Raw genomic sequence first — 451,044 nt, 5'->3', positions numbered from 1 at the left:
CGCGGCCGTGGTGAGCAGGGCGCCGCGGCGGCCGAGCCGGTCGACCAGCCAGCCGGCCAGCGACGAGCTCACGGTGCCGGCGAGGTAGGCCAGGAAGAGCAGGCTGATGATGGAGGCGGGCACGTCGAACGGCGGCTCGCCGAGCCGGAACGCCAGGTAGTTGTACAGCGCCACGAACGCGCCCATGAGCAGGAAGCCCTGGGCGTAGAGCGCGAGCAGGCGCGGCGACCGCACACTGGCCCGCAGGCGTTCGAGCACCGAGCGCACGGCGAGCGGATGCTTGCGGAACCCCTGCGCCTTCGGCACGACCACGATGAATGCTGCAGTGGCCAGTGCGCACACCGCGGCGACCGCCGCCATGCTCGCACGCCAGCCGATGAGCTCCCCCGCGGGGCCCGCGACGATGCGCCCGAGCAACCCGCCGAGCGAGGTTCCCGCCACGTAGGTGCCAGCCGCGCGGGTGGCGTCGGCGGGGTGGATCTCCTCGCTCAGGTACGCGATCACCACGGCGGGCACCCCCGCCACGAGCAGCCCCTCGACGAACCTTCCGGTGAGCAGCAGCGGCAGGGTCGGCGCGAACGGGACGAGCAGCCCTACCGTCGTCGCTCCCACCACCGCCGCCGTCATGGCGGGCACCCGGCCCACCCGGTCGGCGGCCACCGACCACGGGATCACCCCGAGAGCCAGCCCGATCGTGGCGAACGAGAGCAGGAGAGCTGCGGCGGCGGGCTCGACCTCGAGGTCGGCGGAGATCTCGGGCAGCACCGCCTGCGGCGAGTAGAGCTGGGCGAAGGTGGCCACACCGGCGAAGAACAAGCCCACCAGGATGCGGCGGTACGCGATGTCGCCCCGGCGATGGCCGAAGCCGTCGTCGTCATCGCGGGAGGCCACCCTCCGAGCTTAGAAGCCGTGACGAGGCCCGATGGCCACGTGACGCAGGCGTGACCTGCGTCACGATTCAGAGGTACAGTGCGCAGGTGAACGACGACACCACGGCGGCGACGAACACCCGGGAAATCGAAGAGGGCATCGTCACCGATCTCCGCGAGAAGATGACCTATGGCTCCTATCTCGGCCTCGACAGGCTGCTCGGTGCGCAGAACCCGGTGTCGCATCCGGAGCATCACGACGAACTGCTGTTCATCATCCAGCACCAGACCACCGAGCTGTGGCTGAAGCTCGTCCTGCACGAGCTGCGGGCGGCGATGACACTGCTCGCCGCCGACGACCTCCCCGCTGCGCTCAAGAAGATCGCGCGGGTGAAGCACATCCAGAAGACGATGACCGAGCAGCGGTCGGTGCTCGCCACCCTCACGCCGAGCGAATACGCCCAGTTCCGCGACTCGCTGGCGAACTCCTCGGGTTTTCAGTCGTACCAGTACCGCGCGGTGGAGTTCGCGCTCGGCAACAAGAACGCGAAGATGCTGGCCGTCTTCGACGCCGAGCCCGGCGCGCGCGCCGTGCTCGAGGAGCTGCTGCACCGGCCGAGCGTCTACGACGAGTTCCTGCGCTATCTCGCTCGGCACGGATTCGACGTTCCGGCGGCGGTGCTCGCGCGCGACGTCACGGTGGCGAACACGCTCACGCCGGAGCTGCTGCCCGTCTTCCTCGAGATCTACGAGAACTCCGAGAAGCACTGGGCCGCCTACGAGGCGTGCGAAGAGCTCGTCGATCTGGAGGAGAACTTCCAGTTCTGGCGGTTCAGGCACCTGCGCACGGTGCAGCGCACCATCGGCATGAAGACCGGTACCGGCGGCTCGAGCGGAGTCGACTTCTTGCGCCGGGCGCTCGACCTCACCTTCTTCCCTGAACTCTTCGCGGTGCGAACCGAGATCGGACGCTGAGACATGACGCACACACCTGAAGCACTCGACGCTTCCGCGCTCGACGCCGCCGACCCGCTGGGCGCCTACCGCTCCCGCTTCCTCGGCGCCGACGACCCCGCAATTCCCGCCTACCTCGACGGCAACTCGCTCGGCCGGCCCGTCGCCACCCTCCCCGAGGCCTTCAGCTCCTTCATCACCGAGCAGTGGGGCGGCCGCCTCATCCGCGGCTGGGACGAGTCGTGGCTCGAGCTCCCCACCCGTCTCGGCGACAGACTCGGCCGGGCGGTGCTCGGCGCTGCCCCGGGGCAGACCGTTGTCGCCGACTCCACCACCGTCTCGCTCTACAAGCTGCTGCGCACCGCGCTCCATGCCCGGCCCGATCGCCACGAGATCGTCATCGACCGCGGCAACTTCCCGACCGACCGCTTCGTGGTGGAGGGGGTCGCCGCCGAGACCGGGGCGCGCATCCGCTGGATCGAGACCGAGCAGGGCTCCGGCGCGACCCTCGCCGACGCCGCAGCCGTGATCGGCGATGCCACCGCCGTCGTGGTGCTGAGTCAGGTCGCCTACCGCTCCGGCTACCTCGCCGACGTTCCCGGCATCACCGCCCTGGCCCACGAACATGGGGCGCTCGTGCTCTGGGATCTCTGCCACTCGGTCGCCTCGGTGCCGATCGAGCTCGACACCTGGGGCGTCGACCTGGCAACGGGATGCACGTACAAGTACCTCAACGGCGGCCCCGGTTCCCCCGCGTTCCTGTACGTCTCCTCGGCGCTGCTCGCCGACGCCGGCGCCCGCCAGCCGATCTGGGGCTGGATGGGCGACCGCGACCCCTTCGCGATGGCCGACGGGTACGTGCCGGCCGAGGGCATCCGCCGGTTCGTCAGCGGCACGCCGCCGGTGGTCGGCATGATCGCCATGCAGGAGATGCTGGGGCTCATCGAGGAGGTGGGCATCAAGGCGATCCGCACGAAGTCGCTCGCGCTCACCGACTTCGCCATCGCGCTGGTCGACGAGCGGCTCGCACCGCTCGGGGTCGTGCTGTCGACGCCGCGCGAGCACGAGATGCGGGGGAGTCACGTGACCATCGATCACCCGGCGTTCGCCGGCATGATGGGGGAGCTGTGGGCGCGCGGGGTGATCCCCGACTTCAGGGCCCCGACCGGGATCCGGTTGGGGCTGTCGCCGCTGTCGACGAGCTTCGCGGAGGTCGAGGTGACGGTGGAGGAGATCCGCGGGCTGCTGGCGGCGTCGGTGGCGTGAACAGGCCCGACCACGTCGACGCGTACGGGTCGCTGCCCGAGCAGATCGTCGAGCTGTACCGCGCTGCGCAGCGCGACGAGGACGACGGCTCGCGCGGGCTCGTCGTGCTGCTGCATGGCGGGTTCTGGCGCAGCCGCTGGGACCGCACGCACCTTCGCCCCCTGGCCGCAGCGCTCGCAGCGGCCGGCTGGACGGTGGCGCTGCCCGAATTCCGCAGGGTGGGCGACGGGGGCGGCTGGCCGGCGACCTTCGACGACGTGCGGGCGATCGTGTCGCGGGTTCCCGGCCTGGTGCGGGAGCGCTTCGGGCAGACCCCGGCCTCCTCGCCGGCGCCCGTCGTGCTCGCCGGTCACTCCGCGGGTGGCCACCTCGCCGTCTGGGCCGCCGCGCAGGAGCCGCTGCGTGCATCCGTCGACCGGGTGGTGGCGCTCGCCGGCGTGCTCGACCTCACCGAGGGGCACCGGCTCGCGCTGAGTTCCGACGCGGTCGGCGAGTTGCTCGGCGGAGCCGCGTCTCCGGGGTTCGCCGAGCGGCTCGCCGCGGCCGACCCGATGCTGCTCGAGGTGCCCGTCACGGTGGGAATCGCGACGGTGCTCGTGCACGGCGAACTCGACGACGAGGTGCCCGTGTCGTTCAGCCGGGGTTACGCTGAACGCGACCCCCGCATCCGGTTCGAGCCGCTGCCGGGGGTCGGTCACTACGAACTCATCGATCCGTCGAGCGATGTCTTTGCTCAAGTGCTCGCAGCACTGGCGGATGCGCACTGAAAGAAGGACGACATGGGCATCACCCTCGGATACAAGGCCTCGGCAGAGCAGTTCGGCCCGCGTGAGCTGGTGGAGATCGCCGTCGCCGCCGAGGGGCACGGCTTCGAGTCGGTGGCGGTGAGCGACCACTTCCAGCCCTGGCGCCACACCGGCGGCCACGCCCCCTCCGCCCTCGCCTGGATGGCGGCGGTGGGGGAGCGCACGTCGAGCATCCGCATCGGCACCAGCGTGCTCACCCCCACCTTCCGCTACAACCCGGCGGTGCTCGCGCAATACTTCGCCTCGCTCAGCGTGCTCTACCCGAACCGGGTGTGGCTCGGCGTCGGCACCGGCGAGGCGCTCAACGAGATCGCCACCGGTGCGAAGGACTGGCCCGAGTTCAAGGAGCGCTTCGCCCGCCTGCGCGAGTCGGTCGCCCTCATGCGGGAGCTCTGGAAGGGCGATCGGGTGTCGTACGACGGCGAGTACTACTCCACCGTCGACGCCTCCATCTACGACGTCGACCCCGCCGGGGTGCCGATCTACGTCGCCGCGGGCGGCCCCGTGGTCGCGCGCTACGCCGGGCGCGCCGGCGACGGTTTCATCTGCACCTCGGGCAAGGGCGCCGAGCTCTACACCGAGCAGCTCGTGCCCGCCGTGAAGGAGGGCGCCGAGAAGGTCGGGCGGTCGTTCGACGACATCGACCGCATGATCGAGATCAAGCTCTCGTACGAGGAGACTGAGGAGGCCGCGCTCGAGAACACGCGTTTCTGGTCGCCGCTGTCGCTGTCGAAGGAGCAGAAGCACGACATCACCGACCCCATCGAGATGGAGAAGGCGGCGGATGCGCTGCCCATCGAGACCATCGCCAAGCGCTGGATCGTCGGCACCGACCCCGACGCCGTGGTCGCCTCGATCGCCGAGTACGTGTCGTGGGGCTTCAACCACCTCGTCTTCCACGCCCCCGGCCACGACCAGGAGCGCTTCATGACCTTGTTCGAGCGCGACCTCGCGCCGCGGCTGCGGGCGCTGGGGTAGGGGCCGGCGGCGGCGGCGCGGCGCCGCGCTCGCGACTTTTCCCGTACAAAGTCCGTGATGACCGCAGTCATCCCGGACTTTGTGGGGGAGAACGTCGGCGGGTGGGTCAGAGGAGGGGGTGGATGCGGGTGATCCGCTCCGCCCACCACTCACGTCGGGCGGGGGTGGCGGTGAGCCGCGCCAGGGCATCGGGGTCGACGTCGGGGCGGGTGACCGGGATGCAGCCGGCGCGCGGCACGAGGCTCTGGCCGGGGGCTGCGACGTCGGCCGTGAAGAGCTCGACAGTGGCGAGTCCGCAGTCGTGGTCGAGGGTGGGGAGTGCTGCGGCGAGGTGCGCCCCCATCGCGATCCCCACCGAGCTCTCGAGCGCCGACGACACCACCGCGGGAAGGCCGGCCTCGGCGACGATCGCGAGCGCTGCGGAGATGCCGCCGAGCGGTTGCGCCTTCACGACGAGGAGGTCGGCGGCCCCGGCCCGCGCGACCGCGAGCGGGTCGCTCGCCTTGCGCACGCTCTCGTCGGCCGCCACGGGGATGTCGAGGTAGGCGATGCGCTCGCGGAGCTGGGCGAGCTCGTCGACGCTCGCGCACGGCTGCTCGAGGTACTCGAGGTCGAACTCCGCCAGACGGTGCACGGCGTGCTCGGCCTCGTCGACGTTCCAGCCGCCGTTCGCGTCGAGCCGCAGGCGGCCCTCCGCCCCCATCACCTCGCGCACGCGGCGCACGCGGGCGAGGTCGTCGTCGAGCGTCTGGCCGCGCTCGGCGACCTTCACCTTGGCGGTGCGGCAGCCGTCGTAGTGGGAGAGCACCCGCGCGACGTCGGCCGCCTCGACCGCGGGCACCGTGGCGTTCACCGGGATCTCGGTGCGCTGCGGCCGAGCGGCAGCCGTCGTCGCGGTGGTCGTGGTCGATGTCCATCCGAACTCGACGGCGGCGCGCAGCCAGGCCACCGACTCCTCGTCGCCGTACTCAGGGAAGGGCGAGAACTCGGTCCACCCCTCCGGCCCCTCGAAGAGGGCGATCTCGCGCACGGTCTGTCCGCGGAAGCGGGTGTGCAAGGGCAGCGCCACCACGTGCATCCGCTCGAGCAGCTCGGCGAGAGCCGGGGGAGTCATGGTCACCACTCCACAATCCTCCCGCGCCTGCACGTTATCCCCAAGCTGCTCGCGACGGCCGGCGGATGCGCGCATCGGCGTAGCCTTGCAGCATGAGCGATAGATCCACGGTCTCCGACATCTTCGACCCCGAGGAGTGGGTGGTGGCGCCGGGTTCCGAGCACTTCACCGACATCACCTACCACCTCGACCGGGAGGGTCGCGTCGCCCGTATCGCCTTCGACCGACCCGAGGTGCGCAACGCCTTCCGGCCGAAGACCGTCGACGAGCTCTACTCGGCTCTCGACGATGCGCGGCAGAACCCGCGAGTGGGCGTCGTGCTGCTCACAGGGAACGGCCCGAGCCCGCGCGACGGCGGGTGGGCGTTCTGCAGCGGCGGTGACCAGCGCATCCGGGGTCGCGACGGCTACAAATACTCCGACGAGGAGACGGCGGCGGGCATCGACACAGCCCGGGCCGGGCGCCTGCACATCCTCGAGGTGCAGCGGCTCATCCGCTTCATGCCCAAGGTCGTGATCGCCGTGGTGCCCGGGTGGGCTGCGGGGGGCGGCCACTCGCTGCACGTGGTGTGCGACCTGTCGATCGCGAGCGAGGAGCACGGGCGGTTCAAGCAGACCGACGCCGACGTGGGCAGCTTCGACGCCGGGTACGGCAGCGCCTACTTCGCCAGGCAGATCGGGCAGAAGTTCGCCCGTGAGGTGTTCTTCCTCGCCGAGGAGTACAGCGCGCAGCGCGCCTACGAGATGGGGGCGGTGAACCGGGTGGTGCCGCACGCCGAGCTCGAGACCGAGGCGTTGCGCTGGGCGCGGGTCATCCTCGGCAAGTCGCCGACGGCGATCCGCATGCTGAAGTACGCGTTCAACGCCGTCGACGACGGTCTGGTGGGGCAGCAGGTGTTCGCCGGCGAGGCCACCCGGCTCGCCTATGCCGGCGACGAGGCGGTGGAGGGTCGCGACTCCTTCCTCGAGAAGCGGGAGCCCGACTGGTCGGCCTTCCCGTACCACTACTGATGCGCCCCCTCGCCCTCCTCGACGCGGGTCGCATCGAGCTCGTCGAACGGGCGCTGCGCGACGCCCTCTCGCACTCGGGGCCGGCCGTGCTCGTGCGCGAGCAGGGGCACTCGCCGTCGAGCGAGGGCCGAGCGCTGCCGAGCGACGTGCCCACGAAGGTCGCGCTCGTCGTGGAGACCTCCGGGTCGTCGGGTGCGCCCAAGCGGGTCATGCTCTCCGGCGAGGCGCTGCTCGCCTCGGCCGCGGCCACCGAGGCTGCCCTGGGCGGCCCCGGGCAGTGGCTGCTCGCGCTCCCGGTGCACTACATCGCCGGTCTCCAAGTGCTCGTGCGGTCGATCGCCGCCGGCACCGAGCCGCTGCACGAACCTCCCGGCCCGTACTGGGCCGAGCGGTTCGCGGCCCTCGTGGCCGGCATGGAGGCCCCGCGCCGCTACACCTCGCTCGTTCCCACCCAGCTGTCGCGCTTGGTCGACGCCGCGCACGCCGACGCCGAGGTGCGCCGCGCCGTGGCGCGCCTCGACGCGGTGCTGGTGGGAGGTCAGGCCCTCCCCGAGGCGTTGCGTCAGCGCGCGCTCGATCTCGACATGCCCGTCGTGCGTACCTACGGCTCGAGCGAGACAGCCGGGGGCTGCGTCTACGACGGCCTGCCGATCGGCAACACCGTCGTGCGCGAGCGTCACGGCGAGATCGAGATCACCGGCCCTTCGCTCGCCGAGGGGTACCTCGGCGATGCCGAGCTCACCGCAGAGCGCTTCGTCGACGACGGCGGTGTGCGCTGGTACCGCACCTCCGACGGCGGCAGCATCGATTCCGAAGGCCGGCTCGCCATCACCGGGCGGCTCGACAACGTCATCATCTCCGGCGGCGTCAAGGTCTCGCTCGACCTCGTCGAGCGACTCGTGCAGTCGCAGCCCGGCTTCCAGCAGGCGGTCGTCGTGGCCGCCGACGACGAGACCTGGGGTCAGGTCGCCGTCGTCGTCACCGACCGCGAGCCGTCACCCAGCGCCCTCGCCGCCCTGCGCGCAGCCGTGGTGCCCGTCGCCGGCCGTGCCTCGGCGCCCGCGGCGGTGCACCGCGTCGACACCCTCCCGCTCCTGCCCTCCGGCAAGCCCGACAGGCTCGCCCTCACCAGGTCGCTCACCGCGGCTGCTCACTAGAATCGCCCCGATGTCGAAAAGCACCAAGCGCCGTTCCGGCCACCCCGCCCGCGTCAACGCCCCCCGTCAGACGGCGGTGCGACCGCAGCCCGGCACCCGCTCGGCGGCCGGCGCGTGGCTGGCGGGTGCGCGGCTGCGCACCCTCACTCTCTCCATCGCCCCGGTGGCGCTCGGCGCGGGGGCTGCATCCGTGCTCACCGACGGCGACATCTCGTGGTTGCTGTTCGCGCTGTGCCTCCTCGTCGCTGTCTTCCTGCAGATCGGCGTGAACTACGCCAACGACTACTCCGACGGGGTGCGCGGCACCGACGACGTGCGGGTCGGCCCGCCGCGTCTCACCGGCTCGGGGCTCGTGCCGGCCAAGCGGGTGCTCGCGGTCGCGTTGGTGTTCTTCGGGCTCGCCGGAGCATCCGGAATCGCCATCACCGTCATCACGGGCCACTGGTGGCTGCTCGCCGTGGGAGCCGCGGCCATCGCCGCCGGGTGGTTCTACACCGGCGGCAAGCACCCCTACGGCTACTACGCCCTCGGCGAGGTGTTCGTCTTCGTGTTCTTCGGGGTGGTCGCCACCGTCGGCACCACCTTCATCCTCGCCGGCGAGGTGAACGCCGAGAGCTGGGCCGGCGGAGTCGCGGCGGGAGCCATCGCGTGCGCCGTGCTCATGGCCAACAACATCCGCGACATCGAGCAAGACAAGCTCGTGAAGAAGCGCACCCTGGCGGTGCTCATCGGGCGCACCGCATCGCGCATCGTCTACGTGTTCTGGCTGCTCGTCGCCTACGCGGTGCTCGCGTTCTTCGCCCTGCTCTACCCGTTGGCGCCCTTGGTGTTCTTCACGCTGCTCATCACGGTTCCCGCGACCATCATCATGCTCACCGCGAAGAAGCCGCGGGAGTACATCACGGTGCTGCAGCTGACCAGCCTGTTCGGGCTGCTCTACGGGGTGGGCCTCGGGTTGTCGTTCGCGCTCTGAGTCGCAGCGTCGGCGTCGGCGTCACGGGCGTCGACGGCCCTGTCTTCGACGTCTTCGTCTTCGGAGGTCGTCGCGGTGGCGGGGTCGCGGGTGGCGGTGCCCCGGTTGCGCCTGGCCTCGTAGAGGGTCTTCGACGCCTCGTCGCGGGGCTTCCGCAGCACGAGGATGGAGATGCAGAGCGAGATCACGGCAGCCAGCACCGCGGCGATCCACGCGGTGATGTTCAGCAGGAGCAGCACCGTCAGCACCACAGCGAAGATGCCGAGGCGGATGAGGGTGTACACGAGCCAGGTGCGTCCGGGTTTCACGACCCCGAGTCTAAGGCGCGCATCCTGACCGGCGGCTGACGCGCATCCTGAGCGGCGGCCGGCGCGCGCCGTGAACCGGGGGCTGACGCGCGCCTCCTCTGCCCTGTCGTGCGCGCATCCCGGCCCGTGCGGGCGAGCCACAGACCGCCCCGAGATCACGGTCTGGTCGCGGTCGGCGAACACGCAGGGCCCTCTCGATCTGCGGGGGTATGGTTACTCCATGGCCCGTCTCCTGCTCGCTGTCGTGATCGTCGTGGTGGCGTTCACGGTGTACGCGCTGGTCGACTGCCTCATGCTCCCGAAGTCGCGGGTGAAGGCGCTGCCCCGCCCGGTCTGGGTGCTCATCATCCTGCTGTTCACGCCGATCGGCGGCATCCTGTGGCTGCTCATCGGTCGCGGTCGCCGCGTCACGAAGCCGCCGGTGCGTGCGCTCGGGCCCGACGACGACCCCGACTTCCTCGGCACCATCCGTCCCATCCCCGACCCCACGCAAGACGAGCGCATCCGTGAGCTCGAGAAGCGGCTCGCCGAGACCGACGACGAGCAGGACAACGGCAGAACCGACCGGTGACCGCCGCCAGCCCGGCCGCGACCTTCTCCGCCCGATTGGTGCGCGCCTTCGCCGCGCTCGGCGTCAAGCACGCGGTCGTCTCGCCGGGGTCGCGCTCGCAGTCGCTCGCCCTCGCGCTCGCCGAGCTGGAGCAGCAGGGCGTCATCACGGTGCACGTGCGCATCGACGAGCGCGTCGCCGCGTTCACGGCGCTCGGCATCGGCCGTGAGAGCGGCAGGCCGGCTCTCGTCGTCACCACCTCGGGCACGGCTGTCGCGAACCTGCTGCCTGCGGTGGTCGAGGCGAGTCACTCCGGGGTGCCGATGATCGTGCTGAGCGCCGACCGCCCGGCGTCGTTGCGCGGAACGGGTTCGAACCAGACCACCATCCAGCCGGGCATGTTCGGGGAGTTCGCGCGGGCCGAGGTCGACCTCGCGCCGCCGCGACCCGATTCGCTCCCTGCCGCGTCAGACCTCGCCGCTTGGGCCTTCGAGATGGCGACGGATGCTCGTGCCGCGGGCCCCGTGCACCTGAACCTGCAGTTCGTCGAACCGCTCTCGGGGGAGGTCGACGACGAGGCAGCCGAGGTGCCGTGGGAATCGCACGTCGACGGCACCTCTGTGCGCTGGGCACGGGCGGCTGCGGCGCCCGATGGCGGCACAACCCCCCACGGCGCTGACGCTGCCGATGCAGGTGAGGGAGACGGGGTCGTGCGTGCTGCAGGGTCGGCAGGCGCTGCTGATGCCGCCGGGGTCGTCCGCATCGTCGACGGCGTTCGGGCGGCGGGGTTCGCCGAAGCCGGCGGCACGAGCATCCGTCGTCTGCATCTGGCGCCGGGGCCCCGCACTCTGGTGATCGCCGGGGCCGACGCGGGGGAGGCGGCCGCCGACTTCGCCCGGGGCGCCGGGTGGCCGATGATCGCCGAGGCATCGAGCGGGTCGCGGTTCGGGCCGAACCTCGTGGGCGCCTACCGCACGCTGCTCGACCACCCCGACTTCGGTGGACGGGTGGAGCGCGCCGTGGTGTTCGGGCATCCGACCCTCAGCCGGCAGGTGCCCGCGCTGCTCGCCCGTGCCGATGTCGAGACCGTGGTGGTGGCGGGCCGTGGTGCCGCCTACCTGCCGCGACCCGACACGGTCGTCGTCGACGAGGTGACCGCCGACCCCGAAGACCGCGGCGACCGCGCGGCCCGCTCCTGGACGGGGCAGTGGGTGTTCGCGGGGCGCGAGCTCATGGAAGAAGAGTCGGCGGGCGACGACCTCGCCGCGCCCGTGCTGAGCGCGAGCGGGCCGGGCGACGTCGAGGCCGCGCGCGCCTTCGCGAAGGGCGAGCTCGCGGCGCTGAAGGCACCGATCACCCGGCGCTCGCTGGCGCTCGCGGTGTGGCGCGCGAGCTGGCCGCACGATCGCCTCGTGCTGGGGGCGTCACGGCTCGTGCGCGAGGTCGACGCGGCGGTGCCGGGCAAGAAGATCCCGGTGCACGCCAACCGGGGGCTGGCCGGCATCGACGGCACGATCTCGACGGCGATCGGCGTGGCCATCGCGAGCCAGGGGCCCGATGCGCGGCCCGGCACCACGCGGGTGCTGCTCGGCGATCTCGCCTTCCTGCACGATGTGGGGGCGCTGCTGCGCACACCGGGCGAGCGGATGCCGCGGGTGCAGCTCGTGGTCGGCAACGACGGCGGGGGCACCATCTTCGACGGGCTCGAGGTAGCGGGGAGCGCCGAGCGCTCGGCCTTCGACCGGGTGATGTACACGCCGCAGGACGCCGACCTAGGGGCGATCGCCACCGCTTACGGGTGGACGCACAGGCGGGTCGAACGGCGTAGCGAGCTCGATCAGGTGCTGTTGTCGCCCGCGCCGGGGTGCAGTGTCGTCGAGGTCGCGCTGGGGCGCTGAGGTGGGCCGGTCGTGACTCCTGCACAGGCCCGTCATGGGCGTGCCCGGTGGGGAGGGCTTGTGGACAAGCCGTGATGTCCGCGGCGCGAACTAGGCTCGAGACGTGACCACAGCATCCGCCACCATCGCCCTCGACACCCTCGGCCGGGTGTTCGGCTACGACTCGTTCCGGGGCGACCAGGCCGAGATCATCGATCACGTCATCGGCGGCGGAGACGCCGTCGTGCTGATGCCCACGGGTGGGGGCAAGTCGCTCTGCTACCAGGTGCCGTCGATCGTTCGTGAAGGCACGGGCGTCGTCATCTCGCCGCTCATCGCGCTCATGCACGATCAGGTGGAGGCGATGAAGGCGGTCGGCGTGCGGGCTGCCTTCCTCAACTCCACCCAAGACCCGGCCCAGCGGGCCGAGGTCGAGCAGGCCTACCTCTCGGGTGCGCTCGACCTGCTCTACGTCGCGCCCGAGCGGCTGTCGGCCGAGAGCACGAAGAGATTCCTGGCGCAGGGCGAGATCGCGCTGTTCGCGATCGACGAGGCCCACTGCGTGTCGCAGTGGGGGCACGACTTCCGGCCCGACTACCTCGCTCTCGCCGAGCTGGCCGAGCGCTGGCCCGAGGTGCCGCGCATCGCGCTCACGGCCACGGCCACCGAGGCCACCCACAAGGAGATCACCGAGCGGTTGTCGATGGGCGAGGCCAGGCACTTCGTCGCGAGCTTCGACCGGCCCAACATCCAGTACCGCATCGACGCGAAGAACGAGCCGCGCAAGCAGCTGCTCTCCTTCATCCGCAACGAGCACGCCGGCGAAGCGGGCATCGTCTACGCGCTCTCCCGCAACACGGTCGAGAAGACCGCCCAGTTCCTGGTCGAGAACGGCGTCGACGCCATGCCCTACCACGCGGGCCTCGACGCGGGGGTGCGGGCGCGCACACAGTCGCGGTTCCTGCGCGACGACGGGGTGGTGATCGTGGCCACCATCGCCTTCGGCATGGGCATCGACAAGCCCGATGTGCGATTCGTCGCCCACGTCGACCTGCCGAAGTCGGTCGAGGGCTACTACCAGGAGACCGGTCGCGCCGGCCGCGACGGCGCTGCATCGACGGCGTGGATGGCCTACGGCCTGCAAGACGTGGTGCAGCAGCGCCGCATGATCGACGAGTCACCCGGTGACCTCGCGCATCGGAGGAGGCTCTCGGCACATCTCGATGCGATGCTCGCGCTCTGCGAGACGGTGTCGTGCCGCCGGGTGAACCTGCTCGGCTACTTCGGCCAGCAGAGCGGGCCGTGCGGCAACTGCGACACCTGCCTCCAGCCGCCCGAGTCGTGGGACGGCACGGTCGCCGCCCAGAAACTCCTCTCCACGGTCGTGCGCCTCGAGCGCGAGCGCAATCAGCGCTTCGGAGCCGGGCACCTCATCGACATCCTGCGCGGCAAGCAGACCGACCGGGTCACGCAGTGGAAGCATGACACCCTCAGCACCTGGGGCATCGGCACCGAGCTGAGCGAGCAGCAGTGGCGCGGGGTGGTGCGGCAGCTCTTGGCACTCGGACTGCTCGCGGTGAACGACGACGGGTACGGCACTCTCGTCATCACGCCCGAGAGCGGGGCGGTGCTGTCGGGCGGGCGCACGGTGCAGCTGCGGCGCGAGCCGGAGCGGACGGCGCGCACGCGGGGGTCTGGCTCGGGGCCGGGTGGCTCGGGCTCCGGTTCGGGAAGGTCGGGTTCGGCAGCGAAGGAGTCGTTGTCGGCATCCGACGCCGAGTTGTTCGAGGCGCTCCGCGCATGGCGGGCGGCGACCGCGAAGGAGCAGGGGGTTCCCGCCTACGTCGTGTTCCACGACGCAACCCTCGCCACCATCGCGCAGCTGAAGCCCACGAGCCCTGAGGGTCTCATCGGCATCCCCGGCATCGGCGACCGCAAGCGCGAGAGCTACGGTCCTGGCCTCGTCGAGGCGCTCACCGCCGCGCTCGGTGGCTCGCTCGGCGGTGACGGCGCCGGAGGAGAGGCTCCTGCGACCGGGTCATCCGTTGCCCCGAGCTTCTCGGATCGAGGCGGTGACCGCACGGCGCGCGCGGCGTCGTCCGGCTCGGGTTTCGCGGCTCGCGGCGCGCAGAGCAGCCGTGCGGGCGGGGCGCGCCCGTCGCGCTCCCGCGCCCAGACCCGCTTCACCCAGCGCATCGACCCCGCCGATCTGCCGCACGACGACGACCCCGCCTGGGCCGACGCCCCGCCACCCCCACCCGACTACGACGAGTACCCGCCCTACGACGACTCCGACGCACCCCCACCCGAGCACTACTGACCCCGCCCGGGCCCTGCCCGGGGCTTTCGGCCGGGGGTCCCGCCCGGGGTCCCGCCCCGCCCATCCGCCCCGTTTTCCCGCACGAAGTCCGTGAAGGACTCAGTCATCACGGACTTTGTGCGGGAGAACGCTCGGAGAGGGCGTTCCGGGGTGGGTTAGGTGAGGTGGGAGCGACGGCTCCCCGAGGCGGGACGGGTGCCGAGGCGCGCCTGTCACCACTGGCGCGACGACGTGCGGGAGACGCGGCGACCGGATTCGAACCGGCGTAGACGGCTTTGCAGGCCGCTCCCTGACCTCTCGGGCACACCGCGCGATGACCTCGATCATCCCCGACCCCCGCGCCGCCCGCCCGAACAAGTCCTTCTGTGACGGGCCGCACGAACTCCCTCCACGTTCTCGCGGACAAAGTCCGTGACAACGGAGTTCTTCACGGACTTTGTCCGCGAGAAAGTGGGAGAGGGTGACTAGACGACGCCGCCCATCATGCCGATGAGGGCGCGCCGGTGGTCGTAGTCGACGCCGTCGGCATGGAACGTCCCCTCGGGGGTGAAGTACGCCACGAGGCCGTCGGGGTTCGGATGCCCCCAGATCTTCAAGTGCTTCTCGAGGTCTTTCACGTAGTACCTGGTCTCGCCGGCCACTGTACGCTTCTCGGTGTGCTCCGACGCCTCCAGTTGCTCTGCCGAGGGAGGGGTGCTGGGCGGCGTGGATGAAGGGGTGTGCTCCGGCGACTCACTCATGCGCTGAGCCTAGCCCGCAGCGCCCCGCGCACCGTTGGTCGCACGAAGTGCTCTCAAAAAACCCCGAGAGAGCACTTTGCGCGACCAGGACGAGCGCCGCCTGGGCTCGTGTGCGACGCGCGGGGTCACCACGAGCCCCACCCCTCACCCCCGATGGCCCCACGGCGTCCTGCACAGCGCTGGTCGCACGAAGTGCTCTCGCAAAGCCCCGAGAGAGCGCTTTGCGCGACCAAGACGAGCGCCGCCCGCACTCGAGAGCGACAGGCGGGGTGACCACGCGCCCCATTCCCTCACTCGTGCTCGGGCAGCAGGGGCGCCGAGAGCCCGGGGTCGTGGTGCAGGTGCGCGGCACGCGAGACCGAGTCGGCGCCGAAGCGGTCGCGCACGGCGTCGAGCACGGTGTCGAGCCGGGGCGGGTCGAAGCTCACGCCCGCGCCGAGGCCGAGGCCGAGGCTGCGGCCGGCGCCGGCGCTGAGGCCGCGGGCGGCACCCGGCCGGTGCGCGTCGTCCCAGTCGATCGGCAGTTCGAGCGGGATGCTGTCGGCACGCGCCAACTGCCCGAATGAGAGCCCGATCAGCGTGATGCCACGCGCGGCGATCTCGGGCTGCGCCGCGGCCAGCAGCTCGCGCGCGACGCCGAGCAGCACCGAGGTGCGATCGGATGCGGTGCCCACCGTGCGCGACCGCGTCGCCTTCTCGAAGTCGCCGAAGCGCAGCCGCAGCACGACCGTGCGGCACACCCGGTCTCCGTCGCGCAGCCGCCTGGCGAGCCGGTCGACGATCTGCGTGAGGATGAGTTCGAGCTCCTCGGGTGACCGCGCCCGCGACCGCGGACCACCGCCGAGCGCCCGCTGCGACCCGATCGACGAGCGGCGTCGCGTCGTGTCGACCGGCCGCGGGTCGCGCAGCCGCGCGAGAGCGTGCAGGTGCGCCCCGGCGGCGCGCCCGAGCAGCCGCTCGGCCGTCGCCTCCTCGAGCTCGGCGAGCTGCCCGACCGTTCTGATGCCGAGCCCGTGCAGCTTCGCGGCGGTCTTCGCCCCCACGCCCCAGAGCCGCTCGACCGGCAGGGGCAGCAGGAACTCCTGCTCGCGCTCGGGTTCGACGACCAGCAGCCCGTCGGGCTTGCTCACCGCGCTCGCCACCTTGGCGAGGAACTTCGTGCGCGCCACCCCCACCGAGATGGCCAGCCCGGCCTCCGCCCGCACCCGGGCGCGCAGCCGCACGGCCACCTGCTCGGGGGTGCCCACGAGCCGCCTCAGACCGCCGACCTCGAGGAAAGCCTCGTCGATCGACAGACCTTCCACGAGGGGCGTCGTGTCACGGAAGATCGCGAACACCGCGCGGCTGGCCTCGGAGTACGCCTCCATCCGCGGCGGCACCACCACCGCATCGGGGCACAGCTCGCGCGCCTGCCGCCCACCCATCGCCGTGCGCACCCCGCGTGCTTTCGCCTCGTAGCTCGCCGCCAGCACCACCCCGCCGCCGACGATCACCGGCCGCCCGCGCAGCGCCGGTGCGTCACGCTGCTCGACCGAGGCGTAGAACGCGTCGAGGTCGGCGTGCAGCACGGTCGCCTCGCCCCTCATGCCGCCTCCCGTCACCGTCCTGACAGGATGCTCGCACCGCCCACCGACATCGGTCACCACACGGCTGCGCCCGGTCAGCGCACCAGCGGATGCATCCCCCACGATGTGACCATGACCTCACCCGACCCCGCACCCAGCCCCGCCTCCGCGCCCACCCCGGGCCTCCGCATCGGCCTCCTCGTCTTCTCGAACGTCACGCAGCTCGACCTCACCGGGCCGCTGCAGGTGTTCGCCGACGTTCCCGGCGCATCCGTCGACGTCATCGGCAAGACGCCCGACCCGGTGCCGACCGACGCGGTCATCACGCTCACCCCCACGGTCACCTACGCCGCCTGCCCGCAGCTCGACGTGCTCTGCGTTCCGGGCGGGCACGGCGTCGACCTGCTGCTCGACGACGACGAGACGCTCGACTTCCTCCGCTCGCAGGCGGAGCGCGCCCGCTACGTCACTTCGGTCTGCACGGGGGCGCTCCTGCTCGGCGCGGCGGGTCTGCTGCAGGGCTACCGGGCGACGACGCACTGGTCGGCATTCGAGCTGCTCGCCGAGTTCGGCGCGACGCCCGAGCGCAGCCGCGTGTGCCACGACCGTGACCGCATCACGGGCGGCGGGGTGACCGCCGGCATCGACTTCGCCCTCTCGGTGGTCGCCGAGCTGTGCGGCCGCGACGTCGCCGAGCGCATCCAGCTGCACCTCGAGTACGACCCGGCGCCGCCCTTCACGGCGGGCTCCCCGAGCACGGCTCCGACTGCCGTGCTCGAGGCGTTCCGCGCGGCGGGGGCCGCCCACCAGGCCGACCGGGAGGAGCGCGTGCGGCGGGCGGCGGCCCGCATGCGGGCTTAACTCGGGCGGAACTTCCCTCGAATCGGTCGGGACACGGGCAATTCCAGCCCGCATGATGATCTCAGTGACCGCATCGTGCGGCACATCCCGCGTCGACGAGGAGGTCGGGAGATGGCCCGTTCGGGTGAAGAGCGCCGCAAGCGCATCCTCGACCTGGTGAGGTCGGGCGGTCGCCAGGAGGTGCAGGAGATCGCCACCGCTCTTGGGGTCGCCGTCGAGACCGTGCGCCGCGACCTGCGGGTGCTCGAAGACCGCCACCTGCTGCAGCGCGTGCACGGCGCGGCGATGCCGGTCGAGAGCGGGAGCTTCGAGACCGCGATGGACCACCGGGCCCAGACCAGGCTCGCCGAGAAGCGGCGCATCGCCGCGGCGGCCGTGGAGGCGATCGGCGACGCGCAGACCATCTTCCTCGACGAGGGCTACACCCCGATGCTCATCGCCGAGGCGATCGCCGAGCTCACCCAGCCGCTCACCGTCGTGACGGCGTCGCTCGCGAACGCGGTGGCGATCGGCAAGGCGCCGCACCACTCGGTGCTGCTCCTCGGCGGGAGGGTGCGCAGCCGCACCCTGGCGACCGTCGACCACTGGGCCACCGCGATGCTGGCCCAGCTGAACCTCGACCTCGCCATCCTCGGCGCCAACGGCATCACGGTCGAGAGCGGGCTCACCACGCCCGACCCCGCCGTGGCCGAGGTGAAGCGTACGGCCGTCGCCGTGTCGCGGCGCCGCATCTTCATCGGCATCCACACGAAGTTCGGTGTGACGAGCTTCTGCACCTTCGCGAAGGTGCAGGACTTCGAGCTGCTCATCACCGAAGAGGCACTGCCGCTCCGGCAGGCACAACGATTCGCCGCGCTCGGCCCCCACGTCGAGCGCGTCTAGGACGCACGACCCGAACACCCCACAACCCGAACACCGAGAACCCATCACCACGAAAGGCACACCATGCGATCGAGACTCCTCCCGCTAGCGCTCGGCGGCGCGACCGTCATCGCCCTCGCCCTCACCGGCTGCAGCGACGGACCGGGGATGACGACGTCCTCCGACTCCGCGAACGGAGCGGGCAACGGCAGTGGCGCCGGCGCCGGCACCACGAGCATCCAGTTCGTCAACCCGCTGCCCAACTACCCGGCCTGGCGCCTCATCGGCGACTGCATGGCCGACGCCGCCGAGGCGCGCGGCGTCGACTTCAACGAGTCGGGCCCGACCGGCCAGGCGATGGACCCGACCACCATGATCGAGCAGATCCAGAGCGCCATCGCCAACAAGAAGTCGGGAATCATCACCCTCCCCGCCAGCGACGCGTTCGGCCCACTGCTCGACCAGGCCCGTGACGCCGGGATCGTCACCGCCACGATGTACGGCGACGGAGCCGACGGCAGCGGCGCCGACATCAACGTGGGCATCGACTGGACCGAGCTCGGCAAGATCTACGTCGCCGAGGTCGAGAAGCTCCCGGGCGACAAGAAGCTCGGCCTCATCGCCCCGGGCGACACCGGCATCGGAAAGTCGTTCATGGACGGCGTGAAGGCCGCGGTCGCCGACACCGACGACGTGGAGATCGTCGGAGAGGTCTACACCGGCGACGACTCGGCGAAGGCGCTCGCGCAGACGAACGCGCTCCTCACCGCGCATCCGGAGGTCAACGTCATCGCCACGAACATGGGCACCGTCACCCAGGGCGCCGTCTCGGCGATCGAGGCCAAGGGCCTCACCGGCAAGGTCGCGTTCATCGGCAACGGTCCCGACAACGGCGGCAAGGAGGCCCTCGAGAGCGGCGCGGAGTACCGCTTCCTGCTGCAGGCGCTCTGCGACGCCGGTGCGGATGCGCTCGACGCCGTCGTCGACCGCATCGAGAGCGGCGAGGCGGCGGGAGGATCGGCGACCCTCATCGACGTCGGCACCCGCATGGCCACGAAAGACGACTACGCCGAGCTGCTGGAGCAGGGGTGGGCCTGATGAGCACCCCTTCTTCCACTCCGGCGCTCGAGCTGCGGGGCATCCGCAAGTCGTTCGGTTCGGTCGCCGCCCTGGAAGACGTGGACTTCGCCGCCTACCGCGGCGAGGTCCACGCCATCGTGGGTGACAACGGCGCCGGCAAGTCGACCACCATCAAGATCGTCACGGGCATCCACAAGAGCGACGGCGGCGAGATCCTCGTCGACGGCGAGGCGATGGATGCGGTGCACGGCGCCAGCGATGCGCTCGAGAAGGGCATCGCGGTCGTCTACCAAGACCTCGCCCTGGTCGAGTGCCTCGACATCGCCACGAACATGGCGCTCGGCAACCTGCCGAAGCGCTTCGGGGTCGTGCTCGACCGCCGGCGCATGGACCGCGAGGCCGCCAAGGTGCTCGCCGACCTCAACGTGCGCGTCGGCGATGTGAAGACCCCGGTCGGCCTGCTCTCGGGCGGGCAGCGTCAGGTCGTCGCCATCGCCCGTGCCGTGCGCATGGACAAGCCGATCATGCTGCTCGACGAGCCCACCGCCGCCCTCGGCGTGCAGGAGACCGCCCACGTCGGGCGCATGATCGACGAGCTGCGCGGGGCGGGCAAGGCCGTCATCTGCATCAGCCACGACCTCGACTTCGTGTTCACCCACGCCGACCGCATCACCGTGCTGAGGCTCGGCACCAGCGTCGGCACCCGCCGCGCGAGCGAGACCACCCGCGACGAGATCATCGGCATGATCACGGGCGCCATCCCGCGCGACACCCCCTCGCGCCGCACCCTCGAGGAGGCATCATGACGCGCACCGCGCCGAACACCCCGACGACCGCACCGGCGGGTGCGACGACGGATGCGCATCCGGCACCGCGGTCGACCCGCCGCATCGCGACGGTGCTGCTCCGGCAGGAGGCGTCGCTGCTCGCCGTGGTCGCGGTGATCGTCATCGCGGCGACCGTGGCGAACCCCGCGTTCATCTCGGTCGACAACCTCACCGAGATCCTCCGCAGCTCGGTGATCTACTTCGTGATGGGCTGCGGCGCAGCCCTCCTCATCATCGGCGGCGGGCTCGACTTCTCGGTCGGAGCCGTCTTCACCCTCGCCGCGCTCACAGGCACCTCGCTCATGAAGCTCGGGGTGTGGGTGCCCGTCGCCATCCTCGCCGCGCTCGTCGTGGCGGCGCTGGTGGGCGTGCTCAACCACCTCATCATCACCTACTGGCACGTGCCGCCCATCATCGCGACGCTCGGCACCTTCTTCATGGCGCTCGGCATCAACGCGCTCATCACCGGTGGGCTCGACGTGCTGCCGCTGCCGACCGACTTCGTGCGGCTGGGTCAGGGGTACTTCATCGGCATCCCGAACGTCATCTGGATCGCGGTGCTGGTCGGCGTAGCCGCCTGGTTCGTGCTCGAGCACACCCGGTTCGGCGTGAACGTGCGGGCGCTCGGTGGCAACCGGCAGGCCGCCATCGGGAACGGCCTGCGGGTGAAGCGGCTCGACCTGGCGCTCTACGTGATCGCCGCGGTCACCGGCGGTATCGCGGGGCTGCTGTACTCGGCACGCGTGGGCGCCGGGCAGGTGGAGGCGGGCGGATCGGCGACGACCCTCGTCGTCGTCACCGCCGTGCTCATCGGCGGAGTGAGCCTCCTCGGCGGGCTCGGCAACATCACCGGCGTCGCCGTCGGCGCGGTGCTGCTCTCGCTCATCGACAACGCGCTCATCGTCGCGTCGATCCCGCCGCAGTACAACAACATCGTGGTCGGCGCCATCCTCGTCTGCGCGGTCGCCGTCGACTACCTCCGGCGTCAGCAGCTGTACAAGCGGCGCTGACGCGCGGCACCGCTCTCACCGGCATCACGAACACCCGAAAGGAACCGCCACTCATGGCAGACCACGAGGCCGCACCGCGGTCGCCCGACGCCGACCCGAAGGCTGCAGGGCTCGACCCCGTGCTCGCGCAACTGCTGCCCCAGCTGAACGCCGCGGCGCCGCCCGTGGGCGACGGCACCGACGCAGCCGAGTTGCGCCGCGGCTTCGGCGAGCTGATCGCCCTGCTGCAGGGGCCGGATGCGCCGGCTCCGTTCGACGGCGAGGTCACCGACGGAGAGGTGGCGGGGTCGGAGGGGCACGTGCGTGTTCCTGTCCGCACCTGGGTGCCGCGCGGGGCCGGTGCCGACGTGGGCACCGTCGTCTTCGTGCACGGGGGCGGCTGGGTGCTCGGCGACCTCGACTCTGCGGCGCCCACGGCCCGCTTCCTGGCCGAACGGATGCGCGTGAGAGTCGTGGCGGTCGACTACCGTCTGGCGCCCGAGCATCCGTTCCCCGCCGCGTACGACGACGCGCTCGCCGTGCTGCGGGCGGAGCGGGAGCGCAGCGACGGCTGGCTCGCGGTGGCGGGCGACAGCGCCGGGGGCAACCTCGCCGCGGCGCTCGCGCTCGCGGCGCGCGAACTCGGCCTGCGCCTCGACGCGCAGCTGCTGTTCTACCCTGGGCTCGACCCCGCCATGTCGTCGGAATCGCACCAGCGCTATGGCGACGGCTATCTGCTCACGCGCCAGGCGATGCGGTACTACTGGGAGAGCTACGCGGGCACCGCCGACCCGGGTGACCCGCGCTTCGCGCCGCAGGCCGCCCGGTCGCTCGCCGGGGTCGCGCCGGCCGTGGTCACCACCGCGGGCATCGACCCGCTCCGCGACGAGGGCGACGCTTACGCCGCACGCCTGGTCGCGGAGGGTGTCGAGACGGTGGTGCTGCCGCAGCCGACGCTCATCCACGGCTGGATCGACCAGACCGTGCGCGTGCCCGCGGCGCGGCGCGCCCTCGAGCGCGCCGTCGACGCGCTGCAGCTCCTGCGCGAGGGGAGCGCTGCATGACCGCCCTCCCCGGCACCATCGCGGCACCCGATCGCGGCAGGCTCCCCGTCGCCCAACCGCTGTACTCGCGCGACGACGTCACGGCCGGCATCGTGCACTTCGGCTTCGGCGCGTTCCACCGCGCCCACCAGGCCGCCTACCTCGACACGCTCATGAACGACGGGCTGGCGCTCGACTGGGGGATCGTCGGCGTGAACGTTCTCGCCCACGACGAGCGGATGCACGAGGTGATGACCACGCAACGGTGCCGCTACACGCAGGTGCTGAAGCACGCCGACGGCCGACTCGAGGCGCGCACGATCGGCTCGGTGGTGGAGCACCTTCACGCGCCCGCCGACCCGGTTGCCGTGCTGGAGCGGCTGGCCGACCCGGGCATCCGGATCGTGTCGCTCACGATCACGGAGGGCGGGTACGAGACCGACCCGGCGACGGGGGAGTTCGCGCCCGTGTCGGAAGGCGTGCTCGCCGACCTCGCGGCGGTCGGCGGCGGTGCACCCGGTACCGAGGTGGGCGCCGACCCCATCGTCCCGCGCTCGGTGTTCGGTTTCATCGTGGCCGGCCTCCGGATGCGGCGGTCGCGCGGCATCCCGCCGTTCACCGTGCTCTCCTGCGACAACGTGCAGGGCAACGGCAGCATCGCGCGCGCCGCGCTGCTGGCCTTCGCGAAGACCGTCGACCCCGAGCTGGCGGAGTGGATGGCCGCGGAGGTCGCGTTCCCGAGCACCATGGTCGATCGCATCACCCCCATCACCACCGACGGCGACCGTGAGCTCGTGCGCGAGGTCTTCGGCGTCGACGACGCCTGGCCGGTGATGGCCGAGCCGTTCGCGCAGTGGGTGATCGAAGACGACTTCCCGCTCGGCCGCCCCCCGCTCGAACGCGCCGGTGCCCAGTTCGTCGACGACGTGGCGCCCTACGAGACGATGAAGCTGCGATTGCTGAACGCCTCGCACCAGGCGCTCGCGCATCCGTCGTCGTTGCTCGGGCACGAGCTGGTCGACGAGGCGATGGCCGACCCTGACGTGGTCGCACTGCTACGGGCCTGGTTCGGGGAGGCGCTCGCCGTGCTGCCCGAGGTGCCCGGCATCGACCTCGCGGTCTACTGCGACACGCTCATCGAGCGCTACTCGAACCCGTGGGTGCGCGACACCGTCGAACGGCTGGCGATGGATGCGGAGAACCGCCTCTCGGCGTTCGTTCTGCCGGTCGTGCGCGACCGGTTGGCGCTCGGACTCCCGGTCGACGTGGCAGCGCTCGTGCTCGCCGCTCACTTCGAGCGGGCTGCCGGGTCGGACGATGAGCGCCGCGAGGGCGGTGGGGGCCGGTCAGGCGGGGCGCGCCGGGCAGACGGCGGGCCGGCGGCGGGCGCAGAGGCGGTGCGCGCGACGCACTTCCTCGGCGACCTCGCAGCCGACCCGCGTGTCGGCGGCCTCGTCGCCGCCTACGGCGCGGCGATCAGGGCCTACGGCGTGAGAGCTGTCGTGCGAGACGTCAGCTCCGGGCGACGGCTATCTCGTTCGGAGTGACCTCGAGTTCGCCGGTGGCGAGGATCTCACCGGTCGTGAGGTCGACGGCGTGGATGCTGTTCGTCGCCGGCTCGGTGACGTAGGCGATGTCGCCGGCCACGACGAGGGCGGGATGCGCATCCTGCCATTCCTTCGGCCCGGTCCATGCGTCGATCACCGGGAGCTCCCGCTCGATCTCGCCGGTCTCGGGGTCGAGCACGTGGATTGCGCCGTCGGTGGCGAGCACGTAGGCGAGATCGCCCGGGCCGCGTGCCACGTCACGGAAGGTGTACTCCACTCCCTCGGGCAGGTCGACGACGTCGAGGGTGCCCGCGGCGGTGTCGATGAGGGTGACGGCATGCAGCAAGTAGCCCTCGGCGTCGGGGTCGCTCTTGTAGTCACCCACCACGACGGGGCTGCTCTCGCTCACGTAGGCATTGCCCATGCGGCCGTAGGGCTGGTCGGGGGCGTCGAGCTTCAGGATGGCGCCGTCGCGGTAGACGAGGGCGCCGTTCTCGCAACCGAACACCACGGCCTCGTCGGAAGCGGTGCCTTCCCCGTGCACACCGGGGCACTGGTCGCTCGTGGCGATCTCGGTTCCCGAGGCGTCGCGCACCACGATGCCGGTGCGGCCCTCGGCGCTGCCTACCGTGGTGATGAAGGTGCCGTCTTCGAGCACGACGGAGACGCCGTGGTGCGCCTCGACGCCCTCGACGGTCTCGACCTCGGGGAGGGCATCCGCGTCGGCCAGCTCGGCGGTGTCGAACACCGTGGTGTCGCTGGTGCCGTCGGCGTAGAGGATCGTCTTGCCGGCGTGCCGCACCACGTGACCCGGGGTGTCGGCCTCGAAGACGAGACCGGTGAGCTCCGGGTCGCCGTCGGTGCCCGCGGCGGTGTCGAGCACCTGGAAGCCCTCGCTCATCGTCACCATGACGTGCCGCCCGTCCCCCGCCGGGTTCAGGCGGGTGAACTCCTCGGAGTCGAGGTCGGCGATGGTGTCGAGCGTCGTGCCGTCGAGCACGAGGATGCCGCCCTCGTAGGAGACGGCGACCCGCGCTCCGGAGGCGGATGCGGTGGGCCGCTCTCCGGAGCCGGTCGCCGTGCCTCCGCCGGTGGCGGGGGCGGAGCAGGCCGCGAGCGCGAGCGCCGTTCCGGTGGTCAGGGCGGCGAGGCCGGCCCGACGTGCCAGGGATGTTCTCATGGTGTGCTTTCTCTCTCGTGTGGGGTAGGCGCTCAGGCCGAGAGCCCGGTGGCGATGCGCTCGGTGTTGACGCGCATCATGGTCAGGTAGTCGGGTGCTCCGCCCTCGGCGGAGGTGAGCGACTCGGTGTAGAGCTCGACGACGTCGACCTCGAGATCGGCCTCGGCGGCGAGGGCCTGCATCAGCCGGTCGGGCGACGACGACTCCGCGAAGATCGTGCGCACCCCTGTGGACTCGATCGCCTCGACCAGCTCGGCGAGATCGGAGGCGGAGGGAGCGGCGAGCGTGGTGCCCCCGGGGATGACCGCTCCGACGAGCTCGAAGTCGTAGCGGTCGGCGAGGTAGCCGAAGACGTGGTGGTTGGTGACGAGTGCGCGGCGCTCGGCAGGCAGGGTGCCGAAGGCGGCGGTCATCTCGGCGTCGAGTGCGCGCAGGGCGCCGCGGTAGTCGTCGCTCTGCGCGAGGATCGCCTCGGCGTCGACACCGTCGACGGCGGCCAGCATCGGCTCGAGGGCGTCGACGACGTCGAGCATGCGCGCGGGGTCTGTCCAGAAGTGCGGGTCGGGCAGGCCCGCCGTGTCGCGCGCGCGATAGTCGAGCACGTCGATGGCGTCGCCGGCGCGGAACACGGGAACACCACCGGCCTCCGCCCGGTCAAGGTGCTGCTGCAACCCCTCCTCGAGCCCGAGTCCGTTCGACACCACGAGCGCGGCCGAGCCGAGCATCGCGGCCTCCTGCGCCGAGATCTCGAAGGAGTGCGGGTCGGCGTCGGACTTCATGAGTGTTGTCACGGCGAGCTGCTCGCCGGCGAGCTCGGTCACCACGTCGCCGAGGATGTTGGTCGTCACCACGACGGAGGGGCGGCCGCCCGACGAAGCGCCAGGGGAGCCGGTGAGGCCCGAGGCGTGGCCGGACGCCGCCGTGCATCCGGCGAGCAGGACTGCGGTCAGGCCGGCGGCGGCCACGACGGCTCCGCGGGTCGAGCGGTGTCGGGATCGGCGCATGCTCAGCGTCCTGTCTCGGCCGCGAAGGCCGGCTCGGTGGAGGTCGGGAAACTGCGGGCGATGCGGGCGTCGTCGGCGAAGTCGATCTCCCAGAGCATCAGCTCCCTCGGTCCGCTGAGGTACGCCCGCTGCTGGTCGGCCACGAGACGCGGGGTCTCGCCGGCGGCGAGCGAGTCGGCGACGAGCGGGTCGGTCTGCGCGAGGAGCGATCCGTCGGCGCCGTCGATCACGAGCATCCGGCCATCGGTGGCGAGCGCCAGTACGTGCTGTTCGTCGTCGTCCACCGCGGTGACCGCCGCGAGAGGGGTGGGCACGGGCAGGAGCGACCACGAACGTCGGCGGGTGTCCAGCATCCAGATGCCGTCGGAGCCCGCGAGCCCCGCCACGGTCGGGCGGCCCTCGCGGTTGTCGAACGAGGTGGCCGCCGGGGCCGTGCTCCCGGCCGGGTAGGGGATGCGCTCCAGGACGAGCTCGTCGTCGGTGACGGTGGCGAGGAGGGCGCCGTCGGTGCAGCCGATCACGGCGCCGACCCGGGTCGTGATGGTGCCGGCGGCATCGGTGCAGGCCTCGGTGACACCGGTCGGCTCGCCGTCGGCGGTGTAGGCCGTGACGGAAGACGCGGGAACAGCCCGAGCGGCGGATGCGGATGAGGTGGCCGCGGCGGGCAGGGAGGCCGGGCTCGGTTCGGTCACGAGGGCGTAGGAGCCGACGGGAACGACCAGCCCTGCGTGGGGCGGGGTACGCATCCGGAACCGCTCCTCGACCTCGCCGCGCGAGAGTGCGGCGGTGTCGAGCAGGACAGCGTCGCCCGACTCGGGGAAGAACAGGCCGGTGCCGCCGCTGGTGGAGAGATTCGTGGTGGCGACCGTCGCGCTGCCGCTGCCGCTGCCGCTGACCGTGCCGAGGAGGCGGGGCTCGGCGCGGTAGTAGTGGAAGTGGTCGATGTGGTCCCAGGTCCAGACGCCGCTGTCGACGATCTCGACGCCGTCGCGGGTGGCGGCGAAGAGGTAGCGGCCGTCGGTGGTGAGGGCGTGCGGCTCGTCGATGCGGCCGATCGTGGTGAGGCTCTCGTCGAGCAGGTCGAGGTGGGTGACGGTGCCCGAGCGGTCGATGGTGGTGAGCCCGAGCTGCGGTTCGGCGACCTCGGCGGCTCCGGAGACGGCGCCGTGCCCGTCGCCGGTGCCGGGTGCTGCGCCGGCGGGGGACGACCCGCCGCCGGCCGAGGCGGCTCCGTGCGGGCCTGCTGCCGGCACGGAGGTGCAGGCGGTGAGACAGAGGGAGGCGACCGTGGTCAGGAGAAGTACTGCGGGACGGTGGTGCACAGGGGCCTTTCGCGGGGGGGGGGGGCGGACGGGGCGGGCGATTGCGATGGCCGAGGTCAGGTGCGAGGCACGCGTGAGCGCACCGCCCACGACAGTGCGGCGATGACGATGGCCGACAGAGCCACCGACGCTCCCGCCGCCGTAGCGGCGTGCCAGGAGACCAGCAGGCCCGTGAAGACGGCGACCGTGCCGAGGGCTGCGGCCAGCAGCATCCGTGCGGCGATGCGGTTCGTCCAGTGCCCGGCGGCGACAGCAGGAGCGAGCAGCAGGCCGACGACCAGAAGGGAGCCGACCGCCTGATAGGAGGCGACGACGGCGAGGCTGACGAGCCCGACGAGCACCGCCTGCGCGAGCCGGGGAGCGAGGCCGAGCACGGCGGCGATGCGCGGATCGAGGGCGAGAGCCACCAGGGGGCGGTGGAAGAGCCCGGCGGCGGCGACCCCGACGGCTGCAGCGATGGCCAGCATGAGCAGGTCGGCGTGGTCGATGGCGAGGATATCGCCGAACAGGATGGAGGTGGCATCGGTGGCGAAGCTGCCGGAGTGCGAGATGACGATCACGCCGAGCGCCAGCATCGACACGAAGAGCAGACCGATGCTGGTGTCGTAGCTCAGCCGGCCGCGTCGCTGGAGAGCGCCGATGCCGAGGCTCATCGCCACGGCGCTCACCGCGCCGCCCACGAGGACCGGCAGCCCGAGGAGCGTGGCCGCGGCGACGCCGGGGAGCATGCCGTGGGCGAGGGCCTCGCCGAGGAACGCCATGCCGCGGATGACCACCCAGGTTCCCACCACCCCGCACAGCACGGCGACGAGGCTGCCGCCCACCAGGGCGCGCTGGAGGAAGTCCAGGGCGAACGGCTCGAGGGCGGCGGAGAGAGGGGGCATGGCTGTCGACCTTATTGATAATGAGAACGATTATCAAATGGGATAGTCTGGCCGGATGACTCATCCCGCGTGCCCCGTGGCGGATTCTCGGCCGATTCCTCCGCTCGATCCCGTCGTCGTGCTCGACTCGCTGCTGACGCTGCGGGCTGCGCGGGTCGACCTGGGTGGGCGGACGATGCTCCATCCTTCCGACGTCGACGTGCGGCGCGGCGAGATCGTCGTGATCGCCGGCGCGAACGGGGCCGGCAAGTCGACGCTCCTCGAGGTCGTGGCGGGCGTGCGGCCGATGACTGCCGGCAGTCGAGTCGTCACCGGGTCGGCCGCGTTCGTTCCGCAGCGCGCCGTCGTCCCTGACGACCTGCCCGTCACGGTGCGCGACGTGGTGGCGGTCGGCGCATGGGGGAGGGCGGGGCTCTGGAGGCCGCTCGGCCGCGCTGCGCGAGACAGCATCGACGACGGCCTGCGGCGCCTGGGCATCGCCCCCCTGGTGCGGCGCCCGTACGCGCGCCTCTCCGGAGGGCAGCGTCAGCGGGCGCTCCTCGCGCAGGCCGTGGTGCGCGGTGCCGACCTGCTCCTCCTCGACGAACCGACCACGGGCCTCGACGACGAGAGCGCCGCCCGCATCCTCACCGTCCTGCGCGAGGAGGCCGCCCGCGGCGCGGGAGTGCTCTGTGTATCGCACGACCCCGTCGTCCTCGCCGCCGGCGACCGCGTGCTCCGCCTCGAGGGAGGCCATCTCGAGACGACTGCGCCGGCGACGCTTGACCGGCCTATCTCTATATAGCTAGATTTGCGACATGCAGCGTCTGGCGAGAATCACCCCCGCGACCGTCGACGTGCTGTCCGTGCTGCTCCATGAACCGGGGCCGGTCTGGGGGCTGCTGCTGGTCAAGGCGACGGGCCGGCCTGCCGGGAGCGTCTACCCCATCCTCGAGCGGCTCGAAGGCGCCGGCTGGGCGACGTCGGTGTGGGACAACGAGAGCGAGCGGGCCGGCCCCCGGCGACGCCTCTACGAGTTGACGGGGGAGGGGGCAGACGCGGCGCGGGCCGCGATCGCCCACCACGAGGTCGTTGCGCGGCGGCGAGCGGAGAAGGGTGCGGCCAGCGGGCACGGCGTGCGGGTGGCCCGCGCGTGAGCGCCGATCTCGCGCTGCGGGCGCTCGCGAGGCTGCTGCCCCCTCGAGCCAGGGCGCGCTACCGCGAGGAGTGGCGCACGGATGCGTCGCGGGCCCGCCAGCTGGGGCTGCGGTCGGCGGGCGTGGTGATGGGCGCCGCGCTCCTCGTCGTCACCCTCGACCGCGACAGCCCCGCCCACACCGGCGAGCCGCGAGGCGCGCTGGCCCGCAGGCTGGCGCGCCGGGGCTCCACGCTGGTCGCGGCCTGCGCCGTGGTGCTGATCGGAACCTTCTTCACGGCGGGGATCGCGCCGGAGCCCGGCGCCGCACCCATGGCCGTGCTCTCCGCGCTCGAGGCCGCGGGGTGGATCGTCCCCCGACTCGCCCTCGCCCTCGGCGCGCTCGGGCTCCTTCTCCTGGTGGCGGGTTCGTCGAAGGCGCTCACCAGCCTCGGTCGGGCGGCGCTGGCGGTCGCGGCTGTCGGCCCCGCGCTCATCGCCGTCGCCGTGGTCGCGTGGCCGGCCGGTCCCGATCCGGAGGCCGTGCCGGGCGCGGCGGCGTCGGGCGCCAACCCGGCTTTCGTCGCGGTGGTGCTCGGGGTGGGGGTCGCGGCCAGCGTGCTCGGCGCGTTCGGGGTGCTCGCCGTCGTGGCGGGGTCGGGGCCTCTCGGCCTCCAGCCGCGTCGGTCCGCGTGGCGGCGGCGCGCATCCGTCGCTCCCGTCGGAGCGGTCGTGGCGCTCGCCGTCGTGGTGCTGGGGGCCATCGACACCCTGGTGTGGAACCCGCTGGCGAAGGTGCCCGGGCTTCCGCTGCCCGTCGTCTACGAGCGCATGGTGAGTGTCGACGGCTTCCCGCTCGGCTACAACGTTGCGGTCGTGCTGGTGTGGGCGGTGTTCTGGGCGGGACTCGCGCTCGGGGTGCTGGCGCTCGCGCTCAGCCGCCGGGCGTCGTGGTTCACGGTGCGGCGGATCGCGATCGTCATGCTCGTGCTGGTCGGGGGAGCGCTCTTCTTCCGGTTCTTCGCGGGCTTCGGCTTCGGCATGTCGATCGCCGACACCTTCGGTACCTCCGGAGGAGACGGGTCGGCCGTCTCCGCGGTGCTGACCCTCCTCGGGCAGCTCTCGCTCGGTGCAGCGCTCGTCGCCTTCGGCTGGGCCCCGCGCGTGCGGGCGCGCTCGGTCGAGCGCGCGGGGGCCTGACAGCCGTCGGGCGCCTCCTGCCGTGCCGGGCGGGCTAGGGTCGTCGCATGGGCTGGTTCGGATTCGGTGGTGGGCGGCGTGAGATCCCGGCGGCGACGGCAGAGGAGGTCGAGGGCGCCACGTTCTCGGAGTCGCGCTTCAGTGGGGGCTACGACCAAGCCGAGGTCGACGCGTTCCTCGAGCGGTGCGTGGCGAGCATCCGCTGGCTCGAGGGCGGGCCTCGGCCTGCCGAACCGCTCACGTCGGATGCCGTGGTGAACCAGCGCTTCAGCCAGACCAAGTTCCGCGCCGGCTATGCCCAGGATGAGGTCGACGACCTCCTCGACCGCGTCGCCTCCGCCCTGAAGACCCCGCCCCCGGACTCCGGCTCTGCCCCCGCCCCCGCCGCCGGGTGACGCTCAACGGTTCGGCCGCTCACTCGGGCGAGACTGCCTGCCACGCCGTCACTCCCGCCTGAGCGAAGCCCTGGCGTCCAGCGATCGTTACGAGAACCTCCGAAGCGTGCGTCGAGGTGAATTCCCACCCGTCGAGGTCGACCCGGAGGGCCCTTGTCACGACGCCGTCGACCGGAACCGTCGAGACGGTGAACGGGCTCGTTTCAAAGCGCTGGCGGAGTGCATCCATGTCGGCTGTGGTGGGGATGAGTTGGCCCGCACGGAACTCAGGCAGGTGATTGACGAGGTGTGTGCAGGCATGGATCTGCAGCGCCTCCGAGAGGTCGAGCCCTTGCACTCGCCACGACCACACGGATGGCTGCTCACAGTCGGGAGCGTCGCGCGGCGGCACGACATACCCGACTTCGACGACGTCGACCCGTGAGCCGTGCGACTGCGTCGACACCCCCACCCTCTCCACGGAGGAGTCCGCTGCGACATACACGGGCAACCCGAACCCCTCCGACGCCGGGTCGTCAGAGGGGTGCTGCGCGCGCGGATCGATGTTCATCTGCCCGGCCGGTCCTCACCGTTCGGGATACTTCGCTGTCGGGTCTCCCGAGCTGCAGATCCAACCGGCTGTCGTCACGGCAGTGCCTCCCGCCAGCGCGGACGCCTTGCTCGTATAGGGCTGGACGATGGTGCGGATGGCCTGCCACGAGGCGCTGTGGAGTGGCGCGAGTCCCGACATCGGATAGCTGCCGGTGGCGCCTCCCATTCCGAGGGTGGCCACAGTCGCGCTCCAGGTGTGGCTGAACGCCTGGCCTCGGCTCGACTTGATGACGTACCCGGTGCGGATCTGCGTGTTGCCATTCTGAAAGTAGATCCATGAGTTGCCGCAGTCACCAGGCACCGTGATGCCCTGGGTCGCGAGCATGCTGCCGCGAGACCCTGAGAAGTCGCCCGGGGCGTTGCTCATGGGCACCGACACTCGATCGCCCGATGGCGCGGTTCGCAGTTCGTACCCGTTCTCGGCTGCCACTGCGTCGTCGAACCCGATCACAGACATCGGCATCTCGGCCATCGAGCCCGACGCGGGAACGTGCTCGATCTCGGACGCGACTGCACCCGGACCTGCTACGAAAATGGTCGCGCAGAGTGACGCGAGCAGCACGGCGAATCCGAGTCCCTCTATCCGGCTTGTCCTCATGACGTTCTCCCTTCCCTAGGGGGACATCATGTCATCAAACTGAGCTTTAATCAGTACATCGGAGCGGCCGGTCGCGCCCGTCGGCGCCGTGGCCCGCTACTCCGGGTCGTTGCGGTGGAGGGCGCGGCGCACGCGCTCGACGACATTGGCGGCGGGCGGCTCGTTGTAGGCGCCGGCGAGTTCCTGGCCCGACATGGTGCCGATGGCGGCCATGACGTCGTCGGTGAGGCGGCGTCGCGCTCGTGCCGACCCGGCTTCGCCGTAGGGCGCGGGGTCGATGGGTTCGCCGAACTGCACGGTGACGGGGCGGATGCGCGGCAGCGTCGCATCGACGGGCAGCAGCTCCTGGGTTCCGGTCAGGGCGACCGGCACGATCGGGCTCCCGGTGGTGAGGGCGAGCCAGGCCACCCCGGTGCGGCCCTTGTAGAGGCGGCCGTCACGGGAGCGGGTGCCCTCGGGATAGATGGCGAACGCCCCGCCCGCCTCGAGCACCTCGCGGCCGCGCTCGAGCGAGTCCTGCGCCGCGGTGTTGCTCTCGCGGTCGACAGGGATGGCGCCGATCGACTCGAAGAAGAGCTTCGACATGCGGCCCTTGGCGCCCGAGCCGGTGAAGTAGTCCGACTTCGCGAGAAAACGCACGTCGCGTGGGGCGATCAGGGTGATCGCCACGCTGTCGATGAAGCTGAAATGGTTGCTCGCGAACAGCACGGGGCCCGACCGTGGAACGGATGCTCGCCCTATCACGGTGGGTCGAAACACCACTTTCGAGATGGGGCGCACGATGCCGCGCGCCACCGACTTGAACATCCACCGATCTTCACACGGCTCATATTCCGCCGGGGCTATGGGACATCTCCCTGCAAACACAGAGATTTGCCTGGCATCCTCGGAATAGTTGTCGCGTCAACTCCTCATTCGATCCACTCCGCACCTTTCCCGCACACCACGAAATGAGAACCGTGCCGTCCCGTCCCGACTCCTCCGCGCCCGTTCCCCCGAAGGCGAAAGGCCAGGCCAAGCAGCTGAGCGTCAAGCAGGAGCGCGACGCGCGCCGCGCCGAGAAGGTGCAGGCCATGCTCGCGCAGCAGAAGCGCCAGCAGCGGAACCGCCGCATCGGCTGGATCAGCGGCCTCGCCGCGGGCGTCGTGGCCGTGGGCCTCATCATCGGCTTCGTCGTCTCGAGCGCCACCCCGAAGGTCGACCCCGCGTCGATCTCGATCGGCGAACTCAAGACCTTCCCCGGCCTCACGGCGAACCACGTCACGGGCACGGTCGACTACGAGATGACGCCGCCGGCGGGCGGCGACCACAACGCCGTCTGGCTGAACTGCGGCGTCTACGACCAGCCGGTGCCCAACGAGAACGCCGTCCACGCCCTCGAGCACGGCGCGGTCTGGGTGACCTACGACCCGGCGCAGGTCGACGAGGCCGGCGTGCAGACACTCCGCGACGAGCTCCCCAGCACCTACGTCGTGCTCTCCCCGTTCGAGAACCTCGGTGCCCCCGTCGTCGCCTCCGCCTGGGGCAACCAGGTGTTCCTCGAGGGTGTCGACGACGCCCGCCTCACCGACTTCGTGCAGAAGTTCTGGCGCTCGAACGACGCCCCCGAGCCCGGCGCGGCCTGCACCGGCGGCTTGAACGCCGCGGGCAAGGTGGCCTGACCCGGTGACGCCCGAGGAGCCCCGGCCGCCCGAGGAACCGCAGCCGCGCGAGGCGACGCGCGCGCAGACGCGCGACGAGCCGCGCGACGCGGAGCCCACCTCCGCCACGACGATCCGCCCCTCACGCGGCCGCCTCACCCTCGCGGCGGTCGTGGCGGCGGCGGTCGTCGCGCTCGTCGCGTTCTCGGCCGGCTGGCTCGCCGCCCCGCGCATCGCGACTCCCTCCGACACCAGTGTCGAGGCGGGCTTCTCGCGCGACATGCAGGAGCACCACAACCAGGCCGTCGACATGGCGATGAACGTGCGCGAGCAGAGCGACGACCCCGAGATCCGCCAGCTCGCCTACGACATCGCCACCTCGCAGGCGAACCAGTCGGGGCAGATGTACGCCTGGCTCAACCTCTGGGGCCTGCCGCAGGCGGCGTCGCAGCCGTCGATGACGTGGATGCTGCAGCCGGTGATCGACGGATCCGACGGCGGCCACGCCCACACCTCCGCCGCCGGCACCGGCGACATGGTGCCGGGCGAGCCCATGCCCGGAATGGCCACGGCCGCCGACCTCGACCGGCTGTCACAGCTGCAGGGCGTCGAGGCGGAGAAGCTCTTCCTCGAGCTCATGATCGCGCACCACAAGGGCGGAGTCGAGATGGCCGAGGCCGTCGAGGCCCGCAGCAGCAACCCGCTGGTGCTCGCCCTGGCGAAGTCGATCGTGTTCGCGCAGTCGGGCGAGATCGAGTACATGAACGAGCTGCTGGCCGCCCGTCAGTAGCTCAGCGACCGTAGGTCGTTGTGGGCCTCCTCCCGCCCGGATGCTCGGTGACTGTCGGGTCTCTACAGTCGCCGTTCGCGCGCATCCGCTGCGCTTTGTAGGCGGGTCACCGCGTGTTTCCGCCCCGGCAAGCCCCTTCGTAGCGTTGAATCAGACGCTTTTGACGAAGAGGACCATCATGACGACCACCGTCGACACCACCAGCTCCGACTCGACCCGCGACGCCCGCGGAGAAGACGCCGTCGAGCCGGACGCCATCGAGAACGAGCTCGATCGTCCGATCCGCCCCGAGCGTCGTGCCTCGACCAACGACGTCGTGGTGGCGCGCACCGACGTGGAGTGGCTCGGCCGGTACCTCCTCGGCACCTGGGCCGAGGTGCGGATGGGGGCCCGCGAACTCACCGCCCGCCCCGAGCTGCAGCGCATCGAAGGGCTGGGACTCGACGAGCATCGCGAGCGCGTGTTCGGGCAGTTGAAGCTGCTGGTCGAGAACGGTCAGGTGCACCGCGCGTTCCCGAAGTCGGTGGGCGGCGAAGACGACCACGGCGGCAACATCGCGGGCTTCGAGGAGCTCGTCACCGCCGACCCGAGCCTGCAGATCAAGTCGGGGGTGCAGTGGGGCCTGTTCGGCGCCGCGGTGTTGCACCTCGGCACGAGCTACCACCACGAGACCTTCCTCCCCGGAATCATGAGCCTCGAGGTGCCCGGCGCCTTCGCCATGACCGAGACCGGTCACGGGTCGGATGTCGCGGCCATCGGCACCACTGCCACCTACGACGAGGCGACCCAGGAGTTCGTGATCGACACCCCGTTCCGGGGCGCCTGGAAGGACTACCTCGGCAACGCGGCGAAGGACGGCGTGGCCGCCGTGCTGTTCGCGCAGCTCGTCACGAAGAACGTCAACCACGGGGTGCACGCCTTCTTCGTGCCGATCCGCGACGCGGCGACGGGCGAGTTCCTCCCCGGTGTCGGAGGAGAGGACGACGGGCTGAAGGGCGGGCTGAACGGCATCGACAACGGCCGTCTGCACTTCGACGGGGTGCGCATCCCGCGCGTGAACCTGCTGAACCGCTACGGCGACATCGCCGAAGACGGCACCTACTCGAGCCCCATCGCGAGCCCTGGCCGCCGTTTCTTCACCATGCTCGGCACGCTCGTGCAGGGGCGGGTGTCGCTCGACGGCGCCTCGACGGCGGCGGCGAAGATCGCGCTGAAGATCGCGATCACCTACGGCAACGAGCGCCGCCAGTTCACGGCGGGCAGCGACACCGACGAAGAGGTGCTGCTCGACTACCAGCTGCACCAGAAGCGGCTCATGCCGAAGCTCGCCACCACCTACGCCGCGAGCTTCGCGCACGAGCAATTGCTCACGAAGTTCGACCAGGTGTTCTCGGGCGCCGCCGACACCGACGACGACCGGCAAGACCTCGAGACCCTCGCCGCCGCCCTCAAGCCGCTGTCGACCTGGCACGCGCTCGAGACGTTGCAGGAGGCGCGCGAGGCGTGCGGCGGTGCCGGCTTCCTCGCCGAGAACCGCCTGGTGGGCCTGCGCGCCGACCTCGACGTGTACGCCACCTTCGAGGGCGACAACCACGTGCTGCTGCAGCTCGTGGCCAAGCGTCTGCTGAGCGATTACGGCAAGCGGTTCGCCAAGGCCGACTTCGGTGTGCTGGCCAGGTACGTGGTGGAGCAGGCGGCCGGCCGCACCGTGAACTCGTCTGGGCTGCGCTCGCTCGGGCAGACCATCGTCGACTTCGGCTCGACGGCGCGCTCCGTCGGACAGCTGCGTGACGCATCCGCTCAGCGCCAGCTGCTCACCGATCGCGTGCACACCATGGTGGCCGAGGTCGCGGGCAAGCTCCGCCCGGCCCCGAAGATGTCGAAGAAGGATGCTGCGGCGCTGTTCAACCAGCACCAGAGCGAGATCATCGAGGCGGCGAGGGCCCACGCCGAGCTGCTGCAGTGGGAGGCCTTCACCGAGGCGCTCGAGGGCGAGCAGGGCCTCGCCTCGGGCATGGACGACAGCACCCGCGTCGTGCTCACGTGGCTGCGCGATCTGTTCGGGCTCGGGCTGATCGAGAAGCACCTGGACTGGTACCTCATGCACGGGCGCCTGTCGCCCAAGCGCGCGCAGGCGGTCGGGCTCTACACCGAGCGGCTCTCGGCCCGACTGCGCCCGCACGCCCAAGACCTCGTCGACGCCTTCGGCTACGGCCCCGAGCACCTGCGTGCGGCGATCGCCACGGGTGCCGAGAAAGAGCGGCAGACCGAGGCGCGCGAGTACTACCGGGCCGCGCGCGCCGCGGGCACCCTCCCCGCGGAGGAGAAGTCGCTCGGCAAGAAGCCGTAGCCGGGCGCGGCACCCGCGGGCGCGGCGCTCCCGGGCTCCAAACCCGGGCGCCGCGCCGCACCCGCGCCCTCAGCCGAAGCGCCTGCGGTACATCAGCATCGCGGCGACGTAGGCGACGACGAGGATGCCGAGGCACCAGGCCAGCGCCACCACGATCTCGCCGCCGACGGGCTGCGACGCGAACAGCGCCCGCAGCGTGTCGACGATCGAGGTCACCGGCTGGTTCTCGGCGAACCAGGCCACAGGCGCCGGCATCGACTCCGTGGGCACGAAGGCCGAGCTCACGAACGGCAGCAGGATGAGCGGGTACGAGAACGCGCTCGCTCCGTCGACCGTCTTGGCGGCGAGCCCCGCGAGCACCGCGATCCAGGTGAGCGCGAGGGTGAACACCACGAGGATGCCGAGCACCGCGAGCCAGCCCAGCACGCCGGCGCCGGAGCGGAACCCCATGACGAGCGCCACGCCCGTGACGACGACGACCGACACGAGGTTCGCCGCGAGCGAGGTGAGCACGTGCGCCCAGAGCACGGAGGAGCGGGCGATCGGCATCGACTGGAAGCGCTCGAACACGCCGCTCTTCAGGTCGCCGAACAGCCGGAACGCCGTGTACGAGACGCCCGAGGCGATGGTGATGAGCAGGATGCCCGGCAGCAGGTAGTCGACGTAGGCCACCTTGCCGGTGTCGATCGCGCCACCCAGAACGTAGACGAACAGCAGCATGATGGCGACCGGCATGATCGCCGTGGTGATGACGGTGTCGACGCTGCGGGTGACGTGCCGGAGCGACCTGCCGAGCAGCACGACGGTGTCGCCGAGAGCGGAGCCGATCATGCCGCAGCACCTCCCACCAGCGAGAGGAAGACCTCTTCGAGCGTGGGCTGCTTCTCGACGTACTGCACGCGCGCGGGAGGCAGCAGCGCCTTGAGCTCGGCGAGCGTTCCCTCCACCAGGATGCGCCCCTCGTGCAGGATCGCGATGCGGTCGGCGAGCTGCTCGGCCTCCTCGAGGTACTGCGTGGTGAGCAGCACCGTCGTGCCTCCGGCCGCGAGCTCGCGCACCGTCTGCCACACCTCGAGCCGCGCCTCGGGGTCGAGGCCCGTGGTGGGCTCGTCGAGCACGATCACGGCGGGGTCGCCGATGAGGCTCATGGCGATGTCGAGCCGCCGCCGCATGCCGCCCGAGTAGGTGCCCGCCCGACGCGTCGCGGCTTCGCGGAGCGAGAACCGGTCGAGCAGCCCGTCTGCGATCGACCCGGGGTCGGGCAGGTGTCGCAACCGCGCCACCAGCACGAGGTTCTCCCGCCCGGTGAGCACCTCGTCGACCGCCGCGAACTGCCCCGTGAGGCTGAGCGCCTGCCGCACCTTCGCGGGCCGGGCGGCGACGTCGAAGCCGGCCACCTCGGCGCTCCCGCCATCCGCTCGCAGCAGGGTGGAGAGGATGCGCACCACCGTGGTCTTGCCGGCCCCGTTCGAGCCGAGCAGCGCGAACACCGTGCCGGGCGCCACCTCGAAGTCGACCCCGCGCAGCACCTCGAGGGCCTTGAACGACTTGCGCAGGCCCGTCACGCGCACAGCGGATGCTCCGCTCACGACGGTTCCCCCGGGTCGCCGCGGTCGGCGGTCGCGGCGGTCGCCTCGGCGGCCCGGTCGACGGCGCTGACGAGCCGCGCCCGCTCCTTGCTGACCCACTGCCCCTCGGAGTAGTTCGCGAGGAAGGTCTCGACGAACTCGACCGGGTCGTCGCCGACGATGTCGCGGACGGGGGTTCCGTTCGCCGCGCTCTGCGCGAAGAGGTCGTCGAGGTCTTCCACCATGCGCACGAAGGTGTCTCCGTCGGAGATGTTGCCGGTGTACATGAGGTAGCGCTCCACCGCCTCGGCGGTTTCGCGGTAGGGCTCGGGCAACTGCTGCACCCGGGCCTTGTGCTGCTTCTAGCGGCGCTTGTCGTCGAGCGAGCCGGTGAGCTTCTCGATCCATCCTGCGGCCATCGTTACTGTCCTTCCTGCGTCGTGCGGAGCTGATTCGTGCGGAGCTGTTCGAGCCGGTCGACGAGGAAGCCCCAGGTGCTCCAGAACTCGTCGAGCTGGCGCCGGCCTTCGGCGTTCAGCGTGTAGACCTTGCGCGGTGGGCCCTTCTCCGAGGGCACCTTCTCCACGTCGACGAGCCCGCGCTGCTCGATGCGCACGAGGAGGGCGTAGACGGTGCCCTCGGCGATGTCGGTGAAGCCCTGCTCGCGCAGCCAGGTCGTGATCTCGTACCCGTGCCCCGGGCGCGCGGCGAGGATCGCCAGCACGATGCCCTCGAGCACGCCCTTCAGTATCTCGGTCGCCTGCTTGCCCATCCCGCCTCCGCTACTCATTGTCGCTGACTACTGGTACATAGTAACACTGAATACCGGCGTGTCAACGGCCTCGTGGTACCCGGGTACCACAGCTGTCGAGCAGGCCGCGGCGAAGACGGCACCGGCGTCGGATGGGCCGGTAGCCGCGCATCCGTAGCGTGATCGGTGGCGCAGCCCGCGCCCGTCGCACACCACGCAAGGAGCACGGAGACGCACAGATGATCGAAGCGACAACCCTCACCAAACGCTATGGAGCCAAGACCGCGGTCGACGGCGTGAGCTTCACGGTGCGACCCGGACTCGTGACCGGGTTCCTCGGCCCGAACGGCGCCGGCAAGTCGACGACCATGCGCATGATCGTGGGCCTCGACCGGCCCACCAGCGGCTCGGTGACCGTGAACGGCCGCCGCTACGCCGAGCACAGCTCGCCCCTCCACGAGGTGGGCGCCCTGCTCGAGGCGAAGGCCGTGCACACCGGCCGCAGCGCCCGCAACCACCTCCGTGCCATCGCGGCGACCCACGGCATCCCGAACCGTCGGGTCGACGAGGTTATCGACCTCACGGGCCTGCACTCGGTGGCGGGCAAGCGCGTCGGCGGCTTCTCGCTCGGCATGGGCCAGCGGCTCGGCCTTGCCGCGGCCCTGCTCGGCGACCCGGCCACCCTCATCCTCGACGAGCCCGTCAACGGGCTCGACCCCGAGGGCGTGCTCTGGGTGCGCGGCTTCGTGCGGGCGCTCGCGGCGGAGGGCCGCACGGTGCTGCTGTCGAGCCACCTGATGAGCGAGATGGCGCTCACCGCCGACCACATCATCGTGATCGGCAAGGGCAAGGTCATCGCCGATTCCCCGGTCGCCGACATCGTCGGTTCGACCCAGACCTTCGTGCGGGCGACCAGCCCGCGCATCGACGAGCTCGCCAGGTGGCTCGCCCACCCCGACGTGACGGTCACCAGCGTGGCCGCCGACACCGTCGAGGTGCGCGGGCTCGCGGCCGAGGTCATCGGCGACGCCGCGCTCGCCGCGGGCGTCGCCCTGCACGAGCTCACCACCGTTCGAGGCTCTCTGGAGGACGCCTACATGAATCTCACCCGCGACGAAGTCGAGTACCGCACCACGGTCGCTCCGAATGCGGCGGTGGCACGATGAGCGCCGCCACGACTGCCGCGCCCACGCCGGCGCGCGCCTCGCACCAGCCGATGCCCGAGCCTCGCCTGCGGTTCGGCGGCGTGCTGAAGAGCGAGTGGATCAAGCTGACCACGCTCCGCTCGACGATCTGGGCCTACGTCATCCTCGTCGTGCTGCAGATCGCCATGGGGGTGCTGATCAGTTTCACCATCCCCGACGCGACGGGCGCCGACGCGACAGGGGTGGCCGTGCAGAGCGGAGCCAGCGCCGCGGTGTTCGCGGCGTCGCTCGGCGTGATGTTCAACCAGCTGGTGATCTCGGTGCTCGGCGTGCTGGTGATCAGCGGCGAGTACGGAACGGGGCAGATCCGGTCGAGCCTCACCGCCGTGCCGCGGCGCCTCCCGGTGCTCTGGGCCAAGGCGCTCGTGTTCGCCGTCACCAGCTTCGTGGTGGGCCTCGTCGCCATCGTCGCCACCTATGCCGTCACCGTGCCGCTGCTCTCCGCCCGCGGTTACACCTCGTCCCTGCTCGACACCGAGGTGTGGGCGCACCTGGTGGGTGCTGCGGGGTACCTGGCGCTCATCGGGCTGGTCGCGTTCTTCCTCGGCGCCGTGCTGCGGCACACCGCCGGCGGGATCGCCGCCGCCGTGGGCCTCCTGCTCGTGGTGCCGACCGTGCTCTCGTTCGTCAACGCCGAGTGGTCGACCGTGCTCGGCCAGTGGCTGCCCGGAGTGGTGGGCCAGTCGTTGTTCTTCGGCGGCGACGTGTTCGAGCCGTGGCAGGCCGTGCTGGTTATGCTCGGGTGGATCGCGGTCGTGGCCACGCCCGCAGCCATCCTGCTCTCCCGGAGGGACGCCTGACCATCCCCGCCTTCCCGTCCTCGGCATCGACGGCCCGTCCCGTCGATGCCGAGGACCTCCAGCTGCCCAAGCCGCCGGGCTTCATCCGCAGCTGGCTCGCCCGGCACCCGTGGCTGCTCGACGGCTTCATCGCCGGTGGCTACGCGGTGCCGATGGCCTCGGCGACCTTCATCGCGTTCATCGCGTCGCTGTTCGGTTCGCAGCCGTTCGGCACCGACCTGTTGCGCTCGAGCCCCGTCTACTGGTTGCTCGCGTTCTACGTCACCTGCGCGGTGACGGTGGCGCTGCTGTTCCGCCGCCACGTCCCGGTCATCAGCGCGGCCATCATCGCCGGGTCGCTGCTCATCAGCACCATGAGCTCGCTGCAGCTCGACGGCGTGCCCATGATGTTCGCGCTCTACGCCCTCGCGGTGTACCGCTCCTCCCGCTCTGCGTGGCTGTTCACGGCAATCGGCGCGGGTGCCGGCTGCCTCTCCCTCGTCATCGCCGACCCGGGAGACATCGCCGGCATCATCGGCTACACCGTGCTGTTCTCGCTGCTGCTCGTCATCTCGACCCTGGTCGGCATCACCTTCGGCAACCGCCGCCGCTACATCGTCGCCCTGCTCGACCGCGCCGAGCAGCTGGCCCGCGAGCGCGACCAGCGCGCGCAGCTCGCCGCCGCCGCCGAGCGCACCCGCATCGCGCGCGAGATGCACGACATCGTGGCGCACAGCCTCACCGTCATCGTCGCGCTCAGCGACGGGGCGGAGGCGAGCATCGACCGCTCGCCCGAGTCGGCCCGCGAGGCCGTGCGGCAGACCGGCATCACTGCACGCCGCGCCCTCACCGACATGCGGCGTTCGCTCGGCGTGCTGACCGAGTCGACGGATGACCCGGCCGACGCCGCGGAGCGTGCGGCGTCGGCCCCGCTCACGCCGCAGCCCGGTACCGCCGACCTCGCCGAGATGATCGAGTCGTACCGCGTGGCGGGCCTCCCGGTGCGCTACACCACCTCGGGTGAACCACCCGTCGACCCCGTGCTGCAGCTCACGGTGTTCCGGGTGGTGCAGGAGGCGCTCACGAACGCACTGCGTTACGCCCTGCAGCCGGGCAAGGTCGACGTCGTGATCGCCTACGCCCGCGACGGCATCGACGTCGAGGTGGCCGACGACGGCGTCGACCCGGCCCGCGGTGCCCGCTCGACCGGTTCGGGGCGCGGGCTCATCGGCATGCGGGAGCGAGTCGCCTTGCACGGCGGCACGGTCACCGTGGGGCCGGCGGGCGCCCGCGGCTGGCGGGTGCGCGCCCACCTGCGGTCCACCGACGGTCCTGCCTCGCCCGGCGGTGCCGCAGCGGCGGAGGGACGCGAACCCGACGCCGCCCCCACCGGCGGCTCCGCCCCCGACGCCCCCGCCGGCTCCGCCAACGTCACCGACAGCGCCGCCCCCGCCGGCGGCTCCGCCACCGCCGGCGGCCCTCGCGCAGACTTCCCCGCCCCCCGCCCAGAGGAGACCGCCCCGTGACCGACACCCCGCCTCGCGACGTGACGGCGAGCATCCGTGTGCTGCTCGTCGACGACCAGAACCTGATCAGGCTCGGTATGAGGATGGTGCTCGAGGCCCAGCCCGGCATCGAGGTGGTGGGCGAGGCTGGCGATGGGCGCGAGGCCATCGACGCCGTCGCGCGCCTCACACCCGACGTCGTGCTGATGGACGTGCGCATGCCCGGCCTCGACGGCATCGAGGCGACTCGCGCGATCGTGGCGACGAACCCGGCGAGCCGCATCATCATCCTCACCACCTTCGACCTCGACGAGTACGCCTTCGCGGGACTGAACGCCGGGGCGAGCGGGTTCCTGCTGAAAGACGCGCAGCCCACCGAGCTCGTGGCGGCGATCAGGGCCGTCGCCTCGGGCGACGCGGCGGTGTCGCCGCGCATCACGCGCAAGCTGCTCGAGCTGTTCGGCCCAGCGCTGCCGGGCCAGGGTGCCGGGGCAGGGTCGGGATCAGGCACGGTGTCGGGCGGCGGTGCCGCGTCGGGCGCCGCCGGCGACTCCCCGCTCGACCCCGCCGACGCCGCACGCCTCGCCTCCCTCACCGAGCGGGAGCACGAGGTGCTGGTGGCGATGGCGGAGGGGCTCACGAACACCGAGATCGCCGGGCGCCTGTTCCTCTCCGAGTCGACGGTGAAGACCCACGTCGGCCGGGTGCTCATGAAGCTCGAGCTCCGCGACCGGGTGCAGGCTGTGATCTTCGCCTACTCGGCCGGGCTGGTCTAGCCCGTGGCCGAGAGCCGTAGGCTCGCATCATGAGCAGTCTCGACGTTCAGCTGGGCGACGGCGTGCGCCGGCGCCGATCGCGCTGGCTCGCCGTGGCCGGCGCGGGCCTCGTCGCAGCCGTGGTGCTGAGCGGATGCACGGCGGCAGCAGACGAGGGAGAACCCGACGTCGCTGCCACGGCGAGCGCACCGGCGACTCCGACGCCCACCCCCACCGCCACCGCGGTCGGCGGGGTGAAGCAGCTTCCGGCCGACCCCGTGTTCGACTACCAGCTGGGCGGGGGGTACGAGCCGCCGAAGGGCGTCACCGTCGTGGTGCGCGACAGCACCGACACCCCCGCGAAGGGCCTGTACAACGTCTGCTACGTCAACGCCTTCCAGAGTCAGCCCGATGCCACCTGGCCCGATGTGCTCGTCGTGCACGACGACGAGGGCGAGCCGCTCGCCGACGCGGGCTGGCCCGACGAGTACATTCTCGACATCTCCACCGACGACAACCGTCAGGCCATCGTCGAGCGCCAGTCGGAGACGATCGCCGGATGCGCGGCCGCAGGCTTCGACGCGGTCGAGTTCGACAACCTCGACTCGTACACCCGCGCGAAGGGGGCGTTCGACCTCGAAGCGGCGGTCACCTTCGCCACCTCCCTCGTCGCCTTCGCGCACGAGGTCGGCCTCGCCGTGGGCCAGAAGAACACGCCGGAGCTCGGCGACCGCGGTGCGACCGAGATCGGCTTCGACTTCGCGGTCTCGGAGCAGTGCGCCCTGTTCGACGAGTGCGAGGCCTACACCGGCCCCTACGGTGCGAGGGTGCTCGACATCGAGTACGCCGACGACCTGCGCGGCACCTTCGAGGAGGTCTGTGCGAACCCGGCGACGCCGCGGAGCGTCATCCTGCGCGACCACGACCTCGTGCCCAAGGGCGAGAAGGGGTACGTGTACGAGCGGTGCTGAGCGGCCCTCGGCGCGCCTCCCGGTGCAGGTCACGTCGGCCCTCGTTCTTCACGCTCCGTTCACCCGACCTTCTCCGGTCGTGCCGCCTCGCGGTCACCTGCGGCTTGCGAGGATTGATCACACCGGGAGCACGATGGCCGGGTGCGACAGGACGGTGGGGTCAGCCATGGGCGAGGGGCGACGTGTGACGGGTCCGCTCACGCGGACGATGGTGCTGTTCGACTGGGGCGACACGGTCGTGATCGACGCCGACCGGGCCAGGGCTGCGCTCAACGTCGTGCTCGCCCGGCGCGGGCTGCCGGGCCTCGGCGAGACCGAGTTCTCGATGCGCTTCCGCCTTCCGCTCAGCGAGTTGTTCGAGCGTCTCGGCGTCGACCTGGACGACCGCGCCGCCGCCGAGGCGGAATGGACGTGCGAACTCGACGCCGCAAGGGCGCACCTGCGTGACGGAGCCGTCGAGTGCCTCGACGAGCTCGCGCGCCAGGGGGCCTGGCTCGGGGTGGTGTCGGCCTCCTCCGCGTCTGCCGTGCGCTTCGACCAGCGCTCGCTCGCGGTTCCCGCGGTGTGGAGCTCGGTCGACGCCTCGGTTCCCGACAAGTACGCGCTGCTGCTGCGTCATCGTGCGACGCGCCAGGAGGCCTACTTCGTCAGCGACTCCGCCGACGACATGCGCTGCGCCTCGGCGGCGGGGTTCACGCCGATCGGGGTGACCGAGGGGGAGGCCAGTGCGGGCTCCTTGCGTGCCGCGGGCGCCGTCGAGGTGATCAGCTCGCTCAGGGAGCTGATCCCGATCGTCAGCTAGGCGGGCGGTGCTAGGTGTAGCTGCCCGTCAGGGTCGCTGCCGCGAACACGGCGTTGAACACCGCGACCGCGACGACGATGCTCACGATGATCGACAGCGCGAGGATGGCGATCGACGCCCACATCGGTGCGATGCCCCGGCCCGCCCGCCGGCGCACGATGACGGAGCGCCCGATCGGGTACACGACGCCGAGGAACGCCCAGGCCCAGTGGAACGGCCGATCGTAGCCGTGGCGGAGCAGCCACTTGCGGTCGAGCACCGCGAACACGATGACCGCGGCGTAGATCAGCCAGCCCGCGATGGTGGTGATCGCCTGGGCGGCGAGCCCCGCCGGGCTGTAGCCGCCGTAGGGGGAGAGGCCGTACGGGTCGCCGTAGGGGTCGCCGGTGTAGGCGATCATGCGGTCGACCTCGGTGAGGCTGAGCGGCAGGAGCAGCAGTGACACCAGCGGAAGGAACGTGATCACCCAGATGAAGACGTTGTACACCGGCGTTCCCGGGGGAACGGGTGCGGGCGCCACGGGAGCATAGGCGCCGTACGGGGCCGGTGGGGGAGCCTGAGGCGTGGCGGGCTGGGCGTGCTGGAGGTGCTCCGTCCACCGCGCGCCGTCCCACCAGCGCTGGGCGGGTGAGCCCGCCGGGTCGGGATACCAGCCGGCGGGAGGCGTCGGGGTGCCGTCGGGGAAGCTCATGGGTCTCCTGATCGTCGCGGACACAGCAAGCTTAGGGGTGCGCCGAACGAGAGCGTCGGTCCGAGCCGGTATCCTCGTGGGGGGAGATCGACGGGAACCACATGACCACTGGCACGACGAAACCCACCCCTCGCGACCGGCCCGTTCTCGACGACTCGGTGCGGGTCGACGGCGGCGTGGTGCGCATCCTCGACCGTCGCGTGTTCCCCGAACGCCTCGAGTGGGTCGAGGCCGCCGACGCCGAGCAGGTGGCCGCGGCCATCACCGCGATGGTGACGCAGAGCTCCGGCCCCCTCTTCGCCGCCTACGCGGGCCTCGAGCTCACCGCGTTGCAGGTGCGCGACCTGCCGCTCGAGGCGGCGACCGATCGGATGCGCGCGGCCGGCAGCGCGCTCGAGAACGCCCGCCCCACGAACAACCACCCGCGCGAGGCGGTCGAGCACGTGCTCGCCGCCATCGCCCCGGCCACCACCACCGCAGCACTCGTCGAGGCCGCCGTCGAGGCGGCACGGACGGGGGCGGAGTCGTACCGGGCCCGCAGCCACCGGCTCGGTGTCGAGACGGCCGCCCTGCTCGCCGACGGTGCGCGCGTGCTCACCCACTGCTGGATGGACACCTACCTCATCGAGCTGGTGCGTGCTGCCCGCGAGGCGGGGAAGAGCTTCGAGTGGGTCGCCACCGAGACCCGGCCCTACCTGCAGGGCGCCAGGCTCACCTCGCACACGCTCGCCGAGTTCGGCGAGCGCGTCACCCTCATCACCGACGGGATGGGCGCCGCGGCTCTCGCGCCGGGGTCGACCCTCGGCCGGGTCGATGCCCTCGTCACCGCCGCCGACCGCGTGTCGCTCGACGGGAGCGTGGTGAACAAGGTGGGTACCCTCGGGCTCGCCGTCGCTGCATCGGCCTTCGAGGTGCCGTTCTACGCGCTCGTGCAGGCGCCCGACCCCGCAGCGCCCACCGCCGCCGACATCGTGGTGGAGGAGCGCGACCCCGCCGAGGTGCTGCACACGCTCTCGCGGCGCACCGCTTCGCCGCTCGTCACCGAGGCATGGTACCCGGCCTTCGACGTCACCCCGGCGCGATTCGTCACCCGCGTCGTCACCGACCGCGGTGCGTTCGAGCCGGCGACCGTGGGCGAGTCGTACTACGGCGGCGGGGCACGATGAGCGCGGGGGCTGTGGAGAGTCCGTACGAGCTGTTGGTGACCGCCGACGACGTCGTGCGGTACCTCGACGAGCGGGGACTGCTCGGTCGCGTCGCCACCTCTCGCTCTTCGGCATCGGTGCGCGAGGTGACGGCGGGCAACATGAACCGCGTCTTCATCGCCTCGGGGCCTGAGGGCTCGCTCGCGGTGAAGCAGGCGCCGCCGTGGGTGCAGGTGGTGGGGCCGGAATGGCCCATCGACCCCTCCCGCATCGTGCGCGAGGCGAACACCTACGAGCAGCTGGCCGGCAGCGTTCCCGACTCCATCCCGACCATCGTCAGCTTCGACCCTGAGCGCTACGTGCTGGTGATGGAAGACCTCTCCGATCTCGTGGTGCTGCGCGACGCGCTGGTGGCCGAGCTCGAGGGTCGGGATGCGGGGGTCGACTACACGGCGCTCGGGCACGTGGTGGGGCGGTTCGTCGGCGAGCTCGCCGCGGGCACCTCGGCGGCGGCGCTCGGCGGGCAGGCGCACGCCGAGCTGATCGAGCGCTCCGCGAACCCCGAGCTCTGCGCGCTCACCCTCGACGTCGTGCTCGACGAGCCCTACCGCCCGCATGAGCACAACCGCTGGCACCCGGTGCTCGACGAGCGGGTGCGATCGCTCTACCGCGACGAGGCCGTGCGCGGGGCGGTGGCGCGCATCCGTTCGGCGTTCGAGCAGCAGGCCGAGGCGCTGCTGCACGGCGACCTGCACAGCGGGTCGGTGATGGTGGGCCGCCGCGACGGCGAGCAGCTCGTGAAGGTGTTCGACCCCGAGTTCAGCTTCGTGGGGCCGATCGGCATGGATCTCGGGCTGTTCTGGGCGAATCTCGAGATCGCCGCGATCGCCGCCCGGGCCGTCGGCAGGCACGAGCTCGCTGCGGCACGCTACTCGGCGATCGCCGCCTCGCTCGACGCGTTCGCCGCGGCCTGGGGCGACGACGAGACGCTTCCGGCGATCGTGAGCGACGGCTGGTCGTTCGCCGGGGTCGAGGGCATGCGCCGCGCCGCGGGGTTCTCGCACGCCGCCGACATCGAGTCGCTGCCCGAGCCCGCGCGTGCCGAGGCGTCGGCGCGGCTGTTCGAGGTGGCTCGGGAGCACATCCTCACGGGGGCGGAGGCGGTGCATCCGTTCGCCGTCGCGCCCGGCTCGGCCGCCGCCGCCTCCGCCCTGGCCCCACCCGCACCCGACGCACCGCCCGCATCCGACGCACCGCCCGCATTCGACGCACCGCCCGCATCCGACGCACCGAAGGAACGACAGTGACCGACACCACCCCCACCCCCCTCACCGTCACCGCGCGCTACCTCGTGGTCGACCTGGAGGGCACGACGAGTGCCGCCGGGTTCATCCTCGGCGACCTCTACGACTACGCCCGCCCCAGGCTCGCCGCCTGGCTCGACGAGCACGCGGGCGACCCGGTGATCGCCGAGGCGCGGCAGCAGGTCATCCACGACGCGTCGCTGCCCACCGACGCGTCGACCGACGAGGTCGTCGCCGTGATGCACGAGTGGATGGAACGCGACGTCAAGGCCACCCCGCTCAAGACCGTGCAGGGGCAGATCTGGGCCGAGGGCTTCGCGCGCGACGAGATCTCGTCGCACTTCTTCGACGACGTCATCCCGAAGCTGCGTGCCTGGCACGCCCAGGGCGTGGGGCTCGCCGTGTTCTCCTCGGGGTCGGTGGCCTCGCAGGTGCCGTGGTTCCGGCACTCGCCCGACGGCGACCTCACCTCGCTCGTCACCGACTACTTCGACACCGTGAAGGCGGGCCCGAAGAAGGTCGCGAGCTCGTACGAGAAGATCGCTGCGGCACTCGACGTGCCCGCAGCCGAGCTGGTGTTCTTCACCGACAACCCGGGCGAGGTCTCGGCAGCGCTCGAGGCGGGCTGGCAGGTCGTGGCGTTCTCGCGCGCCGGCGAGCCGTTCTTCGAGGCCGACTTCGGCGATGCCGCCGTGGTGTCGTCGTTCGACGACGTCGAGGTGGTGGCGCCGTGAGCTCGCCCGAGCTGCTGCACGGGCAGGGCGTGGTGCAGAACGTCTTCGGCGACGGCACGGTGACGGATGCTGCCCTCACCGAGGCAGGAACGGCACTCGCCGCCGAGTCGGCCCGGTTCGCCGGCCTCGGCTGGATGCCCGGCACGGCGGGCAACCTCTCCGTCACGCTCGCGCGGTCGCCGCTGCGGCTCGCGGTCACGGCATCCGGCCGCGACAAGGGCGAGCTGCGCACGCAGGACATCGTGCTCGTCGACGAGCAGGGCGAGTGGGTGCCCGACTCGGAGTCGGGCGGCGCCATCGCGCGCCTCGCGCTCGCCTCGAAGCCCTCCGCCGAGGCGGGGCTGCACGCCCGCATCGCCGCGGTGACGGGGGCGGGCGCGGTCATCCACGTGCACGCGCTCGCCGCGGTGCGGGCGGGAGCCGCCTGGCCGGGCGGCATCGAGCTGCGCGACCTCGAGATGCTGAAGGGCATCGGGCACGAGGCGCACGACGAGCTCGTGACCATCCCGGTGGTGCAGAACCACCAAGACATGCGCGTGCTCGGCGACGACTTCGAGCGCGTGTACGTGCGGGCCACAGCCGAGGTGCGCGAGGTCCCCGCCCTCGTCGTGGCGAACCACGGCATCTACGCGTGGGGCTCCGACCTGCGACACGCCCGCTGGCACCTCGAACTCACCGAGGCCCTCCTCCAGATCGCCCTCGCCACCCGCTGACCCACCCCCGCCCACCCCACCCTCTGGTGTTGGTCGCACAGACTGCTCTCATTCCCGAGTTTGGGAGCATTTTGCGCTACCAGCGCGGGCTGTGGGTGCGCGTGCCCTCGAGCATCCACCTCACCCCCGGGGGGTTGGTCGCAGAAAGTGCTCCTATTCCTGAGTTTGGGAGCATATTGCGCTACCAGCGCGGGCTGTGGGTGTGGGTGGGCGCGACCCCGCGCATCCACCCCACGCCCCCCATCAGCGCGGGGCTGGGGTCACCTGCAGAGGTACTTGAGGCGGGCGACGTCGTCGTTGAGGGTATTGGGGCCGCCGAGGAGGTAGATGTCGATCGGGTCGAGCGCCGAGGCGCTCCGCCACATCGACTCGGGCAGGCAGCCCTTCTGCACGAGGTACAGCGGTGCGTCGACGCTCGCCGCCACGGGCCCTCCCGAGAGGGCGTCGGCGAACACCTCGCCCGAGGCGACGAAGATGCTCTCGTACGTGCCCTGGAACACGGCCGTGTTCATCTGCGCGGCGACGTCGTAGCGGTTCGCACCTCCGAAGCGCTCCACGGTGCCGGGCAGCAGCTGCCGGAGCCACCATTCGATCGACCCGCTCACCGAGGCCCCACCCCCCGCGATCGCCGCGTTCAGGGTGCCCAAGCGGCTGAGCAGCTCGCGGGTCGGCACATCGAGATCGGATGCGGTGCCCGGCACCAGCAGGACAGCACCATCGCGGTGGGCGGCGGCCGGCCCCGCCGCGAGGGCATCGGGGAAGTTCGCGCCCGTGGCGACGAAGACATTCGTCGCACCGCCGTCGCAGGGTGTGGCGTCGCGGGGCGCATCCGGGAGCAGACCGCAGAACGCGTAGTCGATCACCGCGCGCGACGACTCGTAGCGACCGGCCCCGGCGATGCGCACGGTGTCGGGCTGCACGGCCGCGAGCTCGGCCAGCACCGCGTCGCTCACGGTGTTGACGCCGCCCACCACCACGATCTTCTGCGGCTGCAGCTCGGCGAGCGCGGCGCGGGTGGAGTCGGGGAGGCTGTCGCGCATGGTGAGCAGCAGTCCGCCGTTCTGGTGGGCGGCGGCCGGCCCGGCGCTGAGGGCGTCGGGGTAGCTCTCGCCGCTCGCGACGTAGATCACGGGCACCGGTGCGGCGTCGCCGAAGGCGTCGAGGGAGAGGTTCGCGGCGACGGCATAGCGGTCGGCGCCGCCGAAACGGGTGATCCAGTAGAGCTTGGGCTCGAGGTAGGTCGGCTCGAGCTCGGTGGTCGCGCCCGCCGTCACCGCGACGAGGGTCGCCTCGTCGCGGTGGATGGCGTCGTTGTAGTACTCGTTGCGCACGGTGGCGCCCGACGGAGCCACGTAGTGCACCAGGTAGTCGCCCGGTGCGAGCCGGGGAGTCGTGAACTCCGCGCGGAGGGCGCCTTCAGGGGAAGTGGAGGTCGCGGTGGCGACGAGGCTGAACTCGCCGCTCTCGGGGTCGCGGAGGGAGAACTCGACGCGCACTCCCGGGGCCGCGATGATGTCGCCGGCGTCGGGATCGATGTACGAGACCGTGCCGTGCACCAGGCCGCCCAGGTCGAATTCCACGTCGGACGGTGGGGGTGTGGGCGCCCCGGACTGCGCGTCGACGTCGAGCGGCGGCACGTCTCCCGGGCCGGGGACGGGAGTCGCCGACGGCGACGGAGCGAGGTCGGCGGCGACAGAGGACCCGGTCGAGCCCGGCGCGCTCGCCGCCTGCGCGGGCGCGGCGAGCGCGCCGACGAGTGCCAGTGCGGTCAGCGCCGCCCCCACGGTGATCCTGATCGAACGCATGTCTTCCCCCAGACTCGTCGAGCGTCCCGTCTCGACGGGTGTCGCTCAGACTGCGATCCTAAGTCACGGAGGGGCGCATCCTGAAGCCGGTCGAGTCGCGGGGTCGCATCGGTTCAGAGGGTCAGGCCGAACGCCTTCTCGAACAGAACGGCCGTGAACTCGCGGTCGACGGCGAGCTCGTGCCCGTCGAGCTCGCACACGGGGGCGATGAGCCTGCCGCTCGAGAGCAGCCAGAGTCCATCCGACGCGGCGAGGCGTTCGGGCTCGATGAGCGCCTCGGCCGTGGCGTACCCGAGTCGGCCGAGGGCGTCGAAGACGGCGGCCTGGGTGGTTCCGGCGAGGATGCCGAGGTCGGTGCGCGGGGTGAGGAACGCGTCGCCCTCCCGCACCACGACGGTCGAGGTCGGGCCCTCGAGCACGATGCCGTCGCTCGAGACGAAGATGACGTCGTCGGCCCCTCGGCGGGCGGCCTCACGCAAGGCCGCCTTGTTCACGGCGTACGACAGGGTCTTGGCCCCCTGCAGCAGCCACGGGGCGGTCTGCGCGATGTCGTGCCGGTAGCCGCGGTCGAGCGTGACCACGCGGATGCCGTCGCGACGACTCGCCCCGTGGTCTGGGCCGGTGAGCACCTGCACCCAGCCGCTCGCCGCATCCGCCCCCTCGATGCCGCGGCTGTAGAGCAGCTTCACGAGCAGCTCGGGTGCCGGTTGGTGCGCGGCGACGCCCGCCCGGGCGGCGGCTTCGAACGCGGCGAGGTCGGGCCGCGGCAGGTCGAGCATCGCCGCGGAGTGCGCGAGCCGCGCCAGGTGCCGCTCGAGCTCGACGAACCTGCCTTCGAGAACTCCGATCGACTCGAACACCCCGTCGCCCCGCGTCACGGCGAGGTCGTCGACCCGGATGCGCGCCTCGGCCTGCGACAGCACCTCCGGTTCGCGCGAGCCCGCCGGCGCGGCGGCGACCGGGGAGTCGGGCGACGCGGCGGCGTGCTCGAGCACGATGACCAGATCGTCGCCGTCGCTGCCAGGGGTGGAACGGGTGGGCATGCGAGTCCTCTCGGGGCCGGGCGAGCGGTGCGGATGCAGTGGCCGCGCCACGACAAGTCTCCCGCATTCGCCTGACGAACCCCCGCGCACCGCCGGTACCGGGTCGCCACGGCCCGCGACGCGACCGAGGCGCAGAACGGTGCGGCGCCCTGCTCGGGCGCCGATCGAGGACCCTCTAGCCGGCGCGCGCCACCGAGCGCAGCGCGGCGAGCGACTCGGCAGCGAGGGCTTCGACGGAGTCGATGCCGTGGCGGGTGAGCGCCAGGTTGCGGGCGGCGTGCAGCACGCCGCGGGCGGCGAGTTCGCGCCGGGCGGGCTCGAGGGTCTCGATGTCGCTGGCCTTGGCGAAGCCGACGATGCGGCGGATGGCCTTCGCCGCCGCGAAGACGGCGGCATCGTCGCGGATGCCGGCGAGCAGGTGCTCCAGCACCTCGTCGCCCCACACCCGCGGATCGAGGCGGGTCGGCCAGAGCCCGCGGTACTCGGCCTCGAAGGCGGCCCAGAGCCGGCCGGGCAGGCTCAGCACGAGCTCGGCCCGTTCGTGCTCACCGAGCACCGTCGCGCGTGCCGCCGCGAGGATGAGGTTCGCCCACAGCGCTCCGAGGTCGAAGCCGGTCGGACCCACGAAGCCGAACTCGCTGTCGAACGCGCGAACCGACCGCCCGCCGGCGGGTGCATCCGTACCGGCACCGTCCCGGGCATCCGTCGCTGTGTCCGCCCCCGCATTCCTCACGAAGACCGACCCGGTGTGCAGGTCGCCGTGGATGAGCGACTGCGCCGTGGTCATGAACCTCAGCTTCGCCAGCCCCATCTCGCGCACCAGGGCGCGATCGGCCCGGAGCGCCGCCACGTCGGCCTCGTTTCCCGGGAGCACGGCGTTGTGCTCGTGCTCGACGTAGGGCTCGGTGAACACGAGGTCTTCGGTGATCTGCGCGAGCTCGGGGTTGACCGCGCGCGCCGCGAGCCGCTTGTGCTCGAGCGGATCGAGCCCAAGGGGCGAGGTCGCGAACGCGGTGCGGGCGACGTACCGCCCGAGTTCGTCGGCGGCGTAGGCGTGAACCCGACCCTCGTTGAGTTCGTTGCGCCACACCCGGTGGTCGGAGAGGTTCTCGATCGCCAGCACGTAGTGCCGGGCGTCGAAGTCGAAGAACGCCGGCACGTGCTCAGGGTCTGCCTCGACGTGCGCACCGAGCACGGTGGCCTCGCGCGCCGAGCGCTCCCTCGTCATGGGCCACGACGGGTCGGTGCGCACGTGCGGCAGCGACTGCTTCAGTACGACCGAGGCGCCGTCGGCGTCGGTGATGACGAACACCAGGTTGAGGTTGCCGTCGCCCACCTCGCGCACGGCGGCGATGCGCGAGGCGTCGATGCGCTCGGCCAGCGCGGGGCGTGACAGGAGGTAGGCGGCGACGGTGTCGGTGCTGAGCTGGGAGAAGTCGGTCATCGGGGCTCCAGGCTACGACGTCGAGGTGGTCGACCCCGCCGTTACGACGGTGCGGCGGCGCGAGAAGGTGAAGCTGAACAGCAGGGCGATGAGCAGCACGATGCCCTTGCCGAAGTCTTGCATGTAGTAGGGCAGCCCGAGCATGGTGAAGCCGTTCACCATCACCGCGATGAGCACGGCGCCGAGCGCGGTGCCCCAGGCGTTGGGCCGCCCGATGCCGAGCACCGACACACCCACCAGGGCCACGGCGACGGCGTCGAGCAGCAGCGAGTTGCCGGCGCTCACGTCGCCCTGGCCGATGCGGGCGGCGAGCAGGAGGCCGGCGATCGAGGCGAGCAGACCGCATCCCATGTAGGCGGCGGTGCGGTACCACTGCACGCGGATGCCCGCGAGCCTCGCCGCTTCGGCGTTCGCTCCGACCGCGAACAGCGCCCGCCCCCAACGCGTGCGCTCGAGCAGGAACCAGAGCAGCACGGTGAGCAGGAGGAACAGCAGCACCGGCACGGGCACCGGACCGATCGACCCGCGGTCGAGCCAGAGGAAGTCGGCGGTGAACTTGCCGGGCGCGGTGGTGCCGTTCGACAGGGTCATCTGCGACGAGATCGACTTGCCGTCGACGATGATGAGCTTGAGGCCGACGATGACGAACATCGTGGTGAGGGTGGCGAGCAGATCGGGGATGCGCGCGACCACGATGAGGAAGGCGTTCAGCGCTCCGATCAGCAGCCCGCACACGAGCACCACCGAGACGGCGACGCCGCCGACCTGGTTGCCGATGACCATGGTCCAGGCGGCGATCGACACGGCGAAGCCCGCGGAGGCGCCCACCGAGAGGTCGATACCGCCCACGGTCATGGCGAGCATCACCCCGAGCCCCGCGATCGCCGTCGGCGCGATGAACTTCAGCATGCCGAAGACGTTGTCGACGGTGCGGAAGTTGGGCTCGGTGGCGAGGAAGTAGACCAGGAGCGCCACCGTCACGCCGACGAAACCCCACTTCACGATGAAGGCGGAGGTGCGTTCGGCGGCGGAGCGGGTGGTGAGGGCGCCGGGGCTAGACATGCGGCTGCCTTTCGGGAGGGCTGTCGGGATGGTCAGGATGCGCGGTGCCGAGGAACGCACCGATGACGTCGGAGCGGTCGACCTCGTCGGCGTAGCGGTCGAGTGCGATCTCTCCCGCCACCAGGACGACGATGCGGTCGGCGACCTCGAAGATCTCGTCGACGTCGCTGGAGAGCACGACGGCGGCGGCGCCGGCTGCGGCGAGGGAACCCAGCCGAGCGCCGATCTCGCGGCGCGCGGCGATGTCGACACCGCGGAAGGGTTCGTCGAGCAGTGCGAGTCGCGGGCGGGCGGAGAGCCAGCGGCCCACCACCACCTTCTGCTGGTTGCCGCCCGAGAGGTCGTCGATCGAGGCGTCGGGCCCGCTCGTCACCACTCCGAGCTCGTCGATGACGCCGGCGGCGCGCTCGCGTTCTCGGCGGCGGCTCACGAGCCCCAGCACGCTCGAGGCGCGTAGGAAGGGCAGTGTCACGTTCTGCTCGAGCGACCACCCGGAGAGGATTCCCTGGCGCTGGCGATCTTCGGGCACGAGCACGACTCCCGCGGCGATGGCGTCTCCGGGGCGCTTCGGCGCGTAAGGGGCGCCGCCGAGCTGCAGGGACCCCGACAGCGGGGTGGCGAGCCCGCCGAGCAGCTCGGCGATCTCGGTCTTGCCCGCGCCGATGAGGCCGAGCACGCCGAGCACCTCGCCCGACCTGACGTCGAGGTCGACGGGCGCCGACTCGGGGAAGAGCGTCACCCGCTCGAGCCGGGCGACGACCTCGGTGCCGCGGCTGGTCGCACCCCGGTCGTGGTCGAGCTCGGTCGCGCGGCCGAGCATGTCGTGGAGGATGTCGTGCCAGGCGAACGGCCGAGCCGAGTCGCTCTGCACCCTGCCGTCGCGCAGCACCACAACGCGGTCGGCGAGCGCCTCGATCTCACCGAAGCGGTGGGAGACGTAGACGATGGAGAGGCCGGTCGCGCGCAGCGCCCTGAGCACCTCGAACAGCCGCTCGGCCTCCGCCGCGGTGAGCGCGGAGGTGGGCTCGTCGAGGATGAGGAGTCGGGGCCTCCCCCGCAGCGCGCGGGCGAGCACGAGCAGCTGCGCGTCGGAGATGGCAAGGCGTGCCGCATCGTGGTGGAGCACGCTGTCTGACCAGTCGTGGCCGAGGGTGGCGAGGGCCGCCCTGGCATCGGCGAGCGCGGAGCGCGAGTTGCGGAACGGCTGCCGCGAGGCGCGGGCCAGGTCGTCGAGTGTGAGGTTCTCGGCCACCGAGAGGCCCGGAACGATGCCGTCGGCGACCTTCTGGTGCACCGCAGAGATGCCGAGCTGCCTCGCCTGTACGGGCGAGGAGAGGTGCACGGCAACGCCTGCGACGCTGATCTGACCGGTGTAACGCGAGTTGGCGCCCGAGACGGCCTTGATGAGCGTCGACTTGCCTGCGCCGTTGGCGCCGAGGAGCGCGGTGATCTCACCCGCCCGGAACTCGAGGTCGACGTCGCTCAGCACCAGGTTCGAGCCGTAGGCCACGGACACGCCGACGAGGGACACGACGCCGTCGGCGCCATGCCCCTCGACCGGTGCGGGAGAAGCGTTCGTCATTCGGAGACTGCGGGCAGCCAATCGGTGACGAGGGTGTCGGAGAGCTCGAGCGAGGGCTCCGCGGCGCGCAGCTGGGCGACGTTCGTCACCTGGTTGTCGGCGAGGAACTGCTGGGTGATGGTCTTCGCCGGGAACTGCACGTCGGTCTCGTCGAGCTCGCCGGCGAGGCTAAGGGCCAGGGCCCGCACGACACCGGCGCCCACGGCGGCGGGGTCGGTGGCCGAGGTGGCGACCCAGGGGCTGCCGTCGGCGGTCATGACCTCGATGTCGGCGTTCGAGATGTCGATGCCGTAGACCTTCACCTTGTCTTGCAGGTTGTTCTGGATGACCGCCTGCGCCGTGCCCTTGGTGATCTCGTCGTAGGGAGCGAAGATCGCCTGCACGTCGGGGTTCTGCTTGAGCGCGGCGTCGACGAGCGGGATGTTGTCGGTCGCCGTCGACTCGCTCACCTTGCCGGTGGAGAACACGACGTCGAGGTCATTCTCGGCGACGTAGTCGTTCCACACCGCGGCGCGGCGGTCGAGTGCGGCGAAGCCCTCGGCCGAGACGTAGCCGACCTTCGCACCCTTGCCGACGTCGGCGACGAGCTGGTCGAGCACCCCGGAGGCCATCGACTCGTCGGACTGGCTCGAGGTGATGACACCCTCGGAGTCGGTGAGGGCGAGGTCGTAGACGATGATCGGGATGCCGGCCTGCACGGCCTCGGTGATGAGCGGCTGCAGGGTGTCGGTCTGGCCGTGGTCGACGATGATGGCGTCGGGCTTGGACGCGATGGCCTGCTCGAGGTCGCTGGCGTGCTTCGCGTTGTCGTTGCGCGCATCCGTCACCTGGAGGTCGATGTTGGCGAACGCCGCCTGGGCCTCGGCGCCGGCGCCCCAGGCCTCGAAGTAGTCGCCGGCACCGCTCTGGCGCACCAGCGAGACCTTGAGCGGCTCGCCGTCGAAGGGGGCGGGGAGGGCCGCGGAGGCGGTGGGGGCTGCGGCGGTCGAGGTGCCCGACTCGGTGCTGCTGCTCGACTGCGAGCAGGCGGTGAGCCCCAGCACGCTCGCGGCGACGAGCGCGGTGAGGACGACGCTTTTTCGGGTGATGGCCATGATGGCTCCTTGTGCTTCGGGATCGCGGTGCTCGGTGATCGATGTGATTCGGGATCGTGCGGGGGTCGGCGAACCGACAGAGCTGTGACTGCACTGGAGATTCAAGCGGCTCTGCGTGGCGTGGAACGAATCGTGTTTCCCTCTGTTACTTTCCGAGGCCCTCGGGGGAGCTGTGCAGGAGCCGAGGTCTAGCATGGATGCATGACCCTGCTGACCGTGTGGAACGACAACGACCCCTCGACTCCCGTGCTCCAGACCCGTGACTTCGACACGATCCGCGACGTGCTCGCCGGGCTGAACGCCCGCTTCAGCCGGTGGGAGCTCAAGGAGCTGACGCCCGAGGCCACGCAGGAGGAAGTGCTCGCGAAGTACCGCGACGAGATCGACGCGGTGAACGCCGAGCACGGCTACACGCTCGTCGACGTGGTCACCCTCACTCGCGCCGACACCGACGAGTACCGCGAGCAGGCCGAGGTGGCGCGCAGCAAGTTCCTCAACGAGCACCGCCACGACGACGACGAAGACCGCTTCTTCGCCCGCGGCTCGGGGGTGTTCTACCTGCACGCCGACGGCAAGGTGCACGCCGTGTTCTGCGAGGCCGGCGACCTGCTCTCCGTGCCGAAGGACACCACGCACTGGTTCGACATGGGCACCACCCCCGACTACGTCTCGGTGCGCTTCTTCCACGACGACGACGGCTGGGTCGGTCACTTCACCGGCAGCGACGTCGCGGCGAAGTTCGCCACCTACGACGAACTGGCCTCCGTCTCGGCCTGACGGGCCCCGGCGTCAGCCGAGCGTCGCGCCGAAGGCGAGCCCGAGCACGTACGTGACGGCGGCGGCGCCGAAGCCGATGGCGAGCTGACGGAGGGCGCGGCGCAGCGGCGGGCCGCCGGAGAGCAGCCCGACCACGGCCCCGGTCGCGAGCAGTGCTATGCCCACGAGGGCAGCGGCGATCGCGACGGCGACCAGTCCGCTGAGGCCGAAGATATAGGGCAGCACCGGGATGATCGCGCCTGACGCGAAGAAGCAGAACGACGAGATAGCGGCCTGCCAGGCCGTGCCGATCTCCTCGTGCTCGTCGGTGTCGGTGCCGCGCGCATCCGTCGACTCGATCTCGGGTGCCGTGATGCCCGCATCGCCCACCCGTTGGATGCGGATGGCCGAGGTCGTGGTGGTGAGACCGCCGAACACGTCGGCGGCCTTGGCCTCGGCGTCGGCCTCGCTCATGCCGCGCGCCCGGTAGACGAGGGCGAGCTCGTTGGCATCGACGTCGAGGCGGGGCACCGCGGTGTGGGCGTCGGGGTCGGGGGTCGAGGCGGCGAGCAGCTCGCGCTGCGAGCGCACCGACACGAACTCGCCCGCACCCATCGAGAGGGCGCCGGCGAGCAGGCCCGCGATGCCGCTGGCGAGCACCACCGACTGCGAGACCCCGGTGGCGCTCATGCCGAGCACGAGAGCCAGGTTCGACACGAGCCCGTCGTTGGCGCCGAAGACGGCGGCGCGGAAGGTGCCCGAGAGCCTGCTGCGACCGCGGGCGGCGAGGCTGCGCACGACCTCGCCGTGGATGCGCTCGTCGGCGGCCATGGCAGGCGTCGCGTCGGCGTCGCCCTCGTAGGGGGAGCGGGCCTCGGCGCGTTGCATGAGGGCGAGCACGAACACCGATCCGAAGCGCTTGGCGAGCACGCCCAGGGCGCGGGAGCGCAGGTCGGCCTTGCGGGGCTTGCCGACGTCGTCGCCGAGCAGCTCGATCCAGTGGTTCTGGTGGCGCACCTCGGCCTCGGCGAGCCCCTCGAGGATCTCACGCTCCGCCCCCGTGCGCCGCTGCGCGAGCTCGCGGTACACCTTGGCCTCCGCCCGCTCGTCGGCGAGGTACTGCCGCCACCGTCTCAGCTCCGCCGGAGTAGCCATGCTCCCATCCTCCCACCCCGCGCCTGCGTGACCTCACCTATGGCCCCCACCACGTTCTTACGGACAAAGTCCGTGAAGAACTCGGTTATCACGGACTTTGTCCGCAAGAACGTCGGGCGGGTGGCGGGTGGCCGGTCGGGGAGTGGCGAGGCCGCCGGGTGCCGATCAGCTGTAGCCGCTGGGGGTGGGGTAGGCGCCGGTGAGGGCGTGGTCGCCGACCTCCTGCGCCTTGTAGGCGACGGGGTCGTGGAGGGTGATGGTGCGGGCGTTGCGCCAGAAGCGGTCGAAGCCGTACGACTCCCCGGTGGCGCGGGCCCCGGTGAGCTCGAACAGGCGCGAGGTGACGTCGAGCACGGTCTTCGTGGTGACGACCTTGCCCGCCGCGATCTCGACGGCGACCTCGCCGCGCTCAGCGTCGCCGAGTTCCCACCGCTGCTCGGCGGCCGCGGCGAGCAGCTCGGTGCCGCGCCAGGTGAGGGCGTCGGCGGCCCGGGTGGCTGCGGTGAGCTCGCCGAGGAGCTCACGGATGTAGGGGTCGTCGACAGCACGCTCGACACCGCTGGTCGACCAGGGCCTCGTGGTGGTGCGCACGTACTCCGCTGCGGTGGCGAGCGCCCCTTCGGCGATGCCGACGTGGAGGTGGTTCATGGCCAGCTGGAACAGCAGGATCGACAGTGACGCGAACGGCTTGTACCGCGGCCCCGCCTGCTCGCCGAAGCCGAGCACGTGGGCGTCGGGCACGAAGGCGCCCTCGAACGACACCGATCCCGATGCCGACAGACGCTGCCCGATGTTGCTCCAGTCGTCGTGGTGCACGACCCCGGGCTGCGTGGAGTCGATGATGATGGCGAGCTTCTCGCCGGTGTCGACCCGGGTGCCGCTGGCTGTCACCCGATCGGAGACCTGAGCCCCTGTGGCGAAGAACTTGCGCCCGGCGACGGTGAAGCCGCCGGGCGCCGGCGTGAGCTGCAGGCCGGCGTCGCGCGGGTTGCCGGCGCCGCCCCAGAACAGGTGCTCGGCGGCGAGCTGTCGCTGCAGCGCCTCGATGACACCCTGGTTCTCGTTGAGCTGCAGCCGCCATGAGTTCACGAAGTGGTAGGCGAACACGTGCCCGAGCCCGCCGTCGACCCGGATGACGGGGCGGAGCGCCCGGAACACGGTGACCCAGTCGAGCCCGCCGCCCCCGAGCTCCCGTGGCACGAGGGCGGGGAGGATGCCGGTGGCGCGCAGGCGCGCCACCTCGTCGAACGGCGCCGTGCCCTCGCGCTCACGCAGGGCGATGCTCGGCGCGAGCTCCTCCGCCAGCAGGGCGAGCGCGTCGATCGCCGCCGCGGGCTCGTCGATGACGTGGATGCCCTCACCGACCTCGTCGCCCTCGCCGACGCCGGGCGCGCTCGCGCCCCGGGATACCGAGCCTGTCATCGACTCACTCCGCCCAGGGCGTGCGGTTCCACACCCGCACCACCTGGTTGCCGTGCTCGAAGCCGAGCACGCTCACGCTCGCCGTGTCGAGGGCGAAGTGCTCCCCGCCGCTCACTGGCAGCCCCGCCCAGGTGGCGGCAAGGGTGCGCAGGAAGTGACCGTGCGAGAACACCAGCACGTCGTCGCCTTGGTTGAGCACCCGCCGCACCCGGCGGATGACCGCCTCGTCGCGCCGCAGCAGGTCGGCGACCTCCTCGCCCCGCCCCTCGGCGTCGATCTCGACCCCGTTGCGCCACAGGTTCCACTCCTCGCCGAAGCGCTCCGAGACCTGGGCGCTGGTGAGCCCCTCGTAGGCCCCGTAGTCCCACTCGGTGAGGTCGGGGTCGACCTGCGCCTGCTCGCCGAAGCCCGCGAGCTCGGCGGTGTGCACCGAGCGGCGCAGCGGACTCGTCAGCACCAGCCCGAACCGGCGCCCCGCGAGCACGCGCCCGACCGCGCGGGCCTGCTCGATGCCGCGCTCGGTGAGCGGGATGTCGGTGCGGCCGGTGTGCTGGCCGCTGAGGCTCCACTCCGTCTCGCCGTGCCTGACCAGCACGACGCTCGGGGCGGCGCTGGCGGTGCTGCTCTGGGTCATGCCTCCAGGGTATCGGCCGTCACCGACGACCGAGGCGCTGACGAAACACCTGTGCAACGGGAAGAAACGTGGGCGCAATGTGGAGAAGTCAGGATGGCTCCATGAAGCTCCTCGTCGTGAACGCCGTGATCCTCCCGATGGCCGACGGACAGGACTGGTTCAAGGGCTGGCTCTCGGTTTCCGACGACGGCCGAATCGCGGGGATGGGCGAGGGCGAGGCACCCGCAGAGCTGCTCGCCGAGGCCCGCGCGAGCGAGGCCGACGTGCTGCTCGACGCCGACGGCGCCTTCGTCGCCCCCGGCTTCGTCTCCGCGCACAGCCACATCTTCACCAGCGGGATGCGCGGCATGACCCCCGGCGACAACCTCTACGGCTGGGTGGGGGAGCAGAGCGTCTTCATCTCGGGCGCCGACGCCGACGACATCTACTGGTTCACCCTTCAGGGCTGCCTCGACTTCCTCGGCAACGGCGTCACCTCGGTCTACAACTTCACCGATTCACGGGTGGTGGGGAAGTACGACCCCGACACCGACGCCCGCGACCTCTACGACATCCGCCCGGAGGAGTACCTCTTCAAGCAGTTCGAGGCGGCGCGCGACGCCGGCATCCGCACCATGAACGCCATCCGCGTCGACAGCGAATTCCAGCCCGCCGATGAGGCCCTCGAGGTCTTCGACCGTGCCGTCGCGCACCTGAAGGCCGAGGTGCCGGCCGAGCTCGACCTCGGCGCGTCGGTGTTCGGCGCGGTGCAGTGGTCGGCGTCGGCGCAGACCGCGCGCGACGAGGTGACGGCGATGGATGCGCACGGCATCGGCAACCAGGCCCACTTCCTCGAGACCAGCGAGGCGCTCGACCAGCAGCGCGAGAAGTTCCGTTGGTACGAGGAGGCGGGTGCCCTCCGGCCCGGCTTCCTGTTCGGGCACTTCGTGCATCCCGACAGCTACATGTCGCGGGTCGCCGCCGAGAAGGGCGCCGGCATGGTCTGGCAGCCCACTTCGAACGGCAGGCTCGGCTCGGGGGTCGCCGACATCCCGCGCTACCGCCAGCTCGGGATGCCGATCGGAGTCGGCCTCGACGACCAGAGCTGCACCGACGTCTCCGATCCCTTCCAGAACATGCGCATCGGGGCCTACACGCAACGCGCCGTGAATCAGGACGCCTCGATCGTCATGCCGCGCGAGATGCTCCGGATGCACACCCTGGGCTCCGCAGAGGCCCTCGGCCCGCAGGTGGCCGAGCGGGTCGGCTCGCTCGAGGTCGGCAAGCACGCCGACCTGCTCGTCGTCGACCCCCGCTCTCCCGAGACCGGTCCGGTGTGGGACGTCGTCGCCCACTACGTCTTCGCGATGAGCCTCCGCAACCTCAAGAAGGTCTACGTGGGCGGCGAGCTGGTCTCCGAGAACGGCGAGTCGACGCATCCGCTCGCCGTTCGGGCCTCGGCCGAGCTGCACTCCCGCACCCGTGCCGTCGCCGCCCGCACCGCGCCCCGCTCCACCGAGCGCCTCGCCTGGTAACCCCCCCCACAAACTTCTCGCGACTCGCCGGAATCCGGGTCGACATCCCGAAGGATGCCCGGATTGTGGCGAGTCGCGAGGAGGAAGAGGGGCCGATTGCCTAGAGGGTGATGAGGCCCGAGGTCTTCTGGCGGGCGGCGTCGAGGCGGGCTGCGACGTTCTCCCAGTTGGCGATGTTCCAGACGGCCTTGATGTAGTCGGCGCGCACGTTGAGGTAGTCGAGGTAGTAGGCGTGCTCCCAGACGTCGAGCATGAACAGGGGCACGACGCCGGCGGGGATGTTGCCCTGCTGGTCGAAGAGCTGGAACAGGGACAGGTTGCCGCCGATGACGTCGTAGCCGAGCACGGCCCAGCCGGAGCCCTGCACGCCGAGGGCGACGGCGGTGAACGCTGCCTGGAACTTCTCGAACGAGCCGAAGCGGTCGTCGATGGCGGCTTTGAGTTCGCCTTCGGGGGTCTGAGTGGTAGGGGTGAGGTTGGTCCAGAAGATCGAGTGGTTGACGTGGCCGCCGAGGTTGAAGGCGAGGTCCTTCTCGAGCTTGTTCACGTTCGCGAGGTTGCCGGTCTCGCTGGCTTCGGTCAGTGCGGCGAGGGCGGTGTTCGCGCCGGCGACGTAGGTGGCGTGGTGCTTGTCGTGGTGCAGCTGCATGATCTTGCCCGAGATGTGGGGCTCGAGCGCGGCGTAGTCGTAGGGAAGGTCGGGCAGCGTGTACTCAGTCATGGAATCCACGTTAGAACCTCGAGTACCGTTGAGGTCAAGGAGGTCGCAGCTCATGCCCAGCGTCGATCCGGCCCGCAGTCTGCTGGCCATCGGCGAGCTCGCAGCTCGCAGCGGCATCTCGGTGTCGGCGCTGCGCTTCTACGAGCAGCACGGGCTGATCTCCTCCGAGCGCACGGCGGGCAACCAGCGCCGGTACCGCCGGGAGGTGCTGCGCCGGGTGGCGTTCATCCGCACCTCGCAGCGAGTGGGCATGACCCTCGCCGACATCAGGGCGGCGCTCGAGTCGCTGCCCGACGGGCGCACCCCCACGCGCGCCGACTGGGCCCGTATCTCGGCGGACTGGGGCAGCCGCCTCGACGCGCGCATCGCCGACCTGCAGCACCTGCGCGGCGAACTCGACGGATGCATCGGCTGCGGCTGCCTCAGCCTCACCACCTGCGCGCTCCGCAACCCCGACGACGTGCTCGGCGCCTCCGGCCCTGGCGCGGTGCGCTGGTCGATCGACTGAGCCCTCGCTAGGGTTCGAGCATGGCCACCACCGTCGTGTCGATCGCCGAGCCAGAGCTCGCCGCCTACCTCGCCCACGCCAACGCCGAGTACCTCGTCGAACGAATGAGGGCCGGTGACTCCCGCGAGTACGCCGAGCAGCGGGTCGCCGAGTCGAACGAGCAGTACTTCCCCGGCGGCCGGCCCGCTGCGGGCCATCAGGTGCTGCGGGTGGTTCACGACGGCGACCCCGTCGGGTGGCTGTGGCTCGGACCGATGTCGGCCGAGCATCCGTTCGACTGGTGGGTGTTCGACGTCGAGATCGACGAGCAGCACCGCGGCAAGGGTCTCGGGCGCGCGGCGATGCTGCTGGCCGAGGAGGTGGCTCGCGAGGCCGGTGCGGTGAAGCTCGGGCTCAACGTGTTCGGGCACAACACGGTGGCGCAGCGTCTGTACTCCACACTGGGCTACGAGGTGACGGCCATCAACATGTCCAAACAACTCTGAGCGGTCGGATGATGGGCAGGCGGATGCTGCGCTCGCTAGTGTGAGGCGATGAGCAAGCACTCCACATCGACCTCGCCCTGGAGCGACCGTCTGCGGGCGAAGACGCCCGTCGAGCTGGCGAGCCTGGCCACCGGAGCGACCCCAGGCATCACCGACAAGGACGCCGCCGAGGAAGTGTTCGCCGGCACCGCCCGCTCGCTCGCGAAGCAGCAGGAGCAGCTGTTCGCCGCCAGCCTGTTCGGCGGTGAGCATGCGGTGCTCCTGGTGCTCCAGGGCATGGACACGGCGGGCAAGGGCGGCGTGGTGAAGCGGGTGGCCGGCCCGATGGACCCGCAGGGCCTCGCCCACCACGCCTTCAAGAAGCCGACCGAGGAGGAGCTCGCGCATCCGTTCCTCTGGCGGGTCGAGAAGCGGCTCCCGGCGCCGGGGTTCATCGGGGTGTTCGATCGCTCGCACTACGAAGACGTGCTCGTGCCGCGCGTGCACGGGCTGGTCGCTCCCGAAGAGCTCGAGTCGCGCTACGAGCAGATCAACGAGTTCGAGAAGAAGCTCGTCGAGTCGGGAACCACCATCGTGAAGGCCTTCCTGCACCTCGGGGTCGACGAGCAGAAGAACCGGCTGCTCCGGCGCCTCGAACGCAGCGACAAGCACTGGAAGTTCAGCACCGCCGACGTCGACGACCGTGCGCTCTGGCCGTCGTTCCAAGACGCCTACGAGGTGGCCATCGACCGCACGAGCACCGAGCACGCGCCGTGGCACATCGTGCCGGCCGACCACAAGTGGTACTCGGCGCTGGCCGTGCAGCAGCTGCTCGCCGAGGCGATCGGCGCACTCGAGCTCGGCTGGCCTGCTCCCGACTACGACATCGACGAGCAGCGGGCGCGCCTGCTCTCGACGTGAGCGCGCCTGCACCGGCCCGACTGCACCGGCTCCCGACCGGTGCCGGGCCCGTAGCGTCAGCCCTGCCGCGTCGTCGCGCTGAGCGACTCGAGCACCGCGTCGAGGCCGGCCAGCCCCGGCGACGCGGCGATGTCGCGCCCGATGCGGGCGCTGGCCTCCCGGTAGCCCGGGCGGGCGAGCACCTCGCGCACCGCGGAGGCCACCGCTTCGGCGCTCGGCGTGCTGGTGCGCAGGTTCACGCCGACGCCCGACCAGGCGACGCGGGCCGTGACCTCGATCTTGTCCTCCGTGGTTCCCGCGACGACGAGCGGCACGCCGTGCTCCATGGCGTAGTGCACCCCGCCGTAGCCGCCGTTCGTGACGAGCACCGAGGTGAGGGGCAGCAGCTTGTCGTAGGGCAGGTACGACGCCGCGCGCACGTTGGCGGGCAGCGGATGCGGCAGCGTCTCGACCGCCCGGCCCCCGGTGCTCACCACCACGAGCACGTCGTCGTGGGCGAGCCCGGCGATGGCCGGAGCGACGAGCTCGTTCCAGTCGCGATTGGCCACCGTGCCCTGGGTGACGTGCACCACCGGCCGCGACCCGTCGAGTTCGCCCCACCACTCGGGCAGGGAGGTCGTCGACGGCGCGGTGCGGGCCAGCGGCCCGACGAAGTGCACCTTCTCGGGCAGGTCGCTGCGGGGGTACTCGAACGAGGGCACCGTGAACTGCACGATGGCGTCGGCCTGCGCGGGCGTGCTCATGAAGAAGGTCTCGAGCTCGTGCCCGGTGGTGGCCCGCATCATCCGCTTCGCTGCCTTCTGCACCGGGGCGAACACGATCTTCTGTGACACGAACGCGAGCAGGCGGTTGCGCACGCGGCCCGCGAGACCGGCCCGGGGCGGGATGCCGAGGCCGAACGGCGCGGTGTCGACGCTGTCGAGCGCGAGCGGCACGATGCCGAGGTTCACCACGGGCGGCCTTGCCCCGAGTGGGCGGTCGAGCAGGGGGAGCGATCCGAGGAACAGGCTCTCGAGCAGGATCGCGTCGACGGGCTCGGCAGCCAGCGCCTCATCGATCGCGGCGAGCTGCGCCGGCGCCGGCCTGAGGAAGATCGTGGCCAGGTCGAACCGGATGCCGGCCGGCCCCGACAGCCCCGCACGCTCGGGGAACGAGGCGTTCATGTCGCTGTCGTCGTAGTCGGCCTCGGCGGGCAACTGAAGGAAGACAGTGCCGGTCGACTCGACGGATGCGCGGTAGCGGGCCCCGGTGAGCAAGCGCACCCGGTGCCCGCGGCCGACCAGATGCCGCGCCACGGCGAGCAGCGGAGTGACGTGCCCGTGCACCGGTGTGCTGCAAAGAAGATAAGACGACATGGCCCCCACCTCGTGTTCGTGCCCTAAACTCGGCTATACCGAAGTAGTATTCACTACACCGGAAGGATAGTCAATATGCCCGATTCGCGAAGTTCCGCCGTGCGTCGCCCGGGAGCCCGCGCGGCGTCCGCCGCGCCGCGCTCCTACACCTCGGCTCTGCGGGCGGAGCAGGCGGCGAACACCCGCCAGCGCATCCTCGACGCCGCCGCGTCGTGCTTCGCCGCGAGCGGCTACGCGGGAACCTCACTCGCCGACATCGCCGCTGCGGCCGGCGTCTCGGTCGAGACCGTGAAGCTCAACGGGCCGAAGCGCGAACTGCTGATGGGGGCCTTCGAGCAGGCGTTCAGCGGCAGCGAGGGGCGGGAGACGATCGCCGAGCGCGAGGTCGGCCGCGACATCCGTTCCCGGGTCGACGACGAGGAGTTCCTGCGCGGCTACCTCCACTTCGTGGCCGAGGCGAACCGCCGCACCAGCGGGCTGTGGGCGAGCTTCCTGAGCGCGGCGTCGTCAGACCCGTTGGTGAAGGAGTCGCTCGACGACCTGCTGGCCCGCCGGCGCAAAGACTTCGCCGCCGCCGTCGACGAGCTCGTGCGGCGCGGTCTCGTCGCCGCCGACACCCCGCCGAAACGGCGCGCCGAGCTCGCCGCCGCGCTCTCGTTCCTGGTCTCGCCCGAGAGCCACCAACAGCTGGTGGAGCAGTCGGGCTGGAGCATGAAGCGCTACGAGGAGTGGCTGCGCGAGGTGCTCGGCCGCGTGATCTTCACGGCCTGACGGTCACGGCGCCGCGGCCGCCGGTTCCGGAGACCGCTTCCTCAGGCACAGCACCAGCAGCACCGCGCCCGCGGCGAGGCAGCCCAGGTAGATGAACCCCATCGGTGTCTGGCTGGTGTCGGGCAAGCCCGCCGCAGAGGCCATGGTGAGGGCGACGAAGAGGTAGCAGACGGCGCTCGTGAGCCCGCCGATGAGTCCGAGATTGCGGTCGAAGAGCCCGAGCGCGAGGCCGTACGCCAGCGGGCAGAGCGCACCGCAGCCGAGCATCACGAACACGCCGCCGAGGGTGATGAGCACGAGATCGGGCCCCACCAGCACGCCGCTGGCGGCGAGGATGATCGCCCCGACGCCGAACGACGCCAGCGCCGAAAAACCCAGGGTGCGCGACGACACGCGCGTCGCCAGGGCACCGGTGGCGAGCTCCCCGGCGAGGTTCGCGGCGCCCACGAGGAGGGCGATCAGCCCGTAGGCGGCGGGCGGCACCCCCAGCGCGTTCTGGTAGACGACGGGGGCGATGGTGCCGAACAGCAGTTGGGCGCTCGCGAACACGGCGAACACCAAGGTCAGGCCCACGAACAGGGTGCGCCGGAAGGCGCTGCCCAGCACACGGGCGATCACGCCGGGCCGGATCGGGGTCTCCTTGCCCGCGGCGAGCGTCTCGGGCAGTAGCCGCCAGACGACGAGGAGGGCGACGACGCCGAGCGCGGCGATGAGGCCGAAGATCACCCGCCAGGAGACGAACTGCACGAGGAGTCCCCCGATCGCCGGGGCGATCACGGGCGCGAGCCCCCACGAGGCGCCGAGCCAGCCCGACAGCGAGGTGAGCTGGGGGCCGCGCGAGGTGTCGGCGGCGATGGCGTACACGACGACCATGCACGCGCATCCGCCGACTCCCTGCACGAAGCGCAGCACGAGCAGCAGCCACACCTCGTCGGTGACGGCGATGCCGATGCTCGCCAGCACGAGGAGCGCCAGGCACACCAGCAGGGTGGGCTTGCGGCCCCGGGCGTCGGCGATGATGCCGACCGGCAGGAGTCCAAGCGCCATGCCGAGCACGTAGGCCGAGACGGAGTTCTGGATGACCGTGTTGCTCGTGCCGAACTCCGCGACCATCGCCGGGATGGCGGGGGTGTAGACGTCGATCGGGAACTGGCTGAGCGGGATGACGCCGAGCAGCATGGCGACGAGCAGTCGTCTGCTCGGCAGCCCCGGCGCCCCTCCGGTGACGGTGCGTGACGTGTCGGCACCCATGGTCTCCCGCCCCCCTCGGCTTTGGGCCAGTGTAGTGGTGACGCGTGGTGCGGCATCACGCCGATCGAAGGGATTCCCATGGCTCAGAAGGTGTGGTTCATCACCGGTACCTCGCGCGGCTTCGGCCGGGAGTGGGCGACCGCGGCTCTCGAACGCGGCGACAGCGTCGCGGCTACGGCGCGCGACGTCTCGTCGCTCGACGATCTGGTCGAGCGGTTCGGCGACCGCATCCTCCCCCTTCAGCTCGACGTCACCGACCGCGAGGCCGACTTCGCGGCCGTCGAGCAGGCGGTCGAGCGCTTCGAGCGCCTCGACGTCGTCGTGAACAACGCCGGGTACGGCCAGTTCGGCTTCATCGAGGAGCTCAGCGAGAAGGAGGTGCGCGACCAGTTCGAGACCAACGTGTTCGGCGCGTTCTGGGTGACCCAGGCCGCCCTTCCCGTGCTTCGCAGGCAGGGTGGCGGTCACCTCGTGCAGGTGTCGTCGATCGGCGGCATCTCGGCTTTCGCGAACATCGGCGTCTACAACGCCTCCAAGTGGGCGCTCGAGGGGTTCTCGCAGGCGCTCGCCCAGGAGGTCGCGCCGTTCGGGGTGAAGGTGACGCTCGTCGAGCCCGGCGGCTTCAGCACCGACTGGGGCGGAGCCTCGGCGAAGCACGCGGCCGAGCTCCCCGACTACGCCGAGGTTCACGCCGCGTCGGCCGAGGCGCGCAGGTCGCGGGTGGCGTCACCCGGCGACCCGAACGCCTCGGCCGCGGCCATCCTCCGCGTGGTCGACGCCGAGGAGCCGCCGCTGCGCGTGTTCTTCGGGTCGAGCCCGCTCCAGGTCGCGAAGGCCGACTACGAGAGCCGTCTCGCGGAGTGGGAGGCGTGGCAGGAGGTCTCGGAGCTGGCGCAGGGCTGACGATCAGGCCTGATCGAGCGCCTCGACTCTCTCGAGCGCCTCGACCGCCTGCCGGGTGTCGTCGCCGACGAGGTCGGCGTTGATCATGGTGGCGGCCATGACGCCCGCCGCCACGGCGACCGGCACGAGTGCGCCGGGGAAGGCGGCGTTGCCCGCCACCCACACTCCCGGCACCGAGGTCAGCCCGGTGAAGTCGGAGGCGACCCACTCGCCGTAGGCGTCGCCCTTCGCTGCTCCGAGCTGGTCGAGCAGGGCGTCGTTGTTCACCATGCGCGGTCCGGCGAACACCACGTCGAACTCACGCACCGATCCGTCGCCGAGGCGGAGCCCCACGAGCTCGCCCGCCTCGTCGGCGACGAGCTCCTGCAGCGCGGTGTCGACGATCTCGATGCCCCGCGCTTCGAATCCCCGGCGGGTCTCGGCGTCGAGCGAAGCGGCCTGCGGCCCGACGAACGCCACCTGCGACGACCACTGCCGCAGCAGCGACGCCTGGTGCGCGCTCTGCGGTCCGGTGGCGAGTACGGCGATGCGGGAGTCGCGGTTCTCCCAGCCGTCGCAGTAGGGGCAGGCGAACGCGCCGCGCCCCCATTGCTCGGCGAGTCCGGGAATCGCGGGGAGCTCGTCGGTCAGACCCGTGGCGATCACGAGCCGGCGACCGGTGAGGATGCGCGGGCCGGTTTCGTCTGCCCCGCTCGCGCCGACGACGCTCACCGCGAACGCCCCCGCGCTCCCGCTCACGGCCTCTGCCCGCCCCTGCACGATGGTCGCGCCGTAGCCGACCACCTCGGCGCGCCCGAGTTCGAGCAGTTCGAGCGGCGGGATGCCGTCGCGGGTGAGGAAGCCGTGCATGTGCGCGGCGAAGCGGTTGCGGGGGAGTCCGGCATCGATCACCGCGACCTTCCTCCTGGCGCGTGAGAGCACGAGGGCCGCGCTGAGCCCGGCGGAGCCGCCGCCGACGATGATCACATCGAAGCTGTCTTCTGTCATGCCCCAACGCTCGCCGAGATGGTGGCGAATCGCAAAGCTCTGTGCTGAAATAGCAACATGGATCCGACCCGAGCCGAACGCATCGGCAGCCGACTTCGTGCCGCCCGGGTGAACCGCGACTCCACCCTCGCCGAGGTCTCAGCCGAGACGGGAATCTCGGTGAGCACCCTCTCGCGGCTCGAGTCGGGCAAGCGGCAGCCGAACCTCGACCTGCTCATCCCGCTCGCGTCGGCACTCGAGGTGACCCTCGACGACCTCGTCTCCGACGCGGTGCCCGACCCGCGGGTCGAGCCCCGGCACTCCCGTAGGCCCGGGGCGAGCACCTACTGGCTCTCCCGCGAGAACTCGCCCACGCAGACCGTGCGCATGGTGCTCACCCCGGTGGCGGGTGAGGTTCCGATGCAGCGCACCCACGACGGGTTCGAATGGCTCTACGTGCTCTCGGGCAACCTGCGCCTGCTGCTCGGCGACCACGACCTCGTGCTGAGGCCGGGCGAGGCGGCGGAATTCGCCACGCGCATCCCGCACTGGCTCGGCTGCGCCGACGACCAGCCGGTCGAGATGATGTGCATCTTCAGCCGCGACGGCGAGCGCATCCACGTGCGGGCGCAGACCGAACCCGACCGGCGGGTGGGTCGCTGATGGGCCCCGGCGAGCTGCGCCCCGGTGACGCCGTGCGGTTCGGCGGAACCATCGTCGGCTTCGGCACCGCCTCGGGAACCCGCATCGTGGTGGGCCTCTGGCGCAGCTCGCCGTTCGGGCGTTTCGCCGACGTGATGGTGCAGGATGCTGCGGGCCATCGCATCCTTCTGGCGCCGTCGCCCGAGGTCGCCGATTTCGTCTCCGCCACCTACCGGTTCGACGAGGTGCGGGTGGTGCCGGTGCGGTTCGGGGGCAGCAGCCGGCTCGTCGGCATCCATGCCGGCCGCCTCGCCGTGAACGTCGCCGTCGGCCGTCCTACGGCGCTCGGCCTCCTGCTGCGGTCGGTTCCCGCACGGCTCGCCACCCACCCGCGATGGCTCGCGGCCATCGACCCCGTCGCCGCGGCCGTGATGCCCGGGGTGCACACCGCGGGAACGGCGGGCGGCTCTCGTCGCGAGTACTACGGGGTCACCGCGGTGCGTGAGCTGGCCTGGGCCGAGGCGGCGCTCGAGGGGAGGGACCTCGGGGCCTTCGGTCCGCTCGACCCGCCCGTGGGCTTCGGATTCGGCTCGGCGCCCCCACGACCGTCGGCCGTCGACCTGGTGACGACGATCAGGCAGGGTACGCCGGTTCAACCCACGCTCGTCGATCAGGCTCAGTAGAACAGCTGGAAGCTCGCCGCGTAGAGGAGGTTGCCGAGCACTCCGACGAGCGTGGCGGCGCCCAGCGCGGTGCCCGCCGCCGCGAGGGCCTTGCCCAGCCCACGCCGGGTGAGTGCGATGAGACCGACGATCAGCGCGGCGAGACCGAGCAGCCCGTTCAGCACCATCGCCACCCCCGACAGTGTGCCGACGGAGTAAGGATCGCCGCCTGCGATCATCGCCGCCTGCGCGAGCAGGAAGATCAGCCCGAGCACCGACGGAATCGCCCCGAGGATGAGTGCGACCAGGCCGAGACGGTTGCGTGCGAGACCGTTCGCCGAGGTGCTGCCGGAGGTGGGGGCTCCGAATGCGTGCTGCTGCTCCGACGGGTTCGCCCCGTACCCGGGGTGGCGCGGTTGAGCCTGAGTTGCCTGCGGCGCACCGTATCCCGGATGCTGTGGCTGGTTGCCGTACCCGGGGTGCCGTTGCTCCTGCCCGCCGTACCCGGGATGCGGCTGTGCGGGCGCGCCGTAGCCCTGCTGCGCCTGCCCCGAGAACTGCGGCGGTGCCGGCGGCGTGCTCGGGGGAGCTGCCGGGGGAGCGGAGGGTGCGCTCGGTGGCGCCGTCGGCGGCTCTGTGGGCGGTGTGCCCGGCGTCGAGGGCGGCTCGGTCGACTGCGTGGGCGATCCCCATCCGACGTTGGCGTCGGGGTGCTCGGGCCCGGTCGGCTGGCTCTCGGTCGGCTGGCTCTCGGTCGGCTGGCTCATGGAGGCGTCCTTCCTCTGGGTGGGTTCCCGCTCGGCCCCTGCCCGGATGCGGGTCTACTCCCTGCCTACTCCCGTCGCGGCCGGATCGGGAAGCGGATCGGGCGTCGCGGGCTCCACCAGGACCGTCTCCCGCTGCATCCGCACGCACACCACCCCCGCCACGATGAGCGCGCCGCCGAGCGCCTGCACGAGCGTCGGAACCTCGCCGAGCAGCAGCCAGGCGAAGAGCACCGCGAACAGCACCTCGAGCAACCCGACGAACGACGCCAGACGTGAGCCGAGGCGGCCGGCCCCGATGAGGCTCGCGAAGTAGGCGAAGGCTGTGGCCACCAGCACGACGACGGCCATCGGTGCGAACCACGGCACTTCGCCGAACCCGGCGATGTCGACCTCGTCGAAGGCGATGGCGAGCGGCACCAGCCCGGTCGCCCCCACCGCGGCCAGCGCGACCGACCCGCCGATGAGCCCGACGCTCACCAGGGTGACCGGGGGCAGCTCGCCGGTGGGGAGCGCTGCGATGAGGTAGTAGCCGGCCAGGCACAGCGCGGCGAGCACCGCGAACAGGATGCCGAGCGGGTGCAGACCGCCGCCGCCCGACGGATTGATCACCAGCACGAGGCCCGCCACGCTCAGCACGGCTCCCGCGACGGTGAGGAGTGCGGGTGCGATCCGGCTGCGCCCCCACGCGAGCAGCACGAGGAGGATGGGTGCCGTGTACTCGATGAGGAGCGCCACCCCGACGGGGAGGTACTGGATGGACGCGAAGTAGAACACCTGCGAGCCCACCACGGCGATGACGGCGTAGCCCACGATGAGCTTCCACGACGAGAGGAGCAGGTGGTAGCGCCCGCGCAGGGCGATGAGCGCGGGCACGAGCAGCACCAGGCCGCCGGCTCCGGCGCGCACGGCGACCGCGGCGGCTGGCGACCAGCCCGAGTCCAGCAGCGGTTTCACGAACGGGCCGCTGGTGGCGAAGGCGGCGGCCGCGGCGAGCGCGAAGATCAGCCCCGAGGTGCGGTGGGAAGTGGGGGAGGAGGTCATGGCGCCGGCCTGTCAGGAGTCATTGCGGTTACACTGCTGACAGTAGTGTCCCGACCTGTCAGGAGTCAACATGGTCTTCGCCTATGACACCGAGGCGACCCTGGTGTTCGCCGCCGAACTCGTCAACACCGCGGCCGGTGTGGCCGGCTCTGACGACGACGCCCTCGCCGACGTGCCCTCGCTCGTGACCCTGCTCGACGAGCACGACTACTCCGGGCGCCGCGACCTCGACGACGACGAGCTGCAGGGTGTGCGGTCGCTGCGGGGCGAGTTCCGCCGGCTGTGGGAGGTCGATCGCGACGAGGCCGTCGATCTCGTCAACGGCATGCTGCGCGAGGCCGGTGCGCTGCCCCAGCTCGTGCGGCACGGCGACTGGGACTGGCACCTCCACGCGACCGAGCCCGACGCACCGCTCGTCACGCGCATCCGGGTGGAGGTGGCGATGGCGTTCATCGACGTCATCCGCAGCGACGAGTACGAGCGCCTGGGTCTCTGTGCCGCCGACGACTGCGCCGGAGTCGTCGTCGACCTCTCGCGCAATCGCTCGAAGCGCTACTGCGACGCCGGCAACTGCGGCAACCGGATGAACGTGCTGGCCTATCGCGCCCGTCGCGCAGGAGGATAGTCGCGCCGGAGGGTGGCCGCGCGCGCCGGTGTCGGTGGCTCGTGATTGAGTGAACCTCATGAACGGCGCGCGATGCACCACACCGGCCCGGGCGCTCTCGCCCGGCGACGAGTTCGACGTCGTGCTCGCCGAGCTGGTCGAGATCGAGCGGTCCATCGCGGCCGCCGAGGGGCGCCGCGCGCGGTTGCTCGCTCGGGCCGTCGTGCTCTCGGAGTCGATGAACGGAGTCGCGGTGGGGGCCACGGAGGTCGCCTCGGCGTCGGTCGCACCCACACGGGAGGCGGCCCGCCGGTCCCTCGTCGCCGAGGTCGCCTGCGCGACGCTCCGTTCGGAGGGCACCGTGGCGCGGTGGGTCAACGAGGCGGAGTGCCTGGTCCACGATCTGCCCTGGTTCCTCGAGAAGGTGGAGGCGGGGGTCGTCTCCTACGCCCACGCCCGCCGAGCCGTGCCGCACGTGCTCAGCGTGCCCGCCGAGGCGCGGGCGTCGTTCGAAGCCCGGCTGGTGCCCCTCGCGCAGGAACTCACGCCGGCGCGCTTCGACGATCGTGCCCGCCGGCTGCGGGAGGAGGTGCATCCCGAGTCCATCGTCGAGCGCACGCGGCGTGCCCGCGACGGCCGAGGGGTCTGGTTCGAGGCCGAGCTCGACGGCATGGCGACGCTCCACCACCGCCTTCCCGCCCTCGACGCGGTGGCGATCGACGACCTCATCGACCGGGTGGCCCGCTCGCTGCGCGCCGACGACGATCCGAGAACCCACGCCGAGCGGCGCTCCGACGCCCTCGGAGACATCGTGCTCGGAGGCCGCGACGGCGCTCGCCGCATCACACCGACGGTCATCGTCACGGTGCCCGCCGCCACGATCGCGAACGTCGCACGGGAGCCGGGTGCGCTGCACGGCTACGGGCCGATCGATCCCGACACGGCTCGCGCCATCGCCGCCACGGCTCCGACGTTCCTGCGGGCTCTGGTGCACCCCGACACCGGAGACACCATCTCGGTGCTCCGTCGTCGCTACCGCCCCACGGGCGACCTCCGCACGGCGCTCATCGTCGCCGACGAGACCTGCCGCTTCCCCGGCTGCGGCCGGCGGGCGTCACGCTGCGAACTCGATCACACGCGCGACTGGGCTCTGGGCGGTGACACGAGCCCCGCCGATCTCGCGCACCTCTGCTCCCGGCACCATCACCTCAAGCATGATCACTCCTGGCGCGTGGAGGTGGCCCCCGGGTGGGGCGCAACCCGTTCGGCGGGAGCTCGTCGGTTCGGCCCGGCCGCCCGACCATGTGCTCACCACCACCGAGACCATGCCGAGCTCGCGGAGTCTGCTGTTCACGAGTCCGCGTGGCAATCGCTACCTCACGCACGCTCCGCGTTTCGGTGCGCCGTCGCGGTCCGTGCCGCCGCCGCCCGATCCGCCGGTACCGTTCTGATGGGGCCGGATCTGATGGGGCTAGAGCAGCTTGCGCAGGGTGCGAAGGTTCCGCGTGGTGGTGGTCGACTTGAAGCGCGCCTTCGCGAGGTACTTGGCGAAGGGGGTGTCGGTGCTGCTCCCCTTCGTGACCTCCCAGTACAGCACTCCCGTGCCGGGAGCCGTGCGTTCGCCGCCGTCGGTGCCGGCGCCGCTCCCCTCGGGATCGAGCGAGCCCGCCTCCTTCGTGATCTCGCGAAGCACCGCCTCGTCGGAGGCGAACACGACGTAGGGCTGCATGCCGTCGGTCTCGTCGAACGGGTAGGCCTCGACGATGCCGGCGAGCCTGTCGTGCTCGAGCAGCACGATCCACGCGTCGTACCCGAAGCGCTCGCCGAGGCCCTTCTCGATGCGCTTCTTGAGAGCGGCATCCTTCGCGGTCGTGCCTCCCTCATCGGTCTCGAACAGCACGTTCCCCGAGGCGAGCACCGTCTTCACGCCCTCGAACCCCAGCTCGCGGAACAGGGCTCCGAGCTCGGCGCTCTTCACCGTGATGCCACCCACGTTCACGCCCCGCAGCAGGGCAACCCACTTGGTCATGCCCAACAGTAACTCCGGCGGGGCCGTCGGCGTTCTAGGCGGCGCGGCGCTCGCGGCCGGCGTGGTGCGAGCGCCCCTGGGGTGTCCGGCGCTCGATCCGCCGGGGGCGATCCTCCCGCTCGCGTCGAGCCCGGTCCCAGCGGTCGCGGTCGAGGGCGAACTCCACGGTGCCGTCAGTCTGCCGGGCGCAGTCGCGTCGCGTGCGCTCGACGAAACCGAGCCGGGTGGCGAGGGCCACCGACCGACGATTGCGCGCATCCGTCACCGCCGTCACCTCCCGAGCCTCGAGTCGCTCGAAGGCGAGGTCGCGCACGGCGCGCGCCGCCTCGGTGGCGTACCCCTTGCCGCCGTGGGCGGGGTGCAGCACCCAGCCCATCTCCACCGAGCGCTCATCGCGAGCGACCTTCCGGAGATGCAGGGAGACGTCGCCGATGAGCCGCCCGTCGAGCTCGACGGCGAGGGCGAGGAAGTCGTCGGCCTGCCAGAGCCGCACGTGGCGGGTGCGATCGCGCAGGTGCCGCGCCGAGAGGCGACGGTCGCGTTCGGGCCACGGCAGGAACTCGGTGACCGAGGGCTGCGCCTGCAGCTCGAACCAGTCGGCCGCGTCGCGAGCCGCAGCACGATGCGGGCGCAGCAGCAGCCGCTCCGTGCGCAGCTCGGGGGCCTCGAACGGATGCTCGGTGCGCTCCCCACGGAGCACCCGGGGTCGGCGCAGACCCGCCGAGGCGAGGGCGTCTTTCGCGGCGCGGAACATCCGTCGGGTCTCGGAGACGCTGATCTGAGTCATCTGCGAGACGGTACGCCGCGATCTCAGGCGGGTCGTATGCGATCGTGTGAGGTCTCTATGAATAGGCATCGACCAGTACCAGGCCCTTGCGCGCGCTCGGAACAATGGGAGGATGGCAAGCTCTCCCGTCTCCGACGAACTCGCGTCTTCGGGCCGTCGACGCGCGGTCCTGGCGAGGCTGCCGCGCATGTACCGGCCCGACGGCTCCGCCATCCGGGTGCTGCTCGTCGACGACGAGATGGTGCTGACGAGTCTCGTCAGCCTCGCCCTCGCCTACGAGGGGTGGACGGTCGACGTCGCCCACGACGGCGGCACCGCCCTGCAGAAGTACCGCGAGGAGCGACCCGACGTCGTGGTGCTCGACATCATGCTCCCCGACACCGACGGCATCTCGCTGCTGCGCCAGCTGCGCGAGCTCGAGGGTGGGGCGCCGACCCTCTTCCTCACCGCTCGCGACTCGGTCGACGACCGCATCATCGGCCTCACCGCCGGCGGTGACGACTACATGACCAAGCCGTTCAGCCTCGAAGAGCTCGTCGCCCGCCTGCGCGGCCTCCTCCGCCGCTCGATGATGACCACCTCCGACGAAGACTCCCGCATCGTCGTGGGTGACCTCCTCCTCGACGAGTCGAGTTACGAGGTCAACCGCGGCGGTGACCCCATCTCGCTCACCACCACGGAGTTCGAACTGCTGCGCTACTTCATGCGCAACCCGCGCCGGGTGCTCTCGCGCGCTCAGATCCTCGACCGGGTGTGGAACTACGACTTCGCCGGCAAGGCCTCCATCGTCGATCTCTACGTGTCGTATCTCCGCAAGAAGATCGACGCCAACCGGCCCTCGATGATCCACACCGTGCGCGGGGTCGGCTACGTGCTGCGGGCCGCGGAATGACCGTGCGCCGACGCGCCCGCCGGCCGTGGACCCTGCGGAGCCGCCTCGTCGTCGGCACCGCAGCGGTGGTGACGGCCGTGCTCGTGACGGTGGGCGTCGTGAGCAGCGTCACCCTGGCGAGCTCCATCACCCACGTCGTCGACACCCAGTTGAGCGCGTCGATGTCGTCGTTCACCTACGCCGTCGAGAAGTACCGCTACGGCGTCATGATCGACAGCGGCCGGCACATCGACCCGCACCCCGAGAAGCCGCTCACCGACTACACCGGGCAGGCGCCCGGAACCGTCATCGCACTGCTCGACGAGGGCAGCGGCGACGGCAGCGGCGGCGTCGCCACCGTCATCGACTCTGCCCGCTTCTCCGATTCCGACGCCGAGGCGCTCCCTCCCGCCGTCGTCGCGCAGCTCGAGGCGGCGTCGCTCGAGCCCGGCACCCAGCAGACCCTCCAGCTCGACGGGCTCGGCAGCTACCGGGTCGCCGTCGAGCCCGACAGCCGGGGCGACCTGCTCGTCACGGGCATCTCCATGGCCACGGCCGACGCCGCGGTGCTGCAGGAGACCGTCATCATGGTGGTGCTCGCCCTGATCGCCCTGCTCGTCATCGTGGTGGGCGTCATCGTCGTGGTGCGGCTGGCGCTCCGCCCGCTCGGCCGGGTGGTGGGCACCGCCGTCGCCGTCACCGACATCCCGCTCGACCGCGGCGACGTGGCGATCACCACCCGCGTGGGTGAGGCCGACACCGACCCCCGCACCGAGGTCGGCAAGGTCGGGGAGGCTCTCAACCAGCTGCTCGCCCACGTCGACGACGCCCTCGCGGTGCGCGCCGAGACCGACAAGCGGATGCGTCGCTTCGTCACCGACGCGAGTCACGAACTGCGCACGCCGCTCGCCGCCATCCAGGGCTACGCCGAGCTCACCCGGCAAGACGCGGCCTCGCTCCCCGAGATCACGGAGTACTCCCTGGCGCGCATCGAGTCGGAGGCGAAGCGCATGAACTCCCTCGTCAGCGACCTGCTGCTGCTCGCGCGCATCGACGAGGGCCAAGACCTCCACCTCGACGAGATCGACCTCGGCGAGGTCGTGGTCAACGCGGTGAGCGATGCGAAGGCCTCCGCCCCCGGCCACCACTGGTCGGTCGAGGTTCCGGATGCTCCGGCCCTCGTCACCGGAGACCGCGAGCGCCTGCACCAGGTCGTGCTCAACCTGCTCTCGAACGCGGCGGTCCACACCCCCGACGGCACCAGGGTCTCCACCACCCTTCGCATCGACCCGGGGGCGCCGGCGGCGGGCGCGGCCGGCAGTGCCGCGGTCGGCGAGACGGTGGTGCTGGACGTCGCCGACGACGGCCCCGGCATCCCCGAGTCGCTGCAGCCCGAGCTGTTCCAACGCTTCGCCAGGGGTGATTCGTCACGGTCGCGCCGGGCGGGGAGCACGGGCCTCGGGCTCGCCATCGTCGCCTCGATCGTCGAGGCCCACGACGGTACGATCGGTGTCCATTCCACTCCGGCCGGAACACGCTTCACCGTGCGGTTCACGCGGGTGGCCGGGGCGGTCGCAGCCCCGCCGGCCGGCCGTGTGCGCCCTCAGGTCACCGAGTCGGCGGGTTAGCGGCCGAGGAGGCGAGTCCGAGAGCCGAGCGCTCGCGCGCGACGGCGACGACGCGGATGATCACCGTGGCCACCACGAGGGCCGTCGCGGTCACGACAGCCGCGGTCGCCACCGCACCCGAGACGAGTTCACCGGTGGTTCGTGAGACCGCGACCCAGACCAGACCCCAGGCGAGCGAGGCGGTGGGGGCGAGACGCCCCGCGCCGAACACGGCGAGACCGAGACCGGCGACACCGGCGACGACGACGATCGTGACACCCCACGCATCCGGGGCGAGACCCCAGCCGTCGAAGCCGCAGGCGGTGAGCAGAGCGGTGATGTTCGCGGCAGTCGCCACGCACACCCAGCCCAGATAGAGACCGACGGTACCGTCGACGAGCACCGACTCGATGACGCCCTGGCCGCGGCGCCGGGTGCGCACCACCAGCACGAACGCGACGAGCAGGGCGACGAGCAGCACCACGATCACCACGGCGCTCACCGCGAGCAGCCCCGCCTGGACGCTGAGGATCCACGCGGCGTTCAGCACCAGGGTCGCTGCGACGGGATAGCCGAGGGTGCGCTGCCTGCGCGCCGAGTCGCCCTCGCGCGACTGCGCCGGGAGCAGCTGCCACACCGCGTAGCCGATGAGGCCGAGGTAGATCGCCGACCAGATCGAGAAGGCGGGCCCCGCCGGGGCGAGGAGGGTCGCATCCGCCGACAGTGCACCGCCCGCCGCCTCCTGGATCGGGGTGCCACCGGCGGCCCCCGACCCCACGAAAGCACCCACGACGGCGAGCACCGCGCACACTGCGACGACGACGCGGCGCACCAGATCGGACCTCATGGCGACGACCCTACCCATCTCGAGCCCGTGCCGCCCGTGCCCCGCGTGCGCCGCCGAGCCGCGCCCGGGAGCCGCTAGCGTGTGCTCATGGTCTCGCGCAGCATCTCCGCCGCCCGCCGGGTGGTGAGCGGCCCCAACAAGCCCGCCCTCATCGTCTCGCTCCTGGTGTCGCTGTTCGCGGCGCTGTTCGTCACCTCCTACAGCCTCGCGATGAGCGATCCGCAGCCGCACGACGTGCCCATCGGCGTCGTGTCACCCGGGGTCACGCCCGAGCAGCTCGACAAGGCGCTCGAGTCGGTCACCACCACCTCGTTCGACGTGGAGTCGTTCGCCACCGAGGCCGCGGCGAAGAACGCCCTCGAGCAGCAGCAGATCTACGCCGTGCTGGTGACGGATGCGCCGGGCACGTCCTCGACGTCGGGTTCCTCGACGTCGGCCCAGCTGTTCATCTCCAGCGCATCCGGCGCCTCCATCGCCCGCCTCATCGAGTCCGACGCCGAGCAGATCGGTCAGGCGCTCGACCTCACCGTCACCGTCACCGACGTGAACCCGCTGAGCCCCAACGACCCGAGCGGCCTCGTGCTGTTCTACCTGGCGCTCGCCTCCACCATCATCGGCTTCGTCGGCGCCATCCAGACCCGCGTGAACGCCGGCGGCCTCACCCTCGCCGGCGAGCTCGCCTGGGACGCAGCACGAGCCGCACTCGTCGGCCTGGTCATCACCCTCACCACCGGCCCGATCTTCGGCTTCGAGACCTTCCCGTTCCTCCCGGTCTGGGGAGTGCTCTCGATGGCGGTGTTCATCGCAGGCGCCGTCTACAGCTTCTTCAGGGTGGTGATCGGGGGAAGGTGGGCGCTCGTGCCCACCTGGATCCTCTTCATCCTCATCAGCAACCCCTCTTCGGGCGGGGCGGTCGCACCCGAACTGCTGCCGCCGTTCTACGAGTTCATGGGGCGCTGGCTGCCCACCGGCGCCACCGTGCGCGCGCTCCGCGATCTCACCTACTTCCCCGAGGCGCCGCACGCGGAGCCCTACCTCGTGCTGGGCGCGTGGCTCGTGCTGTCGACGGCGGGGTTCGTCATCGCCCGACACGCGAAGTTCGGGGCCGGTCGGCTCGACCGGGTCGAGGTGGTGAAACCGGATGCGCGAGGCGGCGACACGCAGAACGGCGACGCTCGCGAAGACGAGGCTGCGGCGGCCGGCTGACGCGCTTCAGCGTGGCACGACGCCCAGCACGCGGGCTCCGCCGAGGGGCGAGGACTGCAACTCGAGCCGGCCGTCGATGTGATCGAGCTGGCGCTGCAGCCGCCCGAGCCCGCTGAGACCGAGTTCCGAGGGTTCGGCGGGAAGCCCGATGCCGTCGTCGTCGAAGGCGAGCACGAACGCTCCCGCGGGGTCGACGGTGAGCTCGAGCTCCACTGCGGTCGCCCGGCCGTGCTTGAGAGCGTTCGACAGCGCCTCTTCGACTATGCGCACGATGAGCAGCCTCCGCTCGGCGGGGAGTACGCGATTGCCCTCGCCCTCGAGCGCAACCACCTCGTCGCTCACCCTCAGCGAGGTCGCGATGGAGGTGGGGATGCGCTGGAACAGCGCGCGCACCGCGGGCACCGTCCCCTGGTCGAGGCGGGCGGGGTAGAGCAGTTCGCTCATCGTGCGAAGATCCTGCCGCCGCAGCGAGGCGAGGTCGTCGCGGATGCCGCGCAGCTCTGCGGCGACCTCCGATCCGCCCTCGAGCGGATCGACGGCGGCGATGGCTCCCTCGAGCCGGGCGCCGAGCACGATGAAGCGCTGCTGCACCGTTCCGTGCAGACCGTCGGCCACCTCCCGTCGCACCCGCAGCTCCTCGCCCTGGAGCGCCTCGAGCGCGGCGGCGGCGCGCACGGTCTGTTCCGCGTAGGCACGCTCCTCGGTGCGGAGGCGTCGCCGCGCATCCGTCAGCGCCAGGGCGATGGCGAGAGAGATCGCCACGGCGATGGAGGCAGTGATGATCTCGGCGGTCACCTCGGAGATCTGCGAGGGGGCGTAGATGCCGAGGCCGAGCTGCAGGGCTCCGCGCAGCGCGGCGGCCCCCACGGCGATCACCGCGCCGGTGCAGAGACGGCCGGGGAGGCGGCGTTCCTGAGGGTCGAGCAGGGCGATGCCGAGAATGCCGAGACCGACGGCGGCGAAGTTCGCGCTGAGCCGCACGGCCAGGTTGAGCGTCTCGGCGACCGGCGTGCGGCCCTCCTGCCACGAGGGTTGGATACCCAGCACGTAGACCGTCTGCACCGAGATGCCGACCGCGAAGATGACCATCACCACCCCGAACGCGAGGATCGTGACGGTGCGGTCGTCGATCCGGTCGCGAGCCGAGGTGGTGTCGGTCACGATTCGGAGCTCTCGTCGATGAAGCGCAGGGCTGCGCCCACGCGTGGGTTGGTCACCCCGCCCGAGGCGAGACCCAGCTCGGCGTAGATCGCGTTGATGTGGTTGTCGACCGAGCGGGGGGCGATGCCCAGCCGGGCGGCGATGCCGGCGTTCGACAGGCCCTGAGCGAGCAGGCGCAGCACCTCGTACTGGCGAGGGCTGAGTCGTGCCAGGCCGCTGCCGCGGCGCGGACGGCGGCGCTCGACCAGCTCGGGGTCGAGGGCGGTGCGGCCCTCGGCGGTCACCTCGATGGCGCGCACCACCGATGCCAGGCTGAGCGCCGAGTCTTTCGACAGGTAGCTCCAGCCGCGCACGCTCGAGCGGGGGAGGTCGAGGAGGGCGTCGAGCGAGTCGGTCGCCGAGAGCAGCAGGACGCCGAGGCGCGGCATCGAGTGACGCAGCTCCAGCCCGAGGTCGATGCCCGAGCCGTCGCCGAGCTGGATGTCGAGCACCACGACGTCGGCGTCGGAGTCGGGCACGACGGCTCGCGCGTTCGTGCACGACGACGCCACGGCGACGACCTCGAGCCCTTCGGCGCCGGCGAGGGCGGACGTCAGCATCTGACGGTAGAGGGGCTGGTCTTCGACCACCGCCACCCGGATCCTGCGTCTCTCGGCCATCTGTTCCATAGTGCCGCATGAACCGGTGCCGTTCGGACGGCTTGCCGTCAGAGCGTGATGGGCTCGATGAGAGTGGGGTCGTCTTTCGCCACCGAGCTGTCGCGCACGTTGTTCACCCGTTTCGACACCGGATACGTGGTGATGGTGCGGGCCACGGCGAGGGAGCTGCCATCGAGCAGGGCGACCAGCGCCTCCTTCTCGCCAGGCGCCTCCACCTTCACCGGCGACGTCCAGTCGTCCCAGATGTCTGGGGTCAGGAAGACGGGCATGCGGTCGTGCACCTCGCCCGAGGCATCCGCCGCCTCGCGGGTGATGATGGTGAACGACAGCGCCCAGTCGCCGTCGGTCTTCTTCAGCTCGTACAGGCCTGCGGCCGCAAGCAGGTGCTCGGGGCCGTGGATGTAGTGCGGCTGCTTGCCGTGCGGCGTCGCCTCCCACTCGTAGTAGCCGTTCATCGGCACGATGCAGCGGCGTTGGGCGAAGGCGTTGCGGAAGAGACCGTTCGTCGCCACGCTCTCGAGCCGGGCGTTGATGGGGGCGGGCCCGCCCGGCTTCGCCCAGGCGGGTTTCAGTCCCCAGGAGGCGCCGTCGATCTCGCGCACGAGCTCGCCGTCGACGAGGCGGTCGCGCACGATCGGTGCGGTCTCGGTGGGCGCGACGTTGTAGGAGGGGCTCCAGTCTTCTGGCCGGCCGCCGCGGGCGACGAACTCGCTGATGAGTTCGTCGGTCTCGGCGCTCATGGTGAATCTGCCGCACATGTCAGAGGGTCCTTCCGGGGAGGGTGGAGTCGAGGCCGGGGGCGAGGTCGTGAGCGTCGACGACGGCACCCGGATGCGGGCCCGCCGCACGCAGGGCGTCGAGCAGCGAGGTGGGAAGCCGGTCTCGGGAGGCGATGACGACGGCGTTGCCGGCGCGGGCATGCGTCACCGTCGCGAGCGGGCCCGTCACCCAGAGCCCTGAGAAGAGCGTGCTGAGCACGGCGAGTTGCGTGCCGAGCGCAGGGAGACCGTCGTCGTCGGCGACGTTGACCGCGAGCAGGCCGCCTGGAGCCAGCAGACCGGCGAGTGTCTCGTAGAACGCGGCCGAGCGCACGGCCGCCGGAGTCGTGGTGCCGCGGTAGAGGTCGGCGACGGCGAGGTCGACACGGCCCGCGAGCTCGGTGCCGAGGCGTCGCACGACCTCGGCGGCGTCACCCGGGTGCACCTGCAGCTCGGTGCCGGGCGGGAGGGGAAGCGCGTCGAGCACGAAGGGGACGAGCGCACTCTCGAGCTCGACGACGTGCTGGGGTGAGCCCGGCCGGGTCGCCTGCACGTAACGCGCGAGGGTGAGGGCGCCGGCGCCGAGGTGGAGCACCGTGAGCGGAGTTCTCGGTGAGGCCGTCGCGTCGACGAGGTTGCCGATGCGGCGCACGTAGTCGTGCCGCAGAGCCGTGGGGTCTGCGGGGTCGACATGCGACTGCGGATGGCCGTCGATCGCGAGCTCGACCGTGGTGGCGTCGAGCTCGTCGGGGCGGAGCTCCGCGAGCGGGCCGCCGGGGCGGAGGCGGAGGGTGCGGGCGGTCGTCATGGGGCGGGCTCGGGGACGGGTCGCTGCTCGGGTGTGGGCCCGGGGGTGGGTTCGGCCTGTGGCTCCGGCTCGGCGATCGTGATGCTCGCCGGGAGGCCGAGGAAGGCGGCGTAGCGTCGGAGGTCGCGCCCGAGACCGCGGGCGACGGCCGCGCTGAGCGAGGTGAAGGGGGTCATCGTGAGCGAGACCGAGCGTGCCCCCACGCGACGGCTCCAGGTGCCGACGATCGACCCGCGCGACACGAGCAGAGGGAGGAAGATGCCGTTGCCGCCCGGCACGATGCGCTCGGCGAACCGCTCGGGCAGGGCGGGGGAGCGGTTGCGGTAGCCGAGGAGGTACTCGTCGAAGCCGGGCAGCGCGTGCTGGCCGGCGGGCGGGGGCGGCGGAGCCGCAGAGTCGAGCGGCGCGAACACCCTCTGGCCGTCGATCTCGAGTTCGACGAGCCGGTCGCGCGCGGCGGCGAGGCCCGCCGAGGCCTCGCCCTTGGTGAGCTTCGACCACCAGCAGAAGTCGTCGACCGTCACGGCGCCGCGCCCGACCGCGTAGCGGAGCAGCAACTCGCCGAGCGCCCGGGCGCGCGCGCCGTCGTGCTCGAGGTCGAGCTCTCGCGCGGGCGGTGCCCACTCGTCGAGCAGCACCAGCGCCTGCTGCGTGCCGCGCCGCGGGCCCCAGCAGACCAGACCGTCGTGGGCGAGCCACCAGATGAGGTGCATGCCGCGCTGGCCTGCCACATCGACCCCGCCCGCCGCGAGCTGGGCGAGGAACTCCTCACGCGAGGCGGCCGCGCCACCCGCCAGCTCGACCCGGGCGATGTCGCGCGCGCGGGCGAAGGTGTCGGCGTCGAGTTCGAGCTGCCGGTGCCGGGCGCCCATGCCGCGCACGGTCTTCGTGGCGGTGAGCGCGAGCATCAGCCGAAGATCGTCGGGGGTCGTGACGTGCAGCGTTCCGCGCAGGGGCCACGACCGCACGATGGCACCCGAGTCGTAGGCGGCGTCGACATCGGCGACGGTGCTGCCCGGCGTGCGAGCCCCGAGGGCCCAGCACGACTGGGCGAAGTCCTGCGCCTGCAGGGCGAGGAGGTGCTGGACGACGTCGACGATGCCGGAACAGGTGCTGGCGGGGCGGGCCGGCTCGACCCACTGCGCGGCGAGCCGGCGGGCGAGCAGTTCGCGCGCGCCGCGAGCCGTCTGCGCTGGGAGACCGCCGACCGCTGCCATGCGCCCAGTATGCCCCGCACCTCCGACACCGCGCGGGCATTCATCCTCAGATCCCTCAGAGCCTGATCTGACCCGGATGGGTGAGCGTCGTCCACCGCCTGCCGGCGTCGCGCAGCGGCGCCAGGAAGACATCGGCAGCCGCCAGCTGAGCGAGGTCGAGGCCCGTGTCGCGGGCGAGGTCGGCGATCGGCACCTGGAAGGTGCGGAACCCGGGGAGCGGAGGTGGAGCATCCGTCGGCTGTGCCGACCTCAGGTCGATGCGGTCGAGCTCGTTAGACTGGTCGAGCAGGAACCCGGCGGCGGCGAGCCGGTCGCGCCCGGTGTCGTACCAGGCTGCGATCTTCCAGAACCGCTTCGGCAGCTGCACCCCGCGGTAGAGCCGATCGTCGCTCGCGAACACCGCACCGGTGAACACGTCGAGTCGGAGACTGGAGGCCTCGGCGTAGGCGAGCACCTGGTCTTCGAGCCCGTTCCACAGCTCCTTCGACTGGTTGAACACGGCGGCCTGCGGGGCGGCGTTGGTGTAGGCGAAGGTGTCGTACTCGGCTCGGGCGGCGACCGCATCCGTTCCCCACACAGGATCGCGACGGCGCACCAGGTGCCCGCGGTCGAGGTCGTTGCGGGCGTAGAGCTCAGACCCCACCTGCTCGTCGGCCGGCACGCGCGGGTCGAGGTGCCAGTCGTCGCCGCGCGGCACGTCGCGCAGCAGCCGCCCGTCGATGTTCACGGCCGTGAGTGCAGCGAGCCGTCGCTCCGTGTCGAGCAGCACGCTGAAGTGCGTGTAGTCGAGCCGCCGGATGCTCCTGCCGTCGTCGTTCGCAGCAGGCAGCGGGCAGCGGAGCCCGAGGAAGCGCTCGTCGAAGCCGTCGGCTTCGCCCTCTCCTTCGCCCTCACCGGATGCGAAGGCGGGGTCGGAGGCGCGCACGGAGTCGTCGTTCACCATGCCCCCAGTCGAGCACGCTTCGCCCGGCGCCACCACGTCGCATGGTGACACCCAGCGGGCCCGCACAGACGGATGCGGGGCCCGCGTTGTCGCCGAGCCCCGCATCGTGTCCCGCCCCCTGAGGGCGGCAGCCGCACGCAGTCCCGATCTGCTTGCGACTTGAGACTTCAATATCGCACACCCAAATCCCTTTTCCAAGCCCCCGAACCAATTTCCTCTACAGGTGACGAGCGATCATGCATAAGCATCAAGTCGGACGCGTCATCCTTCGCTGCGATCATTATTTCTTCAGCCACTGAGGTAGCCATTATTTCGAGAGAAGAGCGTTATTTCTCGTTAGAATGAAAACCATGGTTATTGGAAACAACCCGGGTGTCGCCGTTCTGATGAACGTCGTGCCACGTGCGCTGATTCCAGAACCCGTCATCGACGGCGTCCTTCTCCGTGGCGCGCCGCAGCCCGTGGTTCTGCGAGCGATGTGGGTGGGCGATGGATTCCCGGCGGATGTGCGGCGTGCGCTTGACGGCCTGGCGGACCGTGGGGACGAAGCGGCCGCTGTGGCCGTGACAGCGCGACGAATGAGCCCCGGTTCGATCCGTCTGCTGGACGAACGGGGACTGTCGTGGGCAGACGCCGATGGATACGCGAACATCACCATTCCACCTGGAGTGTTCATTTCATCGCACCAGCCACAGCAGCTACCCCATAGGGCAACGACGGGAATCGGATGGTCCCTCAGTACGGAGGCGGTGGCCGAGTTCATCCTGAGTCGCCAGGTTCAACGACGCCTCAAAGACCCCCGTGGCCGAATTGATCGGATCGCCCGGATTGCCGATGCCACGAACATATCGCAGGGCCAGGTCGCCAAGATTCTCGTCGCTTTCGATGAGGAGCACTACACGACGAAGTCCGGGGCGGAGCGAGGGTCGAGTTCTGTACGTGAGTTCCGAGAGCAAGGTCGCCTGCTGAGTGACTGGGCGGGACACTATGCGCGATCTGCCCGGAAGGAGTGGCGAGCAGATCTCCATATGGCTTCGCGAGACCCCCTGGACTGGATGAAACTCGTTCGTCAGAGCTTCCGTGGGCTGCCGTGGGCGAGCTCCGGCTGGGTCGGAGCTGAGTTGATCGCGCCATTCGCGACAAGCGTGCCGGACATGATCCTTTATGTTCCGGAAGGTGAGTTTGACAAGGCCCTTGAACGCATGACCGACGCTGGAGCGACCCCCGTGGACAGAGGTGGTCGGGTTCATCTTCGTTCTGCTCGCGACTACGTGTTCGGGTTCACAAGGGGATCCGAACAGGATCCGATAGCGTCGCCTGTGCGCGTCTACGCAGATTTGCTCCACCTGGGCAACCGCGGGGCCGAGGCAGCCGAGCATGTGCGGCAGGTGGCAATTGGATTCTGAGGGCCGTACACACGTCACTGGTGAGCGCGCGCGGGAGGCGCTCGTTCGATTCGCCTTGCTCGCGGGTGAACACGCGACCGATTTCGTCGTCATCGGCGGCCTGAATCCAGACTTCCTGGCGCCCGGTGCGCCGCTTCCGCATCTCGGCACGACCGACGTCGACTTACTGTTCGAACTCGGATTCGTCTACGACAGAGAGGATCTTGATTTTCACTGGCTGGATCGAGCTCTGCGGGATGGCAGGTTCGAGCCGATCGGTGGCGTTGCGGGATGGCAATGGATGGGCGTGTTGGGCGACGCGCACGTGCGCCTCGACCTTCTCTGCGATGTGTACGACAGCCCCGGCCAGCCCATCAGCCTCCCGGGTGCGGAGATGGCAACGGTCCAGAATCTCGCAGGGCCGGCTCCCGCCCTGCACCAACCGATCACGCGCGAAATCGACGTACCCGCCACCGTACGAGGTGAACTTCCCGGGGCGGCCCCTACCGTCAGCTTGAAGTTCGCGAGTCTCGGTGGGTACATCGCGGCGAAGGCTGCAGCGTTCCTGAGCCGTGGGCAAGGGAAGGATGCCTATGACTTGGCATTCGTTATCATGTATTGCCCTGGCGAGGCGCAAGCCGCAGCAGAGGCAGTTGCTGACACGGAGGTGCCTCCTCACCGCGGCTCCATCGAGGTGGTGATCACCTCTGCGGTGGAGCGGCTCAGGGATGTAGAGCTGCCGTGGATCGACGAGGTGGTCAGGCAATTGCAGCTGGCCGGCGATGATTCCTCAGACGATCAGCTTCGAACAGATGTCGTCGTTTCCGCGCGGCGATTCCTGGACTCGTACAGCGCGCTGATGTCGACCGGGCGAAGGCGACAGTGACGCCGCCTCGCGCGTATCGAGCCGAAGAAAAAGCCCCCGGGTGCACCGGGGGCTTCGTGGTGGCTCCGACCGGCATCGATCCGGTGACCTTTCGATTTTCAGTCGAACGCTCTACCAACTGAGCTACAGAGCCGAGGGGCGATGTGGATGAGCACATCGCGCCGCTCTAGCGAAAAGCCCTTCCGTTCGGAAGGGCTTCGCGCCTTGCGACCCTGACGGGACTTGAACCCGCGACCTCCGCCGTGACAGGGCGGCACGCTAACCAACTGCGCTACAGGGCCTTGCTGTGTTCCTATTGTATCTGTTGCCGTTCCGCTCCCGACCCGGATCACGCCGGAGTCTTCGTGACCCCAACGGGATTCGAACCCGTGCTACCGCCGTGAAAGGGCGGCGTCCTAGGCCGCTAAACGATGGGGCCGCGGCGACAACTCCACGAGTATGCCACAACCTGCCCACAGGTTCCAATTCGTGGGGCAGTTCTCCACATTCGCCACAATGTCCGGGGTTCCCGGGGAGGCGCTTGTTAGGTTGGCACGGCACGCACGAGCAGTTCGAGGAGCCATGCAGACCACTCATCCCGCGACGACGCGCCGCCGCCCCAGACGCCCGAGAAGACGCCTGGGAGCGACGCTCGCCGCCACGGCCTCGCTGGTCGCAGCTGCAGTGTTCTCGGGCGGTCCGGCGTTCGCCGACGACTACCCCAGCTGGGACGACGTGAAGAACGCGCAGGCGAACGAGAGCGCGAAGCAAGACGAGATCACCCGCATCGAGGGGCTCATCCAGAGCATCAGCTCGCAGGTCAGTGCGGCCCAGGCGCTCTCCACCCAGCGGGGTGAGGAGTACCAGGTCGCACAGACGGCGTTCGACACCGCCAGCTACGTCGCCGACGAGCTCGAGGCCCAGGCAGAGGAGGCGTCGGCCGAGGCCGAGCGCTCCAACACGCAGGCCGGCCTCCTCGCCGCTCAGCTCGCCCGCACCGGCGGCAACGACATCACGCTCAACCTCATGGTGGGCGGCGAGCAGTTCTCGAACGACCTGCTCTACCAACTCGGTGCGATGAGCAAACTCACCGAGAAGACCGCGCAGATCTACGCGAAGGCCCAGCAAGACACGAATACGGCGACCGCCCTCACCGCCCAGGCCACCGTTGCGCGCAACGAGCTCAAGGGACTCGCCGAGGAGGCCCAGCGCCTGTTCGCCGAGGCCGTCGTCGCCCAGCAGGCGGCCGAGGCGGCGCTGCAGGAGCAGCAAGACCACGAGGTCGAGCTCACCGCCCAGCTCTCCGTGCTGAAGGAGAACCGCGCCGCCACCGAAGCCGACTACCAGAAGGGTGTCGAGGCGCGCGCCGAGGCCGCCCGAGCGGCCGCGGCTGCGGGTCTCCCGACCCTCCCCTTCATCGCGGCCAGCGGCTGGGCGAGCCCGTTCCCGGGCTCCTATTCCTCCGACGAGTTCGGAATGCGCGTCAACCCCGTCTCCGGCGCCTACCTCATGCACTCCGGCCTCGACCTGGTCTACTCCGGCGGCACCTGCGGTGCCTACGTCTACGCCTCGGCCGAAGGGCTCGTCACCTATGCGGGCTGGAACGGCGGATACGGCAACTTCGTGCAGGTCGACCACGGTGGCGGAATCGCCACCGCCTACGGCCACAACACCACCCTCCTGGTCGGCAACGGCGACTACGTGCAGGTCGGGCAGCCGATCGCACTGGCCGGCACCACCGGCAACTCCACCGGGTGTCACGTGCACTACGAGGTGCGCGTGAGTGGCGGAGCAGTGAACCCCAGGGCCTTCATGGCCAACGTCGGCATCGAGTTCGGCTGACCGGCGACGAGCGCGCAGCGGCGTGACAACGTGAGAGCGAGACGAGCATGACGACCACCGACACCCGAACCAGGCCCGCGACAACGACGTCGGTCTCACGGAGGTCGTCACGGATGCGGGGTGAAGCAGGCAGGCGCCGCCGGCTCTCCCCGTCGAGGTTCGTCGCCGGGGCCGCCCTCGCCGTCGCCCTGCTCGCCGTCGACGTGTTCCGCGGCTCGGAGGGCGCGTTCGCTGTCGACTACCCGAGCTGGGAAGACGTGCTCGCCGCCCGCGGCAACGAGGCGACGAAGCAGGCCGAGGTGGAGCGCATCCAGGGCCTCATCTCGCAGCTGCGCACCGAGGTGCAGGAGGCGCAGGAGTTCGCCGACCTCAAGGCCGACGAGTACTCCGAGGCGCAAGACGTCTACGACACCGCCGTCTTCCGGGCCGAGGAGCTCGGGGTGCAGGCCGCCGAGGCCATGGCTCGCGCCGAGGAGTCGAATCGGCAGGCCGGCCAGCTCATCACGCAGTTCACCCGCTCTGGGGGGACAGACCTCACCCTCAACCTCATCGTCGCAGGCTCCGGCACCGAAGACCTGCTGTACCAGCTCGGCGCCATGAGCCAGCTCTCCCAAGCCACCGGTCGACTCTCCGACCAGGCGGCCCAAGACCGCAACACCGCCGCGGCGCTCACCGCCCAGGCCGACATCGCCGAGCGCGAGCTCGAGGCCCTGAAGGTCGCCGCCGAGCTCGCCCTCGAAGAGGCACTCGCCGCGCAGGTCGCGGTGGAGGCCGCGCTCGCGGAGGAGGAGGCGCAGGGCATCGTGCTCGAGGAGCAGCTGAAGGCGCTCACCGAGCAGACCGCGAAGACCGAGGCGCAGTACCAGGAGGGTGTCGAGGAGCGTCGCCGTCAGGAGGAGCGGGCCCGCGAGGAGGCCCGCCGGGCCGCGGAGGAGGCGGCCCGTGAAGGCGGCGGCCCGCCGCCCGTGTCCGTCTCGGGCTGGGGCTCGCCGCTCTCGGCTTGGCGCGTCACCTCGGAGTTCGGCATGCGCTTCCACCCCATCGCCCACGTCAACCGCCTGCACGCCGGCATCGACCTGGTGCAGGCGGGCGGGGGCACCTGCGGAGCGCCCGTGTACGCCTCGGCGGCGGGCACCGTCGTGCAGTCGGGCTACAACGGCGGCCTCGGCTACTCCGTCACCATCGCCCATGGGGGCGGCCTCACGACGGTCTACGGCCACAACAGCTCGCTCGTCGCAGGCCGCGGAGCCGAGGTGGGCGGAGGGCAGCTCATCGCCTACGCCGGCACCACCGGCTCGTCGACGGGCTGCCACGTGCACTTCGAGACCCGCGTCAACGGCACCGCCCAGAACCCGCGCAACTACGTGGCCTTCTAGAACACGATCGGCCTAGAACACGATCGACCCATCACGAAACGCCCCCTCGATGGTGCTGAGGGGGCGTTTCGTGACGGGTCGATGGGTGGGGAGGCGCTAGTGCGCGCCCTCCTCCGCGAGCTTGGCGATGCCGGCCTGCACGATCGCGTCGGCCTCGGCCGCGTCGCCCCAGCCCTCGATGTTCACGAACTTGTTCGGCTCGAGGTCTTTGTACCGGGCGAAGAAGTGCTCGATCTCCGTGCGGGTCTGCTCGGGGATGTCGTTCACGTCCTGGATGTGCGCCCAGCGCGGGTCTTTGTGAGGCACCACGACGACCTTGGCGTCGGAACCGGCCTCGTCGGACATGTTGAGCACACCCACCGGCCGCACCTTCACGCCCACGCCCGGGAACACCGGGTACTCGAGCAGCACCAGCGCGTCGACGGGGTCGCCGTCGAGGCCGAGCGTGTTCTCGAAGTAGCCGTAGTCGGTGGGGTAGACGAAGCTCGTGAACAGCACGCGGTCGAGGTAGACGCGACCGGTCTCGTGGTCGACCTCGTACTTGTTGCGGCTGCCCTTGGGGATCTCGACGACGACGTCGTACTCGGCCATGCTGATGCTCCTCGATCGGTAGGGGGAAACTGCACTAACGTTACTTGATGCCCACGAACGCCCGCCGCCCGCGCCTCACGCCGGCCATCGCGGATGCTCGTCGGGCCGTGCGCGAGAGCCTCGCGGCGATCGGTTCCGAAGCGGGCGACACCGGGGCCCTCGTGCTCGTGGCGCTGAGCGGCGGCGCCGACTCCCTGGCCCTCGCCGCGGCCACCGCGTTCGAGGCCTCGCGAGCAGGGCTCTCCGCTGGAGCTGTCGTCGTCGACCACGGCCTGCAGGAGGGGTCGGATGCCGTCGCCGCCCGCGCCGCCGACCAGGCACGCACCCTCGGCCTCGACCCCGTCGTCGTGACGCGCGTGGAGGTGGGGGCCGCGCATCCGGCCGGCCCCGAAGGCGCGGCGCGAGAGGCCCGCTACCGCGCGCTCGACGCCGAGGCGGCGCGGCTCGGCGCCCGCGCCGTGCTGCTCGCCCACACTCTCGACGACCAGGCCGAGACCGTGCTGCTCGGGCTCGCCCGCGGCGCCGGCGCCGCGAGCCTGTCGGGCATGGCACCGAGCACCCCCGCCACCGACGCCGCGCCCGCGCGGCTGCGCCCCTTCCTCACCCTCCGCCGCTCCGAGACCGAGGCGTTCTGCGCCGACTCGGGCCTCGACCCCTGGCACGACCCGCACAACGCCGACCCCTCCTATGCGCGGGTGCGGGTGCGTCGCTCGGTGCTGCCCGTGCTCGAGGCCGAGCTCGGCCCCGGCATCGCCGAAGCGCTCGCCCGCACCGCCGAGCAACTGCGCGAAGACGACACCACCCTTCACGACATGGCGATCGAGACCATCGAAGACCTCGTCGAACCCGCCGAGGCAGGCATCGCGATCTCGGCGGGAGCGCTGGAGGCTAACCCTCCGTCGCTTCGCAACCGCATCATCCGCTACGTCGTCGCGAGCGAGTTCGGGGTGGCGCTCTCGCGGGCGCAGACCCTCGCGGTGGCGGCGCTCGTCACCGACTGGCACGGCCAGAGGGGCGTCGACCTGCCAGGGATTAGAGTGGTGCGGCAGGGTGCGCGGGTGGAGTTCTCGCGCCGGCCCACGGGCACCCCCGACGCCCCGCCGACCCGCCCTGACGCCCACTGACAGGAGCATCCATGGACGCCGGCCACATCGACGGAGACCTCACCGAGATCCTGCTCACCGAGGAGCAGATCGCGGAGAAGATCGCGGGTCTCGCCCGCCAGATCGAGGCCGACTACGCCGGTCAGGACGTGCTGCTCGTAGGTGTGCTCCGCGGCGCGGTCATGGTGATGGCCGACCTCGCCCGTGAGCTGAACATGCACATCGAGATGGACTGGATGGCGGTCTCCTCCTACGGCTCCAGCACGCAGTCGAGCGGTGTGGTGCGCATCCTCAAAGACCTCGACACCGACATCGCCGGCCGCAAGGTGCTCATCGTCGAAGACATCATCGACTCCGGCCTCACCCTCTCCTGGCTGCTGTCGAACCTGCGCTCGCGGGGGCCGGAATCGGTCGAGATCTGCGCACTGCTCCGGAAGCCGGAGGCCGCGAAGATCGAGATCGACGTGAAGTACGTCGGTGCCGACATCCCCAACGCCTTCGTCGTCGGCTACGGCCTCGACTACGCCGAGCGCTACCGCAACCTCACCTCGATCGGCGTGCTCGCACCCCACGTCTACTCCTGACCGGGCGCCCGGCGGGAGGTGGGCGCGCGCTCGTTACGCCCACGGGGAACATGAAGGCGGCGTCCAGCGCGCGGCGGGTACTGTTGCACCACCGACATAGGCACCGTGCCGAGCCTCGCGGCACTTGAGCGATGAAGAGACATGAACGCGAAACGCATCCTTCGATCTCCCATTCCGTACATCATCCTGGGTGCGATCGCTCTGTGGATCGGTTTCAGCCTGATCACGAGCGGGGGCTACCGCCAGATCACGACGCAGGAGGGCCTCGGCCTGCTCTCGAGCGGCAAGGTCTCCGAAGCCACCATCATCGACGGTGAGCAGCGGGTCGACATGACCCTCACGAACCCCGACGACGAGTTCGGCCAGAAGGTGCAGTTCTACTACGTGGCGCCCCGTGGCGACGAGGTCGTCACCGCGGTGACGGATGCGAAGCCCGCCGACGGCTACGACGACCAGGTTCCGCAGACCAACTGGTTCCTCTCGGCGCTCGGCCTCTTCCTCCCCATCCTCCTCATCGCCGCCTTCTTCTGGTTCATGCTCTCCGGCATGCAGGGCGGCGGCAACCGGGTGATGCAGTTCGGCAAGTCGAAGGCGAAGCTCGTCACGAAGGAGACCCCGAAGGTCACCTTCGACGACGTCGCCGGCGCCGAGGAGGCGCTCGAGGAGCTCGAGGAGATCAAGGACTTCCTGAAGGAGCCCGCCAAGTTCCTCGCCGTGGGCGCCCGCATCCCGAAGGGCGTGCTGCTGTACGGCCCTCCCGGCACCGGGAAGACGCTGCTCGCCCGCGCCGTCGCGGGTGAGGCGGGCGTGCCCTTCTACTCCATCTCGGGCTCCGACTTCGTCGAGATGTTCGTGGGTGTCGGCGCGAGCCGGGTGCGCGACCTGTTCACGCAGGCGAAGGAGAACTCGCCCGCCATCATCTTCATCGACGAGATCGACGCGGTCGGCCGTCACCGCGGTGCCGGCATGGGCGGCGGTCACGACGAGCGCGAGCAGACCCTCAACCAGCTGCTGGTCGAGATGGACGGCTTCGACGTGAAGACGAACGTCATCCTCATCGCCGCCACCAACCGCCCCGACATCCTCGACCCCGCCCTCTTGCGCCCGGGCCGCTTCGACCGCCAGATCGGCGTCGACGCCCCCGACCTCGGCGGTCGCCGCAAGATCCTCGAGGTGCACGGCAAGGGCAAGCCTCTCGCGGCCGGCGTCGACCTCGACGTGGTCGCCCGCAAGACCCCGGGCTTCACGGGTGCCGACCTCGCCAACGTGCTCAATGAGGCGGCGCTCCTCACCGCCCGCAGCAACGCCCAGCTCATCGACAACCGCGCACTCGACGAGGCGATCGACCGCGTCATCGCCGGCCCCCAGCGCCGCACCCGCGTCATGCGCGACCAGGAGAAGCTGGTGACGGCCTACCACGAGGGCGGCCACGCGCTGGTGGCGGCGGCGATGAACCACACCGACCCCGTCACGAAGGTCACCATCCTCCCGCGCGGCCGTGCCCTCGGCTACACCATGGTGCTGCCCCTCGAAGACCGCTACTCGGTGAGCCGCAACGAGCTGCTCGACCAGCTCGCCTACGCCATGGGCGGCCGCGTCGCCGAGGAGGTCGTGTTCCACGACCCCACCACCGGCGCCTCGAACGACATCGAGAAGGCCACCGGCACCGCCCGCAAGATGGTGACCGAGTACGGCATGACCGCTTCGCTCGGCGCCGTGAAGCTCGGCAGCGCCTCGGGCGAGATGTTCCTCGGCCGCAACATGGGGCATGAGCGCGACTACTCCGAGAGCCTCGCGCAGCAGGTCGACGCCGAGGTGCGCGGCCTCATCGAAGCCGCCCACGACGAGGCCTGGCAGGTGCTCAACGAGAACCGCGACATCCTCGACAAGCTCGCCGCGGCGCTGCTCGAGAAGGAGACCCTCGACCACGACCAACTCGCCGAGATCTTCGCCGGGGTGAAGAAGCTCGCGCCGCGCCCGCAGTGGCTCTCGAGCGACAAGCGCCCCGTGTCGAGCCTGCCCCCGGTGGAGTTCCCGTCGAAGGCCCCGATCGACGGCGCCGCCGTCGACGGCAGCGTGGGTTCCGAGCCGGAGCCGCAGCCCGAGACGAAGCCCAAGCGCAGCCCGGGCTTCAACCCGCGCCCCGCCACCGCCTAGGCCGCGTCGTGTCGGTCGACCGTGACAGGATCGAGGCCGCGGTCAGCGAGCTCCTCGCCGCGCTCGGCGACGACCCTGCCCGCGAGGGTCTCGAGCAGACCCCGCGGCGGGTGGCCGAGCTCTACGCCGAGCTGTTCGCGGGCGTCGGCGTCGACCCCGCCGACGCGCTGCGCTCGACCTTCGACCCGTCGCCGGTGAGCTCGGCGACGGCGACGGCGTCGGACCCGGCGACGGCGACGGATGCGCGTGTCGGCGGCGGCCTTCCCGCCCAGCCCGTGCTGCTGCGCGACATCGCTTTCCGCTCCGTCTGCGAGCACCACCTGCTGCCCTTCGAGGGCGTCGCCCACGTGGCCTACGTGCCCTCCGGCCGCGTCGCCGGGCTGGGCTCGATCGTCGCCGTCGTCGAGTCGGCCTCCTCGCGGCTCCAGCTGCAGGAGCGGCTCACCGACGACATCGCCGACGCCCTCGAACGCGCGCTCGACGCCCGGGGCGTGCTCGTCGTGCTCGACGCACGGCACGGCTGTGTCACCGCACGAGGGCCGCGACAGACCGGCAGCACCACGGTCACCCTCTCGGCGCGCGGCAGCCTCGCCGAGCCGGCGGCCCGGGCCGAGGTGACCGCGCTGCTGGGTGCCACCCGGGGGCTCGGCCGATGACCGTCGTCGCTCAGGGGCAGACCCGCATCATGGGCATCCTCAACGTCACGACCGACTCGTTCAGCGACGGCGGCCGGTACCTCGACCGCGATGCCGCCGTCGCGCACGCCGTAGACCTGGTCGAGCGCGGGGCGCACATCATCGACGTCGGCGGCGAGTCGACCCGCCCCGGGGCCTCGCGGGTCGCCGTCTCCGAGGAGCAGCGCCGGGTGCTCCCGGTCATCCGCGAGCTCGTCGCCCGCGACATCACGGTGAGCGTCGACACCATGAACGCGTCGACCGCCGAGGCCGCCATCGCGGCGGGCGCCACGATCGTGAACGACGTCTCCGGCGGCCTCGCCGACCCCGAGATGGACGAGCTCGTCATCGCCTCCGGCATCCGGTTCGTGGTGATGCACTGGCGCGGGGCGAGCGACACCATGGTGCAGAACGCGCACTATCGAGACGTGGTGGGCGAGGTGATCGGCGAGCTCGAGCTGCGGGCCGCCCAGCTCATCGTGAAGGGCGCCGACCCCGAGCAGCTCATCCTCGACCCCGGCCTCGGCTTCGCGAAGAACGCCGAGCACAACTGGGCGCTGCTCGGTCACCTGCCGAGGCTCACCGCGCTCGGCCTCCCGGTGCTCGTCGGGGCGTCGCGCAAACGCTTCCTCGGCGAGCTGGAACCGGGCGGCGACGACCCCGCCGACCGCGACCTCTCCTCGGCCGTCGTGGCCGGCCTCGCCGCCCGCGACGGCGTCTGGGGCGTGCGCGTGCACGACGTCACTCTCACCCGCACGGCTCTCGCCGTGGCCGGGGCCTGGCAGAACGGAGCCGCCCGATGACAGCCGAGCAGCCGCACCACCGGCCCGAGCTCGACCGCCTGAGCCTCACCGGGCTCGAGGTCTTCGCCCACCACGGCGTGTTCGACTTCGAGCGCGAGAACGGCCAGCTCTTCGTCGTCGACGTCGAGCTCTGGCTCGACACCGCCCCGGCCGCCGCCGGCGACGATCTCTCGGCCACCGTGCACTACGGCGAGCTCGCCGTCGAGATCGCGGCCGCCGTCGCCGCCGACCCGGTCGACCTCATCGAGACCCTCGCCGAGCGGGTCGCGGGTGTCGTGCTCGCCCACCGCCCCGTGCAGCGCGTGAGTGTCGTCGTGCACAAACCGGATGCTCCCATCACGGTGCCGTTCGGCGACGTCTCCATCACCATCGTGCGCGAACGAGTCGGAGCTCCGGATGCCGCGACCCCGACACCCCCGGAGGCGGTGCGCGCCGTGCTCGCCTTCGGCAGCAACCTCGGCGACCGCGAGGCCACCGTGAACGCGGCGGTCGCAGAACTCGCCGCCACCCCGGGAATCGAGGTGCTCGGCGTCTCCCGCCTGTACGAGACGGTCGCCGTGAAGCCCGATGGCATCGACTTCGACGCGCCCGGCTACCTCAACGGTGTGGGCATCATCAGCACCACCCTCGGGCCCACCGCGCTGCTCGACGTCGTGAACGCCGTCGAGCACGCCCACGGCAGGGTGCGCGCCGAGCGCTGGGGCGATCGCACCCTCGACGTCGACATCGTCTCCTACGGGCGGCTCGAGATCGACACCCCACGGCTCACCCTGCCCCACCCGCGCGCCGGCATCCGCGACTTCGTGCTCGTGCCCTGGCTCGAGATCGACCCCGACGCGGTGCTCCCGGGTCTCGGCCGTGCCGACGCGCTGCTCGAACTCATCCCCGAGACGACCCTCCGGCCGTACGTGGGTGAGACCAGGTGAGGCACACGCATCCGCTGACCGTCGTCATCTTCGTGGCCGTCGGGGTCGCCGTCGGGTTCGTGCTCGAGGTGTTGCTGGCGTCGGCCGGGTGGCCGGTGCTCATCCCGCCGTTCACCATCGCGCTCACCCTCCTCGTCGTCGCCGCGATCGTGCTGGCGCTCGCCATCCCCATCCGCCGTTCCATCAAGGGCACCTCGACGGCACGCATCAACCCGTTCCGCGCCATGCGCGTGGTGGTGCTCGCGAAGGCGTCGAGCCTCGTCGGCGGGCTCATCGCCGGGTTCGGCGCGGGGGTCGTCGCGTTCCTCGTCACCCGCCCGGTCGTCGCCGACACCGGCTCGCTCTGGCCCGGGGTCGCCGTCGCCGTCTCCGGCGCGGTGCTGCTGGTCGCCGGGCTCGTCGCCGAGCGCCTGTGCACCCTTCCCCCCGACGAACCGGATGCGGAGCACCACCATGGCTGACCGGCTGACCATCGAGGGCGACTGGCGGCGGGTGAGCCCGAAGTACCTCGGCGTCGAACTCGTCTCCAGCATCGTCGGAGCCCTGGTGCTGTGCGGGGTGACGGTGCCGTTCATCGTGCTGGGAACCTGGTTCGGCTGGCCGGCGCTCGGCCTCGCCGCGGTCATCGGCGTGGTGCTCGTGGTGCTCGCCCCCCGCCGCGTGCGATCGATCGGGTACCAGCTGCGGGCCGACGACCTGGTCTTTCGCCGCGGCATCATGTTCCACCGGGTCGTCGCGGTGCCGTACGGCCGCATGCAGCTCATCGACATCAACCGCGGGCCGGTGGCCAGGGCGCTCGGCCTCGCCGAGCTCAAGTTCGTCACGGCGGCCGCGGCGACGGGGGTGTCGATCCCGGGGCTCGTCGACGCCGAGGCGACAGCCCTTCGCGACGAGCTGGTGGGGCTCGCCGAGTCGCGCCGGGCGGGGCTGTGAGCGAGCCCACCCCACAGCCCGAACCGGCGGCCCAGCGGGCCGCCGGGGCGCACCCGGTGCACCCGCCGCACCCGGCGCCAGCGGCCCACACCGAGCTCGCCGACGGGGAGTGGCACCGCCTCCACCCCGCGACGCCGCTGCTGCGCGGCGGCATCGTCCTGGTCGCCGTCCTCGGCTTCGCGCTGGCGAACTTCCGGGAGCGACTCGTCGACTGGGTGTTCGGGGCACCCGAACTCCCGGGCGACCCGTTCGAGGTCGCCTACGAGCGCGGCCAGCTCGGCTGGGTCGGGCTCGCCGTCATCGTCGGGCTCGTGGTGGGCATCGCGGGCTTCTACCTCTCCTGGCGCATGCACACCTTCCGCGTCGGCGACGAGGTCGTCGAGATGCGCAGCGGCGTCCTGTTCCGCACCCATCGCCGGGCGCGACTCGACCGCATCCAGGGCGTCGCCATCAGCCGACCACTGTTCGCGCGGCTGTTCGGTGCGGCCAAGCTCGACATCAGTGTCGCGGGGCAGGACGCGAAGGTGCAGCTGGCCTACCTCGGCAGCGCCGGGGCCGACGAGCTGCGCCGCGCCGTGCTGCTGCTGGCGTCGGGGGCCAGGGCCGAGGCGACGGCGGAGACACGGGCGACCGCCGCGTCGGGCGCCGCGGCGTCGCCGCCTGAGACCGAGCCCGCCGGGGCGCCGCTCGCACCGGGCGCGCCGTTCCCGCCGACGCCGGAGACCGGCATCGTCAACCAGCGGGTGCGCGAGTTCCTCGCCCCTGAGCTCGATCCCGAGGCCGCGCCGCCGGAGTCGGTGGTGCGCATCCGGCCCGGCCGCCTCATCGGGTCATGGGTGCTCAGCGGATTCACCGTCGCCCTGCTCGCCGTCGGTGTCTTCTTCGTCGTGATGTCGGTGCAGGGACGGCTGGAGTTCTTCGCCTTCTTCATCATCCCTGGCCTCCTGGCGGCGATCGGGTACTACGTCAACCGCTTCACCAGATCGCTGCGCTACAGCATCGCCGCCACGCCCGACGGCGTGCGCGTGGGGTTCGGCCTGCTCTCCACCAGCAACGACACCGTGCCGCCCGGCCGCATCCACGCCATCGAGGTCAGCCAGCCGTTGCTGTGGCGGCCGGCCGGGTGGTGGGTCATCCGCATCAACCGCGCCGGGGCCGCAGGAGAGGGAAGTGCCCAGACCTCGACCACCATGCTGCCCGTCGGCACCCTCGACGACGTGCGCAAGGTGCTCGGCCTCCTCCTGCCCGGTCTCACGGGGCAGACCACCCGCGACCTGGTGCTCGCCGGGCTGACGGCCCGGGCGGGGGAGGGGTTCACCGACTCGCCCCGGCGGGCCTGGCCGCTGCGGCCGCTGTCGTGGCGGCGCACGGGATTCGCCGCCACGCCCGACGCCGTGCTGCTGCGCTCCGGCTTCGTGTGGCGGAGGCTCGTCGTGGTGCCGTGGGCGCGGGTGCAGAGCATCCGTGTCGCCCAGGGGCCGATCGACCGGATGCTCGACCTGGTCTCGGTGCTCGTGCACACCGTGTCGGGGCCGGTGCGGGCCGAGGCGCGCGCCGTCGACAGGCGCACCGGAACCGAGGCGTTCGAGAACTGGACCGCCGCTGCCGTCGCGGCAGCGGCATCCGACCGGAGCCACCGGTGGGCGGAGGGAGAGGGATGAGACCGTCGGAACGCACGGGCCGGCTCGGTGTCGGGATCGTCGGCGCGGGGCGCGTGGGGCCCGTGCTCGGGGCGGCGCTGGCCGGGGCGGGGCACATGCTCGTGGGCATCGCGGCCATCTCGCGGGAGAGCGTGGAGCGCGCCGAGACGATCCTTCCCGGGGTGCCCGTGCTCACGGTGCCGGAGCTGGTCGAGCGCAGCGAGCTCGTGGTGCTCGCCGTTCCCTCCGACCAGCTCGAGCAGCTCGTGGCCGGGCTGGCCGAGACCGGCACCTGGCAGATGGGCCAGCTCGTGCTGCACACCGCACCCCAGTTCGGTACCGAGGTGTTCGCGCCGGCGCGGGCGGCCGGGGTCATCCCGCTCGCTGTGCACCCCGCGATGGCGTTCACCGGAACCAGCATCGACGTCGCGCGGCTCGCGGGCACGCACTTCGCCGTCACCGCCCCCGGGCCTGTGCTCCCCATCGCGCAGGCGCTCGTGGTCGAGATGGGCGGGGAGCCCGTCGTGGTCGCCGAGGGTGATCGGGCCGCCTACGCCGAGGCGGTCGAGACGGCCACCACCTTCTCGACGGCGATCGTCGACCAGGCGGCGGGTCTGCTCGAGGGCATCGGTGTGGAAGCTCCGGGGCGGATGCTCGCACCGCTCATGCGCTCGGCCGTCGAGAACGCGCTGCTGCGCGCCGGGGGCGGCGCGGGGGTCTGAGGCACGAGGGCCTGCGGCACCGGGGTCCCGGGCGCGGGTTTCGCCGCCGCCGCGGCCGGGCGCCGTCGGCGACGGGGTAGCATCGGGAAGCGGCCGGGCACCTCGCCGGCCGACGCATCAGCACTGAAGGAGCCCCCGGTGGCAGAAGCATCCGGCGCCGTCGTCACGTCGAACGACACGCCCGTCACCCCGCGGGGGGCGCCCGTCGTGGCCACCTCGGTCGCGCAGGTTCGGGAGGAGATCGCCCGGGCCGTCGCCGGCCGCGGCGGTGTGACCAGGTCGGCGAAGGCGGAGGGGTCGCGCCCGCGGGTCGCGCTCGTGCCGACCATGGGCGCCCTGCACCGCGGACACCTCGCGCTCGTCGAACGCGCGGCCGAGCTCGCCGACGTCGTGGTGGTGTCGATCTTCGTGAACCCGCTGCAGTTCACCGACCCCGCCGATCTCGAGCGCTACCCGCGCGACCTCGATGCCGACCTCGCGGCCCTCGCCGGTGTCACCCCCGGCGCCGACATCGTGTTCGCCCCCGGTGTCGACGACCTCTACCCCCGCGGCGACGTCGCCACCCGGGTCACCGCGGGCCGCGTCGGCACCCTGTTCGAGGGGCGCAGCCGCCCCGGCCACTTCGACGGCGTGCTCACCGTCGTGGCGAAGCTGCTCAACGCGGTCGGGCCCGACGTCGTGCTGTTCGGAGAGAAGGATGCGCAGCAGGTCTTCCTGGTGCGCCGGATGATCGCCGACCTCGACATGCCCGTCGAGCTGCACGAGCTGGAGACCGTGCGCGACGACGACGAGCTCGCGCTCTCCAGCCGCAACCGCTTCCTCGACGCCCGTGAGCGACGTGCCGCCGTCACCCTGCCCCACGTGCTCGAGGCCGCCGAGTCGGCCTCCGACCGCGGCATCGACGCCGTGCTCGCCGCCGCCCAGGCCGCCGCGATGGGCGAGAACCTCGTCGACCTCGACTACCTCGCCGTGGTGCACCCCGACACCTTCCTCCCCGTCGACGACGACTACCGCGGCCGCGCCCGCGTCATCATCGCCGCCACCGTCGGCGACACCCGCCTCATCGACAACCGCGCCATCTACCTCAACTAGCCCGGCTAAAGTGGACGGGACGCAAGGAGACCTGCCCAGAATGACCGACGCATCCGCGCCTTCCACCATCGCTGACGAGCCCTCCGAGGAGGAGATCTCCGAGCAGAAGGCGGTGCGGCTGGCGAAGCGGGAGCGGTTGAACGAGTCGGGTGCGGAGGCGTACCCGGTGTCGGTGCCGGTCACCACGACGATTCCCGCGGTGCGCGCGGCGTGGGGTCATCTGCAGGCCGACGAGGTGTCGGGCGAGACGGTGGGGCTCGCCGGCCGTGTGGTGCACCTCCGCAACACCGGCAAGCTGTGCTTCGTGTCGCTGCAGTCGGGTGACGGCTCGCGCATCCAGGCCATGGTCTCCCTCGCGAACGTGGGTGAGGAGTCGCTCGCCCGGTTCAAGGAGCTCGTCGACCTCGGCGACCACCTGTTCGTCGCCGGCGAGGTCATCTCCTCGCGTCGCGGCGAGCTGAGCGTCATGGTCACAGAGTGGAAGATCGCCGCGAAGGCCATCCTCCCCCTCCCGAACCTGCACTCCGAGCTCTCCGAAGAGACCAGGATGCGCAACCGCTACCTCGATCTCATCGTGCGCGAGCAGGCTCGCAGCATGGTGCGCACCCGCGCGCTCACCATGGCGTCGCTGCGCTCCACCTTCTCCGGTCGCGACTTCCTCGAGGTCGAGACGCCGATGCTGCAGACCATCCACGGCGGCGCCGCGGCCCGCCCCTTCGTCACCCACTCGAACGCCTTCGACACCGAGCTGTACCTGCGCATCGCGCCCGAGCTGTTCCTCAAGCGCGCCGTCGTCGGCGGCATCGACCGGGTGTTCGAGATCAACCGCAACTTCCGCAACGAGGGCGCCGACTCCACGCACAGCCCCGAGTTCGCGATGCTCGAGGCCTACGAGGCCTACGGCGACTACACCTCCATCGCCGAGCTCACCCAGACCCTCGTGCAGAACGCCGCTCTCGCGGTCTCGGGCTCGCACGTGGTGACCTGGGCCGACGGCACCGAGTACGACCTCGGCGGCGAGTGGGACCGCATCAGCATGTACGGCTCGCTCTCCGCTGCATCCGGCATCGAGATCACCCCCGAGACGAGCGTCGCCGAGCTGCAAGCTCTCGCCGACCGCGAGGGCGTCGAGGTGCACCTGCCGAACCACGGCAAGCTGGTCGAGGAGCTCTGGGAGCACTTCGTGAAGGGCGACCTCGTGCGCCCCACCTTCGTGCTCGACTTCCCCGTCGAGACCAGCCCGCTCACGAGGGCCCACCGCAGCATCCCGGGCGTCGTCGAGAAATGGGACCTCTACGTGCGCGGCTTCGAGCTGGCGACCGGCTACTCCGAGCTCGTCGACCCGGTCGTGCAGCGCGAGCGCTTCGTCGAGCAGGCCAAGCAGGCGGCGGCCGGCGACGACGAGGCCATGCGCCTCGACGAGGAGTTCCTGCGCGCCCTCGAGTTCGGCATGCCCCCGTCGGGCGGCATGGGCATGGGCATCGACCGGCTGCTCATGGCGTTGACCGGTCTCGGCATCCGCGAGACCATCCTGTTCCCCCTGGTGAAGTGAGGTTCGGCGCGTGAGCTTTCTGGGCGGTGGCAGCAAAGACCCGTTCGAGCCGGGCAAGACCGAGCGGGAGAACCTGCAGAAGAAGGCAGAGGAGGCCGAGAAGGGCAAGAACCCCAACCGGCCCTCGAACTCGCGCATCGCGATCTGGGTGATCGTGGGCGGAGTTGGGCTGTATCTCATCGGGTCGGGGGTCTGGGGCATCCTCACCCACTAGCAGCGGCGGTGGGCGAGCGCGCCGGCTCCGGGTACGGTCGTGCGCATGACCGCAGCCCGCGCCCGCTCCCGCGACGCCCGCGTGCCGGTCTTCGCGCACGACGTGCCGCGCAGCCTCATCGCGATGGTGCCGGCGGTCATCGTGGGCTTCGGCTTCCAGTTCGTCGCGATCTTCATGCTCGAGGTCGAGCTGCTCGAACTCACCGTGGCCGGTGTGCTCGTGTTCTGGGGCGCCTACTGCGTGAGCGCCATCATCATCTCCCTGGTCGTCTTCGGGCGGGTCGGCTCGCACGAGTTCGCCCGCAGGCTCCGCCGCACCGCACCGCCCGAGAAGGGATGGCGACGTGTGCTCGCCGCCTCCATGGGAGCCGGTGCCGTCTCCTGGGCCGTCGCCGGATCGGCCTTCGCCATCGTGGCCGTCGTCTATCTCGCGCTGAACCCCTCGCTCGGCTCGTCGCCGCTGGTCACCTGGGGTGCGGTCGTCGCGGTGGCGGGCTCCTGGGCGGTCACCATGGTGTCGTTCGCGGTGCACATCGCCCGCCACGACGAGGTGCACGGGGGAGCGGTTTTCCCGGGAACCGGCGCGCCCCTGTTCACCGACTACCTGTACCTCGCCGCGCAGATCGGCACCACCTTCGGCGGCTCCGACGTCGACATCACGACGCGTGGAATGCGCCGCGTCGTGATGAGCTACAGCATCATCGCCTTCACCTTCAACACGGTGATCGTCGCGCTTCTGGTGAGCGTGCTCATCGCACGGGTGAGCTGACGGGCGGTCGGGCGCGACGGATGCGCGGGTCGGCTCCCAGGCTCATGACGTATCGTTGACGACGTGAACGACTTCTGGCCCGCCGTGTTCGCACTGGCCCCGACCGTGCTGATCGGTCTGGTGTTCTGGTTCATCATGCGTGCGGTCGTGCGGGCCGACAAGTCGGAGCGTCGCGCTCTGGCGAAGGTCGAGTCGGAGGAACGGCGCCGACTCGGGCTGCCGGAGAAGTCACAGGCCTCTTAACCGATACGGTATCCCTGGGAGTTCGACAGGGGAGACGCAGTGACGGGTACAGACATCGCGGTGCTTGTGACGCTCCTGCTGCTGGCTGTCGACCTGCTCATCCGCATCATCGCGGTCATCACCGTGCCGCGCAACCGTCGTCCCTCGACCGGCATCGCCTGGCTCATGGCCATCTTCGTGCTGCCCTACGTGGGCTTCCTGCTGTTCCTGCTCATCGGCAGCTACAAGCTGCCGAAGGGCAGGCGCGACAAGCAGTACGCCATCAACGAGTTCATCATCGAGACCACGGAGGGCATCGAGCGCGTCAGCGACGACGACCCGTGGCCGCCGTGGTTCAAGAACGTCGTCGAGCTCAACCGCACGCTGGGCGCGATGCCGCTGGTCGGTGGCAACCAGGCGACGCTCGTCGGAGACTACGACGCGAGCATCCGTCTGATGACCGCCGAGATCGACAAGGCTCACCGCTACGTGCACGCCGAGTTCTACATCCTCTCCTACGACCAGACCACGAAGCCCTTCTTCGACGCCCTCGCCGCCGCCGTGAAGCGCGGGGTCACCGTGCGGGTGCTGCTCGACCACATCGCGTCGGTGCGCGCGCCCGGGCACAAGAAGACGGTGAAGCTGCTGAACCAGATGGGCGTGAAATGGCACTTCATGCTGCCGGTGCAGCCGCTGAAGGGCAAGTGGCAGCGGCCCGATCTGCGCAACCACCGCAAGATCCTCGTGGTCGACGGCGACGTGGCGTTCATGGGTTCGCAGAACGTCGTCGACCGCAGCTACAACAAGAAGGGCAACCTCAAGCGCGGCCTGAAGTGGCAAGACCTCATGACGCGCCTCGAGGGGCCGATCGTGGCGGGAATCAACGCCATCTTCATCACCGACTGGTACAGCGAGTCGAACGAGCTGCTGCTGCGTGAGACGCGCGCCATCACCGACGACATCATCGACGACGAACCGGATGCGCTCGACATGCAGGTGGTGCCCTCCGGTCCCGGATTCGAGGGCGAGAACAACCTCCGCCTGTTCCTCGCGCTGCTCTACGCGGCACAGGAGCGCATCATCATCACGAGCCCGTACTTCGTGCCCGACGACGCGATGCTCTACGCCATCACCACCGCCACCCAGCGCGGTGTCGACGTGCACCTGTTCGTCTCCGAGATCGGCGACCAGGCGCTGGTGTACCACGCGCAGCGCTCCTACTACGAGGTGCTGCTGCGGGCGGGGGTGCGCATCTTCATGTACCAGGCGCCGTACATCCTGCACTCGAAGCACTTCACCATCGACGACGAGGTGGCCGTGATCGGTTCGAGCAACATGGACATGCGCTCGTTCAGCCTCAACATGGAGGTCTCGCTCATGGTGCGCGGCCGCAGCTTCGTCGACGAGATGCGCGAGGTCGAGGCGGGTTACCGCGAGGTGAGCCGCGAGCTCACGCTCGAGGAGTGGCGCAAGCAGCCCCTGCGCTCCACCATCCTCGACAACCTCGCCCGCCTCACCTCAGCCATCCAGTAGGGCCGGTTCGGCGGCCCGAAATACTGGGAATCGGGGCTCTCGGGTGGCACGCGAGAGGGCCATTCGGCCACACTGGTGCACGGCCGCGGCGGCATTCCCCGTGGCAGCGACGACGCCGATGCTGTTCCGGCGCCGGCCCCTACCGAAGGCAATCCCGTGGCACTCTGGTCGATCTTCCTGCTCGCGCTCGGCGTCTCCGCCGACGCCTTCGCGGTGGCCCTCGGCAAGGGCCTGCAGATGCGGCGCTTCGACGTGCGACACGCCCTCGTCATCGCCGTCACCTTCGGTGCGTTCCAGGCGGCGATGCCGCTCGTCGGGTGGGTGCTCGGCACGCAGCTGAACCAGTTCATCGCCCCGGTCGACCACTGGATCGCCTTCGGCCTGCTCGCCCTCATCGGCGGCAAGATGATCTGGGAGGCCTTCGCGAAGGCCGAGCAGAGAGAGATCGAGAGCCGCCTCGACGTGCGCGAGCTCCTCGTGCTCGCCGTCGCCACGAGTATCGACGCCCTCGCCGTCGGCATCTCGCTCGCCTTCGTCGCGGTGTCGATCTGGGAGGCGATCGCCGTCATCGGTGTCACCACGGCCGTGCTCACCTTCGCCGGCATCGTCGTCGGTCACCGGGTCGGCCTGCGTTTCCGCGGCCCCGCGGAGGTCATCGGCGGTGTCATCCTCGTGCTGATCGGCCTCAAGATCCTGCTCGAGCACCTCGGCGTCATCGCGTTCTAGCGACGGGGCTGAAGGCGCACTCCGGGCAGCACGGGGGCAGGCAGGGGCTTGCCCGTGTAGTGGTGGTCGGTGGCTCCGAAGCGGCGAGCCGCGGCATCCGAGGTACCCTCGAAGCCCGACTCGCGCTGCCACTCGTCGCGGAAGCCGACGACCTCCTCATGGGTGCGCCCCACGAAGTTCCACCACATGAGCAGCCGCTCGCCGAACGGCGTGCCACCGATGAGCACGAGGCGCACCGGATGCTCGCCCGCCTCCAGCGACACGGATGCGCGGCCCTCGCCCAGGTAGACCAGCTCTGTGCGGTCGAACGACTCGCCGTCGACCTCGACCGGGCCGGCGTCGACGAGCACGCCGTGCTCGAAGGCGGCGTCGAGCGGCAGCTCCGTGCGCCCGCCGGCCGGCAGCAGGATCTCGGCGGCGACGAGCGGCGAGAACGTGGTGGCCGCGACGGAGGCGTCGCCGAGCGAGCCCACGAACACGCTCACCGTGGAGTCGCCGATCGTCGTCGTGGCCGCATCGATGCTCTCGAAGAACGGTGCGACGTCGCGCGAGGCGTCGGGCAGTGCGACCCAGAGCTGCACCCCGTGCAGCGTCGTCGTGGCCGCCGTCGACACCTCGGAGTGCGAGATGCCGTGCCCGGCGGTCATGAGGTTGAGGGTGCCCGGCCGCACGAAGGCGTGACTGCCCACCGAGTCGCGGTGCTCGATCTCGCCGGCGAACAGCCAGCTCACGGTCTGCAGCCCGGTGTGCGGATGCGGCGGCACGACCATGCCCCCGGTCTCGGTCACCCGCGACGGCCCGTAGTGGTCGATGAAGCACCAGGCCCCGATGGTCGTGCGCTCTCTGCTGGGCAGGGTGCGGTAGACCGTCATGGCGCGCGGACCGCCGAGGGGCACCTCGCGCGCGGCGATCACCTCGAGGCTGTCCATGACCGAATACTATTTCCCTCGGCAGAACGTCAGGTCATCCAGGGGGGATCCATGCTCGCATCCGTGCTCGCCGACAACGACAGCTTCGTCTGGAACTACGGGTACCAGCTCGACCCCATCACGGGGGTGTTCAGCCTCGTCGTCGTGGTGCTCACCATCGCCGGCCAGTGGGCGATGTTCACCAAGGCCGGCCTGCACGGCTGGGCCGCGATCATCCCGTTCTACAACATCTGGACGCTGTGCAAGACCGCCGGCCGCCCCGGCTGGTGGTTCATCTGGTACATCATCCCCATCGCGAACATCATCGTCGGAATCATCGTCGCCGTCGAGATCGCCCGGCGGTTCGGCCGGGGCGGCGTGTTCGGCTTCTTCCTGCTGTTCTGGCCCCTGCCCTTCGTCGGCTACCCGATCCTCGGCTTCGGCAGCGCCCCGTACCAGGGAGTTCCGTACCCGGGCGAGCGCACCGGCGGCGTGCGCATCTGAGTGCAGTCACGCCCACGGCGAACAGGGGCTGTCCGGCCCCGGTTCGCTCGTTAGTCTCTTCCTAACGGTCGCCATCCACCGGCCCTGGCGACCAGGGAGACTGACATGTTCGAGAGATTCACCGATCGCGCCCGCCGCGTCGTCGTCCTGGCCCAAGAAGAGGCCAAGATGCTCAACCACAACTACATCGGCACCGAGCACATCCTGCTGGGGCTGATCCACGAGGGTGAGGGCGTCGCCGCCAAGGCGCTCGAGTCTCTCAACATCTCGCTCGACGCCGTGCGCGAGCAGGTCCAAGACATCATCGGCCAGGGCCAGCAGCAGCCCACCGGGCACATCCCCTTCACGCCGCGCGCGAAGAAGGTGCTCGAGCTCTCGCTCCGCGAGGCGCTGCAGCTCGGCCACAACTACATCGGCACCGAGCACATCCTGCTCGGGCTCATCCGCGAGGGCGAGGGCGTTGCCGCCCAGGTGCTCGTGAAGCTGGGCGCCGACCTCAACCGCGTGCGCCAGCAGGTCATCCAGCTCCTCTCCGGCTACCAGGGCAAGGAGCAGGTCGCAGTGGGCGGCAACGACGCGGCTCCCGACAAGGGCTCGCAGATCCTCGACCAGTTCGGCCGCAACCTCACCCAGGCCGCGCGCGACAACAAGCTCGACCCCGTGATCGGCCGCGAGAAGGAGATCGAGCGGGTCATGCAGATCCTCTCGCGCCGCTCGAAGAACAACCCCGTGCTGATCGGTGAGCCCGGCGTCGGCAAGACCGCCGTCGTCGAGGGCCTCGCCCAGGCCATCGTGCGCGGCGACGTGCCCGAGACCCTGAAAGACAAGCAGCTCTACACCCTCGACCTCGGTTCGCTGATCGCCGGCTCGCGCTACCGCGGTGATTTCGAGGAGCGCCTCAAGAAGGTCACGAAGGAGATCCGCACCCGCGGCGACATCATCACCTTCATCGACGAGATCCACACCCTCGTGGGTGCCGGTGCCGCCGAGGGAGCGATCGACGCTGCGAGCATCCTGAAGCCGCTGCTGGCCCGCGGCGAGCTGCAGACCATCGGCGCGACCACCCTCGACGAATACCGCAAGCATTTCGAGAAGGATGCAGCGCTCGAGCGCCGGTTCCAGCCCATCCAGGTGGCCGAGCCGTCGCTGCCCCACGCGATCAACATCCTGAAGGGCCTCCGCGACAAGTACGAAGCGTTCCACAAGGTCTCGATCACCGACGGCGCGATCGTCGCCGCCGCGAACCTCGCCGACCGCTACGTGCAAGACCGCTTCCTCCCCGACAAGGCGATCGACCTGATCGACGAGGCTGGGGCGCGCCTGCGGCTGTCGATCCTCTCCGCCCCGCCGGAGCTGCGCGAGTTCGACGAGCGCATCGCCACCGTGCGCGGCCAGAAGGAAGCCGCCATCGAAGACCAGGACTTCGAGAAGGCCGCGTCGCTCCGCGACGAGGAGAAGAACCTCCTCGGCGAGCGGCTGCGCCTCGAGAAGCAGTGGAAGTCGGGCGACGTACAGACCTCCGGCATCGTCGACGAGGGGCTCATCGCCGAGGTGCTGGCCCAGGCCACGGGCATCCCGGTGTTCAAGCTCACCGAGGAGGAGTCGGCACGCCTGGTGTTCATGGAGAAGGCCCTGCACCAGCGGGTCATCGGCCAGAACGAGGCCATCGCCGCGCTCTCGCGCACCATCCGCCGCACGCGCGCCGGCCTGAAAGACCCGAAGCGCCCCTCCGGCTCGTTCATCTTCGCCGGCCCCACCGGCGTCGGCAAGACCGAGCTGGCCAAGGCGCTCGCCGAGTTCCTGTTCGACGACGAGAACGCGCTGATCTCGCTCGACATGTCGGAGTACGGCGAGAAGCACACTGTCTCGCGCCTGTTCGGTGCCCCTCCCGGGTTCGTCGGCTTCGAGGAGGGTGGCCAGCTCACTGAGAAGGTGCGCCGCAAGCCCTTCAGCGTCGTGCTGTTCGACGAGATCGAGAAGGCGCACCCCGACATCTTCAACTCGCTGCTCCAGGTGCTGGAGGAGGGGCGTCTGACGGATGGTCAGGGTCGCGTCGTCGACTTCAAGAACACGGTCATCATCATGACGACGAACCTCGGAACCAAAGACATCACGGGCAGCCCCATCGGCTTCCAGGTGTCGGGCAACGAGGCGACCTCGTACGACCGCATGAAGGCCAAGGTCTCGGAGGAGCTGAAGAAGAACTTCAAGCCGGAGTTCCTCAACCGCGTCGACGACACCATCGTCTTCCCGCAGCTCAACAAGAGCGAGCTGCTGCAGATCGTCGACCTGTTCATCAAGCGCCTGCGCGACCGTCTGCTCGACCGCGACATGACGATCGAGCTCACGCTCGCCGCCAAGGAGCGCCTGATCGAGGTCGGGTTCGACCCGGCCCTCGGTGCGAGGCCCCTCCGTCGCGCGATGCAGCACGAGGTCGAAGACCAGCTGTCGGAGCGCATCCTGCAGGGAGAGCTCAACGCGGGCGACCACATCCACGTCGACTTCCTCGACGGGAAGTTCGTCTTCACCCAGAGCTCGCGCGAGCCGGTCGCCATCGGCGCCGGCGACACGGAGCAGGTCGCGGCGGCAGCGGCGGCAGCCGCGCTGGGCGACCTCGACTAGACGTCGCGCGCGAGACAACGCACGAAGGGCCGGTCACCTCAGGGTGGCCGGCCCTTCGGCGTTCCCGTGGGGCGGGCGGGGGCCGCGCGACCATTACGCTGGTTCGATGAGTTCGACCGAAGCGCCCGCCTTCACCGTGCGGCGGGCACGCACCAGTGACGTCCCGTGGATCCAGAGCCTCGTGGAGCCCCTGGTGCAGCGACGAATCCTGCTCGGCAAAGACGCGGTGGTCTTCTACGAGGCCGTGCAGGAGTTCCGTATCGCCGAAGACTCCGAGGGCCGGGCCATCGGCTGCGGCGCGCTGCACGTGTTCTGGGAAGACCTCGGCGAGGTGCGCACCCTCGCCGTGCACGACGACTGGCTCGGCAAGGGCGTGGGCCGGGCGCTGCTCGAGCAGATCGAGGCCGACGCCCGTGAACTCGGCCTCAGCCGCCTGTTCTGCCTCACCTTCGAGGTGCCCTTCTTCGAACGCAACGGGTACACCGCGTCGCCCCTGTCGCTCGTCGACCCCGAGGTCTACGCCGAGCTCGTGCGCTCGCCCGACGAGGGCGTCGCCGAGTTCCTCGACCTGGCGCGCGTGAAGCCCAATACGCTCGGCAACACGCGCATGCTGAAGCACCTCTGATGGCCGCCGAGGAGACGGGCGAGCCGGGCGAATCGAACCGCCGGAGCTTCAACGAGCGCCTGCGTGCCCGCTACTTCGGCCGTAGGCCGTCGGGCGAGACGGATGCGGAGGCCGGTGAGGCGGAGTCGGTGCGCCGGAAGAGCAACCAGATGGGCTTCTTCGGCCGCGTCGAGCGGCCGGGCGGCTTCGACAGCCCGCCCGAGGAGCCGGTGGAGCTGGAGGGCCCCCTGCCGTGGGAGCTCGGCGGCGATGCCGAGACCGACGGTCGTGAGGCGGGCGACGCCGACCGGACGTGACTACCGTGCCGCGCTGGCGCACGCTATGCACAGTCGCGCCGTGGGTCTCGCCTCGAGCCTGCCCGCGCCGATCGGCTCTCCGCAGCGCTCGCACAGGCCGTAGCGATCCTCCGCGAGGCGGGTGAGCGCCGCATCCGTCTCGTCGAGACGCACCCGGGCCTCGGCCAGCAGACCGGCAAGCCGCGACCACTCGCTCGAGAGGGTCGGCCCCTCGGGGTCGTGCTCGTCGTCGTCCGACGACGACTGGCGGATGCCGCGGAGCGCGCCGATCGCGGCCTCGAGGGAGACGATCTCCTCGTCCGCGGCGGCGCGCTCCTCGGTGAGACGCGCGAGCGCGTCGTCGTGCTCGATCGTGATCAGCCTGCCGGCGCCGGCCCGTCGGTGGGCTCGGCGTCGCCGACGAACTCCTTGAACTCCTGCTCCAGCTTCTGGTCGAAGGAGTCTGTCTGCTCGTCGTCGTCGACTTCGGGGTGCTGGCCGTTGTGCTCGAACGATTCGGGGGTGGGGGGATCGACGAATGTGCTCATACGCTCAGGCTACGCCTCACGCGTCGTCGCGCCCAGAGCCGCCGTCCCGCCCGAAACATCCCGAAAACATGGGCGGGATATCATCCGGAGATGTCGCCCGTCTCGCCCTATCAGGTCTGCGTCGCCTTCCTCACCCGCGTCGGTGACGGCGGTGCCGTCGAGGTGCTGCTCGGTCGTAAGAAGACCGGCATGGGCTCGGGCAACATCGTCGGCCTCGGCGGCAAGATCGAGGTGGGCGAGACGGCGCTCGAGGCCGTCGTGCGCGAGATCGAGGAGGAGTCGAGCCTCGTCGTCGACCCCGCCGACCTCACCGAACGCGGACTGGTGAAGTTCTCCTTCCCGTTCCGCGAGAACTGGAGCCAGGACTCCACGGTGTTCGTCACCGATCGCTTCAGCGGCGAGCCGCGCGAGAGCGACGAGGTCGTCCCCGCCTGGTACCGCGTCGACGACCTCCCGCTCGCCCGCATGTGGGACGACGCGAAGTACTGGCTGCCCCAGGTACTCGCCGGCCAGCAGGTGCTCGGCGATTTCACCTTCGGCGCCGACTGCATCACGGTGAGCTCCCACACCATGAGGGCGTCGCGCGTGCTGGCCTGAACGGAGTCCTGGTTTTCCCGGCGCCGGCGAGCGATACTGAGACCGCGATCGCCCCGAGCGGGCGACGTCTCCTCCTCGATCGACGACGATGGGCGGTTGCGCCATGAGAAGCCCCTGGCTCGCGCTCCCCGGGATCGCCGTGCCCAGGCGCCCGCGCACGGTCGTGCACGAATCGTGGCAGCGGGCGCGCGAGCGGGAGCTCGACCCCGAGCACCTGCCGGCGCTCGAGGTGGGAGAAGACGTGCTGGCCGAGTTCCGACTCGCGCATCCGCTCGCTCCGGTGCTGCCCGTCATCCGCAAACTCCTGGTGAAGGATGCTGAGGGCTCCGGCCTCCTCGTGGCGGTCGGTGACGAGATGGGCAGACTGCTCTGGGTGGAGGGCGACAACGCGGCCAAGCGCCGGGCCGAGCAGATGCGCTTCGTCGAAGGGGCCGGCTGGTCGGAGCGCACGGTGGGCACCTCGGCTCCGGGCACGGCGCTCGAACTCGACCACGGCATCCAGATCCACGACTCCGAGCACTTCAACCGCCTGGTGCACGGCTGGAGTTGCACCGCGGTGCCGGTGCATGACCCCGAGACCCGGCGCATCCTGGGCGTCATAGACATCACGGGCGATGCGCGGGCGGTCGACCCGCACACCCTGCCGCTGATCGAAGCCACCGCGGCCGCAGCCGAGGCCGAGCTCATGGTGCTGCGACTCAAGGGGCTGCGAGACCGAGGGTCACGCACGGAGGAGCACGGCGAGCGGATGAGCGTCGCCGGCTTCGGCCCGTCGGCCGATACCCGGGGTGGGACGAGGGGCGGGGCCGGCCCGACCCGGGTGCGCCGCCGCCCGGCCGCGCTGCACGTGCTGGGTCGCGACACCGGCGAGCTGGTGGCCGACGACGCCACGGTCGAGCTGAGCTCGCGCCACTCCGAGATCGTCACGGTGCTCGCCTGGCATCGCGAGGGGTTGTCGGCCTCGCGGCTCGCCGAGCTCGTCTACGGCGAGGAGGCGGTGGTGACGCTGCGGGCCGAGATCGTGCGGTTGCGACGCATCCTCGAGCAGCAGGGCACGGGCGTCGAGCTGCTGTCGCGGCCGTACCGCCTCGCGGCGCCGCTCGAGCTCGACGCCCATCGCGTCGTGTCCCTGCTCGATCGCGGCGCCCACCGGGTGGCGCTCGCGGCCTCCCGCGGGCCGCTGCTGCCGGGTTCGGAGGCTCCCGGGGTGGAGGAGATCAGGGCGCAGCTGCGCACGAGGCTGCGGGAGGCGATGCTGACGGATGCGGCTGTCGACGTGATGCTCGACTACGCCGCCACCGAAGAGGGCCTCGGCGACGCGGAGGTCTGGGCCGCAGCCCTGCGGCTGCTGCCGCCGCGGTCGCCCAAGCGCGCCGGGGTGGTCGCGCACCTGGAGGCGCTCGAGGGCTGAGGCGGAGGCCGCAGCCCGCGCGCGGCGTGACCCCGACTCCGGACGATCGGCACGCTGCGGGCGACGATCGGTCGCATCGACCGCGGAGGCCGGCGCGTTGACCCCTCTCATGAGCACAGACACCCGTTCCGTTCCTCTCGCCGGCACCGCGCATCCGCTCGCCGCCGGCCGCCGAGACTCCTGGGCGGGCGTGGCCTCGCTCGGACTCGGCGTCTTCGCCCTCGTCATGGCCGAGTTCCTCCCGGCAAGCCTCCTCACCACGATGGCCGCCGATCTCGGGGTGAGCGAGGGGGTCGCCGGGCAGTCCGTCACGGTCACGGCCCTGGTCGCCGCCGTGGCCGGCCTCGCCCTGCCTGTGGTGCTGCCGCGCATCGACCGCCGGCTCGTGATGCTCGGGCTCACCACGCTCGCCATCGCCTCTTCGGTGCTCGTCGCGGTGGCGCCGAACTACCCGGTGCTGCTCGCCGCGCGCATCCTCATCGGCATCGCCATCGGCGGGTTCTGGGCGCTCGCGATCGCCATGACCGCCCAGCTCGTCGCCCCGGAGCGGCTCGGCCGCGCGATGACGGTGGTGAACACGGGGGTCTCGCTCGCGACGGTCGCGGCCATCCCGCTCGGCGCGTGGCTGAGCGAGCTCTGGGGGTGGCGTGCGGTCTTCCTGCTCGCGGCCGGCGTCGGTCTCGCCGCCCTCGCCGTGCAGCTCATCGTGCTGCCGTCGCTCGCACCGGCCGGTGCCCCGGGCCTCCGCCAGCTCGGCGGCGCGCTGCGCTCCCGGCTCGTGGTGCTCGGGCTCGTCGCCACGGCGTTCGTGGCCGCGGGGCACTTCACGGGCTTCACCTACATCAACCCGGCCGCCCAGACGATCGCGGGCTTCGACGCCTCGGGCCTTGCGACCCTGCTGCTTGTCTACGGCGTCGCCGCCTTCGTCGGGAACCTCGTCGCGGGGCCGCTGGTCGACCGTCGGATGCGCACCGCCATCCTCGTGTTCCCCACCCTGCTCGGGGCGGCGATGGCGGTCTTCGCCCTCTCGGGCGGAGCCCCGGTGAGCGTCGTCGCGGCGGTCGCGCTGTGGGGTTTCGCCTTCGGCGGAGTGCCCACGACGCTGCAGACCTGGCTGGCGCGCTCGGCGCCCGACCGGCTCGAGAGCGTCGGAGGGCTGCAGGTCGCCGCCTTCCAGCTCGCCATCGCGGCCGGGGCGGTGGTGGGCGGGGTGCTCGTCGACTCTGTGGGGGTGCAGCTCGCGCTGATCGCCGGGGGTGTCTCCGCCGTCGTGGGCGGGGTGCTGCTGAGCTCGCTCAGGAGCCGCTGAGCGACGACGGCGACGGCGACGGCGACGGCGACTGCGGGCGCGCGGCACCCGCCTCGAGCGCGCGCTGCCGCCACGCCGAGGGCGAGTCGCCGGCGTGGCGGCGGAAGGCTCGGCTGAAGGCGACCTCGGAGCAGTACCCGAGCACCGAGGCCGTCTGCCCCACGCTCCACCGCTCGCGACCCAGCAGCTCCTTCGCGCGGTCCATCCGGATGCGCGCCAGATACCGTAGCGGCGGCTCGCCCACCGTGGCACGGAACCGCTCCGAGAAGCTCGAGCGCGACGACCGCGCCAGCCGTGCGAGCCCCTCCACCGACCAGTGCCGCCCGGGCTCGGCGTGCATCGCCTCCACGGCACGGGCGATGTGGGGGTCGCGGAGGGTGACCAGCCAGCTCGACGGGTCGGCGCATCCGCTCTCGATCCAGGCCCGGATGGCTGCTGCCGCGACCACGTTCGCGAGCGCCGTCGTCATGGCGGCCGCGCCCGGCCTTCCGGCTCCGCGCTCCTCGCGCATGAGTTCGAGGAGCTGGGCGATGAGCGGCTCGCGCACCAGGAAGCAGCAGGTCACGAGCATCTCGGGAAGGGCCGCCGCGATGGCCGAAGCGCCGTCGTCGAGGCGCAGCTCGACCGTGAACAGCGCGGCGTCGTCGCAGGCGGTCACGGTGTGGGCGCCGCCTCGGGTGAGCAGCAGCAGGTCGCCGGCCGCGATTTCGACGGCACGGCCGTCGCGGTCGACCCGCACCGACCCGGCGAGCACCTGGTGAAGGGTCACGGAGTCGCCGTCGTGGGCGACCCGGTCGCCACGGCCGAGCCGCGACTCGTCGGTCGAGGTCGCCGTCCAGCGCAGCCGGGCGAGCAGCTCGCCGAGTGCGTCGTCTGGAGTGCCGAGGGTGGTCATGCTCTCTGCAAGCCGGGTCGCGCATCCGTCATTCCCGGAGCGCTACCGGGGAGCGTCAGCCGAGGGGGAGGTGAGGGAGACGGCGTCGAGCACCCGGGTGAGCGTGTCGGGGGTTCCGACGTTGCCGGGAACGACGACGTAGAGGATCTCGCGGTCGTCGTGAGCGCGCATCGACCACACCGAGACGCCCGGCAGCACCTGGCCGAGCACGAGCGCCGAGGTGGCGCCGATGCCCGTGCGGGCGACCTCGGCGGAGGTGATGCCCCCCTTCGACACCACCACCTCGACGTGGGGCAGCACCTCGCGCACCGCGGTGGTGAGTGCGGTCATCACGCGCTCGCCGTGGTCGAGGGTGCCGTGATCGAGGGAGCGCCGGCGTTCGGTGGTGACGATGCCGAGGGGGCGGCTCTCGAGCTGAGCGAGCACGGCCCGACCGGCGGCGCGGCCGGCTGCCGGGGCATCCTCGAGTGCCGCAGCCGTGTCGACCACCGCGGGCGCACCCCAGGCCCGCTCGACGTGGGCGAGCTGAGCGGTGGCTCCCGCGGTGTGTGAGCCGCAGACGAGCAGCGTGGCCGCGGCGCGGGGGACGAGCGGCAGCTCGAGCAGGCCCGCGCTGGTCACCCCCGCCAGCGCGGCGGCGAGGGGTGCGGCCGAGCGCACCACCACGCGGGTGCCGGCCGCGGTGGCCTCGTCGACCGCCGCGGCGATCGCCGCGACGTCGGCGGCGGTCTCGGCGTCGGGCAGCACCACGGCGCCCGCCGGGGCTTCGGCCAGCGCTGCGGCCGTGCCTCCCGCCCGCACGACGGCGAGCGGCACCGTGACGGCCGGGCGACCCGACTTCTCCGCGACGTAGTCGGCCAGCACACCCGTCGAGAACGGGAACACCGGGTCGTCGGCGTACTCCGTGCGGTGCGCCGGCAGCACCTCGTCGCCGACACGCACGAGGTGCACACCGTCGACCGTGGTGCGGCCGCCCTCGGGGAAGGCGGGGACGAAGAGCATCACGGCGTCCGAACCGCTGCCGTCCGCAGCATCCTGAGCGCCCGCGGCGGCCGCCTCGCGGAGGAACACCTCGGTCTCCGCGAACACGTGACCCCGCAGCGTCGAGTCGCCCCGCAGCACGAACCGCACGGGGGCGGAGAGCCGCCGCGCGGCCTCCTCCCCCTCGGCACGGATGCGCGTGACCAGCGCCACCGCCTCCGCCTCGGGCAGCGCCCGGCTGTTCGTCTGCACGTACACGCTGTCGCTTCGCCGGAGCGCCGCCTCGAGCAGCTCGGCGTCGCACTCCAGAAGCACGGTCACGCCCGTCGCCGACTGCGTGCCGGTGGGGTCGTCGTCGAGGACGATCGTCTTCATGCGCCGCTCCTGATGAAGGCGTCGACCTCGTCGCGCTTGGCCTTGCCCCAGGTCTCGCGGGTCACCAGCGTGCCGATGACGCCGAGGAGGCCCACGCCCAGGTAGACGAGCGCGACACCGCCCCAGCCGAGCGGGATGGCGACGGCCGTGGCGATCAGCGGGATGAAGCCCGAGATCGCCGCGGAGAACTGGTAGCCGATCGAGGCGCCCGAGGAACGGGTGTTGGTGGAGAACAGCTCCGAGAACCAGGCGCCCTGGGTGCCGGCCAGCATGTCGTGGATGATCGCCATGCCGATGATGTAGACGAGGATGATGAGGATCGGCACCCCGGTGTTCACCAGCAGGAACATCGGGAACGCGAACACCATCACCAGGATCGAGCCCACGAGGTAGACGGGCTTGCGCCCGATGGCATCCGAGAGCCTGCCGAACAGCATGGTGGTGACGATGCCGATCGCCGCCGCCACGATGAGGCCCGTGAGGGCGGTGGAGCGCTCGGCCAGCGGCTCGTCGCCGCTCGTGAGGTACGACAGCATGAACGTGACGATCACGTAGAAGCCGCCCGATTCGGCGAGGCGCAGCGCGATGACGCGGAGGATGGTGCGCCAGTCGTTCTTGAAGACCTCCTTGAGCGGGTTCTTCACGGTGAGGCCGGCGGTCTTGGTGTCGACGAACTCGGGCGACTCCGACACCTTGGCGCGGATGATCAGGCCCGCGATGATGAGCACGGCACTGAACAGGAACGGCAGTCGCCAGGCGAGCTCGCTGTCGAACGTGCTCGACCAGAGGAAGACGAGGTTCGCCAGCAGCAGGCCGAACGGCACGCCGGCCTGCGGGATGGCGGTGTAGCGGCCGCGCTGCTTCCACGGCGCGTGCTCGAAGGTCATCAGGATGGCCCCGCCCCACTCCGCGCCGAAGGCGAGACCCTGGATGATGCGGATGAGGGTGAGGAGGATGGGGGCGAGCAGGCCGACCTGCTCGTAGGTGGGCAGCGCGCCGATCGCGACGGTCGAGATCCCCATCATCAGCAGGGCGCCCACGAGCACGGGCTTCCGGCCGATCTTGTCGCCGAGGTAGCCGCCGATGATGCCGCCGAGCGGGCGGGCGGCGAAGCCGACGCCGAAGGTGGCGAAGCCGAGGATGAGGCCGATCGCCGGGTCGTCGGAGTGGAAGAACACCGCGTTGAAGTAGAGCGCCGCGGCCGTGCCGTAGGCCAGGAAGTCGTAGTTCTCGATGGTCGTGCCGACGGCCGAGCCGATGGCGGTGCGCAGTTTGTCGGGCGACCCGTCGCGGGCCCGGGACACCTGGGAAGTGGTCATGGTGGTCATGGTGGTGGTCTCTATCTCCCTTGATAGGACGAGGTCTTCTCGTCCGTGATCGACCGGGAGGAGGCTTCCCGCTATCCGGGGCCCGGAGGCCCGTCGATCGCTCCGATCTTGTAGAAGTCGCTGATGTGCGCCTGCACGGCGCGTGCTGCGGCCTTGCCGTCGCCGGCCTCGATCAGCTCGAGGATCTCGCGGTGCTCGCGCCGCACGGTGACGGCGGTGCTCCGCCAGTCGGTGAGCTCCGCGTACATCTCCACCATCTGGCGGTGGATCGCGGTGCGGAGCGAGCCCATGAAGTGGGCCGTGAGGGCGTTGCCGGTGGATTCGGCGATGCGCATGTGGAACGCGGCATCCAGCCGGTTGAACTCGCCGGCCTCGATGGAGGCGTCGTCCATGCGGTCGAGGATGGCGGCGAGCTCGCGGTGGTCGGCGTCAGTCGATCGATAGGCGGCCTCCTCGACGCTCCACGCCTCGAGGGCGAGTCGGGTCTCCAGCACGTCCTTCCAGGAGAACTGGGCGAGTCCGATCTGCAGCTTCAGGAGGTTGACCATGCCGGAGCCCGGTGTCTGCACGAGCACCGCGCCGCCCTCGCCACCCCGCCTGATCTCCACCACGCCGAGGGCTTCGAGCACCCGCAGCGACTCCCGGAGCGACGGGCGCGAGACGCCCAGCGAGACCGCGAGGTCGCGCTCGCTCGGCAGGGTGTCTCCCGCCTTCAGCCGCCCGTCGAGGATGCGCTCCTCGATCTGCGCCATCACCTGCTCGTAGGTGCGGAGCCGTTGCACCGGCTCCCACGGATCGTTGGCGCTCACCTCGTGTCGACTCCCCGGTTCGCAGGCTCGCCCTCGGGCGAGTTGATGCGTCCATCGTAGTCTCCATGGTCTGCCGGTCTGACCTTCGTGATGGGCCGGGTCAGACCGCGGCCGGGGCGGTCTGGGTGCTCCGGGCCTCCGCAGCGTGCTCGGCGCGGAACTCCGCCTCGAGCTCGCGACGGATCTGCACGGCGAACTGCGACTCGTCGAGCTCCACGTCGTCCCACGACACGGTGCGGTCCTTCGGCACGTCGCGGATGAGCTTCGCACCGTGCGCGAGGCCGAGCGGCAGGGCGTTGCGCTCGAGCGAGAGGTGCGCGGGCGCGAGCTTGCCGAAGACGGTGTACCCGCCCTCGCCGTCGAGCGTGTCGCCCGCCCGCAGCTCCTTCTTCGCGGTCGTGACCACGTCGCCGCGGAAGCCGGTGGGCGACCCCGTGGCCTCGCCGCGCAGCACGGCGGCGGCGATCGACACCCCGAGCTCGAGGCCGATCATGTGGTACGGACGGTAGAGCGAGCCGTACCGACCCGTGGCGTCGGTGTGCACGCCGTACTCGGCGAAGCACTGCACGGCGTAGTCGGTGGTGGCCTCGAAGGTCACGTAGACGCCCCAGCGCAGGTTGTCGGGCACCTCGGTGCCGTCGCGGTACATGCTCGAGGCGATCTCGACCGTGCCGCGGCGGGTGAGGCTGCCGCCCTCGAAGCGGTTCTCGCGGAAGACGGTGGGCAGGTCGTCCTTGCTCGCGGCGGGGAAGAGCAGGCCCTCGTCCTGCGGCAGCAGGCCGGTGCCGTTGGCGACGGCCGCCATCTCGATCGCCGACTTGGTGCCGTCGAGGAAGGAGTTGAACATCTTCGGGTTGTAGTCGCCGGAGGCCAGCTGCTCGTCGGTGAAGCCGTAGTAGTTCCACACGGTGTCGGGGGTGGAGTAGTTGTACTCGGGCAGGTACTTGGTGCCCTTGCCGGCGGCCACCACGTCGAAGCCGACCGTGCGGCACCAGTCGACGAGCTCGCAGATGAGGGCGGGCTGGTCGCCGTAGGCCATGGCGTAGATGACGCCGGCGGCCTGGGCGCGGCGCTGCAGCAGCGGGCCCACCATGCAGTCGGCCTCGACGTTCACCATGATGACGTGCTTGCCGTTGTCGATCGCGGTGACGGCGTGGTACGTGCCGACCAGCGGATTGCCGGTGATCTCGAGGATGACCTCGACCTGCGGGTGGGTGAGCAGGGCGTCGGAGCTGTCGATCACCGCGGTGCCGCCGGTGCGGAGTGCCTCGTCGAGACTGACGGCGGCGTAGCGCTCGGCGGGCCAGCCGGTGCGGGCGAGGGCTGCCGTGGCCTTCGTCACGTCGATGTCGGCGACACCGACGACGTGGATGTTGTCGCTGCCGACGGCTTGCGTGAGGAACATCGACGAGAACTTGCCGGCGCCGATGACACCGACGCGGATCGGGCCGGCCTCGGCGGTGCGCTTCTGCATGAGCGTGAAGAGGTTCACGGTATCTACTCCTTCGTATGGCTGATGGTCAGACCATCGATGGCACAACGGTAGACGTTGGTCTGACCATCTGTCAACCAAGGAGGATGCAACGAGGTGCAACCTCCGGCGGCGTAGCGTCGGCGCATCCGACACCGTCGTCGACAAGGAGCACTCATGACCATCATCGATCGTCCCGAGACCCAGGCCGAGGCAGCCCCCGCGGCGCCCGGTTCGACCGTCTACGCGAACCCCGGCACCGAGGGGTCCGTCGTCAGCTTCAAACCCCGCTACGACAACTACATCGGCGGGCGCTACGTGCCGCCGACCTCCGGCCAGTACTTCCAGAACCCCACGCCGATCACCGGCAAGGTCTTCACCGAGGTCGCGCGCGGCACGGCGGCCGACGTGGATGCGGCTGTCGACGCCGGCTGGAAAGCGTTCGAGAGCTGGGGCAAGACCAGCGTCGCCGAGCGCGCCGTCATCCTGAACAAGATCGCCGACCGCATGGAGGCGAACCTCGAGCTGCTCGCCGTCGCCGAGACCTGGGAGAACGGCAAGCCGGTGCGCGAGACGCTCGCCGCCGACATCCCGCTCGCCATCGACCACTTCCGCTACTTCGCCGGCTGCATCCGGGCCCAGGAGGGGGGCATCTCCGAGCTCGACCACGACACGGTCGCCTATCACTTCCACGAGCCGCTCGGGGTCGTGGGGCAGATCATCCCGTGGAACTTCCCCATCCTCATGGCGGTCTGGAAGCTGGCGCCGGCGCTCGCCGCGGGCAACTGCGTGGTGCTGAAGCCCGCCGAGCAGACCCCCGCGTCGATCCACGTGCTGCTCGGGCTCATCGAAGACCTGCTGCCGGCCGGCGTGCTCAACATCGTCAACGGCTTCGGCATCGAGGCCGGGGCTCCGCTGGCGTCGCACAAGAACATCCGCAAGATCGCGTTCACCGGCGAGACCACCACCGGGCGACTCATCATGCAGTACGCGAGCGAGAACCTCATCCCGGTCACCCTCGAGCTCGGCGGCAAGAGCCCGAACGTGTTCTTCGCCGACGTCGCCGACGAGAAGGACTCCTTCTACGACAAGGCGCTCGAGGGCTTCACCTTCTTCGCCCTGAACCAGGGTGAGGTGTGCACCTGTCCGTCGCGAGCGCTCGTGCAGCGCTCGATCTACGACGGCTTCGTCGCCGACGGCCTCGACCGGGTGGCGAAGGTGAAGCAGGGCAACCCGCTCGACACCTCCACGATGATCGGAGCGCAGGCCTCGAACGACCAGCTCGAGAAGATCCTGTCGTACATGGACATCGGCAAGCAGGGCGGCGCCCGCCTGCTCACGGGCGGTGAGAGGGCAGACCTCGGCGGTGAGCTCTCGGGCGGTTTCTACGTGCAGCCGACGGTCTTCGAGGGCACCAACGACATGCGCATCTTCCAGGAGGAGATCTTCGGCCCCGTGCTCGCCCTCACGAGCTTCGACGACTACGACGACGCCATCTCCATCGCCAACGACACGCTCTACGGTCTCGGAGCCGGGGTGTGGTCGCGGTCGGGCTCGCAGCTCTACCGCGCGGGCCGGGCGATCCAGGCCGGGCGGGTGTGGTCGAACACCTACCACCAGTACCCGGCGCACGCGGCCTTCGGCGGCTACAAGCAGTCGGGCATCGGGCGTGAGAACCACCGCATGATGCTCGATCACTACCAGCAGACGAAGAACCTGCTCGTGTCGTACGCCGACGGGCCCATGGGGTTCTTCTGATGCCCGAGGGCGGCGCGGCCGGCTACTCGCGGGTGGGGGTGACGGATGCGGCGGCCGAGATGCTCAGGCACCTCGCCGCCACCCACGGGCAGCTCATGTTCCACCAGTCGGGCGGATGCTGCGACGGCTCGTCTCCGATGTGCTATCCCGTGGGCATGTTCCGGGTCGGTGCCGCCGATGTACTGCTCGGCACGCTGCACGTCGAGGGCATCCACCCCGTGGAGGTGTACATGTCGCGGTCGCAGTTCGAGTACTGGAAGTACACGCACCTCACCATCGACCTCGTCGACGGGCGGGGGAGCGGGTTCTCGATCGAGGCCCCCGAGGGCAAGCGTTTCCTCATCAGGTCACGGATGCTCGACGACGCCGAGCTCGCCGCCTTCGGTCTGGCGCAGGCCCCGGCGTGAGGCCACCCGTCTGAGCCCGCGGGGCCCGACTCGGCGGATTCGCAGGGTCGGGCCTCGCGACTCACGGCGGATGCGCGCGGTCGTCGCGCATCCGCTGGTTACCCTGTGGCTATGTCGACGATCAGGCATCCGGTGGGCCCGCAGCCGAAGCGCGTGTACTGGCGACGACGGCTCGTCGTGCTGTTCGTGCTCGTCGCCATCGTCGCGATCGTCGTTCTCATCGTCGTGCGGCCCGGCCCCGGCGCCGGGGCCGAGGGCGGAACCCCGGCGGGTGCGGGTGCGACTCCCGGCCCCTCGGTCTCGTCGGAGGCGCCCGACGCCGATTCGACGCCCGCGGCGGGCTCGCTCGAGGGCGCGGATGCCGCGGCCGCGGGTTCCGGGGCGGTGGCGGGCGACCCGTGCCTGCCCGAGAACATCTCGGTCGTGCCGGTCACCGACGCCACGAACTACGCCGCAGGCGCGAACCCGCAGATCTCGTTCACCATCACCAACACCGGCCCGGTCTCGTGCACCGTCAACGCGGGCACCACGCAGCAGGTGTACACGATCACGAGCGGCACCGAGACCTACTGGACCTCGACCGACTGCCAGACCGACCCCGTCGACGCCGAAGCGCTGCTCGACCCGGGAGTCGCCGTCTCGTCGACCCCCTTCACCTGGGACCGCACCCGCTCCGCCCCTGACACCTGCGGCTCCGCCGACCGCCCCGCCGTCCCGGCCGGCGGTGCTTCCTACCACCTCACCGTGTCCGTCGCCGGCATCCCCTCCGCCACCACCCAGCAGTTCCTCCTGAACTGACCGGACTGCCGCGTCCTCGGCTCGATCCGCCCCGGGTCACTCCGGAGCCAGGGTGGGGAATCGCTCGATCACCACGCGGCTCGGGCCGAGGGTCGCGATGGCCCGGTAGGCGAGACCGACGTACGCCGACCGGGTCCAGAGGAAGGTCACCTGGCCGTTGCCATCGGTGATCTCCGGAGGATCGGTCGTCGTGGAGGTCAACCACTCCGGCGGTTCGCTCCCCGGAGCGGCCTGCTGGCTGACGACCGCGACCCCTGGAGCGACCACGTCATCCGACGAGTAGACCGTGACGACGATCACGACGACGGGGAACCCGGTGTTCGGGTCTTCGGTCACACTGAACCTCACCGATGGGCCACTCTCCGAGGCTGCCGCCATCGGCGTCGCCGCGGCGACCGCGACGACGGGCGCACTCCACACCGCCCCCTGAATCAGTGTGCGTCTGTCGATCTCGACCACCTCATGCCCCTTTTCATTGCGTCGAGAGTCACGCTAAGTCCGTGCCGCCGCATCGACCATCCCCCTTTCGATGGATTGTTCCACTAGCCAACTGTTGCCCCCCTGTCCTTTCGGGAACCGCCGAGACATCGAGCGCACGAAGGAAGCACGCGGAGTCGTCGCCGATCTCGGCCGGTCAGGCGTAGCGTGCAGAGTCACGACGGAAGGATGATCATCATGACCGACCCCGAGACCACAGTGCCCGACCCCGACGAGATCGACCCCGAGACCGGCACCGAGCCCGATGGCACGCCCGTCGAGAACCCCTCGGGCATCCTGGTGGCGGCGTGATCGCCTCGTGATCGACACGAAGGAGCCGGGTCTCCGCTCCCCGTGAGGGTGACACGCGCGATTCATCTCGCAGCGCTAGCATGCCCGGGTGCACGCGCCCTCCGATCACGACCCCGGCATCCCTGACGAGCCCGGTGGGCCCGCCGCGCATCCGCTGGTCGTACCCACGGCGTCGGGCCTCGTGCGGGGCGCCGAGCGGAGGGGGCTGCGCTGGTGGCGCGGCATCCCGTACGCTGCGGCGCCCGTGGGCGGGCTCCGCCTGAGGGCTCCCAGGCCCGCCCTGCCGTGGCGAGGGGTCCGCGACGCTCAGCGGTTCGGGCCGGTCGCGATGCAGTCGCGCGACGGCAACTTCGTCGGCAGCTCGGCGCGCACGGTGATGTCGGAGGACTGCCTCACGGTCAACGTACTGCGACCGGCCACGGAGGCCCGGTCGCTGCCGGTGACGGTCTTCATCCACGGAGGGGCCTACAGCGTCGGCTCCTCGGCCGAGCACCCGCACAACGGCGAGACCCTCGTGCGCGAGGGCGGCGTCGTCTACGTGAGCTTCAACTACCGGCTCGGCGCCCTCGGCTACCTCGACCTCACGCGGTACTCCACGCCTGAGCGCCCGATCGAGTCGAACCTCGGCCTCCGCGACCAGGTCTCGGCGCTGGCCTGGGTGCGCGAGAACATCGCCGCCTTCGGGGGTGACCCGGCGAACGTCACGCTGTTCGGCGAGTCGGCAGGGGCGAACGCCGTCACCACCCTCATGGCGACCCCTTCGGCGCACGGCCTGTTCGACCGCGCCATCGCACAGAGCTCGCCCGCGAACGCGGTCTATCCGCCCGCGGTCACCGCGGTGTGGGCCGAGGAGTTCCTCGAACTGCTGCTCGAGTCGATCGACACCGACGCCGTCGACGCCACCTCCGACGACCTCGGTGGCCAGGTGCTGCTCGACGCCGACGCCGCCGACCTGGTGGCTGCGGCGACGGCGCTCAGCCTGCGCACCCCGGATGCGCATCCCGGCACCATCGTCCTGTCCCCCGTCATCGACGGCGACCTGTTGCCCGAGCGCCCGCTCGACGCCTTCAAGGAGGGGCGAGCGGCTCGGGTACCGCTCATCATCGGCACGAACGACCGGGAGGGGTCGGTGTTCGTCGGGCGCCTCGACATCCTCGCGACGACGCCGAAGCGCATCCGTGCGATCTTCGCCCGCACGAAGAAGGGCGCGCGCAAGGCGATCAAGGCGGAATACCCTGGTCTCCCGGCCAAGCGCGCCGCAGCCGACTTCGGGGGCGACTTCGCCTTCTGGTACCCCTCGGTGAAGGTCGCCGAGCGCCACTCGCGCTTCGCGCCGGTGCACTTCTACCGCTTCGACATCGCGCCCCGGCTGGTGCGTCTGGCCGGCTTCGACGCCACCCACGGACTCGAGCTCTACGCGATCTTCGACCGGCTCGACGGGTGGTTCGGCCGCACCATGACGGCGCTGGGCGGTCGCCGTTCGTTCAAGGAGACCAGCCGACGGATGCGCGCCCACTGGCTCGCCTTCGCCCGCGACGGCATGGTCGACGAGCGCCTCTGGCCTCGCTACTCCGAGAAGAACCGCCGCACGCTCGTGATCGACGTCGTCGACCGCGTCGAGTCAGACCCGCGTGGCTCGCGACGCCGCGCGTGGCAGGCCTTCCGCCCCCACGTCTAGCCGCCCACGACGTTCTTGCGGACGAAATCCGTCGACACGCACTTCTTCACGGACTTCGTCCGCAAGAAAGTGCCGGGCGTCGACCCGCCGCCCCTAGGTGAACGCCCGCGTCAGCGCCCGCACGAGCTGCTGAGACTCGTCGTCGACGATGCGGGTGAAGCCGAGCCGCTTCGCCTCGGCGGCGCGGATGCGCGACGACGACACCGGCCGCACCTCTCCGGCCAGACTGATCTCGCCGAAGGCGGCGAGATCGTGGGGCAACGGCTTGTCGCTCGCCGCCGACGCCAGCGCGAGCGCGATGGCGAGGTCGGCTCCCGGCTCGGTGAGCCGCACCCCGCCCACCGTCGACACGTACACGTCGAGCTCGGCCAGCTTCACCCGCGCCCGGCGCTCGAGCACGGCCAGGATCATCGCCACCCGCGACGCGTCGACCCCGTTCGTGACCCGCCGCGGGTTCGGGGTCGAGGTCGACACCACGAGCGCCTGCACCTCGACGGGCAGAGCCCGCCGCCCCTCCAGCGCGACGGTGACGCAGGTGCCCGACACCGCATCCGACCCGCGGGAGAGGAACAGCCCGCTCGGGTCGGGCACCTCGGCGATGCCGTCTGAGGTCATCTCGAAGCAGCCCACCTCGTCGGTCGGCCCGAATCTGTTCTTGAGCGCCCGCACGAAGCGGAGCGCGGTCTGCCGGTCGCCCTCGAACTGGCACACCACGTCGACCAGGTGTTCGAGAACCCGGGGCCCCGCGATCGACCCGTCTTTCGTGACGTGGCCGACGAGCAGCACCGGCAGCGACCGCTCCTTCGCCACCCGGATGAGCGTCGACGCCACCTCCCGCACCTGCGTGGGGCTGCCCGCCGCGCTGTCGAGCGAGGCGCTCGCCACCGTCTGCACCGAGTCGACGATGACGAGGTGCGGCTGCACCGCGTCGATCTGCCCGAGCACCGTCGACAGGTCGGTCTCGGCGGCCAGCATGAGTGTGGGGGAGAGCGAATGGGTGCGCTCGGCACGGAGCTTCACCTGCGAGACCGACTCCTCGGCCGAGACGTAGAGCACACGCAGATGCTCTTCGGCGGCCTTCGCCGCGACCTCGAGCAGCAGCGTCGACTTGCCGACCCCCGGCTCGCCCGAGAGCAGGATGGCGGCGCCCGGCACCAACCCTCCGCCGAGCACTCGGTCGAACTCACCGATGCCGGTGGCCCAATGGGAGGCGATGTCGGAGGAGATCTCGGTGATCGGCCGCGCGATGCGTGCGGCGTCGAGCACCGTCGCCCGCACGGCCTTCGTGATGCCCTCGTTCTCGGCCGACGACACCACGGTGCCCCAGCTCTGGCACTCCCCGCAGCGCCCCACCCACTTGGCCGTCTGCCACCCGCACTCGGTGCAGCGGTACGCGGTCGCAGATCTGGTGGCCATGCACACAGACTAGGGCTGGCGTCCGACATCGCTCTCCGCGATGCTGGTGGCATGGCACTCAGCATCTTCGTGAACCTCCCCGTCGCCGATCTCGACGCGTCCAAGGCCTTCTACGAGGCTCTCGGCTTCGCCATCAACCCGCAGTTCACCGACGAGAACGCCTCGTGCGTGGTGATGAGCGACACCGTCTACGTGATGCTGCTCACGCATCCGTACTTCTCCACATTCACCACGAAAGAGATCGCGGATGCGCGCACCACCACCGAGGTGCAGAACGCAGTGGGGCTGGAGAGCCGCGAGGCTGTCGACGCCATGCTCGAGAAGGCTCTCGCGGCCGGCGGAACCGAGCCGAAGGAGCCGCAGGACTACGGCTTCATGTACAGCCGCGCCGTCGAAGACCTCGACGGCCACCACTGGGACTTCCTCTGGATGGACCCGAGTCACGTCGAGTAGCCCCCAGCGCCTGGCCGGCCGCCGTGCTCACAGCGGCTTGCGGTGCTCCAGCTCGAACACCGCGGCCTGCGTGCGCCGCTCCAGCCCGAGCTTCGCCAGCAGTGACGACACGTAGTTCTTCACGGTCTTCTCGGCGAGCGTCAGCCGCTCGCCGATCTGCCGGTTGGTGAGCCCGTCGGCGATGAGCGCGAGAATCTGCCGTTCCCGCCCGCTCAGCGAGGCGAACCGCGGGTCGCTCCGCGGTTCGGGGGAGCGCATCCGCTCGGCCACCCGGCTCGCGAGCGCCGGGTCGGTGAGGGTGCGCCCGGCCGCCACGGCCTTCACCGCGTCGGTGAGCCTGGTGCCGCGCACGTCTTTCAGCACGTAGCCGGAGGCGCCGGCCATGACCGCGGAGAACAGCGCGTCGTCGTCGTCGTAGGCGGTGAGCATGAGGCACCGTACTCCCGGGTGCAGCGACAGCACCTGACGGCAGAGGTCGACGCCGCTGCCGTCGGGGAGCCGCACGTCGAGCAGGGCCACGTCGGGCACGGTCGCTCCGATGCGGGCGAGCGCCTCGGAGACACTCCCGGCCTCACCCACCACCTCGATGCCGGGCTCGGAGCGCAGCAGCTCGGCGACACCGCGCCGCACGATCTCGTGGTCGTCGACCAGGAAGACGGTGGTCATCGCGCCCCCTCCCGCGTGCCGGACCGCTCTGGGGTGCCGGACCGCTCCGGCGTGCCCGGCTGCTCCGGGTAGGGCACGCTCCACCGCACCAGGGTCGAGCCGGGCGAGGAGTCGACGACGAGCGAGCCGCCCCTCGACCTCGCTCGCTCCCTGAGGTTGCGCAGACCGCTGCGGCGCCCGTCGTCGGGGATGCCGATGCCGTCGTCGCGCACGACCACCGTCACCGCGCCGTCGGCGGCCGTGACGCCGAGCGAGACGCGCGTCGCCTCCGCATGCCGCACCACGTTCGTGAGGGCCTCCCGTACCACGGCGGCGACGTCGTCGACTAGGGAACCCGTCACCACCAGGTCGACCGGGCCGGAGAAGCTCACGGCGGGCCGGCGCACGAGAGGTGCCGCCGCCTCGTCGACGAGGTCGAGCAGGCGGCGTCTGGCGCCGGGCGCCTCCTCGTCGTCGGTGGGATCGAGAGCGAAGATCACCGTGCGGATCTGCGCGATGCTCTCGTCGATGCGGCTCACCGCATCCGACACCGCGTCGGCGGTCGCCTCCGTGTCGGAACCCTCGCCGCGGCCGAGCCGCCGCACCAGGCTCTGCAGCTGCAGGCCGGTGCCGAACAGCTGCTGCACCACGTGGTCGTGGAGGTCGCGCGAGATGCGTCCGCGATCTTCGAGCAGCTCGACCCGGTGATGGTCTTCGCGGGCCTCCGAGAGCTCGAAGGCGACCGCTGCACGGGCCACCAGGTCGGCGGCGACCTCGATCTCCTCGGCCGAGAACCGGGGGCGAGCGGCGTCGCGTTCGACGACGAGCGCACCCCAGGTGCTCCCGGATGCGCGCAGCGGCAGGGCCAGCACGGCGCTGCCCTCCTGCACGAGCTGTCGCGGTGCTCCGGTGGCGAGTGCGTCGGCGGCGGGGGCGCCGACGCGTCGTGTGTCGGTGGCGATATCGGCGCCCGCGCGGGAGCCAGGGCCATCGGCCCCGGTCACGAGCGTCACCCGTGCCGCTCGCGCGAGCCGCGCCACCTGCGCCTCGAGCATCGCGACCCCGGGCACCCGGCCGGCGCTCAGGATGGTCTCCGACACCTCGGCCGAGGCCGCGGTCCACTGCTCGCGCCGCCTCGCCGACTCGAACAGCCGGGCGTTCTCGATCGCCGTCCCCGCCGTCGACGCCAGCGCCTCGACGAGGTGTTCGTCTTCGGCCGAGAACCGGCCGACCCGCCGGTCGGTGAGGTACAGATTGCCGAACACGGCGTCGCCCACACGGATGGGGACACCGAGGAAGCTCCCCATCGGTGGGTGACCGGGCGGGAAACCGGAGGAGCGCGGGTCGTCGGAGAGCCGGGTGAGCCTGATCGCCCGCGGGTCGTCGATGAGTGCGCCGAGGAGGCCCCGGCCGGTGGGAGGGTGGCCGATCGCGGCACGCGTCGCCGCGTCGATGCCGACGGTGATGAACTGCTCGAGACCGCCCTCGGCCGAGATCACGCCGATCGCCCCGTGCTCGGCGTCGACCAGTTCCGCCGCCGTCTCGGCGATGCGCTGCAGCACCACCGGCAGCTCGAGCTGCCCCGCCACCACCTGGGTGGCGTGCAGCAGTGCGCGCAACCGCTGCTCGGTCACGGCGTCGCCCTCGCCGCCGGCGCCGCCGGGCGGCATCCCGGCGTCAGTCCTCGTCGTCGAGCTGCGCGCCCTTGCCCTTGGCCGCGAGGATGGCGGCCCGTTCGGCGAGACGACGGCGTACCTCGGCCTGGGCGTCGGCGACGAACTGCGGGTCGAGCGGCGCGGTGGGGAAGTGCGGGTCGCCGTGCTTGGCGTCGATGTACGCGTCGAGCTCGGGGCCCGACTCCCACGAGGTGATGAGGCAGTAGCGGGGCTCGGGGCCCTTCTGCCAGACGGCGTGCCAGAAGCGCTGGGTGTCGACGATCACCTGGCGGCCGGCGGGCAGTGAGATGCGCACCTCGGTGTCGGGGTCGAAGCGGTCTTCGCGCAGGATGAGGAACGACTCCGGGTCATCGGAGAGGTTGAAGAACGCCCGCACGATCCAGCCGGTGCCGTCGGGGTTCAGCCGGTTGTTGTCGTCTTGATGGAGGTTGTAGAGCGCCTCGGCGTAGTCGTTCGGCTGCAGCTCGATCACACGGCAGCGGCCGATGTTCGCCCCGGCCTCCTCGGCGCGGGCCTTGAGGAGGGGGGCCTTCTCGACGTTCGCCGCCACCCAGACACCGTCTTTGTCGGTGCGCGGAGGAGTGTGGTTCCAGAACCCGTTGCATTCCATCTCGCCGAAGGCGCTGGCCAGGGGAGCGAAGCGGGTGTCACCCGACGACTTCCAGTCGACGTACTCCAGGTCGAGCCACTCCGCCGGATCGGCGGCCTGGTCGTGGGAGTCGAGCACGACGTAGCCGGTCTCCTCGAACGCTTTCGATCGGATGTAGCTCATCGGGAAATGCGCTCCTTCAGTCGCTGGCGCGCTCATTCACCGCGCCCTACTTAGGCCAGGCTAACACGCGGCCGTCTCCCCGCCGCCAGGGTCTTTGGTCCCGTCGTCGACTATGATGAGAAAAACTCGCCTGGAGTGCCGATGTCCTCTTCACGTCTTCGCCGCGCCGCGTCGAGCGCGGGAGTCGCCCTGCTCGCGATGCTGCTCTCGGTGGCCCTGACCGGGTGCGTCGACGGTCGCACCGATGCGCGGGCCGCCCAGCTCGTCGACGAGCTGAGGGCCCTCCCGCACGTGGTCTCGGCTTCGGGCGGTGCCGGCGGCCAGTACGACCTGGTGCTGTCGGTGACGGTGCAGGTCGAGACCGAGGTCACCGAGGTGCAGCTCGACGAGCTGCGCCGACGGGTGGTGGCGCGCCTCGACGACTCGCCCTGGAACGACATCGACGTGGGCTTCGAGCTGGGCGACGGCGACGGGTTCTCGAACCTCGGCGGAGACGCCACCTTCGCCGTCTTCGCCGAGATGTGGCGCGACCCCGGCTCCACCGCGGTGCAGGCGCGCGGGGCGGAGGGCCACTCGATCTACGACGTCACGAGGGGAGACCTCGTGGCGGCGGGAGGCCCTGCCGGCCTGCTCGCCGCCACCCGGCGCATGGTGTCGGCGGCGGAGACGGCGGGCGGGGTGCAGGAGAACCTCACCTTCGGGGCCTACACCGACGACCGCTGGTTCTCGGTGGAGCGCAGCTACGTCGATCCCGTCGACGACGCCGTCGCCCTCTGGCAGTCGCTCGACGGAGTCGCCCCGCTCCTCGGTGCCGCAGCGCGCGCCACCGAATACTCCGGCCAGAGCCTCGAGCTCGACGTCGTCGACCAGGTGGCCGCCGACGAACTCGAGCGGTGGCTCGAGGGGCATCCGCACGACGCCGTCGAGGTCGACATCGAGATCGTGCCCCCCGCGGAGTGACGGGCGACGGCGCCGCAGGCGGCCAGGGCGCCACGGTCGTCGAAGCGGCCGGCGGGGAGTAAAATGGGAAGACTGGCGACGAGGGCAGGAGACCACCGCACCACACCCCGACAGCACCGTTCAAAGGAGGCGACTGTGACTCGCGACGTATCCGGCGCCCCCCATCTCGAATCGGTTCTGAGGGTCGCCTCGACCCACCCCATCGCGCTCGATCGCGACGACATCGTGTTGCGGAAGGGGCAGTTCACCCTGCTCAACGGTCACGCCACTCCGCGCGAGTCCATGATCGAAGATCTCCTCTACATCGCCGCTGCGCTCGACGAGGCTGGTGTGAGGTTCCTCCTGGTGCGCGGTAACGACGAGCGCCCGGTGCTCGCCGTCGACTGGGCGGCCCGCAAGAAGGCGAAGGCCGCGCTGGTGGCGGCGCTCTCGAGTGAGCCGTTCTATTCGAAGGCCCCCCGGGCATCCGCTGTGCTGGTCGCCGACGGCAAGCTGGCGCGCGACCCGAAAGCGCGCGTGATGCGCCTGTTCCGCCCCCGCATCGAACCGATCGGTCGGTTGCGCTACGGCGCCGAGACCGCGGTGCAGCTGGAGTTCTGGCAGCACGACGGAGACGAGGTCGAGGCTCCCGTCGAGAATTCGCTCACCCGCCGCCGCATCCCGGCCGACGAGCTCGTCCAGACCAGCGTCGAGCTCTACGGCCGCAGTTGGCGCACCATCGAGGGCATGTTCAGCACGCTCGCGAGCGACATCGGTTTCGACGTCGACATGGTGTTCTCGTGGGTCGACGGCACCGCCATCGAGTTCCAGCGGGCCCGCGCCAAGCGCATGGCGAACTACGTGGTGGGCGACGGAGACGACTCCGAAGCCCGCTACCGGCAGATCGACGAGCTGAAGTACGCGCTCCGCAGCGTGTACATGTTCGCGCCCTGGGTGCGGCGCATCTTCATCGCCACCGACTCGCCGAAGCCCGAGTGGCTCGCCGACGACCCGAGGGTCACCATCATGCCGAGCGAGAAGTTCTTCACGAACCTCGCCGACCTGCCCACCCACAACTCGCACGCGGTCGAGGCGCAGCTGCACCACATCCCAGGGCTGTCGGAGCACTTCCTCTATTCCAACGACGACATGTTCTTCGGCCGGCCTGTGCAGCCCGACCTGTTCTTCTCACCCGGCGGCATCACGAAGTTCGTCGAGGCGAACACGCGCATCGGGCTCGGCTCGAACGCTGTGCACCGCAGCGGCTTCGAGAACGCCGCCCGGGTGAACCGCGAGCTGCTGCAGCAGCGTTTCGGTCGCGTCACCACCCGTCACCTCGAGCACTGCGCCGCCCCGCTGCGCAAGAGCGTGCTGTTCGAGATGGAGAGCGAGTTCGCCGACGCCTTCGCCCGCACCACGGCGAGCCCGTTCCGCTCGGCCACCGACATCTCGGTGACGAACTCGTTCTACCACTACTACGCGCTCATGACCGGGCGTGCCGTGGTGCAGACCGAGGCGAAGGTCAAGTACATCGAGACCACGCTGAAGGCGGCGCTGAAAGAGATGGATGCGCTGCTGAAGCGCCGCTCGATGGACATGTTCTGCCTGAACGACGGCTCGAAGCCCGAGATCGGCGTCGAGGAGCGCACCACCGCGGTGATCTCGTTCCTCGAGCGCTACTTCCCGTTCCCGGCGCCGTGGGAGAAGCCGGTCACACCGGCGACGGCAGGAGGATCGGCATCGTCATCGGCGGCTCAGGTGCTACCCGCGGGCTGACCGCGGCAGCGATCTCGATGCCGTCGGCGGCGAGGCGCCGCCTGGTCTCCTCGGCGGAGATGACGTCGAGCGCCGGGTAGTCGCCCACCGGCACGACCGAGTGCAGCACGGTGTGCTCGTAGACGTGCACCAGGTTGAAGGCCTGCGCGCCCGCGCGGCCTCTGGTGCCACCGAACTCGACGTTGAGGTCTTGGGTGTAGCAGGTGGCGGAGGCCACCGACACCGGGATGCCCGCGAACGTCGCCGTGGTGGAGTAGTGGAGGTGGCCTGCGATGATGGAGCGCACGTCGGTGCCTTCGAGAACCTCGGCGAGCCCCCGCTGGTCGCGCAGTTCGACGGAGACGGCGAGGTCGAGCACGCTCGGCACGGGCGGGTGGTGCATGGCCAGGATGGTGCCGTGCGGTGCCGGCATGGCGAGCTCCTCGGCGAGCCAGTCGAGCTGGTCGCCGGTGACCTCGCCGTAATGGTGGCCCGGTACCGTCGAGTCGAGGGTGATCACGCGCAGCCCGTTCACGTCGTAGACCCGGTCGACGGCACGGTCGGAGGGCAGCTCGCCGAGGAGACCGGCCCGGAACGCCCCGCGGTCGTCGTGGTTGCCCATCACCCAGATCACCTTGGCGCCCAGCCGCACCGCGGCGGGCTCGACGATCGCGCGGAGCCGGGCGTACGCATCCGGCTCGCCCTTGTCGGCGAGATCGCCGGTGAACACGATGGCCTCCGGTCGGCTGCCCGATGCCTCGAGCTCGTCGAAGAGCTCGCGCAGCAGGCTCTCGCTGTCGACCCTGCCGTAGAGGCGGCCGCCGCCGGCCAGCAGGTGGGTGTCGCTGATGTGCAGCAGGAAGTGGTTCGGCCTCGGGTACTCGGCCGTTCGGTGAGTCACAGGACTTCCATTCGGGTGAGGTGCGGGCCTCCAGGTTAGTGACCCATCCGTGGTGCTGTCACGACTCAAGCACGCGAATCTGAACGGGAAGCGAACATCGCCCAGCGAGTCGCGATGCGTTCGCCGAGTGTTCACCGATCGTGACGTCGGCGGCCGATCGTCTCGTTGAGGTACGACACGATCGTTGCCGTCGCCACGCCCACGATCGCCACTCCGCCGAACATGAGCACCACGGCGAGGGTGCGGCCGAGAACCGTGACGGGCACCATGTCGCCGTAGCCGACGGTCGTCATTGTGACGCAGGCCCACCAGATGGAATCGCCGAACGACAGGATGCTGGCGCCGGGTGCGCCGCGCTCCGCCGCGAGCACCGCCAACGCGAGCGAGTACACGAACAGCACCACGAACAGTGCCGCATAGATGAGCAGACGGATGCGCACCGACGAACCGCTGCGACGGCGGAAGAACGGGATGTCCCGAAGCCGGTTGAGCAGGAGGAAGGGCCGGAACACCGGCACCAGCACCGACACCAGGTCGAGCAGCGTGGATCGGAAGTAGAGACCCTTGTCGTGCGCGAGACCGAGCCGCACGAGGTAGTCGGCGGCGAAGGCGGCCCAGATGAGCCCGATCACCGCCCCGACCGCGATCTGTGCCTCTGAGGGCAGCTCGGTGTCGATGACCCGCACCGAGTAGCAGGCGATGAACACCAGCGAGAGCACGACCAGCGGCACCGAGGTGGCGGTCTCCCAGGTGGTGCGGCGGTGCTCGTCGTTCGTCATCCCGCCTCCGCCTCCCGGCTCCGCTCCTTCGGCCCCGCCCATCAGAATGGCATGGGCGGCTGCCGATTGGCGAGACGGCGGTCGCTCGCGTACACTCGTCCCCGGTACCGTGTCCGAGCGGCCGAAGGTGCAACTCTCGAAAAGTTGTGTGGGGGAGACTCCACCGTGGGTTCAAATCCCACCGGTACCGCCACAGATGAGCCCCCTACTTCCGAGCAATGGCGAGGAAGTCAGGGGGTTTCGTCATTCCCGGGTGCCTCGTCTGACCACACTTCGACCTCGTTCGATGAGCGCGTCGCCTGAGATGACACTGTGTTCCTTCTCGCGTTCTCTGTGCCATTCCGCGTCGACGGGCATCCCGTCGACGTGTTCGACGATCATGTCGTCGTCGTCTTCGATGCTGCGCGCGAGGTAGAGCATGTCGTCGACGGCACGCCGCCCTGGGCGGGTACGGTTGCTGCAGGCGACATCCTTCGCTCAACCCCGGAAGCCCCCGCACGTTCCCTAGGCGTGCGGGGGCTTTCCCTGTCTGTCCCGGGCACCCTTCAGGATGCAGTTCAGCGCGGGCCGGATGCGCCCCCGGGCACGCTGTAGCGGACCTCCCCGGAGGAAACCCGTGGACCGGAGCACGACGACGCGGCTGTCCACCCCGCGGTACCCTTCTTGGGTCTCCGTGTCGCCCGTAGTGCGAAAAGCGGTCCGCGAGACCTGACGCCGGCGTCGGCGAGGGAGGAGTGCTGTGCGATCGCTCGTGTACTTCGTGGCGGTGAGCGCCGACGGGTTCATCGCCGAGGGCGACGGGAGCTTCGACCGGTTCCCCGTCGAGGGGCCGCACATCGACGCGCTGGTGGCCGAGCATCCGGAGACCCTCCCCGGGTTCGTGCGCGATGCGCTCGGGCTCCGCGGGTCCGGCCGCTTCGACACGGTGCTCGAGGGAAGGGCCACCCACAAGGTCGGGCTCGACGCGGGTGTCGCCGACGCCTACCCGCACCTGCGTCACCTCGTGTTCTCGTCGAGCCTCGCCGACGAGGCGGTCGCCGACGGCATCGAGCTCGTGCGGGGCGACGCGCTCGCCCGCGTGCGCGAGCTGAAGGCCGAGCCGGGCGGCGACCTCTGGCTCTGCGGCGGCGGGCGACTCGCGAGCGCGCTGCTCCCCGAGATCGATGAGCTGCTGCTCAAGGTGAACCCCGTGCTGTTCGGCACGGGCATCCCCCTGTTCGCCGAACCGACGGATGCGCGGCTCGAACTCACAGCCAGCCGCCCCTTCACGAGCGGCGTGGTCTGGAACAGCTACCGCGCGCTGCGCTGAACCGTCGCGAGAGCCCTGAGTGGCGATGCTCGGCGACTCCGGGTTCGCTGGAGCTGCTGTCTGGCATCTTTTCATGCCACGTGAAATGGGTCAGCGCGCCTTCCGCGAGAAGACGTAGTGCACGACGCCCGTGGGGGAGGCCGTCGACTCGACGTCGAAGCGCTCCTCGAGGCCTTCGAGCCCGTCCCACAGGCGCTCGCCGCGACCGAGCACGATCGGTACCACCACGATGTGCAGGTGATCGACGAGGTCGGCCTCGAGGAACGCGCGCACCACCGTCGGCCCGCCCCCGAGCCGCACGTCGAGTCCGCCCGCCTGCTCGCGGGCGATCTCCAGCGCCTCGGCCGGCTCCGCGTCGCGGAAGAGGAACGTCGTCTCGCCGAGCGAGAAGTCGGGGCGCGGGTGGTGTGTCAGCACGATCACGGGCGTGTGGAACGGCGGCTCGTCGCCCCACCAGCCCTTCCAGCTCTCGTCGTGCCACGGCCCGCGTTGCGGCCCGAACTTGTTGCGGCCCATGATCTCGGCGCCGATGCCGACGTTCGTCGCGGCGGCGAACGCGTCGTCGACACCGCGTGTGCCCGCCCCCGCCGCTTCGGCCTCGTGACCTGTCATGGCGGCGAAGGCCCGGGTCGGGAAGAACCAGCCCATCAACCGATGCCCGGCGTGCCCGAAGGGTGCCTCGAGACTCTGCCCTTCTCCGGTGGCCAAGCCGTCGATCGAGACGGCGAGGTTGTGCACGCGAAGCTTGGTCATGCGCTCACCCTAGCCGAATGTGGACGGCGTTCACATCATCGGATGCGTGCGGAATCGGATGCTCCGGGCCAGGGTTGAAGCATGATCGGTATCGCTGTAGCAGCTCTCATCATCGGCCTCGTCCTGCTGTTCATCGGCATCTTCGTGGAGGCGGCCAAGTTCCTGCTCTGGGTGGGCCTCGTCGTCGTGATCCTCGCGATCATCGCCGCGCTCATCCGGTACATCCGCCGCCGCGCGTAGGTCCGACCCGCGCCCGGCGCCTCAGTCGCGCAGCACGAACCAGTCGGTGAACGAGCTCGCCCGCCCGTCGGGGGCGAATCGCACCACCCACAGGTTGTCGTAGATCTTCGACTGCCTCGGGTATTCGCTCACGCACTGGGCCACCCCGAGCTCGGGCGTGTCGACGAGCACCTGCCAGGTGAAGGTGGTGTCGCCTGGCTCGTCGCGCGCCTCGAGCCACTTCACCACGATGTCGTCGTGCCCCACCCAGGGTGGCGTGCTCGGGCCGTCGCGGTATTCGGCGTCTTCGGTGAACAGGGCGACGATGTCGGCGGGGTCGTTCGACTCCCACGCCGTGCGGTAGCCCTCGATCCAGGATGCGATGCGCTCGGTCATGAGACGAGTGTCGCCCTGTACGGACCAATCCGCGACCCGTGCCGCGACGAATCCCTCTCACAGGCCCCGGCAGCGTGCCAGGGCGGGCCGTGCCTCTGGCGCGGCCGTGTGAGGAGGCAGTCGATGTCGCAGCAGCCGAACCGGGAGCCGAGCCCGCCGCGCGGAGGGCGCCGACGACGCAGGATGTTCTTCGCCTTCCTCGCCGCCGTCGCCGGCGTCGTCTCGGCCGGTGCTCTCCTCGCCGTCGCCGAGGCGGTGGCGCTCCTCACCGGTCGTGACGGCGGCCCGCTGCTCGCGGTCGGCTCCTTCGTCATCGACATCGTGCCGCGTTGGGCGAAGGAGTTCGCCATCGAGACCTTCGGTGAGAACGACAAGCTCTTCCTGCTGCTCTCGCTCGGGGTCGCCGTCGTCATCGCCGCCGCGATCGCCGGCCTGCTGCAGCTCGTGCGTCCGCCGCTCGGTCTCGTGCTCGTCGCGCTGGCCGGCGCGCTCGCCGTCGCGGCGGTGGTCACCCGTGCCTCGGCCGGCCCGCTCGCCGCCGTCCCGACCGTGGTCGGCACGCTCGTCGCCCTCGTGCTCCTCCATCTCCTCGCCGCCCGCCTCCGCGGGTGGCGGGCGGGGGTGGCTGCGTTGTCAGGGGTGACGGATGCGCATCCGGCCCCGAACCGCCGTGACGCCGTCACGCCCGTCCCGAACCGGGCGGGTGCAGGCACTGCCGCCCAGGTTTCCGGCGACGGAGCGGTCGGCCCTGCAGGCGACGCATCCGGCACACCCACCTCCGCCCGCGAGCCCGCCCTCGACCGCCGACGCTTCCTCGGGCTCGCCGTCATCGCCGCCGTCGGTTCGGCCGTCGTCGGAACCGGCGCCCGCATCGTCTCGGCGGCCACCTCGTCGATCGACGGCATCCGCGCAGCCCTCAAGCTGCCCGCCGCCCGCTCGACGGTCGCCGTGCCGCAAGGCGCCGAGTTGACGATCGACGGGCTCTCCCCGCTGTACACCCCGAACGCCGACTTCTACCGGGTCGACACCGCCCTCACCGTCCCCGAGCTCGACCCGGGCACCTGGAGTCTCAAGGTCACCGGCATGGTCGACAACGAGTTCACCCTGAGCTTCCAAGACCTCCTCGACCTCGGGCTCGACGAGTACTCCATCACCCTCACCTGCGTGTCGAACGAGGTGGGCGGCAGCCTTCTCGGCACCGCGAAGTGGCTGGGCGTGCCCGTGCGCACCGTGCTCCAGCGTGCGGGGGTGCAGAGCGGTGCCGACATGGTGCTCTCGACGAGTTCCGACGGGTTCACCGCGAGCACTCCGCTGTCGAGCCTCACCGACGAGAACCTCGACGCCATCCTCGCCGTGGCCATGAACGGCGAGCCGCTGCCCTTCGAGCACGGGTTCCCGGTACGGATGGTCGTGCCCGGCCTCTACGGTTACGTCTCGGCGACGAAGTGGCTGACGGAGCTGAAGGTCACCACCTTCGCCGACGACGAGGCGTACTGGACGCCGCGCGGGTACTCGGAGAAGGCGCCGATCAAGCTGTCCTCCCGCATCGACACGCCCCGGGTCGACACGCCGGTGCCGGCGGGTGCGACGAAGATCGCCGGCGTCGCCTGGGCGCAGCCCGTCGGCATCGAGAAGGTGGAGGTGTCGATCGACGACGCCGACTGGATTCCCGCCACCCTCTCCACCGCCGTCAACGACGAGACCTGGGTGCAGTGGTACGTCGACTGGGAGGCGACCTCGGGTGTGCACTACGTCACGGTGCGCGCCACCGACAAGCGGGGCAAGCTCCAGGTCGAGGAGCGCGCTCCGATCGCACCCGACGGGTCGACCGGCTGGCAGCGCTCTCTCGTGACGGTGACCTGAGTCGGCGGTGAGCATCCGGATCTTCCTGCCGCCCGCGGGAACAATGCGAGCAGAACGATTGTTCTGCTCTGTGACGCCGCAGCCAGCGGCGCGAAGACAGAGGAGATCTCGTGACCACCGAGTACGTCAAGACCCCTGAGGCGCTGTCGCGTCTCACCCGCCAGCAGTACCGCGTCACGCAAGACGACGAGACCGAGCCGGCGTTCCGCAACCAGTACTGGGACAACCACGACGACGGCATCTACGTCGACGTCGTCTCGGGCGAGCCGTTGTTCGCCTCCACCGACAAGTACGACAGCGGGTCGGGCTGGCCGAGCTTCACCGCCCCGATCGACCGGTCCCGCATCGTGGAGAAGACCGACCGCAGCTGGGGCATGAAGCGCACCGAGGTGCGTTCCTCCGGCGGCGACAGTCACCTGGGCCACCTGTTCCCCGACGGCCCGCGCGAGGCGGGCGGGATGCGCTACTGCATCAATTCCGCCGCGTTGCGCTTCGTGCCGGTCGCCTCGCTCGTGGCGGAGGGGTACGGGGAGTTCCTTCCCTTGTTCGGCCTCTCCGCGACCGCATCCGCCACGACCACCACGACTCCCGAGGAGGGAACCCGATGAGCGACACCGCAACGCAGAAGGCGATCCTGGCCGGAGGCTGCTTCTGGGGCATGGAGGATCTCATCCGCCGGCGTCCCGGCGTGCTCGACACCCGGGTCGGCTACACCGGAGGAGATGTCCCGAACGCGACCTACCGTCGCCACGGCACCCACGCGGAGGCGATCGAGATCACCTACGACCCGACGGTGACGAGCTATCGGTCGCTGCTGGAGTTCTTCTTCCAGATCCATGACCCGTCGACGAAGAACCGTCAGGGCAACGACATCGGCACGAGCTACCGCTCGGGCATCTACTACGTCGACGACGAGCAGCGCGCCGTCGCCGAGGACACCATCGCCGACGTCGACGCCTCGGGCCTGTGGCCGGGCAAGGTGGTCACCGAGCTCGCTCCCGCGGGACCGTTCTGGGAGGCCGAGCCCGAGCACCAGGACTACCTGGAGCGCTATCCGAACGGGTACACCTGCCACTACGTGCGACCCGGATGGGTGCTGCCGAGGCGTGAGCAGGCGACTGCCGCCGGGGCCTAGTCCTTCGGGTCGACACCGCATTCGGTAGCATCGACACAGAAGCGGGGAGCGCCCCTTATCCCGGTCGCGCTCCCCGCTTTCTTCGACCGTACCCCGGTCTCGTGCCCGCGGCCCTTTGGCGTGTCGCGCCCGTCGGGAGCATCATGGATGTTCGAACACACTTTCGAATGTCTGGAGGCGCGATGAGCACCATCGATCTCACCGAGGTGGCAACGATCTGGTTCGCAGACGCGGTTCCGGTGCGCATGCTCTGGCAGCGCGAGCGCTGGCGGGTCACCGATCGCCCCACCGAACCCGAGGGCCTCTACTGGGGCACCCACGCACCCGACTTCGCCGCCTGGCGCTTCCAGGCCACCAACGAGGCGGGCGTCAGCCGCGTCTTCGACGTCGTCCGTCGCCACGGCGGCCCCTTCTGGAGCGTCACGCACATCTACGACTGAGCCGCCGCGGCCGGGCGGCGGGTGCGGGGTGCGAGTCGCCGCTACGCGCGCGTGAAGGTGTGGAACCGGTAGCGGATGCCGGTGCGCGACTCGAACCAGCCTTCGGCCGGGTCGGTCTCCCGCGCCCACTCGGGGCCGAGCGCCGGCGCCCGGGTGTCGCCCGCGACCTCGAGATCGACCTCGGTGACCTCGACGCGGGTCGCGTGGGGGAGCGATGCCGCGTAGATCTCGCCCCCGCCGATCACCCACGCCGTCGCCACGGCCGCGGGTACTGCGCCGGCGACGATCGGCGCGCCGGCGAAGCGCGCCAGCACCGCCTCGAGGTCGTTCGCGGTCTCGGCGCCGTCAGCCGACCATCCGCTCTGCCTCGTCACCACGATGTTGTCGCGGCCGGGCAGCGGCCGGAACCGCTCGGGCAGCGACTCCCACGTGCGCCGCCCCATCACGACGGGCGAGCCGGTGGTGAGTTCGCGGAAGTGCGCGAGATCTTCGGGCAGGTGCCACGGAATGCCGCCGCCCTCCCCGATCACGCCACCCGCGGCCTCGGCCCAGATGAGTGCGATGCCCACGGCGTCAGACCGCGACGGCTGCGCGGATGGCGGGGTGGTGCTGGTAGTCGACGAGTTGGAGGTCGTCGTACTCGTAGTCGAACACACTCGCCCGCTCGTTCACGATGCGCAGGGTCGGCGCCGGGAACGGGTCGCGCTCGAGTTGCAACCGCACCTGGTCGACGTGGTTGTCGTAGATGTGGCAGTCGCCACCCGTCCACACGAAGTCGCCGAGACCCAGGCCGGTCTGCGCAGCGATGAGCTGGGTGAGCAGCGCATAGCTGGCGATGTTGAACGGCACGCCGAGGAAGAGGTCGGCGCTGCGCTGGTAGAGCTGACACGACAGCTTGCCGTCGGCGACGTAGAACTGGAACAGCGCATGGCAGGGAGCCAGTGCCATCTGCGGGATGTCGGCGACGTTCCAGGCCGACACGATCATGCGCCGGGAGTCGGGGTCGGTGCGGATGGTGTCGATCACCTGCGAGATCTGGTCGATGGCGCCGCCGTCGGGGGCCGGCCACGAGCGCCACTGCACCCCGTACACCGGGCCGAGCTCGCCGCGCTCGTCGGCCCACTCGTCCCAGATGGTGACGCCGTTCTCCTGCAGCCAGCCCACATTGCCTTCGCCGCGCAGGAACCAGAGCAGCTCGTACGCGATCGACTTGAAGTGCACCCGCTTCGTGGTGATGAGTGGGAAGCCCTCGGCCAGGTCGAACCGCAGCTGACGGCCGAAGACGCTGCGGGTGCCGGTTCCCGTGCGGTCGGATTTCGGTGTGCCCGTGGCGAGTGTTTCGCGCAGCAGGTCTTCGTAGGGCGTCGCGATCGTGTTCATCAGGTCGAGCGTAGACGCATTCTCGGATGTCGTCGTCGGTGTTTCGTGGATAGTCGCGACGATCAACACGGATGCACGCCCCGCTTGCCGGTACCCTGGTGGCGAAAGAAGGGCAGCCGGTGAAGCGCATCAACATCCTCTACGCGGGAAAGCAGTACTCGGTCTCGGGGCGCGACATCGACGAGGTCAAGGAGGAGATCCGTGCGGCGGTCGAGTCGGCGGTGCCGACCTGGCTCGAGGTGAACGTCGGCGAGGGCAAGTACAAGCGCGCCGACATCCTGATCTCACCCGGTGTCGACGTGGCGGTCGTCGGCATCGACGCCGACGAGTAGGGGGCGGTCGAGCGTGCCCCCCGCGGAGCCCGCGCCCCTGTCGCGCACCGCGCCTCCGATGCCGGGCGGGGCGCTGCACGAGCAGGACTGGCAGTCGCTCACCTTCCTGCACTGGCGGGTCGAGCCCGCGGTCGTCGCACCGTATCTTCCTCCGGGCACCCGACCCGACGTGTTCGACGGGTCGGCGTGGGTCGGGCTCATCCCGTTCCGGCTCGCGAACGCGACGGCTCCCGTGTTCCGCCCGCTCGGCCCCATCCCGTACGCCGGAACCTTCCCCGAGATCAACGTCAGGCTGTACTCGGTCGACGAGACCGGCCGCCGGGGTGTCGTGTTCAGCTCGCTCGAGTCGTCGCGGCTCGCCGCGGTGACCGCGGCGCACGTCTTGTTCGGACTGCCCTACCGCTGGGCGCGCATGTCGATCTCGACCTCCGCATCCGGTGTCATCAGCTACCGCTCGGAGCGTCGGGGCGCTCACGGCTTCGGCGGACGCACCGGCCCGCACTCGCGCATCGACGTGCAGCCCCTCGACACCGACCTCTCGCACGACCCGCTCGCGGTCTTCCTCACCGCCCGGTGGGGCCTCCACATCGCCCGCCGCGGCCGCACGCTCTTCATCCCCAACCAGCACGACCCGTGGGAGGTGCGCGCCGCCCGCCTCGACTTCCTCGACGACGAGCTGCTCGCCGCCGCGGGCTTCCCCCGCCTCGCCTCCCGCGCCCCCGACTCCGTGCTCTTCTCCCCGGGCGTGCACACGGCCTTCGGCCGCGCCTACCCCGCTCTCGGCTGACCCGTTTCCCCGGTCCGTGCAGTTTCTCGCGGACAAAGTCCGTCCAAACCTCCGTTATCACGGACTTTGTCCGCAAGAACGTGCGGGTGGGGTCGCGGGGGATACTTGACGGGTGACTTCCCCCACCCCCTCGCTCGGTCTGCTGCTCGATGTCGATGGGCCGCTTGCCAGTCCGGTGACCAGGTCGCTGGCGATCCCGTCGATCGCCGAAGACCTCGTGGTGCTCGCCAATGCGGGTGTGCCGGTGGTGTTCAACACGGGGCGCTCCGACGGCTTCCTCGTCGACGAGGTGGTCGGGCCGCTGCTCTCCGAAGGGCTCGAGGCGGGTGCCCGGGTGTACGGCGTCTGCGAGAAGGGTGCGACTTGGTTCCCCATCACCTCTGCAGGAGCGGGCGAGCTCGTCGTCGACAGCTCGCTGGTCTTGCCGACCGAGCTTCGTGACGCCGTGCGAGCGCTCGTGAGCGAACGCTTCGACGACGTCGTGTTCTTCGACGAGACCAAGCGCACCGGTTTCGCCGTCGAGCAGCACCTCGACGTCGACTCCCTCGAGTATCTCGCGCGCCAGGACGAGATCGACCGCGCCCTCCTCGATCTGTGCACAGCGGATGGAGACGGCGCCGTGTGGAGAACCGAGCGCCGCCCGGCTGCCGACGGCAGCACCCGCTATCGGCTCGACCCGTCGATCATCTCGACCGACATCGAGGACGTGCGGGTGGGCAAGGCTTTGGGCGCGGAACGCGGCCTCGCCCTCATCGCTGCCGACGGACCGCTGCCCAAGGTGTGGCGCACCGCCGGCGACTCGCGGGGTGACTACGCCATGGCCGATTGGCTGTTCGAGCACGCGTACGAGGTCGCGCACGTCGACGTGCGCCCTGCCGAAGGCGTTCCCGACAAGCCGTACCCGGTGCTCACCGCGCCGGACGACCTCGTGAACGACGCTGCCGGCGCCCTCTTCCTCCGCCGTTGGGTCGCCGACGTCGTGACCGCCGGCGCGTAGCGCCCGGCCCTGGTCTGTCGACCCCGGGGGCATGGCCCGCCCGGGTTCGCCTGGGCCCGCCTAGCGAGCGCGGCGGATGGGGGCGGCGCGGCCACCCACGACGCGCAGCAGCTCGGCGGGTGCGAGCTCGACGTCGAATCCGCGACGCCCGCCCGACACGAGGATGGTGTCGAACGCGAGCGCGCTCTCGTCGAGCACCGTCGCGACCGGCGTCTTCTGCCCGATCGGACTGATGCCCCCCACCACGTACCCGCTCTTGCGCTCGGCGAGCGCCCGATCGGCCATCGCCGCCTTCTTCGCACCCAGCTCGGCCGCGAGAGCCTTCAGGTCGAGCTGGTCGCTCACGGGCACGATGCCGACCCCGAGTCCCGCATCCGTCTCGACCATGAGCGTCTTGAACACCCGCTCGGCGGGCAGCCCCAGTTCGCGCACCGCCTCGGCGCCGAAGTCGGTGACGGAGTCGTCGTGCACGTAGGTGTGAGCCGTGAACGACACGCCCGCCGCCGCGAGCACCACGGTGGCCGCCGTGGTCGGCCCGCCACCGGCCGAGGCGCCGCGGCCGGCCCGCGCGCTCCGCGCCGCTCCCGCCTGACTCTTCTTCGCCATCGCTCCGTACCCCGGCCCTCAGTCGACCGAGCCGTCGAGCCGCAAGGCCTCGCTGAGGAAGGCGCTCACCTCGACGAGCTCCTCCCGTGAGATCGAGTGGGCGATGCCCGGGTACAGGCGCGCGGTCACGTCGAAGTGCCCCGGCACGAACTCCTCGGTGCGGGCGATCGCCGCCGCGTCGATGATCGGATCGGCCGCATCGCGCCCCCAGAACAGCGGCGGCCGCCTTTCGGTAAGCACCTCATCGCCTCCGACGGGGCCGTGAGCGCTCGCCCCCGACAGATTGACCGCGGCGGCCAAGCGGTGGGGCGCGGCGCGCATCAGCTCGACCGACATCATGCCGCCCTGCGAGAAGCCGAGCGCGGCGATCGCGGGTGGCGCCCCGAAGCGGCCTTCGGCGCGGCCGAGCCACGCGATGACAGCGGCGACGGCGTCGTCGACGGATGCGCGTTCTGGCCCGTGCGCACCGCTCGCGGTGAACCAGGTGAAGCCTCCCATCCCGTAGGGGGCCCCCGACAGCGGTGCGCGCAGCGATGCGTACACGCAGCCGGCAGGGAGGAAGGGGAACAGCTGAGCGAGGTCGTTCTCGTGCGAACCCCGCCCGTGCATCACGACGACGAGGGGCTGCTCGGCGAGGCGCTCCGAGATCTCCTCCGTCGCCACCGACCAGACCACGGCGTCGTCGTCGATGGTGACCTGGTCGTCGTTCGCGTTCATGTGCCGAATCTAACATCGGGCACCGACACCCACGGGCCGTCGCGCGTGCCCGCGGGCCGACCCACGGGAGGCAGACCCTGGTGGCGCGGCGGGGCGGCGGGTAGTCTCCCGGCATGGAGCATCCGAAGCTCTTCGCCGAGTCAGATCCCGTGGTCGGGCGCCTGCGCGAGCTCTGCGCGGGCTACCCCGAGTGCGTCGAGGTCGAGTCGTGGGGGCGCCCCACCTTCCGAGCGGGCAAGAAGATCTTCGCGTTCGCCGGTGCGACGATGCACCGGCCGAGTTCGGTGGTCTTCAAACCCGATCCCGAGGAGCACCCCGCCCTGCTCGAACGCGACGACGTCTTCGTGCCGCCCTACTTCGGCCCCTCGGGGTGGCTCGCCCTCGACATCACCCCCGTCACCGACTGGACCTTCGTCGCCGAGCTCGTCGACACCTCCTACCGCCAGGTCGCACTGAAGCGTCAGCTCGCCGCCCTCGACGCCGACCCGGTGACCTGAGCGCTCCGATCATCCGGTCCGCTGCGTCCCGCGCCACGCGTCGCACCCCCCCTCGCGCCGCTCGACCCCGTGAACGCGCCGCGCGCGCCTACGTCTGGCACCGCGGGCACCAGTACGTCACCCGCTCCGACAGCTCGTTCGCCCCGAGCGCCCCACGACGGATGCGCGTTCCGCACCGCAGGCACGGCCGCCCCTCGCGCCCGTACACCCAGGTCTGCCGCCCCGGCCGGGTGTCGCCCGTCGTGGTGCGCTCCACCCGATCGCGGTTCGCGGTGATGAGCCGGTGCCCGAGCTCGACGATCGACGCCAGGTCTCCCGACTCCGCCACGGGGCGCTGCGGCAGCAGCCCGCGCAGGAAGCACAGCTCGTTCACGAACACGTTGCCGAGCCCGGCGAGATTGCGCTGGTCGAGCAGCGCCACGTCGATCTCGCGCTCCCCGTCTTCACCCAGCCGCCGTGCGGCCTCGGTCACCGACGAGGCGTCCCAGCCGGGGCCGAGCAGGTCGGGCCCGAGGTACCCCACGACCTCGTCCTCCCGGTCGCGCTCCACCACCTCGAGCGTTCCGAGGTCGAACCCCACGGTCACCCACTCGGCGTTCTCGAGCACGGCCCGCGCCTGGAAGGCCGGGCGTCGCCACCTCGTGCCGTGCCGGTACACGTGCCACGACCCCTCCATCTTGAGGTGGCTGTGGATGCTGTACCCGCCCACTCGCGTGAGCAGATGCTTCCCCATCGACACCACCTCGTCGACGGTCTCCCCGCTCAGGTCGACGGATGCGTACTTCGGCACCCGCAGATCGCACACGGTGAGAACGCGGCCGGCCAGCGCTGCATTCAGGTGCACGGCCGTGCGGTAGACGGTGTCGCCCTCAGGCACGGAGCCTCAATCCTCTCGGGGTGCCCGTGAACCCGGCAGCCTCGAGGGCGCCGCCGACCGCGGTGCCGAGCACGAAGTCGCCGTTCACGCGCTCGACGGCGAGCTTGTCGACCCGCCCGCCGGTGACCGCGGCGGCCACGGAGTCGGCGGCGAGGCGCAGTGCCTCGGCGTCGTCGCCGAAGGCTAGTGCACTCTTGCCGCCCCGCTCGAGGTAGAGCACGAGCGCTCCGTCGACGAGCGCGACGAGGGCGCCGGCCTTGCGGCCGGGCTTGTGCCCTTCGACCGCGGGCCAGGGGAGCGCCGCACCATAGGGATTGGCCGGGTCGGTCGCGGCGAGGGTGAGTGCCACGGGAGGCCGGTCTCGCCCGCTGTCGCGACCGAGTGCATCCGGGGCGAACCCGCGGAGCCGGTCGACGGTGCCTCCGGTGGCGAACTGTGCGGCGCCCAGGGTCTCGACGAAGTACCCGCGACGGCACCGGCCGCTCTCCTCGAAGCGGCTGAGAACTCGGTACATCAGCGCGAAGCCACCCGGCACGCGCTCGCTCACGACCGACCCGCGGGTGACGACGCCGTAGCGGTCGAGCAGCATCTCGGCCGTCGCGTGTGCGCGCAGCGTCGCGTCGTCGTTCGGCTCGGGCAGGAGCGACCACCGCCCGCCCGCCGTCGGCGGCCCCACCCTCGTCTGCATCGACGCGCGGGTGATGGCGCGCCCCCGGTACATGCGCGAGCGTGGTGCAGAGCGCTTCGTGCTGTGCGAGGCCTTGCCCGAACCGGTGAGCGTGCGCAGCGGTGCGACGGTGTCGTTGGTCACGCGCCCCGCCCACACCAAGTCCCAGATGGCGGTGACGATCTCGGCGTCGCCCGACGGATGCACGGGGTCGGTCTGCTCGGCCCCCACGGCCTCCTCGGCCAGCACCCGGGCCACCTCATCGGCCAGTGGACGGAAGAAGTAGGCGCCGCCCCGGCCGAGCACCCGCAGCACGGCCCGGTGCAGCGGGGTCTCGTCGAACTCATCGGGAGGAGCCGACGACAGCGGGAGGGTGTCGAGGGTGTGGAACGCCACCCAGCCGTCGCTGCCCGGCAGGCTGCCCCGGCCCGACCACATCACCTCGCCCGAGGCGGTGAGCTCGTCGAGCATCGCGGGGGAGTAGTCGCGCACGCGCGCCGGAAGCACGAGGTTCTCCCACGCCGACGCGGGAACAGGCACCCCGGCGAGCTGCTCGATCACCGTGAGCACGCCGTCGACTCCGCGCAGCGAGCCGCCCACGTGCTGCCAGGCCGGCAGGAACCGCCCGAGCGTCGTCGGCTCGACGGGTTCGACCTCGTGCCGCAACGCCGCCAACGAGCGGCTTCGCAGGCGGCGGAGCACTTCGGCGTCGCACCACTCCGTGGCACCGGCCTGACCGAGCCGTTCGGCGTCGGCGGCCTGGCCGGTCGGCCGGAACTCCCCCTCGACGACGCGGCGGTCGGCCGAGAGGCGCCGCAGCGCATCCGTCACCACGGCGACCCCGAGCCCGTACCTCGCCGCGACCTCACCGACGAGGAAGGGGCCGTGGGTGCGGGCGTACCGGCTCACCAGGTCGAGCACGGGCTGCTCGACGGGGGCGATGAAGGCGTCGGGCACCCCGAACGGCACGGGAACTCCCAGGGCGTCGCGCAGTCGCCCGGCGTCTTCGATCGCCGCCCAGCGCTCCTCGCCCGCGATGCTCACGCGCAGTGCGCGCTTGGCGTCGAGCAGCCCGTCGAGGGCCGCGCCGACGTCGAGCTCGTCGACCGACCGGGCGCGCACCTCGGCCGCCGACAGCGGGCCCAGCACGCGCAGCAGGTCGGCGACACCCTCGAGATCGCGGGCGCGGCGGTCGGGGGCGAGCCGCTGCAGTTCGCGCTGCGTGTCGTCGATGACGCCGGGGTCGAGCAGCTCCCTCAGCTCGGCGCGGCCGAGCAGCTCGGAGAGCAGGCTCGGGTCGAGCGAGAGTGCGGCGGCCCGCCGTTCGGCGAGCGGCGAGTCGCCCTCGTACACGAACGAGGCGACGTAGCCGAAGAGCAGCGACTTCGCGAACGGCGACGCCTCGGCGGTCTCGATCTCGACGACACGGATGCGCCTTGCCTCGAGATCGCGGGCGATGCGAAGCAGCGACGGCAGATCGTAGACGTCCTGGAGGCATTCACGCACGGTCTCGAGCACGATCGGGAAGGTGGGGTACTTGCGGGCCACCTCGAGGAGCTGGGCCGAACGCTGCCGCTGCTGCCACAGGGGCGACCGCCGGCCCGGATTCTGGCGCGGCAGCAGCAACGCGCGCGCCGCGTTCTCGCGGAACCTCGACGCGAACAGGGCCGAACCGCCCACCTCGTCGGTGACGATCTGCTCGAGCTCGGGCGCCTCGAACAGGAAGAGATCGGCCGAGGGCGGATCGCTCTCGGTGTCGGGAAGCCGCACGACGATGCCGTCGTCGCTCGCGACCGCGTTGGCGTCGACGCCGAAGCGCTCACGGATGCGCGCGTTGATGGCGAGAGCCCAGGGTGAGTGCACCTGCATGCCGAACGGGGAATGCAGCACCACCCGCCAGTCGCCGAGCTCGTCGCGGAAGCGCTCCACCACGAGGGTGCGGTCGCTCGGCACGTGCCTGGTGGCCTCGCGCTGCTCGGAGATGAAGGTGATGAGGTTCGCCGAGGCCCACTCGTCGAGCCCGGCTCTGTCGGTGAGCACTCGCGCCTCGGCGGGGTCGGCAGCGGCGACCGTGCGCGTGAACTCACCGATGGCGGCGCCGAGCTCGGCCGGCCTGCCGATTCCCTCCCCGCGCCAGAACGGCAGCCTCCCCGGTTGCCCGAAGGCGGGAAGCACGAGAACCCGGTCGTGGGTGATCTCCTGGATACGCCAGCTCGTCGCGCCAAGCGCGAACACATCGCCCACGCGCGATTCGTAGACCATCTCCTCGTCGAGCTCGCCGACCCTACGGCCGGGAGCAGACCGGGCCGAGCCGGTGGCGGGGTCGGCGTCTTTCGGCTCGCCGCCGACCATGAACACGCCGAACAGCCCGCGGTCGGGAATGGTGCCGCCGCTCGTCACAGCGAGCCGCTGGGCGCCGGGCCGGCCGGTGAGCGTTCCCGCATCCCTGTCCCATACCAGTCGCGGCCGGAGTTCGGCGAACTCGTCGGAGGGATAGAGGCCTGAAAGCAGGTCGAGGGTGGCGTCGAAAGCCGATCGCGGTAGAGCGGCGAAGGATGCGCTGCGCCGTACGACGTCGAACCACTCCTCGACGTCGATCGGTTCGAGAGCGCAGGCAGCCACGGTCTGCTGGGCGAGGATGTCGAGGGGGTTCGCGGGGAGGGCGATGGTCTCGATGAGGCCCTCGGTCATTCGGGTGGAGACGACCGCCGAGTGCACGAGGTCGGCCCGGTGCTTCGGGTAGAGCAGCCCCTTCGACACCTCGCCGACCTGGTGGCCCGCGCGACCGACCCGCTGCAGGCCGCTCGCCACCGAGGGAGGCGCCTCGACCTGGATGACGAGGTCGACGGCGCCCATGTCGATGCCGAGCTCGAGGCTCGACGTCGCCACGACGCAGCGGAGCCTGCCGGTCTTCAGGTCGTCCTCGATGACGGCCCGCTGCTCCTTGCTCACCGAGCCGTGGTGGGCTCGCGCAAGGATCGGGCCGTCGTCGCCGTCGGCGGAGAACTGGCCGGCACCGCTGGTCTGTCCCGACCCGCCCATCACCTGCGCCGGCGCGGACCGGCTCGGAGGGGCGGCGCGATTCGCGGAGACCGCGCGGCCGCCTTGCGCCGCCGAGATCGCGACCACACCCGACCCGCTCGATGAACCCGGCCCCTCCGACGACCCCGCCGCATCCTCCCGCCGCACCGGCAGTACCACCACCTCGGGCGACTCCCCGTCGGGCCCCGCCCACCCCATCCGCTCGGCGTAGATCTCGTTGAGTCGCGCGGTGAGGCGCTCGGCAAGCCGCCTGGAGTTCGCGAACACGATGGAGGAGCGGTGCTCCAGGATGCGGTCGACGATGTCTTCTTCGACGTGCGGCCAGATCGACCCCTGCTCCGGCGCCGTCGACGACGCGGCCGAGCCCTCGCGGAGCCCCGGCTCTTTCGGGGGGATCTGAGCCATGTCTTCGACCGGAACGACGACCCGCAGATCGAACCTCTTGGTCGACGGGGGAGCGACGATCGACACCGACCGGCCACCCGCGAGGAACCGCGCGACCTCCTCGCGGGGCCGCACGGTGGCCGAGAGCCCGATGCGCTGGGCGGGTTTCGGCAGCAGGGTGTCGAGACGGTCGAGGCTGACCGCGAGATGGGCGCCCCGTTTCGTGGCGGCGACGGCGTGCACTTCGTCGACGATGACCGTCGTCACCTCGCTGAGCGACTCCCGGGCGGCCGAGGTGAGCATGAGGAAGAGCGACTCGGGAGTGGTGATGAGGATGTCGGGCGGGTTCTTCGACATCGACCTGCGCTCGGGTGCGGGTGTGTCTCCCGACCGCACCCCCACGGTGACGACCGGGGGCTCCGTGCCGAGGCGTTTCGCGGTCTGGGTGATTCCGACCAGGGGCGAGCGCAGGTTGCGCTCCACGTCGACCGCAAGGGCCTTCAGAGGTGACACGTACAGCACCGAGGTCTTGCGCGCGGTCCCTGGCTCGATGGTTCTGGTGAGCCGGTCGATGGCCCAGAGGAACGCGGCGAGGGTCTTGCCCGAACCCGTCGGCGCCACCACGAGCGCGTGGTCGCCGCCCGACACGGCCTCCCACGCCCCGGTCTGCGCGGAGGTGGGCGCGCTGAAGGCACCCAGGAACCACTCGCGGGTCGCGGGGGAGAATCTGTCGAGCACGTCGCTCATGTCCTCATCTTCGCCCAGACCCCCGACATCCGCCCGTCTGCCGCCGTCCACAGCGTCGGCCTCGGCAACACGTTCTCCACAGCCCCGCGGCACGCGCGGAGAAGGATGCTCGCAGCAGGTAAGAATGGACTATGACCGTGCGAACCCCCGATCCGAACTCCGGCTGGCTGAGCGACGGCGAGCTCGCCGAGATCCGTCGGCGGCTGCCGTTGCTCTACGTCGAGGCCGTCCCGGTTCGGGTCGACGGCCTCGGCCAGGTGGTCGAGGTCGGCGTTCTGCTTCGGGTGGGTGCGAGCGGCACCATCGCCCGCACCCTGGTCTCCGGTCGCGTCATGTACGGCGAGACGCTCCGCGACGCACTGTTCCGCCACCTCGAGAAAGACCTCGGGCCGATGGCCTTCCCGCAGCTGCCGGCGAGCCCGGTTCCGTTCCAGGTGGCCGAGTACTTCCCGCTTCCCGGCGTCTCCCCGTACTACGACGAGCGCCAGCACGCGGTCTCGCTGGCCTACGTGGTTCCGGTCACCGGCACCTGCGAGCCGCGGCAGGATGCTCTGGAGCTCACCTGGATGACACCGCAGGAGGCGGCATCCGACTCGGTCTCGGAGGAGATGGAGGGCGGACGCGGGGGCCTGCTCCGCGCCGCCCTGGCCTCGGTGGGCCGGCTTCACTGATGAGGCCGGGCCCGACGACAGCCATGAGCAGACCCGGCACGAGCTGACCGAACGCACACGAGGGACGAGACGAGACGAGCACGTGCCCGACGACTACGACCACCTGCAGTTCACCGACGCCGCCGCCTGGGAACGCTGGCTCGAAGAGCACGCCGAGACGGTCTCGGGAGTGCGCCTGCGCATCGCCAAGAAGAACAGCGAGCACGCCACGGTGAGCTACGCCGAGGCGCTCGACGTCGCCCTGTGCCACGGGTGGATCGACGGTCGCCGCAACGCGCTCGACGACGACTTCTTCCTCCAGACCTTCACCCCGAGGCGCGCGAAGAGCCTCTGGTCGCAGGTCAACCGCGACAAGGTCGCAGCCCTCATCGAGGCCGGTCGTATGCGGGAGGGCGGGCACCGCGAGATCGACAGGGCCAAGGCCGACGGCCGGTGGGATGCCGCGTACGCCTCACAGAAGTCGATCGAGGTTCCCGACGACCTCGCTGCGGCGCTCGCCGCCGAGCCCGCCGCGGCCGCCGCGTTCGCCGGCCTCAGCGGGCAGAACCGTTATGCCATCCTCTTCCGCCTCCACAACGCCAAGCGTGCCGAGACCCGAGCTCGCAACCTCGCGAAATTCGTCGACATGCTCGCCCGCGGCGAGACCTTCTACCCTCAGTCACCCCGCGCCGACTGAGCAGGTGGCTCGGCGGCCCCGCGCATCCTGAGACGACGAAGGCCCGCCCCCTGAGGGACGGGCCTTCGCCGATCAGTTGTTCGGATGCGCGTCAGCGCGAGCGACGCCGCCCACCGTTCGAACCGGCCGAGAACGATGCTGCCGACTGGCGCGCGCGCCCGCCGTTGCCGCCTTGGCCGTGTGCATCGCCACGACGCGCGCCGCCATCGGCACCGCCGCCGGAGCCGCCGCCGGGGCGGTCGGTCGAGGTGCTGTAGAACGAGCGGCTGCCGCCCGAGGCCGATCCGGCGTCGCCGCCGCGACCGCGCCCGCGACCTCCGCCACCCGCGGCCCCGCCGCCGGCGTTGCCTGCGCCGCCGTTGCGGGTGCGACTGCGACCGCCGTTGCCGCCACCCGACCCGTCACCCGAGCCACCAGCGCCGACGCCCGCACCACCGCGGCGGGCGCGCTTGCGCTGCGCGTTCGCACCCTGCGACCCGCCCGACGAGACGCCGTCGTTCCCGGTGCGTCGCTGACCGGAGGCCGGCAACTGGTTCGTGGTGCGCGGGGCGGGCTTCACGTACGCCGCGACATCGCCCACGAGCGCGTCGACCGAGGCGGACTCCGCCGACGCGGGAACGACCTCGGGCGTCACGGTGATCGCCGCCTTGCGCAGCAGGTCCTTCACGTCTCTGCGCTGCGCGGGCAGCATGATCGTGACCACATCGCCCTCCGACCCCGCCCGGGCGGTGCGGCCCGAACGGTGCAGGTACGCCTTGTGCTCCGCCGGCGGGTCGACGTGGATGACGAGCTCGATGTCGTCGACGTGAACACCGCGGGCTGCGACATCCGTCGCCACCAGAACGCGCACGTCACCGGCGCTGAACGCCGCGAGGTTGCGGTCGCGGGCCACCTGCGAGAGGTTGCCGTGCAGGTCGACGGCCGGGATCCCCGACTCGGTGAGCTGCTTCGCGAGCTTCTTCGCGTGGTGCTTGGTGCGCATGAACAGGATGCGGCGCCCGGTTCCCGACGCCAGCTTGTTCACCAGAACCCGCTTCGACTCGACCGACTCGGTCTCGAAGACGTGGTGGGTCATGGCAGCGACGGGCGAGTTCGCCTCGTCGACCGAGTGCAGCACCTCGTTGTGGAGGAATCGCTTGACCAGCTTGTCCACGCCGTTGTCGAGAGTCGCCGAGAACAGCAGGCGCTGCCCGGTCGACGGGGTCTTGTCGAGGATGCGCGTGACGACCGGCAGGAAGCCCAGGTCGGCCATGTGGTCGGCCTCGTCGAGCACCGTGATCTCGACGGCGTCGAGCGAGACGAAGCCCTGCTTCATGAGGTCTTCGAGTCGCCCGGGGCAGGCGACGACGATGTCGACGCCGGCCTTGAGGGCCGTGACCTGGCGCGACTGCGAGACTCCGCCGAAGATGGTCGTGGTCTTCATCCCGTAGGCGTGGGCGAGCGGTGCCAGGGTGGCGTCGATCTGGGTGGCGAGCTCGCGGGTCGGGGCGAGGATGAGGCCGACGGGGCGGCCGGGCCGGCGGGCGCCGCCCGCGAGGGGGCCGGCGAGGCGGGCGACCATGGGGATGGAGAAGGCGAGGGTCTTGCCCGAGCCGGTCTTGCCGCGGCCGAGCACGTCGCGGCCGTTCAGGGTGTCGGGCAGGGTGTCGACCTGGATGGGGAAAGGCTCCGTCTTGCCCTGTGCGGTCAGCACCGAGACGAGGGGAGCGGGCACGCCGAGCGCGCCGAAGGTGGTGTCGTTCTGAGACAAGGTGTTCTGTGCCTTTCCGGCAGTTCGTCCGGGCAGGCGCGATGACTCGCAGCCCGTCCGGAAGGATGGCGAACGCACCGACGGTGCATCCGTTCGCCGCAAGAAGTATCTGCAAGTGATGCAGCCGGGTCGGCCGAGTCGTGGCCCGCGGTGCTGCGATCAGTGTGAAGAGGGAGCGTTCTTTCGACGCACGGGGCTCACTCTCGAGCCCTCGATCCCCTCAAGTCTAGCGCACAGCTCGTGAGTCACCTGGATGGTGCCCGTACGACTCGCCCACAGGCACCTCGACGGGGAGGCGGTTGCCGGGTTGGGCGAGGGGGCAGGCCCAGGCGGGGTCGTAGGCGCACGACGGGTTGTAGGCGAAGTTGAAGTCGAGAACCAGGCGGGAGGTGTGCCCGCCCGGCTCGAGCTCGGGCTGGAGGCTCGCGCCCTTGATGGTGTCGACGAGGTAGCGACCGGCGCCGTAGGTGCCGCCCGGGCGGTCGGCCAGAGCATCCTTCACAGGAACGAACAGGCCTCCGCCGTAGGAGGCGAGCCGCCACACGTCGAGCTCGCCCACGCCGTCGATGCGGGCCACACCGAGGAGTTCGAACGGCACCACGCCGTCGGTGCCCGTCTCGAACTCGAACGAACGCGGGCGCGGGTCGTCGGCCTCGGGCTCGGCGATCTCGGCGATGAACCGCCATGCCGGGTCGTAGGGCGCGACCGGCAGGCCCGCGAAGCCGGGCCGGTCTTCGGGCAACAGGGGAGTGGCCGGATGCTCGGCGAACAGCTCGTCACGCCCCCGGCGCCACAGGTCGTGGGCCGCCATGATGTCGCCGTCCGCGGTGAGCTCGCGCACGCGGGCGTAGATGCCGAACACCCGCAACCGCCAGTCGGCGGTCGCGAGCGCCGTCGCGGCGGGGCGGTTCACGAGGCGGGCCCTGTCGCGTCGCCACCGGCAGCAGCCGTCTCGTCCGCATCCGCCTCACCCGCATCCGTCGCCGCCGGCGGGTCGAACGCCCAGGTCGGCGCCAGCTGCTGCAGCCGGTGGCCCCGCCACTGCCAGAACGCCCACAGCCCGTACCACGCCGCCGGCGTGAGCAGCCCGGCATGCACCTCGAGCTTGTCGCGGTAGAGCGTGCGCCCGGTGCCGGCCGGGTCGGGCGCCACGGCCATCTTGTGATCCCACATCGACAGGACCGCGACGGCTCCGCGCACTCCGACGCCAGAGTCGTGGACGATGCGCGTCGATCCGTGCTCGGCCGTGCGGAACGACAGGTTGATGAGCTGCTGCCCGATGGGAACGATGCCGGCTCCCCGCATCTCGACCGGATGCACACCCTCCGTCCACACGGTCGGGAACCCGTCGACGGTGAGCGACTCGATCTCCACCAGCGGGCTCGACACCTCTCTGAACACCGCGGGGCTCCGCAATGCACGCCACGCGGCATCCGGGCCGCAGTCGAGGATGAGCTTCAGCATCACGCGCATCTTCCCAGTCTCGCGGGGGCACGCGCGGCGTCCAACCCCCGCTCGCCTTAAACTCGACGGATGCCCAGCCAGCTCCCCGAGACCGCCCTGCCCCAGTCGCGCTACCAGGTGCGCCTCCACCTCGGAGTGACGTCGACGGGTCTCGCCGAGCTGGCGGCGCAGGCAGACCACCTGCTCGTCGTCGACGCGCTCGACGACGGCGAGTTCTCCTCCCATCCCGAGGCGGCACGGATGCTCGCCGAACGCCCCGCCGTCGGCTTCCGCACACGCACGGCCGCGGCACGCACGGTGCTCGCGGTGCAGGGGGAGCGAGGCGAGCGGGTCTTCGTCGACCTCGTCACACCGGCCCGCCCTGACGGACGATTCGCCGTCGAGGACTTCCTGGCAGCGGGCTCCGTCGTCGACGCGCTCGCCGAACTCGGGATCGACTACTCGTCTCCCGAGGCGGCGGCGGCGTGCGCCTCCTTCGTGTCGCTGCGCCGCGCCGTCGCACACCTCGTCAGCGCATCCGAGGCCGGTCTCACCTGGGTGGCCGCCGGGCGTTCCGACGAGCTCGCCGAACTCTGCCGGATCGACGCCGACGAGGCGTAGCGTGGTGGTGACACAGGAGGTCACACCATGAAGGCAGTTCTGGGCGGCGTCGTCGTCGCCGAAGCACCGAAGGAAGATCTGATCGCCATCGAGGGCAACTGGTATTTCCCGCCGTCGAGCGTCGACTCGTCGCTGCTCGTCGCGAGCGACACCCCCTACACCTGCCCGTGGAAGGGTGAGTGCCAGTACTTCGACGTGAAGATCGACGACGAGGTGCTCCACGACCGTGCCTGGAGCTACCCGCAGCCGTACCCCACCGCCTTCGACCGAGTCGGCAAGGACTTCAGCGGCTATGTCGCCTTCTGGAAGGAAGTCCAGGTCACCGACTGAACCGGGTCGATGAGTACGAAGTACTCATCACAGGCACGCCTCTCCCGCGAATAACGTGGCCTCACCGCTCACCCGGCGGGCCCCATCGTTCGACTCGAGGAGATCAGCGTGCGTTCCGTGTACGACCCCGATGCCCCCGCCCTCACGCGCCGGCACTTCGGTCTGCTCGCCGTGGGCGCTGCTGCTGCTGTCGTCTCAGCGGGTGTTCCGCTCGAGTCGAAGGCGGCGGGGGCCCTCGAGGTCGGCGGGGGAGGGTTCGCCTCGTGGCATGAGTACACGACTCCGACTGCCGGATTCGCACCCGGCTTCGTCACTGTCGATGCGGGAGATCGCGTCTGGTACGACGACGGCTGGGGCAACCACATCGTCTCGTTCCCCTCTTCGGCACCCGCTTCGTTCGTGGAGTACGACCTCGGTCCGGGGCGGCCGGGTGTCTCGCGCCTCGTTCCCGCTCCCGACGGCACCGTCTGGTTCAACGACATCTCGAACGGCGGAATGGGCAAGCTCGATCCGGCTTCCGGCGCTGTCACGGCATTTCCCTTCAGCGGCCGCTTCGACTGGGGAAGCTCGCCGGTCGTGGGTGCAGACGGGGCGATCTGGTTCGGCTGGGATGCGGCGGGCGGCCTCGGTCGTCTGGCCCTCGATGGCTCCATCACCTCGTTCCCCGTACATCCGGGCTCCGGCTTCTACCACCTCGTGGCCGGCGACGACGGCCGCATCTGGTTCACCGTCGACGGCTACGGCTCGATCGGCGCCCTCGACATCGTCACAGGGGCCACCGAGATGTTTCCGGTAGGCCCCGGCAACTTCTCCGGCATCGCGAAGGTCGCCGACGGGTCGCTCTGGGTGGCTCGACCGAATCTTCTCCAGAAGGTCTCGTTGAGCGGTTCGGTGGTCGCTGTCGCACCCATCATCGAGCCACCGTTCGTCTACACCGAGCCGTCCTCGCTCTGTGCCGGCAGCGACTACGAGCTGTACTTCGTCGCCGGGGCGCACGGCATGGGCCGCATCGAGCCCGACGGCTCGGTCGCGTTCTTCGCTCCCCCGTTCACCGGGGCATCGGTCGGGTGTCTTGCCGTCACCTCGACCAACTCGCTCTGGTACACCGATCTCGGGCGCCACACGATCGGCAACATCTGATGCTGCTGCGCGCCTCCGCCCCACACACCCCCTACGAGTCCCCCTACCGCCCGTGGTTCGTCCCGTAGGCCCATAGACCGCAGCCCGCCGTGGATCGTCCCCCCGCGAACCGCGGTGGGCTGCACTTCACCAACCCGGCGCCGCCCGCCGGGGGCGCCGGACGCCGTAGGCGATCGCCGAGCCCCGACGAGTGCGCCGGTTCGCGCCCGTCCCCGTCCGACGGCACTCTCGTCCCCCAAGCCCGGAGCTGAGCCTGGGGCCCCGACTGCAGCCCGCCGCGCCGCTCGTTCCCCCACGAACGCGGCGGGCTGCACCCACCCCCACCACCCACCCTCGACGCGGGCCAGCCGCGGCCCTCACCCGCGGCATGCTGCACCGCGCGATGATCGCCTCGTGCCTCGTGCCTCGTGCCTCGTGCCTCGTGCCTCGTGCCTCGTGCCTCGTGCCTTGCGACCCGCGCGTCGTCAGCGCGCGGCGCGGTGCACAGCGCGGCGCGCGGCGGCGACGTCGCGGCGGGTCCACTCGATCACATGGGCCGAGCTGAAACCGCGAGCACACACGCTGCACGAGACGCGGTTCGTGGGGCGGCGGTGCCTGAAGTACTCGTGCCCCGCAGGGCATCGCCCGATCCACGGCGCCAGTTCGTCGGCTCGCTCGCCGTCGTGAAGGCGCGAGCCCTCGTAACCGATCTCGCGGGCCACCGCCACCCACCGCGGCCCGTGCGCTGCCGCGGGCCCGGCGAGCGCATGCGCCACTTCGTGCAACAAGATCTGGTGGATCTCGTCGTCCTCATACCGCGCCGCGAGGTACCGCGACACCGTGATGCGATGGGCGGTGTAGTTGCACTGGCCCGCGCGGGTCTTGGCGTTGTCGAACCCGAACGACCACACCCGGGCGTCGAGATGCAGCGCGATGAGTGCGTTCGCCCAGCGCGTCACCCGCTGCAGATCGGCCATCGGTCGACCGCGTTCAGCTGGGCGACTGCCCGAGCGACGACGTGCCGATCGATCGCTGGTCGGCCGAAGCGGGCTCCGCAGCCGGTGAGGCCGAACCCGCCGAGGTGCCCGCCGACGGCGCCGACAGTTCCGGCGACGGGGCCGTGCCGCCGAGCAGCGACTCCACGACGGCCACGGCGACGAGCGACGCCTCGAGCTGGTCGATCGACGCCCCGAGGCGCTCCATGAGGAACACCGACGACTTGAAGTCGGCGAGCGCCGCCTCGTACTCACGCGTCTCGAAGTACACCTTGCCGCGACTGAGCGTCGCTGCCGCCTCGAGCGCACCCCACTCGTGGGTCTGCGCTTCTTCGACGCAGAGCCCGAGTTCCTGCAGCGCCGCCGGGTACTTGCCCTGGTACTGCTGCACCTGTGCGCGACGGATGCGCGCCCCCAGAGCCATCTCCCGGTCACCTGAGAAGCGTGCCTGTCGTACCGCCTCGTTGGCGATCACCCAGGCGTCGTCTAGGCGACCGGCGAGCCGCAGCAGCACGACCTTCTCGTTGAGGGCGGAGAGGCTGCGCAGCTGACCGAGTTCGTCGAGCCGCTCGGCGACAGCGCGGGAGTCGACCTTCTCGCGGAGGGTCGTCATGTCGTATCCGGTGATGATGCTCAGTTCGTGCTCCTGGTGCCTCTGGACCGCGCCGGCTGAGTCGCTCCGCCCACGCGGGGTCCGATCCCGTCTCCGTCAAGGGTACGACGATGCCCCCGGATGAGGGCCGCGCCGAGCCGTGCCGTCCGAATCCGCCCTGGAAAGCGCGTCCCGCAGCCGCGACGTCGCATCCGGCCGCTCACCCCAGCGGCGCCAGCTCCACCTGGTACATCACGTCGTCCCCGGCGCGGGGATCGCCCCGCCCGTCAGTGTTGTTCGTGATGAGGTAGAGCGTCGATCCGGGCCCGCGCACCACGTCGCGGATGCGCCCCAGCTGCCCCGCGTAGTGCTCGTTCACCCGCCCGTCGAATTGGATGCTCCACAGCCGCTCCCCGCCGAGCGCCGCCATGAAGACGGTGTCGCCCACCACGGCGATGCCCGACGGCGACGCGTCGTCGGTCGCCCACTGCTGCACGGGGTCGACGAACGCCGGGTCTCCGGCGATCCCCTCGACCACAGGCCACCCGTAGTTCGCGCCCGGGGTGATGATGTTGAGCTCGTCCCACGTGTTCTGCCCGAACTCGGCCGCCCACATGGTGCCGTCGGCGGCCCAGCCGATACCTTGCGGATTGCGGTGCCCGAGCGAGTAGACCGGCGAACCGGGGAACGGGTTGTCGGCGGGGACGGCCCCGTCGGGCGTGACTCGCAGGATCTTGCCGCCCAGCGAGTCGAGCGTCTGCGCGTTCGCCCCCGAGCTGGCGTCGCCGGCCGTGACGTACACCATGCCGTCGGGCCCGAACGCGATGCGTCCGCCGTTGTGGTTCGACGCCTTGGGCAGACCGGTGAGCACGGGTTCCGGCGCCCCCAGGGTGCGGGCTCCGGATGTGCCGCCGAGCTGCATACGCACCACCCGGTTGTCGGATGCCGCGGTGTGCATCGCGTAGAGCCAGTTCCCGGATGCTCCCTCGAGCACGGCGAGCCCCATCAGTCCGCCTTCTCCTGCGGCCTGCACCCCCTCCACCGTCGTCACGGGCACCGCCTGGCCGCCGACGATCTCGACGATCCGTGCGTCGTCGCGTTCGCTCACCAGCACCGATCCGTCGGCAAGGGTGGCGATCGACCAGGGGGTGGGAAGGTTCGACGCGATCGGGGTCGGCTCGCCCGCGGGCACGAGGGGCCCGAGGTCCTCCGCGGCGGGCGTCGGCGTCGAGGTCGGCGCGGGCGAGGGAGTCGCGGTCACGGACGGAATCGGCGTGGCGGCAGTCGGTGTCGCCGTGGACCGCGTGGTCGTGTCGTCGCCCGCCCCGCATCCGGCCAGCAGCGTCGCCGACAAGGCCGCGGCGGCGACCGACATCGTGCGCATCGCCGTCTTCGTCAGTCGTGGTGCCGTCTGCATGTCCGCTCCCGTCCGTCGCCCCACGACCACCCTGCCCCCGGCCCGTGTGAACCGCCTCCGAGTGCACGACGCACTAATGCCCCTGAGCCCGCGACACGACGCCGCCCCCCGAGCCCGCGACACGACGCCGCCCCCACCAGCGCACAAGGCGATGCCGCCGCGAGCGCACGACGCCGCCTCCGCTACTCCGCGGCCCGCCGATCCACCGCGAACACGCTCCGCGCCGGCGCGGGCGACCTGGTCGCCGTCTGATCCGTGGCCACCGCCGCGCCCGCGATGAAGTTCTCGAGCTCCCGCCCCGTCACGAGCTTGGCCGCCACGGGGTCTCCGGCCAGGAGCCGCGGCATCGTGTCGAACGGCAGCTCGCTCGCCGAGGCGAAGGCGACGACGTTCCCGAACCGCTTGGCCTTCAGCATCTGAGGGTCGGCGGCCACCGCGACGGAGGGGAACACGTGGGCCAGCGTCGCGGCCTGACTGCGTGCGAACGCGAGTCCGGCGCCGTCGGCGACGTTCACGGCGACCAGGCCGTGCGGCGCCAGCACCCCGGCGACGGCGCGGTAGAACTCCGCGCTCGTCACATGCGCGGGCGTGCGCGCTCCGGCGAACACGTCGACGACCACCAGGTCGACGGCCCCGAGTATGCCGGTGGGAAGCTTCTCGAGCACCTCTCGAGCGTCCCCGTGACGCACTCTGATGGAGGCGCTCCGCGGCAACGGCAGCTCCCGCCGCACGAACTCCACCAGTCCGCTGTCGATCTCCACCACCTGCTGCCGCGACCCGGGCCGTGTCGCCTCCACGTAGCGGGGCAGGGTGAACGCGCCACCGCCGAGGTGCACAGCCGTGATCGCTTCGCCCGCGGGTGCGAGCAGATCGATGCCGTGGCCGATGCGCCTCACGTACTCGAACGAGAGGTAGGTGGGGTCGTCGAGGTCGACGTGCGACTGGGGCGTTCCGTCGACGATGAGCACCTGCGAACCCGCACGGAAGCGGTCGGGCTCGATGGTGGCGAGCATCCCGTCGCTCAACCGGGCCGACGGATGCTCGACCCGCGTGCCTCGCCTGTCGCGTTCCCGTGCCATCAGCGCGTTATACCTGAGAATTCCGGAGCGGTCAAGAATTGGACTGGACAGGCGTGTCGAGAGCGCCTATAGTTGTTCTTTGCGCTCCCAGAACAACTATGCCTTCATATTGCGGTCGGCATCTGCGCCGGGGTTTCTCACCCTACCGCGCAGCAACACTCTAGAACCATATTGCGGGTTCGGACACATCTGCGGAGTTCTCGACACAACGACCGTAAGTAACGCAAGGCCCGACGGGGCCCACGGAGGTTATTTCCTTGGCTGCTGCGCGCAACGCAACCACCACTTCACCCAAGAACGGTCGGGCCGCATCGCGGCTCTCGTTCGCCAAGATCACCGACACGCTGACGGTTCCCGATCTGCTCGCCCTGCAGACCGAGAGCTTCGACTGGCTCGTCGGGAACGACGTGTGGAAGGCACGCGTCGCAGAAGCACAGGCCGCCGGCCGTCAAGACCTGCCGGGCCGCTCCGGTCTCGATGAGATCTTCGAGGAGATCTCGCCCATCGAAGACCTCGGCGAGACCATGCAGCTGAGCTTCACGAGCCCGTTCCTCGAGCCCGAGAAGTACACCATCGACGAGTGCAAGGAGCGCGGCAAGACCTACGCGGCTCCCCTCTACGTCGAGGCCGAGTTCATGAACCACCAGACCGGTGAGATCAAGACCCAGACGGTCTTCATGGGCGACTTCCCGCTCATGACCGAGAAGGGCACGTTCATCATCAACGGCACCGAGCGTGTCGTGGTGTCGCAGCTCGTGCGTTCCCCCGGTGTGTACTTCGAGCGCACCCCGGAGAAGACCTCCGACAAGGACATCTACTCCGCTCGCGTCATCCCGAGCCGCGGTGCCTGGCTCGAGTTCGAGATCGACAAGCGCGACCAGGTGGGTGTGCGCATCGACCGCAAGCGCAAGCAGTCGGTGACCGTCTTCCTCAAGGCGCTCGGCCTCACCTCCGAGGAGATCCTCGAGGAGTTCAAGGGCTACGCCTCCATCGAGGCCACCCTCGAGAAGGACTCGATCCTCACCAAGGAAGAGGCCCTGAAGGACATCTACCGCAAGCTCCGCCCGGGCGAGCAGGTCGCTGCCGAGGCCGCGCGTGCGCTGCTCGACAACTTCTACTTCAACCCGAAGCGGTACGACCTGGCGAAGGTGGGTCGTTACAAGATCAACCGCAAGCTCGGCATCGACGCGCCGCTGTCCGATTCGGTGCTCACCACCCAGGACATCATCGCGACGATCAAGTACCTGGTGGCGCTGCACGACAACCAGACCACGCTGAACGGCGTGCGCGACGGCAAGCCGGTCGAGATCCGTCTCGACGTCGACGACATCGACCACTTCGGCAACCGCCGCATCCGTGCGGTCGGCGAGCTCATCCAGAACCAGGTGCGCACGGGTCTGTCCCGCATGGAGCGTGTCGTGCGCGAGCGCATGACCACGCAGGACATCGAGGCGATCACCCCGCAGACCCTGATCAACGTGCGCCCCGTCGTCGCCGCGATCAAAGAGTTCTTCGGAACGAGCCAGCTGTCGCAGTTCATGGACCAGAACAACCCGCTCGCGGGCCTGACCCACAAGCGCCGCCTGAGCGCCCTGGGCCCCGGTGGTCTCTCCCGTGAGCGCGCCGGCGTCGAGGTGCGCGACGTGCACCCCAGCCACTACGGCCGCATGTGCCCGATCGAGACCCCCGAAGGCCCGAACATCGGCCTGATCGGCTCGCTCGCATCGTTCGCGCGCATCAACTCCTTCGGTTTCATCGAGACCCCCTACCGTCGCGTCGTCGACGGCAAGGTCACCGAGAACATCGACTACCTCACCGCGTCCGAGGAGGACGAGTACATCGTCGCCCAGGCCAACGCGCCGCTGACCGCCGACTCGCACTTCGCCGAGCAGCGTGTGCTCGCCCGTAAGAAGGGTGGAGAGGTCGACCTGTTCCCGGCAGAAGACATCGGCTACATGGATGTCTCGCCGCGCCAGATGGTGTCGGTCGCGACCTCGCTCATCCCCTTCCTCGAGCACGACGACGCCAACCGCGCGCTCATGGGTGCGAACATGCAGCGCCAGGCCGTGCCGCTGCTGCGCTCGGAGTCGCCGCTGGTCGGCACCGGCATGGAGGGCTTCGCGGCCATCGACGCCGGTGACGTGGTCACCGCGAACGGCGCCGGCGTGGTGCAGGAGGTCTCGGCCGACTCGGTGAGCGTGCTGCTCGACGAGGGTGGCGTGGAGACCTACTACCTGCGCAAGTTCGACCGCTCCAACCAGGGCACGTCGTACAACAACCGCGTCATCGTCTCCGAGGGTGAGCGGATCGAGTCGGGTCAGGTCATCGCCGATGGCCCCGCCACCGAGAACGGCGAGCTCGCACTCGGCAAGAACCTCCTCGTGGCGTTCATGCCGTGGGAGGGTCACAACTTCGAAGACGCCATCATCCTCAGCCAGAACCTGGTGAAGGACGACGTGCTCTCGTCGATCCACATCGAGGAGTACGAGGTCGACGCGCGCGACACCAAGCTCGGCAAGGAGGAGATCACCCGTGACCTCCCCAACGTGAGCCCGGAGCTGCTGGCCGACCTCGACGAGCGCGGCATCATCCGCATCGGTGCCGAGGTGCGCCCCGGCGACATCCTCGTCGGCAAGGTCACGCCGAAGGGTGAGACCGAGCTCTCCGCCGAGGAGCGTCTGCTCCGCGCGATCTTCAACGAGAAGAGCCGCGAGGTGCGCGACACCAGCCTCAAGGTGCCTCACGGTGAAGAGGGAACCATCATCGCCGTCAAGGAGTTCTCGGCCGAGAACGACGACGAGCTGGGTTCCGGCGTCAACCAGCGCGTCGTGGTGTACATCGCTCAGAAGCGCAAGATCACCGCGGGTGACAAGCTCGCCGGCCGTCACGGCAACAAGGGCGTCATCTCGAAGATCCTGCCGGTCGAGGACATGCCGTTCCTCGCCGACGGAACTCCGGTCGACATCGTCCTCAACCCGATGGGCATCCCGGGCCGCATGAACTTCGGCCAGGTGCTGGAGACCCACCTCGGGTGGATCGCCAAGCAGGGCTGGGAGGTCGACGGCAAGCCGAAGTGGGCGGCGAACCTGCCCGAGCAGGCGCGTTCGGCTGCTCCCGGCACGAAGGTCGCCACCCCGGTGTTCGACGGCGCCTCGGAGGAGGAGATCGCGGGTCTGCTCGACTCGACCACCCTCACCCGCGACGGCGAGCGTCTCATCGGTTCCTCCGGCAAGACCCAGCTGTTCGACGGCCGCTCCGGTGAGCCCTACCCCGACCCCGTGTCGGTGGGCTACATGTACATCCTGAAGCTGCACCACCTGGTCGACGACAAGATCCACGCGCGTTCGACCGGTCCGTACTCGATGATCACCCAGCAGCCGCTCGGTGGTAAGGCGCAGTTCGGTGGCCAGCGCTTCGGTGAGATGGAGGTGTGGGCCCTCGAGGCCTACGGCGCCGCGTACGCCCTGCAGGAGCTGCTCACCATCAAGTCCGACGACATCCTCGGCCGCGTGAAGGTGTACGAGGCCATCGTCAAGGGCGAGAACATCCAGGAGCCGGGTATCCCCGAGAGCTTCAAGGTGCTCATCAAGGAGATGCAGTCGCTGTGCCTGAACGTCGAGGTGCTCTCGGCCGACGGCACCGCTGTGAGCCTCCGCGACACGGACGACGAGGTCTTCCGTGCCGCAGAAGAGCTCGGCATCAACATCTCCAGCCGCTTCGAGTCGTCGTCCATCGACGACATCTGAGCCGGCAACCACTAGAAGACTTTTTCCAGGAGAGAAGGAAAATTGCTCGACGTAACAACTTTTGATGAGCTGCGGATCGGTCTCGCGACGGCTGACGACATCCGCAAGTGGTCGCACGGTGAGGTCAAGAAGCCCGAGACCATCAACTACCGCACGCTGAAGCCCGAGAAGGACGGCCTCTTCGGAGAGCAGATCTTCGGGCCGAGCCGTGACTGGGAGTGTTCCTGCGGCAAGTACAAGCGCGTGCGCTTCAAGGGCATCGTCTGCGAGCGCTGCGGTGTCGAGGTCACGAAGTCGTCGGTGCGCCGTGAGCGCATGGGCCACATCGAGCTCGCCGCTCCGGTCACCCACATCTGGTACTTCAAGGGCGTTCCCTCGCGCCTCGGCTACCTGCTCGACATGGCGCCGAAAGACCTCGAGAAGGTCATCTACTTCGCCGCGTACATGATCATCTCGGTCGACGAAGACGGCCGTCACGAAGACATGCCGGGCCTCGAGAACGAGCTGCGGCTCGAGATCAAGACCCTCGCAGACCAGCGTGACGCCCGCATCGCCGACCGTCTGGGCCGGCTCGAGGCCGACCTGGCCGAGCTCGAGGCCGAGGGTGCCAAGGCCGACCAGAAGCGTCGCACGAAGGACGGCGCCGAGAAGGAGATGTCGCAGACCCGCAAGGCCTACGACGAGCAGATCTCCCAGCTCGAGCGCGTCTGGGAGGACTTCCGCAACCTCAAGGTGGGTGAGCTGAAGCCCGAGGACGCCATCTTCCACGAGCTGCAGGACCGCTACGGCATGTACTTCGAGGCCTACATGGGCGCGGAGGCCATCAAGAAGCGTCTCGAGGCGTTCGACCTCGAGGCCGAGTCGGAGACCCTGCACCTGCAGATCGCCGAGGGCAAGGGTCAGAAGAAGATCCGCGCCATCAAGCGTCTGCGCGTGGTGAACTCCTTCCTGCAGACCGGCAACTCGCCGGCCGCGATGGTGCTCGACGTGGTGCCGGTCATCCCGCCGGAGCTGCGCCCGATGGTGCAGCTCGACGGTGGCCGCTTCGCGACCAGCGACCTGAACGACCTCTACCGTCGTGTGATCAACCGCAACAACCGTCTCCGTCGACTGCTCGACCTCGGCGCCCCCGAGATCATCGTCAACAACGAGAAGCGGATGCTGCAGGAGGCCGTCGACGCACTGTTCGACAACGGCCGCCGTGGTCGCCCCGTCACCGGTACCGGCAACCGCGCCCTGAAGTCCCTCAGCGACATGCTGAAGGGGAAGCAGGGTCGTTTCCGCCAGAACCTGCTCGGCAAGCGCGTCGACTACTCGGGCCGTTCGGTCATCATCGTCGGCCCGCAGCTGAAGCTGCACCAGTGCGGTCTGCCCAAGCAGATGGCGCTCGAGCTCTTCAAGCCGTTCGTCATCAAGCGCCTGATCGACCTGAGCCACGCTCAGAACATCAAGGCCGCGAAGCGCATGGTGGAGCGCAGCCGTCCGCAGGTGTGGGACGTGCTCGAGGAGATCATCCGCGAGCGCCCCGTGCTGCTGAACCGCGCACCGACGCTGCACCGTCTCGGCATCCAGGCCTTCGAGCCTCAGCTCGTGGAGGGCAAGGCGATCCAGCTGCACCCGCTCGTCTGCGCGGCGTTCAACGCCGACTTCGACGGTGACCAGATGGCCGTGCACCTTCCGCTGTCGGTGGAGGCCCAGGCCGAGGCGCGCATCCTGATGCTCGCGTCGAACAACATCCTGAAGCCGTCCGACGGTCGCCCGGTGACCCTGCCCACGCAGGACATGATCATCGGTCTGCACCACCTCACCACGGTGAAGGAGGGTGCGACCGGCGAGGGCCGTGCGTTCTCGACGGTGTCGGAGGCCATCCTGGCGAAGGACCAGGGCACCCTCGACCTGAACGCCTGGGTCAAGATCCGCATGTCCGACGTGCACTTCGCCGAGGGCGACGCACCCGAGGGCTACGAGGGCGGTCCCGTCCTGGTGGAGACCACCCTCGGTCGTGCGCTCTTCAACGAGGCGCTCCCTGAGGACTACCCCTTCGTGCAGCAGGTGGCCGACAAGGGCACCATCTCGGCGATCGTCAACGACCTCGCCGAGCGCTACCCGAAGGTGGAGGTCGCCGCCTCGCTCGACCGCATCAAGGACGCCGGTTTCTACTGGGCCACCCGCTCGGGTGTCACCGTGGCGCTCAGCGACATCCTCACGCCTCCCACGAAGCGCGAGATCGTCGCCGGCTACGAGAAGCAGGCCGCCAAGGTGCAGGCGCAGTTCGAGAAGGGTCTGACGACCGACCTCGAGCGTCGTCAGGAGCTCATCCAGATCTGGACGAAGGCAACCGACGAGGTCGCCGCAGCCATGCGCGCGAACTTCCCGGTCGACAACACGATCAACCGCATGGTCACCTCGGGTGCACGTGGTAACTGGCTGCAGGTGCGCAACATAGCCGGCATGCGAGGCCTCGTGAACAACCCGAAGGGTGAGATCATCCCCCGTCCGATCATCTCCTCGTACCGCGAGGGACTGTCGGTGGCGGAGTACTTCATCGCGACCCACGGTGCTCGTAAGGGCCTGGCCGACACGGCTCTCCGTACGGCCGACTCCGGTTACCTCACGCGTCGTCTCGTCGACGTCTCGCAGGATGTCATCATCCGCGAGACCGACTGCGGCACCTCGCGCGGTCTCGACCTGCCGATCGCCCTCGAGGGCGCCGACGGCGTCTGGACCCGTGACGACAACGTCGAGAACTCGGTCTACGCCCGATCGCTGGCTGCGGATGCGGTCAACGAGCAGGGCGAGGTCGTCGCCGAGGCCGGAGACGACGTCGGAGACGTGCTCATCGACAAGCTCGTGGCCGCGGGAGTGCGCACCATCAAGGTGCGTTCCGTGCTCACCTGCGAGTCGGCTGTCGGCGTCTGCGCGACCTGCTACGGCCGGTCGCTGGCCACCGGTAACCTCGTCGACATCGGAGAGGCCGTCGGCATCATCGCGGCCCAGTCGATCGGTGAGCCCGGAACCCAGCTGACGATGCGTACCTTCCACACCGGTGGTTCGGCCTCGGCCGACGACATCACGCAGGGTCTTCCCCGCGTGCAGGAGCTCTTCGAGGCCCGCACCCCGAAGGGTGCGTCGCCCATCGTCGAGGCCGCCGGTCGCGTCGTGATCGAAGACACCGACCGCAGCCGCAAGGTGATCCTCACGCCCGACAACGGCGACGAGCCCATCGCCTACCCGGTGCTGAAGCGTGCGACCCTCCTCGTCGAGGACGGGCAGCACGTGGAGCTCGGCCAGCAGCTCATCGTCGGCGCCGTCGACCCGAAGGAGGTCCTCCGGGTCAAGGGCGTGCGCGAGGTGCAGAAGCACCTCGTGGGCGGTGTGCAGGGCGTCTACCGCTCGCAGGGTGTGCCGATCCACGACAAGCACATCGAGGTCATCGTGCGCCAGATGCTGCGCAAGGTCACCGTCGTCGAGCACGGCGACACCGATCTTCTGCCTGGTGAGCTCGTCGACCGGTCGCGCTACACCGAGGTCAACCGCGCAGCCCTCTCCGAGGGCAAGCGGCCCGCCTCGGCCCGTCAGGAGGTCATGGGTATCACCAAGGCGTCCCTCGCGACCGAGTCGTGGCTGTCGGCCGCGTCGTTCCAGGAGACCACGCGTGTTCTCACGCAGGCCGCCATGGAGGGCAAGTCCGACCCGCTGGTGGGCCTGAAGGAGAACGTGATCATCGGAAAGCTGATCCCGGCCGGCACCGGTCTCCAGAAGTACCGCAACGTCACCGTCGAGGCGACCGAAGAGGCCAAGGCCGAGCGCTACCCGAACCGCATCTTCACAGATGACTCGGTGTTCTCGGAGGCTGACCTCTCGTTCGTCGACTTCGACTCGTTCTCGAGCGACGACTACACCCCGGGCACCTACAACTAGCAGGCACCCGTCACGTCGGAGGGCGTCTCACCGAACGGTGGGGCGCCCTTCGCCGTTCCCGGCACCACGGCCGTGCGGCGCGCATCCCCGCGCCGAGGGAGCGCGATTGTAGAGTTCTGGGCATGAGCAGCGATGAGCGTCAGGATGACAAGCCGGAGTTCCCGATGCGCGACGTCCCGGCCGAGAACACGGAGCATCCGGATGCGCAGCCCACGGCCGGTCAGACGCCCCCGCTCCCTGCGATGCCGGACTGGCAGGCGCCCGGTGCAGAACCCGTCGTCGATCGGTCTTCCGAGCCCGTCGTCGACCGGCCCGCCGAGCCGGCCTCCGAGCATCCGGTTCCCGAGCCCGAGGCGGAGCCTGCGGGCACACCGGCCGATGAGCCGCTGACGCCCGAGGCGACGACACGCCCGCCCCTCGGCGGGCCCTACGTGGTGAACGAGGAGGGCGCCCCGATCGCCGAGCAGGCGGTCGCCGCCTACGACCGTCACCCGCAAGGCGGCCCCTACGTCACCTCGTCCGAGCCCGCTCCGCGGGAGGAACGCGCCACTCCGTACCCGGCGGCCGCCTACGCCCCGACGACCCAGACCGCGACCCCGACGGCGGCCCCCGTGGGTGAGCTGCCGTACTCGCAGTACCAGCCGGCGCCCCAGCAGACCGTGGCGCCGGTGCCCCCGGCGGCCAAGGGCAACCGGGGCGGCGGTACGCTCATCGCGCTGCTCGGCACCGTCGCGTTCGCGGCGCTGTACGCCGCGGTGTCGTTCCTCGTCATCTCGGCGAACCTGGCCGGGGTGGCGGCGGTGACGGCATTCGCCCAGTTCCTCCTCAGCGCAGCGTTCATCGTGCCGGTGATCGTGTTCGCCGTGTCCCTCATCCTCATCGTGCTCGTCGTGAACCGGGCCGGCTGGTGGGCCTACGTGCTCGGAGGCTTCCTCGTCGCGGTGCTGGTCTACGTCGCCGGCATCGCGGGCGCGCTCATCCACGTGAACGCCTGGAACCTGCAGCCCCAGGAGCAGTACGATTTCGTGCGTTCCCTCACCATGGATCCGCTCACCCTGGCCGGCGCCATCGTCGCCCGCGAGGTCTCGATCTGGACGGGGGCGTGGATCGCCTCGCGCGGCCGAAAGGTGAAGCAGCGCAACAAGGAAGCGCGCGAGCAGTTCGAACGCGAACAGAACGAGCGCGTGGCGCAGCCCACCGGCACGACGCCGAGCTGGTAGGGCGCCATTTGACCCGAGGGGCATCGGGAGCTATCATTTTCCGGGTGTGTGCATACTTGCATGCCCAGATTTAGAGCGAAGCAGAACGCAAGTTCCCACTGCTCCACCAACCAGCGATACCAGAGCCATTTTGTACCGCCGGTGGGTCCAGACGCACCCGACACGCCATCCGGCGTCACGCGGAGCGTTGAACGAACGGGTTGCGGATGTCCGGACTCGAAGACACTGAGCGTTACGAATACAAGGAGTAAGTAGTGCCAACCATTCAGCAGTTGGTCCGTAAGGGTCGCACCCCCAAGGTCACCAAGACCAAGGCGCCCGCCCTCAAGGCCAACCCCCAGCAGCGCGGCGTGTGCACCCGTGTGTACACCACCACCCCCAAGAAGCCGAACTCGGCTCTCCGCAAGGTCGCCCGTGTGAAGCTGTCGAACGGCACCGAGGTCACCGCTTACATCCCCGGTGAGGGCCACAACCTGCAGGAGCACTCGATGGTGCTCGTGCGCGGCGGTCGTGTGAAGGACCTCCCCGGTGTGCGTTACAAGATCATCCGCGGCGCGCTCGACACGCAGGCCGTGAAGAACCGCAAGCAGGCTCGCAGCCGTTACGGCGCGAAGATGGAGAAGAAGTAATGCCTCGCAAGGGTCCCGCCCCGAAGCGTCCCGTTGTCGCCGACCCGGTCTACGGCGCCCCGATCGTCAGCCAGCTGGTCAACAAGATCCTGCTCGACGGCAAGAAGGCCACCGCTGAGCGCATCGTGTACGACGCGCTCGAGGGTGTCGCCGCCAAGAACAGCCAGGATGCCGTGGTCACCCTGAAGAAGGCCCTCGACAACGTGCGCCCCACCCTCGAGGTGCGCAGCCGCCGCGTCGGTGGCTCCACCTACCAGGTGCCGATCGAGGTCAAGCCGCACCGTGCGAACACCCTCGCCCTCCGCTGGCTCACCACCTACGCGAAGGCCCGCCGCGAGAAGACCATGACCGAGCGTCTCACCAACGAGATCCTCGACGCCTCGAACGGCCTCGGTGCCGCGGTCAAGCGCCGCGAAGACACCCACAAGATGGCCGAGTCGAACAAGGCCTTCGCGCACTACCGCTGGTAACCCCCGCGCCCTCTCTTTCCCGCTCTCACCTATCGGAGGCAATCCGTGGCACAGGACGTGCTCACCGACCTGAACAAGGTCCGCAACATCGGCATCATGGCTCACATCGATGCCGGCAAGACCACCACCACCGAGCGCATCCTGTTCTACACGGGCATCACCCACAAGATCGGTGAGGTCCACGACGGCGCTGCGACGATGGACTGGATGGCGCAGGAGCAGGAGCGTGGCATCACGATCACCTCTGCTGCGACCACCTGTTTCTGGAACAAGAACCAGATCAACATCATCGACACCCCCGGTCACGTCGACTTCACCGTCGAGGTGGAGCGCTCGCTCCGCGTGCTCGACGGCGCCGTCGCGGTGTTCGACGGCAAGGAGGGCGTGGAGCCCCAGTCGGAGACCGTGTGGCGTCAGGCCGACAAGTACAACGTGCCGCGCATCTGCTTCGTCAACAAGATGGACAAGCTCGGCGCCGACTTCTACTTCACGGTCGACACCATCATCAACCGCCTCGGCGCCAAGCCCCTGGTGATCCAGCTCCCGATCGGTGCGGAGTCCTCCTTCGAGGGCGTCGTCGACCTGGTCGAGATGCGCGCTCTCACCTGGCGCGGTGACGCCAAGGGTGACGTGCAGATGGGCGCGAAGTACGAGATCGAGGAGATCCCGGACGACCTCAAGGAGAAGGCGGAGGAGTACCGTCAGGTGCTGCTCGAGACCGTCGCCGAGACCGACGACGCGCTGCTCGAAAAGTTCTTCGGTGGCGAGGAGCTGACCGTCGCCGAGATCAAGGGCGCGATCCGCAAGCTCACCGTGAACTCCGAGATCTACCCCGTGCTCTGCGGCTCGGCGTTCAAGAACCGCGGCGTGCAGCCGATGCTCGACGCGGTGGTGGACTACCTCCCGTCGCCTCTGGACGTTCCGGCAACCGAGGGTCACGACATCCGTGACGAAGAGATCATCATCGAGCGTCACCCCGACCCGAAAGACCCGTTCGCGGCTCTCGCGTTCAAGGTCGCGGTGCACCCGTTCTTCGGTCGTCTCACCTACGTGCGCGTCTACTCGGGCCAGCTCGAGTCGGGCGGCCAGGTGATGAACTCCACCAAGGGCAAGAAGGAGCGCATCGGCAAGATCTTCCAGATGCACTCCAACAAGGAGAACCCGGTCGACTCGGTGACCGCCGGTCACATCTACGCGGTCATCGGCCTGAAGGACACCACCACCGGTGACACCCTGTCCGACCCGAACAACCAGGTCGTGCTCGAGTCGATGACCTTCCCGGAGCCCGTGATCGAGGTGGCCATCGAGCCGAAGACCAAGGCAGACCAGGAGAAGCTGGGTGTCGCCATCCAGAAGCTCGCCGAGGAAGACCCGACGTTCCGCACCGAGCAGAACCAGGAGACCGGTCAGACGGTCATCAAGGGCATGGGTGAGCTCCACCTCGACATCCTCGTCGACCGCATGAAGCGCGAGTTCAACGTGGAGGCCAACGTCGGCAAGCCCCAGGTGGCCTACCGCGAGACCATCCGCAAGACCGTCGAGCGCCACGACTACACCCACAAGAAGCAGACCGGTGGTTCCGGTCAGTTCGCCAAGGTGCAGATCGCGATCGAGCCGCTCGAGGTCACGGCCGAGACGGTGTACGAGTTCGAGAACAAGGTCACCGGTGGCCGCGTTCCCCGCGAGTACATCCCTTCGGTCGACGCCGGTATCCAGGATGCTCTGCAGGTCGGCGTGCTCGCCGGCTACCCGATGGTGGGCGTCAAGGCGACCCTCATCGACGGTGCCTACCACGACGTCGACTCCTCGGAGATGGCGTTCAAGATCGCCGGCTCGATGGCCTTCAAGGAGGCTGCCCGCAAGGCCAGCCCCGTGCTGCTCGAGCCGCTCATGGCCGTCGAGGTGCGTACGCCCGAGGAGTACATGGGCGACGTCATCGGCGACCTCAACTCGCGCCGCGGCCAGATCCAGTCGATGGAGGACGCCTCCGGCGTCAAGGTCGTCCGTGCTCACGTCCCGCTCTCGGAGATGTTCGGTTACATCGGTGACCTGCGCTCCAAGACCTCGGGTCGTGCGGTGTACTCGATGACCTTCGAGAGCTACGCCGAGGTCCCGAAGGCTGTGGCCGACGAGATCATCCAGAAGAACAAGGGCGAGTAACTCCCGAGTTCTGCGGGCCTCGTAGGTTCGCGTAACATATCAACAACCCCCGCCTGATTCCGGACGCGATCCAGCGTTCGGATGACCGGCATGACAGTCCTGAGGAGGACCTAGTGGCTAAGGCCAAGTTCGAGCGGACCAAGCCGCACGTCAACATCGGAACCATCGGTCACGTCGACCACGGTAAGACCACTCTCACCGCGGCCATCTCGAAGGTTCTTGCAGACAAGTACCCGTCGGCGACCAACGTGCAGCGCGACTTCGCGTCGATCGACTCCGCTCCCGAAGAGCGCCAGCGCGGCATCACGATCAACATCTCGCACGTCGAGTACGAGACCCCGAAGCGTCACTACGCTCACGTCGACGCCCCGGGTCACGCCGACTACATCAAGAACATGATCACCGGTGCTGCCCAGATGGACGGCGCGATCCTCGTGGTCGCCGCCACCGACGGCCCGATGGCTCAGACCCGTGAGCACGTGCTGCTCGCGAAGCAGGTCGGCGTGCCGTACCTCCTGGTCGCGCTCAACAAGTCCGACATGGTCGACGACGAGGAGATCCTCGAGCTCGTCGAGCTCGAGGTGCGCGAGCTCCTCTCGAGCCAGAACTTCGATGGCGACGACGCCCCCGTCGTGCGCGTCTCGGGCCTCAAGGCTCTCGAGGGCGACGAGAAGTGGGTGCAGTCGATCGTCGAGCTGATGGACGCCGTCGACGAGTCGATCCCCGACCCGGTGCGCGATAAGGACAAGCCGTTCCTCATGCCGATCGAGGACGTCTTCACGATCACCGGTCGTGGAACCGTCGTCACCGGCCGCGCCGAGCGTGGCACGCTGCAGATCAACTCGGAGGTCGAGATCGTCGGCATCCGCCCGACGCAAAAGACCACCGTCACCGGTATCGAGATGTTCCACAAGCAGCTCGACGAGGCATGGGCGGGCGAGAACTGTGGTCTGCTCCTCCGTGGCACCAAGCGTGAGGACGTGGAGCGCGGTCAGGTCGTCGTGAAGCCGGGTTCGGTCACGCCGCACACCGACTTCGAGGGCACCGCGTACATCCTGTCGAAGGACGAGGGTGGCCGCCACAACCCCTTCTACACGAACTACCGCCCGCAGTTCTACTTCCGTACCACCGACGTCACCGGCGTCATCACGCTGCCCGAGGGCACCGAGATGGTCATGCCCGGCGACACCACCGACATCACGGTCGCGCTGATCCAGCCGATCGCGATGGAGGAGGGCCTCGGCTTCGCCATCCGTGAAGGTGGCCGCACCGTGGGTGCCGGTACCGTCACGAAGATCATCAAGTAACACCGCTCCACCAGAAGGGCCGCGCCTCCGGGCGCGGCCCTTCTGCGTTGCCCGGCCGCCGTATGATGATGAAATGTCAGCATCGGTGTTGCATCACGAACTCGCCATCGCTCTTGTTCTCCATCGCTCCGGCAGTCCCGATGGGAGACAAGCGCTCAACGCTGTCGGGCTCCGCGCACGGGCCGAGTGGGAGAGTGATGCTGATCTGGAGGTCGCCCGAGTCATGATTGCCGCTGCAGTCGCACAGGGCGAGGCGGAGTCCGACCGCTCCATGCCTCCGGGGGCCCGCAGAATCGAAGCCGCAGCACGATTCGCACGGGAGCACCACCTGTACGCAGAAGCTGCCGCGGCGTTTCGGTCGGTCGCCGCGGTGTCGCTTCGAGAGAACGAGCCGGAGCGAGCTGTCGAGGCAGCGGCGTACGCGATGCAGTGCGCACAGCAGGCGGGCGACTCGGCTTGGGCTGAACGTTCGCGGGTCTTCTGCAGACTCTGGCAGGAGCGGATCACTGCCTACCCCGACATGGACTGGGGTGCGTGGGTACGATCCGGCTGACACGGCCTGCGGTTGCCGAACAGTGAATCCGGGTGTTGGGTGAGGTCATGGCTGGATTCGACGACATCACCCGTAAGGCCAAGGCGTTTCTCGAGGAAGAGAAGGTCAAGCAGGCCCTGAAGAGCGAGCAGGCCGAGGAGGTCAGCGACAAGCTCCTCGACGGCGTGGCGAACGCCGCGAAGAAGGTCACCGGCGGCAAGCACGACGACAAGATCGATCAGGCGAGGGCCAAGGCCGACGGCGCCGTCGGCAACGAGTAGAGGCTGTTCGCCGCTGGTAGGCTCAAGTCCCGTGTCAGATACCCCGCTCACGGTTCCTCGTCCTCAGCAGAACGACACGTCGTTCGCCGACATCTGGGACGAACTGAACTATCGGGGTCTCGTGCACGTGTCGACCGATGCGGCCGCACTCAAAGAGGTTCTCGCCGGCCCGCCGATCACGTTCTACTGCGGCTTCGACCCGACCGCTGCGAGCCTGCACCTCGGCAACCTCGTGCAGATCCTCGTCATGCGCCGGCTTCAGCTCGCCGGCCACAAGCCGCTCGGTCTCGTCGGTGGTTCCACCGGGCTCATCGGAGACCCGCGCCCGACCGCTGAGCGCACTCTCAACACCAGGGAGACGGTCGCCGAGTGGGTGGGCAATCTGCGTGCCCAGATCGAGCGGTTCCTCAGCTTCGAGGGCGACAACGCCGCGCGCATGGTGAACAATCTCGATTGGACGGCGCCGCTCTCGGCGATCGACTTCCTCCGCGAGATCGGCAAGCACTTCCGAGTCGGCACGATGCTGAAGAAGGATGCGGTGTCGGCCCGGCTGAACTCGGAGGCGGGCATCAGCTACACCGAGTTCAGCTACCAGATCCTTCAGGGCATGGACTTCCTCGAGCTGTACCGCAGCTACGGCTGCGTGCTGCAGACCGGGGGGAGCGACCAGTGGGGCAACCTCACCAGCGGTACCGACCTCATCCATCGGGCCGAACAGGCGAGCGTGCACGCCATCGGTACCCCGCTCATCACCAATTCCGACGGAACCAAGTTCGGCAAGAGCGAGGGTAACGCCATCTGGCTCGACGCCGAGCTCACGAGTCCCTACGCGTTCTACCAGTTCTGGCTCAACACCGACGACGCCGACGTCATAGCGCGCCTGAAGATCTTCACCTTCCTCGACCGCGCCGAGATCGAACGGCTCGAGACCGCGGTCGCCGAGGCGCCGTTCCGCCGGGAGGCGCAGCGCACCCTGGCCTTCGAGGTCACCTCGCTGGTGCACGGTGTCTCCGCGACGAATGCCGCGATCGCGGCGGCCGGCGCGCTGTTCGGTCAGGGTGATCTGGCGGAACTGGATGCGGCCACTCTGGGGGCCGCCGTCGGTGAGCTGCCGACCACCGCCGTCGCCTCCGGCGGCACCGTCGTCGAAGCGCTCGTCGCCACTGGCCTCGTCGCCTCTGCGAGCGAGGCCAGGAGGGCGATCGCCCAGGGCGGCGTCTACCTCAACAACGAAAAGATCTCCGACGAGGCCGCAGACTTCACGGGGGCGGCGTTGGCAGGGGGATTCGCTGTGCTCCGGCGCGGCAAGAAGACCCTGGCCGGCGTGCGAATCGAGGAGTAGGGTCCGCCGACACGCCCGGGATGCAGCGTGATTTGCGGGGGTCGGAAACCTCCGCGTAATGTAATCCCTCGTCACCCCACAGGTGCGGAAAAGCGGAAGAGCTTGCCGGCCTCAAGTTGGAGACAAGCCCCCTTGCAAGGCCAAAGATCCGGTCAACTTGTTTTGACTTTCGGAGCTCTGGTGCTAGGGTGGAGAAGTTGCCCGGAACGGCGGCCTGACGGCTTGGTTTCGGTGCGTCCGATCCTTGAGAACTCAACAGCGTGCACAATGTCAAATGCCAAATACCCGTTGGCTGGCCTTTTTGGTTGGCTACGGATTCCTTTGGAAAACATTTTGAACAACAAAGCAAGTCAGTAATGATTTGTTCTGTCAGTTTCGAACTTGCAGCATGGTTTCAACCTATTCCGGTTGGTCGTGTTGCGCGTAATCATTTACGGAGAGTTTGATCCTGGCTCAGGACGAACGCTGGCGGCGTGCTTAACACATGCAAGTCGAACGGTGAAGCAGGAGCTTGCTCTTGTGGATCAGTGGCGAACGGGTGAGTAACACGTGAGTAACCTGCCCTTGACTCTGGGATAAGCGTTGGAAACGACGTCTAATACTGGATACGAACCGCAACCGCATGGTTAGTGGTTGGAAAGATTTTTTGGTCAAGGATGGACTCGCGGCCTATCAGCTTGTTGGTGAGGTAATGGCTCACCAAGGCGACGACGGGTAGCCGGCCTGAGAGGGTGACCGGCCACACTGGGACTGAGACACGGCCCAGACTCCTACGGGAGGCAGCAGTGGGGAATATTGCACAATGGGCGCAAGCCTGATGCAGCAACGCCGCGTGAGGGATGACGGCCTTCGGGTTGTAAACCTCTTTTAGTAGGGAAGAAGCGAAAGTGACGGTACCTGCAGAAAAAGCACCGGCTAACTACGTGCCAGCAGCCGCGGTAATACGTAGGGTGCAAGCGTTGTCCGGAATTATTGGGCGTAAAGAGCTCGTAGGCGGTTTGTCGCGTCTGCTGTGAAAACTGGAGGCTCAACCTCCAGCCTGCAGTGGGTACGGGCAGACTAGAGTGCGGTAGGGGAGATTGGAATTCCTGGTGTAGCGGTGGAATGCGCAGATATCAGGAGGAACACCGATGGCGAAGGCAGATCTCTGGGCCGTAACTGACGCTGAGGAGCGAAAGCGTGGGGAGCGAACAGGATTAGATACCCTGGTAGTCCACGCCGTAAACGTTGGGAACTAGATGTGGGGGCCATTCCACGGTCTCCGTGTCGCAGCTAACGCATTAAGTTCCCCGCCTGGGGAGTACGGCCGCAAGGCTAAAACTCAAAGGAATTGACGGGGGCCCGCACAAGCGGCGGAGCATGCGGATTAATTCGATGCAACGCGAAGAACCTTACCAAGGCTTGACATACACGAGAACGGGCCAGAAATGGTCAACTCTTTGGACACTCGTGAACAGGTGGTGCATGGTTGTCGTCAGCTCGTGTCGTGAGATGTTGGGTTAAGTCCCGCAACGAGCGCAACCCTCGTTCTATGTTGCCAGCACGTGATGGTGGGAACTCATAGGAGACTGCCGGGGTCAACTCGGAGGAAGGTGGGGATGACGTCAAATCATCATGCCCCTTATGTCTTGGGCTTCACGCATGCTACAATGGCCGGTACAAAGGGCTGCGATACCGTAAGGTGGAGCGAATCCCAAAAAGCCGGTCTCAGTTCGGATTGAGGTCTGCAACTCGACCTCATGAAGTCGGAGTCGCTAGTAATCGTGAATCAGCAACGTCACGGTGAATACGTTCCCGGGCCTTGTACACACCGCCCGTCAAGTCATGAAAGTCGGTAACACCCGAAGCCGGTGGCCTAACCCTTGTGGAGGGAGCCGTCGAAGGTGGGATCGGTGATTAGGACTAAGTCGTAACAAGGTAGCCGTACCGGAAGGTGCGGCTGGATCACCTCCTTTCTAAGGAGCACTGGCAGCCCTTGTGGTTGTCCAGAGCCATGCAGAGGCGAATGTCCTCTGATGGAGCTCATGGGTGGAACATTGACATTGGTGCAGCAGGAACGGTGATTGTTTCAGTACGGCTCTTCGGAGTCTGGAACGGATGAGAGTCGGGATGGTTGTGCATGCACGCTGTTGGGTCCTGAGGGACCGGAACATTCGATCTTCGGGTCGGGTGGGCTGAACCTCTGGACCCTTTCCTTGTTTCCCCTTTTCGGGGTTGCGGGGGAGGGTACCGCCCGTACTTTGAGAACTACACAGTGGACGCGAGCATCTTAGATTCAGGCATTTATGTCTGGATCACAAAGATCGACAGCACTCTTTGAGTGCTGGTAGATCATTGGTCAATCTGCTCATCTTTATGGTGGGCCGATCGATTCAACTCATGTGATTTCAAGTTTCTAAGAGCAAACGGTGGATGCCTTGGCATCTGGAGCCGAAGAAGGACGTATAAATCTGCGATAAGCCTCGGGGAGCTGATAATAGAGCTGTGATCCGAGGATTTCCGAATGGGGAAACCCCGCCGGGCCCTTTGGGTGACCCGGTGACTCCCGCCTGAATATATAGGGCGGGTAGAGGGAACGTGGGGAAGTGAAACATCTCAGTACCCACAGGAAGAGAAAACAACAGTGATTCCGTGAGTAGTGGCGAGCGAAACCGGAAGAGGCTAAACCGATCATGTGTGAGAGCCGGCAGGCGTTGCATGGTCGGGGTTGTGGGACTTTTCTGCTGTTACTGCCGTACAGCGAACGTTACAGCGCATTATAGGCGAACGGCATTGAAAGGCCGGTCATAGAGGGTGCCAACCCCGTAGCCGAAATGGTGCAATGGCGTGAAGAGTATCCCAAGTAGCACGGGGCCCGAGAAATCCCGTGTGAATCTGTCAGGACCACCTGATAAGCCTAAATACTCCCAGATGACCGATAGCGGACAAGTACCGTGAGGGAAAGGTGAAAAGTACCCCGGGAGGGGAGTGAAATAGTACCTGAAACCGTTTGCTTACAAACCGTTGGAGCACCCTTGTTGGTGTGACAGCGTGCCTTTTGAAGAATGAGCCTGCGAGTTAGTGATCAGTGGCGAGGTTAACCCGTGTGGGGTAGCCGTAGCGAAAGCGAGTCTTAAGAGGGCGAATGAGTCGCTGGTTCTAGACCCGAAGCGAAGTGATCTATCCATGGCCAGGTTGAAGCGACGGTAAGACGTCGTGGAGGACCGAACCCACTTCAGTTGAAAATGGAGGGGATGAGCTGTGGATAGGGGTGAAAGGCCAATCAAACTTCGTGATAGCTGGTTCTCTCCGAAATGCATTTAGGTGCAGCGTTGCGTGTTTCTTGCCGGAGGTAGAGCTACTGGATAGCCGATGGGCCCCAAAAGGTTACTGACGTTAGCCAAACTCCGAATGCCGGTAAGTGAGAGCGCAGCAGTGAGACGGTGGGGGATAAGCTTCATCGTCGAGAGGGAAACAACCCAGACCACCGAATAAGGTCCCTAAGCGCGTGCTAAGTGGGAAAGGATGTGGAGTTGCACAGACAACCAGGAGGTTGGCTTAGAAGCAGCCACCCTTGAAAGAGTGCGTAATAGCTCACTGGTCAAGTGATTCCGCGCCGACAATGTAACGGGGCTCAAGCACGCCACCGAATTCGTGGCATTCGCACTAGTGACAGGCCTTCGTGGTCCAGTCGTGTGGATGGGTAGGAGAGCGTCGTGTGGGCAGTGAAGCGGCGGTGGAAACCAGCCGTGGAGGCCACACGAGTGAGAATGCAGGCATGAGTAGCGAAAGACGGGTGAGAAACCCGTCCTCCGAAAGACCAAGGGTTCCAGGGCCAGGTTAATCCGCCCTGGGTAAGTCGGGACCTAAGGCGAGGCCGACAGGCGTAGTCGATGGACAACGGGTTGATATTCCCGTACTGACGAAAAACCGCCCAAGCCAATCCAGTAGTGCTAAGAGTCCTAACCCGGACAGATGGATCCCTTCGGGGTGAAGCAGTCCGGTCTAACGCTCGAACCCGTCTGGTGCGGTTAGCGTATTAACAGGTGTGACGCAGGAAGGTAGCTGAGCCGGGCGATGGTTGTCCCGGTCTAAGAATGTAGGCCGAGAGATAGGCAAATCCGTCTCTCATACAGGCTGAGACTCGATGGGTAGTCCTCACGGACGAAATCAGTGATCCTATGCTGCCAAGAAAAGCATCGACGCGAGGTTTTAGTCACCCGTACCCCAAACCGACTCAGGTGGTCAGGTAGAGAATACCAAGGAGATCGAGAGAATCGTGGTTAAGGAACTCGGCAAAATGCCCCCGTAACTTCGGGAGAAGGGGGGCCGGACGCGTGAAGGGATTCACTCCTGGAGCGTTGAAGGCCGCAGAGACCAGTGGGAAGCGACTGTTTACTAAAAACACAGGTCCGTGCCAAGTCGCAAGACGATGTATACGGACTGACGCCTGCCCGGTGCTGGAAGGTTAAGAGGAACGGTTAGCCGCAAGGCGAAGCTGAGAATTTAAGCCCCAGTAAACGGCGGTGGTAACTATAACCATCCTAAGGTAGCGAAATTCCTTGTCGGGTAAGTTCCGACCTGCACGAATGGCGTAACGACTTCCCAGCTGTCTCAACCGCGAACTCGGCGAAATTGCACTACGAGTAAAGATGCTCGTTACGCGCAGCAGGACGGAAAGACCCCGTGACCTTTACTACAGCTTGGTATTGGTGTTCGGTGTGGCTTGTGTAGGATAGGTGGGAGACGGTGAAGCTCGGACGCTAGTTCGGGTGGAGTCATTGTTGAAATACCACTCTGGTCACTCTGGATATCTAACTACGGACCCTGATCGGGTCCTGGGACAGTGCCTGGTGGGTAGTTTAACTGGGGCGGTTGCCTCCTAAAGAGTAACGGAGGCGCCCAAAGGTTCCCTCAATCTGGTTGGCAATCAGATGGCGAGTGTAAGTGCACAAGGGAGCTTGACTGTGAGACTGACAAGTCGAGCAGGGACGAAAGTCGGGACTAGTGATCCGGCAGTGGCTTGTGGAAGCGCTGTCGCTCAACGGATAAAAGGTACCTCGGGGATAACAGGCTGATCTTGCCCAAGAGTCCATATCGACGGCATGGTTTGGCACCTCGATGTCGGCTCGTCGCATCCTGGGGCTGGAGTAGGTCCCAAGGGTTGGGCTGTTCGCCCATTAAAGCGGTACGCGAGCTGGGTTTAGAACGTCGTGAGACAGTTCGGTCCCTATCCGCTGCGCGCGTAGGAAATTTGAAAGGATCTGACCCTAGTACGAGAGGACCGGGTTGGACGAACCTCTGGTGTGTCAGTTGTTCCGCCAGGAGCACCGCTGATTAGCTACGTTCGGGATGGATAACCGCTGAAAGCATCTAAGCGGGAAGCCGGCCTTGAGATGAGATTTCCATACCTTCGGGTGAGAGGCTCCCAGCTAGACTACTGGGTTGATAGGCAGGATGTGGAAGCGAGGACGAAAGACTCGTGGAGCTGACCTGTACTAATAAGCCGATAACTTGATAAATCACTACTCACATGCATGTTGTAAGGCTGGCATGTGGGGCCTGATGCTCGCGTCTACTGAGTGGTTCTCGATGTACGGTCGAGAACCCAACACCAACACCACGTGTTGGACTGTTGAAACCTATACATCAATAGTGTTTCGGCGGCCATAGCGAGAGGGAAACGCCCGGTCCCATTCCGAACCCGGAAGCTAAGACTCTCAGCGCCGATGGTACTGCAAGGGGGACCTTGTGGGAGAGTAGGACACCGCCGGACTTCTTTCGAAAGAGGCCAGCCTTCGGGCTGGCCTCTTTTCGTTTAACCACCGCAGGGGTTTGCTGGAGGAATGCCCCGCCTCCGCCGTTCCGATGCCGCCGGCATCGGCATCCGTCGTCTGAAGTCCGGTCGTGGATTCACCTACCGCGACGCGGACGGGACCACCGTGACCGACCCGGAGCTGCGTGCCCGCATCGACCATCTCGCGATCCCCCCGGCCTGGACGGATGTATGGATCGCCCCGTACGCGAACGGGCACATCCAGGCGACGGGCATCGATGGCGCCGGCCGACGGCAGTACATTTACCACCCCACGTGGCGGGAGCAGAAGGACCGCATCAAGTACGACCGTGCCCTGTCCCTGGCCGAGTCGTTGCCTGCAGCTCGTCGCCAGGTGACGATCGACCTGCGGAAGGACGGCTACCTACGCGAGCGCGTTCTCGCGGCCGGGTTCCGGATGCTCGACACCGGCTCCCTGAGGGTGGGCAGCGAGCGGTACGCACAGGCGCACGGCAGTCATGGTCTCACCACGCTGCTGTGCTCCCACGCCACGACGAGCGGCGACCGGGTGCACCTGTCGTTCCCGGCGAAGAGCGGTCAGGAGTGGGACTCGGAGATCGTCGATGCCGACCTCACCTCGCTGGTGCGGAGCCTGAAGCGCCGAGGTGGACAGTCGCGTCTGCTGGCCTGGAAAGATGGCGCCCGGTGGCGCCCGGTCGCGGCCGAAGAGATCAACGAGTACGTGAAGGAGCGTACCGGGGGCGAGTTCACGGCGAAGGACTTCCGCACCCTCCACGGTACGGTTGCCGCAGCGGTGAGCCTCGCTCGCACGGGCCCCACGAACACCAAGACGGCGAGGAGTCGCGCGGTCGCGCAGGCGATCAGGGACGCTGCGGCGGTGCTCGGCAACACGCCTGCCATCGCGAAGGCCAGCTACGTCGACCCGCGCGTGATCGACCATTACGCTGCGGGGGAGACGATCGACCCGGCGAGGCCGGAGACCGAACTCCGGGCGATGCTGTTCGAGTGATGCCCTTGTGTTCTCGGCGGAAAAGAGCAGAATAGGGGCCAATCGTTCTTACGGGAGGCTCGCCGCCAGACGCTGCGAACAGAGCTAGGCCGTGAGCGACCAGCGGATTTTGACGACTGGGCTCCGGGTTCTCCCGTAAGAACGTTCCTTTTCCGACATGCTGCCGAAACGTCGCGGGCATAGCGTGGAGACGTGTTCACCAAGTCGTATCCCGCAGCTCCGGAGGGCTTCTTCGCGGCCGAGGCGGCAGGACTCGCCTGGCTCGCCGACGCCGGCGGTGCCCGCTGCGTGAGGGTCGAGAGCGTCGGTGACACCGAGATCGTGCTCGAGGAGCTGACCACGGCGCGCCCGGCCAGGGAGCAGGCTCGTCGCTTCGGGGAGATGCTCGCCACGACGCACCGTGCCGGCGCGGGCGCTTTCGGGGCAGGCCCGCCGGGCGGCCCCGGCGTGGGGTTCATCGGTCGGCGCGAGATGTCGCTGCGCGAGCACGAGTCGTGGAGCGACTTCTATGTGCTCGAGAGAGTGCTGCCGTACGCCGAGCAGGCTGTCGCGCGCGGCAATCTGAGCGCCGACGGGTTCCGCACCGTGCAGCGTGCCTGCGATCTCATCCGCTCGGGCATCTTCGACGACGACGAGCCGCCGGCACGCGTGCACGGCGACCTGTGGTCGGGGAACGTGATGTGGACGCTGACCGGGGTCGTGATGATCGACCCGGCAGCCCACGGGGGGCACCGGGAGACCGACCTCGCCATGCTCGTGCTGTTCGGCGCGCCCTTCCTCGAGGAGATCCTCGCGGGGTACGACAAGGCCTGGCCGCTCGACCCCGGATGGCACGCGCGGGTGCCGTTGCACCAGCTGTTCCCACTCGCCGTGCACGCGGTGGGCCACGGCGCGTCGTACGGCGACGAGCTCGAGCGGGCTGCATCCGCCGTGCTCCGTCTCGGTGCGGGATCCGCGCACTGACGCGCGACACGCCCGGGTTGCAAGTACCTCGGGAATGTGGCAAACTCGTCTAGTTCAACATTTTGGGCCGCTCTGTGCGCGCCCGGATCACTGTCTTGGCAGTGCATAGCCCACGGAGCCCCGCTCCTGGATGGTTAGGCCGCAGGCAGCAGAACAGAGCTTAATCGCAATCACCTTCTCCTTCGGGAGAACTCTGTGCGCGGTGCTTGATAGCAGAACAGCGGGCGTCCAATGCAGTCGAGGCTGTACGACGCATGAATGAGAGAGAGTCACACATGGCGGGACAGAAGATCCGCATCCGACTTAAGTCGTATGACCACGAGGTCATCGACACCTCGGCACGCAAGATCGTCGACACGGTCACGCGCGCAGGAGCAACCGTCGTCGGCCCCGTGCCGCTTCCGACGGAGAAGAACGTGGTGGCCGTCATCCGTTCGCCCCACAAGTACAAGGACAGCCGCGAGCACTTCGAGATGCGCACCCACAAGCGCCTCATCGACATCATCGACCCGACGCCCAAGGCCGTCGACTCCCTGATGCGTCTCGACCTCCCGGCCGACGTCAACATCGAGATCAAGCTCTGAGCGCGGAAGGACCAGGACTAAGCAATGGCTACCACCGCTAAGACTTCCAAGGGCCTGCTCGGCAAGAAGCTCGGCATGACCCAGGTGTGGGACGAGAACAACCGCCTCATCCCCGTCACCGTCGTCGAGGTCTCCCCGAACGTCGTCACCCAGATCCGCACCCCGGAGAAGGATGGCTACTCCGCTGTTCAGATCGCCGCCGGCCAGATCGACCCGCGCAAGGTCAACAAGCCCGCGACCGGTCACTTCGACGCCGCAGGCGTGACCCCGCGCCGTCACATCACCGAGATCCGCACCGCGGATGCCGCCGACTACACCATCGGCCAGGAGCTCACCGCCGAAGGCGTGTTCGAGGCCGGCCAGAAGGTCGACGTCGTCGGAACGTCCAAGGGCAAGGGCTTCGCCGGTGTGATGAAGCGCCACAACTTCAAGGGTGTCTCCGCGTCGCACGGTGCTCACCGCAACCACCGCAAGCCCGGTTCCATCGGTGCCTCCTCGACGCCCAGCCGCGTCTTCAAGGGCATGCGCATGGCCGGCCGCATGGGTGGCGAGCGCGTCACCGTGCTCAACCTGGTCATCCACTCGGTCGACGCCGAGAAGGGCCTGCTGCTCGTCAAGGGCGCCGTACCCGGTGCCAAGGGCCGCCTCGTTTTCGTTCGCAACGCAGTGAAGGGGGCGTAGTCGATGGCTACCGCTACTAACACGCTCGATGTCCTCGACGTCGCCGGCAAGAAGTCCGGAACCGTCGAGCTGCCCGCCGAGATCTTCGACGTGCAGACCAACATCCCGCTCATCCACCAGGTCGTCGTGGCCCAGCTCGCCGCGGCACGTCAGGGAACCCACAAGACCAAGCGTCGTGGTGAGGTCTCCGGTGCCGGCCGCAAGCCGTTCAAGCAGAAGGGAACCGGTCGCGCTCGCCAGGGCTCCATCCGCGCTCCCCAGATGACCGGTGGTGGCATCGTCCACGGACCGGTGCCCCGCAGCTACGCACAGCGCACCCCCAAGAAGATGATCGCCGCGGCACTGCTCGGCGCTCTCTCCGACCGCGCTCGTGGCGGCCGCCTCCACGTCGTCGACTCGCTCGCCCTCGGCGACGCGCCCTCGACCAAGGCGACCAGCGAGTTCCTCGCCACCGTCGCGTCGTCGAAGCACGTCCTCGTCGTCATCGAGCGCGACGACCTCGTGAGCTCGAAGAGCGTCCGCAACATCCCGACCGTTCACGTGCTGCCCGCAGACCAGCTGAACGCCTACGACGTCCTCGTCTCCGACGACATCGTCTTCACCAAGGCATCGTTCGACGCGCTCGTCGCCGCGAAGGCCAAGAAGGAAGAGGTTTCCGCATGAGCAACGCCGCCTTCAACAAGGACCCGCGCGACATCATCCTCGCTCCGGTCGTCTCCGAGAAGAGCTACGGCCTGATCGACCAGGGCAAGTACACCTTCGTGGTCGACCCCCGCTCGAACAAGACCGAGATCAAGCTCGCCATCGAGAAGATCTTCAAGGTGGAGGTCGCCTCGATCAACACCCTGAACCGTCAGGGCAAGACCCGTCGCACCCGCTTCGGCCAGGGCAAGCGCAAGGACACCAAGCGCGCGATCGTCACGCTCAAGTCGGGCTCCATCGACATCTTCACGGCCGTCGGCTAGGCACGGAAGCTAGAGGAAAAGACACATGGCTATTCGCAAGTACAAGCCGACGACCCCCGGTCGTCGTGGTTCGTCCGTCTCGGACTTCGCCGAGATCACCCGCTCGACCCCCGAGAAGTCGCTGCTCCGTCCGCTCTCCAAGACCGGTGGCCGCAACAACCAGGGCCGCATCACCACTCGTCACATCGGTGGTGGACACAAGCGCCAGTACCGCGTCATCGACTTCCGTCGTAACGACAAGGACGGCGTGAACGCCAAGGTCGCGCACATCGAGTACGACCCCAACCGCACCGCGCGCATCGCGCTGCTCCACTTCGTGGACGGCACCAAGCGGTACATCCTGGCCCCGAACAAGCTCGCCCAGGGCGACATCGTGGAGTCGGGCGCCGGCGCCGACATCAAGCCCGGCAACAACCTGCCGCTGCGCAACATCCCGACCGGTACCGTGATCCACGCGATCGAGCTGAAGCCGGGCGGTGGCGCCAAGATGGCCCGCTCCGCAGGCACCTCGGTTCGTCTCGTCGCGAAGGACGGCCCCTACGCGCAGCTCCGACTGCCGTCGGGCGAGATCCGCAACGTCGACGCCCGCTGCCGCGCCACGATCGGCGAGGTCGGCAACGCCGAGCAGTCGAACATCAACTGGGGCAAGGCCGGCCGCAACCGCTGGAAGGGCATCCGCCCGACCGTCCGCGGTGTGGCGATGAACCCGGTCGACCACCCGCACGGTGGTGGTGAGGGCAAGACCTCCGGTGGTCGTCACCCGGTCAGCCCGTGGGGTCAGGCCGAGGGCCGTACCCGTCACCCCAACAAGGAAAGCGACAAGCTCATCGTGCGTCGTCGGACCGTCGGCAAGAAGCGTAAGTAGGAGTCTAGAAAATGCCACGCAGTCTCAAAAAGGGCCCCTTCGTCGACGACCACCTGTACCGCAAGGTCGTCACGCAGAACGAGGCCGGTTCGAAGAACGTCATCAAGACCTGGTCGCGTCGTTCCATGATCATCCCGGCCTTCCTGGGCCACACGATCGCGGTGCACGACGGCCGCAAGCACATCCCGGTGTTCATCACCGAGACCATGGTGGGTCACAAGCTGGGCGAGTTCGCCCCGACCCGCACCTTCCGTGGACACGTGAAGGACGACAAGAAGGGCCGTCGCCGCTAAGCGCGGCGACGTGAAGGAGGAAGAAGAATGGTGGAGTCGATCGCACGCGTGCGTCACATCCGCGTCACCCCCCAGAAGGCCCGTCGTGTCGTCAACCTGATCCGCGGCCGTCAGGCCGTCGAGGCGCTGGCCATCCTGAAGTTCGCCCCGCAGGGCGCTTCGGAGCCCGTGTACAAGCTGGTCGCCTCGGCGATCGCGAACGCCCGGGTCAAGGCGGATGCCACGAACAGCTACCTGGACGAGCAGGACCTCTTCGTCGCGAAGGCTTTCGTCGACGAGGGCACCACGCTCAAGCGCTTCCAGCCCCGTGCTCAGGGACGCGCGTTCCGCATCAACAAGCGCACCAGCCACATCACGATCGTCCTGGCCACGCCTGACGAAGCCGATGTCGCCGCAGCGAGCAAGAAGGCGAGCAAGTAATGGGCCAGAAAGTCAATCCGTACGGCTTCCGTCTCGGGATCACCACCGACCACGTGTCGCGCTGGTTCTCCGACAGCACGAAGAAGGGTCAGCGTTACGCCGACTACGTGGCTGAGGACGTGAAGATCCGCAACCTGCTGAAGACCTCGCTCGACCGCGCCGGCGTGGCGAAGATCGAGATCGAGCGCACCCGCGACCGCGTGCGTGTGGACATCCACACCGCCCGCCCGGGCATCGTCATCGGCCGCCGCGGCGCCGAGGCCGAGCGCATCCGCGCCGACCTCGAGAAGCTCACCGGCAAGCAGATCCAACTGAACATCCTCGAGGTGAAGAACCCCGAGGCCGAGGCCCAGCTCGTGGCCCAGGGCATCGCCGAGCAGCTCACCGCCCGTGTGGCCTTCCGCCGCGCGATGCGCAAGGGTCTGCAGGGCGCTCAGCGCGCCGGCGCCAAGGGTGTCCGCATCCAGGTGTCGGGCCGTCTCGGCGGCGCCGAGATGAGCCGCTCCGAGTTCTACCGCGAGGGCCGCGTGCCGCTGCACACCCTCCGCGCCAACATCGACTACGGCTTCTACGAGGCCAAGACGACGTTCGGCCGCATCGGTGTGAAGGTCTGGATCTACAAGGGCGACATCACCAACAAGGAGCTCGCTCGCGAGCAGGCCAACCAGAAGTCCTCGCGCCCCGAGCGCGGCGACCGCGACCGTCCGCGCCGTAACTCCGCCCCCAAGGCGGACGCACCGGTCGCAGCAGGAGTTGAGGCGTAATCATGCTTATCCCCCGTCGAGTCAAGCACCGTAAGCAGCACCACCCGGGTCGCAGTGGCCAGGCCACCGGTGGCACGAAGGTGAACTTCGGTGAGTTCGGTATCCAGGCCCTCACCCCCGCCTATGTGACCAACCGTCAGATCGAGTCCGCTCGTATCGCGATGACCCGTCACATCAAGCGTGGTGGAAAGGTGTGGATCAACATCTACCCCGACCGTCCGCTCACGAAGAAGCCTGCCGAGACCCGCATGGGTTCCGGTAAGGGTTCTCCCGAGTGGTGGGTCGCCAACGTCAAGCCGGGCCGCGTGCTCTTCGAGCTGAGCGGGGTCAACGAGACCATCGCCCGCGAGGCACTCACCCGTGCAATCCACAAGCTGCCGCTCAAGGCACGCATCATCAAGCGCGAGGAGGGCGACGCGTAATGGCGATCGGATCCAAGGAGCTCGCCCCGGCGGAGCTCGACACCTTTGAAGACTCCCGTCTCATCGAGGAGCTTCGCAAGGCCAAGGAAGAGCTGTTCAACCTGCGCTTCCAGTCGGCGACCGGCCAGCTCGAGAGCCACGGCCGTCTCCGTGCCGTGAAGCGCGACATCGCTCGCATCTACACGGTCATCCGCGAGCGGGAGCTCGGCATCCGTGCCACCCCCGCCCCCGTCGAGGCTCCGGCCAAGGCGACCAAGAAGTCCAAGAAGGCAGCTGAGCCCGAGGCTCCCGCCGAGACCGAGGAGGCCACCAAGTAATGGCTAAGACCGAAGAGAAGGTCGCGGAAGCCGGACACGAGTCGGCTGCCCACGACGTCAAGGACGAGAGCGCCCGCGGCTACCGCAAGGCGCGCCGCGGCTACGTGGTGAGCGACAAGATGGACAAGACCATCGTCGTCGAGGTCGAAGACCGCGTGAAGCACCCGCTGTACGGCAAGGTCATCCGCCGCACCTCCAAGGTGAAGGCGCACGACGAGACCAACAGCGCCGGCATCGGCGACCTCGTGGTCATCAACGAGACCCGCCCGCTGAGCGCGACCAAGCGCTGGCGCCTGGTCGAGATCCTGGAGAAGGCGAAGTAACATGCTGCAGCAAGAATCACGAGTGAAGGTGGCCGACAACACCGGCGCCAAGGAGCTCCTGACGATTCGTGTGCTCGGTGGATCCGGCCGTCGCTACGCGGGACTCGGCGACGTCATCGTCGCGACCGTGAAGGACGCCATCCCCGGCGGAAACGTCAAGAAGGGCGACGTGGTCAAGGCCGTCATCGTCCGCACCGTCAAGCAGACCCGTCGTCCCGACGGTTCGTACATCAAGTTCGACGAGAACGCCGCAGTGATCCTGAAGAACGACGGCGACCCCCGTGGTACCCGTATCTTCGGCCCGGTCGGTCGTGAGCTCCGTGACAAGAAGTTCATGAAGATCATCTCGCTGGCACCGGAGGTTATCTAGTCATGGCAAAGATCAAGAAGGGTGACCTGGTTCAGGTCATCTCGGGCCCGAGCCAGGCCCGCGGCGGAGACCGCGGCAAGCAGGGTCGCGTCATCGAGGTGCTCGTCGAGAAGAACCGCGTGGTCGTCGAAGGCGTGAACTTCGTCACCAAGCACGTTCGCGTCGGCCAGACCCAGCGCGGCACCAAGACCGGCGGCATCGAGACCATGGAGGCGCCGATCCACGTGTCGAACGTCGCCCTGGTCGACCCCGAGACCAAGAAGCCGACCCGCGTCGGCCACCGCAACGAAGAAGTCACGAAGGACGGCGTCACCAAGACGGTCCGCGTTCGTTACGCGAAGAAGTCAGGAAAAGACCTCTGATGAGCACCGAGACTGCCGCGCCCGCTGGCAAAATCCAGCCGCGCCTGAAGCAGAAGTACAAGAACGAGATCGTCGACTCGCTCACCAAGGAGTTCTCCTTCACGAACGTGCACCAGGTGCCCGGCCTCGTGAAGATCGTGGTGAACACCGGTGTCGGCGAGGCCGCCCGCGACGGCAAGGTCATCGACGGTGCGGTCAAGGACCTCACCGCGATCACCGGCCAGAAGCCGCAGGTCACCAAGGCCCGCAAGTCGATCGCCCAGTTCAAGCTGCGCGAGGGCCAGCCCATCGGCGCTCACGTCACCCTCCGCGGTGACCGTGCCTGGGAGTTCCTCGACCGCCTGCTCTCGCTGGCCCTTCCCCGCATCCGCGACTTCCGTGGTCTCTCCGACCAGCAGTTCGACGGCCGCGGCAACTACACCTTCGGTCTGACCGAGCAGTCGATGTTCCACGAGATCGACCAGGACAAGATCGACCGCGTGCGTGGATTCGACATCACCGTCGTCACCACCGCGAAGAACGACGACGAGGGTCGCGCGCTGCTCAAGGCGCTCGGGTTCCCCTTCAAGTCGAACGACAGCACCACCAACTAGCACCACCCCACCCACGACGACCACAGGTCGGCTCGCTCGTAAAGCGTGACCGAAACCAGGCGCGAAAGGCACTACATCATGACAATGACAGATCCGGTCGCAGACATGCTGACCCGTCTGCGCAACGCGAACTCGGCGCACCACGACTCCGTGTCGATGCCGCACTCGAAGCTCAAGTCGCACATCGCCGAGATCCTCAAGACCGAGGGCTACATCTCCGGCTGGGAGGTCACCGACGCCAAGGTCGGCCAGACCCTCACGCTGAACCTCAAGTTCGGCCCGAACCGTGAGCGTTCGATCGCGGGCATCAAGCGCGTGTCGAAGCCCGGTCTCCGCGTCTACGCGAAGTCGACCGAGATCCCCACCGTGCTCGGTGGCCTCGGCGTCGCCATCCTGTCCACCTCCTCAGGTCTCTTGACAGACCGTCAGGCGAGCAAGAAGGGCGTAGGCGGAGAAGTCCTCGCCTATGTGTGGTAACTGACAATGTCACGTATCGGACGTCTCCCCATCGACATCCCCGCCGGCGTCACCGTCACGATCGACGGCCAGGATGTCGCAGTCAAGGGCCCGAAGGGCGAGCTCTCGCTCACCATCGCCAGCCCCATCACGGCTTCGGTCGAGGAGAACCAGGTTCTCGTCACCCGCCCGGATGACGAGCGCACCTCGCGGTCGCTCCACGGCCTCACCCGCACCCTCATCGCGAACCAGATCGTCGGCGTGACCGACGGCTACTCCAAGAGCCTCGAGGTCGTCGGCACGGGTTACCGCGTCGCCGCCAAGGGCACCGGAGTGGAGTTCGCACTCGGGTTCTCGCACCCCGTCTCGGTGGAACCGCCCGCGGGCATCACCTTCACCGTCGAGGGCAACAACAAGCTCACGGTCAACGGCATCGACAAGCAGGCTGTCGGTGAGGTGGCCGCCAACATTCGCAAGCTGCGCAAGCCCGAGCCCTACAAGGGCAAGGGTGTGCGGTACGCCGGCGAGGTCGTTCGCCGCAAGGCCGGAAAGAGTGGTAAGTAAGCCATGGCTACTGGAATCAGAGGAAAGTCGAAGTCCGCAGCCCGCGACCGCCGGCACGCCCGACTCCGCAAGAAGGTCGAAGGAACCGCTGCGCGTCCGCGCCTCGTGGTCACCCGCTCGGCACGTCACGTCTTCGTGCAGGTCGTCGACGACAGCAAGGGTCACACCCTCGCGTCGGCATCGACCCTCGAGACCGACCTGCGCGCCTTCGACGGCGACAAGAGCGCCAAGGCCAAGAAGGTCGGTGAGCTTGTCGCCGAGCGCGCGAAGCTGGCCGGCATCGAGGCGGTCGTCTTCGACCGCGGCGGAAACCGCTACGCCGGTCGCGTCGCGGCCGTGGCCGATGGAGCTCGAGAGGGTGGTCTGAGCCTGTGAGCACCGACAACAACAAGGAGCAGGACGTGGCAGCAGTCACCGAGACCCCCGTGGAGACCGCTGCGTCCTCGGGGTCGAACCAGAGCGAGCCGCGCGAAGCCCGTCGTGGTGGTCGCGAGCGCAACCCCAACCGCGGTGACCGCGGCAGCCGTGACGCCGACAAGAGCCAGTTCCTCGAGCGCGTCGTCACCATCAACCGTGTCTCCAAGGTCGTGAAGGGTGGTCGTCGCTTCAGCTTCACCGCTCTCGTGGTCGTCGGCGACGGCAACGGTCTGGTGGGCGTCGGCTACGGCAAGGCCCGCGAGGTGCCGACCGCGATCTCGAAGGGCGTCGAGGAAGCGAAGAAGAACTTCTTCCGCGTTCCTCGCGTCGGCAACACGATCCCCCACCCGGTTCAGGGTGAGGCGGCCGCCGGTGTGGTGCTCCTGCGCCCCGCCGCCGCCGGTACCGGTGTTATCGCCGGTGGCCCGGTGCGCGCCGTTCTCGAGTGCGCCGGCATCCACGACATCCTCTCGAAGTCGCTCGGCTCGTCGAACACGATCAACATCGTGCACGCGACCGTGGAGGCGCTGCAGCAGCTCGAAGAGCCCCGCGCCGTCGCCGCCCGTCGTGGCCTCGACTTCGAAGACGTCGCCCCGGCCCGCCTCGTGCGTGCCGAGGCCGACGCGCTCGCAGCGAAGGCAGGTGCATGATGGCCGCGCGCCTCAAGGTGACCCAGATCAAGTCCAAGATCAGCGAGAAGCAGAACCAGCGGGACACGCTGCGCAGCCTCGGACTGAAGCGCATCGGCGACATCGTCGTGCGTGAAGACAACGCCCAGAACCGCGGGTACGTGCGCACCGTCGCACACCTGGTGAAGGTCGAGGAGATTGACTAATGGCTGAATCAGAAGCCAAGGAGACCGCGAAGGCGGCTCCCAAGAAGGCTGCTGCCCCCAAGGCCGCCGCCGAGAAGGCCCCCGCCGCAGAGAAGCCCGCCAAGGCTGCCGCTGCGGAGAAGCCCGCCAAGGCTCCGGCCAAGGCCAAGGCTGCTGCGGAGACCAAGGCTCCGGCTGCCTCGACGGCCGCCACCGCCAAGGCGGCTCCGAAGGCCGAGAAGGCCGACGAGTCGACCGAGTCGCGCGAGCACGTGCTGAAGGTGCACCACCTCCGTCCCGCCCCCGGTGCCAAGAAGGCGCGCACGCGCGTCGGCCGTGGTGAGGGCTCGAAGGGTAAGACCGCCGGTCGCGGTACCAAGGGAACCAAGGCCCGGTACCAGGTCAAGGTGGGCTTCGAGGGTGGCCAGATGCCGCTGCACATGCGCACCCCGAAGCTGCGCGGCTTCAAGAACCCGTTCCGCGTCGAGTACCAGGTCGTGAACCTGGACAAGCTCGCCGAGCTCTACCCGAGCGGCGGCGACGTCACCATCAGCGACCTGGTCGCCAAGGGTGCCGTGCGCAAGAACGAGAAGGTCAAGGTTCTCGGCGATGGCGACATCTCCGTGAAGCTGAACGTCACGGTCGACAAGGTCTCCGGCTCCGCCGAAGAGAAGATCGTCGCCGCTGGTGGTTCCGTCAAGTAAGTACTGACAGTCCGGTGACCCGAATCGCCGAGCGTCGACAGATGCGTCATGAGAATGAGGTAGCCTGTCGAGGCCACGAATCGGGTCACCGGACTTCTTGGCATTGAGCCACACGAACGCAGGAGGCCCTTTTTGTTCAAAGCCGTCGCGCGGATCTTCCGGACCCCGGACCTCCGCAGGAAGATTGGCTTCACGCTCGGCATCGTCGCGCTGTTCCGGCTGGGATCGTTCATCCCGGCACCCTTCGTGGACTTCGGGAACGTGCAGACCTGTCTCGCCGCCAACCAGGGCACCTCAGGCCTCTACGAGCTCGTCAACCTGTTCTCGGGTGGCGCGCTCCTCCAGCTGTCGATCTTCGCGCTGGGCATCATGCCGTACATCACGGCCTCGATCATCGTGCAGCTGCTGCGCGTGGTCATCCCTCACTTCGAGACCCTCTACAAGGAGGGCCAGTCGGGCCAGAGCCGCCTGACGCAGTACACCCGCTACCTCACCATCGCGCTCGGTGTGCTGCAGTCGACGACCCTCATCACCGTCGCCCGTTCCGGCGCACTGTTCGGCACCTCGACGGTCGCCGAGTGCGGCCAGCTCATCACCAACGACGCCTGGTACGCCATCCTGCTCATGGTCATCACCATGACGGCCGGCACCGGCGTCATCATGTGGATGGGTGAGCTCGTCACCGAGCGCGGCATCGGCAACGGCATGTCGCTGCTCATCTTCACCTCCATCGCCTCGACCTTCCCGTCGTCGCTGTGGCTCATCGCCCAGACCCAGAGCTTCGAGACCTTCCTCGCGGTGCTCGCGGTTGGAGTCGCGGTGATCTTCGGCGTGGTGTTCGTGGAGCTCTCGCAGCGCCGCATCCCGGTGCAGTACGCCAAGCGCGTCGTGGGCCGGCGCACCTACGGCGGCAACAACACCTACATCCCCATCAAGGTCAACATGGCCGGTGTGGTGCCCGTCATCTTCGCGTCGTCGCTGCTGTACCTGCCGGCGCTCATCGCCCAGTTCAACCAGCCCGCAGCAGGCCAGGCACCGGCCGAGTGGGTCACCTGGATCAACAACTACCTCGTGCGCGGCGACCACCCGCTATACATGCTGCTGTACTTCCTGCTCATCGTGGGCTTCACCTACTTCTACGTCGCGATCACCTTCAACCCAGAAGAGGTCGCCGACAACATGAAGAAGTTCGGCGGCTTCATTCCCGGCATCCGGGCCGGCCGGCCGACCGCCGAGTACCTCGACTACGTGCTCACCCGCATCACGCTGCCGGGCTCGCTCTACCTCGGTCTCATCGCCCTCCTGCCGCTCATCGCGCTGGTGGCGGTCGGCGCCAACCAGAACTTCCCGTTCGGTGGCGCGTCGATCCTCATCATCGTGGGTGTGGGTCTCGAGACGGTGAAGCAGATCGACTCGCAGCTGCAGCAGCGTCACTACGAAGGGCTCCTCCGATGACGGATCAGGCCGGCACCACCGAACCGAACGGCTCGCTCCGCCTCCTGATCATCGGCCCGCCCGGTGCGGGCAAGGGCACCCAGGCAGCCCGGCTGTCGGCCACCTACGGCATCGCGGCGATCTCGACCGGCGACATCTTCCGGGAGAACGTGAAGAACGGCACGCCGCTCGGGGTGAAGGCCAAGGAGTTCATGGATGCGGGGCAGTACGTTCCCGACTCCCTCACGAACGACCTGGTGCGCGACCGCCTCGCCCAGCCCGACGTCGCCGACGGCTTCCTGCTCGACGGCTACCCGCGAACGCTGCAGCAGGTCGAGGAGCTCGACGGCATCCTCGGCGTGGCCGGCACAGGTCTCGACGCCGTGATCGTGCTCACCGCCGACACCGACGAGGTGGTGCGCCGCCTGCTGGGCCGCGCCGCCGAGCAGGGTCGGAGCGACGACAGCGAAGAGGTCATCCGCAAGCGGCTCGACGTCTACGCCGAGCAGACCGCGCCGCTCATCGAGGTCTACACCGAGCGTGGACTCGTGGTCGAGGTCGACGGCCTCGGCGAGATCGACGAGGTCACCGGCCGCATCATCGCCGCCCTCGCCGCTCGATGACAACGGCTCGCTGCGGAAGGTCGAGGTCGGCCGCGTGATCGGGCGCAACAAGGGGATCTACAAGAGCCCGGCTGAGCTGCGTCTCATGGTGGAGCCGGGTCTCGCCACCGCGGCGTCGCTCGCCGCCGTGCGCGACGCCATCCGTCCCGGCATCTCGACGCTCGACCTCGACGCCATCGCCGACCAGGCCATCCGTGCCCGGGGCGGTGTCTCGAACTTCCAGATGGTTCCCGGCTACTCCCACACCGTCTGCGCATCCGTCAACGACGACATCGTGCACGGCATCCCGAACGGGCGTCTGCTCGAGCCCGGCGACATCGTGTCGATCGACAGCGGTGCCGACGTGGGCGGCTGGAACGGCGACTCCGCCATGACGATCGTGCTCGACGACCCGACGCGGCCCGAGCTGGTCGCGGCGCGGCAGCTGCTCTCCGACGTGACCGAGCAGTCGCTCTGGCACGGCATCGCGCGGCTGGCCACCGCCCGCCATCTCAACGAGGTCGGCGAGGCGATCGAGGAGTACGTGGAGGAGCATCCGTCGACGAAGGCGGGGGCCACCTACGGCATCCTCACCGACTACATCGGGCACGGCATCGGTCGCAGCATGCACGAGGCACCGCCCGTGTTCAACTACCGGGTGCGCCAGCGCGGGCCCGAGGTGAAGCCCGGTCTCGTCGTCGCCATCGAGCCGATGATCACGGCGGGCACGACCGAGACCTTCGTGCGCGACGACGAGTGGACGGTGGCGTCGGCCGACGGCAGCATGGCGAGCCACTGGGAGCACTCGGTGGCCGTGCACGCAGACGGCATCTGGGTGCTGACCGCCGAAGACGGCGGGGCCTCGGGCCTCCTGCCGCTCGGCATCACCCCGGTGCCCATTCCTTAGTACTCAGGCGTACGCGAGCCGGATGAGCCGGCTCCCCTCTCGAGCGAAGGCGGGTCTGTTCGGTGAAGACACTCATCACGGGAGGCGCAGGCTTCCTCGGAGATCGGCTCGCGCGCGCCCTGCTCTCGAGCGGCGAGGTGACCGTGGCGGGGGAGACGTCGCCGCTGACCGGCCTGACGGTCGTCGACCGTGTGCCGCCACGCCCCGACCTCGCTGGCGACCACCGGGTGACCGCCGTGGTGGGAGATCTCGGTGAGGCCCTCGCCGCCGGGGTGCTCGAGGGCATCGACCTCGTCTTCCACCTCGCCGCCGTGGTGTCGAGCGAGGCGGAGCGCGACTTCGACCTCGGGATGCGCGTCAACCTCGCCGCCACCATGGACCTGCTCGAGGCCTGCCGCGCCCAGGCGACGCCGCCGAGACTCGTCTTCACCAGTTCGCTCGCCGTGTTCGGATCGACGGATGCGCTGCCGCTGCCGCCCGTCATCACCGACGAGACGCTGCCGACGCCGCAGTCGAGCTACGGCATCCAGAAGTTCATCGGTGAGCAGCTCGTCGCCGACTATGCGCGTCGCGGCCTCGTGCCCGCCCGCACGGTGCGGCTGATGACGGTGGCGGTGCGGCCGGGAGCGCCCAACGCGGCGGCGTCGAGCTTCCTCTCGGGTATCGTGCGCGAGCCGCTCGCGGGTGTCGCGAGCAACAGCCCCGTGCCCCCCGAGACGCTGGTGGCGCTCAGCTCACCCGGCCGCACCGTCGACGGGCTGCTGCTCGCCGCCGCCGCGACCGACGCCGACTGGGGGCCGCACACCGCGCTCACCCTCCCTGCCCTCACGGTGAGCGTGGGGGAGATGGTGGCAGCACTCGAGCGGGTGGCCGGGCCGGATGCCGCGGCGCTCGTGGGCTGGGAGCCCGACGAGGCGGTCGCCCGCATCGTCACCAGCTGGCCCTCCCGCTTCGACTCCGCCCGCGCCCGCCGCCTCGGCCTCACCCCCGACCCCGACTTCGACACCATCGTCGGGGCCTACCTCGACGAGAACGGGACGCGGTCGACCGCGTAGCGCGCGCATCCGCTCGTCCGTACAGCTCACGCCCTGCCCAGGCGGGTCAGGCGTCGATGACGTGGACGAGTTCGTCGATGAAGGAGGAGAAGTCGGTGGCGCGGCGCACGATGCGTTGCACGTCGTCGCGGTCGGAGAAGACCTCGACGAACTGGTCGAAGACGGTCTGGAAGGCCTTGCGGCCGGTCTCGCTGAACGCGATGAGGGCGATGACGTTCACCCGGTTCTCGCCCCACGGCATGGGGGTCTCGTTCACCACGAGGGCGATCGCCGTGCGGGCCGCGCTCATCACCATCGAGTGCGGCACGGCGATGGTGTCGGTGAACGCCGTCGACGACATGGCCTCGCGTTCGATGGCGCCCTCCACGTAGCTCTCGTCGATGACGCCGAGCGCCACCATCGACTCGCCGAGAGTGCGGATGAGGTCGGCCTCCGAGCTCGCCTGGAGGTTGCGCCAGAACAGCCGCTCGTCGAAGTACTCGAGCAGTTCGTCTTTGATCTCCATGCGTCGGCGGTGCCGCCTGACGGAGGAGATGGCCCGGCGGATGGCCTCGAGGTCTGCAGCGCCGAGGAAGGGCTGGATGACCACGACGTTGTCGCGCGCCGCCGGCACCGGGAGGGTGGTGACGACGATGTCGGAGGAGAGGGCCGCCCAATCGACGTCGGTGCGGGTGATGACGACGTCGACCTGCAGCTCGCCGCCGAGCTCCGCCTCGAGCTTGGCCCTGAGCGAGAGGTGCAGGTCGTAGTAGTTGGGGCTCACGATGGCGCAGCTCACCCGCTCCTCACGCAGGTTCTGCCGCTCGAGGTAGGAGCCGACGTGCAGCGCGATGTAGGCGATCTCGTCGTCGTTGACGGTGATGCCGTGGCGGCGCTGCACCTGGCTGGCGATGAACACGGCGAGCTCGTAGATCATGGGGTACGAGCCCTTGATCGACCGCGTCATCGGGTTGCGGGAGTGCGAGTTCTCCTGAGCCCTTGCCACCAGGTTCCGCACGTGCAGGCTCAGCCGCACGATGAAGTCGTCGTCGTCGAGGTCGACAAGGTATTCGTCGCTCGCGAGGCGGGCGATGCGCCGCATCTCGGCGAGGTCGTCGGCGTCGAGGAATCCCTCGGCGATGGCCTCGGTCGTCTCACCGTGGCCCGGGGTGAGCACGCGGGTGGTGAGCAGCACCGACAGGTAGGCGAGCTCGCGCTGGCTGAGCGAGGTGCCGAAGTGCGACGTGACCAGCGCGTCGAGCTGAGAGGCGATGTCGCGTACGGTCTCGCTCGGCTCCGCCACCGACACGGCGTCGATGTGCCGGTTCTTCGACGCCCTGTCGACGGCGATGGCCACGTGCAGCAGCACGTTGTTCAGCGAGTACTCGTTCACGAAGTAGCCGTTGCCGTCGAGCATCGCGATGAGCTCCGACTTGAACCCCGCGAGGTTCTCCGACGCGAACTCGCGCTGGATGGTCTCGAGGTCGAGGAACCCCTGCGCGCTCTCGTCGCGGAAGATGCGGCTGAGCAGGCGCCGGCGGTTCAGCTCGCTGCCCGTGAGCACGACCGAAGCGCCCTTGCGCCCGAGCGTGAGGCCGGCCTCCTCGACGAGCAGCCGCGCCTTGCGCAGGTCGGCCTCGACCGTCGACTCGCTCACGTAGAGCTCGCCCGCCAGCTCGTAGACGTCGAGACCGGACGGCGAGTCGCCGAGGCGCCTGATGATGTGGTGCACCCGCTCCCGCGGAGCATCCCTCGACCGCGACTCCGTGACGAAGCTCGCGTAGGCCTCGCGGTTGAGGCGGTACCCGCTGGTGGAGGAGGCGATCACCTCGAGCGGCTTCGCCGCCGACTTCACGCTCGTGACATAACTGCGCACGCTCCGGGTCGTCACCCCGAGTCTGTCGGCAAGCTCGCCGGCCGTCACCCAGTCGTCGGACTCGGCAAGGTACTCCAGCAGCCTCTCGTGCTTCGCGCTCATCTGCCTCCACCCTAAGCGCCGGAAGGCACTTCCGGGGGTGCGGAAGGAAGGCTGCTGGAACGCGGAAGAGGTGTGCCCGAGGATCGTAGAGAACCACCAGGACGCGAGGAGGCGTGCGTGAACACAGTGCTCATCGTCTGCGGTGCAGGAGCGTCGAGCACTTTCCTCGCACTCCGGCTCCGCCGCATCGCGATGGCGCGCGGCCTCGATCTGGTCGTGGAGGCGGGCTCCCTGCCCGAACTCGACGAACGGATGCGGGAATCCACGGTCCTGCTGGTCGGACCCCACCTCAGCTCGCACTTCGACGACCTCGCCGAACGTGCCCGCCTGGTGGGCGCGCGGGCCGCGATGCTCCCCGACACGGTGTTCGGACCGGAGGGCGCAGACCACGCAGCCGACCTGGTGATGGCAACGCTCGAACGCAAGGAGACAGACCATGGCTGAACGAACCGTCGAACTGGCATCCGCACACGGGCTCCACGCGCGCCCCGCGACTCTCTTCACGCAAGCCGTGGCGAAATCGGGCGTGCCGGTGACCATCGCGAAGGGGGAGGGCAAAGCGGTGAACGCCGCGAGCATCCTCGGCGTGATCTCGCTCGGCATCGAGCAGGGCGACACCGTCACCCTCGCCTCCGACGCCCCCTCCTCCGACGCCCTCCTCGACGAGCTGGTGACCCTGCTCGCCACCGACATGGACGCCCAGTGATGGCCGAGGCATCAGGCGGCGTACTGACCGGCACCGGCATCGGCCGCGGCATCGCCGTGGGCGCCGTGCTGCGGATGCCCGACCCGCTGCCCGAGCCCGACGACGTCGCGAGCGCCCTCACGCCCGACGCCGAGAAGGAGCGCGCCCGCGCCTCGCTCGCCGCGACGGCCGCCATCATCCGTCACCGCGGCGAACGCGCGGGCGGCTCGGCCAAGGACGTGCTCGAGGCTCAGGCCTTCATGGCCGAAGACCCCACCCTCATCGACGACATCGGGGTGCGCATCGACGCCGGCAAGACCGCCGAGCGCGCCGTGTTCGAGGCCTTCGCCACCTTCCGCGACCTGCTCGTGAGCATGGGCGGCTACATGGGCGAGCGCGCCACCGACCTCGACGACGTGTCGCAGCGCGTGGTCGCGCACCTGCGCGGCGTTCCGGCTCCGGGGGTGCCCGACCCCGAGCATCCGTTCATCCTCGTCGCCCGCGACCTCGCCCCCGCCGACACCGCCCTGCTCGACCTCGGCAAGGTGCTCGCGCTCGTGACGAGCGACGGCGGGCCGACCTCGCACACCGCGATCCTGGCCCGCGAGAAGTCGATCGTGGCCGTGGTGGGCGTGAAGGATGCGCTGGGTCTCGCCGACGGCACCGAGATCGTCGTCGACGCGGCGGCGGGCACCGTCACGGTGGCTCCCGACGACGCGCAGCGCGCCGACGCCGTGGCGCGCGCTGAGGCGCTCGCCGCCTCCCGCACTGCAGCGACCGGGCCCGGGATGCTCGCCGACGGCACCTCGATCCCCCTGCTCGCCAACCTCGGCTCCGCCGACGGGGCCGAGGATGCGGTGGCCAAGGGGGCAGAGGGCGTCGGCCTGTTCCGCACCGAGTTCCTCTTCCTCGACGCCGCGACGGCGCCGACGGTCGAGGAGCAGAAGGCGCAGTACGTGCGTCTGCTGCAGGCGTTCCCGGGCAAGAAGGTGGTGGTGCGGGCGCTCGATGCCGGCGCCGACAAGCCGCTCAGCTTCCTGAATGACGCACCCGAGGAGAATCCCGCGCTCGGGCTCCGGGGCCTCCGTGCACTGCGCGCCAACGAGCCCATCCTGCGCGACCAGCTCACGGCGCTCGCCGCGGCGGACGCCGAGACCGACGCCGACGTGTGGGTGATGGCGCCCATGGTGTCGACGGTCGAGGAGACCCGCTACTTCACCGCGCTCGCCCGGCAGCTGGGGCTGAAGACGGCCGGTGTGATGGTGGAGGTACCGTCGTCGGCGCTGCTGGCCGACCGCATCCTCGCCGACGCCGACTTCGCCTCGATCGGCACCAACGACCTGACCCAGTACACGCTGGCCGCCGACCGCCTGCTGGGGTCGGTCGCCTCGTTCCAAGACCCGTGGCACCCGGCCGTGCTGAAACTCGTGGGCGAGGTCGGCAAGGCCGGGCGCGCCGCGGGCAAGCCCGTCGGCATCTGCGGCGAAGCCGCCGCCGACCCGCTGCTGGCCGTCGTGCTCGTCGGCCTCGGCGCCACCACGCTCTCGATGTCGCCGTCGGCCCTCGCCGACGTGCGCGCCGAGCTCGCGCAGTACTCGCTCGAGCAGGCAGTCGCCTTCGCCGAGCTCGCCCTCCAGGCCTCGAGCGCCGTCGAAGCGCGCGCGGCCGTCACCGCAGCTGCATCACCCACCACCCACACAGAAACGGAGCAGTCGTCATGACAACGACGTCAGATACGAAGGCACGGGGAGGTGCCCGCGTCCGCGTCCAGCGGTTCGGCACGTTCCTCTCGGGCATGGTCATGCCCAACATCCCCGCGTTCATCGCCTGGGGCCTCATCACGAGCCTCTTCATCGCCACCGGCTGGCTGCCGAACGGCATCCTCGGCGGTGGCGGCAACGTCGCCGAGATCGGCTGGATCGGAGCGCAGACGCAGCTCGTCCAGCCCGAGGACGGCGCCCCGTTCACCGCGTACGTGGGACTCGTCGGCCCCATGCTCACCTATCTGCTGCCGCTCCTGATCGCCAGCACCGGCGGACGGATGGTGTACGGCGCTCGTGGTGCCGTCGTCGGCACCATTGCGACCATGGGTGTCATCGTGGGAGCGAGCATCCCCATGTTCATCGGCGCGATGATCATGGGCCCCCTCGGCGCCTACCTGATCAAGCAGCTCGACAAGCTTTGGGCGGGCAAGATCAAGCCCGGGTTCGAGATGCTGGTCGACAACTTCTCGGCCGGTATCCTGGGCTTCCTGTTGGCCATCGCCGGCTTCTTCGGGATCGCGCCCGTCATCCAGGGCGTCAGCGCCGCACTCGAGGCCGGAGTCAACTGGCTCACCAACCTCGGGCTGCTCCCCCTCGTGAGCATCCTGGTGGAGCCCGGCAAGGTGCTGTTCCTCAACAACGCGATCAACCACGGTGTCTTCACCCCGCTGGGCGCGATCCAGGTGCAGGAGTCGGGCAAGTCGATCCTGTTCCTCATCGAGGCCAACCCCGGCCCCGGTCTGGGCATCCTGCTGGCGTTCTCCATCTTCGGTGTCGGACTCGCCAAGGCGAGCGCCCCGGGAGCCGCCATCATCCAGTTCTTCGGTGGCATCCACGAGATCTACTTCCCGTACGTGCTGTCGAAGCCGCTCACGATCCTCGCGGCCATCGCCGGTGGTGCGACGGGCGTGGCGGTGAACGTGCTCTTCCAGTCGGGACTCCGCACCGCTGCGTCGCCGGGTTCGATCTTCGCCGTCCTGGCGGCGACCGCGCAGGACAGCTACGTCGGCGTCATCCTCTCCGTCATCGCGGCCGCGGCCGTGTCATTCCTTATCACGGCGATCATCCTGCGGGCCAGCCGCAAGCGTGATCTCGAGAAGGAGGATGCGGGCGACCTCTCGGCAGCGATAGCCAAGACCACCGCGAACAAGGGCAAGGAGTCGAGCGTGCTCGGCACCCTCACCACCGAGGGCGTGCCCGCGCGCGACGCCGAGGCCGTGGCGGAGGAGACGTCGCTGCTCACCGACACCCGCCCGATCAGGAACATCGTGTTCGCCTGCGACGCGGGAATGGGATCGAGTGCCATGGGCGCATCCGTGCTCCGGAATAAGATCAAGAAGGCCGGCATCGACGGCGTCACCGTGGTGAACAAGGCCATCGCGAACCTCGAGGACGACGTCGACCTGGTGATCACCCAGCGCGAGCTCACGCCGCGGGCGCAGGAGCGCACGCCGAGCGCCGAGCACGTGTCGGTGGACAACTTCATGAACAGCCCGCGCTACGACGAGGTCGTGGAGAAGCTGAAGACACAGGGCGGCGCCGAGTAGGCGACGCCGAGGAAGAGGAGAAGCCCATGGCCGTACTGGAACCGTCGCAGATCCGCTTGTCGGGAACCGCGAAGACGCGCGAGGAGGCGATCGCCGAGGCATCGGCGATCCTGGTGGAGGCGGGGGCCGTGGCTCCCGAGTACCTCGACTACATGCTCCAGCGCGAGGAGACGGTCTCGACGTACATGGGCAACCTCCTCGCCATCCCGCACGGCACGAACGAGGGCAAGGACACGATCCTCGACTCCGCGCTCTCGTTCGTGCGGTACGACGAGCCTCTCGACTGGGGCGGGGAAGAGGTGCGCTTCGTCGTCGGCATCGCAGGCAAGGACGGCGGGCACATGGAGATCCTCACCAAGATCGCCATCGTGTTCAGCGAAGAAGACGACGTCGCCAGGCTGCTGGCGGCGTCGACCCCGGCCGAGGTGCTCGACATCCTCGGCGACCTCAACGACTGACACACACAGCTAGGAGTCATCCATGAAGGCCGTCCACTTCGGCGCCGGGAACATCGGACGCGGCTTCGTGGGGCTCATCCTTCACGACGCGGGTTACGAGATCGTCTTCGCCGACGTGAACGCGGAGCTCATCGACGCCCTCGCGGCCTCGGAGAGCTACCGCGTCCACGCGGTGGGGGAGAACTCCTCGACCCGCACGGTGACGGGCTACCGCGCCCTCAACAGCGGCACCGACACGGATGCTGTGGTCGCCGAGATCGCGACAGCCGACGTCGTGACGACCGCGGTCGGCCCCACCATCCTGAAGTTCGTGGCACCGGTGATCGCCGAGGCCCTCGGCCGGCGGAGCCCCGACCTCGCGCCGCTCACGGTGATGGCGTGCGAGAACGCGATCAACGCCACCGATCTGCTGCGGGCCGAGGTGGTGGGCCGGCTCGAGGGGGGAGACGGCGCTCCCGAGCTCGCGCGCGTCGTCTTCGCGAACACCGCGGTCGACCGCATCGTGCCGAACCAGGCACCCGACGCGGGCCTCGACGTCACGGTCGAGGACTTCTTCGAGTGGGCCATCGAAGTGGGCCCGTTCGGCGACGCCGTCCCCGACATCCCCGACGCCCACTTCGTGCCCGATCTCGCACCGTACATCGAGCGCAAACTCTTCACGGTGAACACCGGGCACGCCACCGTGGCGTACCACGGCTGGGTCGAGGGGGCCTCGACCCTCGCCGACGCGCTGTCGATGCCCGAGGTGTTCGCCGAGGTGAAGGCCGTGCTCGAGGAGACCAAGGCGCTGCTCGTGGCCAAGCACGAGTTCGACCCGGCGACCCAGGAGGCGTACCTGGAGAAGAACCTCGTGCGCTTCGCGAACCCGTACCTCACCGACACCCCCGAGCGTGTGGGGCGCCAGCCGCTGCGCAAGATCTCGCGCCACGAGCGCTTCATCGGCCCCGCCGCCGAGCTCGCCGAGCGCGGGCTGCCGGCAGAGGCGCTGCTGCGGGCGGTGCGCGCAGCGCTCCGCTTCGACGCCCCGGGCGATCCGCAGACGGCCGAGCTCGCCGACCGGCTGTCGAGCCTCAGCCCCGAGCGATTCGCGACCGAGGTGTGCGGGATCGAACCCGAGCATCCGCTCTTCGACGCGTTGGCGGGCACTATACGCTCGGTCGACGCCTACCGGTGATTGCGCCCGGGCGTTTCTTAGCGTAAGCTCGATCTTTGGTGTTTTCGGCCTGTTTTCGAGTGGGCCGATTCTCCGCACGACCAGCACAGACTACTTGAGTGACAGTGAGGCAATGGCCAAAAAAGACGGAGTCATCGAGATCGAGGGCGCAGTCGTCGAAGCTCTCCCGAACGCCATGTTCCGGGTGGAGTTGACGAACGGCCACAAGGTTCTGGCCCACATCTCGGGCAAGATGCGTCAGCACTACATCCGCATCCTCCCGGAGGACCGCGTGATCGTGGAGCTGAGCCCCTACGACCTCACCCGTGGCCGGATCGTCTACCGCTACAAGTAGCCGCGCGCTGGAAAGTAACGGCCAGGCGGCATCCCGCCCGGTACGAGGACAGCGAAGAAAGAACAGATCATGAAGGTCAACCCCAGCGTCAAGCCCATCTGCGAGCACTGCCGCGTCATCCGCCGCAACGGCCGCGTGATGGTCATCTGCAAGAGCAACCCGCGCCACAAGCAGCGCCAGGGCTAGTACGACCCGGCTCCGGCCGGTCACCAGAGCAGAACCAGGAACCCGAGCGATCGGGGGACACCCCAGGAGGAGGCCTGGGCACCGGTTCTGTCCGAAACCTCCACACATCACCAGGAGATAGCCACAATGGCACGTCTAGCAGGAGTTGACATCCCCCGCGACAAGCGCGTGGAAGTCGCACTCACCTACATCTACGGGGTCGGCCGCACGCGCGCACTGAAGACCCTCGCCGACACCGAGATCTCGGGCGACATCCGCGTGAAGGATCTCACCGACGACCAGCTCGTCGCGCTCCGCGACTACATCGAGGGCAACTACAAGGTGGAGGGTGACCTCCGCCGTGAGGTCGCCGCCGACATCCGCCGCAAGGTCGAGATCGGTTCCTACGAGGGTGTCCGCCACCGCAAGGGCCTCCCGGTCCGCGGTCAGCGCACCAAGACCAACGCTCGTACCCGCAAGGGCCCGAAGCGCACCGTCGCCGGCAAGAAGAAGGCCGGCCGCTAAGCGCGCCGACTGACCAGGATTTCAGGAGAGATACATGGCAACCCCCAAGTCGGCCGTACGCAAGCCGCGCAAGAAAGAGAAGAAGAACGTCGCCGTGGGCCAGGCCCACATCAAGTCGACCTTCAACAACACCATCGTGTCGATCACCGACACCACCGGTGCCGTCATCAGCTGGGCCTCCTCGGGTGGCGTCGGCTTCAAGGGCTCGCGCAAGTCGACCCCGTTCGCCGCGCAGCTCGCCGCCGAGTCGGCAGCCCGCCAGGCGCAGGAGCACGGCATGAAGAAGGTCGACGTCTTCGTCAAGGGCCCGGGCTCGGGCCGCGAGACCGCGATCCGCTCGCTCCAGGCCGCCGGCCTCGAGGTCGGTTCGATCAACGACGTGACCCCGCAGGCGCACAACGGGTGCCGCCCGCCCAAGCGTCGCCGCGTGTGACGTCCTTTCAGCACTGAAGAGCCGGCAGAGCGTGTTCGACACGCTCTGCCGGTGAAGTGGTTTCCCACAACTCAACACACCTCGTCATGTGAGTGTCATATAGCGGACACTCAGCCGAAAGGATAAACAGTGCTCATTGCACAGCGCCCCACCCTCACCGAGGAGAACATCTCCGAGTTCCGCTCGCGGTTCGTCATCGAACCGCTCGAGCCCGGCTTCGGCTACACCCTCGGAAACTCCCTCCGCCGCACCCTGCTCTCGTCGATCCCCGGCGCCGCTGTCACGAGCATCCGCATCGACGGCGTGCTGCACGAGTTCTCCACCATCCCCGGTGTGAAGGAAGACGTCACCGAGATCATCCTCAACGTGAAGGGTCTCGTCGTCTCCTCCGAGCACGACGAGCCGATCACCGCGTACCTCCGCAAGCACGCGTCGGGCGAGGTCACGGCAGCCGACATCTCGGCTCCCGCGGGTGTCGAGATCCACAACCCCGAGCTGGTCATCGCGACGCTCAACGACAAGGCGAAGTTCGAGCTCGAGCTCATCATCGAGCGCGGCCGCGGCTACGTCTCGGCGACGCAGAACCGCAGCGAGTTCTCCGAGGCCGGTCAGATCCCGATCGACTCGATCTACTCGCCCGTGCTCAAGGTCACCTACCGCGTCGAGGCCACCCGTGCCGGCGAGCGCACCGACTTCGACCGCCTCGTGGTCGACGTCGAGACCAAGCCCGCCATCACCCCGCGCGACGCCATCGCCTCGGCCGGCCGCACCCTCACCGAGCTGTTCGGTCTGGCGCGCGAGCTCAACACCGCTGCCGAGGGCATCGAGATCGGCCCCGCGCCGGTCGACGCCGTGCTGTCCTCCGAGCTCTCGGTTCCGATCGAAGACCTCGACCTCTCGGTGCGTTCGTACAACTGCCTGAAGCGCGAGGGGATCAACACGGTCTCCGAGCTCGTGGCACTCAGCGAGACGCAGCTCATGAACATCCGCAACTTCGGTCAGAAGTCGGTCGACGAGGTGAAGGACAAGCTCGTCGAGCTCGGCCTGTCGCTGAAAGACACCGTTCCCGGTTTCGACGGCGCCCACTTCTACGGCGGCTACGACGACGAGAACGTCTGAGACGTCTCGCCACCGCTGATCGACACGACACACTGACCCACACCTGGAGATAAGACATGCCCAAGCCGACCAAGGGACCCCGTCTCGGCGGAGGACCGGCGCACGAGCGCCTGCTGCTCGCCAACCTGGCTGCCGCTCTGTTCACGCACAAGAGCATCAAGACGACCGAGACCAAGGCGAAGCGGATGCGTCCGCTGGCCGAGCGCCTCATCACCTTCGCCAAGCGCGGTGACCTGCACGCCCGTCGTCGCGTGCTCGCCGTGATCGGCGACAAGAGCGTCGTTCACGAGCTCTTCACCGAGATCGCTCCGCTCGTCGCCGAGCGCGAGGGCGGCTACACCCGCATCACGAAGCTCGGCTTCCGCAAGGGCGACAACGCCCCCATGGTGCAGATCGAGCTCGTGCTCGAGCCCGTGACCCCGAAGAAGAAGTCGGCGAAGGCCGCTCCCGCCGCCGCCGCTCCGGCTGCTGCGGAGGCGCCGGCCGAGCCCGAGGCTGAGACCCCCGCCGAGGCCGCCGCCGACGAGACCCCCGAGGCATCGGAGTCGGATGCCCCCGAGGCTGCGGAGGAGACCCCCGCCGCCGACGAGGCTCCCGCCGAGGAGACCGAGGAGAAGGACGCCAAGTAGGCTCCTCCCGCTTCGCACGAAGGCCCCGCACCCCGAAGGGTGGCGGGGCCTTCGTCGTAGACTCGACGGCGTGAATCTCGAGAGCGGAACCCGGCGCATCCGCCTCGACCTCGGGTACGACGGCACAGAGTTCTCGGGGTGGGCGCGGCAGCCCGGGCTGCGCACGGTGCAGGGGGTGCTCGAAGAAACGCTCGCGACGCTGTTCCGGCGGCACCAGCCCGCGCCGCTGCTCACGGTCGCGGGGAGAACGGATGCGGGGGTGCACGCGCGCGGGCAGGTCGCCCACCTCGATCTCGACGAGGCGCAGCTGCTCAGTCTGCGGCGGCGGAGCGACGGAGATTCCGGCACCGCTCCCGACGTGCTCGCATGCGTGCTGGCGCATCGGATGAACGGCATCCTGGGTGCCGACTCCGACGTGGTGCTCCATTCGTCGACGCTCGCGCCCGAGGGGTTCGACGCCCGCTTCGGTGCCGTGTGGCGGCGCTACGAGTACCGGGTGGCCGATGTCGCGAGCCCGCGAGACCCGCTGACCAGGCGGATGACCGTGCGGCATCCGGGTGCCCTCGACGTCGAAGCAATGGACACGGCGGCGCGAGCGCTGCTCGGGCTGCACGACTACGCCACCTTCTGCAAGCCGCGCGAGGGGTCGACGACGATCCGCACGCTGCAGGCGTTCTCCTGGCGGAGAGGTGAGGACGGGGTGCTCGTCGCCTCGTTGCAGGCCGACGCGTTCTGTCACAGCATGGTGCGGGCACTCGTGGGCGCGGCGGTCGCCGTGGGGGCGGGAAACCTGACGGGGGAGCAGCTGATTCGCCTGCGGGACGAACGGATGCGCACCAGCGCCTTCCTGGTGATGCCGGCGAAGGGCCTGGTGCTCACCGAGGTGGGCTACCCGGGCGACGGCGAGCTGCTCGCCCGCGCCGAGCAGACCAGGGCGCGTCGCGAGCCTATTTGACCGCGTGAGTGGTATCGCGTAATCTTGACCCTTGGTGTACGTGCTTGGCTGCGCGTCGCCCGAAGTTGAGCCCTCCATCGGGCGTGTTCCGGTTCGATCTCGAATCGCGAACACCCACCGGAGCGGGATTCACGAACTCCTCACTCGAACAAGAAAGCAGCACTACTGTGACGCGCACTTACACCCCGAAGGCCAGCGAAGTCTCGCGCGGCTGGGTCATCATCGACGCCCAGGACATCGTTCTCGGCCGTCTCGCCAGCCACGCCGCGGCCATCCTCCGCGGCAAGAACAAGGCGACCTTCACCCCCCACATGGACATGGGCGACTTCGTCATCATCGTGAACGCCGACAAGGTCGCGCTCACGGGTTCGAAGGCCGCGCAGAAGAAGGCCTACCGTCACTCGGGTTACCCGGGCGGGCTCAAGGCCGTCACCTACTCCGAGCTGCTCGAGAAGAACCCCGAGCGCGCCGTCGAGAAGGCCATCCGCGGCATGCTGCCGAAGACCGCCCTCGGTCGCGACCAGTTCCGCAAGCTGAAGGTCTACGCAGGCCCTGAGCACCCTCACGCTGCTCAGCAGCCCACCCCGTACATCCTCGACCAGGTCGCCCAGTAGCGTCCCGCGTTCGTTCAGCAGACTCAGACAAAGGACTTAACACTACCGTGGCGAAGATCGCAGACCAGCTCGACGTGGCTCCCGAGAGCTACTCCACCGAAACCCCGGCCGAGGAGGCGCCCCGCGCTCCCCGTGCCGTTCTCAACGTGTCCGGCGCAGCCGTCGGCCGCCGCAAGCAGGCCATCGCCCGCGTGCGCCTCGTTCCCGGCGCCGGCACCCTCACGGTGAACGGCCGCGAGTTCGAGCACTACTTCCCGAACAAGCTGCACCAGCAGCTCATCACCGACCCGTTCAAGGTGCTCGACCTCATCGGCTCGTACGACGTCGTCGCGAAGATCACCGGTGGCGGCCCCTCGGGCCAGGCCGGTGCCCTCCGCCTCGCCATCGCCCGCGCGCTGAACGAGATCGACCGCGAGAACAACCGTCCGACCCTCAAGAAGGCCGGCTTCCTCACCCGCGACGCCCGCGTCATCGAGCGCAAGAAGGCCGGTCTCAAGAAGGCCCGCAAGGCTTCGCAGTTCTCGAAGCGCTAGTCGCTCGCCGAACCTCCGCAGAACCCATGGCTCGCCTCTTCGGCACCGATGGTGTGCGTGGGCTCGCGAACCAGGACGTCACCGCCGACCTCGCTCTGCGCATCGCGCAGGCGGGGTCGCGGGTTCTGGGGGAGGCCGCGCGGCAGGCCGGTCGTCGACCGGTGGCCGTGGTCGCCCGCGATCCGCGCCAATCGGGTGACTTCATCGCGGCCGCCGTGGCGGCCGGTTTCGCCAGCTCCGGTGTCGACGTGCTCGACGCCGGAGTGCTGCCGACCCCGGCGGCCGCGTTCCTCATCGCCGACATCGGCGCCGACTTCGGCGTCGTCATCTCGGCGTCGCACAACCCCGCCCCCGACAACGGCATCAAGTTCTTCGCCGCGGGAGGCAAGAAGCTGCCCGACGAGGTGGAGATCGGCATCGAGGCAGCCCTCGAGCATCCGCCGCTCGCGCCTCACGGCGGCGACATCGGGCGCATCCGTCGCTTCGCCGACGCCGAAGACCGTTACGTGGTGCACCTGCTCACCACGCTGACGCATCGCCTCGACGGCATCCATGTCGTGCTCGACTGCGCCCACGGCGCCGCGGCGGGCGTCTCGCCCGAGGCGTTCAGCCAGGCCGGCGCGCGCATCACGGTGATCGGCAACGACCCCGACGGCATGAACATCAACGACGGCGTGGGTTCGACGCACCTCGAGCTGCTCGCTCAGGCCGTGCGCGACGCCGGAGCCGATGTGGGCATCGCGCACGACGGAGACGCCGACCGCTGCCTCGCCGTCGACGCCGACGGCCGGGTCATCGACGGCGACCAGATCATGGCCATCCTCGCTCTCGCCCGCCACGAGCGCGGCGCCCTGCGCGACGACACGCTCGTCGCCACGGTGATGTCGAACCTCGGGCTCAAGATCGCGATGGCCCAGCACGGCATCACGATGCTCGAGACCAAGGTGGGCGATCGCTACGTTCTCGAGGCCATCAACGAGAAGAACCTCAGCCTCGGTGGTGAGCAGTCGGGGCACATCATCTTCGCCGACCACGCCACCACGGGCGACGGCATCCTCACCGGCCTGCAGCTGGTGAGCCAGATGGCGGCCACGAAGAAGAGCCTCGCCGAGCTGGCGAGCGTGATGAAGGTGTACCCGCAGACGCTCGTGAACGTGCGCGGGGTCGACCGCGACGGCGTGTCGAACGACACAGTGCTCGCTGCAGCCGTCGCCGACGCCGAAGACGAGCTGGGCGAGACCGGGCGCGTGCTGCTGCGCCCTTCGGGCACAGAGCCGCTCGTGCGCGTGATGGTGGAGGCCGGAGACCAGGCCACCGCCGACCGCATCGCCGAGTCGCTCGCCGAGATCGTGCGCCAGCGACTCTCGACCGGAGTAGAGCGCGGGTTGTAGCCCCAGACACCCGGGGCTCGAAGGCGCCGACGGATGGCGTCAGAGCTTGCGGAGGAGCACCTTGTTGACGGTGTGGTCGGCGTCTTTCTGGAGGACGAGGGTGGCGCGGCCACGGGTGGGGCGCACGTTCTCGATGAGGTTGGGCAGGTTGATCGAGTTCCAGATGGAGCGGGCGGTCGCGCGCGCCTCTGTCTCGGACAGGCTCGCATAGCGGTGGAAGTAGGACTTCGGGTTCGCGAACGCACCCTGCTGCAGTGCCAGGAAGCGGGTCTCGTACCAGGTCGCGATGTCGCTCGTGCGTGCATCCACGTAGATCGAGAAGTCGAACAGGTCGCTGACGGCAAGCCGGTTCGCCCCGGGCGGCTGCAGCACGTTGAGACCTTCGACGATGAGGATGTCGGGCTGGCGCACCACGATCTGGGCCTCGGGCACGATGTCGTAGCTGAGGTGGGAGTAGAACGGCGCCCGCACCTCGGGGTTGCCGCTCTTCACCGCGGAAACGAAGCGCAGCAGGGCGCGCCGGTCGTACGACTCAGGAAAGCCCTTGCGCTGCATCAGCCCGCGACGCTCCAGCTCGCGGTTGGGAAGCAGGAACCCGTCGGTGGTCACCAGCTCGACCCGGGGCGTGTCGGCCCAGCGGGCCAGCAGCTCGCGCAGCAGGCGGGCCGTCGTCGACTTACCCACAGCCACGGAGCCGGCGACACCGATGACGAACGGCGTCGACTTCGAGCGTTCGCCGAGGAAGTCGGTGGTCGACCGATGCAGCTGCTGTGCACTGGTCGCGTAGAGGTTCAGCAGCCGCGCCAGCGGCAGGTACACCTCGGTGACCTCGCGCAGGTCGAGCGGGTTGCCGAGCCCGCGCAGCTGCACGATCTCGGTCTCCTGCAGCGGCAGGGGAGTGGTGGGGGCGAGGGCCGCCCAGCGGGCCCGATCGAACTCGTGGAAGGGGCTGAACTGCGCGAAACCGGTGCTGTGTGCGGATTCGGGCATAGAACTCCATCATGCCCGAAATCGCCGGATGCGCCGACCGACGGCCGCACAGCAACGCTCGGTTAGACTCGCTCGCATGTGTGGAATCGTGGGTTACGTCGGCAACAACAGCAGCGTCGAGGTGCTGCTCGGAGGGCTGCGCCGCCTGGAGTACCGCGGCTACGACTCCGCCGGTGTCGCGGTGATCGGCGACGACGGAACCCTCTCCACCCGCAAGCGCGCCGGCAAGCTGGCCGTGCTCGCCGACGACCTCGACGCGCGCCCTCTGCCCGACGGCGGCACGGGTATCGGCCACACCCGCTGGGCGACGCACGGTGGCCCCACCGACGGCAACGCGCATCCGCACCTCTCGGCCGACGGGCGCATCGCGCTCATCCACAACGGCATCATCGAGAACTTCGCGTCGCTCAAGCAGGAGCTGCTCGAGGCGGGTTACGCCTTCGACAGCGAGACCGACACCGAGGTCGCCGCGAAGATGCTCGGCCGCGAGTACGAGCAGGGCGACGGGCTCGCCGCGGCGCTCGGCCGTGTGGTGTCGCGCCTCGAGGGCGCGTTCACGCTGCTCGCCCTGCACCAGGACCAGCCGGGTGTCGTCGTGGGCGCCCGCCGCAACTCCCCGCTCGTGATCGGGCTCGGTGAGGGCGAGAACTTCCTCGGCTCCGACGTCGCCGCCTTCGTGGAGCACACGCGACGGGCCGTGGCCATCGGGCAGGACCAGATCGTCATCATCACCCCCGACGCCGTGACCGTCACCGACTTCGAGGGCGTCGAGGTCGAGGCCCACGAGTTCGAGGTGTCGTGGGATGCGTCGGCCGCCGAGAAGGGCGGCTGGTCGAGCTTCATGGCGAAGGAGATCAGCGAAGAGCCCGAGGCTGTCGCTAATACCATCCTCGGCCGCGTCGCCGACGGCCAGGTCGTGCTGCCCGAACTCGCCGAGCTCGACGAGACCCTGAGGGACATCGACCGCGTCATCATCGTCGCCTGCGGCACCGCGAGCTACTCGGGGCTGCTCGGCAAGTACGCCATCGAGAAGTGGGCGCGGGTGCCCGTCGAGGTGGAGCTCTCGCACGAGTTCCGCTACCGCGAGCCGGTGCTCACGCCGCGCACCCTGGTCGTGTCGATCAGCCAGTCGGGCGAGACCATGGACACGCTGATGGCTGTGAAGTACGCCATCGCGAACGGCGCGCGCACCCTGTCGATCTGCAACACGCAGGGCGCCACCATCGCCCGCGAATCGGATGCGGTCGTCTACACGCACGCCGGCCCCGAGGTCGCCGTCGCCTCGACCAAGGCCTTCGTGGCGCAGATCACCGCGCTGTACCTGTTCGGCCTGCACCTGGCGCGTGTGCGGGGGGCGATCGACGCCGAACTCGGCCGCGACCAGCTCGCCGAGCTGCAGACCATCCCGACGAAGATCGCGCGGGTGCTGAAGAGCGCGCCCGAGATCACCCAGCTGGCGAAGTGGATGTCCGACTCGCGCGCCGTGCTCTTCCTCGGCCGCCACGTGGGCTACCCCATCGCGCTCGAGGGCGCGCTGAAGCTCAAGGAGCTCGCCTACATCCACGCCGAGGGCTTCGCCGCGGGCGAGCTGAAGCACGGCCCGATCGCGCTCATCGAGCCCGGCCAGCCCGTCTTCGTCGTGGTGCCGAGCCCCCGCGACCCGAACTCGCTGCACGCGAAGGTGGTGTCGAACATCCAGGAGATCCGTGCTCGTGGGGCGCGCATCCTGGCCATCGCGGAGGAGGGCGACGTGGCGGTGCTGCCGTTCGCAGACGAGGTCATCCGCATCCCGCTCGCCGCGCCGCTGTTCGAACCGCTGCTCACGGTGGTGCCGCTGCAGCTGTTCGCGATGGAACTGGCCACCGCCAAGGGGCTCGACGTCGACCAGCCGCGCAACCTGGCGAAGTCGGTGACGGTCGAGTAGTCGTGATCGTCGGAGTCGGGGTCGACCTGGTCGACGTGGCGCGGTTCACGCGCGCTTTGGAGAAGACTCCGCGGTTGCGCGAGCGCTTGTTCGCTCCTGGCGAACGCGAGCTGCCCGTGCGATCGTTGGCCGCGCGGTTCGCGGCGAAAGAGGCTCTCATCAAGGCCGTCGGGCACTCCACCGAGTTCCGGTGGCACGACATGGAGGTGGTCTCGAACTCCGAGCGCAACCCGTCGTTCGCGGTCTCGGGCGGGGTGGCCGAGGCGCTCGCCGCGATCGGCGCCACCAGCGTGCACCTCAGCATGACCCACGACGGCGGCTCGGCCATGGCGTTCGTGGTCGCCGAAGGCGGCACGGCGTGAGCGGCGACGTCGTCGCGAGCGGGGCGGATGCGGGGCTCACCCCCGCAGGAGTGCCGATTCTCCGCCGCGCGCATGTCGACCTCGCCGCCCTCGAGCGCAACGTCGCCCGAGTTGCCGAGACTGTCGCCCCTGCCGAGGTGATGGCCGTGGTGAAGGCCGACGGGTACGGGCACGGTGCGGTCGAGGCCGCCCGCGCTGCCCTCGCCGGCGGTGCGTCGCGTCTCGGCGTCGCCGACGTCGACGAGGCGCTCGCGCTGCGGGCTGCCGGCATCACGGCTCCTGTGCTGGCGTGGTTGCACGGGGCCGATCCCTCCTTCGCCGCCGCGGTCGAGGCCGACATCGCGATCGGCGTCAGCACCGCCGCACAGCTGCAGCGCGCTGCAGACGCAGGTGCGCACGGCCGCCCCGCCATCGTGCACCTCAAACTCGACACCGGGCTCGGGCGCAACGGCGTGGGCCGCGACGAGTGGGAGCCCGTGTTCGCCGCCGCGGCCCGGTCGGCCGCCGACGGCCGCATCGTGGTGGAGGGGCTGTTCAGCCACCTCTCCGGCGCCGACGACACAGAAGACCTCGCGCAACTCGCCGCCTTCCGCGAGGCGCGCGCCCTCGCCTCGACCCTCGGTCTCGAGCCGCGCCTCGAGCACCTCGCCTCGACCGCTGCGGCGCTGCGTCTGCCCGAGACCCGCCTCGACCTGGTGCGACTCGGCATCGGCCTCTACGGCCTCTCGCCCTATGACGACGGTGACGCCGCTGCCCTCGGTCTCACCCCCGCCATGCGGCTGGAGACCCGGCTGATCTCGGTGAAGCGGGTGCCCGCAGGCACCGGTGTCTCCTACGGCTACACCTACCGGCCCGAGCGCGACACCTGGCTCGGTCTCGTGCCCCTCGGCTACGCCGACGGCATCCCCCGCCACGTCTCGAACCGGGGCTCGGTCTGGGTCGACGGCTCCGTACATCCGATCGTCGGGCGGGTGGCGATGGACCAGTTCGTGGTCGACCTCGGGGAGCGCCGCGCCGAGGTGGGCGACCGCGTCGTGCTGTTCGGAGACCCCGCGGAGGGGTACCCGAGCGCCCACGACTGGGCGCTCGCGGCCTCCACCATCGGCTACGAGATCGTGACCCGACTCGGCGGCAGGGTGAAGCGGGTGCACGCATGAGCCCGGCCCCCGAGCGCGAGGCCGTGATCGACCTCGACGCCTTCCGCCGCAACGTGGCGACGCTCGCCGCGCTGGCGAGCCCCGCCGAGACCATGCTCGCGGTGAAGGCGGACGCCTACGGGCACGGCATGGTGCCCGTCGCCCGCGCTGCGCTCGAGTCCGGTGCCCGCTCGCTGGCGGTACTCGACATCCCCGCCGCCCTCACCTTGCGTGAGGCGGGCATCACCGCGCCGATCTTCGCCTGGATGCACGACCCCGACGCGCTGTTCGGCGAGGCGGCCGAGGCCGACATCGACCTCGGCATCTCGGCGGTGTGGCAGCTCGACGCCATCGCCGCCGCCCGGGCGTCGAAGGCGCCGCGGGTGCACCTCAAGGTCGACACCGGGCTGAGCCGGAACGGCGCGACCGAGGCCGACTGGCCCTCGCTGGTCGAGTCGGCGATCGCGCACGACCGAGCGGGTGCCGTGCGCTTGCACGCCGCCTGGTCGCACCTCGCCGACGCCTCGCCCGCCGACGACGCCGTCGCCCTGGCGAAGCTGCGCCGCGCCGTCGAGGTCGCCGAGTCGCTCGGTGCCCGCTTCGAGCGGCTGCACCTGGCGGCGAGCTCGGCGGGCATCCGCGAGCCCGAGGCGAGGCTCGACCTCGTGCGCTTCGGCATCGCCGCCTACGGCATCTCACCCTTCGACGACCAGAACGGTCGCGAGCTCGGCCTCGAGGGCGTGATGACCCTGCGCGCTCCCGTCGTCTCGGTGAAGCGGGTCGCCGCGGGCCACGGCATCTCCTACGGTCTCACCTACCGTACCGAGCGCGAGACCACCCTCGCCCTCGTGCCGCTCGGCTACGCCGATGGCATCCCGCGCATCGCCTCCGGCCGGGCCGAGGTGTGGATCGGCGGCCGCCGCCATCCGATCGCCGGCCGCATCGCGATGGACCAGTTCGTGGTCGATCTGGGCGACCATCCGGTCGCCGTGGGCGACGAGGTGCTGGTGTTCGGGCCCGGTCACCGTGGCGAGCCCACCGCCGAGGAGTGGGCCGGCTTCGCCGACACCATCGGCGACGAGATCGTCGCGCGCGTGGGGCCGCGGGTGCGCCGCGTCTACCGGGGCGAGCGATGACGGGCGCCGACGAGAGCCCGATCGCGACGGGCGCGGCAGACGCCGACGGCCCGCGCGGCCTGCCTCGCTCCGTCACCGTCGCCGACCCCGCTGGGATGCACGCCCTGGGCCTCCGCGTCGCGGCCGTGCTCGGCGCGGGCGACGTGGTGGTGCTGACGGGCGACCTCGGGGCGGGCAAGACCACCTTCACCCGCGGCCTCGGCGAGGGGCTCGGCGTCCGTGGGCCCGTCACCAGCCCCACCTTCGTGCTGGCGCGCACCCATCCTTCCCTCGTCGGCGGCCCGGCCCTCGTGCACGTCGACGCCTACCGGCTCGCCAATGCCCTCGAACTCGACGATCTCGACATCGACTTCGCCCGCTCGGTCGTCGTGGTGGAGTGGGGGCGCGGTCTCGTCGAGGCGCTCACCGACTCCGCGCTGTCGATCGAGATCAACCGCCCGCACGGCGGTGGAACGGAGGCGATCGACACCGACGACGCCCCGGTCGAGCCCCGCCAGGTGCGGCTCGAGGGCACCGGCCCGCGCTGGAACTGAACCTGTGCGGCCGCACTGACGGCGGCGCGGGCGAGGTCGCGTAGTCTCGTTCTGTGCTCCTCGCCATCGACACCTCCGCCGGCACCTCGGTCGCCGTCGTCTCGGGAGACCTCGTGCTGGCCGAGCGGTCGACCGAAGACACGATGCGCCACGCCGAGGTGATCGGCGAGCTCATCGCCGGCACCCTCGCCGACGCCGCCGTCGACCCCTCCGCGCTCGCGGCGGTGGTCGCGGGAATGGGCCCCGGGCCCTTCACCGGTCTCCGGGTCGGCATCGCCGCCGCGCGCAGCTTCGCCTGGGCGCGCTCACTGCCGCTCGTGCCCGCGGTGAGCCACGACGCCGTCGCCCTCGAGGAATGGGAATCGGGAGCCCGCGGGCCGGTGCTGGTGGTGACGGATGCGCGCCGTCGCGAGCTCTACTGGTCGAGTTACGACATCGGCGAGGCGGGCCCGGCTCGCACCGATGGGCCCGGCCTGTGCAAGCCCGACGAGCTGCCCTACCCGGAGTTCAGCCGCATCGATGCCACGCAGGTGAGCGCGGGAGCACTCGCCCGATCCGTCCGGCCGTCGTTCGAGCGCGGCGACGCCGCCGAGTTCACCGAACCGCTCTATCTGCGCTCACCCGACGTCACGATGCCCGGCCCGCGCAAGAGGGTGTCGTGATGGGCGCCGCCGACGCCACGGACACGGGTACCGGCTCGGGCGCGGTCGCCCTGCGTCGCGCCACGCTCGACGACCTCGACGCCGTGATGCTGCTCGAGCGTCGCTCCTTCGAGAGCGACGCCTGGTCGAGCGACTCGATGGCGCGCGAGATCGACAGCGTGCACGGGCACTACCTGGTGGCGATCGACGAGGGGGGCGCGCTGCTCGGCTACGCCGGGCTGCTGGCACCCCGAGGGGGAACCGACGCCGACATCCAGACCATCGCCGTGGCCGAGCACGCTAGGGGCCGCGGGCTCGGGAGGCGGCTGATGGCTGGTCTTCTGCGGGAGGCCAGGCGGCGCGGGGCGCAGAGCGTCTTCCTCGAGGTGCGCGCCGACAACCCGGTGGCCCACGGGCTGTACCTCTCGCTCGGCTTCAGCGACATCGCGGTGCGGCCGAACTACTACCAGCCCGACGGAGTCGATGCGATCGTGATGAAGGCCGAGCTCGACGACCAGCTGCTCCGCGAGCCGGTGGTGCTCGGCATCGAGACCTCGTGCGACGAGACCGGTGTCGGCATCGTGCGCGGCAGCACCCTGCTCGCCAACGTGATCGCCTCCTCGATGGACGAGCACGCGCGCTACGGCGGCGTCGTCCCCGAGGTCGCGGCGCGAGCCCACCTCGAGGCGATGACCCCCACCCTCGACGCCGCGCTCGCCGAGGCCGGTCTCGGCATCGCCGAGATCGACGCCATCGCGGTGACCAGCGGGCCCGGCCTCGCCGGCGCGCTGATGGTGGGGGTGGGCGCCGCGAAGGCGCTCGCGGTCGCCACCGGTAAGCCGCTGTACGCCGTCAACCACCTCGTGGGGCACGTCGGCGCCGACGTGCTGGCCGACGAACCGATCGAGTACCCCACCATCGCGCTGCTCGTCTCGGGCGGGCACACCTCACTGCTCGTCGTGCGCGATCTCGTCGACGACGTCGAGCTGCTCGGCGAGACCATCGACGACGCGGCGGGAGAGGCCTTCGACAAGGTGGCGCGCATCCTCGGTCTTCCTTACCCGGGCGGGCCGCAGATCGACAAGGCGGCGGTCGGGGGCGACCCCAAGGCCATCCACTTCCCGCGCGGGCTGATGCACGCGAAAGACCTCGATGCCCACCGTTACGACTTCTCGTTCTCGGGCCTCAAGACCGCGGTGGCGCGCTGGGTGGAACGAGCGCAGGACGCGGGGGAGGCCGTGCCGGTCGCCGACGTGGCGGCCAGCTTCCGCGAGGCGGTCGTCGACGTGCTGCTCACGAAGGCGTTCCGGGCCTCGGCCGACCTCGGCATCCCCCGGCTCCTCCTCGGCGGCGGGGTGGTCGCGAACGCGCGCGTGCGCGAGGAGGCGGCGGCGCGGGCCGCTGCGCAGGGCGTGAGCCTCCGCATCCCCCCACTGTCGCTGTGCACCGACAACGGAGCGATGATCGCGGCGCTCGGGGCGCAGCTCATCGCCGCCGGCCACGCCCCGTCGACTCTCGGCTTCGGCGCCGACTCGACGTTGCCGGTGACCGAGATCCAGGTCGACAGGGCGCACTCACAGGACTGACCGGTTGTACTTCCCAGGCGGAAGTGTTACGCAGCCGTTGACAGTGTCAGAACGGTGCTGCCACGATAGGTCGGTCAACGCGTTTCCCTCGACCTTGGAGCCCCACAGTGACTCAACCGAACCCCGGCTACACCCCCGCGGCGACCGGCCCGAAGACCAACGTCCTCGCCATCGTCTCGCTCGTGACCGCGATCCTGGGCTTCAACGTGATCGCGATCATCCTCGGCGCGATCGGCCTGAGCCAGATCAAGAAGACGGGCGAGTCGGGTCGTGGCCTGGCGATCGCCGGCATCATCATCGGTGCCGCCTGGATCGTCATCTGGATCATCATCATCATCGCGATCGTCGTAGCAGGTGCGGCGAGCACGACGATCACCACGTACTGATCGGATGGGCGCAGGTGGCGGAGACGCCGCCTGCGCCTAATCTGTTAACCGGGCCGGCCGGCAACCGCCGCATGGCCGTCGACGCAGAAGGGCAGTCCCGTGAGCGACTCGAACAACACCACTCCGACCGGCGGAGAGCCGCCGGTCCCCCCGGTGCCGCCGCCTGGCGGTTACCAGCAGCCTCCGGCGCCGTCGTACACGCCGCCGCCGGCTCCGGCCTACCAGCCGCAGACCGCGCCGCCGCAGTCGGCCCCGGCGCAGCACCCCGGGTACGGGCAGCAGCCCCCTCAGGGAGGCGGTTACGGACAGCAGCCCCCCGCCCAGCAGCCGTACTACGGCTACCAGGCTCCCGCGGCCCCGCCCACCAACACCCTGGCGATCGTCACGATCATCCTGGCGTTCCTGTTCTCCGTCGCGGGAATCGTGACGGGGCACATCGCCCTCAAGCAGATCGACCGCACGGGCGAGTCGGGCCGTGGCCTCGCGAAGGCAGGCCTCATCCTGTCGTACGTGTTCACCGGCCTCGGTCTGCTGGCGGTCATCGCCTACATCGTGTTCTTCATCTTCATCTTCGCGGTAGCGGGAACGGGCACCTACTACAGCTACTGAGCGCAGCGCGGCTTCGGGCCGTCGGCGAACGGATGCGCGCCATCCGCGCCGGCGGCCTTCGTCGTCACGGGGTGGTCGGTATCCGTTCGACCAACAGGGCGCGGTGGGCGCCCTCCAGACGCGTGAGCACCACTGTGGCCGACATCGAGCCCTTGAGGGCGAGACGGCGGCGCAACGCCGCGGGGTCGACGTCGGTTCCGCGCTTCTTGATCTCGAGGGTGCCGATGTCGCGCTTCTTCAGCTCCTTCTTGAGCGCCGCCTCGGAGGCGGGAAGCACCTCGAGCACTCGGAACGCCGTCGCGAAGGGGGTCGGCACGAGCTCGTCGCCCGTGAGGTAGGCGATTCCCGGTGAGAGCATTCCCGCGCCCAGACGCTCGGCGAGTTCGCCGAGCAGGCGCGCCCGGATGAGCGCACCGTCGGGCTCGTAGAGGTGGGAACCGAGTTCGCGAACCTCGGCGTCGGGGCTGTCGGCCGGCGCGGAGAGCTCCGCGGCGCCGTCGGCGGAGAGCACGAGGGCGGAGCGCCGCACCTCGTCGCGGGCCAGAGCGCCGAACCACAGACCCATCTCGACGAGCTGGCCGTCGACCGACACCCACTGCGCCTCCGCGGTCGCGGGGATGAGCCCCCGATCGAGACCGGGGCCGAGCTTCACACCGGTGGGGAGGCGCTCGGCGAGGGAGAAAGCGAACTCGAGCGAGGGGGAATAGTCGTCGGGCCGGGTGATGCGGCTCGTGTTCGAGGTGCCCGAGGTGCGACGGGCCGGGTCGAGGTAGACGCCGTCGAAGCCCGTGAGGTCGGTGGTCTCGGCGTCTCCGAGCACCACCTCGGTGCCCTCGAAGGCGGCGAGGTTGTAGCTCGCCAATGCTGCGGTGACCTCGTCGCGTTCGACACCCGTCACCGAGATGCCGAGGGCCGCGAGCGCCAGGGCATCGGTTCCGAGGCCGCAGCCGAGGTCGGCCACCCTCGTGAGCCCGGCATCCCGGTACCGGCCCGCGTGCACAGCGGCGACCCGCAGTCGAGTCGCCTGCTCGAGCCCGGCCGGGGTGTAGAGCAGGCGGTGGGCGAACGGCCCGAACTTCGCCGCAGCCTTCTCGCGCAACCGCGACTGGGTGAGCACCGCAGCCACCAGCTCGGGCGGATGACCCGCCTTCCGGAGGGCGGAGACCTGCGCGGAGCCGCCTCCCACGGTGTAGCCGGGAAGGGAGTCGAGCAGCCTCAGCCCGTCGGGGGTGAGCAGCCGTGCGAGCTCCGCCGTGTCCATCCGGCAACCGTATCAAGGCACGTCGATTGTCTGGCACTCACGTTGCGCGAGTGCCAACAGTGCCTCTAAACTCGCATTAGCACTCTCCAATCGCGGGTGCTAACCCAGACGTTTTGTAACTGAGAAAGAAGAGGTCAACCGTGTCGGTCTCCATCAAGCCGCTCGAGGATCGCATCGTCATCAAGCAGGTCGAAGCTGAGCAGACCACTGCTTCCGGTCTCGTCATCCCTGACACCGCCAAGGAGAAGCCCCAGGAGGGCGAGGTCGTGGCCGTGGGCCCCGGCCGCATCGACGACAACGGCAACCGCGTGCCGCTCGACGTCGCCGTGGGCGACAAGGTCATCTACTCCAAGTACGGCGGAACCGAGGTCAAGTACGGCGGGGAAGACTTCCTCGTGCTCTCGGCCCGCGACGTGCTCGCGGTCGTCGTGCGCTGACGCACCACCTCTCGTAGGAAGAACCCGGACGGCCTCGGCCGCCCGGGTTCTTCTGCGTTGCGGCGGGCACACGCATTCCGGCGGCGTGTGCGCGGCGGAGGCGGCGGGTTCGCGGCGGAGTAGAGTGACGCGGTGACCCAGCCCGCCCCGCCCGACCGTCTCTCGATCGGCGGGACGGATGCGGAACGCGCCCGGTCGGGGCTGCTCTACGCTCTCGGCGCCTACGTACTGTGGGGAGTGTTCCCGCTCTACTTCCTGCTCATGCGGCCCGCCGGGGCCTTCGAGGTAGTGGCCTGGCGCATCCTGTTCTCCCTCGTCTTCTGCGCCGTGCTGCTCACCGTGACCCGGGGGTGGGGCACCCTCGCGGGCATCGTTCGGCAGCCGAGGCTCCTTCTCGTGATGGGGCTCGCCGGCGCCCTGATCTACGTGAACTGGCAGACCTACATCCTCGCCACCCTGAGCGGCCAGGTGGTGGAGAGCTCTCTCGGTTACTTCATCAACCCCATCGTCACGGTGCTGCTCGGAGTGGTGGTGCTGCGCGAGCGACTGCGCCCGCTGCAGTGGGCGGCCGTATCGGTGAGCGTCGTCGCCATTCTCGTGCTGGCCGTCGCACACGGCTCGGTGCCGTGGATCGCGCTCGTGCTGGCGGGCTCGTTCGGGCTCTACGGGCTGGTGAAGAAGCACGTGGGCCCCCGCATCGACGCCGTGAGCGGGCTCACCCTCGAGACCGCGTGGCTCACTCCGGTGGCCGTGGTGGTGCTCGTCGTCGTGGGCCAGGTCGGTGGGCTCGCCTTCGGCGCCCATGGGTGGCTGCACATGGCCGTCCTGGTCTCCTCAGGCGTCGCCACGGCGGTTCCGCTGCTCCTGTTCGCCTCCGCCACCAGACGCCTTCCCCTCGTGGTCGTGGGCCTCACCCAGTTCATCGCCCCGGTGCTGCAGTTCGCGATCGGCGTCTTTCTGCTTCAGGAGCCGATGCCCGTCGCGCGCTGGGTCGGCTTCGGCGTCGTCTGGGTCGCGGTCGTCCTGCTCGTCATCGACATGGTGCGGGCCGCGCGCACCTCGCGCCCCGACGCCGTGGAGCAACCGATCTGAGCGATTAGGCTGATTCGAGCATGACCCGAGAAGCCCTGATCCGGCGGAGCCGCCGACCAGCCGACGGCAGCGCGACGACGCTCGCCTCGGCCGCCGTCGCGCTCCTGGCGCTCATGCTCGCCGGATGCGTGGGCGACGCCGGGGCGGTCGAGGACGAGACGACCCCCGCACCCGTCGCCACCATGGGGCAGCCCATCCCCACCGGCGACGGGGTGCTCACGATCGGCGCGCTGGTGCCGCTCACGGGGGCCGACGCCCCGGTGGGTGCCGCGGCGCTCGCCGGCATGGAGCTCGCGGCGCGCGACATCCACTCCGCCGGTGGTGTGCCCGGAACCCGCATCGTCATCATCCACGCCGACACCGCGGCCCCCGGCGCACTCGCCGGTCTCGCCGCCCGGGGAGCCGACGTCGTCGTCGGCGCGCTGAGCGACGACGCGCTCGCGGCTGCCGGAGACGAGGGGAGTGCCGCGGGTGTCGCGGTGCTCGGTCTTCATCCGGGCACCGAGATCGGCGACGCGGAGTTCGAGGAGCGCCTCCGCGGTTCCGACCCCGGCCTCGTCTCGACCGCCTCGGGGCTTGAGGGTTATGACGCGGTGATGCTCATCGCGCTCGCGGCGCTGGCCTCGGGCGACGACGGGGCCGTGTCGATCGCCCGTTTCCTCCCCGAGGTCGCCGCGGGGGAGACCACCTGCGCGAGCTTCGGAGCCTGCTCCGACGCGCTCCGCTCACGCCTCAGCGTGCGCTACACCGGCGCGCTCGGCACACTTCCCGCCACGGCGCCGGTGTCGCTCGGGGCCGGCGGGTGACAGCAGGTCACCGGAAGGTAACGATTCGGTCGCGTTACATGCATGTAACACCGACGTATTGTTCGAGCGCCGAATGCCGCATAACGTGAACCCACGGTCGATTCTTCGAGTCTGCCGAGAAAACTGCATTCACTTCTCTGAAGGAGCACCATGAGCGTATTCGCGAAGGTCACCACCTCGCGCTCGAAGCCCCTGTCGATCGCTGCGGGAGTCGCCGCGTTCAGTGCCACCGCACTGCTGCTGGCTTCCTGTGCATCGTCAAGCCCCAGCACCGACGGTGGGGAGACGGCAGCGGCCGCCCTGTGCGGTCCCGACGCGGCGACCGCAGCAGCCGACGTCACGCCCGCCACTCCCGAGGCCGCGCAGTCACGCGCGGTGAGCCTGAAGATCGGCTCGATCCTCCCCACCACCGGTAGCCTCGCCTTCCTCGGCCCGCCCGAGATCGCGGGTGTCGACCTGGCAGTCGCCGAGATCAACGCCTCGGCACCCGGCGTGCTCGGCGGCAACGTCGAGGTCATCCACCGCGACTCCGGCGACACCACCACCGACATCGCCACCCAGTCGGCGACCGACCTGCTCAGCCAGGGCGTCGCGGGCATCGTGGGCGCCGCGTCGTCGGGTGTGTCGTTCACCTTCATCGACCAGGTCACCGGCGCCCAGGTCGTGCAGGTGTCGCCCGCCAACACCTCGCCCGACTTCTCGACCTACGCCGATGGCGGCTACTACTTCCGTACCGCTCCCTCCGACGTGCTGCAGGGCCGTGTGCTCGGCAACCTGATGGTCAACGACGGCGCCACCAACGTGGGCATCATCTACCTGAACGACGCGTACGGCTCCGGCCTCGAGAGCAACGTGCAGACGGCGATCGAGAACGCCGGCGGCACCGTCGTCGCCTCGGAGGCCTTCAACGAGGGCGACAGCCAGTTCAGCTCGCAGATCGACGCCGTGCTCGCCGAAGACCCCGACGCCATCGCGGTGATCGCCTTCGACCAGACGAAGGTCATCATCCCCGAGCTCGTCGGCACCAAGGGCTTCGACGGCAGCAAGGTCTACTTCGTCGACGGCAACCTGGCCGACTACTCGGCCGACTTCGACGAGGGAACGCTGAACTGCGCCAAGGGCACGCTGCCCGGCGTGCTCGCCGACGACAGCTTCAAGGCGAAGCTGCTCGGCATCAACCCCGACCTCACCGACTTCAGCTACGGCGCCGAGTCGTACGACGCGGTGAACCTGATGGCGCTCGCCGCCGTCGCGGGTGGTTCGGCCACCGGCCCGGTCATCCAGGCCAACATGCAGGCGGTCTCGGAGGGCGGCACCAAGTGCACCTCCTTCGCCGAGTGCGCCGACCTGCTCGCCGCCGGTGAAGACATCGACTACGACGGTGTCTCGGGCCCCATCACCTTCGACGAGAACGGTGACCCGACCGAGGCCTACATCGGCATCTACCAGTACGGTCAGGACAACACCTACGCTCCGCTGAACGTGGAGTTCGGCTCGCTCGCGGGCTGACACTCGGCCGGCGGTCGAATCAGAAGGCCCGGTCCCCTCGGGGGCCGGGCCTTCTGCTGTACCCTGCGGGTGTGGCCGAGAGTGCACCCGCCAAGACCGACTTCAAGAAGACCCTCGACTGCTACCGGGCGGAGCGCGGGCGGTTCAGGGTGATCGAGGTGCCACCGCTCAGATATCTCATGATCGACGGCGCCGGAGACCCCAACACCTCCGACGACTTCACCCGCGGGGTCGAGGCGCTCTACCCGCTCGCCTACCGCCTCAAGTTCGCCAGCAAGCGGGAGCTCGGCCGCGACTACGTCGTCATGCCGCTCGAGGGGCTCTGGTGGGCCGACGACATGGCGAGCTTCACCTCGGCCCGCGACAAGTCGCGCTGGAGCTGGACGCTCATGATCATGGTTCCCGATTGGACCACCGACGACGCCTTCGCCGCGGCAGTCGCTTCCGTGGCCTCAGCCGGCGCCGAGGCGCCCGCAGCGCTCGCGGGAGTGCGCCTCGAGACCCTGGCGGAGGGACGGGTCGTGCAGACGCTCCACGTGGGCTCCTACGACGACGAGGCGCCCCTCCTGGCGCGTCTGCACGACGAGTTCATCCCGGGGGAGGGGCTGCGGATGCGCGGCCGCCATCACGAGATCTACCTCAGCGATCGCCGGCGCACGGCACCGGACAAGCTCAGGACGATCCTGCGTCAGCCCGTGGAGTGACCGCGTCGGAGACCCGCAGCCAGTCGTCGACCGTGGTGAAGTCAAAGGGTTCGACTACCGAAGCCTCGCCGTCGATGAGCGTGTAGCCCGACACCCGCCCGTCGGCGCGCCGGTAGTTGCCGACCTCGACCGCGACGCCGCCGATCTCGCCGCGGAACCGGCGGAGCGCCCTGCCCGGGCTGTCGGAGTAGCGCAGACCCGGAACGCTCGGCGCCGCCGCCCCGCGCTCATAGCGGAGACCGTTGCTCGCGGCGACCGCGGCGAGCCGGTACTCCCGCACGAAGGTGCGCAGTCGCGTGCCTCTCGCACACAGTGCCGCAGCGATGGCGGAGCCCGCCGACAGCGCCACGCCCACCACCACGAGACGCGTCGGGGCGCCCCAGGCTCGGAGGCCGAGGGTGACGGCGGCGAACAGCACCATCAGCGCGGTGTAGCTCACCCCGCCGAAGCAGGGCCGCACCCGAACCCGGGGGTGGAGCCCTTCACGGTCGCGTCGGTGCTCCCGGAGCTCGGCACGGGTGGGCTGGCAGGCGAGAGGGCGCAGATCGAGCATGAGTGAGATTATCTCATCTCATGCTCGATCGCGCGAGGGCTGTCCCGGGTGTCAGTGCCCCTGGTCGGCGGCGAGGGTGCCGAGGTAGAGCTCGATGACCTTCGGGTCTTTCATGAGCTCGCGGCCGGTGCCGGTGTAGGCATCGCGGCCCTGGTCGAGCACGTAGGCGCGATCGCAGATCTGCAGGCAGCGCCGGGCGTTCTGCTCGACCATGATCACCGAGACCCCGGCGCGGTTGATCTGGTGCACGCGCATGAAGGTCTCGTCCTGCCGCACGGGCGACAGGCCCGCGGAGGGCTCGTCGAGCAGCAGAACCGAGGGTTCCATCATGAGCGCGCGGCCCATCGCCACCATCTGGCGCTCACCGCCCGAGAGCGAGCCGGCGCGCTGCTTGCGACGCTTGCCGAGCTCGGGGAAGAGCGCGGTGACGAAGTCGAAGCGTTCGGCGAAGATCGACGGCTTCTGGAACAGCCCCATCTCGAGGTTCTCCTCGATGGTGAGGCTCGGGAAGACGTTGTTGTTCTGCGGCACCATGCCGACGCCCTTGGCCACCAGCTTGTTCGCTTTGAGGCCCGTGATGTCCTCGCCCTTCAGCACCACCCGGCCGCCGCGGATCTTGATCTGGCCGAAGATCGCCTTCAGCACCGTCGACTTGCCGGCGCCGTTCGGCCCGATGATGCCGATGAGCTCACCGGGGAACGCCTCGATCGTGCATCCGTTCAGGATGTTCACGCCGGGAAGGTACCCGCCCACCAGGTTCTCGGTCTTCAGCACCGCCTCGCCGCGGTCGGTGGGAGCGAGGGTGTGGCCCCGGGACGGCTCCTGCGCGAGCAGCTCGGTCTCGTCGTTGACCTCGTTCGGGTTGATGTCGCTCATCGGTTCTTCTCCTCCGACTGGGGCTGCCCGGGCGGCGTCGAGCCGGAGTCGCCGTAGCCTCCGGCCTCGGCGGTCTCGGGATGCGCCTCGTGCGCCTTGCGCTCGGCCTCGAGCACCGGGTTCGGGCCGTCCTCCATGAGGTCGCCGAGGTCGGTGTCGTGGTGCGCGCCGAGGTAGGCGTCGATCACCGCGGGGTCTTTCATGACGGTCTCGGGCGGACCCTCGGCCACCACGCGGCCCTCGGCCATCACGACCACCCAGTCGGAGATGTGCATGACCATGTGCATGTCGTGCTCGACGAACAGCACCGAGGTGCCGTCGTCTTTCAGGTTCTTGATGTGCCCGAGCAGCGATTGCGTGAGCGCCGGGTTCACTCCCGCCATCGGCTCGTCGAGCATGATGAGCTGCGGGTTCGACATCAGCGCGCGTGCCATCTCGAGCAGCTTGCGCTGACCGCCCGAGAGCGAGGCCGCGTAGTCCTCCCGCTTGGCGTCGAGCTTGAACCGCGCGAGGAGCTCGTCGGCCTTGGCCGTGTTCTCCTCCTCCTGCTTCCTCCACAGGCCCTTGAACAGCGAGGCGAACAGCTTCTCGCCCTTCTGACCCGTGGCGCCGAGCAGCATGTTCTGCAGCACCGAGAGGCGCCCGAGCGACTTCGTGAGCTGGAAGGTGCGCACCATTCCCGCCCGCGCCACCTTGAACGCCGGCACGCCAGCGAGCGACATGCCGTCGAACTCCCAGGTGCCGGTGTTCGGCTTGTCGAAGCCCGTGAGCAGGTTGAACATCGTGGTCTTGCCGGCGCCGTTCGGGCCGATGAGTGCGGTGATCTTGCCGCGCGGAATCTCGAGGTGCTTCACGTCGACCGCCTTCAGGCCGCCGAACTGACGGGTGACGCTGTCGGCGATGACGATGGGGTCGACCTTCGCGCATCCCGGGCCGACCTCGCCCTTGACGAGCGGATGCGTGACGCCGGCCACCGGGACGGTGGACTCTGCTGGATTAGACACTGAAGGACAGCTCCTTCTTGTTACCGAAGATGCCTTGCGGCCTGAAGATGACCAGGAGCATCAGCGCCACACCGACGAGGATGAAGCGGATCTGCCCGGCCTGGGTGGTGGAGAGGAACCCGAGGGCCCCCGACTCGATGGCGCCGTAGAGGATGCCCTGGGTGAGCGAGAGCACGACCCAGAAGATCATCGCTCCGACGATCGGGCCGAAGATGGTGGCCGCGCCGCCGAGCAGCATGATCGTCCAGATGAAGAAGGTGAGACCGGTGGTGTAGTTCGCCGGCTGCACCGCCCTCGGCAGGATGAAGATGATGCCCGCCACCGAGCCGAGCACGCCGCCGATGACGAGGGCCTGCATCTTGTAGCTGTAGACGTTCTTGCCGAGGCTGCGCACCGCATCCTCGTCTTCACGGATGCCCTTCACCACGCGGCCCCAGGGGCTCCGCATGAGCAGCCAGATGAGCACGCTGGCGAGCACCACGAGCGTCCAGCCGACGATGCGCACCCACCAGTCGTACTCGTTGTAGGTGAACGGGCCGAAGCCGTAGGTGCCCTGCGGGATGGGGTTCACCGCCGCGAAGGTGCCCTTGAAGCCGGAGAGGCCGTTGGCGGCACCGGTGAAGTCGGTCAGGCCCGTCGTGGTGACGATGTACCTCACCACCTCGGCGCTCGCGATGGTGACGATGGCCAGATAGTCGGCCCTCAACCTCAGGGTCGGGATGCCCAGGATGAACGCGAAGATCACCGAGCAGACGATGGCGCAGAGCACCGCCACGATGAGCGGCGCACCCGCGAGCGTCGGGATGGCGAAGCCGTAGGCGCCGATGAGCAGGAAGGCGGCCTGACCGAAGTTCAGGAGGCCCGTGTAGCCGAAGTGCACGCCGAGGCCGATCGCCGCCAGGGCGTAGGCAGCCGTGGTCGGGCTGATGAGCTCGCCGACGGCGTTGCCGAAGATGTTTCCCCAGTCCATGAGTCTCTCCTTCCTTATCCGATTCGTTCTTTACGGCCGAGGATGCCCTGCGGGCGCACGAGCAGCACCACGATGAGCACCACCAGCGCCGCGGCGTACTTCAAGTCCGGCGGGATGAAGAGGGTCGAGAGTTCGACGAACAGACCCACCACGAGGGAGCCCACCAGGGCGCCGTAGGCGGAGCCGAGACCACCGAGGGTGACGGCAGCGAACATGAGCAGCAGCACCTGGAAGCCCATGTCCCACGACACCTGGCGGTAGAGCGCGAGCATGACGCCGGCGAGGGCGGCGAGGGCGCCCGACAGCACCCAGACGATGCGGATGATGCGATCGACGTCGATTCCGGAGGCGGCGGCGAGCGAGGGGTTGTCGGAGACGGCCCTCGTGGCCTTGCCGATGCGGGTGCGGGTGAGGAAGAGGCCGACCAGCACCAGCACGACGACCGAGATGACCATGCTGATGATCGAGCCCGTCGTGATGCGCACGGGGCCGAGCACCACCGCATCCGACAACCCGACGTTCATGGTCTTCGTCTTGCCGTCGATGAAGAAGAGGTAGAGGTAGCGCAGGGCGATGGCGAGGCCGATCGACACGATCATCGCCTGCACGAGCTTCACCCCCTTGCGCCTCAGGGGTTTCCAGAGCAACCAGTCGTTGAGGTAGCCGAAGACGCCGCCGAGGATGAGCGCCACCAGCATCGCGATGAAGATGTTGACGCCGAGGAGCACGGCCGTGACCCAGGCGACGATGGCGCCGAAGGTCACCATCTCGCCGTGGGCGAAGTTGTTGAGACCGGTGGTGCCGAAGATGAGGGTGATGCCGATGGCGGCGAGGGCGATGAGCAGGCCGAAGTTGAGGCCGGCCGCGAGTCGCTGCAGGAACTGCTCGAAGAAGCCCGTGGTCGTGCGGGTGTCGACGCCGAGCGGGAAGGAGCGGGTGATCGTGTTCGTCTGCCACTCGTCGGCACCCACCGTCGCCGAGCTGCGGTCGGGGTCGCGGAGCTCGACGCCGTCGGGGAGCGAGTCGACGTTCAGGGTGACCGTGTACTCGCCTTTCTCGGGCACGACGACCGCCCAGCGGCCGGAGTCGTCGCTCGTCGCGGTCTCGGAGAAACCGCCGCCCTCGACGGTCACCTCGGCGCCCTCGACGACGTTGTCGCCGTCGCGCAGGATGCCGTTGATGGTGAGCGTGTTGGTGAAGTCGCTCGTGGGGGTCGGTGACGGTGCGGGGGCCGTCGACGCGGGGACTGTCGACGCGGACGCCGAGAGGGCACCCGATCCGATGACGAATCCGAGGGTCAGTGCTATCACCGCCAGCAACAGCGTGGCGAGACGGACACGTGGTCCGAGACGGATTCCTGTGATCAAGACAGCACCTCCTGGAGGAAGGTCGCCGGGGGTGGTGGCGGTCCTTCGGCGTCTACGGTCGAGCGACCTTGCCCGACCATACAGCCGATTTGTGTCCACTGTGTTTCGGGTGGCCACCTATCGGCGTCCGTCATTTCTACACGGAATAGTGGCCCGTCGCTAACCGTTACCATGGGAACAGTTGCGCGCGCGTGGAGGAGATTGATGGACCAGGCGGATCCGTTCGGCTTTGTCGGACTGACTTATGACGACGTGATGCTCCTTCCGGGGCACACCGACGTGATCCCGAGCGAGGCCGACACGACCTCCCGGCTGACCAAGAACATCACGGTCGCCACTCCTCTTCTCTCCGCGGCGATGGACACCGTCACTGAGTCGCGCATGGCCGTGGCCATGGCCCGCCAGGGCGGCATCGGCGTGCTGCATCGCAACCTCTCCATCGCCGACCAGGCCGAGCAGGTCGACCGTGTGAAGCGCAGCGAGTCGGGGATGGTCACCGACCCCGTCACCACCACGCCCGAGGCCACGGTCGCCGAGGTCGACGCGCTCTGCGGCATCTACCGCGTCAGCGGGCTCCCGGTGGTCGACGGCAGCGGGGTGCTCGTCGGCATCGTCACGAACCGCGACATGCGCTTCGTCTCCCCGTTCGAGAAGTCGACGACGCTCGTGCGCGACGTCATGACGAAGATGCCCCTCATCACCGCTCGGGTGGGTGTCGACCCGGATGATGCGGTGGCCATCTTCGCCCAGCACAAGATCGAGAAGCTCCCCATCGTCGACGACGCGGGCCGGCTCTCCGGTCTCATCACGGTCAAGGACTTCGACAAGAGCGAGAAGTACCCGAACGCCACGAAGGATGCTGCGGGCCGCCTGCGCGTCGGTGCCGCCATCGGCTTCTTCGGCGACGCGTGGCAGCGGGCCACCAACCTGCTCGAAGCCGGTGTCGACGTCATCGTCGTCGACACCGCCAACGGCGACAGCGCCGGGGTGCTCGAGATCATCAAGCGGCTGAAGTCCGACCCGGCGTTCGCCGCGGTCGACGTGATCGGCGGCAACGTGGCCACCCGCTCGGGCGCCCAGGCCCTCGTCGACGCCGGAGCCGACGCCATCAAGGTCGGGGTCGGCCCCGGGTCGATCTGCACCACGCGCGTCGTCGCCGGTGTCGGTGTGCCCCAGGTCACCGCGGTGTACGAGGCCTCCCTCGCTGCGCGCGAGTCGGGTGTGCCCGTCATCGCCGACGGCGGACTGCAGTACTCCGGCGACATCGCGAAGGCGCTCGTCGCCGGCGCCGACACCGTCATGCTCGGATCCCTCCTCGCCGGCTGCGACGAGAGCCCCGGCGACCTCGTGTTCGTGAACGGCAAGCAGTTCAAGAACTACCGCGGCATGGGCTCGCTCGGCGCGCTGCAGACCCGCGGCGAGAAGACCTCGTACTCGAAAGACCGCTACTTCCAGAGCGACGTGCCCACCGACGACAAGCTCATCGCCGAAGGCATCGAGGGGCAGGTGCCCTACCGCGGCCCGCTCGCGAACGTGGCGTACCAGCTGGCCGGGGGCCTGCGGCAGTCGATGTTCTACGTCGGTGCACGCACGATCCCTGAGCTGAAGCAGAAGGGGCGCTTCGTGCGCATCACCGCTGCGGGGCTGAAGGAGTCGCACCCGCACGACGTGCAGATGGTCGTGGAGGCGCCGAACTACCGGCGCTGAGGTGCGGGGGCGTTCGGAATCGCAAACCCCGCGGTGACCGGCGCGCCTATGGCGTCGGTAGCGGCGAGGTGTGCGATTTCGAACGGCGTCGGTGCTCGCTAGGTGCCGGCGACGGGGGCGGCCAGGCCGAGGAAGGCGATGATGTGGTGGCCGCCCGGGTTGGTCTGGACGGGGTCGAGTTGCCAGTTGTTCGTGACCCAGACGTTGCCCGAGGGGTCGACGACGGTGCCCGTGCTGCGCTCCAGGCCGTCGAAGGAGAAGCCGGTGTCGTCGGGGGAGAGCGGGTCGCCCGTCTTGCTGCCCGGCGGACAGGTCGAGGGGTCGAAACCGCAGAAGGCGACGAGCCGCCGGCCTGAGAACTCCGCGACCCAGACGTTGCCGTCGCCGTCGGTCGTGATGCCCCACGGGGTCGTGACTCCGCCGCCCTGGAACGGGCCGGTGAGGGTGCCGGTCGCGGCGTCGATGTACGATACCGAGCCCGTGGCGGCCGGGCCGACCTCCGGTCGATCGGGGCAGGGGAGGGTGATGGCGCCTGAGTTCGCGATCCACACGTTGCCCTCGGCGTCGCTCGCGATGCCCATCGGGCGGTCGAGGCCGGCGCCCGTCAGAGGGGAGCCGGCGACCGGGGTGCCGTCGCGGCCGAGCACGGCGACCGAGCTGCTGGCGGTGCCGGTGGCGAAGATGTTCGTGCCGTTGTCTACGAGCCCGAAGGCCTGATCGAGACCGAGCCCGCCGATCACCCGCGCCTGGTCGGGATCGCGGTCAGGATAGACGGTGAGCGTGCTCGTGTTGCAGTTCGCGAACCACAGCGAGCCCTCGTCGTCAATGATCGTGCCCTGCGGCCAGCTGAGCTCGCCCTCCGTGATGCCGGTGTCGCCGGTGAGAGGGGTTCCGTCGGCCCGGAAGAGCGAGACGCTGTTGTGCGGGGGCTGTTCGTCGTCGGGGCAGCCGGGTGCGGGAGCGGCGAAGCCGTAGTTGCTCACCCACACGTCGCCGGTCTCGGGGTCGATCACCACGCCGAAGCCCGATCCGCTCAGCCCGCCGCCTTGATAGGGCGAGCCGTCGACGAACTGCCCGGTGGGTGAGAACTCGAACAGCTCGTCGCTCGCGCACACGGCTGTCTTCGGGTCGGAGCCGTACTCGTAGTTGTTGTTGACCCAGATGTTGCCGTCGGCGTCGACGGCGAAGTTGCCGGGGCCGTCGAGCGACTGGCCGTCACCGTCGAAGCGGAGCGCGAGCGTCCACGCATCCGGAGCCGTGGCCAGCCCGGGCTGCGAAGGGAGGGCCCCGCGCCGGGCGAGGTCGAACAGGTCGACGACGGAGGAGCCCGGGTGCTTCGCGATCTCGGCGAAGGCCTGCAGGGTGTCGCCGGGGCGCTCGCCGCCCTCGGGAGTCGAGGCGATCAGCAGGTCGGCGCACGCGCCGTCGTCGGCGACGCACGCGGCGAGCATGCTCACGAGCGACTGGAACGCGGGGAGGGTCGAGGTCTCGGATCCGTTCGGGCTGCTCGAGATGACCTCGGCGAGCTCGCCGGTGGCCGGGTCGACGAGGTTGCCGGCCATGCCCGCCGAGTTGACCACGCCGGGCGCGACCCCGCTGATGCCGTCGGAGCCCACGAACTGCGCCATCGCGAAGCCGGTGGCGACCGTGGTGCGCTCGTTCACGGCTAGGCCGTGGGGCGTGCTCGAACCCGCCGCCGAGGCTGCAGAGCGGCCGGGCGTGCTGATCGCCGAAGACTCGCGGGGGTGGGCGATGACGCTCGCGAGCACTGCCTTCCTCGCTTCGCCGAGCGGAGTCGCGACGACGTAGACGACGGCGTCGTCAGGGAATCCGGATGCTTCGGTGACGTCGAGCGGAATGGAGAACGACCCCTCGGCCCCGGTCTCGGCCGAGCCCAGCTCGCGCACAGCGCGATCGGCGTCACCCGACTCATAGGCAACGACCCGCCACGCGCTCGCCTGCGGCTCGGCCGCCAGCGGGATGACGGTGCCCGAGAGCGTCACCGCCGAGCCCTGGTCGCCCGTGGTGCACGCCGTCAGCCCGGCTGCAACGACAGCCAGTGCGGCCATCATGGCCGCGCCGTGTGCCACCAGATTCCTCGAACCCGCCGCAGCCGCCATCGCGCACCCCCACTCCGCCCCGATTCTAGTGTCGGGCAGTCACGCTCCGGGAGGTGCGAGCCGGGTGCTCGGCAGACCCCTGTGCGTGCGAGAACCCTGCGCTCAGGAGGCGACCCCCGACGTGACGAAGGCCGTGACCAGGGGTGCGAACCACAGCGCGAGGGTGAACGCGTCGATGCCGAGAGCCACGATCGGCAGTGCCCGCGAGCCCGGGCCCGAGCGCAGGGCTCGGACGGCGCTGAGCACGCTGATGGTGACGAGCGCCACGATGGCGCACACCTCGGCCAGCATGACCAGGGCGGCCGGGCCGAAGGTGATCGAGGCACGCGGATCGCCCGCCGGAACGACGAACCCGAGGAGCGCGATGGCCGTGGCGAGCACGGGGGCGGCGACCGCGGCGATCACGGCGGTGAAGGCCTGTCGGTGGGTTGGTGCGGGCGCGGAGATGTGGGCATCGGAGGTGAGCATGCTCGAGGTTACGGCGGGGATGCCGGCCGGAGGGATGAGTAGTCGGTGCTCACTCGCGCTCGGCGCACGCTCGGCGCGGGACGCCTCTGGGGTCAGGCGAGGCGGGTGGGGTGGAGGTGGGAGTCGAGCCAGGAGAACGCGGCGGCGTGGTAGAGGTGGCGGGCACCGACCTCGCAGTGCTGGTCGGCGGACTGGGCGGCGGTGAAGAGCAGGATCTGCTTCTCGCAGGTGAGTGCATCGTAGAGCTCGGGCGCCGAGGCGCCGATGTCGTCGCCCTCGGCGTGCACCACCAAGGTGGGGCAGGTGATCCGCTCGGCGTAGCCCCTCAGGGTGAACGAGCGGGCGATGCGGAAGAACTCCATCGCGTCGGGCACGTCATGGGCATAGAGGTTGCGGCGCAGCGCCCAGCCACCTGTCGGGCTCTTCTCGAGGCGATCCACCATCGCCTCGACGAGGGATCGGGCCGCATCGTTGCCGTCGGGTATCTGCCCGCGCACCGGCTTCGGAACCCGCGCCACCGCCGTGTCGAAGAGGTCGAACGCCCCGGAGTCGGCGATGCACGCCGCCACCCGGTGCTCGCCGCTCGCGGCCCGCGGCGCGAGGTAGCCGCCGAGACTCAGCCCGATGAGGGCGACGCGGGCCGGGTCGACGTCGTCGCGCCCGAGCAGCCAGTCGATGACGGGGGTAACGACGTTCTCGTAGTCGGGCCGGAGGGGAAGCCCCTGCTCCACCAGCACCGAACCCTGCCCGGGCCCGTCGAAGGCGAGCACGTTGTAGCCGCGGTCGAGAGCGGCCCGCGCGTTCCAGAAGTAGAGCTCCTCTGTGGTGCCGTCATAGCCGTCGATGAGCACGACCGTCGCCCGCCTCGCCCGTGCATCCGGAGCATCCGATGCCACCGCGCTGAAGAAGTAGCCCGGCAGCGTGGTGCCCTCGTACGGGATCGACACGACCTCGACGGGGATGTCGAAATGCGTGATCGCGCGCCGGAACGCTTCCCGCTGCCGCGCGATGCTCGCCGGCAGGCGCGGGTCGACGGGCCGGGCGAGGAACACCGAACCGGCCGTGCGGAAATACGTTGTGGCGCGCAGGAAGGCCAGCCGCGCCGTCTCGCGCTCGCCCCGCGACTCGGCGGTCACCCCGACCGCGTAGGCGGCCTCGGCCGCGCCGTTCCACTCCGCGTGCCAGCTGTCGAAGTCGGTGCCCTTCACCCGTCTGGCGATGGCGACGGTCTCGAATACCTCGGCGCCGCCGAACGATGCGGTGGAGGCGGCGCGCAGCGTCTGCGCATCCAGCAGGTCGTCTTTGACGGCGAATCCGCTCATGGCGTCAGCGTAACGGCGGCCGGTGCCCCGGAGCGAGGCCCCGATAGGATGAGGCGTGATGGAAATTGAAATCGGCCGTGCCAAGCGGGGGCGCCGCGTCTACTCCTTCGACGACATCGCGATCGTGCCCTCCCGCCGCACGCGCGATCCGCAAGACGTCTCGGTGAGCTGGGGCATCGACGCCTACCACTTCGACATCCCGGTGCTCGGCGCCCCGATGGACTCCGTCGTCTCGCCGCAGACCGCCATCATGATCGGCCAGCTCGGCGGCGTGGGCGTGCTCGACCTCGAGGGCGTCTGGACGAGGTACGACGACCCCGAGCCGCTCCTCGCCGAGATCCGCGAGCTGCCCGAGGGGCGTGCCACCGAGCGGATGCAGCAGATCTACTCCGAGCCCATCAAGCCCGAGCTGGTCACCGCGCGGCTCGCCGAGATCCGCGCATCCGGTGTCACCGTCGCCGGCGCGCTCTCGCCGCAGAACACGCAGGAGCTCTACGAGACCGTGGTCGCCGCCGGCGTCGACCTGTTCGTCATCCGCGGCACCACCGTGTCGGCCGAGCACGTGTCGAAGAACGTCGAGCCGCTGAACCTCAAGAAGTTCATCTACGAACTCGACGTGCCCGTCATCGTCGGCGGCGCTGCCACCTACACCGCGGCCCTGCACCTCATGCGCACCGGCGCCGCGGGCGTGCTCGTGGGCTTCGGTGGCGGCGCGGCATCGACCACGCGAGCCACCCTCGGCATCCACGCCCCGATGGCCACCGCGGTGGCCGACGTCGCCGGCGCCCGCCGCGACTACATGGACGAGTCGGGTGGCCGCTACGTGCACGTCATCGCCGACGGGGGCCTCGGCACCTCCGGCGACATCGTGAAGGCGATCTCGGTCGGCGCCGACGCCGTCATGCTCGGCACGGCCCTGGCACGGGCGACGGATGCTCCGGGTGGCGGTTGGCACTGGGGCCCCGAGGCCCACCACTCGCAGCTGCCGCGCGGCAACCGGGTGCACGTGGGAAGCGTGGCGCCGCTCGAGCAGATCCTCTACGGCCCCTCGCCCGTGGCCGACGGCACGGCCAACCTCATCGGGGCCCTGCGCCGATCGATGGCGACGACGGGCTACTCCGACCTCAAGGAGTTCCAGCGGGTCGAAGTGGTGGTCGCCCCCTACCGACTCGACTGACCTCCTACTACCGTGGTGTGCAGAAGGAGCCAGCTCCTGGCTGCTCTGCGTCGAAGGAGAGTCACATGGCCACGCACACCTCGGTATCGCACTCCACGAAGATCGGTCCCGAGGAACGCAGCAAGGCCATCGAGACCCTGAAGGAGAAGGAACTCGACATCCTCGTCGTCGGTGGCGGCATCGTCGGCACCGGCGCCGCGCTCGACGCGGTGACCCGCGGTCTCCGGGTGGGGATGGTCGAGGCGCGCGACTGGGCGTCGGGCACCTCGAGCCGGTCGTCGAAACTCGTGCACGGCGGCATCCGGTACCTCGAGCAGCTCGACTTCAGGCTGGTGCGCGAGGCGCTCATCGAACGAGGCCTGCTGCTGCAGCGCATCGCCCCGCACCTCGTGAAGCCCGTGCGCTTCCTCTACCCGCTCAACAAGCGGGTGGTGGAGCGGGCCTACATCGGTGCCGGGATGCTGCTCTACGACATCTTCAGCTACTCCGGCGGGCGGCCTCCCGGTGTTCCGCATCACCGTCATCTCTCCCGTCGTCAGGTGCAGCAGCTCATCCCGAGCCTGTCGAAGAACGCCCTGGTCGGCGGCATCACCTACTACGACGCGCAGGTCGACGACGCCCGCTACGTGGCGAGCCTCGCGCGCACGGCCTCCTCGTACGGGGCCCACGTGGCGAGCCGAGTGAAGGTGGAGGGCTTCCTCAAGGTGGGCGAGCGGGTGGTGGGCGTGAAGGCTCACGACCTCGAGACCGGCGAGCGGTTCGAGATCCGCGCCAAGCAGGTCGTGAACGCCACGGGCGTGTGGACGGACGAGACCCAGGCGATGGTGGGGGAGCGCGGACAGTTCAAGGTGCGCGCCTCGAAGGGAGTTCACCTCGTGGTGCCCCGCGACCGGTTCCAGGGCAAGTCGGGGTTGCTGCTGCGCACCGAGAAGAGCGTGCTCTTCGTCATTCCGTGGGGCCGGCACTGGCTCATCGGCACCACCGACACCGACTGGCACCTCGACAAGGCGCACCCGGCCGCGACGGCCGCCGACATCGACTACATCCTCGAGCACGTGAACAAGGTGCTCGCCGTACCGCTCACCCGCGAAGATGTCGAGGGCGTGTACGCGGGCCTGCGGCCACTGCTCGCCGGTGAGAGCGACCAGACCTCGAAGCTCTCGCGCGAGCACCTCGTGGCGCACTCGGTGCCCGGGCTCGTCGTGATCGCGGGCGGCAAATGGACGACCTACCGCGTCATGGCGAAGGATGCGATCGACGCCGCCGTGTCGGCTCTCGACGGCCGCATCTCGCCCTCGGTCACGCAGGACATCGCGCTGCTCGGTGCCGAGGGGTACCAGGCGGCCTGGAACAAGCGGCACAAGATCGCGCGCAAGTTCGGCGTGCACCCGGTGCGCATCGAGCACCTGCTGAACCGCTACGGCACGCTCACCGACGAGCTGCTCGACCTCATCAAGGCCGACCCGTCGCTCGCCGACCCGCTGCCCGGTGCCGACGACTACATCGGCGCCGAGGTGGTCTACGCGGCCTCGCACGAGAGCGCGCTGCACCTCGACGACGTGCTGGCGCGCCGCACCCGCATCTCGATCGAGGCGTGGGACCGCGGGGTCTCCGCGGCGCCGGTCGCCGCGCGTCTCATGGCCGGGGTGCTGGGGTGGGACGAGGAGACCGTCGACCGGGAGGTCGAGGTGTACCTCGAGCGGGTCGCCGCGGAACGTGCGAGCCAGGAGCAGCCCGACGACGAGTCGGCCGAGCGCATCCGCCTCGAGGCCCCCGACATCGTCGACGCCGACTGACGCTCCTCCTGCACACCGTGCCTGCTGGTGCGCGTTCTCCACAGCTGAGGGCGAACACCGGCAGGGCCGTGCTGCCCCTCGCGTAAACTGGTCTCACCGCCGTTCGAGTATCCGTGCGGTGATTCCTGAGGAGACAGCAATGGTCGACGTTCGGCGAGTGAAGCTTCCCGGCGTGGGGGTGCTGCACACCTTCATCACCTCAGACGGGGGCAAGGTGGGCGTGATCGCCCACCGCTCGGGTCACAGCGACCTCATCACCTTCGCCGACGACGAAGACGGGCCCAACAACACGAAGGTCTCGCTCCGCCTCTCCGACGACGAGGCGCACACCCTCGCCGAGCTCCTCGGCGGCACGCAGATCACCGAGTCGCTCTCGGCGCTCGACCAGATCCCCGGCCTGTCCATCGACTGGTTCACCGTCGACTACGAAGACCACATCGCCGGCCAGCCCCTCGGCTCGCCCGCCGAGCGCGGCATCGCGGGGCTCACCGTGGTGGCCGTCGTGCGAGGCGACTCCACCAACCCCGCTCCCGCCTCCGACTTCAAGGTCTTCCCGGGCGACACCCTCGTCGTGGCCGGCTCGCCCGAGAAGGTGGCGAAGGCGTTCAACTTCTTCCGCACCGGGGAGATCAAGAAGCCTGTGGTCGTCGACGGTTCGCCCGGCAGCTAGGGGCACGCGCGTATGCACCTCGGCCCCGACCTCCTCATCCTCGGAGTCCTGTTCGTCATCGCCTACGTGCTGGGTCGCCTCGGCAAGTCGATCGGCCTCCCGGCCATCCCCATCTACATGGTGGTCGGGCTCCTCGCGAGCCCGTACTTCGCGTGGTTCCCGCTCGAGTTCGCCCATGGCGAGTACATCGAGCTGATCGCGGTCTTCGGGCTCATCCTGCTGCTGTTCAATCTGGGGCTCGAGTTCGATCAAGACGAGTTCTTCTCCAACGCGGGAAAGCTGCTCATCTCGGGCGGCTCCTACATCCTCATCAACATGGTGGTGGGCTTCGGCTTCGGCTTCCTGGTGGGGTGGGGAACGCGCGAGGCGCTCGTCATCGCCGGCATCACGGCGACCTCCTCGAGCGCCATCGTCACAAAACTGCTGATCGAACTCAACCGCCTCGCCAACCGCGAGACTCCGATGATCCTCGGCGTGACCGTCGTCGAAGACGTCTTCATCGCCATCTACCTGGCGATCGTGTCGGTGGTGCTCTCGGGCGAGACCGAGATCTGGCTGGTGGTCGGCAAGCTCGGCATCTCCTTCGTCTTCCTGGTGGTGATGTTCTCGGTGGCGCGCTGGGGCGGCAAGGTCGTGTCGAGACTGTTCCGCACCAAAGACGACGAGCTGTTCACCATCCTGTTCTTCGGCCTGGCCATCATGTTCGGCGGCCTCGGCGAGATCCTCGGCGTGACGGATGCGATCGGTGCGTTCCTCATCGGCCTGGTTCTCGGGGCGACCCGCTACCGCAACAAGATCGAGCACATCGCCATACCGTTGCGTGACGTGTTCGGCGCCTTCTTCTTCCTCAACTTCGGTCTCGGGCTCGACCCCACAGCGTTCCCCGCCGTCATCGTGCCGGTCGTGCTGGCGGTGGTCATGACGATGACCCTCAACGCCATCGGCGGCCAGTTCGTGGCGTGGCTGAACGGCTTCGGGCCGCAAGCCGGCATCAACACGGCGGCCATCCTGCAGAACCGGGGGGAGTTCGCACTCATCCTGGCGACGCTCGCGCTCGCCGCGGGGCTCGACGAGCGCATCCAGCCCTTCGCGGGTCTGTACGTGCTCATCATGGCCATCATCGGGCCCATCCTCGCGGTCAACTCCGAACGCATCGGCAGCTTCGTGCTGGGCACCGAGCGCAAGGCGCGGGCGAAGGCGGCAGCGTCTGCGGCGTCGGGCGCCGCGGGCGCAGCCGGTGCCGAGGCCGCAGCCGCAGCCGTGGCCGCCGGCGCCGCCGGGGGCGGCAAGACGCAGCGCAACCTCGAGGCCGACGAGGCCATCGCGCTCATGGAGGCGGCGACCGCTGGGCCGGCCGGGCGAGTGGTCGCCGGCGATGGCGATGGCGATGGCGACGACGACGATCTCAGCGTCGGCCGCTCCGGCGACCGCGTCGCAGCAGCCGACGACGACGAGATCGCCCCCGACGTCTATGGCGACTACGACGACTACGACGCCGACCGCGGCAGCGACCCCGAGGCCGTCGTGCCTGCGGGCGGTGTCGCGGCACCCGAGCGCGAGGGCGCCGAGCGGGATCGTCTCATCGAGCAGGCGATGCTGCAGTCGGACGAGCACGATCCGCGATCCCGAGCGAGAGACGACGAGTATTGAGCATTACCTCCGCACCCCCGGCCTCCCTCGCCTCCGTGATGCGGCGACCCCGCTGGATCGCCACGCTCGTGCTCGCCCTCGCGATCGCCGGCGGCTTCGCAGCCCTCGGTCAGTGGCAGCTCGAGCGTGCCGTGTCGAGCGGTGAGGTGACCAACGGGCAGTCGGAGACCATCAAGCCGCTCGAGACGGTGGCCGAGCCGCAGACACCCGTGGTCGAGACGCAGGCCGCCCAGCGCGTGGAGGTGAAGGGCGCGCTCGTGCCGAGCGGCTTCGACGTCATCTCCGGCCGCCTCAACGACGGCGTCTCCGGGTATTGGGTGATCGGGCAGCTGAAGGTCGAGCAGCCCGCCGACACCTACCTCGCCGTCGCCCTCGGCTGGACGCCGGAGCTCGAGACCGCTCGCGCCACCGCGCTGGAGCTCGGGGGCCGCGCCACCGCCGTCTCGGGCGACCTCACGGGTCGCTACCTGCCGACCGAGGGCCCGGTCGTCTCCGACGCGCAGCGGGGGAGTGGGGCCGACCCGGCGGGTGACTCCACCTTCGAGGCGCTCGACACCACCATGTCGATCGCCGCGCTCATCAATCGCTGGCCCGAGTTCGACGAGGCCGCCGAGGTGTACGGGGGCTACCTCGTGCTCGACGAGGCTCCCGCGGGCCTCGACGCCATCGTGTCGCCAGAGCCCGACCGCTCGGTGCAGGTGAACTGGCTGAACATCTTCTACGCCGCCGAGTGGGTCGTGTTCGCGGGCTTTGCGATCTACCTCTGGTACCGCCTCGTGCGAGACGCCTGGGAGCGCGAGAACGAGGAGGCTCTCGAGGCGGCTGAAGCCGCGGCGGGGGGCGCCGCCGAGGCCCCAGGTGCCGACGACCGTCCAGCCGGGCGACGGTAGGCTTGACCCATGGCTCTCGCCCCGAAACCGAAAGACTTCCCGCGCATCCGGGGTGCCCTGAAGTTCTACCAGGTCGCCTCCGTCATCACCGGTGTGATGCTGTTGCTTCTCTGCGTCGAGATGCTGCTGAAGTACACCCCTCTCGCCGTCGAGCTCGAGCTCGGCGGCCCGCGCGGCTTCCTCGCCTTCGTTCCCGAGGGCACCGTGGTGGCGGTGAACCTCAGCACCGGCATCCTCATCGCCCACGGCTGGTTCTACGTGGTCTACCTGTTCTCCGACTTCCGGCTGTGGAGCCTCATGCGCTGGCCGTTCTGGAAGTTCGTGCTCATCGCCCTCGGCGGCATCGTCCCCTTCCTGTCCTTCTTCCTCGAGGCCCGCATCGCCCGCGAGGTGAAGGGCTACCTCGCCTCGCGCGAGGCCGAGCTCGCCGACCCCGCCGACCCCCGACCCGTGGAGGCCTCCCATTAGCGCAGCAGACACCCCCGACCACGAGGAGCTCACCCGCCCGGTGCTCGTCGTCGACTTCGGCGCCCAGTACGCCCAGCTCATCGCGCGCCGGGTGCGCGAGGCGAGCGTCTATTCCGAGATCGTGCCGCACTCGATCACGGCGGCGGAGGTCGCGTCGAAGAACCCGGTGGGCATCGTGCTGAGCGGCGGCCCGTCGAGCGTCTACGAAGAGGGCGCCCCGGCGCTGGATCCGGCCATCCTCGAACTCGGGGTGCCCGTGATGGGCATCTGCTACGGCTTCCAGGTGATGGCGAAGACGCTCGGCGGCGAGGTCGCGAAGACCGGCGCGCGCGAGTACGGCTCCACCGACATGGCCGTCGACCAGGCGGCGGATGCGGCGGGTGCGGCCCTGCTCGACGGCCAGCCCCTCGGCCAGACGGTGTGGATGAGCCACGGCGACTCGGTGGTGAAGGCCCCCGAGGGCTTCTCGGTGCTCGCGCGCACGGAGTCGACCCCCGTCGCCGCCTTCGCCGACCCGGAGCGCGGGCTCTATGGGGTTCAATGGCACCCCGAGGTGAAGCACTCGCCCTTCGGTCAGCAGGTGTTGGAGAACTTCCTGCACCGGGCCGCCGGCATCCCCGCCGACTGGAACCCGGGCAACGTCATCGCCGATCAGGTCGCGGCGATCCGCGAGCAGGTCGGAGCCGGCCGCGTCATCTGCGGCCTCTCGGGCGGGGTCGACTCCGCTGTCGCCGCGGCCCTCGTGCACGAGGCGGTCGGCGACCAGCTGGTCTGCGTCTTCGTCGACCACGGTCTGCTGCGCCACGACGAGCGCCGGCAGGTCGAGGAGGACTATGTGAAGTCCACCGGTGTGCGCCTCGTGACGGTGGATGCGCGGGAGCAGTTCCTCACCGCCCTCGCCGGGATCACCGACCCCGAGCAGAAGCGCAAGATCATCGGGCGCGAGTTCATCCGCACCTTCGAGCAGGCCCAGGCCGACCTCATCACCGAGGCCGCTGCCGACGGCGACCCCATCAAGTTCCTCGTGCAGGGCACCCTCTACCCCGACGTGGTCGAGTCGGGCGGCGGCAGCGGCACCGCCAACATCAAGAGCCACCACAACGTGGGCGGTCTTCCCGAAGACCTGCAGTTCGAGCTCGTCGAGCCGCTGCGGGCCCTGTTCAAAGACGAGGTGCGCGCCATCGGCCGCGAGCTCGGCCTCCCCGAGGAGATCGTGTCGCGGCAGCCGTTCCCCGGCCCCGGGCTCGGCATCCGCATCGTCGGCGAGGTGACCTTCGAGCGGCTCGAGCTGCTGCGCCAGGCCGACGCCATCGTGCGCGCCGAACTCACCGCGGCGGGCCTCGACGCCGAGATCTGGCAGTGCCCCGTGGTGCTCCTCGCCGACGTCCGCTCGGTGGGCGTGCAGGGCGACGGCCGCACCTACGGTCACCCCATCGTGCTGCGCCCCGTCTCCAGCGAAGACGCGATGACCGCCGACTGGACCCGCGTTCCCTACGACGTGCTGGCCCGCATCTCGAACCGCATCACCAACGAGGTCGCGGGCGTGAACCGGGTCGTGCTCGACGTCACGTCGAAGCCGCCGGGAACCATCGAGTGGGAGTGACGGTCTGACGTCGCTCCGAGCCGAACGGCCCGACGCGGGCGCTCCGACCACGGTCAGGGGCCGCCGGCGGCGGGCCGTTCGTCGTGTCGCTCACGGGGGCGGCGCCACGGGCGTTGGGTGCTGATGCGCGCGACCAGCCACTCGAGGGGGCCCTGCCTGAAGACGAGGCGGTAGAGGCTGCAGAACAGCAGCGTGGTGAGGGCGAACACCACGAACAACGGAACGCTCTGCCAGCCCAGCCACCCCTCGTAGTCGGTGTTCTCCACATACCACCACAGGGCCACGATCTGAGCCGAGTACACGGTGAGCGGCATGGAGCCCGTGGCCCACAGGGGTTGCAGGATGCGCGTGACGGCCGTGCGCATCCGTCGCCCCGTCGACTCGGTGAGCGCCGTGAACAGGCCGATGACCGCCACGGCTACGGCGCCGGAGGAGACGACCTCGAAGGTCGTGTCGTCGTGGGCGAAGACGGGGTCGCCGAGGGCGGCGGCGGTCGTGTACCCGGCGAGCGCGACGACCGAGCCGAGCGTGAGCAGCAGCAGCTGGGTGCGGCGGAGCTCGACGCCGCAGCGGGCGATGAGAAGACCCAGGGCGATGTACGCGAGCCAGACCGGGGCGGGGTAGGTGCCGAGTATCCAGCGGCTCGGGAAGTAGAGGAACGGGTTCGCCACCGAGGAGACGGGGAGGGCGGCCTCGGTGTCGACGGCGGCGGTGACCGTCTCGACGAGCCACGGGCCGCCCACTGCGGCCGCGGCGGCCACCACGGCGAGTACCCAGCGCGGGGCGACCAGGAGGGGAATCGCCACGAGGAACAAGAAGCCGTAGGTGTCGAGGATGATCGCGATGGGGGTGTCGAGCAGGGTGAGGGCGACCCCCAGCGCGATCAGGAGGGCGCCGCGGATGGCGACGACGCGAGAGGCGCGCCAGCGGGCGCCGCGCGCAGGGCCCGCGCGGCCACCCGTCATGAGGCCCAGGGAGACGCCGGCGATGGTGGCGAAGAGGATGGACGAGCGGCCGTCGAAGATGCTCTCGGCGTCGCCCTCAGGCACGGTGTGGGCGTAGAACATGCCCAGCAGGGCGAGGCCGCGCGCCAGGTCGAGGCCGATGATGCGGGCTGTGCCTGTGCCTGTGCCTGTGCCTGTGCTGCTGCCGGAACGCGGAACGGGGCCGCCCGGCTGGGCGACCCCGTTCTCGCGATGGGTGCTGTTCGTGCTGCTTCCTAGTTTCGGAAGATGGCGATGATGCGCAGCAGCTCGAGGTAGAGCCAGACGATGGTGGTCATGAGGCCGAACGCGCCCGACCAGCCGTACTTGCGGGGAGCGCCGCTGCGCACGCCGCGCTGGATGGCGTCGAAGTCGAGCACCAGTGAATAGGCGGCCATGATGACGACGAGAACGCCGATGACGAGGCCGATCCAGCCGCTGCGCAGACCGAACGGGTCGGTGACGACGCCGGTCATCATGAGGATGATGTTGAGCAGCGAGAACACCATGTAGCCGACCATGGCGATGAGGAAGATCTTCGTGGCCCGCTTCGATGCGCGGATCTTGCCGTTCGCGAAGAGTGCCAGGGTGACGCCGAAGACCGCGACGGTCGCGAGCACGGCCTGAAGCACGATGCCGCCCCAGCGCGCCTCGAAGAAGCCCGAGATGGCGCCGATGGCGAGGCCCTCGAAGGCTGCGTAGAGGAAGATGAGCGGAACGGAGGGCTCACGCTTGAACGCGTTGATGAGACCGAAGACCAGGCCACCGATGAAGCCGCCGATCATGAGGCCGAGGCCCAGCACGGTGGGAACCGGCATGTTCGAGAGGAAGCCGACCACCGCGGTGACCAGGAACACGGCGAAGAGGCCGACCGTCTTCACGATCGTGTCTTCGTAGCTCATGCGGTCGGTCTCGGACGGCGTCGCCGACGGACGGTCGTAGAGCTCCTGCAACCCGTCGGCGCTGATGGTGGGCGTCTGTGCGGCGGCTTTGCCGTTGAAGATGGGATTCTTCGCGAAGGCGGGGTTGCTGGACGATGCTTCGGCCATGTCAGTCTCTCTGTGAAAGGTGAGGGTGATCGTGGTCACCTCAATCTACTGCACCGATTTCATGAATCGCCTGGTAGTACGCCCACGGCGTACGGTGAGGTCGTGATGGAGAACACACCCGTGCGACCGCTTGTGATCGGCCACCGCGGGGCGAGTGGATACCGCCCCGAGCACACCGAGGCCGCCTATCGGCTCGCGTTCGCGCAGGGGGCCGACGCGGTCGAGCCCGACGTGGTGTTCAGTCGCGACGGCGTCGCGGTGGTGCGGCACGAGAACGAGATCTCGGGCACCACCGACGTGGCGGAGCATCCGGAGTTCGCGGGCCGCCGCGCCACCAGGTCGGTCGACGGCGAGGAGCACACCGGGTGGTTCACCGAGGACTTCACCTGGGCGGAGCTCAGCACGCTGCGGGCGCGGGAGCGCCTGCCGACGCTGCGGCCCGAGAGCGCGGCGCACGACGACGCCTTCCCGCTGCTGCGCTTGAGCGACGTGCTGCGCATCGTCGACGAGGTCGCGGAGGAGACCGGGAGGGCCGTCTTCCCGGTCGTGGAGGTCAAGCACGCGAGCCACTTCGATGCCCTCGGGCTGCCGGCCGCAGAGCTCGTCGCGGGGGCGCTCGAAGCGTCGGGGTGGGCCGGGCGGACCGGCCGGCTCGTCGTCGAGTCGTTCGAACAGACCGTGCTGGGAGAGATGCGGATGCGCGGGGTCGCGGCACGGTACGTCTATCTCCTCGAGGCGCACGGCAAGCCGTTCGACCAGGTCGCGCGGTGGGGCGACGCCGCCGGGGGCTACCTCGACCAGCTCACCGATGCATCGCTCTCGGGGCTGGCGGCCGAGGTCGACGGCATCAGTCTCGACAAGGCGCTCATCCTGCCGCTCGACGCCGAGGGGAACGCGACACGGGTGAGTGACGTGGTGTCGCGGGCGCACCGTGCGGGACTCGAGGTGTACACCTGGACGCTGCGGCCCGAGAACGCCTTCCTGCCCAAGAACCTCCGCACCGGGGGCAGGGCGGCGGCGTTCGGGCGGTGGCAGGAGGAGTACCGCACGATCATGTCGAGCGGTGTCGACGGGGTGTTCGCCGACCACCCCGACCTCGCCCTGGTGGCCCGCGGCACCGGTGTCGGAGGCGCCGCCTAGACTTGACGCAGCATGAGCGACGCCACCGATCAGACCACCAGGAGCAGCATCCCGATCATCCTCGACGGGCCCTCCGGGCCGCGGGATGACGGGGGCGACCCGCTGCTCGACGGGCTGAACCCCGAGCAGCGGGAGGCGGTCGAGTACCGCGGCCCGGCCCTCCTCATCGTCGCCGGTGCAGGCAGTGGCAAGACCCGGGTGCTCACGCACCGCATCGCCGGGCTGATCAGGAGCGGCGAGGCGTGGCCCAGCCAGATTCTCGCTATCACCTTCACCAACAAGGCGGCAGCCGAGATGCGCGAGCGGGTCGGCCACCTTCTCGGGCAGGTCGCCGAGGGCATGTGGATCTCGACGTTCCACTCGGCGTGCGTGCGCATCCTGCGCCGGGAGGCCGAGAACTTCGGCTTCACCAAGAGCTTCACCATCTACGACTCGCAAGACTCGCGCGCGCTCATCAAGCGCATCATCAAAGACCACCAGGCCGACACCTTCGGGTTCACGGTGTCGCAGGTGGCAGCGAAGATCTCGAAGCTCAAGAACGAGCTCTCCGATGTGGAGTCGTACGCCAGGGGCGCGAACTTCTCCGACCCGCAGGAGGCGAAGTTCGTCGAGATGTTCGGCGCCTACACGCGAGCGCTCCGCGAGGCCAACGCCTTCGACTTCGACGACCTGATCAGCCAGACCGTGTTCCTGTTCCGGGCCTTCCCGCAGGTGGCGGAGCGCTATCAGCGACGGTTCCGGCACATCCTCGTCGACGAGTACCAAGACACCAACCACGCGCAGTATGCGCTCATCAGGGAGCTCACCCGGCCGCCGGAGTCGAACGAGCTCACCGGGCTCGCCGCGTTCGGCGGCGGGGGCGCGTCGCTCACCGTGGTGGGCGACTCCGACCAGTCGATCTACGCCTTCCGCGGCGCCGACATCCGCAACATCGTGGAGTTCGAGCGTGACTTCCCCGGCGCGCAGGTGGTGCTGCTCGAGCAGAACTACCGGTCGACGCAGAACATCCTCACCGCGGCGAACTCGGTGATCTCGAACAATTTCGACCGCAAAGACAAGAAGCTCTGGACGGCGGTGGGCGACGGCGAGAAGATCGTCGGCTTCACCGGGTACTCCGGGCACGACGAGGCCCAGTTCGTGGCCGACGAGATCGCGAAGCTGCGCGACGCGGGCATGCCGTACAACGAGATCGCGGTGTTCTACCGCACCAACTCGCAGACGAGAGCGCTCGAAGAGATCTTCATCCGTTCCGCGTTGCCCTACCGGGTGCTGGGCGGCACGAAGTTCTACGAGCGGGCCGAGATCAAAGATGCCATGGCGTATCTCACGAGTGTCGCGAACCCGTTCGACGCGCTTGCGTTACGGCGCATCCTGAACACCCCCAAGCGCGGCATCGGGCCCGCCACTGAGACGCAGCTCGCCTCGTTCGCCGAGCGGGAGCAGGTGAGCTACCGGGAAGCGATGCGGCGGGCGTCTGAGCTCGGGCTCGGGCCGAAGGTCACGGGTGCCATCCTGCAGCTGGCGGCGCTGCTCGACGAGGCCGCCGAGCTGGTCGACCCCGAGCGCGACGGGGGAGAGGCGACGGTGAGCGAAGTGCTCACGCTGCTCATGGAGAAGAGCGGCTACGTCACGAGCCTGCGCGCCAGCCGCGACCCGCAAGACGAGGCGCGGGCCGAGAACGTCGAGGAGCTCGTCGCGGTGACGAAGGAGTTCAACCGCAACAACCCCGACGGCACGCTGCTCGACTTCCTCACCGAGGTGTCGCTCGTCGCGGCCGTCGACGACCTCGACGACTCGAGCGGAACCGTGTCGCTCATGACCCTCCACACGGCGAAGGGGCTCGAGTACGACGCGGTCTTCCTCACCGGCATCGAAGAAGACCTGCTGCCCCACCGCATGTCGGCCAGCGAGCCCGGGGGCCCCGCCGAGGAGCGGCGGCTGTTCTACGTGGGCATCACGCGGGCTCGCAAGCGCCTCTACCTGTCGCTCGCCATGACCCGGGCCCAGTTCGGTGAGACCGCCGTGGCGATGCCGAGTCGCTATCTGCAGGAGATCCCGGCCGAGCTCATCGACTGGATCCAGTCGCCCGGCATGGCGACCTCGCGCGGCGGCACCGAGCCGCGCGCGCTCAATGCCCAGCGCGGGCGCGGCGGCTCGGGTGGCATGTCGCGCTGGAACACCGACAGCGGTTACGGCATTCCTCCCGGGCCGCCGCGGCCGAAGACGGAGTGGGCCAACCGGGTCACCGGCCAGGTGCGCGACAACGGTGACCTCGAGCTGGCGCCGGGCGACCGGATCACGCACACCGACTTCGGCGAGGGCCGGGTGAACCAGGTCACCGGTGAGGGCGCGAAGCGCGTGGCCCATGTGCACTTCGAGTCGGCCGGCCCGAAGAAGCTCCTCATCAAGATCGCCCCCATCGAGAAGCTCTGACCCCCCTCCAGCAGCTTTCTTCCGGAGAAAGTCCGTGATGACTGACGTCTTCACGGACTTTGTCCGGAAGGAAGTGGATGCGCGGGGGAGGTGGGGAGGACATCCACCGTCGGCCGCGGAGAAGTAGCGGCGGTGGTCGGGAGCCCTTGCGGCAACGCCCCTTCGAAAGGGCAACGCCCCTTCGGGAGAGCTGCGTCACGCTCGTCCACACTCGCGGCGCACCCCCTCCACCCTTTCTTGCGGACAAAGTCCGTCCCAACGCACTTTCGGACGGACTTTGTCCGCGAGAAAGTGGATGGCCCGGCGGTGGTGGGGAGGTTGTACGCCGCGTGGGGGTGGGTGGGGCTGGCCACGAGCGCGCGGGGCCGCCCCACGTGCGGGAAGGCGGCGGCCGGGCGGGGCCGGGGTGTCAGGGGTGGGAGCCCGGCGGGGCGGCGGCCCGGCGGGTCGGGGGTGTCAGGGGCGGCGGCCGGGCGGGCGGGGGTGTCAGGGGCGGCGGCCCGCGATGAGGCCGAAGGCGCCGAGGGCCATCATGATGGCGATGACGGTAGCGGCGATGCCGAGGGGCGGGGGAGTGACGCCGGTCTGGGCGAGGCGCGTGGCCGGGGGCGCGGCCTCGCCGGGAGGCATCGCGGCGGGCGGCGGCGACGCGGGTGCCGGGGGTGTCGCCGCGGGCGGCGGAGTGGGCGACGGCGGAGGGGTCGGCGCGCTGAAGCGCACCGACTCGCTCGCGTGCACGCGGTGATCGGCGAAGGCCGACACCACCGGAGTGGTCGCGAAGCGCTCCGACGACGGCGCCGAGTCGACGACGAAGTAATAGAAGCCGGGAGCCGACACCTCGATGCAGGGTGACTCGTGCATGCCGTCTTGCGCCACCAAGGTGGTGACGCTTCCCGCCACGGGGAAGTCGTGCCATCCCTCCGGCTCAGAGCCTTCCTCCGGTTCGCGGTCGAGCGGGCCGAGCAGGGTGGAGACGACCTCGATCGGTGGCGCACCCGACGGCAGACCCGACACGAGAAGGCGGTCGCTGACGCATTCCGGCGCGCTGAGCTCTCCCGTCGAAGCGGTCGTCTCGATCGTGGGAGTCGCCGGCACGAGCGTGGTCTCCGAGGCCACTCCGAACTCCGACCTCCACGGCTGGAGCCTGCCGCCTCCTCGCTCGGGCGGCGTCTTGCGCGGGTCGATGGCGTCGACCCAGACGTAGAACCCGGCGGCAGGCACCGTGCACTCGGGGCTGTCGTAGCGGCCGGGACCGGTCATGACCGCCGTCTCGACTTCGCAGACCAGAGGAGCATCGGCGGGAACGGTCGAGCTCCTCGACGGCCTCGTGCCGAACGGCCCGAGCAGCCTGCTGTCGATCACCACGGGAATCGGCGCGAACGCCCCGTCGGTGGCCCGATACACACCCCACTCGCCACCCGTGGGGGAGTCGGGGTGTGCCGAAAGCTCCAGCCGATCGTGAAGGCCCGCACCCGCAGACGCGACCGCTGCGCTCGTGATCGTCTCGACACGCGGACGGAACGGGCGCGAGTTGGGAACCGAGCCGGAGGCCGAGGCGCTCGCCGAGGTGGGGAAGGGCGACTGCACCAGGAGGCTCTGCGTTCCGCCCCGGTTCTGTGCGAGGCGGAACCCCGGCCCATAGGGGAGGTCGGGGTAGTCGACCGAGACGGTCACCGCCGACACCGCCCGGCCCGGGTCGGGAACGATCTTCACCAGGGTGCCGTTCACCACCCGCATCGTGCGCGACCCGTTCTCGAAGGTGGCGCCGCGCAGATCCAAGGTGCCGCGATGGCTGGCGGGAGGTGCCTGTGCCGGCCCGGCGAGGTGGTCGACGACGAGGTCGGTGACCACGAACCCAGCATTGAGCCGCAGATCGAGGGTGGCCCTGGCGCCCCGGGAGGCGCCCCTCACCCCGTCGGCCTGCCTCAGCATCCGGTTCGCCAGCTCGAGCACGCGGTCGGCGTCGGCGTTGGCGCGCTGTGCGAACCAGGCCTGGTCGTGGCCGGCGAGGCCCGTGATGCTCCAGGTGGCGAGCTGCGCCGCGGCCGCCGTCACCGCATCGCCCGGCGCGCCCCACTGGCGGGACAGGTACGCCAGCCTGGCGGCGTCGTCGGGCGAGAAGAGCGAGGCCGTCGACCCGTCGACGTAGTCGAACGAGGCGCCGGAGGGCGCAGGCTTCTCGACATCGATGCAGTAGCCCATGTTGCCGTCGTCGAGTTCGTAGTTGCCGATCCACGAGACTCCGTCGGCGAGCCACATCGAACCCCGCCCGTGCGCGATCTCCTGCACCGCCCTCGCGGGCAGGGCTGTGACCAGGGCGAGGCCGGGCAGCGGCAGGAGTGCGGCTGCGGCGAGGGCGAGGATGCGGAGGATGCGGTTCATGCGACGAGCCTCACCGCGAGAAGGACTCCCAGCCGCGGATGCCCGCTGATCTGTGGACGGATCGGCGCCGCAGGCACCCGGTGCAGAACCGGCAGGCGTGAGCCCGGCCCGCGGCGGGACGCGTCGCCTCGCGGGGGTAGAGTGCTAGATGGTGTCCGGAGCGATGGAGGGGACACTCCTTTTGTCGCGCCGTCCTTCACGCCCCGGTTCCCTGCCGGGACGACGAGTCGAATGCGGATTGGAAGAAGACCAGCGTGGATCTATTCGAGTACCAGGCCCGAGACCTCTTTGAAAGCTACGGCGTTCCCGTGCTGCCGGGCATCATCGCCGACACCCCTGAGGAGGTCAGGGCCGCTGCGGAGAAGCTCGGCGGCGTCACGGTGGTCAAGGCCCAGGTGAAGATCGGTGGCCGCGGCAAGGCCGGCGGCGTGAAGGTCGCGAAAGACCCCGAGGCGGCGGAGGAGGCCGCGAAGGCCATCCTCGGCCTCGACATCAAGGGTCACGTCGTCAAGCGCGTGATGGTCGCGGGCGGCGCCCGCATCGCCCAGGAGTTCTACTTCTCGGTGCTGCTCGACCGGGCCAACCGCTCCTACCTCTCCCTCACCAGCTACGAGGGCGGCATGGAGATCGAGCAGCTCGCCGTCGAGCGCCCCGACGCGCTCGCCCGCATCGAGGTCGACCCCATCGCCGGCATCGACATCGAGACCGCCCGCCGCATCGCTGTGGAGGCGAAGTTCCCCACCGAGCTGATCGAGAAGGTCGCCCCCGTCTTCGTGAAGCTGTGGGAGGTCTACAAGGGCGAAGACGCGACCCTGGTCGAGGTCAACCCGCTCGTGCTCACCGAGGAGGGCGACGTCATCGCCCTCGACGGCAAGGTCTCGCTCGACGAGAACGCCGGCTTCCGCCACCCGGGCCACGAGGCCCTCGAAGACAAGGACGCCGCCGATCCGCTGGAGGCCAAGGCCAAGGCCAACGACCTCAACTACGTCAAGCTCGACGGCGAGGTCGGCATCATCGGCAACGGTGCCGGGCTCGTCATGTCGACCCTCGACGTCGTCGCCTACGCCGGCGAGAACCACGGCGGCGTGAAGCCCGCCAACTTCCTCGACATCGGTGGTGGAGCATCCGCCGAGGTGATGGCCAACGGTCTCGACGTCATCCTGGGCGACGAGCAGGTGAAGAGCGTGTTCGTGAACGTCTTCGGCGGCATCACCGCCTGCGACGCCGTGGCCAACGGCATCGTCGCCGCGCTCGGCATCCTGGGCGACGCCGCGTCGAAGCCGCTCGTGGTGCGCCTCGACGGCAACCGGGTGGAGGAGGGCCGCGCGATTCTGCGCGAGGCCGCCCACCCGCTGGTCACCCTGGCCGCCACCATGGACGAGGGCGCCGACAAGGCCGCCGAGCTGGCTGCTGCAGCCGCTGCGAAGTAAGCGAAGGACGAGAGAGCAATGTCGATTTTTCTGAACAAGGATTCCAAGGTCATCGTCCAGGGCATCACGGGCGGTGAGGGCACCAAGCACACCGCCCTCATGCTGAAGGCCGGCACCCAGGTCGTCGGCGGCGTCAACGCCCGCAAGGCCGGCACCACGGTGGCCCACACCGACAAGGACGGCAACGCGGTCGAGCTCCCCGTGTTCGGCACCGTGAAGGAGGCCATCGAGGCCACCGGCGCCGACGTCTCCATCGCCTTCGTGCCGCCGGCGTTCTCGAAAGACGCCATCATCGAGGCGATCGACTCCGAGATCCCGCTGCTCGTCGTGATCACCGAGGGCATCCCGGTGCAGGACTCGGCCGAGGCCTGGGCCTACGCCAAGGCGAAGGGCAACAAGACCCGCATCATCGGCCCGAACTGCCCCGGCATCATCACCCCCGGTGAGTCGCTCGTCGGCATCACCCCGGCGAACATCACCGGCAAGGGCCCGATCGGCCTGGTGTCGAAGTCGGGAACGCTGACCTACCAGATGATGTACGAGCTGCGCGACCTGGGCTTCTCCACCGCGATCGGCATCGGTGGCGACCCCATCATCGGCACCACGCACATCGACGCGCTCGCGGCGTTCGAGGCCGACCCCGAGACCAAGGCCATCGTCATGATCGGCGAGATCGGTGGCGACGCCGAGGAGCGCGCCGCCGACTTCATCAAGGCCAACGTCACGAAGCCGGTCGTCGGCTACGTGGCGGGCTTCACCGCGCCCGAGGGCAAGACCATGGGCCACGCCGGCGCCATCGTCTCCGGCTCGGCCGGCACCGCCCAGGCCAAGAAGGAGGCCCTCGAGGCCGCCGGCGTCAAGGTCGGCAAGACCCCGAGCGAGACCGCCGCGCTCCTGCGCGAGGTGTACGCAGCGCTGTGATGTTCCCGCCCGGCGCCGTGCTTCGCGCGGCGTCGGGCGGCTCGCGCCGCCGCTACTGCGGCGCGAGGCGATGTGTGAAGGGGTGGTCGCTGACGCGGCCGCCCCTTCACCTGTGTCTGGGCGGCAGCGGCCTGTCGCGCTCGTGCCTGAGGGGCGAACGGATGCGGGGGCGGGTCTGCCACAATGGTGCGGTGACGGAGAACGCGGCGGCGGTGGCGGCCTCGAAGGTGCCGAGTCTGTACCGGCGGCTGAGGCATGAGCTGGTGACGGCGGAGGCCATCTACGGCACCATCCTCATCGCCGCCCTCATCGTCATCGTCGAAGACGACGAGAGCGACTTCTCGCTGCTCGTCACCGTCGGCACCTCGAGCTTCGTGTTCTGGATCGCCCACGTCTTCGCCGCCACGGTCGCCCACCACGGCAAGCTCGGCGCCACCGAGGTTCCGCTCGGCGAGTCGCTCGCCCACGCCGTGAGGCACTCAGCCGGCCTGCTCACCTCGGCCATCCTCCCCATCGTGATGCTCGCCCTCGGCGCTGCCGGTGTCATCCCCGAAGACGTCGCCTACGACCTCGCGCTCTCGGTCGGGGTGGTCGTGCTGTTCGTGCTCGGCATCCTCGCCTTCGCAGAGCGCGGGGCGAAGTGGTACGTCTGCTTCCTCGGCGGTGTCGTCACGGCGATGCTGGGAGTCGCCGTCATCCTGCTGAAAGCGCTGTTGCACTGAGGCTCCGGATGCGCGGCTGGCGGTAGGCTCGGGCAGGCATGAACCGCGCAACCACCGTCTTCCTCTCCGCCCTCGACGCGGTCATCGTCGTCGCCATCGGCCTCGGCATTCCCCTCATCCCCCTCACGGTGATGTGGGCGGTGCAGTTCGGCCTCTCGGTCGACTGGCTGGCGTTCTGGCGCGCGGCGGGCGACCTGTGGCTGCTCGGAAACGGGGTCGACCTGCGCCTCGCCATCGACCCCGCGCTCGCCCTGCGCCTCGGCGTCGCCGGTGCCGAGACGCCGTTCGAGGTGGGCATCGCGCCGCTCGGCTTCGCGCTGCTCACCCTGCTGCTCGGCACCCGCTCGGGTCGCCGCCTCAGCGTGACGCCCTACCCGGTGACGGGCGCGGTGGTGGGCGTGCTGGTGCTTGCCGCCCTCGGTCTCGCCGTCGCGTTCGGCGCCCGCGACGACGCGGCGATGCCCTCGATCGCCCAGAGCGTGGTGTTCCCCGCCGCCGTGTACGCGGTGGGCCTCGCGGTCGGCTACGCCTGGAAGGCCCGCCGGTCGCCCTCGCGCGAGCCGTCGCCCGATGCCGCGCTCGCTCGGCGATGGCGTGCCGCCCTCGGTTCGGTGCCCGAGACCGAGCGCGGGCTGGTCGCGCTCGCGCTGCGCGGCGGTGCGCTCACGGCCGCGACCGTCGTCGGCGTCTCGGCGCTCGCCATGGCGATCATCCTGGTCGTCAACTTCTCATCGATCGTCGCCCTGTACGAGAGCCTGCAGGCAGGTGTGCTCGGTGGCATCACACTCACGCTCGCCCAGCTCGCCCTCCTCCCCAATCTCATCGTGTGGACGGCGAGCTGGTTCGTCGGCCCCGGCTTCGCGATCGGCACCGGCTCGGCGGTCTCGCCCCTCGGCACCCAGCTCGGTCTCGTGCCCTCCCTTCCGGTGCTCGGCGCCCTGCCGCAGGGCACGCCGGTGCTCGGCTTCGTGGGGTTGCTGGTGCCCGTCGCCGCCGGGTTCCTGGCGGCGGCGGTGCTGCGGCCCGCGTTCCTGCGAGCCGTCGCCGGCCGGCAGCTCGGCGGTGCGCGGGGACGAGCGGTCAGGCTCGTGGGTGTCGCTGTCGGCATCGGCCTCGTCGGCGCGACGATCCTCGCCCTGCTCGCCCTGTGGTCGGGAGGCGCCGCAGGCCCCGGACGGCTCGCCGAGGTGGGCCCCGACGCGGGGGCGGTCTGGCTGTGGGCCTTCGTGGAGCTGACCGTCTCCTCGGCCCTCGGACTCGTCGCGGGAGCGACGTCGGTGGCCGGCGCGACGTCGACGCCGGCCTCGGCATCGAGCGGGGGCGCGGCGCCGTTCGGCCAAGCCGCCGCGCACGACCGCACCATGCCGGTGGAGCGCACGACCACCCCCCGACGAGAGGCTCCCGCCGCGCCGGATACACTGTGACGGTGCTCTCGCTCCTCGTCCTGATCTCCGGGGGTGGCTCGAATCTCCGCGCGCTCCTCGACGCCGCGAACGATGCCGAGTACCCGGCTCGGGTGATCGCCGTCGGCTCCGACACGGATGCGCCCGGCCTCGCCCACGCGGAGGAGTACGGCGTGCCGTCGTTCACCGTCGTCCCGACCGCTTTCGAGTCGCGCGAGGCCTGGGGCGCCGAGCTGCTGGCCCAGATCGAACGCTGGTCGCCCGACCTCGTCGTCTGCGCCGGGTTCATGCGCATCCTGCCGCCCGTCGTGGTGGCCGCGCTGACCCCGCGCATCATCAACACGCATCCGGCCCTCTTGCCCGCCTTCCCCGGCGCCCACGCCGTACGCGACGCGCTCGCCGCGGGCGTCGACACGACGGGCGTGACCGTGCACGTGATCGACGAGGGCGTCGACACGGGGCCCGTCATCGTTCAGCAGTCGGTGCCCGTCGAGCCAGGCGACACCGAGCACGAGCTGCACGAGCGCATCAAGACCGTCGAGCGGGCCCTGCTGGTGCAGGCCGTGCTCGACATCGCCAACGGACACGTCGACCTCGAGGAGACAGCAGCACGATGAGTGGCCCCCAGCACGACCCGAGCCTCTACCGCCACCGCGACACGGTGCCGATCTCGAGGGCGCTCGTCTCCGTCAGCGACAAGACCGGGCTCCTCGAGCTGGTGCAGGCGCTCGCCGCGAACGGTGTCGAGATAGTCTCGACCGGGTCGACGGCGAAGAGCATCGCCGACGCGGGCGTCTCGGTGACCGAGGTGTCGAGCGTCACCGGCTTCCCCGAATCGCTCGACGGTCGGGTGAAGACGCTGCACCCGGGAGTGCACGCGGGAATCCTCGCCGACCTGCGTCTCGAGTCGCACGAGAAGCAGCTGGGTGAGCTCGGCATCCGCCCCTTCGACCTCGTCGTGGTGAACCTCTACCCGTTCCGCGAGACGGTCGCGTCGGGTGCCGCCCCCGACGCCGTGATCGAGCAGATCGACATCGGCGGGCCCGCGCTCGTGCGCGCGTCGGCGAAGAACTTCGCCAACGTCGCCATCGTCGTCTCGCCCGACCGCTACGACGACGTCATCGCCGCCGTGGCCACCGGGGGCACCGCCCTCGAGCTCCGCCGCGAGCTCGCCGCGCAGGCCTTCGCCCACACGGCCTCCTACGACACCGCCGTCGCAGGCTGGTTCGCCGAGCAGCTGGGCGGCGAGGTGAGCGAGGCGATCGCCTCGGCCGAGGCGGGCGTGCAGGGCGTCGGCGGCACCGAGGGTACCGCCGTTCCGGATGCGGGACCGGGCTTCCCCGAGACCCTCACGGTCGATGCCACGAAGACCGCCACCCTCCGCTACGGCGAGAACTCGCACCAGGAGGCAGCTCTCTACGCGCTCGTCGACGGTCACGGCATCGCCCAGGCCGTTCAGCTGCACGGCAAGGAGATGTCGTACAACAACTACGTCGACGCCGACGCGGCCGTGCACGCCGCCTTCGACTTCGACGAGCCCGCCGTCGCCATCATCAAGCACGCGAACCCGTGCGGCATCGCGGTCGCCGGCCGCTCGATCGACGCGCGGCACGCCATCGCCGACGCCCACGCCAAGGCGCACGCCTGCGACCCGCTGTCGGCCTTCGGTGGCGTGATCGCCGCCAACCGCACGGTCACGCTCGCCATGGCCGAGACGGTGAAGGACATCTTCACGGAGGTGCTCGTGGCGCCCGCCTTCGAGGCGGAGGCCTTCGAGGTGCTGAAGACCAAGAAGAACCTGCGCCTGCTCACTCTTCCCGAGGGGTACGGGCGTGAGGCCACCGAGCTCCGTCAGCTGAGCGGCGGCTTCCTCGCCCAGACCCCCGACGGCTTCGCCGGTCTCGATCGCTCGAGCTGGACGCTCGCTGCCGGCCCCGCTGCCGACGAAGCGACCCTCGACGACCTCGAGTTCGCCTGGAAGGCGTGCCGCTCGGTGAAGTCGAACGCCATCCTGCTCGCCTCGGGCGGGGCGTCGGTGGGCGTGGGCATGGGCCAGGTGAACCGGGTCGACTCGTGCCGGCTCGCCGTCACGCGGGCCGGAGACCGTGCCGCAGGGTCGGTCGCCGCCTCCGACGCCTTCTTCCCCTTCGCCGACGGGCTCGAGATCCTGCTCGAGGCCGGCGTGAAGGCCGTCGTGCAGCCGGGCGGCTCGGTGCGTGACGAGGAGGTCGTCGCCGCCGCCGAGAAGGCCGGGGTGACGATGTACTTCACCGGAGAGCGCCACTTCTTCCACTGAATCCACCGGGCCGACGTCCAGGATGCACTGGGCCGGCGCCCAGCCCGCATCACCTAAGGTCGTCTCTATGTCCTCGTTCCGGCTCCGCTCGCTGCTCGCCTCGGTGGCCGCAGCGGCGGTGATCGCCGTGATCGCGCTGCTCGTCGCCGACCTGGCGTACTTCATCGCGAACAGCCAGAACCCGCAGGTCTTCCCGGTCTACATCGAGTACTTCCTCAACTCGACGCTGCTGCTGTTCCTGTTCACCGCCGTGTTCGGGCTGGTCGGTGCGTTCCGGCGCTGGTACACCGCGCTCATCGCCGGTGTCGTCTCCTCGGTGATCGCGGCGCTCGTGGGCACGGGGCTGTCCGCTCTTCTGGCCGGCATCGCCTTCAGCGACATGGTCGCGCCGCTCCTGCAGACGCTCGTGGGGAACAACCTGCTGTTCGTGCTCGGCGGCACCGTCGCATCCGTCACCGTGGCCCGCCGCATCCACTCGGCCATCGCCATCAGCGAGCAGGACGAGGTGCTGAAGAAGCGGTACGTCTTGGTGCGGCGGCCCGCCGAGAGCCTCGCCGACGGCGTCGTCACGCACATCGAGCGCAGCGAGGTCGATCTCGACCTGGCGGAGGAGCAGTGGGAGGCCTACCTTGCAGCGCTCACCGGCGCGGGCTGGGAGCCCGTGGAGGTTCCCGTCGCCGACGATCTGCCCGACTCGGTGTTCGTCGAAGACGCCGTGGTGATGTTCGGCGCGCTCGCCGTGATCGGCAGCCCGGGCGTCGAGTCGCGTGTGGGCGAGCTGGATGCGGTCGAGGCGAGCGTCACCGGCCTCGGGCTCGAGGTGGTGCGCATCGAGCGACCGGGAACCCTCGACGGCGGCGACGTGCTGAAGATCGGCACGACGGTGTACGTCGGCCGGGGCGGTCGCACGAACTCCGACGGCATCCGGCAGCTGCGCAAGATCCTCGCGCCGAGGGGCTACTCGGTGGTGGCGGTTCCCGTCACCAAGGCGCTGCACCTGAAGAGCACCGTCACGGCACTCCCCGACGGCACGGTGATCGGCTACCGTCCGCTCGTCGACGACCCGTTCGTCTACGACCGCTTCCTCGAGGTGCCCGAGCCGAGCGGTGCCCACGTGGTGGTGCTCGCCGACGACACGGTGCTCGTGGCCGCCTCCGCGCCTGAGTCGGCGCGGCTCATCGAGGGGCTCGGCTACCGCGTCATCTCGGTCGACATCTCGGAGTTCGAGAAGCTCGAGGGCTGCGTCACCTGCCTCTCCGTGCGCGTGCGCTGAGCTCCGCGCGCGTGCGATGAGCGATTCGACGCCGTGCTTGCGTCGCCCGGCCGCGGGAGCTAGCCTGTAAGGCTGCCATGACGCCGACACCCCCTTTACGGGGGTATTCGTCGCGCCCCGGGCAGCACGATTCCCTCGGGCAGCACGACGCCCTCGGGCAGCACGACGAAAGACGAGATCATGAGCACCCCGCACGACCAGAAGCCCACCGGCACGGTGGCGGTCCTGGCGCGCCTGCGACCCTTCGCGAAGCAGGCGCTGCCGCGCATCTACACCGCGATGGTGGTCTCTCTGCTCGCCTCGCTGGTCGCGCTCGCCATTCCGCAGGTGCTGCAGTGGCTCGTCGACGGCCCGCTCGCCGACGGCGACGAGCGCCAGATCTGGTTGGCCGGCGGAATCGTGCTGGGGCTCGGCGTGCTGGAGGCCGTGCTGATCGGCCTCCGCCGCGCCCTGGTGCTCACTCCTGGCACGCATGTCGAGGCGCGCATGCGCAACGCGCTCTACGCCCAGCTGCAAGACCTGCCGGTGTCGTTCCACGACCGCTGGCCGAGCGGGCAGTTGCTCTCGCGCGCCGTGAGCGACCTCAACCTCATCCGCCGCTGGCTGTCGTTCGGGCTCGTGCTGCTCGTCGTCAACGTGCTCACGCTCATCGGCGGCATCGCCATCCTCATCAGCCTGAACTGGGTGCTCGGACTCATCTTCCTGGCCGCCGCCATCCCCGTCATCCTCTACAGCTTCTCGTTCGAGCGCCGGTACTCCGATGTCGCCCGCCGCAGTCAGGACCAGGCGGGCGACCTGGCCACCAGCGTCGAGGAGTCGGTGCACGGCATCCGGGTGCTCAAGGCCTTCGGCCGCAGCCGCTACGCCCTCAAGCGCTTCGAGCGTCAGGCCGAGGAGCTGCGCGGCACCGAGATCGAGAAGGCCAAGGCCATCGCGGGCATCTGGCTCTACCTCACGCTCATCCCCGACGTCGCCTTCGGCGTGTGCCTGGTCACCGGGGTGTGGCTCGCCTCCACCGGGCAGACCTCGGTGGGGCAGCTCGTGGCGTTCTTCGCCACCGGCACGGTGCTGCTGTTCCCCATCTGGTCGATGGGGTACTTCCTCGCCATGACCCTCGACGCGAAGACCGCCACGCAGCGCTTCTTCGAGGTGATGGACGAGCGCAACACCATCACCGACCCCGACTCGCCCGAGACGGTGGTCGACGGGCGCGGCGAGCTCGTGTTCGACGCGGTGCACTTCCGCTACCAAGACGCGCCCGAGCGCTTCCCCGACCTGCTCGACGGCGTCGACCTCACCGTGCGCCCCGGCGAGACCATGGCGCTCGTCGGCCTCACCGGCTCGGGCAAGTCGACGCTCACCGCGCTCACCACCCGCCTCTACGACGTCACCGGCGGTGCCGTGAAGGTCGACGGTGTCGACGTGCGGCGGCTGCGGCGCGAAGAACTGCGCTCCCGCGTGGCGATGGCGTTCGAGGAGGCGACCCTGTTCAGCCAGACGGTGCGCGAGAACGTGCTGCTCGGCCGCCCGGAGGCATCGGAGGCCGAGCTGCGGGAAGCGCTCGAGATCGCTCAGGCGACCTTCGTCGACGATCTGCCCGATGGCCTCGACACCCGGGTGGGCGAGGAGGGGCTCAGCCTCTCCGGCGGCCAGCGCCAGCGCTTGGCGCTCGCCCGTGCCATCGCGGCCAAGCCGAGCATCCTGGTGCTCGACGACCCGCTCTCGGCCCTCGACGTCGACACCGAGGCGCTGGTGGAGGCGGCTCTGCGCCGGGTGCTCGCCACCACGACCGCGCTCATCGTCGCCCACCGCCCGTCGACGGTCGCGCTCGCCGACCGGGTCGCCCTGCTGCAAGACGGGAAGGTCACCGCGGTGGGCACGCACTCGGAGCTGCTGGCGACGAACGAGCACTACCGCTTCGTCATCTCGAGCCTCGAGGCCGAGGCCGCGGCGAGCGCACAGGGGGCCCAGACCGATACCGACACCGAACGAGAGGAGGTGGCACGATGACCGACGCATCCGTCAGCGGCGTCGAGGGCGAGGAGCGCGACGACCTCAGCCGCGCCGAGAGCAAGCAGATCCGGGCGAGGTCGCTGCGCCTGCTCGGCTCGCTCGTGCACCCGATGCGCGGGAGCCTCGCGCTCAGCATCGTCGTCGTCGTCATCAGCACCGTGTCCCAGGTGGCGGGCCCCGCCATCATCGCCTACGGCATCGACACCGGGCTCCCCGCTCTGCTCGGCTCCGACTGGATGCCAGTGGCGCTCGCCGGGGTGGCCTACCTCCTCGCGGGCATCACGGGCGCCGGGCTCATCGCCTGGTTCACCGTGCTCTCGGCACGCATCAGCCAGGCGATCCTGTTCGACCTGCGCCGCCGCGTGTTCCTGCACACCCAGAAGCTGAGCCTCGAGTTCCACGAGAGCTACACCTCGGGCCGCATCATCTCGCGCCAGACCAGCGACCTCGACGCCATCCGGGAGCTGCTCGACTCGGGCATCAACCAGCTCGTGCAGGGCGTGCTGTACATGCTCTTCACCGCAGTCGCCCTGTTCCTGCTTGACGTCGAGAGCGGACTCATCCTGCTCGCCTCGCTGGTACCGCTCGCCGTGCTGACGCGCTGGTTCCAGGTGAGGTCGCAACGGATGTTCCGGCGCACCCGGGTGGCATCGGCGCGCCTCATCGTGCAGTTCGTCGAGAGCATGACGGGCATCCGGGCCGTGAAGGCGTTCCGCAAGGAGCGCCGCAACGAGGCGGAGTTCGCCGAGCTGGTGGAGGACTACCGGCACTCGAACGGCCGGGTGATCAGGCTGTTCGGCATCTACGACCCGGGCCTCGTGCTCATCGGCAACATCGCGGTGGCCGTGGTGCTGCTGGTCGGCGGCTTCCGCGTCGTCGACGGCGGGCTCGAGATCGGTGTGCTGCTCGCCGCGGTGCTCTACACCCGCCGCTTCTTCGACCCCATGGAAGACATGGCGATGTTTTACAACGGCTACCAGAGCGCCACCGCGGCCCTCGAGAAGATCTCGGGCGTGCTCGAGGAGCGGCCGAGCGTCCCCGACCCCGACCGGCCCGTCGACCTCTGGGTCTCGTCGGGTGCCGTGCGGTTCGAAAGGGTTGAGTTCGGCTACGACCCGGCCCGCCCCATCCTCCCCGAGTTCGACCTCGACATCCCCGCCGGCCAGACCGTCGCGCTCGTCGGCTCGACCGGCGCGGGCAAGTCGACGCTCGCGAAGCTGATCTCCCGCTTCTACGACCCCACCGCGGGCCGCATCACTCTCGACGGGCTCGACCTGCGGGAACTGCACCCGAAAGACCTGCGGCGTGCCATCGTGATGGTCACCCAGGAGGCCTACCTGTTCTCGGGGACGGTCGCCGACAACATCGCGATCGGCAAACCCGACGCGACACCGGAGGAGATCGTCGCAGCGGCGAAGGCCGTCGGGGCCGACGAGTTCATCGCGGGTCTGCCGAACGGCTACGACACCGACGTGAACAAGCGCGGCGGCAGGGTGTCGGCCGGGCAGCGGCAGCTCATCTCGTTCGCCCGGGCGTTCCTCGCGAACCCCGCGGTGCTCATCCTCGACGAGGCGACCGCCTCGCTCGACATCCCGAGCGAGCGGCTCGTGCAGGAGGCGCTGCAGACCCTGCTCGCCGACCGCACTGCCGTGATCATCGCGCACCGCCTCTCGACGGTGTCGATCGCCGACCGGGTGCTCGTGATGGAGCGCGGGCGCATCGTCGAGGACGGCACTCCCGCCGAGCTCATCGCGGGGGAGGGGCGGTTCGCCCAGCTGCACGCCTCGTGGCGCGGATCCCTGGTGTAGCGGTCGCTACTTCCAGGCATCGAACATGCCGTTGCCGGCGCCGAAGATCTTCCAGCCGTCTTGGCAGTTGATGTTCTCCACCGGCGGCAGCGTCTGGGGCCACCAGGTGTCTTGCAGGGCCGGCGCCGCATCCGTGGCTCCGGGCTCGCAGGCGCCACCCAGCACGGCGGCTCCCGTGGTGAACTGCATGATGGTCGCCCCGGTCTCGGAGTTCTCCTTGATGCGGATCATCGTGGCGTCGTCGGGAACCCAAGAGGGGATGGGGATGCTCGCATTCGATGCCTGGCCATCGGCGGCCGTCGGGTAGAGCTGGGCCTCGACGGGGGGAGTGATGGCGTTGGCGAGGGTGCATCCTGACAACGCGGCGACGAGTCCGGCCGCCGCCAGGGCGGCGGGGAGCGCGCGCGTCTTCATCTGCTGTGGTCGGTCCTCTCGTCGTGGGCATCCGGGTGCGACGGATGCCACATCGCCTTAGCGTAGTCGACCGCGTACCCCGGTTCCCGCGAGATCGCTCGGAGCGGGGTTCCCTCCGCCTCGTAGTGCGCTCGCGCCCTGGCCTCGTGGCCCATGGGAGGAAGGCCTCCCGATCGCACCACCCGCCACCACGGATGGGCGTGGCCGTAGCGACGCATCGTGCTGCCGACCGCCCTTGCGGCACGGGTGCCGAGGAGGGCCGCGACGTCGCCGTAGGAGAGCACACGGCCGGGCGGGATGGAGTCGACGACCTCGAGCACGGCCTCGACGAAGGTGGGGAGTCCGTCGTCGTCGCTCACCGTCTGCCCCGTTCGTGGCTGCCGGGGCCGGCCCCGCGCAATCCGGATTCAGAGGGTGAGGGCAGCGATCGTCTCGCCGTACGGCGTCTCGCCGGTGGCGACGAAGCCGATCTTCTCGAAGAAGGCGGCAGGGCCGTCTTCGCCCGGCTCGAAGATGACGGTGATCTGCTCGAAGCCGCGCTGACGCGCCTCGTCGGCGAGGGCGAGCACGGCGAAGCGGCCGACGCCGTGACCCTGCGCGTCGGCGGCGACGTTGATGCGCCAGATGCAGCTGCGGAACTCGTCTTCCTGCGCATCGGGATCGAAGTTGCCCATGATGAAGCCGACGACCTCGTCGTCTTCGAGCACCACCCGCGGCCAGGCGGTGACCGGGTTGACGTACGCCTCGGCGATGGAGTGCGACACCGGTGCGACGTACTGCTCCTGGCCGGGCTTCAGCGTCAGGGTGTTGGCGGCGACGATGTTCGACGCCGACAGCTCGACGAGCTTCAGTTCACTCATGGACTCAGGCTAACGGCTGGGCCGAGGCCGCGCCACCGCCCCGCCTGGGGGTTACGTGGGGGTGAATTGTCTCGACGTCGAGATATTTCGGGGAGAGGGTAAACTGAGTGACGGCCCATATCCGGCGGCTGTTGAGGAGCTGAATTGTCCAAGATCAAGGTTGAAGGCACGGTCGTCGAGCTCGACGGCGACGAGATGACCCGCATCATCTGGCAGGCCATCAAAGACACGCTGATCCACCCCTATCTCGACGTGAACCTCGAGTACTACGACCTCGGCATCGAGCACCGCGACGCGACTGACGACCAGGTCACCATCGACGCGGCCCACGCCATCCAGAAGCACGGCGTCGGCGTGAAGTGCGCCACCATCACGCCCGACGAGGCGCGGGTCGAGGAGTTCGGCCTGAAGAAGATGTGGAAGTCGCCGAACGGCACCATCCGCAACATCCTGGGCGGCGTCATCTTCCGTGAGCCCATCATCATCTCGAACATCCCGCGGCTCGTGCCGGGCTGGAACAAGCCGATCATCATCGGCCGTCACGCCTTCGGCGACCAGTACCGCGCCACCGACTTCGTGTTCAAGGGCAAGGGCAAGCTCACGGTCGAGTTCGCGCCCGAAGACGGCTCGGAGCCGATGAAGTTCGAGGTCTACGACGCTCCCGACGACGGCATCGCGCAGGTGCAGTACAACCAGGACGCCTCGATCCGCGACTTCGCCCGCGCATCCCTCAACTACGGCCTGGCCCGCAACTACCCCGTCTACCTCTCGACGAAGAACACCATCCTGAAGGCCTACGACGGCCGCTTCAAGGACATCTTCCAGGAGATCTACGAGACCGAGTTCAAGGAGCAGTTCGACGCCGCCGGCCTCACCTACGAGCACCGCCTCATCGACGACATGGTCGCCTCGGCCATGAAGTGGGAGGGCGGCTACGTCTGGGCCTGCAAGAACTACGACGGCGACGTGCAGAGCGACACCGTGGCGCAGGGCTTCGGCTCGCTCGGCCTCATGACCTCGGTGCTCTCCACCCCCGACGGCTCGGTCGTCGAGGCGGAGGCCGCCCACGGCACCGTCACCCGCCACTATCGCCAGCACCAGGCGGGCAAGCCCACCTCCACGAACCCGATCGCCTCGATCTTCGCGTGGACCCGTGGCCTCGCCCACCGCGGCAAGCTCGACGGCAACCAGGAGCTCATCGACTTCTCGCTCACCCTCGAAGACGTGGTCATCAAGACCGTCGAGTCGGGCAAGATGACGAAGGACCTCGCGCTGCTCGTCGGCCCCGACCAGGCGTACCAGACCACCGAGGAGTTCCTCGCGACCCTCGACGCCAACCTCCAGGAGCGCATGGCCGCGGCGTAAGCCGCGCCCGGCGCATCGCGCACGAAGGCCCTCGCCCTCCCGGGCGGGGGCCTTCGGCGTCTCCGGGCCCTCCCCTCCTGGGCCCCCCCTCCTGGGTCCTCCCCTTCTCCGCGAGGAGGATGGGGGTGCGAGGCGGGCGGGTGGGCGGTGGGGTCAGGCGAAGACGCGGGTGACCTCGAAGTCGGGCGTGAGGAGCACGAGGTGGGGAGCGGCGCCCGGGCGGAGCGTGCCGAGCTCGGGGCGCCCGAGCACGCGGGCCGGGGTCGACGTGAGGGCGGCGACGGCGGCCGCCGGGTCGACGCCGGTGGCGAGGGCGGTGCGCAGCGCAGCGTCGGCGGTGAGGGTGGAGCCGGCGATGGTGTCGGCGCCGGCGAGCACCGCGCGGCCCCGCGTCACCTCGACGTCGAGCGAACCGAGGCGGTAGGCGCCGTCGGGTGCTGCAGCCGCGGCCATGGCGTCGGTGACGAGTGCCACGCGCCCCGGCGCGACGTCGAACACGAGCGCGATGAGCGACGGATGCACGTGCACGCCGTCGGCGATGATCTCGAGCGTCACGCGGGGGTCGGCCAGGGCGGCGGCGACTGGGCCCGGGTGGCGGTGGTGCAGGCCGGGCATGGCGTTGAAGGCGTGGGTGAGCAGGGTCGCTCCGCGGTCGAAGGCGGCGCGGGCCGTGTCGAAGTCGGCCTCCGTGTGCCCCACGGCGACGACGACGCCGGCCGACACGAAGGTCTCGATCGCCTCGAGCGCGTCGGGGAGCTCGGGCGCGATGGTGACCTGCGCGAGCCTGCCCTCCGAGGCAGCGAGCAGGTCGCGCACGAGGTGCTTCGTGGGGTGGCCGAGGAACAGCGGGTTGTGGGCGCCCTTGCGCTCGGGGGCGAGGAACGGGCCCTCGAGGTGGGCGCCGAGCACGTGCGGGTCGTCGGCGGCGAGGCGCGCGACGGCGTCGAGGCTCGCCTCGAGCAGGTGCGGGGGGTTCGCCACCAGAGAGACGACCGATCCGGTGGTGCCGTGGGCGCGGTGCACTGCGAGGGCCGACCGCATGGCGTCGACACCGTCGTCGAACGCGAATCCGCCCGCGCCGTGCGCGTGCAGGTCGATGAACCCTGGCGTCAGCCACCCGCCCGCCGCGTCGACGAGCTCGACGCCGGAGCCGGAGCCGGAGCCGTAGCCGGATCCACCGCCGGCCTCCGAGCCGAGTCCTGCCGGCCCCGAGCCGAGCCCTTCCGCGCCCGCGCCGTCGCCGGCCACCCGCCGCCACCCGTCGCCGGTGCCGGTCTCGACGATGCGCTCGCCCGAGGCCGCGAGCCAGAAGTCCTCCACCACCCCGTCGGCGTCGAGCCTGCGGGCGCCGAAGACGACGAGCGTCACCTCCGATGCCGCGAGCGGCACCGCGGAGGTCACGAGAACTCCTTGCGCCCCGCGATGACCCCGCTCACCACCGCCACCACGCCGAACACGAGGGCCACGATGGGCTGCCCGAGCATGAGCCAGGCGAGCGCCGCCCCACCCATGACGACGATCTCCACGAGACCTCGCCCGAATGCGTCGAGGCGGATGACCGCCTTCGGCGAGAGGAACAGCGCCCAGATCAGCACGGCGAACAGAGGGGTGGCGATGCCGAGCGCGATGTTCCAGGGCAGCGGCCACGCCACGAAGCCCCAGAACCCGAAGGTGAAGAAGGCGAACAGCTCCAGCACGAATCGCACGACGTCGTTGACGCCGATCGTCACGTCGCGAGGAGCGCGCGGAGTGCGCGGGGCGCCGGGGGCGGGGGAGTCGTCTTGCACGCAGTCCATGCTACGGGCCGCGCGCATCCGCGTTTCGAGTTTGTAAAGTTCATGAACCAAATGCGACCGGATGCTTGCGCCGGTTATGTTCGTAAGCTTTACTAACAAACATGACAGCGCTGAAGCCGTTACGGCCCTCCTCGAAAGTGCTCCCCGAGCACGCCAGGGGCCACAACCGCTCCCTGGTGCTGCAGACGCTCTACCGCGACGGCACGCGCTCCCGCGCCGACATCGCCCGGGAGACCGGGCTCACCCGCGTCACCGTGAGCGCCCTCGTCGCCGAACTCATCGCCGACGGACTCGTCGTCGAGCTCGGTCAGCGTGAGGAGGCCAGGCCCGGCAAGCCCGCCACCCTGCTCGACCTCGACCGCAGCGCCTTCGTGATCGTGGGGCTCGACCTCTCCGACCACTCGCTCTTCACGGGCGCCCTGCTCGACCTCGACGGCACCATCATCGCCCGCGCCGAGATCGAGCTCGCGGGCAGCACGGGCGACGAGGCGCTGGCGAAGGTGATCGCGCTCACACGTGAGCTCGTCGACCGGGCGAGCGCCCCGGTGCTCGGCATCGGGGTCGGCTCCCCGGGCATCGTCGACCTCGACGGTGTGGTGCTGTCGGCCCCCAACCTCGGCTGGGCGGGCGTCGAGCTCCGTCGCGAGCTGAGTGACGCCTTCGGCCTCCCGGCACTCGTGGCCAACGACGCGAACGCCGCGGTGCTGGCCGAGCACAGCTTCGGCGGTGCCCACAGCGACGCGATGCTCGTCACCATCGGTCACGGTGTCGGCGCCGGCCTCCTGGTGGGCGGCACCCCGCTGTTCGGCAGCCGCTTCGCCGCGGGCGAGATCGGTCACGTCGTGGTGGGAACCGACGGGGGCGCCGTCTGCGCCTGTGGGAAGCGGGGCTGCCTCGAGACCTGGCTGAGCATCCCGAACCTCATCGCCCGCCTCGACGGCGCCGACGCGGGCGAACGCGACCTCGCCCTGCGCGAGGCGGGGGAGCGGCTCGGCATCGCGCTCGCCCCCGTGGTGGGTGCGCTCGATCTCAGCGAGATCATCCTCAGCGGGCCCTCCGACCTCCTCGACGGGCCGCTCTCCGCGGCGACCCTCGAGACGCTGCGCCGGCGCACCATGGCCGAGTTCCACGGTTCGCTGGCGCTGCGCATGACCACGCTCGGGCACGACATCGTCTTGCGCGGCGCGGCGGTGATGGTGCTCTCCGGCCAGCTCGGGGTCTCGTAGCCGCAGGCGACCCGGAACACCGCACCACCCGAAGAACGCACCACCAGAACACCGCACCACCCGCCGGTCCCAGCCGGCACCCTGCATCACCCATCGCCCTAGGAAAGGTAGAACACCATGAGGAAGACGACACTCGCCGTCACAGCCCTCGGCGTGACGGCGGCCCTCGCGCTCGCCGGATGCGCGGGCTCCGGTTCGGGAAGCGACGACGCGGCGGGCGGTGACACCGCCGACATCCGGGTGTGGCTGAACGGCACCGACACCCCCGACGAGGCGCGGGAGTACCTGAAGACCACCTTCGAGAGCGAGCACCCCGGGTCGACGCTCACCATCGAGGAGCAGTCGTGGACGGGCCTGGTCGACAAGCTCACGACCAACCTCTCGGGCTCCGACAGCCCCGACGTGGTGGAGGTGGGCAACACCCAGGCGGCGGCGTTCACCTCGGCCGGAGCATTCCTCGACCTGAGCGACCAGTACGACGCGCTCGGCGGCGACGACCTGCTGCCCGGTTTCGTGGAGGCCGGCAGCTACGACGGCACCTTCTACGCGGCCCCCTATTACTCCGGCGCCCGCCTGGTGTTCTACAAGAAGGACCTGCTCGCGAACGCCGGTCTCACCGTCCCCACCACGCTCGACCAGTACGTCTCGAACGGCATCGCCCTCGCCGAGGCGAACCCGGGTGTCTCGGGAATCTACTTCCCCGGTCAGGACTGGTACAACGCTCTTCCCTACATCTGGGAGGCCGGAGGTGAGATCGCGGTGCAGGACGGCGACACCTGGACGTCGAGCTTCTCGAGCCCCGAGTCGATCAAGGGCCTCGAGCAGGTGCAGGAGGTCATGACCAAGGCCTCCGTCGCGGCGAAGGACGGCAACGAGACCGACCCGCAGGTTCCCTACTGCGAGGGCGCCATCGCGAACCTCTCGGCGCCCAGCTGGGTGAAGTTCTCCATCCTCGCCCCCGCCGATGCCGACGCACCGGGCTGCCCCGACCAGGAGGGCAACCTCGGCGTGTACGCGCTGCCCGGTGCCGACGGCGGAGCGGCCCACGTCTTCGCGGGCGGCTCGAACATCGCGGTGTCGGCCAACTCGGCGCACCCCGAGCTCGCGAAGGATGCCCTCGCCATCATGCTGAGCGACGAGTACCAGACCATCCTCGGCGAGAACGGTCTCGTTCCCGCCAAGCTCTCGCTCGCCGACACGCTCGGAACGGATGAGGTCGCCACCGCCATCGCGGAGGCCGCGGCCAACGCGAAGCTCACGCCGGCCTCTCCCAAGTGGGCCGACGTCGAGGCCTCGGGCGCGCTGCAGGACTTCTTCGTCTCCATCGCCCAGGGCGGCGACGTGACGGAGCTGGCGAAGGCGCTCGACGAGAAGATCGACGGCATCCTCAACAGCTGACGCCGACGGAACCCGACGCCGGTCAGACCTGACGCCGGTCAGGACCCGGCGCCGGACGGACAACACGGTGGGGGCCGATGCGCGAACATCGGCCTCCACCGGCCCAGATGCCCATCGCCCTAGGAGGTGAGAGGCACAAGCGCAATCGTAGTGGGAGTACCCAGAACATGACTTCGTCGGTGCTGCTCGTGCGCGAGCACGAATCCGGGGGGCTGCAAGAGCTCCCCACGGGGCCCGAGCCCCGCAAGGGCCGCAAGCGCGGCGGCTTCACACCGCTGGTGCTCCTCGTGCCCGCCTGCCTCATCCTCATCGCCGTCATCGGCTGGCCGCTGGTGCAGCTGTTCATCATGTCGTTCCAGGAGTTCGGCCGCGCCCAGGTGTTCGGCCGGCCCGCCCCATTCGTGGGCTTCGAGAACTACCAGCGGGTGCTCTCCGACCCGCAGTTCTGGGCGGTGCTCGGCAGGAGCATCCTGTTCTGCCTCGTCAACGTGGTGACCGCGATGACGCTCGGCACCCTCATCGCCCTGCTCATGAACCGGGTGAACCGCTTCTTCAAGCTGCTCGTGTCGGTGGGGCTGCTGCTGGCCTGGGCGATGCCCGCGCTCACCGCCACGATCGTGTGGGGCTGGATGTTCGACACCCAGTACGGCGTCGTGAACTACCTGCTCGAGGCGGTGAGCGGGCAGGACTTCACGAACCACTCCTGGCTCATCGACCCGTTCTCGTTCTTCGTGGTGGCGACGATCATCGTGACCTGGGGCGCAGTTCCCTTCGTCGCGTTCACCATCTACGCCGGGCTCACGCAGGTGCCCGGCGAGGTGCTCGAGGCCTCGCAGCTCGACGGGGCGGGTGCCTGGCAGCGCTTCCGGCTGATCGTCTTCCCGTACCTGCGCTCGATCTTCGTGGTCGTCATCATCCTGCAGGTGATCTGGGACCTCCGGGTGTTCACGCAGATCTTCGCGCTGCAGGGGATCGGCGGCATCAAGGAGCAGACCTCGACGCTCGGCGTGTACATCTACCAGACCTCGATCGGCGGTGGGGACTACGGCACGGGTGGGGCGATCGCCGTGATCATGGTCGTCCTCATGGTGGCCATCTCGGTCTTCTACGTGCGTCGCAGCCTCAAGGAGGAGGAGCAATGACCCGCTCGCGCAGCAAGCTCACCAGCATCCTGCTCGGTGCCGCGTCGATCGCGGTGTTCCTGTTCTCGGTGTTCCCGGTGTACTGGATGGTCAACACCTCCCTGCAGCCGAACAACGAGATCCGCGGCAGCGTGCCGAACTTCGTGCCCCAGCACCTCACCACCGCGAACTACGAGACCGTCATCTTCGATCCGGGGCGGGCGCCGTTCCTCCCCGCTCTCGGCAATTCGCTGCTCGTCACCGTCTCGACGGTCGTCATCGCGCTGGTGTTCGCCTTCCTCGCCTCGCTCGCGGTCACCCGCTACCGCTTCAAGAGCCGCAAGTCGTTCATCTTCGCCATCCTCATCATCCAGATGATCCCGGCCGAGGCGATGATCGTCTCCACCTACCGCGTGCTCGACGGCTGGAACCTGCTCAACACCATCGCCGGTCTCACCCTCGTGTACGTCGCGACGGTGCTGCCGTTCACCATCTGGACCCTGCGCGGCTTCGTCAACGGCGTTCCCGTCGAGCTCGAGGAGTCGGCGATGATCGACGGATGCTCGCGCACCGGCGCCTTCTGGCGCATCACCTTCCCGCTCCTCGCGCCCGGCCTCGTGGCCACAGGGGTGTTCGGCTTCATCCAGGCCTGGAACGAGTTCCTGCTCGCGCTCGTGGTGAACTCGCGCCCCGAGATGATGACGCTGCCGGTGTGGCTGCGCACCTTCCAGCAGGTGACGGGCACCACGAACTGGGCCGCCATCATGGCGGGTTCGACGCTCATGGCCATTCCCGTCATCGTGTTCTTCCTCGTGGTGCAGGGTCGCATGACCTCGGGCCTCGTGAGCGGGGCGGTGAAGGGATGAGCCGCGCGAGCATCCTGCGCACGCTGCTGCCCGGGTTCGACGGGCCGATGCTGCCCGACTGGGTGGCCTCGCTGCTCGGCGAGGGGCTCGCCGGGGTGTGCCTGTTCGGCGAGAACATCGTCTCGCCCGCGCAGCTGCGGGAGCTCACCGACGCCATCAGGGCGGCGAACCCGGATGCGCTCATCGCCATCGACGAGGAGGGCGGCGACGTCACGCGCCTGTTCTACGACCGCGGCGCGCCCTACCCGGGCAACGCGGTGCTCGGGCGGCTCGACGACGTCGCGGCGACGACGGCGGTCGCCGAGGCGGTGGGGTCGGCGCTCGCCGAGGTGGGGGTGAACCTCGACTTCGCCCCCGATGTCGACATCAACTCGAACCCGCTGAACCCCGTGATCGGGGTACGCAGTTTCGGCGACGCGCCGGAGCTCGTGGCCCGGCACTCGGCAGCGTGGGTGCAGGGGCTGCAGTCACGCGGGGTGGCCGCGAGCGTCAAGCATTTCCCTGGCCACGGCGACACCGCTCAGGACTCGCATCTCGCGCTGCCCCGCGTCGAGGTGTCGCCGGCCGAACTGCGCGAGCGCGAGCTCGTGCCCTTCGCCGCCGCGGTGGAGGCGGGCGCGCTGACGGTCATGACGAGTCACATCTTGCTGCCTCAGCTCGACCCGTCGGGCCCCGCGACATTCTCGGCGCCCCTGCTGCAGGGGGTGCTGCGCGACGAGCTCGGGTTCGACGGTGTCGTGGTGAGCGACGCGCTCGACATGGCGGGAGCGAGCGGAACGATCGGCATCCCCGCCGCCGCGGTGCGCGCGCTCGGCGCGGGCTGCGACCTGCTCTGCATCGGCACGAAGAACACGGCGGAGCAGCTCGAGCAGATCGTGTCGGCGGTCTCCGAGGCGCTCGCCGCAGGCGAGCTGCCCGAGGCGCGGGTGGAGGATGCGGCGTGGCGGGTGCGCGAGCTCGGCTCGCGGGTGCGCGTCCCACCGGTGCCGAACCCGCTGGAGGATGCGGGCCCCGGCGGAACCGGATGGAGTGAGGGCGCGAGGTCGGCTCCTGACTCCGACGGGTTCGGGCTCGGGTGCGGTCTCTCGGCGACCCAGGCCGCGGCGGCGTTCCGGGTCGAGGAAGGCGTGGCGGATGCCGCTGCCGCAGCCTCGGGACCGTGGGTCGTCGTGCGGGTCGACGCCGAAGCCAATGCAGCGGTGGGTGCCGTGCCGTGGGGGCCGTTCGCGCCCGGGCCGGCGCAGCGCGCGGGTTGGCGCGAGCTCACCGTCGTGGCGGTGACCGAGACGCCGGATGCGCAGTCCCGCGCAGAGCTCCACGGTCGCATTCCCGAGGAGGCATGCGTTCTGCTCGTCGGGCGCGACAATGCGAGGCGGCCCTGGGTGGTGGAACTCGTCGACGCGCTCCGGGAGCGGCACGCGACCGTCGTCACCGTCGACATGGGCTGGCCCGGAGCGCCATCGGGCTACGGGCAGGTGGCGACCTTCGGCGCATCCGCCCTGATCGGCGAGGCAGTGCTCGACGCGCTCGCCGCCTGGGAGGTCTTCTCGTGAGGCTCGGGCTCGACATCGGCGGCACGAAGACCGACGCCGTGGCCGTCGACGCCGCGGGCCGGGTCGTCGACCGTGTGCGCTCGGTCACCGGCTTCGGCGCCGACGCCGTGATCGCCACCGCACTCACCGGGATCGCCACGATCGCCGAGCGTGCGGGCATCGCGCCAGGCGACTTCGAGTCGATCGGTATCGGCATCCCGGGTCAGGTCGACGTGGCGACGGGAACAGTCGCGCACGCCGTGAACCTCGGCTTCGACGAGCTCGCGGTGGGCGGTCGGCTGAGCAGCCTGCTCGGCCGCGAGGTGAAGGTCGAGAACGATGTGAAGGCGGCGGCGCTCGGCGCCTACCACCTGCTCTCCACGGGCGCGGCGGTGCCCGCGCACTCGATGGCCTACCTGAACCTCGGCACGGGTCTCGCCGCCGGGCTCGTCATCGACGGACGGCTGTGGCGGGGGTCGCGCGGGGCGGCGGGGGAGATCGGGCACATCCCCGTCGACCCGGCCGGGGTGCGCTGTCCCTGCGGCCAGCGCGGCTGCCTCGAGACGGTGGCCTCGGGCTCGGCGATCGCGCGGCAGTGGGCGAGCGACGATGCGGTTCCGGTGCTCTCGCTGCTCGCCGCGGCCGAGGCGGGAGACGAGCGGGCCGGGCGCATCCGTTCGCTCCTCATCGACAACGTGGCAGCAGCCGTGCGCGTGCTCGTGCTGACCGTCGACGTGGAGGTCGTGATGATCGGCGGAGGGCTCAGCGCGCTCGGCGAACGACTCTTGGGGGAGGTTCAGCGGGTTCTGGCATCCTGGGCCGTGGAGTCGCCGTTCCTGGCCTCACTCGAGCTCGAGAGCCGGGTGCAGCTGGTGCCGGCGGGCTTCCCCGCCGCTGCGGTGGGCGCGGCGCTCGTCGGCGCCCCGACCGCACGGCGCGACGAGGGCGAGACGCCGAGCGACGAGATCGACAACGGGGCCGGCAGCAGCCGGCTCGAGAGGGAGGGTGTCACGACGTGGCTGAAGTGATCGTGGTTCCCGGCCGCGATGCGGCCGGGGCGATGGTGGCCGAGGCGACCGAACGGCTCGTGCAGGGCAAGCCCGATGCCGTGCTCGGGCTCGCGACGGGCGACACGCCCCTGCCCGTGTACCGGGCGCTCGCCGAGCGGGTGCGCGACGGCCTCGACCTCGGCCGGATGCGCGGGTTCGCGCTCGACGAGTACGTCGGCATCCCGCTCGCCCACCCGCAGAGCTACCACTCGGTGATCGAACGCGAGGTGGTGCGGCCGTTGCGGCTGGCGCCGGCGAACGTGCACGTTCCCGACGGCCGGCCCATCGGCATCGAGACGGCGGGGGAGCGCTACGAAGACGCCATCCTCGCCGCGGGCGGTGTCGACCTGCAGCTGCTCGGCATCGGCACCGACGGGCACATCGGCTTCAACGAACCGGGCTCCTCGTTCGCGTCGCTCACCCGGGTGAAGACGCTCACCCGGCAGACCAGGGCCGACAACGCGAGGTTCTTCGACTCGCCCGACGACGTGCCGGTGCACAGCATCACGCAGGGGCTCGGCACGATCCTGCGCGCGAGACGGCTCGTGCTGCTGGCGTTCGGGGCCGGCAAGGCGCAGGCGGTCGCGGCGGCGGTCGAAGGGCCGCTCACCGCGAGCGTGCCCGCCTCAGCGATCCAGCTGCACCCCAGGGCCACCGTCGTCGTCGACGAGGAGGCGGCGAGCGGGCTCGCCGAGCTCGAGTACTACCGGCACGCCTTCGCGAACAAGCCCCTCTGGGACCCGGTCATCCTCTGACGCCGTCGGCGCGCATCCGCTGTCGCCCATGCGCTAGCCTGGCCACGACGCCCGTCCAGGGGTACGCCGCGCTCGCGGGGTGCGACGGCGTCGACTCTGGGGGAACGATGACGTCACCGACAATCCGCCGCGCCGCGGCTTCGACACTCGCGGCGGGGCTCGTGGCCGCAGGCGGCCTCGTGTTCGCCGCTCCGGCTCACGCTGCCTCGGGCGACGTCTCGGCGGTGGGAGCGACCGCCTCGTTCACGCTCGACGTGGGCCCGTTCCACCTCGTCACGGAGAAGAGCCTCGGCTCGATCGCCGCCCCGGCCGGCGGGCGCGACGCCGTGGCGTTGTTCGACCAGACCCTCGTCGACGCCGGCTTCGCCGACATCACCATGGCCGGCATCGAAGGGGCGATCGAGTCGCCGAACGGCGTCGCCGAGTCGGCGATGAACGTCGACACCACCTCGGCGAACCTGTTCGGACTCAATCTCGTCACCCTCGACGACGCGGCGACCGCGGTGATGTGCCCGACGGGCGGGCCGGCCGAGGTGTCGGTGGGGGCGACGGGGCTCAGCATCCTCGGCGTTCCGGTCGAGCTGACCCGGGAGTCGCCCACCGCCGAGCAGATGGCCCCGCTGCCCGCCGACTACGAGGCTCCCGACGGCACCGCCGCCGACCTCAGCTCGCTCGAGATCACCGTGGAGGCCAGTCAGGTGCGCATCGTCCGGCCCGACGGAGCCGTCGGGGTCGCGCTCAGCACCGTCGTGAGCATCGACGGCACTCTCGACGACGAGGTCTACACCGACAGCGTCGTCGCCCGGCTGGTCTTGGCCGGCGCCTCCTGCGAGACCCCGTCCCCGGTCGCGGCACCGACCATCACCGGCATCACACCTGCGGCAGGCGTGCCCGCCACGGGCGGCGACGTCGTCATCGACGGCACCGGCTTCACCGCCGATACCACCGTCATGTTCGGCGATGACCCCGCCACCGGCGTCGTCGTCTCGGCATCGGGCACGCAGCTCACCGCGACGGCACCCGCCGGGGCGGTGGGGGCCGTGACGGTGACCGTGGCGAGCGCGGGCGGCAGCGCCCAGATCGCGTACGCGTATCTCGCGCCGGCGCCCACGCCGACGCCGACACCCGCGCCGGCGCCCGCCCCGCCCGCCCCGACGGCGCCGCCCGCCCCGAAGCCGGGCGGCACGCTCGCCGACACCGGTTCGGCGGCTGCGCCCCTCGCGGGCGGCGCGATCGCCGCCGTCGTCGCGGGCGGGATCGTCGCGCTGCTCGTCGGCCTGCGCCGCCGCCGCGCCTAGGCGCGCGAGTCACGCTCCCACTCCCGCGTTCGCCCGAGCGCCCGAGCGCGGGGAGTGCGGGGCGCCCGCGCCGAGGGCGCGCGTCCGGGTCGACGGGTGTATGAGTGAGGGATGACCGCATTCACGACCCCGCAGGGCGACGCCGGGCGTGCGTGGCTGCGGCCGCGCATCCGGAGCACCCCGGCCAAGGGCCCCTACCTGCTGCTCGGCACCCTGTGCGGTGTCGTGCTGGCGAACGCGGCGGCCGCTCCCGGGGCGCCCGACCGGCGCACCGTGCTGCTCGCCATGGTGGTCGCCGCCTGGGTGGTCGTGGGTGCGCGGGTGTTCCGCGACGGGCACGAGCCGGTGGCGCCGCCGCGCGCCTGGTGGCGGTTCACCGGCAAGCCGACGGCGGGCTTCGTCATCGGCGGGATGCTCGTGGTCGCCGGCGGGGTCGCCGCCACGAGCGCGTCCCTCACCGGTGGCAGCCAAGCAGCGCTCTTCGCCAGCGGTGTCGCTGCCGCGATCGGGGCCGCCTACCTGCACTCCTCGCTGCGTCTGCACGCCGGCCGCCCGCCGCGTCGTGTGCGACTGGTCTGAGAATCACGCGGTCGAGCCTGCATGGGGCTCGAGACCGGGATTCTCATACCGTTCGAACGGTGTGCTCGGCCCGGCCGAAGACGCTGCGCCCTACCGGAAGATGATGGTGCGTGCCCCGTCGAGCAGCACCCGGTCTTCGGCGAACCACTTCACCGCGGTGGTGAGGGTGCGGCTCTCCTCGTCCTGCCCGATGGCCACGAGCTCCGCGGGCGTACGGGTGTGGTCGACGCGCACGACGTTCTGCTCGATGATGGGGCCCTCGTCGAGGTCGCTCGTCACGAAGTGGGCGGTGGCGCCGATGAGCTTCACCCCACGGGCATGTGCCTGCTTGTACGGGTTCGCGCCTTTGAAGCCGGGGAGGAACGAGTGGTGGATGTTGATCATGCGGCCCTCGAGGCGGGCGCAGAGCTCGGGCGAGATGATCTGCATGTACCGCGCCAGCACGACCAGCTCGATGTCGTGGGTCTCGACCGCCTCGACGACGCGCGCCTCGAACGCGGCCTTGGACGCCGCATCCGTCACCGGCAGCGCCTCGAACGGCACGTCGTAGAACCCGGCCAGATCGCGCAGCGAGCCGTGGTTCGACAGTACGAGCGGGATCTCGACCGGCAGCTGGCCGGCGCGCTGCCGGAACAGCAGGTCGTTGAGGCAGTGCGCGGCGGTGGAGACGAGCACCAACGTGCGCAGCGGCCGGCCCACGGTGTCGAGCCGCCAGGTCATGTCGTAGCGCTCGACGACGGGGGCGAGGGCGGCCTCGAACACCTCGCGGCCCGACGGCGACTCGACCTGCAGGCGCATGAAGAAGCGGCCCGTGTCGGCCGAGGAGAACTGCTGGCTCTCGGTGATGTTGCCGCCCGACTCCACCACTGCGCCGCTCACCGCGTGCACGATGCCGGGGAGGTCGGCGCACACGAACGTCAGCACCCAGTGGTTGTGCGGCGAAACCATGTCATTCTCCTCTTGCCGGGCGGACTCCCTCCGCTAGAATAGTCAGTGGTCGAGCGGTCATCGGTCGGCCACGGGCATGCACGAAGTCGTCGCCGTCGCGAGGTCGAGACCTGCCACGGCGCTTCAGGTCGTCAGGATCAGTACTCGAACATCCTCTGTCCGCCGTTTTCGAGAAGTCTTCGAATGGTGCGCGTCGCTGTGACCTCAACTCTGCCGTCGACCGGGTCTATCCCGGTTCACCGAACCCCCTCCGTCCCCGCCCCCTCACGTTTCCCGTGGGGTGGCCTCCTCGTTCTCGCGACCTCCGTCTTCCTGTCGGTGACCGCCGAGATGATCCCCACCGGCCTCCTCCCCGAGATGAGCCAGGGGCTCGGCGTCACCGAGTCGCAGGTGGGCCTGCTCATCAGCTTCTTCGCCTTCGCGGTCGTGCTCACCAGCGTGCCGCTCAGCCTGCTGTTCCGCGCGGTGCCGCGCCACACGCTCCTCATCGGCGTGCTCGTGGTCATCTCCCTGGCGAGCGTCGCGGGTTCGTTCGCGCCGAGTTTCGAGTTCCTCGCCGCGGCCCGCATCGTGAGCGGCATGGCCCACGGTGTGTTCTGGGGCGTCGTCGGCGCGTACTCGGCGCACCTCGTGCCGAAGGAGCAGCTCGGCCGCGCCGTGGCCATCACCACCGCGGGCGGCACCCTCGCCTTCGTGCTCGGCGTGCCTCTCGCCACCTTTGTCGGCCAGGCCTACGGCTGGCGCATCCCGTTCCTCGCCGTGGGTGTGCTCACCGCGCTCGGCGCCGTGCTGCTGCACTTCCTGCTGCCGCGGGTGTCGCACCACCGGCCCGCGAAGCGGGTGAAGGGAGAGGCGGCCCCGCGTCGGCGCTTCTCGCTCGACCCCACGGTTCCGGGAGTCGCCGTCATCTGCGTGCTCGCCGCCGTCGTGATGATCGGCAACTACGGCTTCTACACCTACATCGCTCCCTACATGGTGTCGAAGATGGGTGTTCCGGATGCGCAGATCGGCACGCTGCTGTTCGTCTACGGCGTCGCGGGCGGTGTCGGCCTGTTCATCGCCGGCAGTGTCTTCGCGAAGCGCGCGACGGTCGGCCTCTTCCTCTCCCTCATCGTCACGGCGGTCGCGGTGACGGTGCTCGCGCTGTTCTCGGCCAACCCGGTCGTCGGCATCGGGGCCTTCGTCGTGTACGGAATCGTGTTCGGCATGATCCCGACGCTCATGGCCACCCAGCTCATGCGCACGGCGTCTCCCGAGATCCGCGATTCGGCGAGTGCCTTCTACTCGACCGCCTTCAACACCGGCATCGGCTTCGGCGCCCTGGTCGGCGGCTTCTTCCTCGACAGGCTGGGCCTCGGCTCGCTGCCCTGGGTCTATCTCGTCGGCCTCGCGCTCGGCTTCGCCCTGCTGGTGGCCGCGCCCGCGCTCACCCGCCGCGCCTCGGAGAGCGCGGCCACCGTCTCCCCGGTGGCCTCTGCCGACCCTCGCCCCGCGACGCGGCACTGAGGTAAGCTGGCCGCGTCGCAACTGGCGTTCAGATGGTCACCATCGGGAAGCGACGGACAGGGATTCGGCCGCGCGCCTGGGTCGATACGAATCCCGTTTCACCGAACACGTCCGTCACGCCGAAAAGGAGCCCGTCTTGTCCGACACATCCGCCACCTTCAACGCGCCGCTCAGCGAGGTCGACCCCGAGATCGCCGAGGTGCTGCAGCAGGAGCTGAACCGCCAGCGCACCACGCTCGAGATGATCGCCAGCGAGAACTTCGTTCCGCGTGCCGTGCTCGAGTCGCAGGGCTCGGTGCTCACCAACAAGTACGCCGAGGGCTACCCGGGCCGCCGCTACTACGGCGGCTGCGAGTTCGTCGACGTGGCCGAAGAGCTCGCCATCGCCCGTGCCAAGGCGCTGTTCGGCGCGGAGTTCGCGAACGTGCAGCCGCACTCCGGGGCGAGCGCCAACGCAGCTGTGCTCTCGGCGATCGCCGCGCCCGGCGACACCATCCTCGGTCTCGAGCTCTCGCACGGCGGGCACCTCACCCACGGCATGAAGCTCAACTTCTCGGGCAAGCTCTACAACGCCGTCGCCTACGGTGTCGACCCCGAGACCTTCCTCGTCGACATGAACGTGGTGCGCGAGAAGGCCCTCGAGCACAAGCCGCAGGTCATCATCGCGGGCTGGTCGGCCTACCCCCGTCAGCTCGACTTCGCCGCCTTCCGCGAGATCGCCGACGAGGTGGGTGCGAAGCTCTGGGTCGACATGGCGCACTTCGCCGGGCTGGTGGCCGCCGGCCTCCACCCCTCTCCCGTGCCCTTCGCCGACGTGGTGTCGTCGACCGTGCACAAGACCATCGGCGGCCCGCGCTCTGGCTTCATCCTGAGCCGCGACACCGAGCTCGCGAAGAAGCTCAACTCGAACGTCTTCCCCGGCCACCAGGGCGGCCCGCTCATGCACGTCATCGCGGCGAAGGCCACCGCGTTCAAGCTTGCCGCCACCGACGAGTTCAAAGACCGCCAGGTGCGCACCCTCTCGGGCGCCCGCCTGCTGGCCGACCGGCTCACCGCCGACGACTCGCGCGCCGCGGGCGTCGACGTGCTCACCGGCGGCACCGACGTGCACCTCGTGCTCGCCGACCTCCGCACCTCGGAGCTCGACGGCAAGCAGGCCGAAGACATCCTGCACGAGGTGGGCATCACGGTGAACCGCAACTCCGTGCCGTTCGACCCGCGCCCGCCGATGGTCACCTCCGGCCTCCGCATCGGCACACCCGCCCTCGCCACCCGCGGCTTCGGCGACGTCGAGTTCACCGAGGTCGCCGACATCATCGCCACTGCGCTGCAGCCGAGCCCCGACGTCAAGGCGCTGCGCGCCCGCGTCGTGTCGCTCGCCGACGGCTTCCCGCTCTACCCCGGACTCGAAAAGTGGTAGCGGTTCGCCTCGACGGCGTCGCCACCGCCGCCGCGCTGAAGGCCGAGATCGCCGAGCGGGTCGCCGCCCTGCGCGAGCGCGGTGTGGTGCCCGGGCTCGGCACCCTGCTCGTGGGCACCGATCCCGGGTCGCTCTCGTACGTCGCGGGCAAGCACCGCGACTGCGCCGAGGTGGGCATCGAGTCGGTGCGCGTCGACCTCCCGGGCGACGCCACCGAGCAAGACGTGCGCGACGCCATCGCCTCGCTCAACGACAACCCCGCGGTCACGGGCTACATCGTGCAGCTGCCGCTGCCCGCGGGCATCGACGAGAACGCGATGCTCGAGCTCATCGACCCGGCGAAGGACAGCGACGGGCTGCACCCCACGAACCTCGGCCGCCTCGTGCTGGGCGTCGAGGGCGAGCTCGACTCGCCGCTGCCGTGCACGCCCGCGGGCATCGTCGAGATGCTCACGCGCTACGGGGTGTCGCTCCCCGGCAAGCACGTCGTCGTGGTGGGCCGCGGCCTCACGGTGGGCCGCCCGCTCGGGCTGCTGCTCACCCGAAAGGGCGTCGACGCCACCGTCACCCTCACGCACTCGCGCACCCTCGACCTCGAGGCCGAGGTGCGGAGAGCGGATGTGGTGGTCGCCGCCGTCGGCGTGCCCGGCCTGATCAAGGCGGAGTGGCTGAAGCCCGGCGCGGCGGTGCTCGACGTGGGCATCACGCGCGTGGTCGACGAGTCGACCGGCAAGGCCCGCCTCGTCGGCGACGTCGACCCCGCGGTGGCCGAGGTGGCCGGCTTCCTGTCGCCCGTTCCCGGTGGCGTCGGCCCCATGACCCGCGCCATGCTGCTCAAGAACGTGATCGACGAGGCCGAGCGCCGCGCATCCTGACCTCCTCGCCCTCACGACCGAGCGCAAAACGCCCCCTCCCGAGCTCGGAGGGGGCGTTTTGCGCTCTGTCGGTGGGGTGGCGTGGAGTTTTAGGGGGCGTTTTGCGCTCTTTCGGTGGGGTGTGGGTGAGGGTTTGAGGGGGCGTTCTGCGCTCTGTTGGGGAGGGGCCGGGCAGCCCCGGTCACTCGAGAGCGGCGGCGAACTGGGCGCGGTAGAGGCGGGCGTAGGCGCCCTCGGCCGCCACGAGCTCGTCGTGGGTGCCCTGCTCGACGATGCGCCCCGACTCCATGACGAGGATGAGGTCGGCGTCGCGGATGGTCGACAGCCGGTGCGCGATCACGAAGCTGGTGCGATCGGCCCGTAGCGCCGACATCGCGCCCTGCACGAGCCGCTCGGTGCGGGTGTCGACCGAGGAGGTCGCCTCGTCGAGGATGAGCACGCTCGGCCTCGCGAGAAACGCGCGCGCGATGGTGATGAGCTGCTTCTCGCCGGCGCTCACGTTCGACGCCTCGTCGTCGAGCACCGTGTCGTAGCCCTCGGGCAGCGAGTGCACGAAGCGGTCGACGAAGGTGGCCTGCGCGGCCGCCACGATCTCCTCCTCGGTGGCGTCGGGCCGGCCGTAGGCGATGTTGTCGCGGATGGTGCCGCCGAACAGCCAGGTGTCCTGCAGCACCATGCCGGTGCGGGAGCGCAGCTCGTGGCGCGTCATCGACGCGATGTCGACCCCGTCGAGCGTGATGCTGCCGGAGTCGAGCTCGTAGAAGCGCATGATGAGGTTCACCAGCGTGGTCTTGCCGGCGCCTGTCGGACCCACGATCGCGATGGTCTGGCCGGGTTCCGCCACGAGGGAGAGCTGCTCGATGAGCGGCTTCTCGGGCAGGTAACGGAATGAGACGTCGTCGAACACCAGGCGGCCGCGCGACTCGGAAGGACGGGCCGCGGGAGACGCATCCGGAGTCTGCTCTGGCGCATCGAGCAGCTCGAACACCCGCTCGGCCGACGCCACCCCCGACTGCAGCAGGTTCACCATCGAGCCGAGCTGGGTGAGCGGCTGCGTGAACTGGCGGGAGTACTGGATGAACGCCTGCACGGCCCCGATCGACAGGGCGCCGATGGCGACCTGCAGGCCGCCGACGACGGCGATGATGACGTAGACGAGGTTTCCCACGAACATCATCGCGGGCATGATGATGCCCGAGACGAACTGGGCCCCGAAGCTCGCCCTGTAGAGCTGCTCGTTCTCGTCGAGGAACCGCGCCTCGACCTCGCGCTGCCGGCCGAAGACCTTCACCAGGGCGTGACCGGTGAAGTTCTCCTCCACCTGAGCGTTCAGGGCGCCGGTGCGCGCCCATTGGGCGACGAAGAGCTTCTGCGAGCGCTTGGCGATCACCGCGGTGATGCCGACCGTCAGCGGGATGGTGATGAGCGAGATCACGGCGAGCAGCGGCGAGGTGATGAACATCATCACCAGCACGCCGACGACCGTGAGCACCGAGGTGAGCATCTGCGACAGTGTCTGCTGCAGGCTCTGCGCCACGTTGTCCATGTCGTTGGTGACCCGGCTGAGCAGTTCGCCGCGCGGCATCGTGTCGAAGTACGACAGCGGCAGGCGGTTGATCTTGCCCTCGACGTCTTCACGCAGCGCGAACACCGTGCGCTGGGTGATCGAGTTGAGCAGTCGGCCCTGCAGCCAGGAGAAGACGGATGCGAGAACGTACAGCACGAGCACGGTGCCGAGCACGACGGCGAGGGCGTCGAAGTCGATGCCCTGCCCTGGCACGAGCGCGATGCCGCTCAGGAGGTCGGCCTGCGCCTCCTGGCCCGAGGCGCGGAGGCCCTCGATCACCTGCTCCTTCGTCGAGCCGGCGGGTAGCGCCTTCGCGATGGCTCCGGAGAAGATGAGGTTCGTGGCCTGGCCGAGGAGGTAGGGCCCGAGCACGGTGAAGACCACGCTCACGATGCCGAGCACGATCACGACGACGACCGGGATGCGGTGGGGCGCCAGCCGGGAGAGCAGACGCTTCGCCGAGGGGCCGAAGCTCATCGACTTCTCGGTGGGCATGCCGGCGCCGCCGAACGGGCCGCCGCCCTGGGCGCGGCGCATGGCGCCGGCGCGGTTCGGGTTCACCGTGGCCGGAGCGCCACTGCCGCCGCTCATGGCGCCACTGCCGCCGCTCATGCCGCCGCTGCCGCCCGCGCTGCCGCGGCTGCCGCTCACGCCGCTCATGCCGCCTCCTCCGCCGTGAGCTGCGAGGCGACGATCTCGGCGTAGGTCTCCGAGCCGGCGAGCAGCTCGTCGTGGGTGCCGTGCCCCACGATCTCCCCGTCTTCGAGCACGACGATCTGGTCGGCGTCGACGATCGTCGACACGCGCTGGGCGACGATGATCTGGGTGGCGCCCACCACATCCGCCCGCAACGCCGCCCGCAGCCGGGCGTCGGTGCTGAGGTCGAGCGCCGAGAAGGAGTCGTCGAAGACGTAGATCTCGGGTCTCTTCACCAAGGCCCGGGCGATGGCCAGGCGTTGTCGTTGCCCGCCCGACACGGTCGTGCCGCCCTGGGCGACGGGGGCCTCGAGCCCTCCCTCCATGGCACGCACGAAGTCGGCGGCCTGCGCCACCTCGAGGGCGTGCCAGAGTTCGTCGTCGGTGGCGTCGGGCTTGCCGTAGCGGAGGTTCGACGCCACCGTGCCCGAGAACAGGTAGGGCTTCTGCGGCACCAACCCGATGCGGCTCCACAGCAGGTCGGGATCGAGCTCGCGCACGTCGACGCCGTCGATCAGCACGGCGCCCGAGGTGACGTCGGTGAGACGGGGGAGCAGGTTCACCAGGGTGGTCTTACCGGCACCGGTCGAACCGATGATGGCGAGGGTGGTGCCGCGCTCGACCCGCAGGTCGAGACCGCGCAGCACCGGCTGGTCGGCGCCCGGGTACGCGAAGGTCGCGGCCCGCAGCTCGACTGTGCCGTGCTCGCGGAGGGTCGTGACGGGGTGCGCCGGCGGGGCGACCGAGGTCTCGGTCTGCAGCACCTCCGTGATGCGGTCGGCGCACACCGAGGCGCGCGGGATCATCATCGCCATGAAGGTCGCCATCATGACGGCCATGAGGATCTGCACGAGATAGCTGAGGAAGGCGATGAGTGTTCCCACCTGCATCGAGCCGTCGTCGATGCGGAAGGCGCCGAACCAGATGACGGCCACGCTCGAGACGTTGAGGATGAGCATCACGGTGGGGAACATGAGGGCCATGAGCCGCCCGGCACGAAGGGCGGAGTCGGTGACCTGCCGGTTCGCTTCGGCGAAGCGCTCGGTCTCGGTGCCCTCCTGCACGAAGGCCCGCACCACCCGGATGCCCGTGAGCTGCTCGCGCAGCACCCGGTTCACCGTGTCGATGCGGCCCTGCATGCGCCTGAACTGCGGCACCATGCGCACGATCACCGCGCCGAGCGCCACCAACAGCACGGGCACGCTCACGGCGATGATCCACGACAGCTCGAGGTCTTGCTGCAGCGCGAGCACCACACCGCCGACGGCGAGGATGGGCGCCGAGACCAGCAGGGTGCAGGTCATCAGCACGAGCATCTGCACCTGCTGCACGTCGTTCGTGGTGCGGGTGATGAGAGAGGGGGCGCCGAAGCGCGAGACCTCGCGCTCGCTGAACCCGCTCACCCGGTGGAACACCGCCCGGCGCAGGTCGCGGCCGAGCGCCATCGCGACCTGCGCGCCGAACCACACGGCGGTGATCGCGGCGCCGATCTGCACCACGGTGATGCCGAGCATGACGACCCCGGTGGAGAGGATGTAGGCCGTGTCGCCCTTCGCGACGCCCTCGTCGATGATCTGCGCGTTGAGGGTGGGCAGGTACAGGGCGGCCACCGACTGGATGAGCTGGAACACCACCACCAGGGCAAGTCGCCCGCGATGCGGCTTGAGGAAGCTGCCGAGCAGCCGGAGCAGGGTCATGCGGGTTCTCCGATCAGGCCGGGGGCGAGGATGCGTGCGAGCTCGGCGTCGCTGAACGCGGGTTCGGGGGAGCCCGCCTGCGGGATGGTTGAGCCGAAGGCCATGACCCGCAGCAACTGGGCGAGCCGCGCCGGCGTCACCGTCAGACGATCGGCCTCCGGGGCGAAGATCTGCGACGTGATCTCGCCGAACTGCTGCTGCTGAGGGCGCGGCGGCGGTTCGTGCCTGCCGAGTGCCGCCATCATCTGCATCACCCCGGTGAGCCGGCCCCGCAGCACGGCGATCACCTGCGCGAGCTTCGACTCGAACGGGTCGGCGGGGTCGATTGCACGAAGGCCCTTGCGCACGTTCTCGGGATCGAAGTGCTTCTGCACCGCCGCCTCGATGAGCGACTCCTTGTCGCCGAAGGCGCGGAACACGGTGCCCTCGGCCACCCCGGCGGCCTCGGCGATCTGCCGCGACGTGACGTCGGCGCCCTGAGCGAGGAGGAGCGGGATGACCGCGTCGAGGATCATCGCGCGCCGCTCGTCGACGGCGAGCGCGGGCGCGCGCCCGGAACGGGTGGCGGATGCAGCGGTCGGCATGGCTCCGATGGTAACTGAGTGAGCACTCACTCGCCAGCCCCCGGGGCACCCGCCGCTCACTAGACTCGACCCGTGCGAGCCCCCACCGGAACCCAGTACGCCCTCCACCTCGAGCACGACGGCGGCGTCGTCGACGCGATCGTCACCGAGGTCGCTGCCGGTCTCCGAGCCCTCGAGGTCGACGGCACCGCCCTCGTGGAGACCTTCTCCGAGACCTCAGCGCCCCCGGGGGCCGCCGGCATCGTGCTCGTGCCGTGGCCGAACCGGGTCGCCGGAGGGCGCTGGGTGCTCGACGGGGCCCCGCAGCAGCTCGACGTCACCGAGGTGAAGACCGGCAACGCCATCCACGGCCTCCTCCGGTTCACCGGGTACCGGCTGGTGGAGCGCGAGGCCTCGCGGGTGCTGCAGGCCGCCACCGTCTTCCCGCAGCACGGGTACCCCTTCCTGCTCGAGACCACGGTCGAGCACGCGCTCACTCCCGACGGTCTCGTCGTGACCCACACCGTGACCAACGAGTCGGCGGTCGCCGCGCCGGTCGCCGTGGGCGCGCATCCGTACCTGCGGGTGGGTGAGGTGCCCGTCGACGAGCTGGTGCTGACGCTGGATGCGAGCACCCGCTTCGTCACCGACGAGGCGCAGATCCCGGTGAGGGAGGAGCCCGTCGAGGGCACCGACTTCGACCTCACCCGCGGGCGGCGCATCGGCGAGCTCGCGATCGACCACGGCTACGGCGGCGTGCGGGTGACCGACGGCCGCAGCAGGCAGAGCCTCGAGGCGCCCGACGGGCGGCGGGTCGAGCTGTGGGCCGATGCCTCGTTCGGGTTCGTGCAGGTGTTCACGCCCACCGCGTTCCAGGCGCCAGAGGGGCCGCGGCGCGCCGTCGCGATCGAGCCGATGACGGCCCCGGCGAACGCCCTCAACTCGCGGGAGGGGCTGCGCTGGCTCGCGCCCGGTGAGACCTGGCGCCTGACCTGGGGCATACGCCGTACCGCCTGAGCTCGTGAACCCCGACTTCACGAATTCGGATCGGTCGCGGGATTGTCAAGCCCCAGCCGTGTGATTTTGGGCAGGAAAACCGCGGCGGTTAGGCTCCAATTCGAGGGTTCATCAGGCCCGTGAAGAGTGTGGAGTGTGGGGTTTGGGCCTATTGATCTACGGTCCGGCTGCTGCCGAGATCGAGATGGACGACCGGCTCCTCGCACACCTCCGCATCGTCATCCTCACGAAGATGCGCAACCACGAGTCGTTCTCGCTGTCGTGGAGCGTCGATGCCAACCAGGGCAGCGGTCGGGAGACGCTCTGGGTGCACCCGTCGATCCCCCTGCGCTTCCGGTTCTACGGGAGCCGCCCGCCCGCGATCAACCGGGCCTGGATCGACCTCATGGTCGCCGCCGCCCACCGGGGCGACCTGCGCATCATGGCCGAACCCGTACCCGGCGACGGCGAGGCCAGGGGAGGCTACGCAGAGTCGCCGATCGTCTCTCGCTAAGCTTCGAAGGTGAGTGCGCCAGAGGCCGGGGGGAGTGAGGCGCACGAGCGCGCGCCGCGGCCCCGCCGCAGGCTGTGGCTCCTCATCTCGCTGGCCGCGCTCGGCCTCGTGGTGTATCTCCTCGTGGTGGCGCTCTACGCCTCCTCGGGGGCGCGCAGCAGCACGTTCGGCGACCCCACCGCCTCCGACACCGATGTCGATGTCACCATCTCGCCGCTGGCGGTGAACGGAGCCGTCGAACGGCTCTCGCTCGACATCAGCGTCGAGGCGCCCGACTCGCTCATCGAGGCGAACGGCGTCGCCATGAAGAAGCAGCTGCTCGTGCTCGTCACCCCGGTCGACGGCGCGCAGACCATCGCGCTCGACAAGGGGAGCATCCCGCGCATCACCAAGACCACCTCGGTCGTGGCCGGCGGGTCGGTCGAGAACTGGCCCTTCGACCGCTACTCCACGGGGCTCATCGTCGTGGCCTACACCGTCGACGCCGACGGAAACGCCGAGGTGCAGCAGACCAACGTGATGTGGAAGGGCTACCTCTCGGGCTGGAACTTCGCTGTGGCGAGCGTCATACCGCCCGACCCGGTGATGCTCGAGCTCCCCGACGGCACCGAGGTGCCCGCGCCGCTGCTCACGGTCGAGGCCTCGCGCTCGGGCAGCACCCTCGCCTTCGGCGTGCTGCTGCTCAGCGTGCTCGTGGTCATGCCCGTGCTGGTGCTGTTCGTGGCGATCAGCGCGTTCACCGGCCGGCGCAAGGTCGAGGCGACCCTGATGAGCTGGATGGGCGCCATGCTCTTCGCCACCATCCCCCTGCGCGGATTCCTCCCGGGCTCCCCGCCCATCGGGTCGTGGATCGACTTCCTCATCGTGCTCTGGGTGATCGTGGCGCTCGTCGCCGGCCTCGCCGTGTACGTCGCCGCCTGGAGTCGGTGGGGAACGCGGGCGACGCCGAAGGAGCCGCGCGCGAGCCGCGCGGGTCGAGGGAGGGCTGTGCGTGGCGACGAGAATGAGGTATCCTCGACGATGACTGCTGAGCGTCTTCGCCGAGACTACGGGCGCCGAGAATACGGGCGCCGAGAAGACGGGCGCCGCGACGACGAGCGCAGAGACGACGAGGGTTGAGACGCGAGGACTGACATGAGGCGACTGCTCCGGGCCGGGGCCGCGATCATCGCGGCGGCGCTGCTCGGGGCGCTCGTCGTCACCGCCCCTGCTGCGGCCGAGGAGACGCTCGCCGCCTCGCCCTCGAGGCCGTTCGGGTCGCATCCGGTCGCCTTCCCGACGGGCTCGGCCGTCGCACCCGGGGGAGCCGCGACCGCCGACCGCGTCACCGCGGCCGCCTACGACGCCTGGAAAGACGCGTACCTCGTGGCCGGCTGCGGGCCCGGCCGCTACTACGTCGACGCCTCGAGCTCCATGCCGCCCGACTCGGGGCGCGTTGTGGTCTCGGAGGGCCAGGGCTACGGCATGGTCGTCACCGCCCTGATGGCCGGCCACGACCCCGACGCCCGGGCGATCTTCGACGGGCTCTACCGCTACGTGCTCGACCACCCCAGTTCGAGCCAGGCGCCCGGGCCCGGGCCGAAGCCCATGGCCTGGAACCAGGGCGCCGACTGCACGAGCCCCGCCGGCAACGACAGTTCCGCCACCGACGGCGACCTCGACATCGCGTTCGGCCTGCTGCTCGCCGACACCCAGTGGGGCTCCGCCGGCGCCGTCGACTACGCCGGCGCCGCCCGTGCCCTGCTCACCCGCATCAAGGCGACCGAGTTCGACGCCGAGACGCGGCTGCCGAAGCTCGGCGACTGGGTCGGCGACGGCGTGTATCGCTTCGGCGTGCGCAGCTCCGACCTCATGCCCGATCACTTCGTGGCGTTCGAGAACGCCACCGGCGACCCCTTCTGGGGGCAGGCCGCCCGGGCCTCGGGCGAGCTCGTCGACACCCTTCAGTCCGGGTCCGCACCCGACACCGGGCTCCTGCCCGACTTCATCGTCGGCACCGACTCCGACCCGCGGCCCGCACCGTCGCAGTACCTCGAGTCGCCCGACGACGGCGCCTACGGCTGGAACGCCACTCGCGTGCCCTGGCGCCTCGCCGCCGCGGCCCAACTCGTGGGCGCTGCTCCGTCATGGGCCTCGGCCGCTCGCATCGCGCGCTGGGCGATCGCCACGACCGGCGGCGACCCCGCCGCGGTGCGGGCCGGCTACGGGCTCGACGGCACCCCGCTCGCCGACTACTCCGACATCGCCTTCACCGCGCCGCTCGGGGCGGCGGGCCTGCCCGACCACGCACGCCAGAGCTGGGTGACCGCCACCTGGAACAGCGTGCGCGCCGCCCCCGCGGCCGGCTACTACTCCGACTCGCTGCGGCTGCAGGTGATGCTCCTCGTCTCCGGCAACAGCTGGCTGCCGGCGACCTCGCCCGCGCCCGCCGTCACGCGCATCGGCGGCAGCGACCGCTACGCCGTCTCCGCCGCGGTCTCGGCCACCACCTTCGCACCGGGCGTCCCGACCGTCTACGTGGCCTCCGGCGAGGTGTTCCCCGACGCGCTCTCGGCCTCCGCCGCGGCCGGCGCCGAGGGTTCGCCCGTGCTGCTCGTGCAGAAGAGCGCGATCCCGGATGCGGTGGTCACCGAGCTGCGCCGGCTCGCCCCCGAGAGGATCGTCTTCATGGGCGGCCCCAACACCATCGGCGGCGAGGTCGAGGCCGCTCTGAACGCCATTGCGCCGGCGACCCGCATCGGCGGCGCCGACCGCTACGCTGTGTCGGCCGCCGTCTCAGGTGCCACCTTCGCACCGGGGGTGCGCGCCGCCTACGTGCCCTCCGGCGAGGTCTTTCCCGATGCGCTCGCCGGCTCGGCCGCAGCCGGAGCGCTCGGCGCGCCCGTGCTGCTCACCCGCAAGACCGAGGTGCCGCCCGCCATCGCGGCGGAGCTCGGCCGCCTCGACCCCGCCGCCCTCCGCGTGCTGGGCGGGCCCAACACGGTGTCGACCGCGACGCAGACCGCCCTCGGCCGCATTGCGCCCACCACCCGGGTGGGCGGTGCCGACCGCTACGCGGCGGCTGCGGCGATCTCGGCCGAGGTCTTCGCCCCCGGCCGCACCCGCACCGTCTACGTCGCCTCCGGCGAGGTGTTCCCCGACGCGCTCTCGGCCTCGGCGACGGCGGTCGCGAACCACGCGCCGGTGCTGCTCGTCACGAAAGACACGGTGCCCGCGGCCACCGCCGCCGAGATCACCCGGCTCTCGCCCGCGCGCATCGTCGTGCTCGGCGGTGTCAACACCGTCTCGCCCGCGGTGGAGTCGCGGCTGAACGAGCTCCTCGGCTGACCTCGTTCACGAACGGGTGCCATGATGTCGGTATGGACGCCGACATGATCTCGCTCGCGACCGGAGTCGCCACCGACTTCGACGACGACTACGACGAACTCACCGAGAGCACCGAGGGGCCGGCGCTGCCCGAGGGCCGCTACCTCGATCGCGAGCTGAGCTGGCTCGCCTTCAACACGCGCGTGCTCGAACTCGCCGAAGACCCCACCCTGCCGGTGCTCGAGCGGGCGAACTTCCTCGCCATCTTCTCCTCCAACCTCGACGAGTTCTTCATGGTGCGGGTCGCGGGGCTGAAGCGCCGCATCCTCACCGACCTCGCGGTGCCCACCAACGTCGGCCGCCGCCCGATGGACGTGCTCGACGACATCTCCGAGAAGGCGCACGAGCTGCAGGCACGGCACGCCGCCGCCTGGACCGACCTGGTCAAGCCCGCGCTCGACGAGGCCGGCGTGCACATCGTCACCTGGGACGAGCTCGACGAGGCCGACCGCGAGAACCTCCACGACATCTTCTCGAACCAGATCTTCCCGGTACTGATGCCGCTCGCCGTCGACCCCGCGCATCCGTTCCCCTACATCTCCGGGCTCTCGCTCAACCTCTCGGTGCGGGTGCGCAACTCCAAGACCGGCAAGGAGGAGTTCGCGAGGCTCAAGGTGCCTCAGGTGCTCGACCGGTTCATCAGGGTCGACGTGCGCGAGACACCGGACGACCTGCGGTTCATCCCCCTCGAAGACCTCATCGCGAACCACCTCGGCGACCTGTTCCCCGGCATGGAGATCGTCGAGCACCACGTCTTCAGGGTCACCCGCAACGAAGACGTCGAGGTCGACGAGGACGAGACCGAGAACCTGCTCCAGGCGCTCGAGCGCGAACTGCTGCGCAGGCGCTTCGGCCCGCCGATCAGGCTCGAGATCACCGACGACATGGACCCGGTGACCCTGGAGCTCATCGTGCGCGAGCTCGACGTGACCGAGCAGGAGGTCTACCGCCTGCCGGCACCACTCGACCTCGGCGGCCTGTTCGACCTCACCAAGATCGCCCGGCCCGACCTGAAGTACCCCAAACAGGTTCCCGCCACGGCCGCCGCGCTGCTGCCGCCGGAGCCGAACGCGAAGCCCGACATCTTCAAGGCGATCAGCCGCGGCGACGTGCTGCTGCACCACCCGTACGAGTCGTTCGCCACCAGCGTGCAGGCCTTCCTCGAGCAGGCCGCCGCCGACCCGCACGTGCTCGCCATCAAGCAGACCCTCTACCGCACCTCGGGCGACAGCCCCATCGTCGAGGCGCTCATCGACGCCGCAGAGGCGGGCAAGCAGGTGCTCGCACTGGTGGAGATCAAGGCGCGCTTCGACGAGCAGGCCAACATCTCGTGGGCGCGCAAGCTCGAGAAGGCCGGCGTGCACGTCGTGTACGGCCTCGTCGGTCTCAAGACCCACTGCAAGCTCGCCCTCGTCATCAGGCAGGAGAAGGGGCAGCTGAAGAGCTACAGCCACATCGGCACCGGCAACTACAACCCCAAGACCTCGCGCATCTACGAAGACCTCGGCCTCCTGACCGCCGACGACCAGGTGGGCAAAGACCTCACCCGGCTGTTCAACGAGCTCTCCGGCTACGCCATCGAGAAGAAGTTCAAGCGACTGCTCGTCGCCCCGCTGCACCTGCGCAAGGGACTGCTGAAGCGCATCGCCGCCGAGGCCGAGAACGCCAGGGCGGGGAAACCCTCCGGCATCCGCATCAAGCTCAACTCCATCGTCGACGAGGCGATCATCGACGGGCTGTACCGTGCCAGCGAGGCGGGGGTGCCGATCGAGATCTGGGTGCGCGGCATCTGCGCGCTGAAGCCCGGCCAGTCGGGGCTCAGCGAGAACATCAAGGTGCGCTCCATCCTCGGACGCTATCTCGAGCACTCGCGCATCTTCTCGTTCGTGAACGACGGCGACCCGCAGGTGTACATCGGCAGCGCCGACATGATGCACCGCAACCTCGACCGGCGTGTGGAGGCGCTGGTGCGCCTCGTCGACCCCGATCACCTCAAGGAGATCGAGAGCATGTTCGACCTCGCCATGAGCGAAGAGGTCTCCTCCTGGGCGCTCGAGGCCGACGGCACCTGGACGAGACACAACGTCGACGCCGACGGCGCCCCCCTCATCGATCTGCAGGAGCATCTCATGCAGACCATCAGCCGCCGCAAGCGACCGGGCACCACGCGGTGACGGTCTTCGCTGCCGGAGCGGTCTGCTGGCGGATCGTCGACGACAAGGTGCGGGTGCTCGTCATCCACCGCACCGCGCACCGCGACGTGTCGTTGCCGAAGGGCAAGGTCGACCCCGGCGAGACCCTGCCGCAGACCGCGGTGCGGGAGATCGCGGAGGAGACGGGCCTCGCCGTGCACCTCGGCGTGCCCCTCGGCGTCACCAACTACACCATGCCGAACGGCCGGGAGAAGGTCGTCCACTACTGGGCAGCCGAGGTGACGGAGGATGCGGTCAACCGCTCCACCTTCCTGCCGAACGGCGAGGTGGCGGCGTTGGAGTGGCTGCCGATCAAGCGCGCTCTCGCGGCGCTCACCTACGAGCGCGACGCCGAGATCCTCGAGCGCTTCCGCATGCTCGTCGAGCAGGGCATCACCCGCACCTTCGGCATCATCGCCCTCCGTCACGCCAAGGCCACCCCGCCCTACCAGTACCCCGGCCCCGACGCCGACCGGCCGCTCACCGAACGCGGACTCGGCGAGGCCAAGTCGATCGTGCCCACTCTCCTCGCCTTCGGCCCCGAGCGACTCCACACCAGCACCGCCAAGCGCTGCCGTCAGACCATCGAGCCGCTGTCGAAGCGCCTCGGCGTGTCGGCCAAGCCGACGGATGCGGTGAGTCAGGACGCCTGGGAGTCCGGCTTCTCCGAGGTGCGTGAGTTCGTCGGCAAGCGCGTGCGCAAGCGCGTCACCTCGGTGGTGTGCAGCCACGGCCCCGTGCTCCCCGACATCGTGCGCGAGGTCGCGCTGGCCACCGGCACGGCGCCGGCCGCCACCATCTCGCGAGCCGGCGACCTGCCCGTCGCCGGTTTCTCGGTGCTCCACCTCTCGGCCGATCTACCGGGTTCCGGCATCATCGCCATCGAGACGCACGTACCCGGCTGAGCGCGTCTTCGCTCTCACCGTCCCTTCGCATCCGATCTCCGGCTGTTAACCTTCCGTTCACCCCTGGGCGGCAGTGTCTTAAGCCGAGGCGCTTAGCGTCTAGGTCGGGCCCGCACCGGCCTGACCTGAAATCACTCGAAAGGGATTCTTCGTGAAGCTCAAGCGCTATGCCGCCCCCGCGGTCATCGCCCTCACCGCCGCCCTCGCTCTGAGCGCGTGCGCCTCGAACGAAGGCGGCTCCGCTCCCGCCGACGCGAGCACCGACGCGGCCTCGACCCTCTCCGGCACGCTCACGGGCATCGGCGCCTCCTCGCAGGGCTCGGCCCAGGAGGCCTGGATCGCCGCGTTCCAGACCGCGAACCCCGACGTCACCGTCAACTACGACCCCCAGGGTTCGGGCGCCGGCCGCGAGGCCTTCATCTCGGGCGCCGCCGCATTCGCCGGCTCCGACTCCGCCCTGAACGACGACGAGCTGGCCGGCACCTTCGGCACCTGCGCCCCCGACACCAAGGCGATCGACCTCCCCGTCTACATCTCGCCGATCGCCGTCGTGTTCAACGTCGAGGGAGTCGACGAGCTCAACCTCGACGCGACCACCCTCGCGAACATCTTCTCGGGCACGATCACCACCTGGAACGACCCGGCCATCGCCGCACTCAACCCTAACGCGACGCTCCCCTCGGGTGCGATCACCGCCGTTCACCGTTCCGACGACTCGGGCACCACCAAGAACTTCACCGACTACCTCGGCAAGGTCGCTCCCGACGCCTGGGCCGAGAAGGCAGCTGACACCTTCCCGTTCCAGTCGGGTGAGGGCGCGCAGGGCACGTCGGGTGTCATCCAGGCCGTCACCAACGGCGTGAACACCATCGGCTACGCCGACGCCTCCAAGGCCGGCGACCTCGGTGTCGCGAAGATCAAGGTCGGCGACGACTTCGTCGAGTACACCGCGGAGGGCGCTGCCGCCGTCGTCGAGGGCTCGCCGCTCGTCGAGGGTCGCGAGGCCAACGACATCGCGATCGCCCTCGACCGCAAGACCACCGACCCGACGCACTACCCGCTGGTGCTCGTCTCCTACGCGATCGTCTGCCAGGAGTACACCGACGCCGCGCAGGCGGAGCTCGTGAAGGCCTACGTCGGCTACATCGCGAGCCCCGAGGGCCAGACCGTCGCGGCCGACGCGGCCGGCGCCGCACCGCTGTCGTCGGCGCTGTCCGACCAGGTCGCCGCAGCCATCGAGACCATCAAGTAACACCGCTCCACACACTCTGTCCGGTTCCGCTTCCTGATCGACGCGGGGCCGGACAGAGTCGGGTCCGGATCCCTCCGAACCGCCTCACCCCGATCACAGGCTCCTCACCGCAGGACGACAGGGAGAACGCCCCCATGACCACCGCCCCCGCCACGCAGGCCGCGCCGCCTCGCCTGAAGGCCAAGCAGCGCCCGGGTGACCGCATCTTCTCCACGGCGACGGTCGTCGCCGGGTCGCTCATCCTCGTGGTGCTCGCCGCCGTCACCATCTTCCTCATCGCCCAGAGCCTCCCCGCCTTCGCCGCGGGCTCCGACGACCTGAAGGGCGGTGCGGCGAACTTCTGGGAGTACGTCGGCCCCCTCGTCTTCGGCACCATCTGGGCGGCGTTCCTCGCGCTCCTCATCGCCGTGCCGCTCGCCATCGGCATCGCGCTGTTCATCTCGCACTACGCTCCGCGGCGCCTCGCGCAGGGCCTCGGCTACATCGTCGACCTGCTCGCCGCGGTGCCCAGCGTCGTGTTCGGTCTCTGGGGCATCACGGTGCTGGCGCCGTTCGTGCAGCCCTTCTGGTCGACCCTCGTCGACCTGCTCGGCTGGATCCCGCTGTTCCAGGGCCCGGTCTCGGGCACCGGCCGCACCATCCTCACCGTCGCTATCGTGCTAGCGGTCATGATCCTCCCCATCATCACCGCGCTCAGCCGCGAGATCTTCCTCCAGACGCCGAAGCTGCACGAGGAGGCGGCACTCGCCCTCGGCGCCACCCGCTGGGAGATGATCCGCACCGCGGTGCTGCCGTTCGGCCGCCCCGGCATCGTGTCGGCCTCGATGCTCGGCCTCGGCCGCGCGCTCGGCGAGACGATGGCGGTCGCCATGGTGCTCTCGCCCCAGGTGCTCATCTCGTTCGCGCTGCTCACCTCGACGAACCCCACCACCATCGCGGCGAACATCGCCCTGAACTTCCCCGAGGCGCACGGAGTCGGAGTCAACGTGCTCATCGCGACCGGCCTCATCCTCTTCGTCATCACCTTCGCGGTGAACTTCATCGCTCGCGCCATCGTCAACCGCCGCAAGGCCTTCTCGGGAGCCAACTAGATCATGACGACGATCACCACGCCCCCGACCCGGAAGCCGTCGGCGCCCATCACCAACACCCTCACCACCGGGATCCTGCCGAAGTACGTGCCGTGGCTGCTGCTCGTGCTCAGCTGGGTCATCGTCGGTTCGGTCTTCGTCGTGCTCATGGCGGCCGGCGTGAACGAGAACTTCAACGTCGTCGGCACCGTCTTCTTCGGCACCGTGCTGTTCGTGCTGGTGCAGTACCTGGTGTCGCGCTCCTACGAAGGCCGCCGGCCGGCGACGAACCGCTTCGTCACCTCGCTCGTGGCGCTCGCCTTCGTCATCGCGCTGCTGCCGCTCATCTCGCTGCTCTACACCACCATCTCGAACGGTCTGCCGCGCTTCGACCTCACCTTCCTCACCAACTCGATGCGGAACGTCGTCGGCGAGGGCGGCGGTGCGCTGCACGCGCTGGTGGGCACGCTCGAGATCACCGGCATGGCCGCGCTCATCTCCGTGCCGGTCGGTCTCCTCACCGCCATCTACCTCGTCGAGTACGGCCGGGGGCACCTGGCGCGCGCCATCACCTTCCTCGTCGACGTCATGACGGGCATCCCCTCCATCGTCGCCGGCCTGTTCGCCTTCGCGTTCTTCGCCCTCATCCTGAACCAGCCCGGCATCCGCTTCGGCTTCGGTGGTTCGGTGGCGCTGTCGGTGCTCATGATCCCCGTGGTCGTGCGGTCGAGCGAGGAGATGCTGAAGCTCGTGCCGAACGAACTGCGTGAGGCGTCGTACGCGCTGGGTGTACCGAAGTGGCTCACCATCGTGAAGGTCGTGCTGCCCACCTCGATCGCCGGCATCACCACGGGTGTCGTGCTCGCCATCTCGCGCGTCATCGGTGAGACGGCGCCTCTGCTCATCATCGCCGGGTTCACGCAGAGCATGAACTACGACCTGTTCAAGGAGCGGATGATGACCCTCCCGGTGTTCGTGTACACCCAGTACGCGAACCAGGGCAACCCGGCCGAGGCCTATGTCGACCGGGCCTGGGCGGGCGCGCTGCTGCTCGTCGTCATCGTGATGGTGCTGAACCTCATCGCCCGCATCGTCGCCAAAGTCTTCTCGCCCAAGCTCGGCCGCTGAGCGCGGATCTGAAACCCTAAGGAACTCGTCTTGTCCAAGCGCATCGAAGTCAACGACCTCAACGTCTACTACAGCAACTTCCTCGCCGTCGAGGGTGTCTCCCTCACCATCGAGCCCCGCACGGTGACCGCCTTCATCGGTCCTTCGGGCTGCGGCAAGTCGACCTTCCTCCGCACCCTGAACCGCATGCACGAGGTCATCCCCGGCGCGCGCGTCGAGGGCGAGGTGCTCATCGACGGCAACAACCTCTACGGCCCCGGTGTCGACCCGGTGCTCGTGCGGCGCCAGGTGGGCATGGTGTTCCAGCGCCCCAACCCGTTCCCGACGATGTCCATCGGTGAGAACGTGCTGGCCGGGGTGAAGCTCAACAACAAGCGCATCTCGAAGTCCGACGCCGACGACCTCATCGAGAAGTCGCTGCGGGGGGCGAACCTCTGGAACGAGGTCAAAGACCGCCTCAACCTGCCGGGTTCGGGTCTCTCGGGCGGTCAGCAGCAGCGTCTGTGCATCGCGCGGGCCATCGCGGTGTCTCCCGACGTCATCCTGATGGACGAGCCCTGCTCCGCCCTCGACCCCATCTCGACGCTCGCGATCGAAGACCTCATCGAGGAGCTGAAGACCGAGTACACGGTCGTCATCGTCACGCACAACATGCAGCAGGCCTCGCGCGTCTCCGACCGCACGGCGTTCTTCAACATCGCGGGCACCGGGAAGCCGGGCAAGCTCATCGAGTACGACGACACCACGACGATCTTCTCGAACCCGTCGGTGCAGGACACGGAGGACTACGTCTCCGGCCGCTTCGGGTGATCTGAGGCGGGTACGACGAAGCCCCCTGCCGACCTTGGTCGGAGGGGGCTTCGTGCTGAACGTCGAGGCCGGGCCGCGGAAACGCCTCTCGGCGAAAGGCCGCTCGGAGCGGCGAATATTGGAGCCCGGGGTTACCGCGACCCGACGCCCACAAGTCTACCCAACGTCGTGCTCAGTCGAGACCGTCGTGCCGCCAGAGCGCCGCCGAGGAGCTGAGGTCGTCGCCGATGGTCTCGAAACGCAGAGCGCGCGTGGTGAGGGTCGACGCCGTCTCGGGGGCGCCGATCTCCGCGTCGTCGGCGATGCTCGCGCATCCCTGCGCCATGATGCGGCAGAACGCGGCCGCCCGTTCGAGAGCGATCGCAAAGTCTCCTGTGAACAGGCCGCGGAGGATCTGATCGGCGAGTTCGGTGATCTCCTTCGGCCCCGTCGGTGACTCGGCGCCGGCCACCACGGGGTCGATGCCGGCCGTCACCTCGGTGCCGCGTTCGAAGAAGTAGCTCGCCATCTCGGCGTCCTGCCGGATGAGCACCCGCAGCAGGTAGATGCGCCAGAGGCTGCCCGGCAGGCTGTGGGCGGAGGCGCGGGCCCAGAGCTCGGCGACGGCATCGATGCCGTGGTCGTCGGTGTAGGCGAGGAGCCTCTCGATGACCTCGGGCTGCGGGTCGTCGCGCACCCGGCTGAGCAGGGCACCCGCCGTCTCGTGCGCCACCCGGTTGATGGTCGCCGGGTCTTCGCCGCCCTGGAAGGCCTCGAAGGCCGAGCCGTCGAAGAGTGCGGGTCGGTGGAACTCGTTCGCCATGGCATCCGTTCTCTCGCGCCCGAGGGGCGGATCGGGCGCGCCCCGACCGCAGACTACAACGCTATGCACCCCGGATGCTTCCCACCCGGGTTCACGCGCACAGCGAACAGTCGGGCTCGGCTGCCCGTTCGGTGCGCCGCGCGTACCGCGTGCCCCGCGGAAGGCGATACCCTTGAACCTCGTAGGGCCTGTAGCTCAGTTGGCAGAGCATCGGACTTTTAATCCGCGGGTCGTGGGTTCGAGCCCCACCGGGCCCACCACCAGAATGGTCCCATGGACAGTTCAGTCGCAGTCATCATCGCCATCGCCGTGTACGTTCTGGGGTTCGTGCTCGCGATCCTCATCCTGTCGGCGGTCATCAGGAACGCGGTGCGCAAGGGCATCGAGGATGTGCTCTACAAGAAGGGCAAGGACGGCCTCTGGTCGGCGGAGCCCGGCATCGTCGCCGTCGCCAAGGAGATCGCAGCCGCCACCCGCGAGCGCCCCTAGGCGCTGCGGCTGCGCTCGCGGCTCGGCACCCGGGGCTGCCGCCGGTGCGGCGACCCACTGCGTCAGGCGCTGATGAGCTGCTACGCGCGCTGATGCGAGATCCCGAGCGCCGCGCCGACCTCGCGGACGGTCAGGCCGCGCGAGCGGAGCGCTCGTGCGGCGGCACGCGACTCCTCGGCGGCCCGCGTGCGCGCGTGGGCCGCCTCGTCGCGCAGCGCCGCCGCAGCGGCCAGGTGTGCCTGCACATCGGCCGGAAGCTCCCGGCTGGCCTGCCCTTGATTGAGGCCCGCAGGGCTGATTCGGTGAGAGTGTCTCACTCACGTGGAGACTGTGTCGACGGACTGGAGATTGGTCTCGCCCGAGCTCCAGTTGTCGGAGCGGGCATGGGGCGCGTTCGAGGAGAGACTGAGGCGGCCCGCAATGCGCACCCAGGGGCTGTCTAATCTCCTCGGGCGCCCTTTCGTGTGTGCGGAACGGTCTCGTACGGTCACCTCCGGCGATGCAGCAAGCTCGAGCGCATCCCCTCCTGATCGACGACAGCCTTCGAGGCGACCCGCCTGAGGCGTTGACGGGACTCAGTCCAGAACGCGGCTGAACCGGCTCGTGTCGAACGGTATGAGAATCGTGCCGTCGAGCTTGTAGGGAGCTCGACACGCCGATTCTCATACCGCTCGGTCGTGCGGTCGCGTCGGATGCCGCTCATGGGTGACGCGGAGGAGAGGGTGCGGAGCAGACTGGGGGCGCGTGCGACCGTAGGCTGGGCTGGGTCGGCCGGCGGCCGCGAGGAAGGGGAGCACGTGCTCGTAGAGCTCGCGGGGGCGACGTGGACGGGGGTGGGGGAGAGGCCGCTGGTGGTGGTGCCCGTGGGGTCGACGGAGCAGCACGGGCCGCATCTGCCGTTCGCGACCGACACGATCGTCGCGACCGCCGTGGCGCGCGGGGCGGCGGAGGCGCTGCCGCAGGAGGTCGTCGTGGCGCCGGCGCTGGCGTTCGGGTCGAGTGGGGAGCATCAGTCGTTCCCGGGCACCGTCTCGATCGGGCGGGAGGCGCTGCACCTCGTGGTGCTCGAGCTGGCGCGGTCGCTCGCCACGTGGGCCGGGCGGGTGGTGCTCGTGAACGGTCACGGGGGCAACGCGCCGACGCTCGTCTCCGCCGTCGCGCAGCTCATCGCCGAAGGGCACGACATCGCGTGGGCTCCGTGCGCACCACTGTCGAGCGACCGCCCGGGAGGGCGCGTGACCGCTGTCGCGTCAGCTCCGGGCGATGGGCGGATCGCCGGCGCGACGACCCGCGAAGACCTCCCGGCGCCGGATGCCCACGCCGGGTTCTGGGAGACGTCGCTGATGCTGCACCTCCAGCCCGCATCCGTGCGCACGCCCCTGCCCCCGGCGGGCGACGTGCGACCGATGAGCGAGCTGCTCCCCGAGCTCACGGCGAGCGGGGTGCGGGCGGTGTCGCCGTCGGGCATCCTGGGTGACCCGACGGGGGCGACCGCGGCTCGGGGTGCGGCGATCTTCGACGCGCTCGTCGACGCCCTCACGACGCGGATCGTGGAGGGAACCCGTGACGCGAACGGGATGCTGCGCGCCTGACCCTCACCACCCCGTCGACAGCACCTCGTCGAGCCTGTCGACGAAGAAGTCGGCGCTCTCCCGCGTGATCGTGAGCGGCGGCTTGATCTTCAGCACGCACTGCCTGTCCGACGTGGGCTGCACGATCACGCCGAGTTCGCGCATCCGCTCGCACAGCGCCGCCGTCTCCTCGGTCGCGGGCTCGAGCGTGACCCGGTCGCGCACGAGCTCGACTCCGAGGTACAAGCCGAGACCGTGCACCGCGCCGATGAGCGGATGCTTCGGCATCAGCCCCTCCAACCGCGACTTCAGGTACCCGCCGACCACACGGGCGTTCTCCTGCAGCCCCTCGTCGCGGATGATGTCGAGCACCGTCATCCCGACCACCGAACTCACGGGGCTCCCGCCGGCGGACGAGAAGAAATACCCCTGCGAGCGGTACGCCTCCGCCACCGCGCGACTCGTGATGACGGCCCCGAGCGGATGCCCGTTCCCCATCGCCTTCGCCACCGTCACGATGTCGGGCACAACTCCCTGCTGCTCGAACCCCCAGAGGTGCGAGCCGAGCCGCCCGTACCCCACCTGCACCTCGTCGGCGATGCACAGCCCGCCCGCCGATCGCACCGCGGCGTAGACCGCCTCGAGATAGCCCTCGGGCAGCGGCATGCCGCCGGCGTTGCCGTAGAACGCCTCCGCGATGAAGGTCGCGGGCGCGTGACCCGCCGCCACGAGCGCCTCGATCTCGGCGACCGCGTCAGCGGCGTACAGGTGCGCCGAGCCGGCGCCCCGATAGCGCCCTCGGTAGCTGTTCGGCGCGTCGAGCGCGTGCACCCACGACGGCCTCGTCGAGAGCGCCTGCGGGTTGTCGGCGACCGAGGTCGAGACGGCGTCGGCAGCATCCGACCAGCCGTGGTACGCCTCCCGCACCGCCACCACGTCGCGCCGGCCGGTCCATGCCCACGAGATGCGCAGCGCCAGGTCGACCGCCTCGGTGCCGCTGTTGACGAAGAACACCGTGTCGAGCGGGTCGGGCAGCATTCCCGCTAGGCGCTCCGAGAAGTCGACGATCGAGGCGTAGTTGAACCGCGAGTTCGTGTTGAGCAGGTTCAGCTGCCGAGCCACGGCCGATGCGATGCGCGGATGCGCGTGCCCCACCGACGCCACGTTGTTCACCATGTCGAGGTAGGGCCTCGCCTCGGTGTCGAATAGATGGTGGCGCCACCCGCGCTCGATCTCGGGCGGTGCCGCGTAGTAGTGCTCCTGCACCTCGGCGAGCGACCGCTCCCGTCGTTCCAGGAGAGACGGATGCGCGGGGCCGGTCTCGGCACGGTCGCCGAGCGCCGCCGAGGCGGGCAGGTCGACCCGCAGCAGCACTGTCGGGTCGACGACGAGCGTCTCCCACCCCGGTGCGAGCTCCGCGGTGACGAACCACGGCACCATGGCCGGGTCGATGCCGGGGCGCAGGATGCGCAGCCGAAGGTGCTCCGCGTGCCCGAGCACGTCGCCCGCCGCGGTGACGGCCCCGTCGACCTCCCCGTCGGAGGCGGCGGCATCGAGCCCTTCGAGTTCCGCGGTGCCGACCCCGTCGACGGTGAGCAGCATCCGCTCGCCGTCATGCGACCGCGATAGCGTCCCCGCCCACGGCGCCACGACGGCCCGCGGCTCGGCGAACCACAGCTCGACACCCATCGCGGCGCACGGATGCGCGGTCACCGACTCCCGGAACGACCGGGTGAGCCGGCGCTCGCCAAAGCGCGCCACGACCGCGGCGATCCCCTCCGCCTCGCGCAGCGCCTCCGCCGCCAGCGCGGCCTCGACGCCCTCGTCGGCGAACCGCCCCGCGGCCAGCCGCTCGCTCAGCGGGCCGAGGTCGAGCATCTCGAGCCCTGCATCCGCGAGGCCGGGCACCAGCGGATGCGTCGGTGCGGGCAGCGCCGCCGGCGCACCCGACGCCGCCGCCCCGAACCCGCACGCCTCGCGCACGAGCGCCGTCATCACGGCGAGCGGCTCGCTCGTGGCGACGTCGAAGATGACGTGCTCGTGCTCGGCGTTCGCCCGCGTGTAGTCGTTGTCCGGGTCGGTGGCGGCGGCGTGGTGCGCGCTCACGACGAGGGTCGCGGCCCGCAGCACCACGAGGGGCCAGAGCGCCTCCGCTTCGGCCGGCGACAGCGGGCGGAGGGCGTGGAACGCGCGCACCGCCGGCAGCACCGACGCGGGCGCGGCGCCATGGTGGTGCAGCACGCCCGAGCAGCTCACGGCGAGCTCGGCGACCGCCCAGCTGTGCACCACGTCGCCGAAGTCGATGATGCCGTGTGGCATCAGCCGGCCCGCCGCATCCGTCGCCCCCACGACGTTGTCGTCGGTGATGTCGCCGTGGATGACCTGCCTCGGCAGCGCGTCGTCGAGCCCACTCACCCGCGCCCAGGCCTCGTCGGTGGCCCGCCGCAGGCGCTCGGCGAGTGCGGCGTCGTCGACGAAGGGGAGCAGGTCGTCGACCAGCCGGCGGGCCTGCCGCAGGTCCCACTCCAGGTCGCGGTGGGCTCCCGGATGCTCGAAGTCGGCGAGGGAGAGCACGGCGAGAGCCGCGAACCCGCCGAACTCGCCGACCACGGCGGGGGAGAGGTAGCGGTCGCCCGAGAGCGGGGTGCCCTCGACGAACTCGAGCAGGCGCACGTGCAGCTCCCGGCCGCCGAGCTCGACGGTCTGCACGAGCGATCCGTCGGCGGCCGGCACGGTGCGCGGCACCGCGACCCCGGCCCGGCGGGCGTTCAAGGCGTCACCGACGTGCGCCGCGGCGAGCGACTGCGCCTCCAGCTCGGCGGGCAGCGACGAAGGGTTCGCGACCTTCAGCAGGAAGCGGCGACCCTCCTCACCCACGACGAGGTTCGCATCCGTCTGGCTGCCGAGCGAGCGCACCGGACCGGTCACACCGAACAACCGTTCGGCGATCTCGGCTGCAGCCGCTTCGGAGACCTCGGGCGCGGGCGTGAGCAGCTCGGCGAACGAGCGACGTGAGAAGTCGGCGTCGGTAGGGGTCACGGAGTGCGCCTCCTGGGCTCAGCGGCCGCGGTGCCGGTACTGGATGTCGATGGTGTGGTCGGTGAAACCGAGCGAGCGGTAGAGGGCGACGGCCCTGGTGTTCTCGCCGTCGACGTAGAGCGAGGCCTGGTCGAGGCCGCGTTCGACCAGGCGCGCGAGCCCCTGACCCATCAGGTAGCGCCCGAGACCCTGCCCGGCGTGCGCGTCGTCGACCCCGATCACGTAGATCTCGCCCACCCGGTCGCCCGGCTCGACCTTCAGCCAGTTGTAGCCGACGAGAGCGCCGGAGGAGTCGCGCAGCAGCAGGAAGTCGTCGGGCTCGAACCAGGGTTCCGACCTGCGGAAGTCGAGGTCTTCTGCGGTCTGCCCGCCCTGCTCGGGGTGGTCGGCGAAGACGCGTGCGTTGAGCTCGACCCAGTCGTCGACGTCGCGGCCGCCGCGGAACGGCATGAGCCGGAACCCGTCGGGCAACGGAGTTCCGCCCACCGGCCCGTCGGGCAGCTCGCGGCGCAGCTGCAGCAGCGTGCGCACCGCGCTGAAGCGGTGCGTCGCCGCGAGTCGCCGCGAGGCGGGGTGGTCGCCGTGCGCCCAGGCGAGCAGCTCCCCTTCGGCGGAGGAGGCGGAGTTCGCGAGCACGATCTCGAGCAGCTGCCGCCCGAGACCCTCCTCCCGCCACTCCGGGTCGATGGTGAACTCGAGCTCGCCCTGCCCCACGATGGCGGCCCCCACCACGGTTCCGGCGCGTTCGGCGAGCAGCAGCGAGCGTGTGCCCTTGCCGGCGTCGACGAGCGCCTGGTCGTTGAACGGATGCTGGCCGTCGACCAGCGCGGCACGGGCGGCGAGGCGGAGGAACGGCTCGCGCGCCTCGTCGGGGCTACTGACCGAGAGAGTGAGCGATCCGCTCATTGTCGTCCTCGAAGAAGTTGAACCGGTACCCGACGTTGCGCACGGTGCCGATGAGCGACTCGAGGTCGCCGAGCTTCGCGCGCAGGCGCCGCACGTGCACGTCGACGGTGCGGGTGCCGCCGAAGTAGTCGTAGCCCCACACCTCGCTCAGCAACTGCTCGCGGGTGAACACCCGCGAGGGGTGCATCGCGAAGAAGCGCAGCAGCTCGAACTCCTTGAAGGTGAGGTCGAGGGGGCGGCCGTGCACGCGGGCCGAGTAGCTCGCCTCGTCGATGACGACCCCGGAGGCCTGGATCTTCGAGGTCGACTGGTCTTGCACCTGCCGCCCGATGGCGAGACGGATGCGCGTGTCGACCTCGGCGGGCCCCGCCGACTCCAGCACCACATCCGCAGCACCCCACTCTGCGCTCACGGCGGTGAGACCGCCCTCGGTGAGCACGAGCACGACGGGCACCCCGATGCCGGTGGTGCTGAGGATCTTGCAGAGCGAGCGCGCGCTCGCGAGGTCGTTGCGGGCGTCGACGAAGATGAGGTCGCTGTTCGGGGTGTTGACCAGCTGCGAGGGCTCAGCCGGGATCTGACGGGTGCGGTGGCTGAGCAGCGAGAGCGCGGGAAGCACCTCCTGATCGACCGCAGGGGTCAGGATCAACAACTGCGCCACGTAAGATCCTCCAGAGGTCGCCTGCGCGTCAATACTATCGGGCAGAATGGCGGGTATGAGTCTGCTCATGAGAAGCGTAGTCCCGGTGTGGGTGCTCACCATTCTCGCCGTCGTCTCCGTCGGGCTCTTCGTCGCACCCGCCGATTACCTCGTCTACCTGCCCGTCGTCCTGGGGCTCGCGCTCCTGGTGTCGTTCGCCGCGCAACTCATCGAGCCCGTGCGCACGGGGCTCGTCAACCGCTTCTCGGCGACCCTCGGTGGTGTGTTCGTCATCCTCGCCCTGTCGACGGTCGTGCTCGGTCCCCTCGCCTTCGCGGCGGGCGCTAAGCTCTAGACATGTCCTATGTCGCGCTAGAACTCCTGTTCATCGGCCTGCTCGGGCTGGCGAGCCTCGCCATCGCCTGGACGGCCGGGGTGGTCGTCTACAAGCTCTACCGCGGCCAGCGCTGAGCTCGTGATCGAGATCCCCACCGACCTTCCCGCCGAGCTCGTCCCGCTGTCGTGGCTGATCGGCGTGTGGGAGGGCACCGGGGTCATCGACTACGCCGTCGGCGACGAGCGGGTGTCGGCCGAGTTCGGTCAGCGCATCAGCTTCAGCCACGACGGCCTGCCGTACCTCAACTACAGCTCCTACACCTGGCTCACGGGTGATGCCGTCCCCGAGGCGCCGCGCAGCGACGTGCTCCCCGCCGACGACGAGAGCGTCGACGCCGACGCCCCCGACACCTCGGAGCCCCGGGTCGCGACCCCACTCACCGCCGAGACCGGCTTCTGGCGCCTCAAGCGCCTGCACATCGAGGGCGATCAGGGCCCCGGCATGCTCCCCGGAGTGGGCCCGCGCCCCTTCAACACCGCCCAGGCGGTCGAGACCCTGCGCAACTCCGCCGAAGGCTTCGACATCGAGGTGTCGATCGTGCACCCCACAGGCGTGAGCGAGCTCTACCTCGGCCAGGTGAAGGGGCCGCGCATCGACCTCGCCACCGACGCCGTGGTGCGCAGCCAGTCGGCCAAGGAGTACGCGGCAGCGACCCGCATCTACGGCCTGGTCGAGAACCACCTGCTCTGGGCGTGGGACATCGCGGCCCTCGGCCAAGACCTCCGCACCCACGCCTCGGCCCGGCTCGCGAAGGTCGACTGAGCGCCGTGCCGGCAGCTCGTTCACCCCTGCTCGACCTCCCCGGAGCCGTCGCCGGCGCCGCTGCCGACGCCGCGGTCGCCGCGCACTACGGCAACCCGGTCGCAGAGCAGCGGATGCTCGACGCGGCCCGCGGCGGACGCCCGGTTCCCGGGTCGGCAGCAGCCGCTGTCGTCGACCTCTCGCACCGCGGGGTCATCTCCGTCTCGGGCCCCGACCGCCTCAGCTGGCTCGACTCGGTGACCAGCCAGAGCATCCGATCGCTCGCCGCAGGCGCCTCGGCCGAGACCCTGCTGCTGTCGGCGAACGGGCGGATCGAGCATGCCATCCGCGTGCTCGACGATGGCGAGACCGCGTGGCTGCTGGTCGACGGCGAGCAGGCAGCAGAGCTCGAGCAGTGGCTGCAGAAGATGCGCTTCATGCTCCGCGTCGAGATCTCCGACCGCAGCGCGGAGTTCGCCACGGTGGGCTGGTTCGGCTCGTCCCTCGACGACCACGAGCCTCCCGCGGCCCTGGCGCCGTTCGTCGCGGGAAGCGCCGGTCTGCCCCTCACCTGGAGCGACCCGTGGCCCGAAGTGGTGGCCGGCGGCGTGCAGTACGCCCCGGTCGACGAGCACCCCGGCTCCGACTGGTGGTGGCGCGAGTCGCTGGTGCCGCGCGAGTCGCTCGGCGCGCTCGCCGAGGTCGTGGGGCGGGGCGAGCTCTCCGCCGCCGGCGTCGCTGCGCTCGAGGCGCTGCGCATCGCGGCCTGGCGGCCGAGGCTCGCGACCGAGGCCGACGAGCGCACCATCCCGCACGAGCTCGACTGGATGAGGTCGGCCGTGCACCTGAGCAAGGGCTGCTACCGCGGCCAGGAGACGGTGGCGAAGGTGCACAACCTCGGCCACCCGCCTCGCCGCCTGGTCTTCCTGCACCTCGACGGTTCCGACGCCGTGCTTCCGGCCCCCGGCGACGAGATCGTGCCGGCGAGCGCCGCGGGCACCGCGGGCGGCGGCGACGCCGTGGGTGCCGTCACCTCGGCGGGGCTGCACCACGAGTGGGGGCCCATCGCGCTCGCCGTGGTGAAGCGCCAGCTGCCCGAGGGCGATGCGCTCGTCGTGCGCACGGCGGGCGGCGACGTCGCCGCGACCGCGGAGACGATCGTGTCGCCCGAGGCGGGCGCGGCCGTCGGCAGGGTTCCGCGCCTGCCCCGGCTCGGTGCGCGCACGCGCCGGAGCTGAACCGAGACACGACCACCGCCCCGGCGCACACCGTGACGCTCCGAGATTCGGTAAATTAGAGACATGCAGATGCGAAAGCTCCTCCCCGTCACCGTCGTCGCCGCCTTCGCATTCGCGCTGGCCGGATGCACCGTCACCGGCCCCACCGAGAACTTCTCCGGCCTTCCGGAGCTCGAGCACGGCAGCACCGAGCACCCCGAAGACGGTGTCGACGGCATCCAGGCCTTCTGGCTGCAGGAGGGCTCGCAGATCGCCGTCTCCATCCCCGGCAGCTCGGGCTGCCCCATCATCGGCTCCGACATCAAGGTGCTGGAGCCCCGGGGCGAGGGCAACTCCGTCGAGATCGTGACGGTTCCCATCCCCGACGACACCATCTGCACGATGGACCTGGTGCCCCACACCTCCGTGTTCTGGACCCCGGCGAACATCACCACCACCGAGCCCGTGAGCATCCTGGTCGACGGCCAGGAGATCGAGCTCGAGACCAAATAAGGCCGGCTCAGGCGGGTCGCACCTCGTGCCACGGCACGGTGAGCTCGCCGAGGCGCAGCCGCCTTCTCGGGGTCGTGACACCCCAGCCGGCCGCGGCCAGCGCGTCGACGGTGGCGACCCAGCGCTGCACCGGCCCGTAGGTGCTGAGGCCGGCGTTGTGCTGCCAGAAGCGGTCGAGGTCGACCAGCAGCCGGTGGATGCGCTCGCCCGGCACGTTGCGGTGGATGAGCGCCTTCGGCAACCGCTCCGCCACGATCGACGGATGCTCGAGACCGGTCAACCGCAGCGAGACGGTGAACGACACGGGGCCTTCGGCGGTCACCCCCACCCAGCTGCCCACCCGGCCGACCTCGTTGCAGGTGCCCTCCACGAGCATCCCGCCCGGTTGCAGCCTCGAGGTCATGAGCTCCCAGGCGCCCGCCACCTCCGACTCGTCGTATTGGCGCAGCACGTTGAAGGCCCGGATGACGGCGGCCCGACGGCCGCCCGGCAGCGGCACCTCGAAGCCCCCGACGGCGAAGTCGACCGACGCGTCGGCGGCGAAGCTGCTGCGCCCGTCGCGCACCTCCTTCAGCTGCGCGGTCGCGGTCGCCACCCGCTCGGGTGAGATCTCGAGCCCGGTGACGTGCACGTCGGGCCGCACCTTCGCCAGGCGCGCCTGCAGCTCGAACGCGGTGACCCCGCTGGCCCCGTAGCCGAGGTCGACGACGAGCGGGTCGGGGGTGCTGCGCAGCACCGGAAGGGTGCCGATCCAGCGGTCGACACGACGCAGGCGGTTGGTGTTCGTGGTTCCCCGGGTGATGGCGCCGATGGGCATGCCCTCATCCAATCACGGCGGGCTGCGGCCCATAGGATGAAGGCATGCCTACTGAGCCCTACACCCTCGTTCTGCTGCGCCACGGCAACAGCGACTGGAACCAGAAGAACCTGTTCACCGGATGGGTCGACGTGCAGCTCTCGGAGCAGGGAGTCGCGGAGGCCAAGCGTGCCGGTGAACTGCTCGCCGACTCGGGCGTGCTGCCCGACGTGCTGTACACCTCGCGCCTCACTCGCGCCATCCGCACCGCCGAACTCGCCCTCGCCGAGGCCGATCGCTCGTGGATCGACGTGAAGCGCTCGTGGCGCCTCAACGAGCGCCACTACGGCGCCCTCCAGGGCAAGGACAAGGCGCAGACCCTCGCCGAGTACGGCCCCGAGCAGTTCCAGACCTGGCGCCGCTCGTTCGACGTGCCGCCGCCCCCCATCGCCGACGACGACCCCTACTCGCAGGTCGGCGACCCGCGCTACGCAGACCTGGGCGACGCGGTGCCCCGCACCGAGTGCCTGAAAGACGTCATCGAGCGGATGCTGCCCTACTGGGAGAGCGACATCACGGGCGACCTCGCCCTCGGCAAGACCGTGCTCGTGACCGCCCACGGCAACTCGCTGCGCGCGCTGGTGAAGCACCTCGACGGCATCTCCGACGACGACATCGCCGAGCTCAACATCCCCACCGGCATCCCGCTGGTCTACAAGCTCGACGAGTCGTTCGTACCGATCGCCCCGGCCGAGTACCTCGACCCCGAGGCCGCCGCCGCCGGCGCCGCCGCCGTCGCGGCCCAGGGCAACAAGAAGTAGCACCGATACGAAAGGCCCCGGCCCTCCGAACAGGAGGGGCCGGGGCCTTTCTCGTGCCGCAGGATGCGGCTCAGGCGTTGGTCGAGCCGACCCACTCGCCGGTGGCGAGGTACTGCACCTTCTTGGCGATGGAGACGGCGTGGTCGGCGAAGCGCTCGTGGTAGCGGCTGGCCAGCGTGACGTCGACGGTGTCGACGGCCTCGCCCTTCCAGGTGGCGGCGAGCACCGCGTCGAAGACGCTCACGTGCAGCTCGTCGATCTTGTCGTCGTCGTTGCGCATCTCCTCGGCGATGGCGAGGTCTTCGGTCTGCAGCACGACGGTGAGCTTCTTCGCGATCTCGACGTCGAGCCGGCCCATCTCGGCGAAGGTCTGGCGGAGGCTCTTCTTCACCACCTTGTCGGGGTAGCGGTAGCGGGCCAGCTGGGCGATGTGCTCGGCGATGTCGCCCATGCGCTCGAGCGAGGCGCTCACGCGCAGCGCGGTCACGACGATGCGGAGGTCGCGGGCGACGGGCTGCTGCAGGGCGAGGATGCTGATGGCGAGCTCGTCGAGGCTGGCGGCGAGGGCGTCGATCTTCGGGTCTTCGGCGATGACCGTCTCGGCGAGGGTCACGTTCGACTCGTTGAAGGCTGTGGTCGCATTGGTGATGGCGACGGTCACGAGCTCGGAGATCTCGACGAGACGCTCCTGAACCTCGCGCAGTTCTTGCTGGAATACCTCACGCATGCGTGTGGGTCCTTTCTCGGGGTACGGCGTGCGCGTCGGCGATCGGTCGCGCACGCACGAAGTCACTGCCGCTCACGGCGGGCGACAGGTCAATCCTCTCAGGCACTCGGTTAACGCGAGGTGCCCCGGAGTTGAACACTCGGCGAAGCGACGGCGTTGCCGGGGCTCGCGCCGGTTTCCACCGATTGCGGTTCACTAGTGTAGTTGCCATGGAAACAGGCTGGTTGGTGCTGTTGTCTCTGGCACTCGGCCTTGTCATCGGGGCAGGATTCGTCATCCTCCTGCACGTGGCTGAACGGCGGGGAAACAACGCCGTCACGGTGGCGTCGACCGCCGTGCCCGACGGGGTCGATCAGGTGATCGACGCCATCGAGTCGGCGGGTCTCGTGATCGACCCCTCGAACAACGTCGTGAAGGCCTCGTCGGCGGCCTACGGCTTCGGCCTGGTGGCGAACGGGATGCTGGTGCGCCAGGAGATCAAGGACATGGTCGCCGAGGTGCAGCGCGACGGAGCGCCGATCGTGCGCGAGGTGGTGATCGCGCGGGGCCCGTTCGGCGACGCGAACGTGCACCTCGACGTGCGGGCGGCGCGGCTCGGCAGCCGCTACACGCTCGTGCTCGCCGACGACCGCACCGAGTCGTACCGGCTCGAGGAGACGCGGCGCGACTTCATCGCCAACATCAGCCACGAGCTGAAGACCCCCATCGGCGCCATCGCGCTGCTCGCCGAGGCGCTGGAACCCGCCTCCGACGACCCCGAGCAGGTGCGCCGTTTCGCCAGGCGCATGGGCACCGAGGCTGCGCGGCTGTCACAGATCACCCGCGAGATCATCGAGCTCTCCCGGCTCCAGGCCACTGATGTGCTCGCCGGGGCCACGCGCATCGACCTCGACGCGATCGTCTCCTCCGCCGTCGACCAGAACCACGTGGTGGCGGATGCGCGGGGCATGACCCTCGCGGTGGGCGGCGCCAAACACGTGCACGTGGTGGGCGACGAGGCGTTGCTCACCCTGGCCGTGAACAACCTGGTGGCGAACGCCGTGCAGTACTCGCCCGACAACTCGCGTATCGGCATCGGGGTGCACCACGACGACGGTGTCGCGGAGATCGTGGTGACCGACCAGGGCATCGGCATCCCCGAAGAAGACCTGCCCCGGGTGTTCGAACGGTTCTTCCGCGTCGACCAGGCGCGCTCGCGCAACACCGGGGGCACCGGCCTCGGCCTCAGCATCGTGAAGCACATCGTGCAGAACCACGGCGGCGACATCAGGGCCTGGTCGCAGATCGGCCAGGGCTCGACCTTCACCATCCGGCTGCCTGAGGCCGGACAGACCACTGCGGCACCGCAAGGAGAGAAACGATGACCCACATCCTGCTCGTCGAAGACGAGGCGGCCCTCAGCGAGCCGCTCAGCTACCTGCTGCGGCGGGAGGGCTACGGCGTCACCGTCGCCCCCGACGGGCCGAGCGCCATCAGCGAGTTCGATCGCGGGGGAGTCGACATCATCCTGCTCGACCTCATGATCCCGGGCATCCCGGGTACCGAGGTGTGCCGGGAGATCCGTACCCGCTCCTCGGTGCCGATCATCATGCTCACCGCGAAGGACTCCGAGATCGACATCGTCGTGGGGCTCGAGCTCGGCGCCGACGACTACGTCACGAAGCCGTACTCCACGCGGGAACTGCTCGCGCGCATCCGCGCTGTGATGCGCCGCCAGCTCGAGGTGCTCGACGCGGCGGAGCCCATGCTGAAGGCGGGGCCCGTGTCGATGGACGTCGAGCGGCACACGGTCGCCGTCGACGGCACCGAGGTGAGCATGCCGCTGAAGGAGTTCGAGCTGCTCGAGCTGCTGCTGCGGAACGCGGGGCGCGTGCTCACCCGCGGACAGCTGATCGACCGGGTCTGGGGCTCCGACTACTTCGGCGACACCAAGACCCTCGACGTGCACATCAAGCGCATCCGGTCGAAGATCGAGAAGACGCCGTCGGAGCCGACACTCCTGGTGACGGTGCGCGGGCTGGGCTACCGCTTCGAGGGCTGAGGCAGGCGTTCCCCGCCCCGCCTGCTACTCGGCGGGCGTGGTGGTGGGTTCGGGCTCCGGCGTCGCCGCGGGAGTGGGAACCGGCACGGCCGTCGGGGTGATGATGACGGTGGGGGTCGGCGACGGGGTGGGGGCCAGGCCGCTGTACTCGGGCAGCGAGGTGTTCAGCACGGGCACCATGATCTGCTTGCCCTCTTCGTCGCCGTACTGGAAGTAGACGGGGAAGAGGCTGCCGGGGGCCGAGACGTTCTCGAGCAGGATCTGCTCGCCGCCCTCGGCGCCGAAGCTCGTGATGGCGCCGTTGCCGGCGGCCGAGACCTTCTGGTTCACCCGCTCGCCGGTCGCGCCGTCTTCGTACTGCACGAGCACCTGCTGGGTGGAGTCGCTGGTGTTCACGAACGAGACCAGGAGGCTCGCCAGCTCGCCGTCTTCGCTGATGAGAGTGGCATTGCGCACCGCCACCGCGCCGAGGTCGCCGTTCACGCCGTCGGAGGCCTCGATGATCTTGGTGGTGGCCTGCGGGGTGATGAACGCGCATCCTGCAGTACCGAAACCGACGAGTGCAACCACCAGAACGGATGCGGCGAACCGAGCTCTCACAGGACCCTCCAGAGTCGTAGACGCTTTGACGCTCAGCCTACAACGAGCGGTGCCGGGGGAGTGGGTAAGGGCACCCTTACCAGAAAGCCCCTGTGGTATCCTTGAGGTCACGGAAGGACATCCATTCATGCTTTTTGAGGTTGGCGAGACCGTCGTTTACCCGCACCACGGAGCCGCGACGATCTCCGAGGTCAAGACCCGCGTGATCAAGGGCGAGGAGAAGATCTACCTCAAGCTCCGTGTCACGCAGGGCGACCTCACCATCGAGGTCCCCGCCGAGAACGTCGACCTGGTCGGCGTGCGCGATGTCATCGGCCGTGAGGGTCTCGACAAGGTGTTCGAGGTGCTGCGCGCGCCGTTCACCGAGGAGCCGACGAACTGGTCGCGCCGCTACAAGGCGAACCTCGAGAAGCTCGCCTCGGGCGACGTCATCAAGGTGAGCGAGGTCGTGCGCGACCTCTGGCGCCGCGATCAAGACCGCGGCCTCTCGGCGGGTGAGAAGCGGATGCTGGCCAAGGCCCGGCAGATCCTCATCTCCGAGCTGGCGCTCGCCGAGAAGACCGACGAGGAGAAGGCCTCGCTGGTGCTCGACGAGGTTCTGGCCTCCTAGCCGCAGCCACCTCTCGTGTCCCCGCAGCGACCGACGGTCGCCGTCATCGTCGTGGCCGCGGGCTCGGGCACCCGGCTCGGCCGAGCAGAGCCGAAGGCTTTCGTGCCGATCGCGGGTCGCACCGTTCTCGAGCGGTCGCTCGACGCGGTCGCCGCCCTCGCCTCCGCGAGCGAACCGATCGACCTGGTGGTGGTCGTTCCCGCACCGCTCGTCGACGAGGCGACCGCTCTCGTCTCGGCCTCCGGCCTCGGGGGTTCGGTCGTCGCCGGCAGCGACACCCGGCAGCGTTCGGTCGCGGCCGGGCTGGCGGCGCTCGGAGACGACGTCGACATCGTTCTCGTGCACGACGCCGCGCGCGCCTTCACCCCGGCGTCGGTGTTCGAACGGGTGATCGCCGAGGTGCGCGCCACGGGTCACGGAGCGATTCCGGGCCTCCCCGTCACCGACACGGTGAAGCAGGTGGAGGGCGGACGGGTCGGCGCGACCGTCGACCGGTCGCGGCTCACCGCGGTGCAGACCCCGCAGGGCTTCCCCCGGGCCCAGCTCGTCGAGGCCTACCGGCTGGCGGCCGCCGACATGACCGACGACGCCGCCCTCGTGAGGGAGGCCGGGCATCCGGTCGCCGTCGTGCCGGGAGACGCGCGGTCGTTCAAGATCACCACGCCCGACGACCTCGACCGGGCCGACGACCTGCTCCGGAGGACTTCTGTGACGAGCATCCGCACCGGTGTCGGAGTCGACGCCCACGCCTTCGACGCCGACGCCGAGCTGTGGCTCGCCGGCCTGCACTGGCCGGGCGAGGCCGGGCTCGCCGGGCACAGCGACGGCGACGTGGTGAGTCACGCCATCTGCGACGCGCTGCTCGGCGCCGCCGGGCTCGGCGACCTCGGCTCGCGCTTCGGCACCGCCGACCCCGAGCTGGCGGGCGCACACGGCGAGGTGTTCCTGCGCCGCACGCTCGAGGTGCTCGCCGCTGCGGGCTGGTCGGTCGGCAACGTCTCGGTGCAGCTGATCGGCAACCGGCCGCGCTTCGCGCCCCGCAAGGCCGAGGCGGAGGCGGTGCTGAGTGGTGTGCTCGCGGCCCCCGTGAGCGTCTCGGCCACCACCACCGACGGGCTCGGCTACGCCGGCCGCGGCGAGGGACTCACGGCGATCGCCACAGTGCTCGTCACGGCGCTCGTCGCGGGAGGCCCGTCATCGGCGGAGCACAGCCCGTAAACTGTCGCAGTGACCATCCGACTGCATGACTCGAAGGAGCGCGCTCTGCGCGACTTCACGCCCCTCGTTCCCGGGCGGGTGGGCATCTACGTCTGCGGGCCCACCGTGCAGTCCTCCCCGCACATCGGGCACCTCCGGTCGGCGCTTGCCTACGACCTGCTGCGGCGCTGGCTCGCCTACAGCGGCTACACCGTCACCTTCGTGCGCAACGTCACCGACATCGACGACAAGATCCTCCTGAACGCCGACGGCACCGAGGAGGAATGGTGGGCGCTCGCCTACCGCGTCGAGCTCGAGTTCACCGCCGCGTACAACGCCATCGGCGTGCTCCCGCCCACCTATGAGCCGCGGGCGACGGCGTCGATCCCCGAGATGCAGGCCATCATCACCCGCCTCATCGAGTCGGGCCACGCCTACGCCACCGACGACGGCACGGGCGACGTCTACTTCGACACCGCGAGCTGGGCCGACTACGGCGAGCTCACGCACCAGAAGCTCGACGACATGGAGCCGGCCACCGACTCCGACTCGCGCGGCAAGCGCGACGTGCGCGACTTCGCGCTGTGGAAGGGCCACAAGACCGGCGAGCCCGAGACCGCGGCCTGGGTGAGCCCGTGGGGGCCCGGCCGGCCGGGCTGGCACATCGAGTGCTCGGCCATGTCGACGAAGTACCTCGGCACGCAGTTCGACATCCACGGCGGCGGGCTCGACCTGCGCTTCCCGCACCACGAGAACGAGCTCGCCCAGTCGCGCGCGGCGGGCGACGGGTTCGCGAACTACTGGCTGCACAACGGGCTCGTGTCGGTGACCGGGCAGAAGATGTCGAAGTCGCTCGGCAACTCCATCTTCGCCTCCGAGCTCATCGCCGCGGCCCGCCCGGTCGTTCTGCGCTACTACCTCGGCGCCGCGCACTACCGCTCCACCCTGGAGTACCACGACGGGGCACTGGCCGAGGCCGAGGCCGCCGTGTCGCGCATCGAGGGCTTCCTCGAGCGCGCCCAGCGGCGCCTCGCCGACACGCGCTTCGCCGGCACCGAGGTGCTCGTCGTTCCCGACGAGTTCCGGGATGCGATGGACGACGACCTCGCCGTCCCGCAGGCGGTTGCGGTCATCCATGAGACGGTGCGGCGCGGCAACGCTGCGCTCGACGACGAAGACCTCGCCGAGACGGCGGCGCTCTACGGCCAGGTGCTCGCCATGACCGACGTGCTCGGCTTCAACCCGCTCTCGCCCGAGTGGGCGGCCGGCGGCCGCCACGACGACGCCGAGGCACGAGCGCTCGCCGCCCTCGTGGAGCGCCTCGTCGACGACCGGCAGGCGGCGCGGGCGAGCCGCGATTTCACCACAGCAGACCGCATCCGGGATGAGCTCGGGCAGGCGGGTATCTCGATCGAAGACACGCCCTCGGGCGCGCACTGGAGTCTCGATGGCTAAATCAGGATCGGGCCGCCCCTCGCGGGCCGGCGCCGTACGCAAGTCGAGCAAGGGCCGCACCGTCGGTTCGGGCGGCCAGGGCCGCCAGGCGCTCGAGGGCAAGAAGCCCACGCCGAAGGCCGAAGACCGGCCGTACCACCCCGCCGGCAAGGCGAAGGCGGCGCGCGAGCGCTTCGTCGCCGCGGGCGGGCGGGGTCGCCCCGGCGCGAAGTCGAACGAGCGGGGTCAGGATGCGGGCCGTGCGCCGGCTCCCGCCCGTCGCGTGAAGAAGGCCGACGACAGCGAGATGGTGACGGGGCGCAACTCGGTGGTCGAGGCCCTCCGCGCCCGCATCCCCGCCACGGCGCTCTACGTCGCCTTCCGGGTCGAGGTCGACGAGCGGGTCAAGGAGTCGATGTCGATCGCGACCAAGCGCGGCATCCCCATCCTCGAGGTGATGCGGCCCGAGCTCGACCGGTTGTCGGGTCACGACGCCGTGCACCAGGGGCTCGCGCTCAAAGTGCCGCCCTACGAGTACGCCCACCCGGAGACCCTGCTCGACGAGGTGCTGCGCACGAAGCAGACGCCGCTGTTCGTGGCGCTCGACGGCATCACCGATCCGCGTAACCTCGGGGCGATCATCCGTTCCACCGCAGCGTTCGGCGGCCACGGCGTGATCGTGCCGCAGCGGCGTTCGGTGGGGGTCACGGCCTCGGCCTGGAAGACCTCGGCCGGAGCTGCGGCGCACACGCCCGTGGCGATGGCGTCGAACCTCACGCAGACCCTCAAGGCGTTCAAGGCCGCCGGGGTGTTCGTGGTGGGGCTCGCGGGCGACGGAGACGTGTCGCTTCCCGGGCTCGAGCTCGCCGACCGGCCGATCGTGGTGGTCGTCGGCAGCGAGGGCAAGGGGCTGTCGCGCCTGGTCACCGAGACCTGCGACGCCGTCGTGTCGATCCCGATCGCGTCGAGCACCGAGTCGCTCAATGCAGGAATCGCGGCCTCGGTGACGCTGTACGAGATCGCACGTCAGAGGTCCTTCGACTAGCCGGGTCGGCTAGACCTTCAGCCGCCAGTCCTCGTCGGAGCCCTCGGCGTCGTCGGGGGCAGCGGCGACCTCCGCCTCCTCCACGATCGGGATCGCCATCGTGATGGCGCCCGTCGGCGGGGCGATCATGGTGGCCTCGTCGCGGCGGTGCCTCAGCACCGTGTCGATGTACGACGAGAGCGCTTCGGCGAGCGGAACGTCGCGGCTCTGGTCTTGACTCATGAACCAGCGGTGCTCGAGCAGCTGGTGGAAGATCTCGGCCGGCTCCAGCTTGCCGCGGAGCTCGCGCGGGATCGCTCTGATCACCGGCTCGAACACTTTGGCGAGCCACTCGTGCGCGACCATCTCCTCGTCGTAGCCCTTGCGGCCGTACTTGGCCGTGTAGGAGTCGAGGTCGTTGAGCAGCCGCCTCGCCTGGTTCTCCTGGGCGTCGAGCCCGGTGAGCCGGAGCAGGCGGCGCTGGTGGTGGCCCGCATCCACCACCTTGGGCTGGATGCGCACCGTCGTGCCGTCTTCGGTGGTGCGGATCGCCAGTTCCTCGATGTCGAACCCGAGGTCGTTGAGCCGGTCGACGCGCTCGTTGATGCGCCAGCGCTCCGAGGAGTTGAACGACTCGGCGCCGGTGAGCTCCTTCCAGAGCGAGCGGTAGGCGGCGACGATGCCGTTCGACACCGTGATGGGGTCGAGTTCTTCGTCGACGCGGCCGCCGGCCTCGAGGTCCATCAGCTCGCCGGCGATGTTCACGCGGGCGATCTCGAGGTCGTTCTCGCGCTGGCCGTTCGAGAGGCCGCCCTCGTACAGCTGGCCGGTCTCGGCGTCGACCAGGTAGGCGGCGAAGGCGCCGGCGTCGCGGCGGAACAGGGTGTTCGAGAGCGACACGTCGCCCCAGAAGAAGCCGATGACGTGAAGGCGCACGAGCAGCACGGCGAGGGCGTCGACGAGGCGGGTCGCGGTGTCGGGGCGCAGCATCTGCGAGAACAGGGCGCGGTAGGGCAGCGAGAACTTGAGGTGGCGGGTGACGAGCACCGAACGCAGGCTGTCGCCCTCGTCGTCGCTGCGGTTCGTGATGACTGCGAGCGGGTCGACGCAGGGCACGTCGAGACGCTGCAGGGTGCGCAGCATCTCGTACTCGCGCTTGGCCATCTCGTCGGTGGTCTCCTTCACGGCGATGACGTGACCGGAGAGGTGCGCGAAGCGCACGAGGTGCCGGGAGATGCCCTTGGGGAGGGCTGCGATGTACTCGTCGGGCCACTCGTCCAACGGCAACTGCCACGGCAGATCCAGCAGGGCCGGATCCGCCGTGGCAGAGGTGATCGTGAGGGAGGTCGTCACCGAATCAGCTGACGACTGCCTTGTTGCCGAGGCGGTCGCCCGACTCCAGGTCGAACAGGTGCACGTGGTTCGGAGCGGCGGTGAGGTACACCTTGTCGCCCACGAAGGGGTGCGAGCGGCCGTCGACGCGCGCGACGATGTCGGTGCGCTTGCCCTCGATGTCGGAGTGGCCGTAGAGGTAGCCGTCGGCGCCGAGCTCCTCGATCAGGTCGACCGTCACCTCGAGGCCCTCGCCGGCGGCGGTGGAGACGATGATGTCTTCGGGGCGCACGCCGATGGTCGCGCTGGTCGCGCTGGTCGAGGCGAGGGTCTCGCGGTCGACGGGCACGATCGAGGTGCCGAACTTCACGCCGGAGTCGGCGAGGTCGGCGTGGAACAGGTTCATGGCGGGGCTGCCGATGAAGCCGGCGACGAACACGTTGTTCGGCTTCTCGTACAGATCGCGCGGGGAGCCGACCTGCTGCAGCAGGCCGTCTTTCAGCACGGCGATGCGGTCGCCCATGGTGAGCGCCTCGGTCTGGTCGTGGGTGACGTAGACCGTGGTGACGCCGAGGCGCCGCTGGAGCGAGGCGATCTGGGTACGGGTCTGCACGCGGAGCTTGGCGTCGAGGTTCGACAGCGGCTCGTCCATGAGGAACACCTGGGGCTGACGCACGATGGCGCGACCCATGGCGACACGCTGACGCTGACCACCCGAGAGGGCCTTCGGCTTGCGGCTGAGGTAGGGCTCGAGGTCGAGCAGCTTCGCGGCCTCGAGCACGCGGCTGGCGCGCTCGTCTTTGCCGACACCGGCGATCTTGAGCGCGAAGCCCATGTTCTCGGCGACGGTCATGTGCGGGTAGAGCGCGTAGTTCTGGAAGACCATCGCGATGTCGCGGTCTTTCGGGGGGATGTCGGTGACGTCGCGGTCGCCGATGAGGATGCGGCCCTCGTTGACCTCTTCGAGGCCGGCGAGCATGCGCAGCGAGGTGGACTTCCCACAGCCCGAGGGGCCGACCAAGACGAGGAACTCCCCGTCGGCGACCTGGAGGTCGAGCTTGTCGACCGAGGCGCGGGTGGCGCCCGGGTAGATGCGGGACGCCTTGTCGAACGTGACAGATGCCATGGTTCTGGTACTCCTTCACCGGCAGGTACGTGCCGGACGATCCGTTGTGAATGGATGAAACCGGGCCTGCGTCATTGGAGACCCTCGTCGATTATGCCACGCGGGCAGGTTCAGGATGCGCGCGGCTGACTCCCAGACGGGCTTCCTACTATCCTTGAGTGGTCGCCCAGAGCCGGCGGCCGATCTCCCACCGCGCATCCCGCGCTGTGAAACGACATCTCACACGGAGCTACCACGCATGACCACAGGCGGATCCGACGACTCGCGTCTCAGCAAGAATCAGCGACGGGAGGCCGCCAGGGAGAAGGCGAAGCAGCTCCGCGAGCAGCAGCGCAAGAAAGAGGTGCGCAACCGCGTCATCCTCATCTCCTCCCTCGGCGTCGTCCTGGTGGCGATCGTGGTGGGTGTCACCCTTGTCATCACCTCGACGCTGAAGCCGGCGGGCCCCGGCCCCCTCAACATGGCCAGCGACGGTCTCGTGGTGGGCACCGGGCTCGTGGCCGAGACCACCCCGGCCCTCGCCGCCGGTGAAGACCCGGTGCCGACAGTCACCGACCCCACCTCGGGAGTCGTCGACATCCGCACCTACGTCGACTACATGTGCCCCTACTGCGGCCAGTTCGAGACCACGAACAACGCGCAGCTCACCGAGTGGATCAACTCGGGTGCGGCCACCGTCGAGGTGCACCCCCTGTCGATCCTCGACCGGGCCTCGCTCGGCACGAAGTACTCCACCCGCGCCGCGAACGCCGCCGCCTGCGTGGCGAACTACTCTCCCGACCAGTTCTGGGCCTTCAACGGCCTGATGTTCGAGAACCAGCCGGAGGAGAACAGCGAGGGGCTCGACAACCAGGCGATCAAAGACCTCGCGAGCCAGGCCGGTGTCACCGACCTCGACGCGGTGAACGGCTGCATCGACGACACCGAGTTCAAGGGCTGGGTCTCCGACTCCACCTCGCGTGCCCTCGAGGGCCCGCTGCCCGGCAGCGACGAGCCCAACGTGAGCGGTACTCCCACCGTTCTGGTGAACGGCCAGAAGTACACCGGCTCGCTCACCGACCCCGACGCGTTCTCGGCCTTCGTGGTGCAGGTCGCCGGCGAGGCCTACGACACCTCGACTGCCACCCCGACGCCCACCCCCGCGGGCTGACCCGCTCCCGTCACTCAGTCATGCCCCGGCCGTGCGCCGGGGCGTGACTATGATGAGGTGTTCCACCCCAGCCGGCCTGGCGCAATTGGTAGCGCACCGCTCTTGTAAAGCGGGGGTTACGGGTTCGAGTCCCGTGGCCGGCCCCATTTAGGCCCGGAATCTAGCGGAAGTGCCGTGCGGCGCTCGGCTGGATTCCGGGCCTACTCACGTTTAACTCACGGTTTTCGCGAGGAACCGCTGCAGGAGCTCGCTCGCATCAGGCCCCTCGTGGAGCTTCTCGGTGTAGTGCTCCTCGGTGACAGGCTCCCGCCATTCCCGCGAACGCTAGTACGGGATAGCCAACGTGAACATCAGCGGCTCGTATCCGGGGGCAAGGAACGTGAGCTGTAGGTCGGGAGTGGGGGACGCCGAACGGTCCGTACTGGCAGCTAAGAAGTAGAAGCTGAAGAAGGTGCCCGGCGCTAGGCCGAATCGATTTGTGAGCGTCACCGTTGTGGGGTCCGTGCTTGGGATTTCGTCCCAGTCCAGCCCTCCCGGACCGTACCAGGTGAACCTGTCGGGGTCGACCGATGCGATCGCGGTAATGGCTCTGGGGGCAAGGGTGGTCGTGCCGTCGTTGACGAGATCTAAGTAGTACAGCGTGCCTGGGGGACCTGTGACGTCGTAGGGGCCCGCCGGTGTGGCGGTGAACCGCTGATTGGTGCTGGCGGCGGCGAGTGGTGCGGCGACCGCGGCAAGCACCACCGGGGCGGCCCACACCGTCCCGATGAGGGTTCGGCGGCTCAACTGGGCATCATCCCAAGACATGGCAGGCAGCCTATGGGTGAGTCGATCGCATGAGCATCCCCCTTTCGGTGGACTGGTGCACCAGCGAAATGGCTGGCACAGTGGTTCCGCAGAATGGGGCTGGCCACACCAGGCTTCCACACAGCTCCGGCGTCCCCGGTCGTCCTCCTCGACGGCCGGGGACGTGTCTTGCGGATGAAGGGGTGCGAACGTGGGGGAACTTTCGAGACGATCTGTTCTTCAGGTGGGGGCATGGACCGTGCCGGTAGTCGCGGTGGCGGTGGCAGCACCCGCGGCAGCCGCGTCAGGGGGTCCGCAGCCAACGGGGACGCTGACCGCAACCTCAGCGCCAGGGCAGGGTGCGTTTTCCGTCTACCAGACCACCACGGTCTTCCGGAACGCTTCTGGAACGCGCGTCGCCGCCCCGTACGCACTCTCGTACTACAACGCTGATACGGGTACTTGGAATGAGCTCGACACGGGCATCACGTACCTGACCTTGTCCTACTTCTCCTCTGAAAGGATTACGTTTTTTCGGGCAGTGGGTGTTGTTGATGGGGTGACGGTGACCCTCGACGCCGCAGTAGTACCGGTGGGCTGACTCTCGACCCTGGGAGCGGTCTCCCTCGCACTCTTCGGCAGACAACAGCAGCTGGAGAAGCTCGACCGCTGCGTCGGGTGTCGGGAACAGGCCGTAGCTCGCTACCCGCGCGGACGTGGCTGCGTCGTCGGCGTGCGAGATCCTATAACCCCCGTGCTCGTGCTCGATTCTCCAGCCTACGTCGACGAGAGTTCCCTCGAACTCTTCAACCACCCAGTAGTGGTCGTCTTCGATGTCGCGCGCGAGGTAGAGCATGTGAACGAGGCTAGGCCCGTCGGGTTCGGTCGGTCGCATCCCCCAGTAGACGGATTCGCGGCCGCCATCCCACCTGACAGAGTGGGGAGGGATCGAGGGGGCCGTATGGGGGATGTGTCTAGAAGAAATGTCATCAGGGCTGCTGCTTGGTCAGCGCCAGTGGTCGCGCTGACGGTGGCAGCGCCAGCGTGCGCTGCTAGCCTCCCGACGCGATTCGGCTTCGTGTGGTCGCCGAACCCGGTTTCTACATCGGGCTCTCGGTTTGCTTCAGTAGACCTTCGGATTCAAAACACCGACACCGAAGACTACGACGGCTCGATCGTGGTCAGCCTCAGTGGAATGTTCGCATCGTCCAGTGGCGTGTTCATAGTCGGCTACGACTTATCTGCCGAGTGGTCGTACTTGAGCGGCAGCAGCGCATCCACCCTGTCGTTGCTCTGGACCGGCACAATCGTCGCTGGTGGGATTTCCGCCCCAGGCCGGCTTAACCCGACTATAGGGACCACCAACACGCTCCCGGCGACCTATGCGCTTACCGCTACCTCGACCAATCCGGCGCTTCCTTCCTCCGTCGTGACGACCAACTGGACCTGAAATCGTTCGCCGGTTGTCGTCTTCGACGCTGTTCGATCGTGATGCCGTCAAGCCCCCCGCCGTCCCGGCCTATGCCCTGTTCGATGGACGGATGGACGTGTGGGTGGTCGTGACGGATTCAGAGACGTTTTCCGACGTCGTCGGTGTGTTCTTCGACGAGCTGGAAGCGGTCGAGGCATCCAAGCGAGCGCTGGGTCACACTGCGATTGTCCACTCGCTGGCACGGTGAGGGGGGCCGTAGGGGAGCGGCGCCTTCTTGGTCGCGTTGGGTAGCCACTCACGCTTTACTCTCGGTTTTCAGCGGGAGCTGCCGGTATTTCGAGGTACTGGCAGGGCAAGTCGCGCAAGGGAATACTCCTGATTAAAGGACGTTTCGGTATGAGCCGGTACACAACACGTCCGAAGCGGGGGTCGGGTTCGAGTCCCGTGGCCGGCCCCATTCTGGTCGACTTGACCTCGCGGTCGACCCTCAACCGGGCGAGCCGGTTCACGGAGAACCCCGCTTTCCGTCCCCGTGGTCATGCTTCGGCAGAGCACCGCCACTAGCATTCGGCAGGTGACGACGACATCGCCCTCCTCTCCGTCAACGCTCGGCGACCATCCCACGGGTTTCGCCGGATTCCGACGGGGCTGGGATGGTCTCGCCTGGACCAGCCGCGTCGTGGCCGACCCGTCGTCGCCGGAGCTGCACGAGCGGCACGCCTTCGTGCGCGTCTTCACCCACGCCTCGCTCTATGCATTCATCGTCGGCGTCGTAGCCGGTTTCGCCGCCGCGATCGTGGGGGTCACCCTTCATGCCTGGCCACTGACGGCGCTCGGCGGTGCTCTTGCAGCCGGTGGCCCGATCGGCGCACTCGTGTTGGCGGTGCGGAGGAGACTGCGCATCGGCATCCTCCACGCCGGTCGGGCCGTCGTGCTCGGCGTGCTGTGGGGAGTCATCGCATTCGCCGCGGCCTTCGTCATCGAGCTCCTGGTCGAGCGCGGCGGCAATCATACGGTCGCCGGCTTCGCCTTCGACGGTCTCGTCGAAGAGCCGCTGAAGCTGCTGCTGCCGGTCGTCTTGCTCGCGACCGGTCCCGCCCTGTTCAAGAACCCGCGGGTGGGGGTGTGGATGGTGGTGATCGCGAGTGGTGTCTTCGGAATGGCGGAGGCCGCCCTCTACCTCGCAGACCCCGTCAGCGCAGCTTCGACATCGGGCCAGACCTCAGCGCAGATCGACGCCGAGGTCACGGCAGCGACCGGGCGGCTGCTGGTGGAGCGCATGTTCGTCGAGATCGCCCACGTCATCTGGACAGGCGGAGCGGCAGCACTCATCTGGCTGGGCGCGCATCGGGCGGGCCGGGCGTTCAGCTGGCTCGGGCTTCTCGGCTTCGGGATCGCCGTGGCGCAGCACGTCATCAACGACGCAGTGCTGACGCCCATCGATGCGACCCTGCTGGGGGGAGGCACCTTCCTGAATCTGGTCTGGGTCATCCTCGGCTACTACTTCTGGTTCCGGCCGCGGGTGCGTCAGCTGGTGCCGCCTGACGCTGTGGCCCTGGTTCCGAAGCGTTGGCGTGCCCGGATGCCGCGCGCCCTCCAGCGCGGAGCATCCGCCGGCGCTCTCTGAGCGGGTCCGCGCGCGACGTCGTTCCACCGATCGGTGGATGGCCCGCGGATGCTCGCGTTGCGACACTTGTCGAATGAGTGAGATGTCGAGGCGGACCGTTCTTCAGGCCGGAGCATGGGCCATCCCCGCGGTCGCCGTGGCCATCGCAGCGCCCGCGGCAGCGGCCAGCGGCGCGGTGCCGTCACTCACGATCACCGGGATCGCGCCCCTGAGTTTTCGGGATCAGTACGAGCTCTCGGTCAAGGTCGACGACGTCCCGCCTGACTCGGGGTTGCTGATCGGCCGAGTCACCTGGACTCCCAGTGGCGGCATCACGATCGGGTCGCCCACTTTCGTGCCCGACTCGTCAGGGAATGCCAGGGTGGTCCTCACTCAGTTCACGCCCGGCGTGCTCTACGTCTTCACCGCATCCCTCTTCTTAGCGGGCGGCACGATCACCACGACATACCCCTACACCTTCTGACATCGCGAGGGCACCGGCGCGGCCGAGGGCTCAGTCGCCGAAGATCGGCACGTGGTGTTCACCGCTCCGGGTCGCCGGGGATGGTGGCGGCGCGGGACTCGAGGGCGGCGAGGCGTTGCTCGAGGTAGGCGATGTAGTCGACGAGGTAGGCGGTCGTCGCCTCGAGGCGGTCGAGGCGGGGACTGATGTGGGCCTGGTTGAAGTGCAGCGGGGTCTTCAGCGGGTGCGCCTCATCGATCGCGGCGATCGAGGCGCGGAACACGTTCGGGGAGGGACTCGTCATGCCGGTCAGTGTAGGCCGGGCACTGCCCTGCCGCACCGCGTCGGAGCCGAGACGGATGCCGCAGGCCCGACGTCGGCGGGCCCGAGTGCGAGCTTCCCGCCAGTCGCGTTTGGGGTCGCGCTGGCGGGAAGCCGCGGGCCCGAGGCATCGGCACGAGTTGGGTGACTCGCGATCGCCGATGCGGGCCATCACGACCGTAGACGTCATCGGGTCGGACCTAAGTGACGCTAGACGGGGTGCCCCCGCGCGGCAAGGGGCTGTCAGCAGAACATCAGCGCGTTGACACGTTCGCTTCAGGCGCCGTGGTCACGTTCGCCCTGCGGCTCACCGTCGCCAGTGGGCCGCCGACGCCGACGCCGAGCCACCGGCAGACGGCCCCGCGTCGGCCGATGGGCCCGGGGTTGCCGGCTCGGGGATGATCGTGAGCTCACCCCGGTCGGCGGCGGCCGCGAGCACGCCGATCCACTCCCGGTTGACTCCGCCGGCCCTGCCGCCGAGCGCGAACCGGATGGGTACCGCGGGGTTGAGCCAGACGGAGGTGCGACCGCTGCCCGCGGCGAGCGGGTGCTCCCATGACAGCGCGAAGCTCTCAGAACGCCGCAGCTTCGTCATGATGACGGCCTGCAGATGGGCAAGAGTACGGTCGTCGAGTTCGAGCTGATGACCCTCGCCGTAGTAGAAGATACCCATCCGCCCAGTATGACGGCGACCGCCGACATCCGTGCAGAAGGGGTGCCTGATCGGTGGATCGGGGAGACGCTGGAAGGATGAAACAGATCACCTACGCAGGCGACTCCCTTCTCACCAGCGACGCGGTGGCGTCCGCCCTGATCGAGCTCACCGCGTGCCTGGCCAAGAAGGGGATCGCCGAGGCCGTCTCGATCCCCATCGTGAAGAACGGCACCACATCGGACGCCGAGCTGGTGATCGGCGTGGGCAACGACGTTCTCGCCGTTCCTTCCGACTCCGACGACGCCGGCATCGACGAGACCCACTTCTCCGAGGCCGCCGAGGGGCTGCGCGCGAAGCTCGACAGCCATTCCGGCACATCGGCAGCACACTTCGCTCGGTCGGCCGACATCGACTCCTACCTCGACGAGTACCCCGAGCACTAGCGCGCCGTTGTGGCCGGAATCGTTCTTTCGGTCTACTGTCAGAAACGTCGAGGCAGACGTATTTGGGGGTCGGTCTCGATGAGATCGGGAGTGGGTGCCTCGGTGCCGCTCCCGTTTTCTCTGCCGGCTCTTCGACGTTCTCTGCCCGCTCTCCGCGGCGTCAGTGCCGCCTGACCGGCTGGGCGAGTGCGAGGGCATGGCAGGCTGCGGCCGCGTCGTCGAGCTCGACGAAGTAGCCCTCGCCGATGAGCTTGCGCGGCTCCCGGTAGGTGACCGCGCGCCAGCGCGACACCGGCTCGCCGTCGAGCATGACGTCGACCCAGCGGATGATCGCGAACGTCGACGTCGTGCCGGGCAGGGGGAAGCGGAACTCGACCGGCAGCAGCGTCTGAACGGGCAGCGGGCCGCCCACGGCGCGGGCGGAGACGGCTGGGGCTTGCACAGCTCAGACGGTAGCGCGGGCCCCCGACATCGCCCGTCGGCGGTCGACCGCCAGCGACACCATCAGGATGGAGAACCCGACGGCGGCAAGAGCAACTCCGACGAAGGCGGGGGAGAGATAGCCGAAGCCCGCGGCGATCACGAGCCCGCCGAGGAACGCTCCGAGGCTGTTGCCGATGTTGAGCGCCGAGTGGTTGAGCGCTGCGGCGAACGATTGAGCGTCGTGCGAGACGTCCATCAACCGGGTCTGCATGGCGGGGGCGCACGACCCTGCGGCGGCACCGACGAGGAACACCGTGACGAAGAGCCCAGGGCCGGTGTGCGCGAACAGCGCGAAGGCGAGCACAGCGACGCCGACGGCGAGCACGCAGACCGTGAGCGAGCGCGTCACCGAACGGTCGGTGAGCCAGCCGCTGACGAAGTTGCCGAGCGTCATGCCGATGCCGAACACCACGAGGGTCCACGGCACCACCGACTCGGCGAGCCCGGTGACGTCGGTGACGACGGGGGCGATGTAGGTGTACACCGCGAACACCCCGCCGAAGCCGATGGCGCCCACGCCGAGTGTGAGCCACACCTGCAGGCGCTTCAGCGCACTCAACTCGGTGCGCATCGTCGCACGCGGGTCACCCGGGCGGAAAGGCACGGTGACCGCGATGGCGGCGAGCGTGACGGCGAAGATGACGGCGACCAGGAGGTAGGCGCTCCGCCATCCGAAGTTCTGACCGAGGAACGTGCCGAACGGCACCCCCACGACGTTCGCGATGGTGAGACCGCCGAGCACGAACGCGACGCCGCGGGCGCGGTTGCCCGGCCCCATCAGCGACGCCGCCACGAGCGACGCGATGCCGAAGTACGCACCGTGCGGCACCGCCGAGACGAACCGGGCGGCGAGCACGAGCCCGAAGCTCGGGAGCACGGCCGAGAGCAGGTTGCCCACCACGAACACCGACACCAGCGCGATCAGCAGCCGTTTGCGCGACCAGCGCGCCGCGAGCGCGGCGATGGTGGGTGCCCCCACCACGACGCCGAGCGCGTACGCCGAGACGAGGTAGCCCGCCGACGCGTTGGCGCCCTCGGGATCGACCGCGTAGACCTCGGGCAGCAGGTCTTGGGCGATGTTCGGCAGCAGTCCCATGGTGACGAACTCGGTCACCCCGATGCCGAAGCCACCGAGGGCCAGGGCGACCAGCGCGAGCCGACGACGAAGGGCGCCGACACCCGCGACGGCAGCGGGGCCGTGATCGGTGTCTTGCGGAGAGGGTGAGTCGCCATCGACTGGAGCGGAGCCCAGTTCAGTCACGAGCCCCAAGCTTAGACCCGCACGGGATCCGCCCCGTCACAGGGAGGAGAGGTGGTTCTCCACCTTGATGCGCCCCTTGGCGCGCGGCTTCCGCGCCCGCTCGGGCAACCCGCCCACGTAGAGCCAGCCGAGCAGCTCCTCGTTCTTGTCGAGCCCGTGAGCCCTCCGCACCGCTTTCGTGCGGGTGAGCTCGCCGGTGCGCCAGAACACGCCCCAACCCTCGTCGTCGAGCACGAGCGAGAGGGCGTGGGCGACACCGGAGGCGACAGCCTCCTGCTCCCACCGCGGCACCTTGCGGGTGGAACGGAAGGATGCGACGACGGCCAGCAGCACCGGCGCCCGGTGCGTCTTCGACCGGAACTTGTCGACGTCTTTCCCCTTGGCGCCGTCGGCCTTGGCGAGACCCTCGGCCACCCGGTCGCGGGCCTCACCACGGATCTCGATGATCCGCCACGGCTTCAGCCCACTGTGGTCGGCGAGCTGCCCGGCCGCCTCGACGGCGCGGGCGATCTCGGCATGGCTCGGCGCCGCATCCGTCACCTTCGACGACGAACGGCGGGCGAGCATCGCCTCGCGAACCCCTGCCACCTTTACTCCGCGGCTTCGAAGCTGAGCGAGATGGAGTTCATGCAGTACCGGTCGCCGGTCGGCGTCTGCGGGGCGTCGTCGAAGAGGTGGCCGAGGTGCGAGCCGCAGTTCGAGCAGCGCACCTCGGTGCGCACCATGCCGAGCGAGCGGTCTTCGATGAGCTCGACGGCGTCGGAGCCGGTGGGGTCGTAGAAGCTCGGCCAGCCGCAGTGCGAGTCGAACTTGGTGGTGCTGCGGAACAGCTCCTGGCCGCACGCCTTGCACTTGTAGACGCCCTCGCGGTTCTCGTCGAGCAGCTCGCCCGTCCACGGGCGCTCGGTGGCGGCCTCGCGGAGCACCGCGAACTCGTCGGCGGAGAGCTCCTCGCGCCATTCGTCGTCGGACTTGGATACCTCGTAGCTCACTGCTGCTCCCGGATGATTCGCTCGGTCGATCGTCAATCATCTCAGTAAACTCCTCGGGTGACCGCGCATTCCCCCGTTCGCAAGACCTGGAGCGAACTCTCCACCACCGAGCTCTACGGCATCGTGAAGCTCCGCACCGACGTGTTCTTCGTCGAGCAGAAGGTCGACGAAGAAGAGCTCGACTGGCGCGACGCCGAGCCGACCACCGTGCACTTCTGGCTCGAGGACGGCGAAGGCACCATCGTCGCCTACCTCAGGGTGCTGACGGATGCGCAGCCGGAGCACCTCGACGCCCGTCGCGCCATCGGGAGGGTCGTCACGCATCCGCAGCACCGCGGCAAGGGGCTGGCTCAGGTGCTGCTCACCGCGGCGGTGCAGGAGTTCGGGCACGAGGCGATGCTGCTGCACGCCCAGAGCTACGTGGCGGGGCTGTACGCCCGCGTCGGTTTCGAGGCGTTCGGCGAGGAGTATCTCGAGGCGGGCATCCCGCATCTGTCGATGTACCGGGCGGGGTCGGGGAAGGCCCGAGATTCAGGCGCGGCATTCGGCTCCCGTTGAGGTGAGCGCCCCTAAGATATCGAGCACGCCGTACCCCGACGGCGCCCCGCCCCCGTGGAAGGAGGACGCCGTGCCCTCGAACAACGAGCAGCCCGTCCCTTCGGCGTCGAACCGGCCGCTCAGCGAACGGGATGCGCGCATCCTCGCCTTCGAACGGAGCTGGTGGCGGCACGCGGGTGCCAAGGAGCAGGCAATCCGCAAGGAGTTCGGCCTCTCCTCCGCCCGCTACTACCAACTGCTCGGTGCGCTGATCGACTCCCCGGCCGCTCTCGCGCACGATCCGATGCTCATCAAGAGGCTTCAGAGGGTGAGGGAGGCGCGGCTCGCCGCCCGCAGCGCCCGGTTGCTCTCCCGCGACGACTAGGACCATCACCCCTCCATGGCTCACTTCACCCAGGACAGCTTCGACAGTCTGCCCGCTCATCCCGCACGCGTGGGAGCCCACCGCGGCCCCCGGCCGCGCGGGCGGGGGTGGGTGTGGTTCGCGTGGGCGGCTCTCGCCACGGTGCTTCTCGTGGGTGCGGGCGTCGTCTATCTCTCGGTGATCAACAACAACATCCAGTTCACGGATGCGTTCGGCGGCTCGTCGACTTCGACCGATGCCCCGAGCGCTGCGCCCACCGAAGAGGCGCCCGCCGTCACGCCCATCACCGACGGCACGCTGCCCGTGACCATCCTGAACGGCACCGAGGTCGTCGGCCTCGCCGGCCGGGTGGGGGAGTCGGCGGCGGCGAACGGGTGGAACATCGCCACCATGGCCAACGCGAGCACCAGCGACTTCGCGACGACGACGGTGTACTACGAAGACCCCGCGAACGAGGCGGCAGCGCTCGGCCTCGCCCAGCTGCTCGGGGGTGTGCCCACCGAGCTCTCCTCGAGCTTCCAGGGCGCGGCGCTCACGGTCGTGCTCGGCACCGATTACGCCGGCCCCGGCGCGGAGGCTCCCGCCGAGGAGGCCCCGGCTGACGCTCCCATCGACGAAGGCACCGGTGTCGAGGGCTGACCTCTCTCCACCCCTCTTGCTCCACCCCTCGCCGCGGCGATTTATTACGCGCGTGTTTCCGTCGTGTTGAGTTGCGGCAACGATGTGGCGAATTCGCGCATCCGCCCGTCACGGGCCGTTTCCGCTCGATTAGTATCTGGAAAACAGTCGTGGCAACCACGTCACTTCTGCGGAAACACAGCACTTGGGAGTAACAATGGCGAACGGAACCGTCAAGTGGTTCAACGCTGAGAAGGGCTACGGCTTCATCACGGTCGACGGGGGCGGACAGGACGTGTTCGTCCACTACTCGGCGATCGACATGGCCGGGTACAAGGTCCTCGAAGAGGGTCAGCAGGTCGTGTTCGAGGTCGGCACCGGGGCCAAGGGTCCGCAGGCCGAATCGGTGCGCCTGGCCTGAGCCCCAGGCGCTGTCGACTGTAGTCTTTCGGGGTGACGACACGACCCCGTAAGGCGCTTCGCGCAGGCGGTCTCGCCGCGGTTCTGCTCGCCGCCGGCACCCTGGCAGGTTGTGTCTTCGACGCGGCCGCTCCGCCGCCGGCGGTGACGCCCACCGGTGCGTTCGACGCCGACTACAGCGAGCCCGTTCCCCGGGTTCCGGCTCCCCTGCGCGGCACGCTGGTCGAGCCGGGCAGCCTCCAGAACCCGTCGCTCGCGGCGAAGATCGACAATCACGAAGACGCACGCCCGCAGATCGGGCTCGAACGGGCCGACCTCGTGTTCGAAGAGCTCGTCGAAGGCGGACTCACCCGCTATGTGGCGGTGTGGCAGTCCGATGTGCCCGAGCTCATCGGGCCGGTGCGCTCCATCCGCCCGATGGACCCCGACATCATCTCACCGCTCGGCGGCATCGTCGCCTACTCGGGCGGTCAGGAGCAGTTCGTCGACCTGATGCTCAGGGCGCCGGTCTACAACGCCGTCCACGGCGAGGCCGACACCGAGGAGACGTTCTACCGCATCGACGGGTACGACAGCCCCCACGACGTCGTGGTGAAGGCCTCCGAGCTGGTCTCCGAGCACGCCGATCTCGCGCCCCCTGCACAGCAGTTCGCCTACTCGGCCGACGTGCTCTCCTCCACGGCGGCCGTCGACGGCGAGCCGACCGCGACCCTGTCGCTGGTGTTCTCCGACTCACGCTTCCCGTCGTGGCAGTGGGACGAGGCGTCGGTCTCCTTCCTGCGCTCGCAGGAGGGTGCACCCGACCTCGGGTCGACCGGGGCGCAGCTGTCGGCGACCAACGTCGTGAGCCTCCTCGTCGACGAGGTGTACGACTACGACGAGGAGGTGCCGCGCGCCGTGCTCGTCGCCTCGGGCGAGGGCTGGGCCTCCACCGGGGGCAAGACCGTGCACCTGCGCTGGTCGAAGGACGACGCGGCCTCGCCCATCCGCCTCGTCGACGACGCCGGGGCGACGATCAGGCTGGCTCCCGGCAGCACCTGGATCGAGCTCGTGCCTCGTGAGACGAGAAGCGTCACCGTGACGGCGCCCGTGCCCGCCCCTGTGCCCGGGGGCGATCCCGCGCCCGAGGAGCCCGGCGACGCCGGTGACCTCGGTGACCCCGTCGGCTGAGGCGTCACGTCACTTGCACTCGGCATCCCTGAGTGCCAGTATTGCTTTAGCACTCGTGAACTCTGAGTGCTAACACACCTGAATCTTTGATGACGTCCAGGAGGGCGAGAAACACACATGGCAAAGATCATTGCTTTCGATGAAGAGGCCCGTCGCGGTCTCGAGCGCGGCCTCAACACGCTCGCCGACGCGGTCAAGGTGACCCTCGGCCCGCGCGGCCGCAACGTCGTGCTCGAGAAGAAGTGGGGCGCCCCCACGATCACCAACGACGGCGTGTCCATCGCCAAGGAGATCGAGCTCGACGACCCCTACGAGAAGATCGGTGCCGAGCTCGTCAAGGAGGTCGCCAAGAAGACCGACGACGTCGCGGGCGACGGCACCACCACCGCCACCGTTCTCGCGCAGGCGCTCGTCAAGGAGGGCCTCCGCAACGTGGCCGCCGGCGCCGACCCCATCAGCCTCAAGAAGGGCATCGAGAAGGCCGTCGCCGCCGTCTCGGCCGAGCTGATCAAGAACGCCAAGGAGATCGAGACCAAGGACGAGATCGCGGCCACCGCATCCATCTCCGCGGCCGACCCCGAGATCGGCGCCATCATCGCCGAGGCCATCGACAAGGTGGGCAAGGAGGGTGTCGTCACGGTCGAGGAGTCGAACACCTTCGGCACCGAGCTCGAGCTCACCGAGGGTATGCGCTTCGACAAGGGTTACCTGTCGGCCTACTTCGTCACCGACCCCGAGCGTCAGGAAGCGGTCTTCGAAGACCCCTACATCCTGATCGTCAACTCGAAGGTCTCGAACATCAAAGACCTGCTGCCCATTGTCGACAAGGTCATCCAGACCGGCAAGCAGCTCCTCATCATCGCTGAGGACGTCGACGGCGAGGCCCTGGCCACGCTCGTCGTGAACAAGATCCGTGGCATCTTCAAGTCGGTCGCCGTCAAGGCTCCCGGCTTCGGCGACCGTCGCAAGGCCCAGCTGCAGGACATCGCGATCCTCACCGGTGGTCAGGTCATCTCCGAGGAGGTCGGCCTCAAGCTCGAGAACGTCACCCTCGACCTGCTCGGTCAGGCCCGCAAGGTCGTCATCACGAAGGACGAGACCACCATCGTCGAGGGTGCCGGCGACGCCGAGGCCATCGCCGGTCGCGTCGCGCAGATCCGCGCCGAGATCGAGAACACCGACAGCGACTACGACCGCGAGAAGCTCCAGGAGCGCCTCGCGAAGCTCGCCGGCGGTGTGGCGGTCATCAAGGCCGGTGCAGCCACCGAGGTCGAGCTCAAGGAGCGCAAGCACCGCATCGAAGACGCCGTGCGCAACGCCAAGGCTGCCGTAGAGGAGGGCATCGTCGCCGGTGGTGGCGTTGCCCTCATCCAGGCCGGCAAGACCGCGTTCGAGGGTCTGTCGCTCGAGGGCGACGAGGCAACCGGTGCGAACATCGTGCGCGTCGCGATCGAGGCACCGCTGAAGCAGATCGCCTTCAACGCCGGCCAGGAGCCCGGTGTCGTCGCCGCCCGCGTGCGCGACCTCGAGTCGGGCTGGGGCCTCAACGCCGCCACCGGCGAGTACGTCGACCTGCTGGCCGCCGGCATCATCGACCCCGCCAAGGTGACCCGCTCGGCGCTGCAGAACGCCGCGTCGATCGCTGGCCTCTTCCTCACCACCGAGGCCGTCGTCGCCGACAAGCCCGAGAAGAACCCGGCCCCCGTCGGTGACCCCACGGGCGGCATGGACTTCTAGTCCCGGCTCCACACCGCAAGGGCGGCCCCTCCGGGGGCCGCCCTTTTGCGTGCGCGCGCCGCGGCCCCGCCGCGCGCCCTGCCCGCCGCGCCTGCCGCGCGCGCCTTGCCTGCCGCGCTAGCCGCGCGCCCTGCCCGCCGCGCCTGCCGCGCGCGCCTTGCCTGCCGCGCGCCGCGCGCGCGGTGCCCGGCGTTCAAAACCGCAAACGTCGTGGCACCCGCGCCGCCTACGGGGCCGGATGCCGCGACGTTTGCGCGTTCGAACGGAGGACGGACGCGCCTGCCGCTCGCGCCGCGCGGGCACGGTGCGCGGGCGTTCGAAACCGCAAACGTCGTGGCACCTGCGCCCCCTACGGGGCCGGATGCCGCGACGTTTGCGCGTTCGAACGGAGGCGGGGAGGAGGCTACTCGGCGAGGGGGAGGGTGACGCGGAAGGTGGCGCCGCCGCCGAGGGTCTCGAGGGCCTCGACGGTGCCGTGGTGGGCGGCGATGATGGAGGAGACGATGGCGAGGCCGAGGCCCGAGCCGCCGGTCTCGCGGGTGCGGGAGGAGTCGGCGCGCCAGAAGCGCTGGAAGATCTTCTCGCGGATCTGCGGGGGGATGCCGTCACCGTGGTCGATGATGTCGACGGTCGCGACTCGACGCTCGGGGTCGACCTGCACCGAGAGCTCGATGGGGCTGTCGTCGTCGGTGAAGCGCAAGGCGTTGCCGATGAGGTTGGTGAGCACCTGGCGGATCTTGTTCTCCTCGGCCAGCACCACCGCCCGCAGTTCGGCGGGGGCGATCTGCTCGGCGTCGATGGCCGCCGAGCCGTCGGCGCCCGCAGTGAGTGGCACGATCTCGCCGGTCTCGCCGAGCCCGGTGCCCGCACCGGCCGCACCGGCGGCCCCGGCCGCGCCGACGCCACCCGCCCCCGTACCTCCGCGCCCTCGCCGCCGCAGTCGCGCCAGCGTCGCCGCGAACGCGATCGGCCGCGTCGACGTCGACACCGCTCGTTTGCCGTCGATGACGGTGGGGGCGGCGGATGCGCCGGCCTCCGCATCCGGCCCCTCGAGCGGGGCGAACGTGACGGAGGAGGGCGCGTGCGGAGTGATGACCGAGATGACGCGCGCGGGGCTCGCGGCACGAGCATCCATCGCCGCATCCATGGTGAGGGGCACGAGATCGATCAGGGCGAGCTGCAACGGGCGGGTCTCGTCGAGTCGGGCGAGTTCGAGCAGGTCTTCGACGAGGGTGCCCATTCGGATCGCCTCCTTCTCGATGCGATCCATCGCCTGTGCGACGTCGTCGGGCGTCTGGAGCGCCCCCATCCGGTACAGCTCGGCGTAGCCGCGCACCGACACGAGCGGCGTGCGCAGTTCGTGCGAGGCGTCGCCGACGAAGCGGCGCATCTGCTCGATGGTGCGGGCACGATCGGCGAAGGCGCTGTCGATGCGCGAGAGCATGGTGTTGAGCGAGCGGTTGAGCCGCCCCACCTCGGTGTTCGGCATGCCGTCGGACATGCGCCGGCTGAAGTCGCCGCCGTCGGCGATCGCCGCAGCCGTGCGCTCCACCTCCCGCAAGGGCCCGAACGTGGAGGTGACGAGCAGACGCGTCATCATCGCGCCCAGGATGACGACGCCGACCCCGAAGGCGAGGAAGATCGACAGATAGGTCGCTGTGGTCTTCTCGGTCTCGGCGAGCGACTTGGCGATGACGATGCTGCCGCTCGAGTCGTCGCCGCCGAACAGAATGACCGTCGACGCGACCGCGTGCCACTCCGTGCGCTGGTCGAGCGAGTCGACGCTGAACACGCGACCGTTGATCTCGCCCGAGGTCTCGATCGACAGCGAGACGTCGGGGCGGCCCTCGGTGTCTTGCTCGCCCCAGTTGCTGATGATGAGGTTGCCCGACGAGTCGAGCAGCCCCACGAAGTACTCGGTGGGCGCTGAGGTGATGTCGGAGATCTTGAACTGCTCGGTCGTCGCGTCAGGGCCGAGGAAGGGCGACGGGTCGCGCCCCGCTGCCTCGAGTTGCGAGTCGACCTGCTGCAGCAGGTAGGTGCGCAGCACGATCATGGTGCCGACGCCCGAGACGACCAACCCGAAGGTGAGCATCAAGACCGTGACGCCGGTGATCTTGGTGCGCAGTGAGATGGCGTTCCACTGCTTCAGGATGGCGTTGTGCATGCTCCCGACAGGCTACGCCCTCTAGGCCTTGGAGACTTTGAGCATGTACCCGAAGCCGCGCTTGGTCTGGATGAGCGACTCCTCGGTGTGCGCGTCGAGCTTGCGGCGCAGGTAGGAGATGTAGCTCTCGACGATGCCCGCATCGCCGTTGAAGTCGTACTCCCAGACGTGGTCGAGGATCTGCGCCTTCGACAGCACGCGGTTCGGGTTCAGCATGAGGTAGCGCAGCAGCTTGAACTCGGTGGGGGAGAGCTCGATGGCGGTGTCGCCGACGAAGACCTCGTGCGTGTCTTGATCCATCGTGAGGTCGCCGGCGCGGATGATGGCATCTTCGTCGGCCTGCATCGTGCGCCGCAGGATGGCCTTGATGCGCGCCACGATCTCGTCGAGCGAGAACGGCTTCGTGACGTAGTCGTCGCCGCCGACGGTGAGACCCGTGATCTTGTCTTCGGTGTCGTCTTTGGCGGTGAGGAACAGGATGGGCGCCGTGTACCCGGCGGCCCGAAGACGCTTGGTGACGCCGAAGCCGTTCATGTCGGGCAGCATCACGTCGAGGATGATGAGGTCGGGCTCCTCTTCGAGCACCGCCGAGATGGTCTGGGCGCCGTTGCTCACGGCACGCACCGCGAAGCCGGCGAAGCGCAGGCTCGTGGTGAGGAGGTCGCGGATGTTCGGTTCGTCGTCGACGATGAGGATGCGAGGGCCGGTCATGACGTTATTATCTGCAGGTTCGCTGGGCACAACCTGGGAACAACTCGGATGCTGTCAGGCCGATCTCTGAGATCGCGACGGTGAGGCGCATCCCTGGCGCCTCAGGCCGCCGGCACCTCGGCGTCGAGGATGCTGTACGAGTAGCCCTGTTCGGCCAGGAAGCGCTGACGGTTCTGCGCGAAATCCTGATCGACGGTGTCGCGGGCGACCAGCGTGTAGAAGCTCGCCGTGAGCCCCGACTGCTTCGGCCGCAGCAGTCGCCCGAGCCGCTGCGCCTCCTCCTGCCGCGACCCGAACGAGCCCGAGACCTGGATGGCGACGCTCGCCTCGGGCAGGTCGATGGAGAAGTTCGCCACCTTCGACACCACAAGGATCTTCTCCTCGCCGTCGCGGAAAGCCTGGAACAGCCGCTCCCGCTCGGGCACCGGCGTCGCGCCCGTGATGCTCGGGGCACCGAGCTCCTGCGAGAGCGCCTCGAGCTGGTCGAGGTACTGCCCGATGACGAGGATGCGCTCGCCCTTGTGCTGCTCGATGAGCCGCCTGGTGGCGTCGAGCTTCGCCGGGGCGGTGGCGGCGAGGCGGTAGCGTTCGTCGTCTCCGGCGGCGGCGTACTCCATCCGCTCCTCGAAGGGCAGGTCGACGCGCACCTCGAAGCACTCGGCGGGGGAGATGTAGCCCTGGGCCTCGATCTCCTTCCACGGGGCGTCGAACCGCTTGGGCCCGATGAGGCTGAACACGTCCGACTCGCGGCCGTCTTCGCGCACGAGCGTGGCCGTGAGCCCGAGACGGCGGCGCGCCTGCAGGTCGGCGGTGAGCTTGAACACGGGGGCAGGAAGCAGGTGCACCTCGTCGTAGACGACGAGCCCCCAGTCGAGGGCGTCGAGCAGCTCGAGGTGGGCGTAGCTGCCCTTCCGCTTCGAGGTGAGGATCTGGTAGGTCGCGATGGTGACCGGCTTCACCTCTTTGACGAGGCCCGAGTACTCGCCGATCTCGTCTTCGGTGAGGCTGGTGCGTTTCAGCAGCTCGTCGCGCCACTGCCTTGCCGACACGGTGTTGGTGACCAGGATGAGCGTGTTGGTCTTCACCGCCGCCATCGCGCCCGCGCCGACGAGCGTCTTGCCCGCCCCGCAGGGAAGCATGACGACGCCGGAGCCGTGCTCGGCGAAGTGGTCGACGGCCTGCTGCTGGTAGTCGCGCAGGTGCCAGTCGCGCTCGTCGAGATCGATCTGGTGCGGGGTGCCCGGGGTGAAGCCTGCCAGGTCGTCGGCGGGCCAGCCGAGCTTGATGAGCTCCTGCTTCAGCTGCCCGCGCGCCCACGGCTCGATCACCTGGGAGCCGTCGTCGCGGCGTTCGATGAGGAGCGGTGCCACCTTCTTGGCGCGCATGACCTGGGTGAGCACCGCAGCATCCGTCGACCGGAGCAGCAGCGTGCCCTCGTCGTCGCGCTCGATGACGAGCTTGCCGTAGCGGCCGATGGTCTCGTCGATCTCGGCCGAGACGGAGGCGGGAACCGCGAACTTCGAGTACTCGGTGAGGGTGGCGTTGATCTCGGCGGCGGTGTGGCCGGCGGCGCGGGCGTTCCAGAGGCCGAGGCGCGTGATGCGGTAGGTGTGCACGTGCTCGGGCGCGCGTTCGAGCTCGGCGAAGACCGCGAGCGCGTGGCGGGCTGCGTCGGCGGCGGGATGCGCCACCTCGAGCAGCACGGTGCGGTCGCTTTGGACGATGAGAGGGCCGTCTGGCATAGCAGATCAGTCTACGTCGGCACCGGGGGAGACGGGCGTGAGAGCCACGATGTTCGCCACGGGCACCGTTCGCTCGACGCCGGCGCGCAGGTCGAGGCAGCGGAGGCGACCGTTGGCGACGCTGAGCGGGGTGACCTCGACGTCGCGCACCGAGTCGTCGGGGAAGCGCACCTCGATGCGGAGGGGGCTGCGGGAGCGGATGGCCTGGTCGATCTGGCGCACCATCCAGGCGGTGTCGTCGTCGAGGGCGCTCGCGGGGGCGGCACGGAGACGGCGGATGAGGTCGGCGATGGAGGCCGGTGGTGGGGATGGGGTGATGGGGTCGGCGTGGTCGTCGGCGCGCCGATCGTGTTCGCCGGGGACGGGCGGAGCGGGCAAGACAGGTACGCGGTGGAGGAGGAGGCGCTCGCCGTGCTCGTCCTCGACGAGGGCCGGGTAGCGGGCGTCGGCGAGTGCCCAGAACACCGTGGAGGGGGTCGCCCGGCTGGTGAGGTCGCCGTCGGGGGTGCGGCGGAGGGCGAGGGCGGCCAGGGACTGGTCGACGGCGAGGGAGTCGGCGAGGGCCGGGTCGGTGGTGCGGATGAGGGCGCGGGCCGGGACCGCGTCGCCCGGCGTCAACGGGGCGGAGCGTGGACCCGGCGTGGTGCCCGTTGCCGGCGCGGGGAGCACGCGCAGCAGCCCGTGGCGGCGGTCGCCCTGGGTGAGGAGGTAGTCGAGCGATTGCGGGATACCCGTGAGTGACAGCTCGGCGAGGAACTCGCGGGCGCCCTCGGCGGTCTCGCCCTCGGCGAGAGCGCGGTCGATGCTCTGCGCGGTGATGCGATAGCTCGACGCCACCCCACGGTTCTCGAGCGGTGCGAGTCGCCGCAGCCGCGCGTCGAGCGCCGGCGACAGCGGGCCGGGTGCGATCACCGAGAGGTCGTGCTGCACATAGACGCGGTCGACCTCGGCCGGGAAGAGCGGGGCGATGGCAGCGGCGGCCGCATCCGGCCCCTGCCCGGCGGCGTGCGAGGCGAGGGCGGCCGCGCCGAAGGCGCTCGACTCCTCGCCCACGACAAGGCCGAGGAAGGCGGCGACCGCGTCGACCTCGCTGAGCGCCGCCACCATCGCGTCGTCGGCGGCGGGGTGCAGCTCACGGAAGGCGCTCGCCGCCCTCAGCGGTCCAGGCCAGGCCGGCCCGCTCCATTCGACGGTGCGGCGCACCGGGCGGGACAGCGTCCCCATCCATGCCGACACGAGCCGCAGCCACCGCCGCTCCGGCGCGAGCCGATGCCACTCGTCGAGGGCTTCGGTCGAGAGCAGGCGATCCCCGTCCTCGCCGAGCAGACCCGCGGCCAGCGCGAGATCCACCACGATGGCGACCTCCTCCGGCTCCACCGCCAGCAGCGGCGCCAGCCGCTTCTCCTCCGCCACGGGAACACCGCCGCGCGCCTTCACCCGCAGCGCGGCGAGCCGGGCCTGATGCCCGAGTTCCGACACGGCGACCAGCGCCCCGAATGCCCGTTCGCCCGCGGCCAGGTCGACGGATGCTGTGCTGCCGCTGCGCGCATCCGTCACCTTCGTGGGCCCAGCCTCGGCATCCGCAGGACGGGGCTCGACGTCGGGCCTGGGCGTCTGGGGGCCGCCCCGCGCATCCGTCGAACCCGTCGCTTCCGCCCCGGCGCCGGCGACCCCACGCTGCCCGCTGGGCGTGGTGGCATCGGGGCCGTATGCATCCGGAGAGCCTGTCGGCTCGGATGCGGCGTCGCCCACCGCATCCGGGCCGATCGTCGCTGCGGTCGACGCGCCAGACGGGGGCGCCGCCGCCAGTACTCGGGCCGCCACGTCGCGCACCGCGGAGTAGACGTGCACCCGCGCATCCGTTGCTGCGGGCGAACCCACCAGCCCGAGCGCGGTCAGCTCGGCGACGGGGGTCGACCGCGGCGGGAGCGGCGGGGAGGCCGGAGCCGCGGCACCCGCGGCGAGCCACTTGAGCGTCGCGCGGTCGAAGGGCCGTAGTGCGCTCGCGATCGAGCCCGCGTCGAGCAGGGCGTCGGCGAGGTCGAAGAAGTCGCGCGGAGCAGCGCCCGCGACCTCACGGGTCTGCAGGAGGGCGGCGAGGGCGTCGTCGCCCAGAGCGCCGAGGCTGCGGGCGAGCCGGAGCGTATCGCTCATCGACTCCCGCGGGCGTCGCGCAGGCGACGGCGCATGCTGAGCACGAGAAGCACGATCATGAGAACGAGGCCGATGGGCAGGCCGATCCACGGGATGAACGCCAGTACGCCCCAGAAGGTGGTGTTCATGCCCTGCCCGCCGGTGGCGAGGCCGGCGACGAGCACCACGACCATGCAGATGAACGACAGGCCGATGACCGACACGATCATGACGGCGAGCGAGCGCTCGACGCGGCCGGGTGCGCTGGCTTCGGGTTCACTCACGACACCAAGGATACGGGCACCGGTAGGCTGGTACATGGCCGCGAGCGGTATTCGCGCCGATTACCTGAGGAGAAACACGATGCCCACCGGCAAGGTCAAGTTCTACGACGAAGAGAAGGGCTTCGGCTTCATCAGTGCTGATGACGGCTCCGAGGTGTTCCTGCACGCGTCGGCCCTGCCCGCGGGAGCCGTGGTGAAGAGCGGAACGAAGCTCGAGTTCGGCATCGCCGACGGCAAGCGCGGTGCGCAGGCGCTCTCGGTGCGCGTGCTCGAGGCACCGCCGAGCCTGGTGAAGATGTCGCGCAAGCCCGCCGACGACATGGCGATCATCGTCGAAGACCTCGTGAAGGTGCTCGACTCCATCGGCGGCAACCTCAAGCGCGGCCGCTACCCCGACAACGCCCACAGCCGCAAGATCGCCGCCCTGCTCCGCAAGGTCGCCGACGAGCTGGACGCGTAGTGCCGTCACACGACCCCGCGTCGGCTTCGGCGGAGGCCGAGGGTCCGGAGGATGCTGTGGCCTCGCCGGGTTCGGATGCTGCGGCTGCGGCTGCGGTGACCGGCTCGGGGGCGGATGCTGTGGTCGAGTCGTCCCAGGACGCGGCGACCGAGCCTGATGGGGATGCTGATCAGGCAGCGAACGGCGGTGAGGCTGAGGTGGTTGCCGGCACGGAGTCGACCGACGAGGTGGGCGGCGATGACGGGGCCGAAGGGATCGAGGTCGAGGTGGCCGAGGTCGAAATCGAGGTTGATGTCGAGGCGGCCGAGGTCGTCGAGGTGGAGGAGATCGTCGTCGAGGTGGAGGTGCTGGATCCGCCGAAGGTCGATGAGGTGCTGCTGGCCTCGGTCGATCTGGCGCGAGCCGCTCTCTACGAGGTGACGCCTGCCGCGACCGTCGGTGAGGTGGTCGGACACGAGGCCGCCGAAGACCACGTGCTCAGCCTCCACTTCGCCACCAAGCTCGCCGGATACCCCGGCTGGCACTGGACAGTCACCCTCGCCCGCGTCGACGAGCAGTCGGAGCCGACCGTGCTCGAGGTCGAACTGCTCCCCGGAGACGACGCCCTCGTCGCACCCGACTGGGTGCCCTGGTCGGAGCGCCTCGCCGAGTACCAGCTCGCCCAAGAGCTCGCCGCCGCAACCGCCCAGTCCGACGACGAGTCCGATGACGACGAGTCGGACGACGACTCCGACGGCAGCGACGACGACTCCGAAGACGATGACGACGAGTCGGACGACGACGATTTCGGCGACGACGACCTCGTGCTCGACCTCGACGACCACGTCCTCGACGACGACGAACTCGCCTCCGCCGAAGCCGCCTCCACCGCCGCCGACGACTCGGACGAGGAGGGCGACTCGGACGATGACGATGACGATGACGTGGATGACTCCGACGACGAGGATGACTCGGATGACGAGGGAGACTCCGACGACGACGAGGGAGACTCCGACGACGAGGATGACTCGGATGACGAGGGTGACTCGGACGACGACGAGGGCGACTCTGACGACGAGGACGACTCGGACGACGACGGGTACGACTCCGACGACGACGACCCGCACGCGGAAGGCTTCGCTGCCGGTCGCTGATGCGGCGGTGTCCGCGCATCGCGCGGAATCGTCCACATCGCACCGCGACGGGGCCCGCAGTGGCCGGCGGTGGCGCTCGACGGTGGAGAAGTCCGCGCCCTCCGGCGGCCGCCGCCGGAACCTGCGCCGCTAGCGCGGACTTCGCCTGACCTCCGCGCGACCGGGCCGCCCACGGGTGGGGGGGTGCGCATCAGCGTAGGAAGAGTCCGCGCGAACGCGCCACGCGCCCGGATGCGGGCCCGCGCCCCCGCCGCCCGCTCGGCTCAGCCGAGCTGCTCGACGACGTGCTCGATGGAGGCGATGAGCTGGCGCACGTCGGAGGGCTCGATCGCGACGAACGTGGCGACGCGCAGCTGGTTGCGGCCCAGCTTGCGGTAGGGCTCGGTGTCGACGATGCCGTTGGCGCGCAGCGTCTTCGCTACGGCAGCGGCGTCGATGCTCTCGTCGAAGTCGATGGTGACGACCACCTGCGACCGGTGCGAAGGGTCCGACACGAACGGCTGGGCGTACGACACACCCTCGGCCCACTCATACAGCGCCGACGACGACTCCGCGGTGCGCGACGAGGCCCAGGAGAGCCCGCCCTGCTCGTTGATCCACGAGATCTGGTCATCCAGCATCAGCAGCGTCGCGAGCGCCGGGGTGTTCAGCGTCTGGTTCAGCCGCGAGTTGTCGACAGCGTTCTTCAAGCTCAAGAACTCGGGAATGTACCGGCCCGAAGCCGCAACCCGCTCCACCCGCTCGAGCGCAGCCGGCGAGAACAGCCCGAGCCACAGCCCGCCGTCCGAGGCGAAGTTCTTCTGCGGCGCGAAGTAGTACACGTCGGCCTCGGCTGCATCGAAGTCCATACCGCCAGCGGCGCTCGTCGCGTCGATGACCGTCAACGCGCCCTCGTCGCCGTGCACGCGGGTGACGGGCGCCATCACGCCCGTGCTCGTCTCGTTGTGCGGCCAGGCGTACACGTCGACGCCCTCCAGCACCTCGATCTCGCCGCGCGTTCCCGCATCCGTCTTCACCACGTGCGGGGCCTCGAGCCACGGCGCACCGGCAGCAGCGGCGAACTTCGACCCGAACTCGCCGAACGAGAGGTTCTCGGCACGCTTCTCGATGAGACCGAATGATGCAGCATCCCAGAACGCGGTCGACCCGCCGTTGCCGAGAACGACTTCGTACCCCTCGGGCAGCGAGAACAGCTGAGACAGCCCCGAGCGCACCGACCCGACGAGGTTCTTCACCGGCGCCTGCCGGTGGCTCGTGCCGAGGAGGGAGGCTCCGCGGGTGACGAGGTCTTCGAGCTGGGCGCCGCGCACCTTGGACGGCCCGCAGCCGAAACGGCCGTCGACGGGCAGGAGGGCGCTGGGGATGGTGATGTCGGGCATGCCCCCCATCGTATCGACGCGGCGAGACACCGCGAGCCTGTCTTCACGCCGAGCGCCCGGGTGCGACGGCGAAACACTAGGCTGGTTTAGGTACGCCTCACCGGCTTAGGAGTATGCGCAGTGACTGATCTGATCGACACCACCGAGATGTATCTTCGAACGATCCTCGAGCTCGAGGAGGAGAACATCACGCCGCTGCGTGCGCGCATCTCGGAGCGGCTCGGCCACTCGGGCCCCACGGTGTCGCAGACGGTGGGCCGCATGGAGCGCGACGGGCTCGTCGTCGTCTCGGTCGACCGCCACCTCGAACTCACCGAGGTGGGCCGTAAGAAGGCGATCGCCGTCATGCGCAAGCACCGCCTCGCCGAGCGCCTGCTCTCCGACGTGATCGGTCTCGAGTGGGAACTCGTGCACGACGAAGCATGCCGCTGGGAGCATGTGATGAGCGAGCAGGTGGAGCGCCGCATTCTCGACATGCTCGACCACCCGACCGAGTCGCCCTACGGCAACCCCATCCCGGGTCTCGACGCCTTCGGCGACGCGGCATCGATCCCGTTCACCCGCGGCGTGGTGAACATCGTCACCCTCGTGCACGGTGCCGTCGGCCCGCAGACCAAGACCATCCGCCGTCTCGGCGAGCCCGCCCAGGTCGACCCCGAGCTGCTGCTGCAGCTGAAGGATGCGGGGGTCGTTCCGGGCAACACGGCCGCGTTCACCGCGGTCGGCTCCTACGTTCTAGTCGAGGTCGAAGGTTACGACGAGGGCCTCGAACTGCCCAATGAGGTCGCAAGCCACATATTCGTTGGGGTCTAGCCACCTGACGGTCATTTGAGCGTTACGGAATTGTTAAAAAACCTGCGCGCTGAAGTGACAAACGGGAATGCCTCCCGTATCCTCGAACGAGTCCGCAGGCACCCTGAGGCCGGCGGATGCGGGCCAAGACACCTCCTTCCCGTCTCTTGGTCGGAGAACACGCACCCAATTCGGTATGGACGGGAAACAGCTGCACCCGGCTGTCAGAGGTGCCGGAGGACTAGATCTTGGCCCCACTTGGTGAGTCGCTCGGTTCCGAGCACAACCCCGAAAGCTCATCCGCAGCATCCGACACCCCCGCGCAGCCGCTGAGCCGCCGCGAGCGTCGTGAGCTCGAAGCCCGCACCGGCCTGGTGCCCTCGGTTCCGCAGGCGCCCGCCGCCGCGATGGAGCTGGCGACCGTGCCGCGCGAGGCCGTCGAGGCTCCGAGTGCGTCGACCGCCGTCGAGGTGCGGCCTGAGGCCGGCGTTCCCGCGCATCGCCTCCCCGCCGTGCGCCTGCCGCGCGTCAAGCGCCCCACGAAGCGCGGAGCGCTGAGCGCCGTCGTCATGACCGCTGCCGCCGCTCTCGTGGCCACCATGGCCCTTCCCGCCTACGCCTTCGGCGGTGGCGGCAACTTCGACAACGGTGTGGCCGCCGACGTGTCGCTCGCCGGTGAGCAGACCCTCGTGGTTCCCGACGCCTCTGCCGCGCTCGCCGTCAGCCGCGACAACTACAAGGCCCCCACCACCGAGGAGCTCGCCGCGTCGCGCGCTGCCGCCGCAGCCGCTGTGGCCGCGACCGAAGCCGCCGCCCGTGCCGCAGCCGCTGCCGAGGCCAAGGAGAAAGCAGCTTCCGATTCGTCGAGCGGCGGTGCCTTCACCGTGAACCCGCCGTCGGGCCCGTACAGCGGTGCAGCGATCGTGGAGTTCGCCGAGCAGTTCGTGGGCAAGGTGCCCTACGGCAGCGGCGCCAGCCCCGACACCAGCTTCGGCTGCGACGGTCTCACCCAGTACGTGTTCGGTCAGTTCGGCATCTACCTGCCGCGCACCGTGAGCAACCAGGCGGCGTTGGGCATCCCCATCTCGCCGGCGGATGCTCAGGCCGGCGACCTCATCATCTGGCCCATCGGTCACGTCGGCATCTACGACGGTGCGGGCGGCTCGATCGACTCGCCCGACTGGGGTCGTTTCGTGGAGCACCGGCCGCTGTGGGGCAGCTACTACTTCGTGCGGATCGTCTGACCCGGCCACCGCATCCGCTCGGCGCACGTGTAAATAGTGCGTGACGGACATGTGAATCGGCGTGCCACCTCTTCGTGGCACGCCGATTCTGTCGTAACCTGAGGCCCTGGTCGTTTTTCGAGATCTGGAGAGCCTGATGAACGGGAACAGGAGCACCCGCACCACGGGTAGTCTCCTGCTCATCGTGCGCAGGCACACGAGTGGGCTGAGTCAGAGCCAGATACCTGGTTCTGTGAGCAAGGCGCTGTCATCATGACGGCGCCTTTTTTGTTGCCTCCGCGTCTCCTGGGCTGCGCCTGAGTGGTGCATCCGTCGACGAGCGATTCATCGAACACCTGGAAGCCGTCCAGGTGTGTTCGAAAGGGAGAGCATGCGAACACTGGTCCTCAACGCAGGGTATGAGCCCCTCGGCGTCGTCTCGTTCAAGCGGGCACTCGTGCTGGTGCTGAACGGGAAGGCGCGCATTCTCGCGCACGACGACGAGCATCCGGTCTTCGGCACCTCTGGTGCCTACGAGCGGCCGGCGGTGATCCTGCTGACGCGCTACGTGCGGGTTCCGATGAACCGCATGATGCCGGTGTCGCGGCGCGGAGTGCTGCGACGCGACGGGCAGCGCTGCGGGTATTGCGGGGCGTCGGCAACCACGATCGACCACGTGCAGCCGCGCTCACGCGGCGGGAAGGACACGTGGGAGAACCTCGTGGCCTGCTGCCTGCGCTGCAACAACGTGAAGGGCGATCGCACGCCGGCCGAGATGGGGTGGTCGTTGCGGTTCGCTCCGCGGATGCCGCATCAGGCGGGGTGGACGATCAAGGGGGCGGAGAAGGCGGAGCCGCAGTGGGAGGAGTTCTTGGCGGCGGCTTAGGCGCGCTGTCGCCGCGCGGTGTCGCGCCGTGCTGCGCCGAAACGACGGATTCTGCGGGCGATCCGCACGAACGACGGAACTTCACGCCGTCGACTGACGCGTTCTCCGTCGATTCGAACTCCATGGCGCGCAGACTGGCTCTGCGGATCGGTCGCGGTATAGTTGTGACATGAAGGTGACCGAGGCTGCTGCGCAGCTCGGTGTGTCTCCGCGGCGTGTACGGGCTTTGATCGCCGACGGGCGCATCCGGGCTCATCGGGTCGGTGTCGGCTGGGAGATCGATGGGCTCGCGCCGAGCAAGGAGCGTCGTGCGCTCTCGGTGCGATCCTGGCTGATGCTCGGCAGAGCCGTGCGGTCGCGCGCCCTGGTTGGACTCAGCGGCCACGATCGGATGCGCACGGCGGAGCGGATCCGCCGGCTTCGGGAGAGCGACAGGCCGTCGCGCCTCCTCGCGGACTGGCGTCCGGCGGATGCCCCGGCCGAGCTCTATCTGGACAGCCTTACGGCTAGGGCAGATCGGGCGGACGACGACTACATTCGAGCGGCGCTGCAGCGGGGGCCGGAATACTTGCGGAGCAGATTCGACCTCGCCGAGGTGGTTGCTTCCGAACGAGCCATCCGGGGTGAGAGCCGTGAGGAACTGGCCGAGAGGGCTAGTGTCTCGGCTCGGCTTGTGAAGAACATCGAGTCATCGCAGCCACTCACCTCTCCCGGTGAGGTTCGGCGAGTTCTGCGGGCGCTGGACATCGAGCCGACCGCCTTGCCCGACATGGTCCTGTCGTGAGTGGGCGGCTGGAGGCGTGGCTGGAAGGGCATCACGCCGGACAATTCGTCTTCGGTGATGGGCCGCCGCGCTTCGAGTACGACGAGGATGCTCCGGCGACTCCTCTCTCGCTATCACTACCTCGAGACGGCCGGGCCACGAAGCTTGCCTCGGCGAACTTTCTCGAGAACCTGCTCCCCGAGAACGAACGAACCCGCCAGCGGATGGCATTCGCCTATTCGGCGCGGAGCGCGAGTGCCTTCGACCTGCTGTCTGCGGCCGGTGGCGACGTGGCCGGAGGTCTCGTTCTCCTGCCGGAGGGCGGGAGCCCCTCGGTGGGTGCCGCGGAACTCAGTCCTGCCCTTCACCGCGATATCGCGGAGCGTGCAGCCGCAATCAAGCGGGACTCGAGCGAAACCGTGCCGCGCAGTGGTTCGGCGCGTTTCTCGTTAGCCGGGGCCCAGGGCAAGTTTGCGCTCGCCTGGGTCGAGGGTGACTGGTACTGGCCCAACGCCTCGGTTCCGTCGACGCACATCGTCAAGCCCGGGAGCGCGGAGCATCGGAACATAGAGGCCGCGGAGGCGGCGACGATCGAGCTCGCAGCGCTGGCGGGCGTCGGTGCTCCACAAGCGGAGGTGCTGCGGTTCGGCGATCAGACGTCGTACGTGATCGAACGATTCGACCGGGAAGCGGGCACCGGCCCGCTCTCGCGACGCCTGCACGCCGAAGACATCGCTCAGAGTCTGGGCCTGCCGCCCGATCGAAAGTACGAGGTGTCCGTCGCCCAGGTGATGGCCCGGCTGAAGCCGGTCGATGACGACGGCACCCTCCGACGGAGCTTTCTCGCGCAGCTGGCGTTCACCGTTCTCGTCGGCAACTCGGATGCCCATGCGAAGAACTACTCCCTCTTGCTGCGGCCGAGCGGCATCTTGTTGTCGCCGATGTATGACGTGCTGCCGATGTTTCTTTACCCCGACGTCGACCAGAAGCTGGCGATGCCGATCGGCGGAGCGCGTTACGCGCGCGAGGTGACGTCTCGTCATTGGGCTTCGTTGGCCCGAACGGTCGGGATGGACCCGGATGAGGTGGTTGGCGTGGTTCGCAGGGTCGCCGAGCGTGTGGCCGAGCACAACGACGAGGTGTGGAGCGGTGTTGATGCCGACCAGGCTGCCGACGCCAGGGCCTACGTCGCGCGCAACATCGAACGAGCGCTCTAGACTGGACCGGTCAGCCTCTGTAGCTCAATGGAAGAGCAGTTCCGTCCTAAGGAAAGGGTTGGGGGTTCGAGTCCCTCCAGGGGCACCCTTGTGCGAGGCCCCATATCTCTGTAATCACGCGGATCTGGCGCCTCTCGCCTTCTCTAGAAGACGGCGTTTGCCCACACTTTGCCCACACTTGCGACCTCTTGCGTTCTCGCGGACATGGGGTCGAGTCGTCGTCGAACAGGTCGTCGAGGATGTCGCGGGTCATGACGGCCGAGCCGAGATTGGCCAGCGTAGAAATCTGCGTCGGCCTCACGTGCTCACCGAACACCGTTACGAATCATCCGTCGAAGGAGTCTGGTGACCTCCATTCGTCTACAGTCCTCCTGAAGAATTCGTCCCGCGAGCGGGCCTCAACACCGAGCTCGGTTGACACGGCACGCACAGCCTTGTCATTTGAGATGACTACCCACGTCGGTCCCCACAGAAGTGGGGCTGCCTTCTCCATGCCGTCGAGCGCGCAAGCGATGAGCATCGGGTCGCCGGCTCCCTTGTTCGCATAAAGATTCACGAGGTTAGTGTCGCCAGCGGGAATCGCGGCCATGACCGTACCTAGGTGCTTGAGGACGCTGCCCGTGGTCGGATACTCGATGTCCTTGAACGCCGCAGCGTCCGGAAACCCGTCCGCCTCATGGATGATCTCGGTCGGGAGGAAGCAGCGCATTCGGAAGAACAGGCTGGCGCGCTGCGACAGCGTCAGGTGGGACAGTGCGTTGTTGTCGAGTAAGAACAGTTCCTCGTTCACCGGAGTACCGCTTTCAGCTCGCCGAAGTCGGCGCTGGAGAGATGATTGTGGCAGACGACACGGCAAAACTCGCGGTCAGAGAGTCTGCCTTCCTCGACAGCTGCGAGCATCCGCGCAGTGAGAGCTCGCCCGCTGTACTTGCGGACGGCGTTCACGGGCTTCGGTTGATTTCGCGGTCCCGGCTTCGGGAGTTCCTGGAATTCACGCCTGAGCTCGCCGAGGAACTCAAGGGCCGTTTCAGAGCCGAGTTTGCCAACGCGCATCGCACGCACGGCCATAGCGCTAGGGGTTACTTTGAAAGAGTCGGCCGCGATCCTCACTTCGTCGAGGCTATCCAGAGCGATGTCCTGAAGTTGACTTGCGGGCATGAGAATCTCTCCGACGATGTCGTATTCGCGGCCGGCATCTGGGGCGTGACTGTTCGCGTCGTAAGTCACGGGGGCGAAGATTCCGCGGGCGATCAGAACGGCCATCAATACGAGGGTGAAGATCTGCCGTCCCGGCGGCTCTTGGAAGTCGCCGTGGTCGCCGCCTGCGAGGAAGACGTACGGCACCTTCGGGTCTCGAATCGTCATTCCACTGAAATGCACCCCGTCGAGAATCTGGGGCATGTAGCCGCGCACGCTGCGAGATACCAGTACTTGGTATGTTTCAAGTTGTTCGATGAGCAACTCGAGCGCGATCTCCTTGGTGCGGGCTCGGCGGACCGTGGGGAGATCAAGTCCTAGCGCCGCCACGAGCTTGTCTGCATCTTCGCGGACGGTCGCGCCGGGCCGACGAAGAAGGCCGACAATCTTGTTCTTGACGAGCGCCGGATCGTGCTTCTTCGCGAGCGACTGTTTCCGGAGGAGGTCCTTGATGATGAGTTCCACGTCGCGGAGCTTGATCGTGGACCTCGTGTTTACAGTGAACGTGTCAGGCGCAACACCCTGCAGCAACTTCTCCGTCTTTGTGCGTACTTGGGTTTGGACGTGGGCGAGTGGGGCGAAGAACAGCGGATGCGGTATCTCTGCTTTCCGCGCAAGTTCCACGAGCGTGGGGTAACTGATCTCGTCGCGTTCGAGTGCATGTTGATAAGGCGCTCGGCCGCTCACGGTGGAGTTCTCGAGCAGCTCTGTGAAGACGTCTCGATCGATCGGAAAGCGTTCCCCGTTGATCAGCAAGTCCATAAGCCCCCCAGCCCCGACCTGATCGTCCCCAAGGCGATCAGGATCTGCCGGACAACGATTCATGCCGATGGCTCGAAACGTATACGTCTGAGCGTCTCTCGCGCGTTCTCCACGCCGGACTCTCCTCGAGCTCGGCCTCCGCTGTTTGCGTCATTGGGTCATCGACTGGCTGCGGTGCCGCAGGCACTAAGCATGGCATTGCGCCTCTTTGCGCTAGAGCGTTGTGTGCTACCTCACCAGCGGTGAAATGCCTTACGACGCGAGGCGCTCCTCGAGAAATGACAGAAGTGACTTCACGCCATCCGGCTGTAGGAGAAGCTTCATGACCTGCTTCCGAAGCCCGGACGAGCGCGTGACTGCCACGTATCCGGGTGCAACCTCTGCGAGAAGCGCTTGTCCGGAATCGAAGCCGTAGCGCGTGGCATAGGGGTAGAGCGCCTTCGCGAGCTCCTCAACATCGACATCCAGATTCTCGACCGCGGCGGACAGAACGCCGGCGAGGTGGTCGGAATCCAGCAACGACGCAGCGAGGTCGGCGGATGTGCGCACCACGGTGGTTACCGGAAGCCCGTCGACGGGGTAGTCAACAGTCGGGCACGATCAGTGCCAGACGCTCGAGACCTTATCGAAGGGCTGACCAGCGAGGGCGTTTAGCTCCGCGCCACGCAACTGATGCTCGGCACCGGTACGTCCAGGGATCGTCGCTAGCAATTGGTCAGGATTTAAAGGCCCGCCGCACTGGCGTTTATGCGTAGGTCTAGAGCTCGCGCCTGCACCGTGGACTAGCGGAGGCGATGCTCCTCGTTTACGTGCCCGGGATGCTCGATGCCATCGATCGCTTGGCGCGTGTCATCCAAGCGCGAGGGGCGGAGATGAGGGAAAATAAACGATACTGGACGCACAGTAGGTGACCCGGTCACCGGTAGGAGGTTCCCGCCAGGTGATGTCACCCAGTGCCGACGTGACAAGTCGTCACCAGATTTCAGCGCGGTGCTATCCGTCTCATCGGGAGCGTTGAAGAGTGGCTGCGGCGAAGGGCTCTTCCACTAAGCGAAGCGGTTCCAACGCATCGGAGCGGGTGCGCGCGTCGCGCGACGGTGACCGATTCCATTACACCTGGGGTGCAGCGCGCCTTCTACAGCTCTTGAGCCCCGCGTCCAACCTCCAGCAAGTGTTCGTGGAGGGAGCTGGCTCAGCCTCTTCGGAGGAAGAGCCAGACGGTTCCGAAGTCATAGACCTCACCGAGTATTACGGAACGCCAGATGGGAACTTCACGTCCCTGAAAGTGCGCCAGTTCAAGCATTCGACGCTGCGCTCTGACGAGAACCTCACCCTGGGCGAGGTCGGCAAGGTCCTCAGCAAGTTCGCTCTGCTCGACAATGCGTTACACACGCGTCATCCCCACGCCACCATTCGTTTCTCTATCGTGACGAACAAGCCGATCTCTCCGGAAGTGATCATTGCCGTGCGCCATCTGGCGACTGGTCAATCGCCCATAGAAGGATCGCCGGCCGCCAGGTTGAACGATGTTGCGAAACTCACCGTCGCTGCTGCGGTGTCTGTATGTTCGCGGCTCGACCTGCGAGGCAACGAGCCCGGAATCACAGCCCTCCGGCGTGGGCTGGATCGAGAGGTTGGCGGCCTCACTGCCGACGCTGACCTTCGCGTGTCGGCATCTCTCGTGGACCTCGTCGCTTCGCGAGCGAGCACTGAGTCGGATGGCCCAATCCTGAGGGCAGACGTCCTCACGGCGTTTGGGTGCCGAGAGGATGAGCTCACCCCGGCGCCGTGTCTGCTCGACGACGCGCCATTCATGAAGCGAGATGCCTACAGGGAACTCGCGGACCAGATTCTTGAAGCCACTGGAGCGATGGTTGTTACTGCCGAGGGCGGCGTAGGCAAGAGCACCTTCGCTCGGGCGCTGCCAGGCTTGGTAACTGATCGTGCCGACGTAATAATCTACGACTGCTTCGGGAATGGCAATTATCGGAATCCAGCTCAATCGAGACATCGTCACCGGGACGGGCTCGTTCAACTGGCGACCGAAATGGCCGGACTGGGATTATGCTTTCCGATTGTCCATGCTGGCAATCTCGCTCCCGAGGAGTACACCAAGGCTTTCGTGCGTCGTCTGAATCAGGCAAGCGAGATGCTCATGCAGAGCGGAAACCGGCAGTTGGTCATTGTGGTGGACGCGGCCGACAATGCTGTGATCGCAGCCGAGGACAACGCAGATTCCAGGCCATTTGTGCGCGACCTCCTCAGGCTACAAGCCAATATTCCGTCGAATGTTCGCATCGTGCTCACCTGTCGACCAGAACGTGTCGATCGCCTTGAGGCGCCCGTCGGCTTGGCTTCACTCGAGCTGCCAGCGTTTAGGCCCGAAGAGACGGCGCGGCTTGTTTCAAGCTTTCATCCGGCGGCGACCAATCTGGATGTTATAGAGATTCATGATCGAACCGCGGGTAATCCGCGAGTCGTTTCAACGGTGCTGTTTGAAACCGCATCAATTCATGACGCTCTTGGTCGGGTCGCGGGCCTAGTGAGCGCCGAAACAGCGCTCGACTCTCTCATGCAAGAGCAAGTTGCGAACGCATTCGGTAACGCCGGCAGAGCGCGAGCAGAACTCGAACGCGCGGCGCAACTCCTAACGCTCTTACGTCCGAGTGTTCCATTAGACGTATTAGCGGAACTCGCCGGCACGCAGGCCGCAAGCCTGCGCAGTTTCATATCAGACCTCGGCAGAGGCCTGATCTTGGATGGGCAAAGTGTCCAATTCCTCGACGAGCCAACCGAAACGTACTTCCGAAAGTGGCACCCAGCAAGACAGGAGGTCGCGACCCAGGCCGCGGCGCACTTGCGAGCGCTGAGCGGATCGTCTGCTTACGCCGCGTCATCCCTGCCGGAGGTCCTCTGGAGCGCAAATCTCCACGACGAACTCCTCGTCCTCGTCGCCACGGATGATGCCTTGCCAACAAAGAGCGACGTCGAGCGTACCCAAGTCGAGCACCTCCGGGTGGAGTTCGGTCTCCGTGCCGCTGTCCAGCTACGCCGTCCGGACTCGATCGTCCAGCTCGCCATGCGCGCCGGCGCCGGACGCGCGGGAAAGGGCCGCCAATTCGCGATCATCAGAGACAACCCTGACCTAGCCGGTTCACAGATGGATTCTCGAGTGCTCGGTGAACTAATCGCGTCGCGAGAACTGCCAGAGAGCTGGCCGGGTTCGACACTCGGCTCCGAAGCAGCATTGCTTGCCCACACCGCTGGAGGGGCGAGTACAGCCAGGAGCAGAGCGAGGCAAGCCGAGTCAGCCATCGCCGCCTGGGCACGCGCCCCGAGGGAACGCTATTCGCGAGACGAGAACGTCACTCCAGAACAAGTGGCACACATCGCATTAGCGGTCCTGCGAACGGATGGGCCAGATCGGGCCACCCGATACCTCTCAGGTTGGCGTCCAGCTCGCTTCGTCCTGGAATCGAGCGCAGCGCTTGCTCGGGTACTCATCTCATCAGCCAGCGATGAGGACGTCTTGGGCTTGATTGCTGCTTCCGTTCATCCAGCGGTACTCCTTGGCGTTCTTGGTGAGATGCAGCGCGTTGGCATGACCGTGGATGCGCATGACGTCGGCGAAGTATGGGCGAGACTGAAGCGAATCCGTTGTCGCCTTCTTGCCGAAGACTACGACCACCGGAATGCGGAAGACACCGCGCTCCGCGGCGCTTCATGGCTTTGTGCACTGGCTGTGCGTCACTCGATCGTCGACGCAACGGAAGCCGCAGAGCGACTTCGCGAATGCCTACCACCTTCGCTGCCCAATGGGCTTGGTGACAGACACGGTCCAGGTCGAACGGGCCTCCTTTTCGCAGTCGCGTTGCGCGTGGAGCTCGTGGGCGAGGCACTTGACGTCGATCATTACCGGCCGACTCGAGTTCCAGCGAAGCGCGGCGAGTACGATCCCGCGAAGTCCAATGACGAAGACCTCAATCGCCACCTGCGTCCCGCGCTCAGCTGGCTCAGCACCTGGGCAAAGTACGCTCGCGGCGACCTCGACCCGCAAGCCGCAGCAGCGCTAATCGAGAGCTACCCCAAACGCAACTCGCAAGATGAGCTTTGGTCGATGTCCAATCGAGTCGCTCGGCAGGTCCTGCCTTTACTCGGCGCGGCTTCCGAGGAAGAAGCAGTGACGGACGCTTGCAATCAAGTGATTCAGGCGATCACCGCTGATGCTCCGATCGCCGGTGCGCTCGACCTGATCCTGGGTTTGCGTGGCGACGCCCGTTTCGCGCAGGCGGTCCTCGATCTCTCCAACGCGGCGCGGCATGCTCTGAACACCACCGCCGAAGGGGCCGACAGCAAGGCCGACACGCTAGTGCGGATAGCTCGCGGACTTCACCACTTCAGCCAGGCAGAAGCTCGGAGCTACTTCGACCAAGCTGTCAAAGCTGCTACCGGACCGGGTGAAGACGCGCTGCAACGATGGGATGCAATAGTCGCCCTTACGCGGGCAGCTGCCGGCATCGATCCTCTGGATGCACTCGGCCTCGCCGAGCGCGTTGCTCACCTCGGTGAGGCCGTCGAGCCGATCGTGTATGACGGATTCAACCAACAACTGCTTGTCGCGGCACTCGCGCTGGTCTCCGGCACCAACGCTCTCCGAGTTCTTGGGCAATGGCGGGATCGTCGGTTCGGGACGCTCGACTGGCAGTTCGGAGCATTTGTTGAAGGGGATGACGCCCTGCTCATGGGTCGGCCGGACCTCACGATAGTTCTTGCACCCTTCTCGACCAACCTCGGTCTAAACGCCGCGCTCCGTGAGCTTGACGCGTCCGGGGCCCTCGACGCGAGAACCCTGCTCGCTGCAAGTAATCTCGCAAACCGACTTGGGCGCTCCCTTGATGCTGAGTTCGCGCAAACGCCACTTCCGGACCCCCCGCGTGCCAATTACCCCGACGATCTCCGGAGCACCACTTTCGACCTCACGCCAGACGAAGAGGCAGAACGCGCCGCCCGGCTGGAAGAATGCAAGATGCAGATCGCGGCACTCGACCTCACTCAGACAAGTGGTGTGGACGTGGCGGTTCGACTTCAGCAAGAGGCTCATTCATACGGTGAAAGCCTCTTCATCGCAGAGGTATTTGCGCGTCCCATGCTTCAGTGGGGCCCGATCCTGGACGCCGCATTGAGCTCCGACGCCCTCAACGATTACGAGCTGACCAAACTTTTGAACGAAGCCCTCGCGCGCCCCCGAACGGCTCAATCGTTCGTCGACTCGCTGAAAAGTGCGGTCAGCACCTATGTCGATCGACATGGCGCCCGTCTACTTCACCACAACTGGATGAGCTTTGACCTGCCTGCGGCGGCCGATCTCTTAGAGGTGCGCACGACCGACCTCCTTCAACGCGCTCTCGACCACCTGAGTCTTGAGGAAGCGTTGACCGACGCTGACCACTGTTACATGCTCGCAGCTGGAGCTTCAGCCGTTCTCGACCCTTCCACGGCTGCCCGTGTGCTGGGCGAGGCGCTCACCGCCTTGGAGGGGGAACTGGGACTTAGTCCCAGGACAGCCATCGACCATACGCCAGCGGACCTAATCGACATCGCTGTTGCCAACTTCCTCTGGGCTGCGCTGGGCGATCCGCGTTCAGCAGTTCGTTGGCAGGCTGCACACGCAGTGCGCACTGCCATTGAGCTCGGCGTCAGCGCCGTGATCGTTGCGCTCGGGTCGGCAGTAATACGGGGAGACGCAGCTGGGTACGCCGATGACCGGTTCCTCTTTTACGGAATGAGCGCGGCAGAGTGGTTCCTGGTCGCCGTAGAGCGAGTAGCACACGACGATCCGTCCGCCATCGACGCACTCTTGTCCGCAGTGATCGAAATAAGCGATCGCTATCCGGACCACGCTGTGATTCAGGGGCATTGCTCGTCAGTTGCGCGACTGGCCACCAGCTTGGCTGGCAGATCTGTGGGGACCGACTGGAGCACCGAGCTTGCGGAGCCCGTGATTCTAGAAGGCTGGCATCGCCCCACTCACCCCAATCCAATGATGAAAGGCGCGCCGCGAGGTGAGCACCGATTCGATTTCGACTTCGACGAGTTCGTCCTCGGAAAATTGACGAAAGCACTCGTCATCACGCACCAAGAAGTGCTCGATGCGGCCAGCGCTCTCATCCTCGATGAATGGGGATGGCGAGCCGACGGGGAACGTCTAGAAGACCCGAGACGGACCGTGGGTGTTTACAACGACGGCGAAACATATGGATATAAGTGGGAGGTCCCCAAAGCTGAGGACCTCAACTACTACCTAGAACGTCACGCAGCACTTACCCTCGCCGGAAGGCTGATGCGGACCACTTCGCCCTATCGCGAACCCGACGCGGAACGGCCCGACGTCCTAGAATGGCTCGCCGACTTCGACATCGCGCGCCACGACGGGCGATGGATTACAGATCAACGAAGCTTGGTTCCTGGTCCGTTGGCTACCGTCGGTCCACGAGGAGGAAGCGAAGTTCACAAATCCCAGTTCCTGGCCGCCCTCAAACCCGCGGACGGATGGGTAACGGTCTGGCAATCAGCGTCCGTCACTGAATACGATCGATCCCTAAGCATCCATATCGCGTCTGCTCTGGTCAACCCGGAGGCCGCCGGGGCGCTTGTGCGTGCCCTGCAAACTGCTGACGGATGCTGGAGTTTCCGAATCCCCTCATCGGACCTCGACGACGAAGACTTCCAGTTCGCCTCACCGCCCTTCCAGCTTCTGGGTTGGGTGTCAACGCCGTATTCTGAAGGCGGCATCGATCGATTGGACCCGCTCGCTACCAAACTCACGCCCGAGCTGCCTCGCCCGTCCGCCGACACTGTGGAAGCTCTCAGTTTCAGATCATGTAGCGGTGGCCTGCGCTGGGAGAGCGAGAACGGGGACACCGTCTTGGCATCTGAGACCTGGGCCGAGATTAGCGTTGGCCGTGAATCACACGGCCCATCAGGCAACCGGCTCCGGATCACGACCGAAGCGCTCGACCGGATGCTGGGACATTTCGATACCGCACTCATCGTGGAAGTACGAGTGAACCGCGAAGATCATCGCACTCACTACGCCGACATCTCAGACAACGACGATGAAGGGGGTGGCGCCGATCATGACAACGACTTCTGGGTCTTCTCCTACGAACCAGGAACAGGGTGGACCGACTTCAACAGACGTGCTGGAGCTCGGTAAGCTGCTGGCAGCTCAGCTGGAACAGACCGACACTCTCGGACGCTGGATGGCTCACTATCTTGCCGAGCGCATGGTCAGCCTTGAACAGGAGACTGGATCCGACAGAGACGCCGCCAAAGGTGAGGTAGCCGACCTTATCCTCCGCCTCTGGTCGCTTCGCCGTCAGTTGCCCGGGGACCGGTTGCCCCTCGCCGAAGTGGACGAAGTGGAGGCGGTACTCGAAAGGCTGACACCCGGACGAAGGCCGTGGGCATACTTCGGCGCATTCTCCGCTGATATCAAGCCAAGCCCGGAGGAGACCGAGACAAACGCCACGCTGAAAGCTGCACTGCTCGTCGATCGACTCGCTGGCGATCTCGTCCATGGGCTAATTGGCCGGGCGGCTGCACTCGCCGAGCAAGATGGAGCGGCCTGGATCAACCACGCGGAAAAGATCGGCGAAGGAGCGCTGCGGACACTCCGTCGCATTCGCCTCAACGACAATGGGAGTGGAGACGATGCCAAGAGTCCGGACTGGGACGGCGAAGCTGATGAGGTTATGAGGCGAGCGACAGCACTGTCATCGGCGGTGTTGACGCTCATCGCTGCATTTGAAGCAGAGAGATTCGAGCTTCCGGATAAGAGTCAGGGCTGATTCTTGGACATCGCTCGCTCCAACAACTTGCGGCTGACCATCCTCAGCTAGGAGGTAGTCCACTCGCGCGGCCAACACAATCGATCGGGCAATCTAGGCGGCATTCCGTGACCACATTTTGCCCACAACTGGTCTCAGAACAGCTTGATCCAAGGTCATCGATGTGATCCAAGAACCCGGAGATACGCGGAAGTTTCATGTTCGCACGGGTGTCGCGGCCCGCCTAACGAGTTCGAGTCCCCCCAGGGGTGACGAGATCGTGCAGTCTGCATCACAGCGACTTGGAGAACTGGGTTAGATCCGATCAGATGCCCGGTAGCTGAAATCACGCCCGCAGGTCGGGCCAGTTGTGGGGGAGGAGTTCGTCGAGGGTGACCTCGAGTACCTGGGCGAGGGCCATGATGTTGCGGAGGGAAGGGTTGGCGGGGGTGCCGGGCATGGATTCGCCGCGTTCGAACTTTTGGTAGGTGTAGCGGCTGAGGCCGGCGGCGTAGGCGACTGCCTCCTGGCTGAGGCCTCGGGCGTGGCGGTGGCGTTCGAGTGAGTGGCCGAGCTCTCGTGCGAAGTCAGGCCAGGATCCTTCGGGGGTGCGGCGGGGCATTCGATCAGCTTCGCCGTGATGGCATCTAGGAATGGCCTCGTGTATATGGCATGATGGTGCGACTGGTCGGCGCTGCGAGGTCATCCCAGCGTGTTTGTGGCGGAGGAGGGCGGAGCGATGCTCGAGATGGAGGTGCGGCGGGGTCGCGTGCGCCGATGTCGGCGGTGCGATCTTCGAGTCGCGAGCGTCGAGATGGTGAGTGGGTGGAACGCGTGCTCTGAGGACTGCGCCGAGGAGCTTTCGAGGCGCTTGCGCGACGCGGAGGGGTTTCATGCGGTGTGGCTCGCGGTGCAGTTCCGCCGGAGGTAGCCTGCGCGGCGATATCGGTAGGGTTAGCGGGTCGGTGCGCTGTTGATCGGGAACGCGCGTGGGCGTCGGTCAGTGCGATCGTGGCGGCTCCGCGGATCGGAGGGGGATCGCGTCGGAGCAAAGCGGTCGCCTGGTGTTGGCGAATGGGCGTGCACCTTCGGCGCTGAGGCGCGAGCGCGGCGTCAGCGCGTGGGTGTGGGCTGCAGGCGCATCGTGAGGATGTAGGCGGGGATAGCGCAGGCGACCACGACTAGATGCATGCACATTAGGGACACGACGGCGGCGGCGTTCGTGCCCGGGATGACGGGGGCTGCGAGGAGCAGGAGGTCGGGGACGAGCGTGAGCGCCGTGACGACGGGCACGAGGATGCGGAGCACGCGACGGGGGTGGCGCGCACGGGTCGTGACGAGGCGCCAGCCGATCCAGCCGACCGCGACGCCGATCACGGTGAAGATGGCCTGTGCCGGGAGGGAGAGCGGGCCGTAGCCGGCGGGAGCGCCGAGGGTGACGCCCACCCAGGCGATGGCGGCGTTCAGGGCCACCGCTACGAGCGCGGCTGCAGCGAGCAGCAGCGCTGTGCCCACCGCGGGGTGGAGTCGGGAATGCGTATCGGCGGTCGTCATCATGTCTCCGATCAAGGGTGGCAGTGGCAATTACGGGTCCAGCAAGAACCGTTATGCGGATACGGTACCGCTCGGAACCGTTAAGTACAATGGGCCCATGTCGACGGATGCTCTCACCGGCCCCGGGCGCCCCCGCGACCCCGAGGTGGAGCGCAGCATCCTCACCGCCACCCAAGACCTGCTGATCGAGCACGGCTACGGCGGCACCACCATCGCGGCCGTGGCGGCGCGAGCGCGCTGCGGGAAGTCGGCGATCTACCGCCGGTGGGACACCAAGGCCGCCCTGGTGGTGGCGGCGGTCGCCGCGACCCAGCAGAAGCGCGAGGTACCCGACACTGGAAACCTCCGAGACGACCTCCTCGCCGCTGCCTCGCACTTCGCCGACTCGGGCGACCGGGCCGCGCTCGTGTTGTCGCGCATCCTGAGCGAGATCGGGCGCGACCCCGAGCTCTACCAAGCGGCGCGCGAGAGCATCGGCGGCCCGCCGGTCGCCGTGCTCGTCGCCGTGATCGAGCGGTGGATCGAGCGGGGCGTCGTGCCGAGCGGCATCCCGGTCGAGCTCATAGCGGGGATCGTCCCGACGGCGGCCTTCGGCAGCGTGACGCTGCGCCAGCGGGCGTTGGAGATGCAGAGCATCCGCGAGCTCGTCGACTTCGTGCTCCTCCCTGCCCTGGCCCGATAAGCGGCAAAGAACGCAAGAAACCAGACGCGCACGCTGCCGTCGTTGCGATTACATGAGATGTATGATGTACTAGCACTCGCCGTCAGAACGACGGACCCTGTCGTCAAGGACGCCGACCAGAAAAGGACGCGCAATGGCATCACAGCATCGACGCTCTCGTCTCGCACTCCGCACCATCGCACTCGCAGCCGGCATGGCCGCGGTCGCCGCGCTCAGCGCCTGCTCTAGCGGATCGGGCGGCGGAGGCGGCTCCGACTACGGCTTCAACGCCGTCGAGCAAGACGCGAACGCACCCCTCACCGTGTGGGTCGACTCCTCCCGCGAGCCGATCGCCAAGGCGTTCCAGGCCGCGAACCCCGACCTCACCGTGAACATCGAGACCTACGACGGCTCGGCCGGCGGCAGCGACTCGTTCAAGACCAAGGTCGCTCTCTTCGACCAGTCGGGTTCGGGATGGCCCGACGTCGTGTTCTCGACGCAGCAGAACGACACCTCGTGGGCGAGCAAGTCGAACAACGGCGCCGAGCCGTTCGCCGCCGTGCTCAACCAGGGGCTCCTCTCCGACGACTTCCTCGACGGCTTCACCGACGGCGCCCTCACCCCGATGACCGTCGACGACAAGGTCTACGGCGTGCGCAACGACCTCGCCCCGGTCGTCTACTGGTACAACGACACCCTCATGAAGGAGTTCGGCTACGAGGTGCCGACCACCTGGGAGGAGTACGAGGCGCTCAGCGACAAGGTCGCTGCCGAGCATCCGGGATACATCCTCGGTTCGGTGGGCGACTCGTTCCAGGGCCCCTACATCTACTACTGGGGTGCTGAGGCCCCCGTCTTCCAGACCGAGGGCGACACCTTCACCAGCGACTTCTCCGACCCCAACTCCGAGAAGGTCACCGAGATGCTCGACCACATGGTCGAGAACGGCACCCTCGTGAACGACTCCGTCTTCGGGGCCGACTTCGTGACGAAGTACAGCGACAAGGTGCTCGGGATGCCCGGCCCGGCCTGGTACGCCGGCGCGCTCTTCCAGAACCCGGACAGCCTGAACGCCGCAGCCGGCACCATCGGCGCCGCGGCACCGCTGAGCTGGGAAGGTGAAGACAAGGTCACCGGCAACGTGGGTGGCGGCGTCTGGTACGGCTCGAGCCACTCCGCGAACCTCGAGGGTGTCGCGAAGTTCCTCGAGTTCGTCACGAGCTCCGACGACGCCGTGAAGCTCACCTCCGGTCTCCCCGCCTACGAGTCGGCCGCCGACACGTGGCTCACCGACCAGGCGAGCTCGGGCTTCTTCGTCGGCGACTTCAAGTCGGCGATCTCGACCGCGGCGTCGAGCGTGTGGGACGGTTGGGGCTTCCCCTCCTTCAGCCCCGAGACCGCGTACGCTTCGGTGGTCATCCCCGGCATCGCGGCGGGCAAGACCATGGCCGACCTGGCGCCCGACCTGCAGAAGGAATACCTCAACCAGGCCCAGGTGCAGGGCTACACCGTCAAGTAGATCCGATCCTGTGGATGCTGCGGCATCCACCGCGACGAAGGACACTCTCATCACTACAACCGTCACCGCTCCCGCCGCCGCCGCGGCCTCCTCGGAGGCCCGGCGGGGGCGGGAGCCCTCGTCTTCCCGCCGCCGCCGGCTGGATCGCTCGCAGAGCCGCATCGGCACGGTGTTCGTCTCCGGCTACGTGCTGCTGCTGCTCGCCTTCGGCGTGTTCCCCACCCTCTACGCCGTCTTCCTGTCGTTCACGAAAGACGGGTCGTTCGCCGGGTTCGACAACTTCATCAAGGTCTTCAACGACTACCGGTTCCTCCCGGCGGTGGCACACGTTGCCGTCTACCTCGTCTTCTACCTCGCCTCGCTGCTCATCTTCGTGGTGCTGCTCGCGCTCCTCGTGCACGGCCTCGGCCGCCGGTGGCTGTCGTCGAGCTACCGCTTCGTCTACTACATCCCCGGGGCGCTCGCCGGAGCATCCAGCGTCATGCTGTGGCTGTTCCTCCTCGACCCGAGCGTGAGCCCGGTCGCCTTCCTCCTCCGGGCGCTCGGCTTCGACACCTTCGTGCAGACGGTGTCGATCGACAACCTGCCGATCATCTTCACCGTCATCGCCTTCTGGACGGGCGCGGGCGGCTGGATCGTTATCATGTACGGCGCCCTCAACAACATCTCCGGCGACGTGCTGGAGGCCGCCCGCATCGACGGTGCGGGCCCGGTGAAGACCGCCCTTCACATCCAGATCCCCCTGATGCGCAAGTGGATCTCGTACATGGCGATCATGTCGCTCGCCGCCGGAACCCAGCTCTTCGTCGAGCCGCGCGTGCTGTCGCAGGCGTCGAAGGGTGTCGTGCCGCCCGACTACTCCATCAACCAGCTCGCCTACCTGTTCGCCTTCCGGCAGGGCGACTTCAACGGATCCGCCGCCATCTCACTCCTGCTGCTCCTCGTCGCCGGCGCCCTGTCGGCTGTGTTCGTCTTCCGAGGGGGACTCTTTGAACGCGACTGATCTCGCCACCGCCACCCGCCGACGTACCCGGGTAGCCGTGTCTCCCGCGCAATGGATCACGAGGGTGCTGGTCACCGTCGTGCTGCTGTTCTTCGTCGTCTTCTTCGCCGTCCCCATCCTGTGGCTCCTCCTGGCGCCCACGAAGACGGCGGGCCAGCTGCTCCTGGATGCGCCGTTCAGCTTCGGCGGCTTCGACACCCTGGCCTCGAACTGGAACGAGCTGATGCAGTTCCAGGGCGGCATCGTCTGGGTCTGGATCGGCAACTCGGTGCTCTACACCGGCGCGGCCCTCGTGGTGACGCTGCTGGTCACCATCCCGGCCGGCTACGCTCTCGCCCTCACCGACTTCAAGCTGCGCAAGACGCTGCTCGTCGTCACGCTGATCGTGATGCTCATTCCCAGCACCGCGCTCGTGCTGCCGATCTTCCTCGAGATGTCGGCGCTGAAGCTCGTCGGCAACCCGCTCGCCGTCATCCTCCCGTTCTCGTTCTTCCCGTTCGGGGTGTACCTCACCTACATCTACTTCTCGACGAGCGTCTCGAAAGACCTGCTCGACGCCGCCCGCATGGACGGCGCGGGGGAGTGGCGCGTGTTCGCCCGCATCGCCATGCCTCTGGCGACGCCGGTGATCGCCCTGGTCGGCTTCTTCAACCTGGTCGGCAACTGGAACAACTACTTCCTGCCGTTCGTCATGGCGCCCGGCCGCAAGTCGCCCATTCAGGTCGGCCTCGCCGAGCTGCTGTCGAACGTGCCGCTGTTCAACCCCACGAGCTCGGCCTCGGTGACGATCACCCTGCCGGTGCTCGCCCTGGCCACCGTGGTCTCCGTGGCACCCGTGCTGGTGATCTTCCTGTTCTCGCAGCGGTTCCTGGTGACCGGCATGACCGCGGGAGGCACGAAGGAATGACGGATGCGCAGACGCCCGTGAGGCGGTTCGGCATGGCCGCGCGGCTCGTGCCCGAGAAGAGAGCCGAGTACCTGAAGCTGCACGCGAACGTGTGGCCGCAGGTGGAGGCGACGATCACGGAGTGCGGCATCCGCAACTTCTCGATCTTCGTGCTCGACGACGTGATTCTCGGCTACTACGAGTACGTGGGCGACGATTACGAGGCCGATCAAGCGCGGATGGCCGAAGACCCGGAGACGCAGAAGTGGTGGTCGTACACCGCGCCGTGCCAGCTGCCGTTCCGTGAGGGCTCAGGTGCGCCGAACTGGGAGCAGTTCGCGGAAGTCTGGCACCAGGACTGAAGCGCGGGCGGCGCGCCCGCCTGCGACTCACGCCCGCGACTCACGCCGCCCGCGACTCCTCAGGGGTTGCGGGCGGTCGGCTGCCGGCGGCGCTGCCAGGCATCCATGATGTGGGCGCGCATCGCCGCCTCGGCCCCTGCCGCGTCGCCGGCCTCGATCGCCTCCAGCACCTTGCGGTGCTCCTCGAGGGTCTTGCGGAACGCGTCGAGCGACGGGTTCGCCGTGAACCGGGCCGACTCGCGTGCGCGCGAGAACAGCGAACGCGTGATGCTCTCGGCGAGGGCGATGCGGGACTGCTGCATCACCACGACGTGGAAGAGCATGTCGGCGTCGTTGTACTCGACCTCGTGGTCGATGGTCTCCTCCATGCGCTCGAAGGCGCTGCGGAGCTCGTCGAGCTCGTCGTCGGAGCGGCGTGCGGCGGTTGCTGCCGCCATCGCTCCCTCGAGCGAGCTCCTCACGACGGCGAGGTCGTCGAGCACGCCGAGCGAGGCGTCGTTCTCGAGCATGACCTGCAGCACCACCGGGTCGAGCACGTTCCACGACTCGCGCGTGCGCACCGTCGTTCCGCTGCCCTGGACGACCGCGACCAGGCCCTTCTCCTCGATGCGCTTCACCGACTCGCGCACGACCGTGCGGCTCACGCCGAAGTGGGAACTGAGCTCCGTCTCGATCGGCAGCATCGTTCCCTCGGGAATCTCGCCGGTGACGATCGCGGTGACCAGGTCGTGCACGACGGCGACGCCCAGTCGCGAGACCGGCGTGCGCGCGGCCGCACGATCGAAGACCCGCGACGAGCCGCCGGTCGCCCGAAGATCATTCATCTCAACATTCTAGATGCTGAGGGGTGCCGGCGTTGAGTCGGCCTCAGGCGCGTCTGCCGTGAGCATCAGGCCCGCGCGCACGGGGCGCACGTGCGGACCGGCGGCCTGCATCCAATCGCCCTGCTCGCGAGCGGACTCGATGGCCGCCTCGTCGATGCGCAGGCCGGCGCCGGGGGCGTCGCCCAGCACGATGCCTCCGTCGACGAACTCCTCGTCGACGACGACCCCGAAGGGTGCCGCGAGATCTTGCACCTCGGCCGTCAGGTGGTTGGGCACCGCGGCGGCGGCGTGGGTGACGGCGGGGTTGCTCGTCAAGCCCACGGGGCTGATCGGCAGGTCGCGCGCGTGCGCGGCGTAGGCCAGCCGCAGGAAATGGGTGATGCCCCACACGGCGCCCGACTGCACGATGTCGACACCGCCGAGGTCGAACAGGCTGCGGAACTGCTCGAGGCCGGTGAGGTTCTCGCCGGTGGCGACCGCCGCGTTCACGGCCCGCGAGAGGCGGGCGTGGCCGTGGGCGTCCCAGCGGCGCAGCGGCTCCTCGATCCAGGTGAGGTCGACCTCGGCCTCGACGGCGCTCACGAACCGCACCGCCTGCTTGAGGTTCCACGACTCGTTGGCGTCGAGCATGAGGGCGGGCCGTGCCGTGTTGCGGGTTAGGGCCCCCCGCACGATGTCGAGCCGGCGCAGGTCGGTTTCGACGTCGCGCCCGCCCTTGAGCTTGCCGCTCGTGAAGCCGCGCTCGGCCATCGACTCGTAGAAGGCCGCCAGCCGCTCGTCGCTCAGCGCGATGTCGAGTCCCGAGGCGTAGCCGGGCACGAAACGGTCGGTCGCTCCGAGCAGGCGCCAGAGCGGTTCGCCGACCAGCTTCGCCTTGATGTCCCAGAGCGCGGCGTCGAAGGTGGCCACGCCGCCGAAGGTGGCACCGTTGTGGCCGGCCTTGAAGACGTGGGCGAGCATCCGGTCGTAGAGCGCGGAGACGCCGCGGGGGTCTTGGCCCTCGAGGGCCGGGAAGATGCGCGCCAGGTCGTGGTCGGAGCCGAGGGCGACGCCCTCGACGCCCTCGTCGGTCTCGATGATGACGACCGGAACCTCGGTGATGCCGGATGCGATGAAGCCGTTGACATCGCCCACCGGTCGCCCCCAGTCACGGTGGGTGCGAACGGTTCGGTAGCCCGTGATTTTCATATCGTCCTTGACATCGGTGAAGCGGATTCAGGATAGAGCATACATCATATGAACGATGAACCACCAGCTCGAGTCAGCGACCGAGCCAGCCCCCGTCGACGGGCAGCACGATGCCGTCGACGTAGTCCGACGCGCGTGACGCGAGGAACACCGTCGCGCCGGCGAGATCGCCCGCCTCGCCCCAGCGGCCCGCCGGGATGCGCGCCAGGATCGCCTCCGAGCGCTCGGCGTCGGCGCGGAGGGCCTCGGTGTTGTCGGTGGCGATGTAGCCGGGGGCGATGGCGTTCACGTTGACGCCCTGCACCGACCATTCGTTCGACAGGGCCTTCGTGAGACCCGCAATTCCCGACTTCGCCGCCGTGTAACCCGGCACGTTGATGCCGCCCTGAAAGCTCAATAGTGAGGCGGTGAAGATGATCTTGCCCCGGCCCCGCGCCAGCATCTGCGGCACCATGGCCTGGGTGAGCGCGAACTGGCTGGTGAGGTTCACCTGCAGCACGCGATCCCACGAGGAGAGCGGATGCTCGGCGGCCGGGGCGCGCTCGATGACCCCCGCGTTGTTCACGAGGATGTCGACCCGGTGGCCCGCCAGGGTCTGGCCCAGCTCGGCGACGGCCTCGGGGTCGGCGAAGTCGCAGGCGATCCCCTCGAAACGGCGGCCGGCTGCCACCACCGCGCTCTCGATCTCGCTGCCCGAGGCGGGCTGCGAGGCGCTCACGCCCACGATGTCGGCGCCGGCCTCGGCGAGGGCGAGGGCCATGGCGAAGCCGATGCCGCGCCGGGCCCCGGTGACCACCGCCGTGGTTCCGGTGAGGTCGAACAGGCCGCTCATCGGGTGCCCGCCACGTCGACGAGGATCTTCATCGCCCGGCCCGACTCCAGGTCGGCGAAGGCCTCGGCGGTCTCCTCGAGCGGAACGACGCGGGTGATCAGCTGCTCGGCGGGGATGACCCCGTCGGCGATCAGCTGCACGGCCGTCTCGAAGTCGGCCCGCTGGTACACGCGGGCGCCCAGGATGCGCAGCTCGCGCCAGAAGACGCGCTGCAGGTCGATCGGGCGCGGCGTGGGGTGGATGGCGACGACCACGAGGGTGCCGCGCACCTTCGCCAGGTCGGTCGCTCCGAGCACTGCGGCGGCTGCGCCCGACACCTCGAAGACGACGTCGGCGCCGGCCCCGTCGGTCCACTCCTCGACGGCCTCGCGCTGGTCGCGCTCGCGCGGGTCGAGGGTGGAGAAGCCGAGCGCGGCGATCTGCGCGCGCCGCTTCTCGTCGAGCTCGATGACGAGCACCTCGGCGCCGGCGTGCCGGGCCACGGTCGCGATGAGCAGCCCGATCGGGCCGCCGCCGATGACGACGGCGCGGTCGCCCGGCTGCAGCTCGCTCCGGCGCACGTCGTGCACCGCGACGGCCACGGGTTCGATGAGCGCTGCGTGGTCGAGCGGGGTGCCGGTGGGGATGCGCACGAGGGTGCGCTCGGGCACGTTCCACAGCTGCTGCAGCGCGCCGGGGGAGTCGATGCCGATGAAGTCGAGGTTCTGGCAGATGTGCTCGTTGCCCGCTCGGCAGGCCGGGCAGGTGCCGTCCCAGTCGAGGGGCATGACCGTGACGACGTCGCCCACGGCCCAGTCGGTGACGCCCTCGCCGACCGCGGCGACGGTGCCGCTCATCTCGTGACCGAACACGAGCGGTGTCTGCACCCGCGCATCCATGTTGCCGTGGAAGATGTGCAGGTCGGTGCCGCAGAGGCCGGTGTAAGCCACAGCCACCTGCACCTCGCCCGGGGCGGGTGGGGTGGTGGGGAGGTCGACGCGGGTGAGTTCGCGGTTGCCGGTGTAGACGAGGCCGTTCATGCGGTCGTCCTTTCGCTGGTGGGGAGGTCGTCGGGGGTGTCGTCGGTGTCGTCGGGGGCGCCGCCGGCCGGTGCGGGTGCGAGGCCGTAGAAGGCGGTGGCGGATGCGGAGAGCACTGCTGCGCGCTCGGCGGGGCTCCAGCCGTCGAGGATCTCGAGGAGTGCCTCGTGCACACGCCGGTGGCCGCCGGCGAGCTCGGCGATGGGCCAGTCGCTGCCGTAGAGGAGGCGGTCGGCGCCGAAGATCGCGGCGGCGTCGTCGACGAAGGGGCGGATGTCGTCGACGTTCCAGGTGCGCATGTCGCCGACCGCGGGGTAGAGGCCCGAGAGCTTCGCGTGCACGAGCGGGTTCGCGGCGGCGGTGGCGAGGAGATGGCGCCAGGCGCTGCGCTCCTCGGGTGCACCGCCGATCGGCGGCTTACCGAGGTGATCGATGACAACGCGCAGGCCGGGGTGACGCTCGAGAAGGGCGGGGATCTCGGCCAGGGCGTCGGGCGATGCGGTCACGAAGTCGAGCGAGAGGCCCGCCTCTTCGAGCAGGGCCAGCGACGCATCCTGTCGGTCACCGGCCAGCCAGCCAGGCTCGCGGTCGTGGATGAGATTGCGGATGCCGACGATGATCGGGTCGGCGGCGACATCGGGGAGTGCGGCTTCGAGCGCGGCGGGGTCGTCGAGCGGCAGCCAGGCGACGATGCCGGCGACGCGGTCGGGATGGCGTGCAGCTTCGGCGCGCATCACCTCGGTGTCGGCGGCGTTGTCGGCTGCCTGCACGAGCACGACGCGGTCGACGCCGGCGCCCTCGAGCTCACCCGCGATGTCGTCGAGAAGAAGTGTGCGGTCGATCGGGTGCAGTGCGTCGGTGAGCCACGGGTAGGGCGCCCGGCTCGGGTCCCACACGTGCAGATGCGCGTCGATGATCACGCCGACTCCAGTTCTCGCCAGGCCTCGGCGGGGATGGGGGTGTCGTACCGGTCGAGCGTGCTCGTCACCTGCTCGGCCGTGCGCATGCCGATGACGACGGATGCGACGGCGTCGTGGCGGAGGGGGTACTGCACCGCGGCGTCGGGCAGGGTGACGCCGTGGCGCGAGCAGATCTCGGCGAGGTGACGGGCGCGTTCGATCACGCTCTCGGGGGCGGGCCCGTAGTCGTAGGTCGCGTCGTCGGGCACCTCGGCGCGGCTCAGCAGACCCGAGTTGTAGACGGCGGCGGAGACGATCGCGACGCCGCGATCGAAGGCCAGGGGGAGCAGCCGCTCCTCGGCCGAGCGGTCGAAGAGGGTGTGGCGGCCGGCGACCATGACGACGTCGACGTCGCACCGCTCGACGAAGCGGGCGAGCATCCCGACCTGGTTCATGCCGGCGCCGATCGCGCCGATGACCCCCTGGTCGCGCAGCTCGACGAGCGCGCCGACGCCCGTCGTCGAGGCCTCCTCCCAGTGCTCGTCGGGGTCGTGGAGGTAGACGATGTCGACGCGGTCCATGCCGAGTCGGTCGAGGCTCGCCTCGAGCGAGCGCAGCACGCCGTCGCGCGAGAAGTCCCAGGCGCGCCGGTAGGCGGCGGGCACGGCGAAGCCGTCGTCGTCGAGTTTCCCTGCGGCGGCACGCTCGGGGGTGGGGACGAGCAGGCGGCCGACCTTGGTCGAGATGACGAGTTCGTCGCGCGGGCGACCGCGTAACGCGGCGCCGAGCCGCCGCTCCGACAGCCCGAGGCCGTAGTGCGGTGCCGTGTCGAAGTAGCGGATTCCGCCCTCCCACGCCGTGTCGACCGCGGCTGCCGCCTCCTCGTCGCTGGTCTCCCGGTAGAGATTGCCGAGCTGTGCAGCCCCGAACCCCACCTCCGACACGACAAGCCCGCCCAGCACCCTCTGCAGCATGAAACCTCCTCGTTTGCCAATCATCATACATAATATGTGCTGCAAACCCGCCGTGGGAATCGGGCAGCAGATAGGTTGAAGTCGCGTCCCTCCCCGGGGAACGCGAGGTCATCACTGAGGAGCGCCGGATGTTCCGCTTTACCACGCGGCGCCTGCCGTTGGTCGTTCTGCTGGGTGTGCTTGCCGCGGTTCCTCTAGGCGTGGGGTGCGCGGTGGTCTTCGGGGTGATGGCGGCCGGTGTTCCCGGAGCGGCATGGCGTGGTGCACCCATCGCCGGTATGGCGGTCGTGATCGCCGCGGTCTTCGCCCTCATCACTGTGTTGACCCGGCCGGTGATGTTCACCGACCGCACCATGACCCGGGGTGGCGTCGTATTCCGCGCACTCCTCGTCCTCGGAACCGCGAGTGCCGTCGTATGGGTTCCGTTTGCCGCAATGAGTGTGGCGCTCGCCGACCTCGACCCGGGGGGCGTCGTGCGAGCGAGGCCAGGCGCCGACCTCGTCGTCACCATGCTCGGAGCGGGACTTCTGATCGCCGCGACCGGCGGACTGCTCGCGCTTGCCCTCCTGGTCGTGAAAGCGGTTCAGGTCCGGAGCCGGAGGGACGGTGTGCGGCGCGGCTGACGCGCCGCGCCGACGAGCCGCGCTGAGGCGCGTCAGGGCGGGCGCTGCTCGTAGGCGCCGAAGCGGTTGAGGGCTTCGGGCACGTGGGCGGTGGGGAGGGGGTAGCGGACGGCGCGGTCGGCGGCCTCGAGGGTGCGGAAGCGGCCGACCAGGAGGCGCTTGGCGGGGTCGATGTCGAAGGTGACGACGCGGTAGTGCTCGAGGGGAGTGCCGGGGTGGAGGCGGCGCACGAGGGCGGCGGGGTAGCGCGGGTTGTCGCGGATGAGAACCCACTCGTCTCGACCTATTCGTATGGGCCCGTCGCCGAGCATCCTGCCCCTCCCGTGAGAAGCACGCCGGCCCGCGCAAGACGATGGTAGGCACAGCCACCGACGACGGCCAAGACGGGATGGGGGCTCGGATGATAGGTTAGGTGAGCCTTGCCTAGCCTGGCAGCCCCGATCGAAAGGCATCATGTCCACCGACACCCAGATCCGCTCGCCGTACGTGCTCACGCTCGCCGAGGTGCGCGGGGTCGAACGGGCGTCGCCCGCGTACGTGCGGGTGACGTTCGGGGGAGTCGAGCTCGACGAGCTCGGCACGCTGGGGGAGGTGTTCGACGCGCGCATCAAGATCGTGTTCCCACCGGAGTCGGGAGCGCTGCCGCCCCTCGACCGCACGGTCGACGACTGGTGGGGCGCCTACCTCGCCGTGCCCGAAGGCGAGCGCGGAGCCATGCGCACCTACTCCATCCGCGAGCTGCGGGTGACGGATGCGGGCACCGAGCTGGTCGTCGACTTCGTGCTGCACCTCGCGCCCGGGCTGAGCGGGCCGGCGTCGCGGTGGGCGAACACGGCGACGACCGGTGACGAGGTGCTGATCGTGGGACCACGGCGCGGGCGCTCCGACCACGGGGGCACCGAGTGGGAGCCGCGCGAGGCCGGCAAGGTGCTGCTCGCGGGAGACGAGACGGCTGCGCCGGCCATCGCGCGCATCCTCGAAGACTCACCACGCGAGCTGCGCGGCATCGCGTTCATCGAGGTGCCGTCGGCGGCCGACGAACTGCCCATCGCCGCCCCCGCCGGCGTCGAGGTGCGATGGCTGGCGCGCGGCGAGGAGCCGCACGGCTCCCGCCTCATCCCGACCGTGCTCGACCACCTGGGCGACACGGATGCGGGCGAGATCGCCGTGACCGACATCGAGGGCGAAGACACGGTGTGGGAGACCCCCGACTACTCCGGGCTCGGCGAGGAGATCGCGCCCGCGCCGGCGCCCGCGAGCGACTGCTACTACTGGATCGCGGGGGAGAGCGGGGTCGTCACGACCCTGCGCCGCCACCTCGTGAAAGACCTGGGCGTCGACCGCGCGCAGGTCGCTTTCATGGGCTACTGGCGCCGCGGCGTCGCGATGCGCGGATGACACGGATGCGCGGCTGACACGGATGCGCGGCTGACACGGTTGCGCGGCTGACACCAGCGCCGAGCGCCGACCGCCCGAGCACGGCACACCGAGCGCCGACCGTCCGAGCGAGCGCCCCCGAGCCCCCCGAGCCTCCTCAGCCCCCCATCGTCACGATCGCCCGCCCCGAGATCTCCCCGCGGTCGAGCGCCGCGTACGCTTCTCCCGCCTGCTCGAGCGAGTACCGCCGGGTCACCGCGCGGTCGACGTCGTACCCGCCGGAGGCGGCCATCTCCACCACCTTCGGCAGGTCGCGCCGCGTGCGCGCCCCGAACGAGCCCATGATGACCTGCCCCCGTCGCACCAGCGGGGTGATCGGCACAGCCGCCGCCGCAGCCCCCGCGGCGATGCCGACCGCGACCATCCTTCCGCCCTCCCGCAGCAGCGACACCGCGAGTTCGAAGGTCTGCGGCCTGCCGAGCGCCTCGAACGCGACGCTCACGCCTTTGCCGCCGGTGACCTCGCGCACGCGCGCCACCACATCCTCCCGGGTCGAGTTGATGACCACGTCGGCGCCGAGCTCACGCGCCGCGGCGAGCTTGGTGTCATCGACGTCGATGGCGATGATGGGCGACGCCCCGAGGTGCCGGCCCACCTGGATGAGGCTCGACCCGACACCGCCCACCGCGACGATCGCCATCGATTCCCCGGCGACGATCTCCGACTTGGCCGCCGCGCCGTAGGCGGTGAACGCCGCGCAGCCGAGCACGGCCGCCTCCTCGAAGCTGAGGCCCGACGGCAGCGGCGCCAGCGCCGACACCGGCACGACCGCGTACTCGGCGAGCCCGCCCATCGAGTACATCGACAGCCGGCTCCCGTCGGCCCGGTGCAGCCGCGTCGTTCCGTCGAACAGGTTGCCCTTCAGGCGGTTCTCGCCGAAGAACGCCTCGCACATGTCGTCGCGGCCCGCCCGGCACATCTCGCACTCCGTGCACGGCATGATGAACGCCCCGACCACCCGCTGACCGGGCGCCAGCTCGGTCTCGCTGCCCGCCCCGATCTCGACGACGGTGCCGCTCACCTCGTGCCCCATGACGGCGGGCGGCGGGAACGCCACCTCAGCCTTCATGACGTGCAGGTCGGTGTGGCACACGCCGCAGGCGGCGACCCGGATGAGCGCCTCACCCCGCTGCGGCACCGGCACCGGTACCGTCTCGACGACGAGCTCGGGCGAACCGCCGTTCCAGATCGCCGCCCGCATCGAGCTCGGTACCCCGAGCCGGTCGCTCGCCATCACTTCGCCCCGATCTTCGACAGCAGCGCCTGCAGCGCGTGCCGGTAGCCGTACCACCCGGCCCCCGCGAAGTACACCGTCGCGATCTCGGCGAACACGTCGTGCCGACGCCACTCCTCACGCGCGTGCACGTTGGAGAGATGGATGATGGCCACCGGAACCCCGCATTCGTTCAGTGCGTCCCGCAGCGACAGACCGTAGTTCGTGAGCCCGGCGGGGTTGCAGACGACGCCGTCGATCTCGCCCTCGACCGACTGCAGCCAGTCGATCATCGCACCCTCGTGGTTCGACTGGAAGTGCACCAGCTCCACCCCGATCTCACCGGCGAGCACGTCGAGGTCGGCGACGATGTCGGGCAGCGTCACCGTGCCGTAGACCTCCGGTTTGCGCACGCCGAGGCGGTTGAGGTTGGGCCCCTGCAGCACGGCGATCTTCATGACATGTCCTTTCGAGACGGTGTGAGGGCGGCTGAGCGGATGCTCGCCACCAGGTCCGCAGGCCGCTCGGCCGCGAAGAAGTCGGAGGAGTAGGCGACCCCCGCCGCCCCGGCCCGCGCACCCTCGGCGGCGCGGCGCACGGCATCGGCGGCGGAGATCGGCGGGGTGGAGGCCAGCAGCACGGGCACGCCGGCCGAGCCGATCACCCGGTCGGCGTCGCCGTCGGCGGGCTGCTCGACCTTCACCGCGTCGGCCCCCAGCTCCTCCGCGGTGCGGATGCCCCACATCAGGTGCGCCGCATCCCGCTCGCGCCCCTCGGCGTTCGTGCCCCGGATGAGCGGTTCCAGGATGCACGCCAGCCCCACGTCGTGCGCGTCGCGAACCGCGCGGGCGGCGCGGTCGACGTAGTCGGCCTCCACCCGCGGGTCGCCGTGACCGAGGAGGCAGTAGTGGATGACGGCGTCTGCGCCGCTCGCCGCCGCCTCGGCCGCCGTCGACACGGTGACCCCCACGCCGTCGGCGACGGGGCTGAGCTGGGGCCCCCGCCACTGGTTGCACCAGTCGAGGCGCACCACGAGGGTCAGCTCGGGGCGGGCGGCCAGCGTCTCGGCGAAGGTCGGCAGCGCCGCCTGGGTGAGCAGGATGCCGTCGGCGTCGAGCTCGGCGAACCGCCGCAGCTCGTCGAGCCGGCGGGTGGCGCCCGGCGGGCCGACCTGAAGCCCGACGTCGGCGCACACGAACACCGAGAAGTCGACGTCACCCAGCAGGCGACGGCGCCGTCGCGCCGCCGGGAACGAGGTCGGGAACGGGCCGGGCACGCTCATGCCCGAGCGCCTTGCAACGCACCTGCGCCACTCGCCGGTCGCGCCGCGCGGCTCGCCACAGGGTTGCGCAGCACGCCGATTCCCTCGATGAACGCCTCGACCTCGTCGCCGTCGCGGAGGAACACCGGTGGGGTGCGGGTGAACCCGACACCGGCCGGGGTGCCGGTGGCGATCACGTCGCCGGGTTCGACCGGCCAGAACTGCGAGAGGTGGCTGATGAGCTCGGCGACGCCGAAGATCATCTCGTCGGTCGACGAGTCCTGCAGCGTCTCGCCGTTGACGCGCAGGCCGATCCGCAGCCCGCGCGCGTCGCCGAGCTCGTCGGCCGTCACGAGCGCGGGCCCCATCGGGCCGAAGGTCGGGAACGACTTCGCCGTCATCCACTGGCTGGTGCGTGCCTGCCAGTCGCGGGCGCTCACGTCGTTCATCACCGTGTACCCGGCCACCGCCCGCAACGCCTCCTGCGGCGACGCCTCGAAGACCCGCCGGCCGATGACGACGGCCAGCTCGGCCTCGTAGTCCACCTCGTCGGAGGAGCCCGGCAGCTCGACGGCCGTGCCGCTGCCGACCACCGAGGAGCGATGCTTCGCGAACACCACGGGCTGGGTGGGGATGGGTGCCCCGGTCTCGGTGGCGTGGTCACGGTAGTTGAGGCCGATGCAGATCACCGAGCGCGGATGCGGCACCGGTGCGAGCACCTCGAAGTCGGTGATCGGGCGCCACGACTCGGGTGACGCCTCGGCGTGCACCGCCTTCAGTCGCTCGCTCCAGAACTGCCAGTCGTCGAGCAGGTCGTTCATCGAGACCGGAACCGTCGAACCGGTGCCCGTGCCGTTGCCCGCCGCGATGACGGGGAGCACGAGCTCCGCGCCGTCGTCGCCGCTGGTCACCAGGGCCGCCGCGGCGAATCCGGTTCGATCGATCGAGATGAGTCTCATGATGCCCTCCTGGTCGTGGCATGGTCGGTGACGCCGAGCAGGCGCCGGATCTCGCGGCTCACCCGGTCGACCTCGGGATGCTCGTCGTCGTCGAGCAACCGGGGTCGCGGGCGGGTCATCTCGAACTCGGCGAGGATCTGCCCGGGCCGCTTCGACATCACGATCACGCGGTCGGAGAGCAGGGTCGCCTCCTGGATGGAGTGGGTGATGAACAGCACGGTGGGCCGCCGCTGCATCCACAGGTCTTGCAGGTCGTAGCACATCTGCTCCCGGGTGAGGGCGTCGAGGGCTCCGAACGGCTCGTCCATCATGATGAGCGGCGGGTCATGGAGGAGGGCGCGGCAGATGCCCACCCGCTGCTGCATGCCGCCCGAGAGCTCGTGCGGCCGACGGTTCTCGAAGCCGCTGAGTCCCACTTGGGCGAGCAGCGCCTTGGCCTTCTGCGTGGCCTGCTGCTTGGGCATCGAGCGCATCTCAGCCTGCAGCAGCACGTTCGACAGCACCGAACGCCAGTCCATCAGCAGCGGGTTCTGGAAGACGATGCCCAGGTCGCTGTGCGGCTTCGTGACGGGTACCCCGCCGATCGCGACCCCGCCGGCGCTCGGCCGGATGAGCCCGGCGACGGCCTTCAGGAGCGTCGACTTGCCGCATCCCGACGGCCCCACGACCGAGACGAACTCCCCGGCCTTGATGGAGAGGTCGATCGGGCCGAGGGCGTGAACGGGTCCGCCGCTCGTCTCGTACTCGATCTCGAGCGCGCCGACGTCGATGGGGGTGCCGGTTCCCGGAGTGGGAGGGGGTGAGTTCCTGGTGTCTACCGTGCTCATGGTGTCGGCTCGCTCACTTGATGTAGTCGTTGGTGTAGTAGGCGTCGAGGGAGTCGGCCGGGGTGAGGCCGGCGTAGGTCGACAGGATCTCCTCGGTGCCGGCCCAGTCGCTCTCGTCGGTCTCGCAGATCGGTGAGCCCTCCGTCGCCTCGGTGTGCAGCAGGGGCACCGCCGCATCGATCTGGGTGAGGGCGAGCTCGCGGTCGAAGCTCGGCACTCCGGCGACGAAGTCGTCGGCGGCCTTCTCGGGGTTGTCGACCACGAACTGGGCGGCCTCCTGGGTGGCCGCGACGAACCGCGTCAGCAGGTCTTCGTTCTCGCCGGCCCAGGCCTTGTTCACGACGATGCCCATGCTGAGCGTGTCGACGCCGAGGTCGGAGAACGCGAGATAGTCCATGTCCTCGCCCGAGGTCTGCTCGATCGCGGGCAGCTGCAGGGTGTAGTAGCCGAGGAAGGCATCGGATGCGCCGGTGAGGACAGAGCTCTGCTTGGCGGCCGGGTCGGCGAGGCCGACCATGTTCACGTCGCTCTCGCTCAGGTCGTTCGCCGCGAGGACGGCCGGGAAGATCTGCGACAGGGAGTCGCCCGGGGTCACCGCGATCGTCTTGCCCTTCAGGTCGTCGAGGCTCGTGATGCCGGCCGACGCGGGGAAGATCGCCGACATCGGGTTGCGCTGAGCGAGCACGCACACCGCCTGCACCGGCAGGCCCTTGCCGACCCCGCCCATCATCGTTCCCGCATCCACCAGCCCGACGGGGTCGCTGCCGGAGGCCACGAGTTGCAGCGTCGACGCCGAACCGGTGCCCTCCTGCGGTTGCAGCTCGATGCCGTGCTCGGCGTAGATGCCCTCCTCCATGCCGGCGAAGAACCAGGGGTGGTCGGCGGCCTCGAAGGTCCAGTTCAGGCGGATGGGGAGCACGTCGAGCTCGGCGCTGCCGGTGGCGGCGGGCGAGTCGGGCGGGGTGGTGCCGGAGCAGGCGGCGAGGGCCAGGGCTGCGGAGCCGGCGAGGACGAGTGACGCCAGCCGGGCGGGGGTCTTGATCACGGATCTCTCCTTTGAGATGTGTGCTGCTGAGATGAGTGGTACGGGATGAGGTGGGTGTGGAGGGCGGGGCTCAGACGGCGGGCCCCGTGGTGACCGTGCCCTCCGAGCGCTGGGAGACGTGCCACGGGATGACGAGCCGCTCCACCAGGGAGACGGCGTAGTAGAGCACGAGGCCGAGAACCGTGAGGATCGCGATCGCCGCGAACAGCAGGGGCGTGTCGAGGTTCGCGTTGGCGCGCAGCAACAGGTACCCGAGCCCCTGGGTGGCACCGACGAACTCGCCGACGACCGCGCCGACCACCGCGAGGGTGATCGCCACCTTCACACCGGCGAAGACGTGGGGGAGGGCGGCGGGAAGCCGCACCTTGCGGAAGATCGACCACTTGCCGCCGCCCATCGACCGCACGAGGCTCGCCATGTCGGGGTTCGACGAGCGCAGCCCGGTCATGGTGTCGAGGAGGATCGGGAAGAAGCAGATCAAGAAGGTGACGAGGATCTTCGGCAGGATGCCGAACCCGAACCACACCACGAACAGCGGCGCCAGCGCGATCTTTGGCACGGTCTGCAGCAGCACGATGAACGGGTACACGACGGTCTCGAACCAGCGGAACGACACCAGGAGCATGGCGATCGGGATGCTCACGATCACGGCGATGCTGAAGCCGGCGAGCACCTCTCCCGTGGTGACGAGCGTCGCCGACCACAGTTCGTCGCGGTTCGTCCAGAGCGATTCCGCCGCGTCGACCGGGGTGGGCAGGATGTAGGTGGGCAGCTCGAACAGCACGGCCACGAGCTGCCAGACGAGCAGCACGAAGAGCCCGACGCCCAGCGTGATGACCCACTTGTGGTTCTTCGACCAGGCGCTTCGGCGGCGCGGCGGTGGGGGAGCGACGGGCGAGTCCCCGTCGTCGGCGAGCTGCGTGGCAGCGGTGGCGGTGTTCGTCATGCCGCCCGCCTCAGAACTCGCCGTTGCGCTGCTGGAACTTCGTGGGCTTGCCGATGGTGGGGCCGGAGGCGGCGACCCAGTCGCCGACCCGCTCGATCATCTGCGCCAGCGTGGTCGAAGGGAACCCGAACTCGGTCTGCAGCGACGAGCCGTCCATCACGTAGGCCGTTCCGGTCTCCACCCCGTCGAACACCGGCCCCTTTCCGAATCGCTCGCCGAACCGCTCGGCGAGCCAGCGGATCGACACGATCTCGGGGCCGGTGATGTTGAGCCGACGAGGGGGCGTCGAGGCCAGATGCAGCGAACGGATGGCGTACTCGGCGACGTCGCGCTGCCAGATGACGCTGGCATGCCCCATGGCGAGCGGGATGGGCGTGCCGTCGTGCACAGCCTGCGCAATCTCCTGAAGCACGCCGTACCGCGTCTCGATCGAGTACCCGAGACGGAAGATCAGCAGCGGTGTTCCGTTCTGCAGCGAGAAGTGCTCGAAGATGCGTTCGCGACCGAGGCACGACATGGCGTACTCGCCGATCGGCCCCGACGCATCCGACTCCCGCGAACCGCCGGTGGTGACGTCGGCGAGCGGGTAGGTGACGAGGGTCGAGAAGGCGACGATGCGTGAGTCGCGGAACCGCTGGGCGACCCGGCCCGGAAGGTAGGAGTTCATCATCCAGGTGTGGTGCTCGTTGCCGGTGGTGCCGAACTTGTTGCCCGCCATGAAGATGACGTTGCGGGCCTCCGGCAGCCCGTCGAGCTCGAGGTCGTCGGTGAGGTCGGCGGGAACGACATCGACGCCGTAGCTCTCGAGCGACTCGCGCGCGGCCGGATCGCTGAAGCGGGCGACGCCGAAGACCTTCTTGTCGACGCCCGCCTCCTCGATGGCGCGGCGGGCCATGATGGCCACGCTCGGGCCGACCTTGCCGCCGACGCCGAGCACCATGATGTCGCCGTCGAGCCTCGCGATGTCATCGATGAGGGCGGGGGTGGGAACCGTGAGGTCCGCTTCGATCTGCTGAATTGCCGTCATGGGCTTCTCCCGGTGTCGTGGGTGACTGCTCTGTCACCCCTCCACAGTTCCAGGTGGACTCTCACAAATCGACGGGATCAACCCCAACGTTTCTCTTAGAATTTTGGGATGGTCTCCCAATCGTTCCGGTACGCACCGAACATCGAGCTGCTCACCGCCCGCGCCGTCGACCTCATGTGGGACAACTACGTCGGGTACTCCGACGACGTCTTCGACAAGAAGGAGCTGATCCCCTCCGTCGCGAAGAACATCGACCTCGGGGTGCGGGTGCTGCGGCGGGGCAGCCCGCCCTCGCGCGACGAACTGCTGCCGGGGCGCGACCTCGGGGGCCGTCGGGCGAGCCAGGGTGTGCCGCTCGAGTCCGTCATCCAGGCCTATCGCTCGACCGAGCGCACCATCATCCTCGACATCTTCTCGGGGTCGCAGGCGTGGCCCGTCGAACTCACGAGCCACTACGCCGATCTCATCATCAGCACCTTCGACCTGCTCACCGAAGAGATGATCAACTCCTACCGCGAGACGGCGTCGGCTATCGAGGCGGCCCAGCGCCGGGTCGAGAACGAGCTGGTGACCGCGATCGCGAACGGTGCCGTGCCGGCCGCGAGCGATCTCGATCGCTGGGCGCACACCCTCCGCATCGAGCAGCAGGGGCCGTGGCTCTCGTTCGCCATCGGCAGCGTGCGCAACGCCGATCACGTGGAGGTGCTGCGACTGCGGCAGCGCATCTCCGCGGCCCTGCAGGCGTCTGTCGCCGGCCCTCTGCTGTTCGGCGACATGGGCAGACTGACGGTGGCGCTCGCCCGGCCCAGGGGGAGCGCCGGCGACATCCAGGAGGCGCTCGCCCGTGCCGTCGACGGCTTCGAGTCGACCGCCGGGTACGCCGTGGGGGTGGGTGGCCCGAGCGGCGACCTGGTTGCGGCGCAGGAGTCGTGCGAGCAGGCGAGGGATGCGGTGGCGATCGCCCTCGGCAGGGTGGCCACGACCCGGGTCGTGCAGTTCGACGACGTGCTCCTCGAGGTGCTCCTCGGGCGCGAGCCGAAGCTCGCCGACCGGCTCGTCGAGAGTCGCCTCGGAGGCCTTCGCGGGCATCCGCACCTGCTCGACACCCTCGAGGCCCTCGTGGCCTGCAACCACTCGCAGGCCGCAGTCGCCAAAGCGCTGTTCGTGCACCCGAACACGGTGACGTACCGCATCAAGCGCATCCAGGAGCTGACCGGCTTCGACCCCCTCACCATGACGGACTTCACGCAGATGGCGACGGCTCTGCTCTGGCTGCGCCCCGATCGGGTGTAAAGGCGTACTCTCTCCCGAACAACGTGTTCGCACGTTGTTCGTAGAAACAAAAGGAGAGACGACATGATGAAACCACGACGCAACGTCGCGCTCGGGTTGTTCGCTGCTGCACTTGCGCTCGCCGGAGCTCTCGCTCCAGGTGTCTCGGCGCAGGCTGATCCTGCATCGTGCCCCGCGCCGGGAACGGGTGGGCGGTCGTCGGCGCTGCCCGCCCCGACCGTGCTCACCGGCAGCGTCCACACGACCGCCGCGAACCAGGTTCTCGACAACGTCGAGATCAGGGGGCGGCTGTACATCGATCACCCGGGGGTCGTCATCCGCGATTCGACCCTGGTGGGTGATGCGTATTACGCCGTCTATTCAACCGCCGGCGGTCTCGGATTCACGATCCAGGACTCCGATGTGAACGGCCCGATCAAGTTCTCCGACGGCTCGACCGTGCGAGACACGCACATCTTCGGGTCGCCCGGCACGATCCTGGCCGACGGCTTGTTCATCGCGAACGATCTCGTCACGATCGACAACGTGCGCATCGAGCAGCTCAGGCCGCTCTACGGCCAGCACGTCGACGGCATCCAGATCACCCGCGGCACGGGCATCTCGATCACGAACAGCTGGATCGACCCGACTCCCGCAAGCGGGATCGTCAACGACACCGTGAATGCCGCCATCTTCACCATGGGTTCGGACTCCGACCCGGTGGCCGACCTCACCATCTCGTGCAACGTGCTCATGCACGCCGTCAACTCCTACTACCCGCTGCGCCTGAACGGCACCCAGGGAACCGTCACGGTCACCGACAACATCGTGTCGGATGCAGTGGGCAGTCCGCCCGTGCGCGTCACCGGTCCGGTGCCGACGACGCTGGTGTGGAGCGGGAACGAACTCGCCGACGGGACCCCCATCTCCGTGCCTGCGCCCTGGTAGGTGCCATCAGTGGGGCGGGAGGCGTCGCCTGACGCCTCCCGCCCCCGTGTGCCGCGTTCTCCGGGACCAGCCCTTGACGGGCGGTCGACGTGGGATTACCGTGCCAACCACATCCGTTTGTTTCAGGAACATCATGAAACAACCGCACCATTCAACGAGGAGTCACGTGCGTACCGATCGAAATCCACCACCCGTTCCCGACCGTCCCGTCTCCCGGCGAAGCCTCCTGCTCGGCACCCTCGTGGGTGCCGCGGCCGTGGGTTCCGTCTCCGCCGCCGGCCAGGGCCTACTGCCCGCCCTCGGTACCGTCCCCGACGCGAGCGGGCTGTTCGACCCGGCGCTGAACGGGCAGCATCCCCGCATCATCCTGGGCACCCGGGTCTCGATGAGCGAGCTGCAGCGCCGCGCGGCCGCGCCGGCGTACGCCGGCTTCGTGAACTCGATGCTCGGCTACGCGACGGCCCGCGCGGCGCTGCCGACGATCACCGGTGCCGGGAACGACGGGGAGTGGCAGACGGTGTACTGGGGTCTGCCGGAGCTCGCGATGTCGTACCTCATCACGGGCGACAGTGCCTACGCCACGAAGGTCCGCAACTGGACGCTCTACGTCGCAGACCCGGCGAACTTCCCCAACTGGGGAGGTGAGAACGGCGGGTCGATGTCGAACGCCGTCGGCCTCATCGGCGTCTCCATCGCCTACGACTGGTGCTTCGAGCTGTTCTCCGAGGCCGAGCGCACGATGATCCGCGACAAGCTCGCCCTGCAGGCCGACCGCCTCATCGCGCAGTTCTCGAACACCGGTATCGCGAACGACGCCTACTGGAAGAACGACCCGCAGCCGAACCACCGTCACTTCCGCATCGACGGCATCGTCACCGCAGCCGCCGCCATCCACGGCGACGGTGCCGCCGACAGCTCGGAGAGCGACGACTACCGACTGGAGTTCGGCCGGAGCCAGCTGCGTCAGGTGCTCAGCTGGATCTCGCCCGACGGCTCGCAGCACGAGAGCATCACCTACGCGACCTACGGCAACGAGCACCTGGTGCGGGCGGTCGACGTGCTGGAATCGGTCGGCGGCGGCGACCTCTGGGCGGAGCCGGAGATCCCGGGCATGGGGGCGTTCAAGATCGACGTCTCGCTGCCGAGGAACGTCGGGCAGTTCTCCTACGGCGACACCGACGGGTCGCTGTACTACTTCAACCCCTACCTCTGGCACATCGCTTCGAAGTACCAGGACTCGCAGCTGCAGGAGTTCCTCCAGCGGGTGTACCAGTCGGGCCCCGCCGGGGTGAGCTCGTTCTTCTACAACGCCTGGAATCTGCTCTGGCACGACGACTCCCTGGCGGCCGCGGGGCTCGACAGCCGACAGACCACGCGTCTCTACCCCGACCTCGGAATCCTCGCGTCGCGGACGGACTGGAGCGCCGACGCGGTCTCGCTGCACCTCAAGGCGGGAGTGATGGGAGGCGTGCGCCTCAACGAATGGCGCGACCGTCTCGGCCCGAACTCCCGCTACATCAACGTCGGCCACGACCACCCCGACGGCGGCCACTTCAGCCTCTCGTTCGGCGGAGCCGTCTTCGGCGCGTACGCACCCTACGGGGCCTACCTCACGAAGCAGACCAACGCTGTCGTGGCGGGCTCCGACGTGGGCCAGGCCGGGGAACGGGCGTCGGGGTTCACCCAGCCGTACACCGACATGCGAGGCCGGGCCTCCATTCCCGCCGTCAACGCCATCGGCGCCGACACCGTGGTGGTGGCCGACACCACGGGTCTCTACGCGGCCCCGAGCACTTCGGGCATCACCCGGGCGCGGCGCACCATCGCCTACGTCGACCGGCAGGCGGCGATCGTGCTCGACGACGTGACGGTCTCCTCCGCGAGGAACATCCACTCGCTGTTCCACAGCAAGGGGACGGTCTCCGCGGTGACCGGCGGGAGCGACATCGCGCAGACGGTCGGCTCCTCGACCGTCACCGCGCGCTACCTGCAGGCCTCGCCCGACAGCGGCGCGACCTTCACCAACGGCACCGGTCTGCTGCCCGAGCTCGGCACGACCTGGCGCACCACGGTGCCCGGCGCGACCTCGGCCCGCATCGCCACCGCGCTCGTGCCGCAGCGCTCGGCGGTCGACGCCGCCACGCTCACCTCGGCGGCGAGCGGCAGCCAGTTCAGCGCCGAGCTCGCCCGGCCGAACCGGCTCGACACCCTCGCCATCGCGACCAGCGGCGACGGCTACGGAGTGCTCTCCGTCGCCGGAGCCTCGGGCAACGGCCGGGCACTGCTCGTGCGCAGCGAGGGCTCGACGCCGGTGCCCACCACGCTGACGGCGGTCGACGCGACCTTCGTGGAGTTCGGTGGCGCCCGGGTCGAGGTGAGCGGCGGCCGGCGCAACCTCCGGCTCGCGACGAACGGCACGGCGATCACCGTGCAGGTCGACGCCGTGGCCCCTGGCGCGACCCCCGCCGCGAACCTCACGCTCGGGCTGCTCGACCCCGGCGCGTTCAGCGTGACCGTCGACGGTGAGCTTCGCGACTACTACACGGTGGGATCGAACGGGCGCATCACCGTCTCGCTCGAGCCGTCCGTGCCGCACACGCTCGTCTACGACCTGCCCTGAGGCGGTCGAACTCGGGGCCGGCGGGTCTGCTCGAGGAGCGGGCCCGCCGGCCTCAGGCGAGCACAGGCAGCAGGCGGTGGTCGATCGCCCCGTGGAGCGGCTCGCCGCGCCCATAGCGGCGCAGCTCCTCCACCATGAACGCGCCGAGCGAAGCGACCTCGGTGCCCTGCACCCCCGCAGCATGCGGTGTGCAGAACACGTTGGGCAGTCGCAGCAGCAGGTCGCCGGGCTCGAGCGGCTCGGGGTCGGTGACGTCGAGGATCGCGTCGAGGCGCCCGCTCGCGCACTCCACGCGGAGCGCGTCGTGGTCGACCAGCGCGCCGCGGGCTGTGTTGACGAGCGTGGCGCCGTCTCTCATCAGCGCGAGCCGCCGCGCATCCATCATGCGACGGGTCGCGGCGACATCCGGAGCGTGCAGCGACACGATGTCGCTCGAGGCGCAGAGCTCGTCGAGCTCGACCTGCCGGGCGCCGAGCCCGGCGACGACGGCGGGGTCGACCACGGGGTCGTACACCGACACGTCCCAGCCGTCGTCGACGAGCCGCTCGATGACGCCGCGCCCGATCGCCGACGCACCGACGATTCCCACCGTGGTGCCCGGGCGGCCGCGACGGCCGCGCACCGGCACGAAAGACCCCTCACGGTAGCTCTGCGCGAGCGGGAAGATGCGGTGCGCGGCGAGCGTGATCACCGCCACCGTGTACTCGATCACCGGCTGTGCGCCGAGCGCGGCGGCCGAGGTGACCACGAGACCGGCGCGCCAGCCGGCATCGTGCACGGTGCCCTTGATCGAGCCCGCCGCATGGAAGACGGCGCGGAGCTTCGGCGCGCGAGCGAGCAGCTCGTCGTCGACCGGAAGCGCACCCCAGCTGGTGACCAGCACCTCCGCCTCGGGGAGGCACCCGGCGACCGCGTCGTCGAGGCTCGTCAGCGGGCGGGGGTCGAGCAGCTCGACCACCTGCTCGAGCTCGGCCCGCAGCGCCGGCGGGAACACCTCCTGCACGACGTCGCTCCACATCGACAGCAGGGCCTTGGGCCGCCCGGCGGTCATGCCGCGCACCTCTCGCGCACCCACTCCACCGCCCGCCACGCCTGGTGGGCGCCTCCGCCCTCGTGCCCGTTGTAGGGGTAGACGGCGATCTCCTTGTCCGTGCCGCCGTAGCGGTTGAACGCCGCGAAGACCGTGCGCGGTGCGCAGACCGAGTCGGCGAGCGCCACGGAGAAGAGCGCGGGCGCCTGGGCGAGGGTGGCGAGGTTCGCCACGTCGAAGTACGACAGCGTGTCGAGCACCAGGCTCTCCTGGTCGCGGTTGACCATGAGGTACTGGAGCACCTCGCCGTAGCCCGAGGAGTAGTCGGAGGTGAGGGTGAGGGCCTCGGGGAAGTCGGAGAGGAACGGGACGTCGGCGACGACCCCTGCGAGATCGTCGAGGAGGCCGGCGGCGGCGAGGGCGATCCCTCCGCCCTGGCTGACGCCGCCCGCGAAGATCTGACCGGCCTGCACCTCGGGGATGCTCCGCATCGCCTCGACGGCGCGCACGGCGTCGACGAACACCCGACGGTAGTAATAGGTGGCGGGGGAGGCGATGCCCCGGGTGACCCAGCCCGCCGTCTCGGGGCCGGTGCCCCCGTGCGGGTCGGGCGTGGCGCCCGCCGTCCAGGCGCCGCCCTGCCCCCGGGTGTCGACGGCGAGGTGCGCGAACCCCGCCTGTGGCCAGAGGTGGGGTTCGTGGGCGAGTCCGCGGCCTCCGCGGTAGCCGTGGAACTCCACGAACCCGGGCACCGGCTCGCCCTCGGGGTGCGTCGGCAGGCGCAGCCAGGCCCGGATGTGGTCGCCGCCGTACCCGGCGAACGAGAAGTCGAACACACGCAGGCCGGGGAAGCCGAGCTCGACCTCCTCCCGCTGCACGTCGAGCGGCAGCTCCCGGGTGAGCGCGAGCGTGTCGCTCCAGAACGACTCGAAGTCGGCGGGCAGCGTCAGGGCGGGCGAGTGCTCGCGGAGCTGCTCGAGGGGAAGGTCGGAGTGCATGGGATCCTCGAAGATGGTGGGTCAGGTCGTCGACAACGCGATCGACTGCGGGAGGTCGGTGGCGGAGAAGCCCACCCTGGCGGTGAACTCGCCCGGCTCGATCTGCCAGGCGTGCTCTTCCTCCGACCAGTGGGCGAACTGCCGGCGGGGCAGACGGATGCGCACCTCGGCCCGGGCGCCGGCGTCGAGCTCGATCGACGCGAACCCGCCGAGCCAGAGCGGCGGTCTCGACACGGTGGAGTCGGGCCGCGAGAGGTAGACCTGCACGACCTGCCTGCCGCGGCGGTGGCCCGTGTTGCCGACATTCACGACGATCACGGTGTCATCGCCGCCGTCATCGCCGTCGCTGTCCTCGGTCTCCACCGCGATGTCGCCGAGCCGCCACGAGGTGTACCCGAGCCCGTGGCCGAACGCGAAGGCGGGCCGGTTCGTGCCGAGGGCCCAGGCGCGGTGGCCGATCGCGATGCCCTCCTCGTACCAGAGCGTGCCGTCGGTCGGCACGACGTTCTGCACGGGGGCGTCGGCGAGGCGGTCGGGCCAGGTCGTCGGCAGCCGGCCACCCGGCTCCGCGCGGCCGGTGAGCAATGCGGCGACGCCGTCTCCGAACTCCTGCCCGCCGAACCAGGTGAGCAGCACCGCCGCCACCCGGTCGCGCCAGGGCAGCTCGACGGGAGCGCCCGCACTGACGACCACCACGGTGCGGGGGTTGGCCGCCGCGACCGCCTCGACGAGGGCGTCGTGGGCGGCGGGCAGCGAGAGGTCGGTGCGGTCGCGACCCTCGGTCTCGATGCGTGCATCCGTGCCGACGAAGACGACGGCCACGTCGGCGGCCGCGGCCGCCGCGACCGCGGCCGCCCTCGCCTCGGCGGCGCCGACGGCATCTTCGAAGAGCCGCCCGATGCGCACGTCGAGGATGCGCAGCTCGAGGTCGTGCGGAGCGTGGGCGACGACCTCGATGCGCACGGCACGCCCGGCCACCGCCTCGACCGTCGCCGACAGGGGCGACTCGTGGGGTTCGGCCGTGACGCGGGTGCCGTCGACGGTCAGCGATCCGCCGGCCGGCAGTTCGACGACGATCTCGACCGGTCCGTCGCGGTGGAACAGTGCGTCGAACTCCGCCGTCATCTCGCGGGCGGCGGTGGGCAGATCGCCGAGCCAGATGAGGCGCGAGGAGGAACGCAGCTCGTCGCTCAGCAGGCGGCCCGCCGCATCCGTGAGGCGCACCCGCACAGCGCTCGGAGTGCCGTCGGGCGCGCGGAGCTCGGAGGCGGGGAAGGCCTCAGGGTGCTCGGCGACGACGCCCGCGTGCTCGGTGACCTCGAGACCCGGCACGGCCCGGAGCGCCTCCGCCGGGGTGCTGACGCGGTCGGGGACGACCGCGGCGCTGCCGCCGCCCTGCGTGCGAGGCCGCACCGCTCCCGGGCCGATCACAGCGACCTTCATCGTGGTCTCGCCGACCGGGAGCGGGAGGGTGCCGTCGTTCGCGAGCAGCACCGAGCCCCGTTCGAGCAGCAGCCGGGCCGTCTCGGCGGCGCGGGAGTCGGAGGCGGCGACTCCCACCCGGTGGTCGGCCCCGAGCGCGCCGACGCGCTGCGCGAGCGTCAGCAGATGGCGCACCTTCTCGTCGAGCGAGTCGATGGCCACCTCGCCCGACCGCACGGCAGCGAGCAGCCCGTCGTCCCAGACGCCGCCTGGCTGCCCGTCGGAGCCGGGCATGGCGAGATCCTGACCGGCGGAGGCCGAGTCGAGCGACCGCACCGCCGACCAGTCGGAGACCACTACGCCGTCGAAACCCCAGTCGGTCCGCAGGGGGTCGCGCAACAGCTCGTGCTCGGTCATGCGCACCCCGTCGACCGAGTTGTAGGCGCTCATCACCGTCCAGACGCCGGCGGCCACCGCATCCTCGAACGGTCGCAGGTAGAGCTCGCGCAGTGTCGTGTCGTCGACGTCGACCGAGACGGTCATGCGCTCGGTCTCGGAGTCGTTCAGCACGTAGTGCTTGGCGCAGGCGCCCACGCCGTTGTCCTGCAGCCCGGCGATGTAGCGCACGGCGAGAGCCGAGGTGAGGAGAGGGTCTTCCGAGAACGACTCGAACGACCGCCCGCCGAGCGGGGTGCGGTGAAGGTTCACGGTGGGCCCCAGCACGACGTCGACTCCGTGACGGGCGGCCTCGACGGCGAGTTCGGTGCCGACCTGGTAGGCCACCGACGGGTCCCAGCTGGCCGCCAGCGCACCGGCGGAGGGGAGGTTGAGCGAGGGTTGCCGTTCGTCCATCGAGGGGCCGCGCACCCCGGCCGGCCCGTCGGACAAGACGATCGGGCGGAGGCCTATTCGCGGCACGGCCGCGGTGGTCCAGAAGCCGCTCCCGCTGACCAGCGCGACCTTCTCCTCGAGCGTGAGGGCCTCGAGCGCGTCGTCGACGGTGCGCACGGGGGTGCGCGGTTCGAGGGGGAAGCGCTCCAGCCATGAGTCGGCGGCAGCCAGTGCATCCTCCAGCGGTGGCAGGTCGGGATGCCAGCGCAGCTCCCACTCGAGACCCAGCCGGCCGTCGTAGCCGCGGGAGTCGAGCTGGGTCAGCACCTCGCCGAGCGGCAGCGACCCGGCTCCGGGGAGTACGGGCAGAGGGTCGCGACGACTCGCGATGTCTTTGATCTGCACATGGCGGAGCCATGGCGCCAACAGCGCAGCGGTCGTGCTGACCGGCTCTCCGGCCGCCCAGGGGTGCGCGATGTCCCAGACGGCGCCGACGCGCGCGTCGTCGACCGCGTCGAGCACCCTGGCGACGGCGAGCCCGGTGGAGTGGCTGTCGTGGGTCTCGAGCCAGATGTCGACTCCGGCGTGGCCGGCGGCAGCCCGCAGGCGGCGCACGATCATGGCGTCGTCGCCGCCGCCCGCGAACACCCGGATGGCCGTGAACCCGAGGTCGCGGGCGAGTTCCGCCTCGGCGCGGAGGCCGGCGAGCACCCGCTCGTCGTCGGCCTCGGTGCTGCCGAGTGCGACGTAGGTCGAGAGGCAGACCCGATCCACCCCGCCGAGCGCGGCGGCCACGGAGGCCCGCTGGGACGCATCCAGCCCCGGATGCGCGAACGAGTCGTCGGCCGACCGCAGTTCGATCGCGTTCCATCCCGAGGTCTCGGCGATCCCGACGACCTCTTCGACGCTCGCGGAGGGGCAGCCCAGTGTGGAGAATGCACGCCGTCGTGTCATGAAATCGGATCCTCACGAATGTGATTGCGGTGGGAGCGTCGCGGAGAAACGCTATAGAGACACTACAGAAACAAAACGTAGAAACAAAGCGCAACGCGCATCCGCCGGGCCCACCGAGGTGCTGTGCTCGCCGACGACGCCGCCGATCCCTTCGTCGTGGCGGTCGACCTGCTGAGCCAGGCCGGGAACGGCCCCGACTCCCCGGCTCGGTGGGCAGTGCGGGCGCGCCGCGCGGGTGGAGTCGTTCGAGGGTCACGAGCGATCGTGCGACGTGCGCGCCTGGAAGTACGGGAAGGCCGAGTTGCCGTGGCTCCCGGCGAGCATGGCCTGAGCGGCGGCCCCGGGGTGCGGCCGGCGTGCGACGGGCGCTACGCCCGCGGGGGCGCCACCGAGTCGCGCACCACGACGTGGGTGCCGAGCTCGACCGCCGAGCCGGGGAGACCCGAGACCGGCTTCTCGACGGCGAGACGCGCGGCCTCCCAACCCAGGTCGAACACCGGGAGGTGCACGGTGGTGAGGTTGGGGCGCACCTGCAGCGCCACCTCGTTGTCGTCGTAGCCGACCACCGAGATCTCTCCCGGCACGTCGACCCCGGCGTCGTGAAGCGCCCGCACCACCTCGACGGCGTGGAAGTCGCTGTTCGCGACGATGCCCGTCACCTCGGGATGCTCCTCGAGCAGCCGCCGCGTGTTGGCGTAGGTGGGGTCGCTGGTGCGGATGCGCCGGCTGCTGCTCGGCTGGAACTCCTCCGTGTAGGCCACCTCGAGCTCGAGGCCGAGCGCGCCCAGGGCTCGACGCACGCCGAGCAGACGGCCCTCGGTCGTGGAGTGGTTGCGCACGCCTCCGACGAAGGCGATGCGGCGATGTCCCTTCGAGGCGAGATAACTCGCGACCGCGAACGCGCCGCCCTCGTTGTCGTAGCCGACGCTGAGGGTGCCGGGGTGGGTGCCCGTGTCGTCGGGCCGGGCGCACAGCACCAGCCCCGCATCCACGTCGCCGAGCATGGTGAGGTAGTCGCCGAGCCGGTCGGGGTAGTCGTCGGCCCGCTGCATGCCACCGACGAAGACCAGGGCGTCGAGCTCGCGCTGCCTGGCGGCGAGCCGCACGATGTCGCGCTCCCGATCGAGATCGCCCTCCGTCGGGAAGATGGTGCAGATGCGGCCGTTCTCGGCGGCGGCGGCGTCGATGCCGGCGGTGACGCCCGAGACGAGCGACGATCGCACGTCGGTGACGATCACGCCGATGGTGCGCGTCGCCTCGCGCCGTCGGGTACGCGACTCGGAATAGCCGAGCTCCCGCATCGCGCCCACGACCTTCTCGCGCGTCGCGCCCGAGATGGGGTACGAGCCCGAGAGCACCCGCGAGGCCGTCGAGAGGGAGACCCCGGCGAGGGCGGCGACCTCACGGAGGTTCGCGCGCCGCACAGAATTCTCGGGGGCTTGCTTCATCGAGACCTCCTCACGCCGTCCATCTCACCGACACTAGCTCAGCCGATCCTCGGCGGCGTCACCCCTTGATGCCGTTCGCCATGCCGACGCTGCGGAGGAACTGCCGCTGGAAGATCAGGAACAGCACGATCGGCACGAGGAGCGACAGGAACAGCGCCGCCATCATCGCGGAGTACTCGAGCGACGGCTCCACCCTGGGCAGCGCGACCGAGATCGGCTGCACCTCGGGGTCGGGCAGTACCAGCAGGGGCCACAGGTACTCTTTGTACGCCGAGACGCAGCTGAGCAGCGCGAGCACGCTGATGATGGGCCGGGAGAGCGGGATCACGATCGACCAGAGCACGCGCACAGGCCCGGCGCCGTCGATGCGGGCCGCCTCGATGAGCTCACGCGGGATGGAATCGAAGAACCGCTTCGCCAGCACGAGCGAGAACGCACTGGCGCCGGCGGGAAGCCAGACCGCCCACATCGTGTTCAGCAGGCTGATGCCGAGACCGGGCAGGTCGAGCACCGTCAGGTAGAGCGGCACCAGGGAGATGACGCCGGGGATGAACAGGGTCGCCAGCACCGCCCAGTACACCACGGCGCCCCAGCGCGGCCGGAGGATGGACAGGCAGTACGCGCCGGTGATGCACACCACGAGTGTGACCGCGGCGCTGCCGAGCGCGAGCCACAGGGTGTTCAGCAGGTACTTGTAGATGCCGAGTTCGTTCCAGACCACGGCGTAGTTGCTGAAGTCGACCCCCGAGGGCCACCAGCCGAGCGGGTCGCGGATGAGGTCGGCAGTCGTCGAGATCGACGCCTTGGCCAGCCAGATCATCGGGAACACCGCTGCGACGACGAGGCCGACGAAGACGAGGATCTGGACGACACGGAGGGTCCAGCGCACTCGCGGGTCGTGACGGTCGCCCCACGACACCGCCGAGCGCACCGCCTCGTCGTCGGCGCTCCGGGGAGAGCGCCGCCAGAAGCCGCGATCGCGCACGGGCGCCGCTGCCTCCTCGCGGATGTCGAGGTCAGTCATTGTCACTCCATCTCCGGGTGGCGAACTGGTAGGCGACCGAGATGAGCGCCAGGGCGAGCGCCAGCAGCACGCTGAGTGCCGCCGCCGCACCGTAGTTGGAGTTCACGAAGCCGTACTGGTAGATCATCATCAGCACCGTGATCGAGGCGTTGTTGGGCCCGCCTCCGGTCAGCAGCTTGGGTTCGTTGAACACCTGGAGCGTGCCGATGATCTGCAGCAGCAGCAGGATCAGCACGACACCGCGGATCTGCGGGAGCGTGACGTGCCAGATGCGTCTCCACACCCCGGCGCCGTCGAGTTCGGCGGCCTCGTAGAGCTCGGGGCGCACGCCGCCGAGCGCCGCGAGGTAGATGATGACGGCGGTGCCGGCTCCCGCCCAGGTGCTGGCCACCACCATCGACGGGATGACCATCTGCTCCGAGTTGAGCCAGGCGAACGGACCGAGACCGATGCTGCCGAGGATCGAGTTGAACAACCCCTCCTCGCCCGGCAGGTACATCACCTTCCAGAGCAGGATGCCGACGACCGGGGGGATCACCACGGGCAGGTAGGCGAGGGCGCTGAACAGGCCCTTGCGCCGGCGGAGTTCGGCCATCACCACGGCGAGCGCGAGAGGGAGAGGTGCGCCGATGAGCAGAGAGATCGAGGTGAAGGCGATCGTGTTGGCGACTGCCTTCGGCAGCACCGGGTCGGTGAGCACGAACTCGAAGTTCGACCACCCCACCCAGGTGGTGGTGAGGAAGTTGGTCTTCTGGAGCGACAGCACGACGCCGCTGACGATCGGCCCCCAGGCGAAATAGGCGAAGACGATCACAAGGGGGGCGCCGAAGACGATGGCCCAGAGACCGCCGCCCTTCACCCAGCGTGAGAGGCGGACGCGAAGGGGACGTCGGGGCGCCGCCCCGACTCCCAAGTCCTTGAAGGCTCGGGAGCCGGAGGCGGCTGTGCGCTGCTGCATCATGAGGTGCTGAGTGCTCCGGTCATCCCTGCGAGATGATGCGGTCGATGCGCGACGAGGCGTCGGACACCAGGGCAGGGATGTCGGCGTTCTCGTCGGTCAGCGCCTGCTGCACCGTGGGAGCGAGGTCGGCGTAGACCTCCTGGGCGCGGGTGGCGGGCTCGGGCACCAGCGGGATGACCGTCAGGGAGTCGGTGTACCCGGTGAAGTGCGCGGGGTCGACGTTGATGTAGTCGGCGATCCACTCGCGGTACTGGTCGTAGGCCTCGGGGCTGAGCGGCGACAGACCCGGGAGCCCGACGACCCCGCCGTCGGCGACGATCGCCTTGGCGTTCGCCACGGCCGTCTCCTCGTCGGTGTACTTGCCGAAGTAGTAGAAATCGACCCACTCGGCGGCCGCGGTGAGCTGCTCCGGCGTCGACTTCGGGTTGAACATCTGCACGTTGCCCGAGAGCAGCGCGCCCTCCTCGCCGCCGGCCTGGGGAACGTGGGTGGCCCCGATCGTCGACAGGTCGAGCTCGTAGACGTTGTTCAGCCACTCGTAGGTCTGCACCGGGGCGATGAACATGCCGGCACGGCCGGCCGCGTACTCCTGCATGAGCGTCTTCAGGCTGAACAGCACGGTCGACCCCATCGACTTGTCGGTCCAGTACATGTCGTGCACCGTCTGCAGTGCGTCGACGCTCTCGGGGCTGTCGAGGGTGACCTCGCCGCCCGTCGGGTCTTCGACCGTGCCGCCGTGCGAGTAGACGGTGGCCGTGTAGATCCACCCGCCCTGGCCCTCCTCCGTCATCTGGAGATAGCCAGGCGCCCCGGTCTTCTCGGTGATGGTCTTGGCTGCCTCCCGCACCTCGTCCCAGGTGGCCGGCGGGTCGTCGGGGTCGAGGCCCGCCTGCTCGAAGAGCTGGCGGTTGTAGATGAGGCCCAGGGCGTCGACCGAGGTCGGGATGCCGTAGACGTTGCCGGCGTCGTCTTGGGCCTGCTTCAACGTGTCGGGGTTCACGCGGTCGACGATGCCGAGGGGCTCGACGATGCCCGTGATGTCGGCGACCTGGCCGTTGTCGATCACCTGCTGCGTGTTGGTGAACGGCACCGACATGACGGTCGGCATCGTGCCGCCGGCCACGAGGGCCGAGAACGAACCGTTGTCCCAGCGCGTCTCGCTGGTCTCGATGGTGACGTTGGGGTGTTCCTCCTCGAAGGAGTCGACGGCGTCGAGGAACCCCTTGCGGGCGGCCTCGGCCTGCGTGCTGGGCAGGTCGCCGACCGTGATGGTGACGGGGGCGTCAGGGTCGACCTGCGGCGCGGCGGGGGCGGATGCGGTGCAGCCTGCTGCGGCCAGCGTGACCGCGCCGACCGCGACGGCGGCGATGCCGTGTCGAATTCGGAGCTTCATCGTTGAGTCTCATTCTCTCTTGGGCACTGTTCTCGTGGGAGTGCGGAGATCGGCGAAGACCCCCCGCGATTGGCGATGCTAGTTGAACTAATTCAAATGTGCAAGGATGGACGCAGCACGAACCGGATGCACCAGGAGAGCGGGAAGATGGCTGAAGAAACACCGACGTCGATCGCCGATGTCGCCACACGCGCCCGAGTCTCCGTCGGCACGGTCTCAAATGCTTTGAACCATCCTGAACGCGTCTCGACCGCCACCCTGCGCCGGGTGCGCGCTGCGATCGACGAGCTGGGCTGGACGCCGTCGGGGCGCGCCCGCAAGGCGCCGGGGCGGCTGGAGACCATGGGCGTGGTGCTCGTCGACGCCTCGTCGTCGCGGGCCGCCGTGCTGGAAGGCATCCAGGAGCGCATCCGGCGCACCGACGTCGAAGCCCTCACGGCGTTCACCGACGGAGACCGCGAGCGACTGCTCGGTGCCCTGAACGCCTTCGAGCGGCTCGGAATGCACAGCATCATCCTCGAGTCAGGGGAGGGCACCGACCAGCTCGCCGAGTCGCTGACCTCCCGAGGCACGGCCGTGGTGATCGCCGGCGCCTCGAGCTCGTCGCGGCTGTCGGCGGCGGCCGTCGACGACGATGCGGCCTGCCGGCTGGTGGTCGAGCACCTCCTCACCGGCGGTCGGCGCCGCATCGTGCTGGCGCACGACGGCCGCGAGCCGGTCCGCTCGGCAGGGCGGGCGGCTGCCGCCCGGGCGGCAGCGAGCGACTCAGGGTTCGACCCCGACGCGGTGCTGATCGAGCAGGTGCTGCCCGGCGTGGGTGCGGCCGGCGGGCGCGCCGGAAGCGAGTTCCTCCTCGACCGGCGGGTGCAGTTCGACGCCCTCGTGTTCCCCGACGACTCAGCGGCAATCGGGGCCTGGCAGAACCTCGTCGAGCACGACCGCGCGGTACCGGGCGAGGTCGCCGTGGTGGGCTGCGGCGATTCCCCCGAGAGCGCGGCACTGGGCATCACGACCGTGCGACTCCCGCTGCACGCGGTCGGCTACCACTGCGCCGAGATGCTCCTCACTCAGCGCCGTGACCCCCGCACCGCCCGCCTGAAGCAGGTGCTCCCCGTCGACCTCGTGATCAGGAACTCCTCGCGATGACACTGAACCCGCTCCTCCGTGACGCGCTGGCCGGAGTCGGCGACTGGAACGACTACGAACGCGTCCTCGGCGCCCTCACCGAAGGCTACCGCCCCCCGCCGGTCGAGGTGGAGACCCGTTCCCTCGCGGGCCCCCACGGCGCCGTCCCGCTCCGCCTGTACCGCTCCGACCGCTCGGGGGAACGGATGCCCGGTCTGCTCTGGGTGCACGGGGGAGGCTTCACCGGGGGCTCGGTCGACATGCCGGAGGCCGACGTCGTGGCCCGCGAGCTCGCCCACCGCGCCGACGCGCTCGTGGTCACGGTCGATTACCGGCTCGCAGGGCCCGGCACCCTCTTCCCGGCCGGTCTCGACGACGTGCAGGCCGCGTGGCTCTGGCTCGCCGACCACGCCACCGAGCTGGGCGTCGATCCGGCCCGCCTGCAGCTCGGCGGCTGCTCTGCCGGCGGCAACCTCGCCGTCGCCGCGGCTCGGCGCGAACGCGACGCCGGCCGCCGGGTGCCCGCCGGGTTGCTGCTCGGCTATCCCACCCTGCACTTCCCGACCCCCGCGAGCGAAGGTCTCGGGGTCGAAGAGCTGCCCGAGATCCTCCGCTTCACCCCCGAGCACAACCTCGCCATCCTGCAGGGGTACCTCGGGCGCATCCACGACATCCCCGCCGACGTCATGCCGGGGCACGGGTCGGTGGAGGGTCTGCCGCCGACCCACCTGGCGCTCGGCGGGGTCGACGAGCTGCGCGCCTCGGGCGAGCTGTTCGCCCGGCAGCTGCGCTCGGTGGGCGGGCGTGTCGTCGTCGACGTCGCCGAAGGGCTCCCGCACGGGCACCTCAACATCCCGCCCGTGCCCGCGCTGCCGGAGATCGAGCGCAGTCTGGCGCGGCTCGCGGAATCGCTCCGCAGGGGCGTGGCTGCATGAGCTGGACGGCGCGGTTCATCTCGTCGCGCGACGAGGGCACGGCCGCCCCGCTGTTCCGGCGCGAGGTCGTGCTGCCGACAGGTCACGGCGAGGTCGTCTCGGCGGTGCTGCGGCTCGCGGCGCACGGGGTCTGCGAGGCGAGCATCGACGGTCGCCCGGTCTCCGACGAACTGCTCGCACCCGGGTGGACGAGCTACGAGTGGCGCACGCGGTACTCCGAGCACGACGTGACCGAGCGCGTACGGGGCGAAAGGTTCGCGATCGGCATCCGCGTCGGCAACGGGTGGTATCGCGGTCGCCTCGGCTGGGAGGGGGCCCGCGCGCTCTACGGGAGTCGGCTCGCCGTGATCGCGGAGCTGCGCATCCGCTTCGCCGACGGGCACCACCACCTCGTCGCCACCGACTCGGAATGGCGCACCTCGACGGGTGAGACCATCGCTGACGACCTCTACGACGGTCAGCGGATCGACGCCCGGCGCGCCCGGCCCGGCTGGGACCGTCCCGGGTTCGACGACTCGGAGTGGGCCCACGTCGAGGAACTACCCTCCGACACGTCGGAGCTGGTGGCCTCGACGGTTCCGCCGGTGCGTCGTCTGCGCGAGATCGCCCCCGCCTCGATCGCCCCGAGCCCGAGCGGCCGGATGATCGCCGACTTCGGGGAGGACATCGTCGGGTGGGTTCGGGTGACCGTCTCGGGGGCTGCCGGATCGCGCATCACCGTCAGGCACGCCGAGGTGCTTGAAGAGGGTGAGCTCGCGATCAGACCGCTGCGTTCGGCCCGCGCCACCGACGAGTACACGCTGAGCGGGGGAATCGACGTGTTCGAGCCCACCTTCACGTTCCACGGCTTTCGCTACGCCGAGATCGAGGGGTGGCCGGGTTGGCCCGCGGGGTCGGCCTCCGACCGGGTCGCGGCAGACGTCGCCACAGGTCTCACCGCTGTCGTCGTGGGTTCCGATCTGCCACGCATCGGGCGGTTCTCCTGCTCCGACCCGGAGCTCACCCGGCTGCACGAGAACGTGGTGCGGAGCGCGCAGGGCAACTTCCTCTCCCTCCCCACCGACTGCCCGCAGCGCGACGAACGACTCGGCTGGACGGGAGACATCGCGGTCTTCGCCCCGACGGCGGCGTTCCTGTTCGACGCGCAGGCCTTCCTCGCCGACTGGCTGCGCGACCTCGCCCTCGAGCAGCAGGCCAACGGCGGAGTGGTGCCCTACGTCGTGCCCGACCTGTTCCGGCACACCGGCATCCCGCCCGCCCTCGAGCCCTTCGACGCGACGGCGGTCTGGGGCGATGCGGCCGCCTGGGTGCCGTGGGCGCTGTGGCAGGCCTATGGCGACCCCGCGGTCCTCCGCGAGGCCTACCCGTCGATGGCCGCGCACGCCCGCCGGGTGCGTTCGTTGCTCTCGGCCGACGGGGTCTGGGATGCGGGGTTCCAGTTCGGCGACTGGCTCGACCCGACGGCGCCTCCCGACGACCCGATGGCGGCGGCAGCCGATCCCGGGGTGGTGGCGACCGCTTCGGCCTATCGCACCGCGCGCATCCTCTCCGAGACGGCGGCCGTGCTCGGGCGCTCCGGTGACGTGGCGGAGTTCGAGGCGCAGGCCGAAGCGCTCCGGGCCGCGTTCCGCAGGCTCTTCGTCAGCGACCGCACCATCACGAGCGACTGCGCCACGGTGTACTCGCTCGCGATCGTCTTCGGTCTCCTCGACGACGACCAGCTCGGCTGGGCGGGCGACAGGCTCGCCGAGTCGGTGGCCGCCTCCGGCCACCGCATCTCGACCGGATTCGCCGGGACACCCTTCGTGCTCGACGCCCTCACCCTCACCGGGCACCTCGACGACGCCTACCGGCTGCTGCTGCAGCGGGAGTGCCCGTCGTGGCTCTACCCGGTGACCCTCGGGGCGACGACCATCTGGGAACGCTGGGACAGCATGCTCCCGAACGGCGCGGTGAACCCCGGTGAGATGACGAGCTTCAACCACTACGCGTTCGGAGCCGTCGCCGATTGGATGCACCGGTCGATCGGCGGGCTCGCACCGGCGGAGCCCGGGTACCGCCGCATCCTCGTCGAACCTCGCGTCGGCGGGGGCATCTCCTGGGCCGAGACCTCACTCGAGACGCCCCTCGGACGCGCGTCGGTGCGGTGGGAGCTCGAGGGAGAGCGGGCGCACCTCGCGGTCGTGGTGCCGCCCGGCTCGACAGCGCTGCTGCGCGTCGGCGACCTCGAGCGCGAGCTGGCGGGCGGCAGCCACGAGCTCACCGTGCCGGTGTCCCCATCCGTGTCGGCGGCGGCGGCGCCCGTGCCCGCGCCGAACCCTGCGTCGTTGAACTCGCCGCGGCCGGTCGCCTGATGCGTGCCCGACCGGCGACCGAGCCGCACGGCCCGACGCCGCTCGCGATCTTCGACCTCGACGGTACGCTCGTCGACTCCGGCGCGAACATCCTCGCCGGCCTCCGTGCGACCTTCGCCGCGCTCGGGCTGCCGGTGCCAGACGACACGGAACTCGTGCACTACATCGGGCCACCCGTGCGGCACTCCTTCCGTCTCCGGGCCGGCCTCGACCACGCCGACGCGGAGGAGGCCGGGCGGCTCTACGGGCGCATCTCCGACGAGCGCTTCCGCGACGGGGTGAGCGTGTACCCGGGTGTCCGCGAGGCCCTGGATGCGCTGGCCGAGAACGGTGCACGGCTCGCGATCGCCACCTCGAAACCCGAACCCCAGGCCCTCGCCCTGCTCGACGAGCACGGCTTGAGCGGGGGCTTCGAGGTCGTGGTGGGCTATCGGCCCACCGGGGAGCGGGAAAGCAAGGCGGAGATCATCCGCGAGGTGCTCGACCTCGTGGCCGGCCCCGGCGGGACGGCCGAGGCCGCGGTGATGGTGGGCGACCGGGAGCACGACCTCACCGGCGCGTCGGCCAATGGCATCCCCTCGGTCTGGGCGGGCTGGGGATACGGCTCGCCCGAGGAGGGCGCGTTCGCCACGCTCACGGCCGCACAGCCCGAGCAGCTCGCCGACGCGGTCTGGAGCGTGATCGGCCCGGTCCACCGGCCGAGCCGCTGAGTCTTCCGCCGCGCCCCAGCTCGGGCGCCGCTCACCTCCGTTCGTCGTCGACCGCGCAATATTAGCGTTCACATTAGGGCCACCGCGTGCCCAACGCCAGTACCAAGTCCGTAACGAACATCCGCGAAAAATCACAATTGTGAAGGCTCACAATTTGTGTCAAGCTTCTGCTCCAGCGGCACCGACGTGGTTGCCGCACCCGGCACCAGACGCAGCACCGAAGCGGCCGGGAGGTTGAACAGAGAGGTTCATCACGATGAAGAAGAAGTTCATCGGACTCGCGGCGGCCGGGGCCATGCTCCTCACCCTCGCGGGCTGCGCCGGCGGGGGAGACACCGGTACCGCAGGCTCCGACGGCCCCAAGCCCGTCGACCAGCTCGTCGTCGGCTTCGCCCAGGTGGGTGCGGAGAGCGGATGGCGCACCGCCAACACCACCGACATCCAGTCGGCGTTCAAAGACGCCGGCATCGAGCTCAAGTTCTCCGACGCCCAGCAGAAGCAGGAGAACCAGATCAAAGCCATCCGCTCCTACATCCAGCAGGGGGTCGACGTCATCGCGTTCTCGCCCGTCGTCGAGACCGGGTGGGACGCCGTGCTCAACGAAGCCAAGGCCGCGAACATCCCTGTCGTGCTCACCGACCGCGCGGTCGACTCGCAAGACGACTCGCTCTACGTCAGCTTCCTCGGCTCCGACTTCGTCGAAGAGGGCAAGAAGGCGGGCGACTGGGTGGTCGAGGAGTACAAGGACTCGACCGACCCGGTGAAGATCATCCAGCTCGAGGGCACCACGGGCGCCGCCCCCGCCATCGACCGAGCCGAGGGCTTCGCCGACGTCATCGGCGGCGACGACAAGTTCGAGATCGTCGCCAGCCAGACCGGCGACTTCACCCGCGCCGGCGGCAAGCAGGTCACCGAGGCGCTGCTGAAGTCGAACCCCGACGTCGACCTCATCTACGCCCACAACGACGACATGGCGCTCGGTGCCATCGAGGCGATCGAGGCGGCGGGCCTGAAGCCGGGCGAAGACATCAAGATCGTCAGCGTCGACGCGGTGAAAGACGGCATGCAGGCGCTCGCCGATGGCAAGATCAACTTCATCGTGGAGTGCTCGCCGTTGCTCGGCAAGCAGCTCGTCGACATCGTCGAGCAGATCAACGACGGTGAGACCCCCGAGAAGCGCATCATCACGGAGGAGACCACCTTCGACCAGGAGCAGGCCAAGGCGGCCCTGCCCGACCGGCAGTACTGATCACACCCGGTGACGGATGCGCGGGACACACCGCGCATCCGTCAACCCCTGCACACAGCACGCACCCTTCCCTCGAAGAAGCCCTTCCCTCGAAGAAGAGAGAACCATGACCGCACCCGTCGTCGAGATGACCGGAATCTCGATCTCGTTCCCCGGTGTGAAGGCGCTCGACGGCGTCGACTTCCGCATGTTCCCCGGCGAGGTGCACTCGCTGATGGGAGAGAACGGCGCCGGCAAGTCCACCATCATCAAGGCACTCACCGGGGTGTACCAGATCGACAGCGGCTCCATCGTCGTCGACGGGGCTCCGGTGTCGTTCAGCGGGCCCGCCGCCGCGCAGGCCGCCGGTATCGCCACCGTGTACCAGGAGGTGAACCTGCTGCCGAACCTCTCGGTGGCCGAGAACATCCTGCTCGGGCGCGAGCCTCGCCGCTTCGGGTCGATCGACGGGCGCGCCATGCGGCGCCGCGCCGCGACGCTCCTCGAGGGCCTCGGCCTCGACATCGAGCCCGGGTCGCTGCTCGGCTCGCACTCGCTCGCCGTGCAGCAGCTCGTGGCCATCGCCCGGGCCATCGACATCGACGCGAAGGTGCTCATCCTCGACGAACCCACCTCGAGTCTCGACGCCGACGAGGTGGCCGAGCTGTTCCGGGTCATCAGGTCGCTCCGCGACTCCGGCGTGGCCATCCTCTTCGTCTCCCACTTCCTCGACCAGATCTACGAGATCACCGACCGGCTCACGGTGCTCCGCAACGGGCGTCTGGTGGGGGAGTACCTCACCGAGGAGCTGCTGCGCATCGACCTGGTGCAGAAGATGATCGGCAAGGAGCTCACCGCGCTCGAGGAGATCGGGCGTCGCTCCCACACCGCCGAGGGCGTGGTGGAGGCCGACCGGCCCGCCGACTTCGTGCGTGCCGAGGGGCTGGGGCGGAAGGGCGCGATCGAACCCTTCGACCTGGTGATCGGGGAGGGTGAGGTCGTGGGCCTCGCCGGCCTCCTGGGTTCCGGGCGCACCGAGCTCGCGCGCATCCTCGGCGGCATCGACCGCTCCGACAGCGGCCGGCTCGAGATCACCGGCTCCGGCACGAAGCTCCGCACGCCCCGGCAGGCCATCGGCCGCCGCATCGCCTACTCGTCCGAAGACCGGCGGGGCGAGGGCATCATCAACGAGCTCACCGTGCGCGACAACATCGTGCTCGCGCTGCAGGCCGATCGCGGCTGGTTCCGGCCCATTCCGAAGAAGCGGCAGGAGGAGCTCGCCCAGAGCTACATCCAGGCCCTCAACATCCGCCCGGCGAACCCCGACGCGCTCGTGCGCAACCTCTCGGGCGGCAATCAGCAGAAGGTGCTCCTGGCGCGCTGGCTGGCGATCGCACCCAGGCTGCTCATCCTCGACGAGCCCACCCGCGGCATCGACATCGGGGCCAAGGCCGAGATCCAGAAGCTCATCTACACGCTCGCCGAGAACGGCATGAGCGTGGTGTTCATCTCGGCCGAGCTCGAAGAGGTGCTGCGGCTCTCGCACCGCGTGGCCGTGCTGCGCGACCGGCGTCTCGTCGCCGACATCGAGAACGACGGCATCACCGTCGACGCCCTGCTCGCGCTCATCGCCGACGGCTCGGTGGCAGACGACCCCGTGGCCGACGCCGCCGGCGACACCCCCGCCCCCGCCCTCCAGACCACGGGAGACCCACGATGAACGCCCTCCTCCTCCGTGCCGTGTCGAGCCGGCTGTTCTGGCCGATCGTCATGCTGCTCCTGCTGGTGGCGATCAACGTCATCGCCTTCCCCGGCTTCCTCACCATCACGGTGAAGGACGGGCACCTGTTCGGCTCGGTCATCGACATCCTGCGCAACGGCGCCCCGACCCTCATCATCGCCGTGGGCATGACGCTCGTCATCGCCACCAGGGGAATCGACCTCTCGGTCGGCGCCGTCGCCGCCATCTCGGGTGCGGTCGCCTGCTCCATCCTCCTCGGCTCCTCCGACCCCGGCTCGTTCGGCACGGTCGCCGTCGCCGTGGCGGTGGCCCTCCTCATCGCCCTGGTGCTCGGAGTGTGGAACGGGTTCCTGGTCTCGGTGATCGGCATCCAGCCCATCATCGCCACGCTCATCCTCATGACCGCCGGCCGCGGAGTGGCCATGCTCATCACCGAGGGCCAGATCCTCACCGTCGACAGCGCCCCGTTCAAGGCGCTCGGCTCGGGCTTCTGGTTCGGGCTGCCCGTGGCCGTGGTGATCGGGGCCGGCATCTTCGCCCTCGCCGCCCTGCTCACCCGGCGCACCGCTCTCGGCATGCTCATCGAGTCGGTCGGCATCAATCCCGAGGCCAGCCGCCAGGCCGGCGTGCGGGCGCGCGGCCTGCTGTTCGCCGTGTACACCTTCTGCGCACTGTCGGCCGGCATCGCCGGCCTCATCCTCACCGCGAACCAGACGGCGGCGGATGCGAACAACACCGGCCTGTTCATCGAGCTCGACGCCATCCTCGCGGTGGTGATCGGCGGCACCTCGCTGGCAGGCGGCCGCTACTCGCTCGCAGGAACGCTGATCGGGGCGCTCGTCATCCAGACCCTCGTCACCACGGTCTACACGGTGGGCATCCCGCCCATCATCACCATGGTGTTCAAGGCCGCCGTGGTCACCGCCGTGTGCCTCCTCCAGTCGCCCGCCACCAACGCCGCGTTCGCGCGGCTGCGTCAGCGCATCGCCGCGCGAACCGCCCGAGTCAAGGAAGCAGCAGCATCGTGACGTCGACCCTCGAACGACCCGCCACCGAGGCGCCCGCGGGGCGCAGCGGCATCCGTTCCCCACGCCGCCCCCTCGACCGCGTGCGCGACCTGCTCACGAGCCCGAAGTCGGGGCCCGTGCTCGTCACCGCCGTCCTGTTCGTGGCGGTGTTCGTGGCGGGCGGCATCCGCTACAAGGGGTTCTTCTCGGGGCAGGTGTTCCTCAACCTGTTCGTCGACAACTCCTACCTCATCGTGCTCGCCGTCGGCATGACCTTCGTCATCCTCACCGGCGGCATCGACCTCTCGGTGGGCGCCGTGGTGGCGCTGTCGACGATGATCGCGGCGAGCCTGCTGCAGAGCGGGTGGTCGCCCGGGGTCGTGATCCCGCTCATCCTGGTGCTCACGAGCGTGCTGGGGCTGCTGGTCGGGCTCATGATCCACGTCTTCAAGGTGCAGCCGTTCATCGCGACCCTCGCCGCCATGTTCCTCGCCCGAGGGCTCTGCTACGTCATCTCAAAAGACTCGATCTCGATCACCGAGCCCGCGTTCGTGGCCCTCGCCGTGACCCGCATCCCGCTCGGCGGCGGGCTCAGCATCACGCCGAGCGTCGTCATCGCGCTGGTCGTCGTGGTCGTCGCCGTGTGGGTGCTCGGGTTCACCCGCTTCGGCCGCACCGTGTACGCCATCGGTGGCAACGAGCAGTCGGGCATGCTGATGGGGCTGCCGGTGGCCCGCACCAAGGTGATCGTCTACGTGGTGAGCGGCTTCTGCTCAGGGCTCGCCGGCGTGCTGTTCTCCTTCTACACGCTCTCGGGCTATCCGCTCACGGCCATCGGCACCGAGCTCGACGCCATCGCCGCCGTCGTCATCGGCGGCACGCTGCTCACCGGCGGCTACGGGTTCGTGCTCGGCTCGGTGCTCGGGGTGCTCGTCCTAGGCGTCATCCAGACCATCATCACCTTCGAGGGAACGCTGTCGTCGTGGTGGACCAAGATCTTCATCGGCGCATTGCTCCTCGTCTTCATCATTCTGCAGAAGGTGCTCACGGCGAGACGACGGTGAGCGAAAGGCCCGCGATAATACGAAGACGCGCCGACCCCGCGCCCAGACGCGATCACCCCGCGCCGACACCGCGCCCACCCGCGCCGATGAGGACCCAGAGTGACTGAAGACGACAAGGCGCGAGCCGCCACGATCTTCGATGTCGCGCGCCTGGCGGGGGTGTCGCACCAGACGGTGTCGCGGGTGCTCAACGACCTGCCTAACGTGCGGCCGGCCACCCGGCAACGCGTCGAGAACGCCATCCGTCAGCTGCGCTACGTGCCCTCGCCGGCGGCGCGCGCCATGGTGACGCGGCGCTCGCGCACCATCGGGCTCATCACCACCGGGTCGGCCGACTTCGGGCCCTCCTCGACGGCGCTGCACTTCAACGAGACGGCGAGGGATGCGCGCTACGCCGTCATCACCGCCGGACTCCTCGAGGCGGACGCCGCGCACGTGCGCAGCGCGGCCGAGCTGCTGGTGCGGCAGAACGTCGAGGCGATCGTGCTCATCGTGCAGGAACGGGCGGCGGTGGAGGGCATCACCGGGGTGGATCTCGGGGTGCCGGTGGTGGCGGTGTCGTCGGAAGACCGCGGGGCGCCGCACCGCGTGGCGCTCGACCAGTACGCGGGGGCGCGCGCCGCGGTCGACCACCTGGTGGGGCTCGGGCACCGCGACATCAGGCACATCGCAGGGCCTGCGGGGTCGATGGATGCTGCGGAGCGGGTGCGCGGATGGTTCGGCGGCCTCGCCGCCCACGGGCTGGTGAGCCGCGAGCCGCTCGTCGGCGACTGGACTCCGGCCAGCGGATACGCCCACGGCGTGCGGCTCGCGTCGGAAGGGTCGGCGACGGCGGTGTTCGTGGCGAACGACCAGATGGCGCTCGGGCTCATCAGGTCCTACACCGAGGCGGGGCTGCGGGTTCCCGACGACCTCAGCGTCGTGGGGTTCGACGACATCCCCGAGGCAGCGTTCTTCTCGCCGCCGCTCACCACCGTGCGGCAGGACTTCACGGTGCTCGGGCGAGCGGCGATGGAGGCGGTGCTCGGCGTGCTGGGGGAGCGCGAGGGCGGGGCGCCGGAGGCGCTCGCCGGGGACGGACTTGGGGTGTCGCTCGTGGTGCGGGCGAGCGCGGCGGCGCCGGCGGCGGCGCCTTCGCCCGCCGCCGGCGCCTCGCGAGCTCACGCCTCCGAGATCTCCTCCACGGTCTCGCCGGTCTCGGCCGCCGAGAGGGAGAGGGCCACGTCGGCCTGACTGATGATGCCGACGAGCTCGTGCCCGTCGATCACCGGCAGTCGGCGCACCTGATACTCCTGCATCACCCGGAGCGCCTCCCGCACGTCGTCGTCGGCGCCGACGGTCACCGGCTCGCCGTCGGCGAGCTCGGACACCTTCACCGACCCGGGGTCGCGCCCCACGGCGACCACCTTCACCACGATGTCGCGGTCGGTGATCATGCCGGCCAGCTTGCCGTCGTCGCCGCAGATGGGGAGTGCCCCGACGTCGAGGTCGCGCATCAGCGTCGCGGCCTCCCCAATGGTCTGACCGATCCCGGCGCACTGCGGGTCGGGGGTCATGATGTCGCGTGCGACAGTCATCTCGCGCCGCCTACTTCGTGCTCAGCTTGTCTTTGATGACTCCCGCCGCCTTGTCGACGATGTTGGGCTTCGCGTCGGTGCCGAAGAAGCGCGGGTCGGGCTGCGTGGGCGGCGGCATCGGCACGGTGTTCTGCGGCCCGTCGAGGTAGCTGAACTCGCCCTTGCCGTCGGGCGTGGGGCCCGAGGCCCAGCTGCCCTCGGCCGCGGCGGCGCCGTCGGAGAAGTTGATGTACTGGTACGCCACGTCGCGCTGCTCCTGCGACAGCGGGAAGTTGCTCGGCACGGGCAGGTCTTCCTTGCCCTCGGCGCGCAGCTCGGCGGCGGCGGCGATCCACTGGTTCTGGTGCATCGTGTCGCGGGCCAGCAGGAACGACAGCAGGTCACGCACCCCGTGGTCGTCGGTCATGTTGTAGAGGCGGGCCACCTGCAGCCGGCCCTGCATCTCGGCGTTGGCGTTCGCCGTGAAGTCAGCGAGCAGGTTGCCGCTCGCCGTGATGTACGACCCCTGCCACGGGTTGCCGTTGCTGTCGACGGGCCGCACACCCGCGCCGGCCACGATGGCGGCCTGCACGTCGGTGCCCCCGATCACGGCGCCCAGCACCGGGTCGGCGGCGATCGCCGCCTCCGACTGCTCCACGGGTGCCTTCTCGAGCAGCTGCGCGATCATCACCGCGATCATCTCGACGTGCCCGAACTCCTCGGCGCCGATGCCGAACAGCAGGTCGCGGTACTTGCCCGGCTCGTGCGCGTTCCAGGCCTGGAACCCGTACTGCATGGCCACCGTGATCTCGCCGTACTGGCCGCCGAGCACCTCCTGGAAGCGCCTCGCGAACACCGCATCCGGCTTGGTCGGTGTCGCCTTGAACTGCATCTCCTGCTTGTGGAAGAACACGTCTCGCTCCGATTCTCTTGCTCTGTCGTCTCTGCACGACGAGGAGTTCCCCGCCGCAGCTCGCACACTCGCGAACCTACGGACGCGCCTCAGACCGGCGAGGGGCTGGACACCCGGGCCACCGAGGCGTACAACGCGCGAGGCGGTCATCGTCGCGACGCGCGTCCTGCCGGTCCCACACGGGGTCGGCCGCCCCCCGTGTCAACCCCCGAGCGGATGCACGCCCGCCGAGGGAGCGTGGGTTGAGGCATCGAGGTGGAGGAGGCCGCATGGGCAGGAAGGCGCTCGCCGTCACGCTGGGGGTGACCGGGGTGGTGGCCACAGCATCCGTCTGGGGTGTCGCGCGACGGTCACGTCGACCGCACGACGACGGGCACCGCTGGAACGTCGTCACGATCGCCCGGCCGCCGAGTGAGGTGGTGCAGGAGCACTCGCTGCCGGAGCCGCTCGCCGTGCTGCACGACGTCATCGACGTCACCTGGAGCGCCGCGCCCGGCGACCGCGGCACCGAGCTGCGGGCCCGCCCGCGCGCCGAGGTGTTCCAGAAAGACCCGCGCGACATCCGCCGTGCCGTGCGCGAGGCGCTGCGCGAGACGAAGCAACTGCTCGAGGTGGGGCACCTGATGACCCTCGACCCGAAGCCCGAGGGTGCACGGCCGAGCACCCCGGCGGGGCTCGTCGTCGACCTCGTGACCCGTCGCTCGCCCGAGGAAGGTGTGCTGTGAAGGCCCTCTGCTGGACAGGTATCAACAAGCTCGCGGTCGAAGACGTCGCCGAGCCGAGCATCCTCGATCCCGGCGACGCCATCGTCAAGGTGACGCTCTCGGCGAGCTGCGGATCCGATCTGCACCTGCTCGGCGGGTACGTGCCCGGCATGCGCGCCGGCGACGTGCTGGGCCACGAGTTCCTCGGCGAGATCGTCGCCGTCGGCCCCGGGGTCGAGCGCCGGCAGGTGGGCGAGCGGGTCGTGGTGTGCTCGTTCATCAGCTGCGGGCGGTGCTGGTACTGCACGAACGGCCTCACCTCGCTGTGCGACAACACCAACCCGCATCCGGGACTCGGCGAGGGCCTGTTCGGCGCACCCACCGGCGGATGCTTCGGCTACAGCCAGATCACCGGCGGCTTCGCGGGAAGTCACGCCGAGTACGTGCGCGTGCCCCACATCGACACCGGCGCCTTTCCCGTGCCCGAGGGGCTCAGCGACGAGGCCGCGGTGTTCGCCTCGGATGCGGTGCCCACCGGGTGGATGGGGGCCGACCTCGGCGGGGTCGGCCCCGGTTCGGTGGTGGCCGTCTGGGGAGCCGGCGGCGTGGGACAGATGGCCGCGCGGGCGAGCCTGCTGCTCGGAGCCGAGCGGGTGATCGTGATCGACCGCCTGCCCGAACGACTCGCTCAGGTGGAGTCTGTCATCGGTGCCGAGACGCTCGACTACTCGCAGACCGAGGTGCTCGCCGAGCTGCGCGAGCGCACCGGTGGCCGCGGGCCCGACGTGAGCATCGAGGCCGTGGGCATGGAGGCGCACAGCGAGCGGCCCGACTACCTCTACGACAAGGTGAAGACGGGCCTGAAGCTGCAGACCGACCGGCCCACAGCCGTGCGCGAGGCGGTGCTGGCCACTCGCAAGGGCGGCAGCCTGTTCGTGCTCGGGGTGTTCGGCGGGGTCGTCGACAAGTTCCCCCTCGGCGCGATGATGAACAAGGGGCTCACCGTGCGCGGGGCGCAGCAGCACGGGCACCGCTACATTCCGATGCTGCTCGAGCGCATGGCGGCGGGGGAGATCCGCACCGACCACCTCGCCACCCACGTGATGCCGCTCGATGAGGCGCCGGAAGGGTACGCGATGTTCAAGTCGAAGAGCGACGGATGCGTGCGGGCGGTGTTCAGGCCGTGAGCGGTGGTCTCTGGGCCGGGTGGGGGCGCGGGTCGTCGGGGTGGGACGAGTGAATGGATCGTTGCCCTCGGTGTCGGTCGTCATCCCGGTGAAGGACGACGCCGAGCGGCTCCGGGTCTGCCTCGACGCCCTCGGCCGGCAGAGCGTCGCGCCGCTCGAGGTGGTGGTGGTCGACAACGCGTCCACCGACGACAGTGCGCAGGTGGCCCGTGCCGCCGGTGCGCGGGTCGTGCGGGAGGATCGCCCAGGCATCCCCGCCGCGGCGTCGGCAGGCTACGACGCGGCGACGGGCGAGGTGATCGCGCGGCTCGATGCCGACAGCATCCCGAACGCCGACTGGGTGCGTGCGGTCGCGGTGTCCATGGCGAGGCGGCCCTGGCTCGGTGCCATCACGGGCGGAGCCAGGTTCTCGGGCGGGCCCCGCCTGCTCCGGCGGGCGGGCGCCGCGCTCTACCTCGGCGCATATCAGTGGGCACTGCTGCTGGCACTCGGACACCCCGCACTCTTCGGATCGAACCTGGCCATGCGCCGGGAGAGCTGGGAGGCCGTGCGCTTCGCCGTGCATCGCAGCGACACCGAGGTGCACGACGACCTCGACCTCTCGTTCCACCTGGGCGGCCGTTTCGCCGTCGCCTTCGTGCCCGGCATCGCGGTGCAGATCTCGCACCGCCCGCTCACCGACGCCTCCTCGATGCGCCGCCGCTTCGCGCGCGGCTTCCACACCGTCTTCGTCCACTGGCCGGCCGAGCTGCCCTGGCATCGCTGGCGCACGGTACTCGCGCGCCGTCGCGCCACCCGCACCGAGCGTTCGACGCCGGTCGCCGAATCGGTGCTGGACACGCCGCGAACGGCCGACTAGTGTTGCTGAGCCCGGCCGCACCGTCCGGCGTACGACACCCCGTTGACCTGGAGAGGACTGAGCCGTGAGCTATCTGCGCCGTCTCAGCATCCGTTCCTCCGGCGTTCGTTCGACCGAGCAGCAGAAGCAGCTCCGAGAACTGAACCCTCTCCAGCACCTCGCGTAACGCGGCCGTCTTCACACGCCCCGAGACCGTGAGGATCCCGGGGCGTTCGTCGTCTCCCCACCCCTCGTGGCGGTGACGTGTCGAATCCCCGGGTGCCCCCATCCGTTGGATTCCACACAGATAGAAAGACGATGAAAGAGATCTCCACGCGCCTGCTCAGCTGGGCCAGCATCCTCGATGCGAAGGCCGAAGCGCAGGCGCGCACCACCTCGACGATGCCGTTCGTGTTCCCGCACGTCGCGCTGATGCCCGACGCCCACCTCGGGCTCGGGGCCACCGTCGGGTCGGTCATACCCACCCTCGGGGCAGTGATGCCCGCCGCGGTGGGCGTCGACATCGGATGCGGCATGATCGCCGTGCGCACCCAGTTCCGCCTCGAAGACGCCACCGGCGAAGCGCGGGAGCTGCGGGTGCTGCGTGAGCAGATCGAGCGGGCCATCCCCGTCTCGGCCGGTGCGCACAACAACCGCATCGTCGCCACCGCTGAACCGCGCGTCGCGGAGCTCGAGGCGCTCGCCGAGGAGGCGGGCTTCGACCCCGGCCAGGCGCTCGGGCGCTGGCGCGAGCAGCTCGGCACGCTCGGCAGCGGCAACCACTTCATCGAAGTGAGCGTCGACGAGTCGGATCGGCTGTGGCTGTTCCTGCACTCCGGCAGCAGGGGTGTGGGCAACCGCATCGCGCAGCGCCACATCAAGGTCGCCCAGAGGGCGATGGCGACGTGGTGGATCGAGCTGCCCGACCCCGACCTCGCCTACCTCGTCGAGGGCACGCCCGAGTTCGACCGGTACATCGCCGAACTGCGGTGGGCGCAGCACTACGCGCTGCTCAACCGTGAGGAGATGATGGACAGGGTCGCGCGCCAGTTCGGTGACTGGATGGGCGCCCCCGTCATCGAGGAGGAGCGCATCAACTGCCACCACAACTTCACCCAGAAGGAGACCCACTGGGGCAAGAGCGTGTGGCTGTCGAGGAAGGGCGCCATCTCGGCGCGGGCCGGCGAGCTGGGGCTCATTCCCGGATCGATGGGTACGGCGTCGTACGTGGTGGAGGGGCTCGGCAACGCGGCGGCGCTGCACTCCTCGCCGCACGGCGCGGGGCGCGAGTACTCGCGGAGCGCCGCCCGCAAGACCTTCACGCACGAGCAGTTGCGTGAGGCGATGGCGGGCATCGAGTACCGCGACACCGACGCGTTCCTCGACGAGATCCCTGCGGCGTACAAGCCGATCGACCAGATCATGGCCGATGCCGCCGACCTCGTCACGATCCGCCACCGCCTCCGCCAGATCGTCAACGTGAAGGGCGACTGAGGTCTCGGTCTCGTCGCCATCGTCGTCGGGGGTGGGGCGCCGCTTCGCGGCCCCCGCCCCCGGCGTCACGCGATCTGGATGCGCCGATCGTCGATCTCGACCTCGATGTGCAGATGGCCGCCGAGCGCCTCCACACAACGGCGCAGGGTCGCGATCTGAGTCGTCTGGAGGTCGCCATGCTCCAGCCGCGACACCCGGTTCTGGCTGACGTCGAGGCTCTGCGCCAGTGCGGTCTGGGTGAGACCCATGGCCTTGCGGAGTTCGCGGAGGCGGTACGCGCGAACCTCGTCGAGCATCCGCTCCTTGATCGCCTCGACGGATGCGCGGTCGACCGGCCGGCGGGCGACGACGTCAGAGAGGGAGGTGCTCATCGGTGTTCTCCGTTCGTGTGTGCCAGGTAGCGGTCGAAAAGCCGGTCGGCCCGGGGAATCGCCTCCCGATACCAGCGCTGCCACGCTCCCGCCTTGACGCCTGCGACCAGGGCGATGACAGGTTAGATGCCTCGAGACGGGACGGCAAGGCGGCGGCCGACGATCACCCGGGCGCTGGGCTCCCCGCCGATATCATCGGGCGGGGGCGCACGGAGGCGGGCGCGGGGCGGGGAGGGCTGAGGGTGGGGGAGGAGTTGCCGCGGCGGGTGCGGGTGGAGTGGGTGGGGTGGCTGGTGCGGAACCGGGGGGTGCCGTCGCTGGCGGCTCCGGTGATCGCGGCGGTGGCCGTGATCGTGGTCGTCGCGGAGCCCGGGCCGCCTCTGCTGTACATCGCGGTGCTGACGGCGATCCTCGCCGTCGGGAGCCTGCTCCGGCTTCGCGCCGACGGACGGCGGGCTCGTGCTGTGCTGCAGGCGATGACCCGGCGGGGCGCCCGTGACGTCGCACTCGCGCGCAGCTCGGAGGAGTTCGTGCGCGTGGCATCTCTGCTCCTCGGGAAGGAGGTTCCGGTCACCACCGACGAGCATCTCGCCGCGACGCTCGACGCCACCGGCATCGCGGTGTGGCGCTGGGAGGCGGGCGAGGCCGTGCTCGTGGTGCGCGGGCCCTGGAGCGACGTCGAGTCGTGCGCCCCGGTCGTCGTCTCGACGACCCTCGCCGAGGAGCGCGCCGTCGGACTACGGATGCGCCGCCCGGGAGCACCCGTCGTGCTTCCACTGTCGTTCCACACCCGGGGGCATTGACGGTGCTGCCGGTCGACGATGCCGAGTTCCGCATCCGTCTCGCAGAGATCGACACTCGCATCCGCTCCGCCGCGGCGGGCGAGGGCGATCACCGCGTGGCACGCCCGGATGGGGGCGACTCGAACGCGGGCTGACCCCGGGCCGGCGTGGCGGGGGCCGCGGTTGCTCAGCGCATCGAGTCCCAGAGGGGTTTGAGGCGCATGAGCTGCTCGTCGCGCCAGCGGACGCGGTCGGGCCATGACTCGAGGGGGAGGGTGGCGCGGCGCTGGGCGACGGCGGATGCGACGAGGTCGGGAGTCCAGGGGTCGTGCTGGCCGCGTTCGGCGCCCATGCGCTCGTAGGCGGGGCCCATCTTCTCGGCGTGCGACTCGAGTCCGCCGCGGGTGTTGAGGTCGACGGTCTCGAACGGGCCGATGAAGCTCCACCGGCGGCCGAGGCCGCTGCGCACCACCTCATCGATGTCGTCGACCGTCGCCACACCGTCGCGCACGAGCGCGTACGCCTCGCGCAGCACCGCGCCCTGCAGGCGGTTGAAGAGGAAGCCCTCCACCTCCTTGCGCACGAACACCGGGCGCAGCCCGGCGGCGCGGTAGAGGTCGGCGGCACGCTCGAGAAGTTCGGGGTCGGTCGCGGGGGTGGGCACGAGCTCGATCACCGAGAGCAGGTACGGCGGGTTGCCCGGGTGCGCGACGATCACCCGCTCCGCCAGCGCCGGGTCGTCGCCCGCGATGCTGCTCGGCACGATCGCCGAGCTCGAACTCGCCAGCACAGCGGATGCAGGGGCCGCCTCGGCGACGGCCGCGAACAGCTCGCGCTTCAGCTCCAGCCGCTCCGGGGCGCACTCCTGCACAAGCTCGACATCGGCCACGGCTGTCCCCAGATCGGCCTCGAACGACACGCGACCAGCGATGGTGTGTGAGGACTCGTCGCCCAGCAGCCCATGTGCGGCCAGCAGCTCGAGCCGCTCGGCGAGCTCACCGCGCGCCCGCTCGAACGCCTCGGGAAACGCATCCCACACCCGCACCGCGAACCCGGCCCCCGCGAACAGCACAGCGAACGCCACCCCGATCGACCCGGCCCCGGCGATGGCGACCGTGCGCTCCCGCGTGCCTCGCACATCCGTTGCCGCGGGCGCCGGCCCGGGCGCCGGGGGCGGCGTCACACCGTCCACCAGGAACGGTCGCCGGCGTAGGCGTGCTCGAGGATGGCGAGCACGTCGTCGCGGGTGAGCTCGCGCGGGTTGTTGGCGGTGAGGCGGGTGGCGAGCAGTGCCTGGTCGGCGACGAAGCCGAAGTCGTCGGGGGAGAGCCCGAGCGTCTTCAGGTCGAGCGGCGCCCCGAGTGCCTCGAGCAGCGCCTCGATGCGCAGGATACCGGCGTGCGCCTGCTCCTCCAGCGGGGACGCGGGGTCGGCGACGCCGAGGATCCGCCCGATCTCGGCGAACTCCGCCACGCGCTCGGGCAGGTTGAACCGCATGATCGACGGCAGCAGCGCACTGATGCCGAACCCGTGCGGCGTGTGGGTGAGGTTGCCGATGGCCCCCTGCACCGCGTGCGCCCCGGCCGTGCCCGCGGTATTGATCGACATGCCGGCGCAGTACGCCGCGAGCATGGTGTCGGAGCGGGCCGCCAGGTCTGACGGGTCGGCGACCACGGCCTCGAGCGAGGTGTTCAGCAGCTCGAGCCCCTGCCGTGCGAACACATCCGTCAACCGGTTCTTGCCAGCGTAGAGCTTCGTGTCGAGGTCGTCGGGGCTCGGGTTCTTCACCCGGCCGGTGAACGCCTCGACGAGGTGGGAGAGCGCATCCGCCCCCGTCGCCGCGGTGAGCCCGGGCGGGCAGCTCACGGTGAGCTCGGGGTCGATGACGGCGGTGTGCGCCTCGAGGAACGGGCTCGCCACCCCCACCTTCATACCGCGGTCGCGGTCGAACACCACCGAGATGCAGGTGACCTCGGCGCCCGTACCGCCCGTGGTCGGCACCGTGACGACCGGCACACCGGGCCCGGGCACCAAGAACTCGCCGTAGTAGTCGCGCACGTCTCCGCCGTTGGCGAGCACGATCGAGACGACCTTCGCCAGATCCATGCACGAGCCGCCGCCGATGCCGAGGATCGCGTCGACCTCCGTGTGCCCGAAGCGCTCGACCACGGCCACGACGTCTTCGCGCGGAAGGTCGGGCTCGGCCTCGGCGTAGATCGACACCTGCACGCCCGCTGCCTCGACGGCGGAGATGATGTCGAGGAACTCGGGGGTCGTGGCCATGCGCGCATCCGTCGTCACCAGCAGGTGCTTCGCGATGGCCCGCACGATGTAGGGCAGCTGCCGGCGCTGACCGGCGCCGAAGAGCACGGTCTTCGGTTGGCGCAGGATGCCGAGCGCAGTGGCGGCGGAGGCGGGCGCGGGGGCGGCGGCTTCCGCCGAGACCCCGGATGCGGTGGTGGTGCTCATCGGTCAGTCCAGTCCTTTGCTCTCATCGACGGTGATGGCGAGGTATTTCGGTTCGAGGAACTCGTAGATGGCCTCGTGCCCGCCCTCACGGCCGAGGCCCGACGACTTCACGCCGCCGAACGCGGCCGCAGGATCGGCCATGATGCCGCGGTTGATGCCCACCATGCCAGAGTCGAGCCGCTCGCTCACGGCGATGGCCCGCGAGAGGTCTTGCGTGAACACGTAGGCAGCGAGGCCGTAGCTGGTGTCGTTCGCGACCCGGATGGCCTCGGTGGTGGAGTCGACCGTGTAGATGGTGGCGATGGGGGCGAACAGCTCCTGGTTGCACACCTCGTTGTCGCGGTCGTTGATCTTGAAGACCGTCGGCTCGAAGAAGTAGCCGTCGCGGCCCAGCGGCGAGCCGCCCGTCAGCAGCTCCGAGTCGATCTCGGAGAGGGCCGCAACGAGCGCGGCCACCCCGTCGCGCTGCTTCGCCGAGATGATGGGGCCCACGTCGACGCCCGCGGTGAAGCCGTCGCCCACGGTGAGCTCCCGGGTGAGCTCGACGAAGCGGCGGGTGAACTCCTCCGCCACCGCGCTGTGCACGATGATGCGGTTCGCCGCCACGCACGCCTGCCCGGCGTTCCGGAACTTGCACAGGATGGCCTGCTGCGCCGCGAGCTCCACGTCGGCGTCGTCGAGCACGACGAACGGTCCGTCGCCGCCGAGCTCCATCGACGCGTTCACGATGCCGGGCGCGGCCTGCTTCAGCAGGGTGCTGCCGACCCCGGTCGAACCGGTGAAGCTCACCTTGCGCAGACGCGCATCCGCCATCACGGCCGCCGAGACGTCGGCCGAGCGGGTGGTGTGCACGAGGTTCACGACCCCGGGTGGGAAGCCCGCGTCGTGCAGCGCCTCGACGAAGAGGGCGCAGGTGAGCGGCGTCTCCTTGGCCGACTTCACCACGACGGTGCAGCCGGCGCCGAGCGCGGCTCCGGCCTTGCGGGCGATCATGAGCAGCGGGAAGTTCCACGGCGTGATGAGCAGCGACGGCCCCACCGGCTGGTGGGTGGTGACGACCCGGTAGCCGCCGCGCGAGCCCTCGGCGTAGGTGCCGTGCAGGTGGGCGACCTGCTCGGCGTACCACAGGAAGAAGTCGGTCGAGAGCTGGAACTCGCCGCGCGCCTCGGCGAGCGGCTTGCCGCTCTCGAGCGTCATGGTCTCGACGATGGCGTCGGCCCGCGACATGAGCACGGCGTAGGCGCGGTGGAAGAGGTTGGCGCGGTCGCGCGGGGCGACGTGGCGCCAGGCGTCTTGCGCCCGGTCTGCGGCGGCCAGCGCGGCGAGGGCGTCGGATGCGGTGCCGTCGGCAACCTCGGCGATCACACCACCGGTGGCCGGGTCGATCACCTCGAAGGTCGACTCGACGGGCAGCCAGTCGCCGTCGAGGTACAGGCCCGTGGGGATCGTGTGCCCCCGCAGCTCGACCGAGGCGCGCGGGGAGCCGGTGCGTGCATCCGTCGTCGGCGTCGCATTCGTCGTCGTCGCCGTCTCCGCCTGCTCGGTGGTGAGAGTCGTCATGGATTCCGTCCCTTCGGATAATCTCGTATTACGATAAGATCCGAATACGGCCCCCAGGGCCGAGTGTGTCAGATTGAGATCGAGGGAGATCGGATGCCGAGCGCGAAGATCGAGCGTCACGCCGCACCGCTGCGTCTGCAAGTGGTGACGTCGCTGCGTGAAGACATCCTCGAGGGGGTGCTCGCCCCCGGCGAGCGGCTGCTCGAGAACGCGCTCTGCGACAGCTACGGCGTCTCCCGCACGGTGGTGCGCGAAGCGCTCCGGCAGCTCGAGAGCGAGAGCCTCATCACCATGCTTCCCGGTCGCGGCCCGATCGTGACCGTGCTCGAGAAGCACGACATCCAGGCCCTCTACCAGGTGCGAGCCGCGCTCGAAGGGCTCGCCGCCGAACTCTTCGCCCGCGACGCGAGCGCCGAGCAGGCGGCACGGATGTGCGCCCTCATCGAATCGATGGAGGCCAGGTACCTGCACGGCACCGTCGAGACCCGCGAGGAGAGCAAGGAGGAGTTCTACTCGCTCCTGCTCGAGGGCGCGGGCAACGCCGTGCTCGAGAACCAGCTGCGCGGGGTGCACACGCGCATCGGGCTGTTCCGCCGCTACGCCTTCATCGACGAGCACCGCGTCGCGATCTCGATGGAGGAGCTGCGGCAGATCGTCCACGAGCTGGCCGTCACCCGCGACCCGGCGGCGGCGCGCCGGGCCTCGGAGCACCACATCCAGCTCGCCGGAGAGCTCGCCGTTCTGGAGTACACCAAGCGCCTGCAGCACACCGAGGAGGTGTCGGAGATCGCGATCTGATCGTGACTTGACCTCCGACCGACGAGCCGTGATGATGACGTTACGATTCACCCACCCGGTGTGCACGCACCATATCGGTCCTGCGATCTCGACGACGAGGCAAACCGCGTCGTTCGAGCGCGCGGGCAGAACCTAGGAGTTCATCGTGCCAATCCCGTTCGACCCGAACCGCGTGCAGAAGGTCAAAGACGACTTCCTCGCCGCAGACGCCCTCACCAAGACGCTGAACCCCGAACTGCTGAAGTCGTGGCAGCGCTCGAAAGACGCCATCGGCGTTCCCGCCAACATCCGCGACGTGCCCCGCGTCTCCGACGAGATGCTCGACGCGCACCTGCTCGACATGTTCCAGGCGCCGCTCGCGCGCGTCTCCGACGACCTCGACGGCACCGGGATGGGCCTGCTGCTCGCCGACTCGCAGGGCCGCATCCTGCAGCGCTGGTCGCACGACCACAACGCCCTCGACCACCTCGACCGTCTCGGCACGGTGCGTGGCGCGGTGCTCGCCGAAGACGTGGTGGGCACGAACGGCGTCGGCACCGTGGCGGCCACGGGGCGCAGCGTGCAGATCTCGGGCGCCGAGCACTTCGCCGACTTCTACAGCCAGGCGGTGTGCACGGGGTCGCCGGTGCGGCATCCGATCACCGGCAAGCTGCTCGCCGTCGTCACCGTGTCGAGCGACCTCTCCGAGCGCAGCGGTCTGCTGCGGCCGCTCGTGACATCGGTGACGATGCAGCTCGAGCAGCAGGTGCTCGACGTGGAGCAGCCGGCGGCACGGATGATGTTCTCCAGCTTCCTCGAGACGGTGCGGGCCCACACGGGGCCGGTGCTGGCCTTCGGGCCGCAGGGGCTCGTGATGCAGAGCCAGAAGGCGGGTCGGCTCACCGTCGCCGATCTCAATCTCATCCAGCAGCACTGCGCGGGGGAGCGGCGCTCGGGTCGCCTCGCGCTCGAGCTCTCCACGGGAACCGTCGAGCTGCAGGTGACGGCGCTCGGCGACGACGCCGGTGTCGTGGTGGCGCTCGAGCGCGACCGGCGCACCGCGACGACGAGCATCGGGCCGGCGCGCCCGCAGCTCGTGGGGCGCACGCCCGAGTGGCTGCAGGTGGTGCACCAGGTGGCGCGCCACCGAGAGGCGCGGCGCCCGCTCGTGATCGCAGGCGAACCAGGAACCGGGCGCACCTCGCTCGCGCTCGGGCTGCCGTTCCGACCGGGAACGCCCGTGGCGCAGGGGCTGGTGACGGATGCCGCGGAGCGGCACGTCGTCGGTTCACGCAAGTGGCTGCAGAAACTCTCGGAGAAGCTCACCGCGTCGGCCCCCGTCATCGTGCGGGGCATCGAGACCCTCGATCCGCACACCGTCGACGGGGTGCGGTCGCTGGTGGAGAGCAGCACGGGCCGCGGCCCGGTGCTGCTCACGCTCGCGGCGAGCTCGCCCGAGGAGGCGGAGGGCGTCGCGGCGCGGCTCGGAATGGGCTCGCTGTGGGTGCCGCCGCTGAGGGAGCGCACTGCCGACATCCCGGCGCTGTGGCACGTGTTCGCGGAGCAGGTGGCTCACGGGGCGGGCCTCGAGCTGCGTGCCGACGCGCTCGAGCTGCTGCAGGGCTACGCATGGCCGGGCAACCTGAAGGAGCTGCGTGGCGTGCTCGAGCAGCTCGCCCTCACGGGCAAGCGCGGCGCCGTGCTGCCGGCCGACCTGCCCGCCTCGATGCAGGGGGCGCGGGCGCTGTCGATGATCGAGCGGGTCGAGCTCGAGGCCATCCGCAAGGCGCTTCACGAGGCCGACGGCAACCGGTCGAAGGCCGCCGAGATCCTCGGGCTGTCCCGCGCCACGGTCTACCGCAAGATGAAGGCCTACCGCATGACGGCCTGACGACGCACCCGGGCGGCGCGCTCGCGGCGTTGTCATCGTCGCCGATAGCGCCGCTATCGACTCCTCTTCCGCCTTGCGATCACACCACCCAGGCACGTCCTCGGATCGTGCGGGGGGCCTTTGCGGGCAGGCGTTGCGAGACGAGGATGGGAGCAGGCGTCATCCGGGCGCAGGTGACGGGAGGAGCGGCATGAGCGACGAGGACTTCGAGGCGAAGCGGCACGATCAGTTGACATCGGCGCCGAACGCGACCGAGGAGGATGCGGCGCCCCGCATCGACGTGAGCGAGACGGCCGACGGTCACAAGCGCATCGACGTGCGCGACGACGCCGTCGTGCGGCCGGGCGGCGACCCCGAGATCATCGACCCCGAAGCCGCCGCCGAGGCCGCTGCCGACTGACCCGCTACGGGACGATGTGCCCCGCGGTGCGGAACAGCTCGTACCACTCGGCGCGGGTGAGGGGGATGTCGGAGCCCTGGGCCGCATCCGTCACCCGCTGCGGGGTGGTGGTGCCGAGCACGACCTGCATCTGCGCGGGGTGGCGGGTGATCCACGCCGTGGCGATGGCGATGGGCGGCACGTCGTACTTCGCGGCGAGGCGGTCGATGACGGCGTTGAGTTCGGGGAAGCGCTCGGCGTCGAGGAAGACGCCGTCGAAGAACCCCGCCTGGAACGGCGACCACGCCTGCACGGTGATGTCGTTGAGGCGGCAGTAGTCGAGGATGCCGCCGCCATCGAGCGTGATCGACTGCTCGGCGCCCGCCATGTTCGACGAGACGCCCTGGGCGATGATCGGCGAGTGGGTGATCGACAGCTGCAGCTGATTGGCGACGATGGGCTGGCGCACCGAGCGCTTCAGCAATTCGATCTGGCGCGGAGTGTGGTTCGAGACGCCGAAGGCGCGTACCTTGCCCGACTCGTGCAGCTCGTCGAAGGCACGGGCGACCTCGTCGGGCTCGACCAGGGCGTCGGGGCGGTGCAGCAGCAGAATGTCGATGCGGTCGGTCTGCAGCGCCTCGAGCGAGCCCTCGACCGACTCGATCAGGTGCTCGTAGGAGAAGTCGAAGTAGGGGCCGTCGGGCACGATGCCGGCCTTGGTCTGGATGGTGACGGCGTCGCGCTCGGAGGGCGTGAGCTGCATGGCTTCGGCGAAGCGGCGCTCGCAGCCGTGCAGAACAGGGTTGCCGTACACGTCGGCGTGGTCGACGAAGTCGATGCCCGCGTCGCGGGCGGTGTGCACCAGCTCGCGCACCTCGTCGTCGGTCTTCTCGGCGATGCGCATGAGGCCGAGCACGATGTTGGGGGCGGTGATGTCGGTTCCGGGGAGGGTGAAGCTCTTCATGACTCCATCCTGAGCCTCACCCCTCCCGTGCGCTACTTCGCCAGGAACTCCAGCACAGCTCGGTTCCACTCCGCGGCGTGGCTCACGTTCACGCCGTGGGGCGCCCCCGCCACGACGTAGAGCTCGGAACCGGCGATCGCCTCGTGGGTGCGCTTGCCCGATCCCTCGAACGGTACAGTCGCATCCGAATCGCCGTGGATGACGAGAGCCGGCACGGTGACCGCCGCTAGGTCGTCGCGGAAGTCGGTGCCCGCGAACGCCGCCATCGCCTCGAGTGCTGCGGGCTTGTAGGCCTGCTTCGTGAGCTCGAGCGCCTCCTGCCGCTGCTGCTCCGTGACGGCAAGTTCGCCGTCGACCGAGAAGAAGGTGGTGGTGAAGTCGTCGTAGAACTTCTCCTGGTTCGCGGTGAGCGCCGCCGTCATCTTCGCGGCCTCGGCGGCGCTCAGCGGTCCGTCGGGGTTGCCGGGCAGGTGCAGCAGGTAGGGCGGAACCGCCGAGGCGAAGACGACGCTCCGGATGCGGTCGGCGCCGTGCCGGGGGAGGTAGCGAGCGACTTCGCCGCCACCCATCGAGAACCCGACGAGGGTGACGTCGCGCAGGTCGAGCTCGTCGAGAACGGCGGCGAGGTCGTCGGAGAGCGAGTCGTACCCGTACCCCGTCAGCGGCTTGTCGCTGCGCCCGAAGCCGCGGCGGTCGTAGGTGACGACGCGGTAGCCGGCGTCGCGGAACGCCGGAACCTGCAGTTTCCAGGCCTCGCCCGACAGCGGCCAGCCATGGATCAGCACGACCGGGCGGCCGCTGCCACCGGTGTCGTCGACGTGCAACCCGGTGTCACCGAGCAGCCCGTGCGATTCGGGGGCGGGGGCCGGGGTGCCGGGGGTGTCGGAGTGAGCGTTGGTGTCGGTCATCAGAACCTCTCCTGCGCCGCGCGGTCGCGGCGCCTCACCCCTCATTCGTACCCGCCCGGCCATCGGTTCGGACCGCCTTGCCGATCGGGTGGGGGCTTGACGTCGAGCACTTTCGGCAGTGCCGCTCAGCGAGGTCGAAGAGCGAGAGTGCGACGCACCCGATCGAGGTTCCGCAGATCATGCGCCACGCCGAGGTCGATGCAGCGCGCCAGCATCGACACATCTTTCAACCGTTCGCGGTGATTCACGCCGAGTATCGGTTCGTGGTGGCTGATGCGGTTGCGTAGCCTCCGAAGCCGCTCGACCGCGTGACCGATCGCATATCCACCTTGCACCTCAGCAGGCAAGGGGGCCGGGAACCACCCGTTCCAGCTGGCGAGGAGATGCTCGTCGAGCGAGGGGAAGCCTTTCGCCAGAGCGTGGCACCACAGGTTCTCCCGTCCCGTGTGACCTGTGCTCTTCAGCTTGCGGTCAGACGGAGGAACGAGCCGGAAGAGCGCGCTGATGCTCCCCAGCTCGAGCTGCGAGACCTTGTCGTCCAAGCTGACCGGAGCGGCATGGCGCGGGTGTGTCGGCGGCCGTCGGAGAGCTGCCTGCTGCGCGCGTGATGTGCACTGACCCGATGCCCGACGGACGAGACCGGCGAGCGGTGGCGCAGGATGTGAGAGCCAGTCCTCTCCAGCCTCCTGGCAGACGTTCCAGCGCCGGAGTTGCGCGTCGACCACGTTTCTCAGCAGCGCTTCTGTGTACGCCAACGTCTCGTACCAGGCAGAGCAGAGCGCCACGTGCCACACGTACAAGGCTGCGACGGACCCGGCCGTTGTCACGGCCGGCGGGCCGTGCTCGGCGTACGAGGCGAGGCGTGCCGGGTGGAGTTGCGAGATGAGACGTTGTGGCATGTTCGACCTGGAAACACTTCGAGGGCCCCGCGCTGTGCGGGGCCCTCGGATGAGTGACGAGCAGATCCTGCCTGCCGTCGTGCTCCATCAGGATAGCTGACATGAAGAAAACTCGCAAACGGGAATTCATCCGTACGTGGCCGGGGCCGTATCCGTCCCCGAATCCGCGACGCGATTACCCGGCCGACGCGCCCGCGGGGGCGAGCGGGCGCTGCTCGCGGCGTGCGCGGGAGCGCCGCACGAGCACGGGCACCAGCTCGCGGAGGAGCACGACCGCGATGAGCACGACCGACTGGGCGATGAGCTGCAGTGCGTCCTGCCAGCCGAGGGAGCGGAGGAGCTGCCCCAGCTGGGTGAGGAAGAGGGCGGCGATGCCCGTGGCGATGACGCTCGCGATGCCGCCGGTGAGGGCGGTGCCGCCGAGCACGACGGCGGCGACCGTCGGCAGCAGGTACGAGTCGCCGAGGAAGAGCGCCGGGGTCTTCGTGTACCCCGCGAGCAGCACGCCGCCGGCGCCGTAGGCGAGGCCGGCGAAGCCGTACGCGAACATCTGGTACATGTTCACCCGGATGCCGAGCGCCGCGGCCGCCCGCTCGCTCACGCCCACCGCGGTGAGGCGGCGCCCGATGATCGACTTCTGGGTCACCAGCCCCGCCAGCACCACCACGACGATCGCGATGAGCAGCGTGTTCGGCACGCCGAGCGTGCGGTCGAGCGCGAAGCCGTTGAGCTCGGCGGGGGCGCCGGAGGGCGTGCCGTTGGCGATGAAGAACACCGTGCCGAGGAGCACCGCGTTCATGCCGAGGGTCACGACGAGCGGCATCACCTTGAACACCGTGACGAGCACGCCGTTCACGATGCCGACGATGCCCGGCCCGACGATGCCCGCGATCACCGCCGCCCACAGCGGCCACCCGTAGTTCTGCGGCAGCCCGGTCGAGAGCACGGCGGCGAGCGCGATCATGCCGGGGATCGACAGGTCGAGCCCGCGCTGCTGCACCACGAGGGTCTGGCCCGCGGCCACGATGGCCAAGACGGATGCGAAGGGCAGCATGCTGAGAAGCGGTGCCGGGGCGAGCGATCCCGGTGCGATCACGGGCGAGAGCGCGAACAGCAGCACCGTGGCGACGGTGATGCCCACCCAGCTGCCGGAGAGCATCCGGCGCCACAGCGACCCGGCCTGTCCGGTGAAGTCGGTCATGAGTTCCTCCCGGGGATGGCGGCGATGGACGAGGTGGAGGTGGTGCCGGCGATCGGAGCCCGAAGGCGCCGGCGGCGGGAGCGGCGCAGCTGCGCGTAGAGCACGGCGGCGGCGAGCGTGATGAGCCCAGGGAGCCAGTACGACCACGCTTGCGAGAGACCGAGGAACGGCGACACGTTCAGCACCTGCTGCACGAGGAACGCCGCTGCCAGCACCCCGATGAACGACCCGCGCCCGCCGAAGATGGAGGCGCCCGCGAGCACCACGACGGTGACCGAGGAGAGCGTGTACGACAGCGAGGGCCGCCCGTCGCCGATGCCGATCTGCGCCATCATGATGACCGCGGCCGGGAGCACCAGGAAGGAGCACAGCACGTAGGAGAGGAACTGCGTGCGCTTCACCTTGATGCCGAGCCGGGCCGCCGCGTCGACGCGCGAGCCGACGCCGCGCAGCTCCACACCCCAGCGGGTGCGGCGCAGCGCGAACTCGAGCACCAGCAGCACCACGACGGCGACGATGGTGACGACGGGCACGATGCCGATGCGCCCCTGGATCTGGTCGGCGACCGGGCCGAAGATGATGCCGCCGGGGGTCGACCGCAGGGTGAGGTAGATGCCCTGCAGCGCCATGTACATGGCGAGCGTGACCACCACCGGGTTGATGGCGAACCTCGTGACGAGGAAGCCGTTCACCACCCCGGTTCCGATGGCACCCACCACCATGAGTGCGATGCCGACGTAGAGGTTGCCGCCGTCGACGATCCAGTAAGAGGCGAGCACGACGAGCAGGCCCATCAGCGGCCCGACCGACAGGTCGAAGCCCGAGCCGAGCACCACCACCTGTTGAGCGGCCCCCACGAACAGCAGGGGTGCGGCCATGAACAGCAGGTTGTTGATGTTGAAGGCCCCGAGGTAGGCGGGGTTCGTGGCCGCGACGACGACGCCGAGCAGCAGGAAGATGGCGCCGAGCACCGCGGCGGGCGACTGGTCGCCGCGCAGGAAGCGACGGAGCTTCACGCCCTTCGCCGCCTTGTCGCTGTCGGTGCGCTCGCGCACGGTCGTCGAGGTGAGCGCCGCCCGCGCGATGGCGGCCTCCGACACCTCGTCGCCGACGAGCTCCTGCACCACCTGCCCGCGCGACATGATGAGCACGCGGTCGCAGAGCCCTTCGAGCTCCACGCCGTCGGAGGAGAGGATGACCACGGCCGCCCCCGCATCCGCCGCGTCGCGAAGGATGCGGTAGATGTCGACGCGCGCGCCGGCGTCGACGCCCTGGGTCGGCTCCTCGGCGAGGAGAACGGCGGGCTTGGAGAGCAGAGTTCGTGCGAGCACGGCCTTCTGCTGGTTGCCCCCCGAGAGCGACTGGATGGGAGTGCGCGCCGACGGGGTCTTGATGGCGAGCCGACGGATCTGCTCGGCGGCCACCGAGAGCACCTTGCGCTCGCTCACCATGCCGCCGCGCGAGACCTGCGGCAGGGTCTTCGCCGAGATGTTGTCGCCCACCGAGAGAGGGAGGAACACACCCTCGCCGTGGCGGTCGGCGGGAACGTAGACGACGCCGGCCGAGGCGGCCGCGGCGTTGGAGCCGTTGGAGACGGGCCGCCCGCCGACCTCGATCGCGCCCGAGGTGGGCTCGAGCCCGGCGAGCGCACGGATGAGCGCCGCCTGCCCGTTGCCCTGCACACCGGCCAGACCGATGATCTCGCCCGCTGCCACGGTGAAGTCGACGTCGTGGAAGTCGTCGCCGCGCAGCCCCCTCACGGTGAGCTGCGGGGCGGAGCGGGCGACGACGTCGGGGTCGCTCTTGTCGGGGAAGACGGTCTCGAGCTTGCGGCCGACGACCCGCTCCACGATCTGCTGCTCGTTCACCTCGGCGGCCGGGAAGGTGCCGCGCACCTGGCCGTCGCGGAGCACCGTGATGCGGTCGGAGATCTGCTTGACCTCCGGGATGCGGTGGGAGATGTAGACGATGGCGGTGCCGGCGGCAGCGAGCTCGCGGACCTTCACGAACAGCTTCTGCACCTCGTCGAGCGAGAGGTGCTCGGTGGGCTCGTCGAGGATGAGCACCTTGGGGTCGAGCGCGAGCGCCTTGGCGATCTCGACGATGAAGCGCTGCTCGACCGAGAGGTCGGCGACGCGGGTCTTCGCGTCGATGCCCATGCCCCACGGGTCGAGCCGCTTCTGCGACCACGCGACGGCGCGGCGGAGGCCGCCGACGCGGCGGTACCCGACCCCCACGGCCATGTTCTCGGCGACGGTGAGGTCGGGAAGCAGTGCCGGGTCTTGGCGCACGATGCCGAGGCCGAGCTCGCGGGCGGCGTCGGGCGACGCGCTCGCGAGCTCGGTCCCTGCGATCGTGACGGTGCCGGAGTCGGGGGCGAGGGCGCCGGAGGCGACCGCCATGAGGGTCGACTTGCCGGCACCGTTCTCGCCCACGAGGGCGTGCACCTCACCGGCGAGCACCTCGAGGGTGACGTCGGTGAGGGCCCGCACGCCCGGGAAGGTCTTGACGATGCCCTGCAGCTCGAGCACGGGCCCGCCGACCCCGGCCGAAGCCGGGGCCGACTGGCCTGTGCCCGCAGCCGGCGCCGGGGAGGCGTCGGGCGCGATCGCGTCGTAGACAGTCATTGCGCCAGCTGTTGTAGGCGCAGCCCCTCCATCGATCTGCGGCGTCTGCGGTCCGGTCATTGCGCCAGCTGTTGTAGGCGCAGCCCCTCCATCGATCTGCGGCGTCTGCGGTCCGGTCATTGCGCCAGGTACCCTCCATCGATGACCAGCTCCGAGCCGGTGACGAAGCTGGCCTCGTCGGAGGCGAGGAAGACGATGCCGTTGGCGATCTCCCTCGGCTTCCCGGCGCGGCCCATCGGGGTCATCGAGACCACGTAGTCGTTGATCTCCGGCGCCTGCGCGTCGGTGAGCGGCGTCTCGATGAACCCTGGATGCACCGAGTTCACCCGCACGTTCTCCTTCGCGTAGGTGATGGCCGCGCTCTTCGACATGTTCCTCACCGCACCCTTGGTGGCGTGGTAGGCGTGAGCCCCCGACACCGCCACCGAGCCCCAGATCGACGAGATGTTGATGATGGAGCCGCCGCCCTGCGCGATCATGTGCGGCACCACCTCCCGCATCCCGAGCCAGGTGCCGGTCTGGTTCACGGCCACCACCGTGTTCCAGTCGTCGACGGTGAGGTCGTGGAGGGTCTCGTAGGCGATGATGCCGGCGTTGTTCGCGAGCACGTCGACGTGCCCGTGCGCGGCGATGACGTCGGCGACGACCCGCTGCCAGTCCTCCTCGCGGGAGACGTCGAGCTGGTGGTACTCGACCCCCTCGGGGAAGGAGGTGTCGGATGCGGCACGACCGGTCGCGATGACCGTCGCCCCCTCCTCGGCGAAGCTCTCGGCGATGGAGCGGCCGATGCCCCGGCCGGCTCCGGTGACGATGGCGACTTTGCCCTCGAGGCGGTTCATGGTGACTCCTTGCTTGTCGTGTGGATCGCAGCTGGCGAACGGATGCGGAACGGCGCTGCCGCTACTGGAAGAGCTTCTTCAGCGAGTCGACGCTGAGACCGGAGGAGAGGATGGCGTCCGGCGGCAGGTCGGCCTCGCACTTGGGCTGCTTGGCCGGGTCGGTCGAGTCTTCGATGATCTCGAGGTTGTAGGTCGACGGCTCGTCGTTCGGCAGGCCGTTCGCGGCGGCGAGACCCTTGTGCAGCGCTGCGGTGACGACCCAGTTGCGGCTCGACTCCGTGGCGACCTGGTAGGTCGGCTGCGAGTCCTTGTACTGGTACCAGAGGCAGGCGAACTCGTTCGAGTCGTTGGCCGACCACACCGGCAGGGGCTTGCCCGCGGCCTCGAAGGCGCGGATGCCGCCGACGGAGCCTCCGCCGTAGTCGGCGACGATGCCGTCGATGTCGCCGTACTTCGTGATGAGGCCGGCGACCACCTGCTGGGTCTTGCCGGGCTCCCAGTCGGTCGAGACCGGGCCGTCCTCGTTCAGGAGCGTGATGTCGGGGTTCTCCTTCACGGCCTCCAGCACGCCGTCGTAGACGGCCTGGGAGTAGGAGTTGCCGGCGATGCCGCCGAGCATGACCAGGTTGCCCTTGCCGCCCATCTTCTCGATGGTCCAGGCCGCGAGGTTCTTGCCGTAGGTGTTGATGTCCTCCGACACGAAGTCGACGTAGTCGGTGCCGGGGGTGCCACCGGGGGAGCCGACGAAGGGCACCACCTTGACGCCCGCATCCGTCGCCTTCTGGATGGTGGGCAGCAGCGCCTCACCGCCGTCGACGAAGGTGACGATCACGTCGACGCCCTGCGCGACCAGCGAGTTCATGTCGCTGATGGCCTTCTGGGTGTCACCCTGCGCATCCGTGTACAGGACCTTCTTGATGTTGGGGCACTTCGCCGCCTCCTCCTCGAAAATGGCGCGGGTGATCTTGCGCCAGGAGTTGCCGCCGAAGCCGTCGGCGAGGGCGACCGTGAGGTCCTTGTCGCCGCAGAAGTTCGAGATGTCCTGGATGTCGCCCTGCACGCCGACGGTGCCCACGGTGACCTCGGATGCGGTTGCCGAGTCGGTGGAGGAACCGCCCGAACCGGCGTCGGAGCCGTCGGAGGAGAGCGATCCGGTGGAACAGCCGGCCAGTGCCAGCAGGGTCACCGCACCGAGTGCGATGAGCGGTGTCTTCTTGGTGAACATGGGGGTCTGTCCTCATTTCTCGTCGTTGAGCAGGGGCTCGGCATTGCTGCGTGACAAGAAGTCTCCGGGCTGCCCGAGACGCCGAACGGGTCACCCTGAGACGGCGGTGCGTCTTTTTGAGACAAGCGTTCCGGGCGCCCTGCCGCCGCGTTCATCCTGGTGTCGTCCCCGACGATGAGGAGAACGCATGTCAGCGAATCAGCCGACCGACCTGCTGGGTGAGATCTACGCGCAGTGGACGGTGGAGTTCCAGGCCAACCCCGAGATGTCCCTCCAGCTCATGCGCTGGGTGTTCGAGGACTGGCAGCGGGCGACCACCGAGCCGGAGGGCGTGACCTACCGCTCGACGAGCATCGGCGGCGTGCCGGGCATCGAGGTGCTGCCGCTCGACGCCGACACCTCGAAGACCCTGCTGTTCCTGCACGGAGGCGGCTTCGCGCTCGGCTCGTCGGCCAGCCACCGCAAGCTCGCCGGCCACATCGCGAAGGCGTGCGGGGCGAAGGGCTTCGTGCTCGACTTCCGGCTCGCACCCGAGCATCCGTACCCCGCCCAGCTCGACGACACCACCGCGGTCTTCGACGCGCTGCTCGAGTCGGGGGTCGCGCCCAACGACATCGCGTTCGTCGGCGACAGCGCCGGCGCCTCGATCGCCATCGCCACGACGCTCCGCCTGCGCGACCAGGGGCGGCCGCTGCCCGGGGCCGTCATCACCGTCTCGCCCTGGGTCGACATGGAGAACTCGGGCGTGACCATCGAGACGAACGACGACACCGACTTCCTCATCGCCCGCGAGGGCCTGCAGGGCAACATCGACCGGTACCTCTCGGGCGGGGCGTCGCCCACCGACCCGCTGGTGAACCCGCTCTACGCCGACTTCACCGGCTTCCCGCCGCTCTACATCGCCGCCTCCGACACGGAGTCGCTCTTCCACGACGCGCAGCGGCTGGATGCGCGGGCCCGCGCCGCCGGCGTCGACGTCACCTTCGACATCGGCGAGGGCCAGCAGCACGTGTACCCGCTGCAGGCGGGGAACCACACCCCGGCCGACGAGTCGATCGAGGCGATCGCCGCCTGGTATCGCGCCCACTGAACCCCGAGCATCCGCGCATCCGAACCCGAGCATGCGCTCACCCCACGTCACCGCTTCGCACCACCTGAAAGGAACACCGACATGACCGACACCACCCGTGACTACGATGCCGTGGTCATCGGGGCCGGCTTCTCCGGCCTCGCCCTCCTCCACCACCTGCGCGAGATCGGGCTGAAGACGCTCGTCGTCGACGGCGAAGACGGCATCGGCGGCACCTGGTGGGTGAACCGCTACCCGGGCGTGCGCACCGACAGCGAGTTCAGCTACTACTCCTTCTCGTTCTCGAAGGAGGTGCGCGAGGAGTGGACCTGGACCCAGCGCTACCCGGCCGGTGCCGAGGTGCTCTCCTACCTCAACTTCGTCGCCGACCGCCTCGACCTGCGGAAGGACATCAGGCTGAACGCCCGCGTCGACTCCGCGGAGTACGACGAAGACGCGAACCTCTGGACGGTGTCGTTCGCCGACGGATCGACGCTCACCACGAAGTACCTGGTCAGCGGCATGGGCGTGCTCTCGCAGGCGATCTACCCCGACATCCCCGGAATCGACAGCTTCAGGGGCGAGAAGTACCACACGGCCCACTGGCCGCGCGAGGGCGTCGACCTCTCGGGCAAGAAGGTGGGGCTCATCGGGCTCGGCGCCTCCGGCATCCAGATCGTGCCCGTCATCGCCCCCGAGGTCGACGAGTTCTTCGTCTTCCAGCGCACCCCGAACTTCATCGTCGAGACCAACAACGACGCGGTCTCCACCGAGGAGATGCAGTACACCCGCGAGCACTACGACGAGATCTACGCGAAGGCGGCAGCGCATCCGTTCGGCGTGGCGATGGAGCCGGCCGAGCACAGCGCCCTCGAGGTCTCCGACGAGGAGCGCCGGCGCATCTTCGAGTCGAAGTGGAACGAGGGCGGGTTCCACTTCGCCAACGAGTGCTTCAACGACCTCGCCACGAACCACGAGGCGTCGGAGCTGGCGTCGGAGTTCATCAGGTCGAAGATCCGCGAGATCGTGAAAGACCCGGCGACGGCCGAGCTGCTGTCGCCGACGACGTACTCCTTCAACGGCAAGCGCGTGCCCACGGGTCACGGCTACTACAACACCTTCAACCTGCCGCACGTGCACCTCGTCGACACCGAGTCGGTGCCGATCACGGCAATCACGGAGAAGGGCGTGAAGGTGGGCGACACCGAGTACGAGCTCGACGTCATCATCTTCGCCACCGGATTCGACGCCATGACCGGCACGCTCACCAACATCGACATCAAGGGCCGCGGCGGGCGCACCCTGCGCGAGAAGTGGCAGGAGGACGGACTGAAGTCGAATCTCGGCATCAACGCCAACGGGTTCCCCAACTTCTTCATGTCGCTCGGGCCGCAGACGCCGTACTCGAACCTCGTCGTGCCCATCCAGCTCGGCGCGCAATGGCTGCAGCGGGCGCTGGCCTGGGCCGAGTCGAACGGCGTCGAGCGCTTCGAGGCCACGCCGGAATCGGAGGAGTGGTGGGCCGCCGAGGCCGAGCGCACCGGCAAGGCGACGGTGATGTACTCCGAGGGCAAGAAGGCCAAGGCCTGGTTCCTCGGCGAGAACGTGCCCGGGAAGGCCGAGGAGTTCCAGGTGTACATGGGCGGCGGGCAGGTGTACCAGCAGCACTGCAAGGAGCTCGAGGAGTCGGGCTACGCGTCGCTGCTGTGGTCGCCTGTTGCGTCGGGCTCGGGCTCGGCTTCGCGGGAGACCGCGGGGGCCACGGCGTGACGGGCCGCCTAGAGGGCAAGGTCGCGCTCATCACCGGGGGTGCCTCCGGCATGGGCGCGGCCACGGCCGAGCTCTTCGCCGCCGAGGGCGCCTCGGTGGCGGTGACCGACTTCAACGCCTCGCTCGGTGCGTCGGTGGTGTCGTCGATCACCGCATCCGGAGGCGTCGCCGAGTTCTACGAGATGGACGTGTCTCGGGAGGCGAGCGTCGCATCCGCCGTCTCGGCCGCCGTCGACCGCTTCGGTGGGCTCGACGTGCTGGTGAACTGCGCCGGCATCATCGGGGTCGACAAGCCGACGCACGAGGTGACCGAGGAGGAGTGGGACGCGCTCTTCGCCGTCGACGTGAAGGGCGTGTTCTTCGCCACGAAGCACGCCGTGCCCCACCTCATCGAGCGCGGCGGCGGGTCGATCGTGAACTTCTCGTCGATCTACGGGCTCATCGGCAACGACGAGTTCACCCCGTACCACGTGGCGAAGGGGGCGGTGACGATGCAGACGAAGCAGGATGCCGCATCCTACGGCCGCTACGGCATCCGGGTGAACTCGGTGCACCCGTCGACGGTGCTCACGCCGCTCGTCGAGGGCATCGCCGCGGAGTACCCGGGCGGGCTGCCCGCGTACGAGGAGATGATGACGGCGAACCAGTCGATCCGCCGGCTCGGCCGGCCCGTGGAGGTGGCGTACGCGGTGCTGTACCTCGCCTCCGACGAGGCCGCGTGGGTGACGGGCGTCAACCTGCCGCTCGACGGGGGGTACACCGCGCGCTGACGCGCGGCGCGCGCCCCGCCGCTCGCCCAGCGCGAGAGTGCACGAAACGCCCCCTCCACCCGCGCGAAAGAGCGCAAAACGCCCCCTCCGCCCACGTGAGGGGGCGTTTTGCGCTCTCTCGCGGCGCGCGGGACGCGCGGGGTGGGGGGCTCAGGGGGTGGGGCGGCCCGCGGTGGAGTCGCGCACGACGAGCTCGGGGGAGAAGGTGACGTGGCGGTACTCGGTGGGCGGGGTGGGGGCGTCGATCTCGTGCAGGAGGAGGTCGGCGGCGGCGCGGCCCATCTCGCGCGCGGGCTGGCGCACCGACGACAGCGGTACGGCGGCGGTCGCCGCGTAGAAGATGTCGTCGTAGCCGATGAGGGCGATGTCGTCGGGCACCCGCACGCCGGCGAAGGTGAGCGCCTGCAGCACCCCGAGCGCCATGAGGTCGTTCGCGGCGAAGATGGCGTCGGGGCGCTCGGCAGCGGGCAGGGCCAGCAGCCGTTCCGCGCCGGCCCGGCCGCCCTCGGCGTTCATCGTCTCCTGCTCGAGCACGCGCAAGGTGGCCCGGCCCGCCCGCGTGCGCACCGCATCCGCTGCTCCTCGCGCGCGCTGCTCCACCTGCAGGATGCTCGCGGGGCCGCCGAGGAACGCCACGCGCGTGCGCCCCAGGTCGAGCAGGTGCGCGGCGGCGAGTTCGCCGCCGCGCCGGTCGTCGACCGAGACGGAGCTGAACGAGCGGCCGTTGTCGTGCCGGTCGACGAGCACGACGGGGGAGCCGCGTTCGCGCAGCCGGATCAGCCGCGAGTGCACCTGACCGACGGGGGTGATGAGGAGGCCGGCGACGCGTTGCTCCTCGAACAGGTCGAGATACGCCAGCTCGCGGCCCCGCGCATCGCCGCTGTTGCCGAGGAGGAGGGGCCGGCCGAGCGGCGCGAGCGTGTCTTCGGCGCCGCGGGCGACATCGGTGAAGAAGGGGTTCGCCACGTCGAGCACCATGAACCCGACCGTGCGGCTGCGGCCCATGCGGAGCTGACGGGCGGCGTCGTTGCGCACGAAGCCGAGTTTGTCGATGGCGTCGAGCACGCGACGCTCGGTGTCGGGGGAGACGGGCTTCGAGTGGTTGAGCACGTTCGAGACGGTGCCCACCGAGACGTTCGCGAGCGCGGCGACGTCGCGCACGTTGGCGGTGGCCATGCTGCCCCCTCTCGATGCGGGTCGTTGAACGTTTCATCAGGATATCGGGCGCTGAGGTTGCTCTCCGCTTGACGATTCCCGCGAACATCACCTAATGTCATCACTCGAGCGGTAAAACGATTCAATGACATCGAGGTCGACAGGAGGAAGCGGTGGACGAGCGCGTGTGCTTCCAGTTGCAGGTGAAGCCCGAACGCATCGAGGAGTACACGGCGCGGCACGCGGCGATCTGGCCCGAGATGGCTCGTGCGTTGGCGGCGAACGGATGGAGCAACTACTCCCTCTTCTTGCGCGACGACGGCCTGCTCATCGGCTACTTCGAGACACCCTCGCTCGAAGCCGCCCAGGCCGGGATGGCGCAGACCGAGGTCAATGCCCGCTGGCAGGCCGAGATGAGCGAGTTCTTCGTGGAGCTCGAGGGGGCCCCCGACACCGGGTTCGTGCGCCTCACCGAGGTGTTCCACCTCGAAGACCAGCTCCCCGCATCCGACCTCTGAACCCACCCCCGACGAAACGAGAACATCATGGTGACCTTCACCGACATCGCCGCCGACCTCGAGCGGCAGGCCATCGAGCTGCCCTCCTGGGCGTTCGGCAACTCCGGCACGCGCTTCAAGGTGTTCGGCACCCCCGGCACGCCGCGCACGCCCGAGGAGAAGATCGCCGACGCCGCGCAGGTGAACCGGTACTCCGGCCTCGCGCCGAAGGTGGCCATCCACATCCCCTGGGACATGGTCGACGACTACGCGGCCCTCCGCGCCTTCGCGAACGACCAGGGCGTCGAGCTCGGCACGGTGAACTCCAACACGTTCCAGAGCGACGTCTACAAGTTCGGGTCGCTCACCTCGTCGGATGCCGCGGTGCGCCGGCAGGCGATCGACCATCACCTCGAGTGCATCGAGATCATGCATCAGACCGGCTCGCAGGACCTCAAGATCTGGCTCGCCGACGGCACCAACTACCCGGGGCAGGGCGACATCCGTTCGCGGCAGGACTGGCTGGCGGAGTCGCTGCGCGAGATCTACGACGCCCTCGGGGAGTCGCAGCGGCTGGTGCTCGAGTACAAGTTCTTCGAGCCGGCGTTCTACCACACCGACGTTCCCGACTGGGGTACCTCGTTCGCGCACGTCTCGGCGCTCGGTGACCGGGCGTTCACGTGCCTCGACACGGGGCACCACGCTCCCGGCACCAACATCGAGTTCATCGTGGCGCAGCTGCTGCGGCTCGGAAAGCTCGGCTCGTTCGACTTCAACTCCAGGTTCTACGCCGACGATGACCTCATCGTGGGGGCGGCCGACCCGTTCCAGCTGTTCCGCATCCTGTTCGAGGTGGTGCGCGGGGGCGGCTACGACGTGGGGTCACCCGTGGCGTTCATGCTCGACCAGTGCCACAATGTCGAGGAGAAGATCGTGGGGCAGCTGCGCAGCGTGCTCAACGTGCAGGAGATGACCGCGCGTGCGCTGCTGGTCGACCGAGAGGCTCTCCTCGCGGCGCAGAACGAGAACGACGTGCTCGGGGCGAACGCCATCCTCATGGACGCGTTCTACACCGACGTGCGCCCCGCCCTCGCCTCGTGGCGTGAGTCGCGCGGGCTGCCCGCCGACCCGATCGCCGCGTTCAAGGCCTCGGGCTACCAGGAGAAGATCGTGGCCGAGCGCGCCGACGGCGTGCAGGCCGGCTGGGGCGCGTAGCGCCCGGCCCCCGGTTTCCGCCGTGCATCGTGGTGGGTGCACGGCGGAATCCCCTTCGTCGTGCCGGTTGCGCGCCGCAGCGCGCTGCGGCGGGCTGGTACGCAGCGGCGCGCGGGCGTGCTGCGGCGGACGGGCGCGTAGCGTGGCGTCGGCCGGTGACTGCGACAGGCATCCGGTACCGTCGGGCGTAGGCGGAGTGCGGAGAGGGGCGGTGGATGGCGTCGGTGATCGGGGCGGAGCGGCGTGAGCTGCTGCTCGCGCGGTTGCAGAAGCACGGGGTGATCCGGCTCGAGGAGGCGGCGGCCGAGCTCGGCGTCTCGACCATGACGGTGCGTCGCGACCTCGAAGCGCTCGAGCTCGAGGGTGTCGTGGTGCGCGTGCGCGGGGGAGCCGTCGCCACGGTGAAGGCGCAGTCGTTCGACGAACGGCAGGCGGTCGACGACCTCGCGAAGACCGAGATCGCCCGGAAGGCCGCCGATCTGGTGCCGACGAGCGGGGCCATCGCAGTCGACGCCTCCTCGACCTCGGCGCACCTGCTCGCCCAGGTGCGCGGTGTGACCGACCTCGTCATCGCGACGAACTCCGCCCACAACCACTCCCGCGCCCGATCTGTGCACGGCGCGCGAGCGATCCTGCTCGGAGGAGAACTCGAGCCCCGCACCGACAGCTTCGTGGGCCCGGTGGCGTGCGCCGCTGCCGCCCTGTTCAACTACGACCGCTTCTTCACCTCGGCCTCAGCCGCCGACCTCGAGCGCGGCACCAGCGAGACCATCGTGGAGGAGGGGCAGGTCAAGCGCGAGATGGCCCGCGCCTCGCGCGAGACCGTGCTGCTCATCGCCTCGGCCAAGCTCGGCCAGCACGCCACCGCGGCGGGCCTCCCCTGGGCCTCGATCGACATCGTGGTCACCGAACTCGACCCGGGTCACCCCCTCCTCGAAGCGCTCCGCCCCCTCGTCGAACTCCGCTGACGCCGCGCCCGCCGGCCCGCGCGCGCCGCGCGCAACGCCGACCCGACGCGCATTGACGCCCGCGCATCCACCCTGTTATGTTTTGTGAAGTTCACATCAGCTCACACGAACGCCTTGGAGCATCCATGACCTCCCCCGCAGCATCCGATCTCATCGCCCGGTCGAACCGCCTCGGTTCCGACCCCAAGAACACCAACTACGCCGGCGGCAACACGAGCGCCAAGGGCACCGAGATCGACCCGGTCACCGGCGAGCCCGTCGAGCTGATGTGGGTGAAGGGCTCGGGCGGCGACCTCGGCACGCTCACCGAGGCGGGCCTCGCCGTGCTGCGGGTCGACCGCCTGCGCGCACTGCAGAACGTCTACCCCGGTGTCGACCGCGAAGACGAGATGGTCGCCGCCTTCGACCACACCCTCTTCGGCAAGGGCGGCGCCGCCCCCAGCATCGACACCGCCATGCACGGCCTCGTCGACGCCGCCCACGTCGACCACCTGCACCCCGACTCGGGAATCGCCATCGCCACCGCCGCCGACGGCGAGGAACTCACCCGGAAGATCTTCGGCGACAAGGTGGTGTGGGTGCCCTGGCGCCGCCCGGGCTTCCAGCTCGGCCTCGACATCGCCGCCATCAAGGCGTCGAACCCGGATGCGGTCGGCTGCATCCTGGGCGGTCACGGCATCACCGCGTGGGGAGACACGAGCGAGGAGTCGGAGCGCAACTCGCTCTGGATCATCGACACCGCCGCCGCCTACATCGCCGAGCACGGCCGGCCGGAGCCGTTCGGCCCTGCCCTCGACGGGTACGGTGCACTGCCCGAGGCCGAGCGCCGCGCCAAGGCTGCAGCACTCGCCCCCACCATCCGAGGCATCGCCTCGACCGACAAGGCGCAGGTGGGCTCGTTCACCGACGCCGAGGTCGTGCTCGACTTCCTGGCGAGTGCCGAGCATCCGCGGCTCGCCGCCCTCGGCACCAGCTGCCCCGACCACTTCCTGCGCACCAAGGTGAAGCCGCTCGTGCTCGATCTCCCGGCCGACGCCTCCGTCGAAGACTCGATCGCGCGCCTCAAGGAGCTGCACGAGGAGTACCGCGCCGACTACCAGGCCTACTACGACAGGCACGCCGACGCCGACAGCCCCGCGCTGCGCGGCGCCGACCCGGCGATCGTGCTGGTGCCCGGTGTCGGCATGTTCTCGTACGGCGCCAACAAGCAGACCGCGCGCGTCGCCGGCGAGTTCTACATCAACGCCATCAACGTGATGCGCGGGGCCGAGGCGCTCTCGACCTACGCGCCGATCGACGAGGCGGAGAAGTTCCGCATCGAGTACTGGGCGCTCGAGGAGGCGAAGCTGCAGCGGATGCCGAAGCCGAAGTCGCACGCCACCCGCATCGCGCTCGTCACTGGTGCGGCCTCCGGCATCGGCAAGGCGATCGCCACCCGGCTCGCCGCCGAGGGCGCCTGCGTCGTGATCGCCGACCTCGACCTGGAGAAGGCGCAGGCGGCGGCAGCCGAATTGGGCGGCACGGATGTCTCCATCGGCGTGCAGGCGAACGTCACGAGCGAGGCCGACATCGCCGCAGGCATCCAGGCCGCGCTGCTGCAGTTCGGCGGGCTCGACCTCGTCGTCAACAACGCCGGCCTGTCGATCTCGAAGCCCCTGCTCGAGACCACGGAGGCCGACTGGGACCTGCAGCACGACGTCATGGCGAAGGGCTCGTTCCTGGTGTCGAAGGCGGCGGCGCGTGTGCTCATCGAGCAAGACCTCGGCGGCGACATCGTCTACATCTCGTCGAAGAACTCGGTGTTCGCCGGCCCCAACAACATCGCCTACTCGGCGACCAAGGCCGACCAGGCCCACCAGGTGCGGCTGCTGGCCGCCGAGCTCGGCGAGTACGGGGTGAAGGTGAACGGCATCAACCCCGACGGGGTCGTGCGCGGATCGGGCATCTTCGCCGGCGGCTGGGGCGCGAAGCGCGCGGCGGTCTACGGCGTTCCCGAGGAGGAGCTCGGCGCCTACTACGCCCAGCGCACCCTGCTGAAGCGCGAGGTGCTGCCCGACCACGTGGCCAACGCGGTGGCGGTGCTCACAGGTTCCGACCTCACCCACACCACGGGCCTGCACATCCCCGTCGACGCCGGCGTCGCCGCCGCCTTCCTGCGCTGATGGGCGCCGTGCACATCCTCCTCGCGACTTGCCAGGATCCGGGCCGAAATCGCTCGTGGAGCCCGGATCTCGGCGACTCGCGAGGAGGGCGCGTGGGGCGCGCGGGACGGGTGGCGGCACGATGACGGATGCGGTGGCCGCCGTCGACCTCGGGGCGACGAGCGGGCGGGTGATGCTCGGGTACCTCGGGCACGACGAGCTGCGGCTCGTGCCGGTGGCGCGGTTCCCGAACCAGCCCGTGCGCACGGTCGACGGGCTGCACTGGAACATCCTCGAGCTGTACCGCAACGTCGTCGCCGGTCTCGGCTCGGCGGTGCGCGAGGAGCCTGGCCTCCGCAGCATCGGCATCGACTCGTGGGCAGTCGACTACGCCCTCCTCGACGGCGACCGCATGCTCGGCGCACCCTTCCACTACCGCGACGACCGCACCTCTCGCGGTGTCGACCTCGTGCACTCGGTCGTCGGGTTCGACGAGCTCTACGGGGCGAACGGGTTGCAGTTCCTTCCCTTCAACACGCTCTACCAGCTCGCCGCCGAGAAGGAGGGCGGCTGGCTCGAGCGCGCCGACACGATGCTGCTCGTGCCCGACCTGCTGGCGTTCTGGCTCACCGGGGCGCGTCGCGCCGAGGTGACCAATGCGTCGACGACCGGGCTCGTCGACGTGACGACGGGGCAGTGGGACGACGCGCTCATCAGCCGCCTCGGTTATCCGCGGGGGGTGTTCCCGCCGCTCGTGCATCCGGGGGCGACGGTGGGGACGCTGCTGCCGGGGGTCGCGGAGGAGATCGGGCTGGGGGGTGCGGCCGCCGGGGCCGGGGCTGGAGTCTGGGCCGGGGCCGGGGCCGGGGTCGCGGGTTCGCTGCCCGTGACCGCAGTCGGGTCGCACGACACCGCATCCGCCGTCGTCGCCGTGCCCGCGACCGGCGAGAACTTCGCCTACATCTCGAGCGGCACCTGGTCGCTCGTGGGCGTGGAGCTCGACCGGCCCGTGGTGTCGGAGGCCGCCCGGGCCGCGAACTTCACCAACGAGGGGGGCGTCGACGGGCGCATCCGGTTCCTGCAGAACGTGTCGGGGCTGTGGCTGCTGTCGGAGTCGGTGCGCACCTGGGAGCGCGAGTCGGGGGCGGCTCTCGACCTGCCGACGCTCCTCGCCCAGGCCGCCGCCGTGACGGCGCCGATGCCGGTGTTCGACGCGGGCGACCCGGTGTTCATCGCGCCGGGCGACATGCCGGCGCGCATCGCTGCGTGGTGCTCGGAGCGCGGGCTCGCGGTGCCGCAGGGCCGGGCGGAGACGGTGCGCAGCATCCTCGAGAGTCTGGCGGCGGCGTACGCGCAGTCGCTGCGCCAGGCCTCCGAGCTGTCTGGCCGGCGGGTCGACGTGGTGCACGTGGTCGGCGGAGGGTCGCAGAACGCGCTGCTGTGCCAGCTCACCGCCGATCGAACGGGGCGGCCCGTGGTGGCCGGGCCCGTCGAGGCGACCGCCATCGGCAATGTGCTCGTGCAGGCGCGAGCGCAGGGCATGGTCGACTCGTCGACGTCGCTCGAGGCGCTCCGTGCGCTCGTGGCGCGGGCCTTCCCGCTCGTCACGTACACGCCCGAGGCGCGCTGAGGCGCGCTGGGGCGCGCTGGGCGCCTGGGCGCCTGGGCGCGCTGGGGTGCGCTGGGCGCCTGGGCGCGCTCGGGCGCTGGGGCGCGCTGGGCGCCTGGGCGCGCTGGGGCGCGCTGAGCGCCTGGGCGCGCGGGGGCGTGCTGAGCGCCTGGGCGCGCGGGGGCGCGCTGGAGCGCCTGGGCGCCTGGGCTCCCAGGCGCGCCGGGGCGCGTTGGCTCGCTGGGGCGCGCTAGGGAAGGGGGCGCGCTGGGGCGCGCTGGCGGCTGTCGTGGAGGCGGGGGGCGGGTGGCGCGCCGCAGCGCCACGCCCGCAGCGCCCCCCGCTGCCCTGGCGCGGCTGTCCGCGGAAGCGGGATGGCGGCACGCGGGGTGCCCCGAGCCGCCCGCTGAGGAAACCTGGCGTCCGGTCGAGAGTTCGGTGTGGGCGGCCGGGGGTCGACTTTGCTAGAGTGTGGTCTGACCACATGGCCTGACCACAGCATCCTGATGCCCGCACACCGAAGGAGGACGGCCGATGATGACTGCGCCGCCTCCCGTCACGCCCGTCGACACCGCTCGGGCGTGGGAGGTCGTGCTGCGGCACATCGAGTCGGAGCTCGTGTCGGGCGCGCTCAAACCGGGGGAGCACCTGCCCTCCGAGCGGGCGCTCGCCGCCGACCTCGGCGTGGGGCGCTCGTCGGTGCGGGAGGCGTTGCGGGTGCTGGAGGTGCTGGGGCTCATCCGCACGCAGACGGGGTCGGGGCCGAGCTCGGGAGCGGTCATCATCGCGCGGCCCTCGGGAGGCATGGCCGCGCTCGTGCGCCTGCAGGTGGCGGCGAGCGGATTCGCGGTCGACGACGTGGTGAAGACGCGCGTGGTGCTCGAGTCGGCAGTGGCCGAGGAGCTCGCGGGCGCGTTCGCGGCGGCCGCTGCCGCTGCCGCGCCGGTCGAGTCGTCACAAACCGCCCCTTCAGGCGCGGGTATGGGGCACTTTGCGCCCACTCGATCGACATCTGCGACCACGACCACGACCGCACCCGAGCTCGGGCCCGCCCGCGAGTTACTCGACGCCATGGAGCGGCCCGGGGGAAGGGCGCCCGACTGGGTGCTCGAGCGAGACGAGTTCCTCACCCTCGACCAGGCCTTCCACCGGGCGCTCGCCGTGGCGTCGGGCAACGAGGTGATCGCGTCGATGATGACGGGGCTGCGCGACTCCATCGAAGCCTACGTGCGGGTCGGCGCTGCGTTCCTGCCGTCATGGCCCGACACCGCCCGGCAACTGAAGGCCGAGCACCGTGCGATCGTCGCGGCGATCGAAGCGGGCGATGCGGATGCTGCCCGCACGCGCATCCGTGACCACATCGAGCAGTACCACCACGAGACGACCGTTGCGCGCGCGCAACCCCACTGACCACCACGCCCAC

At 69.7% G+C, this 451,044-nt stretch carries 434 protein-coding genes, 8 tRNA genes, 3 rRNA genes and 4 pseudogenes (1 of these 449 cut by a window edge); 284 read left to right on the top strand and 165 right to left on the bottom strand.

What is annotated here, in order from left to right; genetic code table 11:
* Positions 1-891: the 5' portion of an MFS transporter gene (locus tag ABFY20_RS17555; protein WP_368497490.1), read on the bottom strand. The gene continues 321 nt to the left of window position 1, outside the view; the window shows 891 of its 1,212 coding nt (coding positions 1-891); its start codon is at positions 889-891; its stop codon lies beyond the left edge, outside the window.
* A gap of 161 nt (positions 892-1,052) precedes the next feature.
* On the opposite strand from ABFY20_RS17555, the gene ABFY20_RS17550 reads away from it, so the two are divergent.
* From ABFY20_RS17550 to fgd, 4 genes are read left to right on the top strand one after another with little or no spacing between them, the layout of a single operon-like run.
* Positions 1,053-1,844: a tryptophan 2,3-dioxygenase gene (locus tag ABFY20_RS17550; RefSeq protein ID WP_368499821.1), complete on the top strand. Its 792-nt coding sequence runs from the start codon at positions 1,053-1,055 to the stop codon at positions 1,842-1,844.
* 3 nt (positions 1,845-1,847) lie between these two features.
* Positions 1,848-3,089, top strand: coding sequence for a kynureninase (gene kynU, locus ABFY20_RS17545; protein WP_368497489.1), 1,242 nt, complete (start codon positions 1,848-1,850; stop codon positions 3,087-3,089).
* Positions 3,086-3,856 (top strand): alpha/beta hydrolase, encoded by a 771-nt coding sequence (locus ABFY20_RS17540; protein WP_368497488.1) that lies wholly within the window; start codon positions 3,086-3,088, stop codon positions 3,854-3,856. The genes kynU and ABFY20_RS17540 overlap by 4 nt, the downstream gene beginning before the upstream one ends.
* Before the next feature lie 12 nt (positions 3,857-3,868).
* Entirely contained in the window at positions 3,869-4,873 is a 1,005-nt protein-coding gene (gene fgd / locus ABFY20_RS17535) for a glucose-6-phosphate dehydrogenase (coenzyme-F420) (protein ID WP_368497487.1), read from the top strand.
* A 106-nt stretch (positions 4,874-4,979) separates the two neighbouring features.
* Here the strand turns inward: fgd and ABFY20_RS17530 are convergent, their stop codons facing one another.
* Positions 4,980-5,987 carry an o-succinylbenzoate synthase gene (locus ABFY20_RS17530; RefSeq protein WP_368499820.1) on the bottom strand — a complete coding sequence of 336 codons (1,008 nt, stop codon included), beginning with the start codon at positions 5,985-5,987 and terminating at the stop codon, positions 4,980-4,982.
* A gap of 92 nt (positions 5,988-6,079) precedes the next feature.
* On the opposite strand from ABFY20_RS17530, the gene ABFY20_RS17525 reads away from it, so the two are divergent.
* The 3 genes from ABFY20_RS17525 to ABFY20_RS17515 are packed head-to-tail and all read left to right on the top strand — an operon-like array spanning position 6,080 to position 9,127.
* A complete protein-coding gene (locus ABFY20_RS17525; RefSeq protein ID WP_368497486.1) occupies positions 6,080-6,997 on the top strand; it encodes a 1,4-dihydroxy-2-naphthoyl-CoA synthase in 918 nt (305 codons plus the stop codon).
* A complete protein-coding gene (locus tag ABFY20_RS17520) occupies positions 6,997-8,154 on the top strand; it encodes an AMP-binding protein (RefSeq protein WP_368497485.1) in 1,158 nt (385 codons plus the stop codon). The genes ABFY20_RS17525 and ABFY20_RS17520 overlap by 1 nt, the downstream gene beginning before the upstream one ends.
* Positions 8,155-8,164: 10 nt before the next feature.
* Positions 8,165-9,127: a 1,4-dihydroxy-2-naphthoate polyprenyltransferase gene (locus ABFY20_RS17515; RefSeq protein ID WP_368497484.1), complete on the top strand. Its 963-nt coding sequence runs from the start codon at positions 8,165-8,167 to the stop codon at positions 9,125-9,127.
* On the opposite strand, the gene ABFY20_RS17510 is transcribed toward ABFY20_RS17515, so the two are convergent.
* Positions 9,091-9,435: a DUF4229 domain-containing protein gene (locus ABFY20_RS17510; RefSeq protein ID WP_368497483.1), complete on the bottom strand. Its 345-nt coding sequence runs from the start codon at positions 9,433-9,435 to the stop codon at positions 9,091-9,093. The genes ABFY20_RS17515 and ABFY20_RS17510 overlap by 37 nt on opposite strands.
* A gap of 220 nt (positions 9,436-9,655) precedes the next feature.
* Here ABFY20_RS17510 and ABFY20_RS17505 point away from each other — a divergent pair, with 220 nt between their 5' ends.
* The 3 genes and pseudogenes from ABFY20_RS17505 to recQ all read left to right on the top strand — a co-directional run.
* Positions 9,656-10,006 carry a PLDc N-terminal domain-containing protein gene (locus tag ABFY20_RS17505; RefSeq protein ID WP_368497482.1) on the top strand — a complete coding sequence of 117 codons (351 nt, stop codon included), beginning with the start codon at positions 9,656-9,658 and terminating at the stop codon, positions 10,004-10,006.
* Positions 10,003-11,883 (top strand): thiamine pyrophosphate-binding protein, encoded by a 1,881-nt coding sequence (locus ABFY20_RS17500; RefSeq protein WP_368497481.1) that lies wholly within the window; start codon positions 10,003-10,005, stop codon positions 11,881-11,883. The genes ABFY20_RS17505 and ABFY20_RS17500 overlap by 4 nt, the downstream gene beginning before the upstream one ends.
* Positions 11,884-11,986: 103 nt before the next feature.
* Positions 11,987-13,837, top strand: a pseudogene (gene recQ / locus ABFY20_RS17495) (DNA helicase RecQ); the annotation flags it as partial.
* A 585-nt stretch (positions 13,838-14,422) separates the two neighbouring features.
* Here recQ and ABFY20_RS17490 read toward each other — a convergent pair.
* The 3 genes from ABFY20_RS17490 to dinB form a co-directional block, all read right to left on the bottom strand.
* Positions 14,423-14,493: transfer RNA gene (locus ABFY20_RS17490), tRNA-Cys, on the bottom strand.
* A gap of 153 nt (positions 14,494-14,646) precedes the next feature.
* Positions 14,647-14,922: a hypothetical protein gene (locus ABFY20_RS17485; RefSeq protein ID WP_368497480.1), complete on the bottom strand. Its 276-nt coding sequence runs from the start codon at positions 14,920-14,922 to the stop codon at positions 14,647-14,649.
* A gap of 290 nt (positions 14,923-15,212) precedes the next feature.
* A complete protein-coding gene (gene dinB / locus ABFY20_RS17480) occupies positions 15,213-16,508 on the bottom strand; it encodes a DNA polymerase IV (protein ID WP_368497479.1) in 1,296 nt (431 codons plus the stop codon).
* 111 nt (positions 16,509-16,619) lie between these two features.
* Here dinB and ABFY20_RS17475 point away from each other — a divergent pair, with 111 nt between their 5' ends.
* From ABFY20_RS17475 to ABFY20_RS17445, 7 genes are all read left to right on the top strand, one after another.
* On the top strand, positions 16,620-17,348 hold the full coding sequence (locus tag ABFY20_RS17475; protein WP_368497478.1) for a DJ-1/PfpI family protein: 729 nt from the start codon (positions 16,620-16,622) through the stop codon (positions 17,346-17,348).
* Positions 17,349-17,459: 111 nt separating this feature from the next.
* Positions 17,460-18,230, top strand: coding sequence for a DeoR/GlpR family DNA-binding transcription regulator (locus tag ABFY20_RS17470; protein WP_368497477.1), 771 nt, complete (start codon positions 17,460-17,462; stop codon positions 18,228-18,230).
* A gap of 63 nt (positions 18,231-18,293) precedes the next feature.
* Positions 18,294-19,307 (top strand): sugar ABC transporter substrate-binding protein, encoded by a 1,014-nt coding sequence (locus tag ABFY20_RS17465; protein ID WP_368497476.1) that lies wholly within the window; start codon positions 18,294-18,296, stop codon positions 19,305-19,307.
* Positions 19,307-20,095 (top strand): ATP-binding cassette domain-containing protein, encoded by a 789-nt coding sequence (locus ABFY20_RS17460; protein WP_368497475.1) that lies wholly within the window; start codon positions 19,307-19,309, stop codon positions 20,093-20,095. The genes ABFY20_RS17465 and ABFY20_RS17460 overlap by 1 nt, the downstream gene beginning before the upstream one ends.
* A complete protein-coding gene (locus ABFY20_RS17455; protein WP_368497474.1) occupies positions 20,092-21,126 on the top strand; it encodes an ABC transporter permease in 1,035 nt (344 codons plus the stop codon). The genes ABFY20_RS17460 and ABFY20_RS17455 overlap by 4 nt, the downstream gene beginning before the upstream one ends.
* A gap of 53 nt (positions 21,127-21,179) precedes the next feature.
* On the top strand, positions 21,180-22,169 hold the full coding sequence (locus ABFY20_RS17450; protein ID WP_368497473.1) for an alpha/beta hydrolase: 990 nt from the start codon (positions 21,180-21,182) through the stop codon (positions 22,167-22,169).
* A complete protein-coding gene (locus ABFY20_RS17445; RefSeq protein WP_368497472.1) occupies positions 22,166-23,695 on the top strand; it encodes a mannitol dehydrogenase family protein in 1,530 nt (509 codons plus the stop codon). Before ABFY20_RS17450 ends, ABFY20_RS17445 begins: the two co-directional genes overlap by 4 nt.
* Here the strand turns inward: ABFY20_RS17445 and aztD are convergent.
* The 4 genes from aztD to aztB all read right to left on the bottom strand — a co-directional run bounded on the left by aztD (position 23,661) and on the right by aztB (position 28,085).
* Positions 23,661-24,875 carry a zinc metallochaperone AztD gene (gene aztD / locus ABFY20_RS17440; protein WP_368497471.1) on the bottom strand — a complete coding sequence of 405 codons (1,215 nt, stop codon included), beginning with the start codon at positions 24,873-24,875 and terminating at the stop codon, positions 23,661-23,663. The two genes, ABFY20_RS17445 and aztD, sit on opposite strands and share 35 nt — an antisense overlap.
* A 32-nt stretch (positions 24,876-24,907) precedes the next feature.
* Positions 24,908-25,879, bottom strand: a complete 972-nt coding sequence (aztC, locus tag ABFY20_RS17435; RefSeq protein WP_368497470.1) for a zinc ABC transporter substrate-binding protein AztC — start codon at positions 25,877-25,879, stop codon at positions 24,908-24,910.
* Between the two features lie 2 nt (positions 25,880-25,881).
* The gene (locus tag ABFY20_RS17430) at positions 25,882-27,132 is read right to left on the bottom strand and encodes an ABC transporter (RefSeq protein ID WP_368497469.1); all 1,251 of its coding nucleotides are present in this window, start codon (positions 27,130-27,132) and stop codon (positions 25,882-25,884) included.
* 125 nt (positions 27,133-27,257) lie between these two features.
* The gene (gene aztB, locus ABFY20_RS17425) at positions 27,258-28,085 is read right to left on the bottom strand and encodes a zinc ABC transporter permease AztB (RefSeq protein ID WP_368497468.1); all 828 of its coding nucleotides are present in this window, start codon (positions 28,083-28,085) and stop codon (positions 27,258-27,260) included.
* A 55-nt stretch (positions 28,086-28,140) separates the two neighbouring features.
* On the opposite strand from aztB, the gene ABFY20_RS17420 reads away from it, so the two are divergent.
* From ABFY20_RS17420 to ABFY20_RS17405, 4 genes are read left to right on the top strand one after another with little or no spacing between them, the layout of a single operon-like run.
* Positions 28,141-28,869: an ATP-binding cassette domain-containing protein gene (locus ABFY20_RS17420; RefSeq protein ID WP_368497467.1), complete on the top strand. Its 729-nt coding sequence runs from the start codon at positions 28,141-28,143 to the stop codon at positions 28,867-28,869.
* Between the two features lie 13 nt (positions 28,870-28,882).
* Positions 28,883-29,221, top strand: a complete 339-nt coding sequence (locus tag ABFY20_RS17415; RefSeq protein ID WP_368497465.1) for a PadR family transcriptional regulator — start codon at positions 28,883-28,885, stop codon at positions 29,219-29,221.
* On the top strand, positions 29,218-30,399 hold the full coding sequence (locus ABFY20_RS17410; RefSeq protein ID WP_368497464.1) for a hypothetical protein: 1,182 nt from the start codon (positions 29,218-29,220) through the stop codon (positions 30,397-30,399). The genes ABFY20_RS17415 and ABFY20_RS17410 overlap by 4 nt, the downstream gene beginning before the upstream one ends.
* 47 nt (positions 30,400-30,446) lie before the next feature.
* A complete protein-coding gene (locus ABFY20_RS17405) occupies positions 30,447-30,794 on the top strand; it encodes a DivIVA domain-containing protein (RefSeq protein ID WP_368497463.1) in 348 nt (115 codons plus the stop codon).
* Between the two features lie 19 nt (positions 30,795-30,813).
* On the opposite strand, the gene ABFY20_RS17400 is transcribed toward ABFY20_RS17405, so the two are convergent.
* The 3 genes from ABFY20_RS17400 to ABFY20_RS17390 form a co-directional block, all read right to left on the bottom strand.
* Positions 30,814-31,344 carry a hypothetical protein gene (locus tag ABFY20_RS17400; protein ID WP_368497462.1) on the bottom strand — a complete coding sequence of 177 codons (531 nt, stop codon included), beginning with the start codon at positions 31,342-31,344 and terminating at the stop codon, positions 30,814-30,816.
* Positions 31,345-31,359: 15 nt separating this feature from the next.
* Positions 31,360-31,752: a hypothetical protein gene (locus tag ABFY20_RS17395; RefSeq protein WP_368497461.1), complete on the bottom strand. Its 393-nt coding sequence runs from the start codon at positions 31,750-31,752 to the stop codon at positions 31,360-31,362.
* A gap of 327 nt (positions 31,753-32,079) precedes the next feature.
* Positions 32,080-32,790 carry a lysophospholipid acyltransferase family protein gene (locus ABFY20_RS17390; RefSeq protein WP_368497460.1) on the bottom strand — a complete coding sequence of 237 codons (711 nt, stop codon included), beginning with the start codon at positions 32,788-32,790 and terminating at the stop codon, positions 32,080-32,082.
* 143 nt (positions 32,791-32,933) lie between these two features.
* Between ABFY20_RS17390 and ABFY20_RS17385 the strand changes: the two genes are divergently transcribed.
* The 3 genes from ABFY20_RS17385 (at position 32,934) to ABFY20_RS17375 (ending at position 36,763) form a co-directional block, all read left to right on the top strand.
* Positions 32,934-33,644 carry a DUF3105 domain-containing protein gene (locus tag ABFY20_RS17385; RefSeq protein ID WP_368497459.1) on the top strand — a complete coding sequence of 237 codons (711 nt, stop codon included), beginning with the start codon at positions 32,934-32,936 and terminating at the stop codon, positions 33,642-33,644.
* A gap of 4 nt (positions 33,645-33,648) precedes the next feature.
* Positions 33,649-34,413 carry a DUF305 domain-containing protein gene (locus ABFY20_RS17380; protein ID WP_368497458.1) on the top strand — a complete coding sequence of 255 codons (765 nt, stop codon included), beginning with the start codon at positions 33,649-33,651 and terminating at the stop codon, positions 34,411-34,413.
* 178 nt (positions 34,414-34,591) lie between these two features.
* Positions 34,592-36,763, top strand: a complete 2,172-nt coding sequence (locus tag ABFY20_RS17375) for an acyl-CoA dehydrogenase (RefSeq protein WP_368497457.1) — start codon at positions 34,592-34,594, stop codon at positions 36,761-36,763.
* Positions 36,764-36,832: 69 nt separating this feature from the next.
* Here ABFY20_RS17375 and ABFY20_RS17370 read toward each other — a convergent pair whose 3' ends face one another.
* The 4 genes and pseudogenes from ABFY20_RS17370 to ABFY20_RS17355 form a co-directional block, all read right to left on the bottom strand.
* The gene (locus ABFY20_RS17370; RefSeq protein ID WP_368497456.1) at positions 36,833-37,594 is read right to left on the bottom strand and encodes an ABC transporter permease; all 762 of its coding nucleotides are present in this window, start codon (positions 37,592-37,594) and stop codon (positions 36,833-36,835) included.
* Entirely contained in the window at positions 37,591-38,352 is a 762-nt protein-coding gene (locus tag ABFY20_RS17365; RefSeq protein WP_368497455.1) for an ABC transporter ATP-binding protein, read from the bottom strand. Before ABFY20_RS17365 ends, ABFY20_RS17370 begins: the two co-directional genes overlap by 4 nt.
* A pseudogene (locus tag ABFY20_RS17360) lies at positions 38,349-38,681 on the bottom strand (DUF1048 domain-containing protein); the annotation flags it as partial. The gene ABFY20_RS17365 and the pseudogene ABFY20_RS17360, both read right to left, overlap by 4 nt.
* A 71-nt stretch (positions 38,682-38,752) precedes the next feature.
* Positions 38,753-39,103: a PadR family transcriptional regulator gene (locus ABFY20_RS17355; RefSeq protein ID WP_368499819.1), complete on the bottom strand. Its 351-nt coding sequence runs from the start codon at positions 39,101-39,103 to the stop codon at positions 38,753-38,755.
* A 218-nt stretch (positions 39,104-39,321) separates the two neighbouring features.
* Here ABFY20_RS17355 and ABFY20_RS17350 point away from each other — a divergent pair, with 218 nt between their 5' ends.
* The 6 genes from ABFY20_RS17350 to ABFY20_RS17325 all read left to right on the top strand — a co-directional run bounded on the left by ABFY20_RS17350 (position 39,322) and on the right by ABFY20_RS17325 (position 45,099).
* Positions 39,322-40,248 (top strand): ABC transporter ATP-binding protein, encoded by a 927-nt coding sequence (locus ABFY20_RS17350; RefSeq protein WP_368497454.1) that lies wholly within the window; start codon positions 39,322-39,324, stop codon positions 40,246-40,248.
* Between the two features lie 50 nt (positions 40,249-40,298).
* Entirely contained in the window at positions 40,299-41,087 is a 789-nt protein-coding gene (locus ABFY20_RS17345) for an ABC transporter permease (protein WP_368497453.1), read from the top strand.
* The gene (locus tag ABFY20_RS17340; protein ID WP_368497452.1) at positions 41,030-42,592 is read left to right on the top strand and encodes a histidine kinase; all 1,563 of its coding nucleotides are present in this window, start codon (positions 41,030-41,032) and stop codon (positions 42,590-42,592) included. Before ABFY20_RS17345 ends, ABFY20_RS17340 begins: the two co-directional genes overlap by 58 nt.
* A 77-nt stretch (positions 42,593-42,669) precedes the next feature.
* Positions 42,670-43,347 (top strand): response regulator, encoded by a 678-nt coding sequence (locus ABFY20_RS17335; protein WP_368499818.1) that lies wholly within the window; start codon positions 42,670-42,672, stop codon positions 43,345-43,347.
* Between the two features lie 29 nt (positions 43,348-43,376).
* On the top strand, positions 43,377-44,297 hold the full coding sequence (locus ABFY20_RS17330; protein ID WP_368497451.1) for an endo alpha-1,4 polygalactosaminidase: 921 nt from the start codon (positions 43,377-43,379) through the stop codon (positions 44,295-44,297).
* A gap of 184 nt (positions 44,298-44,481) precedes the next feature.
* Positions 44,482-45,099 carry an HAD family hydrolase gene (locus ABFY20_RS17325; protein WP_368497450.1) on the top strand — a complete coding sequence of 206 codons (618 nt, stop codon included), beginning with the start codon at positions 44,482-44,484 and terminating at the stop codon, positions 45,097-45,099.
* Positions 45,100-45,109: 10 nt separating this feature from the next.
* On the opposite strand, the gene ABFY20_RS17320 is transcribed toward ABFY20_RS17325, so the two are convergent.
* Positions 45,110-45,790, bottom strand: a complete 681-nt coding sequence (locus ABFY20_RS17320; RefSeq protein WP_368497449.1) for a DUF2510 domain-containing protein — start codon at positions 45,788-45,790, stop codon at positions 45,110-45,112.
* A gap of 101 nt (positions 45,791-45,891) precedes the next feature.
* On the opposite strand from ABFY20_RS17320, the gene ABFY20_RS17315 reads away from it, so the two are divergent.
* The 4 genes from ABFY20_RS17315 to mtnB are packed head-to-tail and all read left to right on the top strand — an operon-like array spanning position 45,892 to position 49,686.
* A complete protein-coding gene (locus tag ABFY20_RS17315; RefSeq protein WP_368497448.1) occupies positions 45,892-46,956 on the top strand; it encodes a hypothetical protein in 1,065 nt (354 codons plus the stop codon).
* A 35-nt stretch (positions 46,957-46,991) separates the two neighbouring features.
* Positions 46,992-48,242 (top strand): phosphotransferase, encoded by a 1,251-nt coding sequence (locus ABFY20_RS17310; RefSeq protein WP_368497447.1) that lies wholly within the window; start codon positions 46,992-46,994, stop codon positions 48,240-48,242.
* Positions 48,239-48,973: an acireductone synthase gene (gene mtnC, locus ABFY20_RS17305; RefSeq protein ID WP_368497445.1), complete on the top strand. Its 735-nt coding sequence runs from the start codon at positions 48,239-48,241 to the stop codon at positions 48,971-48,973. Before ABFY20_RS17310 ends, mtnC begins: the two co-directional genes overlap by 4 nt.
* On the top strand, positions 48,970-49,686 hold the full coding sequence (gene mtnB, locus ABFY20_RS17300) for a methylthioribulose 1-phosphate dehydratase (protein WP_368497444.1): 717 nt from the start codon (positions 48,970-48,972) through the stop codon (positions 49,684-49,686). Before mtnC ends, mtnB begins: the two co-directional genes overlap by 4 nt.
* Before the next feature lie 260 nt (positions 49,687-49,946).
* On the opposite strand, the gene ABFY20_RS17295 is transcribed toward mtnB, so the two are convergent.
* The 6 genes from ABFY20_RS17295 to ABFY20_RS17270 form a co-directional block, all read right to left on the bottom strand.
* On the bottom strand, positions 49,947-51,491 hold the full coding sequence (locus ABFY20_RS17295; protein WP_368497443.1) for a cell wall-binding repeat-containing protein: 1,545 nt from the start codon (positions 51,489-51,491) through the stop codon (positions 49,947-49,949).
* 113 nt (positions 51,492-51,604) lie between these two features.
* The gene (locus ABFY20_RS17290; protein ID WP_368497442.1) at positions 51,605-52,534 is read right to left on the bottom strand and encodes an aminodeoxychorismate lyase; all 930 of its coding nucleotides are present in this window, start codon (positions 52,532-52,534) and stop codon (positions 51,605-51,607) included.
* A 175-nt stretch (positions 52,535-52,709) separates the two neighbouring features.
* The gene (locus ABFY20_RS17285) at positions 52,710-53,978 is read right to left on the bottom strand and encodes an S-methyl-5-thioribose kinase (RefSeq protein ID WP_368497441.1); all 1,269 of its coding nucleotides are present in this window, start codon (positions 53,976-53,978) and stop codon (positions 52,710-52,712) included.
* A gap of 12 nt (positions 53,979-53,990) precedes the next feature.
* Complete coding sequence (locus ABFY20_RS17280) at positions 53,991-55,040, bottom strand: ABC transporter permease (RefSeq protein ID WP_368497440.1); 1,050 nt, start codon at positions 55,038-55,040, stop codon at positions 53,991-53,993.
* The gene (locus ABFY20_RS17275) at positions 55,033-56,622 is read right to left on the bottom strand and encodes a sugar ABC transporter ATP-binding protein (RefSeq protein WP_368497439.1); all 1,590 of its coding nucleotides are present in this window, start codon (positions 56,620-56,622) and stop codon (positions 55,033-55,035) included. Before ABFY20_RS17275 ends, ABFY20_RS17280 begins: the two co-directional genes overlap by 8 nt.
* Positions 56,619-57,716, bottom strand: a complete 1,098-nt coding sequence (locus ABFY20_RS17270; protein WP_368497438.1) for a substrate-binding domain-containing protein — start codon at positions 57,714-57,716, stop codon at positions 56,619-56,621. Before ABFY20_RS17270 ends, ABFY20_RS17275 begins: the two co-directional genes overlap by 4 nt.
* 201 nt (positions 57,717-57,917) lie before the next feature.
* On the opposite strand from ABFY20_RS17270, the gene ABFY20_RS17265 reads away from it, so the two are divergent.
* On the top strand, positions 57,918-58,493 hold the full coding sequence (locus ABFY20_RS17265; RefSeq protein WP_368497437.1) for an acireductone dioxygenase: 576 nt from the start codon (positions 57,918-57,920) through the stop codon (positions 58,491-58,493).
* A gap of 12 nt (positions 58,494-58,505) precedes the next feature.
* On the opposite strand, the gene ABFY20_RS17260 is transcribed toward ABFY20_RS17265, so the two are convergent.
* From ABFY20_RS17260 to ABFY20_RS17250, 3 genes are all read right to left on the bottom strand, one after another.
* Entirely contained in the window at positions 58,506-59,627 is a 1,122-nt protein-coding gene (locus ABFY20_RS17260; RefSeq protein ID WP_368497436.1) for a VIT1/CCC1 transporter family protein, read from the bottom strand.
* A gap of 165 nt (positions 59,628-59,792) precedes the next feature.
* Complete coding sequence (locus ABFY20_RS17255; protein ID WP_368497435.1) at positions 59,793-61,049, bottom strand: acyl-CoA dehydrogenase family protein; 1,257 nt, start codon at positions 61,047-61,049, stop codon at positions 59,793-59,795.
* 4 nt (positions 61,050-61,053) lie between these two features.
* The gene (locus tag ABFY20_RS17250) at positions 61,054-61,683 is read right to left on the bottom strand and encodes a histidine phosphatase family protein (RefSeq protein ID WP_368497434.1); all 630 of its coding nucleotides are present in this window, start codon (positions 61,681-61,683) and stop codon (positions 61,054-61,056) included.
* A 101-nt stretch (positions 61,684-61,784) separates the two neighbouring features.
* On the opposite strand from ABFY20_RS17250, the gene ABFY20_RS17245 reads away from it, so the two are divergent.
* Positions 61,785-63,197: an amidohydrolase family protein gene (locus ABFY20_RS17245; protein WP_368497433.1), complete on the top strand. Its 1,413-nt coding sequence runs from the start codon at positions 61,785-61,787 to the stop codon at positions 63,195-63,197.
* 100 nt (positions 63,198-63,297) lie between these two features.
* Here ABFY20_RS17245 and ABFY20_RS17240 read toward each other — a convergent pair whose 3' ends face one another.
* A complete protein-coding gene (locus ABFY20_RS17240; protein WP_368497432.1) occupies positions 63,298-63,918 on the bottom strand; it encodes a superoxide dismutase in 621 nt (206 codons plus the stop codon).
* 52 nt (positions 63,919-63,970) lie between these two features.
* On the opposite strand from ABFY20_RS17240, the gene soxR reads away from it, so the two are divergent.
* Genes soxR through ABFY20_RS17225 form a run of 3 tightly spaced genes read left to right on the top strand, consistent with a single transcriptional unit; the run spans position 63,971 to position 65,811 of the window.
* A complete protein-coding gene (gene soxR / locus ABFY20_RS17235) occupies positions 63,971-64,426 on the top strand; it encodes a redox-sensitive transcriptional activator SoxR (protein WP_368497431.1) in 456 nt (151 codons plus the stop codon).
* Positions 64,427-64,446: 20 nt separating this feature from the next.
* Positions 64,447-64,911 (top strand): N-acetyltransferase family protein, encoded by a 465-nt coding sequence (locus ABFY20_RS17230; protein WP_368497430.1) that lies wholly within the window; start codon positions 64,447-64,449, stop codon positions 64,909-64,911.
* 48 nt (positions 64,912-64,959) lie between these two features.
* Positions 64,960-65,811 carry a PPK2 family polyphosphate kinase gene (locus ABFY20_RS17225; protein ID WP_368497429.1) on the top strand — a complete coding sequence of 284 codons (852 nt, stop codon included), beginning with the start codon at positions 64,960-64,962 and terminating at the stop codon, positions 65,809-65,811.
* A 56-nt stretch (positions 65,812-65,867) separates the two neighbouring features.
* On the opposite strand, the gene ABFY20_RS17220 is transcribed toward ABFY20_RS17225, so the two are convergent.
* Positions 65,868-67,166 (bottom strand): glycosyltransferase, encoded by a 1,299-nt coding sequence (locus ABFY20_RS17220; RefSeq protein WP_368497428.1) that lies wholly within the window; start codon positions 67,164-67,166, stop codon positions 65,868-65,870.
* 75 nt (positions 67,167-67,241) lie between these two features.
* On the opposite strand from ABFY20_RS17220, the gene ABFY20_RS17215 reads away from it, so the two are divergent.
* On the top strand, positions 67,242-67,937 hold the full coding sequence (locus ABFY20_RS17215; protein ID WP_368497427.1) for a TetR/AcrR family transcriptional regulator: 696 nt from the start codon (positions 67,242-67,244) through the stop codon (positions 67,935-67,937).
* 3 nt (positions 67,938-67,940) lie between these two features.
* On the opposite strand, the gene ABFY20_RS17210 is transcribed toward ABFY20_RS17215, so the two are convergent.
* Positions 67,941-69,188 carry a Bcr/CflA family efflux MFS transporter gene (locus ABFY20_RS17210; protein WP_368497426.1) on the bottom strand — a complete coding sequence of 416 codons (1,248 nt, stop codon included), beginning with the start codon at positions 69,186-69,188 and terminating at the stop codon, positions 67,941-67,943.
* A gap of 78 nt (positions 69,189-69,266) precedes the next feature.
* On the opposite strand from ABFY20_RS17210, the gene ABFY20_RS17205 reads away from it, so the two are divergent.
* Positions 69,267-70,091 (top strand): SDR family oxidoreductase, encoded by an 825-nt coding sequence (locus ABFY20_RS17205; RefSeq protein WP_368497425.1) that lies wholly within the window; start codon positions 69,267-69,269, stop codon positions 70,089-70,091.
* Between the two features lie 3 nt (positions 70,092-70,094).
* Here ABFY20_RS17205 and ABFY20_RS17200 read toward each other — a convergent pair whose 3' ends face one another.
* Positions 70,095-71,078: an NAD(P)/FAD-dependent oxidoreductase gene (locus tag ABFY20_RS17200; protein WP_368497424.1), complete on the bottom strand. Its 984-nt coding sequence runs from the start codon at positions 71,076-71,078 to the stop codon at positions 70,095-70,097.
* 57 nt (positions 71,079-71,135) lie between these two features.
* On the opposite strand from ABFY20_RS17200, the gene ABFY20_RS17195 reads away from it, so the two are divergent.
* Positions 71,136-71,720, top strand: a complete 585-nt coding sequence (locus tag ABFY20_RS17195; RefSeq protein ID WP_368497423.1) for a helix-turn-helix domain-containing protein — start codon at positions 71,136-71,138, stop codon at positions 71,718-71,720.
* On the top strand, positions 71,720-72,382 hold the full coding sequence (locus ABFY20_RS17190; RefSeq protein WP_368497422.1) for a hypothetical protein: 663 nt from the start codon (positions 71,720-71,722) through the stop codon (positions 72,380-72,382). The genes ABFY20_RS17195 and ABFY20_RS17190 overlap by 1 nt, the downstream gene beginning before the upstream one ends.
* Here ABFY20_RS17190 and ABFY20_RS17185 read toward each other — a convergent pair.
* On the bottom strand, positions 72,376-73,128 hold the full coding sequence (locus ABFY20_RS17185) for a hypothetical protein (RefSeq protein ID WP_368497421.1): 753 nt from the start codon (positions 73,126-73,128) through the stop codon (positions 72,376-72,378). The genes ABFY20_RS17190 and ABFY20_RS17185 overlap by 7 nt on opposite strands.
* A 54-nt stretch (positions 73,129-73,182) precedes the next feature.
* Complete coding sequence (locus tag ABFY20_RS17180; protein ID WP_368497420.1) at positions 73,183-74,169, bottom strand: DMT family transporter; 987 nt, start codon at positions 74,167-74,169, stop codon at positions 73,183-73,185.
* A gap of 70 nt (positions 74,170-74,239) precedes the next feature.
* Here ABFY20_RS17180 and ABFY20_RS17175 point away from each other — a divergent pair, with 70 nt between their 5' ends.
* Positions 74,240-74,794: a CGNR zinc finger domain-containing protein gene (locus ABFY20_RS17175; RefSeq protein WP_368497418.1), complete on the top strand. Its 555-nt coding sequence runs from the start codon at positions 74,240-74,242 to the stop codon at positions 74,792-74,794.
* Positions 74,795-74,852: 58 nt separating this feature from the next.
* Positions 74,853-75,830: pseudogene (locus tag ABFY20_RS17170) on the top strand (DUF222 domain-containing protein); the annotation flags it as partial.
* Between the two features lie 414 nt (positions 75,831-76,244).
* Here the strand turns inward: ABFY20_RS17170 and ABFY20_RS17165 are convergent.
* A complete protein-coding gene (locus tag ABFY20_RS17165) occupies positions 76,245-76,802 on the bottom strand; it encodes a DUF1697 domain-containing protein (protein ID WP_368497416.1) in 558 nt (185 codons plus the stop codon).
* A gap of 34 nt (positions 76,803-76,836) precedes the next feature.
* Positions 76,837-77,589, bottom strand: a complete 753-nt coding sequence (locus ABFY20_RS17160; protein ID WP_368497415.1) for a GNAT family N-acetyltransferase — start codon at positions 77,587-77,589, stop codon at positions 76,837-76,839.
* Positions 77,590-77,776: 187 nt separating this feature from the next.
* Between ABFY20_RS17160 and ABFY20_RS17155 the strand changes: the two genes are divergently transcribed.
* Together ABFY20_RS17155 and ABFY20_RS17150 are read left to right on the top strand one after the other, a co-directional pair.
* Entirely contained in the window at positions 77,777-78,481 is a 705-nt protein-coding gene (locus ABFY20_RS17155) for a response regulator transcription factor (protein WP_368499817.1), read from the top strand.
* Positions 78,478-80,088, top strand: a complete 1,611-nt coding sequence (locus tag ABFY20_RS17150) for a sensor histidine kinase (RefSeq protein ID WP_368497414.1) — start codon at positions 78,478-78,480, stop codon at positions 80,086-80,088. Before ABFY20_RS17155 ends, ABFY20_RS17150 begins: the two co-directional genes overlap by 4 nt.
* Here ABFY20_RS17150 and ABFY20_RS17145 read toward each other — a convergent pair.
* Positions 80,069-80,914: a tryptophan-rich sensory protein gene (locus tag ABFY20_RS17145; protein WP_368497413.1), complete on the bottom strand. Its 846-nt coding sequence runs from the start codon at positions 80,912-80,914 to the stop codon at positions 80,069-80,071. The two genes, ABFY20_RS17150 and ABFY20_RS17145, sit on opposite strands and share 20 nt — an antisense overlap.
* Positions 80,915-81,001: 87 nt before the next feature.
* Here ABFY20_RS17145 and ABFY20_RS17140 point away from each other — a divergent pair, with 87 nt between their 5' ends.
* Positions 81,002-82,120 carry an ABC transporter permease gene (locus ABFY20_RS17140; protein WP_368497412.1) on the top strand — a complete coding sequence of 373 codons (1,119 nt, stop codon included), beginning with the start codon at positions 81,002-81,004 and terminating at the stop codon, positions 82,118-82,120.
* A 6-nt stretch (positions 82,121-82,126) separates the two neighbouring features.
* Here ABFY20_RS17140 and ABFY20_RS17135 read toward each other — a convergent pair whose 3' ends face one another.
* From ABFY20_RS17135 to ABFY20_RS17110, 6 genes are read right to left on the bottom strand one after another with little or no spacing between them, the layout of a single operon-like run.
* Positions 82,127-83,281, bottom strand: a complete 1,155-nt coding sequence (locus ABFY20_RS17135) for a sensor histidine kinase (protein ID WP_368497411.1) — start codon at positions 83,279-83,281, stop codon at positions 82,127-82,129.
* Entirely contained in the window at positions 83,278-83,940 is a 663-nt protein-coding gene (locus tag ABFY20_RS17130; RefSeq protein ID WP_368497410.1) for a response regulator, read from the bottom strand. Before ABFY20_RS17130 ends, ABFY20_RS17135 begins: the two co-directional genes overlap by 4 nt.
* Positions 83,941-83,987: 47 nt before the next feature.
* Positions 83,988-84,698 carry an SOS response-associated peptidase gene (locus ABFY20_RS17125; RefSeq protein ID WP_368497409.1) on the bottom strand — a complete coding sequence of 237 codons (711 nt, stop codon included), beginning with the start codon at positions 84,696-84,698 and terminating at the stop codon, positions 83,988-83,990.
* A gap of 1 nt (position 84,699) precedes the next feature.
* Entirely contained in the window at positions 84,700-85,506 is an 807-nt protein-coding gene (locus tag ABFY20_RS17120; RefSeq protein ID WP_368497408.1) for a spermidine synthase, read from the bottom strand.
* Positions 85,503-86,723, bottom strand: a complete 1,221-nt coding sequence (locus ABFY20_RS17115; RefSeq protein WP_368497407.1) for a crosslink repair DNA glycosylase YcaQ family protein — start codon at positions 86,721-86,723, stop codon at positions 85,503-85,505. The genes ABFY20_RS17120 and ABFY20_RS17115 overlap by 4 nt, the downstream gene beginning before the upstream one ends.
* Before the next feature lie 55 nt (positions 86,724-86,778).
* Entirely contained in the window at positions 86,779-87,666 is an 888-nt protein-coding gene (locus ABFY20_RS17110; RefSeq protein WP_368497406.1) for a DNA/RNA non-specific endonuclease, read from the bottom strand.
* 350 nt (positions 87,667-88,016) lie between these two features.
* On the opposite strand from ABFY20_RS17110, the gene ABFY20_RS17105 reads away from it, so the two are divergent.
* Positions 88,017-89,072, top strand: a complete 1,056-nt coding sequence (locus tag ABFY20_RS17105) for a type IV toxin-antitoxin system AbiEi family antitoxin (RefSeq protein WP_368497405.1) — start codon at positions 88,017-88,019, stop codon at positions 89,070-89,072.
* Entirely contained in the window at positions 89,062-89,937 is an 876-nt protein-coding gene (locus ABFY20_RS17100; protein ID WP_368497404.1) for a hypothetical protein, read from the top strand. The genes ABFY20_RS17105 and ABFY20_RS17100 overlap by 11 nt, the downstream gene beginning before the upstream one ends.
* Positions 89,938-89,994: 57 nt before the next feature.
* Here ABFY20_RS17100 and ABFY20_RS17095 read toward each other — a convergent pair.
* The 3 genes from ABFY20_RS17095 to ABFY20_RS17085 all read right to left on the bottom strand — a co-directional run bounded on the left by ABFY20_RS17095 (position 89,995) and on the right by ABFY20_RS17085 (position 90,355).
* Positions 89,995-90,070: transfer RNA gene (locus tag ABFY20_RS17095), tRNA-Phe, on the bottom strand.
* A gap of 74 nt (positions 90,071-90,144) precedes the next feature.
* Positions 90,145-90,218, bottom strand: a tRNA-Asp gene (locus ABFY20_RS17090).
* Positions 90,219-90,282: 64 nt separating this feature from the next.
* Positions 90,283-90,355: transfer RNA gene (locus tag ABFY20_RS17085), tRNA-Glu, on the bottom strand.
* A gap of 245 nt (positions 90,356-90,600) precedes the next feature.
* Between ABFY20_RS17085 and ABFY20_RS17080 the strand changes: the two genes are divergently transcribed.
* Positions 90,601-91,758 (top strand): M23 family metallopeptidase, encoded by a 1,158-nt coding sequence (locus ABFY20_RS17080; protein WP_368497403.1) that lies wholly within the window; start codon positions 90,601-90,603, stop codon positions 91,756-91,758.
* 47 nt (positions 91,759-91,805) lie between these two features.
* Positions 91,806-93,134, top strand: a complete 1,329-nt coding sequence (locus tag ABFY20_RS17075; RefSeq protein ID WP_368497402.1) for a M23 family metallopeptidase — start codon at positions 91,806-91,808, stop codon at positions 93,132-93,134.
* Between the two features lie 96 nt (positions 93,135-93,230).
* On the opposite strand, the gene ABFY20_RS17070 is transcribed toward ABFY20_RS17075, so the two are convergent.
* A complete protein-coding gene (locus tag ABFY20_RS17070; RefSeq protein WP_368497401.1) occupies positions 93,231-93,725 on the bottom strand; it encodes an inorganic diphosphatase in 495 nt (164 codons plus the stop codon).
* A 47-nt stretch (positions 93,726-93,772) separates the two neighbouring features.
* On the opposite strand from ABFY20_RS17070, the gene tilS reads away from it, so the two are divergent.
* The 17 genes from tilS to ABFY20_RS16985 all read left to right on the top strand — a co-directional run bounded on the left by tilS (position 93,773) and on the right by ABFY20_RS16985 (position 109,374).
* A complete protein-coding gene (gene tilS / locus ABFY20_RS17065) occupies positions 93,773-94,849 on the top strand; it encodes a tRNA lysidine(34) synthetase TilS (RefSeq protein WP_368497400.1) in 1,077 nt (358 codons plus the stop codon).
* Positions 94,850-94,860: 11 nt separating this feature from the next.
* A complete protein-coding gene (hpt, locus tag ABFY20_RS17060) occupies positions 94,861-95,412 on the top strand; it encodes a hypoxanthine phosphoribosyltransferase (RefSeq protein ID WP_368497399.1) in 552 nt (183 codons plus the stop codon).
* Positions 95,413-95,553: 141 nt separating this feature from the next.
* On the top strand, positions 95,554-97,569 hold the full coding sequence (gene ftsH, locus ABFY20_RS17055) for an ATP-dependent zinc metalloprotease FtsH (RefSeq protein ID WP_368497398.1): 2,016 nt from the start codon (positions 95,554-95,556) through the stop codon (positions 97,567-97,569).
* 8 nt (positions 97,570-97,577) lie between these two features.
* A complete protein-coding gene (gene folE / locus ABFY20_RS17050) occupies positions 97,578-98,225 on the top strand; it encodes a GTP cyclohydrolase I (RefSeq protein WP_368497397.1) in 648 nt (215 codons plus the stop codon).
* Positions 98,222-99,046 carry a dihydropteroate synthase gene (folP, locus tag ABFY20_RS17045; protein ID WP_368497396.1) on the top strand — a complete coding sequence of 275 codons (825 nt, stop codon included), beginning with the start codon at positions 98,222-98,224 and terminating at the stop codon, positions 99,044-99,046. The genes folE and folP overlap by 4 nt, the downstream gene beginning before the upstream one ends.
* On the top strand, positions 99,043-99,972 hold the full coding sequence (gene folK / locus ABFY20_RS17040; RefSeq protein ID WP_368497395.1) for a 2-amino-4-hydroxy-6-hydroxymethyldihydropteridine diphosphokinase: 930 nt from the start codon (positions 99,043-99,045) through the stop codon (positions 99,970-99,972). Before folP ends, folK begins: the two co-directional genes overlap by 4 nt.
* The gene (locus ABFY20_RS17035; RefSeq protein WP_368497394.1) at positions 99,969-100,433 is read left to right on the top strand and encodes a DUF3180 domain-containing protein; all 465 of its coding nucleotides are present in this window, start codon (positions 99,969-99,971) and stop codon (positions 100,431-100,433) included. The genes folK and ABFY20_RS17035 overlap by 4 nt, the downstream gene beginning before the upstream one ends.
* Positions 100,426-100,905, top strand: coding sequence for a PH domain-containing protein (locus ABFY20_RS17030; RefSeq protein WP_368497393.1), 480 nt, complete (start codon positions 100,426-100,428; stop codon positions 100,903-100,905). Before ABFY20_RS17035 ends, ABFY20_RS17030 begins: the two co-directional genes overlap by 8 nt.
* Positions 100,902-102,566, top strand: coding sequence for a PH domain-containing protein (locus ABFY20_RS17025; protein ID WP_368497392.1), 1,665 nt, complete (start codon positions 100,902-100,904; stop codon positions 102,564-102,566). The genes ABFY20_RS17030 and ABFY20_RS17025 overlap by 4 nt, the downstream gene beginning before the upstream one ends.
* Entirely contained in the window at positions 102,563-103,267 is a 705-nt protein-coding gene (locus ABFY20_RS17020; RefSeq protein WP_368497390.1) for a Rossmann-like and DUF2520 domain-containing protein, read from the top strand. The genes ABFY20_RS17025 and ABFY20_RS17020 overlap by 4 nt, the downstream gene beginning before the upstream one ends.
* 270 nt (positions 103,268-103,537) lie before the next feature.
* Entirely contained in the window at positions 103,538-104,359 is an 822-nt protein-coding gene (panC, locus tag ABFY20_RS17015) for a pantoate--beta-alanine ligase (protein ID WP_368499816.1), read from the top strand.
* A 40-nt stretch (positions 104,360-104,399) separates the two neighbouring features.
* On the top strand, positions 104,400-105,911 hold the full coding sequence (lysS, locus tag ABFY20_RS17010) for a lysine--tRNA ligase (RefSeq protein ID WP_368497389.1): 1,512 nt from the start codon (positions 104,400-104,402) through the stop codon (positions 105,909-105,911).
* Between the two features lie 10 nt (positions 105,912-105,921).
* Positions 105,922-106,125: a hypothetical protein gene (locus tag ABFY20_RS17005; protein ID WP_368497388.1), complete on the top strand. Its 204-nt coding sequence runs from the start codon at positions 105,922-105,924 to the stop codon at positions 106,123-106,125.
* Positions 106,126-106,170: 45 nt separating this feature from the next.
* Positions 106,171-106,893, top strand: coding sequence for a DUF1345 domain-containing protein (locus ABFY20_RS17000; RefSeq protein ID WP_368497387.1), 723 nt, complete (start codon positions 106,171-106,173; stop codon positions 106,891-106,893).
* 63 nt (positions 106,894-106,956) lie between these two features.
* Positions 106,957-107,136 carry a hypothetical protein gene (locus ABFY20_RS16995; protein ID WP_368497386.1) on the top strand — a complete coding sequence of 60 codons (180 nt, stop codon included), beginning with the start codon at positions 106,957-106,959 and terminating at the stop codon, positions 107,134-107,136.
* A gap of 39 nt (positions 107,137-107,175) precedes the next feature.
* Positions 107,176-108,648: a cardiolipin synthase gene (gene cls / locus ABFY20_RS16990; protein ID WP_368497385.1), complete on the top strand. Its 1,473-nt coding sequence runs from the start codon at positions 107,176-107,178 to the stop codon at positions 108,646-108,648.
* Positions 108,649-108,804: 156 nt separating this feature from the next.
* Entirely contained in the window at positions 108,805-109,374 is a 570-nt protein-coding gene (locus tag ABFY20_RS16985) for a manganese efflux pump MntP family protein (RefSeq protein WP_368497384.1), read from the top strand.
* Here ABFY20_RS16985 and ABFY20_RS16980 read toward each other — a convergent pair.
* The gene (locus ABFY20_RS16980; RefSeq protein WP_368497383.1) at positions 109,371-110,303 is read right to left on the bottom strand and encodes a pirin family protein; all 933 of its coding nucleotides are present in this window, start codon (positions 110,301-110,303) and stop codon (positions 109,371-109,373) included. The two genes, ABFY20_RS16985 and ABFY20_RS16980, sit on opposite strands and share 4 nt — an antisense overlap.
* Before the next feature lie 51 nt (positions 110,304-110,354).
* On the opposite strand from ABFY20_RS16980, the gene ABFY20_RS16975 reads away from it, so the two are divergent.
* The 4 genes from ABFY20_RS16975 (at position 110,355) to ABFY20_RS16960 (ending at position 114,329) form a co-directional block, all read left to right on the top strand.
* Positions 110,355-110,786 (top strand): DUF5684 domain-containing protein, encoded by a 432-nt coding sequence (locus ABFY20_RS16975; RefSeq protein WP_368497382.1) that lies wholly within the window; start codon positions 110,355-110,357, stop codon positions 110,784-110,786.
* 105 nt (positions 110,787-110,891) lie between these two features.
* A complete protein-coding gene (locus ABFY20_RS16970; protein WP_368497381.1) occupies positions 110,892-113,408 on the top strand; it encodes an ATP-dependent Clp protease ATP-binding subunit in 2,517 nt (838 codons plus the stop codon).
* Between the two features lie 106 nt (positions 113,409-113,514).
* Positions 113,515-114,033 (top strand): amino-acid N-acetyltransferase, encoded by a 519-nt coding sequence (locus ABFY20_RS16965; RefSeq protein WP_368497380.1) that lies wholly within the window; start codon positions 113,515-113,517, stop codon positions 114,031-114,033.
* Positions 114,033-114,329 carry a hypothetical protein gene (locus ABFY20_RS16960; RefSeq protein ID WP_368497379.1) on the top strand — a complete coding sequence of 99 codons (297 nt, stop codon included), beginning with the start codon at positions 114,033-114,035 and terminating at the stop codon, positions 114,327-114,329. Before ABFY20_RS16965 ends, ABFY20_RS16960 begins: the two co-directional genes overlap by 1 nt.
* Here ABFY20_RS16960 and ABFY20_RS16955 read toward each other — a convergent pair whose 3' ends face one another.
* A complete protein-coding gene (locus ABFY20_RS16955; RefSeq protein ID WP_368497378.1) occupies positions 114,330-114,482 on the bottom strand; it encodes a TraR/DksA family transcriptional regulator in 153 nt (50 codons plus the stop codon).
* A gap of 203 nt (positions 114,483-114,685) precedes the next feature.
* Positions 114,686-114,856, bottom strand: a complete 171-nt coding sequence (locus tag ABFY20_RS16950; RefSeq protein WP_368497377.1) for a hypothetical protein — start codon at positions 114,854-114,856, stop codon at positions 114,686-114,688.
* Between the two features lie 90 nt (positions 114,857-114,946).
* On the opposite strand from ABFY20_RS16950, the gene ABFY20_RS16945 reads away from it, so the two are divergent.
* The 3 genes from ABFY20_RS16945 to ABFY20_RS16935 all read left to right on the top strand — a co-directional run bounded on the left by ABFY20_RS16945 (position 114,947) and on the right by ABFY20_RS16935 (position 118,173).
* Positions 114,947-115,453 carry an 8-oxo-dGTP diphosphatase gene (locus ABFY20_RS16945; RefSeq protein ID WP_368497376.1) on the top strand — a complete coding sequence of 169 codons (507 nt, stop codon included), beginning with the start codon at positions 114,947-114,949 and terminating at the stop codon, positions 115,451-115,453.
* A gap of 103 nt (positions 115,454-115,556) precedes the next feature.
* On the top strand, positions 115,557-116,864 hold the full coding sequence (locus ABFY20_RS16940; protein ID WP_368497375.1) for a GAF domain-containing protein: 1,308 nt from the start codon (positions 115,557-115,559) through the stop codon (positions 116,862-116,864).
* A gap of 109 nt (positions 116,865-116,973) precedes the next feature.
* Positions 116,974-118,173 (top strand): MFS transporter, encoded by a 1,200-nt coding sequence (locus ABFY20_RS16935; RefSeq protein WP_368497374.1) that lies wholly within the window; start codon positions 116,974-116,976, stop codon positions 118,171-118,173.
* On the opposite strand, the gene ABFY20_RS16930 is transcribed toward ABFY20_RS16935, so the two are convergent.
* The 5 genes from ABFY20_RS16930 to ABFY20_RS16910 all read right to left on the bottom strand — a co-directional run bounded on the left by ABFY20_RS16930 (position 118,160) and on the right by ABFY20_RS16910 (position 124,053).
* A complete protein-coding gene (locus ABFY20_RS16930; protein ID WP_368497373.1) occupies positions 118,160-119,068 on the bottom strand; it encodes an AraC family transcriptional regulator in 909 nt (302 codons plus the stop codon). The genes ABFY20_RS16935 and ABFY20_RS16930 overlap by 14 nt on opposite strands.
* 42 nt (positions 119,069-119,110) lie before the next feature.
* Positions 119,111-120,424: a four-carbon acid sugar kinase family protein gene (locus ABFY20_RS16925; RefSeq protein ID WP_368497372.1), complete on the bottom strand. Its 1,314-nt coding sequence runs from the start codon at positions 120,422-120,424 to the stop codon at positions 119,111-119,113.
* Positions 120,421-121,743: an MFS transporter gene (locus ABFY20_RS16920; protein WP_368497371.1), complete on the bottom strand. Its 1,323-nt coding sequence runs from the start codon at positions 121,741-121,743 to the stop codon at positions 120,421-120,423. The genes ABFY20_RS16925 and ABFY20_RS16920 overlap by 4 nt, the downstream gene beginning before the upstream one ends.
* An 80-nt stretch (positions 121,744-121,823) precedes the next feature.
* On the bottom strand, positions 121,824-122,561 hold the full coding sequence (locus ABFY20_RS16915) for a FadR/GntR family transcriptional regulator (RefSeq protein WP_368497370.1): 738 nt from the start codon (positions 122,559-122,561) through the stop codon (positions 121,824-121,826).
* 100 nt (positions 122,562-122,661) lie between these two features.
* The gene (locus tag ABFY20_RS16910) at positions 122,662-124,053 is read right to left on the bottom strand and encodes an NAD(P)H-dependent oxidoreductase (RefSeq protein ID WP_368497369.1); all 1,392 of its coding nucleotides are present in this window, start codon (positions 124,051-124,053) and stop codon (positions 122,662-122,664) included.
* A gap of 156 nt (positions 124,054-124,209) precedes the next feature.
* Here ABFY20_RS16910 and ABFY20_RS16905 point away from each other — a divergent pair, with 156 nt between their 5' ends.
* The 3 genes from ABFY20_RS16905 (at position 124,210) to ABFY20_RS16895 (ending at position 126,995) form a co-directional block, all read left to right on the top strand.
* Entirely contained in the window at positions 124,210-125,790 is a 1,581-nt protein-coding gene (locus ABFY20_RS16905; protein WP_368497368.1) for an aldehyde dehydrogenase family protein, read from the top strand.
* The gene (locus ABFY20_RS16900; RefSeq protein WP_368497367.1) at positions 125,790-126,197 is read left to right on the top strand and encodes a DUF779 domain-containing protein; all 408 of its coding nucleotides are present in this window, start codon (positions 125,790-125,792) and stop codon (positions 126,195-126,197) included. The genes ABFY20_RS16905 and ABFY20_RS16900 overlap by 1 nt, the downstream gene beginning before the upstream one ends.
* A 111-nt stretch (positions 126,198-126,308) precedes the next feature.
* A complete protein-coding gene (locus tag ABFY20_RS16895; RefSeq protein WP_368497366.1) occupies positions 126,309-126,995 on the top strand; it encodes a hypothetical protein in 687 nt (228 codons plus the stop codon).
* Positions 126,996-127,031: 36 nt separating this feature from the next.
* Here the strand turns inward: ABFY20_RS16895 and ABFY20_RS16890 are convergent, their stop codons facing one another.
* On the bottom strand, positions 127,032-127,454 hold the full coding sequence (locus ABFY20_RS16890) for a hypothetical protein (protein WP_368497364.1): 423 nt from the start codon (positions 127,452-127,454) through the stop codon (positions 127,032-127,034).
* Positions 127,455-127,872: 418 nt separating this feature from the next.
* Here ABFY20_RS16890 and ABFY20_RS16885 point away from each other — a divergent pair, with 418 nt between their 5' ends.
* Positions 127,873-129,462, top strand: coding sequence for a carboxylesterase/lipase family protein (locus ABFY20_RS16885; protein ID WP_368497363.1), 1,590 nt, complete (start codon positions 127,873-127,875; stop codon positions 129,460-129,462).
* A 93-nt stretch (positions 129,463-129,555) separates the two neighbouring features.
* Here the strand turns inward: ABFY20_RS16885 and radA are convergent, their stop codons facing one another.
* Positions 129,556-130,878, bottom strand: a complete 1,323-nt coding sequence (gene radA / locus ABFY20_RS16880) for a DNA repair protein RadA (protein ID WP_368497362.1) — start codon at positions 130,876-130,878, stop codon at positions 129,556-129,558.
* 51 nt (positions 130,879-130,929) lie between these two features.
* Between radA and ABFY20_RS16875 the strand changes: the two genes are divergently transcribed.
* A complete protein-coding gene (locus ABFY20_RS16875) occupies positions 130,930-131,331 on the top strand; it encodes a VOC family protein (protein ID WP_368497361.1) in 402 nt (133 codons plus the stop codon).
* 27 nt (positions 131,332-131,358) lie between these two features.
* Here the strand turns inward: ABFY20_RS16875 and ABFY20_RS16870 are convergent, their stop codons facing one another.
* From ABFY20_RS16870 to ABFY20_RS16860, 3 genes are read right to left on the bottom strand one after another with little or no spacing between them, the layout of a single operon-like run.
* The gene (locus ABFY20_RS16870) at positions 131,359-131,997 is read right to left on the bottom strand and encodes a response regulator (RefSeq protein ID WP_368497360.1); all 639 of its coding nucleotides are present in this window, start codon (positions 131,995-131,997) and stop codon (positions 131,359-131,361) included.
* Complete coding sequence (locus ABFY20_RS16865; RefSeq protein WP_368497359.1) at positions 131,994-133,646, bottom strand: GAF domain-containing protein; 1,653 nt, start codon at positions 133,644-133,646, stop codon at positions 131,994-131,996. The genes ABFY20_RS16870 and ABFY20_RS16865 overlap by 4 nt, the downstream gene beginning before the upstream one ends.
* 7 nt (positions 133,647-133,653) lie before the next feature.
* Positions 133,654-134,424: a hypothetical protein gene (locus tag ABFY20_RS16860; RefSeq protein ID WP_368497358.1), complete on the bottom strand. Its 771-nt coding sequence runs from the start codon at positions 134,422-134,424 to the stop codon at positions 133,654-133,656.
* A gap of 141 nt (positions 134,425-134,565) precedes the next feature.
* On the opposite strand from ABFY20_RS16860, the gene ABFY20_RS16855 reads away from it, so the two are divergent.
* Positions 134,566-135,384, top strand: a complete 819-nt coding sequence (locus ABFY20_RS16855; RefSeq protein ID WP_368497357.1) for a hypothetical protein — start codon at positions 134,566-134,568, stop codon at positions 135,382-135,384.
* Positions 135,385-135,561: 177 nt separating this feature from the next.
* A complete protein-coding gene (locus ABFY20_RS16850; RefSeq protein ID WP_368499815.1) occupies positions 135,562-137,139 on the top strand; it encodes a stealth conserved region 3 domain-containing protein in 1,578 nt (525 codons plus the stop codon).
* On the opposite strand, the gene ABFY20_RS16845 is transcribed toward ABFY20_RS16850, so the two are convergent.
* Together ABFY20_RS16845 and ABFY20_RS16840 are read right to left on the bottom strand one after the other, a co-directional pair.
* Positions 137,075-138,019, bottom strand: coding sequence for a phosphodiesterase (locus tag ABFY20_RS16845; RefSeq protein ID WP_368497356.1), 945 nt, complete (start codon positions 138,017-138,019; stop codon positions 137,075-137,077). The genes ABFY20_RS16850 and ABFY20_RS16845 overlap by 65 nt on opposite strands.
* Positions 138,020-138,150: 131 nt before the next feature.
* Positions 138,151-138,798, bottom strand: coding sequence for a potassium channel family protein (locus ABFY20_RS16840; RefSeq protein WP_368497355.1), 648 nt, complete (start codon positions 138,796-138,798; stop codon positions 138,151-138,153).
* Positions 138,799-138,901: 103 nt separating this feature from the next.
* Between ABFY20_RS16840 and ABFY20_RS16835 the strand changes: the two genes are divergently transcribed.
* Positions 138,902-138,991: transfer RNA gene (locus ABFY20_RS16835), tRNA-Ser, on the top strand.
* Between the two features lie 50 nt (positions 138,992-139,041).
* On the opposite strand, the gene ABFY20_RS16830 is transcribed toward ABFY20_RS16835, so the two are convergent.
* Positions 139,042-139,218, bottom strand: coding sequence for a hypothetical protein (locus ABFY20_RS16830; RefSeq protein ID WP_368497354.1), 177 nt, complete (start codon positions 139,216-139,218; stop codon positions 139,042-139,044).
* Between the two features lie 319 nt (positions 139,219-139,537).
* Between ABFY20_RS16830 and ABFY20_RS16825 the strand changes: the two genes are divergently transcribed.
* Positions 139,538-140,107: a dihydrofolate reductase family protein gene (locus ABFY20_RS16825; RefSeq protein WP_368497353.1), complete on the top strand. Its 570-nt coding sequence runs from the start codon at positions 139,538-139,540 to the stop codon at positions 140,105-140,107.
* A gap of 90 nt (positions 140,108-140,197) precedes the next feature.
* Here ABFY20_RS16825 and ABFY20_RS16820 read toward each other — a convergent pair whose 3' ends face one another.
* Positions 140,198-140,860, bottom strand: coding sequence for a dihydrofolate reductase family protein (locus ABFY20_RS16820; protein WP_368497352.1), 663 nt, complete (start codon positions 140,858-140,860; stop codon positions 140,198-140,200).
* Between the two features lie 81 nt (positions 140,861-140,941).
* Between ABFY20_RS16820 and ABFY20_RS16815 the strand changes: the two genes are divergently transcribed.
* Positions 140,942-141,100, top strand: coding sequence for a hypothetical protein (locus ABFY20_RS16815; protein ID WP_171703569.1), 159 nt, complete (start codon positions 140,942-140,944; stop codon positions 141,098-141,100).
* Between the two features lie 21 nt (positions 141,101-141,121).
* Here the strand turns inward: ABFY20_RS16815 and ABFY20_RS16810 are convergent, their stop codons facing one another.
* A complete protein-coding gene (locus tag ABFY20_RS16810) occupies positions 141,122-141,475 on the bottom strand; it encodes a nuclear transport factor 2 family protein (protein WP_368497351.1) in 354 nt (117 codons plus the stop codon).
* Positions 141,476-141,658: 183 nt separating this feature from the next.
* On the opposite strand from ABFY20_RS16810, the gene ABFY20_RS16805 reads away from it, so the two are divergent.
* The 4 genes from ABFY20_RS16805 to ABFY20_RS16790 all read left to right on the top strand — a co-directional run bounded on the left by ABFY20_RS16805 (position 141,659) and on the right by ABFY20_RS16790 (position 144,913).
* Positions 141,659-143,338, top strand: coding sequence for a molybdopterin-dependent oxidoreductase (locus ABFY20_RS16805; protein WP_368499814.1), 1,680 nt, complete (start codon positions 141,659-141,661; stop codon positions 143,336-143,338).
* A 110-nt stretch (positions 143,339-143,448) separates the two neighbouring features.
* Complete coding sequence (gene msrB / locus ABFY20_RS16800; protein ID WP_368497350.1) at positions 143,449-143,946, top strand: peptide-methionine (R)-S-oxide reductase MsrB; 498 nt, start codon at positions 143,449-143,451, stop codon at positions 143,944-143,946.
* Complete coding sequence (msrA, locus tag ABFY20_RS16795; protein ID WP_368497349.1) at positions 143,943-144,473, top strand: peptide-methionine (S)-S-oxide reductase MsrA; 531 nt, start codon at positions 143,943-143,945, stop codon at positions 144,471-144,473. Before msrB (ABFY20_RS16800) ends, msrA begins: the two co-directional genes overlap by 4 nt.
* 182 nt (positions 144,474-144,655) lie before the next feature.
* Positions 144,656-144,913, top strand: coding sequence for a hypothetical protein (locus tag ABFY20_RS16790; protein WP_368497348.1), 258 nt, complete (start codon positions 144,656-144,658; stop codon positions 144,911-144,913).
* A 41-nt stretch (positions 144,914-144,954) separates the two neighbouring features.
* Here ABFY20_RS16790 and ABFY20_RS16785 read toward each other — a convergent pair whose 3' ends face one another.
* Together ABFY20_RS16785 and ABFY20_RS16780 are read right to left on the bottom strand one after the other, a co-directional pair.
* Complete coding sequence (locus tag ABFY20_RS16785; RefSeq protein WP_368497347.1) at positions 144,955-145,482, bottom strand: dihydrofolate reductase; 528 nt, start codon at positions 145,480-145,482, stop codon at positions 144,955-144,957.
* 4 nt (positions 145,483-145,486) lie between these two features.
* Positions 145,487-146,293, bottom strand: coding sequence for a thymidylate synthase (locus tag ABFY20_RS16780; protein WP_368497346.1), 807 nt, complete (start codon positions 146,291-146,293; stop codon positions 145,487-145,489).
* A 71-nt stretch (positions 146,294-146,364) separates the two neighbouring features.
* Here ABFY20_RS16780 and ABFY20_RS16775 point away from each other — a divergent pair, with 71 nt between their 5' ends.
* The 3 genes from ABFY20_RS16775 (at position 146,365) to ABFY20_RS16765 (ending at position 148,409) form a co-directional block, all read left to right on the top strand.
* Positions 146,365-146,625 carry a hypothetical protein gene (locus tag ABFY20_RS16775; RefSeq protein ID WP_368497345.1) on the top strand — a complete coding sequence of 87 codons (261 nt, stop codon included), beginning with the start codon at positions 146,365-146,367 and terminating at the stop codon, positions 146,623-146,625.
* A 13-nt stretch (positions 146,626-146,638) separates the two neighbouring features.
* The gene (locus tag ABFY20_RS16770) at positions 146,639-147,412 is read left to right on the top strand and encodes a YqjF family protein (RefSeq protein ID WP_368497344.1); all 774 of its coding nucleotides are present in this window, start codon (positions 146,639-146,641) and stop codon (positions 147,410-147,412) included.
* Between the two features lie 112 nt (positions 147,413-147,524).
* Positions 147,525-148,409: a hypothetical protein gene (locus tag ABFY20_RS16765; protein ID WP_368497343.1), complete on the top strand. Its 885-nt coding sequence runs from the start codon at positions 147,525-147,527 to the stop codon at positions 148,407-148,409.
* Positions 148,410-148,469: 60 nt separating this feature from the next.
* Here the strand turns inward: ABFY20_RS16765 and ybaK are convergent, their stop codons facing one another.
* Positions 148,470-149,015 carry a Cys-tRNA(Pro) deacylase gene (ybaK, locus tag ABFY20_RS16760; RefSeq protein ID WP_368497342.1) on the bottom strand — a complete coding sequence of 182 codons (546 nt, stop codon included), beginning with the start codon at positions 149,013-149,015 and terminating at the stop codon, positions 148,470-148,472.
* 18 nt (positions 149,016-149,033) lie between these two features.
* Positions 149,034-149,732 (bottom strand): alpha/beta hydrolase, encoded by a 699-nt coding sequence (locus tag ABFY20_RS16755; RefSeq protein ID WP_368497340.1) that lies wholly within the window; start codon positions 149,730-149,732, stop codon positions 149,034-149,036.
* Positions 149,733-149,845: 113 nt separating this feature from the next.
* On the opposite strand from ABFY20_RS16755, the gene ABFY20_RS16750 reads away from it, so the two are divergent.
* On the top strand, positions 149,846-150,229 hold the full coding sequence (locus tag ABFY20_RS16750; protein ID WP_368497339.1) for an MmcQ/YjbR family DNA-binding protein: 384 nt from the start codon (positions 149,846-149,848) through the stop codon (positions 150,227-150,229).
* An 88-nt stretch (positions 150,230-150,317) separates the two neighbouring features.
* Here the strand turns inward: ABFY20_RS16750 and ABFY20_RS16745 are convergent, their stop codons facing one another.
* A complete protein-coding gene (locus ABFY20_RS16745; RefSeq protein WP_368497338.1) occupies positions 150,318-151,106 on the bottom strand; it encodes a DNA-formamidopyrimidine glycosylase family protein in 789 nt (262 codons plus the stop codon).
* Positions 151,099-155,946 carry a DEAD/DEAH box helicase gene (locus tag ABFY20_RS16740; RefSeq protein ID WP_368497337.1) on the bottom strand — a complete coding sequence of 1,616 codons (4,848 nt, stop codon included), beginning with the start codon at positions 155,944-155,946 and terminating at the stop codon, positions 151,099-151,101. Before ABFY20_RS16740 ends, ABFY20_RS16745 begins: the two co-directional genes overlap by 8 nt.
* A gap of 131 nt (positions 155,947-156,077) precedes the next feature.
* On the opposite strand from ABFY20_RS16740, the gene ABFY20_RS16735 reads away from it, so the two are divergent.
* Both ABFY20_RS16735 and ABFY20_RS16730 read left to right on the top strand, forming a co-directional pair.
* On the top strand, positions 156,078-156,617 hold the full coding sequence (locus ABFY20_RS16735; protein ID WP_171703585.1) for an NUDIX hydrolase family protein: 540 nt from the start codon (positions 156,078-156,080) through the stop codon (positions 156,615-156,617).
* A gap of 82 nt (positions 156,618-156,699) precedes the next feature.
* The gene (locus ABFY20_RS16730) at positions 156,700-157,293 is read left to right on the top strand and encodes a YdeI family protein (RefSeq protein WP_368497336.1); all 594 of its coding nucleotides are present in this window, start codon (positions 156,700-156,702) and stop codon (positions 157,291-157,293) included.
* 91 nt (positions 157,294-157,384) lie between these two features.
* Here ABFY20_RS16730 and ABFY20_RS16725 read toward each other — a convergent pair whose 3' ends face one another.
* The 3 genes from ABFY20_RS16725 to ABFY20_RS16715 all read right to left on the bottom strand — a co-directional run bounded on the left by ABFY20_RS16725 (position 157,385) and on the right by ABFY20_RS16715 (position 160,516).
* Positions 157,385-159,043, bottom strand: coding sequence for a DEAD/DEAH box helicase (locus ABFY20_RS16725; RefSeq protein WP_368497335.1), 1,659 nt, complete (start codon positions 159,041-159,043; stop codon positions 157,385-157,387).
* Positions 159,044-159,269: 226 nt separating this feature from the next.
* Positions 159,270-159,956: a DUF1684 domain-containing protein gene (locus ABFY20_RS16720; protein WP_368497334.1), complete on the bottom strand. Its 687-nt coding sequence runs from the start codon at positions 159,954-159,956 to the stop codon at positions 159,270-159,272.
* Complete coding sequence (locus tag ABFY20_RS16715) at positions 159,953-160,516, bottom strand: hypothetical protein (RefSeq protein WP_368497333.1); 564 nt, start codon at positions 160,514-160,516, stop codon at positions 159,953-159,955. Before ABFY20_RS16715 ends, ABFY20_RS16720 begins: the two co-directional genes overlap by 4 nt.
* 60 nt (positions 160,517-160,576) lie before the next feature.
* Here ABFY20_RS16715 and ABFY20_RS16710 point away from each other — a divergent pair, with 60 nt between their 5' ends.
* The 3 genes from ABFY20_RS16710 (at position 160,577) to ABFY20_RS16700 (ending at position 162,577) form a co-directional block, all read left to right on the top strand.
* Complete coding sequence (locus ABFY20_RS16710; RefSeq protein ID WP_368497332.1) at positions 160,577-161,107, top strand: hypothetical protein; 531 nt, start codon at positions 160,577-160,579, stop codon at positions 161,105-161,107.
* Positions 161,108-161,134: 27 nt separating this feature from the next.
* Positions 161,135-161,437: a DUF427 domain-containing protein gene (locus tag ABFY20_RS16705; protein ID WP_368497331.1), complete on the top strand. Its 303-nt coding sequence runs from the start codon at positions 161,135-161,137 to the stop codon at positions 161,435-161,437.
* A gap of 108 nt (positions 161,438-161,545) precedes the next feature.
* Entirely contained in the window at positions 161,546-162,577 is a 1,032-nt protein-coding gene (locus tag ABFY20_RS16700; RefSeq protein WP_368497330.1) for a hypothetical protein, read from the top strand.
* A gap of 464 nt (positions 162,578-163,041) precedes the next feature.
* Here ABFY20_RS16700 and ABFY20_RS16695 read toward each other — a convergent pair whose 3' ends face one another.
* The 4 genes from ABFY20_RS16695 to ABFY20_RS16680 form a co-directional block, all read right to left on the bottom strand.
* Entirely contained in the window at positions 163,042-163,533 is a 492-nt protein-coding gene (locus tag ABFY20_RS16695; protein WP_368497329.1) for a SprT-like domain-containing protein, read from the bottom strand.
* A gap of 13 nt (positions 163,534-163,546) precedes the next feature.
* Complete coding sequence (locus tag ABFY20_RS16690; RefSeq protein WP_368497328.1) at positions 163,547-164,164, bottom strand: hypothetical protein; 618 nt, start codon at positions 164,162-164,164, stop codon at positions 163,547-163,549.
* Between the two features lie 199 nt (positions 164,165-164,363).
* A complete protein-coding gene (locus tag ABFY20_RS16685; protein ID WP_368497327.1) occupies positions 164,364-165,560 on the bottom strand; it encodes a sorbosone dehydrogenase family protein in 1,197 nt (398 codons plus the stop codon).
* A gap of 182 nt (positions 165,561-165,742) precedes the next feature.
* Positions 165,743-166,639, bottom strand: coding sequence for a spermidine synthase (locus ABFY20_RS16680; protein WP_368497326.1), 897 nt, complete (start codon positions 166,637-166,639; stop codon positions 165,743-165,745).
* A 257-nt stretch (positions 166,640-166,896) separates the two neighbouring features.
* Here ABFY20_RS16680 and rpoB point away from each other — a divergent pair, with 257 nt between their 5' ends.
* From rpoB to denD, 39 genes are all read left to right on the top strand, one after another.
* Entirely contained in the window at positions 166,897-170,385 is a 3,489-nt protein-coding gene (gene rpoB / locus ABFY20_RS16675; protein WP_368497325.1) for a DNA-directed RNA polymerase subunit beta, read from the top strand.
* Between the two features lie 42 nt (positions 170,386-170,427).
* A complete protein-coding gene (gene rpoC / locus ABFY20_RS16670) occupies positions 170,428-174,306 on the top strand; it encodes a DNA-directed RNA polymerase subunit beta' (RefSeq protein ID WP_171703592.1) in 3,879 nt (1,292 codons plus the stop codon).
* A 122-nt stretch (positions 174,307-174,428) separates the two neighbouring features.
* Positions 174,429-175,526, top strand: a complete 1,098-nt coding sequence (locus tag ABFY20_RS16665; protein ID WP_368497324.1) for a hypothetical protein — start codon at positions 174,429-174,431, stop codon at positions 175,524-175,526.
* Between the two features lie 254 nt (positions 175,527-175,780).
* Positions 175,781-176,155: a 30S ribosomal protein S12 gene (gene rpsL, locus ABFY20_RS16660; RefSeq protein ID WP_056734914.1), complete on the top strand. Its 375-nt coding sequence runs from the start codon at positions 175,781-175,783 to the stop codon at positions 176,153-176,155.
* On the top strand, positions 176,155-176,625 hold the full coding sequence (gene rpsG, locus ABFY20_RS16655; protein WP_171703594.1) for a 30S ribosomal protein S7: 471 nt from the start codon (positions 176,155-176,157) through the stop codon (positions 176,623-176,625). The genes rpsL and rpsG overlap by 1 nt, the downstream gene beginning before the upstream one ends.
* A gap of 45 nt (positions 176,626-176,670) precedes the next feature.
* The gene (gene fusA / locus ABFY20_RS16650) at positions 176,671-178,785 is read left to right on the top strand and encodes an elongation factor G (RefSeq protein ID WP_368497323.1); all 2,115 of its coding nucleotides are present in this window, start codon (positions 176,671-176,673) and stop codon (positions 178,783-178,785) included.
* Positions 178,786-178,898: 113 nt separating this feature from the next.
* Entirely contained in the window at positions 178,899-180,092 is a 1,194-nt protein-coding gene (gene tuf, locus ABFY20_RS16645) for an elongation factor Tu (protein WP_171703596.1), read from the top strand.
* Between the two features lie 73 nt (positions 180,093-180,165).
* Positions 180,166-180,645, top strand: coding sequence for a hypothetical protein (locus ABFY20_RS16640; protein ID WP_368497322.1), 480 nt, complete (start codon positions 180,166-180,168; stop codon positions 180,643-180,645).
* 47 nt (positions 180,646-180,692) lie between these two features.
* On the top strand, positions 180,693-180,905 hold the full coding sequence (locus ABFY20_RS16635; RefSeq protein ID WP_171703598.1) for an Rv0909 family putative TA system antitoxin: 213 nt from the start codon (positions 180,693-180,695) through the stop codon (positions 180,903-180,905).
* Between the two features lie 31 nt (positions 180,906-180,936).
* Positions 180,937-182,247 (top strand): tyrosine--tRNA ligase, encoded by a 1,311-nt coding sequence (gene tyrS, locus ABFY20_RS16630; RefSeq protein ID WP_368497321.1) that lies wholly within the window; start codon positions 180,937-180,939, stop codon positions 182,245-182,247.
* A 430-nt stretch (positions 182,248-182,677) separates the two neighbouring features.
* A 16S ribosomal RNA gene (locus tag ABFY20_RS16625) occupies positions 182,678-184,202 on the top strand.
* A 430-nt stretch (positions 184,203-184,632) separates the two neighbouring features.
* Positions 184,633-187,748, top strand: a 23S ribosomal RNA gene (locus ABFY20_RS16620).
* Positions 187,749-187,885: 137 nt separating this feature from the next.
* A 5S ribosomal RNA gene (gene rrf, locus ABFY20_RS16615) occupies positions 187,886-188,002 on the top strand.
* The 16S, 23S and 5S rRNA genes sit together here, the layout of an rRNA operon.
* A gap of 70 nt (positions 188,003-188,072) precedes the next feature.
* On the top strand, positions 188,073-189,032 hold the full coding sequence (locus ABFY20_RS16610) for a DNA topoisomerase IB (protein WP_368497320.1): 960 nt from the start codon (positions 188,073-188,075) through the stop codon (positions 189,030-189,032).
* Between the two features lie 192 nt (positions 189,033-189,224).
* Positions 189,225-189,995 carry a fructosamine kinase family protein gene (locus ABFY20_RS16605; RefSeq protein ID WP_368497319.1) on the top strand — a complete coding sequence of 257 codons (771 nt, stop codon included), beginning with the start codon at positions 189,225-189,227 and terminating at the stop codon, positions 189,993-189,995.
* Positions 189,996-190,270: 275 nt separating this feature from the next.
* Entirely contained in the window at positions 190,271-190,579 is a 309-nt protein-coding gene (gene rpsJ / locus ABFY20_RS16600; RefSeq protein ID WP_022895514.1) for a 30S ribosomal protein S10, read from the top strand.
* A 24-nt stretch (positions 190,580-190,603) separates the two neighbouring features.
* Positions 190,604-191,260 (top strand): 50S ribosomal protein L3, encoded by a 657-nt coding sequence (gene rplC / locus ABFY20_RS16595; RefSeq protein ID WP_368497318.1) that lies wholly within the window; start codon positions 190,604-190,606, stop codon positions 191,258-191,260.
* A 3-nt stretch (positions 191,261-191,263) separates the two neighbouring features.
* A complete protein-coding gene (gene rplD / locus ABFY20_RS16590; protein ID WP_368497317.1) occupies positions 191,264-191,923 on the top strand; it encodes a 50S ribosomal protein L4 in 660 nt (219 codons plus the stop codon).
* Positions 191,920-192,225 carry a 50S ribosomal protein L23 gene (rplW, locus tag ABFY20_RS16585; protein WP_171703607.1) on the top strand — a complete coding sequence of 102 codons (306 nt, stop codon included), beginning with the start codon at positions 191,920-191,922 and terminating at the stop codon, positions 192,223-192,225. The genes rplD and rplW overlap by 4 nt, the downstream gene beginning before the upstream one ends.
* Positions 192,226-192,250: 25 nt before the next feature.
* Positions 192,251-193,090 carry a 50S ribosomal protein L2 gene (gene rplB, locus ABFY20_RS16580; RefSeq protein WP_171703609.1) on the top strand — a complete coding sequence of 280 codons (840 nt, stop codon included), beginning with the start codon at positions 192,251-192,253 and terminating at the stop codon, positions 193,088-193,090.
* 11 nt (positions 193,091-193,101) lie between these two features.
* Positions 193,102-193,383, top strand: coding sequence for a 30S ribosomal protein S19 (gene rpsS, locus ABFY20_RS16575; protein ID WP_022897962.1), 282 nt, complete (start codon positions 193,102-193,104; stop codon positions 193,381-193,383).
* Positions 193,384-193,410: 27 nt separating this feature from the next.
* On the top strand, positions 193,411-193,803 hold the full coding sequence (gene rplV / locus ABFY20_RS16570; protein WP_171703611.1) for a 50S ribosomal protein L22: 393 nt from the start codon (positions 193,411-193,413) through the stop codon (positions 193,801-193,803).
* A complete protein-coding gene (gene rpsC, locus ABFY20_RS16565; RefSeq protein WP_171703613.1) occupies positions 193,803-194,567 on the top strand; it encodes a 30S ribosomal protein S3 in 765 nt (254 codons plus the stop codon). Before rplV ends, rpsC begins: the two co-directional genes overlap by 1 nt.
* A gap of 2 nt (positions 194,568-194,569) precedes the next feature.
* Entirely contained in the window at positions 194,570-194,989 is a 420-nt protein-coding gene (gene rplP, locus ABFY20_RS16560) for a 50S ribosomal protein L16 (RefSeq protein ID WP_171703615.1), read from the top strand.
* On the top strand, positions 194,989-195,306 hold the full coding sequence (rpmC, locus tag ABFY20_RS16555) for a 50S ribosomal protein L29 (RefSeq protein WP_368497316.1): 318 nt from the start codon (positions 194,989-194,991) through the stop codon (positions 195,304-195,306). Before rplP ends, rpmC begins: the two co-directional genes overlap by 1 nt.
* Positions 195,306-195,629, top strand: a complete 324-nt coding sequence (gene rpsQ / locus ABFY20_RS16550) for a 30S ribosomal protein S17 (protein WP_171703618.1) — start codon at positions 195,306-195,308, stop codon at positions 195,627-195,629. Before rpmC ends, rpsQ begins: the two co-directional genes overlap by 1 nt.
* Position 195,630: 1 nt before the next feature.
* Positions 195,631-195,999: a 50S ribosomal protein L14 gene (gene rplN, locus ABFY20_RS16545; protein ID WP_022897968.1), complete on the top strand. Its 369-nt coding sequence runs from the start codon at positions 195,631-195,633 to the stop codon at positions 195,997-195,999.
* A 2-nt stretch (positions 196,000-196,001) separates the two neighbouring features.
* Positions 196,002-196,361 (top strand): 50S ribosomal protein L24, encoded by a 360-nt coding sequence (gene rplX, locus ABFY20_RS16540; RefSeq protein ID WP_171703620.1) that lies wholly within the window; start codon positions 196,002-196,004, stop codon positions 196,359-196,361.
* Positions 196,361-196,954 carry a 50S ribosomal protein L5 gene (gene rplE / locus ABFY20_RS16535; RefSeq protein ID WP_368497315.1) on the top strand — a complete coding sequence of 198 codons (594 nt, stop codon included), beginning with the start codon at positions 196,361-196,363 and terminating at the stop codon, positions 196,952-196,954. The genes rplX and rplE overlap by 1 nt, the downstream gene beginning before the upstream one ends.
* A 78-nt stretch (positions 196,955-197,032) precedes the next feature.
* The gene (gene rpsH, locus ABFY20_RS16530; protein ID WP_368497314.1) at positions 197,033-197,431 is read left to right on the top strand and encodes a 30S ribosomal protein S8; all 399 of its coding nucleotides are present in this window, start codon (positions 197,033-197,035) and stop codon (positions 197,429-197,431) included.
* 6 nt (positions 197,432-197,437) lie between these two features.
* Positions 197,438-197,974, top strand: a complete 537-nt coding sequence (gene rplF / locus ABFY20_RS16525; protein ID WP_368497313.1) for a 50S ribosomal protein L6 — start codon at positions 197,438-197,440, stop codon at positions 197,972-197,974.
* Between the two features lie 3 nt (positions 197,975-197,977).
* Positions 197,978-198,349, top strand: coding sequence for a 50S ribosomal protein L18 (gene rplR / locus ABFY20_RS16520; RefSeq protein ID WP_368497312.1), 372 nt, complete (start codon positions 197,978-197,980; stop codon positions 198,347-198,349).
* 50 nt (positions 198,350-198,399) lie between these two features.
* Positions 198,400-199,041 (top strand): 30S ribosomal protein S5, encoded by a 642-nt coding sequence (gene rpsE / locus ABFY20_RS16515; RefSeq protein ID WP_305848746.1) that lies wholly within the window; start codon positions 198,400-198,402, stop codon positions 199,039-199,041.
* Positions 199,041-199,226 carry a 50S ribosomal protein L30 gene (rpmD, locus tag ABFY20_RS16510; RefSeq protein WP_171707109.1) on the top strand — a complete coding sequence of 62 codons (186 nt, stop codon included), beginning with the start codon at positions 199,041-199,043 and terminating at the stop codon, positions 199,224-199,226. The genes rpsE and rpmD overlap by 1 nt, the downstream gene beginning before the upstream one ends.
* Positions 199,226-199,909, top strand: coding sequence for a 50S ribosomal protein L15 (rplO, locus tag ABFY20_RS16505; protein ID WP_368497310.1), 684 nt, complete (start codon positions 199,226-199,228; stop codon positions 199,907-199,909). The genes rpmD and rplO overlap by 1 nt, the downstream gene beginning before the upstream one ends.
* A gap of 132 nt (positions 199,910-200,041) precedes the next feature.
* Positions 200,042-201,364 (top strand): preprotein translocase subunit SecY, encoded by a 1,323-nt coding sequence (gene secY / locus ABFY20_RS16500; protein WP_171703630.1) that lies wholly within the window; start codon positions 200,042-200,044, stop codon positions 201,362-201,364.
* Positions 201,361-201,966 carry an adenylate kinase gene (locus ABFY20_RS16495; RefSeq protein ID WP_368497309.1) on the top strand — a complete coding sequence of 202 codons (606 nt, stop codon included), beginning with the start codon at positions 201,361-201,363 and terminating at the stop codon, positions 201,964-201,966. Before secY ends, ABFY20_RS16495 begins: the two co-directional genes overlap by 4 nt.
* Positions 201,967-202,003: 37 nt before the next feature.
* Positions 202,004-202,852, top strand: coding sequence for a type I methionyl aminopeptidase (gene map, locus ABFY20_RS16490; RefSeq protein WP_368499813.1), 849 nt, complete (start codon positions 202,004-202,006; stop codon positions 202,850-202,852).
* A gap of 62 nt (positions 202,853-202,914) precedes the next feature.
* Positions 202,915-203,907, top strand: a complete 993-nt coding sequence (gene denD, locus ABFY20_RS16485) for a D-erythronate dehydrogenase (RefSeq protein WP_368497308.1) — start codon at positions 202,915-202,917, stop codon at positions 203,905-203,907.
* A gap of 46 nt (positions 203,908-203,953) precedes the next feature.
* Here the strand turns inward: denD and ABFY20_RS16480 are convergent, their stop codons facing one another.
* Positions 203,954-205,864, bottom strand: a complete 1,911-nt coding sequence (locus ABFY20_RS16480) for a transcription antiterminator (protein WP_368497307.1) — start codon at positions 205,862-205,864, stop codon at positions 203,954-203,956.
* Positions 205,865-205,981: 117 nt separating this feature from the next.
* Between ABFY20_RS16480 and ABFY20_RS16475 the strand changes: the two genes are divergently transcribed.
* The 16 genes from ABFY20_RS16475 to glmM all read left to right on the top strand — a co-directional run bounded on the left by ABFY20_RS16475 (position 205,982) and on the right by glmM (position 218,189).
* On the top strand, positions 205,982-206,308 hold the full coding sequence (locus ABFY20_RS16475; protein ID WP_368497306.1) for a PTS sugar transporter subunit IIB: 327 nt from the start codon (positions 205,982-205,984) through the stop codon (positions 206,306-206,308).
* Complete coding sequence (locus tag ABFY20_RS16470; protein WP_368497305.1) at positions 206,301-206,570, top strand: HPr family phosphocarrier protein; 270 nt, start codon at positions 206,301-206,303, stop codon at positions 206,568-206,570. Before ABFY20_RS16475 ends, ABFY20_RS16470 begins: the two co-directional genes overlap by 8 nt.
* On the top strand, positions 206,570-208,270 hold the full coding sequence (gene ptsP, locus ABFY20_RS16465) for a phosphoenolpyruvate--protein phosphotransferase (RefSeq protein WP_368497303.1): 1,701 nt from the start codon (positions 206,570-206,572) through the stop codon (positions 208,268-208,270). Before ABFY20_RS16470 ends, ptsP begins: the two co-directional genes overlap by 1 nt.
* Positions 208,267-209,859, top strand: a complete 1,593-nt coding sequence (locus tag ABFY20_RS16460) for a PTS mannitol transporter subunit IICB (protein ID WP_368497302.1) — start codon at positions 208,267-208,269, stop codon at positions 209,857-209,859. Before ptsP ends, ABFY20_RS16460 begins: the two co-directional genes overlap by 4 nt.
* 26 nt (positions 209,860-209,885) lie before the next feature.
* Positions 209,886-210,317: a PTS sugar transporter subunit IIA gene (locus ABFY20_RS16455; RefSeq protein ID WP_368497300.1), complete on the top strand. Its 432-nt coding sequence runs from the start codon at positions 209,886-209,888 to the stop codon at positions 210,315-210,317.
* A 22-nt stretch (positions 210,318-210,339) separates the two neighbouring features.
* On the top strand, positions 210,340-211,491 hold the full coding sequence (locus ABFY20_RS16450; RefSeq protein WP_368497298.1) for a mannitol-1-phosphate 5-dehydrogenase: 1,152 nt from the start codon (positions 210,340-210,342) through the stop codon (positions 211,489-211,491).
* A 112-nt stretch (positions 211,492-211,603) separates the two neighbouring features.
* Positions 211,604-211,825 carry a translation initiation factor IF-1 gene (infA, locus tag ABFY20_RS16445; protein WP_022883252.1) on the top strand — a complete coding sequence of 74 codons (222 nt, stop codon included), beginning with the start codon at positions 211,604-211,606 and terminating at the stop codon, positions 211,823-211,825.
* A 69-nt stretch (positions 211,826-211,894) separates the two neighbouring features.
* A complete protein-coding gene (rpmJ, locus tag ABFY20_RS16440) occupies positions 211,895-212,011 on the top strand; it encodes a 50S ribosomal protein L36 (RefSeq protein ID WP_022898361.1) in 117 nt (38 codons plus the stop codon).
* Positions 212,012-212,137: 126 nt separating this feature from the next.
* Positions 212,138-212,515, top strand: a complete 378-nt coding sequence (gene rpsM / locus ABFY20_RS16435; protein WP_171703640.1) for a 30S ribosomal protein S13 — start codon at positions 212,138-212,140, stop codon at positions 212,513-212,515.
* Positions 212,516-212,549: 34 nt separating this feature from the next.
* Positions 212,550-212,948, top strand: a complete 399-nt coding sequence (gene rpsK, locus ABFY20_RS16430; protein ID WP_022896808.1) for a 30S ribosomal protein S11 — start codon at positions 212,550-212,552, stop codon at positions 212,946-212,948.
* 129 nt (positions 212,949-213,077) lie between these two features.
* Positions 213,078-214,067, top strand: coding sequence for a DNA-directed RNA polymerase subunit alpha (locus ABFY20_RS16425; protein WP_171703641.1), 990 nt, complete (start codon positions 213,078-213,080; stop codon positions 214,065-214,067).
* Between the two features lie 56 nt (positions 214,068-214,123).
* Complete coding sequence (gene rplQ, locus ABFY20_RS16420) at positions 214,124-214,696, top strand: 50S ribosomal protein L17 (RefSeq protein WP_368497297.1); 573 nt, start codon at positions 214,124-214,126, stop codon at positions 214,694-214,696.
* Between the two features lie 70 nt (positions 214,697-214,766).
* Positions 214,767-215,651 carry a tRNA pseudouridine(38-40) synthase TruA gene (locus ABFY20_RS16415; RefSeq protein ID WP_368497296.1) on the top strand — a complete coding sequence of 295 codons (885 nt, stop codon included), beginning with the start codon at positions 214,767-214,769 and terminating at the stop codon, positions 215,649-215,651.
* A gap of 167 nt (positions 215,652-215,818) precedes the next feature.
* Positions 215,819-216,265, top strand: coding sequence for a 50S ribosomal protein L13 (rplM, locus tag ABFY20_RS16410; RefSeq protein WP_171703644.1), 447 nt, complete (start codon positions 215,819-215,821; stop codon positions 216,263-216,265).
* A gap of 47 nt (positions 216,266-216,312) precedes the next feature.
* On the top strand, positions 216,313-216,798 hold the full coding sequence (rpsI, locus tag ABFY20_RS16405) for a 30S ribosomal protein S9 (RefSeq protein WP_368497295.1): 486 nt from the start codon (positions 216,313-216,315) through the stop codon (positions 216,796-216,798).
* Between the two features lie 26 nt (positions 216,799-216,824).
* Entirely contained in the window at positions 216,825-218,189 is a 1,365-nt protein-coding gene (glmM, locus tag ABFY20_RS16400; protein ID WP_368497294.1) for a phosphoglucosamine mutase, read from the top strand.
* A gap of 39 nt (positions 218,190-218,228) precedes the next feature.
* On the opposite strand, the gene coaA is transcribed toward glmM, so the two are convergent.
* On the bottom strand, positions 218,229-219,179 hold the full coding sequence (gene coaA, locus ABFY20_RS16395; protein WP_368497293.1) for a type I pantothenate kinase: 951 nt from the start codon (positions 219,177-219,179) through the stop codon (positions 218,229-218,231).
* 76 nt (positions 219,180-219,255) lie between these two features.
* On the opposite strand from coaA, the gene glmS reads away from it, so the two are divergent.
* From glmS to ABFY20_RS16345, 10 genes and pseudogenes are all read left to right on the top strand, one after another.
* Positions 219,256-221,103, top strand: coding sequence for a glutamine--fructose-6-phosphate transaminase (isomerizing) (glmS, locus tag ABFY20_RS16390; RefSeq protein ID WP_368497292.1), 1,848 nt, complete (start codon positions 219,256-219,258; stop codon positions 221,101-221,103).
* Positions 221,104-221,105: 2 nt separating this feature from the next.
* Positions 221,106-221,465, top strand: a complete 360-nt coding sequence (locus tag ABFY20_RS16385; RefSeq protein ID WP_368497291.1) for a holo-ACP synthase — start codon at positions 221,106-221,108, stop codon at positions 221,463-221,465.
* Positions 221,462-222,622 (top strand): alanine racemase, encoded by a 1,161-nt coding sequence (gene alr / locus ABFY20_RS16380; protein WP_368497290.1) that lies wholly within the window; start codon positions 221,462-221,464, stop codon positions 222,620-222,622. The genes ABFY20_RS16385 and alr (ABFY20_RS16380) overlap by 4 nt, the downstream gene beginning before the upstream one ends.
* On the top strand, positions 222,619-223,737 hold the full coding sequence (gene alr, locus ABFY20_RS16375; RefSeq protein ID WP_368497289.1) for an alanine racemase: 1,119 nt from the start codon (positions 222,619-222,621) through the stop codon (positions 223,735-223,737). The genes alr (ABFY20_RS16380) and alr (ABFY20_RS16375) overlap by 4 nt, the downstream gene beginning before the upstream one ends.
* Before the next feature lie 95 nt (positions 223,738-223,832).
* On the top strand, positions 223,833-224,270 hold the full coding sequence (gene tsaE, locus ABFY20_RS16370) for a tRNA (adenosine(37)-N6)-threonylcarbamoyltransferase complex ATPase subunit type 1 TsaE (protein WP_368499812.1): 438 nt from the start codon (positions 223,833-223,835) through the stop codon (positions 224,268-224,270).
* A gap of 53 nt (positions 224,271-224,323) precedes the next feature.
* Positions 224,324-224,932, top strand: coding sequence for a tRNA (adenosine(37)-N6)-threonylcarbamoyltransferase complex dimerization subunit type 1 TsaB (gene tsaB, locus ABFY20_RS16365; protein ID WP_368497288.1), 609 nt, complete (start codon positions 224,324-224,326; stop codon positions 224,930-224,932).
* Positions 224,932-225,405: pseudogene (gene rimI / locus ABFY20_RS16360) on the top strand (ribosomal protein S18-alanine N-acetyltransferase); the annotation flags it as partial. The gene tsaB and the pseudogene rimI, both read left to right, overlap by 1 nt.
* Positions 225,406-226,497 (top strand): tRNA (adenosine(37)-N6)-threonylcarbamoyltransferase complex transferase subunit TsaD, encoded by a 1,092-nt coding sequence (gene tsaD / locus ABFY20_RS16355; protein WP_368499811.1) that lies wholly within the window; start codon positions 225,406-225,408, stop codon positions 226,495-226,497.
* 107 nt (positions 226,498-226,604) lie between these two features.
* Positions 226,605-226,883: a DUF4190 domain-containing protein gene (locus ABFY20_RS16350; protein WP_368497287.1), complete on the top strand. Its 279-nt coding sequence runs from the start codon at positions 226,605-226,607 to the stop codon at positions 226,881-226,883.
* A gap of 99 nt (positions 226,884-226,982) precedes the next feature.
* Positions 226,983-227,492, top strand: a complete 510-nt coding sequence (locus tag ABFY20_RS16345; protein WP_368497286.1) for a DUF4190 domain-containing protein — start codon at positions 226,983-226,985, stop codon at positions 227,490-227,492.
* A 64-nt stretch (positions 227,493-227,556) separates the two neighbouring features.
* Here ABFY20_RS16345 and ABFY20_RS16340 read toward each other — a convergent pair whose 3' ends face one another.
* On the bottom strand, positions 227,557-228,753 hold the full coding sequence (locus ABFY20_RS16340) for an SAM-dependent methyltransferase (protein ID WP_368497285.1): 1,197 nt from the start codon (positions 228,751-228,753) through the stop codon (positions 227,557-227,559).
* Between the two features lie 140 nt (positions 228,754-228,893).
* Between ABFY20_RS16340 and groES the strand changes: the two genes are divergently transcribed.
* The 5 genes from groES (at position 228,894) to ABFY20_RS16315 (ending at position 233,301) form a co-directional block, all read left to right on the top strand.
* Positions 228,894-229,190, top strand: coding sequence for a co-chaperone GroES (groES, locus tag ABFY20_RS16335; RefSeq protein WP_207454201.1), 297 nt, complete (start codon positions 228,894-228,896; stop codon positions 229,188-229,190).
* A 165-nt stretch (positions 229,191-229,355) separates the two neighbouring features.
* Positions 229,356-230,282 carry an EamA family transporter RarD gene (gene rarD / locus ABFY20_RS16330; RefSeq protein ID WP_368499810.1) on the top strand — a complete coding sequence of 309 codons (927 nt, stop codon included), beginning with the start codon at positions 229,356-229,358 and terminating at the stop codon, positions 230,280-230,282.
* A 20-nt stretch (positions 230,283-230,302) separates the two neighbouring features.
* On the top strand, positions 230,303-231,088 hold the full coding sequence (locus tag ABFY20_RS16325) for an ABC transporter substrate-binding protein (RefSeq protein ID WP_368497284.1): 786 nt from the start codon (positions 230,303-230,305) through the stop codon (positions 231,086-231,088).
* Between the two features lie 150 nt (positions 231,089-231,238).
* Positions 231,239-232,597: an ABC transporter substrate-binding protein gene (locus ABFY20_RS16320; protein ID WP_368497283.1), complete on the top strand. Its 1,359-nt coding sequence runs from the start codon at positions 231,239-231,241 to the stop codon at positions 232,595-232,597.
* A 71-nt stretch (positions 232,598-232,668) separates the two neighbouring features.
* Positions 232,669-233,301, top strand: coding sequence for a GyrI-like domain-containing protein (locus ABFY20_RS16315; protein ID WP_368497282.1), 633 nt, complete (start codon positions 232,669-232,671; stop codon positions 233,299-233,301).
* Here ABFY20_RS16315 and ABFY20_RS16310 read toward each other — a convergent pair.
* Genes ABFY20_RS16310 through ABFY20_RS16290 form a run of 5 tightly spaced genes read right to left on the bottom strand, consistent with a single transcriptional unit; the run spans position 233,270 to position 238,071 of the window.
* Complete coding sequence (locus ABFY20_RS16310) at positions 233,270-233,854, bottom strand: hypothetical protein (protein ID WP_368497281.1); 585 nt, start codon at positions 233,852-233,854, stop codon at positions 233,270-233,272. The genes ABFY20_RS16315 and ABFY20_RS16310 overlap by 32 nt on opposite strands.
* Positions 233,855-233,905: 51 nt before the next feature.
* Positions 233,906-234,730, bottom strand: coding sequence for an ABC transporter ATP-binding protein (locus tag ABFY20_RS16305; RefSeq protein WP_368497280.1), 825 nt, complete (start codon positions 234,728-234,730; stop codon positions 233,906-233,908).
* Complete coding sequence (locus ABFY20_RS16300; protein ID WP_368499809.1) at positions 234,727-235,704, bottom strand: ABC transporter ATP-binding protein; 978 nt, start codon at positions 235,702-235,704, stop codon at positions 234,727-234,729. The genes ABFY20_RS16305 and ABFY20_RS16300 overlap by 4 nt, the downstream gene beginning before the upstream one ends.
* 22 nt (positions 235,705-235,726) lie before the next feature.
* Positions 235,727-236,704: a branched-chain amino acid ABC transporter permease gene (locus ABFY20_RS16295; protein ID WP_171703662.1), complete on the bottom strand. Its 978-nt coding sequence runs from the start codon at positions 236,702-236,704 to the stop codon at positions 235,727-235,729.
* 14 nt (positions 236,705-236,718) lie between these two features.
* On the bottom strand, positions 236,719-238,071 hold the full coding sequence (locus ABFY20_RS16290; RefSeq protein ID WP_368497279.1) for a branched-chain amino acid ABC transporter permease: 1,353 nt from the start codon (positions 238,069-238,071) through the stop codon (positions 236,719-236,721).
* A gap of 204 nt (positions 238,072-238,275) precedes the next feature.
* Here ABFY20_RS16290 and guaB point away from each other — a divergent pair, with 204 nt between their 5' ends.
* Positions 238,276-239,778 (top strand): IMP dehydrogenase, encoded by a 1,503-nt coding sequence (gene guaB, locus ABFY20_RS16285; RefSeq protein ID WP_368497278.1) that lies wholly within the window; start codon positions 238,276-238,278, stop codon positions 239,776-239,778.
* A gap of 98 nt (positions 239,779-239,876) precedes the next feature.
* Here the strand turns inward: guaB and ABFY20_RS16280 are convergent, their stop codons facing one another.
* The 3 genes from ABFY20_RS16280 to ABFY20_RS16270 all read right to left on the bottom strand — a co-directional run bounded on the left by ABFY20_RS16280 (position 239,877) and on the right by ABFY20_RS16270 (position 243,688).
* Positions 239,877-241,868 carry a hypothetical protein gene (locus ABFY20_RS16280; RefSeq protein ID WP_368497277.1) on the bottom strand — a complete coding sequence of 664 codons (1,992 nt, stop codon included), beginning with the start codon at positions 241,866-241,868 and terminating at the stop codon, positions 239,877-239,879.
* Positions 241,869-242,000: 132 nt separating this feature from the next.
* Positions 242,001-242,366, bottom strand: coding sequence for a hypothetical protein (locus tag ABFY20_RS16275; RefSeq protein ID WP_368497276.1), 366 nt, complete (start codon positions 242,364-242,366; stop codon positions 242,001-242,003).
* A gap of 92 nt (positions 242,367-242,458) precedes the next feature.
* A complete protein-coding gene (locus ABFY20_RS16270; RefSeq protein ID WP_368497275.1) occupies positions 242,459-243,688 on the bottom strand; it encodes an alpha/beta hydrolase family protein in 1,230 nt (409 codons plus the stop codon).
* 58 nt (positions 243,689-243,746) lie between these two features.
* Here ABFY20_RS16270 and ABFY20_RS16265 point away from each other — a divergent pair, with 58 nt between their 5' ends.
* The 7 genes from ABFY20_RS16265 (at position 243,747) to guaA (ending at position 251,942) form a co-directional block, all read left to right on the top strand.
* Positions 243,747-244,865 carry a GuaB3 family IMP dehydrogenase-related protein gene (locus tag ABFY20_RS16265; RefSeq protein WP_368497274.1) on the top strand — a complete coding sequence of 373 codons (1,119 nt, stop codon included), beginning with the start codon at positions 243,747-243,749 and terminating at the stop codon, positions 244,863-244,865.
* A gap of 65 nt (positions 244,866-244,930) precedes the next feature.
* Positions 244,931-246,661 carry a glycerol-3-phosphate dehydrogenase/oxidase gene (locus ABFY20_RS16260; protein WP_368497273.1) on the top strand — a complete coding sequence of 577 codons (1,731 nt, stop codon included), beginning with the start codon at positions 244,931-244,933 and terminating at the stop codon, positions 246,659-246,661.
* Positions 246,662-246,800: 139 nt separating this feature from the next.
* On the top strand, positions 246,801-247,331 hold the full coding sequence (locus ABFY20_RS16255; RefSeq protein WP_171703668.1) for a cation:proton antiporter regulatory subunit: 531 nt from the start codon (positions 246,801-246,803) through the stop codon (positions 247,329-247,331).
* Positions 247,332-247,343: 12 nt separating this feature from the next.
* The gene (locus ABFY20_RS16250; protein WP_368497272.1) at positions 247,344-248,981 is read left to right on the top strand and encodes a cation:proton antiporter; all 1,638 of its coding nucleotides are present in this window, start codon (positions 247,344-247,346) and stop codon (positions 248,979-248,981) included.
* Positions 248,978-249,871 carry an SURF1 family protein gene (locus tag ABFY20_RS16245; RefSeq protein ID WP_368497271.1) on the top strand — a complete coding sequence of 298 codons (894 nt, stop codon included), beginning with the start codon at positions 248,978-248,980 and terminating at the stop codon, positions 249,869-249,871. The genes ABFY20_RS16250 and ABFY20_RS16245 overlap by 4 nt, the downstream gene beginning before the upstream one ends.
* 9 nt (positions 249,872-249,880) lie before the next feature.
* Complete coding sequence (locus tag ABFY20_RS16240; protein ID WP_368497270.1) at positions 249,881-250,339, top strand: DUF3817 domain-containing protein; 459 nt, start codon at positions 249,881-249,883, stop codon at positions 250,337-250,339.
* Between the two features lie 40 nt (positions 250,340-250,379).
* Positions 250,380-251,942, top strand: coding sequence for a glutamine-hydrolyzing GMP synthase (gene guaA, locus ABFY20_RS16235; RefSeq protein ID WP_368497269.1), 1,563 nt, complete (start codon positions 250,380-250,382; stop codon positions 251,940-251,942).
* Positions 251,943-251,995: 53 nt separating this feature from the next.
* Here the strand turns inward: guaA and ABFY20_RS16230 are convergent, their stop codons facing one another.
* Both ABFY20_RS16230 and ABFY20_RS16225 read right to left on the bottom strand, forming a co-directional pair.
* The gene (locus ABFY20_RS16230; protein ID WP_368497268.1) at positions 251,996-252,991 is read right to left on the bottom strand and encodes a DUF418 domain-containing protein; all 996 of its coding nucleotides are present in this window, start codon (positions 252,989-252,991) and stop codon (positions 251,996-251,998) included.
* 170 nt (positions 252,992-253,161) lie between these two features.
* Positions 253,162-253,974 carry a Bax inhibitor-1/YccA family protein gene (locus ABFY20_RS16225; protein WP_368497267.1) on the bottom strand — a complete coding sequence of 271 codons (813 nt, stop codon included), beginning with the start codon at positions 253,972-253,974 and terminating at the stop codon, positions 253,162-253,164.
* A gap of 105 nt (positions 253,975-254,079) precedes the next feature.
* Here ABFY20_RS16225 and ABFY20_RS16220 point away from each other — a divergent pair, with 105 nt between their 5' ends.
* Both ABFY20_RS16220 and ABFY20_RS16215 read left to right on the top strand, forming a co-directional pair.
* On the top strand, positions 254,080-255,114 hold the full coding sequence (locus ABFY20_RS16220) for a glycerophosphodiester phosphodiesterase family protein (RefSeq protein ID WP_368499808.1): 1,035 nt from the start codon (positions 254,080-254,082) through the stop codon (positions 255,112-255,114).
* A 12-nt stretch (positions 255,115-255,126) separates the two neighbouring features.
* Complete coding sequence (locus ABFY20_RS16215) at positions 255,127-257,547, top strand: ATP-dependent helicase (RefSeq protein ID WP_368497266.1); 2,421 nt, start codon at positions 255,127-255,129, stop codon at positions 257,545-257,547.
* A gap of 486 nt (positions 257,548-258,033) precedes the next feature.
* Here the strand turns inward: ABFY20_RS16215 and ABFY20_RS16210 are convergent, their stop codons facing one another.
* The gene (locus tag ABFY20_RS16210; protein ID WP_368497265.1) at positions 258,034-259,929 is read right to left on the bottom strand and encodes a hypothetical protein; all 1,896 of its coding nucleotides are present in this window, start codon (positions 259,927-259,929) and stop codon (positions 258,034-258,036) included.
* 254 nt (positions 259,930-260,183) lie between these two features.
* On the opposite strand from ABFY20_RS16210, the gene sucC reads away from it, so the two are divergent.
* The 9 genes from sucC (at position 260,184) to ABFY20_RS16165 (ending at position 271,795) form a co-directional block, all read left to right on the top strand.
* Positions 260,184-261,359: an ADP-forming succinate--CoA ligase subunit beta gene (sucC, locus tag ABFY20_RS16205; RefSeq protein WP_368497264.1), complete on the top strand. Its 1,176-nt coding sequence runs from the start codon at positions 260,184-260,186 to the stop codon at positions 261,357-261,359.
* Positions 261,360-261,377: 18 nt separating this feature from the next.
* Positions 261,378-262,280 carry a succinate--CoA ligase subunit alpha gene (gene sucD, locus ABFY20_RS16200; RefSeq protein ID WP_368497263.1) on the top strand — a complete coding sequence of 301 codons (903 nt, stop codon included), beginning with the start codon at positions 261,378-261,380 and terminating at the stop codon, positions 262,278-262,280.
* A 191-nt stretch (positions 262,281-262,471) separates the two neighbouring features.
* Positions 262,472-263,002 (top strand): hypothetical protein, encoded by a 531-nt coding sequence (locus tag ABFY20_RS16195; RefSeq protein ID WP_368497262.1) that lies wholly within the window; start codon positions 262,472-262,474, stop codon positions 263,000-263,002.
* Between the two features lie 38 nt (positions 263,003-263,040).
* On the top strand, positions 263,041-264,426 hold the full coding sequence (locus ABFY20_RS16190) for a DUF6350 family protein (protein ID WP_368497261.1): 1,386 nt from the start codon (positions 263,041-263,043) through the stop codon (positions 264,424-264,426).
* A gap of 2 nt (positions 264,427-264,428) precedes the next feature.
* Positions 264,429-265,022, top strand: coding sequence for a phosphoribosylglycinamide formyltransferase (gene purN / locus ABFY20_RS16185; protein WP_368497260.1), 594 nt, complete (start codon positions 264,429-264,431; stop codon positions 265,020-265,022).
* Entirely contained in the window at positions 265,019-266,701 is a 1,683-nt protein-coding gene (gene purH / locus ABFY20_RS16180) for a bifunctional phosphoribosylaminoimidazolecarboxamide formyltransferase/IMP cyclohydrolase (protein WP_368497259.1), read from the top strand. Before purN ends, purH begins: the two co-directional genes overlap by 4 nt.
* Before the next feature lie 67 nt (positions 266,702-266,768).
* Positions 266,769-267,974 (top strand): dimethylargininase, encoded by a 1,206-nt coding sequence (gene ddaH, locus ABFY20_RS16175; protein WP_368497258.1) that lies wholly within the window; start codon positions 266,769-266,771, stop codon positions 267,972-267,974.
* Positions 267,975-268,154: 180 nt separating this feature from the next.
* Positions 268,155-269,984 carry an ABC transporter ATP-binding protein gene (locus ABFY20_RS16170; RefSeq protein WP_368497257.1) on the top strand — a complete coding sequence of 610 codons (1,830 nt, stop codon included), beginning with the start codon at positions 268,155-268,157 and terminating at the stop codon, positions 269,982-269,984.
* Positions 269,981-271,795 carry an ABC transporter ATP-binding protein gene (locus ABFY20_RS16165; protein WP_368497255.1) on the top strand — a complete coding sequence of 605 codons (1,815 nt, stop codon included), beginning with the start codon at positions 269,981-269,983 and terminating at the stop codon, positions 271,793-271,795. The genes ABFY20_RS16170 and ABFY20_RS16165 overlap by 4 nt, the downstream gene beginning before the upstream one ends.
* A gap of 6 nt (positions 271,796-271,801) precedes the next feature.
* On the opposite strand, the gene ABFY20_RS16160 is transcribed toward ABFY20_RS16165, so the two are convergent.
* The 3 genes from ABFY20_RS16160 to ABFY20_RS16150 are packed head-to-tail and all read right to left on the bottom strand — an operon-like array spanning position 271,802 to position 273,069.
* On the bottom strand, positions 271,802-272,209 hold the full coding sequence (locus tag ABFY20_RS16160) for a hypothetical protein (protein WP_368497254.1): 408 nt from the start codon (positions 272,207-272,209) through the stop codon (positions 271,802-271,804).
* Positions 272,206-272,568, bottom strand: a complete 363-nt coding sequence (locus tag ABFY20_RS16155) for an MGMT family protein (RefSeq protein WP_368497253.1) — start codon at positions 272,566-272,568, stop codon at positions 272,206-272,208. The genes ABFY20_RS16160 and ABFY20_RS16155 overlap by 4 nt, the downstream gene beginning before the upstream one ends.
* Before the next feature lie 48 nt (positions 272,569-272,616).
* On the bottom strand, positions 272,617-273,069 hold the full coding sequence (locus ABFY20_RS16150) for a GNAT family N-acetyltransferase (protein WP_368497252.1): 453 nt from the start codon (positions 273,067-273,069) through the stop codon (positions 272,617-272,619).
* A 144-nt stretch (positions 273,070-273,213) separates the two neighbouring features.
* Between ABFY20_RS16150 and ABFY20_RS16145 the strand changes: the two genes are divergently transcribed.
* Positions 273,214-274,434: an NADP-dependent isocitrate dehydrogenase gene (locus ABFY20_RS16145; RefSeq protein ID WP_171703687.1), complete on the top strand. Its 1,221-nt coding sequence runs from the start codon at positions 273,214-273,216 to the stop codon at positions 274,432-274,434.
* Between the two features lie 153 nt (positions 274,435-274,587).
* Here the strand turns inward: ABFY20_RS16145 and nagA are convergent, their stop codons facing one another.
* Both nagA and ABFY20_RS16135 read right to left on the bottom strand, forming a co-directional pair.
* Positions 274,588-275,835, bottom strand: a complete 1,248-nt coding sequence (gene nagA, locus ABFY20_RS16140; protein WP_368497251.1) for an N-acetylglucosamine-6-phosphate deacetylase — start codon at positions 275,833-275,835, stop codon at positions 274,588-274,590.
* Positions 275,832-276,221, bottom strand: a complete 390-nt coding sequence (locus ABFY20_RS16135) for a YrdB family protein (RefSeq protein ID WP_368497250.1) — start codon at positions 276,219-276,221, stop codon at positions 275,832-275,834. The genes nagA and ABFY20_RS16135 overlap by 4 nt, the downstream gene beginning before the upstream one ends.
* A gap of 110 nt (positions 276,222-276,331) precedes the next feature.
* Between ABFY20_RS16135 and ABFY20_RS16130 the strand changes: the two genes are divergently transcribed.
* The 9 genes from ABFY20_RS16130 to ABFY20_RS16090 all read left to right on the top strand — a co-directional run bounded on the left by ABFY20_RS16130 (position 276,332) and on the right by ABFY20_RS16090 (position 286,054).
* On the top strand, positions 276,332-277,456 hold the full coding sequence (locus ABFY20_RS16130; protein ID WP_368497249.1) for an ROK family transcriptional regulator: 1,125 nt from the start codon (positions 276,332-276,334) through the stop codon (positions 277,454-277,456).
* A 117-nt stretch (positions 277,457-277,573) separates the two neighbouring features.
* Positions 277,574-278,854, top strand: coding sequence for an extracellular solute-binding protein (locus ABFY20_RS16125; RefSeq protein WP_368497248.1), 1,281 nt, complete (start codon positions 277,574-277,576; stop codon positions 278,852-278,854).
* Positions 278,855-279,021: 167 nt separating this feature from the next.
* Complete coding sequence (locus ABFY20_RS16120; protein WP_368497247.1) at positions 279,022-279,996, top strand: carbohydrate ABC transporter permease; 975 nt, start codon at positions 279,022-279,024, stop codon at positions 279,994-279,996.
* Positions 279,993-280,841: a carbohydrate ABC transporter permease gene (locus ABFY20_RS16115; RefSeq protein ID WP_368497246.1), complete on the top strand. Its 849-nt coding sequence runs from the start codon at positions 279,993-279,995 to the stop codon at positions 280,839-280,841. The genes ABFY20_RS16120 and ABFY20_RS16115 overlap by 4 nt, the downstream gene beginning before the upstream one ends.
* Entirely contained in the window at positions 280,838-282,394 is a 1,557-nt protein-coding gene (nagZ, locus tag ABFY20_RS16110; protein ID WP_368497245.1) for a beta-N-acetylhexosaminidase, read from the top strand. Before ABFY20_RS16115 ends, nagZ begins: the two co-directional genes overlap by 4 nt.
* Positions 282,391-283,401, top strand: a complete 1,011-nt coding sequence (locus ABFY20_RS16105) for an ROK family protein (RefSeq protein WP_368497244.1) — start codon at positions 282,391-282,393, stop codon at positions 283,399-283,401. The genes nagZ and ABFY20_RS16105 overlap by 4 nt, the downstream gene beginning before the upstream one ends.
* On the top strand, positions 283,389-284,177 hold the full coding sequence (locus tag ABFY20_RS16100; RefSeq protein WP_368497243.1) for a glucosamine-6-phosphate deaminase: 789 nt from the start codon (positions 283,389-283,391) through the stop codon (positions 284,175-284,177). The genes ABFY20_RS16105 and ABFY20_RS16100 overlap by 13 nt, the downstream gene beginning before the upstream one ends.
* 107 nt (positions 284,178-284,284) lie before the next feature.
* Positions 284,285-285,475 carry an IPT/TIG domain-containing protein gene (locus ABFY20_RS16095; RefSeq protein WP_368497242.1) on the top strand — a complete coding sequence of 397 codons (1,191 nt, stop codon included), beginning with the start codon at positions 284,285-284,287 and terminating at the stop codon, positions 285,473-285,475.
* A gap of 111 nt (positions 285,476-285,586) precedes the next feature.
* On the top strand, positions 285,587-286,054 hold the full coding sequence (locus ABFY20_RS16090) for a hypothetical protein (RefSeq protein WP_368497241.1): 468 nt from the start codon (positions 285,587-285,589) through the stop codon (positions 286,052-286,054).
* A gap of 90 nt (positions 286,055-286,144) precedes the next feature.
* Here the strand turns inward: ABFY20_RS16090 and purU are convergent, their stop codons facing one another.
* Positions 286,145-287,002: a formyltetrahydrofolate deformylase gene (gene purU, locus ABFY20_RS16085; protein WP_368497240.1), complete on the bottom strand. Its 858-nt coding sequence runs from the start codon at positions 287,000-287,002 to the stop codon at positions 286,145-286,147.
* A gap of 183 nt (positions 287,003-287,185) precedes the next feature.
* On the opposite strand from purU, the gene ABFY20_RS16080 reads away from it, so the two are divergent.
* The 3 genes from ABFY20_RS16080 (at position 287,186) to ABFY20_RS16070 (ending at position 290,803) form a co-directional block, all read left to right on the top strand.
* Positions 287,186-288,508: an MFS transporter gene (locus ABFY20_RS16080; RefSeq protein WP_368497239.1), complete on the top strand. Its 1,323-nt coding sequence runs from the start codon at positions 287,186-287,188 to the stop codon at positions 288,506-288,508.
* Between the two features lie 136 nt (positions 288,509-288,644).
* Entirely contained in the window at positions 288,645-289,928 is a 1,284-nt protein-coding gene (glyA, locus tag ABFY20_RS16075; RefSeq protein WP_368497238.1) for a serine hydroxymethyltransferase, read from the top strand.
* Positions 289,922-290,803 carry a bifunctional methylenetetrahydrofolate dehydrogenase/methenyltetrahydrofolate cyclohydrolase gene (locus tag ABFY20_RS16070; protein WP_368497237.1) on the top strand — a complete coding sequence of 294 codons (882 nt, stop codon included), beginning with the start codon at positions 289,922-289,924 and terminating at the stop codon, positions 290,801-290,803. The genes glyA and ABFY20_RS16070 overlap by 7 nt, the downstream gene beginning before the upstream one ends.
* 181 nt (positions 290,804-290,984) lie before the next feature.
* Here ABFY20_RS16070 and ABFY20_RS16065 read toward each other — a convergent pair whose 3' ends face one another.
* From ABFY20_RS16065 to ABFY20_RS16055, 3 genes are all read right to left on the bottom strand, one after another.
* On the bottom strand, positions 290,985-292,907 hold the full coding sequence (locus ABFY20_RS16065; RefSeq protein WP_368499807.1) for an ABC transporter ATP-binding protein: 1,923 nt from the start codon (positions 292,905-292,907) through the stop codon (positions 290,985-290,987).
* A 119-nt stretch (positions 292,908-293,026) separates the two neighbouring features.
* Positions 293,027-294,763, bottom strand: a complete 1,737-nt coding sequence (locus ABFY20_RS16060) for an ABC transporter ATP-binding protein (RefSeq protein WP_368497236.1) — start codon at positions 294,761-294,763, stop codon at positions 293,027-293,029.
* Entirely contained in the window at positions 294,760-295,347 is a 588-nt protein-coding gene (locus ABFY20_RS16055) for a TetR/AcrR family transcriptional regulator (protein WP_368497235.1), read from the bottom strand. Before ABFY20_RS16055 ends, ABFY20_RS16060 begins: the two co-directional genes overlap by 4 nt.
* 72 nt (positions 295,348-295,419) lie before the next feature.
* Between ABFY20_RS16055 and ABFY20_RS16050 the strand changes: the two genes are divergently transcribed.
* From ABFY20_RS16050 to pstB, 10 genes are all read left to right on the top strand, one after another.
* Positions 295,420-296,343 carry an aldose 1-epimerase family protein gene (locus tag ABFY20_RS16050; RefSeq protein WP_368497234.1) on the top strand — a complete coding sequence of 308 codons (924 nt, stop codon included), beginning with the start codon at positions 295,420-295,422 and terminating at the stop codon, positions 296,341-296,343.
* Positions 296,344-296,485: 142 nt separating this feature from the next.
* Positions 296,486-296,836 carry an ATP-dependent DNA ligase gene (locus ABFY20_RS16045; protein ID WP_368497233.1) on the top strand — a complete coding sequence of 117 codons (351 nt, stop codon included), beginning with the start codon at positions 296,486-296,488 and terminating at the stop codon, positions 296,834-296,836.
* A gap of 9 nt (positions 296,837-296,845) precedes the next feature.
* Positions 296,846-297,955 (top strand): DUF4436 family protein, encoded by a 1,110-nt coding sequence (locus ABFY20_RS16040; protein WP_368497232.1) that lies wholly within the window; start codon positions 296,846-296,848, stop codon positions 297,953-297,955.
* A 15-nt stretch (positions 297,956-297,970) separates the two neighbouring features.
* Positions 297,971-300,163, top strand: coding sequence for a glycosyl hydrolase family 8 (locus ABFY20_RS16035; RefSeq protein WP_368497231.1), 2,193 nt, complete (start codon positions 297,971-297,973; stop codon positions 300,161-300,163).
* 32 nt (positions 300,164-300,195) lie between these two features.
* Positions 300,196-302,376 (top strand): RNA degradosome polyphosphate kinase, encoded by a 2,181-nt coding sequence (locus ABFY20_RS16030; protein ID WP_368497230.1) that lies wholly within the window; start codon positions 300,196-300,198, stop codon positions 302,374-302,376.
* Positions 302,373-303,299, top strand: coding sequence for an NUDIX domain-containing protein (locus ABFY20_RS16025; RefSeq protein ID WP_368497229.1), 927 nt, complete (start codon positions 302,373-302,375; stop codon positions 303,297-303,299). Before ABFY20_RS16030 ends, ABFY20_RS16025 begins: the two co-directional genes overlap by 4 nt.
* A 151-nt stretch (positions 303,300-303,450) precedes the next feature.
* A complete protein-coding gene (pstS, locus tag ABFY20_RS16020) occupies positions 303,451-304,551 on the top strand; it encodes a phosphate ABC transporter substrate-binding protein PstS (protein WP_368497228.1) in 1,101 nt (366 codons plus the stop codon).
* Between the two features lie 134 nt (positions 304,552-304,685).
* Positions 304,686-305,642 carry a phosphate ABC transporter permease subunit PstC gene (gene pstC / locus ABFY20_RS16015; protein WP_171703710.1) on the top strand — a complete coding sequence of 319 codons (957 nt, stop codon included), beginning with the start codon at positions 304,686-304,688 and terminating at the stop codon, positions 305,640-305,642.
* Positions 305,643-305,645: 3 nt separating this feature from the next.
* Positions 305,646-306,749, top strand: a complete 1,104-nt coding sequence (gene pstA / locus ABFY20_RS16010) for a phosphate ABC transporter permease PstA (protein ID WP_368497227.1) — start codon at positions 305,646-305,648, stop codon at positions 306,747-306,749.
* A 30-nt stretch (positions 306,750-306,779) separates the two neighbouring features.
* Positions 306,780-307,559, top strand: coding sequence for a phosphate ABC transporter ATP-binding protein PstB (gene pstB, locus ABFY20_RS16005; protein WP_368497226.1), 780 nt, complete (start codon positions 306,780-306,782; stop codon positions 307,557-307,559).
* A 172-nt stretch (positions 307,560-307,731) separates the two neighbouring features.
* Here pstB and ABFY20_RS16000 read toward each other — a convergent pair whose 3' ends face one another.
* Positions 307,732-308,361 carry a DNA-directed RNA polymerase subunit beta gene (locus ABFY20_RS16000; RefSeq protein ID WP_368497225.1) on the bottom strand — a complete coding sequence of 210 codons (630 nt, stop codon included), beginning with the start codon at positions 308,359-308,361 and terminating at the stop codon, positions 307,732-307,734.
* 184 nt (positions 308,362-308,545) lie between these two features.
* Between ABFY20_RS16000 and ABFY20_RS15995 the strand changes: the two genes are divergently transcribed.
* Positions 308,546-308,621 (top strand) — tRNA-Lys (locus ABFY20_RS15995).
* A 13-nt stretch (positions 308,622-308,634) separates the two neighbouring features.
* A complete protein-coding gene (locus tag ABFY20_RS15990) occupies positions 308,635-308,850 on the top strand; it encodes a hypothetical protein (protein ID WP_368497224.1) in 216 nt (71 codons plus the stop codon).
* Between the two features lie 80 nt (positions 308,851-308,930).
* Here the strand turns inward: ABFY20_RS15990 and ABFY20_RS15985 are convergent, their stop codons facing one another.
* The gene (locus tag ABFY20_RS15985; protein ID WP_368497223.1) at positions 308,931-309,095 is read right to left on the bottom strand and encodes a hypothetical protein; all 165 of its coding nucleotides are present in this window, start codon (positions 309,093-309,095) and stop codon (positions 308,931-308,933) included.
* 552 nt (positions 309,096-309,647) lie between these two features.
* On the opposite strand from ABFY20_RS15985, the gene mftE reads away from it, so the two are divergent.
* Positions 309,648-310,442 carry a mycofactocin biosynthesis peptidyl-dipeptidase MftE gene (mftE, locus tag ABFY20_RS15980; RefSeq protein WP_368497222.1) on the top strand — a complete coding sequence of 265 codons (795 nt, stop codon included), beginning with the start codon at positions 309,648-309,650 and terminating at the stop codon, positions 310,440-310,442.
* 3 nt (positions 310,443-310,445) lie between these two features.
* On the opposite strand, the gene ABFY20_RS15975 is transcribed toward mftE, so the two are convergent.
* The 3 genes from ABFY20_RS15975 to ABFY20_RS15965 are packed head-to-tail and all read right to left on the bottom strand — an operon-like array spanning position 310,446 to position 315,027.
* The gene (locus ABFY20_RS15975) at positions 310,446-313,460 is read right to left on the bottom strand and encodes an aminotransferase (protein WP_368497221.1); all 3,015 of its coding nucleotides are present in this window, start codon (positions 313,458-313,460) and stop codon (positions 310,446-310,448) included.
* Between the two features lie 18 nt (positions 313,461-313,478).
* Positions 313,479-314,366: a mycothiol synthase gene (gene mshD / locus ABFY20_RS15970; protein WP_368497220.1), complete on the bottom strand. Its 888-nt coding sequence runs from the start codon at positions 314,364-314,366 to the stop codon at positions 313,479-313,481.
* Positions 314,335-315,027 (bottom strand): response regulator transcription factor, encoded by a 693-nt coding sequence (locus ABFY20_RS15965; protein WP_171703716.1) that lies wholly within the window; start codon positions 315,025-315,027, stop codon positions 314,335-314,337. Before ABFY20_RS15965 ends, mshD begins: the two co-directional genes overlap by 32 nt.
* A 67-nt stretch (positions 315,028-315,094) precedes the next feature.
* Here ABFY20_RS15965 and ABFY20_RS15960 point away from each other — a divergent pair, with 67 nt between their 5' ends.
* The 4 genes from ABFY20_RS15960 to ABFY20_RS15945 all read left to right on the top strand — a co-directional run bounded on the left by ABFY20_RS15960 (position 315,095) and on the right by ABFY20_RS15945 (position 317,874).
* Positions 315,095-315,361, top strand: coding sequence for a hypothetical protein (locus ABFY20_RS15960; protein ID WP_171703717.1), 267 nt, complete (start codon positions 315,095-315,097; stop codon positions 315,359-315,361).
* 120 nt (positions 315,362-315,481) lie between these two features.
* Positions 315,482-316,165, top strand: coding sequence for an FABP family protein (locus ABFY20_RS15955; protein ID WP_368497219.1), 684 nt, complete (start codon positions 315,482-315,484; stop codon positions 316,163-316,165).
* 5 nt (positions 316,166-316,170) lie between these two features.
* Complete coding sequence (locus ABFY20_RS15950; RefSeq protein ID WP_368497218.1) at positions 316,171-317,382, top strand: folate-binding protein YgfZ; 1,212 nt, start codon at positions 316,171-316,173, stop codon at positions 317,380-317,382.
* A gap of 69 nt (positions 317,383-317,451) precedes the next feature.
* A complete protein-coding gene (locus tag ABFY20_RS15945; RefSeq protein WP_368497217.1) occupies positions 317,452-317,874 on the top strand; it encodes a hypothetical protein in 423 nt (140 codons plus the stop codon).
* A 7-nt stretch (positions 317,875-317,881) separates the two neighbouring features.
* Here the strand turns inward: ABFY20_RS15945 and ABFY20_RS15940 are convergent, their stop codons facing one another.
* Positions 317,882-318,691, bottom strand: a complete 810-nt coding sequence (locus tag ABFY20_RS15940; RefSeq protein WP_368497216.1) for a class I SAM-dependent methyltransferase — start codon at positions 318,689-318,691, stop codon at positions 317,882-317,884.
* A 44-nt stretch (positions 318,692-318,735) separates the two neighbouring features.
* Here ABFY20_RS15940 and ABFY20_RS15935 point away from each other — a divergent pair, with 44 nt between their 5' ends.
* Positions 318,736-319,491: a phosphoglyceromutase gene (locus ABFY20_RS15935; protein ID WP_171703722.1), complete on the top strand. Its 756-nt coding sequence runs from the start codon at positions 318,736-318,738 to the stop codon at positions 319,489-319,491.
* A gap of 70 nt (positions 319,492-319,561) precedes the next feature.
* Here the strand turns inward: ABFY20_RS15935 and phoU are convergent, their stop codons facing one another.
* Positions 319,562-320,218, bottom strand: coding sequence for a phosphate signaling complex protein PhoU (gene phoU, locus ABFY20_RS15930; protein ID WP_171703723.1), 657 nt, complete (start codon positions 320,216-320,218; stop codon positions 319,562-319,564).
* A 209-nt stretch (positions 320,219-320,427) separates the two neighbouring features.
* Here phoU and ABFY20_RS15925 point away from each other — a divergent pair, with 209 nt between their 5' ends.
* Positions 320,428-321,582, top strand: coding sequence for a sensor histidine kinase (locus ABFY20_RS15925; protein WP_368497215.1), 1,155 nt, complete (start codon positions 320,428-320,430; stop codon positions 321,580-321,582).
* Entirely contained in the window at positions 321,579-322,259 is a 681-nt protein-coding gene (locus ABFY20_RS15920) for a winged helix-turn-helix domain-containing protein (protein WP_368497214.1), read from the top strand. The genes ABFY20_RS15925 and ABFY20_RS15920 overlap by 4 nt, the downstream gene beginning before the upstream one ends.
* Before the next feature lie 24 nt (positions 322,260-322,283).
* On the opposite strand, the gene ABFY20_RS15915 is transcribed toward ABFY20_RS15920, so the two are convergent.
* On the bottom strand, positions 322,284-322,859 hold the full coding sequence (locus tag ABFY20_RS15915) for a hypothetical protein (RefSeq protein ID WP_368497213.1): 576 nt from the start codon (positions 322,857-322,859) through the stop codon (positions 322,284-322,286).
* A gap of 127 nt (positions 322,860-322,986) precedes the next feature.
* Between ABFY20_RS15915 and ABFY20_RS15910 the strand changes: the two genes are divergently transcribed.
* From ABFY20_RS15910 to rlmB, 4 genes are read left to right on the top strand one after another with little or no spacing between them, the layout of a single operon-like run.
* On the top strand, positions 322,987-323,469 hold the full coding sequence (locus ABFY20_RS15910; RefSeq protein WP_171703727.1) for a CarD family transcriptional regulator: 483 nt from the start codon (positions 322,987-322,989) through the stop codon (positions 323,467-323,469).
* Positions 323,470-323,484: 15 nt separating this feature from the next.
* On the top strand, positions 323,485-324,687 hold the full coding sequence (ispD, locus tag ABFY20_RS15905; protein ID WP_368497212.1) for a 2-C-methyl-D-erythritol 4-phosphate cytidylyltransferase: 1,203 nt from the start codon (positions 323,485-323,487) through the stop codon (positions 324,685-324,687).
* A 9-nt stretch (positions 324,688-324,696) separates the two neighbouring features.
* Positions 324,697-326,121 carry a cysteine--tRNA ligase gene (cysS, locus tag ABFY20_RS15900; RefSeq protein WP_368497211.1) on the top strand — a complete coding sequence of 475 codons (1,425 nt, stop codon included), beginning with the start codon at positions 324,697-324,699 and terminating at the stop codon, positions 326,119-326,121.
* Positions 326,114-327,145, top strand: a complete 1,032-nt coding sequence (gene rlmB, locus ABFY20_RS15895; protein WP_368497210.1) for a 23S rRNA (guanosine(2251)-2'-O)-methyltransferase RlmB — start codon at positions 326,114-326,116, stop codon at positions 327,143-327,145. The genes cysS and rlmB overlap by 8 nt, the downstream gene beginning before the upstream one ends.
* A gap of 9 nt (positions 327,146-327,154) precedes the next feature.
* On the opposite strand, the gene ABFY20_RS15890 is transcribed toward rlmB, so the two are convergent.
* Together ABFY20_RS15890 and ABFY20_RS15885 are read right to left on the bottom strand one after the other, a co-directional pair.
* A complete protein-coding gene (locus ABFY20_RS15890) occupies positions 327,155-328,477 on the bottom strand; it encodes a DUF4032 domain-containing protein (RefSeq protein WP_368497209.1) in 1,323 nt (440 codons plus the stop codon).
* 4 nt (positions 328,478-328,481) lie between these two features.
* A complete protein-coding gene (locus tag ABFY20_RS15885) occupies positions 328,482-329,582 on the bottom strand; it encodes an ABC transporter ATP-binding protein (RefSeq protein ID WP_368497208.1) in 1,101 nt (366 codons plus the stop codon).
* Positions 329,583-329,820: 238 nt separating this feature from the next.
* Between ABFY20_RS15885 and ABFY20_RS15880 the strand changes: the two genes are divergently transcribed.
* Entirely contained in the window at positions 329,821-330,732 is a 912-nt protein-coding gene (locus ABFY20_RS15880; protein WP_368497207.1) for a DsbA family protein, read from the top strand.
* A 70-nt stretch (positions 330,733-330,802) separates the two neighbouring features.
* Positions 330,803-330,878: transfer RNA gene (locus tag ABFY20_RS15875), tRNA-Thr, on the top strand.
* Positions 330,879-331,056: 178 nt separating this feature from the next.
* On the opposite strand, the gene ABFY20_RS15870 is transcribed toward ABFY20_RS15875, so the two are convergent.
* Both ABFY20_RS15870 and ABFY20_RS15865 read right to left on the bottom strand, forming a co-directional pair.
* The gene (locus ABFY20_RS15870; protein WP_368497206.1) at positions 331,057-331,539 is read right to left on the bottom strand and encodes a hypothetical protein; all 483 of its coding nucleotides are present in this window, start codon (positions 331,537-331,539) and stop codon (positions 331,057-331,059) included.
* Between the two features lie 322 nt (positions 331,540-331,861).
* Positions 331,862-332,374: a hypothetical protein gene (locus ABFY20_RS15865; protein ID WP_368497205.1), complete on the bottom strand. Its 513-nt coding sequence runs from the start codon at positions 332,372-332,374 to the stop codon at positions 331,862-331,864.
* A 607-nt stretch (positions 332,375-332,981) separates the two neighbouring features.
* On the opposite strand from ABFY20_RS15865, the gene ABFY20_RS15860 reads away from it, so the two are divergent.
* The 3 genes from ABFY20_RS15860 (at position 332,982) to ABFY20_RS15850 (ending at position 335,040) form a co-directional block, all read left to right on the top strand.
* Complete coding sequence (locus tag ABFY20_RS15860) at positions 332,982-333,197, top strand: hypothetical protein (RefSeq protein WP_368497204.1); 216 nt, start codon at positions 332,982-332,984, stop codon at positions 333,195-333,197.
* A gap of 327 nt (positions 333,198-333,524) precedes the next feature.
* A complete protein-coding gene (locus tag ABFY20_RS15855) occupies positions 333,525-334,577 on the top strand; it encodes a PrsW family glutamic-type intramembrane protease (protein ID WP_368497203.1) in 1,053 nt (350 codons plus the stop codon).
* Between the two features lie 82 nt (positions 334,578-334,659).
* Positions 334,660-335,040 carry a hypothetical protein gene (locus tag ABFY20_RS15850; RefSeq protein ID WP_368497202.1) on the top strand — a complete coding sequence of 127 codons (381 nt, stop codon included), beginning with the start codon at positions 334,660-334,662 and terminating at the stop codon, positions 335,038-335,040.
* A 58-nt stretch (positions 335,041-335,098) separates the two neighbouring features.
* Here ABFY20_RS15850 and ABFY20_RS15845 read toward each other — a convergent pair whose 3' ends face one another.
* Together ABFY20_RS15845 and ABFY20_RS15840 are read right to left on the bottom strand one after the other, a co-directional pair.
* The gene (locus tag ABFY20_RS15845) at positions 335,099-335,323 is read right to left on the bottom strand and encodes a hypothetical protein (RefSeq protein WP_368497201.1); all 225 of its coding nucleotides are present in this window, start codon (positions 335,321-335,323) and stop codon (positions 335,099-335,101) included.
* Positions 335,324-335,647: 324 nt separating this feature from the next.
* Complete coding sequence (locus ABFY20_RS15840) at positions 335,648-336,013, bottom strand: ATP-dependent DNA ligase (RefSeq protein ID WP_368497200.1); 366 nt, start codon at positions 336,011-336,013, stop codon at positions 335,648-335,650.
* Positions 336,014-336,090: 77 nt separating this feature from the next.
* Between ABFY20_RS15840 and ABFY20_RS15835 the strand changes: the two genes are divergently transcribed.
* Positions 336,091-336,438, top strand: coding sequence for a hypothetical protein (locus ABFY20_RS15835; RefSeq protein WP_368497199.1), 348 nt, complete (start codon positions 336,091-336,093; stop codon positions 336,436-336,438).
* A gap of 160 nt (positions 336,439-336,598) precedes the next feature.
* On the opposite strand, the gene ABFY20_RS15830 is transcribed toward ABFY20_RS15835, so the two are convergent.
* The 4 genes from ABFY20_RS15830 to msrB (ABFY20_RS15815) all read right to left on the bottom strand — a co-directional run bounded on the left by ABFY20_RS15830 (position 336,599) and on the right by msrB (ABFY20_RS15815) (position 339,174).
* Positions 336,599-336,880 (bottom strand): hypothetical protein, encoded by a 282-nt coding sequence (locus ABFY20_RS15830; RefSeq protein ID WP_368497198.1) that lies wholly within the window; start codon positions 336,878-336,880, stop codon positions 336,599-336,601.
* A gap of 3 nt (positions 336,881-336,883) precedes the next feature.
* Positions 336,884-338,071, bottom strand: coding sequence for an MFS transporter (locus ABFY20_RS15825; protein ID WP_368499806.1), 1,188 nt, complete (start codon positions 338,069-338,071; stop codon positions 336,884-336,886).
* A 147-nt stretch (positions 338,072-338,218) separates the two neighbouring features.
* Entirely contained in the window at positions 338,219-338,749 is a 531-nt protein-coding gene (locus tag ABFY20_RS15820; RefSeq protein ID WP_368499805.1) for a nitroreductase family protein, read from the bottom strand.
* 23 nt (positions 338,750-338,772) lie between these two features.
* A complete protein-coding gene (msrB, locus tag ABFY20_RS15815) occupies positions 338,773-339,174 on the bottom strand; it encodes a peptide-methionine (R)-S-oxide reductase MsrB (RefSeq protein WP_368497196.1) in 402 nt (133 codons plus the stop codon).
* A 57-nt stretch (positions 339,175-339,231) separates the two neighbouring features.
* On the opposite strand from msrB (ABFY20_RS15815), the gene ABFY20_RS15810 reads away from it, so the two are divergent.
* From ABFY20_RS15810 to groL, 6 genes are all read left to right on the top strand, one after another.
* Positions 339,232-339,732, top strand: coding sequence for a GNAT family N-acetyltransferase (locus ABFY20_RS15810; RefSeq protein ID WP_368497195.1), 501 nt, complete (start codon positions 339,232-339,234; stop codon positions 339,730-339,732).
* Between the two features lie 70 nt (positions 339,733-339,802).
* The gene (locus tag ABFY20_RS15805; RefSeq protein ID WP_368497194.1) at positions 339,803-340,096 is read left to right on the top strand and encodes a DUF3263 domain-containing protein; all 294 of its coding nucleotides are present in this window, start codon (positions 339,803-339,805) and stop codon (positions 340,094-340,096) included.
* A gap of 15 nt (positions 340,097-340,111) precedes the next feature.
* Positions 340,112-340,735 (top strand): LytR C-terminal domain-containing protein, encoded by a 624-nt coding sequence (locus ABFY20_RS15800; RefSeq protein ID WP_368497193.1) that lies wholly within the window; start codon positions 340,112-340,114, stop codon positions 340,733-340,735.
* 196 nt (positions 340,736-340,931) lie between these two features.
* Positions 340,932-341,135, top strand: a complete 204-nt coding sequence (locus ABFY20_RS15795; protein WP_022898088.1) for a cold-shock protein — start codon at positions 340,932-340,934, stop codon at positions 341,133-341,135.
* Between the two features lie 32 nt (positions 341,136-341,167).
* Positions 341,168-342,304, top strand: coding sequence for a DUF3048 domain-containing protein (locus ABFY20_RS15790; protein WP_368497192.1), 1,137 nt, complete (start codon positions 341,168-341,170; stop codon positions 342,302-342,304).
* 117 nt (positions 342,305-342,421) lie between these two features.
* Positions 342,422-344,041 (top strand): chaperonin GroEL, encoded by a 1,620-nt coding sequence (gene groL, locus ABFY20_RS15785; protein WP_368497191.1) that lies wholly within the window; start codon positions 342,422-342,424, stop codon positions 344,039-344,041.
* Positions 344,042-344,444: 403 nt separating this feature from the next.
* On the opposite strand, the gene ABFY20_RS15780 is transcribed toward groL, so the two are convergent.
* The 5 genes from ABFY20_RS15780 to ABFY20_RS15760 all read right to left on the bottom strand — a co-directional run bounded on the left by ABFY20_RS15780 (position 344,445) and on the right by ABFY20_RS15760 (position 351,078).
* Positions 344,445-346,208 (bottom strand): ATP-binding protein, encoded by a 1,764-nt coding sequence (locus ABFY20_RS15780; RefSeq protein ID WP_368497190.1) that lies wholly within the window; start codon positions 346,206-346,208, stop codon positions 344,445-344,447.
* A 21-nt stretch (positions 346,209-346,229) separates the two neighbouring features.
* Positions 346,230-346,919 (bottom strand): response regulator transcription factor, encoded by a 690-nt coding sequence (locus tag ABFY20_RS15775; RefSeq protein WP_171703752.1) that lies wholly within the window; start codon positions 346,917-346,919, stop codon positions 346,230-346,232.
* 101 nt (positions 346,920-347,020) lie between these two features.
* The gene (locus ABFY20_RS15770; RefSeq protein ID WP_368497189.1) at positions 347,021-348,661 is read right to left on the bottom strand and encodes a DNA repair helicase XPB; all 1,641 of its coding nucleotides are present in this window, start codon (positions 348,659-348,661) and stop codon (positions 347,021-347,023) included.
* Between the two features lie 6 nt (positions 348,662-348,667).
* Positions 348,668-350,815 carry a helicase-associated domain-containing protein gene (locus ABFY20_RS15765; protein WP_368497188.1) on the bottom strand — a complete coding sequence of 716 codons (2,148 nt, stop codon included), beginning with the start codon at positions 350,813-350,815 and terminating at the stop codon, positions 348,668-348,670.
* Positions 350,812-351,078 carry a hypothetical protein gene (locus ABFY20_RS15760; protein WP_368497187.1) on the bottom strand — a complete coding sequence of 89 codons (267 nt, stop codon included), beginning with the start codon at positions 351,076-351,078 and terminating at the stop codon, positions 350,812-350,814. Before ABFY20_RS15760 ends, ABFY20_RS15765 begins: the two co-directional genes overlap by 4 nt.
* Before the next feature lie 79 nt (positions 351,079-351,157).
* On the opposite strand from ABFY20_RS15760, the gene ABFY20_RS15755 reads away from it, so the two are divergent.
* Both ABFY20_RS15755 and ABFY20_RS15750 read left to right on the top strand, forming a co-directional pair.
* Positions 351,158-351,538, top strand: coding sequence for a cold-shock protein (locus ABFY20_RS15755; protein WP_368497186.1), 381 nt, complete (start codon positions 351,158-351,160; stop codon positions 351,536-351,538).
* Positions 351,538-352,671, top strand: coding sequence for a DUF3027 domain-containing protein (locus tag ABFY20_RS15750; RefSeq protein WP_368497185.1), 1,134 nt, complete (start codon positions 351,538-351,540; stop codon positions 352,669-352,671). The genes ABFY20_RS15755 and ABFY20_RS15750 overlap by 1 nt, the downstream gene beginning before the upstream one ends.
* 263 nt (positions 352,672-352,934) lie before the next feature.
* On the opposite strand, the gene serC is transcribed toward ABFY20_RS15750, so the two are convergent.
* A complete protein-coding gene (serC, locus tag ABFY20_RS15745) occupies positions 352,935-354,050 on the bottom strand; it encodes a phosphoserine transaminase (protein WP_368497184.1) in 1,116 nt (371 codons plus the stop codon).
* Positions 354,051-354,170: 120 nt separating this feature from the next.
* Between serC and ABFY20_RS15740 the strand changes: the two genes are divergently transcribed.
* From ABFY20_RS15740 to ABFY20_RS15715, 6 genes are all read left to right on the top strand, one after another.
* Entirely contained in the window at positions 354,171-354,863 is a 693-nt protein-coding gene (locus ABFY20_RS15740) for a metal-dependent transcriptional regulator (protein WP_368497183.1), read from the top strand.
* A gap of 227 nt (positions 354,864-355,090) precedes the next feature.
* Complete coding sequence (locus ABFY20_RS15735) at positions 355,091-356,086, top strand: C40 family peptidase (protein WP_368497182.1); 996 nt, start codon at positions 355,091-355,093, stop codon at positions 356,084-356,086.
* 370 nt (positions 356,087-356,456) lie between these two features.
* Positions 356,457-356,951, top strand: a complete 495-nt coding sequence (locus ABFY20_RS15730) for an HNH endonuclease (protein WP_171703760.1) — start codon at positions 356,457-356,459, stop codon at positions 356,949-356,951.
* A gap of 169 nt (positions 356,952-357,120) precedes the next feature.
* Positions 357,121-357,735: an excisionase family DNA-binding protein gene (locus ABFY20_RS15725; RefSeq protein ID WP_368497181.1), complete on the top strand. Its 615-nt coding sequence runs from the start codon at positions 357,121-357,123 to the stop codon at positions 357,733-357,735.
* On the top strand, positions 357,732-358,931 hold the full coding sequence (locus ABFY20_RS15720; protein ID WP_368497180.1) for a HipA domain-containing protein: 1,200 nt from the start codon (positions 357,732-357,734) through the stop codon (positions 358,929-358,931). Before ABFY20_RS15725 ends, ABFY20_RS15720 begins: the two co-directional genes overlap by 4 nt.
* A gap of 13 nt (positions 358,932-358,944) precedes the next feature.
* Positions 358,945-359,016: transfer RNA gene (locus ABFY20_RS15715), tRNA-Arg, on the top strand.
* A gap of 240 nt (positions 359,017-359,256) precedes the next feature.
* On the opposite strand, the gene ABFY20_RS15710 is transcribed toward ABFY20_RS15715, so the two are convergent.
* The 3 genes from ABFY20_RS15710 to ABFY20_RS15700 all read right to left on the bottom strand — a co-directional run bounded on the left by ABFY20_RS15710 (position 359,257) and on the right by ABFY20_RS15700 (position 361,442).
* Positions 359,257-359,721: a hypothetical protein gene (locus tag ABFY20_RS15710; RefSeq protein ID WP_368497179.1), complete on the bottom strand. Its 465-nt coding sequence runs from the start codon at positions 359,719-359,721 to the stop codon at positions 359,257-359,259.
* Positions 359,718-360,890 carry a hypothetical protein gene (locus ABFY20_RS15705; RefSeq protein WP_368497178.1) on the bottom strand — a complete coding sequence of 391 codons (1,173 nt, stop codon included), beginning with the start codon at positions 360,888-360,890 and terminating at the stop codon, positions 359,718-359,720. Before ABFY20_RS15705 ends, ABFY20_RS15710 begins: the two co-directional genes overlap by 4 nt.
* Before the next feature lie 252 nt (positions 360,891-361,142).
* On the bottom strand, positions 361,143-361,442 hold the full coding sequence (locus ABFY20_RS15700; protein WP_368497177.1) for a hypothetical protein: 300 nt from the start codon (positions 361,440-361,442) through the stop codon (positions 361,143-361,145).
* Between the two features lie 469 nt (positions 361,443-361,911).
* On the opposite strand from ABFY20_RS15700, the gene ABFY20_RS15695 reads away from it, so the two are divergent.
* Positions 361,912-368,106 carry a hypothetical protein gene (locus ABFY20_RS15695; RefSeq protein WP_368497176.1) on the top strand — a complete coding sequence of 2,065 codons (6,195 nt, stop codon included), beginning with the start codon at positions 361,912-361,914 and terminating at the stop codon, positions 368,104-368,106.
* Positions 368,090-368,740: a hypothetical protein gene (locus ABFY20_RS15690; RefSeq protein ID WP_368497175.1), complete on the top strand. Its 651-nt coding sequence runs from the start codon at positions 368,090-368,092 to the stop codon at positions 368,738-368,740. The genes ABFY20_RS15695 and ABFY20_RS15690 overlap by 17 nt, the downstream gene beginning before the upstream one ends.
* Positions 368,741-369,065: 325 nt before the next feature.
* Here the strand turns inward: ABFY20_RS15690 and ABFY20_RS15685 are convergent, their stop codons facing one another.
* Positions 369,066-369,341, bottom strand: a complete 276-nt coding sequence (locus tag ABFY20_RS15685) for a helix-turn-helix domain-containing protein (RefSeq protein WP_368497174.1) — start codon at positions 369,339-369,341, stop codon at positions 369,066-369,068.
* 491 nt (positions 369,342-369,832) lie between these two features.
* On the bottom strand, positions 369,833-370,273 hold the full coding sequence (locus tag ABFY20_RS15680) for a DUF6069 family protein (RefSeq protein WP_368497173.1): 441 nt from the start codon (positions 370,271-370,273) through the stop codon (positions 369,833-369,835).
* A 97-nt stretch (positions 370,274-370,370) separates the two neighbouring features.
* Here ABFY20_RS15680 and ABFY20_RS15675 point away from each other — a divergent pair, with 97 nt between their 5' ends.
* From ABFY20_RS15675 to ABFY20_RS15655, 5 genes are all read left to right on the top strand, one after another.
* Positions 370,371-370,955: a TetR/AcrR family transcriptional regulator gene (locus tag ABFY20_RS15675; protein WP_368497172.1), complete on the top strand. Its 585-nt coding sequence runs from the start codon at positions 370,371-370,373 to the stop codon at positions 370,953-370,955.
* A gap of 133 nt (positions 370,956-371,088) precedes the next feature.
* Positions 371,089-372,453, top strand: a complete 1,365-nt coding sequence (locus tag ABFY20_RS15670; protein ID WP_368497171.1) for an ABC transporter substrate-binding protein — start codon at positions 371,089-371,091, stop codon at positions 372,451-372,453.
* 10 nt (positions 372,454-372,463) lie between these two features.
* Positions 372,464-373,456: a carbohydrate ABC transporter permease gene (locus tag ABFY20_RS15665; RefSeq protein ID WP_368497170.1), complete on the top strand. Its 993-nt coding sequence runs from the start codon at positions 372,464-372,466 to the stop codon at positions 373,454-373,456.
* Positions 373,443-374,363: a carbohydrate ABC transporter permease gene (locus tag ABFY20_RS15660; protein WP_368497169.1), complete on the top strand. Its 921-nt coding sequence runs from the start codon at positions 373,443-373,445 to the stop codon at positions 374,361-374,363. The genes ABFY20_RS15665 and ABFY20_RS15660 overlap by 14 nt, the downstream gene beginning before the upstream one ends.
* Positions 374,360-374,704, top strand: a complete 345-nt coding sequence (locus tag ABFY20_RS15655; protein ID WP_368497168.1) for an L-rhamnose mutarotase — start codon at positions 374,360-374,362, stop codon at positions 374,702-374,704. The genes ABFY20_RS15660 and ABFY20_RS15655 overlap by 4 nt, the downstream gene beginning before the upstream one ends.
* Before the next feature lie 59 nt (positions 374,705-374,763).
* Here the strand turns inward: ABFY20_RS15655 and ABFY20_RS15650 are convergent, their stop codons facing one another.
* The 6 genes from ABFY20_RS15650 to ABFY20_RS15625 form a co-directional block, all read right to left on the bottom strand.
* Complete coding sequence (locus tag ABFY20_RS15650; RefSeq protein ID WP_368497167.1) at positions 374,764-375,528, bottom strand: FadR/GntR family transcriptional regulator; 765 nt, start codon at positions 375,526-375,528, stop codon at positions 374,764-374,766.
* 9 nt (positions 375,529-375,537) lie between these two features.
* Positions 375,538-376,662, bottom strand: coding sequence for a mandelate racemase/muconate lactonizing enzyme family protein (locus tag ABFY20_RS15645; protein ID WP_368497166.1), 1,125 nt, complete (start codon positions 376,660-376,662; stop codon positions 375,538-375,540).
* 127 nt (positions 376,663-376,789) lie between these two features.
* The gene (locus ABFY20_RS15640; RefSeq protein ID WP_368497165.1) at positions 376,790-377,548 is read right to left on the bottom strand and encodes an SDR family oxidoreductase; all 759 of its coding nucleotides are present in this window, start codon (positions 377,546-377,548) and stop codon (positions 376,790-376,792) included.
* Complete coding sequence (locus ABFY20_RS15635) at positions 377,545-378,567, bottom strand: zinc-binding dehydrogenase (protein WP_368497164.1); 1,023 nt, start codon at positions 378,565-378,567, stop codon at positions 377,545-377,547. Before ABFY20_RS15635 ends, ABFY20_RS15640 begins: the two co-directional genes overlap by 4 nt.
* The gene (locus tag ABFY20_RS15630; protein WP_368497163.1) at positions 378,564-379,487 is read right to left on the bottom strand and encodes an amidohydrolase; all 924 of its coding nucleotides are present in this window, start codon (positions 379,485-379,487) and stop codon (positions 378,564-378,566) included. The genes ABFY20_RS15635 and ABFY20_RS15630 overlap by 4 nt, the downstream gene beginning before the upstream one ends.
* Positions 379,484-380,440: an aldo/keto reductase gene (locus ABFY20_RS15625; RefSeq protein WP_368497162.1), complete on the bottom strand. Its 957-nt coding sequence runs from the start codon at positions 380,438-380,440 to the stop codon at positions 379,484-379,486. The genes ABFY20_RS15630 and ABFY20_RS15625 overlap by 4 nt, the downstream gene beginning before the upstream one ends.
* 128 nt (positions 380,441-380,568) lie before the next feature.
* Between ABFY20_RS15625 and ABFY20_RS15620 the strand changes: the two genes are divergently transcribed.
* A complete protein-coding gene (locus tag ABFY20_RS15620; protein WP_368497161.1) occupies positions 380,569-381,063 on the top strand; it encodes a hypothetical protein in 495 nt (164 codons plus the stop codon).
* A 32-nt stretch (positions 381,064-381,095) separates the two neighbouring features.
* Here the strand turns inward: ABFY20_RS15620 and ABFY20_RS15615 are convergent, their stop codons facing one another.
* Entirely contained in the window at positions 381,096-381,374 is a 279-nt protein-coding gene (locus tag ABFY20_RS15615) for a hypothetical protein (protein ID WP_368497160.1), read from the bottom strand.
* Positions 381,375-381,516: 142 nt separating this feature from the next.
* Here ABFY20_RS15615 and ABFY20_RS15610 point away from each other — a divergent pair, with 142 nt between their 5' ends.
* A complete protein-coding gene (locus tag ABFY20_RS15610) occupies positions 381,517-382,461 on the top strand; it encodes a siderophore-interacting protein (RefSeq protein WP_368497159.1) in 945 nt (314 codons plus the stop codon).
* Between the two features lie 136 nt (positions 382,462-382,597).
* Here the strand turns inward: ABFY20_RS15610 and ABFY20_RS15605 are convergent, their stop codons facing one another.
* The 8 genes from ABFY20_RS15605 to ABFY20_RS15570 form a co-directional block, all read right to left on the bottom strand.
* Positions 382,598-383,734: a zinc-binding dehydrogenase gene (locus ABFY20_RS15605; RefSeq protein ID WP_368497158.1), complete on the bottom strand. Its 1,137-nt coding sequence runs from the start codon at positions 383,732-383,734 to the stop codon at positions 382,598-382,600.
* Positions 383,734-384,171, bottom strand: a complete 438-nt coding sequence (locus tag ABFY20_RS15600; RefSeq protein ID WP_368497157.1) for a type II 3-dehydroquinate dehydratase — start codon at positions 384,169-384,171, stop codon at positions 383,734-383,736. Before ABFY20_RS15600 ends, ABFY20_RS15605 begins: the two co-directional genes overlap by 1 nt.
* The gene (locus ABFY20_RS15595) at positions 384,168-384,995 is read right to left on the bottom strand and encodes a hypothetical protein (RefSeq protein WP_368497156.1); all 828 of its coding nucleotides are present in this window, start codon (positions 384,993-384,995) and stop codon (positions 384,168-384,170) included. Before ABFY20_RS15595 ends, ABFY20_RS15600 begins: the two co-directional genes overlap by 4 nt.
* Entirely contained in the window at positions 384,992-385,933 is a 942-nt protein-coding gene (locus ABFY20_RS15590; protein WP_368497155.1) for a fumarylacetoacetate hydrolase family protein, read from the bottom strand. Before ABFY20_RS15590 ends, ABFY20_RS15595 begins: the two co-directional genes overlap by 4 nt.
* A complete protein-coding gene (locus ABFY20_RS15585; RefSeq protein WP_368497154.1) occupies positions 385,930-386,760 on the bottom strand; it encodes an ABC transporter ATP-binding protein in 831 nt (276 codons plus the stop codon). Before ABFY20_RS15585 ends, ABFY20_RS15590 begins: the two co-directional genes overlap by 4 nt.
* A 13-nt stretch (positions 386,761-386,773) precedes the next feature.
* Positions 386,774-387,805, bottom strand: coding sequence for an ABC transporter substrate-binding protein (locus ABFY20_RS15580; protein ID WP_368497153.1), 1,032 nt, complete (start codon positions 387,803-387,805; stop codon positions 386,774-386,776).
* 70 nt (positions 387,806-387,875) lie between these two features.
* A complete protein-coding gene (locus ABFY20_RS15575; protein ID WP_368497152.1) occupies positions 387,876-388,751 on the bottom strand; it encodes an ABC transporter permease in 876 nt (291 codons plus the stop codon).
* A gap of 10 nt (positions 388,752-388,761) precedes the next feature.
* On the bottom strand, positions 388,762-389,778 hold the full coding sequence (locus tag ABFY20_RS15570) for an NAD-dependent epimerase/dehydratase family protein (RefSeq protein WP_368497151.1): 1,017 nt from the start codon (positions 389,776-389,778) through the stop codon (positions 388,762-388,764).
* A 108-nt stretch (positions 389,779-389,886) separates the two neighbouring features.
* On the opposite strand from ABFY20_RS15570, the gene ABFY20_RS15565 reads away from it, so the two are divergent.
* The 3 genes from ABFY20_RS15565 (at position 389,887) to ABFY20_RS15555 (ending at position 394,618) form a co-directional block, all read left to right on the top strand.
* Entirely contained in the window at positions 389,887-391,071 is a 1,185-nt protein-coding gene (locus ABFY20_RS15565; protein WP_368497150.1) for a PucR family transcriptional regulator, read from the top strand.
* A 63-nt stretch (positions 391,072-391,134) separates the two neighbouring features.
* Positions 391,135-391,998, top strand: coding sequence for a hypothetical protein (locus tag ABFY20_RS15560; protein ID WP_368497149.1), 864 nt, complete (start codon positions 391,135-391,137; stop codon positions 391,996-391,998).
* A 166-nt stretch (positions 391,999-392,164) separates the two neighbouring features.
* Positions 392,165-394,618, top strand: coding sequence for a hypothetical protein (locus ABFY20_RS15555; RefSeq protein ID WP_368497148.1), 2,454 nt, complete (start codon positions 392,165-392,167; stop codon positions 394,616-394,618).
* 52 nt (positions 394,619-394,670) lie between these two features.
* On the opposite strand, the gene ABFY20_RS15550 is transcribed toward ABFY20_RS15555, so the two are convergent.
* From ABFY20_RS15550 to ABFY20_RS15520, 7 genes are all read right to left on the bottom strand, one after another.
* The gene (locus ABFY20_RS15550) at positions 394,671-395,669 is read right to left on the bottom strand and encodes a hydroxyacid dehydrogenase (protein ID WP_368497147.1); all 999 of its coding nucleotides are present in this window, start codon (positions 395,667-395,669) and stop codon (positions 394,671-394,673) included.
* Positions 395,666-396,646: an acetylxylan esterase gene (locus ABFY20_RS15545; RefSeq protein ID WP_368497146.1), complete on the bottom strand. Its 981-nt coding sequence runs from the start codon at positions 396,644-396,646 to the stop codon at positions 395,666-395,668. Before ABFY20_RS15545 ends, ABFY20_RS15550 begins: the two co-directional genes overlap by 4 nt.
* 21 nt (positions 396,647-396,667) lie before the next feature.
* A complete protein-coding gene (locus tag ABFY20_RS15540; RefSeq protein ID WP_368497145.1) occupies positions 396,668-399,853 on the bottom strand; it encodes a glycoside hydrolase family 3 C-terminal domain-containing protein in 3,186 nt (1,061 codons plus the stop codon).
* A 368-nt stretch (positions 399,854-400,221) separates the two neighbouring features.
* Positions 400,222-401,301 (bottom strand): LacI family DNA-binding transcriptional regulator, encoded by a 1,080-nt coding sequence (locus tag ABFY20_RS15535; protein ID WP_368497144.1) that lies wholly within the window; start codon positions 401,299-401,301, stop codon positions 400,222-400,224.
* Between the two features lie 58 nt (positions 401,302-401,359).
* Entirely contained in the window at positions 401,360-402,325 is a 966-nt protein-coding gene (locus ABFY20_RS15530) for a carbohydrate ABC transporter permease (RefSeq protein WP_368497143.1), read from the bottom strand.
* Positions 402,318-403,283 carry a carbohydrate ABC transporter permease gene (locus ABFY20_RS15525; RefSeq protein ID WP_368497142.1) on the bottom strand — a complete coding sequence of 322 codons (966 nt, stop codon included), beginning with the start codon at positions 403,281-403,283 and terminating at the stop codon, positions 402,318-402,320. The genes ABFY20_RS15530 and ABFY20_RS15525 overlap by 8 nt, the downstream gene beginning before the upstream one ends.
* 22 nt (positions 403,284-403,305) lie before the next feature.
* Positions 403,306-404,679, bottom strand: coding sequence for an ABC transporter substrate-binding protein (locus ABFY20_RS15520; protein WP_368497141.1), 1,374 nt, complete (start codon positions 404,677-404,679; stop codon positions 403,306-403,308).
* A gap of 75 nt (positions 404,680-404,754) precedes the next feature.
* On the opposite strand from ABFY20_RS15520, the gene ABFY20_RS15515 reads away from it, so the two are divergent.
* The 9 genes from ABFY20_RS15515 to ABFY20_RS15475 all read left to right on the top strand — a co-directional run bounded on the left by ABFY20_RS15515 (position 404,755) and on the right by ABFY20_RS15475 (position 416,076).
* Positions 404,755-405,825, top strand: coding sequence for a LacI family DNA-binding transcriptional regulator (locus tag ABFY20_RS15515; RefSeq protein WP_368497140.1), 1,071 nt, complete (start codon positions 404,755-404,757; stop codon positions 405,823-405,825).
* Positions 405,822-406,739: an alpha/beta hydrolase gene (locus ABFY20_RS15510; RefSeq protein WP_368497139.1), complete on the top strand. Its 918-nt coding sequence runs from the start codon at positions 405,822-405,824 to the stop codon at positions 406,737-406,739. Before ABFY20_RS15515 ends, ABFY20_RS15510 begins: the two co-directional genes overlap by 4 nt.
* Positions 406,736-409,093, top strand: a complete 2,358-nt coding sequence (locus tag ABFY20_RS15505; RefSeq protein ID WP_368497138.1) for a family 78 glycoside hydrolase catalytic domain — start codon at positions 406,736-406,738, stop codon at positions 409,091-409,093. The genes ABFY20_RS15510 and ABFY20_RS15505 overlap by 4 nt, the downstream gene beginning before the upstream one ends.
* Positions 409,093-409,803 carry an HAD hydrolase-like protein gene (locus ABFY20_RS15500; RefSeq protein ID WP_368497137.1) on the top strand — a complete coding sequence of 237 codons (711 nt, stop codon included), beginning with the start codon at positions 409,093-409,095 and terminating at the stop codon, positions 409,801-409,803. Before ABFY20_RS15505 ends, ABFY20_RS15500 begins: the two co-directional genes overlap by 1 nt.
* A 256-nt stretch (positions 409,804-410,059) precedes the next feature.
* Positions 410,060-411,052: an ABC transporter substrate-binding protein gene (locus ABFY20_RS15495; RefSeq protein WP_368497136.1), complete on the top strand. Its 993-nt coding sequence runs from the start codon at positions 410,060-410,062 to the stop codon at positions 411,050-411,052.
* A gap of 106 nt (positions 411,053-411,158) precedes the next feature.
* On the top strand, positions 411,159-412,751 hold the full coding sequence (locus ABFY20_RS15490; protein WP_368497135.1) for a sugar ABC transporter ATP-binding protein: 1,593 nt from the start codon (positions 411,159-411,161) through the stop codon (positions 412,749-412,751).
* Entirely contained in the window at positions 412,748-413,800 is a 1,053-nt protein-coding gene (locus tag ABFY20_RS15485; protein ID WP_368497134.1) for an ABC transporter permease, read from the top strand. Before ABFY20_RS15490 ends, ABFY20_RS15485 begins: the two co-directional genes overlap by 4 nt.
* Positions 413,797-414,843, top strand: a complete 1,047-nt coding sequence (yjfF, locus tag ABFY20_RS15480) for a galactofuranose ABC transporter, permease protein YjfF (protein ID WP_368497133.1) — start codon at positions 413,797-413,799, stop codon at positions 414,841-414,843. The genes ABFY20_RS15485 and yjfF overlap by 4 nt, the downstream gene beginning before the upstream one ends.
* A gap of 99 nt (positions 414,844-414,942) precedes the next feature.
* Positions 414,943-416,076: a LacI family DNA-binding transcriptional regulator gene (locus ABFY20_RS15475; protein WP_368497132.1), complete on the top strand. Its 1,134-nt coding sequence runs from the start codon at positions 414,943-414,945 to the stop codon at positions 416,074-416,076.
* Here ABFY20_RS15475 and ABFY20_RS15470 read toward each other — a convergent pair.
* A complete protein-coding gene (locus ABFY20_RS15470; protein ID WP_368497131.1) occupies positions 416,004-416,420 on the bottom strand; it encodes a CBS domain-containing protein in 417 nt (138 codons plus the stop codon). The genes ABFY20_RS15475 and ABFY20_RS15470 overlap by 73 nt on opposite strands.
* Before the next feature lie 10 nt (positions 416,421-416,430).
* Positions 416,431-417,312, bottom strand: coding sequence for a manganese catalase family protein (locus tag ABFY20_RS15465; protein ID WP_368497130.1), 882 nt, complete (start codon positions 417,310-417,312; stop codon positions 416,431-416,433).
* Between the two features lie 269 nt (positions 417,313-417,581).
* On the opposite strand from ABFY20_RS15465, the gene ABFY20_RS15460 reads away from it, so the two are divergent.
* The 4 genes from ABFY20_RS15460 (at position 417,582) to ABFY20_RS15445 (ending at position 421,535) form a co-directional block, all read left to right on the top strand.
* Positions 417,582-418,037, top strand: coding sequence for a hypothetical protein (locus ABFY20_RS15460; RefSeq protein ID WP_368497129.1), 456 nt, complete (start codon positions 417,582-417,584; stop codon positions 418,035-418,037).
* Complete coding sequence (locus ABFY20_RS15455) at positions 418,034-419,203, top strand: zinc-dependent alcohol dehydrogenase (protein WP_368497128.1); 1,170 nt, start codon at positions 418,034-418,036, stop codon at positions 419,201-419,203. Before ABFY20_RS15460 ends, ABFY20_RS15455 begins: the two co-directional genes overlap by 4 nt.
* A gap of 70 nt (positions 419,204-419,273) precedes the next feature.
* Positions 419,274-420,062: a glycosyltransferase family 2 protein gene (locus ABFY20_RS15450; RefSeq protein ID WP_368497127.1), complete on the top strand. Its 789-nt coding sequence runs from the start codon at positions 419,274-419,276 to the stop codon at positions 420,060-420,062.
* Positions 420,063-420,359: 297 nt separating this feature from the next.
* Positions 420,360-421,535 carry an RtcB family protein gene (locus ABFY20_RS15445; protein ID WP_368497126.1) on the top strand — a complete coding sequence of 392 codons (1,176 nt, stop codon included), beginning with the start codon at positions 420,360-420,362 and terminating at the stop codon, positions 421,533-421,535.
* A 65-nt stretch (positions 421,536-421,600) separates the two neighbouring features.
* Here ABFY20_RS15445 and ABFY20_RS15440 read toward each other — a convergent pair whose 3' ends face one another.
* Positions 421,601-421,906: an XRE family transcriptional regulator gene (locus ABFY20_RS15440; RefSeq protein WP_368497125.1), complete on the bottom strand. Its 306-nt coding sequence runs from the start codon at positions 421,904-421,906 to the stop codon at positions 421,601-421,603.
* Positions 421,907-422,148: 242 nt separating this feature from the next.
* Here ABFY20_RS15440 and ABFY20_RS15435 point away from each other — a divergent pair, with 242 nt between their 5' ends.
* Together ABFY20_RS15435 and ABFY20_RS15430 are read left to right on the top strand one after the other, a co-directional pair.
* The gene (locus tag ABFY20_RS15435) at positions 422,149-422,709 is read left to right on the top strand and encodes a hypothetical protein (RefSeq protein ID WP_368497124.1); all 561 of its coding nucleotides are present in this window, start codon (positions 422,149-422,151) and stop codon (positions 422,707-422,709) included.
* Positions 422,706-422,843 (top strand): hypothetical protein, encoded by a 138-nt coding sequence (locus ABFY20_RS15430; protein ID WP_368497123.1) that lies wholly within the window; start codon positions 422,706-422,708, stop codon positions 422,841-422,843. Before ABFY20_RS15435 ends, ABFY20_RS15430 begins: the two co-directional genes overlap by 4 nt.
* A gap of 32 nt (positions 422,844-422,875) precedes the next feature.
* Here the strand turns inward: ABFY20_RS15430 and ABFY20_RS15425 are convergent, their stop codons facing one another.
* The 3 genes from ABFY20_RS15425 to ABFY20_RS15415 are packed head-to-tail and all read right to left on the bottom strand — an operon-like array spanning position 422,876 to position 426,717.
* A complete protein-coding gene (locus tag ABFY20_RS15425; protein WP_368497122.1) occupies positions 422,876-423,880 on the bottom strand; it encodes a 3-hydroxyacyl-CoA dehydrogenase in 1,005 nt (334 codons plus the stop codon).
* Positions 423,868-425,157, bottom strand: a complete 1,290-nt coding sequence (locus ABFY20_RS15420; RefSeq protein ID WP_368497121.1) for an iron-containing alcohol dehydrogenase — start codon at positions 425,155-425,157, stop codon at positions 423,868-423,870. The genes ABFY20_RS15425 and ABFY20_RS15420 overlap by 13 nt, the downstream gene beginning before the upstream one ends.
* Positions 425,158-425,160: 3 nt before the next feature.
* Positions 425,161-426,717: an NAD-dependent succinate-semialdehyde dehydrogenase gene (locus ABFY20_RS15415; protein WP_368497120.1), complete on the bottom strand. Its 1,557-nt coding sequence runs from the start codon at positions 426,715-426,717 to the stop codon at positions 425,161-425,163.
* Between the two features lie 93 nt (positions 426,718-426,810).
* Here ABFY20_RS15415 and ABFY20_RS15410 point away from each other — a divergent pair, with 93 nt between their 5' ends.
* The 3 genes from ABFY20_RS15410 to ABFY20_RS15400 all read left to right on the top strand — a co-directional run bounded on the left by ABFY20_RS15410 (position 426,811) and on the right by ABFY20_RS15400 (position 429,785).
* Entirely contained in the window at positions 426,811-427,515 is a 705-nt protein-coding gene (locus ABFY20_RS15410; protein WP_368497119.1) for a GntR family transcriptional regulator, read from the top strand.
* A 145-nt stretch (positions 427,516-427,660) separates the two neighbouring features.
* Positions 427,661-429,385, top strand: coding sequence for a sigma-54-dependent Fis family transcriptional regulator (locus ABFY20_RS15405; protein WP_368497118.1), 1,725 nt, complete (start codon positions 427,661-427,663; stop codon positions 429,383-429,385).
* A 190-nt stretch (positions 429,386-429,575) separates the two neighbouring features.
* Complete coding sequence (locus ABFY20_RS15400) at positions 429,576-429,785, top strand: multidrug transporter (RefSeq protein ID WP_368497116.1); 210 nt, start codon at positions 429,576-429,578, stop codon at positions 429,783-429,785.
* 4 nt (positions 429,786-429,789) lie between these two features.
* Here the strand turns inward: ABFY20_RS15400 and ABFY20_RS15395 are convergent, their stop codons facing one another.
* From ABFY20_RS15395 to ABFY20_RS15365, 7 genes are all read right to left on the bottom strand, one after another.
* Entirely contained in the window at positions 429,790-430,728 is a 939-nt protein-coding gene (locus ABFY20_RS15395) for an aldo/keto reductase family oxidoreductase (RefSeq protein ID WP_368497115.1), read from the bottom strand.
* A gap of 32 nt (positions 430,729-430,760) precedes the next feature.
* Positions 430,761-431,636, bottom strand: a complete 876-nt coding sequence (locus ABFY20_RS15390) for an alpha/beta fold hydrolase (protein ID WP_368497114.1) — start codon at positions 431,634-431,636, stop codon at positions 430,761-430,763.
* Positions 431,637-431,761: 125 nt separating this feature from the next.
* Positions 431,762-432,178 (bottom strand): hypothetical protein, encoded by a 417-nt coding sequence (locus ABFY20_RS15385; protein ID WP_368497113.1) that lies wholly within the window; start codon positions 432,176-432,178, stop codon positions 431,762-431,764.
* 532 nt (positions 432,179-432,710) lie between these two features.
* Positions 432,711-433,736 (bottom strand): ABC transporter permease, encoded by a 1,026-nt coding sequence (locus ABFY20_RS15380; RefSeq protein WP_368497112.1) that lies wholly within the window; start codon positions 433,734-433,736, stop codon positions 432,711-432,713.
* Positions 433,733-436,363, bottom strand: coding sequence for an ATP-binding cassette domain-containing protein (locus ABFY20_RS15375; RefSeq protein WP_368497111.1), 2,631 nt, complete (start codon positions 436,361-436,363; stop codon positions 433,733-433,735). Before ABFY20_RS15375 ends, ABFY20_RS15380 begins: the two co-directional genes overlap by 4 nt.
* Positions 436,364-436,479: 116 nt before the next feature.
* Positions 436,480-437,202 carry an SDR family NAD(P)-dependent oxidoreductase gene (locus tag ABFY20_RS15370; protein WP_171703813.1) on the bottom strand — a complete coding sequence of 241 codons (723 nt, stop codon included), beginning with the start codon at positions 437,200-437,202 and terminating at the stop codon, positions 436,480-436,482.
* A 61-nt stretch (positions 437,203-437,263) separates the two neighbouring features.
* Positions 437,264-438,427 carry an ABC transporter substrate-binding protein gene (locus tag ABFY20_RS15365; RefSeq protein ID WP_368497110.1) on the bottom strand — a complete coding sequence of 388 codons (1,164 nt, stop codon included), beginning with the start codon at positions 438,425-438,427 and terminating at the stop codon, positions 437,264-437,266.
* A 187-nt stretch (positions 438,428-438,614) separates the two neighbouring features.
* On the opposite strand from ABFY20_RS15365, the gene ABFY20_RS15360 reads away from it, so the two are divergent.
* From ABFY20_RS15360 to ABFY20_RS15350, 3 genes are all read left to right on the top strand, one after another.
* Positions 438,615-439,517: an alpha/beta hydrolase gene (locus ABFY20_RS15360; RefSeq protein ID WP_368497109.1), complete on the top strand. Its 903-nt coding sequence runs from the start codon at positions 438,615-438,617 to the stop codon at positions 439,515-439,517.
* Positions 439,518-439,598: 81 nt separating this feature from the next.
* Complete coding sequence (locus tag ABFY20_RS15355) at positions 439,599-441,266, top strand: flavin-containing monooxygenase (protein ID WP_368497108.1); 1,668 nt, start codon at positions 439,599-439,601, stop codon at positions 441,264-441,266.
* Complete coding sequence (locus tag ABFY20_RS15350) at positions 441,263-442,036, top strand: SDR family NAD(P)-dependent oxidoreductase (RefSeq protein WP_368497107.1); 774 nt, start codon at positions 441,263-441,265, stop codon at positions 442,034-442,036. Before ABFY20_RS15355 ends, ABFY20_RS15350 begins: the two co-directional genes overlap by 4 nt.
* A 150-nt stretch (positions 442,037-442,186) precedes the next feature.
* On the opposite strand, the gene ABFY20_RS15345 is transcribed toward ABFY20_RS15350, so the two are convergent.
* The gene (locus tag ABFY20_RS15345) at positions 442,187-443,212 is read right to left on the bottom strand and encodes a LacI family DNA-binding transcriptional regulator (RefSeq protein ID WP_368497106.1); all 1,026 of its coding nucleotides are present in this window, start codon (positions 443,210-443,212) and stop codon (positions 442,187-442,189) included.
* 152 nt (positions 443,213-443,364) lie between these two features.
* On the opposite strand from ABFY20_RS15345, the gene ABFY20_RS15340 reads away from it, so the two are divergent.
* From ABFY20_RS15340 to ABFY20_RS15315, 6 genes are all read left to right on the top strand, one after another.
* Positions 443,365-443,709, top strand: coding sequence for an L-rhamnose mutarotase (locus ABFY20_RS15340; protein WP_368497105.1), 345 nt, complete (start codon positions 443,365-443,367; stop codon positions 443,707-443,709).
* Between the two features lie 27 nt (positions 443,710-443,736).
* Positions 443,737-444,903 (top strand): L-rhamnose isomerase, encoded by a 1,167-nt coding sequence (rhaI, locus tag ABFY20_RS15335; RefSeq protein ID WP_368497104.1) that lies wholly within the window; start codon positions 443,737-443,739, stop codon positions 444,901-444,903.
* Positions 444,904-445,118: 215 nt separating this feature from the next.
* On the top strand, positions 445,119-445,871 hold the full coding sequence (locus ABFY20_RS15330) for a DeoR/GlpR family DNA-binding transcription regulator (RefSeq protein WP_368497103.1): 753 nt from the start codon (positions 445,119-445,121) through the stop codon (positions 445,869-445,871).
* A gap of 125 nt (positions 445,872-445,996) precedes the next feature.
* The gene (locus ABFY20_RS15325; RefSeq protein WP_368497102.1) at positions 445,997-448,033 is read left to right on the top strand and encodes a bifunctional aldolase/short-chain dehydrogenase; all 2,037 of its coding nucleotides are present in this window, start codon (positions 445,997-445,999) and stop codon (positions 448,031-448,033) included.
* 121 nt (positions 448,034-448,154) lie between these two features.
* Positions 448,155-449,642: a rhamnulokinase family protein gene (locus ABFY20_RS15320; protein ID WP_368497101.1), complete on the top strand. Its 1,488-nt coding sequence runs from the start codon at positions 448,155-448,157 to the stop codon at positions 449,640-449,642.
* 513 nt (positions 449,643-450,155) lie between these two features.
* Positions 450,156-451,031, top strand: a complete 876-nt coding sequence (locus ABFY20_RS15315; protein WP_368497100.1) for a FadR/GntR family transcriptional regulator — start codon at positions 450,156-450,158, stop codon at positions 451,029-451,031.
* The last annotated feature ends 13 nt before the right edge of the window (positions 451,032-451,044 follow it).

It is taken from the genome of Herbiconiux sp. A18JL235 (assembly GCF_040939305.1).
Taxonomy (GTDB): Bacteria; Actinomycetota; Actinomycetes; order Actinomycetales; family Microbacteriaceae; genus Herbiconiux.
This window is presented reverse-complemented; position numbering and strand designations above follow the sequence as displayed.

Excerpts from the sequence above, each read along its gene's own strand:
- ABFY20_RS15445 (WP_368497126.1), top strand. The coding sequence starts at position 420,360 with ATGAAAGAGATCTCCACGCGCCTGCTCAGCTGGGCCAGCATCCTCGAT.
- ABFY20_RS15840 (WP_368497200.1), bottom strand. The coding sequence starts at position 336,013 with ATGGGTATCTTCTACTACGGCGAGGGTCATCAGCTCGAACTCGACGAC.
- ABFY20_RS17070 (WP_368497401.1), bottom strand. The coding sequence starts at position 93,725 with ATGGCCGAGTACGACGTCGTCGTCGAGATCCCCAAGGGCAGCCGCAAC.
- ABFY20_RS15360 (WP_368497109.1), top strand. The coding sequence starts at position 438,615 with ATGTCAGCGAATCAGCCGACCGACCTGCTGGGTGAGATCTACGCGCAG.
- ABFY20_RS15540 (WP_368497145.1), bottom strand. The coding sequence starts at position 399,853 with ATGACACGACGGCGTGCATTCTCCACACTGGGCTGCCCCTCCGCGAGC.
- ABFY20_RS15325 (WP_368497102.1), top strand. The coding sequence starts at position 445,997 with ATGACCTCCCCCGCAGCATCCGATCTCATCGCCCGGTCGAACCGCCTC.
- ABFY20_RS17390 (WP_368497460.1), bottom strand. The coding sequence starts at position 32,790 with ATGTTCAAGTCGGTGGCGCGCGGCATCGTGCGCCCCATCTCGAAAGTG.
- ABFY20_RS15920 (WP_368497214.1), top strand. The coding sequence starts at position 321,579 with ATGACCCACATCCTGCTCGTCGAAGACGAGGCGGCCCTCAGCGAGCCG.
- aztD (WP_368497471.1), bottom strand. The coding sequence starts at position 24,875 with ATGAGAACATCCCTGGCACGTCGGGCCGGCCTCGCCGCCCTGACCACC.
- ABFY20_RS17350 (WP_368497454.1), top strand. The coding sequence starts at position 39,322 with ATGATCGAAGCGACAACCCTCACCAAACGCTATGGAGCCAAGACCGCG.
- ABFY20_RS16705 (WP_368497331.1), top strand. The coding sequence starts at position 161,135 with ATGAAGGCAGTTCTGGGCGGCGTCGTCGTCGCCGAAGCACCGAAGGAA.
- ABFY20_RS16865 (WP_368497359.1), bottom strand. The coding sequence starts at position 133,646 with ATGCCGCCCGGCGGCGCCGGCGGCGAGGGCGACGCCGTGACCGAGCAG.
- ABFY20_RS16305 (WP_368497280.1), bottom strand. The coding sequence starts at position 234,730 with ATGAGCGACATCAACCCGAACGAGGTCAACGACGAGACCGAGCTGCTC.
- ABFY20_RS15500 (WP_368497137.1), top strand. The coding sequence starts at position 409,093 with ATGCGTGCCCGACCGGCGACCGAGCCGCACGGCCCGACGCCGCTCGCG.
- folK (WP_368497395.1), top strand. The coding sequence starts at position 99,043 with ATGACAGCCGAGCAGCCGCACCACCGGCCCGAGCTCGACCGCCTGAGC.
- ABFY20_RS17160 (WP_368497415.1), bottom strand. The coding sequence starts at position 77,589 with ATGACTCAGATCAGCGTCTCCGAGACCCGACGGATGTTCCGCGCCGCG.
- ABFY20_RS15330 (WP_368497103.1), top strand. The coding sequence starts at position 445,119 with ATGGCGTCGGTGATCGGGGCGGAGCGGCGTGAGCTGCTGCTCGCGCGG.
- ABFY20_RS16295 (WP_171703662.1), bottom strand. The coding sequence starts at position 236,704 with ATGGACTGGGGAAACATCTTCGGCAACGCCGTCGGCGAGCTCATCAGC.
- ABFY20_RS15485 (WP_368497134.1), top strand. The coding sequence starts at position 412,748 with ATGAACGCCCTCCTCCTCCGTGCCGTGTCGAGCCGGCTGTTCTGGCCG.
- ABFY20_RS15550 (WP_368497147.1), bottom strand. The coding sequence starts at position 395,669 with ATGACCGCCGGGCGGCCCAAGGCCCTGCTGTCGATGTGGAGCGACGTC.
- ABFY20_RS16875 (WP_368497361.1), top strand. The coding sequence starts at position 130,930 with ATGGCACTCAGCATCTTCGTGAACCTCCCCGTCGCCGATCTCGACGCG.
- msrA (WP_368497349.1), top strand. The coding sequence starts at position 143,943 with ATGAGCGACACCGCAACGCAGAAGGCGATCCTGGCCGGAGGCTGCTTC.
- ABFY20_RS16480 (WP_368497307.1), bottom strand. The coding sequence starts at position 205,864 with ATGAGCGCGAAGCACGAGAGGCTGCTGGAGTACCTTGCCGAGTCCGAC.
- ABFY20_RS17000 (WP_368497387.1), top strand. The coding sequence starts at position 106,171 with ATGACCGCAGCCCGCGCCCGCTCCCGCGACGCCCGCGTGCCGGTCTTC.
- ABFY20_RS15395 (WP_368497115.1), bottom strand. The coding sequence starts at position 430,728 with ATGAAGAGCTTCACCCTCCCCGGAACCGACATCACCGCCCCCAACATC.
- rplB (WP_171703609.1), top strand. The coding sequence starts at position 192,251 with ATGGCTATTCGCAAGTACAAGCCGACGACCCCCGGTCGTCGTGGTTCG.
- ABFY20_RS16895 (WP_368497366.1), top strand. The coding sequence starts at position 126,309 with ATGTCGACGATCAGGCATCCGGTGGGCCCGCAGCCGAAGCGCGTGTAC.
- ABFY20_RS17180 (WP_368497420.1), bottom strand. The coding sequence starts at position 74,169 with ATGACCTCCTCCCCCACTTCCCACCGCACCTCGGGGCTGATCTTCGCG.
- ABFY20_RS15420 (WP_368497121.1), bottom strand. The coding sequence starts at position 425,157 with ATGAGCACCACCACCGCATCCGGGGTCTCGGCGGAAGCCGCCGCCCCC.
- ABFY20_RS17320 (WP_368497449.1), bottom strand. The coding sequence starts at position 45,790 with ATGAGCTTCCCCGACGGCACCCCGACGCCTCCCGCCGGCTGGTATCCC.
- ybaK (WP_368497342.1), bottom strand. The coding sequence starts at position 149,015 with ATGGCGAAGAAGAGTCAGGCGGGAGCGGCGCGGAGCGCGCGGGCCGGC.
- ABFY20_RS15410 (WP_368497119.1), top strand. The coding sequence starts at position 426,811 with ATGCCGAGCGCGAAGATCGAGCGTCACGCCGCACCGCTGCGTCTGCAA.
- ABFY20_RS17210 (WP_368497426.1), bottom strand. The coding sequence starts at position 69,188 with ATGGGTGCCGACACGTCACGCACCGTCACCGGAGGGGCGCCGGGGCTG.
- ABFY20_RS16930 (WP_368497373.1), bottom strand. The coding sequence starts at position 119,068 with ATGACCACCCTCGGCACTCCAGACGACGCACTCGGCGAGCTGCTCGCC.
- rplF (WP_368497313.1), top strand. The coding sequence starts at position 197,438 with ATGTCACGTATCGGACGTCTCCCCATCGACATCCCCGCCGGCGTCACC.
- ABFY20_RS17450 (WP_368497473.1), top strand. The coding sequence starts at position 21,180 with ATGGCAGACCACGAGGCCGCACCGCGGTCGCCCGACGCCGACCCGAAG.
- ABFY20_RS16900 (WP_368497367.1), top strand. The coding sequence starts at position 125,790 with ATGCCCGAGGGCGGCGCGGCCGGCTACTCGCGGGTGGGGGTGACGGAT.
- tsaD (WP_368499811.1), top strand. The coding sequence starts at position 225,406 with ATGAAGGCCGAGCTCGACGACCAGCTGCTCCGCGAGCCGGTGGTGCTC.
- ABFY20_RS17505 (WP_368497482.1), top strand. The coding sequence starts at position 9,656 with ATGGCCCGTCTCCTGCTCGCTGTCGTGATCGTCGTGGTGGCGTTCACG.
- ABFY20_RS15600 (WP_368497157.1), bottom strand. The coding sequence starts at position 384,171 with ATGAAGATCGCCGTGCTGCAGGGGCCCAACCTCAACCGCCTCGGCGTG.
- ABFY20_RS15530 (WP_368497143.1), bottom strand. The coding sequence starts at position 402,325 with ATGACTGACCTCGACATCCGCGAGGAGGCAGCGGCGCCCGTGCGCGAT.
- ABFY20_RS16325 (WP_368497284.1), top strand. The coding sequence starts at position 230,303 with ATGACCCGAGAAGCCCTGATCCGGCGGAGCCGCCGACCAGCCGACGGC.
- ABFY20_RS16870 (WP_368497360.1), bottom strand. The coding sequence starts at position 131,997 with ATGACCACCGTCTTCCTGGTCGACGACCACGAGATCGTGCGGCGCGGT.
- rpsC (WP_171703613.1), top strand. The coding sequence starts at position 193,803 with ATGGGCCAGAAAGTCAATCCGTACGGCTTCCGTCTCGGGATCACCACC.
- rpsJ (WP_022895514.1), top strand. The coding sequence starts at position 190,271 with ATGGCGGGACAGAAGATCCGCATCCGACTTAAGTCGTATGACCACGAG.
- ABFY20_RS17240 (WP_368497432.1), bottom strand. The coding sequence starts at position 63,918 with ATGACTGAGTACACGCTGCCCGACCTTCCCTACGACTACGCCGCGCTC.
- guaB (WP_368497278.1), top strand. The coding sequence starts at position 238,276 with ATGGACCAGGCGGATCCGTTCGGCTTTGTCGGACTGACTTATGACGAC.
- nagZ (WP_368497245.1), top strand. The coding sequence starts at position 280,838 with ATGAGCCGCGCGAGCATCCTGCGCACGCTGCTGCCCGGGTTCGACGGG.
- ABFY20_RS15515 (WP_368497140.1), top strand. The coding sequence starts at position 404,755 with ATGCTAGTTGAACTAATTCAAATGTGCAAGGATGGACGCAGCACGAAC.
- ABFY20_RS17280 (WP_368497440.1), bottom strand. The coding sequence starts at position 55,040 with ATGTCTAGCCCCGGCGCCCTCACCACCCGCTCCGCCGCCGAACGCACC.
- ABFY20_RS15705 (WP_368497178.1), bottom strand. The coding sequence starts at position 360,890 with ATGGACTTGCTGATCAACGGGGAACGCTTTCCGATCGATCGAGACGTC.
- ABFY20_RS15545 (WP_368497146.1), bottom strand. The coding sequence starts at position 396,646 with ATGCACTCCGACCTTCCCCTCGAGCAGCTCCGCGAGCACTCGCCCGCC.
- ABFY20_RS16920 (WP_368497371.1), bottom strand. The coding sequence starts at position 121,743 with ATGACCACTTCCCAGGTGTCCCGGGCCCGCGACGGGTCGCCCGACAAA.
- ABFY20_RS17345 (WP_368497453.1), top strand. The coding sequence starts at position 40,299 with ATGCCCGAGCCTCGCCTGCGGTTCGGCGGCGTGCTGAAGAGCGAGTGG.
- ABFY20_RS17265 (WP_368497437.1), top strand. The coding sequence starts at position 57,918 with ATGACCCTGCTGACCGTGTGGAACGACAACGACCCCTCGACTCCCGTG.
- ABFY20_RS15960 (WP_171703717.1), top strand. The coding sequence starts at position 315,095 with ATGAGAAGCGTAGTCCCGGTGTGGGTGCTCACCATTCTCGCCGTCGTC.
- ABFY20_RS15575 (WP_368497152.1), bottom strand. The coding sequence starts at position 388,751 with ATGACGAACACCGCCACCGCTGCCACGCAGCTCGCCGACGACGGGGAC.
- ABFY20_RS17165 (WP_368497416.1), bottom strand. The coding sequence starts at position 76,802 with ATGACCAAGTGGGTTGCCCTGCTGCGGGGCGTGAACGTGGGTGGCATC.
- ABFY20_RS17175 (WP_368497418.1), top strand. The coding sequence starts at position 74,240 with ATGGTCTTCGCCTATGACACCGAGGCGACCCTGGTGTTCGCCGCCGAA.
- ABFY20_RS15535 (WP_368497144.1), bottom strand. The coding sequence starts at position 401,301 with ATGAAGCAAGCCCCCGAGAATTCTGTGCGGCGCGCGAACCTCCGTGAG.
- soxR (WP_368497431.1), top strand. The coding sequence starts at position 63,971 with ATGCCCAGCGTCGATCCGGCCCGCAGTCTGCTGGCCATCGGCGAGCTC.
- ABFY20_RS15505 (WP_368497138.1), top strand. The coding sequence starts at position 406,736 with ATGAGCTGGACGGCGCGGTTCATCTCGTCGCGCGACGAGGGCACGGCC.
- pstA (WP_368497227.1), top strand. The coding sequence starts at position 305,646 with ATGACGACGATCACCACGCCCCCGACCCGGAAGCCGTCGGCGCCCATC.
- serC (WP_368497184.1), bottom strand. The coding sequence starts at position 354,050 with ATGCCCGACATCACCATCCCCAGCGCCCTCCTGCCCGTCGACGGCCGT.
- rpsK (WP_022896808.1), top strand. The coding sequence starts at position 212,550 with ATGGCAACCCCCAAGTCGGCCGTACGCAAGCCGCGCAAGAAAGAGAAG.
- ABFY20_RS15910 (WP_171703727.1), top strand. The coding sequence starts at position 322,987 with ATGCTTTTTGAGGTTGGCGAGACCGTCGTTTACCCGCACCACGGAGCC.
- ABFY20_RS16250 (WP_368497272.1), top strand. The coding sequence starts at position 247,344 with ATGCACCTCGGCCCCGACCTCCTCATCCTCGGAGTCCTGTTCGTCATC.
- ABFY20_RS16035 (WP_368497231.1), top strand. The coding sequence starts at position 297,971 with ATGAGGCGACTGCTCCGGGCCGGGGCCGCGATCATCGCGGCGGCGCTG.
- ABFY20_RS17245 (WP_368497433.1), top strand. The coding sequence starts at position 61,785 with ATGAAGCTCCTCGTCGTGAACGCCGTGATCCTCCCGATGGCCGACGGA.
- ABFY20_RS17550 (WP_368499821.1), top strand. The coding sequence starts at position 1,053 with ATGACCTATGGCTCCTATCTCGGCCTCGACAGGCTGCTCGGTGCGCAG.
- ABFY20_RS15990 (WP_368497224.1), top strand. The coding sequence starts at position 308,635 with ATGGACAGTTCAGTCGCAGTCATCATCGCCATCGCCGTGTACGTTCTG.
- ABFY20_RS15640 (WP_368497165.1), bottom strand. The coding sequence starts at position 377,548 with ATGAGCGGCCTGTTCGACCTCACCGGAACCACGGCGGTGGTCACCGGG.
- ABFY20_RS16960 (WP_368497379.1), top strand. The coding sequence starts at position 114,033 with ATGGCCGCCGAGGAGACGGGCGAGCCGGGCGAATCGAACCGCCGGAGC.
- ABFY20_RS15885 (WP_368497208.1), bottom strand. The coding sequence starts at position 329,582 with ATGGCATCTGTCACGTTCGACAAGGCGTCCCGCATCTACCCGGGCGCC.
- ABFY20_RS17515 (WP_368497484.1), top strand. The coding sequence starts at position 8,165 with ATGTCGAAAAGCACCAAGCGCCGTTCCGGCCACCCCGCCCGCGTCAAC.
- ABFY20_RS16225 (WP_368497267.1), bottom strand. The coding sequence starts at position 253,974 with ATGGCCGAAGCATCGTCCAGCAACCCCGCCTTCGCGAAGAATCCCATC.
- aztC (WP_368497470.1), bottom strand. The coding sequence starts at position 25,879 with ATGCGCCGATCCCGACACCGCTCGACCCGCGGAGCCGTCGTGGCCGCC.
- ABFY20_RS17445 (WP_368497472.1), top strand. The coding sequence starts at position 22,166 with ATGACCGCCCTCCCCGGCACCATCGCGGCACCCGATCGCGGCAGGCTC.
- ABFY20_RS15765 (WP_368497188.1), bottom strand. The coding sequence starts at position 350,815 with ATGAGCGATACGCTCCGGCTCGCCCGCAGCCTCGGCGCTCTGGGCGAC.
- ABFY20_RS16190 (WP_368497261.1), top strand. The coding sequence starts at position 263,041 with ATGAACCGCGCAACCACCGTCTTCCTCTCCGCCCTCGACGCGGTCATC.
- ABFY20_RS16860 (WP_368497358.1), bottom strand. The coding sequence starts at position 134,424 with ATGAGCTACATCCGATCGAAAGCGTTCGAGGAGACCGGCTACGTCGTG.
- ABFY20_RS16780 (WP_368497346.1), bottom strand. The coding sequence starts at position 146,293 with ATGAACACGATCGCGACGCCCTACGAAGACCTGCTGCGCGAAACACTC.
- rpsS (WP_022897962.1), top strand. The coding sequence starts at position 193,102 with ATGCCACGCAGTCTCAAAAAGGGCCCCTTCGTCGACGACCACCTGTAC.
- tsaE (WP_368499812.1), top strand. The coding sequence starts at position 223,833 with ATGCACGCCCTGGGCCTCCGCGTCGCGGCCGTGCTCGGCGCGGGCGAC.
- ABFY20_RS15780 (WP_368497190.1), bottom strand. The coding sequence starts at position 346,208 with ATGCACAACGCCATCCTGAAGCAGTGGAACGCCATCTCACTGCGCACC.
- ABFY20_RS16470 (WP_368497305.1), top strand. The coding sequence starts at position 206,301 with ATGGCTGAACGAACCGTCGAACTGGCATCCGCACACGGGCTCCACGCG.
- ABFY20_RS17420 (WP_368497467.1), top strand. The coding sequence starts at position 28,141 with ATGACTCATCCCGCGTGCCCCGTGGCGGATTCTCGGCCGATTCCTCCG.
- ABFY20_RS16220 (WP_368499808.1), top strand. The coding sequence starts at position 254,080 with ATGGAGAACACACCCGTGCGACCGCTTGTGATCGGCCACCGCGGGGCG.
- ABFY20_RS17455 (WP_368497474.1), top strand. The coding sequence starts at position 20,092 with ATGACGCGCACCGCGCCGAACACCCCGACGACCGCACCGGCGGGTGCG.
- ABFY20_RS16265 (WP_368497274.1), top strand. The coding sequence starts at position 243,747 with ATGGAAATTGAAATCGGCCGTGCCAAGCGGGGGCGCCGCGTCTACTCC.
- ABFY20_RS15775 (WP_171703752.1), bottom strand. The coding sequence starts at position 346,919 with ATGACCGGCCCTCGCATCCTCATCGTCGACGACGAACCGAACATCCGC.
- ABFY20_RS16935 (WP_368497374.1), top strand. The coding sequence starts at position 116,974 with ATGAGCACAGACACCCGTTCCGTTCCTCTCGCCGGCACCGCGCATCCG.
- kynU (WP_368497489.1), top strand. The coding sequence starts at position 1,848 with ATGACGCACACACCTGAAGCACTCGACGCTTCCGCGCTCGACGCCGCC.
- ABFY20_RS15520 (WP_368497141.1), bottom strand. The coding sequence starts at position 404,679 with ATGAAGCTCCGAATTCGACACGGCATCGCCGCCGTCGCGGTCGGCGCG.
- ABFY20_RS15945 (WP_368497217.1), top strand. The coding sequence starts at position 317,452 with ATGCGAAAGCTCCTCCCCGTCACCGTCGTCGCCGCCTTCGCATTCGCG.
- ABFY20_RS16790 (WP_368497348.1), top strand. The coding sequence starts at position 144,656 with ATGAGCACCATCGATCTCACCGAGGTGGCAACGATCTGGTTCGCAGAC.
- ABFY20_RS15355 (WP_368497108.1), top strand. The coding sequence starts at position 439,599 with ATGACCGACACCACCCGTGACTACGATGCCGTGGTCATCGGGGCCGGC.
- ABFY20_RS17405 (WP_368497463.1), top strand. The coding sequence starts at position 30,447 with ATGGGCTGGTTCGGATTCGGTGGTGGGCGGCGTGAGATCCCGGCGGCG.
- mshD (WP_368497220.1), bottom strand. The coding sequence starts at position 314,366 with ATGAGCGGATCGCTCACTCTCTCGGTCAGTAGCCCCGACGAGGCGCGC.
- ABFY20_RS16240 (WP_368497270.1), top strand. The coding sequence starts at position 249,881 with ATGGCTCTCGCCCCGAAACCGAAAGACTTCCCGCGCATCCGGGGTGCC.
- ABFY20_RS15595 (WP_368497156.1), bottom strand. The coding sequence starts at position 384,995 with ATGAGCGTGCCCGGCCCGTTCCCGACCTCGTTCCCGGCGGCGCGACGG.
- rhaI (WP_368497104.1), top strand. The coding sequence starts at position 443,737 with ATGGTGACCTTCACCGACATCGCCGCCGACCTCGAGCGGCAGGCCATC.
- ABFY20_RS15345 (WP_368497106.1), bottom strand. The coding sequence starts at position 443,212 with ATGGCCACCGCCAACGTGCGCGACGTCGCCGCGCTCGCGAACGTCTCG.
- ABFY20_RS16740 (WP_368497337.1), bottom strand. The coding sequence starts at position 155,946 with ATGAGCGACGTGCTCGACAGATTCTCCCCCGCGACCCGCGAGTGGTTC.
- ABFY20_RS15620 (WP_368497161.1), top strand. The coding sequence starts at position 380,569 with ATGTTCCGCTTTACCACGCGGCGCCTGCCGTTGGTCGTTCTGCTGGGT.
- rpsH (WP_368497314.1), top strand. The coding sequence starts at position 197,033 with ATGACAATGACAGATCCGGTCGCAGACATGCTGACCCGTCTGCGCAAC.
- ABFY20_RS17150 (WP_368497414.1), top strand. The coding sequence starts at position 78,478 with ATGACCGTGCGCCGACGCGCCCGCCGGCCGTGGACCCTGCGGAGCCGC.
- ABFY20_RS16260 (WP_368497273.1), top strand. The coding sequence starts at position 244,931 with ATGGCCACGCACACCTCGGTATCGCACTCCACGAAGATCGGTCCCGAG.
- ABFY20_RS15365 (WP_368497110.1), bottom strand. The coding sequence starts at position 438,427 with ATGTTCACCAAGAAGACACCGCTCATCGCACTCGGTGCGGTGACCCTG.
- ABFY20_RS16775 (WP_368497345.1), top strand. The coding sequence starts at position 146,365 with ATGCACGCCCCGCTTGCCGGTACCCTGGTGGCGAAAGAAGGGCAGCCG.
- ABFY20_RS16165 (WP_368497255.1), top strand. The coding sequence starts at position 269,981 with ATGACCGACGCATCCGTCAGCGGCGTCGAGGGCGAGGAGCGCGACGAC.
- ABFY20_RS17295 (WP_368497443.1), bottom strand. The coding sequence starts at position 51,491 with ATGCGTTCGATCAGGATCACCGTGGGGGCGGCGCTGACCGCACTGGCA.
- folP (WP_368497396.1), top strand. The coding sequence starts at position 98,222 with ATGACCGTCGTCGCTCAGGGGCAGACCCGCATCATGGGCATCCTCAAC.
- rplD (WP_368497317.1), top strand. The coding sequence starts at position 191,264 with ATGGCTACCGCTACTAACACGCTCGATGTCCTCGACGTCGCCGGCAAG.
- ABFY20_RS16815 (WP_171703569.1), top strand. The coding sequence starts at position 140,942 with ATGATCGGTATCGCTGTAGCAGCTCTCATCATCGGCCTCGTCCTGCTG.
- rpmD (WP_171707109.1), top strand. The coding sequence starts at position 199,041 with ATGGCCGCGCGCCTCAAGGTGACCCAGATCAAGTCCAAGATCAGCGAG.
- ABFY20_RS17220 (WP_368497428.1), bottom strand. The coding sequence starts at position 67,166 with ATGTCGTCTTATCTTCTTTGCAGCACACCGGTGCACGGGCACGTCACT.
- ABFY20_RS17330 (WP_368497451.1), top strand. The coding sequence starts at position 43,377 with ATGAGCAGTCTCGACGTTCAGCTGGGCGACGGCGTGCGCCGGCGCCGA.
- ABFY20_RS15415 (WP_368497120.1), bottom strand. The coding sequence starts at position 426,717 with ATGACGACTCTCACCACCGAGCAGGCGGAGACGGCGACGACGACGAAT.
- ABFY20_RS15655 (WP_368497168.1), top strand. The coding sequence starts at position 374,360 with ATGACGGATGCGCAGACGCCCGTGAGGCGGTTCGGCATGGCCGCGCGG.
- ABFY20_RS15880 (WP_368497207.1), top strand. The coding sequence starts at position 329,821 with ATGACCACAGGCGGATCCGACGACTCGCGTCTCAGCAAGAATCAGCGA.
- ABFY20_RS15625 (WP_368497162.1), bottom strand. The coding sequence starts at position 380,440 with ATGCTGCAGAGGGTGCTGGGCGGGCTTGTCGTGTCGGAGGTGGGGTTC.
- sucD (WP_368497263.1), top strand. The coding sequence starts at position 261,378 with ATGTCGATTTTTCTGAACAAGGATTCCAAGGTCATCGTCCAGGGCATC.
- rplR (WP_368497312.1), top strand. The coding sequence starts at position 197,978 with ATGGCTACTGGAATCAGAGGAAAGTCGAAGTCCGCAGCCCGCGACCGC.
- rplQ (WP_368497297.1), top strand. The coding sequence starts at position 214,124 with ATGCCCAAGCCGACCAAGGGACCCCGTCTCGGCGGAGGACCGGCGCAC.
- ABFY20_RS17465 (WP_368497476.1), top strand. The coding sequence starts at position 18,294 with ATGCGATCGAGACTCCTCCCGCTAGCGCTCGGCGGCGCGACCGTCATC.
- ABFY20_RS16215 (WP_368497266.1), top strand. The coding sequence starts at position 255,127 with ATGAGCGACGCCACCGATCAGACCACCAGGAGCAGCATCCCGATCATC.
- ABFY20_RS16495 (WP_368497309.1), top strand. The coding sequence starts at position 201,361 with ATGACGGATCAGGCCGGCACCACCGAACCGAACGGCTCGCTCCGCCTC.
- ABFY20_RS17460 (WP_368497475.1), top strand. The coding sequence starts at position 19,307 with ATGAGCACCCCTTCTTCCACTCCGGCGCTCGAGCTGCGGGGCATCCGC.
- ABFY20_RS15585 (WP_368497154.1), bottom strand. The coding sequence starts at position 386,760 with ATGAGCACGGTAGACACCAGGAACTCACCCCCTCCCACTCCGGGAACC.
- ABFY20_RS16170 (WP_368497257.1), top strand. The coding sequence starts at position 268,155 with ATGAGCACCCCGCACGACCAGAAGCCCACCGGCACGGTGGCGGTCCTG.
- ABFY20_RS17470 (WP_368497477.1), top strand. The coding sequence starts at position 17,460 with ATGGCCCGTTCGGGTGAAGAGCGCCGCAAGCGCATCCTCGACCTGGTG.
- ABFY20_RS15795 (WP_022898088.1), top strand. The coding sequence starts at position 340,932 with ATGGCGAACGGAACCGTCAAGTGGTTCAACGCTGAGAAGGGCTACGGC.
- ABFY20_RS16150 (WP_368497252.1), bottom strand. The coding sequence starts at position 273,069 with ATGAGTGAACTGAAGCTCGTCGAGCTGTCGGCGTCGAACATCGTCGCC.
- ABFY20_RS15835 (WP_368497199.1), top strand. The coding sequence starts at position 336,091 with ATGAAACAGATCACCTACGCAGGCGACTCCCTTCTCACCAGCGACGCG.
- ABFY20_RS17530 (WP_368499820.1), bottom strand. The coding sequence starts at position 5,987 with ATGACTCCCCCGGCTCTCGCCGAGCTGCTCGAGCGGATGCACGTGGTG.
- ABFY20_RS16055 (WP_368497235.1), bottom strand. The coding sequence starts at position 295,347 with ATGCCGACCGCTGCATCCGCCACCCGTTCCGGGCGCGCGCCCGCGCTC.
- rpmJ (WP_022898361.1), top strand. The coding sequence starts at position 211,895 with ATGAAGGTCAACCCCAGCGTCAAGCCCATCTGCGAGCACTGCCGCGTC.
- ABFY20_RS15605 (WP_368497158.1), bottom strand. The coding sequence starts at position 383,734 with ATGGCGAGCGACCGGCTCGGGGTACCGAGCTCGATGCGGGCGGCGATC.
- ABFY20_RS17020 (WP_368497390.1), top strand. The coding sequence starts at position 102,563 with ATGAGACCGTCGGAACGCACGGGCCGGCTCGGTGTCGGGATCGTCGGC.
- ABFY20_RS16125 (WP_368497248.1), top strand. The coding sequence starts at position 277,574 with ATGAGGAAGACGACACTCGCCGTCACAGCCCTCGGCGTGACGGCGGCC.
- ABFY20_RS16030 (WP_368497230.1), top strand. The coding sequence starts at position 300,196 with ATGGACGCCGACATGATCTCGCTCGCGACCGGAGTCGCCACCGACTTC.
- ABFY20_RS17105 (WP_368497405.1), top strand. The coding sequence starts at position 88,017 with ATGGTTATTGGAAACAACCCGGGTGTCGCCGTTCTGATGAACGTCGTG.
- rplX (WP_171703620.1), top strand. The coding sequence starts at position 196,002 with ATGGCAAAGATCAAGAAGGGTGACCTGGTTCAGGTCATCTCGGGCCCG.
- ABFY20_RS16640 (WP_368497322.1), top strand. The coding sequence starts at position 180,166 with ATGTCAGCATCGGTGTTGCATCACGAACTCGCCATCGCTCTTGTTCTC.
- ABFY20_RS15320 (WP_368497101.1), top strand. The coding sequence starts at position 448,155 with ATGACGGATGCGGTGGCCGCCGTCGACCTCGGGGCGACGAGCGGGCGG.
- ABFY20_RS17275 (WP_368497439.1), bottom strand. The coding sequence starts at position 56,622 with ATGACGAACGCTTCTCCCGCACCGGTCGAGGGGCATGGCGCCGACGGC.
- ABFY20_RS16755 (WP_368497340.1), bottom strand. The coding sequence starts at position 149,732 with ATGAACGCGAACGACGACCAGGTCACCATCGACGACGACGCCGTGGTC.
- groL (WP_368497191.1), top strand. The coding sequence starts at position 342,422 with ATGGCAAAGATCATTGCTTTCGATGAAGAGGCCCGTCGCGGTCTCGAG.
- ABFY20_RS15635 (WP_368497164.1), bottom strand. The coding sequence starts at position 378,567 with ATGAACGGCCTCGTCTACACCGGCAACCGCGAACTCACCCGCGTCGAC.
- hpt (WP_368497399.1), top strand. The coding sequence starts at position 94,861 with ATGGACGCCGGCCACATCGACGGAGACCTCACCGAGATCCTGCTCACC.
- ABFY20_RS17400 (WP_368497462.1), bottom strand. The coding sequence starts at position 31,344 with ATGAACATCGATCCGCGCGCGCAGCACCCCTCTGACGACCCGGCGTCG.
- ABFY20_RS16635 (WP_171703598.1), top strand. The coding sequence starts at position 180,693 with ATGGCTGGATTCGACGACATCACCCGTAAGGCCAAGGCGTTTCTCGAG.
- ABFY20_RS16160 (WP_368497254.1), bottom strand. The coding sequence starts at position 272,209 with ATGAAGACGCGCGCGCTCCCCGCCGCCCTGGCGGCGGCCGGACTCGTC.
- ABFY20_RS15755 (WP_368497186.1), top strand. The coding sequence starts at position 351,158 with ATGCCCACCGGCAAGGTCAAGTTCTACGACGAAGAGAAGGGCTTCGGC.
- ABFY20_RS17115 (WP_368497407.1), bottom strand. The coding sequence starts at position 86,723 with ATGGCAGCGGTCGGCGGTCTCCCAGCGCAGACGGCTCGCGGCGCGCGC.
- ABFY20_RS16065 (WP_368499807.1), bottom strand. The coding sequence starts at position 292,907 with ATGCGCCGCGCCCAGGGCGGCGGCCCGTTCGGCGGCGCCGGCATGCCC.
- ABFY20_RS15565 (WP_368497150.1), top strand. The coding sequence starts at position 389,887 with ATGGTCTCCCAATCGTTCCGGTACGCACCGAACATCGAGCTGCTCACC.
- ABFY20_RS15390 (WP_368497114.1), bottom strand. The coding sequence starts at position 431,636 with ATGACCGACACCAACGCTCACTCCGACACCCCCGGCACCCCGGCCCCC.
- ABFY20_RS17145 (WP_368497413.1), bottom strand. The coding sequence starts at position 80,914 with ATGAGGTCCGATCTGGTGCGCCGCGTCGTCGTCGCAGTGTGCGCGGTG.
- ABFY20_RS17285 (WP_368497441.1), bottom strand. The coding sequence starts at position 53,978 with ATGACCGACTTCTCCCAGCTCAGCACCGACACCGTCGCCGCCTACCTC.
- ABFY20_RS17130 (WP_368497410.1), bottom strand. The coding sequence starts at position 83,940 with ATGGCCGAGAGACGCAGGATCCGGGTGGCGGTGGTCGAAGACCAGCCC.
- coaA (WP_368497293.1), bottom strand. The coding sequence starts at position 219,179 with ATGCCCGAATCCGCACACAGCACCGGTTTCGCGCAGTTCAGCCCCTTC.
- ABFY20_RS15845 (WP_368497201.1), bottom strand. The coding sequence starts at position 335,323 with ATGACGAGTCCCTCCCCGAACGTGTTCCGCGCCTCGATCGCCGCGATC.
- radA (WP_368497362.1), bottom strand. The coding sequence starts at position 130,878 with ATGGCCACCAGATCTGCGACCGCGTACCGCTGCACCGAGTGCGGGTGG.
- infA (WP_022883252.1), top strand. The coding sequence starts at position 211,604 with ATGGCCAAAAAAGACGGAGTCATCGAGATCGAGGGCGCAGTCGTCGAA.
- ABFY20_RS16130 (WP_368497249.1), top strand. The coding sequence starts at position 276,332 with ATGACAGCGCTGAAGCCGTTACGGCCCTCCTCGAAAGTGCTCCCCGAG.
- ABFY20_RS17525 (WP_368497486.1), top strand. The coding sequence starts at position 6,080 with ATGAGCGATAGATCCACGGTCTCCGACATCTTCGACCCCGAGGAGTGG.
- ABFY20_RS17290 (WP_368497442.1), bottom strand. The coding sequence starts at position 52,534 with ATGCCCACCCGTTCCACCCCTGGCAGCGACGGCGACGATCTGGTCATC.
- ABFY20_RS15650 (WP_368497167.1), bottom strand. The coding sequence starts at position 375,528 with ATGAATGATCTTCGGGCGACCGGCGGCTCGTCGCGGGTCTTCGATCGT.
- ABFY20_RS16120 (WP_368497247.1), top strand. The coding sequence starts at position 279,022 with ATGACTTCGTCGGTGCTGCTCGTGCGCGAGCACGAATCCGGGGGGCTG.
- ABFY20_RS15380 (WP_368497112.1), bottom strand. The coding sequence starts at position 433,736 with ATGACCGACTTCACCGGACAGGCCGGGTCGCTGTGGCGCCGGATGCTC.
- ABFY20_RS16810 (WP_368497351.1), bottom strand. The coding sequence starts at position 141,475 with ATGACCGAGCGCATCGCATCCTGGATCGAGGGCTACCGCACGGCGTGG.
- ABFY20_RS17315 (WP_368497448.1), top strand. The coding sequence starts at position 45,892 with ATGACCACTGGCACGACGAAACCCACCCCTCGCGACCGGCCCGTTCTC.
- ABFY20_RS15610 (WP_368497159.1), top strand. The coding sequence starts at position 381,517 with ATGTCCACCGACACCCAGATCCGCTCGCCGTACGTGCTCACGCTCGCC.
- ABFY20_RS15560 (WP_368497149.1), top strand. The coding sequence starts at position 391,135 with ATGATGAAACCACGACGCAACGTCGCGCTCGGGTTGTTCGCTGCTGCA.
- ABFY20_RS16830 (WP_368497354.1), bottom strand. The coding sequence starts at position 139,218 with ATGCTCTACCTCGCGCGCAGCATCGAAGACGACGACGACATGATCGTC.
- rlmB (WP_368497210.1), top strand. The coding sequence starts at position 326,114 with ATGGCTAAATCAGGATCGGGCCGCCCCTCGCGGGCCGGCGCCGTACGC.
- ABFY20_RS16820 (WP_368497352.1), bottom strand. The coding sequence starts at position 140,860 with ATGACCAAGCTTCGCGTGCACAACCTCGCCGTCTCGATCGACGGCTTG.
- aztB (WP_368497468.1), bottom strand. The coding sequence starts at position 28,085 with ATGCCCCCTCTCTCCGCCGCCCTCGAGCCGTTCGCCCTGGACTTCCTC.
- ABFY20_RS16715 (WP_368497333.1), bottom strand. The coding sequence starts at position 160,516 with ATGCGCGTGATGCTGAAGCTCATCCTCGACTGCGGCCCGGATGCCGCG.
- ABFY20_RS16980 (WP_368497383.1), bottom strand. The coding sequence starts at position 110,303 with ATGGACAGCCTCGAGGTGATCGCCGCGCGCGAGGTGCCCCTCGGCGGT.
- ABFY20_RS16950 (WP_368497377.1), bottom strand. The coding sequence starts at position 114,856 with ATGAGCACATTCGTCGATCCCCCCACCCCCGAATCGTTCGAGCACAAC.
- ftsH (WP_368497398.1), top strand. The coding sequence starts at position 95,554 with ATGAACGCGAAACGCATCCTTCGATCTCCCATTCCGTACATCATCCTG.
- ABFY20_RS15375 (WP_368497111.1), bottom strand. The coding sequence starts at position 436,363 with ATGACTGTCTACGACGCGATCGCGCCCGACGCCTCCCCGGCGCCGGCT.
- ABFY20_RS15440 (WP_368497125.1), bottom strand. The coding sequence starts at position 421,906 with ATGAGCACCTCCCTCTCTGACGTCGTCGCCCGCCGGCCGGTCGACCGC.
- ABFY20_RS17520 (WP_368497485.1), top strand. The coding sequence starts at position 6,997 with ATGCGCCCCCTCGCCCTCCTCGACGCGGGTCGCATCGAGCTCGTCGAA.
- ABFY20_RS16735 (WP_171703585.1), top strand. The coding sequence starts at position 156,078 with ATGACCGTGCGAACCCCCGATCCGAACTCCGGCTGGCTGAGCGACGGC.
- rplW (WP_171703607.1), top strand. The coding sequence starts at position 191,920 with ATGAGCAACGCCGCCTTCAACAAGGACCCGCGCGACATCATCCTCGCT.
- rplO (WP_368497310.1), top strand. The coding sequence starts at position 199,226 with ATGGCTGAATCAGAAGCCAAGGAGACCGCGAAGGCGGCTCCCAAGAAG.
- ABFY20_RS16680 (WP_368497326.1), bottom strand. The coding sequence starts at position 166,639 with ATGGCACGGGAACGCGACAGGCGAGGCACGCGGGTCGAGCATCCGTCG.
- ABFY20_RS16925 (WP_368497372.1), bottom strand. The coding sequence starts at position 120,424 with ATGAAGACGATCGTCCTCGACGACGACCCCACCGGCACGCAGTCGGCG.
- ABFY20_RS16340 (WP_368497285.1), bottom strand. The coding sequence starts at position 228,753 with ATGGACACGGCGGAGCTCGCACGGCTGCTCACCCCCGACGGGCTGAGG.
- ABFY20_RS16115 (WP_368497246.1), top strand. The coding sequence starts at position 279,993 with ATGACCCGCTCGCGCAGCAAGCTCACCAGCATCCTGCTCGGTGCCGCG.
- ABFY20_RS15850 (WP_368497202.1), top strand. The coding sequence starts at position 334,660 with ATGTCGAGGCGGACCGTTCTTCAGGCCGGAGCATGGGCCATCCCCGCG.
- ABFY20_RS17140 (WP_368497412.1), top strand. The coding sequence starts at position 81,002 with ATGGTCTCGCGCAGCATCTCCGCCGCCCGCCGGGTGGTGAGCGGCCCC.
- ABFY20_RS15370 (WP_171703813.1), bottom strand. The coding sequence starts at position 437,202 with ATGAACCGCCTCGAGGGCAAAGTCGCCATCGTCACCGGAGCCGGCCGG.
- ABFY20_RS15725 (WP_368497181.1), top strand. The coding sequence starts at position 357,121 with ATGAAGGTGACCGAGGCTGCTGCGCAGCTCGGTGTGTCTCCGCGGCGT.
- ABFY20_RS16320 (WP_368497283.1), top strand. The coding sequence starts at position 231,239 with ATGAGCGTATTCGCGAAGGTCACCACCTCGCGCTCGAAGCCCCTGTCG.
- ABFY20_RS16710 (WP_368497332.1), top strand. The coding sequence starts at position 160,577 with ATGCCCAGCCAGCTCCCCGAGACCGCCCTGCCCCAGTCGCGCTACCAG.
- lysS (WP_368497389.1), top strand. The coding sequence starts at position 104,400 with ATGACCGACGCATCCGCGCCTTCCACCATCGCTGACGAGCCCTCCGAG.
- ABFY20_RS16270 (WP_368497275.1), bottom strand. The coding sequence starts at position 243,688 with ATGAGCGGATTCGCCGTCAAAGACGACCTGCTGGATGCGCAGACGCTG.
- ABFY20_RS15615 (WP_368497160.1), bottom strand. The coding sequence starts at position 381,374 with ATGCTCGGCGACGGGCCCATACGAATAGGTCGAGACGAGTGGGTTCTC.
- ABFY20_RS15935 (WP_171703722.1), top strand. The coding sequence starts at position 318,736 with ATGCCTACTGAGCCCTACACCCTCGTTCTGCTGCGCCACGGCAACAGC.
- ABFY20_RS15670 (WP_368497171.1), top strand. The coding sequence starts at position 371,089 with ATGGCATCACAGCATCGACGCTCTCGTCTCGCACTCCGCACCATCGCA.
- ABFY20_RS15400 (WP_368497116.1), top strand. The coding sequence starts at position 429,576 with ATGAGCGACGAGGACTTCGAGGCGAAGCGGCACGATCAGTTGACATCG.
- ABFY20_RS15590 (WP_368497155.1), bottom strand. The coding sequence starts at position 385,933 with ATGAGACTCATCTCGATCGATCGAACCGGATTCGCCGCGGCGGCCCTG.
- ABFY20_RS17215 (WP_368497427.1), top strand. The coding sequence starts at position 67,242 with ATGCCCGATTCGCGAAGTTCCGCCGTGCGTCGCCCGGGAGCCCGCGCG.
- ABFY20_RS16090 (WP_368497241.1), top strand. The coding sequence starts at position 285,587 with ATGACCGCATTCACGACCCCGCAGGGCGACGCCGGGCGTGCGTGGCTG.
- ABFY20_RS17250 (WP_368497434.1), bottom strand. The coding sequence starts at position 61,683 with ATGACCCAGAGCAGCACCGCCAGCGCCGCCCCGAGCGTCGTGCTGGTC.
- ABFY20_RS15315 (WP_368497100.1), top strand. The coding sequence starts at position 450,156 with ATGATGACTGCGCCGCCTCCCGTCACGCCCGTCGACACCGCTCGGGCG.
- ABFY20_RS16310 (WP_368497281.1), bottom strand. The coding sequence starts at position 233,854 with ATGCTCGATCTGCGCCCTCTCGCCTGCCAGCCCACCCGTGCCGAGCTC.
- ABFY20_RS17120 (WP_368497408.1), bottom strand. The coding sequence starts at position 85,506 with ATGACGACCGCCCGCACCCTCCGCCTCCGCCCCGGCGGCCCGCTCGCG.
- ABFY20_RS16455 (WP_368497300.1), top strand. The coding sequence starts at position 209,886 with ATGGCCGTACTGGAACCGTCGCAGATCCGCTTGTCGGGAACCGCGAAG.
- ddaH (WP_368497258.1), top strand. The coding sequence starts at position 266,769 with ATGTCCTCGTTCCGGCTCCGCTCGCTGCTCGCCTCGGTGGCCGCAGCG.
- pstC (WP_171703710.1), top strand. The coding sequence starts at position 304,686 with ATGACCACCGCCCCCGCCACGCAGGCCGCGCCGCCTCGCCTGAAGGCC.
- alr (WP_368497289.1), top strand. The coding sequence starts at position 222,619 with ATGAGCCCGGCCCCCGAGCGCGAGGCCGTGATCGACCTCGACGCCTTC.
- ABFY20_RS16685 (WP_368497327.1), bottom strand. The coding sequence starts at position 165,560 with ATGCAGACGGCACCACGACTGACGAAGACGGCGATGCGCACGATGTCG.
- ABFY20_RS17075 (WP_368497402.1), top strand. The coding sequence starts at position 91,806 with ATGACGACCACCGACACCCGAACCAGGCCCGCGACAACGACGTCGGTC.
- ABFY20_RS16940 (WP_368497375.1), top strand. The coding sequence starts at position 115,557 with ATGAGAAGCCCCTGGCTCGCGCTCCCCGGGATCGCCGTGCCCAGGCGC.
- ABFY20_RS16450 (WP_368497298.1), top strand. The coding sequence starts at position 210,340 with ATGAAGGCCGTCCACTTCGGCGCCGGGAACATCGGACGCGGCTTCGTG.
- ABFY20_RS15510 (WP_368497139.1), top strand. The coding sequence starts at position 405,822 with ATGACACTGAACCCGCTCCTCCGTGACGCGCTGGCCGGAGTCGGCGAC.
- ABFY20_RS16970 (WP_368497381.1), top strand. The coding sequence starts at position 110,892 with ATGTTCGAGAGATTCACCGATCGCGCCCGCCGCGTCGTCGTCCTGGCC.
- ABFY20_RS16060 (WP_368497236.1), bottom strand. The coding sequence starts at position 294,763 with ATGACCCTGCTCCGGCTGCTCGGCAGCTTCCTCAAGCCGCATCGCGGG.
- ABFY20_RS16975 (WP_368497382.1), top strand. The coding sequence starts at position 110,355 with ATGCTCGCATCCGTGCTCGCCGACAACGACAGCTTCGTCTGGAACTAC.
- ABFY20_RS17190 (WP_368497422.1), top strand. The coding sequence starts at position 71,720 with ATGGGCCCCGGCGAGCTGCGCCCCGGTGACGCCGTGCGGTTCGGCGGA.
- ABFY20_RS15525 (WP_368497142.1), bottom strand. The coding sequence starts at position 403,283 with ATGCAGCAGCGCACAGCCGCCTCCGGCTCCCGAGCCTTCAAGGACTTG.
- ABFY20_RS17415 (WP_368497465.1), top strand. The coding sequence starts at position 28,883 with ATGCAGCGTCTGGCGAGAATCACCCCCGCGACCGTCGACGTGCTGTCC.
- ABFY20_RS16905 (WP_368497368.1), top strand. The coding sequence starts at position 124,210 with ATGACCATCATCGATCGTCCCGAGACCCAGGCCGAGGCAGCCCCCGCG.
- ABFY20_RS17110 (WP_368497406.1), bottom strand. The coding sequence starts at position 87,666 with ATGGTGAACGACGACTCCGTGCGCGCCTCCGACCCCGCCTTCGCATCC.
- ABFY20_RS17485 (WP_368497480.1), bottom strand. The coding sequence starts at position 14,922 with ATGAGTGAGTCGCCGGAGCACACCCCTTCATCCACGCCGCCCAGCACC.
- ABFY20_RS17335 (WP_368499818.1), top strand. The coding sequence starts at position 42,670 with ATGAGGATGGTGCTCGAGGCCCAGCCCGGCATCGAGGTGGTGGGCGAG.
- ABFY20_RS17205 (WP_368497425.1), top strand. The coding sequence starts at position 69,267 with ATGGCTCAGAAGGTGTGGTTCATCACCGGTACCTCGCGCGGCTTCGGC.
- tilS (WP_368497400.1), top strand. The coding sequence starts at position 93,773 with ATGCCCACGAACGCCCGCCGCCCGCGCCTCACGCCGGCCATCGCGGAT.
- ABFY20_RS17260 (WP_368497436.1), bottom strand. The coding sequence starts at position 59,627 with ATGGCTACTCCGGCGGAGCTGAGACGGTGGCGGCAGTACCTCGCCGAC.
- ABFY20_RS17155 (WP_368499817.1), top strand. The coding sequence starts at position 77,777 with ATGTACCGGCCCGACGGCTCCGCCATCCGGGTGCTGCTCGTCGACGAC.
- rpsQ (WP_171703618.1), top strand. The coding sequence starts at position 195,306 with ATGGCTAAGACCGAAGAGAAGGTCGCGGAAGCCGGACACGAGTCGGCT.
- ABFY20_RS17475 (WP_368497478.1), top strand. The coding sequence starts at position 16,620 with ATGACCTCACCCGACCCCGCACCCAGCCCCGCCTCCGCGCCCACCCCG.
- ABFY20_RS15865 (WP_368497205.1), bottom strand. The coding sequence starts at position 332,374 with ATGCTCTACCTCGCGCGCGACATCGAAGACGACCACTACTGGGTGGTT.
- ABFY20_RS16805 (WP_368499814.1), top strand. The coding sequence starts at position 141,659 with ATGTTCTTCGCCTTCCTCGCCGCCGTCGCCGGCGTCGTCTCGGCCGGT.
- rplP (WP_171703615.1), top strand. The coding sequence starts at position 194,570 with ATGCTTATCCCCCGTCGAGTCAAGCACCGTAAGCAGCACCACCCGGGT.
- ABFY20_RS16255 (WP_171703668.1), top strand. The coding sequence starts at position 246,801 with ATGGTCGACGTTCGGCGAGTGAAGCTTCCCGGCGTGGGGGTGCTGCAC.
- ABFY20_RS15460 (WP_368497129.1), top strand. The coding sequence starts at position 417,582 with ATGGGCAGGAAGGCGCTCGCCGTCACGCTGGGGGTGACCGGGGTGGTG.
- ABFY20_RS15940 (WP_368497216.1), bottom strand. The coding sequence starts at position 318,691 with ATGCCCATCGGCGCCATCACCCGGGGAACCACGAACACCAACCGCCTG.
- ABFY20_RS15490 (WP_368497135.1), top strand. The coding sequence starts at position 411,159 with ATGACCGCACCCGTCGTCGAGATGACCGGAATCTCGATCTCGTTCCCC.
- ABFY20_RS17395 (WP_368497461.1), bottom strand. The coding sequence starts at position 31,752 with ATGAGCAACGCCCCGGGCGACTTCTCAGGGTCTCGCGGCAGCATGCTC.
- ABFY20_RS17200 (WP_368497424.1), bottom strand. The coding sequence starts at position 71,078 with ATGACAGAAGACAGCTTCGATGTGATCATCGTCGGCGGCGGCTCCGCC.
- ABFY20_RS15570 (WP_368497151.1), bottom strand. The coding sequence starts at position 389,778 with ATGACGGCAATTCAGCAGATCGAAGCGGACCTCACGGTTCCCACCCCC.
- rpmC (WP_368497316.1), top strand. The coding sequence starts at position 194,989 with ATGGCGATCGGATCCAAGGAGCTCGCCCCGGCGGAGCTCGACACCTTT.
- ABFY20_RS17370 (WP_368497456.1), bottom strand. The coding sequence starts at position 37,594 with ATGATCGGCTCCGCTCTCGGCGACACCGTCGTGCTGCTCGGCAGGTCG.
- rplC (WP_368497318.1), top strand. The coding sequence starts at position 190,604 with ATGGCTACCACCGCTAAGACTTCCAAGGGCCTGCTCGGCAAGAAGCTC.
- rplE (WP_368497315.1), top strand. The coding sequence starts at position 196,361 with ATGAGCACCGAGACTGCCGCGCCCGCTGGCAAAATCCAGCCGCGCCTG.
- ABFY20_RS15770 (WP_368497189.1), bottom strand. The coding sequence starts at position 348,661 with ATGCCAGACGGCCCTCTCATCGTCCAAAGCGACCGCACCGTGCTGCTC.
- ABFY20_RS15820 (WP_368499805.1), bottom strand. The coding sequence starts at position 338,749 with ATGCTCGCCCGCCGTTCGTCGTCGAAGGTGACGGATGCGGCGCCGAGC.
- phoU (WP_171703723.1), bottom strand. The coding sequence starts at position 320,218 with ATGCGTGAGGTATTCCAGCAAGAACTGCGCGAGGTTCAGGAGCGTCTC.
- glmM (WP_368497294.1), top strand. The coding sequence starts at position 216,825 with ATGGCTCGCCTCTTCGGCACCGATGGTGTGCGTGGGCTCGCGAACCAG.
- fgd (WP_368497487.1), top strand. The coding sequence starts at position 3,869 with ATGGGCATCACCCTCGGATACAAGGCCTCGGCAGAGCAGTTCGGCCCG.
- ABFY20_RS16000 (WP_368497225.1), bottom strand. The coding sequence starts at position 308,361 with ATGGCGAACGAGTTCCACCGACCCGCACTCTTCGACGGCTCGGCCTTC.
- rpsM (WP_171703640.1), top strand. The coding sequence starts at position 212,138 with ATGGCACGTCTAGCAGGAGTTGACATCCCCCGCGACAAGCGCGTGGAA.
- rplV (WP_171703611.1), top strand. The coding sequence starts at position 193,411 with ATGGTGGAGTCGATCGCACGCGTGCGTCACATCCGCGTCACCCCCCAG.
- ABFY20_RS16690 (WP_368497328.1), bottom strand. The coding sequence starts at position 164,164 with ATGACGACCCTCCGCGAGAAGGTCGACTCCCGCGCTGTCGCCGAGCGG.
- ABFY20_RS15680 (WP_368497173.1), bottom strand. The coding sequence starts at position 370,273 with ATGACGACCGCCGATACGCATTCCCGACTCCACCCCGCGGTGGGCACA.
- ABFY20_RS17375 (WP_368497457.1), top strand. The coding sequence starts at position 34,592 with ATGACGACCACCGTCGACACCACCAGCTCCGACTCGACCCGCGACGCC.
- ABFY20_RS17255 (WP_368497435.1), bottom strand. The coding sequence starts at position 61,049 with ATGACAGGCTCGGTATCCCGGGGCGCGAGCGCGCCCGGCGTCGGCGAG.
- glmS (WP_368497292.1), top strand. The coding sequence starts at position 219,256 with ATGTGTGGAATCGTGGGTTACGTCGGCAACAACAGCAGCGTCGAGGTG.
- ABFY20_RS15800 (WP_368497193.1), top strand. The coding sequence starts at position 340,112 with ATGGCTCACTTCACCCAGGACAGCTTCGACAGTCTGCCCGCTCATCCC.
- ABFY20_RS17185 (WP_368497421.1), bottom strand. The coding sequence starts at position 73,128 with ATGAGCCAGCCGACCGAGAGCCAGCCGACCGAGAGCCAGCCGACCGGG.
- ABFY20_RS16095 (WP_368497242.1), top strand. The coding sequence starts at position 284,285 with ATGACGTCACCGACAATCCGCCGCGCCGCGGCTTCGACACTCGCGGCG.
- ABFY20_RS15495 (WP_368497136.1), top strand. The coding sequence starts at position 410,060 with ATGAAGAAGAAGTTCATCGGACTCGCGGCGGCCGGGGCCATGCTCCTC.
- ptsP (WP_368497303.1), top strand. The coding sequence starts at position 206,570 with ATGGCCGAGGCATCAGGCGGCGTACTGACCGGCACCGGCATCGGCCGC.
- ABFY20_RS16750 (WP_368497339.1), top strand. The coding sequence starts at position 149,846 with ATGGAGCATCCGAAGCTCTTCGCCGAGTCAGATCCCGTGGTCGGGCGC.
- ABFY20_RS16945 (WP_368497376.1), top strand. The coding sequence starts at position 114,947 with ATGTCGCCCGTCTCGCCCTATCAGGTCTGCGTCGCCTTCCTCACCCGC.
- ABFY20_RS16210 (WP_368497265.1), bottom strand. The coding sequence starts at position 259,929 with ATGAACCGCATCCTCCGCATCCTCGCCCTCGCCGCAGCCGCACTCCTG.
- ABFY20_RS15470 (WP_368497131.1), bottom strand. The coding sequence starts at position 416,420 with ATGACTGTCGCACGCGACATCATGACCCCCGACCCGCAGTGCGCCGGG.
- ABFY20_RS17030 (WP_368497393.1), top strand. The coding sequence starts at position 100,426 with ATGGCTGACCGGCTGACCATCGAGGGCGACTGGCGGCGGGTGAGCCCG.
- ABFY20_RS15925 (WP_368497215.1), top strand. The coding sequence starts at position 320,428 with ATGGAAACAGGCTGGTTGGTGCTGTTGTCTCTGGCACTCGGCCTTGTC.
- ABFY20_RS16840 (WP_368497355.1), bottom strand. The coding sequence starts at position 138,798 with ATGACGAACGACGAGCACCGCCGCACCACCTGGGAGACCGCCACCTCG.
- ABFY20_RS16665 (WP_368497324.1), top strand. The coding sequence starts at position 174,429 with ATGAGCAGCGATGAGCGTCAGGATGACAAGCCGGAGTTCCCGATGCGC.
- ABFY20_RS17385 (WP_368497459.1), top strand. The coding sequence starts at position 32,934 with ATGAGAACCGTGCCGTCCCGTCCCGACTCCTCCGCGCCCGTTCCCCCG.
- ABFY20_RS16855 (WP_368497357.1), top strand. The coding sequence starts at position 134,566 with ATGTCCTCTTCACGTCTTCGCCGCGCCGCGTCGAGCGCGGGAGTCGCC.
- ABFY20_RS16610 (WP_368497320.1), top strand. The coding sequence starts at position 188,073 with ATGCCCCGCCTCCGCCGTTCCGATGCCGCCGGCATCGGCATCCGTCGT.
- ABFY20_RS16080 (WP_368497239.1), top strand. The coding sequence starts at position 287,186 with ATGGTGCGCGTCGCTGTGACCTCAACTCTGCCGTCGACCGGGTCTATC.
- ABFY20_RS17195 (WP_368497423.1), top strand. The coding sequence starts at position 71,136 with ATGGATCCGACCCGAGCCGAACGCATCGGCAGCCGACTTCGTGCCGCC.
- ABFY20_RS17225 (WP_368497429.1), top strand. The coding sequence starts at position 64,960 with ATGAGCAAGCACTCCACATCGACCTCGCCCTGGAGCGACCGTCTGCGG.
- ABFY20_RS17355 (WP_368499819.1), bottom strand. The coding sequence starts at position 39,103 with ATGGGCAAGCAGGCGACCGAGATACTGAAGGGCGTGCTCGAGGGCATC.
- ABFY20_RS16695 (WP_368497329.1), bottom strand. The coding sequence starts at position 163,533 with ATGGCCGATCTGCAGCGGGTGACGCGCTGGGCGAACGCACTCATCGCG.
- ABFY20_RS17125 (WP_368497409.1), bottom strand. The coding sequence starts at position 84,698 with ATGTGCGGCAGATTCACCATGAGCGCCGAGACCGACGAACTCATCAGC.
- purH (WP_368497259.1), top strand. The coding sequence starts at position 265,019 with ATGAGTGGCCCCCAGCACGACCCGAGCCTCTACCGCCACCGCGACACG.
- ABFY20_RS15870 (WP_368497206.1), bottom strand. The coding sequence starts at position 331,539 with ATGTCTTGGGATGATGCCCAGTTGAGCCGCCGAACCCTCATCGGGACG.
- ABFY20_RS15685 (WP_368497174.1), bottom strand. The coding sequence starts at position 369,341 with ATGCCCCGCCGCACCCCCGAAGGATCCTGGCCTGACTTCGCACGAGAG.
- ABFY20_RS17270 (WP_368497438.1), bottom strand. The coding sequence starts at position 57,716 with ATGGCCATCACCCGAAAAAGCGTCGTCCTCACCGCGCTCGTCGCCGCG.
- rplN (WP_022897968.1), top strand. The coding sequence starts at position 195,631 with ATGCTGCAGCAAGAATCACGAGTGAAGGTGGCCGACAACACCGGCGCC.
- ABFY20_RS16460 (WP_368497302.1), top strand. The coding sequence starts at position 208,267 with ATGACAACGACGTCAGATACGAAGGCACGGGGAGGTGCCCGCGTCCGC.
- ABFY20_RS16965 (WP_368497380.1), top strand. The coding sequence starts at position 113,515 with ATGAGTTCGACCGAAGCGCCCGCCTTCACCGTGCGGCGGGCACGCACC.
- ABFY20_RS17230 (WP_368497430.1), top strand. The coding sequence starts at position 64,447 with ATGGCCACCACCGTCGTGTCGATCGCCGAGCCAGAGCTCGCCGCCTAC.
- purU (WP_368497240.1), bottom strand. The coding sequence starts at position 287,002 with ATGGTTTCGCCGCACAACCACTGGGTGCTGACGTTCGTGTGCGCCGAC.
- dinB (WP_368497479.1), bottom strand. The coding sequence starts at position 16,508 with ATGAGGGGCGAGGCGACCGTGCTGCACGCCGACCTCGACGCGTTCTAC.
- ABFY20_RS15675 (WP_368497172.1), top strand. The coding sequence starts at position 370,371 with ATGTCGACGGATGCTCTCACCGGCCCCGGGCGCCCCCGCGACCCCGAG.
- ABFY20_RS16275 (WP_368497276.1), bottom strand. The coding sequence starts at position 242,366 with ATGCTCACCTCCGATGCCCACATCTCCGCGCCCGCACCAACCCACCGA.
- rpsG (WP_171703594.1), top strand. The coding sequence starts at position 176,155 with ATGCCTCGCAAGGGTCCCGCCCCGAAGCGTCCCGTTGTCGCCGACCCG.
- ABFY20_RS15730 (WP_171703760.1), top strand. The coding sequence starts at position 356,457 with ATGCGAACACTGGTCCTCAACGCAGGGTATGAGCCCCTCGGCGTCGTC.